At 71.5% G+C, this 454338-nt stretch carries 410 protein-coding genes, 1 tRNA gene, 3 rRNA genes, 4 pseudogenes and 1 riboswitch (2 of these 419 only partly in view); of the genes and pseudogenes, 170 read left to right on the top strand and 248 right to left on the bottom strand.

From position 1 onward, the window contains the following. A protein-coding gene (locus BJ965_RS31435) for a hypothetical protein (RefSeq protein ID WP_184913381.1) crosses the window boundary here: on the bottom strand, positions 1–87 show its 5' end (the start). Its footprint begins 141 nt before the window's first position; the window shows 87 of its 228 coding nt (coding positions 1–87); it begins with the start codon at positions 85–87; the stop codon falls past the left edge of the window. Positions 88–307: 220 nt separating this feature from the next. Here BJ965_RS31435 and BJ965_RS31430 point away from each other — a divergent pair, with 220 nt between their 5' ends. Further along, on the top strand, positions 308–565 hold the full coding sequence (locus BJ965_RS31430; protein WP_030848759.1) for a hypothetical protein: 258 nt from the start codon (positions 308–310) through the stop codon (positions 563–565). Between the two features lie 4 nt (positions 566–569). On the opposite strand, the gene BJ965_RS31425 is transcribed toward BJ965_RS31430, so the two are convergent. The 9 genes from BJ965_RS31425 to infC form a co-directional block, all read right to left on the bottom strand. After that, on the bottom strand, positions 570–1115 hold the full coding sequence (locus BJ965_RS31425) for an NUDIX hydrolase (protein ID WP_142164958.1): 546 nt from the start codon (positions 1113–1115) through the stop codon (positions 570–572). A 106-nt stretch (positions 1116–1221) separates the two neighbouring features. Continuing rightward, the gene (locus BJ965_RS31420) at positions 1222–2562 is read right to left on the bottom strand and encodes a transcriptional regulator (RefSeq protein WP_184913378.1); all 1341 of its coding nucleotides are present in this window, start codon (positions 2560–2562) and stop codon (positions 1222–1224) included. Between the two features lie 321 nt (positions 2563–2883). Next, on the bottom strand, positions 2884–5436 hold the full coding sequence (locus BJ965_RS31415) for a phenylalanine--tRNA ligase subunit beta (RefSeq protein ID WP_184913376.1): 2553 nt from the start codon (positions 5434–5436) through the stop codon (positions 2884–2886). After that, a complete protein-coding gene (gene pheS, locus BJ965_RS31410; RefSeq protein ID WP_030848748.1) occupies positions 5436–6563 on the bottom strand; it encodes a phenylalanine--tRNA ligase subunit alpha in 1128 nt (375 codons plus the stop codon). Before pheS ends, BJ965_RS31415 begins: the two co-directional genes overlap by 1 nt. 127 nt (positions 6564–6690) lie before the next feature. Next, entirely contained in the window at positions 6691–7833 is a 1143-nt protein-coding gene (locus tag BJ965_RS31405; protein ID WP_030848746.1) for a sensor histidine kinase, read from the bottom strand. 54 nt (positions 7834–7887) lie between these two features. Then, the gene (locus BJ965_RS31400; protein ID WP_184913374.1) at positions 7888–8748 is read right to left on the bottom strand and encodes a TrmH family RNA methyltransferase; all 861 of its coding nucleotides are present in this window, start codon (positions 8746–8748) and stop codon (positions 7888–7890) included. Between the two features lie 87 nt (positions 8749–8835). Further along, positions 8836–9219 (bottom strand): 50S ribosomal protein L20, encoded by a 384-nt coding sequence (gene rplT, locus BJ965_RS31395; protein ID WP_010045263.1) that lies wholly within the window; start codon positions 9217–9219, stop codon positions 8836–8838. Between the two features lie 98 nt (positions 9220–9317). Further along, positions 9318–9512, bottom strand: a complete 195-nt coding sequence (rpmI, locus tag BJ965_RS31390; protein ID WP_003977225.1) for a 50S ribosomal protein L35 — start codon at positions 9510–9512, stop codon at positions 9318–9320. Positions 9513–9619: 107 nt separating this feature from the next. After that, a complete protein-coding gene (gene infC, locus BJ965_RS31385) occupies positions 9620–10282 on the bottom strand; it encodes a translation initiation factor IF-3 (protein WP_184917726.1) in 663 nt (220 codons plus the stop codon). 394 nt (positions 10283–10676) lie between these two features. Between infC and BJ965_RS31380 the strand changes: the two genes are divergently transcribed. Then, positions 10677–11033: a DUF1844 domain-containing protein gene (locus tag BJ965_RS31380; RefSeq protein ID WP_030848736.1), complete on the top strand. Its 357-nt coding sequence runs from the start codon at positions 10677–10679 to the stop codon at positions 11031–11033. 20 nt (positions 11034–11053) lie between these two features. Here the strand turns inward: BJ965_RS31380 and BJ965_RS31375 are convergent, their stop codons facing one another. Genes BJ965_RS31375 through BJ965_RS31365 form a run of 3 tightly spaced genes read right to left on the bottom strand, consistent with a single transcriptional unit; the run spans position 11054 to position 14184 of the window. Then, positions 11054–11782: an SseB family protein gene (locus BJ965_RS31375; RefSeq protein WP_184913371.1), complete on the bottom strand. Its 729-nt coding sequence runs from the start codon at positions 11780–11782 to the stop codon at positions 11054–11056. A gap of 42 nt (positions 11783–11824) precedes the next feature. Further along, positions 11825–13033: a type VII secretion-associated serine protease mycosin gene (gene mycP, locus BJ965_RS31370; RefSeq protein ID WP_376777953.1), complete on the bottom strand. Its 1209-nt coding sequence runs from the start codon at positions 13031–13033 to the stop codon at positions 11825–11827. Next, positions 13030–14184, bottom strand: a complete 1155-nt coding sequence (locus BJ965_RS31365) for a hypothetical protein (RefSeq protein WP_246546092.1) — start codon at positions 14182–14184, stop codon at positions 13030–13032. Before BJ965_RS31365 ends, mycP begins: the two co-directional genes overlap by 4 nt. A gap of 1092 nt (positions 14185–15276) precedes the next feature. Between BJ965_RS31365 and BJ965_RS31360 the strand changes: the two genes are divergently transcribed. Further along, entirely contained in the window at positions 15277–16479 is a 1203-nt protein-coding gene (locus BJ965_RS31360; RefSeq protein WP_184913369.1) for an amino acid deaminase/aldolase, read from the top strand. Between the two features lie 13 nt (positions 16480–16492). Here BJ965_RS31360 and BJ965_RS31355 read toward each other — a convergent pair whose 3' ends face one another. The 4 genes from BJ965_RS31355 to BJ965_RS31340 are packed head-to-tail and all read right to left on the bottom strand — an operon-like array spanning position 16493 to position 20966. Next, positions 16493–17389, bottom strand: a complete 897-nt coding sequence (locus BJ965_RS31355) for a DUF2510 domain-containing protein (RefSeq protein WP_184917717.1) — start codon at positions 17387–17389, stop codon at positions 16493–16495. 48 nt (positions 17390–17437) lie between these two features. Further along, positions 17438–18223, bottom strand: a complete 786-nt coding sequence (locus tag BJ965_RS31350) for a 3-oxoacyl-ACP reductase (RefSeq protein ID WP_184913367.1) — start codon at positions 18221–18223, stop codon at positions 17438–17440. Further along, complete coding sequence (locus BJ965_RS31345) at positions 18220–19593, bottom strand: aldehyde dehydrogenase family protein (RefSeq protein ID WP_184913364.1); 1374 nt, start codon at positions 19591–19593, stop codon at positions 18220–18222. The genes BJ965_RS31350 and BJ965_RS31345 overlap by 4 nt, the downstream gene beginning before the upstream one ends. Before the next feature lie 8 nt (positions 19594–19601). Beyond that, positions 19602–20966 carry a glutamine synthetase family protein gene (locus BJ965_RS31340; RefSeq protein ID WP_184913362.1) on the bottom strand — a complete coding sequence of 455 codons (1365 nt, stop codon included), beginning with the start codon at positions 20964–20966 and terminating at the stop codon, positions 19602–19604. A 98-nt stretch (positions 20967–21064) separates the two neighbouring features. Here BJ965_RS31340 and BJ965_RS31335 point away from each other — a divergent pair, with 98 nt between their 5' ends. The 3 genes from BJ965_RS31335 to BJ965_RS31325 all read left to right on the top strand — a co-directional run bounded on the left by BJ965_RS31335 (position 21065) and on the right by BJ965_RS31325 (position 24125). Then, entirely contained in the window at positions 21065–21802 is a 738-nt protein-coding gene (locus BJ965_RS31335) for a FadR/GntR family transcriptional regulator (RefSeq protein ID WP_184913356.1), read from the top strand. A gap of 165 nt (positions 21803–21967) precedes the next feature. Then, positions 21968–23413, top strand: coding sequence for an ethanolamine permease (gene eat / locus BJ965_RS31330; RefSeq protein WP_184913354.1), 1446 nt, complete (start codon positions 21968–21970; stop codon positions 23411–23413). A gap of 37 nt (positions 23414–23450) precedes the next feature. Next, positions 23451–24125, top strand: a complete 675-nt coding sequence (locus BJ965_RS31325) for a gamma-glutamyl-gamma-aminobutyrate hydrolase family protein (RefSeq protein ID WP_184917714.1) — start codon at positions 23451–23453, stop codon at positions 24123–24125. A gap of 22 nt (positions 24126–24147) precedes the next feature. On the opposite strand, the gene BJ965_RS31320 is transcribed toward BJ965_RS31325, so the two are convergent. Then, positions 24148–25077: a LysR family transcriptional regulator gene (locus BJ965_RS31320; protein ID WP_030848702.1), complete on the bottom strand. Its 930-nt coding sequence runs from the start codon at positions 25075–25077 to the stop codon at positions 24148–24150. Between the two features lie 70 nt (positions 25078–25147). On the opposite strand from BJ965_RS31320, the gene BJ965_RS31315 reads away from it, so the two are divergent. Next, positions 25148–26299, top strand: coding sequence for a TDT family transporter (locus BJ965_RS31315; RefSeq protein WP_184913352.1), 1152 nt, complete (start codon positions 25148–25150; stop codon positions 26297–26299). Here the strand turns inward: BJ965_RS31315 and BJ965_RS31310 are convergent. The 4 genes from BJ965_RS31310 to BJ965_RS31295 all read right to left on the bottom strand — a co-directional run bounded on the left by BJ965_RS31310 (position 26211) and on the right by BJ965_RS31295 (position 31524). Beyond that, a complete protein-coding gene (locus BJ965_RS31310; RefSeq protein WP_184913350.1) occupies positions 26211–26930 on the bottom strand; it encodes a helical backbone metal receptor in 720 nt (239 codons plus the stop codon). The genes BJ965_RS31315 and BJ965_RS31310 overlap by 89 nt on opposite strands. Beyond that, positions 26927–27496 carry a helix-turn-helix domain-containing protein gene (locus tag BJ965_RS31305; RefSeq protein ID WP_030848692.1) on the bottom strand — a complete coding sequence of 190 codons (570 nt, stop codon included), beginning with the start codon at positions 27494–27496 and terminating at the stop codon, positions 26927–26929. The genes BJ965_RS31310 and BJ965_RS31305 overlap by 4 nt, the downstream gene beginning before the upstream one ends. A 328-nt stretch (positions 27497–27824) precedes the next feature. After that, positions 27825–30440, bottom strand: coding sequence for an ABC transporter permease/substrate binding protein (locus BJ965_RS31300; protein WP_184913348.1), 2616 nt, complete (start codon positions 30438–30440; stop codon positions 27825–27827). Continuing rightward, on the bottom strand, positions 30433–31524 hold the full coding sequence (locus tag BJ965_RS31295) for a quaternary amine ABC transporter ATP-binding protein (protein WP_184913346.1): 1092 nt from the start codon (positions 31522–31524) through the stop codon (positions 30433–30435). The genes BJ965_RS31300 and BJ965_RS31295 overlap by 8 nt, the downstream gene beginning before the upstream one ends. A gap of 196 nt (positions 31525–31720) precedes the next feature. Between BJ965_RS31295 and BJ965_RS31290 the strand changes: the two genes are divergently transcribed. Further along, entirely contained in the window at positions 31721–32650 is a 930-nt protein-coding gene (locus BJ965_RS31290) for a 5'-3' exonuclease (protein WP_246548381.1), read from the top strand. A gap of 79 nt (positions 32651–32729) precedes the next feature. Further along, on the top strand, positions 32730–33572 hold the full coding sequence (locus BJ965_RS31285; RefSeq protein WP_184913342.1) for a siderophore-interacting protein: 843 nt from the start codon (positions 32730–32732) through the stop codon (positions 33570–33572). A 28-nt stretch (positions 33573–33600) separates the two neighbouring features. On the opposite strand, the gene BJ965_RS31280 is transcribed toward BJ965_RS31285, so the two are convergent. Then, positions 33601–34182: a GNAT family N-acetyltransferase gene (locus tag BJ965_RS31280; protein WP_184913340.1), complete on the bottom strand. Its 582-nt coding sequence runs from the start codon at positions 34180–34182 to the stop codon at positions 33601–33603. Positions 34183–34353: 171 nt separating this feature from the next. Between BJ965_RS31280 and BJ965_RS31275 the strand changes: the two genes are divergently transcribed. After that, positions 34354–35346 carry an RluA family pseudouridine synthase gene (locus BJ965_RS31275; RefSeq protein ID WP_184913338.1) on the top strand — a complete coding sequence of 331 codons (993 nt, stop codon included), beginning with the start codon at positions 34354–34356 and terminating at the stop codon, positions 35344–35346. Here BJ965_RS31275 and BJ965_RS31270 read toward each other — a convergent pair. The 17 genes from BJ965_RS31270 to BJ965_RS31190 all read right to left on the bottom strand — a co-directional run bounded on the left by BJ965_RS31270 (position 35340) and on the right by BJ965_RS31190 (position 52807). Beyond that, positions 35340–36878, bottom strand: a complete 1539-nt coding sequence (locus tag BJ965_RS31270) for a cytochrome P450 (RefSeq protein ID WP_184913336.1) — start codon at positions 36876–36878, stop codon at positions 35340–35342. The genes BJ965_RS31275 and BJ965_RS31270 overlap by 7 nt on opposite strands. 62 nt (positions 36879–36940) lie before the next feature. Further along, positions 36941–37561 (bottom strand): GTP-binding protein, encoded by a 621-nt coding sequence (locus BJ965_RS31265; RefSeq protein WP_030848671.1) that lies wholly within the window; start codon positions 37559–37561, stop codon positions 36941–36943. Next, on the bottom strand, positions 37542–37940 hold the full coding sequence (locus BJ965_RS31260) for a DUF742 domain-containing protein (protein ID WP_184913333.1): 399 nt from the start codon (positions 37938–37940) through the stop codon (positions 37542–37544). Before BJ965_RS31260 ends, BJ965_RS31265 begins: the two co-directional genes overlap by 20 nt. Beyond that, positions 37937–38344, bottom strand: coding sequence for a roadblock/LC7 domain-containing protein (locus tag BJ965_RS31255; RefSeq protein WP_030848665.1), 408 nt, complete (start codon positions 38342–38344; stop codon positions 37937–37939). The genes BJ965_RS31260 and BJ965_RS31255 overlap by 4 nt, the downstream gene beginning before the upstream one ends. Next, positions 38341–39981 carry a sensor histidine kinase gene (locus BJ965_RS31250; protein ID WP_184913331.1) on the bottom strand — a complete coding sequence of 547 codons (1641 nt, stop codon included), beginning with the start codon at positions 39979–39981 and terminating at the stop codon, positions 38341–38343. The genes BJ965_RS31255 and BJ965_RS31250 overlap by 4 nt, the downstream gene beginning before the upstream one ends. A gap of 398 nt (positions 39982–40379) precedes the next feature. Further along, positions 40380–43229 (bottom strand): DEAD/DEAH box helicase, encoded by a 2850-nt coding sequence (locus BJ965_RS31245; protein ID WP_184913329.1) that lies wholly within the window; start codon positions 43227–43229, stop codon positions 40380–40382. A 40-nt stretch (positions 43230–43269) separates the two neighbouring features. Next, the gene (locus BJ965_RS31240; RefSeq protein ID WP_184913327.1) at positions 43270–44160 is read right to left on the bottom strand and encodes a diacylglycerol kinase; all 891 of its coding nucleotides are present in this window, start codon (positions 44158–44160) and stop codon (positions 43270–43272) included. A gap of 31 nt (positions 44161–44191) precedes the next feature. Next, positions 44192–45154 carry a twin-arginine translocase subunit TatC gene (tatC, locus tag BJ965_RS31235; RefSeq protein WP_030848652.1) on the bottom strand — a complete coding sequence of 321 codons (963 nt, stop codon included), beginning with the start codon at positions 45152–45154 and terminating at the stop codon, positions 44192–44194. Between the two features lie 47 nt (positions 45155–45201). Next, positions 45202–45483, bottom strand: coding sequence for a Sec-independent protein translocase subunit TatA (gene tatA, locus BJ965_RS31230; RefSeq protein ID WP_184913325.1), 282 nt, complete (start codon positions 45481–45483; stop codon positions 45202–45204). A 258-nt stretch (positions 45484–45741) separates the two neighbouring features. Beyond that, positions 45742–45936 carry a hypothetical protein gene (locus BJ965_RS31225; RefSeq protein WP_184913323.1) on the bottom strand — a complete coding sequence of 65 codons (195 nt, stop codon included), beginning with the start codon at positions 45934–45936 and terminating at the stop codon, positions 45742–45744. 45 nt (positions 45937–45981) lie between these two features. Continuing rightward, positions 45982–46242, bottom strand: coding sequence for a hypothetical protein (locus tag BJ965_RS31220; RefSeq protein WP_376777986.1), 261 nt, complete (start codon positions 46240–46242; stop codon positions 45982–45984). A gap of 136 nt (positions 46243–46378) precedes the next feature. Next, complete coding sequence (locus tag BJ965_RS31215) at positions 46379–47455, bottom strand: helix-turn-helix transcriptional regulator (RefSeq protein WP_313667318.1); 1077 nt, start codon at positions 47453–47455, stop codon at positions 46379–46381. 17 nt (positions 47456–47472) lie between these two features. After that, positions 47473–48450, bottom strand: coding sequence for a helix-turn-helix transcriptional regulator (locus tag BJ965_RS31210; protein ID WP_184913316.1), 978 nt, complete (start codon positions 48448–48450; stop codon positions 47473–47475). A 128-nt stretch (positions 48451–48578) separates the two neighbouring features. Beyond that, entirely contained in the window at positions 48579–48950 is a 372-nt protein-coding gene (locus tag BJ965_RS31205) for an FKBP-type peptidyl-prolyl cis-trans isomerase (protein WP_184913314.1), read from the bottom strand. 56 nt (positions 48951–49006) lie between these two features. Then, a complete protein-coding gene (locus tag BJ965_RS31200; protein ID WP_184913312.1) occupies positions 49007–49987 on the bottom strand; it encodes an FKBP-type peptidyl-prolyl cis-trans isomerase in 981 nt (326 codons plus the stop codon). Between the two features lie 189 nt (positions 49988–50176). After that, entirely contained in the window at positions 50177–51538 is a 1362-nt protein-coding gene (gene pafA, locus BJ965_RS31195; protein WP_184913310.1) for a Pup--protein ligase, read from the bottom strand. Between the two features lie 9 nt (positions 51539–51547). Then, positions 51548–52807, bottom strand: coding sequence for an MFS transporter (locus tag BJ965_RS31190; protein WP_184913308.1), 1260 nt, complete (start codon positions 52805–52807; stop codon positions 51548–51550). A 54-nt stretch (positions 52808–52861) separates the two neighbouring features. Between BJ965_RS31190 and BJ965_RS31185 the strand changes: the two genes are divergently transcribed. Continuing rightward, a complete protein-coding gene (locus tag BJ965_RS31185) occupies positions 52862–53914 on the top strand; it encodes a LacI family DNA-binding transcriptional regulator (RefSeq protein ID WP_184913306.1) in 1053 nt (350 codons plus the stop codon). Between the two features lie 412 nt (positions 53915–54326). On the opposite strand, the gene prcA is transcribed toward BJ965_RS31185, so the two are convergent. From prcA to arc, 6 genes are all read right to left on the bottom strand, one after another. Next, positions 54327–55070: a proteasome subunit alpha gene (gene prcA / locus BJ965_RS31180; RefSeq protein ID WP_184913304.1), complete on the bottom strand. Its 744-nt coding sequence runs from the start codon at positions 55068–55070 to the stop codon at positions 54327–54329. 67 nt (positions 55071–55137) lie between these two features. Beyond that, positions 55138–55983, bottom strand: a complete 846-nt coding sequence (gene prcB, locus BJ965_RS31175; RefSeq protein ID WP_184913302.1) for a proteasome subunit beta — start codon at positions 55981–55983, stop codon at positions 55138–55140. Further along, positions 55935–56546 (bottom strand): endonuclease VII domain-containing protein, encoded by a 612-nt coding sequence (locus tag BJ965_RS31170; protein ID WP_184913299.1) that lies wholly within the window; start codon positions 56544–56546, stop codon positions 55935–55937. The genes prcB and BJ965_RS31170 overlap by 49 nt, the downstream gene beginning before the upstream one ends. 44 nt (positions 56547–56590) lie before the next feature. Then, a complete protein-coding gene (locus BJ965_RS31165) occupies positions 56591–56809 on the bottom strand; it encodes a ubiquitin-like protein Pup (RefSeq protein WP_019757212.1) in 219 nt (72 codons plus the stop codon). 178 nt (positions 56810–56987) lie between these two features. Then, positions 56988–58499, bottom strand: a complete 1512-nt coding sequence (gene dop / locus BJ965_RS31160; protein ID WP_376777952.1) for a depupylase/deamidase Dop — start codon at positions 58497–58499, stop codon at positions 56988–56990. 234 nt (positions 58500–58733) lie between these two features. After that, a complete protein-coding gene (arc, locus tag BJ965_RS31155) occupies positions 58734–60500 on the bottom strand; it encodes a proteasome ATPase (protein WP_104778650.1) in 1767 nt (588 codons plus the stop codon). A gap of 245 nt (positions 60501–60745) precedes the next feature. Here arc and BJ965_RS31150 point away from each other — a divergent pair, with 245 nt between their 5' ends. Further along, positions 60746–61051, top strand: a complete 306-nt coding sequence (locus BJ965_RS31150; RefSeq protein WP_184913297.1) for a ferredoxin — start codon at positions 60746–60748, stop codon at positions 61049–61051. Between the two features lie 59 nt (positions 61052–61110). Here BJ965_RS31150 and BJ965_RS31145 read toward each other — a convergent pair whose 3' ends face one another. The 3 genes from BJ965_RS31145 to BJ965_RS31135 form a co-directional block, all read right to left on the bottom strand. Beyond that, positions 61111–61689: a hypothetical protein gene (locus BJ965_RS31145; RefSeq protein WP_184913295.1), complete on the bottom strand. Its 579-nt coding sequence runs from the start codon at positions 61687–61689 to the stop codon at positions 61111–61113. A 330-nt stretch (positions 61690–62019) separates the two neighbouring features. After that, a complete protein-coding gene (locus BJ965_RS31140; RefSeq protein WP_142164913.1) occupies positions 62020–62922 on the bottom strand; it encodes a tRNA (adenine-N1)-methyltransferase in 903 nt (300 codons plus the stop codon). 55 nt (positions 62923–62977) lie between these two features. After that, positions 62978–64756 carry a site-2 protease family protein gene (locus tag BJ965_RS31135; protein ID WP_184913293.1) on the bottom strand — a complete coding sequence of 593 codons (1779 nt, stop codon included), beginning with the start codon at positions 64754–64756 and terminating at the stop codon, positions 62978–62980. Between the two features lie 187 nt (positions 64757–64943). Between BJ965_RS31135 and BJ965_RS31130 the strand changes: the two genes are divergently transcribed. Together BJ965_RS31130 and BJ965_RS31125 are read left to right on the top strand one after the other, a co-directional pair. Beyond that, positions 64944–65948 carry a RecB family exonuclease gene (locus tag BJ965_RS31130; RefSeq protein ID WP_313667314.1) on the top strand — a complete coding sequence of 335 codons (1005 nt, stop codon included), beginning with the start codon at positions 64944–64946 and terminating at the stop codon, positions 65946–65948. 54 nt (positions 65949–66002) lie between these two features. Further along, a complete protein-coding gene (locus tag BJ965_RS31125; RefSeq protein ID WP_020141342.1) occupies positions 66003–66674 on the top strand; it encodes a response regulator in 672 nt (223 codons plus the stop codon). A 69-nt stretch (positions 66675–66743) separates the two neighbouring features. Here the strand turns inward: BJ965_RS31125 and BJ965_RS31120 are convergent, their stop codons facing one another. The 4 genes from BJ965_RS31120 to metH form a co-directional block, all read right to left on the bottom strand. Then, positions 66744–68327 carry an ABC transporter substrate-binding protein gene (locus BJ965_RS31120; RefSeq protein ID WP_184913289.1) on the bottom strand — a complete coding sequence of 528 codons (1584 nt, stop codon included), beginning with the start codon at positions 68325–68327 and terminating at the stop codon, positions 66744–66746. Between the two features lie 108 nt (positions 68328–68435). Then, positions 68436–70040, bottom strand: coding sequence for an ABC transporter substrate-binding protein (locus BJ965_RS31115; protein ID WP_184913287.1), 1605 nt, complete (start codon positions 70038–70040; stop codon positions 68436–68438). A 409-nt stretch (positions 70041–70449) separates the two neighbouring features. Continuing rightward, positions 70450–71151, bottom strand: a complete 702-nt coding sequence (locus BJ965_RS31110) for an HAD family hydrolase (protein WP_184913285.1) — start codon at positions 71149–71151, stop codon at positions 70450–70452. 126 nt (positions 71152–71277) lie between these two features. After that, the gene (gene metH / locus BJ965_RS31105) at positions 71278–74793 is read right to left on the bottom strand and encodes a methionine synthase (protein WP_184913283.1); all 3516 of its coding nucleotides are present in this window, start codon (positions 74791–74793) and stop codon (positions 71278–71280) included. 352 nt (positions 74794–75145) lie between these two features. Here metH and BJ965_RS31100 point away from each other — a divergent pair, with 352 nt between their 5' ends. The 6 genes from BJ965_RS31100 to BJ965_RS31075 all read left to right on the top strand — a co-directional run bounded on the left by BJ965_RS31100 (position 75146) and on the right by BJ965_RS31075 (position 82157). Beyond that, positions 75146–75910 (top strand): IclR family transcriptional regulator, encoded by a 765-nt coding sequence (locus tag BJ965_RS31100; protein ID WP_184913281.1) that lies wholly within the window; start codon positions 75146–75148, stop codon positions 75908–75910. 262 nt (positions 75911–76172) lie between these two features. Continuing rightward, positions 76173–76967, top strand: coding sequence for an MIP/aquaporin family protein (locus BJ965_RS31095; protein WP_030848577.1), 795 nt, complete (start codon positions 76173–76175; stop codon positions 76965–76967). 85 nt (positions 76968–77052) lie between these two features. After that, positions 77053–78591, top strand: coding sequence for a glycerol kinase GlpK (gene glpK, locus BJ965_RS31090; protein WP_184913278.1), 1539 nt, complete (start codon positions 77053–77055; stop codon positions 78589–78591). 8 nt (positions 78592–78599) lie between these two features. After that, complete coding sequence (locus BJ965_RS31085) at positions 78600–80216, top strand: glycerol-3-phosphate dehydrogenase/oxidase (RefSeq protein ID WP_184913276.1); 1617 nt, start codon at positions 78600–78602, stop codon at positions 80214–80216. A 127-nt stretch (positions 80217–80343) separates the two neighbouring features. Beyond that, positions 80344–81015, top strand: coding sequence for a FadR/GntR family transcriptional regulator (locus BJ965_RS31080; RefSeq protein WP_184913273.1), 672 nt, complete (start codon positions 80344–80346; stop codon positions 81013–81015). Between the two features lie 158 nt (positions 81016–81173). After that, positions 81174–82157, top strand: coding sequence for a PAC2 family protein (locus tag BJ965_RS31075; protein WP_184913271.1), 984 nt, complete (start codon positions 81174–81176; stop codon positions 82155–82157). 88 nt (positions 82158–82245) lie between these two features. On the opposite strand, the gene mshC is transcribed toward BJ965_RS31075, so the two are convergent. From mshC to BJ965_RS31055, 4 genes are all read right to left on the bottom strand, one after another. After that, positions 82246–83475, bottom strand: coding sequence for a cysteine--1-D-myo-inosityl 2-amino-2-deoxy-alpha-D-glucopyranoside ligase (mshC, locus tag BJ965_RS31070; RefSeq protein WP_184913267.1), 1230 nt, complete (start codon positions 83473–83475; stop codon positions 82246–82248). Between the two features lie 95 nt (positions 83476–83570). After that, entirely contained in the window at positions 83571–84401 is an 831-nt protein-coding gene (locus BJ965_RS31065; protein WP_184913265.1) for an SCO1664 family protein, read from the bottom strand. Then, positions 84365–84952 (bottom strand): DUF3090 domain-containing protein, encoded by a 588-nt coding sequence (locus BJ965_RS31060; RefSeq protein ID WP_030848551.1) that lies wholly within the window; start codon positions 84950–84952, stop codon positions 84365–84367. The genes BJ965_RS31065 and BJ965_RS31060 overlap by 37 nt, the downstream gene beginning before the upstream one ends. A gap of 78 nt (positions 84953–85030) precedes the next feature. Continuing rightward, positions 85031–85717 carry a histidine phosphatase family protein gene (locus BJ965_RS31055; RefSeq protein ID WP_184913263.1) on the bottom strand — a complete coding sequence of 229 codons (687 nt, stop codon included), beginning with the start codon at positions 85715–85717 and terminating at the stop codon, positions 85031–85033. Positions 85718–85778: 61 nt separating this feature from the next. Here BJ965_RS31055 and corA point away from each other — a divergent pair, with 61 nt between their 5' ends. Next, positions 85779–86774, top strand: coding sequence for a magnesium/cobalt transporter CorA (corA, locus tag BJ965_RS31050; RefSeq protein WP_184913261.1), 996 nt, complete (start codon positions 85779–85781; stop codon positions 86772–86774). 10 nt (positions 86775–86784) lie between these two features. Here the strand turns inward: corA and BJ965_RS31045 are convergent, their stop codons facing one another. Continuing rightward, the gene (locus BJ965_RS31045; RefSeq protein ID WP_184913258.1) at positions 86785–87573 is read right to left on the bottom strand and encodes a ferritin-like domain-containing protein; all 789 of its coding nucleotides are present in this window, start codon (positions 87571–87573) and stop codon (positions 86785–86787) included. A gap of 253 nt (positions 87574–87826) precedes the next feature. Beyond that, complete coding sequence (locus tag BJ965_RS31040) at positions 87827–88882, bottom strand: LLM class F420-dependent oxidoreductase (RefSeq protein WP_030848538.1); 1056 nt, start codon at positions 88880–88882, stop codon at positions 87827–87829. A 145-nt stretch (positions 88883–89027) separates the two neighbouring features. On the opposite strand from BJ965_RS31040, the gene BJ965_RS31035 reads away from it, so the two are divergent. Further along, positions 89028–90014 carry an aldo/keto reductase gene (locus tag BJ965_RS31035; protein WP_030848535.1) on the top strand — a complete coding sequence of 329 codons (987 nt, stop codon included), beginning with the start codon at positions 89028–89030 and terminating at the stop codon, positions 90012–90014. Further along, a complete protein-coding gene (locus BJ965_RS31030) occupies positions 90011–92578 on the top strand; it encodes a helix-hairpin-helix domain-containing protein (protein ID WP_313667306.1) in 2568 nt (855 codons plus the stop codon). Before BJ965_RS31035 ends, BJ965_RS31030 begins: the two co-directional genes overlap by 4 nt. Before the next feature lie 63 nt (positions 92579–92641). Here BJ965_RS31030 and BJ965_RS31025 read toward each other — a convergent pair whose 3' ends face one another. After that, complete coding sequence (locus BJ965_RS31025; RefSeq protein WP_184913256.1) at positions 92642–93343, bottom strand: hypothetical protein; 702 nt, start codon at positions 93341–93343, stop codon at positions 92642–92644. 47 nt (positions 93344–93390) lie between these two features. Here BJ965_RS31025 and BJ965_RS31020 point away from each other — a divergent pair, with 47 nt between their 5' ends. Continuing rightward, complete coding sequence (locus tag BJ965_RS31020) at positions 93391–93579, top strand: DUF5703 family protein (RefSeq protein WP_030848528.1); 189 nt, start codon at positions 93391–93393, stop codon at positions 93577–93579. A gap of 78 nt (positions 93580–93657) precedes the next feature. On the opposite strand, the gene BJ965_RS31015 is transcribed toward BJ965_RS31020, so the two are convergent. From BJ965_RS31015 to BJ965_RS31005, 3 genes are all read right to left on the bottom strand, one after another. Next, positions 93658–94527 (bottom strand): chaplin, encoded by an 870-nt coding sequence (locus BJ965_RS31015; RefSeq protein WP_184913254.1) that lies wholly within the window; start codon positions 94525–94527, stop codon positions 93658–93660. Between the two features lie 131 nt (positions 94528–94658). Then, positions 94659–94892 carry a chaplin ChpH gene (chpH, locus tag BJ965_RS31010; protein WP_030608446.1) on the bottom strand — a complete coding sequence of 78 codons (234 nt, stop codon included), beginning with the start codon at positions 94890–94892 and terminating at the stop codon, positions 94659–94661. Positions 94893–95041: 149 nt separating this feature from the next. Further along, positions 95042–96367, bottom strand: a complete 1326-nt coding sequence (locus BJ965_RS31005; RefSeq protein WP_184913252.1) for a M20/M25/M40 family metallo-hydrolase — start codon at positions 96365–96367, stop codon at positions 95042–95044. Positions 96368–96563: 196 nt separating this feature from the next. Between BJ965_RS31005 and BJ965_RS31000 the strand changes: the two genes are divergently transcribed. After that, positions 96564–96648 (top strand) — tRNA-Leu (locus BJ965_RS31000). Between the two features lie 62 nt (positions 96649–96710). Further along, positions 96711–97085, top strand: a complete 375-nt coding sequence (locus tag BJ965_RS30995; RefSeq protein WP_184913249.1) for a YchJ family protein — start codon at positions 96711–96713, stop codon at positions 97083–97085. 3 nt (positions 97086–97088) lie between these two features. Here BJ965_RS30995 and BJ965_RS30990 read toward each other — a convergent pair whose 3' ends face one another. Continuing rightward, entirely contained in the window at positions 97089–97790 is a 702-nt protein-coding gene (locus BJ965_RS30990; protein WP_184913247.1) for a FadR/GntR family transcriptional regulator, read from the bottom strand. Between the two features lie 138 nt (positions 97791–97928). On the opposite strand from BJ965_RS30990, the gene BJ965_RS30985 reads away from it, so the two are divergent. The 4 genes from BJ965_RS30985 to BJ965_RS30970 are packed head-to-tail and all read left to right on the top strand — an operon-like array spanning position 97929 to position 101727. Next, the gene (locus BJ965_RS30985; RefSeq protein ID WP_184913245.1) at positions 97929–98447 is read left to right on the top strand and encodes a gluconokinase; all 519 of its coding nucleotides are present in this window, start codon (positions 97929–97931) and stop codon (positions 98445–98447) included. Between the two features lie 52 nt (positions 98448–98499). Beyond that, positions 98500–99897, top strand: a complete 1398-nt coding sequence (locus BJ965_RS30980; RefSeq protein ID WP_184913243.1) for a GntP family permease — start codon at positions 98500–98502, stop codon at positions 99895–99897. A 13-nt stretch (positions 99898–99910) separates the two neighbouring features. Continuing rightward, a complete protein-coding gene (locus BJ965_RS30975; RefSeq protein WP_184913241.1) occupies positions 99911–100675 on the top strand; it encodes an SDR family oxidoreductase in 765 nt (254 codons plus the stop codon). Positions 100676–100695: 20 nt separating this feature from the next. Further along, positions 100696–101727: an L-idonate 5-dehydrogenase gene (locus BJ965_RS30970; RefSeq protein WP_184913239.1), complete on the top strand. Its 1032-nt coding sequence runs from the start codon at positions 100696–100698 to the stop codon at positions 101725–101727. A 71-nt stretch (positions 101728–101798) separates the two neighbouring features. Here the strand turns inward: BJ965_RS30970 and BJ965_RS30965 are convergent, their stop codons facing one another. The 4 genes from BJ965_RS30965 to BJ965_RS30950 form a co-directional block, all read right to left on the bottom strand. Then, positions 101799–102422: a cytochrome b/b6 domain-containing protein gene (locus BJ965_RS30965; protein ID WP_184913236.1), complete on the bottom strand. Its 624-nt coding sequence runs from the start codon at positions 102420–102422 to the stop codon at positions 101799–101801. After that, the gene (locus BJ965_RS30960; RefSeq protein ID WP_184917704.1) at positions 102406–103131 is read right to left on the bottom strand and encodes a molybdopterin-dependent oxidoreductase; all 726 of its coding nucleotides are present in this window, start codon (positions 103129–103131) and stop codon (positions 102406–102408) included. Before BJ965_RS30960 ends, BJ965_RS30965 begins: the two co-directional genes overlap by 17 nt. 111 nt (positions 103132–103242) lie before the next feature. After that, entirely contained in the window at positions 103243–104778 is a 1536-nt protein-coding gene (locus BJ965_RS30955; RefSeq protein ID WP_184913234.1) for an APC family permease, read from the bottom strand. 32 nt (positions 104779–104810) lie between these two features. Then, positions 104811–105761, bottom strand: coding sequence for a hypothetical protein (locus BJ965_RS30950; protein WP_184917701.1), 951 nt, complete (start codon positions 105759–105761; stop codon positions 104811–104813). Positions 105762–106125: 364 nt separating this feature from the next. On the opposite strand from BJ965_RS30950, the gene BJ965_RS30945 reads away from it, so the two are divergent. From BJ965_RS30945 to BJ965_RS30930, 4 genes are read left to right on the top strand one after another with little or no spacing between them, the layout of a single operon-like run. Further along, positions 106126–107031 (top strand): DMT family transporter, encoded by a 906-nt coding sequence (locus tag BJ965_RS30945; protein WP_184913232.1) that lies wholly within the window; start codon positions 106126–106128, stop codon positions 107029–107031. 43 nt (positions 107032–107074) lie between these two features. After that, on the top strand, positions 107075–107617 hold the full coding sequence (locus BJ965_RS30940; RefSeq protein WP_184913230.1) for an NUDIX hydrolase: 543 nt from the start codon (positions 107075–107077) through the stop codon (positions 107615–107617). Between the two features lie 10 nt (positions 107618–107627). Beyond that, positions 107628–108020 (top strand): YidH family protein, encoded by a 393-nt coding sequence (locus BJ965_RS30935; protein WP_184913228.1) that lies wholly within the window; start codon positions 107628–107630, stop codon positions 108018–108020. After that, a complete protein-coding gene (locus BJ965_RS30930) occupies positions 108017–108352 on the top strand; it encodes a DUF202 domain-containing protein (RefSeq protein WP_184913226.1) in 336 nt (111 codons plus the stop codon). The genes BJ965_RS30935 and BJ965_RS30930 overlap by 4 nt, the downstream gene beginning before the upstream one ends. A gap of 85 nt (positions 108353–108437) precedes the next feature. Here the strand turns inward: BJ965_RS30930 and BJ965_RS30925 are convergent, their stop codons facing one another. After that, positions 108438–109394, bottom strand: coding sequence for an NADP-dependent oxidoreductase (locus BJ965_RS30925; RefSeq protein ID WP_184913224.1), 957 nt, complete (start codon positions 109392–109394; stop codon positions 108438–108440). 200 nt (positions 109395–109594) lie between these two features. Between BJ965_RS30925 and BJ965_RS30920 the strand changes: the two genes are divergently transcribed. From BJ965_RS30920 to BJ965_RS30900, 5 genes are all read left to right on the top strand, one after another. Next, complete coding sequence (locus BJ965_RS30920; protein WP_184913222.1) at positions 109595–110629, top strand: phosphotransferase family protein; 1035 nt, start codon at positions 109595–109597, stop codon at positions 110627–110629. Between the two features lie 5 nt (positions 110630–110634). Then, on the top strand, positions 110635–111849 hold the full coding sequence (locus BJ965_RS30915) for an acyl-CoA dehydrogenase (protein ID WP_184913220.1): 1215 nt from the start codon (positions 110635–110637) through the stop codon (positions 111847–111849). Between the two features lie 301 nt (positions 111850–112150). Continuing rightward, positions 112151–113767 (top strand): PP2C family protein-serine/threonine phosphatase, encoded by a 1617-nt coding sequence (locus BJ965_RS30910; RefSeq protein ID WP_184913218.1) that lies wholly within the window; start codon positions 112151–112153, stop codon positions 113765–113767. Beyond that, positions 113764–114870 (top strand): cobalamin B12-binding domain-containing protein, encoded by a 1107-nt coding sequence (locus BJ965_RS30905; protein ID WP_184913216.1) that lies wholly within the window; start codon positions 113764–113766, stop codon positions 114868–114870. The genes BJ965_RS30910 and BJ965_RS30905 overlap by 4 nt, the downstream gene beginning before the upstream one ends. A 23-nt stretch (positions 114871–114893) precedes the next feature. Next, positions 114894–115109, top strand: a complete 216-nt coding sequence (locus BJ965_RS30900) for a hypothetical protein (RefSeq protein ID WP_184913214.1) — start codon at positions 114894–114896, stop codon at positions 115107–115109. A gap of 18 nt (positions 115110–115127) precedes the next feature. Here BJ965_RS30900 and BJ965_RS30895 read toward each other — a convergent pair whose 3' ends face one another. From BJ965_RS30895 to BJ965_RS30885, 3 genes are read right to left on the bottom strand one after another with little or no spacing between them, the layout of a single operon-like run. Further along, on the bottom strand, positions 115128–115721 hold the full coding sequence (locus BJ965_RS30895; RefSeq protein WP_030848475.1) for a TetR/AcrR family transcriptional regulator: 594 nt from the start codon (positions 115719–115721) through the stop codon (positions 115128–115130). 28 nt (positions 115722–115749) lie between these two features. After that, positions 115750–117414 (bottom strand): class I adenylate-forming enzyme family protein, encoded by a 1665-nt coding sequence (locus BJ965_RS30890; RefSeq protein WP_184913212.1) that lies wholly within the window; start codon positions 117412–117414, stop codon positions 115750–115752. Next, on the bottom strand, positions 117411–118184 hold the full coding sequence (locus BJ965_RS30885; protein ID WP_184913210.1) for an SDR family oxidoreductase: 774 nt from the start codon (positions 118182–118184) through the stop codon (positions 117411–117413). Before BJ965_RS30885 ends, BJ965_RS30890 begins: the two co-directional genes overlap by 4 nt. Before the next feature lie 283 nt (positions 118185–118467). On the opposite strand from BJ965_RS30885, the gene BJ965_RS30880 reads away from it, so the two are divergent. Together BJ965_RS30880 and BJ965_RS30875 are read left to right on the top strand one after the other, a co-directional pair. Then, positions 118468–119712: an exo-beta-N-acetylmuramidase NamZ family protein gene (locus BJ965_RS30880; protein ID WP_184913208.1), complete on the top strand. Its 1245-nt coding sequence runs from the start codon at positions 118468–118470 to the stop codon at positions 119710–119712. Between the two features lie 92 nt (positions 119713–119804). After that, positions 119805–121121 carry a serine-threonine protein kinase gene (locus tag BJ965_RS30875; RefSeq protein ID WP_184913206.1) on the top strand — a complete coding sequence of 439 codons (1317 nt, stop codon included), beginning with the start codon at positions 119805–119807 and terminating at the stop codon, positions 121119–121121. 20 nt (positions 121122–121141) lie between these two features. Here the strand turns inward: BJ965_RS30875 and BJ965_RS30870 are convergent, their stop codons facing one another. Continuing rightward, the gene (locus BJ965_RS30870) at positions 121142–123940 is read right to left on the bottom strand and encodes a penicillin acylase family protein (RefSeq protein WP_184913204.1); all 2799 of its coding nucleotides are present in this window, start codon (positions 123938–123940) and stop codon (positions 121142–121144) included. 263 nt (positions 123941–124203) lie between these two features. Here BJ965_RS30870 and BJ965_RS30865 point away from each other — a divergent pair, with 263 nt between their 5' ends. Further along, a complete protein-coding gene (locus tag BJ965_RS30865; protein WP_031107668.1) occupies positions 124204–124806 on the top strand; it encodes a hypothetical protein in 603 nt (200 codons plus the stop codon). Positions 124807–124881: 75 nt separating this feature from the next. Further along, complete coding sequence (locus tag BJ965_RS30860) at positions 124882–125649, top strand: 3-keto-5-aminohexanoate cleavage protein (protein WP_184917697.1); 768 nt, start codon at positions 124882–124884, stop codon at positions 125647–125649. On the opposite strand, the gene soxR is transcribed toward BJ965_RS30860, so the two are convergent. Beyond that, positions 125606–126073 carry a redox-sensitive transcriptional activator SoxR gene (soxR, locus tag BJ965_RS30855; RefSeq protein WP_184913202.1) on the bottom strand — a complete coding sequence of 156 codons (468 nt, stop codon included), beginning with the start codon at positions 126071–126073 and terminating at the stop codon, positions 125606–125608. The two genes, BJ965_RS30860 and soxR, sit on opposite strands and share 44 nt — an antisense overlap. Positions 126074–126181: 108 nt before the next feature. Here soxR and BJ965_RS30850 point away from each other — a divergent pair, with 108 nt between their 5' ends. Next, a complete protein-coding gene (locus BJ965_RS30850; RefSeq protein ID WP_184913200.1) occupies positions 126182–126643 on the top strand; it encodes a MaoC family dehydratase in 462 nt (153 codons plus the stop codon). Between the two features lie 8 nt (positions 126644–126651). Here BJ965_RS30850 and BJ965_RS30845 read toward each other — a convergent pair whose 3' ends face one another. The 3 genes from BJ965_RS30845 to BJ965_RS30835 all read right to left on the bottom strand — a co-directional run bounded on the left by BJ965_RS30845 (position 126652) and on the right by BJ965_RS30835 (position 128820). Further along, positions 126652–127287, bottom strand: a complete 636-nt coding sequence (locus tag BJ965_RS30845) for a TetR/AcrR family transcriptional regulator (RefSeq protein WP_184913198.1) — start codon at positions 127285–127287, stop codon at positions 126652–126654. A 70-nt stretch (positions 127288–127357) separates the two neighbouring features. Further along, positions 127358–127609 (bottom strand): YiaA/YiaB family inner membrane protein, encoded by a 252-nt coding sequence (locus BJ965_RS30840; protein ID WP_184913196.1) that lies wholly within the window; start codon positions 127607–127609, stop codon positions 127358–127360. Between the two features lie 59 nt (positions 127610–127668). After that, on the bottom strand, positions 127669–128820 hold the full coding sequence (locus BJ965_RS30835; protein ID WP_184913194.1) for an acyl-CoA dehydrogenase family protein: 1152 nt from the start codon (positions 128818–128820) through the stop codon (positions 127669–127671). Between the two features lie 76 nt (positions 128821–128896). Here BJ965_RS30835 and BJ965_RS30830 point away from each other — a divergent pair, with 76 nt between their 5' ends. From BJ965_RS30830 to BJ965_RS30820, 3 genes are all read left to right on the top strand, one after another. After that, positions 128897–129538, top strand: a complete 642-nt coding sequence (locus BJ965_RS30830) for a TetR/AcrR family transcriptional regulator (protein WP_030848442.1) — start codon at positions 128897–128899, stop codon at positions 129536–129538. Between the two features lie 46 nt (positions 129539–129584). Further along, positions 129585–130307: an ArsR/SmtB family transcription factor gene (locus tag BJ965_RS30825; RefSeq protein ID WP_184913192.1), complete on the top strand. Its 723-nt coding sequence runs from the start codon at positions 129585–129587 to the stop codon at positions 130305–130307. 505 nt (positions 130308–130812) lie between these two features. Continuing rightward, the gene (locus BJ965_RS30820; RefSeq protein ID WP_184917694.1) at positions 130813–131808 is read left to right on the top strand and encodes a DMT family transporter; all 996 of its coding nucleotides are present in this window, start codon (positions 130813–130815) and stop codon (positions 131806–131808) included. Here the strand turns inward: BJ965_RS30820 and BJ965_RS30815 are convergent. The 11 genes from BJ965_RS30815 to BJ965_RS30765 all read right to left on the bottom strand — a co-directional run bounded on the left by BJ965_RS30815 (position 131797) and on the right by BJ965_RS30765 (position 146663). After that, positions 131797–133302 (bottom strand): MFS transporter, encoded by a 1506-nt coding sequence (locus BJ965_RS30815; protein ID WP_246546087.1) that lies wholly within the window; start codon positions 133300–133302, stop codon positions 131797–131799. The genes BJ965_RS30820 and BJ965_RS30815 overlap by 12 nt on opposite strands. Before the next feature lie 197 nt (positions 133303–133499). Continuing rightward, the gene (locus BJ965_RS30810) at positions 133500–134582 is read right to left on the bottom strand and encodes a Zn-dependent alcohol dehydrogenase (protein WP_184913189.1); all 1083 of its coding nucleotides are present in this window, start codon (positions 134580–134582) and stop codon (positions 133500–133502) included. A gap of 19 nt (positions 134583–134601) precedes the next feature. After that, positions 134602–135990: an aldehyde dehydrogenase family protein gene (locus BJ965_RS30805; protein ID WP_184913187.1), complete on the bottom strand. Its 1389-nt coding sequence runs from the start codon at positions 135988–135990 to the stop codon at positions 134602–134604. Between the two features lie 119 nt (positions 135991–136109). Then, positions 136110–137450 carry an ABC transporter ATP-binding protein gene (locus tag BJ965_RS30800; RefSeq protein WP_184913185.1) on the bottom strand — a complete coding sequence of 447 codons (1341 nt, stop codon included), beginning with the start codon at positions 137448–137450 and terminating at the stop codon, positions 136110–136112. A gap of 198 nt (positions 137451–137648) precedes the next feature. Further along, positions 137649–138581, bottom strand: a complete 933-nt coding sequence (locus BJ965_RS40225; RefSeq protein ID WP_313667293.1) for a class F sortase — start codon at positions 138579–138581, stop codon at positions 137649–137651. Between the two features lie 901 nt (positions 138582–139482). Beyond that, positions 139483–140070: a hypothetical protein gene (locus BJ965_RS30790; protein WP_376777951.1), complete on the bottom strand. Its 588-nt coding sequence runs from the start codon at positions 140068–140070 to the stop codon at positions 139483–139485. A 98-nt stretch (positions 140071–140168) separates the two neighbouring features. Next, positions 140169–141419: an MFS transporter gene (locus BJ965_RS30785; RefSeq protein ID WP_184913181.1), complete on the bottom strand. Its 1251-nt coding sequence runs from the start codon at positions 141417–141419 to the stop codon at positions 140169–140171. A 23-nt stretch (positions 141420–141442) separates the two neighbouring features. After that, the gene (locus BJ965_RS30780) at positions 141443–142894 is read right to left on the bottom strand and encodes a CitMHS family transporter (protein WP_184913179.1); all 1452 of its coding nucleotides are present in this window, start codon (positions 142892–142894) and stop codon (positions 141443–141445) included. 135 nt (positions 142895–143029) lie between these two features. Then, entirely contained in the window at positions 143030–145297 is a 2268-nt protein-coding gene (locus BJ965_RS30775) for a molybdopterin oxidoreductase family protein (protein ID WP_184913177.1), read from the bottom strand. A gap of 152 nt (positions 145298–145449) precedes the next feature. Continuing rightward, a complete protein-coding gene (locus BJ965_RS30770; RefSeq protein ID WP_184913175.1) occupies positions 145450–146070 on the bottom strand; it encodes a TetR/AcrR family transcriptional regulator in 621 nt (206 codons plus the stop codon). Then, positions 146067–146663, bottom strand: coding sequence for a hypothetical protein (locus tag BJ965_RS30765; protein ID WP_184913173.1), 597 nt, complete (start codon positions 146661–146663; stop codon positions 146067–146069). Before BJ965_RS30765 ends, BJ965_RS30770 begins: the two co-directional genes overlap by 4 nt. Before the next feature lie 152 nt (positions 146664–146815). Between BJ965_RS30765 and hmgA the strand changes: the two genes are divergently transcribed. The 4 genes and pseudogenes from hmgA to BJ965_RS39590 form a co-directional block, all read left to right on the top strand. Next, positions 146816–148195: a homogentisate 1,2-dioxygenase gene (hmgA, locus tag BJ965_RS30760; RefSeq protein ID WP_184913171.1), complete on the top strand. Its 1380-nt coding sequence runs from the start codon at positions 146816–146818 to the stop codon at positions 148193–148195. Between the two features lie 51 nt (positions 148196–148246). Then, on the top strand, positions 148247–148996 hold the full coding sequence (locus BJ965_RS30755; RefSeq protein ID WP_184913168.1) for a GntR family transcriptional regulator: 750 nt from the start codon (positions 148247–148249) through the stop codon (positions 148994–148996). 94 nt (positions 148997–149090) lie between these two features. Next, the gene (locus tag BJ965_RS30750) at positions 149091–150245 is read left to right on the top strand and encodes a type ISP restriction/modification enzyme (protein ID WP_184913166.1); all 1155 of its coding nucleotides are present in this window, start codon (positions 149091–149093) and stop codon (positions 150243–150245) included. A gap of 24 nt (positions 150246–150269) precedes the next feature. Then, positions 150270–150483 (top strand): annotated as a pseudogene (locus BJ965_RS39590) (ABC transporter permease); the annotation flags it as partial. A gap of 178 nt (positions 150484–150661) precedes the next feature. On the opposite strand, the gene BJ965_RS30745 reads toward BJ965_RS39590, so the two are convergent. The 3 genes from BJ965_RS30745 to BJ965_RS30735 all read right to left on the bottom strand — a co-directional run bounded on the left by BJ965_RS30745 (position 150662) and on the right by BJ965_RS30735 (position 152412). Beyond that, positions 150662–150928, bottom strand: a complete 267-nt coding sequence (locus tag BJ965_RS30745) for a hypothetical protein (protein ID WP_030850794.1) — start codon at positions 150926–150928, stop codon at positions 150662–150664. 126 nt (positions 150929–151054) lie between these two features. After that, positions 151055–151873, bottom strand: a complete 819-nt coding sequence (locus tag BJ965_RS30740; protein ID WP_184913164.1) for an anti-sigma factor — start codon at positions 151871–151873, stop codon at positions 151055–151057. After that, positions 151870–152412: a sigma-70 family RNA polymerase sigma factor gene (locus BJ965_RS30735; protein WP_030850800.1), complete on the bottom strand. Its 543-nt coding sequence runs from the start codon at positions 152410–152412 to the stop codon at positions 151870–151872. The genes BJ965_RS30740 and BJ965_RS30735 overlap by 4 nt, the downstream gene beginning before the upstream one ends. A 227-nt stretch (positions 152413–152639) precedes the next feature. Here BJ965_RS30735 and BJ965_RS30730 point away from each other — a divergent pair, with 227 nt between their 5' ends. The 4 genes from BJ965_RS30730 to BJ965_RS30715 all read left to right on the top strand — a co-directional run bounded on the left by BJ965_RS30730 (position 152640) and on the right by BJ965_RS30715 (position 159143). After that, a complete protein-coding gene (locus BJ965_RS30730) occupies positions 152640–154172 on the top strand; it encodes a DUF4331 domain-containing protein (RefSeq protein WP_184913162.1) in 1533 nt (510 codons plus the stop codon). Between the two features lie 106 nt (positions 154173–154278). Continuing rightward, positions 154279–155793, top strand: a complete 1515-nt coding sequence (locus BJ965_RS30725; RefSeq protein ID WP_184913160.1) for a tetratricopeptide repeat protein — start codon at positions 154279–154281, stop codon at positions 155791–155793. Next, the gene (locus BJ965_RS30720; protein WP_184913158.1) at positions 155790–157394 is read left to right on the top strand and encodes a HoxN/HupN/NixA family nickel/cobalt transporter; all 1605 of its coding nucleotides are present in this window, start codon (positions 155790–155792) and stop codon (positions 157392–157394) included. Before BJ965_RS30725 ends, BJ965_RS30720 begins: the two co-directional genes overlap by 4 nt. Before the next feature lie 141 nt (positions 157395–157535). Further along, complete coding sequence (locus tag BJ965_RS30715; RefSeq protein WP_184917688.1) at positions 157536–159143, top strand: serine/threonine-protein kinase; 1608 nt, start codon at positions 157536–157538, stop codon at positions 159141–159143. 4 nt (positions 159144–159147) lie between these two features. Here BJ965_RS30715 and BJ965_RS30710 read toward each other — a convergent pair whose 3' ends face one another. Continuing rightward, positions 159148–159954 (bottom strand): SGNH/GDSL hydrolase family protein, encoded by an 807-nt coding sequence (locus BJ965_RS30710; protein WP_184913156.1) that lies wholly within the window; start codon positions 159952–159954, stop codon positions 159148–159150. 567 nt (positions 159955–160521) lie between these two features. Between BJ965_RS30710 and BJ965_RS30705 the strand changes: the two genes are divergently transcribed. The 5 genes from BJ965_RS30705 (at position 160522) to BJ965_RS30685 (ending at position 165114) form a co-directional block, all read left to right on the top strand. Next, the gene (locus BJ965_RS30705) at positions 160522–161343 is read left to right on the top strand and encodes a glycosyltransferase family 2 protein (RefSeq protein WP_184913154.1); all 822 of its coding nucleotides are present in this window, start codon (positions 160522–160524) and stop codon (positions 161341–161343) included. Next, entirely contained in the window at positions 161340–162338 is a 999-nt protein-coding gene (locus BJ965_RS30700; protein ID WP_184913152.1) for a glycosyltransferase family 2 protein, read from the top strand. The genes BJ965_RS30705 and BJ965_RS30700 overlap by 4 nt, the downstream gene beginning before the upstream one ends. 25 nt (positions 162339–162363) lie before the next feature. Next, a complete protein-coding gene (locus BJ965_RS30695; protein WP_184917685.1) occupies positions 162364–163137 on the top strand; it encodes a polysaccharide deacetylase family protein in 774 nt (257 codons plus the stop codon). 75 nt (positions 163138–163212) lie between these two features. Next, on the top strand, positions 163213–164307 hold the full coding sequence (locus BJ965_RS30690) for a DUF5925 domain-containing protein (protein ID WP_184913149.1): 1095 nt from the start codon (positions 163213–163215) through the stop codon (positions 164305–164307). A gap of 33 nt (positions 164308–164340) precedes the next feature. Next, complete coding sequence (locus BJ965_RS30685; RefSeq protein ID WP_184913147.1) at positions 164341–165114, top strand: DUF72 domain-containing protein; 774 nt, start codon at positions 164341–164343, stop codon at positions 165112–165114. A gap of 237 nt (positions 165115–165351) precedes the next feature. Here BJ965_RS30685 and BJ965_RS30680 read toward each other — a convergent pair whose 3' ends face one another. Beyond that, on the bottom strand, positions 165352–165720 hold the full coding sequence (locus tag BJ965_RS30680; protein WP_184913146.1) for a GntR family transcriptional regulator: 369 nt from the start codon (positions 165718–165720) through the stop codon (positions 165352–165354). Positions 165721–165791: 71 nt separating this feature from the next. Between BJ965_RS30680 and BJ965_RS30675 the strand changes: the two genes are divergently transcribed. Both BJ965_RS30675 and BJ965_RS30670 read left to right on the top strand, forming a co-directional pair. Then, positions 165792–166721: a GNAT family N-acetyltransferase gene (locus BJ965_RS30675; RefSeq protein ID WP_184913143.1), complete on the top strand. Its 930-nt coding sequence runs from the start codon at positions 165792–165794 to the stop codon at positions 166719–166721. Next, on the top strand, positions 166702–167202 hold the full coding sequence (locus tag BJ965_RS30670) for a DUF402 domain-containing protein (RefSeq protein WP_184913141.1): 501 nt from the start codon (positions 166702–166704) through the stop codon (positions 167200–167202). Before BJ965_RS30675 ends, BJ965_RS30670 begins: the two co-directional genes overlap by 20 nt. Here BJ965_RS30670 and BJ965_RS30665 read toward each other — a convergent pair. After that, positions 167161–167793: a class I SAM-dependent methyltransferase gene (locus BJ965_RS30665; protein ID WP_184913139.1), complete on the bottom strand. Its 633-nt coding sequence runs from the start codon at positions 167791–167793 to the stop codon at positions 167161–167163. The genes BJ965_RS30670 and BJ965_RS30665 overlap by 42 nt on opposite strands. 139 nt (positions 167794–167932) lie before the next feature. Between BJ965_RS30665 and BJ965_RS39990 the strand changes: the two genes are divergently transcribed. Further along, a complete protein-coding gene (locus tag BJ965_RS39990; RefSeq protein WP_281402949.1) occupies positions 167933–168067 on the top strand; it encodes a hypothetical protein in 135 nt (44 codons plus the stop codon). A 45-nt stretch (positions 168068–168112) separates the two neighbouring features. Here the strand turns inward: BJ965_RS39990 and BJ965_RS30660 are convergent, their stop codons facing one another. Further along, complete coding sequence (locus BJ965_RS30660; protein ID WP_184913137.1) at positions 168113–168562, bottom strand: GNAT family N-acetyltransferase; 450 nt, start codon at positions 168560–168562, stop codon at positions 168113–168115. 181 nt (positions 168563–168743) lie between these two features. Here BJ965_RS30660 and BJ965_RS30655 point away from each other — a divergent pair, with 181 nt between their 5' ends. Further along, positions 168744–169766: a lytic polysaccharide monooxygenase auxiliary activity family 9 protein gene (locus BJ965_RS30655; protein ID WP_184913135.1), complete on the top strand. Its 1023-nt coding sequence runs from the start codon at positions 168744–168746 to the stop codon at positions 169764–169766. A gap of 109 nt (positions 169767–169875) precedes the next feature. On the opposite strand, the gene BJ965_RS30650 is transcribed toward BJ965_RS30655, so the two are convergent. Together BJ965_RS30650 and BJ965_RS30645 are read right to left on the bottom strand one after the other, a co-directional pair. Further along, positions 169876–170736 (bottom strand): esterase/lipase family protein, encoded by an 861-nt coding sequence (locus tag BJ965_RS30650; RefSeq protein WP_184913133.1) that lies wholly within the window; start codon positions 170734–170736, stop codon positions 169876–169878. Positions 170737–170908: 172 nt separating this feature from the next. Then, the gene (locus BJ965_RS30645; protein ID WP_184913131.1) at positions 170909–171355 is read right to left on the bottom strand and encodes a MarR family winged helix-turn-helix transcriptional regulator; all 447 of its coding nucleotides are present in this window, start codon (positions 171353–171355) and stop codon (positions 170909–170911) included. A gap of 79 nt (positions 171356–171434) precedes the next feature. On the opposite strand from BJ965_RS30645, the gene BJ965_RS30640 reads away from it, so the two are divergent. After that, positions 171435–171809, top strand: coding sequence for a cupin domain-containing protein (locus BJ965_RS30640; protein ID WP_184913129.1), 375 nt, complete (start codon positions 171435–171437; stop codon positions 171807–171809). 16 nt (positions 171810–171825) lie between these two features. Here the strand turns inward: BJ965_RS30640 and BJ965_RS30635 are convergent, their stop codons facing one another. Both BJ965_RS30635 and BJ965_RS30630 read right to left on the bottom strand, forming a co-directional pair. Further along, on the bottom strand, positions 171826–172809 hold the full coding sequence (locus tag BJ965_RS30635; RefSeq protein ID WP_184913126.1) for a DNA polymerase Y family protein: 984 nt from the start codon (positions 172807–172809) through the stop codon (positions 171826–171828). After that, positions 172806–176333 carry a DNA polymerase III subunit alpha gene (locus tag BJ965_RS30630; RefSeq protein WP_184913125.1) on the bottom strand — a complete coding sequence of 1176 codons (3528 nt, stop codon included), beginning with the start codon at positions 176331–176333 and terminating at the stop codon, positions 172806–172808. The genes BJ965_RS30635 and BJ965_RS30630 overlap by 4 nt, the downstream gene beginning before the upstream one ends. A 155-nt stretch (positions 176334–176488) precedes the next feature. On the opposite strand from BJ965_RS30630, the gene BJ965_RS30625 reads away from it, so the two are divergent. Beyond that, positions 176489–177502, top strand: coding sequence for a DUF3533 domain-containing protein (locus tag BJ965_RS30625; RefSeq protein ID WP_184913123.1), 1014 nt, complete (start codon positions 176489–176491; stop codon positions 177500–177502). Positions 177503–177795: 293 nt separating this feature from the next. On the opposite strand, the gene BJ965_RS30620 is transcribed toward BJ965_RS30625, so the two are convergent. From BJ965_RS30620 to BJ965_RS30605, 4 genes and pseudogenes are all read right to left on the bottom strand, one after another. Continuing rightward, the gene (locus BJ965_RS30620; protein ID WP_184913121.1) at positions 177796–178878 is read right to left on the bottom strand and encodes a S1 family peptidase; all 1083 of its coding nucleotides are present in this window, start codon (positions 178876–178878) and stop codon (positions 177796–177798) included. 394 nt (positions 178879–179272) lie between these two features. After that, entirely contained in the window at positions 179273–180178 is a 906-nt protein-coding gene (locus BJ965_RS30615; RefSeq protein ID WP_184913118.1) for a S1 family peptidase, read from the bottom strand. A gap of 228 nt (positions 180179–180406) precedes the next feature. Then, positions 180407–181227 (bottom strand): annotated as a pseudogene (locus tag BJ965_RS30610) (DUF1684 domain-containing protein). A gap of 78 nt (positions 181228–181305) precedes the next feature. Beyond that, positions 181306–182511: a DUF5685 family protein gene (locus BJ965_RS30605; RefSeq protein WP_184913116.1), complete on the bottom strand. Its 1206-nt coding sequence runs from the start codon at positions 182509–182511 to the stop codon at positions 181306–181308. A 350-nt stretch (positions 182512–182861) separates the two neighbouring features. On the opposite strand from BJ965_RS30605, the gene BJ965_RS30600 reads away from it, so the two are divergent. After that, positions 182862–183302 (top strand): cell division protein SepF, encoded by a 441-nt coding sequence (locus BJ965_RS30600; RefSeq protein WP_030850887.1) that lies wholly within the window; start codon positions 182862–182864, stop codon positions 183300–183302. 50 nt (positions 183303–183352) lie between these two features. On the opposite strand, the gene BJ965_RS30595 is transcribed toward BJ965_RS30600, so the two are convergent. Both BJ965_RS30595 and BJ965_RS30590 read right to left on the bottom strand, forming a co-directional pair. Further along, positions 183353–184543, bottom strand: a complete 1191-nt coding sequence (locus BJ965_RS30595) for an acyl-CoA dehydrogenase family protein (RefSeq protein ID WP_184913114.1) — start codon at positions 184541–184543, stop codon at positions 183353–183355. Between the two features lie 467 nt (positions 184544–185010). Then, the gene (locus tag BJ965_RS30590; protein WP_184913112.1) at positions 185011–186612 is read right to left on the bottom strand and encodes an MFS transporter; all 1602 of its coding nucleotides are present in this window, start codon (positions 186610–186612) and stop codon (positions 185011–185013) included. A 263-nt stretch (positions 186613–186875) separates the two neighbouring features. Here BJ965_RS30590 and BJ965_RS30585 point away from each other — a divergent pair, with 263 nt between their 5' ends. Both BJ965_RS30585 and BJ965_RS30580 read left to right on the top strand, forming a co-directional pair. Then, a complete protein-coding gene (locus tag BJ965_RS30585; RefSeq protein WP_184913110.1) occupies positions 186876–188081 on the top strand; it encodes a mannosyltransferase family protein in 1206 nt (401 codons plus the stop codon). Between the two features lie 227 nt (positions 188082–188308). Next, positions 188309–189304 carry a phosphatase PAP2 family protein gene (locus BJ965_RS30580; protein WP_184913108.1) on the top strand — a complete coding sequence of 332 codons (996 nt, stop codon included), beginning with the start codon at positions 188309–188311 and terminating at the stop codon, positions 189302–189304. Positions 189305–189379: 75 nt separating this feature from the next. Here the strand turns inward: BJ965_RS30580 and BJ965_RS30575 are convergent, their stop codons facing one another. Then, a complete protein-coding gene (locus BJ965_RS30575) occupies positions 189380–189595 on the bottom strand; it encodes a hypothetical protein (RefSeq protein ID WP_030850901.1) in 216 nt (71 codons plus the stop codon). 428 nt (positions 189596–190023) lie between these two features. Here BJ965_RS30575 and ctaD point away from each other — a divergent pair. Continuing rightward, a pseudogene (gene ctaD, locus BJ965_RS30570) lies at positions 190024–191595 on the top strand (aa3-type cytochrome oxidase subunit I); the annotation flags it as partial. Here ctaD and BJ965_RS30565 read toward each other — a convergent pair. The 3 genes from BJ965_RS30565 to BJ965_RS30555 are packed head-to-tail and all read right to left on the bottom strand — an operon-like array spanning position 191594 to position 194494. Next, on the bottom strand, positions 191594–192634 hold the full coding sequence (locus tag BJ965_RS30565; protein ID WP_246546080.1) for a helix-turn-helix transcriptional regulator: 1041 nt from the start codon (positions 192632–192634) through the stop codon (positions 191594–191596). The pseudogene ctaD and the gene BJ965_RS30565 sit on opposite strands and share 2 nt — an antisense overlap. A 38-nt stretch (positions 192635–192672) precedes the next feature. Further along, positions 192673–193959 (bottom strand): ABC transporter substrate-binding protein, encoded by a 1287-nt coding sequence (locus tag BJ965_RS30560; RefSeq protein ID WP_184913105.1) that lies wholly within the window; start codon positions 193957–193959, stop codon positions 192673–192675. Next, positions 193934–194494, bottom strand: coding sequence for a hypothetical protein (locus BJ965_RS30555; RefSeq protein ID WP_184913103.1), 561 nt, complete (start codon positions 194492–194494; stop codon positions 193934–193936). Before BJ965_RS30555 ends, BJ965_RS30560 begins: the two co-directional genes overlap by 26 nt. 145 nt (positions 194495–194639) lie before the next feature. Between BJ965_RS30555 and BJ965_RS30550 the strand changes: the two genes are divergently transcribed. Genes BJ965_RS30550 through BJ965_RS30540 form a run of 3 tightly spaced genes read left to right on the top strand, consistent with a single transcriptional unit; the run spans position 194640 to position 198711 of the window. Beyond that, positions 194640–195116, top strand: coding sequence for a hypothetical protein (locus BJ965_RS30550; protein ID WP_184913100.1), 477 nt, complete (start codon positions 194640–194642; stop codon positions 195114–195116). Next, entirely contained in the window at positions 195116–198073 is a 2958-nt protein-coding gene (locus BJ965_RS30545; RefSeq protein WP_184913097.1) for an ABC transporter permease subunit, read from the top strand. Before BJ965_RS30550 ends, BJ965_RS30545 begins: the two co-directional genes overlap by 1 nt. Further along, complete coding sequence (locus tag BJ965_RS30540) at positions 198070–198711, top strand: ATP-binding cassette domain-containing protein (RefSeq protein ID WP_184913095.1); 642 nt, start codon at positions 198070–198072, stop codon at positions 198709–198711. Before BJ965_RS30545 ends, BJ965_RS30540 begins: the two co-directional genes overlap by 4 nt. A 72-nt stretch (positions 198712–198783) precedes the next feature. On the opposite strand, the gene BJ965_RS30535 is transcribed toward BJ965_RS30540, so the two are convergent. Next, positions 198784–199416, bottom strand: coding sequence for a LysM peptidoglycan-binding domain-containing protein (locus BJ965_RS30535; protein WP_184913093.1), 633 nt, complete (start codon positions 199414–199416; stop codon positions 198784–198786). A 543-nt stretch (positions 199417–199959) separates the two neighbouring features. Between BJ965_RS30535 and BJ965_RS30530 the strand changes: the two genes are divergently transcribed. Continuing rightward, on the top strand, positions 199960–200742 hold the full coding sequence (locus BJ965_RS30530) for a hypothetical protein (RefSeq protein ID WP_184913091.1): 783 nt from the start codon (positions 199960–199962) through the stop codon (positions 200740–200742). Positions 200743–200828: 86 nt separating this feature from the next. Beyond that, complete coding sequence (locus BJ965_RS30525; RefSeq protein ID WP_184913089.1) at positions 200829–201215, top strand: hypothetical protein; 387 nt, start codon at positions 200829–200831, stop codon at positions 201213–201215. A gap of 61 nt (positions 201216–201276) precedes the next feature. On the opposite strand, the gene der is transcribed toward BJ965_RS30525, so the two are convergent. From der to aroH, 5 genes are all read right to left on the bottom strand, one after another. After that, positions 201277–202770, bottom strand: coding sequence for a ribosome biogenesis GTPase Der (gene der, locus BJ965_RS30520; RefSeq protein WP_184913086.1), 1494 nt, complete (start codon positions 202768–202770; stop codon positions 201277–201279). Positions 202771–202848: 78 nt separating this feature from the next. After that, positions 202849–203496: a lysophospholipid acyltransferase family protein gene (locus BJ965_RS30515; RefSeq protein ID WP_184913084.1), complete on the bottom strand. Its 648-nt coding sequence runs from the start codon at positions 203494–203496 to the stop codon at positions 202849–202851. Beyond that, on the bottom strand, positions 203493–204155 hold the full coding sequence (gene cmk, locus BJ965_RS30510) for a (d)CMP kinase (protein WP_373569281.1): 663 nt from the start codon (positions 204153–204155) through the stop codon (positions 203493–203495). The genes BJ965_RS30515 and cmk overlap by 4 nt, the downstream gene beginning before the upstream one ends. A 135-nt stretch (positions 204156–204290) precedes the next feature. Then, positions 204291–205376 carry a prephenate dehydrogenase gene (locus tag BJ965_RS30505; RefSeq protein WP_184913079.1) on the bottom strand — a complete coding sequence of 362 codons (1086 nt, stop codon included), beginning with the start codon at positions 205374–205376 and terminating at the stop codon, positions 204291–204293. Then, positions 205373–205735: a chorismate mutase gene (gene aroH / locus BJ965_RS30500; RefSeq protein ID WP_184913077.1), complete on the bottom strand. Its 363-nt coding sequence runs from the start codon at positions 205733–205735 to the stop codon at positions 205373–205375. The genes BJ965_RS30505 and aroH overlap by 4 nt, the downstream gene beginning before the upstream one ends. A gap of 179 nt (positions 205736–205914) precedes the next feature. On the opposite strand from aroH, the gene BJ965_RS30495 reads away from it, so the two are divergent. After that, on the top strand, positions 205915–206355 hold the full coding sequence (locus BJ965_RS30495) for a Rieske (2Fe-2S) protein (RefSeq protein WP_184913075.1): 441 nt from the start codon (positions 205915–205917) through the stop codon (positions 206353–206355). 24 nt (positions 206356–206379) lie between these two features. Here the strand turns inward: BJ965_RS30495 and BJ965_RS30490 are convergent, their stop codons facing one another. The 11 genes from BJ965_RS30490 to BJ965_RS30440 form a co-directional block, all read right to left on the bottom strand. Next, entirely contained in the window at positions 206380–207399 is a 1020-nt protein-coding gene (locus tag BJ965_RS30490; RefSeq protein ID WP_184913073.1) for an ADP-ribosylglycohydrolase family protein, read from the bottom strand. Then, positions 207396–208115: an NUDIX hydrolase gene (locus tag BJ965_RS30485; RefSeq protein ID WP_184913071.1), complete on the bottom strand. Its 720-nt coding sequence runs from the start codon at positions 208113–208115 to the stop codon at positions 207396–207398. The genes BJ965_RS30490 and BJ965_RS30485 overlap by 4 nt, the downstream gene beginning before the upstream one ends. 95 nt (positions 208116–208210) lie before the next feature. Continuing rightward, the gene (locus BJ965_RS30480) at positions 208211–209329 is read right to left on the bottom strand and encodes a pseudouridine synthase (RefSeq protein WP_184913068.1); all 1119 of its coding nucleotides are present in this window, start codon (positions 209327–209329) and stop codon (positions 208211–208213) included. A gap of 11 nt (positions 209330–209340) precedes the next feature. Further along, a complete protein-coding gene (gene scpB, locus BJ965_RS30475) occupies positions 209341–209991 on the bottom strand; it encodes an SMC-Scp complex subunit ScpB (RefSeq protein WP_184913066.1) in 651 nt (216 codons plus the stop codon). Further along, on the bottom strand, positions 209988–211094 hold the full coding sequence (locus tag BJ965_RS39585) for a segregation and condensation protein A (RefSeq protein ID WP_376777985.1): 1107 nt from the start codon (positions 211092–211094) through the stop codon (positions 209988–209990). The genes scpB and BJ965_RS39585 overlap by 4 nt, the downstream gene beginning before the upstream one ends. A 729-nt stretch (positions 211095–211823) precedes the next feature. After that, a complete protein-coding gene (locus tag BJ965_RS30465) occupies positions 211824–212411 on the bottom strand; it encodes a hypothetical protein (protein WP_184913062.1) in 588 nt (195 codons plus the stop codon). Further along, a complete protein-coding gene (locus BJ965_RS30460; RefSeq protein WP_078615342.1) occupies positions 212396–213523 on the bottom strand; it encodes a ParA family protein in 1128 nt (375 codons plus the stop codon). The genes BJ965_RS30465 and BJ965_RS30460 overlap by 16 nt, the downstream gene beginning before the upstream one ends. Before the next feature lie 413 nt (positions 213524–213936). Next, a complete protein-coding gene (gene ald / locus BJ965_RS30455) occupies positions 213937–215061 on the bottom strand; it encodes an alanine dehydrogenase (protein ID WP_030850965.1) in 1125 nt (374 codons plus the stop codon). A 137-nt stretch (positions 215062–215198) separates the two neighbouring features. Beyond that, the gene (locus BJ965_RS30450) at positions 215199–217238 is read right to left on the bottom strand and encodes a tetratricopeptide repeat protein (RefSeq protein ID WP_184913060.1); all 2040 of its coding nucleotides are present in this window, start codon (positions 217236–217238) and stop codon (positions 215199–215201) included. A gap of 280 nt (positions 217239–217518) precedes the next feature. Continuing rightward, positions 217519–218145: an NUDIX domain-containing protein gene (locus BJ965_RS30445; protein ID WP_184913057.1), complete on the bottom strand. Its 627-nt coding sequence runs from the start codon at positions 218143–218145 to the stop codon at positions 217519–217521. A gap of 94 nt (positions 218146–218239) precedes the next feature. After that, on the bottom strand, positions 218240–219898 hold the full coding sequence (locus tag BJ965_RS30440) for a CTP synthase (protein WP_030850972.1): 1659 nt from the start codon (positions 219896–219898) through the stop codon (positions 218240–218242). A 528-nt stretch (positions 219899–220426) separates the two neighbouring features. Here BJ965_RS30440 and BJ965_RS30435 point away from each other — a divergent pair. Continuing rightward, positions 220427–222229, top strand: a complete 1803-nt coding sequence (locus BJ965_RS30435) for a glycoside hydrolase family 15 protein (protein WP_097215791.1) — start codon at positions 220427–220429, stop codon at positions 222227–222229. A 91-nt stretch (positions 222230–222320) separates the two neighbouring features. Here BJ965_RS30435 and BJ965_RS30430 read toward each other — a convergent pair whose 3' ends face one another. After that, positions 222321–223277, bottom strand: a complete 957-nt coding sequence (locus BJ965_RS30430; RefSeq protein WP_184913056.1) for an LLM class F420-dependent oxidoreductase — start codon at positions 223275–223277, stop codon at positions 222321–222323. Positions 223278–223402: 125 nt separating this feature from the next. Here BJ965_RS30430 and BJ965_RS30425 point away from each other — a divergent pair, with 125 nt between their 5' ends. Continuing rightward, positions 223403–225046: a PucR family transcriptional regulator gene (locus BJ965_RS30425; protein WP_184913053.1), complete on the top strand. Its 1644-nt coding sequence runs from the start codon at positions 223403–223405 to the stop codon at positions 225044–225046. A 12-nt stretch (positions 225047–225058) separates the two neighbouring features. Here BJ965_RS30425 and BJ965_RS30420 read toward each other — a convergent pair whose 3' ends face one another. From BJ965_RS30420 to BJ965_RS30400, 5 genes are all read right to left on the bottom strand, one after another. Next, positions 225059–226201, bottom strand: a complete 1143-nt coding sequence (locus BJ965_RS30420) for a glycosyltransferase family 4 protein (RefSeq protein WP_184913050.1) — start codon at positions 226199–226201, stop codon at positions 225059–225061. A 208-nt stretch (positions 226202–226409) separates the two neighbouring features. After that, complete coding sequence (recN, locus tag BJ965_RS30415) at positions 226410–228128, bottom strand: DNA repair protein RecN (RefSeq protein WP_184917682.1); 1719 nt, start codon at positions 228126–228128, stop codon at positions 226410–226412. A 153-nt stretch (positions 228129–228281) separates the two neighbouring features. After that, positions 228282–229187 (bottom strand): NAD kinase, encoded by a 906-nt coding sequence (locus BJ965_RS30410; protein WP_184913048.1) that lies wholly within the window; start codon positions 229185–229187, stop codon positions 228282–228284. Continuing rightward, on the bottom strand, positions 229184–229999 hold the full coding sequence (locus BJ965_RS30405; protein WP_184913046.1) for a TlyA family RNA methyltransferase: 816 nt from the start codon (positions 229997–229999) through the stop codon (positions 229184–229186). Before BJ965_RS30405 ends, BJ965_RS30410 begins: the two co-directional genes overlap by 4 nt. Positions 230000–230006: 7 nt before the next feature. Then, positions 230007–230282: a hypothetical protein gene (locus tag BJ965_RS30400; protein WP_184913044.1), complete on the bottom strand. Its 276-nt coding sequence runs from the start codon at positions 230280–230282 to the stop codon at positions 230007–230009. A 42-nt stretch (positions 230283–230324) separates the two neighbouring features. On the opposite strand from BJ965_RS30400, the gene BJ965_RS30395 reads away from it, so the two are divergent. After that, positions 230325–230672 carry an SCP2 sterol-binding domain-containing protein gene (locus BJ965_RS30395; protein WP_184913042.1) on the top strand — a complete coding sequence of 116 codons (348 nt, stop codon included), beginning with the start codon at positions 230325–230327 and terminating at the stop codon, positions 230670–230672. Here BJ965_RS30395 and BJ965_RS30390 read toward each other — a convergent pair. From BJ965_RS30390 to BJ965_RS30375, 4 genes are all read right to left on the bottom strand, one after another. Then, entirely contained in the window at positions 230656–231549 is an 894-nt protein-coding gene (locus BJ965_RS30390; protein ID WP_184913040.1) for an ABC transporter ATP-binding protein, read from the bottom strand. The two genes, BJ965_RS30395 and BJ965_RS30390, sit on opposite strands and share 17 nt — an antisense overlap. Next, positions 231546–232586: a FecCD family ABC transporter permease gene (locus tag BJ965_RS30385; RefSeq protein WP_184913038.1), complete on the bottom strand. Its 1041-nt coding sequence runs from the start codon at positions 232584–232586 to the stop codon at positions 231546–231548. The genes BJ965_RS30390 and BJ965_RS30385 overlap by 4 nt, the downstream gene beginning before the upstream one ends. Then, positions 232583–233626 carry a FecCD family ABC transporter permease gene (locus BJ965_RS30380; protein ID WP_184913036.1) on the bottom strand — a complete coding sequence of 348 codons (1044 nt, stop codon included), beginning with the start codon at positions 233624–233626 and terminating at the stop codon, positions 232583–232585. Before BJ965_RS30380 ends, BJ965_RS30385 begins: the two co-directional genes overlap by 4 nt. Positions 233627–233746: 120 nt before the next feature. After that, entirely contained in the window at positions 233747–234778 is a 1032-nt protein-coding gene (locus BJ965_RS30375; RefSeq protein ID WP_184913034.1) for an HAD hydrolase-like protein, read from the bottom strand. A 72-nt stretch (positions 234779–234850) separates the two neighbouring features. Here BJ965_RS30375 and BJ965_RS30370 point away from each other — a divergent pair, with 72 nt between their 5' ends. Further along, a complete protein-coding gene (locus tag BJ965_RS30370) occupies positions 234851–236143 on the top strand; it encodes a DUF1015 domain-containing protein (protein ID WP_184913032.1) in 1293 nt (430 codons plus the stop codon). Positions 236144–236232: 89 nt separating this feature from the next. On the opposite strand, the gene BJ965_RS38770 is transcribed toward BJ965_RS30370, so the two are convergent. The 6 genes from BJ965_RS38770 to BJ965_RS30345 form a co-directional block, all read right to left on the bottom strand. Further along, the gene (locus BJ965_RS38770; protein WP_221514349.1) at positions 236233–237072 is read right to left on the bottom strand and encodes a tetratricopeptide repeat protein; all 840 of its coding nucleotides are present in this window, start codon (positions 237070–237072) and stop codon (positions 236233–236235) included. After that, positions 236964–238262 carry a hypothetical protein gene (locus BJ965_RS30365; protein ID WP_221514605.1) on the bottom strand — a complete coding sequence of 433 codons (1299 nt, stop codon included), beginning with the start codon at positions 238260–238262 and terminating at the stop codon, positions 236964–236966. The genes BJ965_RS38770 and BJ965_RS30365 overlap by 109 nt, the downstream gene beginning before the upstream one ends. Before the next feature lie 251 nt (positions 238263–238513). Beyond that, a 5S ribosomal RNA gene (gene rrf, locus BJ965_RS30360) occupies positions 238514–238630 on the bottom strand. Positions 238631–238735: 105 nt separating this feature from the next. Next, positions 238736–241857 (bottom strand): 23S ribosomal RNA (locus tag BJ965_RS30355). Between the two features lie 306 nt (positions 241858–242163). Next, positions 242164–243689 (bottom strand): 16S ribosomal RNA (locus tag BJ965_RS30350). Together the 16S, 23S and 5S rRNA genes form the textbook arrangement of a ribosomal RNA operon. 524 nt (positions 243690–244213) lie before the next feature. Next, positions 244214–244855 carry a DNA-3-methyladenine glycosylase gene (locus BJ965_RS30345; RefSeq protein ID WP_184913029.1) on the bottom strand — a complete coding sequence of 214 codons (642 nt, stop codon included), beginning with the start codon at positions 244853–244855 and terminating at the stop codon, positions 244214–244216. A gap of 144 nt (positions 244856–244999) precedes the next feature. Here BJ965_RS30345 and BJ965_RS30340 point away from each other — a divergent pair, with 144 nt between their 5' ends. The 3 genes from BJ965_RS30340 (at position 245000) to BJ965_RS30330 (ending at position 247079) form a co-directional block, all read left to right on the top strand. Further along, positions 245000–245782 carry a sporulation protein gene (locus BJ965_RS30340; protein WP_184913028.1) on the top strand — a complete coding sequence of 261 codons (783 nt, stop codon included), beginning with the start codon at positions 245000–245002 and terminating at the stop codon, positions 245780–245782. A gap of 40 nt (positions 245783–245822) precedes the next feature. Further along, positions 245823–246362 (top strand): YbhB/YbcL family Raf kinase inhibitor-like protein, encoded by a 540-nt coding sequence (locus BJ965_RS30335; protein WP_184913026.1) that lies wholly within the window; start codon positions 245823–245825, stop codon positions 246360–246362. Positions 246363–246572: 210 nt separating this feature from the next. After that, complete coding sequence (locus BJ965_RS30330) at positions 246573–247079, top strand: HNH endonuclease (RefSeq protein WP_184913023.1); 507 nt, start codon at positions 246573–246575, stop codon at positions 247077–247079. 112 nt (positions 247080–247191) lie between these two features. Here BJ965_RS30330 and BJ965_RS30325 read toward each other — a convergent pair whose 3' ends face one another. From BJ965_RS30325 to BJ965_RS30315, 3 genes are all read right to left on the bottom strand, one after another. Beyond that, positions 247192–248151 (bottom strand): SPFH domain-containing protein, encoded by a 960-nt coding sequence (locus tag BJ965_RS30325; RefSeq protein WP_030852280.1) that lies wholly within the window; start codon positions 248149–248151, stop codon positions 247192–247194. Positions 248152–248283: 132 nt separating this feature from the next. Further along, positions 248284–248715: an NfeD family protein gene (locus BJ965_RS30320; RefSeq protein ID WP_030852283.1), complete on the bottom strand. Its 432-nt coding sequence runs from the start codon at positions 248713–248715 to the stop codon at positions 248284–248286. Positions 248716–248810: 95 nt separating this feature from the next. Continuing rightward, positions 248811–249608 (bottom strand): ABC transporter ATP-binding protein, encoded by a 798-nt coding sequence (locus BJ965_RS30315; protein WP_184913020.1) that lies wholly within the window; start codon positions 249606–249608, stop codon positions 248811–248813. Between the two features lie 161 nt (positions 249609–249769). Here BJ965_RS30315 and BJ965_RS30310 point away from each other — a divergent pair, with 161 nt between their 5' ends. Continuing rightward, on the top strand, positions 249770–250558 hold the full coding sequence (locus BJ965_RS30310) for a hypothetical protein (protein WP_184913018.1): 789 nt from the start codon (positions 249770–249772) through the stop codon (positions 250556–250558). Positions 250559–250849: 291 nt separating this feature from the next. Here the strand turns inward: BJ965_RS30310 and BJ965_RS30305 are convergent, their stop codons facing one another. The 3 genes from BJ965_RS30305 to BJ965_RS30295 all read right to left on the bottom strand — a co-directional run bounded on the left by BJ965_RS30305 (position 250850) and on the right by BJ965_RS30295 (position 253028). Then, entirely contained in the window at positions 250850–251092 is a 243-nt protein-coding gene (locus BJ965_RS30305) for a chaplin (RefSeq protein ID WP_030852293.1), read from the bottom strand. A 156-nt stretch (positions 251093–251248) separates the two neighbouring features. Beyond that, complete coding sequence (locus BJ965_RS30300) at positions 251249–251890, bottom strand: response regulator (RefSeq protein ID WP_031111056.1); 642 nt, start codon at positions 251888–251890, stop codon at positions 251249–251251. Continuing rightward, on the bottom strand, positions 251883–253028 hold the full coding sequence (locus BJ965_RS30295; protein ID WP_184913015.1) for a GAF domain-containing sensor histidine kinase: 1146 nt from the start codon (positions 253026–253028) through the stop codon (positions 251883–251885). Before BJ965_RS30295 ends, BJ965_RS30300 begins: the two co-directional genes overlap by 8 nt. A gap of 236 nt (positions 253029–253264) precedes the next feature. Here BJ965_RS30295 and BJ965_RS30290 point away from each other — a divergent pair, with 236 nt between their 5' ends. The 3 genes from BJ965_RS30290 (at position 253265) to BJ965_RS30280 (ending at position 256077) form a co-directional block, all read left to right on the top strand. After that, a complete protein-coding gene (locus BJ965_RS30290) occupies positions 253265–253960 on the top strand; it encodes an SDR family NAD(P)-dependent oxidoreductase (protein ID WP_184913013.1) in 696 nt (231 codons plus the stop codon). Beyond that, the gene (locus tag BJ965_RS30285) at positions 253957–255000 is read left to right on the top strand and encodes an S-adenosylmethionine:tRNA ribosyltransferase-isomerase (protein ID WP_184913011.1); all 1044 of its coding nucleotides are present in this window, start codon (positions 253957–253959) and stop codon (positions 254998–255000) included. The genes BJ965_RS30290 and BJ965_RS30285 overlap by 4 nt, the downstream gene beginning before the upstream one ends. A gap of 354 nt (positions 255001–255354) precedes the next feature. Beyond that, positions 255355–256077 carry a transglycosylase SLT domain-containing protein gene (locus BJ965_RS30280; protein WP_184913009.1) on the top strand — a complete coding sequence of 241 codons (723 nt, stop codon included), beginning with the start codon at positions 255355–255357 and terminating at the stop codon, positions 256075–256077. 97 nt (positions 256078–256174) lie between these two features. On the opposite strand, the gene BJ965_RS30275 is transcribed toward BJ965_RS30280, so the two are convergent. Beyond that, positions 256175–258712 carry an ABC transporter ATP-binding protein/permease gene (locus BJ965_RS30275; RefSeq protein ID WP_184913007.1) on the bottom strand — a complete coding sequence of 846 codons (2538 nt, stop codon included), beginning with the start codon at positions 258710–258712 and terminating at the stop codon, positions 256175–256177. Between the two features lie 241 nt (positions 258713–258953). On the opposite strand from BJ965_RS30275, the gene BJ965_RS30270 reads away from it, so the two are divergent. Next, complete coding sequence (locus BJ965_RS30270; protein ID WP_184913004.1) at positions 258954–261248, top strand: streptophobe family protein; 2295 nt, start codon at positions 258954–258956, stop codon at positions 261246–261248. Between the two features lie 130 nt (positions 261249–261378). Then, the gene (serB, locus tag BJ965_RS30265) at positions 261379–262605 is read left to right on the top strand and encodes a phosphoserine phosphatase SerB (protein ID WP_184913002.1); all 1227 of its coding nucleotides are present in this window, start codon (positions 261379–261381) and stop codon (positions 262603–262605) included. Positions 262606–262668: 63 nt separating this feature from the next. Here the strand turns inward: serB and BJ965_RS30260 are convergent, their stop codons facing one another. From BJ965_RS30260 to BJ965_RS30250, 4 genes are all read right to left on the bottom strand, one after another. Beyond that, on the bottom strand, positions 262669–263187 hold the full coding sequence (locus tag BJ965_RS30260; protein ID WP_184913000.1) for a SixA phosphatase family protein: 519 nt from the start codon (positions 263185–263187) through the stop codon (positions 262669–262671). A gap of 65 nt (positions 263188–263252) precedes the next feature. After that, positions 263253–263459, bottom strand: coding sequence for a hypothetical protein (locus BJ965_RS30255; protein WP_184912998.1), 207 nt, complete (start codon positions 263457–263459; stop codon positions 263253–263255). Positions 263460–263623: 164 nt separating this feature from the next. After that, positions 263624–263740 carry an SGM_5486 family transporter-associated protein gene (locus BJ965_RS39985; protein WP_097215821.1) on the bottom strand — a complete coding sequence of 39 codons (117 nt, stop codon included), beginning with the start codon at positions 263738–263740 and terminating at the stop codon, positions 263624–263626. Positions 263741–263806: 66 nt separating this feature from the next. After that, the gene (locus BJ965_RS30250; protein WP_184912995.1) at positions 263807–265141 is read right to left on the bottom strand and encodes a CynX/NimT family MFS transporter; all 1335 of its coding nucleotides are present in this window, start codon (positions 265139–265141) and stop codon (positions 263807–263809) included. Positions 265142–265211: 70 nt separating this feature from the next. On the opposite strand from BJ965_RS30250, the gene BJ965_RS30245 reads away from it, so the two are divergent. Further along, positions 265212–265904, top strand: a complete 693-nt coding sequence (locus BJ965_RS30245; RefSeq protein WP_184912993.1) for a FadR/GntR family transcriptional regulator — start codon at positions 265212–265214, stop codon at positions 265902–265904. 91 nt (positions 265905–265995) lie between these two features. Here BJ965_RS30245 and BJ965_RS30240 read toward each other — a convergent pair whose 3' ends face one another. The 3 genes from BJ965_RS30240 to fabG form a co-directional block, all read right to left on the bottom strand. Then, positions 265996–266346: a hypothetical protein gene (locus BJ965_RS30240; protein ID WP_184912990.1), complete on the bottom strand. Its 351-nt coding sequence runs from the start codon at positions 266344–266346 to the stop codon at positions 265996–265998. A 161-nt stretch (positions 266347–266507) separates the two neighbouring features. Further along, positions 266508–267275 (bottom strand): enoyl-ACP reductase FabI, encoded by a 768-nt coding sequence (gene fabI, locus BJ965_RS30235; RefSeq protein WP_030852333.1) that lies wholly within the window; start codon positions 267273–267275, stop codon positions 266508–266510. A gap of 5 nt (positions 267276–267280) precedes the next feature. Next, positions 267281–268000, bottom strand: a complete 720-nt coding sequence (gene fabG / locus BJ965_RS30230) for a 3-oxoacyl-[acyl-carrier-protein] reductase (protein WP_030852336.1) — start codon at positions 267998–268000, stop codon at positions 267281–267283. A 273-nt stretch (positions 268001–268273) separates the two neighbouring features. On the opposite strand from fabG, the gene BJ965_RS30225 reads away from it, so the two are divergent. Genes BJ965_RS30225 through tyrS form a run of 3 tightly spaced genes read left to right on the top strand, consistent with a single transcriptional unit; the run spans position 268274 to position 272500 of the window. Next, positions 268274–269797: a TldD/PmbA family protein gene (locus BJ965_RS30225; protein ID WP_184912988.1), complete on the top strand. Its 1524-nt coding sequence runs from the start codon at positions 268274–268276 to the stop codon at positions 269795–269797. After that, positions 269794–271188 (top strand): metallopeptidase TldD-related protein, encoded by a 1395-nt coding sequence (locus tag BJ965_RS30220; RefSeq protein ID WP_184912986.1) that lies wholly within the window; start codon positions 269794–269796, stop codon positions 271186–271188. Before BJ965_RS30225 ends, BJ965_RS30220 begins: the two co-directional genes overlap by 4 nt. Before the next feature lie 43 nt (positions 271189–271231). Then, the gene (gene tyrS, locus BJ965_RS30215; RefSeq protein ID WP_184912984.1) at positions 271232–272500 is read left to right on the top strand and encodes a tyrosine--tRNA ligase; all 1269 of its coding nucleotides are present in this window, start codon (positions 271232–271234) and stop codon (positions 272498–272500) included. A 59-nt stretch (positions 272501–272559) separates the two neighbouring features. Here the strand turns inward: tyrS and BJ965_RS30210 are convergent, their stop codons facing one another. Beyond that, positions 272560–272835, bottom strand: coding sequence for a GlsB/YeaQ/YmgE family stress response membrane protein (locus BJ965_RS30210; protein WP_184912982.1), 276 nt, complete (start codon positions 272833–272835; stop codon positions 272560–272562). 245 nt (positions 272836–273080) lie between these two features. Between BJ965_RS30210 and BJ965_RS30205 the strand changes: the two genes are divergently transcribed. Both BJ965_RS30205 and BJ965_RS30200 read left to right on the top strand, forming a co-directional pair. Continuing rightward, the gene (locus BJ965_RS30205; RefSeq protein WP_184912980.1) at positions 273081–273476 is read left to right on the top strand and encodes a DUF3099 domain-containing protein; all 396 of its coding nucleotides are present in this window, start codon (positions 273081–273083) and stop codon (positions 273474–273476) included. 236 nt (positions 273477–273712) lie between these two features. Beyond that, positions 273713–273943 carry a hypothetical protein gene (locus tag BJ965_RS30200; protein WP_030852356.1) on the top strand — a complete coding sequence of 77 codons (231 nt, stop codon included), beginning with the start codon at positions 273713–273715 and terminating at the stop codon, positions 273941–273943. Positions 273944–273951: 8 nt separating this feature from the next. Here BJ965_RS30200 and moaA read toward each other — a convergent pair whose 3' ends face one another. The 3 genes from moaA to BJ965_RS30185 form a co-directional block, all read right to left on the bottom strand. Beyond that, positions 273952–274941 carry a GTP 3',8-cyclase MoaA gene (moaA, locus tag BJ965_RS30195; RefSeq protein ID WP_184912978.1) on the bottom strand — a complete coding sequence of 330 codons (990 nt, stop codon included), beginning with the start codon at positions 274939–274941 and terminating at the stop codon, positions 273952–273954. Between the two features lie 171 nt (positions 274942–275112). Then, complete coding sequence (locus tag BJ965_RS30190; protein WP_184912976.1) at positions 275113–276738, bottom strand: solute symporter family protein; 1626 nt, start codon at positions 276736–276738, stop codon at positions 275113–275115. Beyond that, positions 276735–277091, bottom strand: a complete 357-nt coding sequence (locus tag BJ965_RS30185) for a DUF485 domain-containing protein (RefSeq protein WP_184912973.1) — start codon at positions 277089–277091, stop codon at positions 276735–276737. Before BJ965_RS30185 ends, BJ965_RS30190 begins: the two co-directional genes overlap by 4 nt. Before the next feature lie 254 nt (positions 277092–277345). Between BJ965_RS30185 and BJ965_RS30180 the strand changes: the two genes are divergently transcribed. The 9 genes from BJ965_RS30180 (at position 277346) to BJ965_RS30140 (ending at position 287233) form a co-directional block, all read left to right on the top strand. Next, positions 277346–278875 carry a S8 family serine peptidase gene (locus tag BJ965_RS30180; RefSeq protein WP_184912971.1) on the top strand — a complete coding sequence of 510 codons (1530 nt, stop codon included), beginning with the start codon at positions 277346–277348 and terminating at the stop codon, positions 278873–278875. A 62-nt stretch (positions 278876–278937) separates the two neighbouring features. Further along, entirely contained in the window at positions 278938–280473 is a 1536-nt protein-coding gene (locus BJ965_RS30175) for a S8 family peptidase (protein ID WP_184912968.1), read from the top strand. An 86-nt stretch (positions 280474–280559) separates the two neighbouring features. After that, positions 280560–281090 carry a hypothetical protein gene (locus BJ965_RS30170; protein ID WP_184912966.1) on the top strand — a complete coding sequence of 177 codons (531 nt, stop codon included), beginning with the start codon at positions 280560–280562 and terminating at the stop codon, positions 281088–281090. Between the two features lie 74 nt (positions 281091–281164). Then, entirely contained in the window at positions 281165–282163 is a 999-nt protein-coding gene (locus tag BJ965_RS30165; protein ID WP_313667270.1) for a CopD family protein, read from the top strand. A 245-nt stretch (positions 282164–282408) separates the two neighbouring features. Next, a complete protein-coding gene (locus BJ965_RS30160) occupies positions 282409–283407 on the top strand; it encodes a DEDDh family exonuclease (RefSeq protein ID WP_184912961.1) in 999 nt (332 codons plus the stop codon). A gap of 79 nt (positions 283408–283486) precedes the next feature. Further along, the gene (locus BJ965_RS30155) at positions 283487–283720 is read left to right on the top strand and encodes a hypothetical protein (protein ID WP_078615365.1); all 234 of its coding nucleotides are present in this window, start codon (positions 283487–283489) and stop codon (positions 283718–283720) included. A gap of 49 nt (positions 283721–283769) precedes the next feature. Then, a complete protein-coding gene (locus tag BJ965_RS30150; RefSeq protein ID WP_313667267.1) occupies positions 283770–284567 on the top strand; it encodes an SURF1 family cytochrome oxidase biogenesis protein in 798 nt (265 codons plus the stop codon). 120 nt (positions 284568–284687) lie between these two features. Beyond that, complete coding sequence (locus BJ965_RS30145; RefSeq protein ID WP_184912958.1) at positions 284688–286472, top strand: glycoside hydrolase family 15 protein; 1785 nt, start codon at positions 284688–284690, stop codon at positions 286470–286472. A gap of 5 nt (positions 286473–286477) precedes the next feature. Further along, positions 286478–287233, top strand: a complete 756-nt coding sequence (locus BJ965_RS30140; protein ID WP_184912956.1) for an SDR family oxidoreductase — start codon at positions 286478–286480, stop codon at positions 287231–287233. Positions 287234–287252: 19 nt separating this feature from the next. On the opposite strand, the gene amaP is transcribed toward BJ965_RS30140, so the two are convergent. Genes amaP through BJ965_RS30115 form a run of 5 tightly spaced genes read right to left on the bottom strand, consistent with a single transcriptional unit; the run spans position 287253 to position 289622 of the window. Continuing rightward, positions 287253–287840: an alkaline shock response membrane anchor protein AmaP gene (gene amaP, locus BJ965_RS30135; protein WP_184912954.1), complete on the bottom strand. Its 588-nt coding sequence runs from the start codon at positions 287838–287840 to the stop codon at positions 287253–287255. After that, positions 287837–288532 carry a DUF6286 domain-containing protein gene (locus tag BJ965_RS30130; protein WP_184912951.1) on the bottom strand — a complete coding sequence of 232 codons (696 nt, stop codon included), beginning with the start codon at positions 288530–288532 and terminating at the stop codon, positions 287837–287839. The genes amaP and BJ965_RS30130 overlap by 4 nt, the downstream gene beginning before the upstream one ends. Further along, entirely contained in the window at positions 288529–288912 is a 384-nt protein-coding gene (locus BJ965_RS30125; protein WP_184912949.1) for an Asp23/Gls24 family envelope stress response protein, read from the bottom strand. Before BJ965_RS30125 ends, BJ965_RS30130 begins: the two co-directional genes overlap by 4 nt. Next, on the bottom strand, positions 288909–289097 hold the full coding sequence (locus tag BJ965_RS30120; RefSeq protein ID WP_030852394.1) for a hypothetical protein: 189 nt from the start codon (positions 289095–289097) through the stop codon (positions 288909–288911). Before BJ965_RS30120 ends, BJ965_RS30125 begins: the two co-directional genes overlap by 4 nt. Positions 289098–289148: 51 nt before the next feature. Further along, complete coding sequence (locus BJ965_RS30115; protein ID WP_030852397.1) at positions 289149–289622, bottom strand: Asp23/Gls24 family envelope stress response protein; 474 nt, start codon at positions 289620–289622, stop codon at positions 289149–289151. A gap of 83 nt (positions 289623–289705) precedes the next feature. Between BJ965_RS30115 and BJ965_RS30110 the strand changes: the two genes are divergently transcribed. After that, on the top strand, positions 289706–290428 hold the full coding sequence (locus BJ965_RS30110) for a nucleopolyhedrovirus P10 family protein (protein WP_184912947.1): 723 nt from the start codon (positions 289706–289708) through the stop codon (positions 290426–290428). A 27-nt stretch (positions 290429–290455) separates the two neighbouring features. On the opposite strand, the gene BJ965_RS30105 is transcribed toward BJ965_RS30110, so the two are convergent. The 3 genes from BJ965_RS30105 to BJ965_RS30095 form a co-directional block, all read right to left on the bottom strand. Then, the gene (locus BJ965_RS30105) at positions 290456–291259 is read right to left on the bottom strand and encodes an enoyl-CoA hydratase/isomerase family protein (protein ID WP_184912945.1); all 804 of its coding nucleotides are present in this window, start codon (positions 291257–291259) and stop codon (positions 290456–290458) included. A 151-nt stretch (positions 291260–291410) separates the two neighbouring features. After that, the gene (locus BJ965_RS30100) at positions 291411–291629 is read right to left on the bottom strand and encodes a helix-turn-helix domain-containing protein (protein WP_010037790.1); all 219 of its coding nucleotides are present in this window, start codon (positions 291627–291629) and stop codon (positions 291411–291413) included. A 356-nt stretch (positions 291630–291985) separates the two neighbouring features. Further along, complete coding sequence (locus tag BJ965_RS30095; protein ID WP_184912942.1) at positions 291986–293584, bottom strand: ABC-F family ATP-binding cassette domain-containing protein; 1599 nt, start codon at positions 293582–293584, stop codon at positions 291986–291988. Between the two features lie 222 nt (positions 293585–293806). Between BJ965_RS30095 and BJ965_RS30090 the strand changes: the two genes are divergently transcribed. Next, on the top strand, positions 293807–294220 hold the full coding sequence (locus BJ965_RS30090) for a VOC family protein (RefSeq protein ID WP_184912940.1): 414 nt from the start codon (positions 293807–293809) through the stop codon (positions 294218–294220). A gap of 25 nt (positions 294221–294245) precedes the next feature. On the opposite strand, the gene BJ965_RS30085 is transcribed toward BJ965_RS30090, so the two are convergent. From BJ965_RS30085 to BJ965_RS30075, 3 genes are all read right to left on the bottom strand, one after another. Beyond that, positions 294246–295646 carry a hypothetical protein gene (locus BJ965_RS30085; protein WP_184912938.1) on the bottom strand — a complete coding sequence of 467 codons (1401 nt, stop codon included), beginning with the start codon at positions 295644–295646 and terminating at the stop codon, positions 294246–294248. A gap of 328 nt (positions 295647–295974) precedes the next feature. Continuing rightward, positions 295975–297102, bottom strand: coding sequence for an alpha/beta hydrolase family protein (locus tag BJ965_RS30080; protein WP_184912936.1), 1128 nt, complete (start codon positions 297100–297102; stop codon positions 295975–295977). Positions 297103–297184: 82 nt separating this feature from the next. Continuing rightward, positions 297185–297916 (bottom strand): class II aldolase/adducin family protein, encoded by a 732-nt coding sequence (locus BJ965_RS30075; RefSeq protein WP_184912935.1) that lies wholly within the window; start codon positions 297914–297916, stop codon positions 297185–297187. A 308-nt stretch (positions 297917–298224) separates the two neighbouring features. Here BJ965_RS30075 and BJ965_RS30070 point away from each other — a divergent pair, with 308 nt between their 5' ends. From BJ965_RS30070 to cobC, 15 genes are all read left to right on the top strand, one after another. Next, a complete protein-coding gene (locus tag BJ965_RS30070) occupies positions 298225–299484 on the top strand; it encodes an inorganic phosphate transporter (protein ID WP_184912933.1) in 1260 nt (419 codons plus the stop codon). A 33-nt stretch (positions 299485–299517) separates the two neighbouring features. Continuing rightward, positions 299518–299739: a hypothetical protein gene (locus tag BJ965_RS30065; RefSeq protein WP_030852424.1), complete on the top strand. Its 222-nt coding sequence runs from the start codon at positions 299518–299520 to the stop codon at positions 299737–299739. 115 nt (positions 299740–299854) lie between these two features. After that, a riboswitch (cobalamin riboswitch) is annotated at positions 299855–300012 on the top strand. A 100-nt stretch (positions 300013–300112) separates the two neighbouring features. Further along, complete coding sequence (locus tag BJ965_RS30060) at positions 300113–301066, top strand: cobalamin biosynthesis protein (RefSeq protein WP_184912931.1); 954 nt, start codon at positions 300113–300115, stop codon at positions 301064–301066. Between the two features lies 1 nt (position 301067). Then, on the top strand, positions 301068–302576 hold the full coding sequence (locus BJ965_RS30055) for a cobyric acid synthase (RefSeq protein WP_184912929.1): 1509 nt from the start codon (positions 301068–301070) through the stop codon (positions 302574–302576). Then, positions 302573–306229 carry a cobaltochelatase subunit CobN gene (gene cobN / locus BJ965_RS30050; RefSeq protein WP_184912928.1) on the top strand — a complete coding sequence of 1219 codons (3657 nt, stop codon included), beginning with the start codon at positions 302573–302575 and terminating at the stop codon, positions 306227–306229. The genes BJ965_RS30055 and cobN overlap by 4 nt, the downstream gene beginning before the upstream one ends. Further along, positions 306226–308238: a putative cobaltochelatase gene (locus tag BJ965_RS30045; RefSeq protein ID WP_184912926.1), complete on the top strand. Its 2013-nt coding sequence runs from the start codon at positions 306226–306228 to the stop codon at positions 308236–308238. The genes cobN and BJ965_RS30045 overlap by 4 nt, the downstream gene beginning before the upstream one ends. Beyond that, positions 308238–308837, top strand: a complete 600-nt coding sequence (gene cobO / locus BJ965_RS30040) for a cob(I)yrinic acid a,c-diamide adenosyltransferase (protein WP_184912924.1) — start codon at positions 308238–308240, stop codon at positions 308835–308837. The genes BJ965_RS30045 and cobO overlap by 1 nt, the downstream gene beginning before the upstream one ends. Further along, positions 308834–310195 (top strand): cobyrinate a,c-diamide synthase, encoded by a 1362-nt coding sequence (locus tag BJ965_RS30035; protein WP_184912922.1) that lies wholly within the window; start codon positions 308834–308836, stop codon positions 310193–310195. Before cobO ends, BJ965_RS30035 begins: the two co-directional genes overlap by 4 nt. Then, entirely contained in the window at positions 310192–310923 is a 732-nt protein-coding gene (cobI, locus tag BJ965_RS30030) for a precorrin-2 C(20)-methyltransferase (protein WP_184912920.1), read from the top strand. The genes BJ965_RS30035 and cobI overlap by 4 nt, the downstream gene beginning before the upstream one ends. 59 nt (positions 310924–310982) lie before the next feature. After that, positions 310983–311801, top strand: coding sequence for a precorrin-4 C(11)-methyltransferase (gene cobM, locus BJ965_RS30025; RefSeq protein WP_184912918.1), 819 nt, complete (start codon positions 310983–310985; stop codon positions 311799–311801). Further along, entirely contained in the window at positions 311798–313036 is a 1239-nt protein-coding gene (gene cbiE / locus BJ965_RS30020) for a precorrin-6y C5,15-methyltransferase (decarboxylating) subunit CbiE (RefSeq protein WP_184912915.1), read from the top strand. Before cobM ends, cbiE begins: the two co-directional genes overlap by 4 nt. After that, the gene (gene cobJ / locus BJ965_RS30015) at positions 313033–314724 is read left to right on the top strand and encodes a precorrin-3B C(17)-methyltransferase (protein ID WP_184912913.1); all 1692 of its coding nucleotides are present in this window, start codon (positions 313033–313035) and stop codon (positions 314722–314724) included. The genes cbiE and cobJ overlap by 4 nt, the downstream gene beginning before the upstream one ends. Beyond that, the gene (locus BJ965_RS30010) at positions 314721–315308 is read left to right on the top strand and encodes a precorrin-8X methylmutase (RefSeq protein ID WP_184912910.1); all 588 of its coding nucleotides are present in this window, start codon (positions 314721–314723) and stop codon (positions 315306–315308) included. Before cobJ ends, BJ965_RS30010 begins: the two co-directional genes overlap by 4 nt. Then, positions 315305–316228 (top strand): sirohydrochlorin chelatase, encoded by a 924-nt coding sequence (locus tag BJ965_RS30005; protein ID WP_030852460.1) that lies wholly within the window; start codon positions 315305–315307, stop codon positions 316226–316228. The genes BJ965_RS30010 and BJ965_RS30005 overlap by 4 nt, the downstream gene beginning before the upstream one ends. Then, entirely contained in the window at positions 316218–317273 is a 1056-nt protein-coding gene (gene cobC / locus BJ965_RS30000) for an Rv2231c family pyridoxal phosphate-dependent protein CobC (protein ID WP_184912908.1), read from the top strand. Before BJ965_RS30005 ends, cobC begins: the two co-directional genes overlap by 11 nt. Positions 317274–317313: 40 nt before the next feature. Here cobC and BJ965_RS29995 read toward each other — a convergent pair whose 3' ends face one another. After that, positions 317314–318225, bottom strand: a complete 912-nt coding sequence (locus tag BJ965_RS29995) for an SCO1860 family LAETG-anchored protein (RefSeq protein ID WP_184912906.1) — start codon at positions 318223–318225, stop codon at positions 317314–317316. A gap of 295 nt (positions 318226–318520) precedes the next feature. Next, on the bottom strand, positions 318521–319612 hold the full coding sequence (locus BJ965_RS29990) for an amidohydrolase family protein (protein ID WP_184912904.1): 1092 nt from the start codon (positions 319610–319612) through the stop codon (positions 318521–318523). Positions 319613–319746: 134 nt separating this feature from the next. Between BJ965_RS29990 and BJ965_RS29985 the strand changes: the two genes are divergently transcribed. From BJ965_RS29985 to thpD, 6 genes are all read left to right on the top strand, one after another. Then, the gene (locus BJ965_RS29985; RefSeq protein ID WP_313667258.1) at positions 319747–320847 is read left to right on the top strand and encodes a pyridoxal-phosphate-dependent aminotransferase family protein; all 1101 of its coding nucleotides are present in this window, start codon (positions 319747–319749) and stop codon (positions 320845–320847) included. A gap of 57 nt (positions 320848–320904) precedes the next feature. Continuing rightward, on the top strand, positions 320905–321441 hold the full coding sequence (locus BJ965_RS29980) for a DinB family protein (RefSeq protein ID WP_184912902.1): 537 nt from the start codon (positions 320905–320907) through the stop codon (positions 321439–321441). A gap of 339 nt (positions 321442–321780) precedes the next feature. Beyond that, positions 321781–322287 carry a diaminobutyrate acetyltransferase gene (gene ectA / locus BJ965_RS29975; RefSeq protein ID WP_030852474.1) on the top strand — a complete coding sequence of 169 codons (507 nt, stop codon included), beginning with the start codon at positions 321781–321783 and terminating at the stop codon, positions 322285–322287. 61 nt (positions 322288–322348) lie between these two features. Further along, positions 322349–323620 (top strand): diaminobutyrate--2-oxoglutarate transaminase, encoded by a 1272-nt coding sequence (gene ectB / locus BJ965_RS29970; protein ID WP_030852477.1) that lies wholly within the window; start codon positions 322349–322351, stop codon positions 323618–323620. Between the two features lie 39 nt (positions 323621–323659). Next, positions 323660–324058, top strand: a complete 399-nt coding sequence (locus BJ965_RS29965; protein WP_053670739.1) for an ectoine synthase — start codon at positions 323660–323662, stop codon at positions 324056–324058. A gap of 7 nt (positions 324059–324065) precedes the next feature. Continuing rightward, complete coding sequence (gene thpD, locus BJ965_RS29960) at positions 324066–324974, top strand: ectoine hydroxylase (protein WP_030852483.1); 909 nt, start codon at positions 324066–324068, stop codon at positions 324972–324974. 405 nt (positions 324975–325379) lie between these two features. Here thpD and BJ965_RS29955 read toward each other — a convergent pair whose 3' ends face one another. The 5 genes from BJ965_RS29955 to BJ965_RS29935 all read right to left on the bottom strand — a co-directional run bounded on the left by BJ965_RS29955 (position 325380) and on the right by BJ965_RS29935 (position 330132). Beyond that, a complete protein-coding gene (locus BJ965_RS29955) occupies positions 325380–326432 on the bottom strand; it encodes an aminotransferase class V-fold PLP-dependent enzyme (RefSeq protein WP_184912900.1) in 1053 nt (350 codons plus the stop codon). 96 nt (positions 326433–326528) lie between these two features. Beyond that, entirely contained in the window at positions 326529–327245 is a 717-nt protein-coding gene (locus tag BJ965_RS29950; protein ID WP_184912898.1) for a DsbA family oxidoreductase, read from the bottom strand. A gap of 74 nt (positions 327246–327319) precedes the next feature. Next, positions 327320–327814 carry a GNAT family N-acetyltransferase gene (locus BJ965_RS29945; protein WP_184912896.1) on the bottom strand — a complete coding sequence of 165 codons (495 nt, stop codon included), beginning with the start codon at positions 327812–327814 and terminating at the stop codon, positions 327320–327322. An 80-nt stretch (positions 327815–327894) separates the two neighbouring features. Continuing rightward, positions 327895–328503 carry a DUF1349 domain-containing protein gene (locus BJ965_RS29940; RefSeq protein ID WP_184912894.1) on the bottom strand — a complete coding sequence of 203 codons (609 nt, stop codon included), beginning with the start codon at positions 328501–328503 and terminating at the stop codon, positions 327895–327897. A 99-nt stretch (positions 328504–328602) separates the two neighbouring features. Then, complete coding sequence (locus BJ965_RS29935; protein WP_184912892.1) at positions 328603–330132, bottom strand: aldehyde dehydrogenase (NADP(+)); 1530 nt, start codon at positions 330130–330132, stop codon at positions 328603–328605. 132 nt (positions 330133–330264) lie between these two features. Between BJ965_RS29935 and BJ965_RS29930 the strand changes: the two genes are divergently transcribed. From BJ965_RS29930 to BJ965_RS29905, 6 genes are all read left to right on the top strand, one after another. Then, a complete protein-coding gene (locus BJ965_RS29930; protein WP_030852502.1) occupies positions 330265–331038 on the top strand; it encodes an IclR family transcriptional regulator in 774 nt (257 codons plus the stop codon). A gap of 3 nt (positions 331039–331041) precedes the next feature. After that, the gene (locus tag BJ965_RS29925; protein WP_184912890.1) at positions 331042–331515 is read left to right on the top strand and encodes a GNAT family N-acetyltransferase; all 474 of its coding nucleotides are present in this window, start codon (positions 331042–331044) and stop codon (positions 331513–331515) included. An 88-nt stretch (positions 331516–331603) separates the two neighbouring features. Then, the gene (locus BJ965_RS29920; RefSeq protein ID WP_184912888.1) at positions 331604–332605 is read left to right on the top strand and encodes a hypothetical protein; all 1002 of its coding nucleotides are present in this window, start codon (positions 331604–331606) and stop codon (positions 332603–332605) included. Further along, positions 332602–333855, top strand: coding sequence for a sensor histidine kinase (locus tag BJ965_RS29915; RefSeq protein ID WP_184912886.1), 1254 nt, complete (start codon positions 332602–332604; stop codon positions 333853–333855). Before BJ965_RS29920 ends, BJ965_RS29915 begins: the two co-directional genes overlap by 4 nt. Then, the gene (locus BJ965_RS29910; RefSeq protein ID WP_184912883.1) at positions 333852–334514 is read left to right on the top strand and encodes a response regulator transcription factor; all 663 of its coding nucleotides are present in this window, start codon (positions 333852–333854) and stop codon (positions 334512–334514) included. The genes BJ965_RS29915 and BJ965_RS29910 overlap by 4 nt, the downstream gene beginning before the upstream one ends. A gap of 76 nt (positions 334515–334590) precedes the next feature. Further along, entirely contained in the window at positions 334591–336045 is a 1455-nt protein-coding gene (locus BJ965_RS29905; RefSeq protein ID WP_184912881.1) for a peptidoglycan D,D-transpeptidase FtsI family protein, read from the top strand. A gap of 139 nt (positions 336046–336184) precedes the next feature. Here BJ965_RS29905 and BJ965_RS29900 read toward each other — a convergent pair whose 3' ends face one another. Further along, positions 336185–337642 carry an NCS2 family permease gene (locus BJ965_RS29900; protein WP_184912879.1) on the bottom strand — a complete coding sequence of 486 codons (1458 nt, stop codon included), beginning with the start codon at positions 337640–337642 and terminating at the stop codon, positions 336185–336187. A 270-nt stretch (positions 337643–337912) separates the two neighbouring features. Between BJ965_RS29900 and BJ965_RS29895 the strand changes: the two genes are divergently transcribed. The 3 genes from BJ965_RS29895 to BJ965_RS29885 all read left to right on the top strand — a co-directional run bounded on the left by BJ965_RS29895 (position 337913) and on the right by BJ965_RS29885 (position 340279). Further along, a complete protein-coding gene (locus tag BJ965_RS29895) occupies positions 337913–338512 on the top strand; it encodes a SigE family RNA polymerase sigma factor (RefSeq protein WP_184912877.1) in 600 nt (199 codons plus the stop codon). Beyond that, positions 338509–339360 (top strand): hypothetical protein, encoded by an 852-nt coding sequence (locus tag BJ965_RS29890; protein WP_184912875.1) that lies wholly within the window; start codon positions 338509–338511, stop codon positions 339358–339360. Before BJ965_RS29895 ends, BJ965_RS29890 begins: the two co-directional genes overlap by 4 nt. Before the next feature lie 85 nt (positions 339361–339445). After that, the gene (locus BJ965_RS29885; RefSeq protein WP_184912873.1) at positions 339446–340279 is read left to right on the top strand and encodes a pectate lyase; all 834 of its coding nucleotides are present in this window, start codon (positions 339446–339448) and stop codon (positions 340277–340279) included. Between the two features lie 219 nt (positions 340280–340498). Here the strand turns inward: BJ965_RS29885 and BJ965_RS29880 are convergent, their stop codons facing one another. Next, positions 340499–341653 (bottom strand): right-handed parallel beta-helix repeat-containing protein, encoded by a 1155-nt coding sequence (locus tag BJ965_RS29880; protein ID WP_184912870.1) that lies wholly within the window; start codon positions 341651–341653, stop codon positions 340499–340501. 247 nt (positions 341654–341900) lie between these two features. Here BJ965_RS29880 and BJ965_RS29875 point away from each other — a divergent pair, with 247 nt between their 5' ends. Further along, entirely contained in the window at positions 341901–344117 is a 2217-nt protein-coding gene (locus BJ965_RS29875; protein WP_184912868.1) for a family 43 glycosylhydrolase, read from the top strand. A 3-nt stretch (positions 344118–344120) separates the two neighbouring features. Here BJ965_RS29875 and BJ965_RS29870 read toward each other — a convergent pair whose 3' ends face one another. From BJ965_RS29870 to BJ965_RS29785, 18 genes are all read right to left on the bottom strand, one after another. After that, a complete protein-coding gene (locus tag BJ965_RS29870; protein WP_184912866.1) occupies positions 344121–345278 on the bottom strand; it encodes a dienelactone hydrolase family protein in 1158 nt (385 codons plus the stop codon). Next, the gene (locus tag BJ965_RS29865; protein WP_184912864.1) at positions 345265–346530 is read right to left on the bottom strand and encodes a pectate lyase family protein; all 1266 of its coding nucleotides are present in this window, start codon (positions 346528–346530) and stop codon (positions 345265–345267) included. The genes BJ965_RS29870 and BJ965_RS29865 overlap by 14 nt, the downstream gene beginning before the upstream one ends. Beyond that, complete coding sequence (locus tag BJ965_RS29860; RefSeq protein WP_184912862.1) at positions 346523–347551, bottom strand: pectinesterase family protein; 1029 nt, start codon at positions 347549–347551, stop codon at positions 346523–346525. Before BJ965_RS29860 ends, BJ965_RS29865 begins: the two co-directional genes overlap by 8 nt. Then, positions 347551–348660: a pectinesterase family protein gene (locus tag BJ965_RS29855; protein WP_184912860.1), complete on the bottom strand. Its 1110-nt coding sequence runs from the start codon at positions 348658–348660 to the stop codon at positions 347551–347553. The genes BJ965_RS29860 and BJ965_RS29855 overlap by 1 nt, the downstream gene beginning before the upstream one ends. Positions 348661–348759: 99 nt before the next feature. After that, positions 348760–350070, bottom strand: a complete 1311-nt coding sequence (locus BJ965_RS29850; protein WP_184912858.1) for a pectate lyase family protein — start codon at positions 350068–350070, stop codon at positions 348760–348762. 43 nt (positions 350071–350113) lie between these two features. Further along, positions 350114–350899 (bottom strand): rhamnogalacturonan acetylesterase, encoded by a 786-nt coding sequence (locus tag BJ965_RS29845; protein WP_184912856.1) that lies wholly within the window; start codon positions 350897–350899, stop codon positions 350114–350116. A gap of 150 nt (positions 350900–351049) precedes the next feature. After that, positions 351050–352414, bottom strand: coding sequence for an ABC transporter substrate-binding protein (locus tag BJ965_RS29840; protein WP_184912854.1), 1365 nt, complete (start codon positions 352412–352414; stop codon positions 351050–351052). Positions 352415–352466: 52 nt separating this feature from the next. Beyond that, positions 352467–354455, bottom strand: a complete 1989-nt coding sequence (locus BJ965_RS29835; protein WP_184912852.1) for a pectinesterase family protein — start codon at positions 354453–354455, stop codon at positions 352467–352469. 33 nt (positions 354456–354488) lie between these two features. Further along, positions 354489–356003 (bottom strand): glycoside hydrolase family 43 protein, encoded by a 1515-nt coding sequence (locus tag BJ965_RS29830; RefSeq protein WP_184912850.1) that lies wholly within the window; start codon positions 356001–356003, stop codon positions 354489–354491. After that, positions 356000–356845 carry a DUF6807 domain-containing protein gene (locus BJ965_RS29825; protein ID WP_184912847.1) on the bottom strand — a complete coding sequence of 282 codons (846 nt, stop codon included), beginning with the start codon at positions 356843–356845 and terminating at the stop codon, positions 356000–356002. The genes BJ965_RS29830 and BJ965_RS29825 overlap by 4 nt, the downstream gene beginning before the upstream one ends. Then, positions 356842–358017, bottom strand: coding sequence for a Gfo/Idh/MocA family protein (locus tag BJ965_RS29820; RefSeq protein ID WP_184912845.1), 1176 nt, complete (start codon positions 358015–358017; stop codon positions 356842–356844). The genes BJ965_RS29825 and BJ965_RS29820 overlap by 4 nt, the downstream gene beginning before the upstream one ends. Before the next feature lie 20 nt (positions 358018–358037). Further along, positions 358038–359324 carry a pectate lyase family protein gene (locus BJ965_RS29815; RefSeq protein ID WP_184912843.1) on the bottom strand — a complete coding sequence of 429 codons (1287 nt, stop codon included), beginning with the start codon at positions 359322–359324 and terminating at the stop codon, positions 358038–358040. Then, positions 359321–360217, bottom strand: a complete 897-nt coding sequence (locus BJ965_RS29810) for a carbohydrate ABC transporter permease (protein WP_184912841.1) — start codon at positions 360215–360217, stop codon at positions 359321–359323. The genes BJ965_RS29815 and BJ965_RS29810 overlap by 4 nt, the downstream gene beginning before the upstream one ends. Further along, positions 360214–361146 carry a carbohydrate ABC transporter permease gene (locus BJ965_RS29805; RefSeq protein ID WP_184912839.1) on the bottom strand — a complete coding sequence of 311 codons (933 nt, stop codon included), beginning with the start codon at positions 361144–361146 and terminating at the stop codon, positions 360214–360216. The genes BJ965_RS29810 and BJ965_RS29805 overlap by 4 nt, the downstream gene beginning before the upstream one ends. Positions 361147–361308: 162 nt before the next feature. Then, a complete protein-coding gene (gene araD, locus BJ965_RS29800; protein WP_184912837.1) occupies positions 361309–363039 on the bottom strand; it encodes an L-arabinonate dehydratase in 1731 nt (576 codons plus the stop codon). Continuing rightward, positions 363036–363947, bottom strand: coding sequence for a dihydrodipicolinate synthase family protein (locus tag BJ965_RS29795; RefSeq protein WP_184912836.1), 912 nt, complete (start codon positions 363945–363947; stop codon positions 363036–363038). Before BJ965_RS29795 ends, araD begins: the two co-directional genes overlap by 4 nt. Then, on the bottom strand, positions 363944–364603 hold the full coding sequence (locus BJ965_RS29790) for a GntR family transcriptional regulator (protein WP_142164686.1): 660 nt from the start codon (positions 364601–364603) through the stop codon (positions 363944–363946). Before BJ965_RS29790 ends, BJ965_RS29795 begins: the two co-directional genes overlap by 4 nt. A 149-nt stretch (positions 364604–364752) precedes the next feature. Beyond that, entirely contained in the window at positions 364753–365355 is a 603-nt protein-coding gene (locus BJ965_RS29785) for a TIGR03086 family metal-binding protein (protein WP_184912833.1), read from the bottom strand. Positions 365356–365486: 131 nt separating this feature from the next. Between BJ965_RS29785 and BJ965_RS29780 the strand changes: the two genes are divergently transcribed. Continuing rightward, positions 365487–366695 (top strand): MFS transporter, encoded by a 1209-nt coding sequence (locus BJ965_RS29780; protein ID WP_184912832.1) that lies wholly within the window; start codon positions 365487–365489, stop codon positions 366693–366695. Positions 366696–366711: 16 nt separating this feature from the next. Here BJ965_RS29780 and BJ965_RS29775 read toward each other — a convergent pair whose 3' ends face one another. Then, positions 366712–367875, bottom strand: coding sequence for a hypothetical protein (locus tag BJ965_RS29775; RefSeq protein ID WP_184912829.1), 1164 nt, complete (start codon positions 367873–367875; stop codon positions 366712–366714). After that, a complete protein-coding gene (locus BJ965_RS29770; RefSeq protein WP_184917676.1) occupies positions 367872–368831 on the bottom strand; it encodes a 5-dehydro-4-deoxyglucarate dehydratase in 960 nt (319 codons plus the stop codon). Before BJ965_RS29770 ends, BJ965_RS29775 begins: the two co-directional genes overlap by 4 nt. 234 nt (positions 368832–369065) lie before the next feature. Here BJ965_RS29770 and BJ965_RS29765 point away from each other — a divergent pair, with 234 nt between their 5' ends. From BJ965_RS29765 to BJ965_RS29730, 8 genes are all read left to right on the top strand, one after another. After that, positions 369066–369875 (top strand): NAD-dependent epimerase/dehydratase family protein, encoded by an 810-nt coding sequence (locus tag BJ965_RS29765; RefSeq protein ID WP_184912827.1) that lies wholly within the window; start codon positions 369066–369068, stop codon positions 369873–369875. Positions 369876–370185: 310 nt separating this feature from the next. Further along, positions 370186–370953 (top strand): DeoR/GlpR family DNA-binding transcription regulator, encoded by a 768-nt coding sequence (locus BJ965_RS29760; protein WP_184912825.1) that lies wholly within the window; start codon positions 370186–370188, stop codon positions 370951–370953. Positions 370954–371031: 78 nt separating this feature from the next. Continuing rightward, on the top strand, positions 371032–372405 hold the full coding sequence (locus BJ965_RS29755) for an ABC transporter substrate-binding protein (protein ID WP_184912823.1): 1374 nt from the start codon (positions 371032–371034) through the stop codon (positions 372403–372405). Further along, entirely contained in the window at positions 372402–373343 is a 942-nt protein-coding gene (locus tag BJ965_RS29750) for a carbohydrate ABC transporter permease (RefSeq protein WP_184912820.1), read from the top strand. Before BJ965_RS29755 ends, BJ965_RS29750 begins: the two co-directional genes overlap by 4 nt. Further along, the gene (locus BJ965_RS29745; protein WP_184912817.1) at positions 373340–374191 is read left to right on the top strand and encodes a carbohydrate ABC transporter permease; all 852 of its coding nucleotides are present in this window, start codon (positions 373340–373342) and stop codon (positions 374189–374191) included. The genes BJ965_RS29750 and BJ965_RS29745 overlap by 4 nt, the downstream gene beginning before the upstream one ends. After that, positions 374188–375177 (top strand): zinc-dependent alcohol dehydrogenase family protein, encoded by a 990-nt coding sequence (locus tag BJ965_RS29740; protein ID WP_184912815.1) that lies wholly within the window; start codon positions 374188–374190, stop codon positions 375175–375177. The genes BJ965_RS29745 and BJ965_RS29740 overlap by 4 nt, the downstream gene beginning before the upstream one ends. Positions 375178–375252: 75 nt before the next feature. Beyond that, a complete protein-coding gene (locus tag BJ965_RS29735) occupies positions 375253–375474 on the top strand; it encodes a hypothetical protein (protein ID WP_184912813.1) in 222 nt (73 codons plus the stop codon). A 64-nt stretch (positions 375475–375538) separates the two neighbouring features. Continuing rightward, positions 375539–376741 (top strand): TerD family protein, encoded by a 1203-nt coding sequence (locus BJ965_RS29730; protein WP_184917673.1) that lies wholly within the window; start codon positions 375539–375541, stop codon positions 376739–376741. A 56-nt stretch (positions 376742–376797) separates the two neighbouring features. Here the strand turns inward: BJ965_RS29730 and BJ965_RS29725 are convergent, their stop codons facing one another. From BJ965_RS29725 to BJ965_RS29695, 7 genes and pseudogenes are all read right to left on the bottom strand, one after another. Next, entirely contained in the window at positions 376798–377373 is a 576-nt protein-coding gene (locus BJ965_RS29725) for a TetR/AcrR family transcriptional regulator (RefSeq protein WP_184912812.1), read from the bottom strand. A gap of 429 nt (positions 377374–377802) precedes the next feature. Then, on the bottom strand, positions 377803–378828 hold the full coding sequence (locus BJ965_RS29720; RefSeq protein ID WP_184912810.1) for a LacI family DNA-binding transcriptional regulator: 1026 nt from the start codon (positions 378826–378828) through the stop codon (positions 377803–377805). A gap of 315 nt (positions 378829–379143) precedes the next feature. Beyond that, complete coding sequence (locus BJ965_RS29715) at positions 379144–379548, bottom strand: VOC family protein (protein ID WP_184912807.1); 405 nt, start codon at positions 379546–379548, stop codon at positions 379144–379146. A 175-nt stretch (positions 379549–379723) separates the two neighbouring features. Continuing rightward, positions 379724–380470, bottom strand: a pseudogene (locus BJ965_RS29710) (pyridoxal-phosphate dependent enzyme); the annotation flags it as partial. 25 nt (positions 380471–380495) lie between these two features. After that, positions 380496–382079, bottom strand: coding sequence for a TROVE domain-containing protein (locus BJ965_RS29705; RefSeq protein WP_184912805.1), 1584 nt, complete (start codon positions 382077–382079; stop codon positions 380496–380498). A gap of 342 nt (positions 382080–382421) precedes the next feature. After that, a complete protein-coding gene (locus BJ965_RS29700) occupies positions 382422–383870 on the bottom strand; it encodes an alkaline phosphatase PhoX (protein ID WP_184912803.1) in 1449 nt (482 codons plus the stop codon). Between the two features lie 153 nt (positions 383871–384023). Continuing rightward, positions 384024–385442 (bottom strand): hypothetical protein, encoded by a 1419-nt coding sequence (locus BJ965_RS29695; protein ID WP_184912801.1) that lies wholly within the window; start codon positions 385440–385442, stop codon positions 384024–384026. A 312-nt stretch (positions 385443–385754) separates the two neighbouring features. Here BJ965_RS29695 and BJ965_RS29690 point away from each other — a divergent pair, with 312 nt between their 5' ends. Beyond that, entirely contained in the window at positions 385755–387584 is a 1830-nt protein-coding gene (locus tag BJ965_RS29690; protein ID WP_184912799.1) for an endonuclease/exonuclease/phosphatase family protein, read from the top strand. A 44-nt stretch (positions 387585–387628) separates the two neighbouring features. Here BJ965_RS29690 and BJ965_RS29685 read toward each other — a convergent pair whose 3' ends face one another. The 3 genes from BJ965_RS29685 to BJ965_RS29675 all read right to left on the bottom strand — a co-directional run bounded on the left by BJ965_RS29685 (position 387629) and on the right by BJ965_RS29675 (position 389529). Continuing rightward, positions 387629–388309, bottom strand: coding sequence for an antibiotic biosynthesis monooxygenase (locus BJ965_RS29685; protein WP_184912796.1), 681 nt, complete (start codon positions 388307–388309; stop codon positions 387629–387631). 417 nt (positions 388310–388726) lie between these two features. Next, a complete protein-coding gene (locus BJ965_RS29680; RefSeq protein WP_184912794.1) occupies positions 388727–389092 on the bottom strand; it encodes a DUF3618 domain-containing protein in 366 nt (121 codons plus the stop codon). Then, on the bottom strand, positions 389089–389529 hold the full coding sequence (locus BJ965_RS29675) for a phage holin family protein (RefSeq protein WP_376777950.1): 441 nt from the start codon (positions 389527–389529) through the stop codon (positions 389089–389091). Before BJ965_RS29675 ends, BJ965_RS29680 begins: the two co-directional genes overlap by 4 nt. Positions 389530–389698: 169 nt before the next feature. Here BJ965_RS29675 and dapA point away from each other — a divergent pair, with 169 nt between their 5' ends. After that, the gene (gene dapA, locus BJ965_RS29670) at positions 389699–390598 is read left to right on the top strand and encodes a 4-hydroxy-tetrahydrodipicolinate synthase (protein WP_184912792.1); all 900 of its coding nucleotides are present in this window, start codon (positions 389699–389701) and stop codon (positions 390596–390598) included. 137 nt (positions 390599–390735) lie between these two features. Here dapA and BJ965_RS29665 read toward each other — a convergent pair whose 3' ends face one another. The 4 genes from BJ965_RS29665 to BJ965_RS29650 all read right to left on the bottom strand — a co-directional run bounded on the left by BJ965_RS29665 (position 390736) and on the right by BJ965_RS29650 (position 393218). Beyond that, complete coding sequence (locus tag BJ965_RS29665) at positions 390736–390966, bottom strand: hypothetical protein (protein WP_184912790.1); 231 nt, start codon at positions 390964–390966, stop codon at positions 390736–390738. A gap of 116 nt (positions 390967–391082) precedes the next feature. Further along, complete coding sequence (gene dapD / locus BJ965_RS29660) at positions 391083–392072, bottom strand: 2,3,4,5-tetrahydropyridine-2,6-dicarboxylate N-succinyltransferase (protein WP_161367357.1); 990 nt, start codon at positions 392070–392072, stop codon at positions 391083–391085. A gap of 277 nt (positions 392073–392349) precedes the next feature. After that, positions 392350–392898 (bottom strand): TetR/AcrR family transcriptional regulator, encoded by a 549-nt coding sequence (locus BJ965_RS29655; protein ID WP_184912787.1) that lies wholly within the window; start codon positions 392896–392898, stop codon positions 392350–392352. Then, positions 392898–393218 (bottom strand): DMT family transporter, encoded by a 321-nt coding sequence (locus tag BJ965_RS29650; RefSeq protein WP_030852653.1) that lies wholly within the window; start codon positions 393216–393218, stop codon positions 392898–392900. The genes BJ965_RS29655 and BJ965_RS29650 overlap by 1 nt, the downstream gene beginning before the upstream one ends. Before the next feature lie 180 nt (positions 393219–393398). Between BJ965_RS29650 and BJ965_RS29645 the strand changes: the two genes are divergently transcribed. Then, positions 393399–394232 (top strand): AbfB domain-containing protein, encoded by an 834-nt coding sequence (locus tag BJ965_RS29645; RefSeq protein ID WP_184912785.1) that lies wholly within the window; start codon positions 393399–393401, stop codon positions 394230–394232. A gap of 92 nt (positions 394233–394324) precedes the next feature. Here BJ965_RS29645 and BJ965_RS29640 read toward each other — a convergent pair whose 3' ends face one another. From BJ965_RS29640 to BJ965_RS29605, 8 genes are read right to left on the bottom strand one after another with little or no spacing between them, the layout of a single operon-like run. Further along, positions 394325–394657 carry a metal-sulfur cluster assembly factor gene (locus BJ965_RS29640; protein ID WP_028809645.1) on the bottom strand — a complete coding sequence of 111 codons (333 nt, stop codon included), beginning with the start codon at positions 394655–394657 and terminating at the stop codon, positions 394325–394327. After that, entirely contained in the window at positions 394654–395124 is a 471-nt protein-coding gene (gene sufU, locus BJ965_RS29635) for a Fe-S cluster assembly sulfur transfer protein SufU (RefSeq protein ID WP_030852662.1), read from the bottom strand. Before sufU ends, BJ965_RS29640 begins: the two co-directional genes overlap by 4 nt. A 15-nt stretch (positions 395125–395139) precedes the next feature. Next, complete coding sequence (locus tag BJ965_RS29630; RefSeq protein WP_184912782.1) at positions 395140–396396, bottom strand: cysteine desulfurase; 1257 nt, start codon at positions 396394–396396, stop codon at positions 395140–395142. Next, the gene (gene sufC / locus BJ965_RS29625; RefSeq protein WP_184912780.1) at positions 396393–397157 is read right to left on the bottom strand and encodes a Fe-S cluster assembly ATPase SufC; all 765 of its coding nucleotides are present in this window, start codon (positions 397155–397157) and stop codon (positions 396393–396395) included. Before sufC ends, BJ965_RS29630 begins: the two co-directional genes overlap by 4 nt. A gap of 7 nt (positions 397158–397164) precedes the next feature. Then, on the bottom strand, positions 397165–397482 hold the full coding sequence (locus tag BJ965_RS29620) for a non-heme iron oxygenase ferredoxin subunit (protein WP_030852669.1): 318 nt from the start codon (positions 397480–397482) through the stop codon (positions 397165–397167). Beyond that, the gene (gene sufD, locus BJ965_RS29615) at positions 397479–398663 is read right to left on the bottom strand and encodes a Fe-S cluster assembly protein SufD (protein ID WP_184912777.1); all 1185 of its coding nucleotides are present in this window, start codon (positions 398661–398663) and stop codon (positions 397479–397481) included. The genes BJ965_RS29620 and sufD overlap by 4 nt, the downstream gene beginning before the upstream one ends. A gap of 54 nt (positions 398664–398717) precedes the next feature. Continuing rightward, entirely contained in the window at positions 398718–400139 is a 1422-nt protein-coding gene (gene sufB, locus BJ965_RS29610) for a Fe-S cluster assembly protein SufB (protein ID WP_184912775.1), read from the bottom strand. Then, entirely contained in the window at positions 400136–400858 is a 723-nt protein-coding gene (locus BJ965_RS29605; RefSeq protein ID WP_030852679.1) for a helix-turn-helix transcriptional regulator, read from the bottom strand. Before BJ965_RS29605 ends, sufB begins: the two co-directional genes overlap by 4 nt. Positions 400859–401019: 161 nt before the next feature. Between BJ965_RS29605 and BJ965_RS29600 the strand changes: the two genes are divergently transcribed. The 4 genes from BJ965_RS29600 to BJ965_RS29585 are packed head-to-tail and all read left to right on the top strand — an operon-like array spanning position 401020 to position 404622. Beyond that, positions 401020–401814, top strand: coding sequence for an aminoglycoside N(3)-acetyltransferase (locus BJ965_RS29600; RefSeq protein WP_184912773.1), 795 nt, complete (start codon positions 401020–401022; stop codon positions 401812–401814). A gap of 49 nt (positions 401815–401863) precedes the next feature. Further along, positions 401864–402787 carry an ABC transporter ATP-binding protein gene (locus BJ965_RS29595; RefSeq protein ID WP_184912771.1) on the top strand — a complete coding sequence of 308 codons (924 nt, stop codon included), beginning with the start codon at positions 401864–401866 and terminating at the stop codon, positions 402785–402787. Then, positions 402784–403560 carry an ABC transporter permease gene (locus BJ965_RS29590; protein WP_184912768.1) on the top strand — a complete coding sequence of 259 codons (777 nt, stop codon included), beginning with the start codon at positions 402784–402786 and terminating at the stop codon, positions 403558–403560. The genes BJ965_RS29595 and BJ965_RS29590 overlap by 4 nt, the downstream gene beginning before the upstream one ends. 54 nt (positions 403561–403614) lie before the next feature. After that, positions 403615–404622 carry a COX15/CtaA family protein gene (locus BJ965_RS29585; protein ID WP_184912766.1) on the top strand — a complete coding sequence of 336 codons (1008 nt, stop codon included), beginning with the start codon at positions 403615–403617 and terminating at the stop codon, positions 404620–404622. Here BJ965_RS29585 and BJ965_RS29580 read toward each other — a convergent pair. From BJ965_RS29580 to BJ965_RS29570, 3 genes are all read right to left on the bottom strand, one after another. After that, a complete protein-coding gene (locus BJ965_RS29580) occupies positions 404619–405725 on the bottom strand; it encodes an amidohydrolase family protein (RefSeq protein WP_184912764.1) in 1107 nt (368 codons plus the stop codon). The genes BJ965_RS29585 and BJ965_RS29580 overlap by 4 nt on opposite strands. A 146-nt stretch (positions 405726–405871) precedes the next feature. Continuing rightward, positions 405872–406201, bottom strand: a complete 330-nt coding sequence (locus BJ965_RS29575; protein WP_184912762.1) for a hypothetical protein — start codon at positions 406199–406201, stop codon at positions 405872–405874. Between the two features lie 66 nt (positions 406202–406267). After that, complete coding sequence (locus BJ965_RS29570; RefSeq protein ID WP_184912760.1) at positions 406268–407185, bottom strand: heme o synthase; 918 nt, start codon at positions 407183–407185, stop codon at positions 406268–406270. Positions 407186–407568: 383 nt separating this feature from the next. On the opposite strand from BJ965_RS29570, the gene tkt reads away from it, so the two are divergent. Genes tkt through pgl form a run of 5 tightly spaced genes read left to right on the top strand, consistent with a single transcriptional unit; the run spans position 407569 to position 414207 of the window. Continuing rightward, positions 407569–409656, top strand: a complete 2088-nt coding sequence (gene tkt, locus BJ965_RS29565; RefSeq protein ID WP_184912758.1) for a transketolase — start codon at positions 407569–407571, stop codon at positions 409654–409656. Between the two features lie 34 nt (positions 409657–409690). After that, the gene (gene tal, locus BJ965_RS29560; protein WP_184912756.1) at positions 409691–410809 is read left to right on the top strand and encodes a transaldolase; all 1119 of its coding nucleotides are present in this window, start codon (positions 409691–409693) and stop codon (positions 410807–410809) included. Positions 410810–410813: 4 nt separating this feature from the next. Next, entirely contained in the window at positions 410814–412337 is a 1524-nt protein-coding gene (gene zwf / locus BJ965_RS29555; RefSeq protein ID WP_184912754.1) for a glucose-6-phosphate dehydrogenase, read from the top strand. After that, on the top strand, positions 412334–413425 hold the full coding sequence (opcA, locus tag BJ965_RS29550) for a glucose-6-phosphate dehydrogenase assembly protein OpcA (protein ID WP_184912752.1): 1092 nt from the start codon (positions 412334–412336) through the stop codon (positions 413423–413425). The genes zwf and opcA overlap by 4 nt, the downstream gene beginning before the upstream one ends. Further along, complete coding sequence (gene pgl / locus BJ965_RS29545) at positions 413422–414207, top strand: 6-phosphogluconolactonase (protein WP_184912749.1); 786 nt, start codon at positions 413422–413424, stop codon at positions 414205–414207. Before opcA ends, pgl begins: the two co-directional genes overlap by 4 nt. Before the next feature lie 52 nt (positions 414208–414259). Here the strand turns inward: pgl and BJ965_RS29540 are convergent, their stop codons facing one another. The 5 genes from BJ965_RS29540 to BJ965_RS29520 all read right to left on the bottom strand — a co-directional run bounded on the left by BJ965_RS29540 (position 414260) and on the right by BJ965_RS29520 (position 420919). Further along, a complete protein-coding gene (locus BJ965_RS29540) occupies positions 414260–415099 on the bottom strand; it encodes a carbohydrate ABC transporter permease (RefSeq protein ID WP_184912747.1) in 840 nt (279 codons plus the stop codon). Continuing rightward, positions 415096–416457: a carbohydrate ABC transporter permease gene (locus BJ965_RS29535; RefSeq protein ID WP_184912745.1), complete on the bottom strand. Its 1362-nt coding sequence runs from the start codon at positions 416455–416457 to the stop codon at positions 415096–415098. Before BJ965_RS29535 ends, BJ965_RS29540 begins: the two co-directional genes overlap by 4 nt. A gap of 6 nt (positions 416458–416463) precedes the next feature. Further along, positions 416464–417789 (bottom strand): ABC transporter substrate-binding protein, encoded by a 1326-nt coding sequence (locus BJ965_RS29530; RefSeq protein WP_184912743.1) that lies wholly within the window; start codon positions 417787–417789, stop codon positions 416464–416466. A 37-nt stretch (positions 417790–417826) separates the two neighbouring features. After that, positions 417827–419482 (bottom strand): glycoside hydrolase family 13 protein, encoded by a 1656-nt coding sequence (locus BJ965_RS29525; protein WP_184912740.1) that lies wholly within the window; start codon positions 419480–419482, stop codon positions 417827–417829. A gap of 165 nt (positions 419483–419647) precedes the next feature. Then, positions 419648–420919, bottom strand: coding sequence for an ABC transporter substrate-binding protein (locus BJ965_RS29520; RefSeq protein WP_184912738.1), 1272 nt, complete (start codon positions 420917–420919; stop codon positions 419648–419650). Positions 420920–421040: 121 nt separating this feature from the next. Here BJ965_RS29520 and BJ965_RS29515 point away from each other — a divergent pair, with 121 nt between their 5' ends. The 3 genes from BJ965_RS29515 to BJ965_RS29505 are packed head-to-tail and all read left to right on the top strand — an operon-like array spanning position 421041 to position 424657. Next, a complete protein-coding gene (locus tag BJ965_RS29515) occupies positions 421041–421556 on the top strand; it encodes a PadR family transcriptional regulator (RefSeq protein WP_030852729.1) in 516 nt (171 codons plus the stop codon). Further along, positions 421553–422311, top strand: coding sequence for an ABC transporter ATP-binding protein (locus BJ965_RS29510; protein ID WP_184912736.1), 759 nt, complete (start codon positions 421553–421555; stop codon positions 422309–422311). The genes BJ965_RS29515 and BJ965_RS29510 overlap by 4 nt, the downstream gene beginning before the upstream one ends. Positions 422312–422371: 60 nt before the next feature. Then, positions 422372–424657, top strand: coding sequence for an ABC transporter permease (locus BJ965_RS29505; RefSeq protein ID WP_184912733.1), 2286 nt, complete (start codon positions 422372–422374; stop codon positions 424655–424657). 19 nt (positions 424658–424676) lie between these two features. On the opposite strand, the gene BJ965_RS29500 is transcribed toward BJ965_RS29505, so the two are convergent. The 12 genes from BJ965_RS29500 to uvrC all read right to left on the bottom strand — a co-directional run bounded on the left by BJ965_RS29500 (position 424677) and on the right by uvrC (position 438311). Further along, positions 424677–425579 carry a hypothetical protein gene (locus BJ965_RS29500; protein WP_184912731.1) on the bottom strand — a complete coding sequence of 301 codons (903 nt, stop codon included), beginning with the start codon at positions 425577–425579 and terminating at the stop codon, positions 424677–424679. A gap of 95 nt (positions 425580–425674) precedes the next feature. Next, positions 425675–427327, bottom strand: a complete 1653-nt coding sequence (pgi, locus tag BJ965_RS29495; RefSeq protein WP_184912729.1) for a glucose-6-phosphate isomerase — start codon at positions 427325–427327, stop codon at positions 425675–425677. A 74-nt stretch (positions 427328–427401) separates the two neighbouring features. Next, positions 427402–428670: an MFS transporter gene (locus BJ965_RS29490; protein ID WP_184912727.1), complete on the bottom strand. Its 1269-nt coding sequence runs from the start codon at positions 428668–428670 to the stop codon at positions 427402–427404. 123 nt (positions 428671–428793) lie between these two features. Next, entirely contained in the window at positions 428794–429129 is a 336-nt protein-coding gene (locus tag BJ965_RS29485; protein WP_003957010.1) for an RNA polymerase-binding protein RbpA, read from the bottom strand. Between the two features lie 208 nt (positions 429130–429337). Continuing rightward, positions 429338–429574, bottom strand: coding sequence for a preprotein translocase subunit SecG (secG, locus tag BJ965_RS29480; protein ID WP_184912724.1), 237 nt, complete (start codon positions 429572–429574; stop codon positions 429338–429340). Between the two features lie 94 nt (positions 429575–429668). Next, positions 429669–430445, bottom strand: coding sequence for a triose-phosphate isomerase (gene tpiA, locus BJ965_RS29475; RefSeq protein WP_030852764.1), 777 nt, complete (start codon positions 430443–430445; stop codon positions 429669–429671). Between the two features lie 6 nt (positions 430446–430451). Then, positions 430452–431663 carry a phosphoglycerate kinase gene (locus BJ965_RS29470; RefSeq protein ID WP_184912722.1) on the bottom strand — a complete coding sequence of 404 codons (1212 nt, stop codon included), beginning with the start codon at positions 431661–431663 and terminating at the stop codon, positions 430452–430454. A gap of 142 nt (positions 431664–431805) precedes the next feature. Further along, positions 431806–432813, bottom strand: a complete 1008-nt coding sequence (gap, locus tag BJ965_RS29465; protein ID WP_184912719.1) for a type I glyceraldehyde-3-phosphate dehydrogenase — start codon at positions 432811–432813, stop codon at positions 431806–431808. A 395-nt stretch (positions 432814–433208) separates the two neighbouring features. Then, the gene (whiA, locus tag BJ965_RS29460; protein ID WP_030852771.1) at positions 433209–434198 is read right to left on the bottom strand and encodes a DNA-binding protein WhiA; all 990 of its coding nucleotides are present in this window, start codon (positions 434196–434198) and stop codon (positions 433209–433211) included. Beyond that, positions 434189–435283 carry a gluconeogenesis factor YvcK family protein gene (locus tag BJ965_RS29455; RefSeq protein WP_184912717.1) on the bottom strand — a complete coding sequence of 365 codons (1095 nt, stop codon included), beginning with the start codon at positions 435281–435283 and terminating at the stop codon, positions 434189–434191. The genes whiA and BJ965_RS29455 overlap by 10 nt, the downstream gene beginning before the upstream one ends. Further along, a complete protein-coding gene (gene rapZ, locus BJ965_RS29450; RefSeq protein WP_184912715.1) occupies positions 435280–436239 on the bottom strand; it encodes an RNase adapter RapZ in 960 nt (319 codons plus the stop codon). Before rapZ ends, BJ965_RS29455 begins: the two co-directional genes overlap by 4 nt. Further along, the gene (gene uvrC / locus BJ965_RS29445; RefSeq protein WP_184912712.1) at positions 436236–438311 is read right to left on the bottom strand and encodes an excinuclease ABC subunit UvrC; all 2076 of its coding nucleotides are present in this window, start codon (positions 438309–438311) and stop codon (positions 436236–436238) included. Before uvrC ends, rapZ begins: the two co-directional genes overlap by 4 nt. Positions 438312–438574: 263 nt before the next feature. Between uvrC and BJ965_RS29440 the strand changes: the two genes are divergently transcribed. The 4 genes from BJ965_RS29440 to BJ965_RS29425 all read left to right on the top strand — a co-directional run bounded on the left by BJ965_RS29440 (position 438575) and on the right by BJ965_RS29425 (position 442117). Then, a complete protein-coding gene (locus tag BJ965_RS29440; RefSeq protein ID WP_184918086.1) occupies positions 438575–438727 on the top strand; it encodes a hypothetical protein in 153 nt (50 codons plus the stop codon). Between the two features lie 251 nt (positions 438728–438978). Continuing rightward, the gene (locus BJ965_RS29435; protein WP_184912710.1) at positions 438979–439926 is read left to right on the top strand and encodes a hypothetical protein; all 948 of its coding nucleotides are present in this window, start codon (positions 438979–438981) and stop codon (positions 439924–439926) included. A gap of 242 nt (positions 439927–440168) precedes the next feature. After that, on the top strand, positions 440169–441212 hold the full coding sequence (locus BJ965_RS29430; protein WP_184912708.1) for a LacI family DNA-binding transcriptional regulator: 1044 nt from the start codon (positions 440169–440171) through the stop codon (positions 441210–441212). After that, complete coding sequence (locus BJ965_RS29425; protein WP_184912706.1) at positions 441209–442117, top strand: carbohydrate kinase family protein; 909 nt, start codon at positions 441209–441211, stop codon at positions 442115–442117. Before BJ965_RS29430 ends, BJ965_RS29425 begins: the two co-directional genes overlap by 4 nt. Before the next feature lie 25 nt (positions 442118–442142). On the opposite strand, the gene BJ965_RS29420 is transcribed toward BJ965_RS29425, so the two are convergent. Then, positions 442143–443012 carry a helix-turn-helix domain-containing protein gene (locus tag BJ965_RS29420; RefSeq protein WP_184912704.1) on the bottom strand — a complete coding sequence of 290 codons (870 nt, stop codon included), beginning with the start codon at positions 443010–443012 and terminating at the stop codon, positions 442143–442145. Between the two features lie 101 nt (positions 443013–443113). On the opposite strand from BJ965_RS29420, the gene BJ965_RS29415 reads away from it, so the two are divergent. Next, positions 443114–443665 carry a YceI family protein gene (locus tag BJ965_RS29415; RefSeq protein WP_184912702.1) on the top strand — a complete coding sequence of 184 codons (552 nt, stop codon included), beginning with the start codon at positions 443114–443116 and terminating at the stop codon, positions 443663–443665. 70 nt (positions 443666–443735) lie between these two features. On the opposite strand, the gene uvrA is transcribed toward BJ965_RS29415, so the two are convergent. Then, on the bottom strand, positions 443736–446777 hold the full coding sequence (gene uvrA, locus BJ965_RS29410) for an excinuclease ABC subunit UvrA (protein WP_184912700.1): 3042 nt from the start codon (positions 446775–446777) through the stop codon (positions 443736–443738). Between the two features lie 222 nt (positions 446778–446999). On the opposite strand from uvrA, the gene BJ965_RS29405 reads away from it, so the two are divergent. Next, entirely contained in the window at positions 447000–447689 is a 690-nt protein-coding gene (locus BJ965_RS29405) for a maleylpyruvate isomerase family mycothiol-dependent enzyme (RefSeq protein ID WP_184912698.1), read from the top strand. Positions 447690–447743: 54 nt separating this feature from the next. Then, positions 447744–448400, top strand: a complete 657-nt coding sequence (locus BJ965_RS29400) for an MBL fold metallo-hydrolase (RefSeq protein WP_184912696.1) — start codon at positions 447744–447746, stop codon at positions 448398–448400. Positions 448401–448810: 410 nt separating this feature from the next. Here BJ965_RS29400 and aroQ read toward each other — a convergent pair whose 3' ends face one another. Continuing rightward, positions 448811–449284 carry a type II 3-dehydroquinate dehydratase gene (gene aroQ / locus BJ965_RS29395; RefSeq protein ID WP_184912693.1) on the bottom strand — a complete coding sequence of 158 codons (474 nt, stop codon included), beginning with the start codon at positions 449282–449284 and terminating at the stop codon, positions 448811–448813. A 120-nt stretch (positions 449285–449404) separates the two neighbouring features. Here aroQ and BJ965_RS29390 point away from each other — a divergent pair, with 120 nt between their 5' ends. Together BJ965_RS29390 and BJ965_RS29385 are read left to right on the top strand one after the other, a co-directional pair. Next, positions 449405–450451 (top strand): S66 family peptidase, encoded by a 1047-nt coding sequence (locus BJ965_RS29390; RefSeq protein WP_184917670.1) that lies wholly within the window; start codon positions 449405–449407, stop codon positions 450449–450451. Positions 450452–450545: 94 nt separating this feature from the next. Further along, entirely contained in the window at positions 450546–451820 is a 1275-nt protein-coding gene (locus BJ965_RS29385) for an MFS transporter (protein ID WP_184912691.1), read from the top strand. Positions 451821–451942: 122 nt separating this feature from the next. Here BJ965_RS29385 and BJ965_RS29380 read toward each other — a convergent pair whose 3' ends face one another. The 3 genes from BJ965_RS29380 to BJ965_RS29370 form a co-directional block, all read right to left on the bottom strand. After that, on the bottom strand, positions 451943–453043 hold the full coding sequence (locus BJ965_RS29380) for a calcium:proton antiporter (protein ID WP_184912689.1): 1101 nt from the start codon (positions 453041–453043) through the stop codon (positions 451943–451945). A 72-nt stretch (positions 453044–453115) separates the two neighbouring features. Beyond that, on the bottom strand, positions 453116–453418 hold the full coding sequence (locus tag BJ965_RS29375) for a hypothetical protein (protein WP_184912686.1): 303 nt from the start codon (positions 453416–453418) through the stop codon (positions 453116–453118). A 130-nt stretch (positions 453419–453548) separates the two neighbouring features. Continuing rightward, on the bottom strand, positions 453549–454338 hold the 3' portion of the coding sequence (locus BJ965_RS29370; RefSeq protein WP_184912684.1) for a TerC/Alx family metal homeostasis membrane protein. 212 nt of this gene lie beyond the right edge of the window; 790 of the gene's 1002 nt are visible here — the last part of the coding sequence; its start codon lies off the right edge, out of view — the gene reads right to left on this strand; its stop codon occupies positions 453549–453551.

Below are 454338 nucleotides of genomic sequence, written 5' to 3'. Positions count from 1 at the left end.
CCCGTCCCCCGCGGTGAACCGGAGCATCAGGACCACCAGCGCGTAGAGCGTCAGCGTCCAGGCCGCGTTCTTCTGCCACCTCGTCATGGCGTCCCGGGTACCCCCGGAGGCCGATTACGGACGGTCAGATTTCGGCCAAAAGACGGGCCCGGCACCTGAGTTGGTGCCGGGCCCGCGGCATTCACACACCGTGTGCGCGCCGGGCTCGCATATGCCCCTCGCACACTCTCCCCAGGCGCCCACCAGGCGAGTTGACTCCTCATGCGCATGCAAGGGATGTGAAACGACTACGGAAAGGAGCGGACTCGTGACCGCCGATCCCGAGCATCCCGTCGTTCATGGAGAACTCGCAGAGTTACGACGCCGCCTCGATGTGGCCTACGCCCGTGTCGAGGGCGGGCTGGCCCTGCTCAGTCACCGCACCGAGGAGACCGCCAAGGAACTCGACGAGCTCAACACCCGGATCCACTCGCTCGAACACGCGCGCTGGCCGCTGCCCGCGGTAGCCGCCCTCACCGCCGTGGGTGCCCTCGTCGTGGCGATCTGGCAGGCGCTGGGACGCTAGCTCCTCAGGGCAACGTGTCCTGACCGAGCCTGAGATGGTGCAGCAGAAGTAACGCGGCCGCCATGTTGGCGGCCGGGACCTCGCCGCGGGCGACCATGTCGGGGACGAGTTTGAGAGGCACCCATTCCCGACGGTCCGACTCGAAGTCGTCCACGGGATGCCCGACGTACTCGCCCTCGTCGGCCCAGTACACGTGGTGCCGGGCGTCGGTGAGCCCGTTGGACGGCTCCACGCTCATGAGATGGCGCAGGGGTCCCGGCCGCCAGCCGGTTTCCTCCTCCAGTTCCCTGGCGGCCGCGCGGGCGATGTCCTCGCCGTCCTCGACCACCCCCGCCGCGAGTTCCCACCCCCAGCTGTCGGTGATGAAACGGTGCCGCCAAAGCAGCAGCACCTCGTTGGCCTCGTTGACGACCGTGGCCACCGCGACGGGCCGCAGCCGTATGAGGAAGTGGTCCAGATGCCGGCCGTCGGGCAGTTCGACATCCGCGAGATTGACGCTGAACCAGCGGTTTGAGTACACAGTTTGTTCGTTGTGTTTCGTCCACTGCACGGTTCTGCCACCTTCCGTCGAGTAAGTGGCAATATCGCAGCAGGGACGTAGGCAGAGCAGGCGCATGGGACGCGCCTCGGAGCGACACGGGCACCACCGCCCGGGTCTACAACGGTACGCGCAACGCCCCGTCGATGAGTTCGGCCGCCTCGGCCGTGCCCGCGCAACCGCTGCGCACCAGGTGCTCCCGCACCGCGCGCAGCCGGTCGCGCAGCCGCTGGGACTCCATGCCGCGGGCCTGCTCGGCCATCTGCACGGCGATGGCCACCGCCTTGTCGGCGTTGCCCTGCCGCAGCTCGATGGTGCTGAGCATCGCCAGCCGGTGCACCCGGCCGCGGTCGTGCGCCGGGTTGTCGACGGCGGCCGCCGCGTGCTCCCCGGCGGCCGCGATCTCCCCGAGGCTCAGCAGCGCCTCCGCCACCTGCACGTTGACGAGCCCGGGCTGGACATAGCCGGTCTCGTCGGGCTCGTAACCGCGCCGGATGCGCTCGGCGGACTGCTCGGCCCGCCGGATGCAGGACAGGGCGCTGGTACCGTCGCCGAGATGCGCGTACGCCTTGGCCTGCATTGCGTACAGGTCGGAGGCGAGCGCCGGGGTGATGTGCTTGCCCGCGGCCCGCAGCGCGGCCTCCGCGAAGGCCACGGACTGCCGGTACTCCCGCATGAACAGTGCCTGGTTGACGAGCAGGGCGATCACATACGCCCCGAGCCCCCGGTCCCCGCTGGCCTTGGCGAGCCGCAGCGCCTGGTGGAAGTAGCGCTGGGCGAGCCCGTGCGCGTCGGAGTCGTAGGCGCAGATGCCGGCGACCGCCACCAACCCGCCGGTGGCCCGGTGCAGTTGCCGGCCGGTCTCGTCGGTGTAGCCGCCGCGCAGCAGCGGGGCGGCCTCGGCGTTGAGGAAGCCGACGATCCGGGCCCGCGTCGCGATGCCCCCGGCCTTGCGGTACATCTGCTCGTAGTGCGCACGGGCGGACCGCAGCATCTCCAGGTCGCCCGTGGTCACCCGGTGTCTGCCGCCGCGTGAGACGTCCACGTCCTCGGGCGGGTTCTCCCACTCCCACACCGGCATCACGGCAGGCGTGCCGGTGAGCGCGGGCGCGCCCAGGATGTGCGGACGCTGTTGCTGGTCGGAGCGCCACAGGGCGGTGGCCCGTTCGACGAACCCGGACAGCGAGCCGGTGTGCGGGGCGGACGGCTCGCCGGGCACGCCGAGTCCGACGTCGTCGAGGGTGACCTGCCGTTGCAGCCGGCCGGCGAGCACCTCGCAGATCAGGTCGGGCACCTGGCCCCGGGGCCGCTGACCCTTCAACCACCGGGCGACGGCGGTGTGTTCGTACCTCAGGGACAGACCACGGGCCCGTCCCGCCTGGTTGACGTGTGCGGCCAGCCCCGCGTGCGAGATCCCCGCCTCGTCCAGGATCGCGTCGAGCAGAGTGTTGGGCTGCATGTGGGCCCCCCGGATGGCTCGGTGCGGACAGGTTAGTGGGTCCGCCTTCACACGGGGTGTGAACGGAGTGCCCGAATCCGCACCGTGTGCGCACTGTCGCTCAGAGTCGCCGGCCGGTTGACTGAACTGCCTCGAAAGAGGCCGGCCGGGCCGCCGGCTCCCCCTCGTACAGTGCGGCGGCCCGCAACCGCCGTCCGCCCGGCCGCCTGCCCGACACTCCGTGGCGGGGCGGACGGCATCGCCGGCCGCCCCGAGGGGCGCGGGGACTGCGCGACGAGCCACGCGAGCACGCAGCCGCCGTCGTCGCGCAGTCCCGCGGCGCTAACTCCGCAGCTCGGCTCCGACACGCTCGCCCGCGAGGGCGACCGCCGCGTCCCGGGCCGCGGAGGCCTCGTCCACCGTCAGCGTCCGGTCGGGGGCCCGGAACCGCAGCGCGTACGCCAACGACTTCCGTCCCTCGCCCAACTGCTCGGCGTTCTCGTACACGTCGAACAGCCGGATGGACTCCAGCAGCTCCCCGGCTCCGTCCCGCAGCGCCGCCTCGACATCCACGGCCGGCACGAACGCGTCGACGACCAAGGCGACGTCCTGCGTGGCGACGGGGAACGTGGAGATCCGGGGTGCCGAGGCCGTGGCGTCACCGGCGGTCTCCACCGCGTCCAGGTCGAGCTCCATCGCGCAGGTGCGCGCGGGCAGCCCGAAGGCCTTCACGACCCGCGGGTGCAACTCGCCCGCGTGTCCCACGACCCGCTCGGCGCCGTCCACGGTGACGACCAGCTCGGCGCACCGCCCCGGGTGCCACGGGCCGTACTGGCCCTTGCGGACGACCAGTTCGGCGCCGGCCTCACGGGCGACGGACCGTGCCGCCTCGACCGCGTCGGCCCAGTCGGCCGGACGGCCCTTGCCCCACCAGCCGGCCTGCTCACGCGCACCGGCGAGGACGACGGCGATGTGCCGCGGCTGGTCGGGCAGCGCCGCGTTCAGCTCGGCGAGCTCCTCGTCGGTCGGGCGACGGTCGACGGGCAGCACGGCCGCGACCCGCTGCTCCTCGCGCGGCCGGAAGACCAGACCGGACTCGAACAGCGCGAGGTCGTGCGAGCCCCGGCCGTCGTTGCGCCGCAGGGCGGCGAGCAGTCCCGGCAGCAGCGACGTGCGCAGCGCGGGCTCCTCGTCGCTCAGCGGGTTGCTGAGCTTGACGACGCGGCGGGCCGGGTCGTCCGCCTCGAGGCCGAGCTGGTCGAAGACCTGCTCGCCGATGAACGGGTAGTTCGGCGCCTCGACGTATCCGGCACCGGCCAGGGCGCGGCCCACGCGGCGGTGCAGCCGCTGCCGGTCGGTCAGGCCGAGGCCCGCCGGGGGCTTGGGCAGCGTCGAGGGCAGGTTCTCGTAGCCCTCCAGCCGGATGACCTCTTCGGCCAGGTCGTTCGGGTCGGTGAGGTCGGGCCGCCAGGACGGGACGGTGACGATCAGCTCGTCCTGCCCGTACACGTCGCAGCCGACCTCCTGGAGGCGGCGCACGACGGTCTCGCGGCCGTAGGCGACGCCCGCGACCTTGTCCGGGTGGTCGGCCGGGATGGTGATGGTGCGCGGCGCGGACGGGGCGAGGACCTCGGTGACACCGGCCTCGGCGGTGCCGCCCGCGAGCAGCACCAGCAGGTCGACCGTGCGCTGCGCGGCGGCCGCCGCGGCCTGCGGGTCGACGCCGCGCTCGAAGCGCCGGGACGCCTCGGAGGACAGCTTGTGCCGGCGGGCCGTACGCGCGATCGACACGGCGTCGAAGTGAGCGGCCTCGATGACGACGTCCGCCGTGGCGTTCTCCACGGCGATGGGGGTCCCCCCTGCTCGAGCGGAGTCGAGAGCTTGGGGGAGGTCGGCGATCTCCGTGTTCGCGCCGCCCATGACACCGGCGAGCCCGATCGGGCCGCGGTCGTCGGTGATCACCAGATCCTCGGCGTCCAGCGTGCGCTCCACACCGTCCAGGGTGATGAGCTTCTCGCCCGCCTCGGCCCGGCGCACCCCGATGGTGCCCTGGACCAGGCCGCGGTCGTAGGCGTGCAGCGGCTGGCCGAGCTCCATCATCACGTAGTTCGTGACGTCGACGGCGAGCGAGATCGGGCGCATGCCGACCTTCTGCAGGCGGCGCTGGAGCCAGATCGGGGAGCGTGCCTCGGCGCTGAGACCGGTCACAGTGCGAGCGGTGAAACGGTCACAGCCGAGGGGGTCGGAGATCCGCACCGGGTAGCCGTACGCGTTCGGACCGGGCACGTCGATCAGCGCCGGGTCACGCAGCGGCAGGCCGTAGGCGATGGCGGTCTCACGGGCCACGCCGCGCAGCGACAGGCAGTAGCCGCGGTCGGGCGTGACCGCGATGTCGAGAACCTCGTCGACCAGTTCCAGCAGCTCGACGGCGTCCTTGCCGATCTCGGTCTCCGGCGGCAGGACGATGATGCCCTTGGTGCCGTCGTCGCCCATGTTCAGCTCGTCGCTGGAGCAGATCATGCCGCGAGACATCCGGCCGTAGGTCTTGCGCTCGGCGATCTGGAAGTCACCGGGCAGGACGGCGCCGGGCAGGGCCACGACGACCTTGTCGCCCACGGCGAAGTTGCGGGCGCCGCAGATGATCTCCTGCGGCTCGCCCGTGCCGTTGGCCTGGCCGACGTCGACGGTGCAGAAGCGGATCGGCTTCTTGAAGTCCGTCAGCTCCTCGATCGTCGCCACCTGGCCGACGACCAGCGGACCCTTGAGGTCGGCGCCGAGCTGCTCGACGGTCTCGACCTCCAGACCGGCCGAAATGAGCTTGGCCTGCACGTCACGACCGGTCTCCGTCTCCGGCAGGTCGACGTACTCCCGCAGCCAAGAAAGCGGGACCCGCATCAGATCTCCATCCCGAACGGCCGGGTGAACCGGACGTCACCCTCGACCATGTCTCGCATGTCTTCGACGTTGTGGCGGAACATCAGCATCCGCTCGATGCCGAACCCGAAGGCGAACCCGCTGTACTTCTCGGGGTCGACGCCGCAGGCTGTGAGCACCCGCGGGTTGACCATGCCGCAGCCGCCGAGCTCGATCCAGCCCTCGGAGGAGCAGGTACGGCAGGGGCGGTCGGGGTTGCCGATGGACTCGCCCTTGCAGACGTAGCAGAGCATGTCCATCTCGGCGCTGGGCTCGGTGAACGGGAAGTAGTTCGGCCTGAGCCGGGTCTTCATGTCCTCGCCGAACAGGGCCTGGACCATGTGGTCCAGGGTGCCCTTGAGGTCGGCCATCGTCAGGCCCTCGTCGACCGCCAGCAGCTCGATCTGGTGGAAGACGGGCGTGTGCGTGGCGTCGAGCTCGTCGGTGCGGAACACCCGGCCGGGGCAGACGATGTAGACCGGCAGCTCACGGTCGAGCAGCGCGCGGGCCTGCACCGGGGAGGTGTGGGTGCGCAGCACGACGCCGGACCCGGACTCGTCGGTGCCCTTCGGGCCCTGGACGAAGAAGGTGTCCTGCATCTGCCGGGCCGGGTGGTCGGGCAGGAAGTTCAAGGCGTCGAAGTTGAACCACTCCGCTTCGGCCTCCGGGCCCTCGGCGACCTCGTAGCCCATGGCCACGAAGACGTCCGCGACCCGCTCCATCATCGTGGTGAGCGGGTGCCGGGCGCCGGACGGTACGCGGTCGTACGGCAGCGTGACGTCCACCGCCTCCTCGACGAGCACCCGCGCGTCCCGCTCGGCCTCGAGCTCCACCTGGCGGGCGGCGAGGGCCTTGTTCACGGCGCCGCGGGCCTGGCCGACGCGCTTGCCGGCCTCGGCCTTGGCGTGCGGGGGCAGGGCGCCGATCTCGCGGTTGGCGAGGGCCAGCGGGGAGGTGGGGCCGGTCTGGGCGACCTTGGCCTCGTGGAGCGCGTCGAGGGAGTCCGCGGCGGCGAAGGCGGCGAGCGCCTCGTCCCGCATGCGCTCGATCTCTTCCGGTTTCAACGTCTCGACCTCGACAGGGTCGTACGACTTATTCGGTGCCGACATCTCTTCCCGTGCTTCCGATTGGCTGGCTGAAGGTCCCCGTCACCGACTCGGACGGCCGTCTTTGGGACACGAAGGTGCCAATGGCCGAGTCTAACGGGGTGGAGGTATACGAATGCGCCCGCGGGGCTCAGGCGAGATAGGCCGGAGCGCTCACGGGCAACGTAAATCGGAACTCGGCGCCGGCGCCGGGGGCGCGGCCGACCGTGATGGTGCCGCCGTGGGCCTCGACGATGCCCTTGACGATGTAGAGACCGAGGCCCGTCCCTCCGCGCTTGCTGCCCCGCCAGAAGCGGGTGAAGACGCGGTTCATGGACTCCTCCGGGATGCCGGGCCCCTCGTCGCTCACCGTGACCGACGTACCGGTGTCCTCGTCCTCGCGGGGGGACGCCGTGGCCGTGACGTCGATCGTGACAGTTCCCTCGCCGTGCCGCACGGCATTTTCCAGCAGGTTGCTGAGCACCTGGTCGATCTTGTCGGGGTCGGCCCACAGGTCGGGCAGCGGCTGCTGGACGCGCAGCAGGAAGCGGTCGGCGGGCTGCCCCGCGGCGACGTAGGCCTGGATGTGCCGTCCGACGGCGGCGCCCATGTCGACGGGCTGGCGCCGCACCTCCAGCCGCCCGGAATCGATGCGGGAGATGTCGAGCAGCTCGGCGATGAGCCGGGTGACCCGGTCGGCGTCGGCGTCGACGGTCTCCAGCATCAGGCGCTTCTGGTCGTCGGTGAAGCGTTCCCACTTGGCGAGCAGGGTGGCGGTGAAGCCCTTGACGGAGGTCAGCGGGGAGCGCAGTTCGTGGGCCACGGTGGCGATCAGCTCGGCGTGGCTGCGCTCGGTGCGGCGGCGGGCCTCGGTGTCGCGCAGGGTGACGACCAGCCGCCGGAGGGGTCCGGTGGGCCGGGTGCGGACGTAGCGCGCGCAGACCAGCACCTCACGGCCACCGGGCAGGAGCAGGTTGCGCTCGGGCTGTCCGACGCGGATGGCGAGGCCGCCGTACGGGTCGGTCAGCTGCCACCAGCGCCGGCCCTCCAGGTCTTCTAACGGCAGGGCCTTCTCAAGGCGCTGCCCGAGGGCGTCCTGGGCGCGGACGGCGGTGATGCGTTCCGCGGCCGCGTTGAAGCAGATGACGTGGCCCTGCTCGTCGGCGACGACGAGTCCGTCGGGCAGCTGGTCGGGGTCGATGCCGAGTCCGGCGGGATCCCCGGGTGGCCGGGACGCGGCGGGCGGGCTCCCGGCGTCCTGGGCTCCCGGTGCGCTGCTCGTGCCGACACTCATCCCCGTACCCCACCTCCAAGGCTCCGCAGAGGGGTCCCTGAGCTGGTCACCCTACTAGTTCCCGGTGACGGAGCGGCACCCTCCGGGGGCGCGCTGTGCACGCGCCGACGCATAGAGACATACGGCGGCGGCGGTGGCGAGGTTCAGACTCTCGGCCTTCCCGTGGATCGGAACGCGCACGACGGCGTCCGTGAGGATGCGGGTCTCCTCCGGCAGGCCCCACGCCTCGTTGCCGAAGACCCAGGCGGTCGGCCCGCCCATGGTGCCCTTGTCGAGCTCGTCGTCGAGGTCGCGGTCACCCGCGCCGTCGGCGGCGACGATCCGGGCGCCGGCCTCCCGCAGCCTCTCGACGGCCTGCTCCACGGGGACGCCGACGGCGACGGGCAGGTGGAACAGCGAGCCGACGGAGGCGCGGACGGCCTTGGGGTTGTACACGTCGACGGAGGCGTCGGTCAGCACGACGGCCTCGGCCCCGGCGGCGTCGGCGCAGCGCAGCACGGTCCCGGCGTTGCCGGGGTCACGGACGTTGGCGAGGAGGGCGACGAGCCGGGGGCGGGCCGCGAGGACCTCCTCGAAGGGCGTGTCCAGGAACCGGCAGACACCGACGAGGCCCTGCGGCGTGACGGTGGTGGAGATGTCGGCGATGACCTGCTCGGCGGCGAGGTGCACGCGGGCTCCGGCGTCGCGGGCGGCCCCGATGATGTCGGCGTAGCGCTCTGCGGCCTCCGGCGTGGTGAACAGCTCCACGAGTGTGGCGGCGTCCCCGGCCCGGTGCCCGGCGGCTTCCCGCACGGCCTGCGGTCCCTCCGCGAGGAACAGCCGCTCCTTCCCCCGGAAGTTCCGCTTGGCCAGCCGCCGCGCGGCCAGCACGCGGGGGGAGCGGGGGGAGATGAGCTCGGGGGTGGCGGGAGGCATCCGATTCGCTTTCTGGGTAGCTGCACAGCAGGACCCGCAGACCATCCGGCCTGCGGGTCCTTCAGTCACATCGGCTCGGAGCCGGCGTCACGCAGCCTTCGGCGCGTTCACGTCGCTCGGCAGCGCCTTCTGGGCGACCTCGACGAGCGCGGCGAACGCACCGGCGTCGTTGACGGCCAGCTCGGCCAGGATCTTGCGGTCGACCTCGATGTTCGCGGCCTTCAGACCCTGGATGAAGCGGTTGTAGGTCATGCCGTTGGCGCGGGCAGCGGCGTTGATGCGCTGGATCCACAGCTGACGGAAGTCGCCCTTGCGCTTCTTGCGGTCGTTGTAGTTGTAGACCAGCGAGTGGGTGACCTGCTCCTTGGCCTTGCGGTACAGGCGCGAACGCTGACCGCGGTAGCCGGAGGCCTGCTCGAGGATCGCCCGACGCTTCTTGTGGGCGTTGACTGCCCGCTTGACGCGTGCCACTTGTTAACTCCTTGTAGCGGGGCCGTGGGGGTGCGCACACGGCCCGAAATCGATTGGGTCCCGGTCTGACGTACGTCCGGCGCTCACGCGCCCGGACGTCACTTGCCGAGAAGCTTCTTGATCTTCGCGGCGTCGCCCGGGGCCATCTCGGCGTTGCCGGTGAGGCGACGCGTCACACGGGACGACTTGTGCTCGAGCAGGTGGCGCTTGCCGGCGCGCTCGCGCAGCACCTTGCCGGAGCCGGTGATCTTGAAGCGCTTGCTGGCACCGCTGTGCGACTTGTTCTTCGGCATAGCGCCGTTCTCTCCTCGTCGGTGGCACTCCGGTGCCCGGTCGCGAAACCGGGCACGGTGGAGCGTCGTCTTGTATCGGTTGCTTCCTGGGACTGGCGTCCCGGGAGTCACGCCTCGGCGGGCTCCTCAGCCGGCGCCTCGACCGTCGCCTCAGCCGTCGCCTCGGACTCCGCAGCGTTCTGCGACTTGCCGGGGTTGGCCTTCGCTTCCGCCTTGCGGGCTTCCTGCGCCTGGCGAGCCTCGGCCATCGCCTCGGTCTTCTTCTTGTGCGGACCGAGGACCATGATCATGTTGCGGCCGTCCTGCTTCGGGTTCGACTCGACGAACCCGAGATCGGCCACGTCCTCCGCGAGACGCTGCAGCAGTCGGTAGCCGAGCTCCGGCCGGGACTGCTCGCGACCACGGAACATGATCGTGATCTTGACCTTGTCGCCCTGCTTGAGGAACCGAACGACGTGACCCTTCTTGGTGTCATAGTCGTGCGGGTCGATCTTCGGCCGGAGCTTCATCTCCTTGATGACCGTGTGCGCCTGGTTCTTGCGCGCCTCACGGGCCTTCATGGCCGACTCGTACTTGAACTTCCCGTAGTCCATGAGCTTGCACACAGGCGGACGGGCGGTCGCCGCCACCTCGACCAGGTCCAGGTCGTACTCCTGCGCAAGCTCCAGTGCCTTGGCCAGGGGGACGATGCCCACCTGCTCGCCACTGGGACCGACAAGTCGCACCTCTGGAACGCGAATCCGGTCGTTGATGCGGGGCTCGGCGCTGATGGATCCTCCTCGGTAGCACCACGCGGCGGTCTGGCGGACGGCCGCGTAACGTCAGTTTTCGGTAGACCTAACCGCGCCGAGGCAACAAAAATGCCCCGGACGATCCCAGGCGGGGCTCCTCGAACTACCGGAGCACCGCCGCGGGAAGCCGCGGGGCGCGCTTTCGGACGGACGCCGCCACGAGGACGGGACCGCCTGACCGGTGACCCGCCGCCCTGAGGGCGATCGGGTGGGAGTTCGAAAGCCTCCACTTGTGGGCCGAACTCGCGGGCTGTGAGGCACACGTGTCCGACCGGTCGTTACACGAGGTTACCAGCAATGGCCAGGAACGGCCAATTGGGGCGAGCCGGGGTCACGTGGGGTTCGCCCGCTGCCTGCGCCTATCGTGTGGGGCATGAGTGACACCCCTCCTGAGTCCCCCGACTTCGACGCCATGGCCCGCGACATCGCCGAGGTCCCGGCGGTCGAGGTGATCGTGACGGTCGCCGTCAACCTGATGAGCGCCGCCGCGGTGAAGCTCGGTCTGACCGAGGAGGGCGAGCAGCACAAGGACCTGGACGAGGCACGCAAGCTGGTCCACGCCCTGGCCGGTCTGCTGGACGCGACGGCGACGGAGATCAGCTCCTTCCACGCCGCTCCCCTGCGCGACGGCCTGAAGTCGCTGCAGCTGGCGTTCCGCGAGGCCTCCCTCGTCCCGGACGAGCCGGGCCAGGGGCCGGGCGAGAAGTACACGGGGCCGGTCTACGGCTGACCCGACGGACCGCCCGCTCCTCAGCGTACGAACAGGGGCTCGCCCGGTGGCGTGACCTCGGCCGGCAGCAGTGCCAGGTCGAGGCCGCGTACCAGGCGGGCCCTCAGCGTTTCGTCGGCGGCGAGCCGCTCCGCGACGGCCCGCGCGGCCTCGGCCGGTACCGCGGACGGGTCCAGCACCAGGGCGAGGGTGCCGTCGGCCTGCCCCGGCCCGAGGTGGGCCCGGATCACGGCGGGCTCGGCGGCCACGGCATCCCGTACGGCCTCCACCACGACCGGGTCGGCGAGCGGGTCGGTGCTCGCGCGGCCCTCGGCGAGGGCGAGCAGCGCGGGACCCGTCAGTTCGAAGGGCACCGGCCCGGCCAGGTCGAGCACGACCGTGTCCGCCCTCTCGTGCGCGGCGGCCTGCAAGGCCTGGTGCAGCGGTACGGCGACGGGGCGGGCCTCCGGGTCCCAGCGGGCCAGGGAGTCCGTGGAGGTGAAGGCGGGCAGGGCGGTGCGGTCGCCGGCCTTGAGCGTCGGTACGGCCATGTCGCTGGTCTTCTCGCGGCGCAGTCCCCGCTCGTCCTCCTCGGCCTCGCCGAGCACGGCCACGACGGGGACGAGCAGCCGGGCGCCTTTGAGGGCGGCCAGGACCGGGCCCACGGCACTCCGGTCCGCGGACCAGGCGGCGAGTGCGGCGCTCAGCCGGGGGTCGGCGGAGCCGTCGTCGTCGGAGAAGCCGGAGTCCGGGATGTTCTTGTTCGCCACGCGTCGACCCTATCGGCCGGACGGTGCGTGTCCGGCAGCGGCTCAGAAGTCCTCACGGGCGGTGCGGCGGCCGCGCCACAGGAGCACCGCCGCGACCAGCAGGACCCCGCCGGCGCCGCCCGCGAGGGGGGCGGCCCAGTCGGCGGTGTCGTCGCCGGAGGCGTCGGTGTCCGGTCCGCTGCCGAAGTACTTCGCACCGTGGGACGCCGGCTGGAGGCCCTCGGGCTCGATCCGGCCGGCGGCCTCGATGGCGGCGGCCGGGTCGATGAAGCCGAAGCCTCGGGAGTCGTCGCGCCCGCCCGACGGGGCGTTGCGGGCGGTGTCCTCCAGGAGCGACTTGATCTGGGCCGGGGCGAGGCCGGGGTGGGCGGCCTTGACCAGGGCGGCGGCGCCGGAGACGAAGGCGGCGGCGGCACTGGTGCCCCAGCCCTCGTAGTACTTGTGGTCGGGATCGGCGATGACGACGTCGACGCCGGGGGCGCTGACGGTGGCATACCAGCGGCGGGTGGAGAAGGAGGCGCGGGTGCCGGCCCGGTCGACGGCCGTGGCGGCTATGACGCCGGGGTAGGCGGCCGGGTAGGAGATGTGGTCGCCCTTCTCGCCGCCGTTGCCGGCGGACGCGACGACGACCACGCCCTTCTTCAGGGCGTACTGGACGGCCTGGTCCTCGCTGGGTTCGGGATGCGCCGAGGCGGAGTCGTCGCCGAGGGAGAGGTTGATGACGTCGGCGCCGTGGTCGGCGGCCCAGCGGATGCCCTCGGCGAGGGCGTTGCCGCGAGTGGAGCGGGCCTTGGCGCGGGAGGAGTCGCCGTCCTCGAGGATCACGCGGATGGGGAGGATCTTCGCCTCGGGGGCGATGCCGAGGACGCCGTCGGCGTTGCCGGGGCCGTGTCCGTGGCCCGCGATGATGCCGGCCATGGCGGTGCCGTGCCGGGCCCAGGCGCGGTCACCGGGTTCGGCTCCGAAGCCGACCAGGTCCTTGCCGGGCAGGACGTTGCCGGCCAGGTCGGGGTGCTCGGCCTCGACGCCGGTGTCCAGGACTGCGACGGTGACGCCCTCGCCCTTCGTGGTCTGCCAGGCCTGCTCGGTGTGCATGGCGTCCAGGGCCCACTGCTGGGCGCGGATGCCGTCGGCGTGCGCGGTGGCGGCGGGGAGGAGGACGAGGCCGGCGGTGAGCAGGGCGCCGAGGGCGGCGGCCCTCCGGGACGGCCTGCGCGGGCGTTTTCCGGCGGGGGTGTGCGCGGCGTTCACGACGGCTGCTCCGAGGCCGAGCGGACGTTTCTGCGGAAGTCGCGTTCGACGCGGTCGGCCAGGCCCTGCGCCTCGTTGCCGAGGCCGGCCTGGGCGACGGCGGTGGTGGCATCGGCCTCCACGGCGTCCCCGGCGGGCTGGGGGTCGTCGACGGTGCGGCCGTCGGCCCAGCCGGAGACGGCGTAGACGACGACCGGGGCCTCGGTGAGCACCGAGACGGTCCAGGAGGCGCGCTGCGGGGCGCCGAAGCCGGCGGCCGGTGTGCCCTTCGCGGCGTACGGCAGGGGCATCAGGTCGCTGCGGCGGTCCAGGCGTTCCTTGCGGAAACGGTTCGCGAGGGCGGTCATGCCGGGGGCGTCGGCCGTGGTGAAGAGCAGGCCGACGGTGGTCACGTAGCTCTCGGTGGCGTCGGTGTAGGTGGCGCGCAGGAGGCGTTCGCAGCCGACGGGGGCGAGGGCCTTGCGCAGCAGCGGGTCGAACGCGTCCTTGCAGTCGCTGTCGGGGGCGACGGCGATGCGGGTCCAGGTGCGGTCGGCTCCGCCGGGGCCGGCACCCCGGCCCTGCACGGTGGGCGGGAACAGCTGGTCGACCGGGACGCTGTGCCAGAGGCTTCCGGCGGCGGCGAAGGTGCTGGGCGCGCCCTCGTCCCCGGAGCCGCCGACGAGCCAGCTGCCGGTGACCGCTCCCGAGATGAGGCCCAGGCCGAGCACGAGGCAGACGGCTGCCGCGGCGGCCTGCGACGCCCCGCGGCGGCCGAGCGGCCGGGGCCGGGCGTCGCCGTCGTAGCCCTCGGGCTCACCGAACGACACCAGGGGGCGTGTGGCGCTCCAGGAGAGTGCGGGGTCGGGCGTGACGGGGGCGGCGGGGGCCGACGGCCGGTGTGCGGGACGCGGCGGTGGGGCGGGACGAGTGGTCGTCGTCCCTTGTACGGAGGAGCGGCCGAAGGGTGCGGCGGGCTCGTCCGGCACCGGGTCCGCGGGCACCGGGCGCAGGCGTGCGGTCGTCTCGGACGCGTGCTCGCCGGGTGCGCCGGTACGGCGGGGCGCGGGCAGCCGGAACGGACGGCCGGCCGTCTCCGCCGCCGCCCCGGCCGAAGCGTCCGGACGACCGGGCGCGGGGAGGCGGAAGGGCCTGCCGGAGGTCTCCGACAAGATCCCGTCCGACGCGTCCGAACGACCCGCGCGTCCGGCGCCGGACGCGGTGGTCGGCTCAGGACGCGTTGCCCGGGCGGCGCCGGGCGCCGTGTCCGGCCGCGGGCGCGTCACGCGGTCGGCGCGGGCCGCTGCGTCCGGCCCCGGAGGGGCCACGCGTCCGACACCGGACACGGTGGCCGCCTCAGGACGCGTCGCACGACCGACGCCGGGCGCCGCATCCCACCCGGGAGAGGCCACGCGTCCAACACCGGACACGGTGGCCGCCTCAGGACGCGTCGCACGACCGACGCCGGGCGGACTGGTCACCTCGCGGCGGGCGCCGGGCGCCGCGTCCGGCTCAGGGCCGCTCCGGCGGCCGACGGTGGGCGGCGTGTCCGGGAAGCGGGTGGAAGCTCGGGGCGGGGGCGGTGCCGGGGACTCGGAGCGTCGGGGTGCGGTGGGCTCGGAGTGCCGGGGCGCAGGGGAATCGGGCCGCCGGGGTGCGGTGGGCTCGGAGTGCCGGGTCACAGGGGAATCGGGCCGCCGGGGCGCGGCGGGCTCGGAGTGCCGGGGCGTAGGGGACTCGGGCCGCCGGGGCGCGGTGGCGTCGAGGTTCGTGGCGTCGAGGCTCGGGAAGCGGGGGCGGCCGTTCGGGCGGTCGGAGGACTGCGCGCCGTCCGTCCCGGCTGGGGTGGCTGCAGGTCCCGTCGCGGGGCCGGAGGCTGTGCCCGGGGTGTCCCGCTGGTCCGTCGCCGGGTCCTCCGGCGGGGCCGGGGGGTGTGACGGGCGGGGCGGAGTGGTGGGGCGCGGGGGGAAGGAGGCACGTTGCGCTTCCGTGCTCATGCACCCCCCGTTTCCTCATGCCCGGGCCGCTCGTCCGGCGCGGGCCGGTGTCGTCCCGCCCGAGGCCCGGCACCGAACCGTCCGGGCACACATACCCGTACGGAAGGGGCGTCATCCCGGCGCGGATCCCCGGCCGGCGTCTCCCGCCGTACGTGCGCGTCACTCTACGGCTTGTCCCTGGGCGAACGGGAACCAGTCCACGACGCCGGGGCATCTGCCCGGAACATCCCCCTACCCAGCGGTAATCCAGTCTGGCAGGCTGCGTTCATGACTGCGCGCGCCGCCGACCGGGCCCGTTACGACCGGGCCACCGCCCATCTCGACGCCCCTCTCGCGATCGTGGACCTGGAGGCTTTCGACGCCAACGCCGCCGATCTGGTCCGCCGCGCCGGGGGCAAGCCGATCCGCGTGGCCAGCAAGTCCGTGCGCTGCCGGACACTGCTGGAACGCGTCCTGGCCCGGGAGGGCTTCGCGGGGATCATGTCGTTCACGCTCGCCGAGTCGCTGTGGCTGGCCCGGTCGGGGTTCGACGACGTGCTGCTCGCCTACCCGTCCGCCGACCGTGCGGCCTACGCCGAACTCGCCGGTGATCCCAAGCTCGCCGCCGCCGTGACCGTCATGGTCGACGACGTCGCCCAGCTGGATCTGATCGACGCCTCCCGCGGTGGCGGGCGTGAAGTGGTGCGGGTGTGCCTGGAGTTGGACACCTCCCTGAAGCTGCTCGGCGGGCGGGTGCGGGTCGGGGCCCGGCGTTCACCGCTGCACTCCCCCGCCCAGGTCGCCGACGTGGCACGGGCCGTGGCCCGGCGGCCCGGCTTCGAGGTCGTGGGGATCATGGCGTACGAGGGGCATGTCGCCGGGGTCGGGGACTCGCTCGCCGGGCGTCCGCTGCGGTCCCGTGCGATCCGGCTGATGCAGGCCGCCGCCAAGCGTGAACTCGCCGAGCGGCGTGCGGAAGTGGTGCGCGCGGTACGGGCCGTCGTGCCGGGCCTGGAGTTCGTCAACGGCGGCGGCACCGGCTCGGTGCAGCACACGGCGGCCGAGGACGCGGTGACCGAGATCGCCGCCGGGTCGGGGCTGTACGTGCCGCGCCTGTTCGACAACTACACCTCGTTCAGCGGCCGTCCGGCGGCCCTCTTCGCCATGCCCGTGGTGCGGCGGCCGGGGGTGGGGGTCGTGACGGTCCTCGGCGGCGGGTACCCCGCCTCGGGTGCGGCCGGGGCGGACCGGTCGCCCGTGCCGTATCTGCCGGAGGGGCTGCGCTACGACCCGCAGGAGGGGGCCGGTGAAGTGCAGACGCCGTTGCTGGGCTCGCCCGCCGACGATCTGCTGATCGGGGACAAGGTGTGGTTCCGGCACGCGAAGGCCGGTGAGCTGTGCGAGCGGTTCGAGGCGCTGCACCTGGTCGAGGGCGACACGGTGACGGCGACCGTGCCCACCTATCGCGGCGAGGGCCACACGTTCCTCTAGGCGGTGTGTGGCGTCAGTCCGTCGGGCCGATGCTGCTGCCGACGCCGCCGCCGGTGTCCGCGTCGCCGAAGGGGCGGATGCCCTTGGTGAGGCGGTCCATGTCGGCGAGCGGCGGTCCGTCCTCGCCCGCGTCGAAGACGTAGCGGACGAGGACCGGCGCCTCGGTGCCGACGCTGGAGGGGAAGACGAGCGACTGGACGTAGCCGCCGGGTCCCTTGGCGGTCTTCACGCGCCAGCGCACCAGGTACCCGGCGCGGCCCGCCACCGCGACCGGCCCGGACTTGACGACCTGGTGCGACGTCATGCCGCCGTGGAGCTCGCGGCCGAGGCTGTCGCGGTCGTAGGCCTCGTCGGCCGCCTCGGAGATGTCGGCCTTGGCGAGGGCCTCGGGGGACTTCTCGTCGTTCTCGGTCACCGTGCGGGAGAAGACCATGCCGTGGCGGCACAGGCCCACGCCCCCGGGGCAGTCGTAGGTGCCGTCGGTCGTCATGACGACGTCGTCCTGGGCGACGTGCTGCGGGCGCTCCCAGCCGTCGAGCAGCGGGAACGTGACGCCGTTGAGCTGGTCCTCGACGACCGCGGGGTCGTCGGCGGACGGCTCGGAGGTCGACGCCTCGGGGGCCGGCTCCGGCGCCCCGGGCGTATGGGCGGGGGTGGTGGTCGGAGCCGTCCTGGTCTCGGTGCCGCCGCCGGAGCCCCCGCCCAGGACGACGGCTCCGGTGACGATCGCCGCGACCAGGACGACGCCCGTGGCGGTCAGGGCGACCGTCCTCGCGCGGCCGCCGCCGCCCGGCGGCGGGGCGGCGGGGGCCTCGGGCGCGTGGCGGTGCTCGGTCCAGGCCGTGCCGTCCCACCAGCGCTGCAGGTGCGGGGCGTGCGGGTCGGGATACCAGCCGGGCGGGGGCGTCATGCTCATCCCGGCACTGTAGGGCGCGCGGCGGGCCCGCCGGACACCGGCTTACAGGGGTGTGACGTACGCCCCCGCGATCCCGCCGTCGACCAGGAAGTCGGTGGCGTTCACGAACGAGGAGTCGTCGCTGGCCAGGAAGGCCACGGCGGCGGCGATCTCCTCGGCCTCGGCGAACCGGCCCAGCGGGATGTGCACCAGGCGGCGCGCGGCCCGCTCCGGGTCCTTGGCGAACAGTTCCTGGAGCAGGGGGGTGTTGACCGGGCCGGGGCACAGGGCGTTCACGCGGATGCCCTCGCGGGCGAACTGCACGCCCAGTTCGCGGGACATGGCGAGGACGCCGCCCTTGGAGGCGGTGTAGGAGATCTGTGACGTGGCCGCGCCCATCCTGGCCACGAACGAGGCCGTGTTGATGATGGAGCCCCGGCCCTGGCGCCGCATGTAGGGGATGGCGGCCTTGCAGCACAGGTAGACGGAGGTGAGGTTGACCTCCTGGACGCGCTTCCAGGCCTCCAGGCCGGTCTCCAGGATGGAGTCGTCGTCGGGCGGGGAGATGCCGGCGTTGTTGAAGGCGATGTCGACGCTGCCGTAGGTGTCGTGGGCGGTCTTGAAGAGGGCCTCGACCTGCTCGGGGTCGGTCACGTCGACCTTCACGAAGGTGCCTCCGACCTCCTCGGCGGCCGCCTTGCCGCGGGCCTCGTCGACGTCGCCGCAGACGACGTACGCGCCCTCGGAGGCGAGGCGGCGGACGGCGGCGAGGCCGATGCCGCTGCCGGCTCCGGTGACGACGGCGGTACGGCCGACCAGGCGGCGGCAGATGTTCTCCTGGGCAGTCACTGTGCGGGGCCCTCCGTGCTGATGAAGACGTTCTTGGTTTCGGTGAAGGCGGCCAGGGCGTCTGGGCCGAGTTCGCGGCCGACGCCGGACTGCTTGTAGCCGCCGAACGGGGTCCAGTAGCGGACGCTGGCATGGGAGTTGACGGACAGGTTGCCGGCGCGGACGGCCTGGGAGACGCGCAGGGCGCGGCCGACGTCGCGGGTCCAGATGGAGCCGGAGAGGCCGTAGGGGGTGCCGTTGGCGAGGCGGATCGCGTCCTGCTCGTCGGTGAACGGCAGCAGGACGGCGACGGGGCCGAAGATCTCCTCGCAGGCGGCCGCCGAGTCGGGGCTCTCGCCGGTGAGGACGGTGGGCGGGAACCAGAAGCCCGGGCCCTCGGGTGCGCTGCCGCGCAGGGCCGGGGCGCCGTCCGGTACGAAGCCGCGGACCCGGTCGAGCTGCTGCCGGGAGATCAGCGGGCCCATCTGGGTCTTCTCGTCGGCCGGGTCGCCCACCACCACGGCGGCCAGCGCCTCGGCGAGCAGCTCGCGGACCTCGTCGTAGACGGATTCCTGGACGAGGACGCGGGTGCGGGCGCAGCAGTCCTGGCCGGAGTTGTCGAGGAAGGAGAAGGGGTCGACGGCGGTCTTGAGGTCGGCATCGGCGAAGACGATGTTGGGGCTCTTGCCGCCGAGTTCGAGCGTGACGGGCTTGACCTGCTCGGCGCCGAGGGCCGCGACGCGTGTCCCGGTGCGGGTGGAGCCGGTGAAGACGATCTTGGCGACTCCGGGGTGCCGGACCAGGGCGTCGCCCGTGATGTCACCACGTCCCGGCAGGACTTGGAAGAGGTGCTCGGGGAGCCCGGCCTCCAGGGCGAGTTCGGCGAGGCGCAGGGCGGTGAGGGGGGTCGTCTCGGCGGGCTTGAGGAGGACGGCGTTGCCTGCCGCGAGGGCGGGGGCGGTGCCCCAGGCGGCGATCGGCAGGGGGAAGTTCCAGGGCGCGATCACGCCGACGACGCCGAGCGGTTCGAGGATGGTGACGTTCAGGCCGCCGGGCACCGGGATCTGCCGGCCGGTGAGCCGCTCCACTCCCCCGGCCGCGTAGTCCAGCAGGTCGCGGACGTTGCCGGCCTCCCAGCGGGCGTTGCCGATGAGGTGGCCGGCCTCCCGGACCTCCAGGCGGGCCAGTTCCTCCAGGTGATCGTCGACGGTGGCCGCGAAGCGGCGCAGCAGCCGGGCGCGGTCCCCGGGCGCGAGGGCGGCCCAGATGCGCTGTGCCCTGGCGGCGTGGGTGACGGCCGCGTCGACGTCGGCCGGACTCGCCCCGGCGACGGCGGCGACGACCTCCTCGGTCGCGGGGTTCAGTACTTCCAGAAGGTGCTCGGAAGACACGAAGGACCTCACATGCGTTCGAAGGAGCGGCGCAGCTCCCAGTCGGTCACCGCGGCGTCGAAGGCGTCCAGTTCGACGCGCGCCATGTTGCGGTAGTGCGCGACGACCTCGTCGCCGAAGGCGGCCCGGGCGACGGTGCTGTTCTCCCAGAGCTCGGCGGCCTCGCGCAGGGTGGTGGGGACGTGGTCGAGGTCGGCGGCGTAGGCGTTGCCGGGGCAGGGTTCGGGCAGCTCCAGTTTCTGCTCGATGCCGTGCAGTCCGGCCGCGACCAGTCCGGCGACGGCCAGGTAGGGGTTGACGTCGCCGCCGGGCAGGCGGTTCTCGAAGCGCAGCGAGCGGCCGTGGCCGACGACCCTGAGCGCGCAGGTGCGGTTGTCCTGGCCCCAGGCGACGGCGGTCGGGGCGAAGGAGCCGGGCTGGAACCGCTTGTAGGAGTTGATGTTGGGGGCGTAGAGGAGGGAGAAGTCGCGCAGCGCGGCGAGCTGGCCGGCGAGGAAGTGGCGCATGACCTCGGACATGCCGCCTTCGCCGTCCCCGGCCATGGCGTTGGTGCCGTCGGCGTCGGCGAGCGAGAGGTGGATGTGGCAGGAGTTGCCCTCGCGCTCGTTGTACTTGGCCATGAAGGTGATCGACATGCCCTCCTGGGCGGCGATCTCCTTGGCGCCGGTCTTGTACACGGAGTGCTGGTCGCAGGTGACCAGGGCCTCGTCGTAGCGGAAGGCGATCTCGTGCTGGCCGGGGTTGCACTCGCCCTTGGCGGACTCGACGGTGAGGCCGGCGCCGGCCATCTCGTTGCGGATCCGGCGCAGCAGCGGCTCGATGCGGCCGGTGCCGAGGACCGAGTAGTCGATGTTGTACTGGTTGGCCGGGGTCAGGCCCTTGTAGCCCGCGTCCCAGGCCTGTTCGTAGGTGTCCTTGAAGACGATGAACTCCAGCTCGGTGCCGACCTGGGCGGTGTAGCCGAGCTCGGCCAGGCGCTCCAGCTGGCGGCGCAGGATCTGGCGGGGGGCGGCGACGACCGGGGAGCCGTCGCTCCAGGCGAGGTCGGCGTGGAGCATGGCCGTGCCCGCGTTCCAGGGGACGCGGCGCAGGGTGGTGAGGTCGGGGTGCATGGCGAAGTCGCCGTAGCCGCGGTCCCAGGAGGACATGGCGTAGCCGTCGACGGTGTTCATCTCGGTGTCGACGGCGAGCAGGTAGTTGCAGCCCTCGGTGCCGTGCTGGAGGACCTCGTCGAGGAAGAAGCGTGCGGCGAACCGCTTGCCCTGGAGCCGCCCTTGCATGTCGGGGAAGGCCAGGACGACAGTGTCGATCTCACCGCCGGCGACGAGGGTGTGCAGCTCCTCGACGCTCAGCGGGGGTGTGCGGTCTGCCACGGGAAGGCCTCCTAGGCTCCTTGGATCCGCTGCCTTGGATCCGCCGGGAGCCATAAGGTATTGCCGAGAACCATTGCTTGGGAAGGGGGTACGGCCACATGTCGGAGGAAGCTGGGGGCGGCGAGGTGCGGGACGGGCTGACGCCGGTGCTGCGGCCGGTGCGCGCGGGCAACGGCTTCGAGGAGGCACTGGAGCAGATCCTCCAGGTCGTCCGGCTGGGTCTGGTGCCGGGGGGAGAGCGGCTGCCGGCCGAGCGGGAGCTGGCGGAGCGGCTGGGGATCAGCCGGGTGACGCTGCGCGAGGTGCTGAAGGTGCTCCAGGACCAGGGGCTCGTCGAGTCGCGGCGCGGCCGCTACGGCGGGACGTTCGTGCTGCCGCGCGCCGAAGCGGTCGGCGAGGACGAGCTGCGGCGCCGGGTGGCGGAGGTCGACATAGAGGACGTGCTGCGGTTCCGGGAGGTGCTGGAGGTGGGCGCGGCCGGGCTGTGCGCGGCGCACGGGCTGGAGGAGAAGCAGGCGGACCGGCTGCGCGAGGCCCTGGCACGCACGCACGACGCGCCGCTCGCCGAGTACCGCCGCCTGGACACGCTGCTGCACCTCACGATCGCCGAGCTGTCCGGCTCCCCCTCACTCACCGCCCAGTACGCGGCCGTCCGCGCGACCGTCAACGACCTGCTCGACTGCATCCCGCTGCTGGTGCGCAACCTGGAGCACTCGCAGCGGCAGCACACCGCCCTGGTGGAGGCGGTGATCGAGGGCGACGCCGATCAGGCGCGGGAGATCATGCGCGAGCACTGCGGGGGCACGGCGGCGCTGCTGCGGGGGTTCCTCGGCTGAGCCGGGCGGTGTTTCGGGGCGGTGTCTCAGCGCGGTGAGGATTTACGGGCGATTCACGCACGGGTCTTGCCATCCCCCCGGCGGGCCGCAAAGGTATGGCTCCATTCCATTGAGTCTCAGCCTGCTCGCCCCCGTGACCGCCGCCGCCCCGTCGGGAGTCTGCTCATGTCCCAGGAACCCACTCTCACACCCGCCGCCCCGGAGGGCGACGACTATCTGGAACGCAGAGCGCTGCGCCGTGGCAGCGCCGGCTGGGTGCTGCTGACCGGCCTCGGCGTCGCCTACGTCGTCTCCGGCGACTACTCGGGCTGGAACTTCGGCTTGGCCGAGGGCGGCTTCGGAGGCCTCGCGATCGCCATGGTGCTCATGGGCGCGATGTACGCGTGCATGGTCTTCGCCCTCGCCGAGCTGTCCTCGATCCTGCCCACCGCGGGCGGCGGCTACGGCTTCGCCCGGCGGGCGCTCGGCCCCTGGGGCGGCTTCCTGACCGGCACGGCGATCCTCATCGAGTACGTCCTTGCGCCCGCCGCCATCGTCATCTTCATCGGCGACTACGTCGAGTCGCTGGGTCTGTTCGGCCTGGAGTCCGGCTGGCCGATGTACCTGGTCTGCTTCGCGATCTTCCTCGGCATCCACCTGTGGGGCGTCGGCGAGGCGCTGCGCTTCAGCTTCGTGGTCACCGGCATCGCCGTGGTCGCGCTGATCGTGTTCGCGCTGGCGGCGCTGCCCGACTTCTCCTTGGCGTCGCTGGACGACATCCCGGTCGACACCTCCGCCGCGGGCTCGAACTCCTGGCTGCCGTTCGGCCTGCTCGGCATCTGGGCGGCGTTCCCCTTCGGCATGTGGTTCTTCCTCGGCGTCGAGGGCGTGCCGCTGGCCGCGGAGGAGACCAAGGACCCGGCCCGTACGCTGCCGAAGGCGATCCGCTGGTCGATGGGCATCCTGGTGGTGCTGGCGGTGATCACGTTCTTCGCGGCGGCCGGGGCACGCGGTTCCGCCGCGATCCAGGAGGCGGGCAACCCGCTGGTCGAGGCGCTCCAGCCGAACGGCAAGGCGACGACCCTGAGCCGGATCGTGAACTACGCGGGCCTCGCCGGCCTCGTGGCGTCGTTCTTCTCCCTGATCTACGCGGGCTCGCGCCAGCTGTTCGCCCTGTCCCGCGCGGGCTACCTGCCCCGCTTCCTGTCCCTCACCAGCCGTCGCAAGGCGCCCTACCTGGGCCTGCTGGTGCCCGGCACGATCGGCTTCCTGCTGGCGGCGATCTCGGGCAACGGCGCGCGGATGCTGAACATCGCCGTCTTCGGCGCGACCATCTCTTACGCGTTGATGTCCCTGTCGCACATCGTGCTGCGCCGCAGGGAGCCCGAGCTGGAGCGGCCGTACCGCACGCCGGGCGGCGTCCTGACGTCCTCGGTCGCCCTGGTGCTGGCCTGCGCGGCGCTGGTCGCCACGTTCCTGGTGGACGTGACGGCGGCGCTGATCGCCCTCGCGGTGTACGTCGTGGCGCTCGGGTACTTCGGCCTCTACAGCCGCAAGCGGCTGGTGGCGAAGGCGCCGGAGGAGGAGTTCGCGGCGCTGGCGGCGGCCGAGGCAGAGTTGGCAAGGGACTGAGTGGTTCGACCGTGAGGGAGTTGTCGTGGGCAGGCCGTTGATCGGGGTCAGCACCTACCTGGAGTCCGGTGCGCGCTGGGGGGTGTGGGAGCTGGAGGCCGCCCTCTTGCCGGTCGGCTACCCCCGGCTGGTGCAGCGGGCCGGCGGCCTGGCCGCGATGCTGCCGCCGGACGACACCCGGTACGCCGCGGAGGCCGTGGCCCGGCTGGACGGGCTGGTCATCGCGGGCGGGCCGGATGTCGACCCGGTGCGCTACGGGGCGGAACGCGAGCCGCGGACGGGGCCGCCGGCGCCGGAGCGGGACGCGTGGGAGCTGGCCCTGATCGAGGCGGCGCTGGCGGCCCGGGTGCCGCTGCTGGGGATCTGCCGGGGCATGCAGTTGCTGAACGTCGCTCTCGGGGGGACGCTCGTGCAGCACATCGACGGGCACGCCGAGGTGGTGGGCGTCTTCGGCGGGCATGCCGTCAAGCCGGTGCCGGGGAGTCTGTACGCCGGTGTCGTCCCGGAGGAGACGTTCGTACCGACGTATCACCACCAGGCCGTGGACCGCCTGGGCGAGGGCCTGATCCCCTCGGCGTACGCGGCGGACGGCACGGTGGAGGCGGTGGAACTGCCCTCCGCCGACTGGGTCCTGGGGGTGCAGTGGCATCCGGAGATGGGCGAGGACGTGCGGGTGACGAGGGCACTGGTGGAGGCGGCGGCCAAGGCCTGACCGGCTCCACGGCGGCGAGAACCTACCCCCGCGTCAGCGACAGCAGGTCCCGTGCCGGACCCGTGGGGCGATGCCCCGTCGGCCATACCGCCCTCAGATCCCGTGCCAGGGCCACGCCCTCCACCGGCACCGACACCAGCCGCCGCATCGCCAGCTCCTCCCCCACCGCCAGCTCGCTCAGCACCGCCGGCCCCGCCCCGCTCACCACCGCCGCCTTCACCGCCGTCGTCGAGGACAGCTCGATCAGCGGCCGGGCCAGCCCGCCGAGCGCCGCGTCCAGCACCTGCCGCGTCCCCGACCCCTTCTCGCGGAGGATCAAAGGCGTCGACGCCAGTTCCTCCGCCGCCAGCGACCGCCGCCGCCGGGCCCACGCATGCCCCGGCGCGGTCACCACGATCAGCCGGTCGTGGGCGATGACCGCCGAGTCGAGGCCGGCCGGTACCGACAGCCCCTCCACGAACCCCAGATCCGCCTCGTCCGACAGCAGCCGCTCCGCCACCACCGTCGAATTCCCCGCGTGCAGCGACACCGCCGTGTCGGGCCGCTGCGCGCGCAGCGCGAGGAGCCAGCCCGGCAGCAGATACTCGGCGATGGTCATGCTCGCGGCGACCCGCAGCCGGGAGTCGCGCCGGTCGCGCAGCGCCTGCGCCCCCACGTCGAACGCCTCCGCCGCCTCCACGATCCGCCGCGCCCAGTCCGTCACCAGCGCCCCGGCGTCCGTCAGCCGGGACCCGCGGGGCGAGCGGTCGACCAGTGCCACGCCGAGCTGTCGCTCCATCGACCGGATCCGGCTGCTCGCCGCGGGCTGGGTGATGCCGAGCTCCCGCGCCGCGCCACCGAGACTGCCCAGTCGCGCCACCGCCAGCAGCAGCTCCAGCGCGCCCAGATCCGGCACCCGGTGCGCCACGGAGCCGGTGACCGCCGGCCCGGTCTGCTCATCCGCGTTGCTCATAAACCCAGCTTATGCCGCCATAGAGGCATGATCCCTGGTGGTGCGCCTGCCCCGGCCCCACCGTGGAGTCATGGTCACCGCAGCCCAGCCCCGCCCCTATGCGCTCTCCGTCCGCCATCTCGGACCCAACTGGTACGCCACGGTCATGGGCACCGCCGTCGTCGCCACCGCCGGGAGTGCCCTCGCACCACACGTCCCGGGGCTGCGCGACGTGCTCACGGCGGTCTGGGCGCTGTCGCTCGCGCTGCTCGTGACCCTGCTCGGCGCGCGGGCCGTGCACTGGAGCCGGCACCGGGACCAGGCCCGCTCCCACCTCCTCGACCCGGCGGCGGCGCCCTTCTACGGCTGCCTCGCCATGGCCCTGCTGGCCGTGGGCGGCGGTGCCCTCACCGTCGGCCGGGACTGGATCGGGCTGCGGGCGGCCGTGGCACTCGACGCGGTGCTGTTCACCGCCGGCACGGTTGTCGGGCTCGCGGCGGCGGTCGTGGTTCCGTATCTGATGGCCGTACGGCATCGGGTGGAGCCGGGGCAGGCCACGCCCGTCTGGCTGCTGCCGCTCGTCGCGCCGATGGTGTCGGCCGCCGTCGGGCCGCTGCTGGTGCCGCATCTGCCGCCCGGTCAGGCCCGGGAGACGCTGCTGCTCGGCTGCTTCGCACTGTTCGGGCTCAGCCTGCTCGCGACCCTGGTCATGCTGCCGCTGGTCTTCGCCCGGTCGCTCACCGGCGGACCGCTGCCCCTCGCCCTCACCCCGACGCTGTTCCTGGTGCTCGGGCCGCTCGGGCAGTCCACCACCGCCGTCGGCGCCTTCGCCGACGTGGCGCCCGGGGTCGTACCGACGCCGTACAGCGAGGGTTTCACCGCCCTCGCCGTGCTCTACGGCGTGCCCGTGCTGGGGTTCGCACTGCTCTGGTTCTGCCTGGCCACCGCCCATGTCGTCCGCGCACGGCGGCACGGCATGCGATTCTCGATGACCTGGTGGTCGTTCACGTTCCCGGTCGGTACCTGTGTCACGGGCGCCGAGGCGCTGGCCCGGCACACCGGGCTCGTCGTCTACGCGGGTCCGGCGGTCCTGCTCTACGCGGTGCTGGTCGCGGCGTGGGGCACGGCCGTCGTGGGCACCGTGCGCGGGCTGCTCAGGGGCGAACTGCTCGCAGCGCCCCGCCCAGCACCCGTGGCGCCTCGGCCAGTGACGGCCCGTACCACGTCAGGTGCCGTCCGCTGACGAGCGCGCAGGGCACGCCGGGGAAGGCCTCGGGGCCGTCGTCGGCGGTGAAGCGGTACGGCTCGTCCGGCAGGACCACCGCGTCCGGTGCCGAGGCGCGCAGTTCGTCGAGCGGGACGCGCGGGTAGCGGTCGGGGTGCGTCGCGTACACGTGGTCGACGCCGAGGCGGGCGAGGACGTCGCCGGCGAAGGTGTCGCGGCCCAGGACCATCCACGGCCGGCGCCAGACCGGCACGACCGCGGTGAGCCGGGTCCCGGGCTCCGGCAGGGACGACCAGACCTGCTCCGCCTCGCCGAGCCAGCGCGGCCGGGCCGTCACGCCGCAGGCGTCCAGTACCCGGGCCAGTTCCCGGAAGGCCTGCGGCACGTCGCGGATCTCCGTCACGAGGACCTCGGCGCCCCCGGCACGCAGGGCCGCGAGGTCGGGTGCGCGGTTCTCCTCCTCGTTGGCGATCACCAGGTCGGGCGCGAGGGAGAGGATCCGGCCGGTCTCGGGGTTCTTGGTGCCGCCGACGCGTACGACGTCCAGGCCCGGGGGATGCGTGCACCAGTCGGTGGCGCCGACGAGGGCTCCGGGCGCGGAGCGGGCCACGGCCTCGGTCAGCGAGGGGACCAGCGAGACGACCCTCACCGGCGAGGCCGGTCCCGGACCGCCTCGATGTGCTCCGCCACGGCGACGACGACCACGCGGGTGTCCGACTCGGCCGCCCGCCAGCGGTGCCGTACGCCACCGGTCAGGTACAGCGTGTCGCCGCGGCCCAGGCGGTAGGCGCGGCCCTCCGCCTCGATCTCCACCGCGCCGTCGGCGACGTACATCAACTGGTCGTTGCGGTACTGGAATTCACGGCCCGCGTCATGGTCGCCGGTGAACTCGGAGGCATGCATCTGGTGGTGGCCGCGGACCAGGGAGCGGGTCCGGGGCTGAGGCTGGGGCTCGGTGCCGTCGGCGCGGACGACGTCCACGCTGCACGCCGGGTCGGCGGCGGCGAGGAGCTCCACGGCGGTGGTGCGCAGGGCGTCGGCGACCTTCTCCAGGGAGCTGGTGCTGGGCCGCGCCCTGTCGTTCTCGATCTGGCTCAGGAACGGGACGGACAGGCCGCTGCGCGCGGCCACGACGGCAAGGGTGAGCTCGAGCGCGCGGCGCCGCCGGCGCACGGCCGCGCCCACCCGAAGGGGTTGCTCTTTGTGGTCGCCCATCGCTCCGGTTCCCTCCTTCGCCCGATCCGCTCCCCGTGCGGCGGTGTCCCGGCGCACTGCTCCTGTTGAGTTGTCTGCACCCTACGCACGTCCGGCAAACCGTTTCATGCGCCCGTCACATCGACGTCGTACGGGACGGTGCACGGCCTCACACTTCGCGCCAGGGGGTCCGCCCCGAAGGGGGTGGGGCAGGTGATCCTCCCGTGGGAGGAACAGGCGGGAAGAGGGGGTTCTGGGGGTCGCGTAGCGCTCTGTGGTTGTCCGGATCCCGCTCGTGGAACCGGGGGCGGGGTGGGGCGCGGCGTGTCGCGCGTCCCACCCCGGAACCCTACTGCGGTGTCATGCGCTGCACCATGTCCGGGTGCTGCTCGAGCCACTCGGCCACGGCCTCTTCCTCATGGCCCTGACCGCGGTCCTTGATCGCGCTCTCCAGCGTGCCGAGCTCGTCCTCGCTCATCTTGAAGTTCTTGATCCACTTCGTGAGCTGCGGGTACTCCTCGGGGAACTTCTCGTTGGAGATGGTGCGGATCGTGTTGCCCTCGCCGAAGGCCTTCTCGGGGTCCTTCAGCTTGGTCAGCTTGTAGTCGCTGTACGCCCAGTGCGGCGACCAGAGGGTGACGGCGATCGGCTCCTTCTTGGCGTACGCGCGCTTGAGCTCGGCCAGCATCGCGGGCGTGGAGCCGTCGACGACCTCGTACTCCTCGTCCAGGCCGTAGCCGGGCAGGACCTCGTTCTTCAGCAGGTCCATCTCGCCGGTGCCCGGCTCGATGCCGATGATCTTCCCCTTGAAGGTGGAGGACTTGCCCTTGAGGTCCTCCAGGGAGTCCACGCCCTTCACGTAGGACGGTACGGCGAGCTCCAGGGAGGTCGGTTCGTACCAGGTGCCGAGGTCCTTGAGCCGGTCCTTGTTCTTGTCCCAGTAGTTCTTCTGGGCGTAGGGCAGCCAGGCGTCGAAGTTGAGGTCGAGATCGCCCGAGGCCAGACCGGTGTAGACCGGGCCGACGTCCATCTGCTTCAGGTTCAGCTTGTAGCCGCGCCGCTCCAGGACGTTCTTCCAGAGGTAGGTGACGGCGATGTCCTCGTCCCAGGGGAACCAGGCGACGTCCAGGGGCTGCTCGGCCTCGGCGGGCGTACCGCCCCCGGCGTTCTTCACCGGGGCCATCTTGTCGACCACTCCGGGGTTCTGCTTCAGCCAGGCGCGGACGGCGTCCTGCTGGTTGCCCTTGCCCGCCTTGTTGATCTCGGCTTCGAGGCTGGTGAGCTGCTGCTCGCTCATGCCGAAGTTCTTCAGCCAGGTGGCGACCGTGGGGTCGTCGTCGGCGAAGCCCTTGCGGGACAGGGTGTGCACGCCGTCGCCCTCGCCCCAGGCGCCCTTCGGGTCCTTGAGCTTCTTGAGGTCGTAGTCGTTGTACGCCCAGTGCGGCGACCAGAGCGTGGTGACGATCGGCTTCTTCTGGGCGTAGGCGCGCTTCAGCTCGGCCAGCATCGCCGGCGTGGAGCTGTCGACGACCTCGTACTCCTTGTCGAGGCCGTATTCCTTGAGGACCTTGCTCTTGAGCAGGGCCATCTCGCCGGCGCTGGACTCGATGCCGGTGATCTTGCCGCCGAACTCGGAGGCCTTGCCCTTGAGGTCCGCCAGGGAGTCGATGCCCTTCATGTAGGCGGGCACGGTGAGCTCCAGGGACGTCTTGTCGTACCAGGCGCCGAGGTCGTCGAGCTGCTTGCCGTACTTCTTCCAGTACTGGGCGTGGGTGGTGGGCAGCCAGGCGTCCGTCTGGAAGTCGATGTCGCCCTGTGCGAGGGAGGTGTACAGCGGACCCGCGTCGAACTGCTTGGCCTCGACCTCGTAGCCGCGCTGCTCCAGGACCTCCTTCCACAGGAAGGTGGAGGCGACGCCCTCGTCCCAGGGGATGTAGCCGATGGTGATCTTCTTGCCCTGGCCGACGTTCTTGCCGTCCGCCACGGCCTCGGTGCCGGTGCCGCCGCCGAAGGCGCCCATGCCGCCCGCGGTGAGCGCGAGGACGACGACGCCGATCATGGCGACGGCCGGTCGGGGCCGGTACGACCAGATCTTCAGCCCCTGGGCGGCGCGCAGCTTGGCGGCGGCGCGGCGGCCGAGCGGGGAGACCTGGGTGCCCAGGGCGCTGGTCATGCGGTCCAGATAGATCGCGAGGATCACGATCGCCACACCGGCCTCGGAGCCGAGGCCCACGTTGAGCTGACCGATGGCCTCGTTGACGTCGCCGCCGAGGCCGCCGGTGCCGACCATGCCGGCGATCGCGGCCATGGACAGGCCGAGCATGATGACCTGGTTGATGCCGGCCATGACGGTGGGCAGGGCCAGCGGGAGCTGGACGCGCAGCAGCGTGTTGCGGGGCGAGGTGCCGAACGCCTCGGCCGCCTCGACCAGTTCCTTGTCGACCTGCCGGATGCCCAGCTCGGTCATGCGCACGCCCGGGGCGAGCGCGAAGATCAGGGTGGCGACGATGCCCGCGGGGGCGCCGGTGCCGAAGAACAGGATCGCCGGGATGAGGTAGATCATCGCGGGCAGCGTCTGCATGAAGTCCAGCACGGGCCGGACCAGACCGCTGACGCGGTCCGAGCGGGCCGCCCAGATGCCCACGGGTATGGAGATCACCAGCGCGATGACGGTCGCCACCAGGACGAGCGCCAGGGTGATCATCGCGTTCTCCCACAGTTCGAGGGAGTCGATGAACGCGAATCCGGCGAAGGTGAGGACACCGGCGAGGGTGCCGCGCAGCCAGAAGGCGATCACGGCGAAGATGCCGGCGAGGAGCAGCGGTTCGGGGGCCTGGAGGACGGCGTTGATGCCGTCGTAGAGGCCGAGGAAGACGGTCTTGCAGAAGTCGAACAGCCACGCCATGTGGGTGGTGAGCCAGTCGACCGCGTCGTTGACCCAGCTGCCGAGCTGAATCCTAGGCACGGGCGGTCACCTTCTCTCCGCCCTTGTCCCGCGGGGAGTCGCAGGGCTCCGGGCTGGCGTCCTGCTCGTCGCCGAGGAAGCCGACCAGGCGCTGCCGGGGGACGACGCCGATCTGCTTGTTGTCCTTGTCCACGACCGAGACGGGGTGGGTGAGCCGGGCGCTGATGGCGCACAGCTCCGTGAAGGGGGTGTCGGCCGTCGCGGTCTCGCAGTGGCAGCCGGGGTCGTCGGCGGTGACCGAGGTGTCCATGAGTTCGCTCGCGGTCAGGACGCGGGAGCGGTCGACGTCCTGGGTGAAGGAGGCGACGTAGTCGTTCTCCGGCCGCAGCAGGATGTCCTGGGCGGTGCCGATCTGGACGATGCGGCCGTCGCGCATGACGGCGATGCGGTCGCCCAGGCGCATGGCCTCGTTCAGATCGTGGGTGATGAAGACGATCGTCTTCTTGAGCTTCTGCTGGAGTTCCAGCAGCTGGTCCTGCATGTCACGGCGGATCAGCGGGTCCAGGGCGCTGAAGGACTCGTCCATCAGCAGCAGGTCGGCGTCGGTGGCGAGCGCGCGGGCGAGACCGACGCGCTGCTGCATGCCGCCGGACAGCTCGTCGGGCCAGGACTTCTCCCAGCCGGCCAGGCCGCACAGGGCGAGCGCCTCGTCGGCGCGGCGTGCGCGCTCGGCGCGGGGCACGCCCTGCACTTCCAGACCGTAGGCGGCGTTCTCGCGCACGCTGCGGTGCGGGAAGAGCGCGAAGTGCTGGAACACCATGCTGATCTTCTTGGAGCGGACCTCGCGCAGTTCGCGGGCGCCGAGCGTGGTCAGGTCCTGGCCGTCGAAGCGCACATGCCCGGCGGTCGGCTCGAGCAGGCCGTTCAGCATGCGCAGCAGGGTGGACTTGCCGGAGCCGGACAGGCCCATGACGACGAATATCTGGCCGGGCTCCACGGTGAAGGACGCGTCGATCACGGCGGCGGTCGTGCCCTCGGCGCGCAGTTCCTCTCGGTCGGCTCCGCCACGGAGCCGCTCGACCGCTCGGTCCGGTCTTCTGCCGAACACTTTGTAGAGGCTCTCAGCCTCGAGCGTTGCTGACACGTGCACCTCTATTTCGACGGCAACAGAACAGAGCGAGGACAGGGCGCAAACAGTTGAAATACGCAACCAGCCTCGCTCCGGGCGGCGCCTCCCCCCGATCCCCTGCAGCAAACTCGAAAGTGAGACGCTTCACACCGAAACCGCAGCGCGCAACGCGTTGCGCTGCGGCGAGTCGCTGTCGGCGGCGTACGGCATGATGCGTGGCGTGACCGGACGACTGATGCTCCTCGACACCGCTTCCCTGTACTTCCGCGCCTACTTCGGCGTCCCGGACTCGGTCCGGGCCCCGGACGGCACGCCGGTGAACGCCGTGCGCGGACTGCTCGACTTCATCGACCGCCTGGTCAAGGATCACCGGCCGGACCTCCTGGTGGCCTGCATGGACGCCGACTGGCGGCCGCAGTGGCGGGTGGATCTGATCCCCTCCTACAAGGCGCACCGCGTCGCCGAGGAGCACGCGGTGGGCCCGGACGAGGAGGAGGTGCCCGACACGCTGTCCCCGCAGGTGCCGGTCATCGAGGCGGTGCTGGACGCGGTGGGCATCGCCCGCGTGGGCGTGGCCGGCTACGAGGCGGACGACGTGATCGGCACGTTCACCGCCGGGGCGAAAGGCCCGGTCGACATCGTCACGGGCGACCGTGACCTGTACCAGCTGGTGGACGACGCACGCGGGGTGCGCGTGCTGTACCCGCTGAAGGGTGTGGGCACGCTGCAGCACACCGATGAGGCGGTGCTGCGTGAGAAGTATGGGGTGGACGGCAGGGGGTACGCGGATCTGGCCCTGCTGCGCGGCGACCCGAGCGACGGCCTGCCGGGCGTGCCGGGCATCGGTGAGAAGACAGCCGCCAAGCTGCTGGCCGAGTTCGGCGACCTGGCCGGGATCATGGCGGCGATCGAGGACCGGGGGTCGAAGCTGACGCCGACCCAGCGCAGGCGACTGGACGAGGCGCGTCCCTATCTCGCGGTCGCGCCGAAGGTGGTCCGCGTCGCGGACGACGTACCCCTGCCCGACGTGTCCACGGCGCTGCCCCGCACGCCGCGCGACCCGGCGGCCCTCCAGGCGCTGGCGGCCCGCTGGGGACTGGGCGGGTCCCTGGAACGACTGATGGCGACGCTCTCGGCGTGATCTCTCGCCACAAGAGGTGTGAAGTGGGGGCAGGGTGCTAACTTAGGTTACCCTAACTATGTGAGACAGGGAGGTCCTCATGGCAGAGCGACCGGGACGCCAGCCGCGCAGGCTCCACTCCGCGCAGGTCGTGCGCACCGAGCGGCTGACCCCGCACATGCAGCGCGTGGTGCTCGGCGGCGAGGGCCTCGCCGACTTCGCGGCGGGCGCGTGCACCGACCACTACGTGAAGCTGCTGTTCCCGCCCGCGGGTGTCACCTATCCGGAACCCTTCGACCTGCAACGCGTCAGGGACGAGCTGCCGCGCGAACAGTGGCCGGTGACCCGGACCTACACGGTCCGTCAGTGGGACGCCGAGCACCGCGAGCTGACGCTGGACTTCGTCATCCACGGTGACGAGGGCCTGGCGGGCCCGTGGGCCATGCGTGTCCGGCCGGGCGAGACCGTGCGCTTCATGGGACCCGGCGGGGCCTACGCACCCGACCAGAGCGCCGACTGGCATCTGCTCGTCGGTGACGAGAGCGCGCTGCCCGCGATCGCCTGCGCCCTGGAGGCGTTGCCCCGCGGGGCCAGGGCGTACGCCTTCGTGGAGGTCTCCGGCCCCGAGGAGGAGCAGAAGATCGACTCGGACGTGGAGGTCGTCTGGCTGCGCCGCGGCGCCCGGCCGCTGGGCGAGGCGCTGGTCGAGGCCGTACGGAACCTGGACTTCCCCGAGGGCCGTGTGCACGCCTTCGTCCACGGCGAGGCGCACTTCGTCAAGCAGCTGCGCCATCTGCTGCGCGTCGAGCGCCATGTCGCGCGCGATGACCTCTCGATCTCCGGCTACTGGCGGCGCGGCCACGACGAGGACGGCTGGCAGGCATCCAAGCGCGAGTGGAACGCCCGGATCGAGGCGGAGCAGGAGAACGTGTCCGCGGCCTGACGGCTCACCGGCGCGCCGCGGTACCGGCTCAGTCCCCCCGTATCCGCGCGTGCAGATGCATGGCGTGCCATCCGTCCGGCTGCAGGACCGCACTGCGCTTGGTGCCTTCCAGGGCGAAACCGGTCCTGGAGGCGACGCGGCAGGACGCCTCGTTGCGCACGGCGTGCAGGAGCTCCAGGCGGTGGAAGCCGATCTCGTCGAACGCCCAGTGGGTCAGCGCGGTCGTGGCGCGGACGGCGACGCCCCGGCCCCGTGCCTGCGGGGCGGTCCAGTACGCCACCTCCGCCGTCCCGTCGTCGAGCCGTAGCTCGCGCAGCGCCACCCGGCCCAGCAGCTCTGCGGACTCCGCGTCGGCCACGGCCCAGTGCGCCTCCCGCTTCCCCACCCACGCCTGGTGCCAGGCGTGGATCCACTCAGCGGTCTCCGCCACGGAGTCCGCCGACCGGGCGTGCCACTGGTGCATCACGGGGTCCTGGAAGACCTCGTACACCGCGGGCGCGTCCGCCGCCCGCCAGGGGCGCAGCACGAGTCCGCCGTCGGCGGGGAGAGTCGGTTGCGGGCGGGCCGCGAGGGTCCCCGCGGTCAGGACCGGGCTGATGAGATACGGCATGCCCGCATCCTGGCAGGGGCCGGCCGGGCGGCCCCCGTCATTTTTCACCCCGGCCAGACCCGGGGTCTCCGCTTCGCGCACCGCGGGTTTCGACCCTGCGCACCGGGGGGGTACCGTCCTGCGCACCTCGGGATTCCGCCCCCGTACAGCCGCCTCGTACGCTGGGCCGCGATGAGACGCAAGACCCCCACCCCGCCCTCTCCCCTGCCGCAGCGCCACGGGGTGGACCCGGTGCGGGTGCGGCTGCCCGCCGAGGGGACGTGGGACACGGTGCGCGCGCATCTGGTCGAGCGGCTCTCGGGAGCGGGAGCCGGAGTCGTCGACGGCATGTTCGACGCGGGCCGGATCGTCGGGGCGGACGGACGGCCCGTGGCCGCGGACGCGCCCTTCGTGCCGGGGATGTACGTGTGGTTCCACCGGGACCTGCCCGACGAGGTGCCGGTGCCCTTCCCGGTGCGGGTCCTGCACCGGGACGAACACATCGTCGTCGCCGACAAACCGCACTTCCTCGCCACCACCCCGCGTGGCGGCCATGTCGCCGAGACCGCGCTGGCCCGGCTCCGCCGCGAGCTGGACCTCCCCCAACTCACCGCGGCGCACCGGCTGGACCGGCTCACCGCGGGACTCGTGCTGTTCACCGTGCGTCCCGAGGTGCGCGGGGCGTACCAGACGCTGTTCCGCGACCGCCGGATCCGCAAGGAGTACGAGGCCGTCGCTCCCTACGACCCCGCCCTCACCCTGCCCCGCACCGTCCGCAGCCGGATCGTGAAGGAGCGCGGGGTGCTCACCGCCCGGGAGGTTCCGGGCGAGCCCAACGCCGTGAGCCGTGTCGAGCCCGTCGAGCACCGCGAACGTCCGGGCGGGCCCGGCGGACTCGCCCGGTACCGGCTCGTGCCCGCCACCGGGCAGACGCACCAGCTGCGCGTCCACATGAGCGCGCTGGGTGTGCCGATCCTGGGCGACCCCCTCTACCCGGAGGTGACCGCCCCCGTGCCGGCCGGCGACTTCCGCCGCCCCCTCCAACTGCTGGCGCGGTCCCTGGAGTTCACCGACCCGGTCACGGGCGACGAGCACCGGTTCCGCAGCGGCCGGGTGCTCGCGGCCTGGGCGTCGTACGAGCGGTGGGCCGCCGGCGGGTACGACGGCCCGTCAGACGGTCAGTAGCCGCGCCACCAGCTCAGGAACCGCTGCCAGGCACCCCTGCGACGGGCCGGTTCCGCGACGGCGGGCTGCCCCGGCACCGGCACCGGCCGGGGCTGCACCGGATCCGGCTGCGGCTGCGCGGCGACCGGCTGGGGCTGCGCCGCGGCCGGCTGGGGCTGCGCCGCGGCCGGTGCGGCCTGTGGCTGCGCGATGCCGATCTGCCAGTCCGAGCGCTGCGCGGGGACCGGCTTGTGGTTGGGCACCTCCTGCACGTCCTGCGGCGGCTTGGGCGCGAACTGCACCGGCAGGTCCACCAGGTGCCGGGAGGCGATGGACGCCGTCCAGCGCAACTCCTCCTCGTCGCAGTCGAGCTCGACGTCCGGCAGTCGCATCAGCAGCGCGTCGACGCCCACGTCGGCGATGGAGCGGCCGATGTCCTGACCGGGGCACTCGTGCGGGCCGCCGCCGAAGGCGAGGTGGGAGCGGTTGCCCTGCATGCTGGCCTTCAGGTCCGGCCGTACCCGCGGGTCGACGTTGGCCGGGAGCGGCGCGAAGAGCAGCCCGTCGCCCCGGCGGATGCGCTGCCCGCCCAGTTCGGTCTCCTGCTTGGCGAAGTAGGCGAACACCGTGCTGAACGGCGGTTCGTTCCACAGGGACTGCTCCACCGCCTCCGGCACCGTCATCTGGCCGCCGTTGAGCTGGGCCCGGAAGCGCGGGTCGATCAGCACCGTGAGCAGCACGTTGGACAGCAGGTTGGTGGTGGCCTCGTAGGCGGCGAAGAGCACCAGGCGCAGGTGCTCCCGGACCTCGTCGTCGCTCAGCCGGGCCGGGTGCGTGATCAGGTAGCTGGCGAGGTCCTCCTCCGGCTGCGCGCGGCGGGTGGCCGTGAGCCGGCTCAGGGCCTCCATGACGTAGGAGTGGCTGGCGAGCGAGGTCTCGGTGCCCTTGAGCGCGTCGCGGGCGGCCTCGACGAGCCGGTCGTTGTACTCGTCGGGCATGCCGAGGATCTCGCACATCACCGCCATCGGCAGGTGCTCGGTGAACTGGCTGACCAGGTCGGCCTCGCCCGCCTCGCAGAACCGGTTGACGATCACCTGCGTACTGCGGTTGATATAGCGGCGCAGGCTGCGGAAGTCGATCGTGGAGATGGCGCCCATGACCGCGCCGCGCAGCCGCTTGTGCTCGTCGCCCTCGGCGTGCGAGGCGATGGGCTGCCAGGCGATGTGCGGCATCAGCGGGTGGTCGGGCTTGACGAGGCCCTCCCTGAGCGGGGTCCAGATCCGGCTGTCCCGGCAGTACTGCGAGGGCGAGCGCACCATGTGCAGGTTCTCGGCGTGGCCGAGGACGATCCACATCGGCACGTCGTCGTGGAGCAGCACGGGCGCCACGGGGCCGTGCTGCTCCCGCAGTTGCTCGTACAGCGCTCCGAGGTCCTCCGCCTCGTGCAGCCGGTGCAGTCCCCCGGGCCCGAGGCCGTGCGCCGGGCAGCCGGGGGGCGGGCCGGGCCGGAGGTCGTCGTCCGTACTGGTCGGGGCGTGGGATTCAGGCGTCACAGTGATCGCTCCGAAGCTTTCCAGGTGTCATGGGGGGGAGGGGTGGGGTGGGCGGACACGGATCAGGTGAGCGAGCCCGTCATGGCGAGCGAGTGCAGGAAGCGCATGAGCGTCATCAGGACGTCGCGGCTGGAAGCCCGCCGCCGCGCGTCGCACTCGATGATCGGGATGTCCGGGGTGAGGTCGAGGGCCGTGCGCAGCTCCTCGATGGCGTAACGGGGGGCGTCCGGGAAGGAGTTGATGGCGACCACGAACGGCACGCCGCGCTCCTCCAGGCGCCCCATGACGTCGAAGCTGACCTCCAGCCGCCGGGTGTCGACCAGCACCACCGCGCCGAGCGCGCCCTCGAACAGGCCGTTCCACAGGAACCAGAAGCGCTGCTGGCCGGGCGTGCCGAAGAGGTAGAGCACCAGCTGCTCGGTGATGCTGATCCGGCCGAAGTCCATGGCCACGGTGGTGGCCGTCTTGGACGCGGAGCCGAAGTTGTCGTCGACACCGATGCCGGCCTGCGTCATGGTCTCCTCGGTGGTCAGCGGTGTGATCTCGCTGACCGAGCCGACCATGGTCGTCTTGCCGACGCCGAAGCCACCCACGATCACGATCTTGGCCGCGGCCTGTGCCGTGTGGGGCAGCTGGTCCTCGGCCCGGGGGCCCGGGATGGTGTCAGAGCCGTTGTAGTCCATTCATCACCGCTTCGAGGAGGGAACGGTCGGAGCGCGCCTTGCGGACGATCGGGGCGCGCGCCTGCACCAGTTCCGCCGTCAGCAACTCGGTGAGCAGCACGCCCATCGCGCTGAACGGCAGGTGGAGGTAGGCCGACAGCTCGGCCACGGACAGGGGGGCGGCGCAGAGTCGGAGCAGCGCCGCCTGCTCGGGAGAGGCGGACGGCGGCGGGTCCGTGGCACGCGCCACGATTAACGTCACCAGGTCGAGCTCGGCCCGTTCACCGTCGGGGCCAGCCACCACGTACATCCGCTCCGGGTTGCCGGGTTTGCCGTCGCTGCCCTGGGGCGGGGCCGGTTCCGGGACGAGGTCGCGCCTCTGGCGTTGCGGAGGCGTCATACGATCTGCCCGTTCCGCCGGGGCGGGCTGGTGAGGTGACCGCCGATCCGGACGACCAGGTCGCGCATCATCGCGCTCATCCGGCCGGGTTCGCACCGCACGTCGGAGAGCACCGCCAGGAAGGCGTTGGCGCCCGCGCCCATGAGGTAGAAGTAGCCGCGGTCGATCTCGATCATGACGAGCTTCATCTCGCCGTCGCCCACGGTGAGTTCCTGGCAGATGCTGCCCGCGAGGGACTGCAGGCCGGCGCAGGCCGCGGCGACCCGGTCGGCCGCGTCCGGCTCGCCGCCGTAGCGTGCGATGCGCAGGCCGTCGGCCGAGAGCACCACGATCATCTCGATGCCCGGTACGCCGTCGGCGAGCTGCTTGAGCATCCAGTCGAAGTTGCCTCGCTGCTGGATCACTTGAGGTCCCCCTCGTCGTCGGCCTCGGTGGGGGCCGGGTCGTTGATCAGGTGCAGGTACTTGGTCGGGTTCCGGATGAAGTCGGTCGGGTGAGTGCCGGGTTCGATGCCCTGCTTGAGTCCCTCCCAGAAGGCTTCGAGGCCCTTGCCGGGGGCGTCAGGGGACGACATGTCATGCCATGACTTGGGCTCGGGCTCCGGTGTCGCCCAGGGGTTGAACTCGCCCCGTTCGGCGGCCTCCCGGTCGGCCTTCTCGTTGGCGGCCTGCTGGGCGAGCCGCTCGGCGAGGGGCATCTTCACCTTGCTGCGGCGCTGGGGCAGGCCGTTCGCGGTCCACTCGGTGACCTCGGGGACGTCGTCGTCCTCCATGGAGACCGTGGCGGGGATCTTCGGGCTGGTGGGGCGACGCCTCTTGGGCGCGCGCTTCGGGCCCTCGGGGATGCCGACCGTCATGGGGATGCCGGTGGCGCCGATGCCGTGGGCGAGTCCGACGCCGGGCTCATGGGTGATCATCTCGCTCGGCACGATGAGGATGGCCCGGACGCCGCCGTACGCGGAGGCGCGCAGCGAGACCTGCATGTTGTACGCCGTGCAGAGGCGGCCCACGACGGCCAGTCCCAGGCGCGGGTGCTCGCCGATGTCCTGGAGGTCGACGCCCGCCTTGGCGGCCTCCAGCATGCCCTCGATCCGGGCGCGGGCCTCCTCGTTGAGGTTGACACCGCCGTCCTCGATCTCGATGCAGACGCCGGTCTGCACCTCGGTGGCGGTGACGTGCACCTTGGTCTGCGGGGGCGAGTAGCGCGTGGCGTTGTCGAGCAGCTCGGCGGCGGCGTGGATGACCGGCTCGACGTAGATGCCCTTGACGCTGATCTTGGCGATGGAGGACAGCTGGATGCGCCGGTACTCCAGGATGCGGGACATGGCGCCGCGCAGGGTGCTGTACAGGGACACCGGCTCGGGCCACTGCCGCCCGGGGCGGCCGCCGCCGAGGACGGAGACGGAGTCGGCCAGGCGACCGATCAGGGCGTTGCCGTGGTCGATGCGCAGCAGGTCGTCGAAGACCTCGGGGTTGCGGCCGTGGTCCTCCTCCATCTCCCGGAGTTCCTCGGCCTGCTGGTGGATGATCGCCTGGACACGGCGGGCGACACTGACGAAGGAACGTGCGGCGGCGTCACGCATGGTCACTTCGCGGTCGACGATCTTGAGCACCGTCAGCAGCGTCTCCGCCTGCGGGGCGGACAGGTCGCGGAACGCGGGGTGGGCGAGACGGAGCTTGCGAATCACCTCCCTGGGGGATTCTCCGGTCCGCAGCAGATCGAGCGCGGCGGGCACGACCTCCCGGGAGAAGTGGACCAGTTCGTTCTCGTGGGCGGCGATCCGCTGTTCCAACTGCGCGGTGTGCCGGGCGTGCTCCACACGCTGGTTGCGCAGCGCACGGCCGCGGCGCGCCGCCTCGGCCGCCGTCGCGAGCACCAGCGCGGTGGCAATGCCGCCGCACCAGCCGACGGCGCCCCGGGCCGGCTCCGCCACCAGGGCGACGGCGGCTCCGGTCGCCGCGGCCATGACTATGGCGGGCAGCAACAGCACGCGCGCGTAGGGGAGTTCACGGCGACCGGGAGGGGATTGAACACTCACCATGTGGGCCTTCTGACAGGAGTCGACTGAGGTTCGGGGGGACTTGCAGGGGGGTATGTCATGAAGCTGTCGGGATCTTCCACACATTGGGGAACAAGCGCACGAATTCATCTCAAGCCGGTGCGCTGCGGGCGAGCTTAGTCCGACCGGATCATCGCCGTGTCATATTCAGCAACTGCCGGAAACCGGACGCGAAGGGATAGTACGCTCGGTCATTTGCACGCTGCGACATCGTTCGAATGCGCAACGTGACGACGTACAGGCATACGAAAGCCCACTCACCGTGACGGGTGAACGGGCTTCCGTACAACGCCCTCAAGGGGCGCGGGGCTGTGTCATTGTGCGGCTCCGCCGCGTGGGCGCGAACAACCACACGCGACGGTCACCCACGCATCAAACGATCACCCCACCGACGAGTAGGCGACCACTCCCCGCAGCAACAGATCCACGGCCTTGCGCGCGTTCTTCACCACGGAAGACCCCTGCGGAGCCGCCGCCGCGACCTGCCCCAGCACGTCGATGACCTGCTTGCACCACCGCACGAAGTCCCCCGCCGGCATCTCCGCCTCGCGCAGCACCTCGTCGAGCCCCTTCCCGGAGGCCCACTCGTACGCGGCCCAGGCGAAGCCGAGATCGGGCTCGCGCTGCCCGACCCCCTCGGTCTGGGTGATCCGGAAATCCTCCTCCAGCGCGTCCAGCCGCCCCCAGATCCGCACCATCTCGCCCAGCGCGGCCTTGGCCTTCCCCGACGGCACCTTCGGCGCCATCGCGTCGTCCGCGGCCCGCGCCTCGAACACCAGCGCCGAGACACACGCGGCCAGTTCGGCCGGCCCCAGGCCCTCCCAGACACCCGCGCGCAGACACTCGCTGGCGAGCAGGTCCAGCTCGCCGTACAGCCGCGCGAGCCGCTTGCCGTGCTCGGTGACCTCGTCGCCGCGCAGGTAGTCCAGCTCGGTCAGCAGCGCCACGATGCGGTCGAACGTCCGGGCGATCGTGTTCGTTCGGCCCTCGATCCGCCGCTCCAGCTGCGAGGTGTCGCGCAGCAGCCGGTGGTAGCGCTCGGCCCAACGGGCGTGGTCCTCACGGTCGTTGCAACCGTGGCAGGGGTGCGCGCGGAGCGATGTCCGCAGCCGGGCGATCTCACGGTCGTCGGCCGCCTGGGAGCGCCGCTTGCGGGCCTTCTCGGCCGGGATGTGCCCGGCCTTGGTGCGCAGCGCCGACGCGAGGTCCCGACGGGACTGCGGGGAGCGGGGGTTGAAGGACTTCGGGATCCGCATCCGCTCCAGCGGCTCGACCGGCACCGGGAAGTCCATGGACGCCAGTCGCTTCACCTGCCGCTCGGCGGTCAGCACCAGCGGACGCGGCCCGTCGTGGTGCTCGAAGCCGCGGTGGCCGTTCGAACGGCCCGCCGGCAGGCCCGGGTCCAGCACCAGCGCCAGGCCGGCGTACTTGCCGGTGGGCACATGGATGACGTCGCCCGGCTTCAGCTTCTCCAGCGCGACGGCGGCCTCGGCGCGCCGCTGTGCCACGCCCTGCCGGGCGATCTCGTTCTCCCGGTCCTTCAGTTCGCGGCGCAGCCGCGCGTACTCCTCGAAGTCGCCGAGGTGGCAGGTCATGGAGGCCTTGTAGCCCTCGAGCCCCTCCTCGTTGCGCTGCACCTGCCGGGAGATGCCGACGACCGACTTGTCCGCCTGGAACTGCGCGAAGGACGTCTCCAGCAGCTCGCGCGAGCGGTGCCGCCCGAACTGCTCGACCAGGTTGACCGCCATGTTGTACGACGGCTTGAAGCTGGACCGCAACGGGTACGTGCGCGTGCCGGCCAGGCCGGCGAGGTGCTCGGGGCTGGAGCCGCGCTGCCACAGCACCACGGCGTGGCCCTCGACATCGATGCCGCGTCGCCCCGCACGCCCCGTCAACTGCGTGTACTCGCCCGGCGTGATGTCCGCGTGCTGCTCGCCGTTCCACTTGACGAGCTTCTCCAGCACCACCGAGCGGGCGGGCATGTTGATGCCGAGGGCGAGGGTCTCGGTCGCGAACACGGCCTTGACCAGGCCGCGCACGAACAGTTCCTCGACGACCTCCTTGAAGGTCGGCAGCATGCCCGCGTGGTGGGCGGCGATGCCGCGCTCCAGGCCCTCGATCCACTCGTAGTAGCCGAGGACGTGCAGGTCCTCGGTCGGGATGGAAGCGGTGCGCTCCTCGACCAGGGTGCGGACCCGGCCGCGCGCCTCCTCGTCGTTGAGCCGCAGTCCGGCGTGCAGGCACTGCTGGACGGCGGCCTCGCAGGCGGCGCGGCTGAAGATGAACGTGATGGCGGGCAGCAGCCCCTCGGCGTCGAGCCGCTCGATGACCTCGGGTCGGCTCGGCGTCCAGATCCGGGACCGCTGCCGGCGCTCACGCTCACGGTCGGCCTCGCGCATGGACCGGCCGCGCCGCCGGTCCTGGTAGGACGGCCGGCTCGCCTCCATGCGCGCCATGCGCGTGAGGTCGGGGTTGACGGCCTTCTTGTGGCCCTCGCCCTCCTCGAACAGGTCGTACATCCGCCGCCCGGCCAGCACGTGCTGGAACAGCGGAACGGGCCGGTGCTCGGAGACGATCACCTCGGTGTCCCCGCGGACGGTGTCGAGCCAGTCGCCGAACTCCTCGGCGTTCGACACGGTCGCCGACAGCGACACGAGCGTGACCGACTCGGGAAGGTGAATGATCACTTCTTCCCATACGGCACCCCGGAACCGGTCGGAGAGGTAGTGCACCTCGTCCATGACCACGTATCCGAGGCCCAGGAGGGTCTGGGAACCGGCGTACAGCATGTTCCGCAGCACTTCGGTGGTCATCACGACCACCGGCGCTTCGGAGTTGACGCTGTTGTCGCCGGTGAGCAGGCCCACCTTGTCCGCGCCGTAGCGGCGGCACAGGTCGGCGTACTTCTGGTTCGACAGCGCCTTGATGGGTGTCGTGTAGAAGCACTTCTTGCCCTGCTGGAGGGCGAGGTGGACGGCGAACTCGCCGACGATCGTCTTGCCGGAGCCGGTGGGCGCCGCGACGAGCACGCCCTTCCCCGCCTCGAGCGCCTGGCAGGCCTCGATCTGGAAGGGGTCGAGACCGAAGTCGTACATCTCGCGGAAGCCCGCGAGCGCGGTGGCCTGCTCGGCTGCCCGCAGGCGGGCTGCCGCGTACCGCTCGGCCGGTGAGAGGTCCTCTGTCATCGTGCTTTCGAGCGTACCGGGCCGCACTGACAACAGGACGATCATTATCCGGATCCGTGCCTGTGAAACCCGGAATCGGCGCAGCTCAGGGGCCGACGACGCGCACGCCCCCGCGCACGCAGCGCGCGCTCAGCGGCAGCGGTCCGAGCGGCTCCCCGTCGGCGTAGCCGGTGATGCCCTCGGCGGCGATCTCGACCCGGGCCGCCCGCAGCACGGTCACCTTCGGATGGCCGACGTGCGTCCCCCGGTACACCCTCGGGAACACCCGCAGCAGCGTGGCGCGGCTGCAGTCCCCGACCACCGTGACGTCGAACAGCCCGTCGGTCAGGTCGGCGCCGGGGCAGATCCGCATGCCTCCGCCGTAGGAGGAGCCGTTGCCAACGGCCACGAGGGTCGCCTCGACCTCCAGCACCTCGTCGTCGTCGAGCCGGATCCGGTACGGGACGGGACGGAACCCGGCCAGTTCGCCGATCATCGCCAGGTCGTACTTCAGGCGGCCGGTGGGCCATCTCATGCGGTTGCCGCGGTCGTTGACGCGGGAGTCGAAGCCGGAGGCGAGGACCGTGCCGAACCAGCGGTCGCCGACCCGCCCGAGGTCGATGTCGCGGAGCCGCCCGCACTTGAGGGCGTCGGCGATCATGCGGCCCGCGGCGGCCGGCTCCCGCACCGGCAGGCCTAGGGCGCGGGCGAAGTCGTTGCCCGTGCCGACGGCGACCAGGCCGAGCGGGGTGCGGGTGCCCGCTACCGCCCGCAGCGCCAGGGCCGCCATCCCGTCGCCCCCGACGGCGATCAGCGCACCCGTGCCGGCCTCCACGGCCGCACGCGCGCGTGCCAGGGCGTCCGCCGGGTCCTCCCCGAGGACCGTCCGCACCGAGAAGCCGGCCGCCCGCAACGCGGAAGCGGCCGGCTGCGCCGCGCGGGCACCCCGGCCGCGGCCCGCGGTGGGATTGACGAAGAGGGTGATCTCGCTGGTCACGCGACCGACCCTATGAGCTGCCTGCCGATCTTCAGGTCACGTCGTCATAACCGTTGACCCGGTCCGAGCGGTCCGAGCTCGCCTGCTCGGGCAGCGCGGCCCGGCTGGTGGTCACGGGCTCGATCTCGCCGATGTCGTCGGGGGTGAGATCCAGCTCGGAGGCCTCGTCGTCGGCGGGGCCGAGGGCCTCGCGTCGGGCCTTACGACGATCGTTGACCAGGGAGAAGGCGACGGCTGCGAAGTACAGGATCCAGATCGGCGCCGCGAGCGCCAGCATGGTCAGCGGGTCCGTGCTGGGGGTGGCGACGGCCGCGAACACCGTGATGCCCATGATCATGCCGCGCCACCAGCCGAGCATGCGCTTGCCGGTCAGTACCCCGGTGAGGTTGAGCATGACCAGCAGCAGCGGCAGCTCGAAGGAGAGGCCGAAGACGAGCACCATCCGCATGACCAGGTCGAGCAGATCGTCCAGCGGAAGGAGGTTGGACGTGCCGCCCGGGGTGAACTCGAGGAGCACCTTGGCCGTGGTGGGAAGCACCGTGTACGCGAAGTAGGCGCCGACGATGAACAGCGGGGCGCCCGTGGCGACGAAGGCGTAGGCGTACTTCTTCTCGTGCCGGTGCAGGCCCGGCGCGACGAAGGCCCACAGCTGGTAGAGCCAGATCGGGGAGGCCAGGACGACGCCGGCCATCAGGGAGACCTTCAGCGCCAGCGTGAAGGGGGTGAGCAGGCCGTTGATGGTGATCTGCGCACAGGGCTTCGCGCCGGGCTGCGACTGGGCCAGCTCCGCGAAGGTCTTGTCACAGCCGACCGAGTCGAGGATCGGCTTGGTGATCAAGTTGATGATGTCGTTGTAGAAGAAGGCGGCGAAGACCGTGACGACGACGATCGCCAGCATCGCCTTGGCGAGCCGGTTGCGGAGCTCGCGAAGGTGCTCCGCGAGGGGCATGCGCCCCTCGGGATCCCTCTCCTGCTTGCGGGCAGACTTCAGCAACCCACGTTCCCATCTCGTGCGGCGGGCCGGAGGTCACCGGCCCTGCGTCAGCGCTTGGTCGTGTCCGTGGGCTCGCTGACCGGGCGCGAGCTGGTCACGTCACCGGGCGCTGCCTGGATGGTGCGCTGCGAGGAGTCGTCGGTGTTGGGCGGTCCCGCCGGAGTCGTGGAGGACTTGCTCTCGTCCTTCATCGCCTTGGCCTCGCTCTTGAGGATGCGGGCGGACTTGCCGAGCGACCGAGCCATGTCCGGAAGCTTCTTCGCGCCGAACAGCAGGATGATGACGACGAGGATGAGAATGATCTCGGGGGCTCCGAGCCTTCCGAACATAAGTCTTTACCTTCTCACCGAGGCGGCTGTGGTGGGGTGCTGTCCGACCGGTCGGACACCTGTCCGAACGATCGTGTTGGCAGCGATCGTAACGCTCGGGGGTGAACGTGAGGCAATCCCTCTGCATCCCCTGTGCGTACGCCCGTCCGCGACCAGTGCCTCGTTAACCGGGCCGCGACCAGCAGCGTACCTGTACGAACCGCCCAGGTGACAGGGCGAAGTGTCCCAAAAGCAACTCATGGCCGACGCCCGGCCGGCTCACAGAGCGTCCACGGATCGGGCCGCGGTCTCCGCCGCCCGCTCCAGATCCTCGGCGGCCCGGTTGATACGGCGCGCCGAGTCCGTGACCTGCCTGCCCAGCCGCTGCGCCTCCACGAAGACCCGCACGGCGAACACCCCGAGCACGACGAGACCCACGAAACCCACAGCAACCGCGAACATCGGCCAGAACATGACGCCGAGCCTAGACCTTCCTGAACGGGCGAACGCCCCGACCCTCTAGACGGTGGAGTGCAGCCGCAGGGTCCGCACACCGCCGCCGGTGAGCAGCTCCACGATCCGCTCCCCCGCCGGCTTGCGGACCGACGCCCCGCACTGCGGGCAGGTGAACGAGTAGAAGGTGGTGCGGCTCGTGGCGCCGATGGCCAGGCGCAGGGCGCCCGCGGCGAGCTCGAAGGACCCACGGCAGTCGGGGCAGCCCGCCCTGAAGACGACCGGAGCCACGTTTCTCATCCCGGCGAACGCGGACTCCACCGTCATACCCCCGGCACCACCGGACGTCGCCGACTCGTTCAAGCCCTCGCTCCTCTTTCTGGGGTCGTTCGCCTCCGGGCCGCCACGCCCGGTGTCGCGCTCCGGCCGTGCCCGGCCGCGGACCCCGACGGGCTTCGGCGGCTCACTCGGGTCCGTCGCCCGGCCCGTCCGGAACCGCGCCCACCGCGCGCGGCCCCCGCGCGTCCGCCTCCACGACGCGAGTCGTCCGCGTCGCCTCGATCCCGTCGTACGCCGCCAGCGCCTCGCGGGCCGCCAGCCGGGCGCTGTCGGCGAGCTCCGGCGGCGAGACGATCCGGCCGTCCCGCCCGAGCCGCAGGGCCAGGCGCCGCAGCGACGCCGGATCGGGGGTCCGCAGAGTGATACGCAGCCCGCCGTCCGGCAGCTCATCCGCACTGTCGTGCGGGTAGTACTCCGCGACCCAGCGGCCGCCTGGGCCGACCTCGACCACGACCTCCGGGTCCTCGGCCGCGGGCTGCACCAGCGCTTCCGAGAGGTCCCGCAGCTCGATCTCCGGCGGCGCGGACGGCTCGTCCAGGATCTTGATCTCGGCGACCCGGTCGAGCCGGAAGGTGCGGCGCGCCTCGGAACGGCGGCACCAGGCCTCGACATAGGTGTGCCCGACGCTGACCAGACGGATGGGGTCGATCTCCCGCTCGGTGACCTCGTCGCGCGCGGGCGAGTAGTAGCGGATCCACAGCCTGCGGCGCTCGGCGATCGCCCGGTCGACGTCCGCGAACACACCACCCTCGGACTCGAAGGTCACCGACAGGCGCGAACTGGCGCCCGCCGCCTCGCCGGCCGCGGTCTCCACCTTGGCCGTCGCCCGCAGCAGCGCCTGCCGGTCGCTCTCGCGCAGTCCGGGCAGCGTGGACACGGCCCGGGCGGCGACGAGCAGCGCGGTGGCCTCGTCCGCGGCGAGCCGGAGCGGCTCGGCCGCTTCCGCCGCGAGGGCGGCAGGGTTGTGCCACCAGATGCGCTCGCCGTCGGTGTCGATGTCGAGCAGGTCTCCGCCACGGAAGCTCGTCCCGCACATGGGCAGCACGTCGAGGTCGGAGACCAGCTCGTCCTCGCTGATACCGAAGGCGCGCGCGACGTCCTCGACCCGGGCTCCGGGGCGCTCCTTCAGATACGTCACCAGCGAGAGCATCCGCCGGGTCTGGTCGATGGCGTTCACGGGCCTGACCGGTTTGCCTGCCACTGTCTTTCCGCTCCCCCTCAGCCCTTGGCCACGGCCCGCAGCCGGTCCACCACGTCGGCCCGCAGCTCGGCGGGCTCCAGAACGACCACGTCCGGCCCGAACTCCACCAGCCAGGCGTCCAGCCCGTGGCCGTACGGAATCTCCAACTCGTCCCAGCCGTCGCCGAGTTCCCGGACGGAGGTGGCCTTCGCCCGAAGGGGGTAACCCGCACCCGCACGCAGCCGGATCCGCGCCGAGCGGTCGGCGACCTCCCCGGCCCAGCTCGCCACGGTCTCCCGGACGGTGACGACGTCCGGCACAGGAGCGGTGTACCGGCCCCCGCGCGAGCGGACCTTGCCGGTGATCCGCGACAGCCGGAACACCCGCTCCGCGCCCCGGTCGCGGTCCCAGCCCGCCAGGTACCAGTGGCCCCGCCAGCACTCCAGCGCCCACGGCTCCACGTGCCGCTGCTCGGGATGGGCCGCGGTGGCCTTGCGGTAGTCGAAGGCGACCGGCCTGCGGTCCCGGCAGGCCAGCATCAGCGGCTCGAAGGCCGCCTCGTGCACGGGGATGCGCGGCTCCAGCGCGCCGTGCGACCCGTACGGATCGACGTCCTCGGGGAGTCCGGCCGCGCGCAGCTTCTGCAGGGCCCCGCTGGCCGCTCCGGCGAGCCGGGCCTGCTGCCACACCTTGGCGGCGAGCCCGAGGGCGGCGGCCTCCTCCGCGTCCAGGGTGATGGCCGGCAGGCGGTTGCTGTCGCGGCGGGCCAGGTAGCCGACCTCGCCGTCGAGGTTCTCGACGGTCTCGATGACCAGCCCGAGCTCGCGCAGGTCGTCCTTGTCGCGCTCGAACATGCGGTTGAAGGAATCATCGGAGCCGGTCGCGCCGTTGCCCGGCCCGAAGGCCTCGACGTAGGCCTCGATGGAGTCGCGTAGCTCACGCTTGCTGAGCGGCCGGCGTGTCCCGAGCAGACACAGCGCCAGGTTCATCAGCCGCTCGGCCTTGGCAATGGCCATCGACGCGCTTCGCCTCCCTATGGTGCTTACGAGCGATGACCGTACCGCCACACGGTGGCACGGCAAAAGCCGAGGGCCCATGCCCGAGCAGGCATGGGCCCCACATGATCGAGTCTGTCGGAGCCTGCTCAGACCCCGAGCAGGTCGACCACGAAGATCAGCGTCTCGCCGGGCTTGATCAGAGGGGTCGGGCTCTGGTTGCCGTAGGCGAGGTGCGCGGGGATGGTCAGCTGGCGGCGGCCGCCGACCTTCATGCCCTGCACGCCCTGGTCCCAGCCCTTGATGACCCGGCCGCCGCCCAGCGGGAAGCGGAACGGGGCGCCGCGGTTCCAGCTGGCGTCGAACTCCTCGCCCGTGCTGAAGGAGACACCCACGTAGTGCACGGTGACGGTCTGGCCGGCCTGCGCGACCGGGCCGTCGCCCTCCCAGATGTCCTTGATCTCGAGGTCCGCCGGGGGCTCGCCGCCCGGGAAGTCGATCTCGGGCTTTTCGATGCTCACTTCATCTCTCCTTGTTGCGTGACCTGCGTCGGGGACAGTCTCACAGACCGGCCGGGTCAGACCGTGCCGAGGATGTCCACCGTGAAGACCAGTGTGTTCTTGGCCAGCTCGCTCTGGGGGCTCGCGCCGTAGCCCAGCGAGGGCGGGATCACCAGCAGCACCCGGTCGCCCACGTGCTTGCCGACGAGGCCCTTGTCCCAGCCTGCCACCACGGAGCCGTTGCCGATCTGGAAGGCGGTGGCGCCGCCGTGGTCCCAGGAGGAGTCGAACTTCTTGCCGTCCTCCCACTTGACCCCGGTGTACTGGGCGATGAGTCCCTGGCCGGCCTCGACCTTCTTGCCGTCGCCCTTGATCAGCACCTGCTCCTTGAGCTCCTTGGGAGCCTTCTCGCCCTTGGGCACGGTGATGACCGCGGCCTTCTGCGACGGGGACTTCACCTCGGGCATGCCCGGCTCGGAGGGCGCCTGCTCGCCCTCGGCCTCGGCCTTGACGTCCACGCTCGCGGCCCCGACCGGGTCGACCACCCAGATCAGCACGTCCTTGGCGGCGATCCCGGAGGACGTGTTCAGGCTCTGGCCGATCAGATCACCCGCGGTGCCCTGCACCAGGATGCGGCTGCCGGGCTTCTTGCCCTTCACCGCGTCCAGGACCTTCTCGGGCAGCTGCTGGCTCGGCTTGCCGATCTGCTCGATGGACTGCCGCCGGGGCGCCTTGTCACCCGCCGCCCCCGCGGCCCAGGTACCGCCGAGCTCCTGGTCCCCGCCCCACTTCTCGACGGTCCAGTCCAGCCGGACGAAGTCCGAGCCCTTGATCGGCGTTCCGCTGCCCGCCGAGACCGTCTTGACCACGGTCTCGTCGGACGGCTTGCCCTCCTTGGGTACGGAGATCTCGGGCTTCGCCCCGACCTTCCCCTTGATCTCGGCGACGCCTCCGGCCGCGTCGCCGTTGTTCCCGTCGTCCGATCCGCACGCGGCGGTGAACAACAGGGCGGGAACGGCCAGCAGCGCGGCCACGAGTCGTTTCGTGTTGTAGTTCATCAGTCCAACTGGGATCGGGAGTGGGGGGCAATGGCCGCCACTCTACGGCGTACACGCTCCGCACTCGCCTCACCCCGCGACACGGCCTCACCCGGGACGCCCCCGGAACGCCGGAGCCGGGCCGGAAAGGGCCGGTGCCCGAAGGTGTGAAAACCTCCGGGCACCGGCATTCGGAAGGCCGGCTCAGGCTCACATTCCGGCGATCAGCTTCTCCACCCGCTCGTCCACGGAACGGAACGGGTCCTTGCACAGCACGGTCCGCTGAGCCTGGTCGTTCAGCTTGAGGTGGACCCAGTCGACCGTGAAGTCACGGCGCTGTTCCTGGGCCCGCCGGATGAAGTCGCCGCGCAGCCGGGCCCGAGTGGTCTGCGGCGGAACGGACTTGCCCTCGAAGATCTTCAAGTCGTTGCAGATGCGGGCCGCCTGGCCCTTCTTCTCGAGCAGGTAGTACAGACCACGACGCCGGTGGATGTCGTGGTAGGCGAGGTCTATCTGCGCGACCCGCGGGTGCGACATGGTCATGTTGTGCTTGGCGCGGTACCGCTCGATGAGCTTGTACTTCATGACCCAGTCGATCTCGGTGCCGATACGGTCGAGGTCCTCGGCCTCGATCGCGTCCAGGGTGCGGCCCCACAGCTCCAGGACCTGCTCGACGGTGCCGGTGCGGATGCCCCGGCGCTCGCAGAAGTCCAGGGCCTTCTCGTAGTACTCGCGCTGCACCTCCAGGGCGGAAGCCTCGCGTCCGCTGGCCAGACGTACCTTGCGACGGCCGGTGATGTCGTGGCTGACCTCGCGGATCGCCCGGATCGGGTTCTCCAGGGTGAGGTCCCGCATCACCGTGCCCGCCTCGATCATGCGCAGCACCAGGTCGGTGGCACCGACCTTGAGCAGCATGGTCGTCTCGGACATGTTGGAGTCGCCCACGATGACGTGCAGGCGGCGGTAGCGCTCGGCGTCCGCGTGCGGCTCGTCACGCGTGTTGATGATGGGCCGGGAGCGGGTCGTCGCCGAGGAGACACCCTCCCAGATGTGTTCGGCCCGCTGGCTGACGCAGTACACCGCACCGCGCGGCGTCTGCAGCACCTTGCCGGCACCGCACAGCAGTTGCCGGGTGACCAGGAACGGAATGAGGATGTCCGCGAGTCGGGAGAACTCTCCGTGCCGGGCGACCAGATAGTTCTCGTGGCACCCGTAGGAGTTGCCCGCAGAGTCGGTGTTGTTCTTGAAGAGGTAGACGTCGCCCGCGATTCCCTCCTCGTGCAGGCGTCGTTCGGCGTCCACCAGGAGTCCCTCGAGAATGCGCTCGCCTGCTTTGTCGTGGGTGACCAGTTCGGTCACGTTGTCGCATTCCGGTGTCGCGTATTCCGGATGCGATCCCACGTCGAGATAGAGGCGGGCGCCGTTTCGCAGAAAGACATTGCTGCTGCGGCCCCATGACACGACACGGCGGAAGAGGTACCGCGCCACCTCGTCAGGAGACAGGCGGCGCTGTCCCCTGAACGTGCACGTGACGCCGTACTCGTTCTCCAGCCCGAAAATGCGGCGGTCCATGAGGGAACATTACGCCCGATCCCCTGAACTGAAACGGGGTTCGACGGCACGGTTTGGATCATTTTCCGAACCGGCCGCAACAACCGCTCCCTGGCCGGGAGCTGCGACTACCCGTCCTGTGGCGGTCAAAACCAGCAGAGACACGCCACCGGCGACAGCCGGCACGGCGAAGCCCCACAGGGCCCCGCCCGCCTCGACGACGGGCCCGGCGACGCCCGTTCCGACCGAGTGGCCCACGGTGAACGTCGTCACCAGCCAGGAGAACGCCTCGGTGACCGTGCCCCGCGGCGCGTGCCGGTCGACCAGGACGAACGCGCAGGCGATGGCGGGCGCGAGGAAGACCCCGGCGAGCGCGGTGAGCGCCACCATGGGCACGGCGTCCGGCATGAGCATCAGCGGGAGGTAACACACCACCAGAAGGGCCACCAGCACCCGCAGTCGCCGCGCGGGCTCACCGGCCCACTGCCGGGCCCCGTAGAGGGTGCCACCGACCAGCGCACCGAATCCCAGGGCCGCCATCAGCCAGCCGTACACGGCGTCACCGCCGTGGGCGTCCGCGTAGGGCACCGAGGCGACCGTGATGGATCCGAGCGCCATCCCGATGAACAGGAACGCCGCCAGCAGCGCGAGCAATCCCGCCGAGCGCAGCGCACCGAGCCAGTGCGCCTCCCGCGGCGCGGACCGCCAGGCACGCGAGGGCGGCGACACGACGACGGACAGCGCCCCCAGCACACCGATCACGTTCAGCACGAGCAGCGCGGCCTGGGCCGACCACAGGGACGTGCACAGCGTCACGAGCAGCGGCCCGACGGTGAACATCACCTCCTGGGCCACGGCGTCCATGGCGTACGCCGTGTGCACCTGGTCCTCCCGGCGCAGCACGGAGGGCCACAGCGCCCGCAGTCCGCCTTCCAGCGGCGGCGTGAAGAGCCCGGCTCCGGCGACGGCCGCGTAGGCGAGCGGCAGTGACCCGATGCCCCAGAAGGCGAACAGGGCCATCGCGAGCGCGGAGAGGACGGCCGCCGGCAGCTGCACACGCGGCTGGCCGCGCAGATCCACGATCCTGCCCAGCACGGGCTGCCCGACGGCGTTGGCGACGCCGTAGACGGCCGCCAGCGCCCCCGCAAGGGTGTACGTGCCGCCCTCCGCCCGGACGAACAGCACGATCGCGATGGCGGCCGTGGCATTGGGCAGCCGGCCCACCAGCGTGCCGACGAGCAGCCGGGCGGCGTGCCGCGCCCGAAGGATCTCCAGGTACCCCGTGGCCATGTCCCCGCCGTCCCGCCTTGGGTTGTACGTATAACGTCGGTTTCCATACGTACCATGTCCGCTGTTCACGAGTCCAGACGAAGGAGCAGGCCGACGGTGGCACGAGGCAGCACCCGCCCCACGAGCCGGGACGTCGCCCAGGCCGCCGGCGTCTCTCAGGCAGCCGTGTCCCTGGTCCTCGGCGACAAATGGCGCGGCCGCGTCTCGGAGGCGACCGCCGAGCGCGTCCGCGAGGCCGCCCGCGACCTGGGCTACCGCCCCAACCTGGCCGCCCGCAACCTGCGCCTGGGCCGCACCCGCACCGTCCTCCTGGTCGTCCCCGCCCTCACCACGGAGTTCTTCGCCGGCGTTTACACCGGCGCCGCCCGCGTCGCGGCCGAACACGGCTTCGGCGTGGTCCTCTACCCCTCCCCCGAGGGCATCGGCCCCGCCCGCGACCCCTTCGCCTCCGCGCAGGCCGCCCTGGACGGCGTCATCGCCTCCTCCATGGCCGCGGACGCACTCACCGCCATCCGCGGCGAGGCACTCCCCCTGGTGATGCTGGACAGCGACCCGGCCGGGAGCCTCGGCGCGGCGACGGTGAACCTGGACATCGCCGACGGCATTCGCCAGGCCACGGAACACCTGCTGTCCCTGGGCCACCGCCGCTTCCTCCATCTGGCAGCGGACGTCCCCTCCTGGACCTTCGAGGTACGCGCCCGGGAACTGGCGGCGAGACTGGCGAAGGTACCGGGCACGTCCGTCCGCACGGCCCGCTCCCCGATCTCCATCGAGGGAGCGGTGGCTGCCGCCGAAGCGGCGCTCGCGGCTCCCGGCGCTCGCCCCACCGCCGTGATCTGCGACGACGACCAGCTCGCGGCCGGCACGTACAAGGCAGCCCGACGTCTGGGCCTGCGCATCCCGGACGACCTGTCGGTCACAGGCGTCGACGACCTAGCCCTCGCGACGGCCATGGACCCGGAACTGACGACAGTCCAGCTGAACGCCGAGCTCTTCGGCGAGCACGGCATGCGGGCCCTCCTGGCCGTCCTGGAGGACCGCGCCCCCGAGAGCGGGGACATCCCGGTACAGCTGATGGTACGAAGCTCCACGGCCCCACCTCGTTGACTGTGGGGGCCATTGCCGCGGGGGCCGGGTGGGTCCGCAGCCCGGCGTCGAGTGGTGCCGCTGCGTCGGTGCTGAGGCCAGGTGGGTCCGCAGCCCGGCGGAACGGGGTGCCGCTCTCCTTGGGACGGGTGCCGCCCCCAGCGGCACGCATGCCCGCAGCGAGGGCGGCCCGCACCCGCCGTCGTACGCAAGGGGCCGTGTCGGGGGTGTCCGCCCGCAGCGGTTGGCGCGTCAACGGACGGTTAGTCGGTATCCGACCCCATCGCGCCGTTCCGAGGACGGACACCCCCCGACGCGGCCCCGACCCACACCCCACGCGAAGGCGAAGCACCCGCACCCCCACCGGCGCCAGACACAGCGGACGCGCCCCGGCCACGAACCACCGGCCGGAGCGCGTCACACCACGTCAGAACTACTCGGCGTCCTCCGACGCCTCCTCCTCATCACCGCCGGCGGCACCCGCACCGAGCAGACGCGACAACTGCCGCCCACTGATCCGCTTGAACTTGCGCTTCTGCGGCCGGGTCCGGTCCAGCACCGCCACCTCGAGCCGCTCCGCGGGGATCTCCCGCTCACTGCCGTTGGTGTCACGGGACAGCGCCTGCACCGCCAGCTTCAGCGCCTCCGCCAACGTCATGCCCTCCCGGTGACGCTGGTCCAGATAGCTGCTGATCTGCTCCGCGTTGCCGCCCACCGCGACCGAGCCGTGCTCGTCCACGATGGAACCGTCGTGCGGCAGCCGGTAGATCTGATCACCCTCGGGCGTCTCCCCGACCTCGGCGACGACCAGCTCCACCTCGTACGGCTTCTCGGCCGCGCTGGAGAAGATCGTGCCCAGCGTCTGCGCGTACACGTTCGCCAGACCCCGGGCCGTCACATCGTCACGGTCGTAGGTGTAACCCCGCAGGTCGGCGTAGCGCACACCGCCGATCCGCAGGTTCTCGTACTCGTTGTACTTGCCGGCGGCCGCGAAGCCGATCCGGTCGTAGATCTCGCTGAACTTGTGCAGCGCACGGGACGGGTTCTCGCCGACGAACACGATGCCGTCGGCAAACTGCAGCACGACCAGGCTGCGACCACGGGCGATGCCCTTCCGGGCGTACTCCGCCCGGTCGGCCATGGCCTGCTGGGGTGAGACATAGAACGGCGTCGACACCGGTTATCCGTCCCTCTCTGGAAGATTCCGTCGGTTCACTGGACCACCCTCACGAAGACGATCGCCGCTACAGCAGCGCGGCCCGCGGCCCGTCGGGCTGCTCCAGCCGCCGCTCGAGAATCGAGCGCGCGATCTCGGACGCCTCGTTCTCGGTGAGCCGACGGAAGCCGTCGTCGGTGATCACGGTGACGATGGGATAGATCCGGCGGGCGACATCGGGACCACCGGTCGCCGAGTCGTCGTCTGCCGCGTCGTAGAGCGCCTGGATCACCAGTGTGGTGGCCTCGGCCTCGCTGAGGTCGTCCCGGAAGAGCTTCTTCATCGCACCGCGAGCGAAGATCGACCCGGAGCCGGTGGCCGCGTAGTTGTGCTCCTCGGAGCGGCCGCCGGTGACGTCGTAGGAGAAGATCCGGCCCTTGCCGCGGTCCACGTCGTACCCGGCGAACAGCGGCACCACGGCCAGGCCCTGCATGGCCATGCCGAGGTTGGAGCGGATCATCGTCGACAGCCGGTTCGCCTTGCCCTCGAGGGACAGCTGCGCGCCCTCGACCTTCTCGAAGTGCTCCAGCTCCAGCTGGAACAGCTTCACCATCTCCACGGCCAGGCCCGCCGTGCCGGCGATGCCCACCGCCGAGTACTCGTCGGCCGGGAAGACCTTCTCGATGTCCCGCTGCGCGATGACGTTGCCCATGGTGGCCCGCCGGTCACCGGCGAGGACCACACCACCGGGGAACGTCACGGCCACGATCGTGGTCCCGTGCGGCGCCTCGATCACGCCCTGGGTGGGGGGCAGTTGCCGGTTGCCGGGCAGGATCTCCGGCTGGTGCTCGGACAGGAAGTCCATGAAGGAGGAGGACCCTGGCGTCAGGAAGGCAGCTGGTAGACGCCCGGTGCTACGAGTGTTGGCTTCCACGCGATTCCTTCCACATAAGCGGCAGCCCGCCTTATGGCATCGGGCCGATCCTTGAACTGCCCCAGTGCGGCGTTGCAGCTGAAGCACAGTACGCCTCGGACCCTACCCGTCTTGTGGCAGTGATCCACATGCTCGGGCACGGCTGACAGACAAATACAGCACACGCCTCCTTGAGAGGCGATCAGACCGTCGCGTTCGGCTTCCGTGATGCCGTATTGGCGCTTCAGATGCCCCTTCCGACCCTGCACCGCCCGGCATGCCTTGCAGCGCGTTGACAGCCCGTCGGAGGCCGTCGCGTTGCGGTGCCACTCGCTGTGAGGCTTGATCTCGCCACACGTCCGACAGAGCTTGTATCCAGCCGGAACGTCGACCCGCTCCCGGACCGGTTTCCCCACGGCCTCCCGGCGACGCCGGTAGTGCGCGGCGCTGTACTTCGCCACGCACTCCCGACAGTGCACCTGGAGGCCGTCACGCCGATTCTTGTCACGGGCAAATGCAGAAGGAGGCAGATACCGCTGACACTTCCTGCACTGTTTCGCGTTCGGCTCGCTGGCCGCTTCCATCCCCCGCCACCTTCAGATCAAAGGCTAGAGAGCACCATTCGCCTTCACTGTCCGCCTTTTTGCACGAAGCTTCGAACGAAATCCTCTGCGTTTTCCTCGAGTACATCATCGATTTCGTCGAGGACCGAGTCCACGTCGTCGCTCAGCTTCTCCTGACGCTCCTTGAGGTCCTCGGAAGCCTGCGTCTCCGCCGCCTGCTCCTCGACCTCCTCGGTGGACCGGGTGGCCTTCTGCTGTCCGCCGCCGGTGTCCTTGGTCGCCATATCCCTCACCCCGCTCGGTTCGCCCGACACAGTTGCTCGGTCAAGATCAGACCCTACTCGCCGGGTCTGACAATGGCCCCGCAGTTGCTCCAACGTACGGGGGCCACCTCGATGATTCCCGGACCAGGGCTTTTCCACCCTGTCCGGCCGGTTCCCGACGAGTACCCGCTCAACGCGTTCACCCGCCCGACAGGACCCTGACCAGGTCTTCCGCGGTGCGGCAGCGGTCCAGGAGCTCCTTGACGTGATTACGCGTTCCGCGAAGCGGTTCCAGGGTTGGGACCCGCTGCAGCGAATCCCGGCCCGGCAGATCGAAGATCACCGAGTCCCAGGAGGCCGCCGCGACGTCGTCCGCGTACTGCTCAAGGCAGCGGCCGCGGAAGTACGCCCTGGTGTCCTCCGGCGGCACCGTACGGGCCTGCTCCACGTCCGCGTCGGTCAGCAGCCGCTTCATGCGCCCGCGGGCCACCAGACGGTTGTACAGGCCCTTCTCGGGCCGTACGTCCGCGTACTGGAGGTCGACCAGGTGCAGTCGCGCCGCGTCCCAGTCGAGGTTGTCCCGGCGCCGGTAGCCCTCCATCAGCTCCCGCTTGGCGACCCAGTCCAGCTCCCCGGCCAGGCTCATCGGGTCGTGCTCCAGACGGGTGAGGGTGTCCTCCCAGCGGGACAGGACGTCCTTGGTCTGGTCGTCGGCGTCGGCCCCGAACCGCTCCTCCACGTACTTGCGCGCCAGCTCGTAGTACTCCATCTGCAACTGGACCGCCGTGAGCGTACGGCCGCTGCGGAGCGTGACCAGGCGCTTCAGGGACGGGTCGTGCGAGACCTGGTGGAGCGTGCGGACGGGCTGGTCGACGGCCAGGTCGACGGCGATGAAACCGTCCTCGATCATCGACAGCACCAGCGAGGTCGTGCCCAGCTTGAGATAGGTCGAGATCTCCGACAGGTTCGCGTCGCCGATGATCACGTGCAGGCGCCGGTACTTCTCGGCGTCCGCGTGCGGCTCGTCGCGAGTGTTGATGATCGGGCGCTTGAGCGTCGTCTCGAGGCCGACCTCGACCTCGAAGTAGTCGGCCCGCTGGCTGAGCTGGAAGCCATGTTCGTGCCCGTCCTGGCCGATGCCGACGCGGCCGGCTCCGGTGAAGACCTGGCGGGAGACGAAGAACGGCGTCAGATGGCGCACGATGTCCGAGAAGGGGGTCTCCCGCTTCATCAGGTAATTCTCGTGCGTGCCGTAGGACGCGCCCTTGTTGTCGGTGTTGTTCTTGTAGAGGTGGATCGGCTGGGCACCGGGCAGCTGTGCGGCCCGCTCCGCGGCCTCCGCCATGATCCGCTCGCCGGCCTTGTCCCAGAGGACGGCGTCCCGGGGATTGGTCACCTCGGGGGAGCTGTACTCGGGGTGTGCGTGGTCGACGTAGAGCCGTGCACCGTTGGTGAGGATCACGTTGGCCAGGCCGATGTCCTCATCGGTGAGCTGGCTGGAGTCGGCGGACTCGCGGGCGAGGTCGAAGCCTCGCGCGTCCCGCAGCGGGTTCTCCTCCTCGAAGTCCCAGCGGGCCCGGCGGGCCCGGTGCATCGCCGCCGCGTAGGCGTTCACGATCTGGGACGAGGTGAGCATGGCATTGGCGTTGGGGTGGCCGGGGACGGAGATCCCGTACTCCGTCTCGATGCCCATTACTCGCCGTACGGTCATGCGGCCCTCCTTGCCCGGCGGCACCCTCGGTCGTGGGCGCCACTCAGATACCGCTGGCGCTCGGTTGCGTGTGCGGTGCCCGTCCCCGCACTGCGCGACTTGGCGGTACGCAAGAGCCTAGAACGCCTTTGCGCTGGTGGGGAGATCATTTGCGTCATTGCGTTGCTCCAGGCGTGGCCTGAAAAACAGTCGGCTGCGGGTACCCGCCGAGGGCACCCGCAGCCGCCCTGTCTTTTACAGGTACTGACCGGTGTTCGCCACCGTGTCGATGGAGCGTCCGGTGTCCGCACCCTGCTTTCCGGTGATGAGCGTACGGATGTACACGATCCGTTCGCCCTTCTTTCCGGAGATACGGGCCCAGTCGTCCGGGTTGGTGGTGTTCGGCAGGTCCTCGTTCTCCTTGAACTCGTCCACGCAGGCCTGGAGGAGGTGGGAGACGCGGAGGCCCTTCTGGTTCTTCTCGAGGAAGTCCTTGATCGCCATCTTCTTGGCGCGGCCGACGATGTTCTCGATCATGGCGCCGGAGTTGAAGTCCTTGAAGTAGAGGACTTCCTTGTCACCGTTTGCGTAGGTGACCTCCAGGAAGCGGTTCTCCTCGGACTCGGTGTACATGTGTTCGACAGCTGTCTGGATCATGCTCTGGACCGTGGTGGCCTTGGAGCCGCTGTGCTCGGCGAGGTCGTCGCCGTGCAGCGGGAGGCGCTCCGTGAGGTACTTGCCGAAGATGTCCTTGGCCGCCTCGGCGTCCGGACGCTCGATCTTGATCTTCACGTCGAGCCGGCCGGGCCGCAGGATGGCGGGGTCGATCATGTCCTCACGGTTGGAGGCGCCGATCACGACCACGTTCTGCAGGCCCTCCACACCGTCGATCTCGGCGAGCAGCTGCGGGACGATGGTGTTCTCCACGTCCGAGCTGACTCCGGAGCCACGGGTGCGGAAGAGGGATTCCATCTCGTCGAAGAAGACGATGACGGGGGTTCCCTCGCTGGCCTTCTCACGGGCCCGCTGGAAGACGAGGCGGATCTGCCGCTCCGTCTCACCGACGTACTTGTTCAGGAGCTCGGGGCCCTTGATGTTGAGGAAGAAGCTCTTGCCGGCGGCCTGGCCGGTCACCTCGGCGACCTTCTTGGCCAGCGAGTTGGCCACGGCCTTGGCGATGAGCGTCTTGCCGCATCCGGGGGGCCCGTACAGCAGGACGCCCTTCGGCGGCCGCAGTTCGTGCTCCTTGAACAGGTCGGGGTAGAGGTAGGGGAGCTCGACGGCGTCCCGGATGGCCTCGATCTGGCCGCCGAGACCACCGATCTGCTCGTAGCCGATGTCGGGGACCTCTTCGAGGACGAGTTCCTCGACCTCGCTCTTCGGGACGATCTCGTAGACGTAGCCCGAGCGGGGTTCGAGCAGCAGGGCGTCACCGGGCCGGATGTTCACGTCCAGCAGCGGCTCGGCGAGCCGTACCACTCGCTCCTCGTCGGTGTGACCGAGCACGAGGGCCCGCTCGCCGTCCTCGAGGATCTCCTTGAGGGTGACGATGTCACCGACGCGCTCGTATTCCATGGCCTCGACCACGTTGAGCGCTTCGTTGAGCATTACTTCCTGGCCGCGCCGGAGCTCTTCGAGCTCGACGCTGGGGCTGACGTTCACCCTGAGTTTGCGGCCGCCGGTGAAGATGTCGGCGGTGCCGTCCTCGTTCGCCGTCAGGAAGACTCCGAAGCCGGCCGGCGGCTGCGCGAGCCGGTCGACTTCTTCCTTGAGGGCGACGATCTGGTCACGGGCCTCGCGGAGCGTGTTGGCGAGTCGCTCGTTCTGCGCGGACACGCCGGCCAGATTGGTCTGCAGCTCGACGATCCGCTCTTCGAGAATCCTCGTGTGTCGCGGAGAGTCGGCGAGCTTACGTCGCAGGACGGCGATCTCCTGCTCAAGGTAGGCAATCTGCCCGGCCGGGTCGTCGGACCCGCGTCCCGGGCGGATGCCGCGGTTCATGTCGTCGTCGTGGGCTGCCACGGTCCTCACCTCCTCCAAGGGGAGCTGGACGCTTCCAGACCCTACCTGGGCGGGTGTCGATTGAAACCCCTAGATCACAAAGACGGTCGGGGTGTGTCCGATCTTCACCCTTGCGCTCTCCCTCACGCCAGGGGGATACCCAGCGAACATGATTGGAACCCAGCCGGAGGTAGGGTCGAACTGTTCAACACCCGCCGGAGCTGGCCGGATTCCCGATACGGCTCGGCGGAGAAACGGCAGGAGAGATGAGCGTGCAGCAGATGGCCGGGGTCGACGGCGGGGAGCTGGAGGTCTGGATCGACCAGGACCTGTGTACCGGCGACGGCATCTGTGCCCAGTACGCGCCGGAGGTGTTCGAGCTGGACATCGACGGTCTGGCCTATGTGAAGAGCGCCGACGACGAGTTGCTTCAGGACAAGGGTGCGACAACGCCCGTTCCGCTGCCGCTCCTCACGGATGTGATCGACTCCGCGAAGGAGTGTCCGGGCGACTGCATCCATGTGCGACGTGTTTCGGACAAGGCCGAGGTCTACGGACCGGACGCGGAGTGACCACTTCTCCACGTTCCGTTACGACTGTCTGATATCTCACACGCGCTGTCGCACACGCCTCACACGCTGCGAGCTTCGGACGGCGTCGAGCGGACGAAAGAGCCGCCGCGCCAACGCCATTTCACGTCGCTCTTCTCGTCGGGGCAGCAACGCGGCACGTCGGCCGACGAGTAGCCGAGGAGCGTGGCCGTGACGGCCCCGTCCCGAACGGCGAAGTCGGTGACGGTGGTGCTGTCCTTGGGGTCGACCAGGGTGGCCACGACGCGCGGCTTGCCGCCGTCGGCGTCGCGCGTGAGGACGTACACGCCGTCCGGCGGCGTCCCCATCGGGGAGTCGCAGTGGACCACGGCCACCGTCTCGGGCCGGCCGTCGCCGTCAAGGTCTCCGGAAGCCCGCTTCTTCACCACGGCCTTCACCGGGCCGCATTCGATCGGGAACGTCACCGCGGCCGGGTCGGGCGCAGTCATGGGCGCCGGAGCGCTCTTGGTCTCGGGGGCGGCAGGCTGGGCCGCCGTCGCCGCGCCGGGCTGCAGGACCGAGGAGAAGGCCACGACACCGGCGACGGCTGTCGCGGTGGCCAGCCAGTGGATGGGACGGGTGTGGGTGTGGGCGAGCTCCGGGACGGCGGAAGACTGCACTAGGAGGGTCTCCTGAGGCTGTGCCGGTGGGGTGGCCAGCATGGTGCCACACGTCACACCGCGAGGGAACGGCGGGGTGTGCACGTTCTGCGCCGGGGAAGTCTGAAGGGTTGCGGTTCCTGCCGCTGTGTCAGCGGTCCGGTGCGGGCCCGGATCCTGCTCCCCGCGCCGTGGGCCGTCGCTGCCGGGGTGGCGGGTCAAGGGCGTCGGGCGCGGGTTCACCCGGGGCGGCAACCGGGGCGGCAACGAAAAGGCGCCGTGGTGGAGTTCCCGTACGGATGCGGGAACTCCACCACGGCGCCGGTGCGTTGGGCGCGGTGGCGGGTCGCCTCAGCGGGCGGCGCCGCCGTCGGCGTTGGGACCTGCGTAGTCCTCGCCGTAGGCGCCCTTGGCGGGGCGGCGGCGGCGCATGGGCGGCTCGACGCCGTCGGCGAGGCGGCGGGCGGTGAGCAGGAAGCCGGTGTGGCCGATCATCCGGTGGTCGGGGCGGACGGCCAGGCCCTCGATGTGCCAGTTGCGGATCATCGACTCCCAGGCGCTCGGCTCGTTGAAGCAGCCGATCTCCCGGATGGACTCGACGGTCCGGGCGAGCTGGGTGGTGGTCGCCACGTAGCAGCACAGGATGCCGCCGGGGACGAGCGCCTTGGAGACGGCCTCCAGGCACTCCCAGGGGGCCAGCATGTCGAGGATGACGCGGTCGACGTCGGCGTCGGACAGGTTGTCCTGGAGGTCGCCGACGGTGAGCTGCCAGGCGGGGTGCGGGCCGCCGAAGTAGCGCTCGACGTTGGCCTGGGCGATCTCGGCGAAGTCGGCGCGGCGCTCGTAGCTGTGCAGCATGCCCTGGTCGCCGATGGCCCGCAGCAGGAAGCTGCTGAGCGAGCCGGAGCCGACGCCCGCTTCGACGACGCGTGCGCCGGGGAAGATGTCGGCGAAGGCCAGGATCTGCCCCGCGTCCTTGGGGTAGACCACGGCGGCGCCGCGGGGCATGGACAGGACGTAGTCGGGGAGCAGGGGGCGCAGCGCGAGGTAGGCGACGTTCCCCGTGGTGCGGACAACGCTGCCCTCGGGAGCGCCGATCAGCTCGTCGTGGGGGAAGGAACCCTTGTGGGTGTGGAAGTTCTTCCCGGCCTCGAGCGTGAACGTGTAGTGGCGGCCCTTGGGGTCGGTCAGCTGAACCTGGTCCCCGACCTTGAAGGGCCCGCGCCTGCGGGCGGCACCGGTCGGTTCGGACATGTGACCAGCCTACCGGCCCCGGAGAGGGCCACCGACCACCAGGACGGTCTCGCGGTCAGGACGGCCTCGCCATCGCTTTCACGAAGGCGCGCTCCACGTCGGCGGCGGACAGGACGCCGTAGATCTCGCCGGTTTCCTCCACCACGAGGTATTCGGTGGCCGGGGTGGCGCGCAGGGCGTCCAGCAACTCCTCGCCCGACAGCTCCGCCGAGACCCGCATGCCGTCGGTGAGGTCCTGGGCGAGGCCGCTGACGGCGACCCAGGGGCGGCGGTGCTCGGGTACGCCGACGATGGCGGCCTCGCGGACGAGGGAGAGGGGCTTGCCGTCGGGGTCGACGACGACCAGGGCGCGGGCTCCGGCGGCGTTGGCGCGGCGCAGGGCTTCCGAGAGCGGGGTGTCCGACTCGACGGGGACCGCGCGGCGAGTGAGGGCGCGGGCACGCAGCTCGGGGAGGTGTTCGCGCAGGCGGGCCATGCGCAGGCTGTTGCCGGCGCCGGTCCAGATGATCGCGGCGAGGATGGCGGCGAGCAGGGCGTCGAGGACGGTGTCCATGCCGACGTTGTCGACGGCGTCGGTGCCGAGGGCGCCGGACTGGGTGAGCAGCGGCAGTCCGATGAGTACGGAGATGGCGAGGACGCGGCCGACCCAGGCGGCGGCGATGGTGCCCTTCATGGGTTTGCCGGTGATTTTCCAGACGACGGCGCGGAGCATGCGGCCGCCGTCGAGGGGCAGGCCGGGCAGGAGGTTGAACGCGGCCACGATGAGGTTGGAGATCATCAGGCCGGCGAGCAGGACGCCCGGAACGGTGCCGGGTTCCACGGTCTGCACGGCGGCGTAGAAGATGCCGGCGAGGACGAGGGAGAGCAGGGGCCCGACGAAGGCCAGCACGAACTCCCGGCCGGGAGTCTCGGCCTCCTTCTCGATCTCGGAGACACCGCCGAAGAACTGGAGCTGGATGCGGCGGACCGGGAGCTTGAAGCGGAGGGCGGCGACGGTGTGTGCCAGTTCGTGGACGAGTACGGAGGCGTAGAAGGCGACCGCGAAGAAGAGGGAGACCAGGTAGCGGGCCGCGCCGAGTTCGGGCAGTACGCGCTCCAGCTGGCCGCCGAACACCCAGGTGATCAGGGCGGCGACGAGGAACCAGCTCGGCGCGACGTACACCGGCACGCCGAAGGGCCGGCCCATGAGGAGCCCACCCCGGGGCTCCGGCCGCTGGGGGGCGGGGCCTTTGCCGTCGGCGGAGTGGGCGAGGTGGCGGTCGCCGGGGGCCGGGGGCTGTTGCGCGCGGTTTTGGTCATCGGAGGCCGGGGCGGGTGTGTGTGCCTTGTGCAGGCGGTCCGTCTCGGGCCGGCCGGCGACGGGTGCGGAGTGCGGGCCGCTGGCGTAGGCGCGGTCGGGGTGGGTGTCGCCCTCCGGTGTGTCGCCGTCGCCGCGGTCGGCGGGAGCGGGTGCCGTCCGCGGTACGTCGGGGTCGGGGCCGGCCGGTGTCGTGTGCGGGTCCTCGGCGGTGGCGCGGCCGGGAGAGTCACCGGCCGGCGGACGGCTCGCGCCGGGCTCGACGGGGCCGGTGGGGGTTTCGTCACTCCGCGTCGGACGGTCCGCCGCCGATTCGTCCCTCATGGCGTCAGCAGGGGTCGCCGGGGTGTCGGCGGGCGTGGCCGGACGGGTCGGTCCCGGTCCCGGGGTGGGCTGTTCAGGGGTGAAGGGGCGCTCGTCCGTGGGGTGTTCGTCGGCGGGGGTCGGCTCGGCGGCCCGGTCCGCAGGCCCCGCGTGGCGCTCGGCCGACTCGTCGTTGTCGGACCGCGGCCGCCCGCGCCCGCCGCTCTCGTCCACCGGTGTCCCCTCGATCGAAGCGTTTCCCGCGCCTGCCGGACGGGAGGTCTCGAGTCGATGGTATGCGTCCGTCGCGGTGCGTTCCGCCCCGGCACCCCTGTGTTTCCCGTACGTCGACCTCCTCTCCCGGCTTCCCCCACGGAACACGGCTGGGTCACTGTCAGTGGCGGGCCGTATGGTCTGGAGCATGGAGACGAGCACCGAGGGCGCGGCGCGGCCCGACAGCAGCCGGACCGCGGCGGAAGCACCGCCGGTCCCGGCCGGACCCGCGGAGACGGCAGTGGAGACGGCGGCGGACGCGCAGACGGTGGCGGAGGCGGCGGCCGAGACCGCCGCCGTGAGCGACCTCGTGACCGGGACCACCGCCATAGCGCCCGCCTCGCTGTCCCCCTCACGTGCGAGTGACTTCATGCAGTGCCCGCTGCTCTACCGCTTCCGGGTCATCGACCGGCTGCCGGAGAAGCCGAGCGAGGCGGCGACCAGGGGCACGCTGGTGCACGCGGTGCTGGAGCGGCTCTTCGACGCCCCGGCCGCCGAGCGTACGCCGCCCCGGGCGAAGTCGCTGATCCCCGGCCAGTGGGACCGGCTGCGCGAGACGCGGCCGGAGGTCGTGGAGCTGTTCGCCGATGATCCGCAGGGCGAGCGGCTGGCGCGCTGGCTGGGCGAGGCGGAGCAGCTCGTCGAGCGCTGGTTCAGCCTGGAGGATCCGAGCCGTCTGGAGCCGGCCGAGCGGGAGCTGTTCGTCGAGACCGAGCTGGAGTCCGGGCTGCGGCTGCGCGGCATCATCGACCGGGTCGACGTGGCGCCCACGGGCGAGGTGCGGATCGTCGACTACAAGACGGGGAAGGCGCCCCGGCCGGAGTATTCCGAGGGCGCCCTGTTCCAGATGAAGTTCTACGCCCTGGTGGTGTGGCGGCTGAAGAACGTGATCCCCCGGCGGCTTCAGCTGGTCTATCTCGGCAGCGGCCAGGTGCTGACGTACGACCCGGTCCTGGCCGATCTGGAGCGGGTCGAGCGCAAGCTGCTGGCGCTGTGGGAGGCGATCCGGCTGGCCACCGAGACGGGCGACTGGCGGCCCCGTCCCACGAAGCTGTGCGGCTGGTGCGACCACCAGGCGCACTGCCCGGAGTTCGGCGGTACTCCCCCGCCGTATCCCCTGCCGGTGCGGGCGGCGCCGGGTGAGGGCGGCTGAGTCGGGCGGGCCCGCGCAGGGCAGAATGGGGCCGGACGAGCGAAGGAGACTTACGTGGCCATCCGCGTCCTACTGGTCGACGACCAGCCGCTGCTCCGTACCGGCTTCCGGATGATCCTGGAGGCCGAGCAGGACATCGCGGTCGTCGGGGAGGCCGGTGACGGACTGCAGGCACTCGACCAGGTGCGTGCGCTACAGCCCGATGTGGTTCTGATGGACATCCGTATGCCGCGGATGGACGGAGTGGAGGCGACCCGGCAGATCACCGGGCCGGGGCGGGACGGCCCGGCGAAGGTGCTGGTGCTGACGACCTTCGACCTCGACGAGTACGTGGTGGAGGCGCTGCGCGCCGGCGCCAGCGGGTTCCTGCTGAAGGACGCGCCCGCCAACGAGCTGGTGCAGGCCATCCGGGTCGTGGCGGCCGGTGAGGCCATGCTCGCGCCGAGCATCACGCGCCGGCTGCTCGACAAGTACGCCACGCATCTGCCGTCGGGGGACGAGCCGGTGCCGGACACGCTGCACACGCTCACCGACCGCGAGGTCGAGGTGCTGAAGCTGGTGGCGCGCGGGCTGTCCAACGCGGAGATCGCCGCCGACCTGTTCGTCAGCGAGACCACCGTCAAGACGCACGTCGGGCATGTGCTGACCAAGCTGGGCCTGCGCGACCGCGTCCAGGCGGCGGTGTACGCGTACGAGAGCGGGCTGGTGCGCCCCGGGGCGCAGTAGCGGCAGCGAGCCGGTATGTGAGAGGGCGCCCCCCGCCGTGCGGGAGGCGCCCTTCTTCACTTCGGTGCGTCAGGCGTCCTTGCTGAGCTCCCAGAAGCGGAAGACCGTCGACGCGTCGAGGCAGTACTCCAGGCCGTAGACGCCGTCGCGGACGACCGCGTACTGCTTGGCCTGCCACACCGGCAGGACGGGGAGTTCGTCGGCGACGATGTCCTGCAGCTCGCCGAACTCCTTGTCCGTGGCGGCCCGGTTGGTCAGTGCGGCGGTGCGCGGGATGAGCGAACCGGTGATCGTGCCGTTGTCGTAGTTGTTGCTCAGCACGTTGCCCTTGCCGAAGAAGGGGGCCGTGAAGTTGTCGGCGTCGGGGTAGTCCGGCACCCAGCCCTTCACGTAGACGCCGTACTTGCCGGCGGCGATGTCCTTCTCGTACCGGCCGAAGGGGACGGACTTGACGTCGGCGTCGAACAGGCCGCTGGCGTTGAGCTGGCCGGCGATGGCGTTCAGCTCCTGGTCGGTCGCGGGGCCGTAGCGGGACGGGGTCGACCAGAGTGTGAGCTTCACCTTGCCGGTGATGCCGTCCTTGCGGAGCGCGGCCTGGGCCTTCGCCCTGGACGGGCGGGCGCCGTAGGTGTCGAAGAAGGCCGTGTTGTGGCCCGCGATGCCGGCCGGGATGATCGAGTACAGCGGGGTGGCGGTGCCCTGGTAGACGTTCTTGATGAGGGCTTCGCGGTCGAGCAGGTGGGCGATGGCCTTGCGGACGCCGAGCTTTCCGGCGACCGGGTCGTCCATGTTGAACACCAGGTGCTGGACTTCGGCGCTGCTGCCCTCGACGACCTCGACGCCGGTGCCGTCGTCGGCCTTCTCGGTGTCGGCGATGTCGCCCGCGGTGAGACCGCGGTAGGCGATGTCGACGTCTCCGTTCTGGATGGCCTGCTTCAGGGCCGTCTGGTCGCCGTCGAAGAACTTGAGCGTCACGCCGGTGTTGTTCACCTTGGCGGTGCCCTTGTAGTTCTCGTTGACGGAGAAGACTGCCTGGCCGTCGTCGAACGAGTCGAGCTGGTAGGGGCCGGAGCCGATCGCCTTGCCGTCCTTGCGGAGCCCGTCCGCGTCGTACTGGCCGTGGTCGACGATGGAGCCGGCACCGGAGGCGATCTTGCTCGGGAAGGTGGCGTCGGCGGTGTTGAGGCGGAAGACGACCGTCTTCGCGTCCGGGGTCTCGACCTTGTCGAGCATGGGGAACATGATCGCGGGCCCGTCGGGGTCGTTGATCTTCAGCATGCGGTCGAAGGAGAACTTGACGTCCTCGGAGGTGAGCTCGTCACCGTTGCTGAACTTGAGGCCGTCCTTCAGCGTGCACTTGTAGACCGTGGTCTGCGTGTCGGTGAACGCGCAGCTCTCGGCGGCCTCCGGCTGCGGTTCCGTGGCGCCCTTGGGGAAGCTGAGCAGGGACTGGAAGACGTTGTTGAACAACAGCCAGGAGCCGGGGTCGTAGCCGGAGGCCGGGTCCGTGGCCAGGACGTCGTCGGACATCCCCACCACCACGTTGGAGCCGTCCCCCGCGGAGTCTCCGCTCTCCGTGCCGCAGCCGGTCAGCAGTCCGGAGGCGAGGCCCGCCACGATGGGCAGGACCGGCCACTGGTTGCGTATCTTCACGTGTGTGCCTTGTCGTCGGTTCTCGAGAACTCCCGGAGCCTGTCCCCGGCTCCGGGGCACGGCTCCCCGGGGGCCGCGGTCACAGGCCCCGGGGATCCTGTGGGTCCGTCAGCCGCTCACGCCCCGCCCGAGCTCCCACAGCTGGAGCGTCGAGGCGGAGTTGAGCGCGTAGGCGGTACCCGTGACGTCGTCGCGTGCGGCGACGTACTGCTTGCCCTGCCACAGCGGCAGCACCGGCACGTCGCCGGCGACGATGTCCTGAATGTCCGTCAGGCTGGTGGAGGCGGACAGCCGGTCCGCTTCACGGCGGGATTCCGGGATCAGGGTGTTGCGGATCTGCCGGTTGTCGTACGGCGAGCCGAGGGTGTTGTCCGCGTCGAGGAACGGCGCGAGGAAGTTGTCGGCGTCCGGGAAGTCCGGGAACCAGCCCATGCCGTAGACGTCGTACTCGCCCTTCTTCTCGGCCGGGCGGAACGTGTCCCAGGGGGTGCCCTTGATGCCGACGTCGAACAGGCCGCTGGAGTTGAGCTGCTCGCGCAGGACCTCGAACTCCTTCTTGGTCGCCGGGCCGTAGTGGTCGGTGGTGTAGTGCAGCGTCAGCTTCACGGGCGTGGTGATGTTCGCCTGCTCGAGCAGGGAACGGGCCTTGGTGACGCTGGGCTCGCCGTACTTGTTGAAGAACGAGTTGGAGTGGCCGGTGACGCTGGCCGGGACCAGCGAGTACAGCGGCTCGGCCTGGGAGCCGTAGACCTTGGAGATCAGTGCGCTGCGGTTGACGACCTGGGCCATCGCCTGGCGCACGGCCTTGGACTTCACCGTCGGGGCGTCGGTGTTGAAGCCCAGGTAGCGGATCTCGAGGCCGGGCATCTCGACGAGGTCGACGTCGGTGTCCGCGTCCCCCGAGAGCTTGCGGATCTGGTCCGGCGACATGGCACGGGTCATCAGGTCGATGTCGCCCTTGTCCAGGGCCTCGCCCATGGCGTCGGCGTCCTTGAAGGAGACCATGTCGACCTTGTCGTTGTTCACCTTGAGGGTCCCCTTGTAGTCGGGGTTCTCGGTGAACTCGGCCTTGACCAGTTCGCCGTTCTCGACGTCGGCCTTGAAGGTGTAGGGGCCGGAGCCTTCCAGGTCGAAGCCGTCGCGCAGCTTGTTCTTCGGGTACTCGTCGGGCTCGACGATGCCGGCGACCGGGGTCGACAGCTTGTACGGGAAGGTCGCGTCGGCGGTCTTGAGGTGGAAGATGACCTCGCGGTCGCCTTGTGTCTCGACGGTGTCGATGGTGGACAGCAGTGCGAACACACCGCTGTCGGCCTTGAGGGAGCGGGCGCGGTCGATGGAGTACTTCACATCGGCCGCCGTGACAGCGTTGCCGTCGGCGAACGTCAGGCCGTCGCGGAGGGTGCAGGCGTAGCGCTCGTTGCCGGTGTCGGTGAAGCCGCACCGCTCGGCGGCCTCCGGTACGGGCTCGCCCTCGCCGCGCGGCTGGATCATCAGGGTCTGCACGGTCTGGCGCAGGATGTTCCAGGTGCCGACGTCGTAGGCGTAGGCGGGGTCGAGGGGCGCGGGGGCGTCCTTCGAGGCGGTGAACCGGTCCGTGGTGCCGACGACGATCGCGCCGCTGTCGCCGCTCCCGCCGTCGGACCCGCCGCAGGCGGCGAGCACCGGCGCGAGCAGGCCGATCACGGCCGGCAGCACCAAAGTCTTGCGGTTCATGCTCGAGTTTCTCCAGAGCTGTCGACTCCGTGTATCCGGCATGCAGGGGTGGCGCAGCGGATCACGGGGGTGGGGCGATGTTCTCGCGACGAGATTAGTCGGGGCCGGCAGGAGGGTTCGCAGCCACCGGAGTTGAGCACCCATCACGCTGCGGAACCGGGCGTGGACAGACCGAAGGCCCGACAGTGGAAGCTTTGGTGCAGCGTTCCATCAATCGGGACACAAGGGCACGCTCGCGGCCCCTTGGAGGGGGTACCCAGCACACGTCGGATCGGCTGTCGACCCCGGACCGCGTGGGGAACGTCACACGCGTGAACGGGTTCGGCGGTACGCGAATTCGCTCGTCCGTCGGGGTTCGAATTCGCCTTCGGAATTACCGCTCTAACGCCGCTGCACGCTGGGTGAACGCCTAGCGCATTTCCGTCATCAGCCCGTGCAGAAATGTCAGGTCGACCTCTTCGAGGGAGGTCACGACCGTGCGGCGCAGGGCCGGGGCGATGGGGGCCACGGAGGGCACGGCCACGACGTGGCAGCCCGCGGCCTCGGCGGCGGCGACCCCGGTCGCGGTGTCCTCGACGACGGCGCAGCGGGCCGGGTCCACGCCGAGCCCGGAGGCGGCGGCGAGGTAGGGGTCGGGGTGGGGCTTGGTGCGCGGCACCTCGTCACCGGCGACCGTCAGACCGAAGTGGTGGGCGCCGAGCGAGGTCAGGACGCGGTCGATGATGCGCCGGTGGGAGGCGGAGACGAGGGCGGTGGGGATCTCGTACTCGTACAGCTCGGCGAGCAGCCGCCCGGCGCCCGGCATCAGCGGCAGGGCGTGGCCGATGCGGGCCTCGAAGCCGTCGTTCAGGAGCACGGTGAGCTCGTCGAGGGGGATGTCGGCGCCGGTGGCCTCGATGAGGAAGCCCGCGCTACGGGTCATGGGGCCGCCGACCACGACATGGCGCCAGGACTCGTCGAGCGTGTGGCCGAGGGAGGCGAAGACCTCGACCTCGACGTCCCACCAGAAGCCCTCCGTGTCCACCAGGGTGCCGTCCATGTCGAGGAGCACGGCTTGGAGGGCCGATCCTTCGGCTGTGCGGGTTCCGATCGCGGGGACCGTACTGGTCATCCACGTACCTCCTTGAGGGACGTTCAGGCCGGCTCCCACGAGGGGAACCGGCCTGCGGTGGACCGACCAGTCTACGTCGTGCGCGGCCGAAGCGCCTCTTTTGGCCCGTGTGCGCGGTGGGGCGGCTCAGCGGGCGTTGAAGTACTTGGCCTCCGGGTGGTGGATCACGATGGCGTCCGTGGACTGCTCGGGGTGCAGCTGGAACTCCTCGGACAGCTCGACGCCGATGCGCTCCGGTTCGAGCAGGTCGGCGATCTTGGCCCGGTCCTCCAGGTTGGGGCAGGCGCCGTAGCCGAGGGAGAAGCGGGCGCCCCGGTACTTCAGCTCGAACATGCCCTGCATCTCGTCGGGGTCCTCGCCGGCGAAGCCGAGCTCGGAGCGGACTCGGGCGTGCCAGTACTCGGCGAGCGCCTCGGCCAGCTGCACGGACAGGCCGTGCAGTTCGAGGTAGTCGCGGTAGGCGTTGGCCTCGAAGAGCCGCGCGGTCTCCTCGCCGATGCGCGAGCCGACGGTGACGACCTGGAGGCCGACGACGTCGGTCTCGCCGGACTCCTCCGGGCGGAAGAAGTCGGCCAGGCACAGGCGGCGGCCCCGGCGCTGGCGCGGGAAGGTGAAGCGGGTGCGCTCGTTGCCCTGCTCGTCGAGGATGATCAGGTCGTCGTCCTTGGAGACGCACGGGAAGTAGCCGTACACCACGGCCGCCTCCAGCATGTTCTCCGTCTGGAGCCGGTCGAGCAGGCCGCGCAGCCGGGGCCGGCCCTCGCTCTCGACGAGTTCCTCGTAGGACGGGCCCTCGCCGGTGCGGGCCTGCTTCAGGCCCCACTGACCCTTGAACAGGGCGCCCTCGTCGAGCCAGCTCGCGTACTCCTTGAGCTGGATGCCCTTGATCACGCGGGTGCCGCGGAAGGGCGGCTCGGGGACGGGGTTGTCGGTGGCCACGTCGGAGCGGACATGTCCCTCCTCGGGGCGCTCCTCCGCGGCGGCCGGGGCCGCGGCCCTGACCCGGCGCTGCTTGAGTTCGGGCAGCTTCGCGCCGGGCACGCCCCGCTTGACGCCGATGAGGGCGTCCATCAGGCGCAGCCCCTCGAAGGCGTCGCGGGCGTAGCGGACCTCGCCCTGGTAGATCTCGTGCAGGTCCTGTTCGACGTAGGCGCGGGTGAGGGCGGCGCCGCCGAGGATGACCGGGTAGCCGGAGGCCAGGCCGCGCTGGTTGAGCTCCTCCAGGTTCTCCTTCATGATCACCGTGGACTTCACCAGCAGGCCGGACATGCCGATGACGTCGGCCTTGTGCTCCTCGGCGGCTTCCAGGATCGCGGAGACCGGCTGCTTGATGCCGAGGTTGACGACGTTGTAGCCGTTGTTGGACAGGATGATGTCGACGAGGTTCTTGCCGATGTCGTGCACGTCGCCGCGCACGGTGGCGAGCACGATGGTGCCCTTGCCGGCCTCGTCGGTCTTCTCCATGTGCGGTTCGAGGTGGGCGACGGCCGTCTTCATGACCTCGGCGGACTGCAGGACGAACGGCAGCTGCATCTGGCCGGAGCCGAACAGTTCGCCGACGACCTTCATGCCGTCCAGGAGGGTCTCGTTGACGATGTCGAGCGCGGGCCGCTCCTGGAGGGCCGCGTCGAGGTCCGCTTCGAGGCCGTTCTTCTCGCCGTCGATGATGCGCCGCTTGAGGCGCTCGTCCAGCGGCAGGGCGGCCAGTTCCTCGGCCTTGCCGGCCTTGAGGGACTTGGCGGTGGCGCCCTCGAACAGCTGCATGAGCTTCTGCAGCGGGTCGTAGCCCTCGGCGCGGCGGTCGTGGATGAGGTCCAGGGCCGTCTGGACCTCCTCCTCGCTGAAGCGGGCGATCGGCAGGATCTTGGAGGCGTGCACGATCGCCGAGTCCAGGCCCGCCTTGACACACTCGTCGAGGAAGACGGAGTTCAGCAGGATGCGGGCGGCCGGGTTCAGGCCGAAGGAGATGTTGGACAGGCCGAGCGTGGTCTGCACCTTCGGGTGGCGCCGCTTGAGCTCCCGGATGCCCTCGATGGTGGCGATGCCGTCCTTGCGGGACTCCTCCTGGCCGGTACAGATGGTGAAGGTCAGGCAGTCGACGAGGATGTCCTCCTCGTGGATGCCCCAGTTGCCGGTCAGGTCGTCGATGAGCCGTTCGGCGATCTCGACCTTCTTCTCGGCGGTGCGGGCCTGGCCCTCCTCGTCGATGGTGAGCGCGATGAGGGCGGCGCCGTGCTCCTGGGCGAGAGCCGTGACCTTGGCGAAGCGGGACTCGGGGCCGTCGCCGTCCTCGTAGTTCACCGAGTTGATCACCGCGCGCCCGCCGAGCTTCTCCAGGCCCGCCCGGACGACGTCGACCTCGGTGGAGTCCAGCACGATGGGCAGGGTGGAGGCGGTGGCGAAGCGGCCCGCCAGCTCCTCCATGTCGGCGACACCGTCGCGGCCGACGTAGTCCACGCACAGGTCGAGCATGTGCGCGCCCTCGCGGATCTGCTCCCGGGCGATCTCCACGCAGTCGTCCCAGCGGCCGTCCAGCATGGCCTCGCGGAACTTCTTGGAGCCGTTGGCGTTGGTGCGCTCGCCGATGGCCAGGTAGGAGGTGTCCTGCCGGAACGGCACCGACTGGTACAGGGAGGCCGCGCCCGGCTCGGGCTGCGGGGCGCGCTCGGTCGGCGCAGTGTCCCGGACACGCTCGACCAGCTGCCGCAGGTGTTCCGGGGTGGTGCCGCAGCAGCCGCCGACGAGGGAGAGGCCGTAGTCCCGGACGAAGGTGCCCTGCGCCTCGGCCAGCTCGGGCGCGGTCAGCGGGTAGTGCGCGCCGTCCTTGGTCAGCACCGGCAGGCCCGCGTTGGGCATGCAGGACAGCGGGATGCGCGAGTGCCGGGACAGGAAGCGCAGGTGCTCGCTCATCTCGGCCGGGCCCGTGGCGCAGTTCAGGCCGATGATGTCGATGCCGAGCGGTTCCAGGGCGGTCAGGGCCGCGCCGATCTCGGAGCCGAGGAGCATCGTCCCGGTCGTCTCGACGGTGACCGAGACGATCAGCGGTACGGAGTGGCCGGTGGCCTCCATGGCCCGGCGGGCGGCGATGACGGAGGCCTTGGTCTGGAGCAGGTCCTGCGTGGTCTCCACGAGCAGCGCGTCGGCGCCGCCGGCGAGCAGGCCCTCGGCGTTCTGCTGGTAGGCGTCCCGGATGGCGCCGAAGGTGGTGTGGCCGAGGGTGGGCAGCTTGGTGCCGGGTCCCATCGAGCCGAGCACCCAGCGCTGCTGCCCGGTGCTGCGGGTGAACTCGTCGGCCACCTCGCGGGCGATCCGGGCACCGGCCTCGGACAGCTCGGTGACGCGCTCGGGGATGTCGTACTCGCCGAGGGCGGTGAGGTTGGCGCCGAAGGTGTTGGTCTCGACGCAGTCCACGCCGACGTCGAAGTATGCGGAGTGGACCGAACGGACGATGTCCGGGCGCGTCAGGTTGAGAATCTCGTTGCAGCCCTCGAGATTCTCGAAGTCCTCGAGCGTGGGGTCCTGCGCCTGGAGCATGGTGCCCATCGCTCCGTCGGCCACGACCACGCGGGTGGCCAGGGCTTCTCGGAGCGCGGACACACGGGCCCGGCTGTCTGCGGAAGGGGTCGGCGGCAACGAGGCCATGAAAAGGGCTCCCTCGGATGCGACGGCTGTCGGCTTTGCGGCTTCCCGGACAGCCGGAGGGCATCCGGGATGGGCGCACCGCGCCAGCGTAACCGGGAGTGGGCTTGGATGGGCAGCACGTCCACGGGGCGGACTGAGGTGGTGCCGGATCGGCCGGACCGAGGCGGTGCCGGATCGGCCGGACCGAGGCGGTGCCGGATCGGCCGCCGGGTGACGGATCGGCCACCGGTGGCTGAAAAATGGCGACCTGCCATTAGCGAGAGGTCGGCATCGACCGGTAGTGTTCGACATTGCCGAACGAGGGCTGTGGTGCCGCTTGTCGGCGGTCGAAGGGGACGGAGGCAGGACGGCGATGGCACGGAACATCCAGTCGCTCGAGCGGGCGGCCGCGATGCTGCGACTGCTGGCTGGCGGCGAGCGGCGGCTCGGCCTGTCGGACATCGCCTCGTCGCTGGGCCTGGCCAAAGGCACCGCCCACGGCATCCTGCGCACCCTCCAGCAGGAGGGCTTCGTGGAGCAGGACGACGCCTCCGGGCGCTACCAGCTGGGCGCCGAGCTGCTGCGCCTGGGCACCACCTACCTCGATGTGCACGAGCTGCGGGCACGCGCCCTGGTGTGGGCCGACGACCTGGCCCGCTCCAGCGGCGAGAGCGTCTATCTGGGTGTGCTGCACCAGCAGGGCGTGCTGATCGTGCACCACGTCTTCCGGCCCGACGACAGCCGGCAGGTGCTGGAGATCGGGGCCATGCAGCCGCTGCACTCCACGGCCCTGGGCAAGGTCCTGTCCGCCTACGACCCGGTGGCGCACAGCGAGGCGCTGGAGGCCGACCGCAAGGCGTTCACCGACCGGACCGTGTGCGAGCCGGAGGGCTTCGAGCACATCCTCGACGTCACGCGGGCGCGGGGGTACGCGGCGGACGTGGAGGAGACCTGGGAGGGCGTGGCCTCCCTCGCCGCCCCCATCCACGACCGGCGGCGCATGCCGGTCGGCGCGGTCGGCATCACCGGCGCCGTGGAGCGGCTGTGCCGGGACGGCGAGCTGCGGCCGGAGCTGATCGCGGCGGTTCGGGACTGCGCCCGCGCGGTCTCGCGGGACCTGGGCGCCGGGCGGTTCTGACGGCACACGAGCGGACCGGGGCGCCGTACGGCGTCCCGGTTCTCGGCATGTCCGCGCTCACCTGCGGCAAAGATCCTTGGGACCGCGGCGATCAGTAACGATCGTATTTTCGACAACACAGCCCTTGACGTGCTCGTAACGCCGAAGCAAGACTCCCGTCCATCGGTCGACATTGTCGAACAGCTACCGGCAATACGCGCTAGAGTGTGACAACGCCAGGCCGGTATCGAACTTCCCTGGACGTAGGACAAAGGAGTCGCGGGTGTCCAGCTCCGACATCTTCATCGGCGAGACCATCGGTACCGCCATACTCATCCTCCTCGGCGGCGGCGTCTGTGCCGCCGTCACGCTGAAGGCCTCCAAGGCACGTAACGCCGGCTGGCTCGCCATCACCTTCGGGTGGGGCTTCGCTGTGCTCACGGCCGTCTACACCTCGGCGCCGCTCTCCGGCGCCCATCTGAACCCGGCCGTCACCCTCGCCCTCGCGATCAAGGACGGCGACTGGAAGAACGTCCCGGTCTACTGGGCCGGCCAGATCCTCGGCGCCATGATCGGCGCGGCCCTGGTCTGGATCGCTTACTACGGTCAGTTCCACGCGCACCTCACCGACCGCGAGATAGTCGGCGGTCCGGGTGCGCAGGACACCAAGGTCAAGGCCGTCGAGGCCCAGGAGAAGGGCGCCGGCCCCGTGCTGGGCGTCTTCTCCACCGGCCCCGAGGTCCGTGTCGCCTGGCAGAACATCGCGACGGAGGTCATCGGCACCATCGTGCTGGTGCTCGCCGTGCTCACCCAGGGCCTGAACGACAAGGGCAACGGCCTGGGCAACCTGGGCGCCCTGATCACCGCGCTCGTCGTGGTCTCCATCGGCCTGTCGCTCGGCGGTCCGACGGGGTATGCGATCAACCCGGCCCGTGACCTCGGTCCGCGCATCGTGCACGCCCTGCTGCCCCTGCCCAACAAGGGCGGCTCCGACTGGGGCTACGCCTGGGTTCCGGTGGTCGGCCCGCTGATCGGCGGGGCCATCGCCGCAGGCATCTACAACGTCGCGTTCGCCTAGGAGCGGCATTTACCGCCGCTTCGCGAAACTCTCGGCACGCGCCGTACGTAAAGCCCCATAAACACGGAACTTTCCAGGAGACACAGTGACCGACGCGCACACCGCCGGCCCCTTCATCGCCGCCATCGACCAGGGCACCACCTCCAGCCGCTGCATCGTCTTCGACCGGGACGGCCGGATCGTCTCCGTCGACCAGAAGGAGCACGAGCAGATCTTCCCGAAGCCGGGCTGGGTCGAGCACAACGCCACCGAGATCTGGACGAACGTCCAGGAGGTCGTCGCCGGGGCCATCGAGAAGGCCGGCATCACCCGCGACGACATCAAGGCCATCGGCATCACCAACCAGCGCGAGACGACCGTGCTGTGGGACAAGAACACCGGTGAGCCCGTCCACAACGCCATCGTGTGGCAGGACACCCGCACCGACGCCCTCTGCCGCGAGCTCGGCCGCAACGTCGGCCAGGACCGCTTCCGCCGCGAGACGGGCCTGCCCCTGGCCTCCTACTTCGCCGGCCCCAAGGCCCGCTGGCTGCTCGACAACGTCGACGGCCTGAAGGAGCGCGCCGAGGCGGGCGACATCCTCTTCGGCACCATGGACACCTGGGTCATCTGGAACCTGACCGGTGGTGTCAACGGCGGCAAGCACGTCACGGACGTCACCAACGCCTCGCGCACGATGCTCATGAACCTGCACACCATGCAGTGGGACGACAAGATCTGCGAGTCCATCGGCGTCCCGCAGCAGATCCTGCCCGAGATCCGCTCCTCCGCCGAGGTCTACGGCGAGATCACCGGCGGAAAGCTGGGCGACCTGCTCGGCGGCATCGCGGTCGCCTCGGCGCTCGGCGACCAGCAGGCGGCCCTGTTCGGCCAGACCTGTTTCGCCGAGGGCGAGACCAAGTCGACCTACGGCACCGGCACCTTCATGGTGATGAACACCGGTGACAAGATCATCAACTCCTACAGCGGGCTGCTGACCACCGTCGGCTACAAGATCGGCGACCAGGACACGGTCTACGCCCTGGAGGGCTCGATCGCCGTCACGGGTTCGCTGGTGCAGTGGATGCGCGACCAGATGGGCCTGATCTCCACCGCCGCCGAGATCGAGACCCTCGCCCTGTCGGTCGAGGACAACGGCGGCGCCTACTTCGTGCCGGCCTTCTCCGGCCTGTTCGCCCCGTACTGGCGCTCCGACGCCCGCGGTGTGATCGCCGGCCTGACCCGGTACGTCACCAAGGCGCACCTCGCGCGCGCCGTCCTGGAGGCGACCGCCTGGCAGACGCGGGAGATCGCGGACGCCATGACGAAGGACTCCGGCGTGGAGCTGGCCGCCCTCAAGGTCGACGGCGGCATGACCTCCAACAACCTGCTGATGCAGACCCTCGCCGACTTCGTGGACGCCCCCGTGGTGCGCCCGATGGTCGCCGAGACCACCTGCCTCGGCGCCGCCTACGCCGCCGGTCTCGCCGTCGGCTTCTGGAACAGCACCGACGACCTGCGCGCCAACTGGCGGCGGGCCGCCGAGTGGACCCCCCGCATGGACGCGGAGACCCGCGCCCGTGAGTACAAGAACTGGCTCAAGGCCGTCGAGCGGACCATGGGCTGGCTCGAGGACGAGGAGTAAGAAACAGCATGACCACCAAGTCCACCCTGCAGTCCGTGCCTGCCCTGGGGACGCACCCGGCCTCCGGCTCGAACCCGAGCCGAGCCGAGACCAGGGAGCAGCTCTCCAAGGCGTCGTACGACCTTCTCGTGATCGGCGGCGGCATCCTGGGCATCTCCACCGCCTGGCACGCCGCGCAGTCCGGCCTCAGGGTGGCTCTGGTGGACGCCGGCGACTTCGCCGGCGCCACGTCCTCCGCCTCCTCCAAGCTGCTCCACGGCGGTCTGCGCTACCTGCAGACCGGCGCGGTGAAGCTGGTGGCGGAGAACCACTTCGAGCGCCGTGCGGTCTCCCGCCAGGTGGCTCCCCACCTGGCGAACCCGCTCACGTTCTACCTCCCCGTGTACAAGGGCGGGCCGCACGGCGCGGCGAAGCTCGGCGCGGGCGTCTTCGCCTACTCCGCGCTCTCCGCGTTCGGTGACGGCGTCGGGCACCTGCTGTCGCCGGCCAAGGCCGCGCAGGACGTGCCCGAGCTGCGCACCGAGAACCTCAAGGCCGTGGCCGTGTACGGCGACGACCAGATGAACGACGCCCGCATGGCGCTGATGACGGTCCGCGGGGCCGTCGAGGCGGGCGCGGTCGTCCTGAACCACGCCGAGGTGACGGGTCTTCGCTTCACGCAGGGCCGTGTCACCGGCGCCGAGCTGAAGGACCGCCTGTCCGGCGACGAGTTCGGCGTCAGTGCCCGTCTCGTGCTCAACGCGACCGGCCCGTGGGTCGACCACCTGCGCAGGATGGAGAACCCGAACGCGGCGCCGTCCATCCGTCTGTCGAAGGGCGCGCACCTGGTCCTCAAGCGCACCTCCCCCTGGAAGGCCGCGCTCGCCACCCCGATCGACAAGTACCGCATCACCTTCGCCCTCCCCTGGGAGGACATGCTGCTGCTCGGCACCACCGACGAGGTGTTCGAGGGCGACCCGGCGGACGTCTCGGTCACCGAGCAGGACATAACCCAGATCCTCGACGAGGCCGCCTTCTCGGTCCGCGACCAGCAGCTGAGCCGCGACCTCATCACGTACTCCTTCGCCGGCCTGCGCGTGCTGCCGGGCGGCCCCGGCGACACCGCCAAGGCCAAGCGCGAGACGGTGGTGACCGAGGGCCGGGGCGGCATGCTGTCGGTCGCGGGCGGCAAGTGGACCACCTTCCGCCACATCGGCCGCACCATCATGAAGAAGCTGGAGACGCTGCCGGGCCACCCGCTGGGCGACGACTTCGAGCCGATCAGCGCCCTGCCGAAGAAGCTGCCGCTGCCCGGCATCGCCAACCCGCGCGCGGTCGCCCACCGGCTGCTCACCGACCGGCCGGCGCCCGGCCCGCGCATGGCGGCCGACACGGCCAGGCACCTGGCCACGCACTACGGCTCGCTGGCCTTCGACATCGCCCGCATGGCCAACGAGAGCCCCGAGCTCGCCGAGCGCGTCCACCCCGACGCCCCGGAGATCTGGGCGCAGGTCGTCTGGGCCCGGGACCACGAGTGGGCCGAGACGCAGGACGACGTGCTGCGCCGCCGCACGACGCTGACGATCCGCGGCCTCGCCACGGACGACGTCCGCGCCAAGGTGCAGGACCTGCTCGACAAGAAGTAGGTACGGGTACGGGGGATCCCGATCCGGAAGGGGCGGTTCCACGCCGACGGAGCCGCCCCTTCCGCGTTCCCGTGCCCGCATAATGACCTGATACGTCGGAGGTCTTGAACGCACTGGGAGGCCGGCCATGGCAGTCACCGACGAGGCGATCGAGAAGATCAAGGGAATGATCGTCTCCGGCGCGCTGGGTCCGGGCGACCGGCTGCCCAAGGAGAGCGAACTCGCCGCCGGCCTCGGGCTGTCCCGCAACTCCCTGCGGGAGGCGGTGCGCGCCCTGTCGCTCATCCGGATCCTGGACGTACGGCAGGGCGACGGCACGTACGTCACCAGCCTCGACCCGCAACTCCTGCTGGAGGCAATGAGCTTCGTCGTCGACTTCCACCGCGACGACACGGTCCTGGAGTTCCTCGCCGTACGCCGCATCCTGGAGCCGGCGGCGACCGCGATGGCGGCCGTGCGGATCAGCGAGCAGCAACTGGACGCGCTGACGGCCCAGCTGGACAGGCTCGGCGAGAACCCGTCGGTGGAGGATCTGGTCGCCTGTGACCTGGAGTTCCACCGGGGCATCGTGCACAGCTCGGGCAACTCCGTGCTGTGCTCGCTGCTCGACGGTCTTTCGGGTCCCACCACCCGGGCCCGCATCTGGCGCGGCCTCACACAGGAGGACGCCGTCGCCCGCACCCTGCGCGAGCACCGTGCGATCCTCGCCGCCCTGCGCGACCGGGACGCCGAGGCCGCCCGCTCGTGGGCGACCGTGCACATCGCGAGTGTGGAGCAGTGGCTGCGCTCCACGCTGTGACCAGGGCCTCACGGACCGCCCGGACGAACCCGGGGTGTTCGGGGGCGGATCGCGGGGCAGTGATGGGGGCACTCCCCCTGCGAGGGGGCTGCGGGCGCCCCCGCGGCACGCCGTAAGGTTGGGTGGTCAAGCGAGGGCACGTCGGAAGGAGGCGCTGGGTGATCGAGCTCGAGGGGGTTCCCGAGCTGGTCGACCCGGTCATGGTGGCCGCGTTCGAGGGCTGGAACGACGCCGGCGACGCCGCCTCCACCGCGGTCGCGCATCTGGACAGGGAATGGAAGGGCGAGGTCTTCGCGGCGCTGGATGCCGAGGACTACTACGACTTCCAGGTGAACCGCCCCACGGTGTTCATGGAAGCGGGCGTCCGCAAGATCACCTGGCCCACGACCAGGCTGTCGGTGGTCCGGGTCGGCGGCGAGAAGCCGCGCGACCTGGTCCTCGTGAGGGGCATCGAACCGTCCATGCGGTGGCGGTCGTTCTGCAACGAACTGCTCGGCTTCGCGCACGAACTGGGCGTGGAACTGGTCGTGGTCCTGGGCGCCCTGCTCGGCGACACCCCGCACACCCGTCCGGTTCCGATCAGCGGCACCACGTCCGACCCGGACCTGGCCCGCCGCATGGACTTGGAGGAGACCAAGTACGAGGGCCCCACGGGCATCGTCGGCGTCCTCCAGGAGGCGTGCACGCACGCGGGCGTCCCGGCCGTCTCGCTCTGGGCGGCGGTGCCGCACTACGTGTCGCAGCCGCCGAACCCGAAGGCCACGCTGGCCCTGCTGAACCGCCTGGAGGACCTGATCGACGTGCGGATCCCGCTGGGCGAGCTGCCCGAGGACGCGCGCGCCTGGCAGGTCGGCGTGGACCAGCTGGCCGCCGAGGACAGCGAGGTCGCCGAGTACGTCCAGTCGCTGGAGGAGGCCCGGGACACCGCCGAGCTGCCGGAGGCGTCCGGCGAGGCCATCGCCCGGGAGTTCGAGCGCTATCTGCGGCGCCACGACGGCGGCGGACCGCCCGCGCCCGGTGGCCACGCCACGGCCGACGGCAGCGACAGCACGTCGTACCTGCGGGACAACCCCAGCGGCCGCACCCGCCCGCCGAAGCCGCCCAAGCCGGGCACGGACGACGACGAGTCGTCGGACGACTGAGGACACGGCACCAACAGGTCAGAGGGGCGTCTCCCGGCCGGGAGACGCCCCTCTGTGTGCCTGTGGGCTACAGCTGTGTGCCTGTGGGCTACAGCGCCACACCCAGCAGCGCGTCCACCGCCCGGGAGACCACCCCGGGCGCGCCGATGTCGGTGCCGCCGCTCCGCTCCTGGAGTGCGGCCCAGCGGTCGACCGCGGTGAGTGCGGCCGGGGCGTCCAGGTCGTTCGCGAGGGCCTCGCGGATCTCGTCGACGACCGCCTCCGCCGGCGGTCCGTCGGGCCGGGACACGGCGGCCCGCCAGCGGCCGAGCCGCTCGACGGCGTCCTGAAGGACCTGGTCGGTGTACTCCCAGTCGGCGCGGTAGTGGTGGGCGAGCAGCGCGAGCCGGATGGCGGCCGGGTCGACGCCGTCGTGCCGGAGTTTGGACACGAAGACCAGGTTGCCCTTGGACTTGGACATCTTCTCGCCGTCCAGGGCGACCATGCCGGCGTGCACATACGCCTTGGCCATGGGGAACTCGCCGGTGAGGGCCTGGGCGTGCGAGGCGCCCATCTCGTGGTGCGGGAAGGCGAGGTCGGAGCCGCCGCCCTGGATGTCGAAGCCCATGCCGAGGTGGTCGAGGGCGATGGCGACACACTCGATGTGCCAGCCGGGGCGTCCGCGCCCGAGCGATCCGCCGTCCCAGCTGGGCTCGCCCTCACGGGCCGCCATCCACAGCATCGGGTCGAGCGGGTTCTTCTTGCCCGGGCGGTCCGGGTCGCCGCCGCGCTCGGCGGACAGCAGTCGCATCGCCGCGGCGTCGAGGTTCGAGACCTTGCCGAAGTGCGGGTCGGACTCGACGGAGAAGTAGACGTCCCCCTCCAGTTCGTAGGCCGCGCCGACGTCCCGGAGCCGCTCGACGAGCGGGACGATGCCGGGTATGGCCTCGACGGCGCCTATGTACTGCCGCGGCGGCAGCATCCGCAGGGCCGTCATGTCCTCGCGGAAGAGGGCCGTCTCCTTCTCGGCGAGGGCGGCCCAGTCGATGCCGTCGCGCTGGGCCCGCTCCAGGAGGGGGTCGTCGACGTCGGTGACGTTCTGGACGTAGTGAACCTGCCGCTTGGTGTCGAGCCACACGCGCTGCACGAGGTCGAACGCGTTGTAGGTCGCCGCGTGTCCCAGGTGTGTGGCGTCGTACGGGGTGATGCCACAGACGTAGATACGGGCGACGGGACCGGGGTCGAGGGTGACGAGGCCGCCGGTCGCGGTGTCGTGGATCCTCAGGTCGCGGCCCTGACCAGGCAGGGCGGGGACCTCGGAAGCGGGCCAGGCATGCATGCCATGAGCCTAACCGGACTGAAGTTCCATATACGAATGGGAGCGGGCCGGACGGCCGAGAAGGCGCTCTTGCGGTGTTCCGGGTGCCTGTGCTGCTACACGGGCGGCCAGGGGATCGCCGGCCACTCCCCGCTCGGCTCCGGGTGGGTGCCCGAGGCGAGCAGGGCGCCGACCCGCGCGCGGGTGGCGTCGATCTCGGCGCCGGTGATCAGCGGTTCCAGCCGGGCGGCGAGCGGCCCGCCCTCGGCCAGGCCCTTCCTGAGGCCTTCGAGGACGTCGACGGCCTCCTCGGTGAGGGCCTCCCCCGCCCAGCCCCACAGCAGGGTCCGCAGCTTGTTCTCGGCGTTGAACGTGACCCCGTGGTCGATGCCGTACAGCCGTCCTTCGCCGGTGGGCAGCAGGTGCCCGCCCTTGCGGTCGGCGTTGTTGATGACCGCGTCGAGGACCGCCAGACGCCGCAGCCGTTCGTCGTCGGCGTGCACGAGCAGCGCGGTGCGTCCCTCACCGACCTCGGCGAAGCCGATCGCCTTCCAGCCCGGCTCGGGTTCCTCGCCGTCGACCAGGGCGAGCAGTTCCGCCTCGGGGGCCACCTCGACCCACAGCTGGCACATGCCCTCGCCGTAGGGGCCCTCGCGCAGCACGGTGGGCGGCACGAGGCCCCAGCCGGTGGCCTCGGAGACCTCGTACGCGGCGACCTCGCGCTGGGCCAGCGTCCCGTCGGGGAAGTCCCACAGGGGCCGCTCCCCCGCGACCGGTTTGTAGATGCAGGCCGCGTCCTCGCCGTCGTACGACACCGTGCAGTACAGGGCGGCGTTGGAGGCCTCACGGATGCGTCCGCGGACGGTCAGTTCGCCCCGGGCGAGCAGCCCGGCGGCGTCCGGTGGGGGCGTCACGCTCCGCGGCGGTATCCGTTCTGGCGCGGACATACGTGTCCTTCCGGGTCGAGCGGGAGGCTGCACAGCGGGCACGGCGGCCGCCCGGCGTTGACGACGTCGAGGGCGCGTTTGGCGAAGGCCCTGGCCTGCGCGCCGGTGAGCCGGACCCGCAGCATCGGCGGACCGTTCTCCTCGTCCTGGAGCAGCCGCTCCTCGGCCTCGGCGAGGTCCTCCTCGGATTCGGCGTCGAGCTCCACGAGCGCCTGCGCCTCGACGATCATGAGCTGCTCGTCGCCGTCCCAGGCGAGCGCCATGGTGCCGACCCGGAACTCCTCCTCGATGGGGGTGTCCAACGGGGCGGTGTCGGTGTCCGACGGTGCGACGGCGGGGACGTGGGCGCTGCCGCCGCTACGGCGTACCACCTCGTCGAGCAGTTCGTCCATGCGTTCGGCGAGCGCTGCGACCTGCGTCTTCTCCAGGGCCACGCTGGTCACCCGGGAGCCTGCGGTGGCCTGGAGGAAGAACGAACGGCGCCCGGGCAGTCCGACCGTGCCGGCCACGAAACGCTCCGGATGGTCGTAGAGGAACACCTGACGGGACACGTCCTGTCTCCATTGGGATCGTGGGAACCGTGTGACCACGGCACTGCTGCGACCGCTTCACCCTACTGCGGCGAACGATCACGGTGCGCCCGCACCACCCCCGACTTCGGCCTCGCCGCCCGGCGGTGCCTCGCGCGGCGCCAGGGACGTGAAGTCGCCCGTGTCACCGAGCCGGACGAGAAACGGCCGCAGTCGTGTGTAGCGGATCGCGGTGATGGAACACGGTTCAACGGAAATCCGCTGGAAGAGGTCCAGGTGAAGTCCGAGTGCGTCGGCGACGAGCGACTTGATGATGTCGCCGTGCGAGCACATGAGGTAGACGGCGCCGGCGCCGTGGTCGCGCTCCACGCGCGCGTTCCACTCGCGCACGGCCTCGGCGGCGCGCGTCTGCATGGCCCGCATGGACTCCCCGCCGGGGAACGCCGCCGCGGACGGGTGGGCCTGCACCACCTCCATCAGGGGCTCGTCCTTGAGCTCGGCGAGCTTGCGTCCGGACCAGTCGCCGTAGTGGCACTCGCCGATGCGCTCGTCGGTGTGCGGGCTCAGGTCGGGCCTTGCCTCCAGCAGGGGCCGGATCGTTTCCTGACAGCGCTGGAGGGGGCTGGTGACGATCTCGGCGAGGGGCAGTTCGGCGAGCCGTCCGGGCAGTGCGGCGGCCTGCGCGGCGCCGCGCTCGTCGAGGGCGACACCGGGCGTCCAGCCGGCGAGCAGCCCTTCTGTGTTGGCGGTGGAGCGTCCGTGCCTGACCAGGATCAACGTGGGCATGCGGTCCAGCGTAGGCGCACGCGCGCGTGCGGTGTCGTTCGAGTGACGGGAGACTCGCTTCGTGATCGTCGACTGTGCCATCTACCGCGAAGGACAGCGGACGGAAGGGCCCGGGGACCTCTCCGACGCCCTGGGTGAGGCCCGCACGGCGGGCGGGTTCGTGTGGATCGGGCTGCACGAGCCGACGGAGGACGAGTTCGACCATGTGACCCGGGAGTTCGGGCTGCACCCGCTGGCCGTCGAGGACGCCCTCAAGGCCCACCAGCGGCCCAAGCTGGAGGTGTACGACGACTCGCTCTTCGTGGTGCTCAAGCCGGTGGCGTACGAGGCGCAGAGCGACACCGTTTCCTCCGGCGAGATCATGATCTTCCTGGGCGACTCGTTCGTGGTGACCGTCCGGCACGGCGAGGGCGCCCCGCTCAAGGCGGTACGGCATCGGCTGGAGCACGAGCCGGAGCTGCTCGGCAAAGGCCCGACGGCCGTGCTGTACGCGGTCGCCGACGCGACCGTCGACCACTACCTGGACGTGGCGACCGAGCTGCAGACCGACCTGGAGGGTCTGGAGGCGGAGGTGTTCTCGCCGGACGGCGGGGGCTCACGGAACACGGCGTCCCGGATCTACGACTTCAAGCGGCAGGTCCTGGAGTTCCGCCGGGCGACCGGGCCACTGGCCCCGCCGATGAGCCGGCTGGCGGGGACGGCGTCGACCGGGGTGGCCGTGCCGTTCGTGGACGACCGGGCCCGGCCGTTCTTCCGCGACGTCAGCGACCACCTGACGCGCGTGAACGACTCCGTGGAGAACCTGGACCGGCTGGTGTCGGACATCCTCTCGGCGCACCTGGCGCAGATGAGCGTCCGGCAGAACGACGACATGCGGAAGATCTCCGCGTGGGCGGCCATGGCGGCGATCCCCACGATGCTCGCGGGGATCTACGGCATGAATTTCGAGCACATGCCCGAGCTGCGCTGGGTCTGGTCCTATCCGGCGCTGATCGCCCTGATGGCCGTCCTGGAGTTGATGGTCTTCCGGCTGTTCAAGCGCCGGGGCTGGTTGTAGCCGGGCCGGCTCAGGCGAACTCGGGCTCCGGGGTCGCGGGACCGCCGAGGGCGTTGCGGCGCTCGGGCGTCGACAGCGACACCATCCGGCGCCAGCCGCCCATGCGTTCGTAGGCGTAGACCGCGTGGATGCCCGCCGCGAGCACGGCCGACTTGGCCTTGGACCAGCCCAGGACGCGGCCCATGTGGGCCATCACGGCCAGGCTGACGTCGCGGTAGATCCGGATCTCGGCCAGCGCGCACTCGCGCAGGGTGCGCTGGATGGCCCGGCCGTGTCCCGCGTAGGCGAAGCGCAGCAGTTCCTCGTGGCAGTAGGCGAGGTGGTTGTCCTCGTCGTTGGAGATCTGCTTGACCGCGCGGCCGATGTCCGGGTGGTCGGCGAAGTGCTTGCGGAGCAGGTCCATCTGCTCGGAGGCGCGCTGCTCGGTGACCCTGCTGTGCGAGAGGTAGGTGACGATGTCCTGGACCGTGAGCCGCTCGTCGCGGTTCAGCTGCTCGTGCGCGAGGCCGATGCCGTTCTTCTCCAGGAGCATGGTGTAGTCGGTCTCGGGCGGGACCGGGACGGGGTCGAGGCCGCGCTTCTTCATCAGGGCGTTGAAGATCCGGCCGTGCTTGTCCTCGTCGGCGCCGTGCCGGCTGATCTTGGGGGCGAGTTCGCGCTCCGCCTCGGGCACGAGTGCGGCGATACGGGCGTTCTCCCAGCCGCCCTGGGACTCGCCGCTCGCGGCAATGGAGCAGAACAGGGCGAAGGACTCGTCGTTGTCGAGGATCTCCTGGAACAGACTCTTGGCCGAAAGCATCGTGGGCACCTCTCCCGCGCGCGTGGGCGTACTGCAGCATTCCCGCAGGTTCCGCGAACAACGAGTCAAGTGCGGGCCGAGGGGTGCTGCAACAGGGGTGAGGGGCAACTCCGCCGAATGGAGGACGCGGGAGGAGGCGTGCCGGGCCGGGCCGGGGGCGCCGTGCCGTAACCGCCGGGGGCCCCGCGCGTTGTTCTGCGTGACGGCCGTGGCGGGGAAGACCCCCGAGCCCCCACCACGGCCGTGGAAACCTCTAGGCGAGTCCGGCGCGCTCCAGGGCCTCCGTGCCGGCCCTCAGGGACGCGAGCCGCTCGTCGAGGGTGAAGCCCGCCGGCGCGAGGGACAGGGTGGTGACCCCGGCGGCGGCGTAGGCCTTCATCCGGTCCGCGATCCGGTCCACGGAACCGAGCAGGGTCGTCTTGTCGATCAGGTCGTGCGGTACGGCGGCCGCGGCGCCCTGCTTGTCGCCGGAGAGGTACTTGCTCTGGATCTCGGCGGCTTCCTTCTCGTAGCCCATGCGCCGGGCGAGCTGGTTGTAGAAGTTCTGCTTGGGGCTGCCCATGCCGCCGACGTACAGCGCGGTGTACGGACGGAAGGTGTCCGCGAGCGTGGCCACGTCCTTGTCGTCGCCGACGGCGAGCGGCAGGGTCGGGCAGACGTCGAACCCGTCGAGGGTCTTGCCGGCCTTCTCGCGCCCGGCGCGCAGGTGCGTGATCGTCGTGTCCTCGAGGTGTTCGGCGGACGGGAAGATCAGCAGGGCGCCGTCGGCGATCTCGCCGGTCTGTTCGAGATTCTTCGGGCCGATCGCGGCGATGTACAGCGGGATGTGCTCGCGCTGCGGGTGCACGGTCAGCTTGATCGGCTTGCCCGGGCCGCCGGGCAGGGGCAGCGTCCAGTGCTGCCCCTCGTAGGACAGCCGCTCGCGGGTCATGGCCTTGCGCACGATCTCGACGTACTCACGGGTGCGGGCGAGCGGCTTGTCGAACTTGACGCCGTACCAGCCCTCGGAGACCTGCGGGCCGGAGACGCCGAGGCCCAGGCGGAAGCGGCCGCCGGAGAGGGAGTCGAGAGTGGCGGCGGTCATGGCCGTCATCGCGGGCTGGCGGGCCGGAATCTGGAAGATGGCGGAGCCGACGTCGATGCGCTCGGTCTGGGCGGCGACCCAGCTCAGTACGGTGGCGGCGTCGGAGCCGTAGGCCTCGGCGGCCCAGCAGACGGCGTACCCGAGCCGGTCGGCCTCCTGGGCGACGGCCAGGTTGTCCGCGTCCATTCCGGCACCCCAGTAGCCGAGGTTGATACCGAGCTGCATGCCGAATCCCCTTACTGATCAGTAACGTGCCTTGTGCGGAGACCTTAGCGCGGCGGCGGGGGCGGGGTACACGACCGTGGCCGGTCCGAAATCCGTCGTCCACGGCCACTCACACCGTAGGTTCTGGCCAGTAATCTCGGCGTTCATGGAGCAGAGGCATCTCGGCCGCACCGGCCTTCGTGTGTCCCGGATCGGGCTCGGCACCCTGACCTGGGGGCGGGACACCGACGAGCATGACGCGGCGGACCTCATGAAGACGTTCTGGGAAGCGGGCGGGACCCTCGTCGACACCGCGGACGTGTACGGCGACGGTGAGGCCGAGTACCTGCTCGGCAGGCTCATGGACGGGCTGGTGCCGCGCCGCGACCTGGTCATCTCGACCAAGGCCGGCAGTGTGCCGGACCCGGACCGCCGCTTCGACGGCTCCCGCGGTCATCTGCTGTCCGCGCTGGACGGCTCGCTCGCGCGGCTCGGCACCGACTACGTCGACCTGTGGCACGTGCACGCGTACGACCCGGACACTCCGCTGGAGGAGACCCTCCAGGCCCTCGACCTGGCGGTCTCCAGCGGGCGTGCCCGCTATGCCGCCGTCTCCAACTTCTGCGGCTGGCAGCTGGCCAGGGCCGCGACCTGGCAGCTGGCGGCTCCAGGCACCCGGACCCGGGTGGCCGGTACGCAGCTGGAGTACTCCCTGCTCCAGCGCGGTGTCGAGCGCGAGGTGCTGCCGGCCGCGCTGGACCTCGGCATAGGCCTGCTGCCGTCCTCGCCGCTCGGGCGCGGGGTGCTGACGGGCAAGTACCGGGGCGACACGATGCCGCCGGACTCGCGCGGTGCGTCGGAGCATCTCGCGCCCTTCGTCGCGCCGTATCTCGACGACACGGCGAGCCGCATCGTGGACGCCGTGGCGACCGCGGCCGACGGGCTCGCGGTGACGCCGCTCCACGTCGCCCTGGCGTGGGTGCGCGACCGGCCCGGCGTGACCGCCCCGATCGTCGGCGCGCGCAACGCGCTGCAGCTCACGGCGGCATTGTCAGTGGAGACCCTTAGTCTTCCTGACGAGATCTGCCGGGCGCTCGACGATGTGTCGGCGCCCGTGCACCGCTATCCCGATCACGACTGGAGCACGCTGTGAGCACGGAGCCCGAGACCACGGAGGACGCGGAGCCGGGGACGCCGGGCACCGGCCAGGTACCCGACACCGTGGGCGGGGACGCCGGTGCCGGGCAGGCCTCCGGGGCGGAGGACGCGAGGGAGGCGCCCGAGGCGGAGGGTGCCGGGCAGGACCCCGAGGCCGAGGCCGCCGACGCGGGCGCGGGCGCCGGGAAGACGTCCGGGACCGGGAGTCCTGAAGCGGGCACCGGGCAGAAGACCGAAGCCGAGGCCGCCGACGCGGGCGCGGGCGCCGGGAAGACGGCCGAGGCCGAGGGCGCCGGGCAGGTGTCCGAAGCGGAGGCCGCCGACGCTGACGCGGGCGCCGGCGAGACGTCCGGGACCGGGGGGCCTGAAGCGGGCACCGGGGAGACGGCCGAGGCCGCCGACGCGGGCGCGGGCGCCGGGAAGACGGCCGAGGCCGAGGGCGCCGGGCAGACGGCCGAGGCCGAGGGCACTGAAGCGGGCGCCGGGCAGGTGTCCGAGGCGGAGGCCGAGCTGCGGGCCCAGCAGGCCGAGCGAGAGCGTATCGAGCAGCGCAAGGCCGAGAAGAAGGCCCCGATCGAGAGCGGCACCAAGCTGAGCGGCAAGGCCGCCGACCTGCTTGCGGCCGTACGGGCCGTCGAGAGCGGCGAGAGGCCGGCGGCCACCGTGTTCGAGGAGTCCCGGCCCGCCCCCCGGCGCCCCGCCCCCGAGCCGGAACGGCGGCCGCAGCCGGTGGCGCCCCAGCCCGTCGCCACGTCGGCGACCCCCGCGCCGGAGGCGGTCCAGGCCGTGCGGCGGGTGCTCGCCGAGGGCGGCGCCCCGGAGCTGCTCGCACCGCAGGTGGCCGCGGCCCTCGGCGAGGGTGCCGACGAACAACTGCGCGCCGACCCCTGGCAGTTGCTGCGGACCCCCGGCGTGCGGCCGGAGCAGGCCGACGGCTTCGCGCGTTCCCTGCTCGGCGCCGAGTGCGGGCCGGACGACGAGCGGCGCGGCCGGGCCGTCACCGGCTGGCTGCTGGAGCAGGCGGCGCTGGCCGGGCACACCGCCCTGGAGATGCCGGCGCTCCTGGCGGCCCTGGCTCAGCGCGGTGTTCCGGAGCCCGACAGCGCTGTGCAGGACGCGATCGCGGAGGGTGAGGCGCTGGTCTTCCAGGACGCCCTGGAGGAGGACGCCGGTGCCCCGGCCCGGCCGGCCGCGGAGGGAGACGAGGAGGACGTGGAGCGTCCGGTCCGGGTCCTGGTCGGCCTCGAGCGGTACGCGATGGCCGAGGAGAGCCTGGCCGACGGCCTGGCCCGGCTGGTCAACTCGGCGCCCAAGCAGGACGGTTCGGCCGAGGACTGGGAGCGGGCGGCGGGCGCGGCCCAGGGGTCCGCGGCGGAGCTGATCCGCGCGGTGGCCCGCCATGGTCTGGTGCTGCACACCGGCGCGGAGGCGTCCCTGGCCGAGCTCGCGGCACTGCTGACCGCCGCGGGGACCCTCGGGCTGCGGGCCTGGGCGGCCGCGCACGGCCCGCTCGGCCGCAACCGTTTCGCGGCCCTGCTGCGGCGGTCCGGCCCCGCGGCGGACGTCCGCGAGCGAGCCGACGGAACCGCGGCCGGACCGGGCGACGCCCCCGTCGCCACCGTCTCCGGGCTGCTCGCCGGCGTCGAAGGGCCCGGCCGGGACGCGGACGGAGCCCTCGATCTCGATCTGCTCGTCGTGCTCGACGCACCGCAGCTGGATGTCGAGACGGCCGCTCTGCTGACGGAGTCGCTGCCGGACGGGGCACGGCTGGTGCTGGCCGGGGATCCGGCGGTGCTGTGGTCCGTGGGTCCGGGGCGGGTGTTCGCGGATCTGCTCGCGGCGCGGATCTGCCCCCAAGTGGCCTCGCGGCGGCCGGATCCGGGGCCGCTGGGCGAGCTGGTGTCCGGTATCGGCATCGGTGAGCTGAACCAGGTCGAGGCCCCCGGCAAGGAGGTCGTGATCGTGCCGGTGCGGGACGCGGGAGAGGCCGTGCACCGGACGGTGCAGCTCGTCGCGGACTCCGTGCCCCGGGCGATCGGTGTACCGGCCGAGGAGACCCAGGTGATCACCCCCGGGCACGGCGGAGCCGTCGGGACGCGTGCGCTCAACGCGGCGCTGAAGGAGCGGCTGAATCCGGGCCCGGGCCGCTTCGGCGGCTTCGACCCCGGTGACCGGATCGTCCACTCCCCCGCCCCGGGGCGTGCGCTGCCGGGCCGGGTGGTGACGGCGGACGCGGAGGGACTGCACCTTTCGTGCGAGGGCGGGACCGTCGTCGTACCGAAGGAGCGGGTGGAGCAGTCCGTGCGGCACGGGTGGGCGCTGACCGCGCACCAGGCCGTGGGGAGCCGGTGGCCCGCGGTGGTCGTGGTGCTGCCCGGCGACGCGGCGCAGGCGCTGAGCAGGCCGTGGGTGTACACGGCGTTCGGGCGGGCCGACCGGCATCTGTCCGTGGTGCACGGGGTGGAGCAGGCACTGCCCCGGGCCGTGGCAGAGGTCCCGGCGAAGCCGCGGACGACCCGGCTTCCGGTGCTGCTCGCGCCGCAGATCAGCGGCATGTGACGGGGGTGGTGGTCAGAGGCCCGGGCCTCTGACCACCACCCCCGTGATCACCGTCGTGCGCGCTCAGCGGCGGTCCGCGTCCAGCGGTTCCAGGTCCTCGTCCTCGTCCAGGTCGCTGTCGAGCTCGTCCTCGAGATCGTCCCCGTCCTCGTCGACGTCGTCGATCTCGTCGTCGAAGACGGCGCTGACGTCGAAGCGGCAGACCACCTGCTGCGGATCGACCTGCTCGAACGGCGCCTCCAGCCACTCGCCGGGGTCGGCCGGTTCGTCCGCCGCCGTCACCCAGAGTGTGGAGTCGCCCTCCTCCAGCCCGAACTCCTTGTGCCGGGAGGCGATCTCGTCGGGCTCGAACTCGCCGAACAGCAGCCCGAGCGCCCCGTGCACGGTCCCGGAGGCCGGAGAGCCGTCTTCGCCCTCCGCCGCCTCGATCCGCTCGGCGTGCGCCAGCAGGCGCTGCGGTTCGGCGACGGCGTAGTCACGACGGATCAGTACGCTCAGCGCGTTCGGTTCCTCGGGGCCCGTGTACGGGGGCAGCGCGTCCTCCGCACCGGGGATCTCGAAGGGCGTGACCTCGTCGTAGCGGTCGTAGAGCAGTTCGTCGTACACCTCTGCGGCCGCGGCCAGCTGGTTGAACGCCTCGAACACGGCCGGGTCGTCCTCCCCCGACCGGCGTTCGACCGCGGCCAGGTGGCGGTCGAGCGCGGTCTTGACCGCCTCGGCGGCGGCGCGTACCTCGGCAGCGGTGGGCTGCGCAGCATCAGACATAGTGCAGACGCTATCCGTACCGGGCCCCAGCCCGCACAATAGATGCGATGCCGGAATACGAATTTGTCGACGTGTACGTGCCACGTGGGGTGTCCCGCAAGGAGACGGCACGTCTGCTGACGGACCACGCGGAGTACGGACACTGGGAGTTGCACCGTCTGACCCTGCTGCGCGACGGCAGCCGCAAGGTGCGGTTGCGCCGGCGGATCATCCGCCAGGTGCGGGCCACGTGGTGAGCGGGGACGGGGCACTGGGAGAAGTCACATGACGGAGCGGGCCCCGCATCTGCGGGGCCCGCTCCGTTCGCGGGGGTGTCAGGCCGAGGCGCGCGCCTTGCGGTAGAGGATCGCGCCCGCGAGCAGCGCGCCCGCGCCGGCCGGCAGGGCGAGGCCGAGCGGCAGATCGCTGCCGGTGCTGGCGAGCTGGGCGTCACCGTCGGGCTGCGTGACGAACTGGCCGCCCGGCTTGTTGCCGCCCTGCGAGGAGCCGCCCGGGGTCTCGCCGCCGGTGGAGGGCGGGGTGCCCGGGGTGCCGGGGTGGCCGGGCTCACCGGGGTTGCCCGGGTGACCAGGGGTGCCGGGACCGCCCGGGTTACCGGGATTTCCCGGCTGGCCCGGGTTACCGGGGTTCCCCGGCTGACCCGGGTTACCGGGGTCCCCCGGCTGACCCGGGTTTCCCGGCCGGCCCGGGGTCTCGTGGCCGCCGCCCGGCGGGGTGCCGTGGTGGCCGCCGCCGTTGGAGCAGTCGTTGCCGGTGCTGGGGTTGCCGACGCCGATGACGTCGACGCTGTTGCCGCAGACGTTCACCGGCACGTGGACGGGCGCCTGGACGTGGTTGCCCGATCCGACGCCGGGTGAGTCGGTGGCGTGCCCACCAGCATGGGAGCCGCCGTGACCGCCTTGTCCGCCGTGTTCGCCGTATCCCCCCGACGACGATCCACCGCCCTTGTTCGCGCACGAGTTGCCCACCGACGGGTTGAGCACACCGACGACGTTGACCGTGTTCCCGCACACGTTGACCGGCGCGTACACCGGCGCCTGCACCGAGTTGCCGGACAGCACGCCGGGCGAGCCCGACGCCGAACCCTGGGCGCCCGAGTCGGCGTGCGCGGAGCCGCCCGCGGCGGCGATCACGCCGGTCGCGGCCGCCACGGTCATCAGACCCTTGCGGGTAGCCTGTCGCATTTGCTGAATACCTGCCTTCGACCCTGTCTCGAATTCTTCTCGAATTTCTCGAAAGAAGCGTTCGGTCCCGGAGCGCATGGCGCGCACTCCGGGACCGATGGCTTTGAACTCCCCTCAGCGAGGGGAAAGCATCACTTGTTGATGCAGGTGTTGCCGAAGGCGGGGTTCAGCAGCCCGATCACGGAGACCGTGTTGCCGCAGACGTTCACCGGGACGTGAACGGGCACCTGGACAACGTTGCCGGACAGGACGCCCGGGGAGTGCACGGCGGCACCCTGAGCACCCGAGTCGGCGACGGCCAGGCCCGCGCCCGCGAGAACCAGCCCACCGGTGGCAGCCGCAGCAGCGACGACCTTCTTGATCATTATTCCTCCTAGTTGGCAAAGCGACCCATCTTGCGATCGCATTACCTGTAACGAGGAGGGAGTAATGAGGCTACGAGCTTATCGTCGCATTCACTCTTCCCAGTAGATTCCGTACGCGCGACCGAATACTCGCGTTCCGCGGGGTGGCTTCAGGACGCGTCGATGAAGCGGTCGAGCACCCGCACGCCGAACCGCAGGCCCTCCACCGGCACCCGCTCGTCGACGCCGTGGAACATGCCGGCGAAGTCCAGCTCCGGGGGCAGCTTCAGCGGCACGAAGCCGAAGCCCCGGATGCCGAGGTCGTCGAAGGACTTCGCGTCCGTGCCGCCGGAGAGCATGTAGGGGACCGCCTTGGCGGTCGGGTCCTCGGCCAGCAGCGCGGACTGCATGGCCGCCACGAGGGCCCCGTCGAAGGTGGTCTCGACGGCCTTGTCGGCGTGGACGTCCTCGCGCCGCACGTTCGGGCCGAGGATCCGGTCGAGGTCGGCGAGGAACTCCTCCTCGTGGCCGGGCAGGAACCGCCCGTCGACGTGGGCGGTCGCCTCGCCGGGGATGACGTTGACCTTGTAACCGGCACCGAGCTGCGTGGGGTTGGCCGTGTTGCTCAGGGTCGCGCCGATGAGCTTGGCGATGCCGCCGAGCTTCGCCAGGGTCGACTCCATGTCCTCCGGGTCGAGTTCGGTGCCGAACGCGTCACCGAGCTCGTCGAGGAAGGCGCGGGTGGTCTTGGTGACGCGCACCGGGAACTTGTGCCGCCCGAGCCGCGCGACAGCCTCCGACAGCTCGGTGATCGCGTTGTCCCGGTGGATCATCGACCCGTGCCCGGCCGTTCCGGCCACGGTGAGCTTCATCCAGTGCATGCCCTTCTCGGCCGTCTGGATCAGGTAGAGCCGGCGCTGCTCGCTCACGGTGAAGGAGAACCCGCCCACCTCGCTGATCGCCTCGGTGACGCCCTCGAACAGATCGGGGTGGTTGCGCACGAGGTGCTTGGCGCCGTACGTGCCGCCGGCCTCCTCGTCGGCGAGGAACGCGAGGACGATGTCGCGCGGGGGCTTGCGCCCGCTGCGCAGCCGGTCGCGGACGACCGCCAGGGTCATCGCGTCCATGTCCTTCATGTCGACGGCACCGCGGCCCCACACGCAGCCGTCGGCGACCTCGCCGGAGAAGGGGTGATGGGTCCAGTCGTCGGCGTTGGCCGGTACGACGTCGGTGTGGCCGTGGATGAGGAGCGCGGGCCGGGAGGGGTCCTCGCCCTCGATCCGGGCCACCGTGGAGGCCCGGCCCGGGTGGGACTCGAAGATCTGCGGTTCGAGCCCGACCTCGGCGAGCTTCTCGGCGACGTACTCGGCCGCCTTGCGCTCGCCCGGACCCGAGTGGTCGCCGTAGTTGCTGGTGTCGATCTGGATCAGCTCGCGGCAGAGGTCCACGACCTCGTCCTCGCCGGTGACGCTCCTGGCCGTGTCCGTCTCGCTCACGTGCTTCCTCCCGGTGTCACTGCTGGTGGGTCCCTCTCATCCTCTCTCTCCCGCGCCCGCACCCCAAGAGCGCTCCCGGCCCGTCACACGCCGTTCACGCCTCCCCGGGGTGCGGACGGGGGGTGATCGGCCACCCCGGAAAGCCTGGTAATGTTTACGTCGTCGCCGCGGGGAGAACCCGCGCGACAGACACCTTGTCCGGGTGGCGGAATGGCAGACGCGCTAGCTTGAGGTGCTAGTGCCCTTTATCGGGCGTGGGGGTTCAAGTCCCCCCTCGGACACATCGAGCCTGAGGGCCGTGACCGCGAGGTCACGGCCCTCAGGCGTTTCGCGGAGAGTGACCATGACCAGCCGTTCCTGCCCGTGCGGACTCCCCCAGGCCTACGAAGCATGCTGCGGGCGCTTCCACTCCGGGGCCGCTGCCGCGCCGACCGCCGAGGCGCTGATGCGGTCGCGGTACTGCGCGTTCGTGAAGGGGGACGTCGCGTATCTGCTGCGGACGTGGCATCCGCGCACGCGGCCGGGACGGCTGGAGCTGGATCCGGGGATGCGGTGGACCGGGCTGGAGGTCCTGGGGGCGAGCGACGGATCCGCGTTCCACGCCACCGGCACCGTGGAGTTCCGGGCGTCCTACCGGGGCGGGTCCCTGCACGAGCTGAGCCGGTTCGAGCGGGTCGACGGGGCCTGGGTGTACGTCGACGGGGATTTTCCGGCGTAGCCGCTACGGCGCCAGGACGTCGAGTTCCTGGAGGGCGCCGACCGTGATCTCGCGGGTCAGTTCCTCCGCCCTGGCGGCGTCGCCCTCGCGGATCGCCTCGGCGACCTGGACGTGCAGGGTGACGGCGGCCGGGTCGGGGTCCTCGAACATCACGTCGTGCTGGGTGCGGCCGGTCAGGACCTCCGCGACGACGTCGCCGAGGCGGGCGAACATCTCATTGCCGGAGGCGACCAGGACGACGCGGTGGAAGGCGACGTCATGGAGGAGGTACCCCTCCAGCTTGTGACCGCGTGAATGGGCGACCATGCCGAGGGCGCACTCGGTGAGTTCGGCGCACTGCTCGGCCGTGGCGTGCCGGGCGGCGAGGCCGGCCGCGACCGGTTCGACCGCCGAGCGCAGCACCGTGAGGGACCGAAGCTGCCCGGGGCGGTCGGCGCCGGCCAGACGCCAGCGGATGACCTGCGGGTCGTAGACGTTCCACTCGGACTTGGGGCGGACCGTCACGCCGACGCGGCGGCGGGACTCGACCAGGTACATGGACTCCAGGACGCGGACCGCCTCGCGCATCACGGAGCGCGACACGTCGAAACGCTGGGCGAGCTCGTCGGTGCGCAGGACGCTGCCCGGCGGGTACTCACCCGCCGTGATCTCGGGGCCGAGGGTGTCCAGTACCCGGCCGTGCAGCCCTCGGCCCGTTGCGCTCATGCACTCAGCGTACGGGGTAGATCACGGAGACAAAAAGTCAGACTTATTCATCACGACCTCTTGAATTCGTCGTACCTAATGGGTTTCAGTTGCGTCGACATCAGGTGTCGACCTCGGACAGCAGACAGTGAGGCAGCGATGAACACCCCCCATGTCGTCGTGGTCATGGGCGTAGCGGGCACCGGCAAGACCACCATCGGTCCCCTGCTCGCGGCCCGGCTCGGCGTTCCCTACGCCGAGGGCGACGACTTCCACCCGCAGGCCAACATCGCCAAGATGTCGGCCGGCACCCCGCTCACCGACGAGGACCGCCTGCCCTGGCTCGACGCCATCGGCGCGTGGGCGCACGGGCGGGCCGGGCTCGGCGGAGTGGTCAGCTGCTCGGCACTGAAGCGGTCGTACCGCGACCGGCTGCGGGCCGCCGCGCCGGGCGTGGTCTTCGTGCACCTCACGGGCGACCGCGCGCTGATCGAGGACCGGATGTCGCACCGGCAGGGGCACTTCATGCCCACGGCGCTGCTCGACTCCCAGTTCGCCACGCTCCAGCCGCTCGCGGCGGACGAGGCCGGGGTCGGGGTGGACGTCGCGGGCGGCCCGGAGGAGATCACCGAGCGGGCGGCGGACGCCCTGCGGAACCTCCCCGAGCCCGTCCAGTAGCCCCTGACGGTTTCCCCTCCCGTCCCCTCTCCCCAACGCAAGGGAACCCACCGTGACCAGACTCAGCGTCGAGATGCTGGCAGCGGACGCACCCGAGCCGATCACCTCGGCCGGCCACGCTCAGCTGGGCATCGCCGTCCTGGCGGGCATCGCCGTCATCGTCCTGCTCATCACGAAGTTCAAGCTGCACGCCTTCCTGTCGCTGACCATCGGGTCGCTGGCGCTCGGCGCGATCGCCGGGGCGCCCCTGGACAAGGTGCTGCTCAGCTTCAGCGCCGGCCTCGGCTCCACGGTCGCCGGCGTCGGTGTGCTGATCGCCCTCGGGGCGATCCTCGGCAAGATGCTCGCCGACTCCGGCGGCGCCGACCAGATCGTCGACACCATCCTCGCCAAGGCCGGCGGGCGTTCGATGCCGTGGGCGATGGTGCTGATCGCCTCCGTGATCGGGCTGCCGCTGTTCTTCGAGGTCGGCATCGTGCTGCTGATCCCGGTCGTGCTGATGGTCGCCAAGCGCGGCAACTACTCGCTGATGCGCATCGGCATCCCGGCGCTCGCGGGCCTGTCCGTGATGCACGGCCTGGTGCCGCCGCACCCCGGTCCGCTGGTCGCGATCGACGCGGTCGGGGCCGACCTCGGCGTGACGCTGGCGCTCGGCGTTCTCGTCGCCATCCCGACGGTGATCATCGCCGGGCCGGTGTTCTCCAAGTACGCGGCCCGCTGGGTCGACGTACCGGCCCCCGAGAAGATGGTCCCGCAGCGCGCCTCCGAGGAGCTCGACAAGCGCCCCGGCTTCGGGGCCACGCTCTTCACCGTGCTGCTCCCGGTGATCCTCATGCTCGCCAAGGCACTGGTCGACATCGTCGTGGACGACCCCGAGAACCCGGTGCAGCGTGTCTTCGACGTCATCGGCGCCCCGATGATCGCCCTGCTCGCCTCGGTGCTGGTCGGCATCTTCACGCTGCTGCGGCCCGCCGGGTTCTCCAAGGAGCGGATATCGCCGCTCGTCGAGAAGAGCCTCATGCCGATCGCGGGCATCCTGCTGATCGTCGGCGCGGGCGGCGGCTTCAAGCAGACGCTCATCGACACGGGCGTGGGGCAGATGGTCCTGGACATCTCCGAGGACTGGGCCATCCCCGCGCTGCTGCTGGCCTGGCTGATCGCGGTGGTGATCCGGCTCGCGACCGGTTCGGCGACGGTGGCCACGGTCTCGGCGGCCGGTCTGGTCGCCCCGCTCGCTGCGGACATGTCCACCACGCACGCCGCTCTGCTCGTCCTGGCCATCGGCGCCGGCTCGCTGTTCTTCAGCCACGTCAACGACGCCGGGTTCTGGATGGTGAAGGAGTACTTCGGGCTGAGCGTCGGTCAGAACATCAAGACCTGGTCCGTCATGGAGACGATCATCTCGGTGGTCGCCGGCGGTCTGGTCCTGCTGTTGTCCCTCGTGATCTAGGAGCGCCGCGACGATGACGGCTCATCCCCTCTTCGACATCGGCGGCCGTACGGCGCTGGTCACCGGCTCCAGCCGGGGCATCGGACTCGCGCTCGCGCGTGGTCTGGCGGAGGCCGGCTGCACGGTCGTGCTGAACGGACGCGACAAGGACCGGCTCGCCGAGGCCGCCGCCGGGCTGCCCGGCGACCGGGTGCACACGGCCGCGTTCGACGTGACCGACGGATCATCGGTGGCCTCGGGGGTCGCCGGGGTCGAGGAGCGGGTGGGCCCGCTCGACATCCTCGTCAACAACGCGGGCATGCAGCTGCGTGCCCCGCTGCTGGAGTTCGGGGAGTCCGACTGGCACCGGATCCTGGACACCAACCTGACCAGTGCCTTCCTGGTCGGCCGGGAGGCGGCGCGCCGGATGACGGAGCGCGGCCACGGGAAGATCATCAACATCTGCTCGCTGCAGAGCGAGGTGGTGCGGCCCGGGATCGCGCCGTACGCCGCCACCAAGGGCGCGCTGAAGATGCTCACCAAGGGCATGTGCGCGGACTGGGGGCCGTACGGGGTGCAGGTCAACGGCCTGGGCCCGGGCTACATCGAGACCGAGCTGACCCGGCCGCTGGTGGAGGACGAGGAGTTCAGCGCCTGGGTGCGGCGGCGCACTCCGGCCGGACGCTGGGGCCGTACCCAGGACTTGGTGGGCGGGGTGCTGTTCCTCGCCTCCCCCGCGGCGGACTTCGTCAGCGGGCAGGTGCTGTATGTCGACGGCGGTATGACGAGCGTGCTGTGACCTGCCGGGAGGCGGCTGTGATGCTGGGGTGTGTGATCCACGGTCGGGGCGACCTGCGGGTGGCGGAGCTGCCGGTTCCGCGGCCCGGACCGGGGCAGGCGCTGGTCGCCGTGCGGTACGGCGGGGTGTGCGGGTCCGATCTGCACTACTGGCGGCACGGCGGGGTCGGCGACTTCCGGCTGAGGGAGCCCATGGTGCTCGGGCACGAGGTCGTGGGCACCGTCGTGGAGTACGGCACCGACGCGTCGGGACCGGCACCGGGCAGCGCGGTGGCCGTGCATCCGGCCACTCCGTGCGGGGTCTGCCCGGAGTGCACGGCGGGGCGGCGCAACGTCTGCCGGGACACGCGGTATCTCGGCAGCGCGGCGCGGTTTCCCCATGTGCAGGGAGGCTTCGCGGCCCAAGTGGTCGTGCCCGCGGAGCAGGTGCGGGCGCTGCCGGACGGGCTGGAGCTGCGGCGGGCCGCGCTGGCCGAGCCCCTGTCGGTCGCTCTGCACGCGGTGCGGCGGGCCGGTGGGGTGGCGGGGCGGCATGTGCTGGTGACGGGCGCCGGGCCCATCGGCTGTCTGGTGGTCGCGGCGGCGAAGGCGGCCGGGGCCGCGCACGTCACGGTCTCGGATCTCCTGCCCGAGGCGCTGGAGTACGGGCGGATCGCGGGGGCCGGGACGGTTGTACGGGCCGACGATCCCGGGGACCGCGGGTGGCCGGACGAGGTCGATGTGGCCGTCGAGGCGTCCGGGGTGGCCGCGGGGCTCGACACGTGCCTGCGGCGAGTGCGCAGGGGCGGGATCGTCGTGCAGCTGGGGATGTTGCCGGCGGGGCACAGTCCGTTCGCCGGGAATCTGGTGGTGAGCCGGGAGATCGAGCTGCGGGGGGCGTTTCGCTTCGACACCGAGTTCGACCAGGCGCTGGAGCTGCTGGCGGTGGAACCGGTGTTCGACGGGCTGATCAGTGCGGTGGTGCCTGTGGCGGAGGCTGAGTCGGCTTTTGCTCTGGCCGGTGATCGGAGTCGGGCCTGCAAGGTGCTGTTGGACTTCGCCTCTTCGTCGTGACGGGTTCGGTTTGTCGGCGGGTGCGGGTGCGTGGGGGGTGTTCGCGCAGTTCCCCGCGCCCCTACTGACGCCTACTCGCGCCACAAGGAGTGCTCCCGGGCTGCCCACTCTCTGCTCACCCTGCCCGTGCGCATGCCCCTCCTGGACTCCGGGTCCGCCAGGGCCATGCCGATGTGGCCTGCCAGGACGATGCCGATGGTGAGGGCCAGCCAGTCGTGGACGAAGGTGGCGCTGGTGCGCCAGAGCAGGGGGGTGAGGTGGGTGAACCACATCATCAGGCCGGTGGCGAGCATGACCAGCGTGGCGCCGGCGATCCAGGCCGCGTAGAGCTTCTGGCCGGCGTTGAACTTGGCCGCGGGGCGGGACGAGCGGCGTTTGTCGCGGTGCAGGGCGGCGCGCAGCCAGGTGCGGTCGTGCGGGCCGAAGCGGTTGAGGCGGCCGAGGTCGGCACGGAAGGCCCGGGAGGCGAGGCCGGCCAGGACGGGGACGGGCAGGGCGAGGCCGGCCCACTCGTGCAGGGTGACGACCAGGGCACGGCGGCCGACGAGCTCGGCGAGCTGGGGGATGTAGAGGCAGGCCGCGGTGACGACGCAGATGCCCATCAGCGCGGCCGTGGTGCGGTGGGTCCAGCGCTGCAGCGTGGTGAAGCGGCGTACGTCGGCCGTGACCGGCGGGGTGTCAGCTCGTAGGGTCATCGTCACGTCCGTTCGAGCGGCCCACCCAGGCGTCGACGTCGTAGCCGCGCTCCTCCCAGTAGCCCGGCCGGACCTCGTCGGTGACGGTGATGCCGGAGAGCCACTTGGCGGACTTGTAGAAGTACATGGGCGCGACGTAGAGGCGGACCGGGCCGCCGTGGGAGTGGCCGAGGTCCTTGTCCTGCATGCGCAGGGCGACCAGGACATCCGCGCGGCGGGCCTGGTCGAGGGTGAGGCTCTCGGTGTACGTGCCGTCGAAGCAGGTGAAGCGGACGGCCTTGGCGGTGGGGCGGACCCGGGCCGCGTCCAGGATCCGGGACAGGCGTACACCCTCGAAGGGCGTGTCGGGGACGCGCCAGCCCGTGACGCACTGGACGTCGCGGACCATGCGGGTCTGGGGCAGGGCCCTGAGGTCTTCGAGGGTGTAGGTCGTGGGGCGGTCGACCAGGCCGTCCACGGTGAGCCGGTAGCTGCCGGCGTTCTTGCGCGGGACGGACGAGGCGACCGAGTAGTAGCGGAAGCCGCCGCCGTTGGGGAGGAGGCCGGTCAGGCCGGTGGGGTCCTTGTCGGCCGCGCCGCCGAGGAAGCCCTCCAGGCCGCGTTGCAGCGGGGGTGCGGCGACCACGCCGACGGCACCCAGGGCGAGGGTGCCGAGGAAGACGCGACGGCCGATCGGGGTGCCCCGCTCTTCGGGGTGCTCGTCGTTCACGCCCTTGGGTACGTCCTCGTTCACCTACTCATTCGAACACCCGCGGCCCCGGTAGGACAGGGATCGCGGGTGCTCGTCAGACTTCCGTAACGACTTCTTGCGCCGGCCGCGTCAGGAGGAGGCCGCCTTGTCGAGCTGGAACGCCTCGTTGCCGAGGCCGATCCGGGCGTGCTTCTCGGGTGCGCGGGCGCGCAGCACCAGCCCGAGGACCACACCGGCGAGCGCCGCGAGGCCGATGGTGCCGGGCAGCGCCCAGCTCAGCGAGGAGCCGGGGCCGGCGCCGACCAGCACCTCGAAGTCCTTCACCGTGTAGCCGGCGATCACCAGCAGGGCGAGGCCCGCCAGCGCGGACGTGACCAGCCGCCAGGCCTGGGTGCCCGCGGCGCCGCGGCGGACGAAGAAGACGACGACGGACAGGGAGGCCGCCGCCATCAGCACGATCACGCCGAGGGCGCCGACGTTGCCGAACCAGGTGAACAGGTGCAGGACGGGCGCGGTCGGGTCGCCGGCCGGCTTGTCGTCGGTGAGGGCGAAGGCGGCCACGACCACCATGGCCACGACGGTCTGGAGCAGCGAACCGGTGCCCGGGGCGCCGCTGCTTCCGCTGGTGCGGCCGAAGGCGGCGGGCAGCAGGCCCTCGCGGCCCATGGCGAAGGCGTAGCGGGCGACGACGTTGTGGAAGCTGAGCAGCGCGGCGAACATGCCGGTGACGAACAGGACGTGCAGCACGTCCGTGAAGGTGCCGCCGAGGCGGGACTCGGTGAGGAAGAACAGCAGCCCGGCGCTCTGCTTCTGGGAGGTGCCGACGATCGCGGCGGGGCCGGTGGCGACGGTGAGGGCCCAGGAGCTCAGCGCGAAGAAGACGGCGACCCCGCCGACGGCGAAGAACATCACCCGCGGCACCAGCACATGCGGGCGGCTGGTCTCCTCGGCGTAGACGGGGGCCTGCTCGAAGCCGAGGAAGGCGGCGATGCAGAAGCACAGCGCGGTGCCGACGCCCGCGCCGGTGAGCGTGTCGGGGTTGAAGGCGTGCAGCGACAGGCCCTCCTTGCCGGGGTCGGCGAGGGCGGCGATGTCGAAGATCACGACGAGGAGCACCTCGATGACCAGCAGCACGCCGAGCACGCGGGCGTTGACGTCGATCTTCAGCCAGCCGAGCAGCCCGACCGCGAGCGCGGCCACGAGCGCCGGTATCCACCAGGCGATCTCCACGTCGGCGTAGGTGGCGAAGAGCCCGGAGACCTCGAAGCCGAAGATGCCGTAGATGCCGACCTGGAGCGCGTTGTAGGCGACGAGGGCGACCAGGGCGGCGCCCGCGCCGGCGGTGCCGCCGAGGCCGCGGGAGATGTAGGCGTAGAAGGCGCCCGCGTTGTGGACGTGGCGGCTCATCTCGGCGTACCCGACGCTGAACAGGATCAGGACGACGCCGAGGACGACGAAGAGCAGCGGCTGGCCGACGATGCCCATCACCGCGAATGTGGTGGGCATGACACCCGCAACGACCATGAGCGGGGCGGTCGCGGCGAGGACGGAGAGCAGCAGGCCTCCGGTGCCGAGCCGGTCGGCGCGCAGGGCGCGCTCCTGCCCCTTGAACGTACTGATGCCGCCGGAGGCGGATGGGCTCGTTCTCGAACTGTCCGTGGTCATCGGGGGAGCGTCCTCACTTCGGGTCGGGGGGGTCAGGCCGTGCCGAGCGCGCCGGCGCGGGCGGCGGCGAAAGCGGTGTGCGGGTCGCGGTCCGGGTACGACCAGGGCGCCGGGGTGGCGTGGCGGCCGATCCGGTGGAACAGGGCGGCGGCCTCGGCGCCCCGTCCCTCGCAGAACTTGGCGTGGGCGAGGAAGTTCAGGTCGATCAGCCGCCGCGGGTGTCCCTCCAGCTCCCATTCCAGCCACCAGTCGAAGGCGGCCTTCATGACCTGCCGGGCGCGGCGGCCCGTCCAGTGGCCGGAGGCGGCCGGGTCGCCGGGTTCGTACCCGGCGGCGGCCAGCACGCGGTACCGCTCGGCGTGCGCGATGACCGGCAGGATGGCGAGCGGGGAGTCGGCGGGGGCCTGTTCGGCGGCCCAGTTGGCGAAGTCGTAGACCTCGTGCAGCGGGTCGGGGCCGGCCTCGGTGCGTCGGGCGGCGAGCCGGGCGATCATCAGATGGTGGGCGTGGTGGTGGTCGGCGTAGCGGGCGCGAACCGCCTCGAAGCCGCGGACCACGTCCTGGTCGGCGCCGGCCGCGCAGTCGAGCATGAGCAGGCCGAGCCAGGGGGTGGGGTCGGCGGGGGCACGGGTCGCGGCGGCCTGGCAGGCCTCGCGGGCCCGGGCCGGCTTGGCCTTGCCGTGCAGAGCACGCCGGACCTGGGCGAGGGCGAGCAGCACGGAGGCGTCGGCGGACTCCGGTTCGGCGAGCAGCCACTCCCGGGCCCACGCGGCGCAGTAGGACTCGCGGGCGAGGACGGTGACGCGGTGGCCGCGCCGGTCCCAGTCGTCCCCGGTGTGGACCAGGAGGGAACGGGCGTTCTGCCAGCGCCCCTGCGCCAGTGCGGCGCGGGCGGCCACGAGCTCGGCGTCGTCGAGGGCCTCGTCGAAGGCCTGAGCCGCACGTCTGCGACCACGGCCGAGGGGAGGCGGGGGTGGGGGCACCGCGAACTTCCTCACGCGCTCTTCTTGTGTTCCGGCTCACGGCGACAGAGGGAGCGCGGATGTGCGCACCGCCATGAACTGATCACACACAGCCAACCCCCAGCCAACGGTCGTCGTCAAGGGCCGCCCGGGCGTTACACGCGTCAACTGCCGTTACTTGTGAGGAAATTGTGATCCGAGAGGCGGTGGAGGCGAGTGTGACGAGCATCCGATTTACCCGTTTCGCCCTTTGTGACGTACGTCATAGCGTGACCCGTCGTCGCCCCCGACGATGGCATGACGTACGGGCGCGCCGGGCGGAGCCGGCCGGTACAGTCGGCCCCTACGCAACCGTGAACCCGACCTGACGATCGAGGTACACCGCGTGTCGGTTCTAGTTCTGGCGCTCGCCCTGGGTGCCGCCTGCTGTCTGGGCCTCGGCTTCGTGCTCCAGCAGAACGCGGCTCAGCGCGCCCCGCTGAGCGACTTCCTCACCTTCCGGCTGCTGCTCGACCTCGTGAAGGTGCCGCGCTGGCTGGGCGGCATCGCGCTGATGGTGGTCGGCATGGGCCTGGGCGCCGCCGCACTGGGCCAGGGTGAGCTGTCGCTGGTGGAGCCGCTGCTGGCGACCAACCTGCTCTTCGCGCTCGCGCTCTCCCGCAAGCAGACCCGGCAGCCGCTCGGCCGCCAGGGCTGGGCGGGCCTCATCCTGCTGGCGGGCGGAGTGACCGCGTTCATCGTCGCCGGCCGGCCGGAGGGCGGCGCCGCGACGGCCGACCCGGTGCGGCAGTGGCTGATCATCGGGGTCATGATCGGGCTCGCCCTGCTCCTCACGACCCACGGCAAGCGGTCCCGGCTGAGCTCCGGCCCGGTGCTGCTGGCGCTGGCCGCCGGGCTGCTCTACGGCGTGCAGGACGCCCTGACCAGGGTCAGCGGGCAGAAGGCAGCCGACGGCGGCTTCGCCGAGCTGCTCACCGGCTGGGAGCCCTACGCGGTGCTGGCGCTGGGCGTCACCGGCCTGGTCCTGGTGCAGAGCGCGTTCGAGACCGCGTCCCTGCGCAAGTCGCTGCCCGCCCTGACCGCGGCGCAGCCGCTCGCCGGGATCGTCTGCGGCGTCGGTTTCCTGGGCGACCGGCTGCGCACCGACGCGGTGGCCCTGAGCTGGGAGGCCGGTGGCCTGCTGGCCGTGGTAGCGGGGATCGTGCTGCTGGGTCTGCATCCGGCGATGCCGCACGGGGCCCCGGAGCGGGCCCGGGTGGCCGCGCCCGCGGTCAGCCCGGCCTCGCCCTGACGGACCGGCCCGCCCGGGGCGCGTGTCCTGCTTGGATGAGGACATGAGCGCTGCTGACGAGATCCTCGACATCGTCGACGAGAACGACCGGGTCGTCGGGCAGCGCCCGCGCGGCGAGGTCTACGCCCGGGGACTGCGCCATCGCTGTGTGTTCATCCAGGCCCGGGACGCCGAGGGCCGGATCTTCGTGCACCGGCGCACCCCGACCAAGCTGGTCTTCCCCTCCCTCCACGACATGTTCGTCGGCGGAGTCGTCGGCGCGGGCGAGTCCTACGACACGGCGGCCCTGCGCGAGGCCGAGGAGGAACTGGGCGTGAGCGGCTTGCCGCGGCCGCGGCACCTCTTCACCTTCCTCTACGACGACGGCGCCGGCCGGACCTGGTGGTCGGCGGTCTACGACGTCCGCTGCGAGCTGCCGGTGCAGCCGCAGGTCGAGGAGGTGGCCTGGCACGACTTCCTGTCCGAGGCGGAGGTCGAGCGGCGCCTGACCGACTGGGAGTGGGTGCCGGACGGGCTGGCGGCGTACGAGCGGCTCAAGGCGTTCCGGCCGGCGGCTGAAGCGGAGGCGGACCGGGCGCCCGGGTAGGGTCGCGCACGTGATCGAGTTCGTACGGAACGTCCGGTTGTGGTTCGCGCCCGCGGAGGCCCGGGAGGACGGCGAGACGCCCGACTACCGGTTCTCGCTGGCGAACGAACGCACCTTTCTGGCCTGGCTGCGCACCGCGCTCGCGCTGATCGGCGGCGGGTTCGCCGTGGACCAGTTCCTGCCGGACCTGCGCTGGGCGTGGCGGGTCGGGCTGGCGCTCGCTCTGCTGGCCGCGGGCGTGCTGTGCTCCCTGCGGGCCGTCAACCACTGGGTGCGCTGCGAACAGGCCATGCGCCGGGGTGAGGACCTGCCGGTGTCCCGCTTCCCGGCGCTGCTGAGCCTGGTCGTCGCGGTCGTGGCCGTCGCCATGGTCATGGTGGTGCTCGTGGGGTGGGAGGGGTGAGCCACCCGAGTGCCCGGCGGCAGGACCCCGACCGCGATCCCGGGTTGCAGCCCGAGCGGACCCGGCTCGCCTGGCGGCGTACGACGCTGTCGGGCACCGTCGTCGCCGTGCTCGCGGTCAAGACCGTGCTGCACGGCGGGGCGTCGGCGGCGGGGGTCGTCGCGTGCGCGCTGTGCTGTGTGCTCTGGCTGGGCTTCCTGCGCGTCGCCCACCTGCGCATCCGCACCCTCGCGGCCACCCCGAACCCCGTGGCGTTCGCGCCCCGGCACGCGGCGGCCGCGGTGCTGTGCACAGTGGCGATGGCGGTGTGCGGGGCCGCCCTCGTCCTGTAGGGCGGGCCCTTCTCGCGCCCCCCCCTCGCGCGGGCTCCCTCTCTCAGGCGCCCTCCCGTCAGGCCCCTCTCTCAGGCGCCCTCGATCAGACCCCCTCGCCCTCGCCCTCGCTCTCCCAGTCCACCGTCACGACGATCTTGCCGCGGGTGCGGCCCTCCTGGTTCAGCCGGTGCGCGTCCGCCGCCCGCTCCAGAGGGAACGTCTCGTCGACGTGCACGCTCACCACGCCCTGCTCCGCCAGATCGGCCAGGTGCTGGAGGTCCTGCGCGTCGGGGCGGACGAAGTAGTAGCGGCCGCCGTAGTTGACGACGTCGTTGTCGGCGATCGAGGCCAGGCGGCCCTCGGGGGCCAGCAGGTTCGCCGACACCTTCAGCGCGTCCCCTCCCACGGTGTCGAACACCGCGTCCACCCCCTCGGGGGCCAGTCCGCGCACCCGCTCGCCCAGGCCCTCGCCGTACACCACCGGCTCCCCGCCGAGGCCCCGCACGAAGTCGTGGTTGGGCTCGCTCGCCGTACCGACCACCCGGGCACCGAGGTGGACGCAGAGCTGCACGGCGATCGAGCCGACACCCCCGGCCGCGGCGTGCACCAGGACGGTCTCGCCGCGCTTCACCTGGAGCACCTTGTTCAGCACCTGGTAGGCGGTGAGCCCGACCAGCGGCAGGCCGGCCGCCTCCTCGAAGGAGAGGTTGCGCGGCTTGCGCGCGAGGGTGCGCAGCGGCGCGGCCACGTACTCGGCGAAGGTGCCGCGGGAGAGGAAGTCCTCGCGCACGTACCCGATGACCTCGTCCCCGACGTCGAACTCCGAGACGGCCACGCCGGGCCGTACGACGACGCCCGAGACGTCCCAGCCGGGCACCACGGGGAAGACGGGGGCGAGGATCCCGTCGAGGTATCCCTCGCGGGCCTTCCAGTCGACGGGGTTCACGGCCGCCGCCCGCACCTTCACCAGCACCGCGTCGGGGCCGACCTTCGGATCGCGGACCTCGCCGAACGCCAGCACCTCGGGTCCGCCGTACCGTGAGTAGCTGATGGCCTTCATGGCTCTGACCTTCCGGGCTCGTCGGGCGCCACGCAAGCCGGATGGCCTGAACGAACCGGCCGAAACCTCCCCGGACACCTCCCGTGGGGAGTCGTCGGCCTATCGTGGCTCCGATCACGTTTCGGCCCCGCTCTGGACGACATACCGACCGGTCGGCATCATGAGTCGGGAACTGTCCACCCTGCCCGTAGGAGCGACACATGAGCCCCGACCACCCGCCCGGACTCGATCTCGAACGGTTGCGCGGCCTGCTCGACCGCGAGCGGCCCGGCCTGGTGACCGGCCCGCTGTCCGGCCGGCTGATCGAGGGCGGACGGTCGAACCTCACCTACGCGGTCTCCGACGGTACCTCCCGGTGGGTCGTCAGACGGCCCCCGCTCGGCCATGTCCTGGCCACCGCGCACGACATGAAGCGCGAGCACCGGGTGATCAGCGCGCTGCACCCGACCGCCGTGCCGGTGCCGGAGCCGGTGCTGCTGTGCGAGGACGAGGAGGTGCTCGGGTCGCCGTTCTACGTCATGGAGTTCGTCGAGGGCACCCCCTACCGCACCGCCGACCAGCTCCTCCCGCTCGGTGCGGAGCGGACCCGGGGCGCGGTGCTGAACCTGGTCGACACGCTGGTGGAGCTGCACGCGGTCGACCCGGGAGAGGTCGGTCTGGCCGACTTCGGCCGGCCCGAGGGCTTTCTGGACCGGCAGCTGCGGCGCTGGGGCAAGCAGCTGGACGCCTCGCGCAACCGCGACCTGGACGGCATCGACGAGCTGCACGCCGCCCTCGGGCGCGAGCTGCCCGACTCCCCCGCCCCCGCCGTCGTGCACGGCGACTACCGGCTCGACAACGTGCTGATCGGCGAGGACGACCAGATCAAGGCCATCCTCGACTGGGAGATGTCGACGCTGGGCGACCCGCTCACCGACCTCGGTCTGCTGGTCATGTACAGCATGCCGCTCGGCATGACCGAGTCCCCCGTCTCCACGACCGCCGAGGCCCCCGGGCATCCGGCGCCGTCGGAACTCATCGAGCGGTACGCCGCGCGCTCGGGGCGCGACGTCTCCGCGGTCTCCTGGTACACGGCGTTCGCCTGGTTCAAGCTCGCCGTGATCCTCGAGGGCATCCACTACCGCTACACCCTGGGCCAGACGGTCGGACGCGGCTTCGACCGCATCGGCGACCTCGTCCCCGTCTTCGTCCGGCACGGACTGACCACGCTCCACGAAGGCCTCCAGGAGGGCTGATCCACATGGACTTCGCTTATGACGCGCGCACCGAAGAGCTGCGCGCCAAGCTCCTCGCCTTCATGGACGAGCACGTCTACCCGGCCGAGGCGGTGGCGCACGAACAGCGCGAGCGGCTCGCCTCGCCGTGGGAGACCGTGCCGGTGGTCGAGGAGCTCAAGGCCGAGGCCCGCAGGCAGGGCCTGTGGAACCTCTTCCTGCCGGACTCCGAGTACGGGGCCGGGCTCACCAACCTCCAGTACGCGCCGCTCGCAGAGATCATGGGCCGCTCCCCCCAGCTGGCGCCGACGGTGACGAACTGCGCGGCGCCCGACACCGGCAACATGGAGGTGCTCACCCAGTTCGGCGACGAGCAGCAGCGCAAGCAGTGGCTGGAGCCGCTGCTGGCCGGCGAGATCCGCTCGGCGTTCGCGATGACCGAGCCCGACGTGGCCTCCTCGGACGCCACCAACATCACCACCCACATCGAGCGGGACGGCGACGAGTACGTCATCACCGGGCGCAAGTGGTACATCTCCGGGGCGATGCACCCGGACTGCAAGATCTTCATCGTGATGGGCAAGACCGACCCGGACGGGGAGGACATCCGCCGCCAGCAGTCGATGGTCCTGGTGCCGCGCGACACCCCGGGCGTCACCATCAAGCGGGCCATGCAGGTGTTCGGGTACGAGGACCACTACCACGGCGGTCACGCCGAGGTGATCTTCGACCGCGCGCGCGTGCCGGCGTCGAACCTGATCGGTGAGGAGGGCGGCGGTTTCGCCATCGCGCAGGCGCGGCTCGGGCCGGGGCGGATCCACCACTGCATGCGGCTGATCGGCATGGCGGAGCGGGCGATCGAGCTGATGTGCCGTCGGGCCGTGTCCCGGACCGCGTTCGGAAAGGAGCTGGCGCAGCAGGGCGTGGTGCACAACTGGATCGCGGACGCGCGGGTGACGGTGGAGCAGCTGCGGCTGCTGGTGCTGAAGACCGCGTGGCTGATGGACACGGTGGGCAATCGCGGTGCGCACACCGAGATCCAGTCCATCAAGATCGCCACGCCTCGGGCGGTGGTGGACATCCTCGACCGGGCGATCCAGCTGCACGGCGCCGGCGGGGTGAGCCAGGACTTCCCACTGGCGGAGCTGTACGCCGGGGCGCGGACGCTGATGATCGCGGACGGCCCGGACGAGGTGCACCAGCGGTCGCTGGCCCGGCGGGAGTTGAAGCGGTACGTGTGACACCTACGGGCGGCAGCGGCGGCCGGGGCTGTTCCCGGCGCCCCTGCCGCCCCGTCGCGTCGACGGACGGACGCTGCCGCCCAGGGTGTGGACGAGATGTGAAACATCGCACGGTCTCGTGACCGGTCTTCGGGGTAGGGAGTCGATTTCGCGGGACGTCACGCCCAGGACCGGTTCCTCGTGGGGCCGTGGACGAGTCCGGTGGTTGCACCACGCACCCGGACTGCGGGACTGTGCAAGGAGAACAGTCCTCTTCCGTCTTCGCAAAGTGAGGTGTGGGTCACGCGTAGGGGCCCCGTACATGACTTCTTCCCCGGCCAGGCCCCGCCCCGGTGCGGTGAGCACCGTGAGCGCCGCCTCCGCCCCCTGCCCGGTGGTGGTCCTGGACGCGGACGGGCACATCGCGGAGCTCAACGACGCGGCCGGCGCGCTGCTGCCCACGGCGCGTGTCGGACGGCCGCTGTCGTCCCCCGCCTGGCTCGCCACCGCTGACCGGGCCCGGCCGGTCCCCGTCAGCGGGGTGGTGGGCGACCGGTCGTTCTCGGCGCACCCCTCCGTGACGGCGGGCGCCCGCACGGTCTGGTGGCTGATGGAGGAGACCGCCTACCGCTCCGCGAGGGGAGAGCTGGAGGCCGAGCGCGGGCGCACCCGGTTCCTCACCGACGCCTCCAGCGCTCTGCTGGCCTCGCTGAACCTGGAACGGTGCATGGAGGTCACGGCGCGCCTGGCCACCGAGCATCTGGCCGATGCCGCGCTGGTCATCGCACCCACCGCCGCCAGGGCACTGCCCGTGGTCGCCTTCGACCACCGCGGCGAGCTCACCCGCAGCACGGCGCCCGAGGCACCGGAATCCGTGCCGGGACTCGCCGAAGCGCTGCGGGGCTTCCCGCCGGTGCCCTCGCGGTGGATCGACCCCGCGACGGCCCCGGACTGGCTGATACCGGCGGGGTTCGGCGAGGTCGGCTCGCTGGTGATCACACCGCTGCCGGGGCTCGGCGTACCGGCCGGGGCGCTGATCCTGCTGCGCCGGGCGCAGCAGGACGCGTTCACCGAGGCCGAGGAGTCGCTGGCCGGGCTGTTCGCCGCCCGGGCCGGCGCGGCGATGTCGGCCGCCCGCCTCTACGCGGAACAGAACTCGATCTCGGACACCCTTATGCGGGAGCTGCTGCCGCCCACCCTGCGTCAGACGGAGGGCGTTGAGTTCGCCGGGGGCTACCGGGCCAGCAAGGACACGGAGCGCGTCGGCGGCGACTTCTACGACGTCCATCCGCCCGGCGAGGACTCCCCCGAGACCCTCGTGGTGCTCGGGGACGTGGCCGGCAAGGGGCTGGAGGCCGCGGTCCTCACGGGCAAGATCCGCAACACGCTGCACGCGCTGCTGCCCATGGCCGATGACCACGCCAAGCTGCTGCGCCTGGTGAACAACGCCATGCGCAGCAGCCACCACACCCGCTTCGCCACCCTCGTGATGGCCTCGGTCCGCCGGGAGGAGCGCGAGGTGTCGTTGAGGCTCACGTCCGCCGGGCATCCCGCGCCGCTGATCATCCGGCGGGACGGGACAGTGGAGGAGGCCGACACGGGCGGCACCCTGATCGGCGTGCTGCCCACCATCACCTCCCGCACCGCGCGGGTCCGGCTGGCGCCGGGGGAAACCTGCCTGCTCTTCACCGACGGCGTCACCGAGGCCAGGGGCGGCCCGCTGGGCGACACCATGTTCGGCGACCAGCGCCTCAAGCGTGCGGCGGCCGAGTGCGCCGGTCTGCCGGCGGAGGCGGTCGTGGAGCGCGTGCAGATGGTCACCTCGCAGTGGATCGGCGACGGACGCCACGACGACATCGCCGTCCTGGCCATCACCGCGCCCCGCGGTGCCCACCTCAGTGCGGTGGACGGTGCGACCCGGGGCAGGTACACGGCATGACCGCACGCATCACCGACATCGACGACGGTCCGGGCCGCCACGGCGTCGGCGCCCGCCTCTCCGCGCCGCACGACGACGCCGCGTCCGCTCCCTGGGCGGACAAGCTGTGGGCCGCGGTCCGCACGGGAGACGAGTACGCGGCCGTCGACGTCGTCACCGACGCCCTGAGCGCGGGTGTCGAGCCCGAGTCGGTGCTGCTGGACGTGATCGGCGCCGTGCAGCGCAAGGTCGGCCTCGAATGGGCGGCCGACCGCATGAGCGTGGCCGACGAGCACGCCGCCACCGCCATCAACGACCGGGTCATCGCCGTCCTGCCGGCCCGGCGTCCGGCGAACGGCCGGGGCCGGATCACGGTCGCCTGCGTGGACCAGGAGTGGCACGCCCTGCCCGCGCGCCTGGTGTCCGAGACGCTGCGGCTGCGCGGCTGGCGGGTGGACTACCTCGGCGCACAGGTCCCCACCGCCCATCTGATCAGCCACATCCACCGCACCGGACCGGACGCGGTGTGCCTGTCGAGTTCGCTGCCCACCCGGCTGCCTCTCGCGCACAGCGCGATCACCGCCGTCCGAGCGGCCGGTACCCCGGTCATGGCCGGTGGTCTCGCCTTCGGTGCCGACGGCCGCTACGCCCGTCTGCTGGGCGCCGACGCCTGGGCACCCGACGCCCGCGCGGCGGCGGACCGGCTCGCGGCCGGTCCCTTGACCCGGCCGGTGCCCGCCCACCAGACGATCGACGATCTGCCGCATCTGGGCGACCAGGAGTACACACTGGTCGCCGGGTCCACCACCCGGCTGGTGCGCGACACCTTCCAGCGCCTCGCACAGCACATCCCCGCGATGCGGGACTACAGCGACGAACAGCGTGAGCGCACCGCCGAGGACATCGCCCACCTCGTCAACTTCCTGACGGCCGCCCTGTACGTCGACTCCGACGAGGTCTTCACCGGCTTCCTCGTGTGGACCGCCGAGGTGCTCACCGCCCGTGGTGTTCCGGCGCGCTCGCTGCTGCCGTGCCTGGACCTGCTGGAGGAGCAGCTGCACGACTTCCCCCGCGCCCGACGGCTCCTCGACGCCGGGCGCACCGCGCTCGCCTCCCGCCCCTGACCCCGAGACGCTGGACGAATCCCGTGACCACCTCCACCGGCACCGGCCCGCACACCGCGCGCGTGTGCCTCACCGGCGATCTGGACTACGACACCTGCGGCCGGGACGGCATCGCCTTCCACCTGGACGGCGTCGGCCCGGCGCTGAGGCGCCTGCTCGAACTCACCGGCACCCACGAGTACCTGACGAGCCCCCAGCGGTCCGGGGCGTCCGCCGGGAACCGCCACGGGCGCACCTGAGGCGGGGCGGGACGGCCGCTACGGGCGCAGCGCGCGCAGCAGCAGGTCGGCAAGGTGGTCCGCGACCTGCTGGGGCGTGAGGGGCCCGTCGGGGCGGTACCAGGTCGACAGGTGGTGGACCGAGCCGAAGTGGTAGTCGACCACGAGGTCCGCGGGGGTCGCCTTGGAGAAGACGCCGGATTCCTGACCCTCCTCCACGAGCGCGCGGAAGCGTTCGTGGTAGCGGCGGCGCTCGGCGCGGACCTGCTTGTTCTTCTCCGGGCTGAGGTGGTGCATGGAGCGCCAGAAGATCATCGCGTCGTCGAGGCTTTCGATGGTCGTCACCACGACGTCCGCGGCCGCGGCCCGCAGCCGCTTCTCCACCGGCTCGTCGGCTCCGGCCACGGCGTCCAGCCGCTCCTGCTGGATGCGCAGCACGCGCGCGTACACCTCGTGCAGCAGGTCGTCCTTGGAGCCGAAGTAGTGGTAGAGCGCCCCCTTGGTGACACCGGCCGCCTCGACGATCTCCTGCACCGAGGTGCGGTCGTAGCCCTGCTCGGCGAAGAGCCGGGTGGCGGCGGCCAGGAGCCGCTGAGGCACGGGCGTGCCGTCCGAGTCCGTGGTCCTGGGCACTGCCGCCACCTGCCTTTCCGTTCTGCTGTCAGTTGCCTTGCGTACGGGAACGCAGTTCCCGCCGGAGGATCTTCCCACTGGCCGTCTTCGGCAAGTCCGGCAGGATCTCCACCTGGCGCGGATATTTGTAGGCGGCCAGTCTCTCCTTGCAGTAGGCGGCGAGTGCATCCGGGTCCGTGTCGGCGTCCGGCCGCAGGCTGATGTACGCCTTGACGGTCTCCCCGCGGTACCCGTCGGGCACTCCGACGACGGCTGCCTCGCGCACCGCCGGGTGCGTGTAGAGGACGTCCTCGACCTCGCGCGGCCACACCTTGAAGCCGGACGCGTTGATCATGTCCTTCTTGCGGTCGACGACGTAGAGCCAGCCCTGTTCGTCCATGAAGCCGATGTCGCCGGTGCGCAGTTCGGCGCCGGGGAAGGTCTCGGCGGTGGCGTCGGGGCGGCGCCAGTAGCCGGGCACGACCTGCGGGCCCCGGACGACGATCTCGCCCTGCTCGCCGAAGGGCACCTCCTGGCCGGCGTCGTCGACGATCCGTACGACCGTGTCGGGGCCGGGCAGTCCCACGGCGAGGGTTCCGGACACCGGGTCGACCGGCGCCTCCAGACCGGGCGGCACGGAGGCGCAGGGCGCGGTGCACTCGGTCAGTCCGTAGCCGTTGCGAATGTACGGCCCGAAGCCGGCCCGGAACTTCTCCACCAGGGCGGGCGGCAGCGGGGCGCCACCGGAGGAGATCACCCGGAAGGAGGAGAAGTGGTCGCGGGTGACGGAGGGGTGAGCGGCCAGCGCCATGAAGGCCGTGGACGGTCCGACGGTGTAGTGCGGGCGGTGCTCGGCGAACGCGTCCAGCACCACGCCCGACTCGAAGCGGTAGGCCAGCACGAGTGTGCCCCCGCTGTTCAGGCAGGCTCCGAACTGGCAGACCATGCCGGTGATGTGGAACAGCGGCGCCAGCGCGAAGTACACGGGCCGCTCGGGCAGACCGAGGCCGGTTCGCTGCCGCTCGGCGTTGTACATGATGTTGCCGTGCGTGTTGGTGGCGCCCTTGGGCGTGCCGCTCGTGCCCGACGTGTAGCTGATCAGCGCGATGTCGGAGGCGCCGGGGTCACGGTCCTCGGGCGCCTTGTGCCCGGCCCGGGCCACGGTCACCAGGTCGTCGGCGTCGGGGGCCTGCGGCAGGCGCTCGAAGGTCAGCACGCGCGCGTCGTCGCGGCTCTGGAAGTCCAGCTCGCACCCGGTGAGCACGATCCGCACGGGCGAGCCGGCGGCCGTCTCGCGCAGATACGACTCCCAGGCCCGGTCCGAGCAGATCAGCGCGGCCACCTCGCCGTCCTTCAGGACGTGGGCCACCTCGCCCGACTTGTACATCGGGTTGACGGGCACGACGACCGCGCCCGCCTTCCATGCGCCCAGCAGGGCGAGCACGAAGTGCGGGGAGTTCTGCAGCAGCACCGCGACCCGGTCGCCGCGCCGGAGACCGCGGGCCGCGAGGTGCCCGGCGACGGAGTCGCTGAGCTCGTCGACCTCCCGGTAGGTCAGCCGGCCGTCGAAGTAGGCCAGGAAGTCGCTGCCGGGCGTCTCGGCCACGACGGCACGCAGGGCGTGCACGAGGGAGCCGGCCGGGCTGATCGCGCCCTTCTGGGCGTCGCTGAGCAGGCCGAGCCAGGGCTTGGCCGCGTAACGGGACTCGGTCACCGGGCCTCCTCCCACTGCTGCTGGATGCGGTTCATGCCGGACAGCCACCGGTCGGGGTCACCGGCCCGGGCCTGATGGTAGGCGGCGACCTCGGAGTGCGGCAGGATCAGGAAGCGGTCCGCCTCGATGCCCTGGAGCAGCGCGTCCGCCACGTGCTCCGGCTCGATCGCGGTCGGCCGGAGCACGAGATCGCCCGCGCTGCCGGTGGCGGCCAGCATGTCGGTGCGCACGCCCTGCGGGCAGATCGCGTGGACCTTCACGCCCCGGTGCCGGTACGTCAGGGACAGCCACTCGGCGAAGGCGAGCGCGCCGTGCTTGGTGACGGCGTAGGGCGCGGCGCCGATCATGGTGAGCAGCCCGGCGGCGGACACGGTGGAGACGAACCGGCCGCTGCCGCGCTCCAGCCAGGCGGGCAGCAGCTCCTGCGCGGCCCGCACATGGGCCATGACGTTCACGTCCCAGGACAGGGCCCAGGCCTTCTCGTCCAGCGGCTGCCCGGGTTCGATGCCGTCGGCGGCGACACCGGCGTTGGCGCAGTAGACGTCGACGGTCCCGCCGAGTGCGTCGCGGGCGTCGCCGACGATCGCCGAGGCGTCGCCGGGCACGGCGATGCCGCCGATGTCCTCCGCGACCTGCTTGGCCCGCCCGGCGTCGAGGTCGTTGACGACGACCCGGGCCCCTTCGGCGGCGAACCGCCGCGCGAGCGCGGCCCCGATCCCGCCGCCGGCCCCCGTGACAACGACTCCGGCCTCTTGAAAGGCTCCCACCATCGGTCTCCTCAGTCGCGGATCGGCTACGCCGTCAGACTAACCGGTCGGTATGTACCAGGGAAGAGGCGACGGCAGCACCCCTGCAAGGGGCGCGGGGAACGCCCTGCAAGGGGCGCGGGGAACTACGCAACAAGCCACCCCCGCCTCGCGGCCACGCCGAAACGCGCCCCATAGGGGCGCGGGGAACCGCGGGACAAGCCACCCCCGACCCGCAGCCTCCCCACAACCCGCGGAAACGCATACCGTGCCCATGCCGACCGTCCCCGCTCAAGGAGGTCACCGTATGCGCCCTTCCAGACGAGCCGTCATCACCACCGCCACGGCGGCAGCCGTATCAGCCACATCCACCGCCTCCACCGCCTCCGCCGCCCAGCGCCGCAGGCAACTTCGCACCGGCTTCGAACGACTCGCCCAGGACGGCTACTCCCTGCTCGACGGCGAGAAGGTCGGGATCGTCACCAACCCCACCGGCATCACCCGCGACGCCCACCACATCGTCGACGTCATGCACGCCGACGCCCGCGTCGGCCTCACCGCCGTCTTCGGCCCGGAGCACGGCTTCCGCGGCACCGCCCAGGCCGGCGGCTCCGAGGGCCGCTACGACGACCCGGCGACCGGCCTGCCCGTCTACGACACGTACCTCAAGAGCGGCCGGGCGCTCGCGGACATCTTCACCGCGTCCGGCGTGGACACGGTCGTCTTCGACATCCAGGACGTGGGCGCCCGCTTCTACACGTACATCTGGACGCTGTACGACTGCATGGAGGCCGCCCAGCTCGCCGGCAAGCGGTTCGTCGTCCTGGACCGGCCGAACCCGGTGACCGGCCGTGCGGCCCTCGGCCCGGTCCTGCACAAGGAGTTCGCCACCTTCGTCGGACGGCAGCCGATCTGCCAGGCCCACGGGATGACCGTCGCCGAGCTGGCGCGGCTCTTCAACGAGGAGTTCCTGACCGAGGCCGTGCCGCTGGAGACCGTGACGATGTCGGGCTGGAAGCGGTCGGACTTCTACGACGCCTCCGGACTGCCCTGGGTGCCGCCGAGCCCGAACATGCCGACGCCGGAGACGGCCCTGGTGTACTCGGGGACGTGTCTCTTCGAGGGCACGAACCTGTCGGAGGGGCGCGGCACCACCCGGCCGTTCGAGCTGCTGGGTGCGGAGGGCGTGGACCGGCGCTGGGCGGCCGCGGTGAACGAACTCGCCCTGCCCGGGGTGCGGTTCAGGGAGGCGTACTTCGCGCCCACGTTCTCGAAGTACCAGGGCAAGACGATCGGCGGTGTGCAGGTGCATGTGCACGACCGGGCCGCGTTCGATCCGGTGCGGACGGGGATCGCCCTGCTCGTCACCGCCAAGCAGGTCTGGAGCGGCTTCGCCTGGCGCCCGGACAACTGGATCGACAAGCTCACCGGCTCCACCCGCGTGCGGACGATGATCGACGCGGGGGCGGACACCGACGAGGTGGTGGCGGGGTGGCAGCGGGAGTTGGCGGCGTTCCGCAGGACCCGGCGGAAGTACCTGCTCTACCGCTGAGCCGAATGCGCCCGTGACGTATGGCCAAGCTCCCCGGTTGGCAGGACGATGCGCCCACATCGTGGCGTCACCCGGGGATCAGGGGGCCTGTCATGGCGGATCAGGCGATGAGTGTGACTCCCTACTGGGAGCTGACGTTCGACGCGGACGGGGACCCCGGGGGCCGCGGGCGCGACCGGCTGCTCGCCGGGGTGCGGGAGCGGGGGGTGCGCGATCTGATCGTCTTCGCGCACGGCTGGAACACCGACCGCTCGGGCGCGACCCGCCTCTACGACCGCTTCTTCGCGCCCGTGCCGCGGCTGGCCCCGGCGGCCCGGGTCGGGTACGTCGGGGTGCTGTGGCCGGCGATGCGGTTCTCCGACGAGCCGATCCCGGACTTCCCGCGGGCCGTGGCGGCCGAGCAGGCGAGACGCCCGGTGCTGGACAAGGACACCCGGCACGCGCTGCTGGAGACGTTCCCGGGCCGGGCGATCCTGGTCGACCAGATCGCCCGGCTGCTGGAGCAGCAGCCCCCGGAGGAGGCCGAACTGGAGGAGTTCGGGCGGCTGGTGCGGACGCTGGTGGAGGTGGTGGCGCCCGGGCCGCAGGCGCTGTTCGCCGCGGACACGGTGGCGGAGGGCGTGCCGCAGAGCGAGCCGGAGATGTTCGCCGGGTCGTCGGCGGCGGCCTGCGAGGAGTTCGCGCGGGCACTGGCGGAGCTCGAAGCGTCCGGGCGGCAGGAAGGGTTCCGGATCCCCGACCCCTGGGACGGCGCCCACGAACTGCTGCGGCAGGCGACGTACTACGCGATGAAGCGGCGTGCGGGAACCGTCGGTGAACGGGGTCTTGGCCGGGTCGTCGGGCAGCTCGCGAAGGCGGCCCCGGGCGTGCGGGTGCACCTGGTCGGGCACAGTTTCGGCGCGCGGCTGGTGTCGTTCGCGCTGCGGGGCCTGCCCGAGGGCGTGCGCACGGTGAAGTCGGTGACGCTGCTCCAAGGGGCGTTCTCACACTACGCGTTCGCGTCCCGGCTGCCGCACGACGCCCGGGCCGGAGGGGTGCTCCAGGGGCAGCAGAACCGTGTCGACGGGCCCCTGGTGTGCTGTCACTCCCGGCACGACGCGGCCCTGGGCACGATGTATCCGCTGGCCTCGCGAATGGCGGGCGACAGCCGGTCGGCCGCGGAACCGGTCATGGGGCGGGTCCTGGGCGCGAAGTGGGGCGCGATGGGCCACGACGGGGTGCAGGCGGTGCCGGGCACGCATGCGTACACCCTCGCCGAGGCTCTGGAGGCGAGACTGCCCGGCTCGGGGTGCGTGAACGTCGACGCGGCCGCGGTGGTCCGACGCGGCGGGCCGCCGGCCGGTGCGCACAGCGACATCCTGCACGCGGAGCTGACCCGGCTGGTCCTGGCGGCGGGCCGGGTGCGCTGACCCGCCGCCGGGTTCAAGCGTCAGCGGTGTGAGGTGAACTCCACGACCTGTTGGTAGGTCGGCCGGTTCTGCCAGCCGATCTTGCCGTGCTTGATACCGCCGAGGGTGCGGTGGTTGATCGAGTCGGCGCACCACTGGTCGCCCGCCGCGCACACGTCGTCGCCGGGGTAGACCTGGGCCGCGGTCTTCGCGGCCGCCTGCTTCAGGGTGCCGATGAGGGTGTCCCGGCAGGCGCCGAGGCTGCCGCCGCCGCAGTACGTGCGGGCCAGCGGCCCCTTCACCTGCTCACCGAGCACCGTGCGGATGTCCTTGTCGACGTAGCTCCACCAGCCGTACTGGAAGGAGCTTCCCGCGTGCGAGCCGGTGGGGCCGTGCGCGGCCGACGGGGACTCGTCGACGGGCAGGTTGGCGGTGACCGCCGTGTAGAGATCGCTGCCGAGGCCGGGTTCGAACTCGGCCTTGACCAGCAGGGGCCACCAGGCGTCCAGGATGCGGATCGCGTCGGCGTCGGCGTACTTCTTCGAGCCGGCCGCGGTCTCCGTGCGCTTGCCGCCGGCGGCGGCCCAGGACTGGAGTGTGTTCACGGCGGCCGCCGCGGCCGGGTCGGTGACGGGCGAGCTGGTGACGACCTTCAGGAGCTTGGGCAGGACGTCCTCGGCCCGCAGGTCCGCCAGTGCGGCGTCGGCCATGGCCTTCACCAGGGCGGCCCGGGTCACCCCGCCCTGCTGGACCAGTTTCTTCACCCGGTCCTCCAGGAGGTTGCCGCGGTGCACGGACCCGTTCCCCCAGGGCGCGGTGGTGTAGTCCCTGGCCTGCTTGTTGTTCCAGGAGACGTAGTAGTCCTGGTCGGTGGAGTGGGGGTGGGCGGAGGGCGGGGTGTAGTCGGCCGTGTTGGTCGCCGGGTCCCAGCCGCGCCACTCGTACGCCGGGCGCGCCCACGCCGGGAACTCGGCGTCGACGCCGTTCGCGCGGACCGGGTTGTCGCCGCTGTTGTAGTACGCGGTGTGCTCGGAGTCGGCGTAGAACCAGTTGAAGGTGTAGTTGATGTGCTGCACGGCCTTCTGGAAGGAGTCGGGGCCCTTGACGTGGTCCGGGTCGTTCAGCATCTGGAAGCCGATGATGGAGTCGGCCTCATGCATGAAGGACGAGCGCAGCGTGGTGTAGGCGACCCGCTTGCCGCCGACCGTAGCGCGGTACTCGACGGGGCCGTACTTCGTGCGCCAGACGCGCATGGTGTACGAGCCGGCCGCGGTGCCGTCGGCGACCGTGGGCTTCCAGGCGTTCTTCTGCTCGATCTTCTCCATCGGCGTGCAGGTGCCGCGGTACAGGTAGTGGTAGTCGTCCTGGCACAGCTCGACGGCGTAGGAGTCGATGATGTCCTGGCCGGAGGTGGTGGCGCTCCACGCGTAGTCCTGGCCGCGGCCGAGCTCGACGTACATGCTCAGGCCCGCGAACGAGGCGCCGCGGGCGCTGATGCCCGGGCCCTGGATCTCCTGGAGCAGCAGCAGTTGGGGCGCGAAGTAGCCGGTCTGCGGGCCGAACACCGCGACGGGATGGCCGCTTGCGGTGTGCTTGCCGCCGACCACGAGGGCGTTGGACATGCCGCGCTTGGCAGACGACGTGGCGGCCTTCGCGGCATCGCCGGACGCGCCGGTCGCACCGGCCGTGGTGGCGCTGCCGGTGCGGTCGTACACGAGCGGTTCCGGCTTGACCGAACCGGCGTCGGGCAGGGCGGTGCCCTGCGGGTCGGCCGGCTTGGTGCCGTAGGGGAAGCTGCCGTCGTGCTGGGTGAGGACGGCTTCCGGGTCGTTGCGCATCCGGAAGGACTCCCAGACCTTGGTGCCCTCGGTGACGCCGTACTTCTCCTGCGCGGCCAGGAGCGAGAGGGCGTTGTCGACCTCGCCTCCTCCGCCGGAGCCGAACAGGGCGCCGATGACGGAGGCCAGCGCGACCAGGTCGGTGATCTTGAAGTGCTCGATGGTTCCGGCGTTGGTGACTGAGTCCTTGTGCCCGGTGAGTACGTACTCACCGGGGAAGGTGCGCCCGCTGTCGGAGGCGTCGATGTAGGAATTGATGCCGTCGAGGTAGGCCCTGGCGTCGGCGAGGGCCTGCTGTCCGCGTTCGCCGTTGGTGGCGACGGCGTTGTCGATCTGCGCCTGCAGATCGGCCTCGCTGTACGGGGCGTGCCGCCAGAACTGCTGCTCGAGGCCCTGGTTGGAGGGCGCACCGCCCGCGAAGGAGGTCAGCTGACCACGCCCGACGTGCCGGAAGACGTCCATCAGCCACAGCCGGTCCTGGGCCGCCGCATAGCCGGCGCCGAACTCCGTGCCGTATCGGGTGGTTCCGGTGATGTGCGGCACACCGGTCTTCTTGTCCCGGACGATCGTCACGTCGCCGCGTCCGGCGGGTTTGACGCTGGAGGCGACCTGGTCGGCGGGGACTCCGAAGGACGCGTCGTTGAAGAAGCTGTTGATCTTGTCGTTGGTGAGCCCGGGGTAGCCCTTGGCGAGGTTGGCATAGGGCCCGAGCTGGTCCTCGGCGTGCTCGGGCTGGGTGCCGAAGGCCTGGTTGAGGAGGATCTGGGCGAGGGTGGCGTTGCCGTTCTGTCCGGGCGGGAGGATGTCCGAACACTGGTTGCCGCAGTGGTCGTTCGCCGCGGCCGTGACCTGCGTTGCCGCTGTTTCCGAGGCGGCAGCCGGGGCAAGCGGCGACAAGAGACCTGCGATCAGGGTGCATACCGATGCTGTCTTCAGGAACCCGGGGATTCCGCTGGGAGTTCTCATTCTGTCGAGAACGGTGCGTGGGGCACGCCGTGGCATGGGGGGGCTCCTCCCGACGGGGGTGGCGGGATGTTACCGCCGGTATCCCCCGGCTTGAAGATGAACAAGCGTCACTTTTTGAAGTCAGCACAACAAGCACACGGATCACGGCAGTCGACTCGCGAGCCTCTCGGGCCGCTTATGGAGGCCATTTGAAATCGGATGGAGCCGATTCGCTTGTCGATACGTCTATTCGGCGACGTCCGTACGACGACGCCGAAGTGACCGGATTACAGGTGCAGGTGTGACGGAGGTGCAGGACGATGGCGGGTTTCCGGAGTCTGGCGAGACAGGTCCGCGATCCGCGGTGCGATCTGGCCTTGCGGCGTTATTCGCTGCGCAAGTGCCTTGAGAGGTTCGCGCCTTACGGACACAGGGCGACCTGGGACCATCTGTGCTCCCGGGCGGGGTTCGGTCCCGAGGACCGCTCCCCCGATCCGGTGCGGCTCGTGGCCGCACTGGACGAACTGGAGGAGGCGCGGGCGGTCTGGCTGGCCTACGAGGTCGAGTTCGCCGAGCGCCGCAAGAAGGAGAAGCACGACGGACTGCGCAGGCCGGGCAGTGTGGACGACTGGCACCGGCTGACCTGGGGCGGTTTCGGTGTGGCGTGGTGCGACGATCCGGCGGTCCATCCCCGTGAACCGCTGGCCGAGGTGCTGCGCCGGCTGATCGCCGCGCTGGAGCGCGAGCCGGGCTCGGAATGCCCGGTGTGCGACGGGCAGCGGCTCGTCTGGAGGTACGACCTGGACCACGAACCCTCGTCCGGTCCGGTCTGCACAGACTGCGGAATCCTGGTGCCGCGTCCCGTGCTCACGCCCGAGTCCCTGGCGTACGCCCGGCGTACGAGGCTGTTGGTGTCGGCTTGACGGATGCGGGTGCGCGGGGGGTGCGCCGGGGATGCCGCACCCCCACTGTCGGTGGTGACTGGCACCATCGACGCCATGATGCAGGTGTGCCTGAACGGTTCGCGGACGGCCGCTGACGGTGTGGCCGTGCCGCTGACACCCGAGTCGATCGCCGACTCGGCCGCCGAGGCCGTCGCCGCCGGGGCGACGGACATCCATGTCCACCCCAAGACGCCCTGCGGGCAGGACACGTTGTCGCCGCGGGTGCTCGCGCCGGTGCTGTCGGCGATCCGGGCGCGGGTACCGGTGCCGGTGGGCGTGACCACGGGCGCGTGGGCGGAACCCGACCCCGCCGCCCGGCTGCGGCGGATCCGCGACTGGACCGTGCTGCCCGACCACGCCTCGGTCAACTGGCACGAGCCGGGGGCCGAGGAGACGGCCGCGCTGCTCATGGAGCTCGGGGTGGGCGTGGAGGCCGGCATCTGGTCGGGCACGGACGGGGCCGAGCGATTCGCGGCCTCACCGCTCGGGCCGAGGGTACTGAGGGTCCTGGCGGAGGTGACGGACACGGACCCGCCGGTCGCGGTCTCCTCCGCGCGGGCGCTGTTGTCCGCCCTCGGGACCGCGCACGGACGCCCGGTGCTGCTGCACGGCGAGGACGGGGGCGCCTGGCCGGTGCTGCGGCTCGCGGGCCGGCTGGGCCTGGCCACCCGGATCGGACTGGAGGACGTCCTGGTCCTGCCGGACGGGCAGCGTCCGGGGTCGAACGCGCAGCTGGTCGCGGCCGGGCTCGCGGAGTACGCGGCGAGCCGGGCGGGTGTTACCCGCGACCGCCCCGGTCGACCATCAGGCGGGAACCCGTGAGGCGTTCACCGAAGACGTCGTCGGGGTTGGACAGGACACAGGTGTCGAGGGAGAGGCAGCCGCAGCCGATGCAGTCGGCGAGGTGATCCCGCAGCCGGTTCAGCTGATTGATGCGCTCTTCCAGTTCGGTGCGCCAGACTTCGGAGAGATGCGCCCAGTCCTCCCGGGTGGGCGTGCGCTCCTCGGGGAGTTGGGCGAGCGCTTCACGGATCGTCGCCAGGGGGATGCCGACCCGTTGCGCAGCCCGGATGAAGGCGACCCGACGGAGCGTGTCACGGGAGTAGCGGCGCTGGTTGCCCGAGGTCCGGCGACTGGTGATGAGGCCTTTGGACTCGTAGAAGTGCAGGGCGGAGACGGCGGCGCCGCTGCGCGCCGCGAGCCGGCCGACCGTGAGCTCATGGATCTTCTCTGGAATCCGGTGCACCCCTCGAACCCTACCGAGTCCGTTGACAGAGCCCCCACAGCCGACCATGCTAAGCAGTCGCTTAGAGATTGAGCACGCAGCCGCCTGCACACGAGAGGTCTGGAAGACATGGCAGAGCCGAGGATCTTCACGTCCGTCGACGACCTGAAGTCGGCGGTGGGCGAACAACTGGGGTACACCGACTGGCTCGACATCGACCAGAAGCGGATCGACCTCTTCGCGGAGGCCACCGGCGACCACCAGTGGATCCACGTCGACCCGGAGAAGGCCGCCGCCGGCCCCTTCGGCACCACCATCGCGCACGGCTATCTGACCCTGTCGCTGCTGCCCCTCTTCGGGCCGCAGCTGATCGCCGTCGAGGGCGTGAAGATGGGCGTCAACTACGGCACGAACAAGGTGCGTTTCCCCGCCCCCGTCCCCGTCAACTCCCGGCTGCGGGCCACGGCGACGATCAGTGCCGTCGACGAGGTGCCGGGCGGCGTCCAGGTGGCCGTCGCCTTCAGTGTCGAGCGCGAGGGCGGCGACAAGCCGGTCTGCGTCGCCGAGTCAGTGGCCCGCTACTACCTCTGAGCCCGGCCTCAGGCCGCCGGGCCCCGGGCCCCGACCATCCGCAGCACGAGGTCGGCGTACAACTCGCCGACCTGCTCCGGCGTCCGGGGCCCGTCGACGTTGAACCACCGCGCCACGTCGATGCAGAGGGACAGCACGGCCAGCGTCGTGCCGTGCACGTCGATGACGTCGAACTCGCCCGAGCGGGTGCCCTCCTCGATGATCCCGCGCACCTCGCCGTCGACCTTGCGCCGGAGCGCGAGGATCTCGGCGCGGGCGTCGGGCCCGAGCGATTCGAGTTCGTACTGCACGACCCGCGCGGTGGTGCGCCCGCCCGCGTGCCAGCGCACGAAGGAGCTGACCGCGTCGGCGAGCCGCTCGGTGGGGCTGCCCTCGCGCCGGGACGCCGCCCGCAGGATCTCCAGGGCCTTCTCGTGCCCGATCCTGCTGATGCGGTGCAGCAGCTCTTCCTTGGTCTTGTAATGGATGTAGAGCGCCGCCGGGCTCATCCCGGCGCGGCCCGCGATGTCGCGGGTCGTCGTGGCGTGGTAGCCACGCTCGGCGAAGGCCTCCACCGCGGCGACCAGCAGCCGCCGCGCCGCGTCGGGCGTGACCTCGCCCCACGCCTGCGCCTCGCCGCCGGCCGTCTCCTCCGCCGTACTCATCGCTCGCCCCTCTCCACTGGCAGGAGCAACACCATACCGCCGAAGGTGAGCGAGCGCTTAGCGCGGCCGCTCAGCGCTTCTCGTAGGGGGCGTACGAGGGGGCCGCGCCCGCCCCCTCCTGCCGGTCCCGGATCACCTTGGACAGGGTGAAGGCCGAGGTGACCAGGTACAGGACGGCGATCGCGAGGAAGGCCCGCACCCAGGCGTCGGCGCTCAGCTGGTAGATGCCGATGGCGGTGGCCGCCATGGCCACGGCGAAGGAGGCGACGGCCTGGCCGTAGAAGGCGGCCGTGTTCTGCTGCTTGCCCGGTGTGTCACTCATGGGGAAAGCATCGGCGGACGTGGCCCGCGCCACATCCGCCGAAATACTCAGGCGCGTACTCAGAACGCCGAGACCCCCGTCAGCGCCCGCCCGATGACCAGCTTCTGGATCTGGCTCGTGCCCTCGTAGAGGGTCATCACGCGGGCGTCCCGCAGCAGCTTGCCCGCCGGGTACTCGTCGATGTAGCCGTAGCCGCCGAAGACCTGGAGCGCGTTGTTCGCGGCGCGGACGGCGGCCTCGGAGGCGAACAGCTTGGCCTTGGACGACTCCACGGCGAACGGCCGCCCCCGGTCGATCAGGTCGGCGACCCGCCAGGTCAGCAGCCGGGCGGCGTCGACATCCAGGGCGATGTCGCTGATCAGCTCCTGGACGAGCTGGTGGTGGGCGATGGTCTTGCCGAACTGCTCGCGCTCCCCCGCGTACCGCACGGCCGCGTCGAGGGCGGCCTGGGCTATGCCGACACAACCCGCGGCGACCGACATCCGGCCCTTGGCGAGAGCCGACATGGCGATCGAGAAGCCCTTGCCCTCCTCCCCCAGCAGGGCGGAGGCCGGTACGCGCACGTCCTCCAGGACGAGTTCGGCGGTGGCCTGGCCGCGCAGCCCCAGCTTGCCGTGGATGGTGCGGCGCGTCAGGCCGGGCGTGTCGGTGGGGACCAGGAAGGCGGAGACGCCCTTGTGGCCGGGGGCGTCCGTGGAGCGGGCGAAGAGCAGGACGACGTCGGCCCAGGTGCCGTTGGTGATGAACATCTTGGTGCCGTTGAGGACGTAGTCGTCGCCGTCCCGCACCGCCCGGGTCGCGAGACCGCCCGCGTCCGAGCCCGTGCCCGGCTCGGTCAGGCCGAAGCAGCCGATCGACGCGCCGGAGGTCAGTGCGGGCAGCCAGCGCCGCTTCTGCTCCTCGCTCCCCTGCGCGGCGACGGTCTTGGCGACCAGCCCGAGGGAGACCGAGACGATGCCGCGCACCGACGAGTCGCCACGGCCCAGCTCCTCCGTGACCAGGCAGTACGCGAGGTGGTCGCCGCCGGAGCCGCCGTACTCCTCGTCGATCGTCAGGCCCAGGAAGCCGACTTCGCCGAGCTTCTTCACGATCGCCCGGTCGACCTCCTCGGCGCGGTCCCAGGCGACCACGTGCGGGGTGATCTCGCGCTCCACGAAGTCCCGCGCGAGCTGCCGGACCGCGCTCTGCTCCTCGCTGAGCTCCAGATTCACCACAGGTCACCCCATTGAAAGCCGTACATTTAAATTAGCACTGCTAGTTTTGCCGTGCAGCCCTACTATGTGCGCCATGGCCCGACCGCGCAAGCCCTTGCTCAGCACCGACCGGATCGTCGAGACGGCCCGCGCGCTCGTGGACGCGGAGGGTCTGGCCGCCCTCTCCACGCGGCGGCTCGCCGCCGAACTGGGGGTCAGCGGGCCCTCGCTGTACAACCACTTCCGCACCAAGGACGAGATCCTGGAGGCGGTCGCCGATTCCGTGAGCGGCCAGGTCGACCTGTCGATGTTCCAGGACGGCCGCGACTGGCGGACCGCGCTGCACGACTGGGCCGTCTCCTACCGGGCCGCCCTGCGCGACCACCCGAACATCGTCCCGGTGCTGGCCCGCGGCCCCGGCCGCCGCCCGGCCGGACTGCGTCTCGCGGACGCCGTCTACGGCGCGATGGTCGCCGCCGGCTGGCCGCCGGCGCAGGCCACGTCGATCGGCGCGCTGATGCGGTACTTCGTGATGGGCTCCGCGCTCGGCTCCTTCGCCGGGGGTTTCGTGGACGACGCGAGCGCCTACGACCCCGCCGACTACCCCCATCTCCAGCAGGCCCACCGCCTCGCCGAGCAGCAGGAGAAGATCGACGAGCGCGCCTTCGAGACCGGTCTCACGGCCCTGCTGGACGGGTTGGCGCACCAGTACGAGCAGGTGCGGCGGACGGCGTAGGACCACCCCGCGGACACTTCGGCGGCGGCCGAACCGTCCGTGTCCCATGCTGGTGGGCATGACGACGAGGGACCCGCAGGCGACCGCCCTGGCACGGCTCGCCGCGCTGTTCGCGGACGAGACCCGGGCCGCGTGCCTGCTGGCACTGCTGGACGGGCGGGCCTGGACGGCGAGCGAGCTGGCCCGGCACGCGGGCGTGGCCGCGTCGACGCTGAGCGAGCATCTGGGCCGGCTCGTGGCGGGCGGGCTGCTCGCCGAGGAGCGCCAGGGCCGGCACCGGTACGTCCGGCTGGCCGACGCCCGCGTCGCCCAGCTGGTGGAGGACCTGGCCGCCCAGGTCTCGCCGGGCGCGGCCGTACGGCCGCGGAACCTGCGGGAGTCGAGCGCCGGTTCGGCGATGGCCCGGGGCCGCACCTGCTACGACCATCTCGCCGGGCGGCTCGGCATCGCGGTCACCGACGCCCTGACGGCACGCGGCCTGCTGGAGCAGGAGACGGGGTTCGCGCTCACCGACGCCGGGCTGGCGTGGTTCGCGTCGGCCGGGATCGGCCTCGAACGGCGAGGCCGGCGCCCCCTGGCCCGGGCCTGTCTCGACTGGACCGAACGCCGGCCCCACCTGGCGGGCGTCGCGGGCGCGGCCCTGTGCCGGCACGCCCTGGACACGGGATGGTGCGTGCGCATCGGCTCGGAACGGGCCGTGAAGGTGACGGCGGCCGGTGAACGGGCCCTGCGGGACCTGCTGGGGGTGGAGTCGATGGAGTTGCGCTAGCCGCGCGGTGCGCCCCGTCCGCCCCGACACGCCGTCGACCACGCACGGCGTCCGGTCGACCCGGCCCCGCACCCTCCGACCCCGCACGGCTCCCCGTCCGCCCCACACAACGCCCCGGCCGCCCCGGGCACTCCGCCCCCAGCCACACACGGCACCCCGTCCGACCCCCACAAGGCCCTCCGGTCGACCCGGCACCGCACCCTCCGACCCCGCACGGCTCCCCGTCCGACCCACACAACGCCCCTCCGAACGCGCACGGCGCCCGGGTCGATCCCGGCACGGCGCCTACCGCCCGCAGACAGCCATTCCTCCCACGCCGCACGGCACTCCCGAGCGAACACGGCCGGCGCGCCCACGCCGCACGCCACTTCCGACCGCACACGATCAGCCCGCCCACCCTTGCAACGCACCCCCCGACCGCGTGCGGCGATCTTCCGGGCGCGCGGTGCCCCGTCCGAAATGCGCGAGCCTTCGGGCCCGTCCCCCTCCTAGCCTCTGGAGCATGATGTCGAACACCTCCCCGTCCCGTCCCGTCCGCCGGGCGGAGCTGCTGGCCGGTGGTGCGGCCGCGGTCACCGTCGTGCTGTGGGCCTCCGCCTTCGTCTCGATCCGCAGCGCGGGCGACGCGTACTCGCCGGGTGCGCTGGCGCTCGGGCGGCTGCTGGCCGGGACGCTGACGCTGGGGGTGATCTGCCTGCTGCGGCGGGAGGGGCTGCCGCCGCGCACGGCCTGGCGTGGCATCGGGATATCGGGACTGCTGTGGTTCGGCTTCTACATGGTCGCCCTCAACTGGGGCGAGCAGCAGGTCGACGCGGGTACGGCCGCCCTGGTCGTGAACACCGGGCCGATCCTCATCGCCCTGCTCGGTGCCCGGTTGCTCGGTGACCCGATGCCGCCGCGGCTGCTGGCGGGGATGGCGGTGTCGTTCGCCGGTGCCGTGACGGTGGGTCTGTCGATGTCGGGCGAGGGCGGTTCCTCGGTGCTCGGGGTGGTGCTGTGCCTGCTGGCGGCGATCGCGTACGCCGGCGGTGTCGTGGCGCAGAAGCCGGCGCTGGGCACGGCGAGTCCGCTGCAGGTGACGACGTTCGGCTGCCTGGTCGGCGCTGTGCTGTGCCTGCCCTTCGCGGGGCAGCTCGTCCAGGAGGCCGCATCGGCGCCCACCTCGGCCACGCTCAACATGGTCTACCTGGGCGTCTTCCCGACCGCGCTGGCCTTCACGACGTGGGCGTACGCCCTGTCCCGCACGACCGCGAGCAAGATGGGCGCGACGACGTATGCGGCGCCCGCGCTGGTCGTCCTGATGTCGTGGCTGTTCCTCGGCGAGGTGCCGGGGGTGCTCACGCTGGTGGGCGGTGTGCTGTGCCTGGCCGGTGTGGCGGTGTCCCGGTCGAGGTCGCGCGCGGCGGAACGGGCCGTGACTCCGGGAGCGGTTCCGGAGACACGGCCCGAGGAAGCCAAGGAGGCCGAGGAAGCCGAGAAGGCCGAGGACTCAGCCCGCTGACTCGGTATTCGTCGCCGTCTCGGCCCTCGTCTCCGGCTCCGGCTTCGTCCCCGTCTCGGCGCTGGTCTCCGGCCCCGGCTTCGTCTCCGTCTCGGCCCTCGTCTCCGGCTCCGGCTTCGTCTCCGTCTCGGCGCTCGTCTCCGGCCCCGCATTCGTCCGTGGTTCCGCCGATGCCTCCGCCGCGCGCGCCCGGTCCGCGAGGATCTTGATCGACACCAGGGCGATCACCGACAGCACGACGATGTACCCGGACACCGCCATCGACGTACCCGTCGCCTCCAGCAGCAGCACCATCATGAACGGTGCGAGCCCGCCGCCCGCCACGGCCGCGATCTGGTAGCCGAGGGAGGCGCCGGTGTAGCGCATCTCCGGCGTGAACAGCTCGGCGAACAGGGCGGCCTGGGGGCCGTACATGATGCTCAGGAAGCAGCTGGCGACGAACGTGCCGACCGCGAGCCACAGCAGCGAGCCGGTGTCGATCAGCAGGAAGAGCGGTACGGCCCACAGCGCGATGCCCACGGCTCCGAGGGCGTAGATCCGGATGCGGCCGACGCGGTCGGAGAGCGCGGCGGAGGCCGGGATCAGCACCAGCTGGGTGAGGCTGACGCAGAGCGAGACGGTGAGCACCGCGCTCTTCTTCATGTCCAGCTCGCGGGTCGTGTAGTCGAGGACCCCGGTGATGAGGATGTAGAAGGTGGCGGTGTTCACGGCGAAGGAGCCGCCGGCCAGGAGCACCGTGCCCAGGTGACCGCGCAGGATCGTGCGCAGCGGCGAGTTCTGCTCGGACTTCTCCTTCTCGGCGAGCGCCCGTTCGGCCTCCCGGAACGCCGGGGTCTCCTCGACGTGCTTGTGGATGTACCAGGCGAGCGCGAGGACCAGCAGGCCGACCAGGAACGGCACGCGCCAGCCCCAGGCCGCGAACGCCGAGTCGGTGGTGAGGGCTCCGGCCAGCAGGAAGACCGTGTTTGCGGTGACGACGCCGATAGGGACGCCGAGCTGGACGACACTGCCGTAGACACCGCGCTTGCCCTCCGGGGCGTACTCGGTGGCCAGGAGCATCGCGCCGCCCCACTGGGCGCCGACGGCGACGCCCTGGGCGACGCGCAGCAGGACGAGCAGGATCGGGGCGGCCACACCGATCGTGTCGTACGTGGGCAGCAGGCCGATGCCGGTGGTGGCCACGCCCATCAGCGTGAGCGCGAGGACGAGCATCGGCTTGCGGCCGCGCTTGTCACCGAGGTGTCCGGCGACGATGCCGCCGATGGGCCGGGCGAGGAAGCCGACGGCGAAGGTGGCGAACGAGGCGAGGACGCCTGCGGTGGCGCTGCCGGCGGGGAAGTAGAGGTCGCCGAGCACGAGGGCGGCGGCGATGCCGAAGACGAAGTAGTCGTACCACTCGACGGCCGAGGCGAGCGCCGCCGCGGTGGCCACCCGGCGGCGGCTGCCGGCGGCGGGCGTGGTCGTGGCGGGCCGAGCGGAAGGTGCCGTGTCCATGTGGTGCACGCTCCGGGGGTGCGGGGGACGGAACGGGGGGTGGCTCGATTCGAGTTCCGGGGAACGTACTGACCGGACGGTATGGACGTCAACGGGTCGCGCACCAGGACTTTTACCTGTACTCGACACCCACCGCGGGCCCGGGCATGCCGAAGGCCCCGGCCTCGCGGGAGGCCGGGGTACCGGACGATTCGGGCCTAGAAGACGACCAGGGCCCGGCCGCCCTTGCCCGCCGTCATGTTCTCGAAGGCCGCCGGAATGCCGTCCAGGGAGATGCGCTCGGTCACCAGCGCGCTCAGGTCGAGGCGGCCCGCCCGGATGTGTTCGGCCAGGACCGGGAGGTCGCGGGCCGGATCGGAGTTGCCGTAGACGCAGCCGGAGAGGGTGCGGCCCCAGTGGAAGATCTCCAGGGCGTTGAAGGTGACCTGCTGGTCCTTGCCGCCGATGCCGACGACCGTGGTGCGGCCGCCGCGGCGGGTCGAGTCCCAGGCCGTGCGGATGCTGACCGCGCGTCCGGCGCACTCCACGGCGACGTCGACGCCCTGCTTGCCGGTGAGGCCGCGGATCTCACGGGCGGTGGTGTCGGAGGCGACGACGTAGTCGGTGGCGCCCGCCGCCCTGGCCAGTTCCTCCTTCTCGGCGGACACGTCCACCGCGACGATCTTCGAGGCGCCCGCGATCCGGGCGGCCTGGAGAGCGGAGAGGCCCACTCCCCCGACGCCGAACACCGCGACCGTCTCGCCGGCCCGGACCCTGGCCGAGTGGTGGACGGCGCCGTAGCCGGTGAGGACGGCGCAGCCGAGGAGGGCGGCATCGGTGAGCGGGACGCCGTCCGGGACCGGCAGGACGCAGGACGCGGAGACGACCGTCTCCTCGGCGAACGCGGCGACGTTCAGGCCGGGGTGCAGGTCGGTGCCCTCGGTGGTGCGGGCGTAGACGTCGGCGGCGCCACTGAGAGCGTTGGCGCACAGCCACACCTCACCGAGCGAGCAGGCGTGGCAGGCGCCGCAGGACGGGGCCCAGTTGAGGACGATCCCGTCGCCGGGCGCGACGTGGCCGACGCCCTCGCCGACGGCGACGACCGTGCCGGCGCCCTCGTGGCCGAGGACGGCGGGGACGGGCACGCGCATGGTGCCGTCGGACAGGGACAGGTCGGAGTGGCAGACCCCGGCGGCGGCGAGCCGGACGCGGACCTGGCCGGGCCCGGGGTCGGGCAGGTCGATGCCGGTGATCTCCAGTGGGGAGCCGATGGCGGGCAGGACGGCGGCGCGGACAGCCATGACGGAAGGGACTCCCTGACTAGAACTGGAGGGACTTGGTCTGGAGGTACTCGGCAAGGCCGTGCACGCCGAGTTCGCGGCCCACGCCGGACTGCTTGTAACCGCCGAAGGGCGCGAGCGGGTTGAAGCGGCCGCCGTTGATGTCGACCTGGCCGGTCTCCATCCGGCGCGCGAAGGCCACCGCCTCGGTCTCGTCAGCGGCCCAGACGGCGCCGGCCAGGCCGTACACCGTGCCGTTGGCGATGCGCAGGGCGTCCTCCTCGTCCTCGTACTTCAGGATCGACAGGACCGGGCCGAAGATCTCCTCCTGCGCGATGGTCATGTCCGGAGTGACGTCGGCGAAGACGGTCGGGGCCACGAAGTAGCCCTGCCCGCGCGGGGCTTCGGGGCCGCCGGCGACCAGGCGGGCGCCCTCCGCGACGCCCTTCTCGATGTAACCGCGCACCCGGTCCTGCTGCTTGGCGTTGACGACCGGGCCGATGCGGTCGCCGTACTTGGCGGCGGCGGCAGCGGCGAGCTCGACGGCCTCGTCGTACCGGTCGCGGTGGACCAGCATCCGCGTCCAGGCGCTGCAGGTCTGCCCGGAGTTGGACATGACGTTGGCGATGCCGACGTTGACCGCCTTGGCCAGGTCGGCGCTCGGGAGGATGACGTTGGCGGACTTGCCGCCCAGTTCGAGGGCGACCTTCTTGACCTGCCCGGCGGCGATCGCGGCGATCTGCCGGCCGACGGCGGTGGAACCGGTGAAGGAGACCAGGTCGACGCCGGGGTGTTCGGCGAGAGCCTGTCCTGCCACCGGGCCGAGCCCCGTGACCAGGTTGAAGACGCCCGCCGGGAGCCCGGCCTCCTGCACGGCGTCGGCGAACAGCCGGGCGACCAGGGGGGTGTCCTCGGCGGGTTTCACCACGACCGTGCAGCCTGCCGCGAGGGCCGGGGCGACCTTGGCGACGATCTGGTGCAGCGGGTAGTTCCAGGGCGTGATCGCCGCCACGACACCGACCGGCTCCTGGTGCACGACCGAGTTGCCGGTCTTCTCCTCGAAGGCGTACGTGGCCGCCAGCTCGGCGTAGGAGCCCGCCACCGCGATCGGCACGCCCGCGTGGACGGCCTGCGAGAACTTCAGCGGCGAGCCGAGTTCGGCCGTGACGGTCTCGGCGATCTCGTCGGCACGGGTCACGAGCACGTCCCGCAGGGCGGCCAGGTGCGCCGCGCGCTCGGCGGGCGGGGTCGCGGCCCAGCCCGGCAGGGCGGCGCGGGCGGCCCGCACGGCGGCGTCGACGTCCTCGGCGGTGCCCGCCGGGACCGTGCCGAGGACCTGCTCGTCGACCGGGTTCACGACCTCGATCACGTCCTGGCCGGCGGCGGGGCGCCAGGCGCCGTCGATGTACATGCCGTCATGTGCCTTCATCGCGCATCCTCCGAGGCTGGGCGTCGTCGTCCGACATAAACTAGCGACGATAGTTTTCTGGCGCCAGACACCCCTGCTCATCACAGCACGCGGACGGCCACGTCCGGATGTGCCGCTCCTCACTCCCCCAGGTCGGGCAGGCGCGCCGGGTGCGGGCAGATGCGGTCGCCCTGCTGGTCGAAGACGAAGAGGTGGGCGAGGTCGACCAGGAGCGGCACCTGCATGCCGTGGCGCAGGGCCAGGTCCGGGGTGGTGCGCACGATGAGGTCTCCGGGCAGGCGGGCATCGGCGGTGGCGGCGGCGCTCCGGGTGTCCTCCGGGTGGTCCAGGGCGACGACGGGTCCGGCCCGCCCGGCCGTGGACCGCTCCCGGATCCTCGTGAGGACCGAGCCGTCGCTGCGGCGCCGCCGGGCGGGGCGGCCGGGGCGGGGGCGCGGGGCCTCCAGTTCGGGGACGACGGCGGGGCTGGAACCGGTGTTGAAGTGGACGAGGATCTCGTGCCCCTGGAACTCCACGTGCTCGACCAGGCCGGTGATCGGCACCTCGCCGGGGCGGGCCGCGCTGTGCTTGGCGATCCGGACCGCCTCCGAGCGCAGTCCGACGATGACCTCGCGGCCCTGCTGGACGCGCAGCAGCTGGTGGTCCAGGGAGAGCGGCTCGGGCAGGCGCAGGAACTGCTTGCCCAGGCTGATGGTCATCGCCCCGTCGAGCGGGGCACGCACCAGGCCGCGCAGCAGGTTGATGCGTGGGGTGCCGATGAACGCGGCGACGAAGACGTTGCTGGGCAGCGCGTAGACCACGCGAGGGCTGTCGACCTGCTGGAGCACACCGCCGCGCAGCACGGCGACCCGGTCGCCGAGCGACATGGCCTCGGCCTGGTCGTGAGTGACGTAGATCGTGGTGACGCCCAGCTCCTGGGTGAGCCGGGAGATCTCGGCCCGCAGATGGGTGCGGAGCTTGGCGTCGAGGTTGGACAGCGGCTCGTCCATCAGGAACGCGGAGGGGTGGCGGGCGATGGCCCGGCCCATCGCGACCCGCTGGCGTTCACCGCCGGAGAGCTGGGCGGGCAGGCGGTCGAGGAGGTCCTCGATGCCGAGCATGCGGGCGGTGGCGTCGACCCGGGGGCGGGGGTCCGCACCCGGGTCCTCGATGCGCAGCGGGAACCCGATGTTCGCGCGGCTGGTCATGTTCGGGTACAGGGCGAAGTTCTGGAAGACCATCGCCATGTCCCGGCCGGACGGCGGCAGGTCGTTGGCGTACTCGCCGTCGAGCAGCAGCTGCCCCTCGTCGATCTCCTCCAGCCCGGCGATCATTCTGAGCACGGTCGACTTGCCGCAGCCGGACGGGCCGAGCAGCACGAGGAACTCGCCGGGCGTGATGTCCAGCGACAGCCGGTCCACCACGCGGGCGCCCCGCGTGTAGGACTTGCTCACGTCGTGCAGGGAGATGGCGCGTGTCATGAGGTGCCCCCGAGGGGTCATCAGGGCGCTGGTGCTCCGCGGTCGGAAGCCCCGTACGGGTCGTACGGGGCTGTGGGTCACGGAAGTTAACGGAATGTGTGCGGCCGGGGGAAGAGACCGGACAAGATCGGGGGCTCCGGTCCATCTGGTGAGAAGGCGGACGACCCGGTTCGGCCGGCGGTCCGGACGTGGTCCGGGTCAGCGGATGCCGGTGAGGTGGGCGAAGACGACCACGTTCCCGGAGTAGCCCTTCCTGCGGTCGTAGCTGCCGCCGCAGGTGATCAGGCGCAGCTCGGGACGGCCCCGGGCGCCGTACACCTCCTGGCTGGGGAAGTGCGCCTTCTCGTACGACTTGATCTTGTCGACCGTGTAGACGGCGATCCGCCCGTCGGCGCGGCGGGCCTTGACGATCCGGCCCCGCTTCAGCTCGGGCAGCCCGGCGAAGACGGCCGGTCCGCTGTCCGTGTCCAGGTGCCCGACGGCCACGGCGGTGCCCTGCTCGCCGGGCGAGGCGCCGTGCCGGTACCAGCCGACGAGCTTGGGGTCGTCGTCGGGCGGTGCGGTGAGGCGGCGGTCGCGGTCGAGGCCGAGGTCCATGACCGGGGCGTCGAGGCGGAGGTAGGGGATGAGGAGGCGGGTGGCCCGGGAGCGGGGCAGGGGGCGGAGGCCGGCAGGGGGGCGGGGCTTCCGGACGGCGGGGGCGGCGGGCTCGGGAGCGGGGCGGGGGGCGGCGGCCGTGGGTCGGGGGCGGGGCGGGGGCTTGGCGGGGCCGGGGGTGCGGGGGGCGCTGGTGACGGCGCCCCGGGGGTGAGGCCCTTCGGTGCGGGGGTCGTCGGTGGCGGGGCCGGGGGTGCGGGCCGGGGGTGCAGGGGATGCGGAGCGCCGGGGTGGGCCGGTGCGGGGCCCGGCCGGAGCGTTGGGGTCATCCCGTAGGACAGGGGCGCCGGTGCCAGTGTCACTGCCGGTGCGGGTGCCGGTGCCGGAGGCTCCCGGCAGGGCAGCCGTCCCCGTGCCGGAGCCCGCCGGGTGGGCGGCCGTGGTGAAGTCCGGTGGGAGGGCGGTGACCGTGCCGCCGGGTTCATCGCCCCGGTCCCAGCAGACGCCGACCACCACCAGCAGCGAAACGGCCACCACGATCGTCCGCGTCAGCCGATAGACACGCCTGCGACGCCAGGGCCTATGGGACCGCCGGGGCCACCCGCCGGGGGTGCCGGAGGCCCCGTAGGCCGCTGGGTACCGCCCCGGCGGGACGACTCCGGAGCCGGGTCCGGGCCCGGATCCACGCCGGGCCCCTGGGCCCGCGACGGACCCGGCCCGCCGCCGAATCTCCCGGCCCCCGGCAGCGGCACCCTCGCGCCGAAACCCCGCGACATCGGCAGTGACAGCCCCGTGCCGAAACCCCGGTACATCGGCAGCGGCGGCCCGGCGCCAAAGCCCCGGGACCTCACCGGCACCGGGTCCCGGCAGGGACCCCGGATCGCCGGAACCGGGCCGGCGTCGAAATCCCGGGCCGGCACCGACGGTGACGGCCCCGCGTCGAAACCCCGCGACATCGGCAGTGGCGGCCCCGCGCCGAGACCCCGGGACCTCACCGGCACCGGGTCCCCGCAGAAACCCCGGATCGCCGGAACCGGGCCGGCGTCGAAACCCCGGGCCGGCACCGGCACCAGGCCCGCGCCGACCCACCGGGGCGGCGGATCCGGAACCCGAACCGGCGCCCCCAGGCCCGAGGCCGGTGGCAGCGCCCCGTCGGCCCGGCGGAGCCGCCGCAGCCCCGGCCCCTCCCCCGCGCCTCCCCGACGGCGCGTCCGCGGAACCGGAACCGGAACCGGAACGGGAGCTGGAACCGGAGGCGGGGACGAAACCGAAACCGGAACCGGGGCCGGAATCAGAGCCGGGACCGGCGCCACGCCGAACCGTCGAGGCGGCGCCGTACCCCGCCCCGCCTCCACGCCGCCTCACCGGCCCGGCGTCGGGCCCGAGCGCGTCCCCGCCCCGCCCCGGCCGGGAGGAGCGATCCGCGGACCGGGCCTTACGCGGCGCCATCGGGGCGGCGACGGAGCCGGAACCAGACCGTCCCGGCGACGGCGGCCAGGCCGACCGCGGCCGCGCCGGTGACCGGCGTGAAGGCCTCACTGCGGGCGATGCCGCCGCCGCCCGCGGGCGGGCCGCCGACCGGCGTCGTCGGCTTCGAGGTCGGGCAGTCGACCTTGAACACCTTGAACTTGCCCGCGCCGTGGGCCTGGTCGGTGAGCCACGTCAGCTTGTACTGCCCGTTGGGCAGGTCGACGGCCGTGGTACGGCCCGCGCCGGTCGCGTCGGCGGTGAAGGTGCCGGTGCGCGTGGCCCCGCCCGGGACCTCGGGCTGGGTCTGGATGGTCCAGTTGACCTTCTCGCCCGCGTCGAAGGTGAACGCGGCGAGGTAGAAGTCGCAGACCTTCGGGTCGTTGCGCTGGTTGGCCGCGGCCGTCGTGCTGGCGTGGATCTTGACGTCTCCGTTGTCCCCCGGGATCGGAGCGGCGACGGCGGACACCCCGCTCAGGGTGGTCCCTGCGAGGGTGAGGGCGGCGAGGGCGGCGGTGCGGGTGCCGGCACGACGCGCGAGGGGTACCACGGGCATGAACATGCCTCCAAGTCAGATGATTTACATACAAACACCTCGTCACCTGACTCTCTGTCACCTCATGGCCGAAAGGCGGCAGCACGCCCTACGACGCGTCAGATATCGCTCTTCCGGCGCAGCGACACCCCACGCCTGAGGCCTCTTCGCCCGTCGGAGACCTCGCCTGCCACCTCCTCCGGCTCCCGTGGCGACCGCACCGCGACCCCGGACGACAGCAGCAACAGCACGCCCAGCATCACGAACGGCGCCGCCACACCGGCGACTCCCGCCATCAAGCCGGCCGCGGCGGGCGCGGCGACCTGGCCGAGCCGGTTGCCGGTCAGGCGCAGGGCCAGAGCCGTGGAACGGGCGTCGTCGGGGGCGGCCTGGACGACCGTCGTCATGGACAGCGGCTGGCCGACCCCGAGGCAGAAGCCCAGCGCGACCAGCAGCAGGCCGAGCGCCCACACCGGCACCGGCAGGGCGATGCCCGCGCAGAGCAGGGCCGCGAGCAGACAGGTGAGCGTCAGCAGCAGGGTCCGGCCGAGCAGCCGCAGCAGGGGCGTCAGCACCATGCGGCAGGCGATCGTCGCCGCGGCGCGCAGACTGAGCAGGACGCCGATCACGGACGGTGCGATGCCCCGGTGTTCGCCGACCACCGGCAGGTAGGCGGTCAGGATGTCCGTCGCGGACAGCACGGCGAGACTGATGAAGATGCCCGCCGGCACCCCCCGGGCGCGCAGGATGCCGCCGACCGGGATGCGGTCGCTCTTGTCCGGGCGGGACGCGGACGCCGTACGGCGGTGCTCGATGCGCCACAGCGAGGTGAACGCGACCGCCGCCGTCGCACCCGCCACGATCAGGGCCAGCGCGCTGCTGCCGGCCATGTCGTCGCCGCCGATCAGCGCGCCCGCGGCGACCGGGCCGACCAGCTGGCCGAGGGCCGCGCCGATGGTGAAGTGGCCGAAGTTGCGGTCCTGTTCGTGCGGCGCGGACTGTCGGGCGACCAGGGACTGGGAGCCGATGACGAAGCACAGGTGCCCGAGGCCCATCACCCCGCTCCAGAGGGCCATCGTCCACAGGGAGCCGGCGACGCCGCTGAGGACGCAGCCGCCGGATATGAGCACCACGCCGACCGGCAGCAGGGGCGCGCAGCGGCCGTTGTCGGTGCGGCGGCCCAGGGGCACGGCGGCGAACAGGGGCAGCAGCGCGTAGACACCGGCGATCACACCGATCGCGCGCTCGTCCGCGCCCAGCGCGAGGGCCCGGTAGGAGACGGCGGGCCGAGCCATCGACACCGCCCCCTGCGCGAAGCTGAAGGCGATGACGAGGCGGAGCAGCCAGCCGCGGTTCCCACCGGGCCTCACGATGACGTCCTCCATGAAGTGGCTCAGATGATCCCGAACAACATGCCCGCGCCGAGGATGACCAGACAGGTGAGGGCGGCCCACTTCACGACGAACTTGGTGTGGTCGCCGAACTCCACCTTGGCCATGCCGACCAGGACGTAGACGGCCGGGACGAGCGGGCTCGACATGTGCAGCGGCTGGCCGACCAGGGAGGCGCGGGCCATCTCCAGCGGGGAGACACCGTGCGCGGCACCGGCCTCGGCGAGGACGGGCAGGACACCGAAGTAGAAGCCGTCGTTCGACATGAAGTAGGTGAGCGGCAGGCTCAGGAGGCCGGTGACGAGGGCCATGTGCGGGCCCATGCTGGCGGGGATGACGTCCACCATCCACTTGGCCATGTTGTCGACCATGCCGGTGCCCTGGAGGACGCCGGTGAAGACGGCGGCTGCGAAGACCATGCCGGAGACGTTCAGGACGTTCTCGGCGTGGGCGGCGATGCGGGCCTTCTGGTCCGGGATGTGCGGGAAGTTGACGGTGAGCACGAGTGCGGCGCCGAGCAGGAACAGCACCGGGATCGGCAGCAGCTCCATGATCATGGCGGTGAGCAGGCCGACCGTGAGCAGCGCGTTGAACCAGTAGAGCTTGGGGCGCAGGGTGGACCGGTTGGGGTCGAGGCCCTGGAAGCCGTCGTCCTCCTCGGAGGCCGCGGAGCCCGTGGCGTCCTCGGGAGCGTCCGTGCCGGAGCCCGCGCCACCCGCGACGCCCGCACCGGCCGTGCCGCCCTTGCGCATCGAGACCTTGCCGTCGCCGGAGCCGCCGGAGCCGACGAGAACCGTCTCGGTCTCCTTCTCCTCCTCCAGCACCTCGTCCAGCGTCAGCACGCCCAGCCGCCGGCGCTCGCGCACACCGAGCACGTACGAGAGGACGAAGACGAAGAGCAGACCGACCAGGAGGGCCGGGATCATCGGGACGAAGATGTCACTGGCGTCGAGCTTCAGCGCGGTCGCGGCACGGGCGGTCGGGCCACCCCAGGGGAGGGTGTTCATCACGCCGTTGGCCATGGCGGCGACACCGGTCATCACGACCAGGCTCATCTTCAGGCGCTTGTACAGCGGGTACATCGCCGAGACGGTGATCATGAAGGTGGTGGAGCCGTCGCCGTCCAGCGAGACGATCGCCGCGAGCAGGGCGGTGCCCACGACGATCCGCATCGGGTCGGCTTTACAGAATTTGAGGATGCCGCGGACGATCGGGTCGAAGAGACCGACGTCGATCATCACGCCGAAGTAGACGATCGCGAACATGAGCATCGCCGCGGTGGGGGCGAGGTCGGTCACGCCGTCGAGGACGTAGTCGCCGAGGTGGGCGCCCTTGCCGACGAACACGCAGAACAGCGCGGGAATCAGCACGAGCGCCGCGATCGGCGACATCTTCTTCATCATGATCAGGACCAGGAAGGTCGCGATCATGGCGAAGCCGAGGATGGTCAGCATGAGTGGATACCTAACGTTCGCCCTTGAACATCCCACCAGGGCCGGCGGTGTCCGAGACGTTAGGTGCGTTCAAGCAGCGTTAACAAGACGTTGACGTGCGAGCAATAAGCGCAAAACTGCTGGTCACAGCTTTGCTCAGGTCAGAGCGGTGAGCTTTTCGGTCACGGAGGACGCTTCCGGGCACGTCTCGGGGGCCACCTCGACCGGCACTCCGTTGAGGACCGCGTTGCCCGACAGCGGGTCGAGCAGGCGGCCGTCGAGGAGCTGGTTGACGTTGACGCCGGGGTCGGTGGAGGCGTGGCTGAGTCGGGTGCCGGGACGGTCGTGGCCCCAGCCGTGCGGCAGACTCACCACACCGCGGCGGACCGTGTCGGTGACCTCGGCCTCCACCGTCACCTCTCCCCCGGCACCCTTCACCCGCACCGGCTCCGCGCTCTTCACGCCCAGCCGCTCGGCGTCCTTTGGGTGGATGTGCAGGGTGCAGCGGTTCGAGCCGCCGGTGAGGGCGGGCACGTTGTGCATCCAGCTGTTGTTGGAGCGCAGATGACGTCGGCCGACCAGGACGAGCCCCTCGGGGCGTTCGGCGAGGGCCGCGCGCAGCCGGGGCAGGTCGTCCGCGATCGGACCGGGGAGCAGTTCCACCTGGCCGCTGCGGGTCTTCAGGGGCTGCGGCAGCCGGGGTTCGAGCGGGCCGAGGTCGATGCCGTGCGGGTGCGCGAGCAGCTTCTCCAGGCTGAGCCCGTCGGGTCGTGCGCCGAAGCCGTCGCCGTAGGGGCCGAGGCGCAGCATCATGTCGAGCCGTCGTTCGGGGCCGGTGTCGCCGGTGAGCCGGCCGGCGAGCTCGCGCGGGTCGCCGCCGTGGACCGGCGAGTGCGGCTCGTTCACCGCCTTGCCGAGGGTCTGGTCGATGACCATCCCGTCGACGGCCGCCGGGTCGGCTCCGTGCATGCCCGTGACGGCCAGGGTCAGCCGGGCCAGGATCTCCGTCTCCGCCATGCGGCCGGGTTCCAGGGGGATCGCGGGGCGGGTGTAACGGACCTGGTTGCGTACGGCGAAGGTGTTGAACGCGAAGTCGTGGTGCGGGCTCTGGGAGGGCGGGGGCGGGGGCAGGACCACGTGGGCGTGGCGCGAGGTCTCGTTGAGGTACGGGTCGACGCTGACCATGAAGTCGAGCGAGTCGAGGGCCTTGTCGAGCCGGTCGCCGTCGGGGGCGGACAGTACGGGGTTGGCGGCGACGGCGATCAGCGCCCGCACCGGCTCGCCCTCCTCGGTGGCGGTGTCGATCTCCTCCGCGAGGGCGGAGAGGGGCAGTTCGCCCTTCGCCTCGGGGTGCCGGCTCACCCGGGAGTGCCAGCGCCCGAGGGCGAAGCCGCGGCCGGGTCCGGCGGGGCGCGGGGTCCTGTCGGTGGCGGCCTGCGGGAAGAGCGCGCCGCCGGGCCGGTCGAGGTTGCCGGTGAGGATGTTCAGGACGTCGACGAGCCAGCTGGCGAGGGTGCCGTGCGGGACGGTGCAGCTGCCGATCCGGCCGTAGACGGCGGCGGTGGGGGCGGCGGCCAGCTCGCGGGCGAGGGTGCGGATGACGCCGGCCTCGACGTCACAGGCCTCCGCGACCGCCTCGGGCGTGAACTCCCGCAGTTCTGCGGCCAGTTCCTCGACGCCCTGGACGTGCGGGGTCGGCTCGACGAGGCCCTCGTCGTAGAGCACCCGCGCCATCGCCGCCAGCAGCAGCGCGTCGGTGCCGGGCCGGACGGCGATGTGCCGGTCGGCGAGCTTCGCGGTGCGGGTGCGCCGGGGGTCGATCACGACGAGGGTGCCGCCGCGGGCCTTCAGGGCCTTCAGCTTGCCGGGGAAGTCGGGGGCGGTGCACAGACTGCCGTTGGACTCCAGCGGGTTGGCGCCGATCAGGAGCAGGTGGTCGGTGCGGTCGAGGTCGGGTACGGGGATGGCGTTGGCGTCACCGAACAGCAGGCCGCTGGAGACGTGCTTGGGCATCTGGTCGACCGTGGAGGCGGTGAAGACGCTGCGGGTGCCGAGCCCGGCGAGCAGGACGGCCGGGTAGAGGGCACCGGCCATGGTGTGCACGTTGGGGTTGCCGAGGACGACGCCGACGGAGTTCGGGCCGTGGCGCTCCACGACGGGCCTGACGCCGGCGGCGACCGCGTCGAAGGCCTCCTCCCAGGTGGCCTCGCGCAACTCGCCGTCCCGCCGTACGAGCGGGGTGCGCAACCGGTCGGGGTCGGAGTCGACAGCCCCGAAGGAGGCGCCCTTGGGGCAGATGAATCCCCGGCTGAACACGTCGTCGCGGTCACCGCGGGCGTGGGTGACGCGCGTCCCCTCGATGGTGAGGGTCAGGCCGCAGGTGGCCTCGCACAGGGGGCAGATACGCAGGGCGGTGCGGGACACGGGTCCTCCCGGGGGGCGGCGGCTACGGTGACGCGCTGACGCGTCCGAGCATACCGACCGGTATGGACGGTGGGGAGGCCCTCGCGGGATCCGGTCGGTCGAGCAGTGGAGGCCCTTGCGGGATCCAGGTCAGCCCCCTCACGGGATCCAGGTCAGTCGAGCACCCGTGCCAGATAGGCCCGCAGCATCTCCCGGGCCTCGTCGATGATCCGCCGGTCCCCCTCCGGCGCGACCCGGAACGCCAGGTGCACGAGGGTGTCGGCGGTCTCGACGGCGATGAGGAAGACGCGGCGCAGATCGTCGTCGGGCTCGCGGTCGAGGTATCCGGACAGGAGTTCGGTGAGGCGGTCGGCGACGCGGTGGTTGGGTTCGGCGTCACGGGCGCCGACCGGGATCTGATTGCCGAAGTCGACGAGGGAGAAGCCGGGCGCGGTGCGCTTCATCTCCAGGTACTCGTCGAGCACCACGTCCATGGCCGTGCGCCAGCCCTCGCCCTCGCCGGTGCGGCGCAGACGCTCGGTGACGCGCACGGTGTACCGCTCGAGGTTGCGCTGCGCCAGCGCGTCGGCCATCTGGCGCTTGTTGCCGAAAAAGCGGTAGACCGAGCCGATCGGGACGGAGGCACGCTGGGCGACGGCACGGGTGCTCAGGGCGTCGTAGCCGACCTCGTCGAGGAGGTCGGCGCAGGCGTCGAGGATCCTGGTCAGGCGTTCGGCACTGCGCCGCTGCACGGGCGCACGACGGAGCGATGTCGCGGGGGGCACGGGTTTCATGATGCCCTTCCGGCGCCGTCGGGTGAACCTCGCCCCCCGGTGTCCGCGCCCTGCGTCCGGGCCTTGCGCCGGGAGGCCGCGTCCGGCGGGATCCCCGGGCCGGGCTCCGAGGACGTGATGTCGGCCGTGCTCTCCACGGGCTGGCCGTCCACGGCCCATACCGTGCCGTCGTCGGCGTAGAGGCGGGCGGTGACGTGGTGGGTGCCGCGCGGCACGAGGCGGGTGTCGAGCCGGTAGTCGGAGGCGCGCAGCCGGGCGACGGGGCGGCCGTCGACGAAGAGGTGCGCGAGACCCCGTCCGGCCACCGCGCGGGCTGCCGCGCCGGTCGGGGAGAAGCGGAAGTTGCGCACGGTCAGGCGTACGTCCCAGCCGCCTGCCGCGTCGGGCTGCACCTCGATCCCGACGTCGGGGGCACCCTCCCGCCCGACCTCGCGATAGGGCCGCCCCTCCGGGTCCCGGTCCTCCAGGATCTTGCCCACCGGTGTGGCCGACCCGGCACCCTCCCGGGCGTCGCCGGAGCCGCAGCCCGCGGATCCGGCCAGCAGGAGGACACAGACCGCGAGCGCGGCGAAAGGTCTCCGTGTCCACGTCATGTCCGGGAGCGTAGAACAGACGTCCGGCCCGGCGGATCGTTCTCAAGTCGGGTTCAGGTCATCCGTCAAGAGGAGGGGCGCGCCCCCCTTGCGTCGGGGAAAACGCAATCCTACGGTACGGCATAGGAATCGTACGCAAGGGAGCAGCGATCATGGGCGATGGGGGCACCACCCGCGCGAGCACGTTCGAGCGTGGGGGAGCGCGGAAGACCGCCGAAGGACTGACCTACCTCTCCGGCTTCGGCAACGAGCACAGCTCGGAGGCCGTCCCGGGCGCACTGCCCGAGGGCCGCAACTCACCCCAGCGGGCACCCCTCGGGCTGTACGCCGAGCAGCTGAGCGGTTCGGCTTTCACCGAGCCGCGCGCCCACAACCGCCGCTCGTGGCTGTACCGGATTCGCCCGTCGGCCGCGCACCCGGCGTTCACCCGGACCCACGGTGGCTCGATCCGCACCGCTCCCTTCACGCAGACCGTGCCCGACCCCAACCGCGTGCGCTGGAACCCGCTGCCCGACCCGGCGCCGGAGACCGACTTCCTGGCGGGCCTGTGGACCCTGGGCGGCAACGGTGACGCCACCCAGCGGACCGGCATCGCCGTGCACCTCTACGCGGCCAACGCCTCGATGGACCGGGTGTTCAGCGACGCCGACGGCGAGCTGCTCATCGTCCCGGAGCGCGGCGGGCTGCTGCTGCACACCGAGTTCGGTCTGCTTCATGTGGAGCCGGGACATGTGGCGCTCGTTCCCCGTGGGGTCCGCTTCCGTGTGGAGCTCCTGGACACGGCGTCCGACGGCGGGCAGAGCCCGACGGCCCGCGGCTATGTGTGCGAGAACTACGGCGCTCCCTTCCGCCTCCCCGACCTGGGCCCGATCGGCGCCAACGGGCTCGCCAACCCCCGGGACTTCCGCGCACCGGTGGCGGCGTACGAGGACGTCGAGGGCCCGGTGGAGGTGGTGAACAAGTTCTGCGGCAACCTGTGGACGGCCACCTACGACCACTCCCCTCTCGACGTGGTCGCCTGGCACGGCAACCATGTGCCCTACGTCTACGACCTGCGCCGTTTCAATGCGCTCGGCACCATCACCTACGACCACCCCGACCCGTCGATCTTCACGGTGCTGACGTCCCCGTCGGACACCCCGGGGCTCGCCGGTTGCGACTTCGTGGTGTTCGCGCCGCGCTGGCTGGTGGGCGAGGACACCTTCCGGCCGCCGTACTTCCACCGGAACGTGATGACCGAGTACATGGGCCTGATCGAGGGCGCCTACGACGCCAAGGCGGAAGGCTTCGTACCGGGGGGCGGTTCGCTGCACAACATGATGTCGGCGCACGGCCCGGACCGGGAGACGTTCGACCGGGCGAGCGCCGCGGAGCTGAAGCCGCAGAAGATCGACGACGGTCTGGCGTTCATGTTCGAGACGCGCTGGCCGCTCACCCTCACCCCGCAGGCCGCACGCGCGGAGCACCTCCAGCAGCGTTACGACGACGTCTGGCAGGGCCTGGAACGACACTTCCGCCCCCAGGGAGCCTGAGGGATCAGAAGCCCCCTTGCACTGATCATTTCCTACCGGTACGGATGGCCCGTGACCTCCTTCGCCCCGGATTCCATCGTCCTGAATCGCAAGCTGCCGCTCTGGTACCAGGTGTCGCAGTCGCTGCGCGCCTCGATCCTCGGCCGCTCGCCCCAGGACCCGCTGCGGCTGCCCACCGAGGAGCAGCTGGCCGGGCACTACGGCGTGAGCGTGCTGACGATGCGGCAGGCGCTGAAGGAGCTGGAGGACGAGGGGCTGATCTCGCGCCATCGCCGGCGGGGCACGTTCATCGAGCCGGACGCGCGCCGGGGTTCCCCGGTGCGCCTGCTCGGCTCGGTGGACGCGATCGTGGCCCAGCAGTCCGGCATGACGACCGAACTGCTGGACCACGGCAGCGCGCCCGTGCCGGGTGAACTCGCCGAGTTCTTCCCGGATGTCCGGGAGGTGTCGACGTACCACCGGCTGCGCAGCGACGAGAAGACCGGTGAGCCGACGAACCACGCCCGCAACTACGTGCGTCCCGAACTGGCCGCGCGGATCGACCTGGACGACCTCGTCCGGTGGCCGATGACCAAGGTGCTGCGGGACGTCGCGGGGGCGGACATCAGCCGCATCACGGACACGGTGGAGGCGCGGCTGGCCGACCCGGAGACCTCGAAGCTGCTCCAAGTCCCCCTGCTGAGCCCGATCCTGCACTACACCGGGGTGACGTACGACGCCGGGGGACGGCCGCTGGACGTGGCCGTCATCCACTACCGGGGGGACCGCTTCTCCTTCACGGTGACCCTGGACGCCACGTGAGCGCTCCGCTGGAAGCACCGCGTCCGCCCGCGCCCCGGTGGGGGCCGGTCGCGCCGGTCCCCGCGCCCCTTCAGGGCGCCGGATACGTCGTACGATGCCCAGCGTGACGCACGACGACGCTCCGCTGCTGGCGGACCTCATGCCGTGGTCCGTCGCACCGCCGCGGCTCGGCCGGGGCTGGCCGGCGGCCCCCGACGCGGGGTCCCTGAAGGCCCGCTGGGACGCCCTGGTCAAGGCCGAGGGCCCCGACCGCGAGGCGCTGTTCGAACCGACGCGTTCGCGCACGCTGCACACGGCGGTCGGCCAACTGCCCGGCCGAAGCGGCAGCGGCACGGAGAAGCTGGTGCGCGCCTCGGGGCCCTGCCCGGAGCCGGTGCGCGTCCTGCTCGCGCCCTACGACGAGCAATGGCTGATCCCCGACCAGCGGCTCATCGACGCGGCCCGCCCGGAGCTGTGGCGGGTGGCGGACCCGCGGCAGGTCTTCGTGGCGGAGACGCCCGGGGCGGCCCCTCCCCTGCTCGTCACCTCACTGCTCCCGCTGTTCCGGCCCGGCCGGGTCCGCCCGCTGTTCCGCCGCCCGGGCGGCCACGAGCCGAATCTGGCGCCGGGACTGGCGGAGCACCTCGGCACCCGGCTGGGCGGCACCCCGGCACCGCTGGACGTGCTGGCCTGGATCACGGCCACGGCCCGCCCTGACCTCACCGTCCCGCTCACCGGGGACGCCGACGCGTGGGAGCGGGGCCTGGAGCTGGGGCACCGGATGCTGTGGCTGATGCGCCGCGACGGCGAACGCCCCAAGCTGCCCGGCGGCCGCCGCCCCTACGTCCGCGCCCCGCTGCCCTCCCGGCCCGTGACGCTGCGCTACGACCGGGACGAGGAGGCCCTGTTCCTGGACGAGGGCCGCATCTCCCCCGTACCGCCGCAGGCCTGGGACTTCGAGGTGGGGGGAGTCCGCGTCCTGGAGCAGTGGTTCGCGGCCCGCGTCACCGCCCCCGAGCCGGGCACGCTGGCGGCGATCCGTCCCGCCACCTGGCCGCAGGCCTGGACGTCGGAGCTGCTGGAGCTGATCACCGTCCTCGCGCTGCTGGCCGAACTGCGTCCTCCGGAGGGGCCGGAGCTCCCCGACCCGGTCACGGCGACGGAGCTGAGCAAGGCCGGTGTCCTCCCGGTGCGGAGTGCGGCCCGCCGCCCGGCATCGGTGCTGGAGGGTCCCGAGGAGGGCCCCGAGGGGCAGCTGGCGCTGCTCTAGCGCAGCTCGGGGTCGAAGGCGAGCGGGCTGCCGGGACGGCTGCGGACGGTCGCGGAGTGGAATCCGGTCAGCGCGCCGGCGACGGACCTGCGGGGCCTCTTCGGCAACGCGCCGGTGCCCGACGGGGCGGCCCGGCCGGTGACTCACCCTGTAGCGGGGGTCGCTGCTGTGGTGCGCCGTGCTGCTCGGGGTGTTCGTGCCGCCGGCCGTGCGTCAGTACGCGCACGGGGATCGGTGAACGGGCGGCCGGAGCCGCGGGGACAGCCCCCGGTCACTGCCGGGCGGGGATGAGGCACCGACAGAGGGCGTGCCGCGCTCGGGAACACACCTGGCGTCGCTGCGAGCCGCGGGGATGACGGACGACGAGTGTCGCAGCGGTGCGCCAGGGGCGGTGTGACCGCCCGAGCGCGGGACCCCTACCTGCTGCCGAACAGCGAGCGACGCAGTCGGCGCAGCGGCGCGAAGAGCGAGACGCGACGCACACGCGCGCCCCTGCCACTGCGGTCGTGCGGCTGACGCGCGGTCAGTTCCCGCATCAGCGAGGTCGCCTCGACCGTCTCCCGCTGGGGGACGGCGGGGCCGCCCAGCACCGAGAGGTGGCGGTCGAGGCGCGAACTGGTCGCGCTGCTCCCGCAGGTGATCGCAGGGACCCTGGCCCTGCTGCGCACTGTTATCTGATCCATGTCACTCCCCACCCGTACGAGTCCACCCGGCCCGGGCAGGTTAACCCTATCGCCCCGTCCGGGCACTCGTGTATCGCGGTCACAGGATTCACCTTCCCCATAAGGGGGTTGACGATGTATCTCCGGTTACTCTCCGAATCCAACAGATTTCAGGGCGAGTTGGACGATCGGCTGAGTAGTGGGCTGCGGCGATCCCCCGCCGGGCTCGACGGTCACGGCCAGTGACGTCGCGGAGGTGCCCAGACCCGTTGCGACCAGGGGCGTGTCGCCCTCGAAGAGCCCGAGGGAGCGTGGTTGCGCGCCCGGGCGCATGAGCCACAACTGGTGCACGCGGCCGCCCGCGGGCGTCCCGTATCCGCCGAGGGTGACCACCGCGCTCCCCTCCGTGGCGGAAGCGACCACTCCGATGGTGCGGCCCCGTCCGTCCCGGCCACTGCTCGCACGGGCGTCCGGAGCTGCCAGAACGTGGGCGATCTCACGTGACCGATCTTGCTCGGCGGTCAGCCGGTCCTGGGTCCGGTTCGCCTGCACGGCGAACAGCGAGGCGACGACGAGGGCCGCGGCGGCGGTGGCCGTGGCGAAGGGCACGAACAGCGGGATCCGGCGCCGCTGCCGCTGCCGCGGCGGCGGCTGGGCGCCCCAGACGTGCGGCGGCAGCTGCGTCGCACGCGTCCGTGCCGGCTCACGAGCCGCGCCCTGCGGCGCCGGGTCCTGCGGAGTCGTCCGTACGGCGAGCATCACCCGGTCACGCAGCGCGGCCGGGGGCGGGGCGGTCGTGGACCAGGCGAGCCGGACGGCGTCCTCGGTCAGGGCACGCACCTCGGCGGCGCAGCGGTCGCAGTCCCTCAGGTGCTTCCGGAAGCGGACCCGCTCCGGGGGCTCCAGGGCGTCCAGCGCGTAGGGCGCGGCGAGCGAGTGCAGGTCCTCGCGGCGGAAGAGGCTCATGCCACTCCTCCCAGGCACTCGCGCATCCGGGTCAGCCCGTCCCGCATGCGGGTCTTGACGGTGCCCAGCGGCAGGGAGAGCTGCTCGGCCACTTCACGGTACGTGTAGCCCTCGTAGTAGGCGAGGGTGACCGACTGGCGCTGCAGGACGGTGAGCCGGTCCAGGCAGCGGCGCACCCACTCGCGTTCGAGGCCGGCCTCGACCTCCTCGGTGACCTGGTCGAAGGCGGGCTGGTTCGCCCGCAGTGCCTCGCGCTGCTCGCGCTCCCCGGCCGCCCGGGCGCTGCGGACCCGGTCGACGGCGCGGCGGTGGGCGAGGGTGAGGATCCAGGACATCGCGCTGCCCCGGCCGGGGTCGAACTTCGCCGCGGACCGCCACAGTTCGAGCAGCACCTCCTGAGCCACCTCCTCCGACTGGGCGGGGTCGCGCACCACGCGCCGTACGAGACCGAACACCGGTCCGGACACCACTCCGTACAGCTCCTCGAACGCCTTCTGGTCCCCACCTGCCACGAGCAGCAGCAGCTCGTCCGCCTCCACTCGGTCCCCCTCTCCGAGGCCGCACCGGGCCTGTCCCCTCACACGAGGCACTCGCAACGCACACACCTCCGGACGGGGTTACGGATCAGCGCGCCGAAAACGCGGGTCGCCCGGCGATGAAACAACTTTCCCCACTCGCCGTAAGAACGTTTGAGATTCGACCAATCCGCTTCGCCGACCACTCCGAATGGCGTGTGTCAGGCAAGTTGGCACCGAGGACGGACGGCATGACACCTAGCTTCAGGACCGGCGCGGGGCGCCGGAGCATCGCGACTGTGATCTGTGGTGCGCTGGCCACCGGCGGGCTCGCCGCCGCCGGTGTGACCGCGCTGGCACCTGAGGAGGCCTCCGCCTCCAGCCACCGCGAGGCCCCGCTGATCTCGGGAACCCCCCAGTACGACAACACCGACGTGTACGCGTTCGTCAGCCCGGACAAGCCGGACACGACGACCATCGTCGCGAACTGGATCCCCTTCGAGGAACCGGCCGGCGGGCCCAACTTCTTCCCGTTCGCCGAGGACGCCCAGTACGACCTGCGCATCGACAGCAACGGTGACGCGCAGGAAGACCTGCTGTTCCGGTACACGTTCAAGACGCACACGAAGAACGACAAGACCTTCCTCTACAACACGGGCCCGGTCGAGAGCCTCGACGACCCCGACCTCAACATCACGCAGACGTACGACCTCGAACTGATCAAGCTGAAGCGCCTGAAGGCCGTGTCGAAGACCAAGGTCGCCGACGACGTGCCGGTCGCGCCGTCGAACGTCGGCAAGGCGTCGATGCCGGACTACGACACCCTGCGCAAGCAGGCGGTCCACAAACTCGCCGGGGGCGCCCAGACGTTCGCCGGGCAGGCCGACGACCCGTTCTTCCTGGACCTGCGCGTCTTCGACCTGCTGTACGGCGGGAACCTCTCCGAGGTCGGCAATGACACCCTCAAGGGCTACAACGTCAACTCGATCGCCCTGCAGGTGCCCAACAGCTTCATCACCGAGTCGCACGAGCAGCCGGTCGTCGGCATCTGGTCGACGACGCAGCGCAAGAACGCCAAGGGCTACTTCTCGCAGGTCTCGCGCCTCGGCAACCCGCTGGTGAACGAGGTCGTCAACCCGCTGAAGGACAAGGACAAGTTCAACGCGTCGACGCCGCGGGACGACGCCCAGTTCCTGGAGAACGTCACCAACCCGGAGCTGCCCAAGCTCATCGAGGCGATCTACAAGATCCCGGCGCCGGCCGAGCCGCGCAACGACCTGGTCGACGTCTTCCTCAAGGGCGTCAAGGACCTCAACCAGCCGCCGCACGTGACGCCGTCGGAGCAGCTGCGGCTCAACACGTCCGTCAAGCCGGCCGCCAAGCCCAAGCGGCTGGGCGTCCTGGACGGTGACAACGCGGGCTTCCCGAACGGCCGTCGCCTCACCGACGACGTGATCGACGCCTCGCTCCAGGTCGTCGAGGGCGAACTGCTGGGCGCGAAGAACGACCTCGGTGACGCGGTCGACAAGAACGACAAGAAGTTCGAGAAGTCCTTCCCGTACGTGGCCCTGCCGACGGAGGGTTCGCGCGGCCCGCTCGCCAAGGGCGTGGACGGCGGCAACGACGTCCGCAGCCAGCTGGGCGACGCGCTCCAGCCGGCCGGCGCGGAGGGTTCGGACGACATGCGCCTGATGGCCGCCTCCGCGGGGGCCGGCGCCGGCGGCATCGTCCTGATCGGCGCGGCCCTGATGTGGTGGCGCCGCATGCGGAACCGGGCGTACTGACCCGCTCCGCTCTCACGGACTGGCGCGGCCCGTTCCCCATCCCCCACGGCGCGGGCCGCGCCGCCGACTCCACTCCCGCACCAGCCCATCCGATCGAGGAGAGGTCATGCCTCCGCGTCCGACCGACAGCACACCGGAGAGGCCCGACGACGACCGCGTGCCGTCGACGGACCCGGAGCCCGGGATCACCGGGGAGCGGGAGGGCGGCACCGGGAGCGGCTCCGCCCCCGGGCCCGGCGTCGATCAACGGGTCGCGGCGGTGCGGCGGGCCGCCGACGGGGGGCGGCGGTGGCGGGCCCTGCATGTGGCCGGGTGCGCCGTGCTGCTGGCGGTCGCGGTGACCGGTGGGGCCATCGCGGTCGGGGGTGCGCAGGACCGCGGGGCCGGTGTCGACGCCGTGTCCGCGGCCGGGGCGCTGTCGCCCGGCGATCTCGCCCGGGGGGACCTCGACGCGGGCATCGCCTCCCTGCAGAAGCATCTGCGGGCCCAGCCGAAGGACTTCGGCAGCTGGGCCACCCTCGGGGTCGCCTACGTCGAGCAGGCCCGTACGAAGGGCGACCCCTCCCGGTATCCGCAGGCCCAGCGCGCCCTGAAGCGGTCCCTCGGACTGGAGCCCGGCAACGACCAGGCCCTGGCCGGGCAGGCCGCCCTCGCCGCCGCCCGGCACGACTTCCCCGGCGCCCTGGCCCATGCCGAGCGGGCCCTGAAGCAGAACCCCTACAACGAACGCGCCCTGTGCACCCGGATCGACGCCCTCGTCGAACTCGGCCGGTACGACGACGCCTCGAAGGCCGCCGACACCGCCGACGACAGGCGCCCCGGGATACCCGTCTTCACGCGGTACGCGTACGTGCGCGAGCTGCGCGGCGACGTCCGCACGGCGCGCGAGGTGCTGGAGCGCGCCCTCAACTCGGCGCACGCCCCCGCCGACGTCGCGTACGTCGCCACCGCCCTCGGTCAACTCGCCTGGAACCAGGGCGAGTACAAGACGGCTCTCGGCCACTACGCCCGTGCCCTCGCCGCCGACGACGCGTATCTGCCCGCCCTGGAGGGCCGTGCCCGCGCCCAGGCGGCGAGCGGTGACCGGACGGCCGCCGTGCGGGGGCTGGAGCAGGTCGTCGCCCGGTTCCCGCTGCCCGGCCCGCTCGTCGCCCTCGGCGAGCTGTACGAGGACCGCGGCGCCGACGGCGACCGGGCGAAGGCCGGCGACCAGTACGCCCTCGTCGACGCCTGGACGGCCCTCGCCCGCGCCGGCGGCGCCAACACCGACCTCGAGACGGCCATGGCCGCCGCCGACCACGGCGACAAGAAGGAGGCCCTGCGCGCCGCCCGCGCCGAGTGGGACCGCCGCCACAGCGTGCACACCGCCGACGCGCTCGCCTGGGCCCTGCACGTCAACGGCCGTGACGAGGAGGCCCTGCCGTACGCCCGCCGGGCGACCGCCACCGGCTACCGCAACGCCGTCTTCCTCTACCACCGCGGCGTCATCGAGCGGGCCACCGGTGACGATCGCGGGGCCCGGTCGCGTCTGAAGGCCGCGCTGGACCTGAACCCCGGCTTCTCGCCCCTCGGCGCGCGTGAGGCCCGTACCGCACTCAAGGACCTGGAGGGGAACCGGTGACCCTGCGCCGGCTGTTCGCGTCCGGCGCCGCCGTCCTCACGGCCGCCTGCGCGCTCACCCTGCTGCCCGCCGCCACGGCGAGCGCCCACCCGCTGGGCAACTTCACCGTCAACCGCTACGACGGCCTGGTCGCCGCCCCCGGCGAACTGCGGGTCCACCACGTCGAGGACCTCGCCGAGATCCCGGCGACCCAGGCGGGACCGGACATCGAACGGCTGGGCATCGCCATGTGGGCCCGCGAGCGGTGCGCCACCGCCGCCGAGGACAGCCGGGCGACCGTCGACGGACGCGGAGTCGCCCTCACCGCCGAGCGCAGCCACGCGCGTGTGCGGCCCGGACAGGCGGGGCTCGACACCCTCCGGGTGGAGTGCGAGCTGACCGCGCCGCTCCCGTCGGACGAGAAGACCCTGTCGGTCGGCTTCCGCGGCGCTGGTGCCTCGACCGGCCCGGGCTGGCGGGAGATCACGGCACGGGGCGACCGTATGACACTCGCCGCCTCGGACGTGCCGGAGAAGTCGATCTCGGACGAACTGACCAGCTATCCGGAGGAGTTGCTCTCCTCACCGGCCGACACCGCGTCGGCCGCCCTGCGGGTGCGTCCCGGCGGCGCCGCCCTCGCCGAGGAGGAGTCGGACGCCCCCGCGGCCTCCGTGCTCCCGCGCGGCGCGGACCGCTGGACGCGTGCCCTGGACGACCTGGTGGCCCGGCAGGACCTCACCGCCGGTTTCGCCGCGCTGGCCCTGCTCATCGCCGTCGTCCTGGGTGCGATGCACGCGCTCGCCCCGGGCCACGGCAAGACCATCATGGCCGCGACGGCGGCGGCCCGGGGCGGCCAGGCCCGGATGAAGGACGTCCTGCCCATGGCCGCCTCGGTGACCATCACACACACCCTGGGCGTGGTCGCCCTGGGCCTGCTGGTGACGGCCGGCTCGGCGGCGGCGCCCTCGGTGATCGCCTGGCTCGGCGTCGCCAGCGGTCTCCTGGTGACGCTGGCGGGCGCGAGCCTGGTCCGCCGCGCCCTGCGCAACCGCGCGCACACCCACCACCCGCAGGGTCATCAGCACGGCCACCCTCACGGCCACGGAAGCCACACCCACGACCACGACGGCCACACCCACGACCACGACCATCACGACAAGCACGACCACGACCACGACCACAAGCACGACCACCCGCACGATCACAGCCACCCCCACTCCCACCCCCACACGGTCGAGCACACCCACGGCGGTTCCACCCACAGCCACGCCATCGCCCCCACCCTGCGCGGCACGATCCTCATGGGCTTCGCGGGCGGTCTCGTGCCCAGCCCGTCCGCCGTGGTGGTGCTGGTCGGCGCCGCCGCCCTCGGGCAGGCCTGGTTCGGTCTGCTGCTCGTCGTCGCGTACGGCGTCGGGCTGGCGCTCACCCTCACGGCCGCCGGGTACGCCGTCGTCAAGGCGGGCAGCGGCATGACCCGGCTCCTGGACCGGCGCCCCCGCTGGACGGGAGGCCCGATGGCGGCCCTGGTGCGCCGCACCGCACCGCTCGGTTCGGCCTTCGCCGTGGTGGTTCTCGGGGCCGGACTGGTGTTCAAGGGGGCGGCATCCGCACTCGGCTGAGTTACGTTCGTGAGAGATCGGACGTCAGGAGAAAAGCGGGCGTCGTGAGGAAAACCGACCTCATGGGGAAGACACACCCCATGAAGATTTCGCCCGGCTGCGAATGGGGGCGCCGTGTTCGAAGAACCGGGCCATGAGCGTGTGATCGCGGGCCGCTACCGGCTCCTGGCACCGCTGGGCGAGGGTGGCATGGGAACGGTGTGGCGCGCCCGCGACGAGGTGCTGAACCGCGAGGTCGCCGTCAAGGAGGTGCGCGCCCCGTCCGGCCTCGCGGGTGACGACGTGCAGCGGATGTACGCGCGACTGGAGCGGGAGGCGTGGGCGGCGGCCCGGGTCGCCAACCGCAACGTCGTGACCGTGTACGACGTGGCCACGGACGACGGCCGGCCGTGGATCGTCATGGAGCTGGTCCGCGGCCTCTCCCTGGCCGAGGTCCTCGACGCCGAGGGCCCGATGGCACCGCAGCGCGCCGCGCACATCGGCGCCGAGGTGCTGGCCGCGCTGCGGTCCGCGCACGAGGCCGGGGTGCTGCACCGCGACGTGAAGCCGGCCAACGTGCTGATCTCCAACGACGGCCGGATCGTGCTCACCGACTTCGGCATCGCCATGGTCGAGGGCAGTTCGGCGCTGACCATGACCGGTGAGGTCATCGGCTCGCCCGAGTTCCTCGCCCCGGAGCGGGCCCTGGGCCGTACACCGGGCCCGGAGTCGGACCTGTGGTCGCTCGGGGTGCTGCTGTACGCGGCGGTCGAGGGCCACTCCCCCTTCCGGCACGACACCCCGCTGAGCACGCTGCGGGCGATCGTCGACGAGGAGTTGCCGCCGCCGTACCGGGCCGGGCCGCTCGCCCCGGTGATCGAGGGGCTGCTGCGCAAGGATCCGGAGCAGCGGTTGCCGCCCGAGCGGGCCGAGGAGGATCTGCGGGTCGTCGCCGCGGGCGGTGCGCCGCGCGCGGACACCACACGGGCGGTTCCGTTCGCGCCGACCGCCGTGGGCCATCCCGAGCCCGCGCCCACTCCCCCGATGCCCTTCCCCGGCCGTTCGGCGTCCGGGCCGGCCGCGACCACGACGGCCACCGGCCGGGACGGGGAGCGCAGGGCCGGGCGGGTGCTGGTCGCGGGCGTGATCGCACTGGCGCTCGCGGTGGGCGGGCTGACGTACGTGCTGCTGAACGACGGGGACGGTTCCGACGGCAACGACCAGGGCGCGGGGAACGGTACGCCGACGGCGACCAAGAGTCCGCCGCCGAACACCGGGACGGAGAAGTCCAGCCCGTCCCCGACCCCGACGCCGAGCGAGTCGAAGGAGAGCAGTGCGCCGCCGCAGTCGGTGCGGGTCGCCCTGCAGGGCCGGCGCACGGACTACTCGGGCCCGTGTCCGCCGCCGAACGCCCGGGCGCCCGAGTTCACGGCGACACTCACGGTGGGCCGGCTGCCGGCCGAGGTGAGCTACCGCTGGGTGACCCAGGACGGCCAGGTGCTCGACGGGGGCTGGAAGACGCTGTCGTTCGCCGAGGGCGGCGGCCGTTCGAAGCGGGACACGGTGCGGGTGACGACCGAGGAGGAGAGCGGGACGTTCGAGAACGAGATCGGCGTCGAGGTGCGCGAGCCGGTGCGGACGACGTCCGAGTCGGTGCCGTTCTCGGTGACGTGCGAGACGGAGACCCCGACGGGCGGGGCCTCCCCTTCTCCCTCCGGCTCGGACCCGGGCTCGGATCCGGAGTCGAACTCGGACCCGGACTCCGGGTGAGCGGTCAGTCGTTGCTGTTGAGCACGGGCAGGTAGCCGCCCGACTGGCCGGGGGCCTTCGGATGGTACGACTCGCCGATGTTCAGCCAGCTGACGCTGTGCAGCCAGGAGTCGCCGGAGCAGATCTCGTGGCCGGTGAAGGTGGTGCGTACGTCGCCGAACGCGAAGCCGTGGTTCGCGGCGCGCTTGGCGATGGTGGTGTTGAGGTGGTCGGAGGCGTCGTTGATGGCCTTGCGCTTGGTCTCGGACAGACCGAGGCAGGTGGCGCCGAGCTTGTAGAAGCGGGGGTAGCCGAGGACGACGACCCGGGCGGCGGGGGCCTTGGAGCGGATGGCCGAGTACACACCGTCGAGCTTGCCGGGCAGTGTGGAGTCCACGTATGCCCGGGCGGTGTTGATACGGGAGACGCAGGAGCTGTCGGACTGGGTCACGCAGGTCGTCATGACGTCGGCGAATCCGGCGTCGTTGCCGCCGACGCTGATGGAGACGAGGGCGGTGGAGGCGCTGAGCGGAGTGAGCTGACCCGCCAGAACATCACCCGTTCGGGCGCCCGAGCAGGCGGTGAAGTCGAAGGTCGAGGGTGAGTGGGCGGCGGCCCAGAGGTAGGGATAGGCCTGGGTGCTGCGCTTGCAGTCGCCGCTGGAACTGATGTAGCTGCCGGCTCCGACTCCCGAGGAATAGGAGTCACCGAGCGCCACGTAGCCGCCAGTTGCGGCGAGTGAGGACGCCTGCGCCGTCGCTGCCCCGGTCAGGGCGGTGCCGACGGCGAGGAGGAGCGAGCTCACGAGGACGACAAGTCGGGAACGTCTCATGGAACCTCCCTTTAGCAGGATCTCTGCCATAACCGTCGTAGCAGCTACGCGTGTTGACAGGAAGTGTTCATGCCAAGTCTGTTGCGACTCCTGCACATCGCGGACATCTGAACATGCGTTCCCCGCAGGCCCTGATCGCCTCCGGGGAACGCATGTTTATGGGACGGGAACGTGCAACTTGCGTCGCGCAAGGCACCTGACGCAACGGCCAAACCAACAAAAACGTGAACGGCCGTTCCAGGTCTTGCCATACGGGTTCAATCGTCAATACCGTCATACATCTCACCCGCATCGGTCCGTCAGTACGCGGCTCTAGGGGAGGGCTCAAGGACCGCGACGAACCGGCGCGGGGCGCGGTAGGGGGGTGCCGTGCTCGGTGATCTGCAACTGTCTCCGGGCCGTGCCGCGCGGTCGGCTGCCGTTTTCGCCGCCGGCCAGCTTTGCCAGCTCACCCGGCGTGCCCGAAGCTCCATGTCGGCGTGCCTCGAGTGAGAACCCCCCTTTCGAACCGGACTGGATCCGGACTGCCCTGGGGGGGCGGTCCACCGGACGAGAGGGACCAGACTCATGAGCTCAGTTCTGCAGCCGGCCGCCGCGGAGCAGCATCCGCCGGTCGCCGGGAAGTACCGGCCCGTCTCCTCGCACCTGGCCATAGCGCCGCCGGTGAGCGTGGTCATCCCGGCGATGAACGAGGCGGAGAACCTTCCGTACGTCTTCAAGACACTGCCCGACTGGATCCACGAAGTGGTCCTGGTCGACGGCAACTCCACCGACAACACCGTCCAGGTGGCCCGCGAGCTGTGGCCCGAGGTGAAGGTCGTCGAACAGCGCGGCAAGGGCAAGGGCGACGCCCTGATCACCGGGTTCCAGGCCTGCACCGGCGACATCATCGTGATGATCGACGCGGACGGCTCGGCGGACGGGGGCGAGATCCTCAGTTACGTCTCCGCCCTGGTCTCCGGCGCGGACTTCGCCAAGGGCTCCCGCTTCGCCAACGGCGGCGGCACCGACGACATGACCTTCATCCGCAAGCTCGGCAACTGGGCGCTGTGCACGGCCGTCAACCGCAAGTTCGGCGCCCGCTACACCGACCTCTGCTACGGCTACAACGCGTTCTGGAGGCACTGCCTCGACAAGATCGACCTCGACTGCACCGGCTTCGAGGTCGAGACCCTGATGAACATCCGCGTCGTCAAGGCCGGGCTCAGGGTGCAGGAGATCCCGAGCCACGAGTACCTCCGCATTCACGGCGTCAGCAATCTGCGGGCCGTGCGGGACGGCCTGCGCGTACTCCGGGTGATCCTTCAGGAACGCTCCAACCGCCGTGCGCTGCGCCGCCGTTCGCCCCATTCGCCGATGCCGGCCGCGATGCGGGGAGAGGTGTCTTGAGCGGTCCCGGCATCTCCGTCGTGATCTGCGCGTACACCGAGGACCGCTGGGAGGACATCCTCGCCGCGGTCTCCTCGGTCCACGCGCAGTCGCGGCCGGCCCTGGAGACACTGCTGGTCGTCGATCACAACGAAACGCTCCGGGAGCGGCTGGCCAAGGAGTACAAGGAGTCCTCCGACGATGCCGTGGTGCGGGTGCTCGCCAACGCGGGCCCCCGCGGTCTGTCCGCGGGCCGCAACACCGGCATCGCCGCGGCCCGCGGCGAGATCGTGGCCTTCCTCGACGACGACGCCGTGGCCGAGCGCGACTGGCTGCGGCACTTCGCCGAGGCGTACACCGACGAGCGGGTGATGGCGGTGGGCGGGCGCACGGTGCCGGTCTGGGCCTCGGGGCGGCGCCCGCACTGGTTCCCGGAGGAGTTCGACTGGGTGGTGGGCTGCACGTACCGGGGCCTGCCGCGCGGCCGGGTGCGGGTGCGCAACGTGCTCGGCGGCAACGCCTCGTTCCGCCGCAGCGCCTTCGACACGGCGGGCGGCTTCGCCACCGGCATCGGCAGGGACGGCGACAAACGCCCGCTGGGCTGTGAGGAGACGGAACTGTGCATCCGCCTCAGCCGCGCCCGGCCCGACGCCGTGCTGCTGATCGACGACCGGGCGGTGATCCACCACCGGGTGCCCGAGATCCGCGAGCACTTCCGCTACTTCCGCACCCGCGCCTACGCCGAGGGCCTCTCCAAAGCCCTGGTGGCGCGCAGCGTCGGCGCCGAGAAGGGCCTGGAGTCGGAACGCCGGTACGCCACGCGGGTCCTGCCGGCCGGGGTGGCCCGGGGACTGCGGGACGCCCTGCTGGCCCGGCCGGGCGGTGCGGGCCGGGCGGGGGCGATCGTGGCCGGGGTGCTGACGGCGGCGGGCGGTTACGTCGTCGGCAGCGTCCGGGCGCGCCGGGGCGGGACCACGTTCCGGGTGCCCGAGGTGGAGGTGGCGGCCCGTGAGTGACACCGACGTACGCGTACCGATCCTCATGTACCACGCGGTGGCGACCGACCCGAACGAGGCGACCCGCGCCCTGTCGGTGACCCCGGAGGCGTTCGCCGAGCAGATGGCGGTGCTCGCCGACCGGGGCCTCACGCCGGTCACCACGGCCCAACTGGCGGCGTGCTGGCGCTCCGGCCGCGCGCTGCCCGAGCGGCCGGTCCTCATCACCTTCGACGACGGCTACGAGGGCGTGCACCGGCACGCCCTCCCCGCCCTCGCCAAGCACGGCTTCCCGGCCACCCTGTTCGTCTCGACCGGGTGGCTCAGGGGGCCGTACGACACGGGGGGCGGCCTGGACACCATGCTGGACTGGGACCAGGTCCGCGAACTCGCCGCGGCGGGCGTCGAGATCGGCGGGCACAGCCACAGCCACCCGCAGCTCGACCAGGTCTCCGACGCCACCCTGCGGTTCGAGCTGATCCACTGCAAGGAGATCGTCTCGGACCAACTGGGCACCGTCCCGGCCTCGTTCGCCTACCCCTACGGCTACTCCAGCCGCCGGGTCCGGCAGGCGGTGCGCGAGACGGGCTACGCCCAGGCCCTCGCCGTCGGCAACGGCCTCGCGCGGCGCGCGCAGGGGCCGTACGCGCTGCGGCGGGTGACGGTGCGCCGCAGCACGGAGATCGAGGAGTTCGAGCGGGTCGTCGAGGGCCGCGCGATCGCCCGTACGTTCGCCGGGGACCGTGCCCTGACCAAGGGGTACGCCGTCGTCCGCAGGGTTCGGCAGGCTCGCCGGCTGGTCTCCCGCTCCATGCGCTGACCTGCACGGGGGCGACATGCCGCGTGCACCTGGAAACCGGGTGCACGCGGCGTCCCCGTGCCGGATCATGGCGGCATGTCTGGAAACCCGCACGAGGCGCTGCCGATCCGGCTCAACGTCGACGACTCCGACTCCCCGTCCGACGTCGTCGACGCGCTGTTCCTCGGCCGCTTCGCGACGGGCGAGCAGCCGTTCTCCCACGCGGTGAACATCGACCGGGTGCGGTCCGGGGCGACGCTGATGCCGCCCGGCGCCCGGGTGCTGCGCGTCGCCCGGGACGACGACCGCAGCGCGACGCTCGCCGAGGGCGACGGCTGGACGCTGCTGGTCTCCCGCTGGAACCGGGGCGCCGACGTCACGGTGACGGCGACCGGCGAGGAACTCGCGAAGAAGATCCTCGACCAGGCCACGGACGGCGCGGCCGACGAGCCCGAACCGCAGCCGGAGAACGTCACGATGGGCTTCTGGTACGTCTCCCCGCGCCGGGGTCCGCACCGCACCACCCGCCAGATCGCGGCGGGCACCTGGGACGAGGTCCGGCCCAACTACACCGCGCCGGTGGCGGATGCCATGGACCGCCTGTTGAAGACGACTCCCGAGGACATCGCGGGCCGGCTCCTGCTGCTGCACGGCCCGCCGGGCACCGGCAAGACGTCGGCGCTGCGGACGCTGGCCCGGTCCTGGCGGGACTGGTGCCAGGTGGACTGCGTCCTGGACCCCGAGCGGCTCTTCTCCGACGTCGGCTACCTCATGGACATCGCCATCGGCGAGGAGGACGCGACGGGCAAGGGCCGTTGGCGGCTGCTGCTCCTGGAGGACTGCGACGAGCTGATCCGCGGCGAGGCCAAGCACACGGCGGGGCAGGCGCTGTCGAGGCTGCTGAACCTGACGGACGGCCTGCTCGGGCAGGGCCGCAACGTCCTGGTCGGTGTCACGACCAACGAGGACCTGGAGCGCCTGCACCCGGCCGTGGTGCGCCCGGGCCGCTGTCTCGCCCGGATCGAGGTCGGTCCGCTGACCCGCCGCGAGGCGGTGACCTGGCTGGGGCAGGAGGAGGGCGTCGGCCGCGAGGGCGCGACGCTGGCGGAGCTGTACGCGCTGCGCCGGGGCACGTCCCCGACGTCCCTGCCGGAGCCGCGCGGGGGCGTCGACGCGGGGCTGTATCTGTAGGAGCTCCACGGCCGCCGGTGCTTTGATAGGGATATGACCCTGTTCGTCGGCACGTCCGGGTGGCAGTACAAGGACTGGCGGGACGTCCTGTACCCGTCCGGGCTGCCGATGCGGCTCTGGCTGGAGGAGTACACGCGGCACTTCGCCACCGTCGAGATCAACAACGCCTTCTACCGGCTGCCCGCGCGCGAGACGTTCGAGGACTGGCGGGGGCGGGTGCCCGGGGACTTCGTCGTGGCGGTGAAGGCGAGCCGCTATCTGACGCACATCAAGCGGCTCAAGGACCCCGAGGAGCCGGTGCACCGTCTGATGAGCCACGCGGCGGGCCTCGGCGACCGGCTCGGCCCGGTCCTGCTCCAGCTGCCGCCCACCCTGCGCGCCGACCCGGGCCTGCTGGACGCGTGCCTGGCCTGCTTCCCGGCCTCGACCCGGGTCGCGGTCGAGCCGCGCCACGACTCCTGGTGGACACCCGAGGTCCGCCGCGTCCTGGAGTCGCGGCGCGCCGCCCTGTGCTGGGCCGACATCCTGGCCCGCCCCGCGACACCCCTGTGGCGCACCACCGACTGGGGCTACGTCCGCTTCCACCAGGGCCGTGCCCGGCCCTGGCCCCGCTACGGCCGCCGCTCGCTGGCCACCTGGCTCGACCGCATCGCCACGACCTGGTCCGACGGCGAGGACGTCCACGCGTACTTCAACAACGACCCGGGCGGCGCGGCGGTGGAGGACGCGATGGCGTTCGCACGGGCGGGGAGGTCTGCGGGGCTGGACATCACGCGGACGCCCGAGCGTCTGGCGCGGGCCGGCTGAACCGGACCTTCCTCTCCGCTGCGGCGGCGCTCGCCACGACGGTGTGCGGCGGAAGGCCGTAAGTCGGCTGCGGCGCCGTTCCGGCCGGTCGCGCAGTTCCCCGCGCCCCTTGAGGGCGTCGCCCTGGGGGCGTGGGGCTGTATCGATGTGCGGCTCCGCCGCGTGAGCGCGAACAACCCACCGGCCCACAGCCGGACGCTCCCGCACAAGGCCCACCCCGACCAGCAGCCCGACGCCCTACTTCCCGTAAGCCGCCCGCAGGGCGTCCCGTACCGCCGCCAGCGCATCGGCCTCCGCGAGCCCGAGCCTCCTGGCGCGCTCCGCGTAGGCCTGGGCTGCCGACGCCAGCTCGCGGTCGGCCGCCGCGCCGGCGGCGGCCACGAACGTGCCGTTGCGGCCCCGCGTCTCGATCACCCCGTCCGCCTCCAGCGCCCGGTACGCCTTGGCGACCGTGTTCGCGGCGAGGCCCAGCGACTCGGCCAGCCCCCGCACGGTCGGCAGCCGGTACCCCACCGGCAGCGCACCCGACCGCGCCTGCTCGGAGATCCTCGCCCGCACCTGTTCGTAGGGCGGGGCGCTGTCGTCGATGTCGATCTTCAAGGTCACAGGCCGATTGTCGCGCACCCGGCGGAAAATGAGAGGCACCCCGGTCGCCTCCACGCGTACCGTGCGCCTCCATGACCGTGATCGTGCGTGACCTGCGCCCCGACGTCCCGGCCGACGCCGAGGGCTTCTCCACCACCCGCCGCCTCGCCCTTCCGTACATGCTCTCCACGCCCGAGTCGGTGGTGCACACCCTGACGCACGCCCACCCGGACGCCCACTTCGGGCAGCTCGTCGCCGAGGAGGACGGCGAGATCATCGGCACGGCCCAGGTCCATGTCGCCCACGACAGCCCGGACCCCGGACAGGGCTCCGCCAACATCTATGTGCGTCCCGGTCACAGGAACCGCGGCGCCGGTTCGCTCCTGCTGCGCACCGCCGAGGAGCGCCTGGGGCGTCTGGGCGTCACGAAGCTGTTCACCTGGGTGCTGGACGAGCCGGACAACCGCGCCTTCGCCGAGCGCCACGGGTTCCGGGCCAGCCGTTCCGCCTGGTTCCTGCGCCTGGACCTGGCGACGGGCACGCTGCCGCCCCGAGCGGACCTCCCCTCCGGCGTCGAGCTGCGCACGGCCGCCGACTTCGCGGACGACCCGCGCCCGGTGTTCGAACTGGACGCGGCGACGTCGTCGGACGAACCGAGCGACATCGACGTCGAGTTCACCGACTACGAGGCCTGGCTGGAGGAGCACTGGAAGCACCCGCTCCTGAACCGCGACCTGACCACGGTCGCGGTAGTCGACGGCCGCCCCGCCGCGTTCAGCGTGGCGTACACCGACGGCGACTCCCGCTACGGCACCGCCATGACCGGCACCGCCCGGGAGTTCCGCGGCCGGGGCCTGGCGAAGCTCGCCAAGAACGACTCCCTGCACCGCGCCCGCGCGGCGGGATACACGGAGGCGTTCACCGGCAACGACACCGGCAACGAGCCGATGATCGCCATCAACAAGTGGTTCGGCTACGAGATCTGCGCGAAGGAAGTGCGCCATGTCCGCGAACTCGGCTGACCGGCCCCCGCAGCTGGAGGTCGTGCTCGTCAAGGCGGGCCGTACGAAGATCCGTTACACCGGTGAGCTGCTGGCGGACGACGGCACGCGCGTGGCGGTCCGCGCACCCTGGGCCGGCTCGGGCGTCCGCGACTTCGGGTTCGTGCGCTTCGAGCCCGGGGACGTCTTCACGGAGTACTACTGGCGCGACCGCTGGTACGCGGTGAAGGAGGTCCGCTCCGCCACGGGCGCGCTGAAGGGCTGGTACTGCGACGTCACCCGCCCGGCTCGGCGCTCCGGTGCGGAGCTGGTGGTGGAGGATCTCGACCTGGATCTGTGGCGCTCCGCGGACGGCACGGACGTACGGCGCCTGGACGAGGACGAGTTCGCCGAGAGCGGCCTCGGCGCGTCGGATCCGGAGGCGGCGCGGGCCGCCCTGGCCGCGCTCGACGAACTGGAGTCACTGGCCCGGGGCGGCGGGCTCACCGCGCTCCTGGCCTGACGGGCGGACCTCGGCGACCACCGCGTACCGCTCGTCCGTCACCTCCCCGCCCCACAGCAGCGGGTCGTCCGAGAGCCGCTCCACACGCACCGGTCCGGCGATCGGGCCGAGCAGCGCGGTGAGCCGCTCGGCCGGTATGCCGACCGGCTCGATGCCGCCCCACACGCCCTCGACCAGCACGAGTCTGCCGTCCGGCCGCAGCAGCCCGCGCCAGTGCCGCAGGGCGCGGCCGGGGTCGGGCAGGGCCCACAGGACGTGCCGGACGAGCACGGCGTCGAAGCGCTCTTCCCCGACCGGCGGTACCGCCGCGTCACCGACGAGGAACACCGCGTCACGCCCGGCGAGCTTCTCGCGGGCGAGCGCCACCATGGCCGGGGAGAGGTCCACACCCGTCACCCGATGCCCCTGCTCGGACGCGAGGAGTGACAGGCTGCCGGTGCCGCAGCCGAGATCGAGGACGTCTCCCGCCCGTCCGGGCAGCCAGCCGCGCAGCCGTCCGGCCCAGGCGCGGCGCACCTGGGGGTCGCGCAGGCCGTGGTCCGGTTCCTCGTCGAAGGAGGCGGCCTCGGCGTCCCAGTCCACGTTCGTCATGGGCCCAAGAGTGACACCCGCCACTGACACCCGAATCGTGACTGCCGCCACTGACAGACCAGGAGCGATGAGTAACTCTCCCCCGAAAGGTCTACCTCCGTGAGAACGCGGAACCCGGTAGACCCTTAAGGAGGCCGCCATGCGCCGTGTGACCGTGCAGAAGCCCCTGAAGAAGACGGACGTCCGCCGGGTCCGCGAAGAGGCCGACGAGCGCCCCGTCGCGCGCCCGGAGGTCCGCAAGGACATCGCCCGCACCTGGTGGCCGGACGCCTGAGCGGCCGGTGCCGGTCATGAGACGCGCAGCAGCAGCCCGCAGGGGTCAGAGCAGTCGCTTGCGGTAGTGCACGCGGTCGTAGGGCCCGTCCACGCGACGCTCCACCAGTTCGTAGCCGTATCTCGGATAGATCTTCTGGTTCTCCCACATCAGCGCGTTCGTGTAGAGCCTGACCTCGGGCAGCCCGAGCGCACGCGCGTGTGCGTCCACGAACCGCAGCAGCCGCCGCCCCACTCCCCCGCCGTGCGCGGAGGGGTGGACGGCGATGATGTCGAGGAAGAGATGGTCCTCGAACGCCTCGACCACGACGAGCCCGGTCACGGGTTCGCCCGTCACGAACACCTTGCCCGCGGCCACGTTCGCCGCATGGTCCTCCTCCATGGGCTGCGGCACCCGCCCGATGCGCTCGATGTAGGGGCGGAACGCCGCGTCGATCACGTCCGCGACGACCGGTACGTCGGCGACCCCGGCCGGCCGGATCTCCTCGTCTGCCATGCCGCGACGGTACCTACCTGATGCCAGTCCGAACACTCCCTTAAGCGGGCCATAAGGATCTCCTCCACCCGCCCTCAGCAGGCGATTTCCCGGTCCTCACGGGCTAGCTTCGGACCACCCCACGGGATCCGGCGCACCCGGGCCCGGACCTGTCCCATGCACCGCTTCGAGGAGTTCCCGCATGCCCGCACGCCGCAAGGTAGCCACCGTCGCAGCCCTCGGCAGCCTCCCGCTCGCCCTGACCGCGCTGACGGCGGCCCCGGCCGCCGCGCACGGTTCGATGGGCGACCCGGTCAGCCGGGTCTCGCAGTGCTACGCCGAGGGCCCCGAGAGCCCGAAGTCGGCCGCGTGCAAGGCGGCGGTCGCGGCGGGCGGCACCCAGGCCCTCTACGACTGGAACGGCATCCGCATCGGCGACGCGGGCGGCCGGCACCAGCAGCTCATACCGGACGGCAAGCTCTGCAGCGCGGACAACGCGGAGTTCAAGGGGCTCGACCTCCCCCGCGCCGACTGGCCGGCGACCGGCGTCCGCAGCGGCTCGCACACCTTCAAGTACCGCGTGACGGCCCCGCACAAGGGCACCTTCAAGGTCTACATCACCAAGCCCGGCTACGACCCGGCCAAGCCGCTCGCCTGGAAGGACCTGGATCTCGCGAAGCCGGTCGCGACGTCCACCGACCCGGACGCCGCCGGCGGTTTCTACACCTTCTCCGGCACCCTGCCCCAGCGCTCCGGCAAGCACCTGCTGTACGCGGTCTGGCAGCGGTCGGACAGCCCGGAGGCGTTCTACTCCTGCTCGGACGTCAGCTTCGGCGGCGGTGACGGCGCGACAGGCGGCCGTGGCAGTGCGGCAGGCGTCGCCGCTCCGGCCCCGTCCGCCTCCGCTCCCAGCGAGAAGCAGATCGAGGACGGCAACGCCAAGTCGACCGTCGAGCACCACGGGCACGGTGACAACGACCCCGGCACCTCGGCGGAGCCGGCCGCGGCGCCGAAGGAGAGCACGCCGAACCGGCCGAAGACCGCCGCGCCCGCGCCCAACCGGCCCGAGGCGGCCGGTGCCACGGAGAACCTCGCCGAGACCGGCGGTGACAGCACCACCCCTTACGTCGCGGTCGGCGGCGCGGCGGCGCTGGCACTGGGCGCGTCGGCGCTGTTCCTCTCGGCCAGGCGCCGGACGGTGAGCGGCGGCCGGCAGGGTCGCTGACCCCCCACCGCCCCATGACCCGGGGCCTGTCCGGCGGCTCAGGCCGGACAGGCCCCGAAACGTTTCCGTGGCACGTGTCAGCGGGCGACACGCCAACGGATGACACGTGTCATTCGAAGGCCGAAAGGCAGGTGGTGGGCGTGGCGCGCCCCGGATCGAGGGCGTTGGCCACCTCATGGAAGACGACCCGGTCGAGCAGCCCGACGGCCACGTGCTCGGACAGGTCGACGGAGCACAGGTCCTGGAGCAGGACGTTGCGCACGTCCGGCCCGTTCAGGTATTGGCTGCGCCACGGTGTGACCACCTCGTCGTACTTGGTGGCGATGACGGTGTACCGCACGCCGGGCACGGTGTCGCCGCCCGCGTTGAGCTTGGTGAGGAAGGCGGAGCCGGTGACCTGGTCGGCGAGGGCGGGGGTGTTCTTCGACAGCAGGTCCGCCGCGCCCGGGAAGTAGGGCAGCAGCTCGGTGAAACCGTTCAGGTCGGTGCCGTGGTTGCTGGGCGCGATGCCGACCAGGGCGTTCACCTTGGCGGCTCCGCCGAGGAACTTCAGGTAGTAGCGGGGCATCATGCCGCCCTGCGAGTGCCCGACGAGGTCGGTCTCGGCCGCGCCGGTCGCGGAGAGCACCTTGTCGACGAAGTCCTTCAGCTGTCCGGCGGACTTCTCCGCGGGGCCGAGGCCGTGGAAGAAGGGGACGCCCTCCAGCCGGCCGTAGTCGAGGGAGAAGACGCAGTAGCCGCGGACCTTCAGATAGGGGGCGAGGCCCAGCCAGTTGTCGACGGAGTTCCCGAGGGTGCCGTGGACGAGGACGACGGGGCGGGGATGGTCGGCGGACGGCTTGCAGGAGTAGTCGTTCCAGCCGGAGCTCGGGGCACCGGCGGCCTGGGCGGTGGTGGCGGGGACGGTGAGGGCGGCGGCGGTCAGCAGCAGCGCGGACAGGGGTCTGAGGACGCGTTTCCAGGGCAGCATCGAGTGATCTCCTTGCGGCTCAAGGGGGATGCGACGGCACGGGGCCCTGTGATCCGGATCACGAGGATGCTGTTCACTCGTCAAGTTACGGGCGGGTAGTCAAACTGGGAAGTTACGCGTCAGTAAAAACTTGCAGTGATAACCGGCGCTCCAGGTCCCGGCCGGCACGCCCTCACCAGGCGGGCCGGATGGGCCCGTGCGGAGCGATCCGCAGCAACTGCCGCCCCAGCGAACGCACTTCCCGCTCCCCCAGCAGGTCCCCCCACTCCCGCACGACTTCCGCGGCCACCTCCTCCGCGGCCCGCGTACAGCCCCATCCCCGCTCGGTCAGCACGACCAGCCGCGCCCGCGCGTCCTCGGGATGCGGCCGCCGCTCGACGTACCCCTTGCGCACCATCTCGTCGACGAGCTGGCTCGCGGCCTGCTTGGTCACCCCGAGGTGGGCGGCGAGGTCGGTGACCGTGGCGCCGTCCGGGGCGAGCCGGGCGAAGGCGAAGCCGTGCGCGGGCCGCACCCCTTCGAAGCCACGGGCGAGCACGCCGTCATTGATGCGTTGCGTGAGCCCCCCGGCGACGGCGAGCAGGGCTGCGGAGAGGGCCATGGCCTCGGAGTTCTGCACGCATGCATTGAAACACCCTTGACGAGATGGTCAAGCGGCTTGACTATATAGTCAAGCTACTTGACCACTTGGAGGCACCGTGCCCATCGTCCGATCGTCCGAAGCCGTCGTCCACGAGATCCACGGCGCCCGTTTCGTCTCGTACGCCACCCCGGGCAGCGGCAGCAAGGAGCTGTGCGCCTGGCGCGGTGAGATCCCGGCCGGCCTCAAGGCGCCCGCGCACACGGTCAGCCGGGAGGAGATCTTCCATCTGCTCGACGGCGAGCTGCTGATCACCCTCGACGGCCGCACCGAGCGGATCGCCGCGGGCGACACGGTGATCATCAACCCCGGCGCCACCCTGACCGTCGAGAACCCGACCAGCCGGACCGCGTACTCCTGGGTCACCACCTCCATCGGCCTGGAGGCACGGCTGGCCGACGGCACCCGCATCGTGCCGCCGTGGGCCAACTGACGTCACAGGGAGGGAGCTACGCCGCCCGCCCCCCTAGTCCCCCGGGCATCACCGCCCGGGGCCCGAACTTCGCCCGCGCCTGGTCCGCGACCTCCTCGATGCGGCGGACCTTCTCGTCCACCGGGTCGAAGGTCAGCTGGTGGGAGGCCCGGTCGGCGGGGTCGAGCCCCTCGGCGCGCAGGGCGATCGCCCGCACCCGGGCCCGCTGGAGTCCCAGCGCCTCGTACATGCCGTACGCGGCCCTGGTCAGCGCCGGGGAGTGCGCGGTCGGTTCGGTCAGGGTGCGGCTGCGGGTGGTGGCGGACCGGTCGGCGTAGCGCACGGTGAGGGTGAGCGTGCGGCAGACCTTCTCCAGGGCGCGCAGCCGGGCACCGATCTCCTCGGCGGCCGACAGCAGCGCCCGGCGGTGCCGCTCCGGGTCCAGCTCGTCGCGTCCGAAGGGGCGTTCCGTCGCGAGGGACCGGGAGACGGCGTTCGACACGACCCGGCCGCGGTCGACGCCGTTCGCCTTCTCGCGCAGCTCACGGCCGGGCTTCGCGCCGATCAGCCGTTGCAGTGTGGACAGCGGTGCGGCGGCGACCCGGCCGAGGGTGTCGAGGCCGTAGTCGCCCAGCGTGCGGGCGGTCGCGGTGCCCACGCCGGGCAGTGCGGCGACGGGTTTGTCCGCGAGGAACTCCGCGATGGCGTCCGGCTCGCCGGGCACCGTACGCGTCACCCCGGGGGCGGCGTCGTCCAGCGCCATGCGGGCCAGCATCGGCCCGGGCCCGGTCCCGATCACGCAGTCGACGCCGTGCAGCGCGAGCGACCGCACCCGGATCACCGAGGCCAGTTCGACGGCGTCCCGCCGGAAGTACCGCTCGGCGCCACGCAGATCGGCCAGCGCCCCGTCCGGTGGCAGGGCCTGGACGACGGGGGTGAACTCCTCGAGCATCCCGAGCAGAGGGGGCAGATCCGCCTCGCTCGTCGGAGGCAGCTGGAAACGTACGCAGAGGATGGTCATCCCGCACTCCCCGGACTCTGATGCCACAACTTCCTTGTGTTCGCGGGCCCTTCGCCCGCCGGACGCAGATCGGCCCAGGGGTGCATCTCGTACCCCGTGGACATGCGGATCTTCCGCCGCTCCATCGGATCCTCGGCCGCGGAGCCCGTCGGCGCGGGCGCGCCGTCCGACCCGGCGAGCCGCCGCCGCGCGGCCCCCTCACCGTCGTCACCGGAACCGTCGCCGCCGGAACCCTCCTCGCCGGAGCCGCCGTCGCCGGAAGCACCGGGGCCGGAGCCGGCCAGCCGGGCCGCGACCCCCTCCAGCCCCTCCTCCCGGCGCACTTCCAGCAGGTCCGCGAGGTTCCAGGCGGCGGCGCCCACCACGCTGAGGCTGCGCGGGCCGCGGCGCTGCACCACCCCACGCACCAGCAGCAGCCAGGAGTGGAAGACGGTGTGGGCGCAGGCGTCGTGGGAGTCGTCGAAGAAGGCGAGGTCGACCAGGCCCGTGCCGTCGTCCAGGGTGGAGAAGATGACGCGCTTGCCGGACCGGATCGGCGGCGTCTGGGTGGCCGCCTTGGCGCCCGCGACCAGCACGGTCTCCCCGTGCCGTGCCTCGCGCAGCCGCCGCGCCGAGACGACGCCCAACTCGTCGAGGAAGGCACGGTGGTCGTCCATCAGATTGCGCGAGGCGTCCATGGACAGCACTCCGAGCTCGGCGCTGAGCCGCTCCGAGGAGGTGAGGTCGGGCAGCCCGGCCGGCGCGGTCCTGCGCCCCCCGGCCAACGGCAACTGGCCGCCGCCCCCGCCCCGGGCCCCCCGGTGCAGCTCGGTCAGATGCAGTTGCAGATCACGGCGGTTGGCGCCGAACGCGTCCAGCGCTCCCACCTGCGCGAGCCGCTGTGCCAGCGGACGACTGGGCCGGCCCCGCTCCCAGAAGTCGACCAGCGAGTCGTACGGCTGCCCCTCGGCGATCCGCGCCGCCTCGGCCTCGCTGATGCCGTGCACATCGGAGAGCGCCAGCCGCAGCCCCCATTTACCGGACACCAGTTCGATACGGTGTGCGACTCCCGACGCGTTCACGTCCAACGGCAGCACGGGCACCCCCCGCCGCCGCGCGTCCGCCAGCAGCAGCCGCTTCGGGTACATCCCGGGATCATGCGTCAGCAGCCCGGCGTAGAACGCGGCGGGGTGATGCGCCTTCAGCCACGCCGACTGGTACGTCGGCACGGCGAAAGCGACCGCGTGCGCCTTGCAGAAGCCGTAGCTGCCGAAGGCCTCGACGATCTCCCAGGTCCGCTGAATCGTTTCCGCGTCATACCCCCGGGCCGCCGCGTGCTGCGCGAACCACACCTTGATCCGCGCCTGCGACTCCACGTCCGACAACCCGCGCCGCACCCGGTCCGCCTCACCACGCCCGCAGCCGGTCATGATGTCGACGATGTCGATGATCTGCTCATGGAAGACCACGACCCCGTACGTGTCCCGCAGCGGCCCCTCCAGATCAGGGTGCGGATACCGGATCGGCGCCCGCCCGTGCCGCGCCTCGATGAACGGCCGCACCATGTCGGCGGCGACCGGCCCGGGCCGGAACAGCGAGATGTCGACGACGAGGTCGTGGAACGTGGCCGGCTGGAGCCGCCCGACCAGATCCCGCTGACCGGGCGACTCGATCTGGAAGCACCCGAGCGTCTCGGTGGACTGGATCAGCCGGTACGTCTCCGGATCCCCCGGCGGCAGGGCGTCCAGATCGACCCTCACCCCCGACACCCGTTCCACTTCCCCCACCGCGTGCGCCATGGCCGACTGCATCCGCACACCCAGCACATCGAGCTTCAGCAGCCCGAGGTCCTCGACGTCGTCCTTGTCGAACTGCGCCATCGGAAAGCCCTCGCCGCTGGTCGGCATGACCGGCGTACGCGCGAGCAGCGAGGCATCCGACAGCAGCACCCCGCACGGGTGCATGGCCACCCCGCGCGGCAGTGCGTCCAGCGCCTCGACCAGCTCCCACAGCCTCCCGTACTTCTCCTTCTCCCCGGCCAGCGCGCGCAGCTCGGGCAGCTCCTCCAGCGCCGCGCGGGCGTCCCGCGCCCGGATATGGGGAAAGGACTTGGCCACCCGGTCGATCTCGGCCGGGTCCATGGACAGGGCGGCCCCCACGTCCCGGATCGCATGCCGCACGCGATACGTCTCCGGCATCGCGACCGTCGCGACCCGCTCGGTGCCGAACCGGTCGATGATCGCGCGGTAGACCTCCAGCCGGCGCGCGGACTCCACGTCGATGTCGATGTCGGGCAGCACGACCCGCTCCTTCGACAGGAAGCGTTCCATCAGCAGCCGGTGCTCGATCGGATCGGCGTGCGCGATACCGAGCAGATGGTTGACGAGCGACCCGGCCCCGGACCCGCGGGCGGCGACCCGGACGCCCATCGTCCGTACGTCCTCCACCACCTGGGAGACGGTCAGGAAGTAGGAGGCGAATCCGTGGTGGGCGATGATGTCCAGCTCGTGGTGCATCCGCTCCCAGTACTCCCGCCGCCGGTCGTAGCCGCGCAGCACCATCCCGGCCGCCGCCCGCGAGGCCAGCGTCCGCTGGGCGGTGCGGCGTCCCGCGCCGACCAGATGCGGCTCGGGGAAGTGGACGGTGCCGATCCCGAGATCGTCCTCGGGGTCGACCAGACACTCGGCAGCCGTGGCCTGCGTCTGCTCCACCAGCCGGTGAGCGGTCTCCCGCCGGAACCCCGCGGCCTCCACGACCCGCTCCGCCACCGCGGCCATGTCCCCGGCGCCCTTGAGCCAGGCCGCACCGGAGTCCAGCCCCTTGGCCGGGTCGATGGGCACCAGCCGCCGGGCGGCGTCCAGCACGTCGGCGACCGGCCCGAGACCCGGGTCGGCGTACCGCACCGCGTTGCTGAGCACGGGCCGGATGCGCTGCTCGGCGGCGAACCCGACGGTACGGGCGGCCAGCCGCAGCGACCCCGGCCCCGTACCCTCCCGGCCGTGCCAGACGGCCTCCAGCCGCAGGTCGTCGCCGTAGACGTCCCGCCAGGGCGCGAGCAGCCGCGCCGCACGGTCGGGCCGCCCGGCGGCCAGGGCCCGCCCGACATCCGACGCGGGCCCGAGCAGCACGGTCAGCCCCTCGGCGTGATGGCGCCCCCAGGGCAGCAGGGGCGTCCCCTCCGCCTCATGGGCAGCCGAGACGAGCCGGCACAGCTCCCCCCACCCCCGGGCACCGTCCCGGGCGAGAAAGGTCACGCGGGGAGCCGACTCGTCGACAAAGGCACCACCCCGCACCGGGGTCCGCCGCCGACGCTCGACCGAGGGCGCCACACCCGCCACCGCCAGATCGGCCCCGAACAGCGGCCGGACCCCCGCTTTCCCGCAGGCCTTCGAGAACCGGACCGCGCCGGCGAGCGTGTCGCGGTCGGTCAGCGCGAGGGCGTCCATCCCCCGCTCGGAGGCACGCTCGGCCAGCCGCTCCGGGTGCGAGGCTCCATAACGCAACGAGAATCCGGAGACGGTGTGCAGATGCGTGAACCCCGGCACACGCACCTCCCGCACTCGTGAGCCACACCAGCTCTCGAACATCTGTTCCCAACTGCCTCACCCCCACCATACCCCCATCCTCGAATGTATGTGCGACATCCATTCGGCCCCGCCCCACCTGCGGAAACACCCCAGAACCCCCGACCGTGGAGGGCATGCCGCACAGCTCGTTCCTCGCCGAGGTGAGAGACGCCGTCACCCCGCGGGCCACCCTGCTCATCGTCGGCGTGATCGCGCTCCAGCTGCTGTTCATCGCCTCGTACGTGGGAGCGCTGCACGACCCGAAACCCAAGGACGTGCCCTTCGGTCTCGTCGCCCCCCAGGCCGCGGCCGCACAGGCGGTCACCCGACTCGAACGCCTCCCCGGCTCCCCCCTGGACCCCCGCGCCCTGCCCGACGAGGCAACGGCCCGGACCCAGCTCACCCAGCGGGACATCGACGCGGCCCTGATCATCGACCCCCGGGGCAGGACCGACACCCTCCTGGTCGCCTCCGGCAGCGGCAGGGTCCTCTCCACCACGCTGACGGCCCTCGTCACCACCCTGGAGAAGTCCGAACGGCGCACGATCCGGACGATCGACGTGATCCCGTCCGCCTCCCACGACCCCAACGGACTCTCGTCCTTCTACCTGGTGATCGGCTGGTGCGTGGGCGGCTATCTGGGCGCCGCGGCCCTGGCCATCAGCGCCGGGGCGAAACCCTCCAACCCCACCCGCGCCGCGATCCGCCTGGCGGTCATGGCCCTTGTCGCGATCGCCGGCGGTCTCGGCGGAGCCCTCATCACCGGCCCGATCCTGGACGCCCTGCCGGGCAGCACCGCCGCCCTCTGGGGCCTGGGCACCCTGATCATCTTCGCCGTGGGCGCGGCCACCCTCGCCCTCCAGGGCGTCTTCGGCACGATCGGCATCGGCCTGGTCATCCTGCTGGTGGTCATCCTCGGCAACCCCAGCGCGGGCGGCGCCCTCCCCCCACCCCTCCTCCCGCCCTTCTGGAAGGCGATCGGCCCGGCCCTGCCCCCCGGCGCCGGCACCTGGTCGGCACGCTCCATCGCCTACTTCGACAACAACGCGATGACCGGTCCCCTCCTCGTACTGGCGGCATGGGCAGCGGCGGGAACGGCGATCACCATGGCGGCGGCCAGGGTGCGAAAGCGCACAAACACGACGTAACTCAGCCAACGACGACCCGCACCCGCGTACGGCGAGAAGGGGTCGTGCCGGGGGGTGTCCGCCCGCAGCGGTTGGCGCGTCACCGGGGAGTCAGTCGGCGTCCGACCTCATCGCGCCGTTCCGAGGACGGACACCCCCCGGCGCGGCCCCGACCCACACCCCACGGTCAGGCGAAACGAACGCGCACCCCCACCCGGCGCCAGACGAAGCAAACGCGCACCCACACACAGCCCGCCTCACACAGCGGAAAGCCCCACCCCTCACAAGGGGCGGGGCTCCACAAACTCCGAGCGTCAGCCGATCTCGGTCCCGGTCGCCGACAGCGCCTCGGTCACCGGCTGGAAGAACGTCTCCCCGCCCGAGGTGCAGTCACCGCTGCCACCGGACGTGAGCCCGACCGCCTTGTCGCCCGAGAACAGCGACCCGCCACTGTCACCCGGCTCCGCGCACACGTCGGTCTGGATCAGCCCGTTCACGATGTCGCCGTTGCCGTAGTTCACGGTGGCGTCCAGGCCGGTGACCTTGCCCTCGTGCACCTGCGTGGTCGACCCGCTCCGGGTGACCGCCATGCCGACGGTCGCGTCCGCCGCACCCGAGATCTTCTGGGTGGACCCGTTGTACAGGTTCACCTCACTCGGGTGAGCAACCTCCGCGGTGTACTTGACCAGCCCGTAGTCGTTGTCCGGGAACTGGGAGTCCGCGTTGGTGCCGATCTCCTTGCCGCTGGAGTCCGACCACGTGGAGATGCCCTCGGTGCAGTGCCCGGCGGTCAGGAAGAACGGCTCGCCGCCCTTGACCACGTTGAAGCCCAGCGAGCAGCGCCCGCTGCCACCGGTGATCGCGTCGCCACCGGCGATGAAGGGCTTGTACTCCCCCTTCGACCGCTTGAGTTCGGCCTTCGCGCCGAGCCCGTCCACGACCTTCGTCAGCGTCGCCCACTCGGCCTTGGAGACCGTGCGGTCGGCGGTCACGACGACCTTGTTCGTCGTCGGGTCGGTCACCCAGGCGGTGCCCGGGATGGTCGCGTCCTGCTTCAGCGTGCTGCGGGCGCTCTTGAGCTCGGCGAGGGAGTTCGCCACGACTCTCGCCTTGGCGCCGGCCTTCTCGACGGCCTGCACGGCGGCCTCGTCGAGCACGTTCACCACGAGGCTCTTGCTCTTGGTGTCGTAGTAGGTCCCGGCCGCGTCGCCGCCCAGGTCCTCGGCCAGCGTCGAGGCGAGCTTTCCGGCCGCCGTGACCGACAGGGTCCGGGGTGCGGACGCCTCAGGGCTCTCACTGGCGTTCGCGGTCTGGAACGTCACTCCCGCGGCGACCAGTGCGGCGATGCCCGCACCTGCCACGGCTGCACGCCGCTTGGGTATGCGTCGGTGCTTCAACTTCTGTCCTCCTGTGGGGGGTCGGCGCGAGAGGTTGTGGGGACCTCAGGGGCCGGAAGGCTTCGTTGACGAGCGACCACTATTCCGAGGACAACGGGGAGCACACAAGGGTGAGTTCGAGACGCGCGTAGACAGCGCTTCGCACGCCCTCCCATATTGACCGTCCACGATCAAATCGGACCCAACTCCCGCGCGTTCACACTGCAAACATTACGCGCGAGTAATGTGTGCCCACTCTGTGAGGTCTACACGTGGCTGAAATTCGCCCCCCCTGACGGCCGGTTCGAAGGGACGCCACCCGCAGCCCAAAACCCCGCGACCAGTACGAAGCCCCCGCACGCGATGCGTGCGGGGGCCATGAACCGTGAAAGTGCCGCGAACTGCCGCCGGGGGCCTAGTAGACGCTGACGCCGTAGGCGCTCAGGGCCTCCGTGACGGGCTGGAAGAACGTCGTACCACCGGAGGAGCAGTTGCCGCTGCCGCCGGAGGTCAGACCGTACGCCGTGCCGTTGCTGCCGTAGAGCGAACCACCGGAGTCACCGGGCTCGGCGCAGACGGTGGTCTGGATCAGGCCGGAGACGATGTCCCCGCCGCCGTAGTTGACGGTGGCGTTCAGGGCCGTGACACGGCCGCTGTGCGTACCGGTCGTGGAGCCGTCGCGGATGACGGTGGTGCCCACGCTCGGGGTGGCCGCGCGCGTGATGTCCACGCCGTTCGCGGTACCGGGACGGCTGACGGACCCGCTGTAGCGCACGAGGCCGTAGTCGTTGCCCGGGAAGCTGGAGCCGGCGGTCGAGCCGATGACCGTGGTGCGGCCGGAGTTGGAGTACCAGGTGCCCGCGCCGTCGGTGCAGTGACCGGCGGTCAGGAAGTACTCGGTGCCGTTGCTGGCACGGACGTTGAAGCCGAGGGAGCAGCGCCAGCTACTCGCATAGATGGCGTCGCCGCCCTGGATGAGCTTGTTGAACTTGCCGGGGGTGCGCTTGATCGTGAGCGCGTCGGCGTTGGCGCCGGCCTGCTGCTTGATCTTCGCTATCTCGGCTTGCGTGACCGTGCTGTCCACGGTCAGGAGCACCCGGTTGTTCTTGCCGTCGACGGCCCAGGCGGTGCCCGGGATGTCGGCCTTCATCAAGGAACCGCTGGCGCTCTTGAGCTCAGCGGCGCTGAAGGTGGTGGGGGTGTCGGAAGCGTTCGCGCTGGGGATCGCGATCGCTGCGGCGGCAACGAGGCCGGTGGAAACGGCGATCAGCCGGGTCCGTCTCGAAATGCCACTGCGAGGGGTGGTGCGCTTGATCCTCACTTTTCGTTCCTCCACAAAGGAAGTCGGGGGCCCTCGTGGGGTTTCGGGCCCGTGAGGCGCAGCCTGGGACCGGCTGTCCGGATTCCGAACACGCCGTGCCCCTGACAAGCGCTGAGGGGGAGTATTCGGCCGAACGGCCGGTCGGCGCAAGAGTGCCTTTCGGACTTCAACCTTTGACGGTTCTTTACGAAGCGGCTCCTGGCCGGCTCCCGTACCCCCGCCCCACCGTCACGAAGGCGTGCGCTCCCCCGCCGCCACCTCGACGTCCAGCGTGTTCCCCGGTGGCGGGAAGGGACAGACGAAGTGATCGGCGAAGGCGCACGGCGTGCAGCAGCGCGCGGTTGAAGTCCACCGTCGTAAGCCCGTCGGCGTCCGGCGCGGCGGGGCGCAGGAACCGGAAGCGGTAACTGCCCCTCCCACTGGTGGCGTCGGCGAACACGGCCCACAGCGAGCCGTCGTCCTGGAGCGACACCTGAAGGCTCAGCTCCCGCCCTTCCAGTGCGAAGGCCAGTTCCCCGCCGAGCCCGAGCCCGAGCCCGCGCTCCCGCCCGTCGGCGTTCGCCACCCGGACCGTACGCCCGGTGCCGTAGGGCGTGAAACGCCCCGGCACCGCCCAGCGCTGGTCGTACAGCGTGACACGCAGTCCCCCGAACGCCCGGCGTGCGGAGGATTCCGGGTCGAAGTCCCGCACGCCCCACGCCCCTTCACGCACCAGCACGACCAGCCGCCGCTCCCCGTACGCCACCCGGGCCGCGCTCGCGGGCCCCGGGTCTGCCGCGAGCCGCACCTCGCCGCCGAAGGACTGCCCGTCCACGGTGAGACCGTCCGCCTCGGCGGCGGTCAGCACGACCGCGTCGCCGCCGGCCCGCCAGGACCCGGGGATGCCCGGAAGTCGACCGTCCGGATAGTCCTCGAGCCTGGGGGTGCCCCAGGCCGTTCAAGCACTGGGGGAGGGTGCCGATGAGCGCGAGCGGTCCGCACGGCGCCGACACCGCCGCGACGCGCCGCTCGTGCCACCGCTGCCAGTCCCCGGAAGCGTCCGTCGTCATACGGGCGACCCTGCCGCACCGGGCGGGCCTGCCGTCACAGGGTCGGCAGCCGCAGGCGGGTCAGCCGTCGCAAACGGGTCAGCCGTCGCAGGGACAGCAGCAGTCGCACCCGTCGCAGTCACAGTCCCGGCAGACGCCCTCGCGCTTCTTGCGGGACCACGGCCCCTCGTACTCCTTGGCGCAGCACAGCTTGCAGGTGCAGCACAGCAGCCAGAACATCCCGCAGCCGGCCCAGAACCCACGCCGGCGGGGCGGCTGAGGTGCCGGAGCTCCCCCGCCGAAACCGCCTCCACCGAAACCGCCGCCGAATCCGTCACCGCCGTAGGCCCCGCCCCCACCGGCGTACGGATTCCCGCCACCGCCCGCGTACGGGTGCTGCGGGGAGCCGTAGGGGCCCTGGGGCTGCTGCCCGTAAGGCCCCTGCGACTGCTGCCCGTGCGGTCCCTGGTGCCCGTGGGGCCCACCGCCCTGGTGGGAGGCGCACACCGGCACCGTGCCGAACGTCCGGTCGACCGAGCGCCGCAGTTCATGCACGAACAGCAGATGCACGAGCCGCGCATCGGTGAACTCGGCGTCGCGCAGTGCGAGCCGCACGCCGTGCACCGCGTCGTCGGCGAGCCGCCGGACCTCCATCAGGGAGGTGCCGGTCGTGGCGATCGGGTTCCAGGCGCCTGACGCGGCATCGGTGTGCAGGTCCTCCACGGCGTCCAGCAGGTGCGCGAGCCGCCCGAAGAGCCGCCCTGCCTCGGCGAGCGGCCCGGCGTTCTGCGGCCGGCCGGCGAGGACCGCGGTGTGCGCGAAGGCCGCGGCGGTCGCGGTCTCGGTCGGCTCGGTGACCGTGAGGAGCGGCGTCCCGGGCCCGGCCAGCGCCTCGATTCCGGCCTGCCGGTCCACGGCGTCGACCAGGAGCGTGGTGTCGAATCCCACAGCGGTGCCGGTCCGGGCACCGGCTGTGTCCCAGCTCATGGCGACCCGGCGCGCGGCCCGCGCCACCGATTTGCGGGCCAACAGTCCGTCACCGTCGGTGACGTGGTCGCGCACCTTCGCCGAGGCCAGCACCAGGGACACGGCCGCCGCGAGCCGGGCTCCCTCGCCGTGCGCGACGGAGGCGGTGCGCATGCCGCGCAGCGCGCACGGCCCGGCCGTACGCCGGCCGCTTCCGTCGCTCTCCGCCTGAGCCTCCGTCAAAACAGAGACCAGAAGCCCGTCGTAATTCGTGACGATCCGGGCGAACTGCCCGTGGTCACCGCGCAGCGCGAGGCAGAGCCCGCACAAATGCGCCATCCACTGGCTTGTGAGCTTCTCTCCGAGCCGGTGCCTACAGGGCCTGACGATTCCGAACACAACGCTCCCCCGGGCTTCGTGACGACGCTGAGCTGCGGCATCGTATCGGCCCGCCCATTCACCCGTACGCCCCGGCCGTCACCCGTACGCCGAGAAGAATCATATTTCACTCACAGTCAGCAGCCGTTTGGGAAACGGCCCTTGGGACACACGGACTCTCGACGGATTCGCTGTGCACCAGTACCGTCACAAACCCCCCGTGCGGCGTCTATCCACTTGGCGCGCCATCCGCATCATGGACGACCATAGGGATGCGGAAAGCAGAAAGACCGCTGTGAGAGGAGGCGTCCATGGGATCGGTACGCAAGGCAAGTGCCTGGCTTGGCCTCGTCGACGACAACGAAGACGAGCGTTACTACGACGACGACGACTACTCCGACGGAAACGAGCCCGGGGAGGCCTGGGTCACCGATCCGCGCGTCAAGGTGGCCTCGGACGTCGCCGAGGAGAAGGGCCGCCGCATCGGCACGGTGACCCCGGACAGCTTCCGGGACGCGCGCGCCATCGGCGAGCTGTTCCGCGAGGGCGTGCCGGTCATCATGAACCTCACGGCCATGGAGGCCTCCGACGCCAAGCGCGTGGTCGACTTCGCGGCCGGGCTGATCTTCGGCCTGCGCGGTTCGATCGAGAGAGTGTCGACGCGCGTGTTCCTGCTGACCCCCGCCAACACGGAGATCGTCAACGGCGATCCGGCCGGGCACCGCACGGACGGCTTCTTCAACCAGAGCTGAGGCAGGGCCGCTCACCGGCCCTGCCCCCGCGCAGGGTTGACCGGACCGGCCTACCGAAAGGCATCGAGTCCGGTGAGCGCCTTGCCCAGCACGAGCTGGTGCATCTCGACGGTGCCCTCATAGGTGAGCACCGACTCGAGGTTGGTCGCGTGCCGCATCACGGGGTACTCGAGCGAGATCCCGTTGGCACCGAGAATGGTCCGGGCCGTGCGGCAGATCTCGATCGCTTCCCGGACGTTGTTGAGCTTGCCGAAGCTGACCTGCTCGGGACGCAGGCGGCCGGCGTCCATACGCCGCCCCAGATGATGGGCGAGCAGAATCCCCTTGTGCAGTTCGACCGCCATGTCGGCGAGTTTGGCCTGGGTGAGCTGGAAGCCGCCGATGGGCCGCCCGAACTGCTCCCGCGACTTCGCGTAGTCGAGCGCGGCCTCGAAACTGCTGCGAGCCGCGCCCATGGCGCCCCAGACGATTCCGTACCGGGCGTGGGACAGGCAGCTGAGGGGTCCGCGCAGACCGGTGACCTCCGGGAGGACGGCGTCGGCGGGCAGCCGCACGTCGTCGAGCACGAGCTCGCTGGTGACGGAGGCCCTGAGGGACCACTTGTGCTTGATCTCGGGAGCGGAGAAGCCGCGGCTCTCGGTGGGCACCGCGAATCCGCGGATCCCGTCCTCGGTCTGCGCCCACACGACGGCGACGCCCGCGACCGACCCGTTGGTGATCCACATCTTGCGGCCGTTGAGGATCCAGTCGGAGCCGTCGCGCTTGGCATGGGTCCGCATGGCGGCGGGGTCGGAGCCGTGGTCGGGCTCGGTGAGCCCGAAGCAGCCGATGACCTCACCGGCGGCCATGCGGGGCAGCCACTGCCGCTTCTGCTCCTCGCTGCCGAAGCGGTGGATCGCGTACATCGCGAGGGATCCCTGCACCGAGACGAGGGAACGGATGCCGGAGTCGGCGGCCTCCAGTTCCAGGCAGGCGAGCCCGTACTGCACGGCGGACGCGCCGGCACAGCCGTATCCGTCCAGGGACATGCCGAGGGCGCCGATGCCGCCGAGCTCCTTGGCCAGCTCCCGGATCCCCGGCAGCTCCCCCTTCTCGTACCACTCGGCGACGTACGGCAGCACCCGGTCCGCGGCCCAGGCCCGCACGGTGTCCCTGATCCCGAGATCCTCCGGCTCCAGCAGGTCGTCCAGGCCGAGGGGATCGACGGGATCGAAGGGAGGCAGCTTGGACGAACCGGACATGATCGACACCCTCCGAGACTCTTAACTAGCACCGCTAACCAAGACGCTACGACGTCCGCCCGCCCACGCACCACCCGTAGCCGCCGACTGAGAGCGGAACTCGCCAGTGGTCCCCACCACACGACGGGCGTCTGCGAGCCGCGGGTCAGGAAAGAGCAGCGGGTGAGGGATGCGGCTCAGCCCGACGACGGGGACCGAGTGCGGCGCCGAGCACCGAGCACCGAGCACCGGACCCCGGGTGACAGTGGCGCGCCGGACGCGGGATGCCCATCACAGCCCGGTGCGGGCGACGAGCAGGGCGATGTCCTCGCTCGCAGGGGCTGGAAGTACGTGCAGCACCTTCCTCCCTCGCGCGCAGCCCAGCCCGGCCCCGCCTCCCCGGTTGCAGTCCACGGCGCGGCACCCCCACGGGCGGCCCCGGCCTCTCGGTCGGCGGTCACGGGTGGCGCGTGGGTGGGGAAGGAAAGTCAGACCGAGACGCGTGACTCCGCCGCGTCCCTGGGGGCAGGAAGTTCCACCGCTCCCGGCTCACACTGCATGGCCCGCGGCAATCGCAACGCCATCACCGCCCCGAGCAGCAGCAACCCCGCGCTCACCAGCAACGTCACATGCAGCCCGTGCACGAACGCGTCCCGGGCGGCATGCCGCAGAGCGGCACCGGCAGACCCGCCCAGCTGCGCGGCGACCTCGTACGCCTCCCCCAGCGAATGCCCCGCCGAGGAGGACGCCGACGCCGGAACCCCGGGCACCCCGGACAGCCTCGGCGCGTACGCCGCGTTCATCACCGTGCCGAGCAGCGCGATGCCGATCCCCGCTCCGAGCTGGTACGACGTCTCCCCGATCGCCGCCGCCCCGCCGGCCTGCTCCTGCGGCGCCTCGCTCAGCATCGACTCGTACGCTCCGAAGAGCGTGGTCTCCAGCCCGAAGCCGAGCAGCACGAACCCGCTCACCATCAGCGCGCAGTCGTCGGTCCGGCCCAGCGCCGTCAGCAGCACCACCGCGAACGCCGTGAGGCAGAACCCGGCGCACACCATCCGCCGCGGCCCGAACCGCCGCAGCATCCGCGCCCCGGCCAGCCCGGCGGCCATCGCCGCGAACGTCAGCGGCAGCAGGCGCAGCCCGGTCTCCAGCGGCGACAGTCCGAGCACCAGCTGCAGGTACTGCGCCGCGATCAGCTCCAGACCCACCAGCGCGAGCATCGCCAGCACGATGCACCCGACGGACGTGCTGAACGCCGGCCGCGCGAACATCTTGAGGTCCACCAGCGGATACGTCCGCCGCCGCTGCCGCCGTACGAAGCCGGCCAGCAGCGCGGCGCCCACCACCAGCGACGGCACGGTGAGCAGGCTGCCCAGCGACTCCCCGCTGCCGAGCCGCTTCACGCCCAGCACGACACCGAACAGCCCGGCCGCCGCCATCAGCGCACCGACCACGTCCCAGGGGCCCCTGCCGTCGCCCTTCGACTCGGGCAGCAGCAGCCGTCCCACCGGAAGGCTGACCAGCATCAACGGAATGTTGACGAGGAACACCGAGCCCCACCAGAAGTGCTCCAGCAGGAAGCCGCCGAGCAGCGGTCCGACCGCCGCGCCGACCGCGGCCACGGCGCTCCAGATGCCGATCGCGAGCGCCCGCTCACGCCGCTCGGGGAAGACCTGCCGCAGGATCGAAAGGGTCGCGGGCATGATCATCGCGCCGCCCACGCCGAGCAGCGCCCGCGCCGCGATCAGCACCTGGGCGCTGTCGGCCAGGGCCGCGAGACCGGAGGCGACGCCGAACAGCGCGTAGCCGAGGAGCAGGACTCTTCGGCGGCCGATGCGGTCGCCCAGCGTGCCGAACAGGATCAGCAGCGAGGCGCAGACCAGTGGGTAGACGTCGACGATCCAGAGCAGCTCGATCCCGCCGGGCCTGAGGTCCTCGGTGACGGCGGGGACCGCCACGTGCAGCACGGTGGCGTCGACGGCGACCAGCAGCAGGCTGACGCAGAGGACGACGAGAACCACCCAGCGGTTGGCACCGGCCCCGGCCGCCCGACGGCGCAGCGCAGCGGCGGCCGTGGTCGTCCCGGACATGTACGTACCTCCCAGATGTTCCCTCGCGATCGGCGGGCTCACGGGGTGGGGGACGCCCCCGCGACTCGGCCGGAGAGGAGCGGTGGTCCCCGGCCCGCGCAAACGAAAAGCGAGTGACACGTCAGAGTACGCGAGTCCTCGACGGAGACCAGTGGCGGACCTCTCACACCTGCGGCGGAACGATGTGGCGTGGGCCACTTCCTCCCACCTCGTCCACGCCCCGGCCGGCCGGGTGGTTCCGGCCCGGGTCGATAATCGGGCGCGTGACCGATCTTGAGACGCGCGCGGCTCCGACCCGCGCCGGGGCGCTGCGCCGGGCGGCCCCGGCGCTCGCCGGATACGTGGCCGTGCGCGCCTTGGGCCTGCTGGCCCTCTTCCTGTGGAGCGCGGCGCGGGACAAGAGCGCGTACACGTTGCTGACCGCCCGCTGGGACGCGCTCTGGTACGTCAGGGTCGCCGAGCTCGGCTATGGCTACGAGGTGCGGCTGGCGAACGGTGACGTGCACTCGAACCTGGCGTTCTTCCCGCTGCTGCCCTGGCTGGAGCGGCTGGTGGCGGCGGTGTCGCCGCTGTCGTACGCGGACGGCGGGTTCCTCGTCAGCCTGGTCTCCTCGCTCGCCGCGGCCTGGGGGATCTTCGCGGTGGCGGACCATGTGTACGGCCGCCGGGCCGGGGTGTGCGCGGTGCTGCTGTGGGCCATCCTGCCGGTCGGGATCGTGCAGTCGATGGCGTACAGCGAGTCCCTGTTCACGGCGCTCGCGGCGTGGTCGCTGTACGCGGTACTGACCGGCCGCTGGGTGACGGCGGGCACGCTGGCCCTGTTCGCGGGACTGACCCGTCCGGTGGGACTGGCCGTGGTGGCGGCGGTGTGGGTGGCGGCGATCGCCTCCTTCGCACGGGACGGGCGTGCGGCGGGCCCGGACGCCCCGGACACCCCGCCCGGCTCCGGTGCCTTGGCCGGCCCCCGGGTCGTGACCCGGCGCGTCCTCGGCATGGTCCTGGCCCCCCTCGGCGCCGTCGGCTACGTGCTCTGGGTCGGGCACCACACCGGCAAGGGCCCGCTGGGGTATCTGGACGTCCAGGCCGGCTGGCGCAACGGTTTCGACGGCGGCTGGGCCTTCGCCCGGTTCGTCGCCGACAAGTTCACGTCGTTCCCGGCGGCTCTGGCCGGTGTGGGGCTGATCGTCGGGGTCGCGTCAGTCGTCTGGCTGTATGTGACCGGAGTACGTCAGCGCCAGCCGCTGCCGCTGCTGGTCTACACCGGGGTCGTGACCGCGCTGGCCCTGTGCGCGTCGAGTTACTTCGGCTCGAAACCACGTCTGCTGCTGCCCGCCTTCCCGCTGCTGCTGCCTCTCGCGCTCGCTCTGGCCAAGGCGCGTATGCGCAGGTCAGCGGCGGTGCTCGGGGCCGTCGCGGTGGCCTCGGCGGTGTACGGGGCGTTCTGGCTGAACGGCTCCGGCCCGCCCTGACCCGCTGTGAGCGCAGGGGGAATTCCATGCCATGCCCCGGTGAACGAATTCAAAAGCGCAATAAAACCCGCATCCGGAATGATCAAAGGAATTGAAGGCCGCAGCGGCCGACGATTACAGATTCGCTGGAAATAAACCCCCTCCTGAGAGGAATCCCACATCACATCGTCATCACAAAGCCGTTGATTCGCCTGGGATCTGAGCTCACTCGCTGTAACGTCGATTGGGTGCGTACCGAACCGAAGCTCACCCGTCTGGACCGGGTGTTCGCCCGGCTGGACCGTGAGCCGGAACGACCGGCCCACATCGATGTGCCGAAGATGAGCAGGCACCGCATCGTGCTCTTCGCGGCGACCCTGGTCTTCTACGGCGCGATCGTGTGGGCCGTGGTGATCACGTCCTGGCTGGTCCGGCTCGACTGGCAGGTCATGTTCTTCCGCCCGTACCAGCAGTGGTCGGAGATCCACTGGTTCGTCGACTACTACGTAGTCCTCGGCCAGCGCGGCCCGACCGCCGTGATGGTCGCGGCCTGGCTGGGCTGGCGCTCCTGGCGGCAGCACACCCTGCGGCCGCTGCTCGCGCTCGGCGTCTCGCTGCTGCTGCTGAACATCACGGTCGGCGCCGCCAAGTACGGCATGGGGCGCCTGGGACCGCACTACGCGACCACGATCGGCTCGAACGAGATGTGGCTCGGCGGCGATATATTTCCGAGCGGTCACACCGCGAATGCCGTGGTGACGTGGGGGATCCTGGCCTACCTGGCGTCCAGCGCGAGAGCACAGCGCTGGCTGTCCGCCGTGTCCGCGGTGACCTCGCTCGGCGTCGGCATGGCCACCGTCTACCTCGGTACGCACTGGCTGAGCGATGTGCTCCTCGGCTGGACCGCCGGTCTGCTGATCCTGCTCGGCCTGCCGTGGTTCGAGCCGCTGATCGCCCGTGCCGAGGACGCGATCTTCGACCTGCGCGACCGCCTGCGGGCCCGCAGGCGCCGCACCCCGGCCGAACCGGCCGACGCGCCGCCCGTACTGGTCACGCCCGTGCCGGCCGACCGTGAGGACGTCGCCGCCCGCTCGCCCCGGGCGCCGGTCTACCTGGCCCCGGGCCCCCACACCACCCGCTCGGAGCGCACGCCGATCACCCCGGCCGGCAGCCGCCGCCCGCCGCACCCGGAGCGCCACCCGCGCGGCTCGGCCCCGTCCGCCCGGCCCGTGACGGGCGGCTGACCCGGGACGGCGCGCACCCCGTCCGGTACGCCGAAGGCCCCGGTTCCGCGGTGGAACCGGGGCCTTCGCCGGGTCTCAGCCCTTCCAGGCCCGCGCCACCCGGCCGCCCTTGACCTCGAAGTTCAGCCGGCCCACGCGGTACTCCATCGTGATGATCGCCCCCGACGGCAGCGCGCGCACCGTCGGCCAGCCGCGCTCGCGCGCGAGGTGTTCGGCCCGGCCGGCCTCCAGGCCGACATAGGTGTCCGGGCTGTCGTCGGGTTCCGCGGGAGGTGTCGGAGTCGGTGCCATGCCGCCACGCTATGTCCTGACCGGCGACCGCGGAAGTCCGGGGCCCCGGCCGTCACTGTCAGCCTCCCGTCACGCTTCTGTCACAAGATCACGACAGGAGTTTCGGGCGTCACCCGTCACACGGACGAGCGGTTCGCTACGCCTTCCGCAGGCATTCGATCGCAATTCCCGCGTGTCCCATGAGCTCATGGAAAAGCCCGGCGGAAAGTGCCGGGAGAAGTGCCGGTGAGGCTCCATTCCTTTCCGGTGCCGCGTCGGCCCGGCGGCGTCGGCACAGTACGGGAAATGCATGGCTTCGGCACAGAGAGGCCGGTACGCCCCCCTGTCGGAGCGCGCGGTGACGCGAGCATCACGGCGTGAGCGCGCGGGCATGCGGGGCGCGGGCTGCGGCGGGCCCGGCACGCGATGAGCGAAGGGGCGAGCGAGCGATGGGAACGCAGACCGTACAGGCCGTGACGCCGCCCGAACCGCGCACGCGGCACGGACGGGTGGTGGTCGACTGGCTGACGACGACGGACCACAAGAAGATCGGCCACCTCTACCTGATCACGTCGTTCCTCTTCTTCCTGGTCGGCGGAGTGCTGGCGCTGCTGATGCGCGCCGAACTGGCCCGCCCGGGACTCCAGATCATCGACCACACGCAGTACAACCAGGCGTTCACGCTGCACGGCACGATCATGCTGCTGCTGTTCGCGACGCCGAGCTTCGCGGGCTTCGCCAACGAGCTGATGCCGCTCCAGATCGGCGCGCCCGACGTCGCCTTCCCGCGGTTGAACATGCTCTCGTACTGGCTGTTCCTGTTCGGCGGGCTGATCGTGCTCGGCTCGCTGCTGGTGCCCTCCGGGCCGGCGGACTTCGGCTGGACCGCCTACGCCCCGCTCAACAGCGCGGAGCGCACGCCGGGTCTCGGGGCCGACCTGTGGATCATGGGGCTGGCGCTGGCCGGCTTCGGCACGATCCTCGGCGCGGTCAACTTCATCACCACCATCATCGGGATGCGCGCCCCCGGCATGACGATGTTCCGGATGCCGATCTTCGTCTGGAACACGCTGTTCACGTCGATCATGATCCTGATGGCGTTCCCGGTGCTGGCGGCGGCGCTGCTGGTGCTGGAGGCGGACCGGCGGTTCGGCGCGCAGGTCTTCGACGCGGCCAACGGCGGGGCGATCCTGTGGCAGCACCTGTTCTGGTTCTTCGGCCATCCCGAGGTGTACATCATCGCGCTGCCGTTCTTCGGCATCATCACGGAGATCATCCCGGTCTTCAGCCGCAAGCCCCTGTTCGGCTATCTGACGCTGGTCGGCGCGACGATGGCGATCACCGGTCTGTCGATGATCGTGTGGGCGCACCACATGTTCGCCACGGGCGCGGTGCTGCTGCCGTTCTTCTCCTTCATGAGCTTCCTGATCGCGGTGCCGACGGGTGTGAAGTTCTTCAACTGGGCCGGCACCATGCTCAAGGGCTCGCTGTCGTTCGAGACACCGATGCTGTGGGCGACCGGCTTCCTGGTGACGTTCCTGTTCGGCGGGCTGACCGGGGTGATCCTGGCGTCGCCGCCGATGGACTTCCATGTGACGGACTCGTACTTCGTGGTCGCGCACTTCCACTACGTCGTCTTCGGCACGGTCGTCTTCGCGATCTTCGGGGGGTTCTACTTCTGGTGGCCGAAGTTCACGGGGAAGATGCTTGACGAACGGCTCGGCAAGATCCAGTTCTGGGCGCTCTTCGTCGGCTTCCACACCACGTTCCTGGTGCAGCACTGGCTCGGCGCCGAGGGCATGCCCCGCCGGTACGCGGACTACCTCGCCGCGGACGGGTTCACCGCGCTCAACACCGTGTCGACGATCGGCGCGTTCCTGCTCGGCATCTCGACGCTGCCGTTCCTCTACAACGTGTGGAAGACCGCCAAGTACGGCGAGAGGGTCGAGGTCGACGACCCCTGGGGCTACGGCCGTTCCCTGGAGTGGGCGACCTCGTGCCCGCCGCCGCGGCACAACTTCACGACGCTGCCCCGGATCCGTTCCGAGTCCCCGGCGTTCGACCTGCACCATCCGCAGTACGCGGCGGTGACTGCGCAGCCCGAGCCAGAGCGCCATCAAGCCGGTCCCGAGTCCTCCTGATCGCCTCGATCAGCTCGACCGGCTCCAGCACCTCGAAGTCGAAGCCCAGCATCACCACGTGGATGACCATCACATCGAGGCTGCCGGCGCCGCAGCGCAGCAGGCAGGTGTCCGTGCTCTCCGCCTCCAGCACCCCGGCGGAGGGCGAGATGTGCTGGAGGGCGTCCTCCAGGGGTGCCAGGAGACGTACGAGGGCGTGGGTGGCGTACGCGCGCGTGGAGACGCCCTGGGAGACGTAGGCGGCCAGGTCCTCGGCGGGCGGGTCGCGCGGCACGAAGCGCGGGCCGTGCGGGGGCCTGGGCGTGACGCGGTCCACGCGGAACGTGCGCCAGTCGTCGCGGTCGAGGTCCCAGGCGACCAGGTACCAGCGGCGTTCGGTGCACACCAGGCGGTGCGGTTCGACGCTGCGGCGGGTGGTGGTGCCGTCGTGGCCGCGGTATTCGAAGCGCAGCCGTTCGGAGTCCCGGCACAGGTGGGCGAGTTCGGTGAGCACGGCCGGGTCGACCGAGGAGGGCAGCGTGCTGCGCAGCATCGGCACGGTGACGGCGTTCAGTGCGCCCACCCGGCGGCGCAGCCGGTTCGGCAGCACCTGCTCCAGCTTGGCGAGGGCGCGTACCGAGGTCTCGCCGATGCCGTCGATGCCCTGCCCGGCGGCGGTGCGCAGTCCGACCGCCACGGCGACGGCCTCGTCGTCGTCCAGGAGCAGCGGCGGCAGTTCGGCTCCGGCGCCGAGCTGGTAGCCGCCGCCGGTGCCGGGGCTGGCGTTGACCGGGTAGCCGAGTTCGCGCAGCCGGTCGACGTCCCGGCGCAGGGTGCGGGCGCTGACGCCGAGCCGGCCGGCCAGGTCGGCGCCGGACCACTCGCGGTGGGCCTGGAGCAGGGACAGCAGACGCAGCAGGCGGGCCGAGGTCTCCAACATGGGGCGAGTCTGCCAGGCCTTGCGGACAGCCACTGTCCTCAAGGCGCGTAGGCCAGTTGCGGGACGGTGAAGCAGGTGCGGTTCATGTCCCCCTGCCCCACCCAGCCCCTGCCGTCCTGCCAGCGGGCCACCGACAGGCAGGTCCTGCTGGTCTTCGGCGGCTCGGGCAGGCGGTCGAAGCGGACGGGGAGCAGCAGCCCCCCGGCGGTGTGGCCCTGGCCGCGGTTCATGAAGCCGTCGACGCACGCGCGGGTGATGCCCGTACTCGCGCAGGACGTCGCCGCGTCCGTGAACCACCGCGCGGCCGCCCACCCCTCCAGCTGCCACTGGGAGTGGGTCTTCAGGTCCTTCGTCGCCTCACGGAACTCCCGTACGGCCGGGTGGCCGGTGTCCTCGAAGTTGCGGCTGGCGCCGGTCGCCCACAGGGCGTTGCGGCAGCGCGGGGCGTCCTTGTAGTCGTCGCCGACGGTGGACGTCCAGTTCTGCACGTTGGTCACCTTGGCGGTGACGTCGGCTCCCGCCTCGTCCATGGCCTGGCAGAGCCGGGCGTTGCCGTGCCCGTCGATCGCGTCGAACACCAGGTCGGCGCCCTGCTCCTTGAGGTCGGCGGCGACGGCGCGGAAGTTGGGCAGGGCGAAGTCGACCTGCTCGGTGACGACCTCGTAGCCCTCGGCGCGCAGGCCGCGCTCGACGAGCCGGGCGTAGGCGGCCGAGGCGGACTGGTTGTAGGAGACGACGGCGGCGGTACGGGCACCGTGCTCGCGTTTGAAGTAGCGGTAGACCTCGGTGCCGCCGTACAGCTTTCCGCTCCAGCCGGGGGTGCCGTCGCGAGGCGCGAGGCTGCCGTAGATGCCGTAGAGGTGCGGGTAGGTGTCGTAGGCGGTGCCGATGGGCTGGCCGCCGATGTCGGGGACACCCGCGCGGGAGACGCGGGAGGCGCCCGCGTAGTCGAGGGCGGTCGTGGCGACCAGGGCGACGACCTCGTCCTCCTCGACGAGCTTGTGCACGCATTCGTTGTTGCCGACGCCGCTGCCGCCGTCGTCGCAGGTGCGCACCTCGACCCGGCGGCCGTCGATGCCCCCGCGCGCGTTGAGACGGTCGAGGAAGGCCCGGGCGCCGTCGCGCGGGCCGGTGAAGGCGCTGCCGCCGACCGGGCTGGTGGCGCTGGTGATGATGCCGACCCGCAGGGGCGCGGCGTCGCGGGGCGCGGGGGTGCGGTCGTCGTGCTCGAAGTCGCTCTCCGGGAGCCGGCTGCCGCAGGCCGCGCTCAGGGCGAGCAGCAGCACCGCGGCTACGGCCTCAGCAACCCGGGACCGGTGACGCATTGCCGCTCAGTTGCACCAGCGCGCACAGCGTCTTGGCGGACAGCTTCCAGGTGCCGTCCTGCTCGACGGCGCTTCCGGAGGCGTCGGGCAGGACGGTGGCGCCCTTCAGAGTGAGCGTGTACGTCACGTCCGCGCCGGTCGCCGAGGTGAACTCGACCTTGGTGACCTTCGCCTGGACCTGCCCGCCGCGCTCGTCGCCGCTGAACGCCTGGAGGACCGGGCGCATCCGGTCGCCGTTCTGCAGGACGGCCTGCTTCTCCTCGGTCGAGGTCTTCGGGTCGAAGAACTTCTGCCAGTTCTGTTTGATCTCCGCCTCCGCGGCGGCCCGGTCCGCCGGCGCGGTGGCCGGCGCGCTCGTGGTCCGCTCCGCGGTCGGTGTGGGGGGCGTGGACTCGCTGCCGCCGCTGTCGTCGCTGCAGGCCGCCAGGGCCGGGGCGAGGGCCAGGACCAGGGCCGCGGCGATCGCCGTACCCCGTCCCGCGGTGCGTGGCCCCCCTCTCGCGTTCCCCCGCTTGAGGTCGCTGCCGAGAACCATCTGGCTCACCACCGGGTGTCGGTCCGGGCCATGTGTGCCCGGTGCTTTCAGGGTCAGCTTCCACAGGGCATAGTGCAAGCGATCGGCGGACTTGAACAGGCAGCCCGACGCACGCACAGCCGAATCCGACGTGTGGGAGCCAGCGATGCGGACCAGCCGACTGCGGACCGTGCATCCCGTCCTGTGGGCAGGCTGGGCCGCCCTGGCCGCCGGCGCGGTGCTGTGCGTCGTCGGCTGGTACGGAGTCTCCGGCGAGCGTTACGCCGAACGGCAGCTGCCCTACCTGGCCTCCTGCACGATCCCCGGTGCCGCGCTGATCGTCGCCGGGGCGGTGCTGCTGGCCCGGGTCCGGGAGTCGATCGCCGCCGGGAGGGTGGAGGAGCTGTACGGCCTGCTGGTGGAGGACGAGCCGGCCGGGCCGGAGGAGACCGGCCGGGCCGTGCTCGCCCCGCTCGCGGTCAGCGGCGACCTGCTGATGGTGCCGGGCGGCACGCTGTGGCACCGCGCGGACTGCCCGCTGGTCGCGGGCAAGGCGGAGGCGGTCCCGGTGGACTCCAAGCTGGTGGCGAGCGGTGAGCTGGGCCCCTGCCCGATCTGCGAGCCGGCCGAAGAAACAGACTGATGTCCTCGCTGACGTACGACCTCACCCTCGCCGGGCTCTCGGTCGGCAGCGCGGCGGCGCTGACCGGGATCGGCCTGATCGTGACGTACCGCGCGACGGGCGTGCTGAACTTCGCGCACGGCGCGATCGCGATGGTGTGCGCGTACGGGCTGCGGCAGTGCGTGGTCGAGTGGGGCTGGCCGCTGTGGCTCGGGGCGGTGGTGACGCTGCTGGTGCTGGCGCCGGGGCTGGGTGTGGTCCTGGAGCGGTTCGTGTTCCGGCCCCTGGCGGTTCTGGGCGGTGACCCGGCGCAGACGCTGGTGGCGTCCATCGGGGTGTTCGTGCTGCTGGTGGGCGGGGCGGCGCTGCTGTGGGGGCAGGGGGCGCGGGACGACGCGCCGGTGCTGGTGCCGGACGAGCCGTGGGGACAGCTGGCGGTGGTGCTGGTGCTGGCCGCCGGGGTCGCGGCGGTGGTCCGCCGGACGCGGTTCGGGCGGGAACTGCGGGCCGTGGTCGACGACCGGCGGCTCGCCGAGCTGGGCGGCATCGACGCGGACCGGGTCGCGGCCACGGGCTGGGCGTTCGGCTCGTTCACGGCCGGTCTGACGGGTGTGCTGCTGGCGCCGTTCGTGCGGCTCGACCCGTACGGTCTTTCGCTGCTCGTGATGGAGGTCGTCGCGGTCGCGGTGGCCGCGCGGATGCGGAGCCTGACCGTCGCGGTGGTGGTGGCGCTGGGCATCGGGGTGGCGCAGAGCCAGCTGACGCGGCTGCACCCCTCGGGCTGGGCCGAGCCGCTCCTCCAGGCGGTGGGCACGAACCTGTTCGTCGTCGCGCTGCTGGTCGCGGCCCTGGTCCTGCCGGGCGTCGGGGAGCGGGACGCGCTGCCCCGCACGGCCTCGGCACGCGCGACGACCCCGCCGGGTGCCTGGATCGTGGTGCTCGTGCTGTTCCTGCTGCCGCTGGGGCTCGCCGGCCAGGATCTGCACACGTCGGTCCAGGTCCCGGCGCTGGCGGTGATCCTGCTGTCCCTGGTGGTGGTCACCGGCCGCGGCGGCCAGATCTCGCTGGGGCAGGCGGCGTACGCGGGCCTGGGCGCCCTGTTCACGGCCCTGCTGGCGGCGGGCCGTTTCCCGGGGCTGCCCGCCCTGCCGGAACTGGCCGCCCTCGCGGTGTCGGTGGTCCTGGTGGCACCGCTCGGCCTGCTGACGGGCTGGCCGGCGATTCACCGCCGGGGCCTGGCGCTGGCGCTGGCCACGTTCGCGGTCGGCGTGGGGGTGAGCCGCTTCGTCTTCGCCCAGCCGTACGCCACCTCGGACCTGTCGCTGGGCCGCCCCGCGGGCTTCGACGGGGACCGCGCGTACTACGTCCTGGAGCTGCTCCTGCTGGCGGTCGCGCTGCTGGCGACGTACGCGCTGCGGCGGGGGCGGACGGGCCGGGCCCTGGCCGCCATGCGGGATCACGAGCGGGGTGCGCAGGCGGCGGGTGTCGGCGTGCCCTCCCTGAAGCTGCTGGCCTTCGTCGCGGGTGCCGCGCTGGCCGCGCTGGGCGGCGGCATGCTCGGCATGGGTCTGCGTGCGTTCGACGCCGCCGCCTACGACCCCGTGCGGGGCCTGCTGTGGTTCGCGGCGGTCGTGGTGCTGGGCGCCGACAGCACGCTCGGCGCCCTTGCCGCGGCGGCCCTCCTGGTCGGGCTGGACGCGGGCACCCGGGGCGGGGTCGCGGCGGCCCTCGTCGGCATCCTGGCGGTCCTGGTGGGCCGCTTCCCCGGCGGCCCGTACGAGGCGCTGCGCACAGCGGGGGAACGCCTGCGACCGCGCCGCGCCCCGGCCCTGACGGCGGTGGGCGCCCGGGCCCGCGAGAGGCTGCGCCCGGCGGAGCCGGAACCGGAGCGGAGGGCACCGGTACCGAGCGGGGCGACGGGCGTGACACGCGGGGCGAAGGGCTCGGGAGCGGTGGGCCGACGCGAACTCCGGGACGACGTGAGCGGATCGGGCCCACGGGGCGACGCGGGCCGTTCGGGACGCGGCCCGTCGGGCCGTGCCGCCACCCGCCCGCCGAGCGACGACGGCCGCCCGTCGGCCGGAGGGCCCGAGAGGGGCCCCGAGCCACCCGACTCCTCCGCAGTCGCCCGGCCGGAGGCAACGCCCGAGGCTTCCGGGCCCTCCTCCGCCACGCGGGCCGACGCGCCCCTCGGCCCCTCTTCCGGCCCTCGGCCGCGCCCGGCCGCGCCCGGCGGCGGCGCGCCGCCGTCCACGGAACCGGCCACCGCCACCGCCCCCTCCGGCCCTCTCCTCACCGCCCGACGCCTCCACGCGCACTACGGCCGCTTCACCGCCCTCGACGGGGTGGACCTGGACCTCTTCCCCGGCCGGATCACCGCGGTCGTGGGGCCCAACGGGGCCGGCAAGAGCACCCTGTTCCACTGTCTGGCCGGGACGCTGCGGCCCGCGCACGGGACGGTGCGGCTCGGCGGGCGGGACATCACCGCGCTGCCCGCCCACGCCCGTACCCGGCTCGGCGTCGCACGGACCTTCCAGCAACTGGCCGTCTTCCCCTCGCTGACCGTGGCGGAGAACGTCCGGGTGGGTGCCGAGCAGGGCCGGGTGACCGACCCGGGTTCCGTGGAGCGCACCCTGAGGCTGCTCGGGCTCGACGGGCCCGTGCGCGCCCTGCCCGCCGCCGGGCTGCCCACCGGGACGCTGCGCCGCGTCGAACTGGCCCGCATCCTCGCGGGCAGCCCCCGCGTCCTCCTCCTCGACGAACCCGGCGCGGGGCTGGACACCGCCGAAGTGTCCGCGCTGGCCCGGGTCCTGAAGGCCCTGGCCGCCGACGGCACGGCCCTCCTCGTCGTGGAGCACGACCTGGACCTGGTGGCCGGTCTCGCGGACGTCGTGCATGTGATGACCGCGGGCCGGATCGTCGCCTCCGGCCCACCGGGACGCGTCCTGGGCGCCCTGGAATCGGGGGCCGGCCGATGACGACCGTCGCCCTGCGCCACGCACGCGTGCGCTACGGCCCCCTGGAGGCCCTGCACGGCGTCGGCCTCACCGCCCCCGGCCCGGGTCTCACCGTGCTGCTGGGCCGCAACGGCTCCGGCCGCACCACCGCCCTGCGTGCCCTGGCCGGCACGGTGCCCCTGTCGGGCGGCGCGGTGCTGTGGGACGGCGCCGACGTGACCCGCGTGCCCGCCTACGAACGCGCCCGGCGCGGGATGTGCCTGGTGCCGGAGCGGCAGGCCGTGTTCGGCTCGCTCACCGTGCGCGAGAACCTCGAACTCGCCGCGCGGGACCCCGCCGTGGCCCTCGACGCCTACCCGCAGCTGAGGCCCCTGCTCCAGCGGCGCGCCGGCACCCTCTCCGGCGGGGAGCAGCGGATGCTCGCCCTGTCCCGGGCGCTGCTCGCCCGCGCGCGCGTGGTGCTCGTCGACGAGCCCGCCCAGGGCATGTCGGCCGCGGTGGCGGCCCGGACGTACGAGCTGCTGGGCGCGCTCGACGCGTGCGTGGTGGTCGCCGAACAGCGGCTGCCGCCCGCCCTGCGGGGGCGGCCCGCGATCGTCTACGAACTGCGCCGCGGTGCCGTCGTGTTCGCCGGGGAGGCGGGTGAGCTCACGGATTGATCAGGGACGCCGGAACCCCGCCCGGTCGGTCGACCGGACGGGGCCCGTGGCCCGGCGAGGGGGAGCGGCGGCTCAGAACTCGAGGCGCAGGCCGGGCACGATCACGTCGGGATTCCCGCCGATGGCGGCCTTGTTGGCGGCGTAGAGGCGCTGCCAGGTGGTCCCGTGCCGCGCTGCGACGCCGCTCAGCGTGTCGCCCCGGCGGACGGTGTAGTCGCCGCGGGAGGAGCCGCGGTCCGCGTGTTCCGTGGAACGCTCCGGCACCTTCGACGGTTTCGCCGGGGCGCGCTCGGTGGAGGTGACCGGGTCGGCGGCGGGTGCGCCGCCGCTCGCCCCGGCGCGTGCCGAACAGGTCGGCCAGGCGCCCCATCCCTGGGCGCGCTGGACCTTGGTGGCGACGGCGATCTGCTGGGACCTGCTCGCCCGGTCGGCGGTGGGCGCGTAGGCCGTGCCGCCGTAGGCGTTCCAGGTGGAGGGGGCGAACTGGAGTCCGCCGTAGTAGCCGTTGCCGGTGTTGATGTGCCAGTCGCCGCCGCTCTCGCACTGGGCGATGCGGTCCCACACTCCGCTGTCAGCCGCCGCGGCGTTTCCGGTCGCGGCCAGCAGTCCGAGGGGCGCGAGCAGTGCCGCCCCGGCGAGGACCGCCGTCGTTCGAACCTGGTTCTTCCGGGCGGTGGGGCGAGTGGTATCGGCACATTCGGACATGTAGGTCCCTCTCGGAACACCCGGGCTTCCCCCTGACGGAACGCCACTCCCACGCCATGGGGCGCGGGGGTCGCGCTCGCCCCGTCCACCGGAGCGGTGCTGCGCCCGGTTCCTGGGAACCCGGCGGCCGGCGGACGTACCCGAGCGGTGCTCGTTGCACACGGCGGAGGAATCTAAGGAGGCCGGCGGCTTCCATCAACCGGTCGCCCGTCCGGGCAGGCCAGTTCACCGATACCTTGGGTAACGGCAATTTCCGGACACCCACTTCATTCGCGGATTTCCGGATTTGTCGACCCACCCCCCTCGCGATCTGTGACCCACTTCACTCCATCAAACCCCTTGCCACAACGCCGAGTTGACGGTGAGTGCGCGATTCCGCGCCCAGCGTGACCCTGTGCGCTGGTTGGTTCGATTCCGTTCGCCCTGGGGCGTGACTCCCGCCACAGATCGCCCGTTGTCTTCTTCATGAGCCGGGACCTACCCGGACCACGGGCCGGGAGCCACCCGGCTTTGCCACGCACCGCATCCCCGAGGGAGCCACCCGTGCCGCGCATGCTCGACGTCAGCGACGAGGTACGCGCCGAGATCGGCGACGAAGAAGCCGACCGCCTGCTCGCCGGAGAGACCGCCCCGGGCAGCTACGACTGCACGTCGTGCCGCACGCCGGGCGACTCCGAGCAGGAGCGCACCAGCACCGTCCTGTTCATCGGGGACGAGACCGCCGTCCTCGCCTTCGCCCACGCCGGCTGTCTGCCCTCGCAGGTCGTGCAGGTCACCGAGGAGCAGCTGCGGGGCGCCGTGAAGTCCATCACCGGCGACACCGTCGACCTGGAGCCCGACAAGATGGTGCCCGAGCAGGCGGTGCTCGGCGTGACCAGCGGGCTCGTCCTGATCGGCGGGGAGCTGCACCCGGCCCTGGTGGTGGAGCCGACGGGGCCCATCGCCCGGCCCGGCACGACCGGGACCGGCGACGACTTCCTGCCGCTGCTCATCGAGCAGGGCTTCATGCCCCTGACCGACCTGTCCGCCGTACCGCCGGTGCTGCACGGCTGGTCGGTGCTGCTCGCCGTGGGCCAGCTGCACGCGGTGCTCCAGCCGGGCAGCAACGGCGGCCAGCCGGTGGCCTGGTGGCAGGCGCACCAGCCGCTCCAGGTGACCGACCCCTGGCGCGCGGCCGCCAACAAGCACCAGCAGGTGCTGATGTTCGCCGCGCCCGTCGGCTCGATCGGCCGCCAGCCGCGCGAGGACCTGCTGCGGGACGCGCTGGACAAGGCCGCGGCCAACGGCCAGCTGGTCGCCTCGGCCCTGCCGCTGGCCGGCACCTGAGCCCCCGCGTCACCCGCGCAGGCCGCACACCTGCGAAAGCCGTACCCGGGCCGCATCCCTTGACCCGCGGGGTCGTTTGGACATACGTGCACGCATACGACGTTCCACCCCGCCAGTCCTTCTCGCCGATCCCGTCCGCGCGATCGGCTCAGGACTCCCAGGGCGGCCCATCGGCCACGCCGATCTACGACGCGCTCTACGCCGAGTACGTCAAGTCCTTCCGCGCACTGCCCGGCGACCGCAGCGGCGAGGAGAAGCTGGGCTTCACCGCCTTCGGGAACAGCCCGTACGGTTCGGGCTCGTACGGAGGCGCGTACGGCAGCTCGTACAGTGCCTACAGCGCGGGCGCCCAGAGCGCCCGGCACGCCGCCGGGCAGCAGCCGCAGTGGCAGCGCGTCGGCCCCGTCTCGCACGGCACGGGGATGCACTACGTACCCGCCGGACTGCCGCCGGGCCGGCGCGGCGGCGTCTGAGCGAGCACCGGACACCGGAAAGGGCGGCCCCGACGGGGCCGCCCTTTCCGGTGTTCTCGTGCTACTTCTTCTTGCCGCGCTTCTCGCGCACCCGCACGGAGATATGGATCGGCGTCCCGTCGAAGCCGAACTCCTCGCGCAGGCGGCGCTCGATGAAGCGCCGGTAGCCCGCCTCGATGAAGCCGGAGGCGAACAGCACGAACCGCGGCGGCTTGGTGCCCGCCTGCGTGCCGAACAGGATGCGCGGCTGCTTGCCGCCCCGCACCGGGTGCGGGTGGGCGGCGACCAGCTCACCGAGGAAGGCGTTCAGCCGGCCCGTCGGGACCCGGGTCTCCCAGCCGGCCAGGGCCGTCTCGATCGCGGGGACCAGCTTCTCCATGTGCCGTCCGGTGCGCGCCGAGACGTTGACCCGCGGCGCCCAGGTCACCTGGCCGAGCTCGGTCTCGATCTCCCGCTCCAGGTAGTAGCGGCGCTCCTCGTCGAGGGTGTCCCACTTGTTGTAGGCGAGGACGATCGCGCGGCCCGCCTCGACGGCCATGGTGACGATGCGCTGGTCCTGCACCGAGATGGACTCGGAGCCGTCGATCAGGATGACCGCGACCTCCGCCTTCTCGACGGCGGCCGCCGTGCGCAGCGAGGCGTAGTAGTCGGCGCCCTGCTGGAGGTGGACGCGCTTGCGGATGCCCGCCGTGTCGACGAACTTCCAGGTGACGCCGCCGAGTTCGATCAGCTCGTCGACCGGGTCACGGGTGGTGCCCGCCAGCTCGTTGACGACGACGCGCTCCTCGCCCGCCACCTTGTTCAGCAGGGAGGACTTGCCGACGTTCGGGCGGCCGATCAGGGCGATGCGGCGCGGGCCGCCGAGGCCGCCCCCGCCGAACGTCTCGCGCGGCGCCTCGGGGAGCACTTCGAGGACCTGGTCGAGCATGTCGCCGGTGCCCCGGCCGTGCAGCGCGGAGACCGGGTGCGGCTCCCCCAGGCCCAGCGACCACAGGTAGGACGCGTCGGCCTCGCCGCTCGGGCCGTCCACCTTGTTGGCGCACAGCACGACCGGCTTGCCGGCCTTGCGCAGCAGCCGGACGACGGCCTCGTCGGTGTCGGTGGCGCCGACCTTGGCGTCGACGACGAAGACGACCGCGTCGGCCGCCTCGATGGCGTACTCGGCCTGTGCGGCCACGGAGGCGTCGATGCCGAGGACGTCCTGCTCCCAGCCGCCGGTGTCGACGACCTTGAAGCGGCGGCCGGCCCACTCGGCCTCGTAGGTGACACGGTCGCGGGTGACGCCGGGCTTATCCTCGACGACGGCCTCGCGGCGCCCGATGATGCGGTTCACCAGGGTCGACTTGCCGACATTGGGGCGGCCGACGACGGCGAGCACGGGCAGCGGGCCGTGGCCCGCCGCCTCGATGGCGCCCTCGACGTCCTCGGGGTCGAAGCCCTCCTCCGCGGCGAGCTCCATGAACTCCGCGAACTCGGCGTCGCCGAGCGCCCCGTGGTCATGCTCGTACGCGCCCTCGGACGCGTCCGAGCCGTCGGGCTGGATGTGGTCGTTCATGAAGTCCGTACCTCGTCGTTCATCGTGGTGGTCGGTGGAGTGCCCGGTGTTCCGGGCTGATCCACTACTCAGTGTCGTCTAGCGCCCGGTGAGGCGCCTGGCGTTTTCCAGGTGGGCCGCGAGCTGCTTCTGGATGCGCCCGGTCGCTTCGTCCAGCGCCTTGCGCGTCCGGCGGCCGCTGCCGTCGCCCGCCTCGAAGGGCTCTCCGAAGACGACGTCGACGCGGGAGCGCAGCGGTGGCAGCGCCTTTATCAACCGTCCGGGCTTGTCGGAACTTCCCAGCACGGCCACCGGGACGATCGGAGCGCCGCTGCGCACCGCGAAGTAGGCGAGGCCGGCGCGCAGCGAGGCGAAGTCGCCCTCCCCCCGGGTGCCCTCCGGGAAGATGCCGAGCACGCCGCCTTCGGCCAGGATGCCGAGCGCCTGGGTGATCGCCGTGCGGTCGGTGGTGGTGCGGTCGACCTTCACCTGCCCGATGCCGAGCAGGAAGGGGTCAAGCGGCCCGATGAACGCTTCCTTCTTGATCAGGAAGTGCGTCGGCCGGGGCGCCACGCCCATGACCATCGGGCCGTCGATGTTGTGGGAGTGGTTGACCGCGAAGATCACCGGGCCGCTCGCGGGCACCCGCCAGGCGCCGAGCACACGCGGCTTCCACAGCCCGTACATCAGGCCGACGCCGATGCGCCGCCCGACCTCGGCACCCCGCGCCGAAGGCAGCTCGGTCACTTTCCGGCCCGCTTCTCCTCGACGAGGGTGACGACGCACTCGATGACCTGGGCCAGCGTGAGCTCGGTGGTGTCCACCTCGACGGCGTCGTCCGCCTTGGCGAGCGGCGAGGCCTTGCGGCTGGAGTCGGCGGCGTCCCGCTTGATCAAGGCCTCGCGGGTGGAGTGGACGTCGGAGCCCTTCAGCTCACCGCTGCGGCGGGCGGCGCGTGCCTCCGGGGAGGCGGTGAGGAAGATCTTGAGGTCGGCGTCCGGGAGCACCGTCGTGCCGATGTCCCGGCCCTCGACGACGATGCCCTGCTCGGCGGAGGCGGCGATCGAGCGCTGCAGCTCGGTGATCCGGGCACGCACCTCGGGCACCGCGCTGACCGCGCTGACCTTGGAGGAGACCTCCTGGGTGCGGATCGGACCGGCCACGTCCACGCCGTCGACCGTGATGGCCGGGCCCTCCGGGTCGGTACCGGAGACGATCTCGGGCTTGCCCGCGACGGCGGCGATGGCGGACGGGTCGTCTATGTCGATGCCGTTGCTCACCATCCACCAGGTGATCGCCCGGTACTGGGCGCCGGTGTCCAGGTAGCTCAGCCCGAGCTGGGCCGCCACGGCCTTCGAGGTGCTCGACTTGCCGGTGCCGGCGGGGCCGTCGATGGCGACAATCACTGGCGTGGCGCTTTCCACAGTGGGGACCTTCCTGGACCGGGCTCGGCGGGGGTGAGGGCGCGAGTGCCCCGCACAAGGTTACTGGGTTCGCGTCACTCGTCCGGCCGCGCGTCGGCCGGCCCCGTCCGGCTCGCCCTACTGCCGGATCGCCCAGCCCCGTTCCCGCAGCGCGGCGCTCAGGACCGGGGCCGCCTTCGGCTCCACCATCAGCTGCACCAGACCGGCCTGTTGCCCCGTCGCGTGCTCGATCCGCACGTCCTCGATGTTGACGCCGGCCAGGCCCGCGTCGGCGAAGATCCGGGCCAGCTGTCCCGGCTGGTCGTCGATGAGCACGGCCACGACCTCGTAGGCCCGGGGCGCGGACCCGTGCTTGCCGGGGACGCGGACCTGCCCGGCGTTGCCGCGCCGCAGCACGTCCTCGATCCCGTCGGTGCCCTCGCGGCGCTTGTGGTCGTCGGAGGACTGCAGGGCCCGCAGCGCCCGCACGGTCTCCTCCAGATCCGCGGCGACGTCCGTGAGCAGGTCGGCGACCGGTGCGGGGTTCGCGGAGAGGATGTCGATCCACATCCGCGGGTCCGAGGCCGCGATCCGCGTCACGTCCCGGATGCCCTGCCCGCACAGCCGTACGGCGGCCTCCTCGGCATGCTCCAGCCGCGCGGCGACCAGGCTGGAGACCAGATGGGGCATGTGGGAGACGAGGGCGACGGCACGGTCGTGGGCGTCGGCGTCCATGACGACCGGCACGGCCCGGCAGTGCGAGACCAGCTCGAGGGCGAGGTTCAGCACCTCGGTGTCGGTGTCCCGGGTCGGGGTCAGCACCCAGGGGCGGCCCTCGAAGAGATCCCCGGTCGCGGCCAGCGGGCCGGACTTCTCCCGGCCCGACATGGGGTGCGAGCCGATGTACGCGGACAGGTCGAGGCCGCGTGCCTCCAGCTCACGGCGCGGCCCGCCCTTCACGCTGGCGACGTCGAGGTAGCCGCGTCCCGCACCCCGGCGGATGGCGTCGGTGAGCACGTCCGCCACGTGTGCGGGCGGGGCGGCGACGATCACGAGGTCGACGGGCCCGTCCGGCACCTCGTCCGTGCCGGCGCCGAGCGCGGCCGCCGTACGGGCCTGCTCCGGGTCCGGGTCGGCGAGGTGCACGGTGACGCCCCGCTGGGACAGGGCCAGGGCGGCGGACGTCCCGATCAGGCCGGTGCCGATGACGAGCGCGGTCCTCACTGGGCGATGTCCTTGCGCAGGGCGGCCGCGGCGCCGAGGTAGACATGGGCGATGTCGGCCCGGGGCCGGTCGGACTCGATGTGCGCGAGGACCCGGACGACACGCGGCATGGCGCCGTCGATGTCCAGCTCCTGGGCGCAGATGAGGGGCACGTCGACGATGCCCAGCTTGCGGGCGGCGGCGGCCGGGAAGTCGCTGTGCAGGTCGGGCGTGGCCGTGAACCAGATGCTGATCAGGTCGTCTGCGGCGAGATCGTTGCGCTCGAGGATCTCCGTGAGCAGGGCTCCGACCTGCTCGTCCATGTGCCTGGCCTCGTCCCGTTCGAGTTGGACGGCGCCCCGGACCGCTCGTACCGCCACGGCGATGCTCCTTGCTGACGTGCGTGTCGCTCTACGTCCGACCAGCCTAGTCAGCCCGGGAGGCGCGAGTGCGCGGCGCCCGCTCGGTGAGACGCCCGGATCGGACGCTTTGGGTAGTTTCGGTGCCAGGATGATGGAAGTTCCGTTTTCCCCACCTTCGGTACTTTCGGAGTGACGACATGACCCACGAGACCACGCGCCGCACGGTTCTCCTCGCGACGGGCGCGACCGGCGCGGCCGCACTCGTCACGGCCTGCGGCGGGGGTGGCGACGACAGCGGCTCCGCGTCGTCGCAGTCCCCCACCGGCGACGGCGCGACGAGCGGGGCCGCCGGTCAGGTCCTGGCCGGCCTCGACGAGATCCCGGTGGGCGGCGGCAAGATCTTCACGGACGAGAAGGTCGTGGTGACCCAGCCGGAGCAGGGCCGGTTCAAGGCCTTCTCGGCGATCTGCACCCACCAGCGCTGCACCGTGTCCACCGTCTCCGACGGCACGATCAACTGCCCCTGCCACGGCAGCAAGTTCAAGATCGCCGACGGCGCGGTGGCCCACGGCCCGGCGACCCAGCCCCTGCCCGCGGAGCAGATCACCGTGGAGGGGAACTCGATCCGCCTGGCCTGAGGGCCCGCGTCCGGCACCGGGCCGTCACGCGTCCCACAGCGCCCCGAGAGTGAGCAGATCGGTCCGGTACTCGACGCGGTCGGCCCATGCGGTGGGCCAGGCCTCAGCGCCCAGGTGGGCGCCCGCGAAGGCGCCCGTCAGGCAGGCGATCGAGTCCGAGTCGCCGGCGGTGCAGGCGGCGCGGCGCAGGGCCGTCACCGGTTCGTCGACGAAGAGCAGGAAGCACAGCAGCCCCGTCGCGAGGGCCTCCTCGGCGATCCAGCCCTCGCCGGTGGCCAGACAGGGGTCGGTCTCCGGCGAGACGGTGCGCACAGCGCGCTGGAGCCGCTCGAGGATCTCCAGGCACTCGTCCCAGCCGCGCGCGATGAACTGCCCCGGGCTCGGATCCCCGGCCCGCCGCCACAGGTCGCCGAGCCAGCGCTCGTGGTACTGACTGCGGTTCTCCAGGGCGTACGAGCGGAGCAGCCCGATCAGCCCGGTCGGCTCGGCGCCCTGCGCGAGCAGGCGTACGGCGTGTGCGGTGAGGTCGGACGCGGCGAGCGCGGTGGGGTGCCCGTGGGTGAGGGCGGACTGCAACTGGGCCGCGCCCGCGCGCTGTTCGTCACTGAGGCCGGCGACCAGGCCCAGGGGCGCGACGCGCATGTTGGCGCCGCAGCCCTTGGATTCGATCTGACTGGCGTCCTGCCAGGGCCGGGATTCGTCCTTCAGCAGGTGACAGGCCTTCATGCAGGTGCGGCCGGGAGCCCGGTCGTTCTCCGGGGACTGGTACCAGTTCACGAACTCTTCCCGCAGGGGCCGGGCCAGCCGCAGCGGGGCGAGCACCCCGCGGTCCATCGCGGTCCGTACCGCGCGGCCCAGCGCCAGCGTCATCTGGGTGTCGTCCGAGACGACGGCGCGCTTCGGCAGCTCCATCTCCCGCCAGGGCCCGACCTTGGCGAGGATCGAGGGGACGTCGTCGAACTCGGTCGGAAAGCCCAGCGCATCCCCGAGCGCGAGACCCGTGAGCGCTCCGGTGGCGGCCTGCTTGTGGACGAGCGTGGTCATGCGGGGCGTCCTTCCCGGGTGGGCCGGAGGAGGGGTGGGTGGAGGGCGGTGGCGGTTCCGGCGCGGTACAGCGCGGCGGGTTTGCCGCGACCGCCGGTCAGTCGCGCGGCGCCGGGGACGGCTTCGACGAATCCGGGTGTGGCAAGCACCTTGCGCCGGAAGTTGGGCCGGTCGAGCTCGGTGCCCCACACGGTCTCGTAGACCTGCTGGAGCTCACCGAGGGTGAACTCGGGCGCGCAGAAGGCGGTGGCGAGACACGTGTACTCGAGCTTGGCGCCGACGCGGTCGTGGGCGTCGGCCAGGATGCGGTCGTGGTCGAAGGCGAGCGGTCCCGCCGTGCCGTAGGGCACCCAGCGGGCCTGTGCCGCGTCGCTGCCGCCGTGCGCCTCGGGGGCGTCGGGCAGCAGTGCGGCGAAGGCGACCGACACGACCCGCATCCGGGGGTCGCGGTCGGGTTCGCTGTAGGTCCGCAGCTGCTCCAGATGGAGCCCCGAGACGTCGGACAAGCCGGTCTCCTCGGCGAGTTCGCGCCGGGCGGCCGTCTCGGCGGACTCGTCCGGTTGCACGAACCCGCCGGGCAGGGCCCAGCGTCCGGCATACGGTTCCTGGCCGCGCTCGACGAGCAGCACGTGCAGCGCGCCCTCGCGGAGGGTGAACACCGCGAGGTCGACGGTGACGGCGAAGGGCTCGTGCGCGTACTTGTCGTAGCCGTCCATGACGAACACCCCCTTTAATAGTCAGCACGACTATAAAAGGGGGTGCGGTTCACTCACAAGCCCTCTCCGCTCACAAGCCTCGGAGAGACTGATCCCTAGAGGTCGACCTCCTGCATCAGCATTCCGACCTCCGTGTTGGACAGCCGACGCAGCCAGCCCGACTTCTGGTCGCCCAGGGTGATCGGCCCGAAGGAGACCCGGACCAGCTTGTCGACCGGGAAGCCGGCCTCCGCGAGCATCCGGCGCACGATGTGCTTGCGGCCCTCGTGGAGGGTGACCTCGACGAGGTAGTTCTTGCCGGTCTGCTGGACGACCCGGAAGTGGTCCGCGCGGGCGTAGCCGTCCTCCAGCTGGATGCCGTCCTTGAGCTGCTTACCCAGGTCACGCGGGATGGGCCCGACGATGTGCGCGAGGTAGGTCTTCTTCACGCCGTACTTCGGGTGGGTCAGCCGGTGGGCCAGCTCGCCGTGGTTGGTGAGCAGAATGACGCCCTCGGTCTCGGTGTCGAGCCGGCCGACGTGGAAGAGCCGCGTCTCGCGGTTGGTGACGTAGTCACCGAGGCACTGCCGGCCCTCCGGGTCCTCCATCGTCGACACGACCCCGGCGGGCTTGTTGAGCGAGAAGAACTGGAAGCTCTGCGTGGCGACGGTCAGGCCGTCGACCTTGATCTCGTCCTTCTCCGGGTCGACGCGCCGCCCCTGCTCCAGGACGATCTCGCCGTTGATCTCGACCCGGGCCTGCTCGATCAGCTCCTCGCAGGAACGCCGGGAGCCGAAGCCCGCGCGGGCGAGGACCTTCTGCAGCCGCTCGCCCTCCTGCTCGGCGCCGGGGAAGGTCTTCGGGAGCTTGACCTCCTTCTTCTCGGCGTACCGGTCGCGGTTGCGCTCCTCCGTGCGCGTCTCGTACTCGCGGGAGCGCGCCGGAGCCGTCCTGCCGGAGCGCTGGCCCTGCTTGGGGCCGCCCTTGGCGCCACCGCGGGCCGAGGGGCCGCGGCCCGACTTCGGGCCGTCCTGCGTGGCGCCGGGGCCGACGTCGTAGCGCCGCTCCTCCGGGCGCGGCTTCTTCGGACGGCCGCTGCCCTGCTTGTCGTCGCGGTTGTTGCCGGCGCCGCGGAAGTTCCCGCGGCCACCGCCACTCCCGCCGCGGCCGCCGCTGTTGCCACCACGGCTCCCGCCGTTGTTTCCGCTGCTGTTCCTGCCGCTGCTGCTTCGCATCAATATTCCGTCTAGTCGTCTGCGTCGTCGGAACCCGGCGCATCGGGTGCGTCCGGATCGAACGACGGAACCCCTTCCATGGTCTCGGCCTCGATCGCCTCCGCCTCCGGGAGGAAGGGCGCGAGCTCCGGGAGCTCGTCCAGACCGCGCAGGCCCATCCGCTCCAGGAAGTAGTTCGTCGTCCTGTACAGGATCGCACCTGTTTCGGGTTCCGTGCCCGCCTCCTCTATCAGACCGCGCTGGAGGAGGGTGCGCATGACACCGTCGCAGTTGACTCCGCGCACGGCCGAGACCCTGCTGCGGCTGACCGGCTGCCGGTAGGCGACGACGGCCAGGGTCTCCAGGGCGGCCTGGGTGAGGCGGGCCTGCTGGCCGTCCAGGACGAAGCGCTCGACGGCCGGGGCGTAGGCGGCCCGCGTGTAGAAGCGCCAGCCGTTCGCGACGTACCGCAGCTCGAAACCGCGGCCCTGGACGGTGTACTCGTCGGCCAGCTCGCGCAGGGCGTCGGCGATCTGCCGCGTCGGCCGCTCCAGTATCTTCGCGAGGTGCTCCTCGGTCGCGGGCTCGTCCACGACCATGAGGACAGCCTCCAGGGCCGGTTTCAGATCGAGGTCGGCGACGGTGCGCGGCCCGGCCGGCAGGTCGGTGGTTGGCTCGCTCACGCCTTCTTCTCCTCCTTCGGCGGCTCGGGCGGCCGGTCGAACTCGTCGGTGACGGTCGGGGTCTGGTCCCCGTCCCCGCCGGTCCACCGCACGAGCAGGTCCCCGAGCGCGGTCTCCTGCTCCAGCGCGACGGCCTTCTCGCGGTACAGCTCCAGCAGAGCGAGGAACCTCGCCACGACGGTCAGGGTGTCGTCGGTGTCCGCCACGAGGGCCCGGAAACTGGCCTCGCCGAGCTCCCTGAGCCGGGCCACGACGATCTGCGCCTGCTCCTGCACGCTGACCAGCGGGGCGTGGATGTGGTCCACGTAGACCTGCGGCTTGGGCCGCGGCTGCATCGCCTTCACGGCGAGCTTGGCGAATCCTTCCGCCCCGATGCTGATGACGACGTCGGGCAGCAGTTCGGCGTGGTGCGCTTCGAGGCCGACGGTACGGGGGTAGCGCCGGGCCTCGTCGTCGAGCCGCCCGCTGAAGATGTCGGCGATCTGCTTGTACGCGCGGTACTGCAGCAACCGGGCGAACAGCAGGTCCCGCGCTTCGAGCAGCGCGAGGTCGCCCTCGTCCTCCACCTCGGCGGCGGGCAGCAGCCGCGCGGCCTTCAGGTCGAGCAGGGTGGCGGCGACGACCAGGAACTCGGTCGTCTCGTCCAGGTCCCAGTCCGGCCCCATCGCCCGGATGTGTGCCATGAACTCGTCCGTCACCTTCGACAGCGCGACCTCGGTGACATCCATCTTGTGCCGCGAGATCAACTGCAACAGCAGATCGAAGGGCCCCTCGAAGTTGGCGAGCCGCACCTTGAAGACCCCGCCGTCCGCCACGGCCTCGGTGCGACCGGCTGGGGTCGGGGGGCCCGGGGCGGGCGCCGCGGCGGAGGCCGGGTGGCCCGGGGCAGGCGCCGCGGCGGAGGCCGGGTGGCTGCCCTGGGCGGGCGCGGAAGGCCTCTCGGACGCGGTCGCCATATCCGCGGCCCGCGTCTCGGCAGCAGCCTCGCCCGTTTCCCCCATGCCCACGGGCCCGGCCGCGTCCACGGGCGGTGCCGTACGCCCGGACGCGGCCGGAGGCGGTGCCGCCTCCGCAGGTGGCGCCGAGCACCCGGCCGACTCCACAAGCTCCGCAGCGGGCCCGGACGCGCCCGCAGGCTGCGCCATAGGTCCAGCCACGTCCACAGGAGGCACTGGGCGCCCGGCCGACTCCACAGGCGCCGCAGCGGGCCCGGACGCGCCCTCAGGCTGCGCCATAGGTCCAGCCACGTCCACAGGAGGCGCTGGGCGCCCGACCGGCTCTACAGGCGGAGCCGTAGGTCCTCCCGCCCCCGCAGGCGGCGTCGAGCGCCCGGCCGACTCCACAGGCTCCGCAGCGGGCCCGGCCTGGTCCTCGGGCGGTGCCGTGGGCTCGGCCGTGGCCGTCGGCGCGGGGGCCGCGGCGCTCAGGGATTCGGTCGGCGGAGCCGCGGGCCCGGCGCCGTGGGGCGGGAAGCCCGGCTCGGTCGCCGGGGCGGCGGGCCCCGTGCGCGCGGCCGCCGTGCTCGCAGGCGAGGCTTTGTGCTGGACCGTCTCCGCCCGCGGTTCAACCGGCGGAGCCGTCCCCTCACCGTCCTCGGAGGGCATAGCCGACTCGGCCGCCTCGGTCCCCGGCCGCTCAGCCGACGGAGCGGCGGGGCCGGCCTCCTCCGGGGCGGGAAGCGGCCCGACCTCTCGCGGCCCGGCCTCTGGCCCCTCAGCCGGCGGAGCCGTCCGCGGAGCCGTCGGCCCCCTCCCCAGCGCACGCCGGCGGCCGGCCGGGCCGCCGGGGGGAGGTGGGGAAGCGTTCGAGGTCATGGCCCCCGCAGGCTACCGCTACCGCCCGCGCAGTCGTCGTACGAGGATGCTGGCGTCTCCGCGGGTCTCCAGGTCGGCGAGTACCACCGCGACCGCCTCGCGGACGATGCGCCCGCGGTCCACGGCCAGACCGTGCTCGCCGCGGAGCACCAGACGGGCGTGCTCGAGATCCATGAGCTCCTCGGCCGACACGTACACCGTGATCTTCTCGTCGTGCCGCTCGCGGCCGCTTGGGCGGCGCGCGGGACTCCGCCCGCGCTTGCGGGGCGCAGCCCCCGCCGCACCGGCGGCAGAACCTTCCTGCGCCGTCTGCCGGCCGGCGGAGCCGGAGCGCTCGGCGGCCGCGGAACGGCTGTGGGCCTCACCGGCCTCGGCCGACTCCGCGTCCGCCGCGACATGCTCCGCACCCTCACCGTCACCGCCCTGCGCGGGCACCGACTGAGGCGCGTCCTCCGCGGCCGCGGCCGCCGCGTCCCCCTCCCCCGCCGGAGCGGGCACCCGGGCGTCGCCGTTGACCTGACGCCTGGGCTGGGACGACTGAAGCGCCATCCCCCCTGTCGTACGGAAGAGTTCGTCGGCCCCCGGCAGACTCACTCGGCGTGACACCGGGCGAGCACCTCCCTGGCGAGCTGGCGATAGGCGGCGGCACCGACGGAGTTGGAGGCGTACGTGGTGATCGGCTCACCGGCGACCGTGGTCTCCGGGAAGCGGACCGTGCGCCCGATGACCGTGTGGTAGACGTGGTCGTCGAACGCCTCGACCACACGCGCGAGCACCTCACGGCTGTGCACCGTGCGCGAGTCGTACATCGTGGCGAGGATGCCGTCGAGCTCCAGCTCCGGGTTGAGCCGTTCCTGGACCTTCTCGATGGTCTCCGTCAGCAGGGCCACACCACGCAGCGCGAAGAACTCGCACTCCAGAGGCACTATCACCTTGTGCGCGGCCGTCAGGGCGTTCACCGTGAGCAGGCCGAGCGAGGGCTGGCAGTCGATGACGATGAAGTCGTAGTCGGGCAGCAGCGGCTTCAGGGCGCGCTGCAGCGTCGACTCGCGGGCGACCTCGGAGACCAGCTGGACCTCGGCCGCGGAAAGGTCGATGTTGCTGGGCAGCAGGTCCATGTTGGGGACCGCCGTCTTCAGCAGCACCTCGTCGGCCGCCATGCCCCGCTCCATGAGCAGGTTGTAGACGGTGAGGTCGAGTTCCATCGGGTTGACGCCGAGTCCGACCGACAGCGCGCCCTGCGGGTCGAAGTCCACGAGCAGGACCCGGCGTCCGTACTCCGCGAGCGCGGCACCCAGGTTGATGGTCGACGTGGTCTTGCCGACGCCGCCCTTCTGGTTGCACATCGCGATGATCTTCGCGGGTCCGTGGTCGGGCAGCGGGCCCGGGATCGGGAAGTACGGCAGCGGACGCCCGGTCGGGCCGACGCGCTCCCGGCGCTGTCTGGCCGCGTCGGGCGCGAGAGTCGCCGCGTACTCGGGATCGGGCTCGTACTCCGCGTCGGGGTCGTAGAAGTGCCCCTCGGGCAGTTCGTCGTAGTCGGCGAAGTGGTTGTGGGGCGCGCCACTTCCGTCGCCGGCCATGGCGTTCACGTGATGGCCATCCATCTTCTGGTGTGCTGTGTGAGTCGCCTGCTGACTCTGGTGGGCTGCGAAGGTGCGCACAGCGACGGAGCCGACAGCCGCGAACCCCGCGGGCTCCTGGTCCCGTGCAGGCATTCCTGGTTGGCCACCCCCGGGAGTAAATGTCGACTCATTCACAAGTCGTCTTACCTCCTTGGTGACCAGGAAACTTCTAGACAGGTCAGCGTGGCACCATGCCGACAGCTGGCGACTCTATGGCGTGTCGGGCGTCCGCAGCAACACAATCCGCCGGACCCGGCCCGATGTGTCGGCAATGAAACATCCCGCTGTCAAGGGCGTACGGCCGTCGCACGGCAGGTTTCACCGGTGTGCGAATCGGTTGAAGGGTTACGTTCGAGGCGAGTTGCGCGAGAATCGCGAAGTGACCATACACACATCCGGCCGGACCTTGTCGGGCAAGGTCCGGCCGGGCGCGCGGCGTTGACGACCCGTGTTGACGTATCGCCTTTGCCGGTCTGTTGGTTAGCCGACTTTTCGACTGTGCGGACTCAGCCGAGCAGCGAGGTCAGCTCCACGTGCTCCACGCCGTGCGCCTCGGCGACCTCGCGGTAAACGACCTTGCCGTCATGCGTGTTGAGGCCCTTGGCCAGCGCCGGGTCGCGGCGCAGCGCGTCCGCCCAGCCGTGGTTGGCCAGTTCGACGATGTACGGCAGCGTCGCGTTGGTCAGCGCGTAGGTGGAGGTGTTCGGCACCGCGCCGGGCATGTTGGCGACGCAGTAGAAGACCGAGTTGTGGACCCGGAAGGCGGGCTCGGCGTGGGTGGTCGGGCGGGAGTCCTCGAAGCAGCCGCCCTGGTCGATCGCGATGTCGACAAGGACACTGCCGGGCTTCATCCGCGAGACGAGCTCGTTGGTGACCAGCTTCGGGGCCTTGGCGCCGGGGATCAGCACCGCGCCGATGACGAGGTCGGCCTCGAGGCAGGCCTTCTCCAGCTCGAAGGCGTTGGAGACGACGGTCTGGATCTTCGTGCCGAAGACCTTGTCCGCCTCACGGAGCTTGTTGATGTCCTTGTCGAGCAGGGTCACGTGGAAGCCCATGCCGATGGCGATCTGCGCGGCGTTCCAGCCGGAGACACCGCCGCCGATCACGACGGCCCGGCCGGCCAGCACGCCGGGGACGCCGCCGGGCAGCACACCGCGGCCGCCGTTGGCGCGCATCAGGTGGTAGGCGCCGACCTGCGGGGCCAGCCGGCCCGCGACCTCGGACATCGGGGCGAGCAGCGGCAGCGCGCGGCTGGGCAGCTCGACGGTCTCGTAGGCGATCGCGGTGGTGCCGGAGTCCAGGAGGGCGTCCGTGCACTCCTTGGAGGCGGCCAGGTGCAGGTAGGTGAAGAGCGTCTGGTCCTTGCGGAGGCGGTGGTACTCCTCGGCGATGGGCTCCTTGACCTTCAGCAGCAGGTCGGCGGCGGCCCACACCTCGTCGGCGGTGTCCAGGATCTGCCCGCCGGCGGCGACGTACTCCTGGTTCGTGATCGAGGAGCCGACGCCGGCGTCGCGTTCGATGACGACCTGGTGGCCATGGCGCACCAGCTCGTGCACGCCGGCGGGGGTGATGGCCACCCGGAACTCGTTGTTCTTGACCTCGCGGGGGATGCCGACCTTCACGTCGATCACGGTCCTTGGCTCAGAGGGTATGGGGGTCTCACTAAGACATACCCGGGCACGCACGGGCACACCGGGAGATACCGCAGGAGAACGTGCGGCAGAGCCAGTCTAATGAAGGCGTTCTCGCTGTCTAGCCTTTCATTGCATCAATCTTCGAGTGATGCGGTACGGATTTCGCAGGCGTCAGGGTCATTTTGAAGGTTTGACTCGCCGAGAATCCGCTCGGCGGCCCCCCGGTGCAGCCCGGCAGAGGCCGGGTCACCCAGGTGCTCGAGGGTGTCGGCGACCCGCAGATGCAGGGCCGCCTGCAACCGCGGATCCTCGGCGCGCCGGGCCCACTCCACCGCCTCCCGGCAGGTGCGCAGCGACTCCTCGGGCCGGCCCGCGTACTCCTGGACCCGCGCCAGCTCGCTCAAGGCCCGGGCCTGGGCGGCCACGTCACCGTTCTTGCGGTGGCCGGCGATCGCCGCGCGCCAGTTCCGCAGGGCCTCGCCGTAGCGGCCGGCGAAGGTGTGCGCGGCGGCGATCCGCCCGTAGAGCCGGGCGGCCTCCGCGCGCTCGCCCCGGGCGAGCCGCTCGACCAGGGCGCGGCCGAACCAGTCGGCGGCACGGTCGAAGTCGCCGAGGTCCAGGTACGCGCCCCCTACGGATTCCATCGCGCGGCCGGTCGCGTACGGGTCGTTCACCTCACGCCCGGCGTCCAGCGCGGCCCGGTAGCGCGCCAGGGCGTCGGCCGTGCGGCCGGTGCGGGCGTCGAGGTCGCCGAGGTTGAGCAGGGCGGCGGCGCGCTCTCGGGGCAGCTTCCGGCGCTCGGCGACATCGAGGACCATGCGGTGGATGTCGTAGAGGTCGGGCGCGGCGGCCTTGGTGCCGATGTGGGCCGCCATCGCGCGGACCAGCTGGGACATGAGCCGTCGTGCGAGGGTGTCGAGCTCCCCGTCGGCGATCGCGAGCCGGGCCGAGGCCAGCAGGGCGGGCCGGGTCAGGCGCAGCCAGTCGGCGGCTGCCCGCGGGGTGGGAAAGCGCAGGGCACGCGGCATGTCGAGGAGCTTCTGGCGGGCCTGGGGGCTGTCGGTCTCGGTGATGGCCCGGCAGGCCTGGAGCAGCCGCACGGTCCGCTCCAGCATGCGGGCGCGGGCCAGCTGGAGCTCGGCGGGGCGTTCGTGGTGCTCGGCGAGGATCCGCAGCTGCGGGTGCAGACAGCCCGGCACCTCGTACTGCGGCAGCGGGGAGTCCAGCGCGTGCAGGAAGCCCAGGGCGACGAAGTCGTCGAGGAGGGTGCGGGCGCTGCCGACCGAGGACCCGACGAGCGCGGAGGCGGTCTGCGGGTCGACCAGCCCGGTCGGGGCGAGGGCGAGCAGGCGCAGCATGCGGGCCGCGGTCGGAGGCAGGGCGGCGTAGGCGAGCCGGAAGACCCGGGTCAGGGCGGTGCCCTCGGTGTCCTCGGCGCGCAGCTGCTTGGCGAGGTCGGAGACGGCGGCCTTGGGTCGGGCCGCGAGCCAGCCGCCCGCCAGCATCAGCGCTGCGGGCTGCCCCTGGCACTCCTCGGCGAGTCCCTCGGCGGCCCGGGGGTCGACGGTGATGCGGACCGAGCCGGTGTGCCGGGTCAGCAGCTCCACCCCGGACTTGGCGTCCAGGCCGCCCAGGGTGCAGGGACGGACGTCGGAGATGCCGGTCAGCGGGCCTTGGGATACCGCGACGACGAGGCATTCCGGGGTGTCGGGCAACAGGGCGTCGACCTGCTCGGCGTCGGCCGCGTCGTCCAGCAGGAGCAGGACCCGGCGGTCGGCCAGGGCGGTGCGCAGGGTGTCGGTGAGGTCGTCCTCGGAGGCCCCGGCCGGTGCCTGTTCGCCCAGGGCGGTGAGGAGGTCCCGGGCGGCGCGTGCGACGGAGACGGGGGTGCCGTCGGGCTCGGCGAGGCTCGCCCGCAGTACCCCGTCGGGGTAACGGTCCGCTACCTGCCGGACGAGTTCCCCGGCGAGTGTGGTGCGGCCCGATCCGGGCCGGCCGGCGATGAGCAGCACGCGCGCCCGGGGTGCCTTGCGGCCGGCCAGGGTGTCCAGTCCGGCGCGCTCGATGTCGGCGCGCAGTTCCTTCAACTCCCGTGTGCGGCCCAGGAACTCGTCCGCTCCGGAAGCGCGCCCGGCGGGCCGCACGTCGCCTGTCTCCACGACCTGATCCGTCACGGGCCACACTCCCGTCCCACCGCACACGCGAGCCCGCCGGGACTCCGGTTCGGGCGTTCCACAGAGCCTAGTTCACGCTCTGCAACGTCCCGGGTGGAGCACGGCGGGCGGGACGACCACTTCCCCCGATCGGATCAGCAGATCGTAGGACCGACAGCGTCGGGGGCGGCCCCGACGGGGCGCGGGGCTGTGCCCGATCTGCGGCTCGCCGCGCGGGCGCGACCGGCCACGGCGGTGCCGCACCCGACCGAACAGCATGCGCGGCACCCCCGGCGGAGCGCTACGCCTCGAACGGACGCGCCGGCCAGGGCGCCTGTGCCGGGCGCAGGGCGTCCAGGCCGTCGCCACCGCGCGCGGCGACCAGGGACAGCACGCCCACGACGAGGCAGTTGTTGTGGAGCTCGCCGGCCAGGACACCCCGGACGAGGTCCGCCACCGGCACCCGGTCGAGTTCCATGTCCGCCTCTTCCTCCTCGACCGCGAAGCGTTCGCCCTCGGCCTCGGACAGGTCGCGCGCGAGGAAGATCCGGACGGCTTCGTCGCAGCCGCCGGGCGTGGTGTAGACGTCGGTCAGCACCCGCCAGTCCTCGGCCTTGACGTGCGCTTCTTCGTACAGCTCGCGCTGCGCGGCGTGCAGCGGGTTCTCGCCGGGGACGTCGAGCAGTCCGGCCGGGATCTCCCACAGCTTGTGGCGGACCGGGTGGCGGTACTGGCGCAGGACGAGCACACGGTCGGCCTCGTCGAGGGCCAGGACGGCCACGGAGCCGGGGTGGACCTGGTAGTCACGGCCGACCACGGTGCCGTCGGGCATGACCACGTCGTCGGTGCGGACGGAGGTCTTGTTGCCCACGAACGGGGTCTGGGTCGCCCGGATCTCCCACGCCTCCGGGGTGTCCTTGATCGTCATGCCTGTCCTTCCACGTGCCACACGACCTGCCGAAACGAAACCGGGGTGCACACCCTTTGAAGGGATGCACCCCGGCCACCGTACAACTGGTGTGTTACTTCGAAATCTTCCGCTCGACGGAGGCCTTGACGAGCCCGGCGAACAGCGGGTGCGGACGCGTCGGGCGCGAGCGCAGCTCCGGGTGGGCCTGCGTGGCGACCAGGTACGGGTGGACGTCGCGCGGGTACTCCACGTACTCGACGAGCTTGCCGTCCGGGGAGGTGCCGGAGAACAGGATGCCCGCCTTCTTCTCCAGCTCGGCGCGGTAGGCGTTGTTCACCTCGTAGCGGTGACGGTGCCGCTCCTCGACGTACTCCTTGCCGTCGTAGACCTCGCGCACGATCGACCCCTCGGCCAGCTTCGCCGGGTACATGCCGAGCCGCATGGTGCCGCCCATGTCACCCTCACCGGCGACGATGTCGAGCTGCTCGGCCATGGTGGAGATGACGGGGTGGCCGGTGGCCGGGTCGAACTCGGTGGAGTTGGCGTCGGTGATGTCGGCCAGGTTGCGCGCGGCCTCGATCACGATGCACTGCAGGCCGAGACAGAGGCCGAGCAGCGGGATCTTGTTCTCGCGGGCGTACTTGATCGCGCCGACCTTGCCGAGCACGCCGCGGTCGCCGAAGCCGCCGGGGATGCAGATGCCGTCGACGTCGCCGAGCTGCTGGGCGGCGCCCGCCGGGGTCTTGCAGTCGTCGGAGGTAACCCACTTGATCTTGACGCGGGCCCGGTTGGCGAAGCCGCCGGCGCGCAGCGCCTCGGTGACCGAGAGGTAGGCGTCGGGCAGGTCGATGTACTTGCCGACCAGCGCGAGGGTGATCTCGTGGTCGGGGTTGTGGACGCGGTCGAGCAGGTCGTCCCAGGTCGTCCAGTCCACGTCACGGAAGGGCAGGTCCAGCTTGCGGACGACGTAGGCGTCCAGGCCCTCGCCGTGCACGGTCTTCGGGATGTCGTAGATCGAGCGGGCGTCGGGGCAGGCGACGACGGCGGCCTCGTCGACGTCGCACATCAGCGAGATCTTCCGCTTGATCGCGGTGGGCACCTCGCGGTCGCAGCGCAGCACGATCGCGTCCGGCTGGATACCGATGTTGCGCAGAGCCGCAACCGAGTGCTGGGTGGGCTTCGTCTTCAGCTCACCCGAGGGGCCGATGTACGGCAGGAGCGAGATATGGACGACGAAGACGTTGTCACGGCCGACCTCGTGACGGACCTGACGGACGGTCTCCAGGAACGGCAGCGACTCGATGTCGCCGACCGTGCCGCCGACCTCGGTGATCACGACGTCGACCTCGTCCGTCGCCATGCGGCGGATGCGGTGCTTGATCTCGTTGGTGATGTGCGGGATGACCTGCACGGTGTCACCCAGGTACTCGCCGCGCCGCTCCTTGGCGATCACGGTGTTGTACACCTGACCGGTGGTGACGTTGGCGGAGCCGTCGAGGTCGCGGTCGAGGAAACGCTCGTAGTGGCCGATGTCCAGGTCGGTCTCGGCGCCGTCGTTGGTGACGAACACCTCACCGTGCTGGAAGGGGTTCATCGTGCCGGGGTCGACGTTCAGATACGGGTCGAGCTTCTGCATCACGACGCGCAGACCGCGGGCCTTGAGCAGCATGCCGAGGCTGGAGGCCGTCAGGCCCTTGCCGAGCGAGGAGGCGACACCCCCGGTGACGAAGATGTGCTTGGTCGTCGAATTACGAAAAGCGGCGGGCGGCATGGCCAAGACGGGGCTCCCGTGGTCGCGGTCTGGGGGTGCGGTACGGCTGCCCGCCGGAAATCTCCGGGGCGCCGTCGCTGCGGTTCGGGGGTTCCCTGTCGGGAAGGGGCCCACCGGTCCACGGGCTACCAGCGTATCAGCGCCGCGGGGCGATGGCTTCCGGCCACGCTCCGCACACATCCCGACACGGAGGCGATCACCGTCACCGGTCCCTCACCCGTTGCTCACTCGTTCGGCGTACTCGCCTTGCCTGGACGGGCACCCGGATCGTCTGCGTGCGTCGTATCCTGCTCGGACACTCGCTGCCGAGCCCGTCCGGCCCAACGGCACCACCCCCCGCCCGTAAGCACCGGAACAACGTGAGCTCGTCGGTTCGTTGAGCAACAATTGGCGCTTTGCATCACGACTTGGTGACCTGTTTTGCTTCATCTCTCAATGACGCAATGCAAGACCTGCTGAAAACCCCCCTTGACCGCACTAGCGACAGCCCCCTCGTGGGGTGACGTGGCCGTTCGACTGGAGTTGCACGTGGCCGGGCGCATCGAAGACTACGCACTCATCGGAGACATGCAGACCGCCGCTCTGGTCTGCCGGGACGGCACAGTCGACTGGCTGTGCCTGCCCCGCTTCGACTCGCACGCCATCTTCGCCGGCCTGCTGGGCACCGAGGAGCACGGCTTCTGGCGGCTGGGCCCCGCGTACGCCTCCGACCAGCAGCCGCCCACCGCCGCGCGGCGCAGCTACCGGGGCGACTCGCTGGTCCTGGAGTCCGAGTGGGACACCCAGCGGGGCACGGTCCGGGTGACCGACTTCATGCCGCCGCGTGACGGCGCCCCGCAGCTGATCCGGATCGTGGAGGGCGTCTCGGGCCGGGTGCCGATGCGCTCGGCGCTCAGGATGCGGTTCTCCTACGGGCGGGTGGTGCCGTGGGTGCACAAGCACGAGGGGCGCACGGTGGCCGTGGCGGGCCCCGACTCCGTGTGGTTCGACACATCCGCGGAGACCTACGGCAAGTCGCTGACGACCTACGCGGACTTCACGGTCGCGCCGGGTGACCGGATCGCGTTCACGATCTCCTGGCAGCCCTCGCACAAGGAGCCGCCGCCGCTTCCCGAGCCGGAGCAGTCGCTGGAGGCGACGGAGGACTTCTGGCGCGAGTGGGTCGACCACTGCACGTACCACGGCCCCTACCGGGAGGCGGTGGTCCGCTCGCTGATCACGCTGAAGGCCCTGACGTACGCCCCGACCGGCGGCATCGTCGCCGCGCCGACCACCTCCCTGCCGGAGGACATCGGCGGCGTCCGCAACTGGGACTACCGCTACACCTGGCTGCGCGACGCGGCGATCACGTTGTCCTCGCTGCTGCGCACCGGCTACCGCGAGGAGGCCCGCGCCTGGCGCGAATGGCTGCTGCGGGCGGTGGCCGGCGACCCGGAGAACCTGCAGATCATGTACGGCATCGCCGGTGAGCGCGAGCTCGGCGAGGCGGAGCTGGACTGGCTGCCGGGCTACGAGAACTCCGGCCCGGTCCGGGTCGGCAACGGCGCGGCCCACCAGCTCCAGCTGGACGTCTACGGCGAGGTCACCGAAGCCCTGCATCTGGCCCATATGACGGGCCTCGCCCGCAACGACTACGCCGCGCTGCTCCAGCTGAAGCTGATCCGCTACCTGGAGGACCACTGGCAGGAGCCGGACGAGGGCATCTGGGAGGTGCGCGGCCCGCGCCGCCACTTCGTGCACTCCAAGGTGATGGCCTGGGTCGCCGTCGACCGCACGATCAAGCTGATCGAGTCCGGTGACGCGGACGGCCCGCTGGAGCGCTGGCGGGAGCTGCGCGACGACATCCACCGGGACGTGTGCGAGCGGGGCTACGACAAGGAGCGCAACACCTTCACCCAGTCGTACGGCTCGAAGGAGCTGGACGCCTCCCTGCTGCTGATCCCGCAGATGGGCTTCCTGCCGCCGGACGACAAGCGGGTCATCGGCACCATCGAGGCGATCCAGCGCGAGCTGTCCACGTCGGACGGCTTCATCCTGCGCTACCCGACCACCAGTGGCGACGAGAACGTCGACGGTCTGCCCGGCGACGAAGGGGCCTTCCTGGCCTGCTCGTTCTGGATGGCCGACGACCTGGCGATGATCGGCCGCGTGGACGAGGCCCGCAAGCTCTTCGAGAAGCTGCTGTCCCTGCGCAACGACCTCGGTCTGCTGGCCGAGGAGTGGGACCCGCGTCTGCAGCGCCAGGTGGGCAACTTCCCGCAGGCGTTCAGCCACGTGCCGCTCATCGACACGGCGCTGCGTCTGACGGCCTCGGGCGCATACGGCGGCTGAGCGGGGCGGCCCGCCAGGGTGTCAGGCCGGCCCCCTCGTGGGGGGTGTCGCTGCGGCGTCGTGGGGGTGTCTCTCCGGCTCTCGCGGGACGTCACCGCGGCCTGAGGGCCGTGAGCGTGCGCTCACCCGCGGGGTCCGCTGCCGTGGCGGGGACGAGGGCGATCTCGTCGAGTCCGGCCTCGGCGTAGGCGGCGATGCGGGCGCGGACGGTGTCCGTGTCGCCGACGAGGGCGACCGTGCCGGCGGCCTCGGGCGGCAGGGCCCGCAGCAGGGTGTCGGCGTCGGCGCCCTTGGCCGCCAGCTCGACGACCTCGGCGAACCCCGCGTCGACGAACATGTCGCTGTAGCCGGGCACGGCGAGGTAGCCGACGACGCTGCGCAGGACCTGGGTGAGCGACTCCGGCTCCGGGTCCACGGCGGCGGGCAGCCAGGCGGCCAGGCGGGGCGGCGTACGGCCCGCCTTCTCGGCGGCGGCGAGCATCCGGGCCCGCAGCATACGGACCTGCTCGGGCGAGACGATGTCGAGCAGCATCCGGTCGGCGTGCGCGACGGCCGCGGCGACCGCCCGCTCCCCGAACGCCGCGACGGTGACCGTGCCGCCGGGCCGCGGCAGCCGGCGCGCGAAGCCGCTGCCGGGCACGATCGGCTCGCCGGGCACGCTGTGCATCAGCGCCCGTACGGCCGCCGCCGACTCCGCGAGGGTGGCGGCGGGCCGGGTGCGCGGCCGGCCGTGCACGCCCTCGACGACGCGCCTGCTGGAGGTGCCCAGGGCCACGCCGACGGGCCGGCCGGTGACGGCCGCTGTGGAGGCTGCGCCCCGGACGATGGTGAGCGGGTCGCGCACCGACACCGGCACGGGCCCGGCGGTCAGCGCGACCTGCTCGGTGGCGGCGCCGATCGCCGTCGCGAGGACGAACGAGTCCCAGGTGGGTCCCTCGCCCGCCCACACCTCCCGGTACCCGAGCCGGTCGGCGAGCACCGCCACCCGCAACGGCTCCTCGACCGGACTGTCGTCCTCCCGCCCCACCGCCACCACGCTCATGTCCATGACGGCGCCCGTACCCGGTCGATCAGGCCGTAATCCGGAGAGGTCCACGGCGGGTCCGGGAAGTGATCGTCCCGGTGCCCGTCCGGAGATGTCCGGGAGGCATCCGCGCGGGTAGCGTCCGGCACATGGACACCGGGACGGACAGCGGTTACGACACCCAGGGCGCCGGGATCACCGTGCAGCGGGCGCTGGAGCTGCCGGGGCTGCGCAGCGGGCTGCCGGAGGTGCTGGCGGGCGCCGAGCGACTCGGGCGGACCGTGCGCTGGGTGCACGCCGGAGAGGTGCCGCACATCGCCTCCCTGCTCAAGGGCGGCGAACTCCTGCTGACCACGGGCTACGGTCTGGGCACCCGCCCCGCCGAGCAGCGGGCGTTCGTGCGCACCCTGGCCGAGCGCGGCATCGCTGCCCTGGTCGTGGAGCTCGGTCCGCGCTTCACCCGGCTGCCCGCGGCCCTCGTCGACACGGCCCGCGCGGCCGGACTGCCGCTGGTCCAGCTGCACCGCGAGGTGGCGTTCGTGACGGTCACGGAGGAGGTCCACACCGAGATCGTCAACGGTCACTACGCCCTGCTCCAACGTGCCGAGGAGGTGCACCGGCGGTGCACGCGGGCCGTGCTGGGCGGCGGCGGTGTGCCCCACGTGCTGGGCATCCTCGCCGACTTCGCCGGGAATCCCGTGTTCCTGGAGACGGCGGACGGCCAGTTGCTGTACGCGGCCGGGGCCGGTCCCGAGGGTGCGGACCCGCTCCAGGTGTGGGAGGGGCTGCGCGGTCAGCACAAGGACGAGCCGCCGCTCGCGGGGTCGGTGCTGGTGGACGTGCCGGGCGGCGGGCCGGGCAGCGGGGGCGTCCGGGCGCGGCTGGTTCTGCTGCCCGTGCGCACTGCCCTGGCGCCGGTGCACCGGATGGCGGCCGAGCGGGCGGCGGGCATCCTGGCCGTGGTGCTGATGCAGGCCCGCCAGGAGGAGGAGCTGGCGGCGCGCGGGCGGGGCGACTTCCTCACCGACCTGGCCGAGGGCCGGGTGACGGCCGAGGACGCCCCGGCGCAGGCACGCGTGCTGGGTTTCCGGCCGGGCGAGGGGCCGCTGCTGCCGGTGGTGATGCGGCTCGGGGACGCCCTGTCTCCCGGCGGCGGCTGGGCGGTGCTGGCCCGGGCGATCTCGGAGGAGCTGGCGGCGGTGGGAGTGCCGGTGCTGCTCGGCGTGCGGCCGGTGGAGGGCCGGGTGCTGGTGCTGCTCGGGCTGCGGGCGGAGTCGGAGCGGGCCGCGGTCGCGGACCGGGTGGCGGCGGCGCTGCGTTCGGGTGTGGGCCGGGCCGGGCTGCAACGGCCGGGCGGGCAGCCGCCCGTGGTGGTCGTGGGGACGGCCGGGGGCTGGCCGGCCACGGCCTCGGGTCTGCGGCACGCGGCCGAGACGGCGACGGCGGCGCAGGGCCTGCCGGACCGGCCCTGGTACGACGCCCGCCGTCTCGACATCGACCTGCTGCTGTGGCGGCTGCGGGACCATCCGGACCTGGCATCCTTCGTCGACCGGGCCCTCGGCCCGCTCCTGGAGCACGACCGCCGTTCCCGGCCGCCGCTGCTGCCCACGCTGACGACCTACCTCGCCCATGCGGGACGCAAGGCGGAGACGGCCCGGGAGCTGCATCTGAACCGGCAGACGCTGTACAACCGCCTGGCGCGCATCGGGGAGTTGCTGGGCACGGACCTCGACGACCCGCAGACGGTCCTGGCCCTGAGCCTGGCCCTGCGGGCCCGCAGGCACGTCCCGTAGGGCTGCCGGGCCTTACGGCAGGGGCCGGGGCTGGGTCAACTCGTCGTACACGCTGAGCACTTGGGCGACCGTCTCGTCCTCGGTCGGCCAGCTTGCCGCCTGCCGGGCGCCCTTGGTGGTCAGCATGTCCCGGCGCATCCTGTCGCCGAGCAGCGCTGCGACGGATTCGGCGAGGGCCTTGGCGTCCCCGTACGGGACGAGTTCGGCCGCGTCGCCGACGAGTTCGGGGATACCGCCGACGTTCGTCGCGACGAGCGGCACGCAGGCGTGAAGGGCTTCCTGGGCGAGGACGGAGCGCGCCTCCCAGCGGCTCGGCAGCAGGGCGAGGTCGGCGGCGGCGAGCAGGTCGGTGACGTCGTCGCGCCGCCCGATGAGCCGGACCGGCAGGCCTTCCTCCTCGATCCGCCCCTGGAGTTCAGCGCGCAGCGGCCCCTCCCCCGCGATCACGACCAGGGGCACGGGATCGAGCCGGCGCCAGGCGCGCGCGGCGTCCAGCAGCACGTCGTATCCGCGGTGCCGTTCCAGCGAGCCGACGGCGATCAGCAAGGGCCGTTCGATGGCGCCGAGTTCGGCGCGCACCTTGGGCCGCAGCCGGTCGGGATCGTCGGGTTCGAGGGGCCTGCGGGGGCCGGGCAGCGCGACGGCCGCGAGCCGTGCGTCCCGCGCGCCGGTGAGCCGGGCCCGGTCCACGAGCGGCGAGGTCGTGCCCAGCACGACGGTGGCCGCCTTCACGACCCTGCGCTCCAGGACCCGCAGCATGTGGGCACGCGCGCCGTCGGCGTGCGCCCGGTCGTGCCACGTCACGACCAGCGGGGTGCGCACCCGCCGGCCGCTGAGGGCGAGCACGGTGCGGAAGGAGGCGTGCAGTCCGTGCGCGTGCACCAGATCTGCGTCGGCGCAGGCCGCCCGCAGGGCCGCCACCGACACCGGGTCGCTGCTGCGCGGCACGTGCACATGGTCGGCGCCGACACCGCTGAAGTCGTAGGCGCGGTCAGCCTCGTAGGGGGCGCACACCGTGACTTTCACGCCCCGCGCGACGAGCCCCGCGGCCAGCGAGCGCACATGCGCACTGCTGGCGGCATTGCCTCCGCCCAGCACCTGCACGGTGCGCAGCGGCAACTGGCCGTGCGGTGAGGGGCTGCTCACGGGGGTCACGTGGCCGGGCTCCTGGTTCGGGTCGGGCGGTCACGACGCGTACCCCGCCAAGGATGCCAGGACATACGGGGGTTCCGGGAACGCCGGAACGCCCGCGGCGCGACAGCGAGGCGCGGCAGCGGGGGAACGCGCCGGGCCGGGTCACCCACACGAGTGAAATCGGGCGACCCGCCCGGTCTCGCCGCACCGCCGCCGGTGCCGCTGCCCGCTAGCCGTCCGCCCGGGCCGCCGCGAGCAGCTCCTCCGCGTGCGCCCGGGCCGTCTCGGAGTCCTCCTGGCCGGCGAGCATGCGGGACAGCTCCCTCACCCGGTCCTCGCCTTCGAGGACCTTGACGCCCGAACGGGTCACGGACCCGTCGCTGGTCTTCTCGACCAGCAGCTGCCGGTCGGCGAAGGCGGCCACCTGGGGCAGATGCGTCACCACCACGACCTGCGCGCTCTTCGCCAGTCGTGCGAGCCGCCGGCCGATCTCGACCGCCGCCTTGCCGCCGACCCCGGCGTCGACCTCGTCGAAGAGGTACGTCGGCACCGGATCCGTCCCCGCGAACACGACCTCCACGGCCAGCATCACCCGCGACAGCTCGCCGCCGGACGCGCCCTTGGCGATCGGCCGGGGCGGCGCGCCCGGGTGCGGGGCGAGCAGCAGCTCGACCTCGTCGGCGCCCGCGGGGCCGTAGGCGACCGGACGGCCGCCGACCTCGACGCCCTCGGGGTCCTCGGTCTGCCGGATGTCGAAGGACACGCGCGCGTGCGGCATGGCGAGCGAAGCGAGCTCGGCGGTCACCGCGGCGGCGAACCGCTCGGCGGCCTCCGTCCGGGCGTCCGTCAACGCCTGCGCCAGCCCGCCCAGTTCCGACCGCAGGGCGTCCCGCTCGGCGGTCAGCTCCCCGATCCGCTCGTCGTCCCCGTCGAGCTCGGTCAGCCGGGCTGCGCTCTGCTCGGCCCACGCCAGCACGGTGGCGATGTCCTCGCCGTACTTGCGCGTCAGCCCGGTGAGCGCGGCCCGCCGCTCCTCGACGGCCGCCAGCCGCAGCGGATCGGCGTCCAGGTCGTCGGCGTACCCCGCCAGGTCCCCCGCCGCGTCGCGGAGCAGGATCCCGATCTCCCCGATGCGGTCCGCGAGCGCGGCCAGCGCCGGATCGTGCGACCGTACGGCGTCCAGGGCCCGCTGGGAGCCCGCGACGAGCGTCCCGGCGTCGACTCCCTCCGGGTCCTCGGGATTGCCCGCCAGGGCCGCGTGCGCGGCCGCTGCGGCGGACGCCAGCGCCTCGGCGTGCCCGAGCCGCTCGGCCTCCTCGGCCAGCTCCACGTCCTCACCGGCACGGGGTTCGACGGCGGCGATCTCGTCGAGCCCGAAGCGCAGCAGATCGGCCTCCTGGGCCCGTTCACGCGCCCGGGTGGTGATCTCGTCGAGTTCGACGGAGACGGCCCGCAGCCGCTTGTACGCCTCGCCGTACTTGGCCAGCGGCCCGCCGACCGCGTCGCCCGCGTACCGGTCGAGCGCCTGCCGCTGCCGGGACAGCTTGAGCAGCCCCTGCTGGTCGGTCTGCCCGTGCACGGCCACCAGTTCGTCGGCCAGCTCGGCGAGCACGCCCACGGGCACGCTGCGCCCGCCCAGGTGCGCCCGCGAGCGCCCCTCGGCGGAAACGGTACGGCTGATCAGCAGGGCGCCGTCGTCGAGCTCGGCCCCGGCCTCCTCGGCGCGTACCGCGGCCGTGGCGTCGCGGGGAACGGTGATCCGCCCCTCCACCACGGCCTTGCCGGCCCCGATCCGCACGAGCGCGGGGTCGGCACGCCCGCCCAGCAACAACCCCAGGCTGGTGACCACCATGGTCTTGCCCGCACCCGTCTCACCGGTGACCGCGGTGAATCCGGGCGACAGCTCGACCACAGCGTCGTCGATCACGCCCAGCGACCGTATCCGCATCTCCTCCAACACGGACACGACCTTACGAGGTCCGGGCCGGCAATTGCGACCGGCCCACCCCTGTCACCCACGCGAGTGCATCGCCCTCGCAGCGCGCGGGCACTGTGCGACAAGCCGCAGGAGCACCCACCCCCGCCGACGACGAGCAGCCCCCTAGTGAGGGGCGCCCCGCCACCCGGAAACAGGCAGCGCGAACTTGGCCACCAGCCGGTCCGTGAACGACGCGTGATGCAGCCGGGCCAGCCGCACCGGCACCGCCCCCCGCCGCACTTCGACCCTCGCTCCCGGCGGCAGGTCCACGGTCCGCCGCCCGTCGCACCACAGCACACCCGGCGGAATGTGGGGCAGAACCTCCACAGCCAACACGGAATCCGGCGATGTCACCAGCGGCTTCGCGAACAGCGCGTGCGCGGAGATCGGCACCATCAGCAGCGCCTCGACCTCCGGCCACACCACCGGCCCGCCCGCCGAGAAGGCGTACGCCGTCGACCCCGTGGGCGTCGCGCAGACGATCCCGTCACAGCCGAACCCCGTCACCGGCCGCCCGTCGATCTCCAGGACGACCTCCAGCATCCGCTCGGCGGACACCTTCTGCACGGCCGCCTCGTTCAGCGCCCAGTCCGTGTGCACGATGTCCCCGTTGCGGTGCACGACGACGTCGACGGTCATCCGCTCCTCGACCTCGTACGCCTTGGTCACCACCCGGTCGACGACCTTGTCGAGGTCGTCGCGCTCGGCCTCCGCGAGGAACCCGACGCGCCCGAGGTTGACGCCGAGCATCGGCACACCCGACGCCCGCGCGAACTCGGCGCCGCGCAGCAGCGTGCCGTCGCCGCCCAGCACGATGAGCAGCTCACAGCCGTCGAGGCACTGCGGAGTGGCCTCCCTGACCAGCTCCACCTCCGCCGGCAGCGGCAGATCGCGTGCCTCGGCCTCCAGGACGCGCACGCCCAGCCCGGAGCGCAGCAGCCCCTTCACCACGAGCTCGGCACTGCGCACGGCCGCGGGCCGGCCCGTGTGGGCGAGCAGGAAAACAGTACGAGCTCGGTTCTCGGTCAACGCGGCCCCTCCGCCACTGCACGGTCTGCCTCGGCCGGGTCCAGTGCCGGTGCCCCGGACCGCAGCCACAGAAAGTATTCGACATTCCCCGACGGCCCCGGCAGCGGACTGGCCGTCACGCCCTTCACCCCGAGCCCCAGCCCCCAGGCCTTCTCGGCCACCCCCCGTACCGCTTCGGCCCGCAGCTGGGTGCTGCGCACCACTCCCCCGCTGCCGAGGCGCTCCTTGCCCACCTCGAACTGCGGCTTGACCATCATCACCAGGTCGGCGTCCGGCTTCACGCACCGCACCAAGGCGGGCAGGACCAGCCCGAGCGGGATGAAGGACAGATCCCCCACGACAAGATCCACTGGCTCCCCATCGATCGCTTCAAGCGTCAACTCGCGTACGTTCGTACGGTCCTTGACGGTGACGCGTTCATCCTTCTGGAGGGACCACGCGAGTTGTCCGTATCCGACGTCGACGGCGACGACGTGGGCGGCGCCCGCCCGCAGCAGGACGTCGGTGAAACCGCCGGTGGAAGCGCCCGCGTCGAGCGCCCTGCGCCCCTCGACGGCCAGCCCCTGCGGCCCGAACACCGCGAGCGCGCCGGCCAGCTTGTGGCCGCCGCGCGAGACGTAGTCCGGGTCGCCGTCGTCCTGGGCCACCAGGATCGCGGCCGCGGTCTCCACCTGCGTGGCGGATTTGGTCGCGACGGTCTTGCCGACGGAGACCCGCCCCGCGGCGATCAGCTGCGCGGCGTGCTCACGCGAGCGCGCGAGCTTCCGGCGGACCAGCTCCGCGTCCAGACGGCGACGTGCGACTCCTGCCACGTTCGGTTCAGCTCCTGTGCTCGTATGACCGCGGGGGCGCCGGAGGTCCCGGGCGGGCGTCGAGCGCGGTGAGCGCGTCGCGCAGCCCCCGGTGTACATCCTCGTACACCTCGACATGCCCGTCCGTGGCGAGGTGGTCCGCGTCACCGAGCCGGCCCAGGGCGGCGTCCACCTCGGCGTCGCCGGTGGGCGTGCGGAGCACGTTCAGGGGAGCGGGGGCGGCGGGGTCGTACGCCGGCTCTTCCTCCGCCGCCGGAGGGGCCTCGAGAACTGCGTCGTCCATGCCCCGACGCTACCGCGAACCGCTGCGGTACCGTCGACCGCGATGGCCACGATCGAGGAGTGCCGCAGCGCACTCGACAAGCTCTCGGACACCATGCAGCGCGCCGAAGGGGACGTCCGCGACGCCGCGGCTCTCGACCGCTCGGTGAGCTGCCACATCACGGACCTCGACATCACCTTCGTCGGCCGGATGCGCGGCGGACGGATCGAGGTGCACGACACCGTGCCCGGCCCGCCGCCCGGCAAGGCCGAGATCAGACTCTCCATGACCGGCGACGACCTGGTGGCGCTGGTCGGCGGCGAGCTGAACTTCGCCAAGGCCTGGGGCTCGGGCCGGGTCAAGCTGCACGCGGGCGTGCGGGACCTGTTCCAGCTCAGGAAGCTTCTGTAGCCGCGGCCTTCCCGACCGCGTGCACGGCGCGGACCTTGCGGGCCGCCGGCACGACCAGCGGTGTGCCCGTCTCCGGGTCGTCGATGACCTGGCAGCGCAGTCCGAAGACCTCCTCGACCAGTTCCGCCGTGACGATGTCCTTGGGCGCGCCCTCGGCGATCACCCGGCCTTCGCGCAGCGCGATGAGGTGGGTGGCGTAGCGGGCGGCGTGGTTCAGGTCGTGCAGCACGGCGACGAGGGTGCGCCCCTGCTCCTCGTGCAGCTCGGCGCACAGGTCCAGGACATCGATCTGGTGCTGGATGTCCAGATACGTCGTCGGCTCGTCGAGCAGCAGCAGCGGTGTCTGCTGGGCGAGGGCCATGGCGATCCACACGCGCTGACGCTGGCCGCCGGAGAGTTCGTCGACGTAGCGGTCGCCCAGTTCCGCGACGCCCGTCTGCCGCATGGACTCCTGGACGACCCGCTCGTCCTCCGTGGACCACTGGCGCAGGATGCCCTGGTGCGGGTAGCGGCCGCGGCCGACGAGGTCGGCGACCGTGATGCCGTCGGGCGCTACGGAGGACTGGGGCAGCAGGCCGAGGGTCCGGGCGACCTTCTTCGCGGGCATCGACTGGATGACGTTCCCGTCCAGCAGCACGCGGCCCTCTCTCGGCTTGAGCATCCGCGACAGCGCCCGCAGCAGGGTCGACTTGCCGCAGGCGTTGGGGCCGACGATCACCGTGAACGACTGGTCGGGTATCTCCACCGACAGTTGCTCGGCGATGACCCGCTGGTCGTAGGCGAGGGTGACGTTCTCGGCGGACAGGCGGTTCACGGGGCTCCTTCGGTTGTTCAGTCCGCTGCTGGTGCTGCTCTCGGCGCTCTCGCCGATTCTCATATCCGGCCCGCCCTGCGCTCGCTGACCAGCAGCCACAGCAGGTAGACCCCGCCGAGCACGCCGGTGACCACGCCCACGGGCAGTTGCTCGGAGCCGAACGCCCGCTGCGAGACCCAGTCGGCGACGACCAGCAGGGTGGCGCCCATGCACAGCGAGGGCAGCAGGTTCGGCCCGGGTGAGCGGGTCAGGCGCCGGGCCAGCTGCGGCGCGGTGAGCGCGACGAAGCTGACGGGACCGGCCGCGGCGGTGGCGGACGCGGTGAGCAACACCGCCGCCACCATCAGCAGCAGCCGTACACGCTCGACCCGAACCCCCAGGGCGTACGAGACGTCGTCGCCCATCTCCATCATCCGCAGCCCGCGGGCGTTGACGAGGACGAGCGGCACCAGCACGGCGGTCAGCGCGAGCAGCGGCCACACCTGCTCCCAGTCACGGCCGTCGAGCGAGCCGGTCATCCACACGACCGCGCGGGCCGCGTCCACGATGTCGGACTTGGTGAGCAGATAGCCGTTGACGGCCGTGACGATCGCGGAGACGCCGATGCCGACCAGGACCAGCCGGTAGCCGTGCACCCCCCGCTTCCAGGCGAGCACGTAGATGGCGAGCCCGGTCACCAGGCCGCCCACCAGCGCCCCGGCCGCGACCTGGTTGGCGCTCCCGGAGCCCAGCACGATCACCGTGAGCGCGCCGGCCGTCGCCCCCTGCCCGAGACCGAGCACGTCCGGACTGCCCAGCGGATTGCGGGAGATGGCCTGGAACAGCGCGCCACCGAGTCCGAGTGAGGCGCCGACCAGCAGCCCGACCAGGACCCGCGGCAGCCGCAGCTCGTTGACGATGAACTCCTGGCCCGGGTTGCCCTCGCCGACCAGCGTCCGCAGCACGTCGGCGGCCGGGATCGGGAAGTCGCCGGTTCCGATGAGCACGACGCTCGCCGCGAGCGCCGCGCCGAGCAGCAGGAGCACGACGGTGACGGCCCGTACGTCCAGGCGTATCGAGAGCCCGCCCGGGGTCCGCACGGCACGGTTGGTGGTCTTCACAGCTGCGCCGTCCTCCGCCGTCGTACGAGAAAGATGAACACCGGTCCGCCGAGGATCGCGGTGACGATGCCCACCTGGAGCTCCGAGGGCCGGGCCACGATCCGGCCGATGACATCGGCGCCGAGCAGCAGCACGGGCGACAGGATCGCGGCGTACGGCAGGATCCAGCGCAGGTCGGGTCCCGTGAAGGAGCGCACGACGTGCGGCACCATCAGCCCGACGAACACGATCGGCCCGCAGGCGGCGGTCGCGGCCCCGCACAGCACGGTCGCGGCCAGCATGGACAGCGCCCGCGTCCGGTTCAGGTTGGCGCCGAGCGCCTTGGCGGTGTCGTCCCCCATGGCCATGGCGTTGAGCGGCCGGGCCAGGGCGAGGGCCAGGACCGTGCCGGCCAGCAGGAACGGCAGGACCTGCGTGATGGTCGAGTCGGTGGCCGAGGCCAGCGAACCGACCGTCCAGAAGCGCATCTTGCCGAGCGCCGCCTCGTCCATGATCATCACGGCCTGGAGGTAGCCGTACAGCGCGGCGCTGATGGCCGTGCCGGCGAGCGCGAGCCGTACCGGTGTCGCGCCCCTGCTGCCGCCGAGGAACCAGACCAGCGCCCCGACCGCGGCGGCGCCGAAGAACGCGAACCAGACGTAGCCGCTGAGCGAGGTGACCCCGAAGTACGTGATGGCCGTGACGACCGCGGCGGACGCTCCCGCGTTGATGCCGAGCAGTCCGGGGTCGGCCAGCGGGTTGCGCGTGAGGGCCTGGAGGACCGCACCGGCCAGGCCGAGCGCGGCCCCGGCGAGCAGCCCGAGCAGCGTCCGCGACACCCGCTCGGCCACCACGACGTCCCCGTAGGTCCCCGAGTCCTCGAACAGACCGTGCCAGACCTGCCCGAGCGACAGCTCTTTCGCTCCGATCGCGATGCTCGCCAGCGCGAGGAGCACCAGGATCGCCACGGACAGGAGAAGCCCGAAGGCTCGGACCGCCCGTCGGGTCGGGGGCGCGGGGACGGTCTCCGCGCGCTGTTCGGGGGGACTCTCGACCAACACGCAGTTAGGTTAGCCTACCCTCGCATTCGAGCAAGATTCGGATTCGCGACGCCGCCCGCAGCCGCCCGGCAGCGCTACGCGCACCCAGCCGCCCGGCGCACCACAAGCACTGACAGGGAGTCAGAGACCCAGCCGCGCCAGCGCCTTCCCCCCGTCCAGCTCGCACACACCCTCACCGGCCGCCGTCCACGCCACGGCGCACAGCGCGCGCAGCCCGTCCAGCGCCTCGCCCTCCCCGTCGAGCTCCAGCCGGTCCGCCCCGGCCGTCGCCGTCCAGCCACCGCACCGGAACCCGCCCTCGCCCGCCTCGACGACGTCCGGCTGCCCGCCGAGCATCCCGCGCAGATCGGCGTCCACATACGTCGGCCGGTGCTGCGGCGGCGCGGCCAGCAGCTGAGCCCCGTCGGTCACACCGGTCAGGACGAGCAGCGAGTCGACCTCGCCGTTGAACGCGCCCTCGATGTCCGTGTCCAGCCGGTCCCCGACCACCAGCGGCCGCCGCGCGCCGGTGCGCAGGATGGTCTCCCGGTGCATGGGAGGCAGCGGCTTGCCCGCGACCTGCGGCTCCGCACCCGTGGCGATGCGCACGACCTCCACCGCGGCTCCGTTGCCCGGCGCGATCCCGCGCCCGCTCGGAATCGTCAGGTCGGTGTTGGACGCGAACCACGGCACACCGCGCGCCACGGCGTAGGAGGCCTCGGCGAACCTGCCCCACGGCAGATCGGGCCCGCCGAACCCCTGCACCACCGCCGCCGGATCGTCGTCCGCCGACTCCACGGGCACCAGCCCGCGCTCCCGCAACGCGACGCGCAGCCCCTCACCGCCGATCACCAGCACACGGGCGCCTTGCGGCACCTGCTCGCTGATCAGCCGCGCGACCGCCTGCGCCGAGGTGATGACGTCCTCCGCCCCCGTCGGTATCCCCAGCTCGGTCAGATGCCCGGCCACGGTGTCCGGGGTCCGCAGGGCGTTGTTCGTCACGTACGCCAGGCGCATACCGCCCTCCCGGGCCGTGGCCAGGGACTCGACCGCGTGCGCGATCGCGTTCCCGCCCGCGTACACGACACCGTCCAGGTCGAGCAGGGCCGTGTCGTACGCCTCGCTCAGGGCCTGCCCACTGGCCTCGGGCCTCGTCCTGACGCTCCGGCTCATCCCGCATCGCTCCTCGTTCGACGGCTTTCCCCCGATCATCCCCCATGCCACCGACAGCCGTACGATGCCCTGATGAAGACAGCAGGTCACTCGGAGGCAACGGCGCACCGAGGCCTGGAACTCACCCCGTTCCGAGGCCTTCGTTACGACCCCGACCGGGTCGGCAGCCTTGCCGCCGTCACATCCCCGCCGTACGACGTCGTGGTGCGCCCCGACGGCCTGCACCACCTCGAGTCCGCCGACCCGTACAACATCGTCCGCCTGATCCTCCCCCAGGCCGCCACGCCCAGCGCCCGCAACGAACGGGCCGCCGACACCCTGCGCCGCTGGCTGTCCGAGGGCGTCCTGACCACCGACCCGGAACCCGGCCTCTACGTCTACGAGCAGCAGGACGGCAACGGCATGCTGCAACGCGGCATCATCGGCGCCCTGCGCATCTCGGAGCCCGCCGAGCAGGTCGTGCTGCCGCACGAGGACGTCATGCCGCACATCGTCGCCGACCGCGCGGCCCTCATGCGCGCCACCTCGGCCAACCTCGAGCCCCTGCTGCTCACCTACCGCGGCGACAGTTCGACGACCACCACGGCGGACCTGATCGAGCGCACCGCCGACCGGCCTCCGCTCCTCGCGACCACCACGGAGGACGGTTTCAGCCATCGTCTGTGGTCGGTCACCGCCCCCGAGGACCTGGCCGCGATCCAGTCGGACCTGGCACGGCACCAGGCTCTCATCGCCGACGGCCACCACCGCTGGGCGACCTACCGCCGCCTCCGCACGGAGCATCCCTCTCCGAGCCCGTGGGACCACGGCCTGGTCCTCCTCGTCGACACGGCCCGCTATCCCCTCCGGGTGCGTGCCATCCACCGTCTCCTGCACGATCTGCCGGTCGGCGACGCCGTGGCCGCCCTGGAAGGCCACTTCCGTGTGCGCCGCCTCGAAGTCCCGCTGGCCGAGGCCCTGGAGACGCTGGCCGACGCGGCCTGCGCGAGCAACGCGTTCCTACTGGCCGGCGACGGCGCCTTCCACCTCGTCGACCACCCGGACCCGGACCTGCTGGCCCGTACGATTCCCGCCGACCGTCCGGCGGCCTGGCGCACCCTGGACGCGACGGTCCTGCACGCCACGCTCCTCGAACACGTCTGGCGCATCTCCGAGGACTCCCCCGCCCACATCGCCTACATCCACGACACTGCGGCGACGGTGGAGAAGGCGGAACGCGACGGCGGCACGGCCGTCCTGATGCACCCGGTCCGCGAGGAAGTCGTACGCGACCTGGCCCGCCAGGGCGTCACGATGCCCCGCAAGTCGACGTCGTTCGGGCCGAAACCGGCGACGGGTCTGGTACTGCGGGCGCTGGATCTCTGACAGCAGCACGGGAATCGGCGGCGCCGACACGACGAAGGGGCGGGACCCCAGGCCTCACGGCCGGGATCCCGCCCCTTCTCTCACGGACGTCAGTCCTTGTCGTTCTCGTTCTCGTTCTCGTCCTGGGCCTCGGCCTCGGCCTGGGCCTCGTCCTGGGCCTGGGCCTGGGCCTGGGCCTCGTCCTCGGCCTCGTCAGCCTTCGGCGTCTCCGGAGCCGGGACCTGGTCGTTCTCGGCCTCGTCCGTGTCGCCGGCCATGGCATCCACGAACTCCACGCCGTCGAGCTCGGCGAGCCGGTCCGAGGCGTCGGTGCTGCCGTCACGGTCGGCCTCGACGGCCTTCGCGAACCACTCCCGCGCCTCGCTCTCCCGCCCGGCGGCGAGCAGCGCGTCGGCGTAGGCGTACCGCAGACGCGCGGTCCACGGCTGCACGGAGTTGGCGGCCAGCTCCGGGCTCTGCAGCGTCACGATGGCCGCGTCCAGCTGCCCCAGGTCCCGCCGCGCACCGGCCGCGACGAGCCGCATCTCGACCTGTCCCGCCTTGTCGAGCTTGTGCACCTCGGGCGCCCCGGCCATGTCCAGTGCCTTCTCCGGCCGCTCGAGCCCACGCTCGCAGTCGGCCATGACGGGCCACAGGTCGACGTTCCCGGTCATCCGCTTCGCGGCCCGGAACTCGGCCAGCGCCTCCCCGTACTTCTGGTTGGCGTACGCGGCGAACCCGGCGGCCTCCCGGACGGCGGCGACACGCGACGCCAGCCGCAGCGCCACCCTGGAATAGCCGTACGCGCCCTCGGGGTCCTCGTCGAGGAGCCGCGCGACCATCACCAGGTTCCTGGCGACGTCCTCCGCGAGCGTCTTGGGCAGGCTCTGCAGCTCCTGCCGTACGTCCTTGTCGATCTCGTCGCCCGTGACGTCCTCGGGGATCGGCAGCCGCTTGATGGGCTCCCTGTCCCGGTCCCGCTCCTCACGGAACCGGCCGGAACCACCCCGGTCGTCCCGGCCACGGAAGCCACCCCGGTCGCCGTCACGCCGGAAGCCGCCGCGGTCGCCCCGGTCGTCCCGTCGGGGACCGCGCCCGCCACGGTCGTCACGCCGCTCGTCGCGCCGCTCGTCACGGCCACGGAAGCCACCGCGGTCGCCCCGCTCACTGCGGTCGCCTCGGTTGTCGTCCCGCCGGAAATCGCCACGGTCGCCGCGGGGACCGTCGTCGCGACGGAAGCCGGGACGCCCGCCCCGACCCGCGTCGTCGCGCCGGAAACCGCCGCGCTCCCCGCGGTCGTCGCCACGGCGCTCGTCGCGTCGGTCGTCACGTCGGTCGTCGCGGCCGCGGAAACCACCACGGTCGTCGCGCCGGAAACCTCGGTCACCGTCCCTGGAACGGTCCCGGTCGTCACTACGGAAGCCACGGTCGCGGTTGTCGTCGCGCCGGAAGCCGCCACGGTCGTCGCGGCGGGGGAACCCACCGCGATCGCCGTCGCGCCTTTCGCCACGCCGGTCATCCCGACGGTCGTCACGCCGGTCGTCACGCCGGTCGTCACGACGCTCACCACGGTCGTCCCGCCGGTCGTCCCGACGGAAGGCAGGGCGGTCGCCTCGGTCGTCCCGACGGAAGGCAGGGCGGTCGCCTCGGTCGTCCCTACGGAAGCCACCGCGGTCGCGGTCGTCCCTGCGCGGTCCGCGATCACGGTCGTCACGCCGGCCGTAGCCACCACCACGGTTGTCGCCACCCCGGCTGTCACTGCCGCGGTTGTCACTGCCGCGGTTGTCGTCGCGACGGAAGCCACCGCGGTCGCCTCGGTCGTCGCGACGCTCACCACGGTCGTCCCGCCGGTCGTCCCGACGGAAGGCAGGCCGGTCGCCTCGGTCGTCCCTACGGAAGCCACCGCGGTCGCGGTCGTCCCTGCGCGGTCCGCGATCACGGTCGTCACGCCGGCCGTAGCCACCACCACGGTTGTCGCCACCCCGGCTGTCACTGCCGCGGTTGTCACTGCCGCGGTTGTCGTCGCGACGGAAGCCACCGCGGTCGCCTCGGTCGTCGCGACGCTCACCACGGTTGTCGCGGTCTCCTCGGTCGCCTTCACGACGGCCGTAGCTTCCACGGTCGTTGCCGCCGCGGTCATCGCGACGGAATCCCCCACGGTCCCCGCGGCCCCCGCGCTGACCGCCGCGGTCGTTGCGGTCGCCCCGGTCCCCCTCCCGTCGCCGCTGGTCGCGCTCCGGTCGGTCCTCGGGAGAGTTGGTGGACATGGTGACTCCTGTCTTCGGTACCGCAAGTCATTCTCGCGCAGCCGGGTGCCCGGCGCGCACTGCAAAAACAAAAAGGACCCTTGGTCCCAGCTGAACGCTGGGACCAAGGGTCCTTCCAAATATTGTTCGGCGGCGTCCTACTCTCCCACAGGGTCCCCCCTGCAGTACCATCGGCGCTGTAAGGCTTAGCTTCCGGGTTCGGAATGTAACCGGGCGTTTCCCCTACGCTATAACCACCGAAACCCTAATGGTTTCGAGCGAACAAGCACACTCTTCAATTGTTTGTTCTGCTCAAAGCCGACAACTGTTCGTTGTCTCAGAACTAACACAGTGGACGCGAGCAACTGAGGACAAGCCCTCGGCCTATTAGTACCGGTCAACTCCACACGTTACCGTGCTTCCATATCCGGCCTATCAACCCAGTCGTCTACTGGGAGCCTTACCCTCTCAAGGAGGTGGGAATACTCATCTCGAAGCAGGCTTCCCGCTTAGATGCTTTCAGCGGTTATCCCTCCCGAACGTAGCCAACCAGCCATGCCCTTGGCAGAACAACTGGCACACCAGAGGTTCGTCCGTCCCGGTCCTCTCGTACTAGGGACAGCCCTTCTCAATATTCCTACGCGCACAGCGGATAGGGACCGAACTGTCTCACGACGTTCTAAACCCAGCTCGCGTACCGCTTTAATGGGCGAACAGCCCAACCCTTGGGACCGACTCCAGCCCCAGGATGCGACGAGCCGACATCGAGGTGCCAAACCATCCCGTCGATATGGACTCTTGGGGAAGATCAGCCTGTTATCCCCGGGGTACCTTTTATCCGTTGAGCGACGGCGCTTCCACAAGCCACCGCCGGATCACTAGTCCCGACTTTCGTCCCTGCTCGACCCGTCGGTCTCACAGTCAAGCTCCCTTGTGCACTTACACTCAACACCTGATTGCCAACCAGGCTGAGGGAACCTTTGGGCGCCTCCGTTACTCTTTAGGAGGCAACCGCCCCAGTTAAACTACCCATCAGACACTGTCCCTGATCCGGATCACGGACCCAGGTTAGACATCCAGCACGACCAGACTGGTATTTCAACGACGACTCCCCCTGAACTGGCGTCCAGAGTTCACAGTCTCCCAGCTATCCTACACAAGCCGAACCGAACACCAATATCAAACTGTAGTAAAGGTCCCGGGGTCTTTCCGTCCTGCTGCGCGAAACGAGCATCTTTACTCGTAGTGCAATTTCACCGGGCCTATGGTTGAGACAGTCGAGAAGTCGTTACGCCATTCGTGCAGGTCGGAACTTACCCGACAAGGAATTTCGCTACCTTAGGATGGTTATAGTTACCACCGCCGTTTACTGGCGCTTAAGTTCTCAGCTTCGCCCCACCGAAATGGAGCTAACCGGTCCCCTTAACGTTCCAGCACCGGGCAGGCGTCAGTCCGTATACATCGCCTTACGGCTTCGCACGGACCTGTGTTTTTAGTAAACAGTCGCTTCTCGCTGGTCTCTGCGGCCACCCCCAGCTCACCGTGTAAAACGGATCACCAGACGTGGCCCCCCTTCTCCCGAAGTTACGGGGGCATTTTGCCGAGTTCCTTAACCATAGTTCACCCGAACGCCTCGGTATTCTCTACCTGACCACCTGAGTCGGTTTAGGGTACGGGCCGCCATGAAACTCGCTAGAGGCTTTTCTCGACAGCATAGGATCATCCACTTCACCACAATCGGCTCGGCATCAGGTCTCAGACACATGTCAGGCGGATTTGCCTACCTGACGTCCTACACCCTTACCCCGGGACAACCACCGCCCGGGATGGACTACCTTCCTGCGTCACCCCATCACTCACCTACTAACCGCTTGGTTCGGCGGCTCCACCACTCCCCTCAACTCCGAAGAGATCAGGGCGGCTTCACGGCCTTAGCATCACGATGCTCGATGTTTGACGCTTCACAGCGGGTACCGGAATATCAACCGGTTATCCATCGACTACGCCTGTCGGCCTCGCCTTAGGTCCCGACTTACCCTGGGCAGATCAGCTTGACCCAGGAACCCTTAGTCAATCGGCGCACACGTTTCTCACGTGTGAATCGCTACTCATGCCTGCATTCTCACTCGTGAACCGTCCACAACTCGCTTCCGCGGCTGCTTCACTCGGCACACGACGCTCCCCTACCCATCACGATCCCCGTTGGGGGTATATATCGCAATGACACGACTTCGGCGGTACGCTTGAGCCCCGCTACATTGTCGGCGCGGAATCACTAGACCAGTGAGCTATTACGCACTCTTTCAAGGGTGGCTGCTTCTAAGCCAACCTCCTGGTTGTCTCTGCGACTCCACATCCTTTCCCACTTAGCGTACGCTTAGGGGCCTTAGTCGATGCTCTGGGCTGTTTCCCTCTCGACCATGGAGCTTATCCCCCACAGTCTCACTGCCGCGCTCTCACTTACCGGCATTCGGAGTTTGGCTAAGGTCAGTAACCCGGTAGGGCCCATCGCCTATCCAGTGCTCTACCTCCGGCAAGAAACACACGACGCTGCACCTAAATGCATTTCGGGGAGAACCAGCTATCACGGAGTTTGATTGGCCTTTCACCCCTAACCACAGGTCATCCCCCAGGTTTTCAACCCTGGTGGGTTCGGTCCTCCACGAAGTCTTACCTCCGCTTCAACCTGCCCATGGCTAGATCACTCCGCTTCGGGTCTTGAGCGTGCTACTGAAACGCCCTATTCGGACTCGCTTTCGCTACGGCTTCCCCACACGGGTTAACCTCGCAACACACCGCAAACTCGCAGGCTCATTCTTCAAAAGGCACGCAGTCACGAGAATGAAGCAAGCTTCATTCCGACGCTCCCACGGCTTGTAGGCACACGGTTTCAGGTACTATTTCACTCCCCTCCCGGGGTACTTTTCACCATTCCCTCACGGTACTATCCGCTATCGGTCACCAGGGAATATTTAGGCTTAGCGGGTGGTCCCGCCAGATTCACACGGGATTTCTCGGGCCCCGTGCTACTTGGGTGTCTCTCAAACGAGCCGCTGATGTTTCGACTACGGGGGTCTTACCCTCTACGCCGGACCTTTCGCATGTCCTTCGCCTACATCAACGGTTTCTGACTCGTCCTGTTGCCGGCAGACAACAGAAGAGAGATCCCACAACCCCGCATACGCAACCCCTGCCGGGTCTCACACGTATACGGTTTAGCCTCATCCGGTTTCGCTCGCCACTACTCCCGGAATCACGGTTGTTTTCTCTTCCTGCGGGTACTGAGATGTTTCACTTCCCCGCGTTCCCTCCACATGCCCTATGTGTTCAGGCATGGGTGACAGCCCATGACGACTGCCGGGTTTCCCCATTCGGAAACCCCCGGATCAAAGCCTGGTTGACGACTCCCCGGGGACTATCGTGGCCTCCCACGTCCTTCATCGGTTCCTGGTGCCAAGGCATCCACCGTGCGCCCTTAAAAACTTGGCCACAGATGCTCGCGTCCACTGTGCAGTTCTCAAACAACGACCAGCCACCCATCACCCCGCCCTCTACAGGCGAGTTCACTGGGGCCGGCGACTGAGGAAATTTCGTTCCCTCAGACACCCAACAGCGTGCCCGGCCAAAACCCGCCCGGAGATCATGCGTTCCACGCTCTTGCGAGCAGTACTAGCAGCCTCCGACCCGAGGTCCTGGCCGAATAGTCAACGTTCCACCCATGAGCAACCAGCATCAGACATTCGCCGATGTACTGGCCTCTGAACCAGGCAAGCCCGGTTAAGAAGTGCTCCTTAGAAAGGAGGTGATCCAGCCGCACCTTCCGGTACGGCTACCTTGTTACGACTTCGTCCCAATCGCCAGTCCCACCTTCGACAGCTCCCTCCCACAAGGGGTTGGGCCACCGGCTTCGGGTGTTACCGACTTTCGTGACGTGACGGGCGGTGTGTACAAGGCCCGGGAACGTATTCACCGCAGCAATGCTGATCTGCGATTACTAGCGACTCCGACTTCATGGGGTCGAGTTGCAGACCCCAATCCGAACTGAGACCGGCTTTTTGAGATTCGCTCCACCTCGCGGTATCGCAGCTCATTGTACCGGCCATTGTAGCACGTGTGCAGCCCAAGACATAAGGGGCATGATGACTTGACGTCGTCCCCACCTTCCTCCGAGTTGACCCCGGCGGTCTCCCGTGAGTCCCCAGCACCACAAGGGCCTGCTGGCAACACGGGACAAGGGTTGCGCTCGTTGCGGGACTTAACCCAACATCTCACGACACGAGCTGACGACAGCCATGCACCACCTGTACACCGACCACAAGGGGGCGCCTGTCTCCAGACGTTTCCGGTGTATGTCAAGCCTTGGTAAGGTTCTTCGCGTTGCGTCGAATTAAGCCACATGCTCCGCCGCTTGTGCGGGCCCCCGTCAATTCCTTTGAGTTTTAGCCTTGCGGCCGTACTCCCCAGGCGGGGCACTTAATGCGTTAGCTGCGGCACGGACAACGTGGAATGTTGCCCACACCTAGTGCCCACCGTTTACGGCGTGGACTACCAGGGTATCTAATCCTGTTCGCTCCCCACGCTTTCGCTCCTCAGCGTCAGTATCGGCCCAGAGATCCGCCTTCGCCACCGGTGTTCCTCCTGATATCTGCGCATTTCACCGCTACACCAGGAATTCCGATCTCCCCTACCGAACTCTAGCCTGCCCGTATCGACTGCAGACCCGGGGTTAAGCCCCGGGCTTTCACAACCGACGTGACAAGCCGCCTACGAGCTCTTTACGCCCAATAATTCCGGACAACGCTCGCGCCCTACGTATTACCGCGGCTGCTGGCACGTAGTTAGCCGGCGCTTCTTCTGCAGGTACCGTCACTTTCGCTTCTTCCCTGCTGAAAGAGGTTTACAACCCGAAGGCCGTCATCCCTCACGCGGCGTCGCTGCATCAGGCTTTCGCCCATTGTGCAATATTCCCCACTGCTGCCTCCCGTAGGAGTCTGGGCCGTGTCTCAGTCCCAGTGTGGCCGGTCGCCCTCTCAGGCCGGCTACCCGTCGTCGCCTTGGTGAGCCACTACCTCACCAACAAGCTGATAGGCCGCGGGCTCATCCTGCACCGCCGGAGCTTTCGACCATCACAGATGCCTGCAATGGTCAGTATCCGGTATTAGACCCCGTTTCCAGGGCTTGTCCCAGAGTGCAGGGCAGATTGCCCACGTGTTACTCACCCGTTCGCCACTAATCCCCACCGAAGTGGTTCATCGTTCGACTTGCATGTGTTAAGCACGCCGCCAGCGTTCGTCCTGAGCCAGGATCAAACTCTCCGTGAATGTTTTCCCGTAATCGGGATGACACGCACGAGAGCGGAACAGTCAGGCGGAATAGGCCCGACCGTTCACAGCGTCCTCGCTGTGTTTTCTTCAAAGGAACCTCGACCATCGGGTATCCGATGGACGGGGTATCAACATATCTGGCGTTGACTTTTGGCACGCTGTTGAGTTCTCAAGGAACGGTCGCTTCCTTTGTACTCACCCTCTCGGGCTTTCCTCCGGGCTTCCCTTCGGTCTTGCGTTTCCGACTCTATCAGATCCTTTCCGATCCGATTCCCTGTCGGCGGGATTTGCCGTTCGGCCCGGGCTTTCGCTCGTCGGCCTTTCGACATTCACTACGTTAGCGGATTCCCCGGCCAACTCATAATCGAGTCTGTCGGCGTCGAATTCAGGCATGCGGGCACGCCGAATTCGCCCCTGCTGAGGGGAGTCGCTGGGTAGTGGTTTGGCCGCTTCCGGCTGCAGGGCGAGTGCCCTACCCGGATCAGCGGCTCGGGCCACATTACGCACCTCGGCAGGGCACGTCAACTTCGGCGGCGCCTCGGGACATGGGCTCGATAGGGGCTCACCGTCGGGTCGTTGGCGACCCAGAAGCGCCAGGGGTGCCCGGCGCCTTCACCGCCCACACCGGTGCGGGGACCGTTGTGTACCTGGTCGGAGGGCACGGGAGTGCCCGTCAGCATGCGGAGCGGGGTGTCCTGAGAGGTGCACGCGTCGGTGCCGTCCAGGGAGCGGTCCACGTTCAGGGCCGTGGCGAGCCGGGCCGGGCCTTTGGCCAGTTCCTTGTCGTTACGGGCCGAGAGTCGACGGGTCCGGGCCAGTTCGGCGCCCTCGACGATCTCGCCGGCTCGGAGCAGGACCGCGCTCGCCTTTCCCTCGGGGCCGCAGACCAGGTTCATGCAGAACCACATGCCATAGGTGAAGTAGACGTACACATGACCGGGCGGACCGAACATCACGTCATTGCGGGCCGTGCGGCCGCGATAGGCGTGGGACCCGGGGTCGTCGGCGCCGTCGTAGGCCTCGACCTCGGTGAGGCGGAGGGCGATCGGACCGTCCGGGGTGCTGCGGACCAGGATGCGGCCGAGCAGGTCGGGGGCGACATCGAGGACGGGCCGGTCGAAGAACTCCCTGGACAGGGGCGTACGGTCGGGGGTCGCGATCATGCCCTCCGAGGGTACTGGAGACGAGTGGTGCCGGGGGGTGGCCGACGGGCACCCGCCTTGCCAGGCTGGGGCATGGAACCGGCCACGGCCGGATCGCGTTTGTATGGATCAAGGATCCACCCGTAGTGGGCGAGAGGGAGAGACATGGCGTTCAAGAAGCTGCTCGCGAGCCTGGGGGCCGGCGGGGCTTCGGTCGAGACGGTGCTGCACGAGGTCAACGTCGTCCCGGGCGGTGTCGTCCAGGGTGAGGTGCGAATCCAGGGCGGGTCCGTCAACCAGCAGATCGAGGGGCTCTCGGTCGGGCTGCAGGCCAAGGTCGAGGTCGAGAGCGGCGACCAGGAGTACAAGCAGGACATCGAGTTCACGAAGTCGCGGCTGGGCGGGGCGTTCGAGCTGCAGGCGAACGCCGTGCACGCCGTGCAGTTCGGTCTGGAGATCCCGTGGGAGACGCCGATCACGATGATCGACGGTCAGGCCCTGCGCGGCATGAACATCGGGGTGTCGACCGAGCTGGAGATCGCCCGTGCGGTGGACTCCGGTGACCTGGACCCGGTCAACGTGCACCCGCTGCCCGCGCAGAAGGCGATCCTCGACGCCTTCGTCCAGCTGGGCTTCCGGTTCAAGAACGCGGACATGGAGCGCGGTGTGATCCGCGGGACGCGGCAGCGGCTGCCGTTCTACCAGGAGATCGAGTTCTACCCGCCGCAGCAGTACCGCGGGCTGAACCAGGTCGAGCTGAGCTTCGTGGCCGACCAGACCGCCATGGACGTCGTCCTGGAGATGGACAAGAAGCCGGGGCTGTTCAGCGAGGGCAGCGACACCTTCCGCTCCTTCCAGGTGGGTCTCAACGACTACCAGGGGACCGATTGGACCGCTTACCTCAACCAGTGGCTGTCCGAGGTCGGCAGCAAGCGCAACTGGTTCTAGGCTCGGGGGCGACTGCAAGAAACGATCAGGAGGTACCGAGGTGACCGAGCTCAAGCGGCGGCCGCTCCCCCACGACTTCCATCCGCCCGTCGCGTCGTTCACGGTGACGAGCGAGGACGTCGCGGAAGGTGCGACGCTCAAGGACGCTCAGGTCTACGCGGCCGGCAACACCTCGCCGCAGCTGCGGTGGGAGGGCTTCCCGCCCGAGACCAAGAGCTTCGCCGTGACCTGCTACGACCCCGATGCTCCGACGGGCAGCGGCTTCTGGCACTGGGTGCTGTTCGACATCCCGGCGTCGGTGACCGAGCTGCCGGTGGGTGCCGGCGGCGGCAAGTTCGAGGGCCTGCCGGAGGGCGCGATCCACGCTCGTAACGACTACGGCGGCAAGGAGTTCTGCGGGGCCGCGCCGCCTCCCGGGGACGGTCCGCACCGGTACGTGTTCACGGTGTACGCCGTGGATCAGGAGAAGCTCGGTCCGGACGCGGACGCGTCGCCCGCCGTGGTCGGCTTCAACCTGCGGTTCCACACGATCGGGCGGGCCCAGCTGATCGGCGAGTACGAGGTGCCCGCCGAGGGCTGAGCGAGTCGCCCGCAATCCCGGCGTTCATGGAACGTTTGCCCGCTCCTGGTCTTGGAATTGATCAGGAGCGGGCATTTTTGTTGCCGGGGGTCGCGGGGGTCGCCCCCCTGTGGAAGCAGCAGATATTGCGTTGTCCATCTCGGCGTGCCCGGCCAGAGTTGATCCCAGCCCGCCAGGGGGTGGGCCGGTGCACACGGGAGGTGGGCTGGTATGCGGGACACGCTGGTACTGAACGCGAGCTTCGAGCCGCTGTCGACGGTGACGTTGAACCGAGCCGTCGTTCTGGTGCTTCAGGACAAGGCCGTCGTCGAGCAGGCCCACCCCGAGCTGCGGATGCGGGGAGCCGCGGTCGACATACCGGCGCCCCGTGTGATCAGGCTCTGCCAGTACGTACGGGTGCCGTTCCGAAGACAAGCGCCGTGGTCGAGGCGGGGTGTGCTGGTCAGGGACCGGCACCGGTGCGCGTATTGCGGGAGGCGGGCGACGACCGTGGACCACGTGGTGCCGCGGTCGCAGGGTGGACAGGACACGTGGCTGAACACGGTGGCCTCGTGCGCGCAGGACAATCACCGTAAGGCGAACCGGACTCCGGAGGAGGCGGGGATGCCGCTGCTGCGGCGGCCGTTCGAGCCGACTCCGGCGGATGCGATGTTGCTGACGCTGGCGCAGGAGGACCTTGCGGCGCTGCCGGATTGGCTGGTGCTGGACGCGGCGTGACCAGTCGCCGGAGGAGCTCAGGTGGTTCCTCGGCTTACGGTCGGTTCGTGGCTTGTCGCGCAGTTCCCCGCGCCCCTTGAGTGGGTGCGGGGAACGTGCGTTGTGGGTGCTGTCAGTCGATGGACGGCTTCTCGCGGCGTTCCTGGGCGGGAACTCCGCCTCCGGTCGCGCCGCCGTTGCCGCCGGAACCGCCGCCGAGACCGCCGAAGTTGCCCATGGCGCCGGAGAGGCCCTTGAGGGCGTCGCCGATCTCGCTGGGGACGATCCAGAGCTTGTTGGCGTCGCCTTCGGCGATCTTGGGGAGCATCTGGAGGTACTGGTAGGAGAGCAGCTTCTGGTCCGGGTCGCCGGCGTGGATGGCCTCGAAGACCGTACGGACGGCCTGGGCCTCGCCCTCGGCGCGCAGCGCGGCCGCCTTGGCCTCACCTTCGGCGCGCAGGATCTGGGACTGCTTCTCACCTTCGGCGCGCAGGATCTCGGACTGCCGGACACCTTCGGCCTGGAGGATCGCGGCGCGCTTGTCGCGGTCGGCGCGCATCTGCTTCTCCATCGAGTCCTGGATGGAGGTGGGCGGCTCGATCGCCTTGAGCTCAACGCGGTTGACGCGGATGCCCCACTTGCCGGTGGCCTCGTCGAGGACGCCGCGCAGGGCCGCGTTGATCTCCTCGCGGGAGGTCAGGGTCCGCTCCAGGTCCATGCCACCGATGATGTTGCGGAGGGTGGTGACGGTGAGCTGCTCGATCGCCTGGATGTAGCTGGCGACTTCGTACGTCGCGGCCCGGGCGTCGGTGACCTGGTAGTAGATGACGGTGTCGATGTTGACGACCAGGTTGTCCTGGGTGATCACCGGCTGCGGTGGGAAGGGCACGACCTGTTCGCGCAGGTCGATGCGGTTGCGGATGGTGTCGATGAACGGGACGACGATGTTGAGGCCCGCGTTGAGTGTCCGCGTGTAGCGCCCGAAGCGCTCGACGATGGCCGCGCTGGCCTGTGGGATGACTTGGATCGTCTTGATCAGGGCGATGAAGACCAACACCACCAGAATGATCAGGACGATGATGACCGGTTCCATCGTCGTTCCCCGTGTCCCTTCTCCGCTTCGGCGCCTTCGGCAGATCTTATGGTTGTCGAAGATCTTGCTGGTCGAGTCTGACAGACCGTCGTGCGGCTGGCGAGGAGTTCACTCCAGTTACGTCTCGCGAGGTCACATGATGATCGCGGTGGCTCCCTCGATGTCCACGACATCCACTTCCTGGCCTACTTCGTAGGCGTGGCCGGTGTCGAGGGCGCGGGCCGACCAGACCTCGCCGGCCAGCTTGATCCGGCCCCCGGAGGCGTCGACGCGTTCCAGGACGACGGCTTGTCTGCCCTTCAACGCGTCCACGCCGGAGGCGAATTGGGGGCGCTGGGCGCGATGGCGGTTCGCGATGGGCCGTACGACGGCGATGCCCGCGGTCGAGATGACGGCGAAGACCGCGACCTGGGCGACGGCTCCGCCGCCGAAGACGCCGGTGACCACCGCCGCGGCGATGGCGCCCACCGCCAGCATGCCGAGTTCGGGCATCGCGGTGACCACGAGCGCGATGCCGAGCGCTGCCGCGCCGATCAGCCACCACAGCCATGCGTCTATTTCCACATGGTCATGGTAGGTCCGCGGGCCCTGTCGCCGACAGGGCGCCCGTGGTGTGAAATCCCGTTCTCACTCCGGGATTTGTGGGATGACGGTCGGCTTCAGGTGAGCGGGAGGCCCTGTGCGGTCCAGCGCTCGCCCGACTGTTCGACCACGAGCGGGAGGCCGAAGCAGAGGGACAGGTTGCGGGAGGTGAGCTCCAGCTCCAGCGGGCCTGCGGCGAGGACCTTGCCCTGGCGGATCATGAGGACGTGGGTGAAGCCCGGGGGGATCTCCTCGACGTGGTGGGTGACCATGAGCATCGAGGGGGCGATCGGGTCCAGGGCGAGACGGCCGAGGCGGCGGACGAGGTCCTCGCGGCCGCCGAGGTCGAGGCCGGCGGCGGGCTCGTCGAGGAGGAGCAGCTCGGGGTCGGTCATCAGGGCGCGGGCGATCAGGGTGCGCTTGCGCTCGCCCTCGGAGAGCGTGCCGAACCGACGCTCCAGGTAGTCGCTCATGCCGAGGCGGTCGAGGAAGGCGCGGGCGCGCTGTTCGTCGATGTCCTCGTAGTCCTCGTGCCAGGTGGCGGTCATGCCGTAGGCGGCGGTCAGGACCGTCTCGAGGACGGTCTGGCGCTTGGGGAGCTTCTCGGTCATGGCGATGCCGGCCATGCCGATGCGGGGGCGCAGCTCGAAGACGTCGGTGCCGGGCCGGCCGAGGGTCTCGCCGAGGATGGACGCGGTGCCCGAGCTGGGGAAGAGGTAGGTGGAGGCGAGGTTGAGGAGGGTGGTCTTGCCGGCGCCGTTCGGGCCGAGGATGACCCAGCGCTCGCCCTCCTTGACCGACCAGGAGACCTGGTCCACCAGAGCCCGGCCCTCACGGACCACGGATACGTCCTGAAGCTCCAGAACATCGCTCATGAGCGCGTTGTCTCCCCTTGCAGTGTGGCCGGTCTCGGCTGTCGCGTAAGCCTGTGGCTCGGTCCGCCGCGCCGGTGGGCGCAGCCCTCCATGAAATCTACGCCACCGGTCGGCCGGGACATTCCCTCGGTCCGGTCCTTGGAGGGTCCTAGGGTGGAGGCATGCTCTCGGAACCACGTGCTGGACGTCTCGCAGCTTGGGGAAATGCCCTTTTGGCCGGACATGTCTCGCCGGACGACGCTGTGCTGGCCGTCGTCGGCGAGGACGCGGTGCACCGGGTGGAGGGGCTGCCCGGGGAGTCGGCGCCCGTGGGGCTCACTCTCGCGCTGGGGCGGCTGCGGACGCTGGGCGTGACCGGACTGCGGGTCGCGCTGCCCGCGCCGGGGCATCCGCTGGGGCTGAGCGGGCCGCCGGAGTTCAACGCGCGGGCGCTGGACGCCGAGCAGGCGGTGGTCTGTTACGGCGCCGCGTTGGGGCTGGTGCCGGAGGTGTACGAGGCCGGACCCGAGGGCGATGTGCACGTCGAGGTCGTGTGGCATGTGCTGCCCGTGCGGGAGGCGCCGCCGGCGGACGTGCCGTCGCTGGGTGAGGCCGAGCGGGAGCTGGCGGAGGCCCTGCGGGAGGCCACCGAGCTGCTGACGCGGCTGGATGTGGCCGGGTCGGGGCCGGTGGCGGAGGCGGCGATCGATGCGTACCGGGCGCGGGCCGAGCGGGGGCGGGAGGTGCTGGCGCCGGGGTATCCGCCGCGGGCCGTGCGGGTGCTGGAGCTGGCTCAGCGGGTGGGGACGCTGATCGCCGTGGCGACGGAGCGTGGGCACGGCGGTGCGGTGAGTTCGTCGGAGATCTTCGCGCGACGCGAGGCGTTGCGGCCGGTGGAGCGGACGGCTCGGCGGGCGCAGGTCGCGGCGTACAACTCCGTTGTGGAGGAGCGGGAGCGGGGGGTGCGGTGACGGTTCTTCGTGTGGTGCTCGGCGTTTGTGCCGGAGGCGGGGGTTTCTCAGCCCGACGGAGCGGGGTGCTCGGCGTTGGTGCCGAGGCCGGGTGGGTCCGCAGCCCGGCGGAGCGGGGTGCCGCTGCGCCCACCCGTGCCGCCCCTAGCGGCACGCATGCCCGCAGCTAAGCGGCTGCGCACGCCCGCAGCTGGGCGGCAGGCATGCCCGCAGCCGGGCACATGCCGGGCGGCCTCCCGGGCAGGACCGGGAGGCCGGTGTCACCTCCGGCTCGGAGACGGAGGTGGAGCGTCAGTGGTTGACGGCGAGGTTGCCGAAGGCCGGGTTCAGGATGCCCACGACGTTCACGCTGTTGCCGGACACGTTGACCGGGACGTGCACCGGGGCCTGGACGACGTTGCCCGAGCCGACGCCCGGGGAGCCCACGGCCTGGCCGTCGGCGTGGGCGCTGGTGGCGGAGGCCATGCCCGCGCCGGCGGCCAGCAGACCACCCGTCACCATCGTCACGGCCGCTGCCTTCTTCAGGTTCTTCACTTCTGAGCCCTCCTAGCGATTGCCGCGGCAGGCGCCGCAGCACGCACTGGAGAACGGCGGAGATCCACCGAGGTTGCGCCATCCGGGGGACGTTCCCACGACAGTATGAATCTCGGTCCGGAACGCAACCTTCCGAGTTGCCGTGGGGCGAGCGGATCAGCCGGTCACGCCATGGCGAACGGCCCACAGCGCGGCCTGTGTCCGGTCGGCCAGGTCGAGTTTCATCAGGATGTTCGAGACGTGGGTCTTGACGGTCTTCTCGGAGAGGACGAGCGCGCGGGCGATCTCCCGGTTGGAGCGGCCGTCCGCTATGAGGCCGAGCACCTCGCGCTCCCGCTCGGTGAGCGAACCCGCCCTTCCCGTACCCGAGTTGGACTCCTCCTGCGCCAGCAGGGCGCCGGCGACCTCCGGCTGGAGGAGGATGTGCCCGGCGTGGACCGAGCGGATGGCTCCGGCGAGGGCGTCGGGGTCGACGTCCTTGTAGACGTATCCGGCGGCGCCGGCGCGCAGGGCGGGTACCACCGTCCGCTGCTCGGTGAAGCTGGTGACGACCAGCACGCGCGCGGGGTTGTCCAGCTCGCGGAGTCTGCGCAGGGCGTCGACGCCGTCCATGCCCGGCATCTTGACGTCCATGAGGATGACGTCGGGCCTCAACTCCTCGGCGCGGTCGACTCCTTCGGCCCCGTCCGCCGCCTCTCCGACGACCTCGATGTCGTCCTGCACTTCGAGGAAGGTGCGCAGGCCCCGGCGGACGACCTGGTGGTCGTCGACGAGCAGCACCTTGATCGCGTCAGCCACCGGGAACCTCCATCTCGATCACGGTGCCCTTGCCGGGCACCGATTCCACGGTCAGCGTGCCGCCGGCGCCGCTCGCCCGGTCCCGCATCGAGACCAGGCCCAGGTGGCGTCCCGCGTGGCGGACCGCTCTCGTGTCGAAGCCGCTGCCGTCGTCCGTGACCCTGAGGACGGCTCCGCCGCCGCGGCGGTCCAGGGTCACGTCGACATGGTCGGCGCCGGAGTGGCGCAGGGCGTTGTGCAGGGCCTCCTGGGCGACCCGCAGGAGGGCTTCCTCCTGGGAGGCGGGCAGGGCCTTCACGCCGTGGCCGGCGAAGGTGACGCGGGCGTGGTGGGCCCGGTCGAGGACCTGGATCTGCGTCCGGAGGGTCGCCACGAGGCCGTCCTCGTCGAGGGCGGCGGGGCGCAACTCGACGACCGCCGCGCGCAGTTCGTCGGCGGCCTCGGCGGCCAGGACGGCCACCTGCTGGAGTTCGCCCTTGGCCCGGGAGGGGTCACGGTCCACCAGGCGGGCCGCGGCCTGGGCGGTCAGGCGCAGGGAGAACAGCTTCTGGCTGACCGCGTCGTGCAGTTCGTGGGCGAGGCGGGAGCGCTCCTCGGCGATGGTCAGTTCGCGGCTGCGCTCGTAGAGGCGGGCGTTGGTGAGGGCGATCGCGGCGTGCTGGGCGAGGATGCCGAGCAGGTCCTCGTCGTCCTCGGTGAAGCCGCAGCCGCCTTCGGGCCGCGCACGGTTCTTGTTGGCCAGGAACAGCGCTCCGATGACCTCGTCGCCGTCGCGGATCGGCAGGCCCAGGAAGTCGACCAGGTCGGGGTGGGCCTTCGGCCAGCCCTCGAAGCGGGGGTCCTCGCGGACGTCCGCGAGGCGCTCGGACCTGGCCTCGTGCAGCATCGCGGCGAGGATGCCGTGCTGGCGCGGGAGGGGGCCGATGGCCTTCCACTGCTCCTCGCTGACGCCGTCGACCACGAACTGGGCGAAGCCGCCGTGGTCGTCCGGGACGCCGAGCGCGGCGTACTCGGCGTCGAGCAGCTCGCGGGCCGAGGCGACGATCGTCTTGAGGACGTCACGCACCTCGAGATGCCTGCTCATGGCCAGCAACGCGGAGCTCACCGCGGCGAGGCCGGACCGGGGACCGTGACTCATGTCCTCACGGTACCGGCGGACTGTGACAGGGCGGATCGGACCGGTGGCGGCCGAGCTCCCGGTCGGTGGACCTAGGTCCCGGGGCGGAGACGGCAGGTCCGGGGGTCCTGGGGCCGGGGCCGCCGGGCCCGGGGCCTAGGGCGAAGGAACCCGGCGGACCGGGGCCCGCGTCCGAGGCGGCCCGGGCGGCTCCGTTCCTAGGTTGAGGGCACGCGATCACGACGAGGGAGCGGATCATGCCGGTTGCGATCATCACCGGGGCCTCGAAGGGGCTGGGGCGGGCGCTGGCCCGGGCCCTGGCCGGGCGGGGCTGGGACCTGGTGCTCGACGCCAGGGGGGCACAGGCGCTGGCGGCGGCGGAGGCGGTGTCCGCGCAGGGCACGCGGGTGTCCGCCCTGCCCGGGGACGTCACGGACGCCCGGCACCGGGCGGAGCTGGTGGCGGCGGCCTGGCGGCTGGGCGGCCTGGACCTGCTGGTGCACAACGCCAGTGCCCTGGGTGCCGAGCCGCTGGTCAGGCTGGAGGAGCTGCCCCTGGAGGGGTTGCGCCGGGCGCTGGAGGTGAACCTGGTGGCGGGGCTGGGCCTGGTCCAGGAGGCGCTGCCGCTGCTGCGGGCCTCGCGGGCGGGCGCCGTCCTCACGGTCAGCTCGGACGCGGCCGTCGAGGCGTACGAGACCTGGGGCGGTTACGGGGCGTCCAAGGCTGCCCTGGACCAGCTGGCGGCCGTGCTCGCCGTGGAGGAGCCGGGGCTGCGGGTCTGGGCGGTGGATCCCGGGGACATGGCCACGGACCTGTACGCGGCGGCCGTACCGGGGGACCGGGAGCCGCGGCCGGAGCCGGCGGCTGTCGTGCCGGGGTTCCTGAGGCTGCTGGACGAGCGTCCGGCGAGCGGGCGGTACGGGGCACCGGCGCTGCTGGACGGAGCCCGATGACCCTGGCCGTGCGTGTGCCGGAGGAGCTGTCGGCCCGGGTGCCGGTCGAGCAGCGGGGGCCGGGGCTGGAGCGGGACGCCGTACGGATGCTGGTGTCGCGGGGTGCCGAAGTGGCGCACCACACGTTCCGGGAGCTGCCGCTGCTGCTGCGGGCCGGGGATCTGCTCGTGGTCAACACCTCGGCGACGCTGGCGGCGGCCGTGGACGGGTGGACCGGGCACGCGCGCGTGGTGGTGCACTTCTCCACGCGCGGGGACGACGGCCGCTGGGCGGTGGAGCTGCGGGAGCCCGACGGGCGGGGGACCACGCGCGCGCGTGAGGGTGGGCCCGCGGGGAGGGAGGTGCGGCTGCCGGGAGGCGTGGGGCTGGTTCTGGAGGAGCCGCTGAGCGGGCGGGGTGAGCGGCTGTGGTGGGCGCGGGTGTCCGGGCCGGGGGTGCCGGGGCTGCTGCGGGAGTACGGGCGGCCCATTCGCTACGCCTATACGGAGCGGGACCAGCCGCTGTCCGTCCACCAGACGGTGTTCGCGCTGCCGTCGGCGGACGGGACGGGCAGTGCGGAGATGCCGAGCGCGGCGCGGCCCTTCACGGCCCGGCTGGTGACGGAGCTGGTGAGCCGGGGGGTGCTGTTCGCGCCGGTCACGCTGCACACGGGGGTGGCCTCGGCGGAGGCGCACGAGCCGCCGTATCCGGAGCGTTTCGCGGTGCCGGAGGCGTCGGCGCGGCTGATCGACGCCACCAGGGCCGGTGGGGGCCGGGTGGTGGCGGTGGGGACGACGGCGGTGCGAGCCGTGGAGTCGGCGGTCGGCGCCGACGGGGCCGTACGCGCGTGTGCGGGATGGACGGAGCTCGTCGTGACGCCGGAGCGTGGGGTGCGGGTGGTGGACGGGCTGCTGACCGGGCTGCACGAGCCGCAGGCGTCGCACCTGCTGATGCTGGAGGCGGTCGCGGGGCGGGTGGCGGTCGAGCGGGGGTACGAGGCCGCGCTGCAAGGGCGCTATCTGTGGCACGAGTTCGGGGACGTGCACCTCGTACTGCCCTGAGCGCACCCCTGAAAGGGCCTCACACAGAGCATCGCTTGTGCAACTGCGCGTGAGACTGATCTAGGGGCGGTGTGAGCCCTCGCATAGGACCCACGTCACGTACGAACGGACGTAGGAGACAAACTCGCCCCTTTTGAGCGGCGCGGATAGTCCAATCTGCCCCGATTCACCCCTCCCTGATCCACTATCTTCCTTCGTACGTCACACCTTTGCCACGCCATTTTGCGGCCGCTAAGAATTGGCGACGTCGCTCAGCGCCGTGGGTTCACCTCCGCGGCGTTTGTGTCGGAAACACACCGAGTCCAACGCCGGACGCCGAGCGACTCCCGCGCTATTCGAAGAGGTCCACGCAGCATGCCCAAGAACATCTTCAGCCGTGTTCAGAGTCGAAGCCTGACCCGTCACCACAAGATCGCCATGGCCGGTGTCGCCACCCTCGGCGCCGTCGCCATCGGAGTCTCCGCGGTACCGAGCGGCGCCTCGACCAAGACCACGACCGAGGCCGCTCAGCCGGCTGCGGTGGCGTACAGCAACCAGCAGATCAAGGACGTCAAGGCGAGCGTCACGGACCAGATGGCCGGCGCCAGCCTGAAGGCCGAGCAGATCGCGGCGAAGAAGAAGGCCGACGCCGCGGCCGCCGCCAAGAAGAAGGCCGCCGCCGAGGCGGCGAAGAAGAAGGCCGAGGCCGCGCGCCAGGCCAAGGAGGCCGCGAGCCGCGCCGCCAAGCGCGCCGAGGCCAAGAAGGTCGTCAGCTACCCGAACAACCTCGACGGCTGGATCCGCGAGTCGCTCGCCATCCTGAAGAAGCACGACATCCCCGCGTCCTACGACGGCATCCACCGCAACATCATGCGGGAGTCCTCGGGCAACCCGAAGGCGATCAACAACTGGGACATCAACGCCATCAACGGCATACCGTCGAAGGGCCTGCTCCAGGTCATCCCGCCGACCTTCAAGCACTGGCACGTCCCCGGTACCTCCTGGGACATCTACGACCCGGTAGCCAACATCACCGCCGCCTGCAACTACGCGGCCGACAAGTACGGCTCCATGGACAACGTCGACAGCGCGTACTGAGGTCGGCGCGGACCTCTGAGACAGCTGTACGAGCGCCGAAGGGCGGCACCCTCCTGTCGGGGTGCCGCCCTTCGGGCGTCGCGTCGTGGCGTGGTGACTACTTGCGCATGACCTCGGGCTCGTGGCGGCGCAGGAAGCGGGCCACGAAGAAGCCGCAGATCACGCCGAGGACGAGCAGCGCGCCCATGTCCATCGCCCAGGCCCCGACCGTGTGCTCCCACAGCGGGTCGGTGTCGCCGGCCGTCTCGGGGGGGCTGATCTTGTTGAAGTCCAGCGTGGCGCCGGAGGCGGCGACCGCCCAGCGCGACGGCATCAGGAACGAGAACTGGTTGACGCCGACCGATCCGTGCAGCGTGAACAAGCAGCCCGTGAAGACGACCTGGATGATGGCGAACATCACCAGCAGCGGCATGGTCTTCTCGGCGGTCTTCACCAGCGAGGAGATGATCAGGCCGAACATCATCGAGGTGAAGCCCAGGGCCATGATCGGCACGGACAGCTCGACGAGCGTGGCACTGCCGAAGACCAGGCCCTCCTCGGGGATCTCCCGGCTGGAGAACCCGATGACACCGACGAGCAGGCCCTGGAGCACGGTGATCATGCCGAGCACGAACACCTTGGACATCAGGTACGCCGAACGCGAGAGGCCGGTGGCGCGCTCCCGCTCGTAGATGACGCGTTCCTTGATCAGCTCTCGGACCGAGTTCGCCGCGCCCGCGAAGCAGGCGCCGACCGCGAGGATCAGCAGGACCGTCGTGGCCGTGCCGTTCGGGATGATGCGGCCGGTCTGCGGGTTGGCCGGGTTGGGCAGCAGGCCCTTGTCGGCGTCGATGAGCAGGCTGACCGCGCCGAGGACGGCCGGCAGGATCACCATCAGGGCGAGGAAGCCCTTGTCCGAGGCGATCACCGAGACGTATCGCCGGACGAGCGTGACGAACTGGGACACCCAGCCCTGCGGCTTCGGCGGCTTCATCGCCTGCATCCGCGGGACCTGTACGGACTGCGGCGCAACGGCGTCGATGTCCGCGGCGTACATCTGGTAGTGCTGCGAGCCCTTCCAGCGGCCCGCCCAGTCGTAGTCGCGGTAGTTCTCGAAGGCGGAGAAGACATCGGCCCAGGTGTCGTAGCCGAAGAAGTTCAGCGCCTCCTCGGGCGGGCCGAAGTAGGCGACCGAGCCGCCCGGCGCCATCACCAGCAGCTTGTCGCAGATCGCCAGCTCGGCCACCGAGTGGGTGACGACGAGGACGGTACGGCCGTCGTCGGCCAGGCCGCGCAGCAGCTGCATGACGTCGCGGTCCATGCCCGGGTCGAGGCCGGAGGTCGGCTCGTCGAGGAAGATCAGCGACGGTTTGGTGAGCAGCTCCAGGGCGACCGACACGCGCTTGCGCTGGCCACCGGACAGGGACGTGACCTTCTTGTCCTTGTGGATGTCGAGCTTGAGCTCGCGCAGCACCTCGTCGATGCGGGCCTCGCGCTCGGCGCCGGTGGTGTCGGCGGGAAAGCGCAGCTTGGCCGCGTACTTGAGGGCCTTCTTGACGGTCAGCTCCTTGTGCAGGATGTCGTCCTGCGGGACCAGACCGATGCGCTGGCGCAGCTCGGCGAACTGCTTGTAGAGGTTCCGGTTGTCGTACAGCACCTCGCCCTGGTTGGCGGGGCGGTAGCCCGTGAGCGCCTTGAGCAGGGTCGACTTGCCGGAGCCGGACGGGCCGATGACCGCGATCAGCGACTTCTCCGGGACGCCGAAGGAGACGTCCTTGAGGATCTGCTTGCCGCCGTCGACCGTGACGGTCAGGTGGCGGGCGGAGAAGGACACCTCACCGGTGTCGACGAACTCCTCGAGCCGGTCGCCGACGATGCGGAACGTCGAGTGGCCGACGCCGACGACGTCGGTCGGGCCGAGCAGCTGCGTGCCGCCCTTGGTGATGGGCTGGCCGTTGACGTACGTGCCGTTGTGGGAGCCGAGGTCGCGGATCTCCATGCGGCCGTCGGGCGTGGCGTGGAACTCGGCGTGGTGCCGGGAGACCTGGAGGTCCGAGACGACCAGCTCGTTCTCCAGGGCACGGCCGATGCGCATCACGCGGCCGAGGGAGAACTGGTGGAACGTGGTCGGGCTGCGGTCGCCGTGGACCGGCGGCGCCCCCGCGACACCGCCGATGCCCTGCTGCTGCGGGATGTGCGCCGCGGGCTGCTGCGGCTGCTGCCAGCCGGCCTGGGGGGCCTGCTGCTGCGGCTGCTGGTGCGGCGGCTGCTGGGCCGGAGCCTGCTGGCCCCAGCCGGGGTTCGCGCCCTGCGCCGCGTACGGCTGCTGCTCGGGCCGGGCCTGCGGCGTGGCGACGGAGGCCGCGGCGCCGGACAGGTTCAGGCGCGGGCCGTCGGTCGCGTTGCCCAGGTTGACGGCCGAGCCGGGGCCGAGCTCCATCTGATGGATGCGCTGCCCCTGCACGAACGTGCCGTTGGTGCTGCCGTGGTCCTCGATGACCCAACTGCGGCCGTTGAAGCTGACCGTGGCGTGACGCCAGGAGACCCTGGCGTCGTCGAAGACGACGTCTCCCTGCGGATCACGTCCGAGGGTGTATGCCCTGGACGGATCGAGCGTCCAGGTACGTCCGTTTGATTCCAGTACGAGTTCCGGCACTCCATGCCCCACTGAGTTGTCCCCCGATTTACCCCCGGCATGGGGAGTCTAGGGATGTCGAACATCGGGGGGAACTATTTCAGGAGCTGGCCTCTGACCGAAAGTCGGGCCTTGTGAAGACCGCGTCCGGACGCATCGGCCGATCCCGTTGACGGGGTTGAAACCGGGCCGGAGAGTGGTATTTCGACGCGAGGGGGACATGCGTGGTGTTCCCGTCGCGCAGCGGATCGGGGGGTCTGCCATGAGTGCTGCCGCAGGGGTCGAGTCGGTGAGGGACGACACGCGCGTGCCGTGGGGGGATGTGCTGATGTCCGCCGTGGCCGCCGTGAGCTGGGCGTTGATCGGGATGGCGGGGACGGCGGCGCTGGGTCTGCGGCTGCTGGAGGCGGATGCGGCGGGCTCGTCGGGGCCGATGACCGCGGCGGTGGTGGCCCTCGGGGCGGGTGGTTCGGTCACGCCGTCCGGTGATGTGTCGGCGTTCGGCCTCACGGGTGCGGAGGCGGAAACGGCCATCGAGATCACGCCACTGGGGGTGAGCCTGGTCGGGGCGCTGCTGCTGTCCTGGTTCTTCCTGCGGTCCTTGCGGGCGGCGGGAGTTGTGATCTCACCGGCCGAACTGCTCGCCCGGGCGGGGGCGGTGGTGGCGCTGTTCGTAGTGATGCTGGGCGGGCTGGCCTGGGCGGGGCACGACGTCATCACCATCGACGGGGGGTCGCTGGGGCTGGACGACGTGACCGGCGGGGGCGGCGGCATCGAGGTCCCGGGGCTCGGGGACATCGGGGGGCTGCTGCCGGACCGGCTCGGCGACCTGGTCGACGCGCAGGCCGCGGTCGGCTTCACGGTCGACACAGCACCGACGCTGCTGGGCGGGCTCGGCTGGTCGATCGGCATCCTCGTCATCGCTCTGATGGCCTCGCGCCGTACGCCGCTGCCGCGGGGCTGGGAGGCCGTGCACCGGGTCGTACGGCCGGCCGTGTCGGCGGTGGTGACCGTGCTGCTGGTGGCGGTGGCGGCGGGGTACGCGGCGGCGGCGTACGCGGCGCTCGGTGACGACCATCCCCGGCGTATCGCCGGGGCGGCGCTGCTCGGGGCGCCGAACGGCGTGTGGCTGGGGGTGCCGCTCGGCCTGTTCGTGCCCTGGGACGGGCGGGCGACAGGCGAACTGACCCGGTTCCTGCCGGATCCGCTCGACGATCTGCTCGGCACCGGGGCCGACCGGCCGGTGACGCTGGGCCGGCTGGCCGAGCTGGACGGGCGCGTGTGGCTGCTGGGGGTGGCGGCGGCCTCGATGATGCTGCTGGCGGGTGTGCTGGCGGCGGTCCGTACGCCGGTCGGTGCGGCGGGAGAAGGGCCCGGTGCCCTGCGCTTCGCGGGCCGGTGCGCGCTGCGACTGGGGGTCGCGACCGCGCTCACCCTGCCCCTGCTGGCCTGGCTGACGGACGCCTCCGTGACCGCGTCCCTGTCCGTGCTCGGCATCGACGCCTTCGGCGCGGGCATCGACCTGCACGGCCACCCCGGCGCGGCCCTGCTGCTGGGCGCGGGGTGGGGCGCCGGCGCCGGGGCGGCGGGGGCGCTGCTCGCGTGGGGGTTCGGGGCTGCGGGGCACCGGGCTACGGCGTTGGCGCGGGGGGAGGGAGTGCCGGCGCCGGCCGGTGGGGCGGGGGGTCTGGTGGGTGCCGGGGGGCCTGGGTACGGGGGCGGGGGCAGTGGGACGGGGGGTCTGCCGGGAGCTGGGTCGGCGGCGTACGGGAACGAGGCCGGTGGGGCGGAGGGTCTGCCGGGAGCTGGGGCGACGGCGTACCGGAGCGAGGCCGGTGGGGCGGAGGGTCTGCCGGGAGCTGGGGCGACGGCGTACCGGAGCGAGGGCAGTGGGACGGGGGGTCTGCCGGGTGGCGGGAGGCCTGGGTACGGGGGCGGCGGGCAAGGAGCCTGGCCTGAGGGTGGTGCGGGGTGGCCTGGGGGCGAGGCCGATGCTGGGCAGATCGAGACCCGGAGCGGCCAAGGCCCGATGGGATGCGGCCAGGGCAGCGGGCAGGCCCCGTCAGGGCCCGGCGCAGGACCCGAAGACGGCGGCGGCGTCTGGCAGGCGCGGCCAGGGGTCGGATCGAGGGCCGGGGAGGGCATCGCCCGGTCGCGGGGCGGCGCGGAGTCTGGGAGCGGTGCCGGGGCGCCCGGGCCCCGGGACGACGGACGAGGCGAGGAGGCCGGGCCGTATACGCCGGGTACGCCGTACCGGCCGCCCAACCCGGGTACCAATCCGTACCTCCGGGTGCCGGACGGGTTGCGAGAGCCGGAGGGCGTCTGGCCTCCCGGGGCGGAACGGCCTTCCGGTGCCGCGTCCGGGCCCGGCATCGACACACCGGCGGACGACGAACCCCCGGCCCCCGGCGACGTCTACGGCGCCCCCACCGTCGTACGGCCGGTCGGGCCGCCGCCGCGTGGTCCCCGGCAGGCACCGGGGCCGGGGAACGGGAACGGGCCCCCGCCTCCGCCGCCTCCTCCCCCGCCGCCACGGAAACCGCGTAGGGGGGAATGACCAGCCAGGGCGCGGGGCGGGGCGTACCGGCACGCAATGTTCACCGGGCGGCGCGACATGCAGTGTTCGCTGTCCGCCAGACGGACCTCGGGGGCGGTGTGCCCCGCCCGCCGGATACGGTGGAACCACCATGAGCGCTTCGCAGACCTCGTCTTCCGACGTCCCTGCCGACGTCCCCACCCTCCTTGTGAAGATCTTCGGCAAGGACCGGCCGGGCATCACCGCCGGCCTCTTCGACACCCTCGCCGCCTACTCCGTCGACGTCGTCGACATCGAGCAGGTCGTCACCCGTGGCCGGATGGTGCTGTGCGCGCTCGTGACCGAGCCGCCCCCCGGCCTGGAGGGCGATCTGCGGGCGACGGTCCACAGCTGGGCCGAGTCGATGAAGATGCAGGCGGAGATCATCTCCGGCCTCGGCGACAACCGCCCGCGCGGGCTGGGCCGCTCCCTGGTCACCGTGCTCGGGCACCCGCTCACCGCGGAGGCGACGGCCGCGATCGCCGCCCGGATCACGAAGACCGGCGGCAACATCGACCGTATCTTCCGGCTCGCCAAGTACCCCGTGACCGCCGTCGAGTTCGCCGTCTCCGGCGTGGAGACCGAGCCGCTTCGCACCGCCCTGGTGACGGACGCGGCGCGGCTCGGCATCGACGTGGCGGTCGTCGCCGCGGGCCTGTACCGGCGCGCGCAGCGACTGGTCGTCATGGACGTCGACTCGACGCTGATCCAGGACGAGGTCATCGAGCTGTTCGCCGCGCACGCCGGCTGCGAGGACAAGGTCGCCGAGGTGACGCAGGCCGCGATGCGCGGGGAGCTGGACTTCGAGCAGTCCCTGCACGCCCGTGTGGCGCTGCTGGAGGGGCTGGACGCCTCGGTCGTGGACAAGGTGCGCAGCGAGGTGCGGCTGACGCCGGGCGCCCGCACCCTGATCCGCACGCTGAAGCGTCTCGGCTACCAGGTCGGTGTCGTCTCGGGCGGCTTCACCCAGGTCACGGACGATCTGAAGGAGCGGCTCGGGCTGGACTTCGCCCACGCCAATACCCTGGAGATCGTCGACGGCAGGCTGACGGGCAAGGTCACCGGCGAGATAGTCGACCGTGCGGGCAAGGCCCGGCTGCTGCGCCGGTTCGCCGCGGAGGCGGGTGTGCCGTTGTCGCAGACCGTGGCGATCGGTGACGGTGCCAATGATCTGGACATGCTGAACGCGGCCGGTCTCGGTGTCGCCTTCAACGCCAAGCCGGTGGTGCGCGAGGCCGCGCACGCCGCGGTGAACTTCCCCTTCCTCGACACGGTCCTGTACCTGCTGGGCGTCACGCGCGAAGAGGTCGAGGCGGCGGACACCCTCGAGATCTCCTGAACCGGGACCGGTCGGGAAGGGCCCGGCGCCGCACCGGCGCCGGGCCCTGTCACGCGGAAGTCGTCACTCGGCCGGGGCCCAGTAGTCCCGCAGCTCGGCGGCGCCCGGCTCCAGGCTCTTCCACGGGCTGCCGAACGACAGCACGGCGAAGGCGGCGGCCGGGAAGCCGCGGCGGGTCATCCGCTCCCGGGCCTCGTCCTCGCCCGAGCCGGCCAGCACCTCGGCGAGGCCCTGGATCCCCGGGTTGTGCCCGATCATGAGGACGTTCCGCACGTCGTCGGGGGTCTCGTTGAGCAGGGCGATCAGCTCGCCCGGTGAGGCCTCGTAGATCCGCTCCTCGTAGACGGTTTTCGGCCGCTGCGGGAACTCCTGGACCGCGAGCTTCCAGGTCTCCCGGGTCCGGACCGCGGTGGAGCACAGGGCCAGGTCGAAGGCGATACCGGTGTCGGTCAGCCTGCGCCCGGCCTCCGCCGCTTCCGTTCGGCCCCGGTCGGCGAGCGGACGCTCATGGTCCGCGACCTGTGGCCAGTCGGCTTTCGCATGGCGGAAGAGGACAATCCTGCGGGGTTCTGCGACGCTCATGAGATCCAGCTTCGCATGAAACACGCCACGGGGCGCAGGGAGTTGACCACGGGCTTCGGCCGTGATCAGCGGGCCATGAGCTCCTGTGCACGCTCGAAGAGCCGGGTGATCGCGGGGTCGCCGGTGGCCGCGTGGGCATCGGACGGGTTCAGGATCAGGGCGAGCAGTGCGGCGAAGGCGAGCACGGGCAGCGCGAGAGCCCACCAGGGCAGCCGGCCGGCGGCACCGGCCGATGTCGCCGGGTGGGGCCGCGTGGGCGTAGGGGCCGACATGGGTGCCTCCGCTCTCCGAGTGGTCGGTGACCGTCTCGCGGTCACACACTCGAAGCTACGGAATCCTCGGCCGCCGACCCATCCGGTGATCCACCCACTTGACCCTGACCCTCACCCCCTAGGGGACAGGGGGCCAGCCCCACCACGGGCCGCGTACGGGCGGGTCATGGCGAGGCGATGGTCGCGATGACGGCGATGACGATGAAGATCGCGAAGAAGGCGCCGAAGACGAGCAGCATCTTCTTCTGACCGTGCTGGGGATTCGGGTCGAGCACTGGCATGGGGCAAGTCTCCCACCCCCGGTGCCCGCCGGGCGCCCCGGGGTGACTCCCGTCCTGGGCGGGGGCTCAGCGGGCGGCCTCGTCCTCCACCGTGCGGTCGCGGCCGGCCAGGAAGCCGACGGCCATCTGCGGGATCATCAGGGCGCTCATCAGCGCGATCGGCAGACCCCAGCCGCCGCTGTGCTGGTAGAGGACGCCCACCAGGAGCGGTCCGGGGATGGAGATGAGGTAGCCGGTGCTCTGCGCGAACGCCGACAGCTGGGCGACGCCCGGGCCGGTCCTGGCCCGCATGCCGACCATGGTCAGGGCGAGCGGGAAGGCGCAGTTGGCGATGCCGAGCAGCACGGCCCAGGCCCAGGCGCCGGCGGCGGGTGCGAGGTACAGCCCGGCGTAGCCGGCGAGGCCGCAGACGCCCAGGGCGAGCACGATCGGGCCCTGGTGGGGCAGCCGGGTGGCCAGGCGGGGTATGACGAAGGCCAGGGGCACGCCCATCACCATGGTGACCGCCAGCAGCAGGCCCGCGGTGCCGGCGGGGACACCGGCGTCCCGGAAGATCTGCGCCATCCAGCCCATCGTGATGTAGGCGGCAGTGGCCTGGAGCCCGAAGAAGACGGCCAGGGCCCATGCGGTGCGGCTCCGGGCCATGCGCAGCCGGGGCGCCTCCACGCGCGCGTGCTCCGTCGGGGCCGGGCCCCGGCTCGCTGTCTCCGCGGCCCGCTCCCCCGCCCCGGGCGGCGTGACGCGCCCCCGCACGAAGGGCAGCCACGGCAGAACGGCTGCCACGGCGAGCCCCGCCCACAGGGCCAGGCCGGTCTGCCAGCTGCCGCCGAGGGTGTCGGTCAGGGGGACCGTCACCGCGGCCGCGAGGGCCGTGCCGAGGGCGAGGGCCATGGAGTACAGGCCGGTCATGGACCCCACGCGGTCGGGGAACCAGTGCTTGACGATGACCGGCATCAGGACGTTGCTGACCGCGATGCCCATGAGGGCCAGGGCGCTGCCCGCCAGGAAGCCGGCCGTGCCGCCCGCGTACGGCCGTATCAGCAGGCCGGTGGCGATGGCGGCCATGCCGGCGCACACCACGGCGCCGGCCCCGAAGCGGCGGGCGAGCCGCGGGGCCATGACGCCGAAGACGGCGAAGCACAGCGGCGGCACGGAGGTGAGCAGCCCGGCCACGCTGCCGCTCATGCCCAGCCCGTCGCGGACCTCCTCCAGGAGGGCGCCGAGGCTGGTGATGGCGGGGCGGAGGTTCAGCGCGGACAGCACGATGCCGAGGACGAGCAGTCGCACCGTCCACGCGCGTGCGGACGCGCCGCCCGGTTTCCCGGCGTCGTGCGCGGCCGAGCTGCGTACGGTCGGGGGTGTCGTCGTCCGGGTTTCCTCACTAGGCATGAGACCCATCATAGAATCATAGGATGATTGACTGTCCACTCCCCGGCCGCCCCCGGGCGCCCCGCTCGTGCGAAGGTGTGCCATGCCCCTGAGCCATCCCCGCCGCTCGGCCCTGTCCGAGCAGGTCATCGCAGCGCTGCGGGCCCAGATCACCTCGGGCGAGTGGCCGGTCGGCTCCCGGATCCCGACCGAGCCGGAACTGGTCGAGCAGCTGGGCGTCGCCCGCAACACGGTCCGTGAGGCCGTCCGCGCCCTGTCGCACAACGGCCTGCTGGACATCCGCCAGGGGTCCGGCACATACGTCGTGGCGACGAGCGAGCTGGCGGGGGTGATGCAGCGGCGGTTCGCCGAGGCCGACCCCCGGCACATCGCCGAGCTGCGCTCCACGCTGGAGTCGGCGTCCGCCCGGCTGGCCGCCGAGCGGCGCACGGAGAAGGACCTCAGGCAGCTCGACGCGCTGCTGCGGCGGCGTGAGGAGGCCTGGGAGTCGGGTGACAAGGAAGCGTTCGTGGCCGCGGACGCCACGTTCCACCTGGCCGTGGTGTCCGCGTCGCACAACGACGTGATGACGGCCATGTACGCGGACCTGGGCGAGGTGCTGCGGGACTGGCTGCGCGAGGACGTCGGCGAGAGGCTGACACCGGAGACGTACATGGACCACGGGCGGCTGCTGGAGGCGATCCGCGCGGGCGAGGCCGACACGGCGGCCGCGGAGGCGGCCCGCTATCCGTTCCTGTGCCGGCCGGGCGGGCTCAGCGCTCCCGCCGGTGATTGACACCGCCCGCCCGGCTCAGCGCTCCCACCGGTGACTGACACCGCCCGCCCGGCCCAGCGCTCCCACCGGTGACTGACACCGCCCGCCCCGCTCAGCGCTCCCGCCCGTGACTGATCCACACGTCGCCGACCTCTTTCCAGCACCGCCCCGTCAGCCGCACGGTCTGCGCGGGCCCGGCCTCGACCGGTGCGCTGTCGGTGTCGATGTCCCACCAGCGAGCGCACTCGACGTGCAGGCTCACCCGGTCGGGCTCCGGGTAGGGGTTGTGGCAGTACACGGTCACCCTGGACCCGGTCACGCGGATCCGGCACGCGGCACCGAAGGGGTCCGCCGACGCGTGGTCGTCGGCGGGCACGCGCGCGTGGGGCACCGCCTCGTACGCCAGGGTCAGTACGAGCGCGGCTGCGACGGACAGTGAGGCCATGCGGCGGGACAAGCGCACAAGGGGACCTCCTCGGCCGTGCTGGGGAGGGGCTCGGGTGGTGAACGCGTACTCCAGAGTGCCCAGTTGCGGGCCTGTCCCGCCCGGTCGGCTGCGCCGAACGGGTGACGCCCCGCTCCCCGCGCGCTGCGGGAAACGGGGCGTCGAGGACGTACGGGAGATCAGGCGCCGATGGCGTGCAGACCGCCGTCCACGTGGATGATCTCGCCCGTGGTCTTGGGGAACCAGTCGCTCAGCAGCGCGACGACGCCACGGCCGGCGGGCTCGGGGTCCTTCAGGTCCCACTCCAGCGGGGAGCGGTCGTCCCATACGGAGGCCAGCTCGCTGAAGCCCGGGATGGACTTGGCGGCCATGGAGCCGAGCGGACCGGCCGAGACGAGGTTGCAGCGGATGTTCTGCTTGCCCAGGTCGCGGGCCATGTAGCGGCTGGTGGCCTCCAGGGCGGCCTTGGCCGGGCCCATCCAGTCGTACTGCGGCCAGGCGAACTGCGCGTCGAACGTCAGACCGACGACGGAGCCGCCGTTCTGCATCAGCGGCAGGCAGGCCATGGTGAGCGACTTCAGGGAGTACGCCGAGACGTGCATGGCCGTGGCGACCGACTCGAACGGCGTGTTGAGGAAGTTGCCGCCGAGGGCGTCCTGCGGGGCGAAGCCGATGGAGTGCACGACACCGTCGAGGCCGCCGAGCTCCTCGCCGACGATGTCGGCGAGCCGCCCGAGGTGCTCGTCGTTGGTGACGTCGAGCTCGATGACCTTGGTGGGCTTGGGGAGCTTCTTCGCGATGCGCTCGGTGAGCGTGGGCCGCGGGAACGCCGTGAGGATGATCTCGGCGCCCTGCTCCTGGGCCAGCTTCGCGGTGTGGAAGGCGATGGAGGACTCCGTCAGCACACCCGTGATCAGGATGCGCTTGCCCTCGAGAATTCCGCTCATGGTGATCAGTGACCCATTCCCAGTCCGCCGTCAACGGGGATGACGGCTCCAGTGATGTACGAGGCGTCGTCCGAGGCGAGGAACCGCACCGTCGCGGCGATCTCCTCCGGCTGCGCGTACCGGCCGAGCGGCACCTGCTTCACGATGCCTTCGCGCTGCTCGTCGGTGAGCACCTTGGTCATGTCGGTGTCGACGAAGCCGGGCGCGACGACGTTGAAGGTGAGGTTGCGCGAGCCCAGCTCACGGGCGAGGGAGCGCGCGAAGCCGACCAGGGCGGCCTTGGAGGCGGCGTAGTTCGACTGGCCGGGGCCGCCGTACAGACCGACGACCGACGAGATGAGCACCACGCGGCCCTTCTTGGCGCGCAGCATCCCGCGGTTGGCGCGCTTCACGACGCGGAAGGTGCCGGTGAGGTTGGTGTCGATGACCGAGGTGAAGTCCTCCTCGGACATGCGCATCAGGAGCTGGTCCTTGGTGATGCCCGCGTTGGCGATGAGGACCTCGACGGGGCCGTGGGCCTCCTCGATCTCCTTGTAGGCCTGCTCCACCTGCTCGGCGTCGGTGATGTCGCACTTGACGGCCAGGCAGCCCAATTCCGTCAGGGCGGCCGGCGGCTCACCCGAGCGGTATGTGATGGCGACCTTGTCGCCGGCATCGGCGAAAGCGCGGGCGATGGCGAGGCCGATGCCCCGGTTGCCTCCGGTGACGAGAACCGAGCGGCTCAACGGATCACCCTTTCGATAGCGGTCTGATGCCCGCCCGGCCGCCTGGACAAGACAGGCGGTGACGACAGGCGGCTTCCTCGAAAACCTATCGGTCCGGGCACGCCCGCGGACAATCGGGCACCGACAGTGGCGTACGGGACTCACTGTCGGGTCCCTACAGAAACCCGCCGGTCCGGCTCCGGAAACGCGTGGCCCGCGCGCGGGATGGACGACATGATGCGGAGCAGTCACGACGTACGGCAACCACGGTCACCTCGACAGAAAGAGACGGCGGTGCCTCATACCATCGACGAGGCCTTCACGGCCCTCCCCCTACGCGCCCTCGCCGACGCGGCCCTCGCACGCGCGCGTGCACTGGGCGCCGCGCACGCGGACTTCCGGTTCGAACGGGTGCGGGGCGCCTCCTGGCGGTTCCGGGACGCCAAGCCCGCCGGGTCGTCGGACACCACCGACCTCGGGTACGCGGTGCGGGTGGTGCACGGCGGTACGTGGGGCTTCGCGTCCGGCGTCGACCTCACCATGGACGCCGCAGCACGGGTCGCCGGGCAGGCGGTGGCGATGGCCAAGCTGTCCGCCCAGGTGATCAAGGCCGCCGGCTCGGACGAGCGTGTGGAGCTGGCCGACGAGCCGGTGCACGCCGAGAAGACGTGGATCTCGTCGTACGAGACCGACCCCTTCTCCGTGCCCGACGAGGAGAAGGCCGGGCTGATCGCGGAGTGGAGCGCCCGGCTGCTGGCGGCCGACGGCGTCGACCATGTCGATTCCTCACTGCTCACGGTCCACGAGAACAAGTTCTACGCCGACACCGCGGGGACGGTGACCACACAGCAGCGGGTGCGGCTGCACCCGGTGTTCAACGCCGTGTCGGTGGACGAGTCGAGCGGCGAGTTCGACTCGATGCGCACCCTCGCGCCGCCGGTGGGACGCGGCTGGGAGTACCTGACGGGCACCGGCTGGGACTGGGCGGGCGAGCTGGAGCGGATCCCGGAGCTGCTCGCCGAGAAGATGCGGGCGCCGAGCGTGGAGCCGGGCCTGTACGACCTGGTCGTCGACCCGTCCAACCTGTGGCTGACCATCCACGAGTCCATCGGGCACGCCACCGAGCTCGACCGGGCGCTCGGCTACGAGGCCGCCTACGCCGGCACCTCCTTCGCCACCTTCGACCAGCTCGGCAAGCTGCGCTACGGCTCGGAGCTGATGAACGTCACCGGCGACCGCACCGCCGAGCACGGCCTGGCCACCATCGGCTACGACGACGAGGGCGTCCAGGGCCAGTCCTGGGACCTGGTCAAGGACGGCACGCTCGTCGGCTACCAGCTGGACCGGCGGATCGCGAAGCTCACCGGCTTCGAGCGGTCCAACGGCTGCGCCTACGCCGACTCCCCCGGGCATGTGCCGGTGCAGCGCATGGCCAACGTGTCGTTGCGGCCGGACCCGGCCGGGATGTCGACCGAGGACCTGATCGGGGGTGTGGAGCGCGGCATCTACGTCGTCGGCGACCGGTCCTGGTCGATCGACATGCAGCGCTACAACTTCCAGTTCACCGGTCAGCGCTTCTACCGCATCGAGAACGGGCGGCTCGCCGGGCAGCTGCGCGATGTCGCCTACCAGGCGACGACCACCGACTTCTGGGGCTCGATGTCCGCGGTGGGCGGGCCGCAGACCTATGTGCTCGGCGGCGCCTTCAACTGCGGAAAGGCCCAGCCGGGGCAGGTCGCGGCCGTCTCGCACGGCTGCCCCTCGGCCCTCTTCAAGGGCGTCAGCATTCTGAACACGAACCAGGAGGCCGGTCGATGAGCGCGCGTTCCAGCAAACCGCACGAGGTCGTCGAGCGCGCCCTCGAACTGTCCCGGGCGGACGGCTGTGTCGTCATCGCCGACGAGCAGTCCACCGCGAACCTGCGCTGGGCGGGCAACGCGCTGACCACGAACGGTGTCACCCGCGGGCGCACGCTCACCGTCGTCGCCACGGTCGACGGCAAGGAGGGCACGGCCTCCGGTGTCGTGTCGCGGTCCGCCGTGACCCCCGACGAGCTGGAGCCCCTGGTGCGGGCCGCCGAAGCCGCCGCGCGCGGCGCCGGTCCCGCCGAGGACGCGCAGCCGCTGGTCACGGGCGTGCCGCGGTCGCCGGAGTTCACGGAGGCCCCCGTCGAGACCTCCTCCGCCGTGTTCGCCGACTTCGCCCCCGCGCTCGGCGAGGCCTTCGCACGCGCGCGTGCGGGCGGCCGGGAGCTGTACGGCTTCGCCAACCACGAGATGGTCTCGTCGTACGTCGGCACGTCCACGGGGCTGCGGCTGCGGCACGACCAGCCGAACGGGACGCTGGAGCTGAACGCCAAGTCACCGGACCGGACCCGGTCCGCGTGGGCCGGGCGCTCCACGCGGGACTTCAAGGACGTCGACCCGGCGGTCCTGGACGCGGAACTGGCCGTGCGCCTCGGGTGGGCCGAGCGGCGCCTGGCGCTGCCCGCAGGGCGTTACGAGACGCTGCTGCCGCCGACGGCCGTGGCGGACCTGCTGATCTACCAGATGTGGTCGGCATCGGGCCGGGACGCGGTCGAGGGCCGCACGGTGTTCTCCAAGCCGGGCGGCGGCACGCGGGTCGGCGAGAAGCTGACCGACCTGCCGCTGACGCTGCGCAGCGACCCGAACGAGCCGGGTCTGGAGTCGGCGCCCTTCGTGATCGCGCACTCCTCCGGGGGCGATCAGTCGGTGTTCGACAACGGACTGCCGCTGGCGGCCACCGAGTGGATGCGCGAGGGCGAGCTGCGGCATCTGACGACCAGCAGGCACAGCGCGGGCCTGACCGGCCTGCCCGTGGCGCCGGGGATCGACAACATCGTCCTGGACGGGGGCGAGGACCGCTCCCTGGACGAGATGGTCGCGAACACCGAGCGCGGGCTGCTGCTGACCTGCCTGTGGTACATCCGCGAGGTCGACCCGGCGTCGCTGCTGCTCACCGGTCTGACCCGGGACGGCGTCTACCTCGTCGAGAACGGCGAGGTGAAGGGCGAGGTGAACAACTTCCGCTTCAACGAGTCGCCGGTCGGGGTGCTGGGCCGGGCCACCGAGGCGGGGCGGACCGAGAAGACGCTGCCGAGGGAATGGAGCGACTGGTTCACCAGGGCCGCGATGCCGGCCCTGCGGGTGCCCGACTTCAATATGAGCTCTGTCAGCCAGGGCGTATAACCTCGTACCTGATTACGAGCCCACTCAAGGAGATACGAGAACCGTGACGGACATCGTCGACGAGCTGAAGTGGCGCGGGCTGTTCGCCCTGTCCACTGACGAGGACGCTTTGCGCAAGGCGCTCGCGGACGGTCCCGTCACGTTCTATTGCGGTTTCGACCCGACGGCGCCGTCGCTGCACGTGGGGCACCTGGTGCAGGTGCTCACCGTGCGCCGGCTCCAGCAGGCCGGTCACCGGCCGCTGGCGCTGGTCGGCGGTGCCACGGGCCTGATCGGCGACCCGCGCCCGACCGCGGAGCGCACGCTGAACGACCCGGAGACGGTCACCGGCTGGGTCGCCAAGCTGCGCGCCCAGATCGAGCCGTTCCTGGACTTCGAGGGCGAGAACGCGGCCGTCATGGTCAACAACCTCGACTGGACGGAGAACCTCTCCGCCATCGAGTTCCTCCGTGACATCGGCAAGCACTTCCGCGTCAACAAGATGCTGACGAAGGACTCCGTGGCCCGGCGCCTGGAGTCCTCCGAGGGCATCAGCTACACGGAGTTCAGCTACCAGCTGCTGCAGGGCATGGACTTCCTCCAGCTGTACCGGCGCTACGGCTGCACGCTGCAGCAGGGCGGCAGCGACCAGTGGGGCAACCTCACCGCGGGCCTGGACCTGATCCACCGCCTGGAGCCGGACGCGACCGCGCACGCGCTGGCGACACCGCTGATGACCAAGGCGGACGGCACCAAGTTCGGCAAGACCGAGGGCGGCGCCGTCTGGCTCGACCCGGAGATGACGACGCCGTACGCGTTCTACCAGTTCTGGCTGAACGTGGACGACCGGGACATCTCCCGGTACATGCGCATCCTGTCCTTCCGCTCCCGCGAGGAGCTGGAGGAGCTGGAGCGGCAGACCGAGGAGCGTCCGCAGGCCCGGGCCGCGCAGCGCGCGCTGGCCGAGGAGCTGACGACGCTGGTGCACGGCGCCGACCAGACGGCTGCCGTGATGGCCGCGTCCAGGGCCCTCTTCGGCCAGGGCGAGCTGGCGGAGCTGGACGAGCGGACGCTGGCCGCGGCCCTGTCGGAGGTGCCGCACATCCAGGTCGCCGAGCTCCGTCCGGCCGTGGACCTCTTCGCCGAGGTCGGCCTGGTGGCCAGCAAGTCGGCCGCGCGCCGCACGGTCAAGGAGGGCGGCGCCTACGTGAACAACGTCAAGGTCGCCGGTGAGGACGCCGTCCCCGCCAAGGAGGACCTGCTGCACGGCCGCTGGCTGGTGCTGCGCCGGGGCAAGAAGAACCTGGCCGCGGTCGAGGTCACGAGCGGCTGAGAGCACGAGGAAGGGGGCGGTCTCCGTTCAGGAGGCCGCCCCCTTCGCCGTACTCCGCGTTATGCCCTCTGTCTGTCTCCCCTGGCCGCTGTCCAGGCCCGGTCGCCGAGACCGACGAGGATGATCGCCATCACCAGCTGGAAGACGTGCCGCCACCAGTCGATTCCCGATGTGGCGTCGACTCCGGCCGCCCGGGCGATGGCGTTGCCGGCGATGCCGCCGATCATGCCCAGGATGACGGTCAGCCACAGGGGAATGTGCTGCTTGCCCGGAATGATCGCCTTGGCGATCAGGCCGAGTACCAGTCCTACGATGATCGCCCACAACCAGCCCATCGCTGCCTCCTCGTACGGCTCGACGTGAGCACTACGGCCAGTGTCGGCCCAGGAACCGTACGCCGCATGCCGACGCGGGCCGTCCGCGGGACGGCGCAGACCGTTCGCCCCGGTGGCGCGCCACCCGGTCTCGTGGCCGCCGCAGGCCAGGCGTACCGTGGAAGCTGTCCTGGCCAGGTTTCCCCGACCGGCCGAGGGCGGCCACGGGGCGGGGACAGTCCGATACGGGCGGATGGTGGAATGCGATGCGGAAGCAGCATGGCGGCGGCAACGTCCAGGTTTTCCGGATCACCGGCGCCCGGACGGGACTCCAGGAGGACGTACGCGGGCGGCAGCGCCGGTACGTGATCTCGATGACGGTCCGCACGATCTCCGTGATCCTCGCGGCCACCTTGTGGAACGTCGAACGGCACGTCGCCATCGTGGCGTTGGTGCTCGGGCTGGTGCTGCCGTACATCGCGGTGGTGATCGCGAACGCGGGGCGCGAGAACGCGCCGTCTCTGCCGTCGACGTACGTGGTGTCGCAGACGCGTCCCATGATCGCGCCGTCGGGCCCCGGTGACGGGCCGGCGGGATCCGCCGCGGAAGACACCGCGTCCGGGCCGGTGCCGGGTGCGGGGAGCGAATCGTCCGAGCGATAGGGGCGCCCGGGCAGACCTCACGGAAGATCGCGAAGGGAAGCCATCTTCGCGCCAAGCTCAAGAAAAGCTCAGATCAATCATGTTGTTCCAGTGCCGGGCCCGGGGTTACCCGTGACATACTTCGTACGCGCTCCGCATCCCCCGTCGGAGCGACGGACCGACGCCGGGCAGCTCCCCCCGTGGCTGCTCGGCGTCGCCTTTTGTGCCGTGATGATGTGCAGTGGTGAGACGAAGCTGTGAGTGACGAGACGCCCATCTGTTCCGCGAAGGGCTGCCGCGCCGAGGCCGTGTGGGTGCTGGCGTGGAACAACCCGAAGATCCATACGCCGGAGCGGCGCAAGACGTGGCTGGCCTGTGAGGAGCATCGCGAGCACTTGTCGCAGTTCCTCGGCGTGCGGGGGTTCTTGAAGGACGTGGTCCTGCTGAAGGAGTGGGAGTCCCAGGACTCCCCGTCCCGGGACTCCTGACGACGGGCCTAGCCGCCGATGGCCGACATCGGCCGGTCGGGCTGCACGAACGTCGGGTCGTCCAGGCCCGCTCCCGCCTTCTTGCCCCACATCGCCAGGCGCCAGATGCGGGCGATCTCCTCGTCCGGGGCGCCCGAGCGCAGGGCGGCGCGCAGGTCCGTCTCCTCCTGGGCGAACAGGCAGGTGCGGACCTGGCCGTCGGCGGTGAGGCGGGTGCGGTCGCAGGCCGCGCAGAACGGGCGGGTGACGGAGGCGATGACGCCGACGACATGCGGGCCGCCGTCGACCAGCCAGCGCTCCGCCGGGGCCGAGCCGCGCTTCTCCTCGCCCTCGGCGGTCAGTTCGAAGCGGGTGCGCAGGGAGGCCAGGATGTCCCCGGCCGTGATCATGCCGTCGCGCTTCCAGCCGTGCTGGGCGTCCAAGGGCATCTGCTCGATGAAGCGCAGCTCGTAGTCGTGCTCCACGGCCCAGGCGAGGAGGTCGGGGGCCTCGTCGTCGTTGAGCCCCGGCATCAGGACGGAGTTGACCTTGACCGGGGTCAGGCCGGCGTCGCGGGCGGCGTACAGGCCCTCGATGACGTCCTTGTGGCGGTCGCGGCGGGTGAGGGTCTTGAAGACGTCCGGGCGCAGCGTGTCGAGGGAGACGTTGACCCGGTCCAGGCCCGCCTGCTTCAGGGCCGCCGCCGTGCGCTTGAGGCCGATGCCGTTGGTCGTCAGCGACATCTGGGGACGGGCGTCCAGCGCCGCGACGCGCTCGACGATGCCGACCAGGCCCGGGCGCAGCAGCGGCTCGCCGCCGGTGAAGCGGACCTCCTCGATCCCGAGGGACGTGACCGCGATGTCGATCAGGCGGACGATCTCGTCGTCCGTGAGCAGGTCGGGCTTGGCCAGCCACTGCAGGCCCTCCTCGGGCATGCAGTACGTGCAGCGCAGGTTGCACCGGTCGGTCAGTGAGACCCTCAGGTCGGTGGCCACCCGGCCGTAGGTGTCGATGAGCACGTGGGCCCCCTCCCTCGTCGCGGATCATGCGTGCGGCACTGCTTCTCCGACACCTGCGAGCCTACGTGACGCCACCGACAACGCCACAGGCCCGATCCCACGACGCACGGCGCGGCCGGGCCGCAGGGACCTGGAGGTTCCTACGACACGGCCGCGCGGGAGGGGTCGTGCTCAGTGGGCTCCGGTGCCGGTCAGGGACCGGACCTCCAGCTCCGCGTACTTCTTGGCGTCGGGCTCCTCCTTGGACAGGACCGTGCCGAGCCAGCCCATGAGGAAGCCGAAGGGGATGGAGATGATGCCCGGGTTCTTCAGCGGGAACCAGGCGAAGTCGACCTCGGGGAACATCGCCTTGGGGTCGCCGGAGACGACGGGCGAGAACAGCACCAGGCCGACGGCGACGATCAGACCGCCGTAGATCGACCACAGCGCGCCCTGGGTGGTGAAGCGCTTCCAGAACAGGCTGTAGAGGATCGTCGGGAGGTTGGCGGAGGCGGCGACCGCGAAGGCGAGGGCGACCAGGCCGGCCACGTTCAGGTCGCGGGCGAGGGCGCCGAGGCCGATGGAGACGATGCCGATGGCGACGGTCGCCCAGCGGGCCGCGCGGACCTCCTCGGCGCCGGAGGCCTTCCCCTTGCGGATGACGTTGGCGTAGATGTCGTGCGCGAAGGAGGACGACGAGGCGAGGGTGAGTCCGGCGACGACGGCGAGGATCGTCGCGAAGGCCACCGCCGAGATCGTGGCGAGCAGGATCGCGCCCCACGTGGAGTCGACGCCGCCCAGATGCAGGGCGAGCAGAGGTGCCGCCGTGTTGCCGGACGGGTTGGACGCGATGATCTCGTCCTGGGAGATCAGCGCTGCGGCGCCGAAGCCGAGGGCGATCGTCATCAGGTAGAAGCCGCCGATGATGCCGATCGCCCAGTTCACGGACTTACGGGCGGCCTTGGCGTCGGGCACCGTGTAGAAGCGGATCAGGATGTGCGGCAGGCCGGCGGTGCCGAGCACCAGGGCGATGCCGAGGGAGATGAAGTCGAGCTTGGAGGTGCCGGTCGCGCCGTACTGCAGGCCGGGCTCCAGGAAGGCGGCGCCCTTGCCGCTGTTCTCGGCGGCCTGGCCGAGCAGGTCGGAGATGTTGAAGTTGAACTTCAGCAGCACCAGGAAGGTGATCAGGATGGTGCCGCCGATGAGCAGCACGGCCTTGACCATCTGCACCCAGGTGGTGCCCTTCATGCCGCCGATGGAGACGTAGACGATCATCAGGAGGCCGACGAGGGCGACGATGAGGATCTTGCCGGCGTCGGAGGTGATGCCGAGCAGCAGCGAGACGAGGACGCCCGCGCCGGCCATCTGGGCCAGCAGGTAGAAGATCGACACCACGATGGTGGAGGTGCCGGCGGCGGTGCGGACCGGGCGCTGGCGCATGCGGTACGCGAGGACGTCGCCCATGGTGTAGCGGCCGGAGTTCCTGAGCGGCTCGGCCACCAGGAGCAGGGCGACCAGCCAGGCGACCAGGAAGCCGATGGAGTAGAGGAAGCCGTCATAGCCGAAGAGGGCGATGGCGCCCGCGATGCCGAGGAACGACGCGGCGGACATGTAGTCGCCGGAGACGGCGAGGCCGTTCTGGAAGGCGCTGAACTGGCGGCCGCCGGCGTAGAAGTCGGCGGCGTCCTTGGTCTGGCGGCCCGCCCAGATGGTGATGCCGAGGGTGGCGAGAACGAACAGCGCGAAGAGGGTGATGATCAGCGGGCGGTGCTCGCTGGCCTCGTTCGCGGCGAGGAGGGTGTGCTGTACGGGGCTCATGCGCCGCTCTCCATCCGGGTCTTGATGGCCTCGGCCTTGGGGTCGAGGTTCGCGGCGGCGTGCCGCGAGTACCACCAGGCGATGAGGAACGTGGTGACGAACTGGGCGACGCCGAGGACGAGGGCGACGTTGATGTTGCCGAACAGCTTGGTGCCCATGAAGCCGCCCGCGTAGTTCGAGAGCAGGACGTACAGCAGGTACCAGGCGATGAAGCCGATGGTCAGCGGGAAGGCGAAGGAGCGGTAGGAGCGGCGCAGTTCACCGAACTCCGCGCTCTCCTGCACCTCGGCGAACTCCTCGGGTGAGGGGAGCTTGTGTTGCTCTTTCGAGGGGGGCGGTGCGTCGGTGGCCACGAGGTCTCCTCGCAATGACGGAAGCGGTTGTGAACGGGGGCGGAGGCGAGTGTCCTCGCGCTCCTTGTTCAACGTCACGGCGGCACGTGAGAACCGGTTCAACGGCCCGGCGTTCTTTCCGAAGTCGTTTCGACAAAGCGTTGCTGGCCAGCGAGAGGCCGGGATAGCTTCACCCTGCACCACCACGTCATGTACCTGCCCGAGCACCACCTGTGCCTCGGGCCGGTTTCGTTTCCGGAGGATGTGGAGACCCCATGTCTCACTTGCGTTCCAGACGCCGGCTCGCTCTCGCCGTGCCCGTCGCGCTGTCCCTGACGGCCTCGCTGGGCTTCCTGCCGGCCGCCGCGTCGGCGGCCCCGCAGGCGGCGCCGGCCACCCGGACGGCGGACGCGCCGAAGCTGGCGTACGTCGTCAACACCAAGATGGACCGCCACACGATCGCGTCGGTGAAGAAGGCGATCGCGAAGGCCGGCGGTTCGGTCGTGGCCACGTACGAGCGGATCGGCGTGATCGTCGTCCACTCCTCGAACCCCGACTTCGCCAAGGCGATCCGCAAGGCGCGCGGGGTGCAGTCGGCGGGTGCGACGCGGACGGCGCCGCTGGCGGCCGCGGGGACGAAGGAGGAGGGCGCGGTCGAGTACCTGACGGACGCCCAGGCCGAGCGCACCGAGGCCGCCTCGGCGAAGACCACTGAGAGCGAGCCCCTCGAGGCGGACCAGTGGGACCTGCGCGCCATCGGCGCCGACAAGGCCGCTCAGATCAACCCGGGCAGCCGCAAGGTGACCGTCGCCGTGATCGACACCGGCGTGGACGACACCCACCCCGACATCGCCCCGAACTTCTCCGCGTCGCAGTCCGCCAACTGCGCCGGCGGCAAGCCCGACACCAGCGAGGGCGCCTGGCGTCCGTACACCGCCGAGGACTACCACGGCACGCACGTCGCGGGTGAGATAGCCGCCGCCCGCAACGGCATAGGCGTCGCGGGCGTCGCTCCCGGTGTGAAGGTGTCCAGCATCAACGTGACCGACCGGGCGAACGGCCTCTTCTACCCGGAGAGCGTCGTCTGCGCGTTCGTGTTCGCCGCCGACCACGGCGTCGAGATCACCAACAACAGCTACTACGTCGACCCGTGGCTGTACAACTGCATGGACGACCCGGACCAGCGCGCCGTCGTCACCGCGGTCAACAGGGCGCAGCTGTACGCCCAGAAGAAGGGAACGCTGAACGTCGCCGCGGCGGGCAACTCCAACCACGACCTGGACGCGGACGCGATCGTCGACGACTCCAGCCCGAACGACACCACGCCCGCCGAGCGCACCATCGACCCGCACGAGTGCTTCGACATCCCGACGCAGCTGCCGGGTGTCGTCACGGTGAGCTCCACGGGCGTCGACAGCGTGAAGTCGTACTTCTCGACGTACGGCAAGGGCGTCGTCGACGTCGCCGCCCCGGGTGGTGACCGCCGCTACCAGATCCCGGATACGCCCTCGAAGGACGGCCGCATCCTGTCCACCCTGCCGAACGGCACGTGGGGCTTCCTGCAGGGCACCTCGATGGCCTCGCCGCACGCCTCCGGCGTCGCCGCGCTGCTGAAGTCCAAGCACCCCTGGGCGTCTCCGGCCCAGCTCCAGGCGCTTCTGAAGGCCCAGGCCGACGAGACCGCCTGCCCCGCCTCCTACGACCAGGACGGCGACGGCACGCAGGACGCGGTCTGCGAGGGCGGCAAGCGCCTCAACGGGTTCTACGGGCACGGCATCGTCAACGCGCTGCGCGCGGTCAAGTGACCCGACCGCTCACCGGGACCCCTCGCAAGATCAGCTCGTACCGTGAACGAACTGGAGACACCATGACTGCGCCGTACGCGCGCTACCGTCGCGCCGCCGCCATCCCGGCCGGGATGGCCATGGCCACGGCCCTCGCGTTCCTGCCGAACACCGCGGCCACGGCCGCCGAGGACGCCCCCGCCCCCGCGCCCGCGGCGGCGGCCCGGGCCGACGCGACCCCGCTCAGCTACGTCGTCAACGTCAGGCCGGGACACGGCACTTCGGCGTACGTGAAGAAGGCCGTCGTGAAGGCCGGCGGCACGATCGTGACGTCGTACGACCAGATCGGCGTCATCGTCGTCCACTCCTCGAACGCCGACTTCGCCAAGACCATCCGAAAGGTGCGCGGCGTGCAGTCGGCGGGCGCCACCCGCACCGCTCCGCTGCCCTCGGCGTCGACCGGTGACCTGGGCGCGCCGAAGGTGCTGAGCGCTGCCGAGGTCGCCGGGGCCGACGCCCCCGCCGGGCAGGACCCGCTCCAGCCCCAGCAGTGGGACCTGCCGGCCATCAAGGCGGACAAGGCACACGAGAAGACGCTGGGCAGCAAGAAGGTCACGGTCGCCGTGATCGACACCGGTGTCGACGACACCCACCCCGACATCGCGCCCAACTTCGACCGCAAGGCGTCGGTCAACTGTGTGTCGGGCAAGCCGGACACGGCCGACGGGGCCTGGCGGCCGAGCGCCGAGGAGAGCCCGCACGGCACCCATGTCGCCGGTGAGATCGCCGCCGCCAAGAACGGCGTGGGCATGACCGGTGTCGCGCCCGGGGTGAAGGTCTCCGGCATCAAGGTGTCCACCACCGCCGGCTTCTTCTACACCGAGGCCGTGGTCTGCGGCTTCGTGTGGGCGGCCGAGCACGGGGTCGACGTGACGAACAACAGCTATTACACGGACCCCTGGTACTTCAACTGCAAGAACGACCCGGACCAGAAGGCGCTGGTGGAGGCCGTCGGCCGGGCCTCGCGGTACGCGGAGAAGAAGGGCGCGGTCAACGTCGCCGCGGCCGGGAACGAGAACTACGACCTCGCCTCCGACGAGATCACCGACCCGTCGTCCCCGAACGACACCACGCCGGGCGACCGGGTCGTCGACCCCTCGAAGTGCCTCGACATCCCGACGCAGCTGCCGGGTGTCGTCACGGTCGCCTCGACGGGCGCGAAGGGCATCAAGTCGTCCTTCTCCAACCACGGTCTGGGCGTCATCGACATAGCCGCCCCGGGCGGTGACTCGACCGCCTACCAGAAGCCGGACGCGCCGGCCACGAGCGGCCTCATCCTGGGCACGCTGCCGGGCGGCAAGTGGGGCTACATGGCCGGTACGTCGATGGCGTCCCCGCACGTCGCGGGTGTCGCCGCCCTCATCAAGTCGACGCACCCGTACGCCTCTCCGGCCCTGGTGAAGGCCCTGCTGTACGCGGAGGCCGACGCCACGCCGTGCACGGACCCGTACGACATCAACGGCGACGGCAAGATCGACGCGGTGTGCGAGGGCTCGAAGAACCGCAACGGCTTCTACGGCTGGGGCGTCGCGGACGCGCTGGACGCGGTGACCAAGTAGAGCAAGTAGAGCTCGTGTGAAGGTGATCCGGGCCGGACGGGGGCATCCGTCCGGCCCGTTTCCTGTCTGCGGCAGGATCCCTTGTCATGGACGTGTACGAGGATCCGAAGACCTGGACAGCCCGACCCACGCGGCCCCAGTGGCAGTTGGCCCTGCGGTTCGCCGGCAGTGTGGTGTGGTTTCCGGTGGTGTGTGTGCTGTGGGCGGCGGTGTTCGCCGTGTTCTTCGTCGTCGGCATGTTCGCGGAGGTCGTCACGACCTTCAGCAAAACCCTCGAACGCGGCTACCTCGACACGCTGGGCTGGACGATGGACCGCGTCGGGCGGCTGGCCTCCTGGTGCGTGTCCTGGCGGGAGCTGCGTCACGAGGGCGACGTCGAGTACTACAAGGCACGCGTGGAGAAGGTGGTGGGCAAGTGGACCGCCCGGGCCTCCGCCCCGATCGAGCCGAAGAAGCCGAGGCCGCCCGTGGAGTGCGCGATACCCCTGCGGCACTACCGGGGGGTCGGCGGGTGGTACGTCGCCGATGTCGCGCTCGCGCAGGGGTGGGAGCTGCGGCCGACGGACGAGAACAAGGAGGTGCGGCTGTGGTGGGCGGCCGCGTCCCGGGTTGATTGAACAAGGCCGACTTGCCCGGCCGTGTGGAGGTTGGTGAAGATCCTGGGGTGACTTCGCCAAGACCGATACCCGGGGTGACCGATTCGCGCGGCCCGCTGCGGCCCACCGGCGCGGGCCGAACCGTCGCCGCCCTGGTGCTGGTGGCACTGGCCGCGTCGATCCCGCTGCTCGGCCCGTCCGCCGCGCTGCACGGCACCGGCGAGGCCGAGGTGCCCGGCGCCGGCGGCATGGCCCTGCTGCGCACGGTGCTGTTCGCGACGCTGTGCATACCCGTCGGCGAACTGTTCGTGAACCGGCTGGCGCGTTCGCTGCCCGGCACGGAGACCGGAGACCGGCCCGTGCCCCGCAGTTGGTCCCCCTTCGCGGCCGCCGCCGGTTTCGTCGCCGCCCTCGGGCTCGCCACGCTCGTGGCCACCGGCAATCTCGTGCCGGGCGAGGTCTCGGACATCGACGTCGGCGGACTCCACGCGTCCCGGGACGGCAAGCTGGCCCTGTTGGAGGTCAACGCGTTCCTGGTGGCGGGGCTGTGCGCCGTGTCCCGCCGGCCTGCCTCGCAGGCGTGGCCCCTGGCCGCCGTGGTCGTCGCCGAGGCCCTGCGCGCCCACCCCACGACCGAGTACAGCCCGCTGACCGGCTCCGCACTGACGCTCGTCCACCTGACCTGCGCGGCCCTCTGGGCGGGGGGACTCCTCCATGCGTTGCGCATGCTGCGGCTCCGGTCCGGCCGTGACGACACGGCGGCCGGTGCGGCCCTGCTGGGTCTCTACGCGCGCGTGGCGGTCGTGCTGCTCGCCGCCATCACCGCGACGGGCGTGTGCAGTTCCCTGCGCCGGATGCCGCCGGAGACGATTCTGGAGCAGCTCACGGGGACGGCGTACGGGCGCGCGCTGCTCGCCAAGGTGCTCCTCGTGGTGGCCATCGCCGCCCTCGCCGGATGGGCCAGACAGCGGCTGCGCCGGGCGGCCGACCCGCTGACCGCCTGTGCGCCGGCCCGTGCCGAGGTCGCCGCCCTCGGTCTTGCGGTCGCGGCGTCCGGTCTGCTGACGGTGCTTCCGGTGCCCATCCGCTGGTGACGCCAGCGCGCGGGCCGGTCTCGGAGGGCCCGCATCTCTCCGTACGTCGGTACGGGACGAGAAGGACGCCGATGGACGAAGAAGGCGCCGATGGACGCAACGTACGTCTGATCGACTGAATATCGATCAGACGTACGCCCCGTGAACGGACAGACCGGACAACACGCCTGAGGGGGCGTCGAAGGGCCCCGGCGGACGGACCTGGCGGGCGGGGCTGTCAGTCGCGGCCCGTATCCTCGGGAACCATGCTGGAAGACCTCACGACCGCAGTGTTCTCCGCCACGCCGTGGCCGGCCGCGTATCCCAAGGGGTACGCGGTCGTTGACGTGGAGACCACGGGCCTGGCCCGGGACGACCGCATCATCTCCGCGGCGGTCTACCGGCTGGACGAGCGTGGCGAGGTCGAGGACCACTGGTACACGACCGTCAACCCCGAGCGCGACCCGGGACCGGTGTGGATCCACGGGCTGACGAGCGAGGCGCTCGAGGGGGCGCCCCTCTTCCCGGACATCGCCGAGGAGTTCACCGCCCGGCTGGACGGCCGGGTCCTGGTCGCGCACAACGCCGTCTTCGACTGGCAGATGATCGCCCGGGAGTACGCACGCGCCGAGCGCGAGGCGCCGGTGCGGCAGCGGCTGTGCACCATCGCGCTCTCCAAGGAGCTCGGGCTGCCACTGCCCAACCACAAGCTGGAGTCCCTCGCCGCGCACTTCGGCGTCGTCCAGCAGCGGGCGCACCACGCGCTGGACGACGCGCGCGTGCTGGCGGAGGCGTTCCGCCCGAGTCTGCGGGCGGCGGCGGCGAAGAACGTACGGCTGCCGCTGCACGAGTGCCGGCCGCTGACCGAATGGACGGACCGTCCCGCCGCGCCCCACATCGGCCGGCAGGCGGGCCCCGGAGGCTACGGCGGCTACCGGCCGACCAGCTGGCGCCCGTCCCGCAAGCGCCCCGCCTGCCCCTACCCCAACCCCGGGCGGTACGAGCCGGGCGGGCGGCTCAAGCAGGGCATGCGCGTCGCCTTCTCCGGCGACACCTCCACCGAGCGGGAGCTGCTGGAGGACCGCGCGACCGAGGCCGGGCTGCATGTGGCCACGAGCCTGTCCCGGCTGACCAGCCTGCTCGTCACGAACGACCCGGACTCCGGCACGTCCAAGGTCCTCAAGGCCCGGCAGTTCGGCACGCCGGTCGTGGACGAGGCGGCGTTCGGGCAGCTCCTCGCGGATGTGGAACCGGCGGAGGGGTGACCGTACGGACGGGTGATTGCCGGGCGACTCGCCCGGCGCCCACTCGCCCGATCGCGGACGACAGCCCACCCTGTGGCGCATGGCGACCTGTGAGGTATGTGGCAATCAGTACGGAATGACCTTCGAGGTGCACGCGCAGGGCGCGGTGCACGTCTTCGACTGCTTCTCCTGCGCGATCCACCGCATGGCCCCCATCTGCGAGCACTGCCGGGTGCAGATCATCGGCCAGGGCGTCGAGGTCGAGGGCCACTGGTACTGCGGTGCCCACTGCGCCCGCGCGGAGGGAAAGGCAGGAATTGTCGACAAGGTGTGAACCCGTACCCGCCTGAATGCACCCCACGACCGAGTTGTACGGTCGTGGGGTGTACCGCTTCCTGATGTCCCGGCAGTGGATGATCCTCACGTTGATCGCCCTGCTCCTCATCCCCACGATGATCAGGCTGGGCTTCTGGCAGATGCATCGCTACGAGGAGCGCACCGCCCGGAACCAGCTGGTCACGGACGCGCTGGCGGCCGAGCCGGTGCCCGTGGAGAAGCTGACGGCGCCCGGGCACACCGTGACCAGCGCCGAGCGGTACCGCACGGTGACGGCGAAGGGCCGCTTCGACACGGAGAACGAGGTCGTCGTCCGGCGCCGCACCAACTCCGACGACGAGGTCGGCTACCACGCGCTGACCCCGTTCGTCCTGGACGACGGCAAGGTGCTGCTGGTCAACCGGGGCTGGATCCCCTCCGACGGCCCGAGCCAGACCACGTTCCCGAAGGTCCCCGCCCCGCCGGGCGGCGAGGTCACCGTCGAGGGGCGGCTGATGCCCGACGAGACGACCGCGGCGAGCGGCATCAAGAACCTCCAGGGCCTGCCGGACCGGCAGATCATGCTGATCAACAGTGAGCAGCAGGCCCGGCGCCTGGACGCCAGGGTGCTCGGCGGCTACATCGCCCAGACGTCCCCCGAACCCAAGGGCGACACCCCCGAGCTGATGGGCAACCCCGGCAAGGAGGACGCGGCGCTGAACTACGCGTACGCCATCCAGTGGTGGCTGTTCGCCGCGGCCGTCCCGGTCGGCTGGACGGTCCTGGCCCGCCGCGAGGCCAGGGACCGGGCCCAGAAGGCGGCCGAGGCGGCCGACACCTCGGAGGCCGAGCCGGCGGCGGTGTAGACACCGGCGGTGGATGGGCCCGGGGCGTCGGGCGGACGCCCCCGTCACGTCGGCCAGGGCACATCACTCCCCCGGCCCCCGCCCTGATTGCCACGCCGAGTTGCCGGGAACCCGCACTCCGTGCACCCCAGCATCGAGGACTACGCGCTCATCGGCGACGAGCAGACCGCGGCCCTGGTCGGTACGGACGGATCCGTCGACTGGCTGTGCCTGCCCCGCTTCGACTCGGCGGCCTGCTTCGCCAGAATGCTCGGTGACGAGGACAACGGCTACTGGCGCATCGCCCCTGTGGGCGCGGACCGCTGCACCCGGCGCTCCTACCGCCGCGACACCCTCGTCCTGGACACCGAGTGGGAGACGGAGCAAGGGTCCGTCCGGGTCACCGACCTGATGCCCCAGCGCGACCGCGCCCCCGACCTCGTACGCGTCGTCGAGGGCCTCGACGGCGAGGTGACGCTGCACAGCATCCTCAAGCTCCGCTTCGACTACGGCTCGATCATCCCGTGGGTGCGCCGGGCCGACGGCCATCGCGTCGCGGTCGCCGGTCCGGACTCGACCTGGCTGCGCAGCGAGCCGGAGGTGACCAGCTGGGGCGAGGACTACGGCACGCACGCCGAGTTCACCGTCAAGAAGGGCGAGAAGGTCGCGTTCGTCCTGACCTGGCATCCCTCCCACGAGCCGCGCCCGCCGCTCGTCGACCCGTACGACGCGCTGCGCCACAGCGTGGAGGACTGGCGGGCCTGGGTGTCGCGCTGCCGCTACAAGGGCCCGTACCGGGACGCCGTCGTCCGCTCCCTGATCACCCTCAAGGCGCTCACCTACGCCCCGACGGGCGGCATCGTCGCCGCCCCCACCACCTCACTGCCCGAGGAACCGGGCGGGGTCCGCAACTGGGACTACCGCTACTGCTGGCTGCGCGACTCCACCCTCACCCTGAACGCGCTGCTCGCCGCGGGCTACCAGGAGGAGGCGGAGGCCTGGCGGAACTGGCTGCTGCGCGCGGTCGCGGGCGACCCGGCGGACCTGCAGATCATGTACGGCGTGGCGGGCGAGCGACGGCTGCCCGAGTTCGAGCTGCCGTGGCTCTCCGGATTCGTCGGGTCCGCCCCCGTCCGCATCGGCAACGACGCCGTGAAGCAGCTCCAGCTGGACGTCTACGGCGAGGTCATGGACTCCCTGTCGCTCGCCCGCGAGTCGGGCCTGTCCCCGCAGCCGGACGTGTGGGCGCTGCAGACGGCCCTGATGGACTTCCTGCGGACCCACTGGCAGCAGCCGGACGAGGGACTGTGGGAGGTGCGCGGCGGCCGGCGCCAGTTCGTGCACTCCAAGGTGATGGTGTGGGTGGCCGCCGACCGTGCCGTGCGCACCCTGGAGCGCCACCCGGAGCTGGAGGGCGACCTGGACGGCTGGCGCGCGCTGCGCGACGAGGTGCACGAGGAGGTGTGCGAGAAGGGCTATGACGCCGAACGCAACACCTTCACGCAGTCCTACGGCTCCCGCGAACTGGACGCGGCGCTGCTGCTCATCCCACGTGTCGGATTCCTGCCGCCGGACGATCCGCGGGTGATCGGCACGATCGACGCGGTCCGCGAGGAGCTGTCCCGTGACGGCTTCGTGCGCCGCTACAGCACGGACGGCGGGGAGGTCGACGGGCTGCCCGGCGGCGAGGGCGCCTTCCTGGTGTGCTCGTTCTGGCTCGCCGACGCCATGTACATGACGGGTCGTACGAAGGAGGCCCGCGAGCTGTTCGAGCGGCTGGCGGGGCTCGCCAGCGACGTCGGGCTGCTGTCCGAGGAGTTCGATCCGGTGACGGGCCGGCACCTCGGCAACTTCCCGCAGGCGTTCAGCCACATCGGGCTGGTGAACACCGCCCTCGCCCTGTTCGGTGAGGACGGGGCAGGATAGGGACCATGGATCTTGGACTGAAGGACCGGGTGTACGTCGTCACCGGGGCCACGCGGGGCCTCGGCAACGCCACCGCGCGTGCGCTCGTCGCGGACGGGGCGAAGGTGGTCGTCTCGGGGCGTGACGAGAAGACCGTCGCCGAAGCGGCTGCCGCGCTGGGACCGAACGCGGTCGGGGTCGCCGTCGACAACGCCGACCCGGATGCGGCGGCCCGGCTGATCGCGGCCGCACGGGAGCACTGGGGCCGTTTCAACGGCGTGCTCGTCAGCGTGGGCGGCCCGCCGGCCGGGTTCGTCGCGGACAACACGGACGAGCAGTGGCAGACGGCGTTCGAGTCGGTGTTCCTCGGTGCCGTGCGGCTGGCCCGCGCCGCCGCCGCCGAGATGGAGGCCGGCGGCGTCATCGGCTTCGTGCTGTCCGGTTCGGTCTACGAGCCGATCCCTGGGCTGACCATCTCCAACGGGCTGCGGCCGGGGCTGGCCGGGTTCGCCAAGTCGCTCTCCGACGAGCTGGGGCCGCGCGGCATCCGGGTGGTCGGTGTCCTGCCCGGGCGGATCGACACCGACCGGGTGCGGCAGCTGGACGCGTTGTCGGCGGATCCCGAGGCGACCCGGGCGGCATCGGAGTCGCGGATTCCGCTGCGGCGGTACGGGGCTCCGGAGGAGTTCGGGCGGGTGGCGGCGTTCCTGATGTCGCCGGCGGCTTCCTATCTGACCGGGGTCATGGTCCCGGTCGACGGTGGAGCGCGGCACGGGTTCTGACGAGGCGCGGGCCCCCTGCTCAACTCACCCGTTCGGCACCGTGCTTGACGCCCTTCAGTCTCACCTCGGCCGGGAGTGAGGCGAGGCCCGCCGACGTCTTGGCGTGGGTGAGGGCGCCGGTGGTGAAGTCGTTCAGTGCCGTCCCCGGGTCCACGTGCGGCTCCAGTGCGAGGCGTACGTGGGCCTCGGGGGCGCTGCGGCGCCCCTTCAGGTGTGCGTGTGCTCCGCCCACGCCGTCGATGTGGGCCGCCTCCTGGGTGAGGACGTTCTCCAGGGCACGGCCGCGCAGGAGCGCGCCCTCGCCGTCGCCGGTGTCGACGAGGATCTCGGCCAGGCGCCGTCTGCGCAGCACCGCGACGAGCCACCACAGGGCGAGCAGCAGCAGGACCGCGAGGACGGCGATGACGACCGGCCACCACCAGCCGTCGTCGCGCCAGCGGGTGCGCTCGGCGTAGCTCAGCAGCACGTCGTGCTTGCTGTCGTGGATCCACCACGAGGGCGCCGAGACGCCGAGGCCGATGGCGAGGACGGAGCCGCCCAGCGCCAGCAGGATCAGGCCCACCAGGCCGAGGAACACGCGGTTGACGGTCCTGAGCATCGCTCTCACCCCTTCCGGCCGGGCCGCCGGACCCGCACCGACAGCGAGGGCGGTTGGGACAGCCCCAGCCCGCTGACCGCGTCGGCGAGCACGTCGTCCAGCTCGGTACGTACGTCGTCCAGTTCGCGGAAGTGCGACGCGGCACGGACGTCCGCCCGCCTCCGGCGCACCCGCACCCGCGCCGCCTGCACGCCGGCCACCTCCATGGCCCGGTCCCGCAGCGCGGTGGCGGCGGCGTCCCGGTGCAGTCCGGCGCGTACGCCGGTGTGCGTGCGCCGCATCGGGAGCACGTCCCGCAGGCCGGGCGTGACGGCCAGGACCAGCAGCCAGAGGCCGAGGGCGGCCGCGACCCCCGCACCGACGAGCACCCATGTGTCGTCCAAGGGCCGTTCGGCGAGCTGTCGGGCCAGTTCCCGGCGCCAGTACATGCCCGGCCGGCCGGCCCGCACGGAGACGATGTCGTAGAGGAACAGCCCGGCGAGGCCCAGGAGCAGCAGGGCGACGATGCCGGCGGGGACGCGGCGTGCCGACCAGAAGCGACGCTCGCGGCCCCCCTTGCCCTCGAGTTCGGGCGGTGGCCCGGAGACGGCCGACGACTCGGACCGGTCCGGTCCGTCGCCGTTCTCCGTCTCCCCCTTGTCGAGGACGGGCAGGCGCTGCGTGCCGTCCTCGGGGGGCCGAGTGCCCTGGGGTTCACTCATCGCGTCCTCCCCTGTGCCGCACCGAGCGCAGCGTCCAGGTGCAGCCGCTCCACCTGGACGACGACCTCCGGCACCTGCATGCCCACCAAGGTGCTCACTCTCTCGACGACTTGGTGACGCACCGTGCGACAGCGGGCACCGATGTCGCACGGATAGCCGAGTTCGAGGTGGACCCGGACACGGGCGACCTCGTGGTGGACGACGACGGACGCGGAGGGCCGGTCGGCGCCGGGCGGCAGCGTGCCGACGGCCTCACGGGCCGCCTGCGAGGCGACCTTCGCGACGACCCGGTCGGCGATCCGGGTCGCACCGCGCTCGCCGGGCGGAACGGCCGCCAGGGGTCTGTCGAGCTCACCGGCCCCGGTGCTCACGGGCGTCACCGCCGCCGTTCACGTTCGCGAGGGCGGAAGAAGTCGCCGAACTCCATGTCTCCGTCCAGGAAGCGGCCGACGACGAAGCCGACGGCGCCCAGTGCCGCCACCAGCAGGAAGGCGCCGAATCCGCCGAAATATCCGGCGAAGGCCAGCGCCATGCCGGCGATCATGCCGACCACGGCCATGCTCATGCGCTCTCCTCAGCTCCTCAGCCGCTGTGTCGTTGTCCGATGGCCCGTGCCTCACTGGATCCGGCGCTCCGGTTCCTCTTCCTCCTCGTCCGGCAGCTTCACGTCGCTCACCGCGATGTTGACCTCGACGACCTCCAGGCCGGTCATCCGCTCCACCGCGGTGATGACGTTCTCCCGTACGTCCCGGGCCACATCGGCGATCGACACGCCGTACTCGACCACGATTTCCAGGTCGAGGGCCGCCTGCACTTCGCCGACCTCGGCCTTCACACCGCGCGACACCGACTTGGTGCCGCCGGGCACGCGGTCGCGCACTGCTCCGAACGTGCGGGACATGCCGCTGCCCATGGCGTGCACCCCGTCGACGTCGCGTGCGGCGAGGCCGGCGATCTTCTCCACGACGCCGTCCGCGATGGTCGTCCGCCCGCGGGAACCGGCGTCTCCGCCGCTGTGCTTGGCCAACGGGCTCCTGCGTACCGCCGCGGTCTCGCTCTCCCCGCCCCGGTTCTCGGTCATGTCAGTCATCGCCGTACGTCCTTTTCGTCGTCCTTCGACCACGGTAAGCACGGTTGCGGGGAAGCGCGCCTCTGATGCGGCAGGCTGGAGGAATGACGGCCGACCGATGGACACAGGCAGTGAGACATCAGCTGGGAATCGGCAGGCTTCTGCCGTTGGGTGACGCGCGGGACGGCGCGTGGATCGCGGAGCGGGCAGCCGAGGCGGTGCTGCGGAGCGCGGCGTGGGACGTGCCGGGCGTGCGCCTCGACGCGCTCCGTGTCGCGGGCGCCGATACGGCGGACACCGCGGAGCCGGTCGTACCGGCTCCGCCGAGTGCGCTGCCGCCCGGCCCGCTGCGGGTGACGGCGGAGTTCGCCGCGACGGCCGCACAGCCCCTGCCGACGACGGCGTCCCTGCTGCGGGCGACGCTGGCGACGGCCGCGACCCAGCGGCTCGGCCTGACGGTGGCGGAGGTGGACCTGCGGGTGACGGGGCTGCTGGAGGAGGAGGGCCCCGGGGAGGCCGGGGTCGCCGCGCGCCTTCCCGAGCCGCCGAGTGCCGCACTGGCCGGGGGCGGCGACGAGGAGCGGGTGGCCGCCGCCGCGCTCGGGGTCCAGGGCGTGCTCCATCTGACCGGCACGCTGGGCCACCCCGTGCACATCGAGGAACTCCCCCGCGAGGGCGCCGCGCTGCCGCACCGCCATGTCCGGCTGGAGCTGGCGGTGGACGCCGGCCGGCGGGCTCGGGACGTCGCCCGCGAGGTCCGGACGGCGGTCAGGAGGGTGCTGCCGGATCACCCGACGGTGGCGGTCGTGGTGAGCGCGATCGGGTGACCGTACCCCCGGCCGTATCGGCGCTCCTCAGTCCCCTACGCCGGCGAGGTCGCGCAGCCGGCGGGCCTGGGACTGGCGCTCCGCGGCGCGCTGCTCCTCGTACGTGCGGTCCTGGGCGCCGCGCAGCAGGGCCTTGGTCTCGATGACCGCGTCCCGGGGCGCGGCGAGCACGGCCGACGCGAAGTCCCGCACGGCGTCGTCGAGCTGTCCGGCCGGTACGGCGAGGTTCGCGAGCCCGGTGTTCACGGCCTCCTCGGCCGCGACGAAACGCCCGGTCACGCAGATCTCCAGCGCGCGGGCGTATCCGACGAGTCCCACCAGCGGGTGCGTACCCGTCAGGTCGGGCACGAGTCCGAGGCTGGTCTCGCGCATGGCGAACTGCACGTCGTCGGCGACGACGCGCAGGTCGCAGGCGAGGGCGAGCTGGAAGCCCGCCCCGATGGCATGCCCCTGGACGGCGGCGACGGAGACGATGTCGCTGCGCCGCCACCAGGTGAACGCCTCCTGGTATTCGGCGATGGTCCCGTCCAGCTCGGCGTCGGCGCCGCGCGCGAGGTCGACGAACGACGGCTCGCCGTCGAAGCCCTCGGGCGTGAACGCCTGCCGGTCGAGCCCGGCCGAGAAGGACTTGCCCTCGGCCCGCAGCACCACGACACGGACGGAGCCCGGCAGCTGCCGCCCCGCCTCGGTCAGCGCCCGCCACAGAGCGGGGCTCTGCGCGTTGCGCTTGGCCGGGTTGGTCAGCGTCACCGTGGCGATCGCGTCGTCGACGGTGAGCCGTACGCCGTCCTTGTCGAGTACGGGAACGAGGTCCTGGTCGGACGAAGCCATGGGACGCCTCCGATGTGTGCGGTCGTCTTGCGTGCTCCCGCGGCGGCTTCACCGCCGTGGCAGGCCACGCTTAAGTGACTGCACAGTAACCACCCGGCCGATCAGACGACCGACCGGGTGGCCACCATCGAAGCCGAGGGGCCACCCGGGGTCAGGCCGTGGCCTTTTTGCCCCGGGTCGCCCCGCCACGCCCTCGCAGCGTGACGCCCGACTCACTGAGCATGCGGTGCACAAAGCCATACGAGCGGCCGGTCTCCTCGGCCAACGCCCGGATGCTCGCACCGGCGTCGTACTTCTTCTTCAGGTCTGCCGCGAGCTTGTCGCGCGCGGCGCCGGTCACCCGGCTGCCCTTCTTCAGAGTCTCGGCCACCCGTGCCTCCTCATGGGAAGTGCGCTCTGGTCTCCTCATGATCACCCCTCCGGGCCTTCATGGCCACCCATTCGGCAAGGTCCGTGAGACAAGGTTGTGACGACGGGAGCGCATCCCCACATGCGGAATGCGGAATTCCGAAGAGTGGTGTCCGCACAGCAGAACGGATTGTTCCGGAAAAGACCAGGTCAGAAAGGCGGCGGGGCCGAGCCCGGAAGAATCGGGGGCTCGGCCGCGAAATCGTTGTAGGACACACCTCGGTACGAGGAGATCTCACACAGATGATGGATCACCGCTAGGCCGAATGATCCATACGCCGTTGATCACGCATCCGCTCAAGCGAAGGCGACGTGCGATCAGGCGAGGGCGACGAGATCCGCGTAGTCGGCGCCCCACAGGTCCTCGACGCCGTCGGGCAGCAGGATGATCCGCTCCGGCTGGAGCGCCTCGACCGCGCCCTCGTCGTGCGTGACGAGGACGACCGCGCCCTTGTAGGTGCGCAGCGCGCCGAGGATCTCCTCGCGGCTGGCGGGGTCGAGGTTGTTGGTCGGCTCGTCGAGGAGGAGCACGTTCGCCGAGGACACCACGAGGGTGGCGAGGGCGAGGCGGGTCTTCTCGCCGCCGGAGAGGACGCCGGCGGGCTTGTCGACGTCGTCGCCGGAGAACAGGAACGAGCCGAGCGTCTTGCGGACCTCCACCAGGTCCAGGTCGGGGGCGGCCGAGCGCATGTTCTCCAGGACCGTGCGGTCCGGGTCGAGGGTCTCGTGCTCCTGCGCGTAGTAGCCGAGCTTGAGGCCGTGTCCCTCGATGACCTTGCCGGTGTCGGGCTTCTCGGCCCCGCCGAGCAGGCGCAGCAGGGTCGTCTTGCCCGCGCCGTTGAGGCCCAGGATGACGACGCGCGAGCCCTTGTCGATGGCCAGGTCGACGTCGGTGAAGATCTCCAGCGAGCCGTAGGACTTCGACAGCCCCTCGGCCATGAGCGGGGTCTTGCCGCACGGGGAGGGCTCGGGGAAGCGCAGCTTCGCGACCTTGTCGGACTTCCGCTCGGCCTCCAGGCCGGCCAGCAGCTTGTCCGCCCGGCGGGCCATGTTCTGCGCGGCGACGGTCTTGGTGGCCTTGGCCCGCATCTTGTCGGCCTGCGAGTGCAGCGCGGAGGCCTTCTTCTCGGCGTTCTGCCGCTCGCGCTTACGGCGCTTCTCGTCGGCCTCGCGCTGCTGCTGGTAGAGCTTCCAGCCCATGTTGTAGATGTCGATCTGGGCGCGGTTGGCGTCCAGGTAGAACACCTTGTTGACGACCGTCTCGACCAGGTCGACGTCGTGGGAGATCACGATGAAGCCGCCGCGGTAGGTCTTGAGGTAGTCGCGCAGCCAGACGATCGAGTCGGCGTCGAGGTGGTTCGTGGGCTCGTCGAGCAGCAGGGTGTCCGCGTCGGAGAAGAGGATCCGGGCCAGCTCGATACGGCGGCGCTGACCGCCGGAGAGGGTGTGCAGCGGCTGGCCGAGCACCCGGTCGGGCAGGTTGAGCGCGGCGGCGATGGTGGCGGCCTCGGCCTCGGCGGCGTATCCGCCCTTGGTGAGGAACTCCGTCTCCTGGCGCTCGTACTGCTTGAGTGCCTTCTCGCGGGTGGAGCCCTGTCCGGTGGCGATGCGCTGTTCGTTGTCGCGCATCTTGCGGATCAGTACGTCCAGGCCGCGCGCGGACAGGATGCGGTCGCGGGCGAGGATGTCGAGGTCGCCGGTGCGGGGATCCTGCGGGAGGTAGCCGACCTCGCCGGAGCGGGTGATGGCACCGCCGGCGGGCATGCCCTCGCCCGCCAGGCACTTGGTCAGGGTGGTCTTTCCCGCGCCGTTGCGGCCGACCAGGCCGATGCGGTCGCCCTTGGCGATGCGGAACGAGGCGTTTTCGATGAGGACGCGGGCACCGGCGCGCAGCTCGATACCGGAGGCGGAGATCACGGACAGACTCCAGGGCGGATACGGGGGCGGGATGGACGGCTGAGGACGTTCCCGCCGTCTAATGCGCGAGGAGAATGGCCATGGGGGACAGTCTAACGGGGGCGTGCAACCACTTTTTCTGTGTGCGTGTGTTCGATCACCGGCGGCCGGGCGGAGGGTCGTTGTCGGTGGCCGATGGAAGACTGAGAGGACAGCCCCGCGAGACACGAGGAAGTGATCGCCATGGCAGGCACGTCCGGCGGGCGGCCGAGCATCTACCCGACGCTGCTGTACGCGGACGCGAAAGCCGCGATCCGGCAGCTCACGGAGGCCTTCGGCTTCACCGAGCTGTCGGTGTACGAGGGCGAGGACGGCTCGGTGCTGCACGCCGAGCTGGCGCAGGGCAACGGCGCGGTGATGGTCGGTACCAAGGGCCGGGGCGGCCTGTTCGACGCGGCCATGAAGAACGCGGGCACCACGGGGGTGTACGTGGTGGTGGACGACGTGGACGGGCACCACCGCCACGCCGTCGACCACGGCGTGGAGGTGCTGATGCCCCCGACGGACCAGGACTACGGCTCGCGGGACTACATGGCCCGGGACCTCGAGGGCAATGTGTGGAGCTTCGGGACGTACGCGCCCGAGATAGCGGGCTGACGTCCCGCGGGGCGGGCCCGCGGCCCTAGCTGCCGCCGGTGTGCACCTGGAAGGCGGCTCGGCGCACCGCCTTGGCCAGGGCCGGGTCGGGGTGGGCGGCGGCGAGGGCGACCAGGACCTGCACGGTGCGCGGGTGCCCCACGGCGCGTACCTCGTCCAGGAGCATCGGGATGGTCGGCTGCACCGCGGACTCCAGATGGCGCACCAGCAGCGGCGCCTCGCCGTGGTCGGCGACGGCGGCCGCGGTGTCCACCCAGAGCCATGTCGCCTCCTCGCGGGTGAGGACCTCATGGGCGTCCTCGGGGTCGGCGCCGTCGTGCTCGGCCAGCCACAGCAGCCCGTAGGGCCGGAGCGTGGGGTCGTCCAGCACGCCGCGGACGTCCGGCTCGGCGGGCGCGCCGACCACGCGCAGCGCCTCGAAGGCGAGGCCGCGCAGCAGGGCGTCCTCACCGCGCGCGGCGCCGAGGAGCTCGGTGACGGCACTGCCGACGGGGCGGGCGGCGAGCCAGGCGCGGTACTCGGCGCGGGCCGCGTTCGGGCGCAGCTGGGCGCAGCCCCGGAGCATGTCCTCGGCGGCCTGCTCGATGTTCCCGGCGGGGCTCTGCGCGGCGACGCAGATCTGCTCCAGCTTGACCCAGACGGCCCAGCTGCCGAGGGGGGTGAGGGTGGCCTGGCCGTCGCCGTAGGTGAGGGCGCCGACGGAGGCCAGGGCACGCAGGGCCCAGTCGAGCAGTGGGGCGAGCGGGGCGTCGGTGTGCTCCGGTTCGGCCGCCGGCTCGGGCTGGGGGCCGTAGGGGATCTCGCAGCGGGCGGTGCGCAGCTCGGTGACGCGCTGCTCGAGGAGGTCGAGGAGCTGCTCCACGGGGACGGGCCCGGCGGACAGCTGGAGGAAGGAGAGCGCCTGCGGCATGGCGGAGACGACCTCGGCGACGGCGGCGGGCTCGTGCTCCGCGGGCTCCGGGTGGGCGAGCGACCAGGCGTCGAAGAGGGCGACCCAGCCGCGCAGCACGGCGCTGTCGTCGCGGTTCCAGGCGCGCAGCCGCCAGCCGGGGCGGGCGCTGTCGCCGTGCACCTCGATGAGGCCGGCTAGGCGGGCGGTGTCCCAGTCGGCTCTGACCTGAGCCGGGGTCAGACCCAGATCGCGGGCCGCCCGTTCGGCGGTCGCCTCGGAGAGCGTGGCCTTGCCGTCGTCGGTGGCGCTGTCCCGGCCGGGGCCGAGCGCGGCGTCGGCCCAGCGGGCGACGCGGGCCGCGGCGGCCAGACCTGAGCGAGCCATTCTGGCCAGCTCCGCCGGTGCCGGGGTGCCCTCCGGAGGGCGCGGCGCGGGGCGGCGCGAGCGCCGCTGGTTCATCGCTTGGGGGGCGGCGGCCAGGGGTCGCGGGCGGACGAGTCGAAGCCTGGAGTCGCGCGGGATACGGGACGTCACGGGGGCAGTCTTCCGGTTGACGGTCCGAAAACCCAAACGGAATGTCACCGCGGGCGACGGGGATGGCCAACGCACCGGTTCGCGGGAGTGGTCGAGGGCCGGGAACAGGCCAGTGGTACGACGCTAAACGGAATCGTCGCGACCGGTCGGTGCGGAGCGGGTCGGGATGTGGTTGCGCCAGGGCGAAGGGGGCGTGAGCGGGGGGTGCGTGAGAGACCGGCACGGGGAGCGCATCGGCGGGTGGGCGACGGGCCGACAGGGGGAGCTCGGGCGCGAGGGCGCGACGGACCGGCAGGGGGTGTGCAGCAGCGGGGTCACGTGAGGGGCGTCACATCAGGGGCGTGAGGAAGCGGCGGAGCGCCTCCTCGTAGGCCTTCGGGTCGGCGTTCCACATGGCCCCGTGGGGCGCGTCGGCGACGGTGCGGAGGGCGACCATGTCCGGGCGGGCATCGGCGAGCCGGCGCGAGAGCCGCCAGGGGGCGACGGTGTCGCCCGGTCCGTGGAAGACGAGCGACGGGACGCGCAGTCCGTCGGCCGGGTCCTGGCCCGTGGCGCGGTCGCCGGTCAGGCCGGTGCGGCCCTGGGCGGCGCGGACCGCCAGGGGCAGCAGCGCGCCCGGGGTGCGGCGGGCCGAGGCGAGGGCGCGCAGGGTGGTCTCCCAGCTGAGCACCGGGGAATCCAGGACGAGCCCGGAGACGCGGTCGCGCAGTCCCGAGTGGGCGGCGGCCCGCAGGGCCATGGTGGCGCCGGTGGACCAGCCGTGCAGGACGACCTGGCGGGCTCCGTAGCGCACGGCGTAGCGGATGGCCGCGTCGAGGTCGCGCCACTCGGTCTCGCCGAGGTGGTTCAGGCGGTCGGGCGGGCGGGGTGCGCCCAGGTCGCCGCGGTAGGCGAGGGCGAGCACCGGGAAGTGGCTGCGGTGCAGGAACCCCATGACGTTCATGGCGAGTTCCCGGGTGGTGCCCAGGCCGTGCACGGCGATCACCCAGGTGTCCCGCTTGCCCGGCACGAACCAGGCGGGCAGGGCGCCGAGTTCGCCGGGGACGTCGACGTCGGCGTATTCGAGTCCGAGGGCGGCGCCGGGGTTGCCGACGTACACGTTCGGGGTGAGCCAGACCTTGTCGCCGGAGGTCAGCGTGCCGTGGGTGACGCTCTCCAGGCGGCGCACGACGGTGTCGGCCGATTGCGAGGCGCCGGTCAGGACGGGGCCGACGACCGCGTGGGAGCCGTTGCCGGAGAGGCCGTAGCGGCCGGGGCGCAGGGCGGCGAGGTCCCGGGTGAGGCTGATCTGCCCGGCGGCCGTGCCGTGCACCGTGAGCCGGGGCTCGGTGGGCAGGGGCCTGCCGGGGGGCGCCTTGAGCGCGGCGTCGCTGGCGAGCCGGCCGGCGGCCACCGCGGCGGCACCGGCTCCGATCACGGCGGTGACGGCAGCGGCCGTCGCTTTGACAGTGCGCACGGCTCCAGTGTCCTGGCGGATCCCGTGGGTGACCAGTGGGAGGCAGCGGCGGGGTGACGTCCGCGGCGGCCGTGCGGGCGGCTCAGCCTCGCTGCCCGTAACCGCGCAGCCGCTCCTCCACCTCCGTCAGCTGTTCCCGGGACAGCAGGCTCGGGGACAGGCCGGGCACCGAGGAGGCGGTGAGCCACAGGCGGCACATCCACTCCAGCTGGGCGGTGCGGTCGTAGGCCTGGGCGAGGGTGGCGCCGTGGGTGACGGTGCCGTGGTTGCGGAGGAGGCACCCGGAGCGGTCGGCGAGGGCGCGGAGCATGTTCTCGGCCAACTCGTCGGTGCCGTACGTGGCATAGGGGGCGACCCGGACGGGGCCGCCGAGCGCGGCGGCCATGTAGTGGATCAGCGGGAGCTCGCTCACGAGCGTCGAGACGGCCGTCGCGTGGACGGCGTGGGTGTGGACGACGGCCAGGGCGCCGGTGGTGCGGTAGACCGCGAGGTGCATGGGCAGCTCGCTGGTCGGGACGAGCGTGCCGAGGACCTGCCGGCCGTCGAGGTCCACACCGGTCACGTCGTCCGGCGCCAGCCGGTCGTAGGGGACGCCCGACGGCGTGACGAGGACGGTGTCCCCGACGCGCACCGAGACGTTGCCGGACGTGCCGACGACGAGTCCGTCCGAGACCGTACGGCGGGCCGTGGCGACGAGGTCCTCCCAGGCGTGTGCCTCCTCGGGGCGCGCACTCCTGAGCCGCGACTCCCCCGCGCCTCGCGCGCCCCCGCGTACGTCCCTCGTGCCCCGCTCGTCGCCTCGCTGCTCCGCCATGCCGCGATCCTGCCAGGGCGGGACGCAAAGCGCCGTCGGGCGGGGGCACTTCGGTCCGGAAACCGTGCGCTTCGTACACAACGACGGCGGGGGGCACTGCCGGGTGACCGGAACACCTTCAGAGGGTCACTCGACGGGCTGAAGTGGTTCGCTCGGGGCACCTGGCCACGGGGACACGGGGCCGCCGCTCCGGGGCGGAACGAGGATCCCCCGTTGCGGTCACCCCTGCGCCCCTCCCAGTTCATCTTCCGTTCACTCAGGTTGCCTACGTTCGTCTGGCCAATGACCTCGAACGATTGCCTGGGTAAATGGAAAGCTTCTCGCTGATCCTCGCGATTGTGGTTGTAACCGCTCTCGCGTTCGATTTCACGAACGGTTTCCACGACACCGCGAACGCGATGGCCACGACCATTTCCACGGGCGCCATGAAGCCCAAGGTTGCGGTGGCCATGTCCGCGGTCCTCAACCTGGTCGGCGCCTTCCTGTCCGTCGAAGTCGCCAACACGATCTCAAAGGGCCTCGTCGACGAGGCCGGCATCCGTCCCGAGGTCATCTTCGCCGCCCTGGTCGGCGCGATCCTCTGGAACCTGCTGACGTGGCTGGTCGGCCTGCCGTCCAGCTCCTCCCACGCCCTCATGGGCGGTCTGATCGGCGCCACGATCGCCTCGGCGGGCGTCGGCGCGGTGCACGGCGACGTGCTGGTCACCAAGGTGCTCATCCCGGCGATCGCCGCCCCGCTGGTCGCGGGCGTCGCGGCGCTGCTCGCCACCCGGCTGACGTACTCGCTCGGCAGCAAGGCCGAGGGCAAGGCGTCCAAGAAGGGCTACCGGGCCGGCCAGATCGCCTCCGCGGGCCTGGTCTCCCTGGCCCACGGCACCAACGACGCGCAGAAGACGATGGGTGTCATCACCCTCGCCCTGGTCGCCGGCGGCGCCGTCGCGCCCGACTCCGACCCGCCCATGTGGGTCATCCTCTCGGCGGGTCTCGCCATCGCGCTCGGGACCTACCTGGGTGGCTGGCGCATCATCCGCACCATGGGCAAGGGCCTCACCGACCTCCAGCCGCAGCAGGGCTTCGCGGCCCAGACGTCCGCGGCCACGGTCATCCTCGCCTCCTCGCACCTCGGCTTCTCCCTCTCCACGACGCACTCCGTGTCCGGTTCGGTGATGGGCGCGGGGCTCGGCCGCAAGGGCGGCGTGGTCCGCTGGTCCACCGCGACACGGATGTTCGTCGCATGGGGTCTGACGCTCCCGGCGGCGGCCCTGGTGGGCGCGCTCGCCGAGTACGTCACCGGCTTCGGCAGCTGGGGCACCGCCGTGGTGGCCGTCTTCCTCATCGCCTCCAGCGCAGCGATCTGGAAGCTGTCGCGGCGCGAGGTGGTCGACCACACCAACGTCAACGACACCGACGCCGACACCGCGGAGCCCGCGGGCGTGATCACCACGGCGATCGCCGCGGTGACGCCGCCCCCCGCGAGTGGTTCGGCCACGGCGGCGGAGGACCCGGTCCCCGCGTTCCCGTCGCAGGCCACCGCCGAGCGCACGCCGACCCCGACCACCACGGTCTGACCCCGCCACCGGCAACAAGGAAGAGTCTCCGATATGAAGATCGACTGGGCGGCGCTCGGCTCCGTCTTCGGTGTCAGCCTCGTGGTCACCGTGGCCCTCGTCGGCCTGTTCACCCTCGGCATCACGGGCCTGTCGCGCCGCGAGCGCGCGGTGGCCGAGGGCGGGACCGCGGGACTCGCGGTCACCGGCGCGTACGCGTGCTTCGCGGCGTGCGCGGCGGCCGTCGGGTACGGGATCTATCTGATCGTGGCCTGAGGGCCTGACGTCACGTCGTGTCCGCCGGGCGGCACGGGACTTCGGTTCCGTGCCGCCCGGTCGTCGTGTGTACGCGGAGGCGATGTGGGGTTGTCCACACTCTCCCCTCGCAGGTCAACGGCAAGTTGACGGCGGTTCCCGGCCGTGGTGGACTGCCGGGGCCAATACGGCGGCAGGAGAGGAAGCCGGTGAAAGTCCGGCGCGGTCCCGCCACTGTCACCGGGGTAGCAATCCCCGGGAGCCAGGAACTCTCACCGCCGGTCTCGTCGAACCAGGGCGTGGACACCCTGAGTGAGGACACATATCGCCATGCGCGGCTGCCGACCGAGGTTCAACGCCCCACCCCCGCCCGCCCTTCCGGCCGGCTGAGCCCATGGGTGCCGGTCGCGTCTTCGCGTACGGCGCCGCCGCCGGCCTGATCGGTGACCTGCTGCTCGGTGATCCTCGCCGGGGGCATCCGGTCGCCGCGTTCGGGCGGGCCGCGGGCGCCGTGGAACGGGTGCTGTGGCGGGACCACCGCGGGTGGGGCACGCTGCACACCGCCGTGTGTGCCGGAGGCGCCGTCGCCCTCGGGTCCGTCGCCGCGCGTGCCGTGCGGCCGTCCGCCGTCGCCTCCGTCGCGCTGACCGCGGCCGCCACCTGGGCCGTCGTCGGGGGCACGTCGCTGGCCCGGGAGGCCCGGACCATCGGGCGTGCCCTGGAGGCCGGGGACGTCGAGGCCGCCCGGGCCCGGCTGCCGCATCTGTGCGGACGGGACCCGCAGGCACTCGACGCCGACGGCATGGCCCGGGCCGTGGTCGAGTCGGTCGCCGAGAACACCTCCGACGCGGTGGTGGGGGCCCTGGTGTGGGGGGCCGTCGGCGGGGTGCCGGGGCTGCTGGGCTTCCGGGCCGTCAACACCCTGGACGCCATGGTCGGGCACAAATCGGCCCGCTACCGCCGGTACGGGTGGGCCTCCGCGCGGCTGGACGACCTCGCGGGGTGGCCGGGAGCGCGGCTGACCGCCGTACTCGCCGTGCTGGCCGGGCCGGAACCGCGGGGGGCCGTGCGGGCCTGGCGGGCCGACGCGGCACAGCATCCGAGTCCCAACGCCGGGCCCGTGGAGGCCTCGTTCGCGGGGGCCCTCGGGGTGCGGCTGGGCGGGACGCTCTCGTACGGCGGGCGGGTGGAGCACCGGCCCGTGCTGAACACGCGGGGGCGGGCCGTCGGCACGCACGACGTCGAGCGGGCCGTGCGGCTGTCGAAGCGTGTCACCTGGCTCGCGCTGGGGGTGTGCGCCGGGGCGCGGTTGCTGATGAGCACGCGGTCATCGAACAGGGGGAAATGACATGAGCGGTGGGCTTCTCGTCGCCGGCACCACCTCCGACGCCGGCAAGAGCGTCGTGACCGCCGGGATCTGCCGGTGGCTGGTGCGCCAGGGCGTGAAGGTCGCGCCCTTCAAGGCGCAGAACATGTCCCTGAACTCCTTCGTGACGACGGAGGGGGCCGAGATCGGGCGGGCGCAGGCCATGCAGGCGCAGGCCTGCCGGGTCGAGCCGACCGCGCTGATGAACCCCGTGCTGCTCAAGCCCGGTGGCGAGCAGAGCAGTCAGGTCGTGCTGCTGGGCAAGCCGGTCGGGGAGCTGAGTGCGCGCGGCTACCACGGCGGACGGCAGCAGCAGTTGCTCGGGACGGTGCTGGACTGCCTGGAGCAGTTGCGGGGCACGTATGACGCGGTGATCTGTGAGGGGGCCGGTTCTCCCGCCGAGATCAATCTGCGGCGGACGGACATCGTGAACATGGGGATCGCCCGGAACGCCGGGCTGCCCGTGCTCGTCGTCGGCGACATCGACCGGGGCGGGGTGTTCGCCTCGTTCTTCGGGACGGTGGCGCTGCTGTCGCCCGAGGACCAACGTTGCGTCGCCGGGTTCCTCGTCAACAAGTTCCGCGGGGACGTCTCCCTGCTGGAGCCGGGGCTGGACATGCTGCTCGGGCTCACGGGGCGGAAGACGTACGGTGTGCTGCCGTTCCGGCACGGGCTCGGGATCGACGAGGAGGACGGGCTGCGGGTCTCCCTGCGGGGAGCGGTGCGGGAGTCCGTCGTCGCGCCGCCCGTCGGCGAGGACGTGCTGCGCGTCGCGGTCTGCGCCGTGCCGCTCATGTCCAACTTCACCGACGTGGACGCGCTGGCCGCCGAACCGGGCGTCGTGGTGCGGTTCGTGGACCGGCCGGAGGAACTGTCCGACGCCGACCTCGTCATCGTGCCCGGCACCCGCGGGACGGTCCGCGCGCTGGAGTGGCTGCGCGAGCGCGGGCTCGCCGAGGCCCTGGTCCGCAGGGCAGCCGAGCAGCGGCCCGTCCTCGGCATCTGCGGCGGATTCCAGATCCTCGGCGAGCACATCGAGGACGACGTCGAGAGCCGCCGGGGCCACGTCGACGGGCTCGGGATCCTGCCCGTGCGGGTGCGGTTCGCCCGCGAGAAGACCCTCACCCGGCCGCGGGGCGAGGCCCTCGGCGAACGCGTCGAGGGCTACGAGATCCACCACGGGGTCGCCGACGTCACGGGAGGGATTCCCTTCCTGGACGGCTGCCGGGTCGGCCAGACCTGGGGCACGCACTGGCACGGCTCACTGGAGTCGGACGGCTTCCGGCGGGCCTTTCTGCGCGAGGTGGCGGCCGCCGCGGGCCGCCGCTTCGTGCCCGCGCCGGACACCTCGTTCGCCGCGCTGCGCGAGGAGCAGCTCGACCGGCTCGGCGACCTGATCGAACAGCACGCGGACACCGACGCGCTGTGGCGGCTCATCGAGTCCGGCGCGCCGCAAGGACTGCCCTTCATTCCACCGGGAGCACCCGCATGAGCACTGTGTTGTTGTTGTCGACCGCCGACACGGACCTGCTGGCGGCCCGGGCCGCCTCCGGTGCCGACTACCGGATCGGCAACCCGACCCGCGTGGACGTCCGGGAGGAGCTTCCGGCCCTGCTGGACGGGGCGGCCATCGCCGTCGTCCGGCTGCTCGGCGGCAAGCGGGCCTGGGAGGACGGGCTCGCCGCGCTGAAGGCCTCCGGTGTCCCCACCGTGCTGCTCGGCGGCGAGTCCGTGCCGGACGCGGAGCTGATGGCCGAGTCGTCCGTGCCGGCCGGTGTCGTCGCCGAGGCGCTGAAGTACCTCGTGGAGGGCGGGCCGGACAACCTCACCGAACTCGCCCGGTTCCTGTCCGACACCGTGCTGCTGACGGGCGAGGGGTTCGTCGAGCCGCGGAAGATGCCGGAGTACGGCGTCCACGGCGAGCGCGCCCTCGAGCCGGGCCGTCCGACCGTCGGCGTGCTCTTCTACCGGGCGCACGAGCTGAGCGGCAACACCGGCTTCGTGGACACCCTGTGCGACGCGATCGAGGCGCGGGGCGCCAACGCGCTGCCCGTGTACTGCGGTTCGCTGCGCGGGGCGGACGCGGGCCTGTACGAGATCCTCGGGCAGGCGGACACCCTGGTCGCCACCGTCCTCGCCGCGGGCGGCACCCACGCCTCGCAGGCCTCGGCGGGCGGTGACGAGGAGGCCTGGGACATCGGCGCCCTCGCCGAGCTGGACATCCCGGTGCTGCAGGGCCTGTGCCTGACGTCCTCGCGGCAGGCCTGGGCGGATTCGGACGCCGCCCTCTCCCCCATGGACGCCGCGATGCAGGTGGCGATCCCGGAGTTCGACGGGCGGCTGATCACCGTGCCGTTCTCCTTCAAGGAGCAGGGCCCGGACGACGTGCCGGTGTACGTCGCGGACCCGGAGCGTGCCTCGCGCGTCGCCGGCATCGCCGTACGGCACGCGCGGCTCAGGCACAAGGAGAACGCCGAGAAGAAGCTGGCGCTGGTCTTCACCGCGTACCCGACCAAGCACTCGCGGGTCGGCAACGCGGTCGGGCTCGACACCCCCGCCTCGGCGGTGCGGGTGCTGGACGCGCTGCGGGACGCCGGGTACGTCGTCGAGGGGCATCCGGACGAGGGTGACGAGCTGATCCACCGGCTCATCAACGCCGGCGGGCACGACGTGGAGTGGCTGACGGAGGAGCAGCTGGCCGCCGCGCCCGCGCGGGTGCCGCTGGCCGACTACCGGGCCTGGTTCGAGAAGCTCGACCCGGAGCTGAAGGACGCCATGACGGAGGCGTGGGGCGAGCCGCCGGGCAGCCTCTACGTCGACGGCGACGACATCGTGCTGGCGTCGCTGCAGTTCGGGAACGTCGTGGTGATGATCCAGCCGCCGCGCGGCTTCGGCGAGAACCCGATCGCGATCTACCACGACCCGGACATGCCGCCGTCCCACCACTACATGGCGGCCTACCGCTGGCTGGAGAACAGTTTCGGCGCCGACGCCGTCGTGCACATGGGCAAGCACGGCACCATGGAGTGGCTGCCGGGCAAGGGCCTCGGGCTCAGCGGGGGCTGCGCTCCGGACGCGGTCCTCGGGGAACTGCCGCTGATCTACCCGTTCATCGTCAACGACCCGGGCGAGGGCACCCAGGCCAAGCGGCGCGGGCACGCCACGGTCGTCGACCACCTCGTGCCGCCGATGGCCCGCGCCGACACCTACGGCGACCTGGCCAAGCTGGAGCAGCTCCTCGACGAGTACGCGCTCGTCTCCGACCTGGACCCGGCGAAGGCCCCGACCGTGCGCGCCCAGATCTGGACGCTGGTCAAGGCGGCCGAGCTCCACCACGACCTGCACGTCGACGAGCAGCCGGACGACGAGACGTTCGACGAGTTCGTCATGCACATCGACGGCTATCTGTGCGAGATCAAGGACGTGCAGATCCGCGACGGCCTGCACATCCTGGGCGGCGGGCCGGTCGGAGAGCCGCGCGTCAACCTCGTCCTGGCGGTGCTGCGCGCCTCGCAGGTGTGGGGCGGGCAGGCCAACGCGCTGCCGGGCCTGAGGGCGTCGCTGGCGCGGCACTTCGGGCTGGTGGAGAAGGAACTGCTGGCCGAGCCGGGCGCTCCGGTGAAGGTGCCCGTCGAGCTGACGGACCTGGTGGACGGCCCGTCGCGCAGCGCCGCCGATGCGATCGACCTGCTGGAGCAGCTGTGCCGGCGGATCGCGGAGGGCATGGAGGAGCGCGGCTGGGCGGTCGCCGAGAGCGCGCCGCTGGTCCGGGAGGTCCTCGGCACCGAACTGCCCGAGGCCGTCGCCGTGCTGGAGTTCGCCTGTTCCGAGGTCGTGCCCCGGCTGGAGAAGACCACCGACGAGATCGGGCACATCCTGCGGGCGCTGAACGGCGGTTACGTGCCGGCCGGACCGTCCGGTTCGCCGACCCGCGGGCTGGTCAACGTCCTGCCGACGGGCCGCAACTTCTACTCCGTCGACCCCAAGGCCATTCCGTCCCGGCTGAGCTGGGAGGTCGGGCAGTCGCTCGCGGACTCGCTGGTGCAGCGGTATCTGCAGGACACCGGCGAGTACCCGAAGTCCGTCGGCCTGACGGTGTGGGGCACCTCGGCGATGCGCACCCAGGGCGACGACATCGCCGAGATCCTCGCGCTGCTGGGCTGCCGGCCGGTGTGGGACGACGCCTCGCGGCGCGTGACCGGGTTCGAGGTGATCCCCCTGGCGGAGCTCGGCCGGCCGCGCATCGACGTGACGGTCCGCATCTCGGGCTTCTTCCGGGACGCCTTCCCGCACGTCGTGGGCCTGATCGACGACGCCGTCCGCACGGTCGCCGATCTGGACGAGCCGGCCGAGTCCAACCACGTCAAGGCGCACGCCGACCAGGACACCGCCGAGCACGGCGACCGCCGCCGGGCCACGGCCCGCATCTTCGGCTCCAAGCCGGGGGCGTACGGAGCCGGTCTGCTGCCGCTGATCGACGCCCGCAACTGGCGCTCCGACGCGGACCTCGCCGAGGTGTACGCGGTGTGGGGCGGCTACGCCTACGGCCGGGGGCTCGACGGGCGGGCCGCGCGCGGGGACATGGAGACGGCGTTCAAGCGGATCGCCGTCGCCGCGAAGAACGTCGACACCCGTGAGCACGACCTGGTCGACGCCGACGACTACTTCCAGTACCACGGCGGCATGGTCGCCATGGTGCGGCACCTGACGGGCGCGAGCCCTGAGGCGTACGTCGGCGACTCGGCCACCCCGGACCAGGTGAAGACCCGCACGCTCGGCGAGGAGACGCACCGCGTCTTCCGCGCCCGGGTGGTCAACCCGCGCTGGATGGCGGCCATGCGGCGGCACGGCTACAAGGGCGCCTTCGAGATGGCGGCGACGGTGGACTACCTGTTCGGGTACGACGCCACCGCCGGGGTCGTGGACGACTGGATGTACGAGAAGCTCAGCGCCGAGTACGTCTTCGACCCGGAGAACCGGGACTTCATGAAGAAGTCCAACCCCTGGGCGCTGCGCGGCATCACCGAACGGCTGCTGGAGGCCGCAGAGCGCGGACTGTGGGCCGAGCCGGACGCGGAGACGCTTCAGCGGCTGCGCGCCACCTATCTGGAACTCGAAGGCGACTTGGAGGGCGACGAGAAGTGACCACCCCCTTTCCGTTCACGGCCGTCGTGGGCCAGGACGACCTGCGGCTCGCGCTGCTGCTGAACGCGGTGTCCCCGGCCGTCGGCGGTGTACTGGTGCGCGGCGAGAAGGGCACGGCCAAGTCGACGGCGGTGCGGGCCCTTTCGGCGCTGCTGCCGGAGGTCCCGGTCGTCCCCGGCTGCCGTTTCTCGTGCGACCCCGCGTCCCCCGACCCGGGGTGCCCGGACGGACCCCACGAGGCCGGCGGCGGTGCCGAGCGGCCCGCCCGCATGGTCGAACTGCCCGTCGGTGCCTCCGAGGACCGGCTGGTCGGCGCACTGGACATCGAGCGGGCGCTGTCGGAGGGCGTGAAGGCCTTCGAGCCGGGCCTGCTGGCCGACGCGCACCGCGGGATCCTCTACGTCGACGAGGTCAACCTCCTCCACGACCACCTGGTCGACCTGCTGCTGGACGCGGCCGCGATGGGCGCCTCGTACGTCGAGCGCGAGGGCGTCTCCGTACGGCACGCCGCCCGTTTCCTGCTCGTCGGCACCATGAACCCCGAAGAGGGTGAGCTGCGGCCGCAGCTGCTCGACCGGTTCGGGCTGACCGTGGAGGTCGCGGCCTCGCGGGAGCCGGACCAGCGGGTGGAGGTCGTCCGGCGGCGCCTGGCCTACGACGACGATCCGGCCGGGTTCGCCGCGCGCTGGGCCGAGGAGGAGGCCGCCGTCCGGGCGCGGATCGTCGCCGCGCGGGAGCTGCTGCCGTCCGTGCGGCTGGGCGACGGGGCGCTGCGGCAGATCGCGGCGACCTGCGCGGCGTTCGAGGTCGACGGCATGCGCGCCGACATCGTGATGGCGCGGACCGCCACCGCGCTGGCGGCCTGGGCCGGGCGCACGGACGTGCTCGCCGAGGACGTCCGGCAGGCGGCGCTGCTCGCGCTGCCGCACCGGCGGCGGCGCAACCCCTTCGACGCGCCGGGGCTCGACGAGGACAAGCTCGACGAGACCCTGGAGGAGTTCGGCGGCTCGGACGACGACGACCCGGATCCGGACCCCGGCCCGGACGGGCCCGGCGGGGACGGGCCCGGCGGGGACGGCGGACAGCCGGAGCCCGACGACGCGCCCCAGGGCGACGGCGACACCGCGGCCCGGCCCGAGGCCGGCGAGGGCGGGCAGCCGCAGCCCTCGGGCGCCGGCGAGCAGCCGGCCGCACGCGCCTCCGAGCCGTTTCGCACCAAGGTGCTGAGCGTGCCCGGGATCGGCGAGGGTGCCGCCGGGCGGCGGTCCCGGGCGCGGACCGAGCACGGGCGGACGACCGGGGCCAGGCGGCCCCGCGGCGCGCTCACCAAGCTGCATCTGGCGGCGACCGTGCAGGCCGCGGCGCCGCACCAGCGGGCGCGCGGACGGTCCGGGCCGGGCCTGGTCGTGCGCCGGGACGATCTGCGGCAGGCCACCCGCGAGGGGCGCGAGGGCAATCTCGTGCTGTTCGTCGTGGACGCCTCCGGGTCGATGGCTGCGCGGCAGCGGATGAGCGCCGTGAAGGGCGCCGTGCTGTCGCTGCTGCTGGACGCCTACCAGCGGCGCGACAAGGTGGGCCTGGTGACCTTCCGCGGCACGGCCGCGGACGTGGCGCTGCCGCCGACCTCTTCGGTGGACGCGGCGGCGGCCCGGCTGGAGACGTTGCCGACGGGTGGGCGTACGCCGCTCGCCGCGGGGCTGCTGCGCGCCCATGACGTGCTGCGCGTGGAGCGGCTGCGCGATCCCGCGCGGCGGCCGCTGGTCGTGCTGGTGACGGACGGGCGGGCCACCGGTGGCCCGGAGCCGGTCGCCCTGGCCGGGCGTGCGGCGCGGTTGTTCGCGGCCGACGGGGTCGCCTCGGTCGTCGTGGACTGCGAGTCGGGGCCGGTGCGGCTGGGGCTCGCCGGGCAGCTCGCGGGCGAACTGGGCGGTACGGCCGTGACATTGGACGAGCTGCGGGCGGACAGCATCGCCGGGCTCGTGAAGGACGTGCAGAGGAGGGCCGCGTAATGCCGCAGGGACAGCCGAGTGTGGTGCCGGACGACGGACTGACGACCCGCCAGCGGCGGAACCGTCCGCTGGTCGTCGTGCACACGGGCGTCGGCAAGGGCAAGTCCACCGCCGCCTTCGGGCTCGCGCTGCGGGCCTGGAACCAGGGGTGGCCGATCGGGGTGTTCCAGTTCGTCAAGTCGGCGAAGTGGAAGGTCGGCGAGGAGAACGCGCTGCGGGTGCTCGGCGCCTCCGGCGAGGGCGGGTCCGTCGACTGGCACAAGATGGGCGAGGGCTGGTCCTGGGTCCAGCGTGATCAGCAGATGGACAACGAGGAGAAGGCCCGGGAGGGCTGGGAGCAGGTCAAGCGGGACCTGGCGGCCGAGACGTACAAGCTGTACGTGCTCGACGAGTTCGCGTACCCGATGCACTGGGGGTGGGTGGACACGGACGAGGTGATCGACGTCCTGCGCAATCGGCCCGGCACCCAGCACGTGGTCATCACCGGGCGGAACGCGCCCGGGAAGCTCGTGGACTTCGCCGACCTCGTGACCGACATGTCCAAGGTCAAGCACCCCATGGACGCGGGCCAGAAGGGCCAGAGGGGCATCGAGTGGTGAATGCTTCCGTCCCTCGGCTGGTCATCGCCGCGCCCTCCTCGGGCAGCGGCAAGACCACCGTCGCCACGGGGTTGATGGCCGCGTTCGCCGCGCGGGGGCTCGCCGTGTCCCCGCACAAGGTCGGGCCGGACTACATCGACCCCGGGTACCACGCGCTCGCGACCGGGCGGGTGGGACGGAACCTCGACGCGTACCTGTGCGGGCCCGAGCTGATCGGGCCGCTGTTCCTGCACGGGGCGCGGGGGTGTGACATCGCCGTCGTCGAGGGCGTGATGGGGCTGTACGACGGGGCCGCGGGCGAGGGTGAACTCGCGTCCACGGCTCATGTCGCCAAGCTGCTGCGGGCGCCGGTGGTGCTGGTCGTGGACGCGTCGTCGCAGTCCCGGTCGGTCGCGGCGCTGGTGCACGGGTTCGCCTCCTGGGACCCGGAGGTGCGGGTCGGGGGCGTGATCCTGAACAAGGTCGCCTCGGACCGGCACGAGGAGCTGCTGCGGGAGGCGCTGGAGCAGGCCGGGGTGCCGGTCCTCGGGGTGCTGCGGCGGGTTCCTCAGGTTGACACGCCGTCGCGGCATCTGGGGCTGGTGCCGGTCGCCGAGCGGCACGCCGCCGCCGTGGAGGCCGTGGCGGCGATGGGGGCGCAGGTCTCCGAAGGTTGTGATCTGGACGCGTTGGCGGGGCTGGCGCGGAGTGCGGGGGCCTTGTCGAGCGCGGCCTGGGATGCGGCCGAGGCCGTTTCCTCGCCGGCCGCGGGAGCCGCTCCGGTCGTCGCCGTGGCCGGGGGGCCTGCCTTCACCTTCTCCTACGCCGAGACCACCGAACTGCTCGCCGCCGCCGGGGCGGAAGTCGTCGCTTTCGACCCCCTGCGGGACGAGGAACTGCCCGAGGGAGCCTCCGGGTTGGTCGTCGGGGGCGGGTTCCCCGAGGTGTACGCCTCGGAGCTGTCCGCCAACGAACCCCTGCGCAAGGCCGTTGCCGAGCTGGCGGGAAGCGGTGCTCCCGTCGCCGCCGAGTGTGCCGGACTGCTGTATCTGTGCCGGGAGCTGGACGGGCTGCCGATGTGCGGGGTGCTGGACGCCGGGGCGCGGATGACCGAGCGGCTCACTCTGGGCTACCGGGACGCCGTGGCCGTGGGCGACAGTGTGCTCGCGGCGGCCGGGACCCGGATGCGGGGCCACGAGTTCCACCGGACCGTCGTGGAGCCCGGCTCGGGGACGGAGCCCGCCTGGGGGGTCCGCGGCCCCCGGCCGCGGGTCGAAGGTTTCGTACAGCGCGGTGTGCACGCGAGCTATCTGCACACGCACTGGGCGTCCGAGCCCGGTGTCGCCCGTCGGTTCGTGGAGAGGTGCCGGACGTCATGAGCAGCAGGCTGGTCGGAGTCGGGGTGGGCCCCGGGGATCCGGAGCTGGTGACCGTCAAGGGCGTCAACGCCCTGCGGGAGGCCGAGGTCGTGGTGGTCCCCGTGATGGACAGCGGGGAGCGCGGCCGGGCCGAGGCGACCGTGTTGCACTATGTGCCTGAGGACAAGGTCGTCCGGGTCGTGTTCGCGCTGAACGAGCGCAGCGACCGGGGGCGGCGCGAGGCCGCCTGGGACGCCGCCGGGGAGCGGGTCGCGGAACTGCTGCGGCAGCACGCTTCGGTGGCCTTCGCGACCATCGGCGACCCCAACGTGTACTCGACGTTCACCTACCTCGCGCAGACCATCGCCGAGCTGGTGCCGGGGACCGCCGTGTCGACCGTGCCCGGGATCACCGCCATGCAGGACCTCGCCGCCCGGTCGGGGGCCGTCCTGACCGAGGGCACCGAGCCGCTCACGCTCGTGCCCGTCACCGCCGGGGCCGCCGTGCTGAAGGACGCCCTGGCCGGGCCCGGGACCGTGGTCGCCTACAAGTTCGGGCGGCAGGCGCACGAGGTCGCCGAGGCGCTGCGGGAGACCGGGCGGCTCGCCGACGCCGTCTGGGGATCGGCCCTCGGGCTCCCGGAGGAGTCCGTGCGTCCGGCCGCCGATCTCGACGAGGCGCCCCTGCCCTATCTGTCGACGCTCATCGCGCCCGCCCGGCGCGAGGGCGGACGGGGCGGAAAGCTCTGACGCACCCCGTCCACCATCGCCCCGCCCCCCTTCACCCCCTGTACGAGAGGACCCATCCCATGGCCGACGCCCCCGCCGGCAAAGTGACCTTCGTCGGCGCCGGCCCCGGCGCCGCGGACCTGCTGACGTTCCGCGCCGCGCGCGCCATCGCCGAGGCCGACGTCGTGATCTGGGCGGCCAGCCTGGTCCAGGAGGAGGTCCTCGAGCACGCCCGCGAGGACGCGGAGATCCTCGACTCGGCGACCATGTCCCTGGAGGACGTCGTCGCCGTGTACGAGCGGGCCCGCGCCGAGGGGTTGAAGGTCGCCCGGATCCACTCCGGCGACCCGGCCCTGTGGGGCGGCACTCAGGAGCAGGTCGACCGCTGTGCCGAGATCGGCATCGCGACCGAGATCGTGCCCGGCGTGTCCTCCTTCTCGGCCGTCGCGGCGCTCGCGCAGCGCGAGCTGACCATCCCGGAGGTCGCGCAGTCGGTCGTGCTGACCCGTCTCGGCGGCGGCAAGACGCCCATGCCGCCCGGGGAGGAGGTCCGGGAGTTCGCCAAGCACGGCACGACCATGGCGGTGTTCCTCTCCGCCGCCCGCAGCGGGCAGCTGGTGCGGGAGCTGCTGGAGGGCGGCTACCCGACGACGACCCCGGTCGTGGTGGCGTACCAGGCGACCTGGCCGGAGGAGCTGATCGTGAAGTGCACGATCGGCACGCTGGAGGAGACGGTCAAGGAGCACAAGCTCTGGAAGCACACCCTGTTCCTGGTCGGCCCGGCGCTCGACGCCCAGGGCACGCGCTCGCACCTGTACCACCCGGGCCACTTCCACGGGTACCGCAAGGCCGACCCGGAGGCCCGCCGGGCGCTGCGCGAGCGGGGGGCGAGTACGTGATCACGGTGGTCGGCACGGGGACGGGGGCGGCGGCTTCCGACGACGTCCTCGCCGGTGCCGAGCTGGTCGTGGGCGGTCGGCGGCATCTCGACGCCGCCAGGCTGCCGGAGACGGCCGAGCGGGTCGTGCTCGGGCCTCTCGCGCCGGCCCTCGACACCATCGGCGAGTACCTCGCGAAGGACCGTCCCGTTCTGGTGCTGGCCTCCGGCGATCCCGGCTTCTTCGGGATCGTGCGGGTGCTGGCGGAGCGGTTCGGTCCGGAGCGGCTGGATGTGCGGCCCGGAGTGTCGTCGGTCGCGGCCGCGTTCGCGCGGATCGGGCTGCCGTGGGACGACGCCGTGGTGGTGAGCGCCCACGGGCGGGAGCTGCGGACGGCCGTCAACGTGTGCCGGGCGCAGGCGAAGACGGCCGTGCTGACCGGGCCGGGCGCGGGTCCGGCGGAGCTGGGTGCCGCGTTGCGGGACGCGGCACGGGTGCTGGTCGTCGCGTCCGGGCTCGGCTCGGACGCGGAGCGCGTGGAGCGGGTGACACCCGCCGAGGCCGCCGCCCGGGACTGGGGCACGGCGGTGAACGTGGTGCTGTGCCTGGACGAGACGCGGGCGCTCGGCCCCGTCCGGACGGTCGCGGGCCCCGGGGAGCGGCCCGCCGGCTGGGCCCTGGAGGAGGCGGAGTTCGCCCACCGGGACTCGATGATCACCAAGTTCGAGGTGCGGGCGCTGGCCCTGGCCCGGCTGGGGCCGCGCCCGGGCGACCTGGTGTGGGACGTGGGCGCGGGCTCGGGGTCCGTGGCCGTGGAGTGCGCGCGGCTCGGTGCGGCCGTGACCGCGGTGGAGAAGACCGCCGACGGTGTGGAGCGGGTCCGCGCCAACGCCGTCGCGCACGGAGTGGACGTGCGGGTGGTGCGGGGCTCGGCACCGGAGGCGCTGGCGGAGCTCGCCGAGACCCCGGACGCCGTGTTCGTGGGGGGCGGCGGGCGCGAACTGCCCGCCATCGTCGGCGCGTGCGCGCGGCGGGCCCGGCGCACGGTGGTCGTCGCCATGGCGGCCCTCGACCGGGTGCCGGCCGCGCGCGAGGCCCTGACGAGCGTCGGTTACACCTGCGACGGCGTGCTGCTGCAGTCGTCGCGGCTCGCGCCGCTGCCCGGGGACGTGACCCGGCTCGCGGCGACCAACCCCGTTTTCCTGCTGTGGGGCGTCCGGCCTCCGGCAGCTGTCGAAGAAGGAGTCGCCCAGTGATCGGCCTCATTTCCGCCACCGCGGCGGGAGCGGCTGCCCGGGACCGGCTGGCCGCCGCGTGGCCGGACCGCACCCGGGTGTACGAGGGTCCCGTCGGGGACGCCGTACGGACCGCGTTCGCGCAGTGCGAGCAGCTCGTGTGCTTCCTGGCGACGGGCGCGGTGGTGCGGCTGGTGGCGCCGCTGCTGTCCGGCAAGACCGAGGACCCGGGCGTGGTGTGCGTCGACGAGGGCGGGCGGTTCGCCGTGTCCCTGCTGGGCGGGCACGCGGGCGGCGCCAACGAACTCGCCCGCGAGGTGGGCGACCTGCTGCGTGCCGAGCCGGTGGTGACGACGGCCACGGACGCCGTGGACCTGGCGGGCCTTGACACCCTCGGCCTGCCCGTGGAGGGCGATGTCGCCGGGGTGTCGCGGGCGCTGCTGGACGGTGAGGCGGTGGCGCTGCGGGCCGAGGCGGCCTGGCCGCTGCCGCCGCTGCCGGTGACGGACGAGGGGTCGTACACGATCCGGCTGACCGACCGGCTCGTGGAGGCGGCCGAGCGCGAGGCCGTGCTGCGTCCGCCGACCCTGGTCGTCGGGGTCGGGGCGTCGAAGGGCGCCCCCGTGGAGGAGGTCCTCGGGCTGGTCGAGGACGCCCTGCGGGAGGCCGGGCTGTCGATGGCGTCCGTCGCCGAACTCGCCACCGTCGACGCCAAGGCGGAGGAGCCCGGCATCGTCGAGGCCGCGCGGCGGCTCGGGGTGCCGCTGGTGACGTACTCCGCGGAGGAGCTGGCCGGGGTCGACGTGCCCAATCCGTCCGACGCGCCGCTCGCGGCCGTCGGGACCCCGTCGGTGGCGGAGGCCGCCGCGCTCGTCGGCGGGGGCGAACTCCTCGTGCCCAAGCGGAAGTCGGCCGCGAGCCCGGCCATGGCGACCTGTGCGGTCGTACGGCGTCCGGGGCGCGGGCGCCTCGCGGTGGTCGGGCTCGGGCCCGGCGCCCGGGACCTGCTCACGCCGCGCGGGAAGGCCGAACTGCGGCGCGCTTCCGTACTCGTGGGGCTCGACCAGTACGTCGACCAGATCCGTGATCTGCTGCGGCCCGGCACCCGGATCCTGGAGTCGGGGCTCGGCGCCGAGGAGGAGCGGGCCCGCACGGCGGTCGAGGAGGCCCGCAAGGGGCAGGCCGTCGCGCTGATCGGCAGCGGGGACGCGGGCGTCTACGCCATGGCCTCCCCCGCGCTGGCCGAAGCCTCGGACGACATCGACGTGGTCGGTGTGCCCGGGGTGACGGCGGCGCTCGCGGCCGGTGCGATCCTGGGCGCCCCGCTGGGCCACGACCACGTGTCGATCAGCCTGTCCGACCTGCACACGCCGTGGGAGGTCATCGAGCGGCGGGTGCGCGCCGCGGCCGAGGCGGACATCGTGGTCACCTTCTACAACCCGCGTTCGCGCGGCCGCGACTGGCAGCTCCCCAAGGCGCTGGGCATCCTCGCCGAGCACCGCACACCGGCGACGCCGGTCGGGGTCGTGCGCAACGCCTCGCGGCCGGACGAGTCCAGCCGGCTCACCACCCTGGGCGCGCTCGACCCGGCGACGGTCGACATGATGACGGTCGTGACCGTGGGGAACACCGCGACCCGGGACATCGCGGGGCGCATGGTGACCCCGCGCGGCTACCGCTGGCAGTCGGCGCAGGAGGGCTCCGAGTGAACCGTGTCGTTCATCCCATCGAGGTGGAGTCCTACCGGCGCATGCGCGCCCGGCTGGACACCTCGCACTTCCCGCCGCTGACCCGGGCGGTCGTGGAGCGGGTCGTCCACTCCGCCGCCGACCTCGACTACGCCGGCGACCTCGTCATGGACGAGGCCGACCTGGAGAAGGCGCACGCGGCGCTGCACGCCGGGGCGCCCGTCGTCGTGGACGTGGCGATGGTCGGCGCCGGCATCACCCGGCGCGAGACCGTCTGCCGTCTGAAGGACGCCGAGTCCGGTCCCGGTCTGACCCGTTCCGCGCACGCCATCCGGCTCGCCCACGAGCAGGTCGGCCCCGGCGCCCTCTGGGTGATCGGCAACGCGCCGACCGCGCTGGAGGAACTGCTGACGCTCGACGCCGACCCCGCACTCGTCATCGGGCTGCCCGTCGGTTTCGTCGGAGCCGTGGAATCGAAGGCCGCGCTGCGCGAGAGCGGACTGCCCGCCGTGAGCAACGTGTCCGAGAAGGGCGGGTCGGCGGTCGCCGCCGCCGCGCTCAACGCCCTGCTGTACCACCCCACTTCCGCCGAGGAGAAACTGTGACCACCCCGCCCGCCCTGCTCATCGCCGGCCACGGCACCCGGGACGACGCCGGAGCCGAGGCGTTCCGCGACTTCGTACGGCAGCTGGGGGCCCGGCACCCCGAACTGCCCGTCGCGGGCGGCTTCATCGAACTGTCCCCGCCGCCGCTGGGCGAGGCCGTCACCGAGCTGGTCGAGCAGGGCGTGCGGCGGTTCGCCGCCGTCCCGCTGATGCTGGTGTCCGCCGGGCACGCCAAGGGCGACATCCCGGCGGCCCTGGCCCGCGAGAAGGAGCGGCACCCGGGCATCTCGTACACGTACGGGCGTCCGCTGGGCCCGCACCCGGCGCTGCTGAACGTGCTGGAGCGGCGGCTGGACGAGGCCCTGGGGTCGGCGGGCCGCACGCCCGGCGACCGGGCCGACGTGACGGTCCTGCTGGTCGGTCGCGGCTCCACGGACCCGGACGCCAACGCCGAGGTGCACAAGGCGGCCCGGCTGCTGTGGGAGGGACGCGGGTACGCGGGCGTCGAGACGGCGTTCGTGTCGCTGGCGGCGCCGGACGTGCCGAGCGGGCTCGACCGCTGTGTGCGGCTGGGCGCGCGACGGATCGTCGTCCTGCCCTACTTCCTGTTCACGGGCATCCTGCCGGACCGGGTCCGGCACCAGACAGAGGGCTGGGCGGCCGCTCACCCGGAGGTCGAGGTGCTGTCGGCCGACGTCATCGGGCCGGAGCCGGAGCTGCTGGACCTGGTGTGGGAGCGCTACGAGGAGGCCGTCAAGGGTGACCTGCGGATGAACTGCGACTCCTGCGTGTACCGCATCGCGCTGCCGGGCTTCGAGGACAAGGTGGGCATGCCGCAGCAGCCGCATTTCCACCCGGACGACGACGACCACCACCACGGTCACGGGCACCACCACGGTGCTCACTCGCATGCGCACTGAGAGCGGGCACGATCTGCGTCACCACGGGGACGCGGAGGTCCGGGACGACGGCGGTTCGCTCGTCGACCTGGCCGTGAACGTCCGCGCGGACACGCCGCCGCTCTGGCTGCGGGAACACATCGCCGCCTCGCTCGGCGGGCTCGCGGCCTACCCGGACGGGCGGGCCGCGCGGGCGGCGGTGGCCGCGCGGCACGGGCTCCCGGTGGAGCGGGTGCTGCTGACGGCGGGCGCGGCGGAGGCGTTCGTGCTGCTGGCACGGGCGCTGAAGGTGCGACGGCCGGTCGTCGTGCACCCTCAGTTCACGGAGCCGGAGGCGGCACTGCGGGACGCGGGGCACCCGGTCGGCCGGGTGCTGCTGCGGGAGGAGGACGGCTTCCGGCTGGACCCTGCGGCCGTGCCCGAGGACGCGGACCTGGTGGTGATCGGCAACCCGACGAACCCGACGTCGGTGCTGCACCCGGCGGACGCGCTCGCCGGAGTCGCCCGGCCGGGGCGGACGCTGGTGGTCGACGAGGCGTTCATGGACGCGGTGCCGGGCGAGAGCGAGGCCCTGGCGGGCCGCGTCGACGTGCCGGGGCTCGTGGTGCTGCGCAGCCTGACCAAGACCTGGGGGCTGGCCGGGCTGCGGATCGGCTACGTGCTGGCGGCGCCCGAGACGATCGAGGACCTCCAGCGGGCGCAGCCGCTGTGGCCGGTGTCGACCCCGGCCCTGGCCGCGGCCGAGGCGTGCGTGGGCCCGCGGGCGGTGGCGGAGGCGGCCCACGTGGCGCACCGCGTCGCCGCGGACCGCGCCCATCTGCTGGCCGGCCTCGACCGATTCGCCCCGGCCGGGCTGCGGGTGGCCGGTCCCGCGCAGGGCCCGTTCGTCCTGCTCCGCCTGCCGGGGGCGTCCGCCGTCCGCCGGCGCCTGCGCGACCTCGGCTACGCCGTGCGCCGCGGGGACACGTTCCCCGGGCTGGACGAGGAGTGGCTCCGGCTGGCGGTCCGGGACCGCAGGACGACGGACGGGTTCCTGCACGCCCTGGAACGGGCTCTGACGGACTGACTCCCCACCCGTCGAGGTGCCCGACCGGCGCCGCCGCGGATCAGCCGCGGCGGCGGGCCAGGGCCACCGCTCCGCCGCCCGCCGCGAGCAGGGCGAGGGCGGCGCCCATGAGGTACGGCGTGGTCGAACTGCCGCCCGTCTCGGCCAGGTCCGCCTCCGCGGGTTCTCCCTGCGGCTTCACGTCGGCGGGTGGGGTGGCCTGCTCGGCCGGGGGCTGTGCGGCGGACTCGGGCTGCGGGGTCTTGCAGGTCGCCTCGGCCAGGGTGACCGTGCCGTCGACCTCCGCGACGTTCAGCTTCAACGGGTTGACGGACACCTTGAGTTCGAGGGCGGTGGCGGCGGCCGTACGGGCCGTGGTCCGGGTGCTGGAGAGGTCCAGGCGCACCTCGCCGACGCCCGGCACCTCGACGTCCGTCGGGCCGTCGGCGGACAGGGCCACGCGCTTTCCGAGCACGGTCACCGAGCCGGGCACGCCGGTCGTGGCGAACGTCTTCTTCCCCACCTCGCAGGTGGCCCTGGCCGTGACCTGCTCGACCTCGATCAGCGACAGCAGCGGCAGTCCGGGGACATGGAGGCGGGCGTGGGCCAGGGTGGCGCTGCCCTCGGCCTTCGTGGCGGTCGCCGTCGCTCTCGCCTCGGCCACCTCCGCGCCCAGCACGCTGAACGGCCGACCGCCGTCCACCGCGTCGAGGGTGGCCGTCAGCGTGGTCTTCTCGGCGCTGCGCGGGGCCCGGACGTCGTTGAGGGAGACGGTGAGGGGGACGTTCACCGACTTGTTCAGCAGGGAGACGTCCAGGCCGGTGCGCAGGACGACGGCGCTCGCGCGGCCGTGGTCGCCGGTGGCGTGCGCCGAGCTCACGCCGGTCAGTGCCAGGGGCCCGGCGGCGAGGGCCGTGACGGTCGCGACGGTCGCCAGCCGGCGTGCGGGCATGCGGAAGGAAGGGCTGTTCACGGTGGGGACTCCAGGAGAGACAGGCTCGGGACCCGGACAGAATCGCCGCACCGCGCGCACGGCGTCAGCGATCCGACGCCGCTTCACTCCAACGTGGCGATACCGCGGATCCATTCGAATCTCCCGGCACAGGCGTTCCCCGCCGCCACCCTCCCGGGTTGCCCGGCCCCACCGTCCCGGGTTGCCCGGCCTCACCCTCGCGGTAGCCCGGCCATCACCCTCACGGTCGCCCGGCCACCACCCTCACGGTCGTCCCGCCGTCGCCCTCACGGTCGTCCCGCCGTCGCCCTCGCGGTCAGCCGACCACACGTCCGTTCAGCACCACCCGGCGCGGCGAGGTCAGCACCCGTACGTCGGCCCGCGGGTCCTCGTCGTAGACGACCAGGTCGGCCGGGGCGCCCTCGTCCAGGCCGGGACGGCCGAGCCAGGCGCGGGCCGTCCAGGTGCCCGCCGCGAGTGCCTCGACGGGCGGGATGCCGGCGGTGACGAGTTCGCCGACCTCGGCGCCGGCCAGACCGTGGGCGAGGCCGCCGCCGGCGTCGGTGCCGACGAAGACGGGGATACCGGCGTCGTAGGCGTTCCGCACGGTGTCGTAGCGGCGTTCGTGGAGCCGGCGCATATGGGCCGACCAGCGGGGGAACTTGCTCTCGCCGCCGTCCGCGAGCTGCGGGAAGGTGGCGATGTTGACCAGGGTCGGAACGATGGCGACGCCCCGCTCGGCGAACAGCGGGACGAGGTCCTCGGTCAGGCCCGTCGCGTGTTCGATGCAGTCGATGCCCGCCTCGACGAGGTCCCGCAGGGAGTCCTCGGAGAAGCAGTGCGCGGTCACGCGGGCGCCCAGGCGGTGGGCCTCGGCGATCGCCGCCTCGACGGCCTCGCGGGGCCAGCAGGCCGACAGGTCGCCGAGGTCGCGGTCGATCCAGTCGCCGACCAGCTTGACCCAGCCGTCGCCGCGCCGGGCCTCCTGGCCGACGTAGGCGACCAGGTCCTCCGGCTCGATCTCCCAGGCGTAGTTGCGGATGTAGCGGCGGGTGCGGGCGATGTGCCGCCCGGCACGGATGATCTTCGGCAGGTCCTCGCGGTCGTCGATCCAGCGGGTGTCGGAGGGTGAGCCGGCGTCGCGGATGAGCAGCGTGCCCGCGTCCCGGTCGGTCAGGGCCTGCTTCTCGGCGACGTCCTCGGGGACCGGGCCGTGCCGGTCGAGTCCGACGTGGCAGTGCGCGTCGACGAGGCCGGGCAGGGCCCAGCCGACGACCGTGCGGATGTCGCGGGCGCCGGCGGGACGGTCGTAGGAGACGCGGCCGTCGACCACCCACAGCTCGTCCCGGACGTCCTCGGGCCCGACGAGCACCCGTCCCTTCACGTGCAGCACCGTGCGATCGCTCATGCACCGCACCTTAGTGAGCGGGCGGCCGGGCCTCGAAGGGGGCCGGTGTGCGCGGGACTCGGCGCGCAGGGGGATGAGGGCCGCCGGTTACCCTCGATGCGATCGAACCTGCTGTGAGTGAAGAGAGCTTTGCCGTGACGCATCCGTTTCTGGACCTGTCCCCGCTCGGCGCGGACCGCTTCGCCGCGATCGAGGACCGCGTGGCGCGGCTGCTGAGCACCGGGCAGGACGTCGTGATCATGCAGGGCGAGGCGCTGCTGCCGCTGGAGGGCGCGATCCGCGCCGCGGCCGGTCCGGGCACGACGGCGCTGAACGTCGTCACGGGGCCGTACGGACAGACCTTCGGCGACTGGCTGCGGGACTGCGGTGCCACGGTGATGGACCTGGCGGTGCCCTTCCACACGGCGGTCACGGCCGAGGAGATCCGGCAGGCCTTCGCCGAGCACCCGGAGATCGACTTCGTGTCGCTGGTGCACGCGGAGGCGGCGACCGGCAACACCAACCCGGTCGCGGAGATCGGCGAGGTGGTGCGGGCGCACGGGGCGCTGTTCTACCTGGACGCGGTGGCGTCGATCGGGGCCGAGCCGGTGCTGCCGGACGCGTGGGGCGTGGACCTGTGCGTGATCGGGGCGCAGAAGGCGATGGGCGGTCCGGCCGGGGTGTCGGCGGTGTCGGTGAGCGACCGGGCCTGGGCGCGGATGGCGGCCAACCCGAAGGCGCCGCGACGGTCGTACCTGTCGCTCCTCGACTGGAAGGAGCGGTGGATCGACGGTGGCCGCAAGGCACTGCTGCACGCGCCGGCGCAGCTGGAGATGCTGGCGCTGGAGGCGTGTGTGGAGCGGATCGAAGCGACCGGTCTCGACGCGGTGATGGCCCGGCACGCGTCCGCCGCCGCGGCGACCCGGGCCGGGGCGGTGGCGCTCGGCGGCGGGCTGGAGCCGTACGTGTACGAGGCGCGGGACGCGGCACCGGTGGCCACGACACTGCGGGCGCCGTCCGAGGTGGTGGCGTCGGAGCTGGTCCGGCGGGCGCTGGAGGCGGATCCGGCGGTGCCGCTGGCCGCGGGCGGCGGTGCGCTGGCCAAGGAGATGATCCGGGTCAACCACTACGGCGCGGACGCGACGCCGGGGGCGGTGCGGGCCAGTCTGGCGGCGCTGGGCGCGGCGCTCTCCGAGCAGGGGCTTCCGGTGGATGTGGAGGCGGCGCTGCGGGCCGTCGAGGGGGCGTGGCGGTAGTCGTCGGCTGTCGTGAACCGGGGCACCGGTGTCAGTGCCCCGTGCCATGCTCCCCGTATGACCGCCAACACACCTGCTGACACCCCTGTCCTGCCCGACGGCCGCCCCGTCCCGCGTCTCACGGGCGACGAGCGGGCCATGCTCGAGAGCTGGCTGGACTTTCACCGGGCCACACTGGAGCTGAAGTGCGCCGGGCTCGACGACGCGCAGGTGCGGATCGCGGCGGCCGAGCCGTCTTCGCTGACCCTGCTCGGGCTGGTGCAGCACCTCGCCGAGGTCGAGCGGAACTGGTTCCAGCGGGTGGCCGGCGGGCTCGCCGTACCGCCGGTGTTCGAGGACGCGACCGGCTACGCGCTGGACCCGGCGCGGGGGCTCGACGAGGCACTCGGGATCTGGCGGCGGGAGATCGCGCGGGGGCGGGAGCTGTGCGCCGGGCTGCCGCTGGACCACGTAGGGCGGGTCTCCGAGGGGCCGGTGCCCGGCATGGAGGTCAGCCTGCGCTGGGTCCTCATCCACATGATCGAGGAGTACGCACGGCACAACGGTCACGCCGATCTCCTGCGGGAACGCATCGACGGAGTGACCGGGGCTTGAATTCCTCGTGCTATCCGGAACATCCCACATGTAAGCTGGCACACAATTAAGAATTCTTCCAAGAACAGGTCGCCCTATTCTTCTGCCCGTTTTTCCCGGTCCTAAACGCGTAGATTTTGAGGACACTCGGCGGGGAAATTCTGTCAGATCTCGCGGGGGTTACACGGCTGTGACGCGTTACACACTGTGACCGCTTTGCCCGGTAATTACCGGGCAATATCGGGCATTCCGCCACCTCGATACGTGAATCCGCGCGCTCGCGCGATAACACAGACGAGGCTCATATGTAACCCCGACCGGCGATGCAATTTTGAATTTGGCTGGGTAAGTTCAATTCGCATGACTGCCGTACAAGCAGATCCGCAAATCGACCGCCCCACGGTGGCTGACGGAGCCGCACTCTGGCGGATGGCGAAGGACTCGAAGGTTCTCGACCTGAACTCGTCCTACAGCTATCTGCTGTGGTGCCGCGACTTCGCCGCCACCTCGGCCGTCGCCCGCGACGAGCAGGGCGAGCCGATGGGTTTCATCACCGGGTACGTGCGGCCGGACAGCCCGCGCACCCTGCTGGTCTGGCAGGTGGCGGTGGACGAGGCCCACCGCGGGCGCGGACTGGCCGCCGCGCTGCTCGACGGTCTGGTCGCACGGACCACTGCCGAGCTGGAGGTGACGACGGTGGAGACCACCATCACTCCGGGCAACACCGCCTCGGAGCGCCTGTTCACGTCGTTCGCCGAGCGTCACGGCGCCCGGCTGGAGCGCGAGGTGCTGTTCGACACGGGCCTGTTCCCCGACGGGCCGCACGACGCAGAGGTGCTGTACCGCATCGGCCCCCTGCCCCACTGACTTTCCTGACGCCCCGCCCGACTCCCGCAGACTTCCCCCACGCACCGAGGAGCGATTCTTCGTGACCATCACCCAGCCGGACCTGAGTGTCTTCGAGACCGTCGAGTCCGAGGTACGCAGCTACTGCCGCGGCTGGCCCACCGTCTTCGACCGTGCGGTGGGAAGCCGCATGTACGACGAGGACGGCCATGAGTACCTCGACTTCTTCGCCGGAGCGGGGTCACTGAACTACGGGCACAACAACCCGGTCCTGAAACGCGCGCTGATCGACTACCTGGAGCGGGACGGCGTCACGCACGGGCTCGACATGTCGACCACCGCCAAGCGCACGTTCCTGGAGGCCTTCCAGAACCTGCTGCTGCGCCCGCGTGACCTGCCGTACAAGGTCATGTTCCCGGGCCCGACCGGCACCAACGCCGTGGAGGCTGCGCTGAAGCTGGCGCGCAAGGTGAAGGGGCGCGAGTCGATCGTGTCGTTCACCAACGCCTTCCACGGCATGTCGCTGGGCTCGCTGGCCGTCACCGGCAACGCCTTCAAGCGCGCCGGCGCCGGTATCCCGCTGGTGCACGGCACGCCCATGCCGTTCGACAACTACTTCGACGGCACGGTCGAGGACTTCCTGTGGTTCGAGCGGCTGCTGGAGGACCAGGGCTCCGGCCTCAACAAGCCGGCCGCCGTGATCGTCGAGACCGTGCAGGGCGAGGGCGGCATCAACGTGGCCCGGCCCGAGTGGCTGCGCGCCCTGTCCGAGCTGTGCGAGCGGCAGGACATGCTCCTGATCGTCGATGACATCCAGATGGGCTGCGGCCGTACCGGCGCCTTCTTCTCCTTCGAGGAGGCGGGCATCGTGCCGGACATCGTCACCGTCTCGAAGTCGATCAGCGGCTACGGCATGCCCATGTCGCTGTGCCTGTTCAAGCCCGAGCTCGACATCTGGGAGCCGGGCGAGCACAACGGCACCTTCCGCGGCAACAACCCCGCGTTCGTCACGGCCACCGCGACCCTGGAGACCTACTGGGCCGACGGTTCCGCGATGGAGAAGCAGACCCGCAAGCGCGGCGAGCAGGTCGAGCAGGCGCTGATCTCCATCACCGAGGAGAACCTGGCCGACGTGAAGGAGTACCGGGGCCGCGGCCTGGTGTGGGGCCTGGAGTTCCACGACAAGGCCCGCGCGGGCAAGGTCGCCAAGCGCGCCTTCGAGCTCGGACTGCTCATCGAGACGTCCGGCCCGGAGAGCGAGGTCGTGAAGATGCTTCCCGCCCTCACCATCACGCCCGAGGAGCTGGACGAGGGCCTCAGCATGCTGGCCCGCGCCGTCCGAGAGACCGCCTGACCAACCGAGCATCACTCATCTAGGAGGCATCGCAGCACCGTGATTGTCCGTTCGTTCAAGGAGATCGAAGGTACCGACCGGCACGTGAAGGCGGCGTCCGGTACGTGGGAGAGCAAGCGCATCGTCCTCGCCAAGGAGAAAGTCGGTTTCTCCCTGCACGAGACGGTCCTCTACGCGGGTACGGAGACGTCGATGTGGTACGCGAACCACATCGAGGCCGTCGTCTGTGTGGAGGGCGAGGCCGAGCTGACCGACCACGAGACCGGGCTGACCCACACGATCACGCCCGGCACCATGTACCTCCTGGACGGGCACGAGAGGCACACGCTGCGGGTCAAGCAGGACTTCCGCTGCCTCTGCGTGTTCAACCCGCCCGTGACCGGACGGGAGGACCACGACGAGAACGGCGTCTACCCGCTGCTCACCGAGGAGGTGTGACGTTTCCATGACCGCCACCACCGACACCACCACCGGTATCCCCGACCTCTATCCCAGTCGCGGTGCCGTCGAGGCGCTGACCCCGCGCCAGGACCCGGTCGTCTGGGGCGCACCCGACGCCCCGGGGCCGGTCGCCCCGGCCGACCTGCTGTCCTTCGAGCGCGACGGCTTCCTGGCCATCGACGAGCTCATCACCGAGGACGAGGTCGCGGTCTACCGCAACGAGCTGAACCGGCTGGTGCACGACCCGGACATGCGGGCCGACGAGCGGTCGATCGTCGAGCCGAAGTCCGAGGAGATCCGCACGGTCTTCGAGGTGCACAAGATCAGCGAGGTGTTCGCCCGGCTGGTCCGCGACGAACGGGTCGTCGGACGGGCGCGGCAGATCCTCGGCTCGGACGTGTACGTCCATCAGTCGCGGATCAACGTCAAGCCGGGGTTCGGCGCCAGTGGTTTCTACTGGCACTCGGACTTCGAGACGTGGCACGCCGAGGACGGTCTGCCGCGGATGCGCACGGTGTCGGTCTCGATCGCGCTGACCGAGAACTACGACACCAACGGCGGACTCATGATCATGCCGGGGTCGCACAAGACGTTCCTCGGGTGCGCCGGTGAGACGCCGAAGGACAACTACAAGAAGTCGCTGCAGATGCAGGACGCGGGCACGCCCTCGGACGAGGCGCTGACCCAGCTGGCCACGCAGCACGGCATCAAGCTGTTCACGGGCAAGGCCGGGTCGGCGACCTGGTTCGACTGCAACGCCATGCACGGTTCCGGCGACAACATCACGCCGTTCCCGCGCAGCAACGTGTTCATCGTGTTCAACAGTGTGGAGAACACGGCGGTCGAACCCTTCGCGGCGCCGGTGCGGCGGCCGGAGTTCATTGGCGCGCGGGACTTCACGCCGGTCCGGTGACCGCTCTTCGGCCGGGGGTCCGGGGGTTGCTCCCCGGACGGCACAGCATTGGCGCGCGGGACTTCACGCCGGTCCGGTGACCGCTCTTCGGCCGGGGGTCCGGGGGTTGCTCCCCGGACGGCACAGCATTGGCGCGCGGGACTTCACGCCGGTCCGGTGACCGCTCTTCGGCCGGGGGTCCGGGGGTTGCTCCCCGGACGGCACAGCATTGGCGCGCGGGACTTCACGCCGGTCCGGTGACCGCTCTTCGGCCGGGGGTCCGGGGGTTGCTCCCCGGACGGCACAGCATTGGCGCGCGGGACTTCACGCCCGTGCGATGACCGCCGGTCAGCGGTGAGACGGCCGTGTGACAGAGCTGCCGGGTGGGGCCTCCTCGTGTGGGACGGGAGGCCCCACCCGGTTTTGTCATGCCGCGAGGACCTCCAGCAGCCGGTCCACGTCCGCGGTCGTGTTGTAGAGGTGGAACGCGGCCCGCAGGTTTCCGGCCCGGTCGGAGACCTCGATGCCCGCCCGGCTCAGCTCGCCCTGGCGGTGGCCGAGCCCCGGCACCGACACGATCGCCGAGCCCGGCGCGGGCACCGCCTCGTGTCCCAGTCCGGCGAGCCCGGCACGGAAGCGGTCCGCGAGGCCGACGTCGTGGGCGTGCACGACGTCCACGCCGATCTCTTCCAGCAGCTCCAGTGAGGCGCGCAGCCCGGCGTAGGTGAAGAGGGCCGGGCTGACGTCGAACCGCCGTGCGGAGTGGGCGAGTTCCTCGACGGGGCCGTAGCAGCTGTCCCAGGGGCGTTCCCCGGCGACCCAGCCCGCGAGCAGCGGCGTGAGCCCGCCGAAGTCCCGCGGGGCGACGAAGAACGAGGCCCCGTGCGGGCCCAGCAGCCACTTGAACCCGACGGCGGCGAGGAAGTCGTCCGCGTCCGCCTCCATCGGCAGCCAGCCGGCCGACTGCGAGGCGTCGACGTAGGTACGGGCGCCGTGCGCCCGGGCCGCCGCACGCACGGCCGGCAGATCGGCGAGGCGGCCGTCGGCGGACTGGGCGGCGCTGACCGCGACCAGCGCCGTGCCGGGTCGGACGGACTCGGCGAGCCGTTCCAGGGGCACGGCGCGCACCTTGAGGTCGCCGCGCGCGTGGAACGGGTTCACCAGCGAGGAGAAGTCGCCCTCCGCCGTGAGGACTTCGGCACCGGCGGGCAGCGAGGCGGCGATCAGCCCGCCGTACTCGGCGACCGAGGCCCCGGTCGCGACGCGCTCGGCCGGAACGCCGGCCAGCCGGGCGAAGGACGCGCGGGCGGCCTCCACGTCCTCGTACAGGGGACCCAGGGGCGTGCCCTCGGCCCGCATCCGCACCGCCGCCTGCACGGCGTCGACGGTCCGGGCGGGCAGGAGCCCGTTGCTCGCGGTGTTGAGGTAGGTGTGCTTCGGGGTGAACTCGGCACGGACGAGGTTCTCGAAGGTCTCCATGGGACCACTCTGCGTCCCCGGGATCTCCCCGTCCATTGCCGATTTCTGCGTGATGCCGCTAAGGAGCGCTTATGGGTGCGCTCCGACCTGGGCGTTTCAGTGCTGGGGCACGGCGCAGCCGTCCGGGCCGTAGGCGTCCGCGCCGTCGCCGCCGTCGACGATCTTCAGGGGCGAGGGCTCTCCGTACGCCTGGGTGAGGGCCCGGGCGAAGACCTCGGCGGGCTGGGCACCGGAGACGCCGTACTTCCGGTCGAGGACGAAGAAGGGCACGCCGTTCGCCCCGAGCTGTGCGGCCTCGCGCTCGTCGGCGCGGACCTCGTCGGCGTACGCCTCCGGGTCGGCCAGCACCGCGCGCACGGCGTCCGTGTCGAGACCGGCGGCCGCGGCGAGCTCCACCAGCCGCTCGTCGTCGTCGAAGACCGACCGCTCCTCGGCGAAGTTGGCCCGGTAGAGCAGGTCGAGCAGCTGCTCCTGGCGGCCCTGCTCCTTGGCGAGGTGCAGCAGGCGGTGCATGTCGAAGGTGCTGCCGTGGTCGCGGCCCCGGGTGCGGTAGTCGAGGCCTTCCGCCGCGGCCTGGGCGCCGAGGTTGTCCTCCCCCGCCTCGGCCTGCGCGGCGCTCATCCCGTACTTCTTGGTGAGCATCGTGATCACGGGCTGGATGTCGTCCTTGGCGCGGCCGGGGTCCAGCTCGAAGGAGCGGTGCACGACCTCGACCTCGTCGCGGTACGGGAAGTCCCGCAGCGCCTTCTCGAAGCGGGCCTTGCCCACGTAGCACCAGGGGCAGGCGATGTCGCTCCAGATCTCGACGCGCATGTCTCGGCTCTCTCCAGGTCGTACGGGTACGGAGACTCCCTCCGCCAAGTGGATGAACGTTCAAGCAGCGGGGTTCATTCCCCGGGGACGGCGAACCGCATCCGCAGGTGGTGGTCGCCGGGCCCGGGCGGTTCCGGGGACCAGCCCTGCCGCCGGTAGAACCCCTGCGCCCGCTGGTTGCCGACGTGCACGTCGAGGACGGCCGTACGCCTGCCGTCGGCCCGCCACTCCTCCACACAGGCCGCGTGCAGGGCGGTGCCGACGCCGGCTCGCCAGTGGTCGGGGTCGACGTGGAACTGGAACAGCTTCACCGTGTCCGCCGGGGCGCCCTCCGGGGTGCGGAAGGAGGCCAGGCCGATGATGTGTCCCCCCTCGACGACGCCCAGCACGCGGCCGTCCGGCCGCGTGAGGGCGCCGCGCCAGGAGGCGCTCCAGTCGGTGCCGTCCTGCGGCACCCCACCCGGGTAGTACGTCGCCCGGGCCCGCGCGTGCAGCGCGACGACGTCCGCCACCTCGGAGGGCAGGACGGTACGGATCACACGGCCGGGAAGCACTCTGTCACCGATCATGGAACGGAGGACGTGACCGGGCCGGTACGCGGTTCCCGGCTCGCCCTCAGTTGCCGTCGCGCAGATCGTCCGGCCCGCCCTCAACTGCCGTCGCGCAGATCGTCCGGCCAGCTCGGCCTGAACTCGACATGGTCGTACGTCACCACACAGCCCTCCCCCATCGGGGACTGGGCCATGAAGCCGACCAGGGCCGCGCCGGTCTCCTTCTCGCCACCGAGGGTGAACAGGCGGACGAAGGTCCAGCGTTCGCCGTCGCGCGAGGCGTGGAAGGCGAAGGCCCGGCCGGTGCGGCTGACCCGGAGCCAGACGGAACTGCCATCCACGGTGAAGGAGTTGGCGTCGTCGGAGTGCCCCCGGGTGACCACCGTGCAGACGGTGGGGACGTCAGGGGAGTACTCCAGGCAGAGCTTCGCCCAGGCCCGCTCCCCCACGTGGACGTAGAGCACCCCGGCGTCGAAGGCCGCACCGAACCCGACGGTGACCTTGGCGATCAGCTGGAAGTCCCCTTCGGGCGCCCCGAGCAGCCGGGGCGCGTCGGAAGCGGGGTCCAGCCCCTCCCCGGTGGGCGGCACGAACCGGTCCTGCCGCGCCCCGGCCCAGGCGGTGAGCACACCGTCCTCGTAGGACCAATGGGCTTCGGGGCCATATGTGCGCAGACCGAAGGGAAGTTCGGGAAGTTCGAGATCCATTCGACCAAGTCTTTCAGGTCCGCCCCTCAGGGGCGCGGGGAACTGCGCGACAAGCCACGGCCAACCGCAAGCCGGCAACTCACCACGCCCCTACGGCGCTTACCGCTCCAGACGCCCGTTGAACCGCCGCGGCAGCCCCAGCGGGTTCTCGTCCCTCAACTCGGCGGGAAGCAACGCAGACGGCGCGTTCTGATACGCGACGGGCCGCATCCACCGCTCGATCGCCGTACCACCCACCGACGTGGACGTCGACGTCGTGGCCGGGTACGGCCCCCCGTGGTGCTGGGCCGCCGCGACGGCGACACCCGTCGGCCAGCCGTTGACCAGCACGCGCCCCGCCAGTGGCGTCAGCTCCGCGAGGATCTCCGCTCCGCGGCCCTCGCCCGCCGCCTCCTCCTCGGACAGCTGCACCGTCGCCGTGAGGTTCCCCGGCAGACGCGACAGCACCGCCTTCACCTCGGTCTCGTCCTCGTAGCGGGCCACCACGGTGACCGGCCCGAAGCACTCCTCCAGGAGCAGGTCGTGCTCGCCCTCGGCGGCCAGCCTGCTCGCCGGGACGGTGAGGAAGCCCGCGCTGACGGTGTGCTCGCCGCCCGCGCCGGGCGTGACCGGGGAGTCGACGTCGGGCAGCCCGGCCCGCTCGGCGACGCCGGCCACGAAGTTGTCGCGCATGCGGTGGTCGAGCAGGACCCCGGCGTCGGTGTCGCTGACGGCGTCCGTCAGGGACTTCAGCAGGGCGTCGCCCGCGGCACCGGCCGGCGCGAGGACGAGGCCCGGCTTCACGCAGAACTGGCCGACGCCCAGCGTCATCGAACCGGCGAGTCCGGCGCCGATCGCCTCGGCCCGCTCGGCCGCGGCGGCTTCGGTGACGACGACCGGGTTCAGGGAGCCCAGCTCGCCGTGGAAGGGGATCGGGACCGGGCGGGCCGCCGCCGCGTCGAAGAGGGCGCGCCCGCCGCGCACGGAGCCGGTGAAGCCGGCCGCCGCGACCAGCGGGTGCTTGATCAGCTCGATGCCCGCCTCGAAGCCGTGGACCAGACCCACGACGCCCTCGGGAATGTCGTGCCGGGCGGCGGCGCGGCGCAGCACCTTGGCGACGTACTCGGACAGCGCCGGGTGGTCCGGGTGGGACTTGACGACTACGGGGCAGCCGGCCGCGAGGGCGCTCGCGGTGTCGCCGCCCGCGACGGAGAAGGCGAAGGGGAAGTTCGACGCCGAGTAGACGGCGACCACGCCCAGCGCCACCTTGTAGCGGCGCAGGTCCGGGATCGGCGGGGTCGCGGTGTCGTCGGGGTGGTTGATGACGACGTCGAGGAAGGCACCCTCGTCGACGATGTCCGCGAAGGCGCGCAGCTGGTAGCAGGTGCGGGCGAGCTCGCCGGTCAGCCGGACCGGGCCGAGCGCGGTCTCGGCGTCGGCGGTCTCGACGAGTCCGTCCTTGGCCGCCTGCAGCTCGTCGGCGGCGGTGCGCAGGAAGGCCGCGCGGACCGTGCGGTCGGCGAGGGCGCCGCGCGCCTCGTGCGCGGCGCGGACGGCGGCATCCACCTCCTGGGCTGTGGCCTCCACCGCAACCTGTTCACGCTGCTTCCCGGTTCGGGGGTCGACACTCCAGACTGGTGCTGCTGCCACCGCGGGTCCCTCCACACATGTATTGCCGCAGTACTGGGTCATCCACCAGGGACGTTCGATATACTGAACGCTGTCTCTGATGATGAATATGCTGTGGAGACTATTTCGCGTCCAACGAAGGGGTCAAGGGCGATGTCGGCTGGCGAGACGGGCGGCGGGGCGCAGGTCAAGTCCGCGGTACGAACGGTTGAACTGCTCGAATACTTCGCCGGACGCCCCGGCATGCACTCCCTCGCGGCGGTCCAGGAGGCCGTCGGATATCCCAAGTCCAGCCTCTACATGCTGCTGCGCACCCTGGTCGAGCTGGGCTGGGTGGAGACGGACGCGACGGGCACGCGGTACGGCATCGGAGTGCGGGCCCTGCTGGTCGGCACGTCGTACATCGACGGTGACGAGGTCGTCGCGGCGGCCCGCCCGACGCTGGACCGGCTCTCGGACGACACGACCGAGACGATCCACCTCGCCCGCCTCGACGGCACGAACGTGGTCTACCTGGCCACCCGCCAGTCCCAGCACTACCTGCGCCCCTTCACCCGGGTCGGCCGCCGGCTGCCCGCGCACTCCACGTCCCTCGGCAAGGCGCTGCTGAGCACGTACTCGGACGAGCAGGTGCGCAAGATGCTCCCGGAGACGCTGCCCGCGCTGACCGAGCACACGATCACCGACCGGGAGAAGCTCATCGAGGAGCTGCGCCAGGTGCGGGACCAGGGCTTCGCGGTGGACCGCGAGGAGAACACGCTGGGGCTGCGCTGCTTCGGCGTGGCGATCCCGTACCGCACCCCGGCGCGGGACGCGATCAGCTGCTCGGTGCCGGTGGCGCGGCTGACCCCGGCGCACGAACAGCTGGTCAAGGACGCCCTCTTCGACGCCCGGGACCGGCTGACACTGGCCACCCGTAGGCTCTGAGACATGAACGTCGAGCTGCGCCAGGTCCACGACAGCGATCTGCCGGTCTTCTTCCGGCAGATGAACGACCCCGAGTCCCTGAGCATGGCGGCCTTCACCCCGCAGGATCCGGCCGACCGGGCCGCCTTCGACACCCGCTGGTCCCGGATGCGCTCCTCACCCGACGTGGTCGTCCGTACGGTCCTGGCCGACGGGGACGTGGTGGGCAGCGCGGGGGTGTACGGGGTGCCGGGCGAGCGCGAGGTGACGTACTGGGTCGACCGCGCCTACTGGGGCAAGGGCATCGCCACGCAGGCGCTGCGGGCGCTGCTCACCGAGGTGCCCGAGCGCCCGCTGTACGCGCGGGCGGCGTCCGACAACGTGGGATCGCTGCGCGTGCTGGAGAAGTGCGGGTTCCGGGTGACGGCGGCGGCCCGCGGGTACGCCCCGGCCCGGGGCGCCGAGATCGACGAGACGGTCCTCATCCTGGGGGGCTGAGGCGCCGAGGGCCTCTCCCCCGCCCGGCGGAGGCGGATCGTCGCCGGGCAGGAGGTGCCGGTACCCCGCCGTGCGGGAGCCTGATCGCATGACGCAGTCGCTCGCTCCCGCCGCCCGTCCCACCGCCGGTCCCGGCCGCGCCCGGCGGATCCTCCGTGCCGTCGCCGTCGTCTCCTGTGTCCCGTACCTCGCCCTCAAGGCCGCCTGGGTCGCCGGGAGTCACGCCGGGATCCCCGCGGGCAGCCCGCTGCTCGACGACCGCCTCACCATGGCCGTGATCAACGGCCTGTCGATGCTGCTGGACAGCGCGGTGATCGTGCTGGCGCTGGTGCTGACCCGGCCGTGGGGGCTGCGGGTGCCCGCGTGGCTGCTCGGGTTCCCGGTGTGGGTCGCGACCGGGCTGCTCGCGCCCGTCATGGCCGGGTTCCCGGCGCAGCTGGTGGTGAGGGCGTTCGGCGGAGGCGGTGCCTCGTCGGCGGGCCGGGAGGCCTTCCTGGACGAGTGGGTGTTCGCCGTCGTGTACACGGGGTTCATCGCCCAGGGGCTCGCCCTCGGCGGCCTCTTCGTGCTCTATGCGCGGGGCCGCTGGGGGCATGTGTGGCGCGGGCGGGTGTGGGACCTGCCCGTCGGTTCCGTCGGACCGGCCCACCGGGCCCTCGCCGTGGCCGCCGCGGTGCTCGCCGTGCCGCCGCTCGCCCTGCACGCCCTCTGGGCCTGCGGTGTATCCGCCGGGCTCAGCGAGGGCCGGGCAGCGGACCGGGGCGGTGAGTTCCACGTCCTGGAGGCCCTGCACGTGGTGTTCCTGCTCGCGGCGGTCGCCGGGGCCGTGCTGCTGGCCTTCCGGCGCGGCCGGGCCCTGCCCGTGGCGGTGCCGCTCGCGCTCGTCTGGGTCGGCTCGGGGGCCGTGGTCTGCTGGGGCGGCTGGCTGTCGCTTGCCTCCCTCGGCGGCCCGGCGGACCTCGCCGACCGCCTCACGCCGCTGATGAACCTCGCCTACGCCGGCCAGATGCTCGCCGGCCTGCTCGTCGCCGCCATCGGCGTCTACCACGTCGCCGAGCGCTCGGCCCGGACCGCGCGGCGGTTGGCGTGAGCGCGGTCGCCCGGACGCTGTTCGGCCGGCGGGCGCGGCTGCGCTGGATCCATCTGATCCTCGGCGGTGCGCTGGCCATGCCCTACGTCCTGGTCGGCTCGGTGGTCATCGGCCCGGTCACCGGCTCCGCGGACGTCTTCGGCTCCCTCCCCCTCCAACTCGCCTCGTTCGGCGTGGGCCTGCCGCTCGCGGCCGTCACCTCGCTGTTCCCGCTGACCCGGCCGCTGGAGTCCGGCGCGGTGCGCTGGCTGTGCGGTGTGGACAGGGACCGGCTCGCCTACGGGCCCGCGCGCACGCGGGGCGAGAAAGGCCGTACGGCTGCCTGGTTCACGCTGCATCTCGGGTTCGGCGGGATCATCGCGGGGATGTCGCTGGCGCTGCCGCCGTTCGCCGCCGTGCTGATCGTGCTGCCGCTTCTCGCGGGACTGCGCGGCGACCGGCTCGGGCTGCCCGAAGTCCTGGACCACGCCTGGGCACTGGCGCTCGCCCCGGTCGCGGGCGCCCTCTCGCTCGTGGCCCTCGCCGGCTGCGCGGCCGGCTGCGGTGCGCTGCTGGCCCGCTGGGCGCCTCTGCTGCTCGGCCCCACGCCCCGGGAGCGGCTGGCCGCCGCCGAGGCCCGCGCGGCGGACCTGGCCGTGCGCAACCGGCTGGCGCGGGAGCTGCACGACTCCGTCGGCCACGCCCTGAGCGCGGTCACGCTCCAGGCGAGCGCGGCCCGCCGGGTCCTCGACTCCGACCCGGAGTTCGTCCGCGAGGCCCTCGCCGCGATCGAGGACACGACCCGGCGCACGGTCGGTGAACTGGACGCCGTGCTGGGCGTGTTGCGCGAGGGCGACGCCCCCGGCACGGCACCGGCGCCGACCCTCGCCGCCGATCTCGACGGACTGCTGCGGCGTACCCGGGCGGGCGGGCAGCGGGTGAGGGCCACCGTGGACGCCGACCCGGAGGCGCTGCCACCGCTGGTGTCCCGGGAGGGCTACCGCATCGTGCAGGAGGGGCTGAGCAACGCCCTCAAGCACGCCGGTGAACGGGCGGCCGTGGACGTGCGGATCGCGGTGGCGGACGGGGAACTGGAGATCACCGTGGAGAATCCGGTCACCGGCCCCGCGCCCTCCCGCGCCGGTGGCGGCCACGGGCTGCGGGGCATCGCGGACCGGGCCAGGCTGCTGGGCGGCACGGCGACGGCCGGACCGACCGCGGCACAGACCTGGCGGCTGCACGCACGCCTGCCGATGAAGGGACCCGCATGAACCGCCCGGCCCCGATCCGTGTCGTCCTCGCCGACGACGAGCGCATGGTCCGCACCGCGCTGCGCGCCATCCTCTCCGCCGAGCCGGACCTGGAGGTCGTGGGCGAGGCGGCCACCGGTGCCGAGGCGGTGTCGGTCGTCCGGGAGCTGCGGCCGGACGTCGTCCTCATGGACGTGCGGATGCCGCAGACCGACGGGATCCGCGCCACCGAGCAGATCCTCGCCACGCTGGACGACCCGCCCCGGATCGTCGTGGTGACGACGTTCGAGAACGACTCCTACGTGTACGACGCGCTGCGGGCCGGAGCCGCCGGGTTCCTGCTGAAGCGGGCGGACGCCGACGCGCTGGTGCAGGCGGTCCGGCTGGTGGCGCGCAGCGACAGCCTGCTGTTCCCCGCGGCCGTACGCAGCCTCGCGACCGAGCACGCCCGCGCCCGCCCGGCGCCGCCCGCGTGGGTGGCGAAGCTCACGGGACGCGAGGGAGAGGTGCTGCGGCACATGGCGCGGGGGCTGACCAACGCGGAGATCGCCCGCCTGCTGGAGGTCGGCCCGGCCACGGTGAAGTCCCACGTCGCGGCGGTCCTGGCCAAGACCGGCACCCGGGACCGTACGCAGGCGGTGATCGCCGCGTACGAGGCCGGATTTCTGAACGGCGGATGAGAAAACCGGCCTTCCGGATGAGAAACCGGGACGGACGGGAACGATCCGCCCGGCGCGGCTCGTCCTCCTGTTCGGAATGAACAAGACGATCAGGCGCGCCTCGGTCTTCTCGCTGCTCCTGGTGCTCGCTCTGCTGGTCAGGGCGACCTGGGTGCAGTTCTACGAGGGCCAGGCGCTGGCAGACGACAAGGACAACCGGCGGAACGCGATCGAGACGTACTCGGCGCCGCTCGGCAACATCATCGTGGGCGGCCGGTCGGTGACCGGCTCGACGCCGACGAAATCGGGCGACCTCACGTACAAGCGGACGTACACCGACGGCGCGCTGTACGCGGCGGTGACGGGGTACGCGTCCCAGGCATACGCCCCGACCCAGCTGGAGGGCATCTACACCGACCTGCTCAACGGCACGGACAGCCGGCTGAAGTCCGTGATGGACACGCTCACCAACGAGCGGGCCGAGCCGGGCAACGTGGTCACGACCATCGACCCGGACGTGCAGAAGGCCGCCTACGAGGCGCTCGGCGACAAGAAGGGCGGTGCCGTCGCCGTCGACCCGAAGACCGGGAAGATCCTCGCGGCGGTGTCGACGCCGTCGTACAACCCCTCCTCGCTGACCGACGCCAACACCGCGGGGACGGCCTGGCAGAAGCTCACCTCGGACCCGGAGAAGCCACTGGTCAACCGTGCGCTGCGGCAGCCGCTGCCGCCCGGGTCGACGTTCAAGCTGGTCGTGGCGGCGGCCGCGCTGGAGGACGGGCTGTACTCGTCGGTGGACGAGAGGACGGACAGCCCGGACCCGTACACGCTGCCGGGCACCAGCCGGGACCTGACGAACGAGAACCCGAACGCGCCCTGCACGAACGCGACCATCCGCACGGCGCTGGAGTACTCGTGCAACAACGTCTTCGCCAAGATGGCCGTGAAGCTGGGCCAGGACAAGGTGAAGGCGATGGCCGAGAAGTTCGGCTTCAACGACGACAAGCTGGACGTGCCGGTCCGGGCCTACACGAGCGTGTACCCCTCGGACATGGACCCGTCGCAGACGGCCCTGACGGGCATCGGCCAGTTCGACGTCACGGCCACTCCGCTGCAGATGGCCATGGTGTCGGCGGCCATCGCCAACGGCGGCAAGCTGGTGTCGCCGCACATGGTCTCGCAGATCACCGACAGCGGCGGTGACGTGCTGGAGGACTACGACGACGCGAGCACGAAGGAGATCGTCAGTTCCTCGACCGCCGAGCAGTTGCAGTCGGCGATGGAGACGGTCGTGAACAAGGGCACGGGCACGAACGCCAAGGTCCCGGGCTCGACGGTGGGCGGCAAGACGGGCACGGCCCAGCACGGAGAGAACAACAGCCAGGTGCCGTACGCCTGGTTCACCTCGTACGGCAAGTCCGACTCGTCGGGCAAGGAGGTCGCCGTGGCGGTCATGGTCGAGCAGTCGGACGCGGCCCGCTCGGAGGTCAGCGGCAACGGCCTGGCGGCGCCGGTCGCCAAGGCCATGATGCAAGCGGCGCTCAAGGACTGAACCTCAGCTGCCGATAAGCCGTCTGTAGAGACGAGACGGGCCGCCCCCCTCCCCCCGGGGGCGGCCCGTCTTGGTATTCCCCCCGGGGGCGGCCCGTCTTCCCCGGGGGTCCGTCCGTCGTGTCAGCGCGCGCCCGGCGTCACTTCGCTCCGAGGAGCTGCTCGATCGGGTCGATGGCGAAGTACACCAGGAACAGCGCCGAGGTCCCCCACAGCAGCCAGTGCACCTCCCTGGCCTTGCCGAGGACGGTCTTGATGACGACGTAGGCGAGGAAGCCGGCCCCGATGCCGTTGGTGATGGAGTAAGTGAACGGCATCACGGCGATGGTGAGGAACGCGGGGATGGCGATGTCGTAGCGGTCCCAGTCGATGTGCTTGACCTGGGTCATCATCAGGAAGCCGACGGCGACCAGGGCCGGGGCCGCCGCCTGGAGCGGGACGATGGTGAGCAGCGGGGTCAGGAACAGCGCGAGGCCGAACAGTCCGCCGGTGACGAGGTTGGAGAAGCCCGTGCGCGAGCCCTCGCCGACACCGGCCGCGGACTCGATGTAGGAGGTCGCCGAGGAGGCGGAGGCCGCGCCGCCCGCGACGGCGGCGGCACCGTCGATGAGCAGCACCCGGCCGAGGTTCGGGACCTTGCCGTCCTCGTCGAGCAGGCCGGCCTCGGCGCTGATGCCGACGACCGTGCCCATGGTGTCGAAGAAGTCGGACAGGATCAGCGTGAAGATCAGCAGGACGACGGTGATGACGCCGACGCCGGGTGCGCCGAAGGCGCCGAACAGGTCGAAGGCGCCGATGAGGCCGAAGTCGGGGGCGTCGACGAGGTTGTCCGGCCAGGAGGGTGTGGTCAGGCCCCAGGACTTGATGTCGGCGAAGGAGTTGATCACGATCGCCAGCGCGGTCATGGTGACGATGCTGATCAGGATGGCGCCCTTGACCTTGCGGGCGAGCAGTCCGATCGTCAGCAGCACGCCGAGGCAGAAGACCAGCATCGGCCAGCCGGCGAGAGTGCCGGTGCCGCCCAGCTGAACGGGGACGGTGGTGTTGGCGGCGTCCGGGATGCGGGAGACGAACCCGGCGTCGACGAAGCCGATGAAGGCGATGAACAGGCCGATGCCGACACTGATGGCCTGCTTGAGCGGCTGGGGTATCGCGTGCATGACGGCCTCGCGCAGACCGGTCACCACCAGCACGCAGATCAGCAGGCCTTCGAGGACGATCAGGCCCATCGCGTCGTCCCAGCTCATCAGCGGGGCGATCTGGAAGGCGACGACGGCGTTCAGGCCGAGTCCGGCGGCGAGCGCGAGGGGCAGGTTGCCGCCGACGCCCATGATGATCGTCATGACGGCGGCCACCAGGGCGGTGGCGGTGGTGAGCTGGACGGCGTCCAGCTGGTGCCCGAACTTGTCCTTCGCGCTGCCCAGGATGATGGGATTCAGGACAAGGATGTAGGCCATCGTGAAGAACGTGGCGAAGCCGCCGCGTATCTCACGGCCGAAGGTGGATCCCCGCTCGGAGATCTTGAAGAACCGGTCGACGCTGTTCGCCGACGGTGGCGCGGCGCCGGACCGGTCGGCCACCTTCTGCGATTCGGACATGGCGCGTGCTCCTTGATGCCTGGGTGATCGGTATGCGGGTGCTGGCTGGATTTTCGTCGCGTTGAACCACGTTCAGGTGTTCTTCGTGTTACGAAATCGAAGTCCGGCCTGCCATACGACGTTCGAAGCTCCGTACGAACCATCCGACGATCGCTGCTACGCTTCCGGATCTCGTCCGGGCCTCCCCCGGATGATCACATGTCATCTACATGACAGTCACAGGGTGCCCCGGCCGGGAGCGCCCGTAGCCGCTGCGAGGAGAGGTCGCCCGTGGGCACAGTCGTCGACGACGCCGCCTCCGTGGAGTTCCACGCCTTCTTCGAGCGCCACTACGCCGAACTGTCCCGCCTCGCCTATCTGTTGACGGGTGAGGCGGACACCGCCGACGACCTGGCGGCGGACGCGTTGCTGGCGCTGTGGCACCGCTGGGACCGGGTGCGTGCGGCCGACCATCCGGCGGCGTACGCGCGCGGTGTGGTCACCAACCTGGCCCGCACCCGCATCCGCAGCGCGGTGCGCGAGCGGCGGCGCATCGCCCTGTTCTGGTCGCAGCGCGAGGAGAACACCGAGAACCCGGACGTCGCGGGTGTGGTCGACGTGCAGGAGGCGCTGCGCAGGCTGCCGTTCCGCAAGCGGGCCTGTGTGGTGCTGCGGCACGCGTTCGACCTGTCGGAGAAGGACACCGCGCTGGCGCTGGGTGTGTCGGTCGGTACGGTGAAGAGCCAGACCTCCAAGGGAATGGCCGAACTCCAGCGGTTGCTGGGGACGCAGGGGGTGCCGCAGCGGATGCACGCGACACTGGGTGCTCCCCGCGTCTCGCCCGCCGTGGAGGGCGTGCGCACCGGCCAGGGCGGAGGGAGGGACCGATGAGCATGCGGCGGGACGTGCACGAGGAGGTGCGCTCCCGGTTGCACGAGGCGGCCGGGGCACACGAGCCCGACCGGGAGCGCATGCTGGCCCGGATCGAGCGCGGCATGGCCGGTCCGGCCGGTTCCGGTCATCGGGCGACGCGTCCGCCGGCGTTCGGCTGGATGCGGGTGGCCGGTGCGACGGCCGCGGTCGCCGGTGTACTGGCGGTGGGCGGTTACGCGGTGGCGTCCGCGGTGAAGGACGAGGCCGCCCCGCGGCAGCAGGAGGTGGCCACGTCGGCGACGCCCACGCCGTCCCCGGAGGCGACGAGCCGGCCTCCCGCGCCCCCGGCTCCGGTGGAGCCGACGCCGAGCCGGTCGCCCGAGCGCCGCGCGTCCGGCCCGCCGCCGTCGAGGACGCCGAGCGCCCCGGCCACCGAGCGGCCGCCCGCCGGCCCCGAGGACGGTCCGCTCTGGTCGGACGGCTCGGTCGACCCGCACAGCAACGACTTCTGGGCGCAGAGCAACATCACCCTCAAGACCCGTGGGCAACTCACCGCGCTGACCGTGCGGTTGAAGGTCGCGCAGACCGGTGGGGTCTCGAACGCGGGCGCCTGGCGCTCGCTGCCCGAGAACGACTTCACCCTCGCGGTCGCCGAGCGGGACGGCTTCCTCGTCTACACCTGGACCCTCAAGGAGGGCCGCACGGTGCCGGCGGGCGAGTGGGTGTTCGCCGGACAGTTCGACCACGCCCGCGGCGGCCGCGACGCGGGGAAGGACACCTACTCGGTGACGGCCACCGCCGCCTCGCGGCAGCTGTCGGTGGGCGGCGGCTTCGCTGCGGTCGACGACGGCGACGGTGACTCGTGAAAAATTCCTGGAGAGGCGGCAACCCTTTCCTCACCGGTGACCACCACAACGCGCAAGAGTCACCCCCCATCTGAGGAATCGGTACATGACTGCACCAGCAGAACAGCGCGTCCGCCATCGCCGCAGCGCCACCAAGCGGCGGGCCGTGATCGCCGCGGTGTCCGCGTTCGGCATCACGGGTGCGGCGATCGTCACCACGTCGATGCTGTCGACGGCGGGCGCCGCGTCCTCCTGGCCCACGGACAAGGGCAAGACCCCCGTGTCCAAGACGATCCCGGTCTCCGGTGTGCGCGACGGCGGGATGAAGATGTTCTACGGCACCGGCGCGCTCGGCGGCGGCAGCCAGGACGAGGGCCAGGACCCGCTCTTCGAGCTCGCAGACGGCGCGGTCCTCAAGAACGTCATCATCGGCACACCGGCGGCGGACGGCGTGCACTGCAAGGGCAGTTGCACGCTGCAGAACGTGTGGTGGACGGACGTCGGCGAGGACGCGGCCAGCTTCAAGGGCAAGTCCTCCTCCGCGGTGTACAAGGTGATCGGCGGCGGCGCGAAGAACGCCGACGACAAGGTGCTGCAGTTCAACGGCGCCGGCACGCTGAACGTCTCGGGCTTCCAGGTGGAGAACGCCGGCAAGCTGGTCCGCTCCTGCGGCAACTGCAAGACGCAGCACAAGCGCACGATCGTGCTCAGCGACATCGACGTGACCGCGCCGTTGAACTCCATCGTCGGGATCAACGCCAACTACGGCGACACGGCGACGCTGTCGAAGATCCGCATCCACGGCGACGGCAAGAAGAAGATCAAGACGTGTGTGCGCTTCGAGGGCAACAACACGGGCAAGGAGCCCAAGGAGCTGACTCCGCCCGGTCCGGACGGAAAGAGCTGCAAGTTCAAGGCGTCCGACATCAGCTACCAGTAGGAACCGCCCCCCTGTGACTCCGGTCGGCCCTCGTCCCCCCTTGGGCCGACCGGAACGCCGGGTGTCCGGCCCCCCAGCCGGATCTCCCGGCACCTCGGCCCTCCGGAGCCCCCCTCCGGACGGCCGGACGTACCGGCCGAGCCCCCCTTGGCCGGTCGGCAGGACGCCCCCGCCGTTTCGCACCGGCGGGGGCGTCGTCGTGCAAGCGGGAGCGCGGTCTCAGTCCATCGTCGAGCCGATGGTCGTGGAGCCGGTCGTCAGGAACGTCGTCGTGGGAAGGGAGCCGTCCGCCCGGCGCGCTCCGTAGGCGGTGGTCGCGTCCGTCGACCTGAAGGGCGGCGTGACGATGCCGCTGTCCCAGTTGTTGCCGGCCGAGACCGTCGAGGAGCCGAGCTTCGCCGCCCCGCCCTTGTCGGCGACGGCGAGGTTCTTGCCGAGGCGGGCCGTGCCGGTCGCGAAGTAGAAGCCGCTCTGGGCGTTGGCGTACGCGGTGTTGCGGTTCAGGGCGAGGGCGCCGGTGTTGGAGTTCTCGGTGAAGCCGTGCAGCGTGTTGTCCCAGGCCGCGTTGTTGTTGACGACGTGGGCGACGGACGCGCCTCCGCCGCCCAGTTTGAAGCCGTTGCCGTTGCCCTCGAAGGCCGCGTCGTTCCAGCGGTTCTCGCCGTTGCCGAAGGCCCAGGAGTGCTCGATGGTGACCGGGGAGGAGAACTGCCACAGGTCGAGGCCGTCGTCGGAGTTGTTGTAGAGCCGGGCTCCGGTGATCCGGTTCCCGGTCCCGGAGCCGAACTTGACGGCGATGCCGTCGGCGTTCTGGCCGTGGCCGGCCGGGTCGTAGTTGCCGTGGCTGTCCAGGTTCTGCACGAGGTTGCCGGTGGTGCCGTCGCCGCGCAGGGTGAAGCCGGAGTCGCCGTTGTCCGCGGTGACCAGGTTCCTGAAGACGCCGCCGACCGACGACGTGGCGACGAATCCCTGGGCCGGGGAGTTGACGAAGGCCAGGTCCTGCACGGTCCAGTGGTCGCCGTAGATCCCGGCCAGCCAGGAGCCGGCGGGCAGCTTGGACCCGTCGATCCGCACCTTCTCGGCGCCGTACGCGCGCAGGCTGATGGGTGCGGAACTCGTGCCGTTCGCCGTGGACTTGAGGGTGGCGGCCGGGTAGTAGGTGCCGCCGCGGACCTGGATCACGGTGCCGGCGGTGGCGTTCTTCACGGCCTGTTCGAGCTGGGCCGTGGTGGAGACGGTGACGGCCGCCGAGGCGGCCTGCGCGCCGCCGGTCGACAGTCCGAGGTAGACGCCGCCGGCCCCCGCGGCACAGGCGACGGCTGCGGCGATGGAGAGCGTACGGGTCCTGCGATGACGTCCGGTGCTCGGCAGCACGGAGCGTTCCTTTCCTAGGGGATCGGGACGGAAACGGCTCGGAGGGGCCCGCTCCGGCACGTTTTCCGTCCACCAGTCGCCGCCGGGCAGGAAAGGGTTGCCGCGGTCACGTGCGCCGGAGACCTCGGCGTTCCGAAAGTTTCGGAACCACCGGCCTCACACGCACCCGTTGACGCCCTGCGTCCCTCCGGTGAGACTCCGAAGGCCGCTATCCAACAGAATCCCCCAGACTCCGACAGGAAGTGTCATGCGCTCCCGCATCGCCCGCACGCTCCTGCTCCCCTTCCTGGCCCTGACCGGCCTCCTGCTGACCCTCCTCAGCGCACCGCCCAGCACCGCAGACCCCGGAGCCCCACCCGTGAAGCACAGCGAGTACGCCGGTTACCTCTTCGCCTACTTCACCGGTGAGGGCACCGCCGACGGCGAGCAGATCCGCTACGCCCTCAGCCGCGGCAACGACCCGCTGCACTGGCGTGAGCTGAACGCCGGCAAGCCGGTGCTGACGTCCACGACCGGCGAGAAGGGCCTGCGCGACCCGTTCGTCATCCGCTCTCCCGAGGGCGACAAGTTCTACCTGATCGCCACCGACCTGCGGATGTACCAGAACTCCAGCGGCAGCTGGGACCAGGTCCAGCGGCACGGCAGCAAGTCGATCATGGTCTGGGAGTCCACCGACCTGGTCCACTGGACCGACCAGCGCCTGGTGAAGGTCTCCCCGGACAACGCGGGCAACACCTGGGCCCCGGAGGCCTACTGGGACAACGAGCTCGACTCGTACGTCGTCTTCTGGGCGTCGAAGCTGTACGCGGACGACGACCCGGACCACAAGGGCGACACGTACAACAAGATGATGTACGCGACCACGAAGGACTTCCGCACCTTCAGCGAGCCGAAGGTCTGGAACGACCCGGGCTACTCGGTGATCGACTCCACGGTCGTGAAGTACAAGGACGAGTACTACCGCTACACCAAGGACGAGCGCGACCCCGGCTCCGCCGGCCCCTGCTCGAAGTTCATCACCGGTGAGAAGTCCACCTCCCTGACCTCGACGACGTACGACTTCGTGGCCGACTGCATCGGCAAGGGCGCGATGGACCGTGGCGAGGGCCCGACGGTGTTCAAGTCGAACACCGAGAAGAAGTGGTACCTGTTCATCGACGAGTACGGGGGGCGCGGTTACGTCCCCTTCGAGACCACCGACCTCGCCTCCGGCAAGTGGACCCCGTCCACGAACTATCAGCTTCCGGCGAGCCCGAGGCACGGCACGGTCCTGCCGGTGACGCAGCAGGAGTACGACCGCCTGCTGGCCGCCTACCCGGCCACGCCCACCTCGGTCGTGGACGCGACGGCGAAGCACCAGAAGGGCTACTCGATCGTCACGGACAGCGCGTCCAAGGTCGTCCTGCCGATGGAGCCGGATGCCGATCTGCGTGGTCTGGCCCCGAAGCTGTGGGTCGGTGAGGGCGCCGTGCTGAGCCCGAGGTCCGGCACCCGGCGCGACTTCCGCAAGCCGCAGAAGTACACCGTGACGGCGGCCGACGGTACCAAGCGCATCTGGACGGTCGAGGCGGTCCGCACCCGCAGCCCCATGCTGCCCGGCCTGAACGCCGACCCGGACGTGCACTACCTCAACGGCAGGTACTGGATCTACCCGACGACGGACGGCTTCCAGGGCTGGAGCGGCACCAGGTTCAAGGCGTACTCGTCGAAGGACCTGGTCAACTGGAAGGACCACGGTGTCATCCTCGACCTCGGCCCTGACGTGAGCTGGGCCGACAAGAACGCCTGGGCACCCGCGATCGCCGAGCGCGACGGTAGGTACTACTTCTACTTCTGCGCCGAGCAGCAGATCGGCGTCGCGGTGGCCGACTCCCCCGCCGGCCCCTTCAAGGACGCGCTCGGCAAGCCGCTGGTCGCCAAGGGCGGAGCGCTCAAGGGCCAGATGATCGACCCGGCGGTCTTCACGGACGACGACGGCCAGGCGTACCTGTACTGGGGCAACGGACGCGGGTACGTCGTGCCGCTCAACGACGACATGGTGTCCTTCGACGCGTCGAAGGTGCAGGACATCACCCCGGACAACTTCCGCGAGGGCTCCTTCGTGATCAAGCGCAAGGGCACGTACTACTTCATGTGGTCGGAGGACGACACCCGCAGCGAGAACTACCACGTGGCGTACGCGACGGGTCCGTCCCCGCTCGGCCCGTGGACCAAGCGCGGGACGATCCTCGAGAAGCGGCCCGAGTACGGCATCCTCGGCACCGGTCACCACTCGGTGGTGAACACCCCGGGCACCGACGACTGGTACATGGTCTACCACCGCTTCGCCCTCAACGGCCCCGGCAGGCCCGGCGGCGACGGCATGCACCGGGAGACCACCATCGACCGCATGGAGTTCGCGGCCGACGGCGGCATCAAGCCGGTGGTGCCGACCCTGGAGGGCATCAAGCCGGTTCGGCGATGAGCCTCACAGGACGTCGTCGAGCCAGTTGAAGACCTCGTCCTGCATCTCGTGGGTGAAGACGTGGCCGAGCTCCGGCCACGTCTTAATCCTTATCCGGTCCTCGGCGTGGCGTGACCGCCAGACGGCACGCAGCTTGTCGTACGCGACCCGTACGCCCTCGGCCGGGAACAGCGTGTCGAGCCCGCCGTTGAAGAACAGCGCCGGCCGGGGCGCGGCGATGCTCGCCACGTCGGGGATGTCGAGGTGCCGGGCGAGACCCGGGTGGAGCATGTAGTAAGCCGACTGCCCGCGCAGCGTGTTGTTGCCGGGCACCATCATCTCCTTCAGCCCGGTCATCCAGCAGATGCTCGCGGCGGCCGCGACGTGGTCGCTGAGGGCGGCGGTCTGCCAGGCCCGGTAGGCGCCCATGGAGAAGCCGACGGCCGCGACCCGCCGGGCGTCCACCCGGTCGAGCCCCGCCAGGAACGCGGCTGCTCGCTGGTCCTCCCTGGCCATGAGCCCGGCGAGCGAGGAGCCGAGGTTGTAGAAGTTCGAGGCCAGGGCCTGCTGCTGCTCGTAGGCGAGGGGCCCGCGGTCGCCCCAGCCGAGGGCGTCCAGGCACAGCACCACATAGCCGCGCCGGGCCAGTTCGTCCCCGACGAACCGCCCGCTGAAGTACCTGTCGGCCCAGGCCCGCGCGGAGGCGAGACGGGTGTCGTCGTACCAGGGCCGGACGAGTTTCTCCTTGCCGATGTCGAACCGGGCGCCATGGTCGTGCAGGAGCAGCACCGCGGGGAACGGCCCGCGGCCGTGCGGGGTGAGCAGGACTCCGCGGACCCGTTCGTAGCGGGTGAGGGAGACGGTCACCAGCTCGCGGGTGCAGTCCCGCGTCCGGGAACGGCCGCTGAACTCGGGCGCGTAGGGTGTCCCGTCCTGCCGCTCGACGAGGAGGTGCTCCTCGACGGTGGCCCGGGCGGCACGCCGCCAGGCGCGGACGTCGCGGATCGGGGACCGGCCCCAGGCGAGCGGGAAGGTCAGGGCGTCCTTCAGCGCGGGGTGGAAGTCGGGCAAAGGGCCGTCCACGACCGCCGCCTCCGCCCCGCTCACCGCTCCCCCGCCCAGCAGCGCGGTCCCCGCCCCGGCCACGAACGTCCGTCGTCCCAGGGCTTCATGGGCGTCCATGGGGCCTCCCGGCTCCGGCGTGCCGCAGTACGTACCGCTCGACCGCCGACGGGGAGTTCAGGGCGCGGTGGTCGTAGACGTCGGCGGGGTCCCAGCCGACGTCGCTCCCGAGACCGAGTGCGTTCGCCACGGCGTTCAGCCGGGCGGGCCGGCCGTTGAACCAGGAGCCGGTGTCGTGGAACTCCGCGCCCCCGTAGGCGGCGACGGCGAGCGACGGCCCTGCGCCGGGATACCGGAAGACGTTGCGCTCGGAGAAGATCGCCGACTCGACGCCGACACCCAGGGCGTAGAGCGGCGCCCGACCCCGGTGGACGTTGTTGACGACGTGCACCTGCCCGAAGCGGACCCGGGGTGCGCGCTGCACGATGTCGCTGAACAGGTTGCGTACGAAGGTCACCTTGAGGTGCCCGCGGTCGCGGTCGCCGCGTCCGTCGCCCGACCCGATGAGGATCGCCTTGTCGTGGTCCTCGAAGCGGCTGTCGGAGACGGTGACGAAGTCGGAGCCGTCCTCGATGTCCAGCAGCCCGTCGTGCCGCTGCACCCGCTCGCCGTGGAAGCCGAGGGGTGCCTCGCGGTCGGGGAAGCGACCGTCGGTGAAAGTGCAGTGGTCGATCCAGATGTTCCTGCCGGTGATCACGGTCATGGCGTCGAAGCGGGCGTTCCAGCTGCCGTGGGTGCCGTCGTCCGGGGACCAACTGGTGAAGTGGTCGACGGGTGCTTCGAGGTGCAGGTTCCGCACGATGATGTTGCTGCCGGTGTTGACGGTCAGGAACACCCCGAGGAGCCGGGCGTCGCGGCCGGCGCCTTCGAGCGTGGTGTGGGCCGGCACGGTGAGCTGGATCTGCGCCTTCTCCTTGTTCGACCCGGTCTGCCGCAGCTGCCGCTGCCGCTTGCAGTGGTCGAAGCGGGTGTCGGACCAGGTGGAACCGTCCTCGCCGAAGCAGGACATGTACTGGGCGAGGTCGTATCCGGGCGCGTCGTCCTGCTCGCCGAGCAGGGAACCGTCGTCGCTCTCGTGGCCGTTGATGTCGCCCGCGACCCGGATCACCTTGGGCGCGGTCGGCTCGCCGTCGTTCGCGAGGGCTGCCTTGAGCTCGGCGCGCGTGTGCACCGTCCAGGTCCGGCCGCCCGCCCCGCCGGTCGCACCGGGTCCGGTCGAGGCCCAGCCGGTGGGGGCCCGGTCGGCGGCGCCGGCCGGTGCGGCCGGCCAGAGCAGGCACAGTCCGAGGAGGATCGCGGCGGCCCTACGCATACGGCCGCCAGTCGCCGAGGTAGGTCTCCCTGGTGTGCGACCGGGCCTGTGCGCGGCTCAGCAGGGGCCGGTTCTCCGGCACATGGACCGCCGCCCCCGGCCCCGTGTTCCGGTACTCGGCGAACCGCATGCTCTGCCACGGGTAGGCGTCCCGCATGTTCGTGTACGGGGTCACCGCGTCGATGCCGGGCCCGATCCGGGTCTCCCGCACGACCAGCGACGGCCATGCCGTGGTCTCGTACGACGGCACCCAGGGCCGGGCCAGTTTGTACGCCGCGTCCTCGGCGCCGGAGCTGATCCGGCAGCGTACGGCGAGGATGCCGTGCGGATTGGCCCGGGCCGTGGAGGGGGCGAAGACCATGCCCTTGGGCGTGAAGTCCACGTCCCGCGCGAGCGTGCGGAAGTGGCAGTGCTCGAACACCGCCGTGGCCCGTCCGAAGACGAAGTCCACGTCGCCCTCGATGTAGCAGTCGTGGAAGTACTGCCGGTCGAAGGTGTCCAGGGCGCCGGTCTCGACGAAGAGGGTGTCCTGGTGGGCCAGGAGCCGGACGTTCTCGAAGCGGGTCCGGTCGCCGTACGTGTACGCCGCCACGGCCTGTGTCCCCGTGATCTCGGGGTGGTCGGCGCGCAGCCAGTCGTTGGCCAGGGTCAGATCGCGGACGGTCAGGCCGGGCGCCGCCGAGGTGAAGGTGGCGGAACCGGCGGTGCCGTGGGTGCCCGAACCGTCCGGCCTGGGTGTGCCGTTGGCGTTGTCGTGGACGATGACGGTGTCGCGTGGGTCCCTGCTCGCACCCCTGAGGGTCAGTCCGGCCCTGGACGCCGGGACGCTGACGACCTCGCGGTACGTCCCCGGGTGCACGACGACGGTCCAGCCCGGGCCGCTCACTGCGTCGACGGCGGCCTGGACGGAGTCGCCGGGGCGGACGTGCAGGACGCGGCGGCCCGCCGCGGCGAAGACGGGTGCGGTACCCGCGGCGACCAGCCCGGCGGTGATTCCGGTGAGGAGGGTACGCCGGTGCATCAGCAGACCTCCTTCCACGGCTCCCAGTCGCCGAGCCAGGTGGCGCGGTTCGCGGACCGGGCCTGCCACGGGGTGAGCTGGGGCCGGTTGGCGGGGACCGTGACGGCCGCGCCCGGCCCGGTGTTGCGGTACTCGGCGAAGCGCTGGGCCTGCCACGGGTACGCGTCCGACATGTTCGCGTAGGGGGCGACCGCGTCGATGCCCGGGCCGAGCCGGGTGTCCCGCACGGTGAGCATGGGGCGGGCGGTGGTGTCGGAGCTGGGTACCCAGGGCCTGGCCAGCTTGTAGTAGCCGTCGGGGGCCTCGCTGCTGACGCGGCTGCGGGTCACCAGGTAGCCGAGCGGATTGGCACCGGCGGTCGACGGCGCGAAGACGAAGCCGTAGGGGGCGCCGGCCAGGTCGGCCCGGGACAGGGTCCGGAAGTGGCAGTGCTCGAAGACGGCGGTGGCCCGTCCGAAGACGAAGTCGACGTCGCCCTGGGCGTAGCAGTGGGTGAAGTACTGGCGGGCGAAGGTACCGAGGGCCATGGAGTCGGCGTACAGGGTGTCCTGGTGGCCGAGGAACCGGCAGTGGTGGAAGGCCGACCGGTCGCCCTGGACCTTGAGGGCGACGGCCTGGGTGCCGCTGATCCCGGGGTGGTCGGCGCGCAGCCAGTCGTTGGCGAAGGTGATCCAGCGGGCGCTGAAGCCGTCGGCCTGGACGGTGGTGGTGGCGGATCCGGTCGTGCCATGGGTGCCGCCGCCCGGCTTGGGCGTCCCGGCCGCGTTGTCGTACACGACCACGACGTCACGGGGGTCCTCGCTCGCCCCGATCCAGGTCATTGCGGTGCGGGTGCGGTCGACGGCCACCGTCTCCCGGTAGGTGCCGGGGGCGATGACGAGGGTGCGCCCGGTCCCGCTCGCCGCGGCCACCGCGTCCCGGACGGAGGTGACGTCACCGGCGCCGCCCGGATGGACGTACAGCGTCCCGGGCGTCAGGCGTGCGGCCGGTGAGCCGTAGCGGCCGAACGGGCGCGGGCGGCCGGCGGCCCGCGCGGGGCCCGGGGCCGCACCGAGCGCGGCGCCCGCTCCGGCGCTCACCGTCAGGAATCCTCTTCTGGACAGGGGCATGCGGGTGCTCCTTCGATGTCACTGCGGGAGGAGCCGGGGCGGGCGCACCCCCAGGGGTGGGGGTGCGGTGCGGGCCGCCCCGGCCGGTGTCCGGGGGCGTCAGCAGATCCGGCCCGCGCCCGCCTGCCGGTCGACGATCTGCGGCACGGCCTTCGGCGAGTCCACCTTCGTGCGCAGAGCAGGCTTCCAGCCCGCGCCGGACTTCAGGATCTCGCCGGGGATCTCCGCGTTGTGCACGGCGATGAGATCGGTCCGCTTGCCGTTGACGTAATTGTTCTCGGCGGTGAGCGGCGCCTCGTTCCACTTCTTCAGGGTCTTGCCGGCGCCGACCCCGGCGGGCAGCGAGAAGGCGTTGTCCGTGGCGTGGAGCTGCGAGGAGGCGCCGATGCCGAAGGTGTAGGCGTACGGCTGGTCCTCGGTGACCACGAAGTGGTTGTTGTACGCGTCGACCTGCCCGAACCGCACGCGCGGGGCCCGCTCGACGATGCCCTCGAAGCGGTTGTGGTGCAGGGTGACCTTGAGTTTGCCCGTGTCGTCGGCGCCGGCACCGTCGCTGTTGCCGATCAGCATGGTCTTGTCGTGGTCCTCGAAGGAGTTCCAGGACACCGTCACATGGTTGGCGCCGCGCACGATGTCGACCAGCCCGTCGTGCTGCTGGTAGACCTTGCCGAAGTAGGTCGGCAGGCTGCTGTCGGGGTAGCGGCCGTCGGTGAGGGTGTTGTGGTCGATCCACACATGGGTGGAGCCGTACACCACCACGCCGTCGTACTCGGAGTTCCAGGCGCCGGTCTTGTTGTCGTCGGTCGGGTCCCACTGCGGGAAGCAGTCGATCGGGGCCTCGAAGGCGAGGTTGCGGACGATGACGTTGTCCACGCCCCTGATCTGCAGGCTGCCGCCGCGGATCCCGGCGCCCTTCCCCACACCGACGATGGTGGTGTTGGCGGGCACGACCGCCTTGATCGTCTTGTCCTGCGCGGCGGCCGACGCGGCCCTCAGGTCCTCCTGCTCGCCGCTGACCGGCTTGTCGTGGCCCCACACGGCGGGGTCATAGGCGGCGAGGTACTTCTGGAAGTCGTATCCGGCGGCCGCGAACGCGTCGCAGCCCTCGGAGACGGCGTCGATCACGCCCTTGACCTTGATGATCTTCGGTGCGGACCCGCCGTCCTTCAGGGCGGTGCGGAACTGCTCCCAGGTGGTGACGGTGTACACGTGCGCGGCGTCCGCCTGGGAGCCGCCCGTGGTCCCGGTGCCGTAGGAGGCCCAGCCGTCGTTGGCGGCGAGGGTCTGGCGGGCGACGTCCCGGGGCTGGGCCTGGGCGCCGGTGCCGCTCAGGGACAGGACGAGCGCGGTGCAGCCGATGAGCACGGCCGCTCTCGTCATGGCATGATCATGACACTTCTGAACGTTCATGGTGCGGCTCTCCTTCTTCTTCGTCAGGGGGTGACGCGCCGGACTACGGCCAGGTGATCCAGGACTCGGGAATCGGCTCGTCCAGCCGCCGCACGTCACGCGGCCCGAGCACCCGGGTCCGCAGCAGCTCCCGCGCCACGAGCCGGGCCACCTCGATGGCCCCCGGCGGGTTGAAGTGCGTGTTGTCCTGCTCGGTGGCGGTCCAGTTGAAGTACTTCTTGGTCTCCTCGACCCCGAGCCGCTGCCACAGGGCGAGCGACAGCGCCTGGACGTCGAGCAGCGGGACACGCTCCTCTGCGGCCAGCGCCCGCATGGCCGCTGGGTACTCCCCGTGCGTCGGCAGGGCCTTCCCGGCGGCGTCGAACCGCCGCCGCTCCACGGAGGTCGCCAGCACCGGCCGCGCCCCACGTGCCCGGGCCCCGTCCAGGTACATCCGCAGATACTGCTGATACGTCGACCAGGGCTCGGTGTACCGGGTGGGATCCTCCGCCTTCTCGTCGTTGTGGGCGAACTGGACGAGGAGGAGATCCCCGGCCCGGACGGCGGCCAGAATCACCTTCAACCGTCCCTCGTCGACGAAGCTCTTGGAACTCCGCCCGTTCACGGCATGATTCGAGACGGCGAGCCCGGAACTCTGCAGAAAGAAGGGAATCGCCATTCCCCACCCGGTCTCGGGCGCGGCGTCCTTGTACTTCTGCGCGGCGGTGGAATCACCGGCGATGTAGAGGGTGGGAGTACGACGGGCACCGGCGTGAGCGGTACCGGTGGCGGCAAGCGCCAGGGGCACAGAAACGGCTGCGACAGCGACTTGCCTACGACTGAGAGACACGCGGAGTCCCTTTCTAGGGGCGGTGTTTGTCCTACCTCAGGGGGCGCGGGGCTGTATCGATATGCGGCTCCGCCGCGTGGGCGCGAGCAACCACGGGACGGCCTGCACCCTGCAGACCACAGGCCGCCCCACGGCGAAACCCAGCAGAAATCAACCCTTCTGCTGGTTCCATTCCTCCTGAGCGGCATTCAGCTGCTCGGCCATCGTGTCCAGGAATTCCTTCGCACTCATCTTCCCGAGCAGCACCTTCTGGAAGTTCGGCTCGTTGTCGGCCTTGGAGATGGTGTTCCAGTCCGGCAGGTAGTACGGCAGCTGCACGATCGTCGTCGACCCGTCCGACAACGCGTCAGCGGCCAGCTTCGTGGGCTCGGCCTTCGAAATCCACGCGTCCTTCGCCGCGTCCGTGTTCGACGGCACCTGCCCCGCCGCCTCGTTGAACTTCGAGTTCTCCGCCTTGGACGTGGCGAACTCGATGAACTTCCAGGCCGCGTCCTTGTTCTTGCCGCTCTTGAACAGCCCCAGCCCGTCCACCGGGTTGGACACCTGCACCCGCTTGCCGCCGGCACCGATCGGCTGCGGAACGCCCCGGAACTTCTCGACTCCGAGCGCCTTCACATGGTCCTGGTACGAGCCCAGGTTGTGGTTCAGCATCCCGATCGTGCCGGAGTCCCACTGCGCGACCATCTTGGTGAAGTCGTTGTTGAGGTCCGCGGCCGGAGTGACCTTCTTGTACAGCGCCGCGTACTTCTCCAGCGCCGTCACGTTCTTGGGGTCGTTGACCGTGGTCTTCTCACCACTGGAGTCCCAGAACGACGTGATGCCGGACTGCCCGTACATGGCGTCCAGCGCCTGGGCGATGGAACCCGCACCACCGCGAATGGTGTAGCCGAACTCGTTCTTGCCGGAGTTCGTCAGCTTGTCGGCGGCCTTGTAGAACCGCTCCCACGTCGTGGGCTCCTCGAGGCCCGCCTTCTTGAACAGATCGGTGCGGTAGTACAGCACACCGTTGTTCGCGGAGGTCGGGATCGAGTACAGCTTGTCGTCCCCGCCTCCGGCGGCCTTCAGCGACTCGACCATGTCCTTGTTGAGCTTGCCGCTCAGCGACGACGAGCCGAGCCGCTCGTCGAGCGGTTCCAGCGCGCCCTGCGCGGCGAACCCGGCGAGCATCGCCGCGCCCACACCGCCGACGTCCGGCAGGCCGCCGCCCTGGAGGGCGGTGTCGACCTTGGACTGGTACTCGGTCGAGGCGATCCCGACGTACTCGACCTTGATGTCGGGGTTGGCCTTCTCGAAGTCGGCGATGATCTCCTTCCAGATGTCGGTGCGGACACCGCCGTTGTTGTCCCAGAAGACGATCTTGCCCTTGCCGCTTCCGTCGGCGCCCTTGTCGCCGCCCGCCCCGCTGCCGTCGTCGCCGCAGGCGGTCGCGGTCAGCGCGAGTACGGCCCCCAGGGCGACGGCGGCCGAGGTGCGGCGGCGCCCGCCCCTGCTGCCGGTGTGATTGCTGATCTTCATTGGTCGGCTCTCTTCTTCTGGATCCAGCGGAACTTGAGGGTGTGGGGGTGGGTCAGCGGCGGGTGTGCGGCGCCCAGCCGTCGGCGCCCGCCAGATAGGCGGAGACGGTGTGGGAGCGCGCGTCCCGGTCGCTCATCTGCGGGCGGTCCGGGGTGAGCGACGCGCCCGGGCCGTAGGTCCGGTACTCGGTGAACCGCGCGTCCTTCCACGAGAACCCGCTCATGTCGGTCCACGGCGAGGACTTGATCGCGGCGGGCAGCCGGGTGTCCCGGATCAGCACCTGGGCGATCGCGTCCGGCTCGCCGCCGGGGTGCCAGGGCCGCCCCAGGTGAAAGGTCCCGGCGGGGGCGTCACTGACGATCTCCGACCTGGTGATCAGGAACCCGTAGGGGTTGCCCTTCCACGTCGAAGCCGCGGTGATGTACCCGTTGTTGGAGTCCGAGCCGCGGCTCAGGGCCCGGATCACCGACCGTTCGATCACCGTCGTGGCCCGTCCGTAGACGAAGTCGACGTCGCCCTCGATGTAGGAGTCGCGGACGTAGACGCGGCTGACGGCGGTCAGCTTGGGGCTGTCGGTCATCAGGGTGTCCTGGTTGCCGAGGAACGCGGTGTCCTCGAAGACGATCCGGTCGCCGGTCGTCTTCATGGCCAGGGCCTGCTCGCCCTTCAGCTCGTGCGCGGCCTCGTCGAAGTCGTTGCTGAAGGTGAGGTTGCGCGCGGTGACGTCGTTCGCGGCGATCCGGACGGTGGCGCTGCCCGTCGAACCCCCGTACTCGGCGGGCGTGTCGAAGACGATGACGGTGTCGGAGCGGTCGCGTCCGGTGCCGCGCAGCACGATGTCCGGCTTGCTCGCGGGGATGAACACCTTCTCACGGTAGGTGCCCGGCGCGACGGCGATCGTCAGCGGGATGTCGTTGCCGTCGGGGACGGCGTCCACGGCGGCCTGCACGGTCGGGTAGTCGGCCGGTACGTGCAGCCGGACCGGGCCGCCGTTCCGCTTCTGCGGCCCGGAGAACCGCTTCACCAGCACGGGAACGGCGGCGGCCGGGTCGAGCCGGTAGTCGTAGAACTCCCGCGGGTCGAACGCCGTGCCCCAGGCGTCGTGCCGGCCCGTCGTGTCCCGCAGGACCGACCCGCGCTGCACCAGCTCGGCCGTCGCGTCGGCCTGGTAGGGGTGCTGGACGCCGTCGTAGAAGCTGTTCTCGATGACCATCTTCGTCCGGCCGCGCGACCAGTTGCCGTACGTCCAGACCGGGTCTCCGTCGGACAGCTGCGCGGACAGGTAGTTGTTGTAGAGGTGCGCGTAGGCGCAGTTGTCGGCGGACGGGTTGCGCTGCTTCGTGCCGCGGAACCAGTTGTGGTCGACGGTGATCTGCGTTCGGACGTTCGGGGTCCAGCCGATGCCGAAGGTCTTGTTGTTGTCCGTGAACTGGTTGTAGGAGACGGTGACGTACTCGCTGTCCTTGCGGATGTCGAGCTGCCCGTCGCAGATCCGCGAGAACCGGATGTGGTCGATCCACACGTGGTGGGCGGTGTCCAGGCGGATGCCGTCGTGGTCGGTGTCCTTGCAGTCCCAGTTGCCGTCGATGGCGGTGTCGCGGATGGTGAGGTTGCGGATGACGACGTTGTGCGTGCCCGGGTCGAGGGTGAAGCCGCCGTGCACGATCTCGGCCGTGTCGCTCACGCCGATGATCGTCTTGTCGGAGGCGACGGGTATCTCCGTGCCGAAGGGCTCCATCTCCACGGCACCCTTGACGCGGATGACGTACGGCTCCTCGGCCGCCGCGTACTTCGCCAGGGCGGCCTGGTCGGTGACGGTGACGACCTTGCCGCCGGCCCCGCCCGTGGTGCCGCCGGCGAGGGAGGCGAAGCCGTGCGGCCGGTCGGTCCAGCGGTCCGCGGCCGGACCGGGCCGCGGTGCCGGGGCTGCCTGGGCGTCCCCGATGGCGCCGAGGCCCAGCGCGGCGACCAGGGCGAGCACGGCGGCCGCGACCCTGCCGTGCCCCGGTCTCGACAAGCGCTTGCTACGGAGGTGCGTCATTGCGGCTCCCAACAGGCGTACGACGAAGGTGTGTTACGAGGCGCTGATCCGGAACCGCGTGAAGGCCGCCGTACCGGCGTGCCCCTGACCGGCGGGCGCGAGGGCGAAGAGGCCGAGCAGGGCGCCGACCCAGCGCCACGGCGTGGCGGTGAAGACGGGGCCGGACGCACGGAATCCCTCGCCGTCGCCGACGTCCGCGGAGAACCGGCAGCGTGCCCCCGCTCCGATCTCGATCCGCAGCCGGGCCCGGCCCTCGGGGGCGATGCGGGGGTGCGCGGCGTCGCGTTCCCGCTCCGCGACGGCCTCGGCGAACCGGTGTACAAGGTGGACGGTGCCGTCCGTGCCCCGCTGGAGTCCGATCCAGCCGAACGCGTCCCCGAGGACCGCGAGTCCGGCCCGGGCGCCGGGCTCGTCGCTGTCGAGGCGCAGTTCCACCTCGACGGCGCTGGGGGTGCCGGGCAGCCGCTGGGTCAGCACATGGGGCAGTTTCCGCAGGTCGTGGGCGTCCGCCGAGCGGACGCAGGTGAGCCGCAGCCCGTCCCCGGAGTGCTGGGTGGCCCAGCCGTCGCCCGGGTTGGCCGTCCACTGCCACTGGCGGCCGTACCGTCCGCCGGGGAAGTCGTCGTCGGTGGCGGGCGCGGCGGGTGGCTGCGGCGGCAGGGCGGGGCGTCGGTGTTCGGCCACGGGGGCGCCGTCGTCCCCGAGCACGGGCCAGTCGTCGGGACCCCAGCTCATGGGCTGGAGGTGGACGACCCGGCCGTAGGCGCCGCGCTGCTGGAAGTGCAGGAACCAGTCCTCTCCCGACGGGGTGCGCACCCAGCCGCCCTGGTGGGGGCCGTTGACGTCGGTGTCCTTCTGCTCCAGGACGATCCTCTCCTCGTACGGCCCGAAGAAGCCGCGCGAGCGGAAGGCGCCCTGCCAGCCGGTCTCCACCCCGCCGGCGGGGGCGAGGATCCAGAACCGGCCGTCGTGCCGGTAGAGCTTGGGGCCTTCGAGGGTGAACCAGCCGGGTATGCGGTCCCCGTCGACGATGACCTTGCCCTCGTCGAGGAGGCCGGTGCCGTCGGGGCGCATCCGGTGGCCGGTGAGGCGGTTCTTGACGCCGGAGCGCGACTTGGCCCAGGCGTGGACCAGGTAGGCCTCGCCGGTCTCCTCGTCCCACAGGGGGCAGGGGTCGATGAGGCCCTTGCCGGCCTTCAGCAGGTGCGGGCGGGTCCACGGGCCCCCGATCTGCGGGGCGTTGACCTGGAAGATGCCCTGGTCGGGGTCGCCCCAGAAGATCCAGAAGCGTTCGTCGTGATACCTGAGGGAGGGGGCCCAGACCCCGCAGTCGTGCCGGGGTCTGTCGAACTCGGCGGCCGGTTCGAGGCGTTCGAGGGCGTGGCCGACCAGCGTCCAGTGGACCAGGTCCCGGGAGTGCAGCAGCGGCAGTCCGGGGGCGCGGCCGAAGCTGGACGCGGTCAGGTAGTAGTCGTCGCCGACGCGGACGACGTCCGGGTCGGACCAGTCGGCGTCGAGGACCGGGTTGCGGTAGGTCTCGGAGGTCACGGGCTCACCGCCTTGCGGACGAGGGCGGCCGCCGCGTCCCGGTCGAGCCGGCCGTCGGCGACGACGGTGACCACCCGGCGCACGACGGTCTCGCCCGGCGGGAGCGGCAGCCGCTCCTCGTGGGCGAGGGAGGATCCGACGCCCGGGTACTCCTCGGTGCGTACGAACCACGGGTCGCGGCGGGTCCGTTCGGTGGCGCCGGCGAAGACGAGCGTCCAGGTGGCGCCCCGCAGGGCGAGCCAGTCGGCGGGCCGGCCGTGGACGTCTTCCTCACCGTCGGACCCGGCCGTGAAGACCTCCGGCGCGCGGGACTCCTTGCGGGCCCGCCAGAAGAAGCCTCCGTAGGCCGCGCCCGGGCGCCCGTTGGTCGCGGGGCTGCCGATCGACAGCGGGCCCGTGGTGACGTTGGTGAGGGAGAAGGTGAGGTCCAGTGCCCAGGCCTGGTCGGTGAGTTCGGTCGCGGCGACCGTGCGCCGCTCGCGCAGCAGCTCGCCGCCCGCGGCCACCCAGCGCAGCTCCTCCACGAAGCCGTCGGGGTCGCGCAGCTGGAAGGCGATGTGCCGCTGCGCGCCGTGGTTGTCGAGCTCGGTCGGGCCCTGGTCGCGGACGTAGGTGCGCCCGCCCCAGAAGTTGAACCCCTCGACGTCGGGAACGGCGACACCGACGCCGAGGTGGTGTGCGTGGTCGGCCGGGGCGAGTTCGGTCACGGCCGTGCCGGCCAGGGTGGTGACGGGGTGCAGATAGGGGCGCGGAGAGAGCCTGGCGGGCAGCTCGGGCCGGGTGACGTACCGGCCGACCGGCCGGCCCGCGACGCGCAGGACGGTGGTGTCGTTGCTGGTCATCGGGTGCTCACCTCGTTCGACAGATGCTCCGCGGACACGGCCCAGGGGGCACCGAGCTCGGAGTAGAGGGAGAGGGTGTCGGCGGCGGCCGCGACGAGTCCGTCGATGCCGGGCACCACCCGGCGGTTCTCGCCGGGGATCCGGTGCCAGGCGGTGTCCGGCAGCGGCGCCGGGTCGGGGGCGGTGCGGATGGCCTCCACGACCTTCATGAAGGCGCCGGTCTCGTCCGGGGGGACCAGCAGGTCCGCGCCGGTGGTGAGGTGGTCGACGAGGTTCTCCAGCAGGTCGGTGCGGCCGTGCTCGGACTCCTCCGGGCCGTGCCCCGCGCGCTGGAGCAGCACCCGGTCCTGCTTGTACCAGAAGGTGATCCGGCCACTGCTGCCGTGGACGAGGACGTACGGCTCGTCCGGCTCCTCGGCGCACAGCGTCGCGGCGACGGTCACCGGGTGGCCCTGCGTGGTGCTGACTCGGACGCAGGAGGTGTCGTCGGACTCGATGGCGTTGGCGCGCAGCAGCTCGGTCTCGATGCCGGTGACGTGCTCGGCACGGGTGCTGCCGCCCAGGGCGAGGGCGGTGGCGACGGCGTGGGCGAGGGGGTTGGTCAGCGCCCCGTCGATCACGTCGACGCCGTTCAGCCGCCGCTTGCCCGCCCAGGGCGCCCGCCGGAAGTAGTCCTCGTCCCGGACCCAGGCACCGGCCCCGCCGAGCCCGACCAGCGTGCCGATCGCGCCCTGCTCGATCAGCTCGCGGACGGCCGTCAGGGCGTGCGAGCCCAGCGACTGGAAGCCGATCTGGCAGACGACTCCGGCCGCGGCGACCCCGTCGGCCATCCGGCGGAACTCGGCGTAGGAGGGGGCGGGCGGCTTCTCCAGGAGGAGGTGCACCCCCCGCTCGGCCGCCGTGAGGGCGAGGTCGGTGTGGGTCGGGATGGGGGTGCAGATCACCGCGACCCGGGCGCCGGTGGCGTCCAGCAGGGCGCCGAAGTCGGCGGACTGCTCGGGAGCGCCCAGGTCGCCCAGTTCCTCCTCGGTCAGCGGCGTCAGCTCGCAGATCCCGACGAGCCGGACGAGGCCCTTCTTCTGCAGGCGGCGGATGTTCTCGACGTGCCAGCGGCCGTGACCGCGGGCCCCGGCGAGGACGACGGGCAGGGGCGTGCTCGGGGATTCGCTCATGGCGTTGATCATGCGACCGGTCACGGGATCCTCCCCGCACCCGCGCCGCGGGTCACCGCCCGGTCGGCCTCCTGGGTGCTGTCGATCCGCCCGTGCAGGGTGGGCGTCCAGCCGACGTCGGCCGTCAGATCGCGCTCGCTGCCCGAGTTGTAGGCGTTGTGGATGGCGAGCAGGTCGACCGGGAAGCCGTTGAAGAGCGTGCCGCTCTGGTGCAGTGCGCTGCCGTTCCAGCTCTTGACCAGGTCGGCGACCTCCACATGGCCGGGCGCGTGGAAGGCGTTGTTCTCCGCGTACATCCTCGACTCGGTGGAGACGCCCAGCGAGTAGCGGTAGTCGTCGCCGGTGATGTCGTACCGGTTGTTGTAGACGTGGACCTGGCCGAAGCGGACGCGCGGGGCGCGCTGGACGACGGACTCGAAGGCGTTGTGGTGCAGGGTGACGCGGAGCTTGCCGCGGTCTCCGGTGGCGGTGTCGCCGTTGCCGATGAGCATCGCCTTGTCGTGGCCGGCGAAGCGGCTCCAGGAGACGGTGACGAGGTCGGAGCCGCCGGTGATGTCCAGCAGACCGTCGTGGCGCAGGTAGTTGCGGGCGAGGTAGGTGGGTTCCTTCGCGTCGGGGTGGCCCTTGTCGCTCAGGGTCACATGGTCCACCCACACATGGGTGGCTCCGGTGAGCCAGATGTTGTCGTAGGCCGTCTTCCAGTCGCCGAGGCCGCCGGTGTTGGGCTGCCAGACGGGGAAGCAGTCGTAGGCGTCGCGCACGTCGAGATTGCGGATGATCACGTTCTCGGCGTTCTTCACCTGAAGGCTCGCGCCCTTGAGGACCGCCGAGTCGCCGAGCCCGACGAGGGTGGTGTTCGAGCCGACGGGCAGCACGATCCGTTCGGCCTGCCGCGCGGCGGACGCCTGGCGGGCCTCCTCCTGGGGGCCGCTGGGCTTGGCGGAGCCCCAGGTGCGGGGGTCGTAGGCGGCGAGGTAATTCTTCAGGGCGTAGCCGCCGGTGGCGTAGTCGGCGCAGTCCAGCCGGTCGCCGTCGTCGTCGGTGTTGGCGTCGATCGTCCCGGCGATCTTGATGATCTTCGGGGTGGCGCTGCCGCCGTCGAGGGCGCGGACGAGTCCGGCCCGGTCGGTCACGGTGAAGACGTGGGCGTCGTCGGCGGCGGCACCTCCGGTGGTCCCGGTGCCCTCCGCCGCCCAGCCGTCGTTCGCCGGGAGGGTGTCGCGGCCGATGTCCCGGCCCTCGGCGTGCGCGGGCACGCAGAGCACGCCCAACAGGGAACAGGCGACGGTCAGCTGCCGGAGTCTCATCCCTTCACCGCCCCCGCGCTGAACCCGGTGATCAGCCACTTCTGGATGAAGGCGAACACGATCACCACCGGGACGGCCGCGATGATGCCGCCGGCGGCGAGCGCGCCCAGGTCGACGCTGTCGGCGCTCATCAGGGAGTTGAGGCCGACGGGGATCGTCTGCTTGTCCTGGTTGTTCAGGAACATCAGGGCGAACAGGAAGTGGTTCCAGGAGTGGACGAAGGCGAACGAGCCGACGGCGATCAGGCCGGGCCGCAGCAGCGGCAGCACCACGATCCGGAAGGCCGTCATGCGGTTGCAGCCGTCGACCCAGGCCGCCTCCTCCAGGGTGTAGGGCACGTTCTTGATGAAGTTGCTGATCAGGATCATCGACAGCGGCAGCTGGAAGACCGTCTCGGCGAGGATGACGCTGCCGAGCGAGTTGATCATCTGGAGTTCGGCGAAGATCTCGAAGAGCGGGACCAGCAGCAGCGCGCCCGGCACGAACTGGGAGCACAGCAGCGCCAGCATGAACGCCCGCTTGACCTTGAAGTCGAACCGGGCGAGGGCGTAGCCGCCGGCCAGCGCGACGAGCGTCGTCATGATCAGGGTGGCGACGCCGACGAGCACGCTGTTGGTGAAGTAGGTGCCGAAGCTGCGGTCCGTCCAGACCTTCTCGAAGTGGTCGAAGGTCATCGGCCAGGGCACGAGCGAGGTCGAGCCGGCCGGGCGCAGCGAGAACAGCAGGATCCAGTAGAAGGGGACGAGGGTGAAGAGCAGGTAGATGCCCAGCGGCAGGTAGATCTGCCAGCGGGGTGCCTCGTCCCAGGCGCGGTTGCGCTTGGCGGGGCGCGGCGGCTCGGGGGTTGCGCGCACGGGAGCGGGCGCCGTCTTGGTGGCTTCCTTGACGCTCACTTCTCGCCTCCGAACTTGCTCAGCCGCAGGTAGACCATCGAGCAGAAGAGCAGGATCACGAACGCCACCGTGGTCAGGGCCGACGCGTAGCCGAAGTTGTGGGCGTCGACGGATGTGTTGGCGATGTACAGCGGCAGCGTCGTCGTCTCGCCCGCGGGGCCGCCGCCGGTCAGGGTGTAGAGCAGGTCGACGTTGTTGAACTCCCACACCGCGCGCAGCAGCGTGGACAGGATGATGGCGTCCTTCAGGTGCGGCAGCGTGATGTGCCAGAACTGCTTGATGCGGCTCGCGCCGTCGACCTCGGCGGCCTCGTAGAGGTCCCTCGAGACGGACTGGAGGTCGGCGAGGATGAGGATCGCGAAGAAGGGCACCCCGCGCCACAGGTCGGCCACGACCGCCGCCGGGAACACGGTCGAGGTGTCCGACAGCCAGCTGGTGCCGTAGGAGCCGATGCCCATGTCGGCGAGGTAACGGGTGATGCCCGTCTGGGAGTTGTAGAGCAGTACCCAGATCGCGGAGGTCAGCACGCCGGAGACTGCCCACGGGGAGAACACCAGGGCACGTCCCAGGCCTCGCCCCACGAAGGTCTGGTTGACGATGAGGGCGAGCGCGAGGCCGAACAGCAGCTGGAGGCCGACCTCGACGACGACCCACTTGGCGCTGAAGACCAGCGTGTCCCAGAAGACGGGGTCCTTGGTGAAGGCGTGGACGAAGTTGTCGAAGCCCGCGTAGCCGTTGCGCCACGGCTTGGTCGGGTTGTAGTTCTGCAGGCTGTAGTAGAAGACGCTGATGACCGGGTAGGCGATGAACCCCAGCATCAGCAGGGCGGCCGGCGCGATCAGCAGGTACGGGAGCCTGCGCGGCGTGGCGGAGGCCCGGCGCCGCCGGGGTGGCGCGGGCGGTTTCGCCACGGCTGCGGCTTGGGCCATGACAGGATCTCCGATCTCGGTGCGGTCGTACGGGAAGCGCTTTCTCGATGTGCGGGAGTCCGCCTGGAATACGCAGGACGGGTTGCCTCTTGCTGTGGGCGTGGCGAGTGCGGATGCGTTGTGGCTCTTCGCGCAGTTCACCGCGCCCCTGGGGAAGACCGGTCAACCGGCGTAGGGATCCGGGGCCTTGCCTGGCCTTGCCAAGAACTCGAAGTCGCAGCCGGTGTCGGCCTGCGTGATCTGGTCGTTGTAGAGCGCGCCGTAGCCGCGCTCGTAGCGGGTGGGCGGCGGCGTCCATGCCGCCCTGCGCCGCTCCAGTTCCTCGTCGTCGACGTGGAGGTGGAGGGTGCGCGCCTCGACGTCGAGGGTGATGCTGTCGCCGGTCCGCACGAGGGCGAGCGGGCCGCCGATGTACGACTCCGGGGCCACGTGCAGCACACACGCGCCGTAACTCGTGCCGCTCATCCGGGCGTCGGAGATGCGGACCATGTCGCGCACTCCCTGCTTGAGCAGGTGGTCGGGGATCGGGAGCATGCCGTACTCGGGCATGCCGGGGCCGCCCTTGGGTCCGGAGTTGCGCAGCACCAGGACACTGTCCGCGGTGATCCCCGACTCCGGGTCGTTGATGGTGCGTTGCATGGTCTTGTAGTCGTCGAAGACGACCGCCGTGCCGGTGTGCTCGAGCAGGTGCCGCTCGGCGGCGATGTGCTTGATGACGGCGCCGTCCGGGCAGAGGTTGCCGCGCAGTACGGCGACTCCGCCCTCGGCGGCGACCGGGTTCTCGCGGGTGCGGATGACGTCGTCGTCGTGGACGACGGCGCCCTCGAGCTGTTCGCGCAGGGTCCCGTTGACGGTGGGCCGGTCCAGGTGCAGCAGGTCGGTGATCCGGGAGAGGAAGGCGGGCAGACCGCCGGCGAAGTGGAAGTCCTCCATGAGGTAGGTCCGGCCGCCGGGCCGGACGTTGGCGAGCACCGGCACGGTGCGGGCGATGCGGTCGAAGTCGTCGAGGGTGAGCTCGACCTGGCAGCGCCCCGCCATCGCGATCAGGTGGATGACGGCGTTGGTGGAGCCGCCGAGCCCGAGCACGGTGGTGACGGCGTCCTCGAAGGCCTCACGGGTGAGGATCACGGACGGCTTCAGCCCCGTCCAGGCCAGCTCGACGGCACGGCGCCCGGACGCGGCGGCCATCCGCTCGTGCCCGGAGTCGACGGCCGGGATGGAGGAGGCGCCAGGCAGCGTCATACCGAGGGCCTCGGCGGCGGCGGTCATCGTCGACGCGGTCCCCATGGTCATGCAGTGACCGGGTGAACGCGCCAGCCCGCCCTGCAGCTCCCGCAGTTCGCAGTCGGTCAGGTTGCCCGCGCGGTGCTCGTCCCAGTACTTCCACATGTCGGTGCCGGACCCGAGGGTCTCACCGCGCCAGTGGCCGGGCAGCATCGGCCCCGCGGGCACGAAGAGGGCGGGGACGTCGGCCGAGGCCGCGCCCATGAGCAGCGCGGGCGTCGACTTGTCGCAGCCGCCGAGCAGCACCGCCGCGTCGATGGGGTACGACCGCAGCAGCTCCTCCGTCTCCATCGCGAGGAGGTTGCGGTAGAGCATCGGGGTGGGCTTCTGGTACGTCTCGGAGAGCGTGGCGACCGGGAACTCCAGCGGGAAGCCGCCGGCCTGCCACACCCCCCGCTTGACCGCCTCGGCCCGCTCGCGCAGATGGACGTGGCAGGGGTTGATGTCGGACCAGGTGTTCAGGACGGCGATCACCGGGCGGCCCCGGTACTCCTCCGCCTCGTAACCGAGCTGGCGCATACGGGCGTTGTGGGACCAGGTGCGCAGCTGGCCCTCGGCGCCGTACCACTGATGGCTCCTGAGGTCCTCGGGGCGCAGTCTGCCGGTCATATCGACCACCCCGCGGCGATCGCGGCGACCTCGGCGCGCCGCTCCTCCGGGAGGGTGCGGCTCGGTGGGCGGACCTCGCGGCGGCACAGCCCGAGGGAGGCGAGGGCCTCCTTGACGACGGTGACGTTGTCGGCGGAGCCGTTGGCCGCGCGCAGCTCCTCGAAGCGGCGGATCTGCTCCCAGACCTTCATCGCGGCCGGGTAGTCGCCGGAGCGCAGCGCCTCGATCATGTTCAGGGAGACGGCCGGGGCGACGTTGACCAGCCCCGAGGTGAAGCCGGTGGCGCCGGCGGAGAAGTAGGAGGGGGCGTACGGCTCGGCGAGCCCGGCCACCCACACGAACCGCTCCAGGCCCGCGTCCCGGGCGAACGCGGCGAACCTGGCCGCGTCGGGAACGGCGTACTTCACCCCGATGACGTTCGGGCAGTGGTCGGCGAGTTCGGCGAGCCGGGCACCGGTGAGCTGCGCGTTGCGGATGTACGGCACGACGCCCAGCTCGGGCACGGCCTCGGCGATGGCGCGGTGGTAGTCGACCCAGCCGGCCTGCGAGACGTACGGGTGGACGGGCTGGTGGACCATCACCATGCCGGCGCCGAGCTCCCGGGCGTGCCGGGCGGAGGCGACGGCGGTCGGGACGTCGTGTCCGACGCCGACCAGGACGACGGCCCGCTCCCCGGCCTCGTCGATCGTCAGCTCCGTGACGAGCCGGCGCTCTTCGGGGGTGAGGGCGTAGAACTCGCCGGTGTTGCCGTTCGGGGTGAGGGTCGTGATGCCGCCGTCGAGCAGGCGGCGCAGCAGGGCCCGGTGGGTGTCCCGCGCGACGGAGCCGTCCTCGGCGAACGGGGTCACCGGGATCGCCACCACGTCGGCCAGGGCCGCCCGCTGCGTCTCGAACGCCACGCTGCTCATTCCTGACCTTCCTGTTCCAGTGCTGCCTCGGGGAAAGCGCGCTGCACGAAGGACGCGATGTGGGCGTGCAGGGCACGCGCCGCGCCGTCGGCGTCGCCGTCGAGGGCGAGCCGCAGGATCTCCCGGTGCTCGCCGGCCTCCCGCTCCCAGGAGGGGGAGGCGGCCCAGGCGACGGCGGAGACCAGGGCTGCCTGGTCGCGGACCTCGTCGAGCATCCGGCCGAGCAGCGGGTTGCCGCACGGCAGGTACAGGGCGCGGTGGAACTCCCGGTTGGCGAGGGAGCGTTCGGCGGTGTCGGTGGCGGCGTCGGCCCGGGTCAGCGCCTCGCGGGCGACGTCCAGGGAGGCCCCGCGCTGCACGGCCCGCCGCAGCGCCTCGGGCTCCAGCAGCAGCCGTACGTCGTAGACCTCGCGCGCCATGTCCGCGTCCACCAGGCGCACGGTGACGCCCTTGTACTGGCTCATCACTACCAGCCCGGTGCCGGCGAGGGTCTTGAGCGCCTCGCGCACCGGGGTCTTCGACACCCCGAACTGCGCGGCGAGCTCGGTCTCGACCAGCGCCTGCCCGGGCGTCAGCTGCCCGGTGAGGATGCGGTGTTTGATCCCCTCCAGCACGAACTGCGTGCGGGAGGGGATCGGCGTGGGCACAGAGGTCATGCGCGCCTCTCGGATCTCGCGTCTCGGTGGATCGCGTATCGGATCTCGCGTATCGCGTCTCATATATGACGTACGAAGTACGACGCGATGACGGTAGGAGGGCGCGTGGGCTTCGTCAATGCTTTCGACAGAGAAACAGCAATCGCTTTCTACGCCGGGGGCGCCCACTCCGGGTCCCGCCCGCTGAGCCCCACCGCCCGGGCCAGCAGGGATGCCTCCGGCCCGACGGTGACGACGGGTCCGAAAATGGCGCCGCGACCGGGGTCGTCGACGGACGCCGCGAGGAAGTCGTGGCAGACCCGGAGTGCGGCCGGGTCGGGGTCGTACCGCTGACCGGTGGCGCGGGCCAGGTCCCAGCCGTGGACGACCAGTTCGTCGGTGGCGACCAGGCCCGCGATCCCGCCGGGCAGGTCAACGCTCCCGGCGCGGGTCATGCCGGTCCACGCGGCAGGATCACGCCAGGCCTCGGCCATCTCGCCGAGCACCCTGGGCAGTTCCTCGCGCCAGCCGTGCCCGAGCTCGGGCACGGTGGAGTCCGGGCGGGTGTCGGTCGTGACACCCAGATCCTTGCGGCCTGCGTCGCGGAAGGCGACGGCGAGCCCGGCCAGGTGGGCCAGCACGTTGCGCACCGCGTACTCGGGACAGGGTGTCGGGTCCGCCAGCTGCTCGTCGGTGACGGCCTCGGCGAGGCGTGCCACCACCGCCGCCTGCGGTCCGAGGTCGAGGGCCGGGTTCGGGGTCGTGTCGGTCATCCGCTGCTCCTCCTGGTTTCGCTCTCGGGAGGTAGACCGACGGCGACCGCGGAACTCATCGCCCGGACACGCGTGTCCTAAGGCACCTTCCCGATCCCCGCGCACGGGCCTTAGAGCCACGATGACCAGGTATGACGACCAAGACGACCTGGCCCGTGGCGCGCGTCCTGCGCGACCGCGACGCCGGGCTGTACCTCTGCGGCGTGGTGGTCTCCGGTTTCGGCACCTCCGCCCTGTGGCTGGCGTCCGGCGTGTGGGTCAAGGACCTGACCGGCTCGGACGGCCTGGCCGCGCTGTGCCTGCTCGCCATGTGGCTGCCGACCCTGGCCGGGCCGCTGCTGGGCACCCTGGCCGACCGCGGACGCCGCAGACCGCTGCTGGTCGGCTTGAACGTGCTCCTGGGCGTCCTGCTGCCGGGCCTCGTGGGCGTCGACGCCCCGGGCGACCTGTGGCTGCTGTACGCGGTGCTGTTCGTGTACGGCGCGGCGGGCGTCGTCCACGACGCGGCCGAGTCGGCGCTCGTCGCGACCGCCGTGGAACCGTCCCTGCTGGGCGACTTCAACGGCCTGCGCATGACCGCCACCGAGGGCATGAAGCTCCTGGCCCCGCTGGCGGGCGCGGGCCTCTACGCGGCGCACGGCGGTGCGGGGGTCGCCCTCCTGGACGCGGCGACGTTCGTGCTGGCCGCGGGGCTGTACGCGCTGCTGCGGGTGAGGGAGGAGAAGCCCGCGCCGCCCGTCGGCAGCCGTCGGCGGCGGTCCGCCGAGGGCGTCCGGCACCTGTGGGCGGATCCCGTGCTGCGCCCCCTGGTCCTGGCGGGCGGCGCCACGATGCTGTGCGCCGGCCTGAACGGGGCGATGGTGTACGCCGTCGTCGACGGCCTCGGGCGCTCCCCCGCGTACACCGGCGTCCTCTACGCCGTGCAGGGCACCGGTTCGGTCGCGGTCGGTCTGCTCTCCGGCCCCGCCCTGCGTCACCTGGGGGCGCGGCGCTTCGCGGCCTCCGGCATCGTCCTGCTCGCGCTCGCGGTGGCGCTGCGGGCGGTGCCGTCCGACCCGGTGGCGCTGGTGTGCGGCGCGGCGATCGGCATGGGGCTGCCCGCGGTGCTGATCGCCACGCTCACGTCCGTGCAGCGCGAGACGCCCGGGGCGCTGCTGGGCCGGGTCACGGCCACCGCCCACACGCTGGTGTTCACTCCGAACGTGGTCGGGCTGGCCGCCGGAGCGGCCCTGGTCGAGCTGGTGGACCACCGGCTGGTGCTGGTGGCCCTGGGCGTGGCCCTGCTGGTGCCGGCGGCGGCGCTGTGCGCTCCCGGGACCGGAGCCGTCCCGCACCGGTGACGGCCGGCCCGTCGTCTCAGAGCCCGGCGAGGGCGGAGCGGACCGTCTCCAGGTCGTCGTCGGAGGCCAGCCCGGCGTGGTACAGCCGCAGTTCGGTGGCGCCGAGTTCGCGTGCCCCGGCGGCGTCGGCGGCGAGGGTGGCGGGGCTGCCACCCATCCCGGAGACCACGGTGAAGTTGGCGGCGACGACGGCGCCCTCGCGCTGCTGCCGCGCGAACGGCGTCAGCGTGCCGGTGCCGCCCGCGCAGGGCACGACCACACCGTCCGCGACGGTCAGGATGTGCGCCGGGTCGACTCCGGGGTTGGCGCCGACGTGGTACGAAACCGGGTCCGCGTGCAGCAGCACCTGGAAGCCGTCGGGCGCGGCCGCCCGGACCGCCGCGACGGCCTGCTCCTGGAGCGTGCGGGCGGTGTCGTCGCGGTACGCGCGCGTGGCGTGCGCGAGCGTCTCGCCGAGCAGCTTCTCGATGCCCGCCCAGCCGCCGTCGGACGGCGCCCCCTGCCACACCGGCTCCAGCGCGGTCCGTACGGTGGCCGCCAGCTCGTCGGCGTCCAGGCCGTGCCGGCCGTAGCCCTCCCGGCAGGACGGGCAGAAGCACAGCGCCATCAGGTACTGCCCGGCGTCCCCGAGGCCGACGCCGCCGGTCTTGTCGTGGGCGTGCAGATGCTGCAGGCCGTACCAGCCGAGGGACTCCAGCTCGGTGCCGCGCGCTCCGGGCCGGACGGCCGCCTCGGCCGCCAGGTCGGTCAGGTACGCGCGCGTGGCGGGCTGCGCGATGCACGGCGCCCAGGGATAGCGGTCGCCGTAGGCGTTGACGACCGAGGTGTCCGGGTGTTCGGCGCCCAAGCGGGAGTTGTGCGCGAGGACGACCCAGGTGTGCACCTCCAGACCGGCCTCGGTGAGCGCGCCGGCGGCCTCGCCGAAGGCGTCCCCGGGGGCCCAGCCGCCGGCCGCGTAGGGGCGCAGCTCGCGCCCGGCCCAGCGGTCGTCCGCCGGGTACAGCACCGCGGCGTGCTCGGCGGTGACGATGCGGTGGCGCGGGTGGCGGGGCGTGAGGGCGCGCGTGGAGTGGTAGGCGGCGGCGAGCGTCACCTGTGCCACGCCCAGCCCGGCGATGCGCGCTGGTGCCTCCGGGTCCCCGTTGACGTCCCAGGGGTAGACGAATGTCGACGCCTTCACTTGGCCTCCTCCAGCAGCGCGTAGCCCCGCTCGATCACTTCGGCGAGCTGCTTCACATGATCCCCGGCCGGTTCGTGCAGCGGGGGCCGCACCTCCCCGACGTCCAGGCCGCGCAGCCGTACGCCGGCCTTGACCAGGGCGACCGCGTAGCCGCGGCCCCGGTCGCGCAGTTCGACGAACGGGCGGTAGAAGCCGTCCAGCAGCTTCGCCACGGTGGCGTCGTCGCCGGTCCTGAGGGCCTGGTGGAAGGCGAGGGCGATCTCCGGCGCGAAGCAGAACACGGCGGACGAGTAGAGCGTGACCCCGAGGGCGCGGTAGGCGAGCTGGGTCTGCTCGGCGGTCGGCAGGCCGTTGAAGTAGAGGAAGTCGCCCGGGGCCTCGGTACGGACGGCGCTGACGACGCGCTGCATGAGGTCGAGGTCGCCGAGCCCGTCCTTGAGGCCGATGATCCCGTCCGTGCGGGCGAGGGCGACGACCGTCTCCGGGGTGAACACCGCGTTGTCGCGCTGGTAGACGATGACCGGCAGGGCGGTGGCGGCGGCCACCTCGCGGTAGTGCCGCAGCAGTCCCTCCTGCCCGGCGACGACGAGGTACGGCGGCATGGCGAGCAGTCCGTCCGCCCCGGCGGCCTCGGCGAGACGGGCGTAGCGCACGGCGAGCGCGGTGCCGTACCCGGCGCCCGCGACGACCGGCACGCGCCCGTCGGCCGCCTCGACGGCGGCCCGTACGCAGGCCTCGAACTCCTCGGGCGTCAGCGCGTGGAACTCGCCGGTGCCGCAGCAGGCGAACACCGCGGCGGCTCCGGCCTCCACCCCGCGCCGGACATGCGTGCGGTAGGTGTCGAGGTCCACGGAGCCATCGGGTCCGTAGGCGGTGACCGGGAAGAACAGCGGCCCGCTGGGGACGGTGAGTCGAGCGGCGAGAGGGGCTGACGTCACAAGCTCTCCCGGTTCCATATTCATGATTGGCGTCTATATCCCTGAACAACTCCACGCTAAGGCGCCGCCTTGGCGCCGGTCAAGCGCGCACACCCGCGACGCACCTGCGGATTCATCCCCTCCGCGGCATACTTGACGGGCTCCGCCCCGGATCCTTAGCGTGTCCACGCATATGAATGCCGTGCGCTCATGTGCACGCTGGTGATCAGCGCGCTTGCGATCGGCACGGTTGGCGATCAAGGAGACCCGAGGATGCCCGCTCCCCGCACCGTCCTGCTCACCGGCGCCGCCGGCGGCCTCGGCACCCTGATGCGGAACCTGCTCCCGGCCTACGGCTACGACCTGCGTCTGCTGGACCTGCGCCCGATCGAGGGCGAGCCCGACGCGATCGCCGCCGACCTGGCCGACCGGGACGCCGTACGCGAGGCGGTCCGGGGCGTCGACGCGATCATCCACCTCGCCGGCATCTCCCTGGAAGCCCCCTTCGAGAAGATCCTCAAGGCGAACATCGAGGGCACCTACCACCTGTACGAGGCCGCCCGCGAGGAGGGCGTCGGCCGGATCGTCTTCGCCTCCTCCAACCACGCGGTCGGCTACACCCCCCGCCCCCGGGGCGACGACCCCCTCATCCCGGTCGACACCCCGCGCCGCCCGGACACCTTCTACGGCCTGTCCAAGTGCTTCGGCGAGGACCTGGCGCAGCTCTACTGGGACCGGCACGGCCTGGAGACGGTCTCGGTGCGCATCGGCTCCTGCTTCCCCGAGCCGACCAGCGTGCGCATGCTCTCCGTGTGGATGAGCCCCGCCGACGGCGCCCGCCTCTTCCACGCGGCCCTGACCGCCGAGCAGGTCGGCCACACCGTCGTGCACGGCTCCTCCGCCAACACCCGGCTGTGGTGGGACCTCACCAGTGCCCGGGCGCTCGGCTACGAGCCGCAGGACGACTCCGAGCCGTTCGCCGAGAAGCTCATCGCCGAGCAGGGCGAACTGCAGGACGGCAACGAGGCGCACGCCTACCTCGGCGGCCAGTTCGTGACGGACCCGCCGATCTGGCCGTACTGACCGGAAACAGTCGTCACCAGGGCGGGCGGGCAGCAAACGGGCCCGCCCGCTCGGGCATTCGGGCACGGCCCGCATACGGCAGGGAAGCGTCCTCCGGGGCGCGGGGAACTGCGCGACCAGCCACAACGCGCCCGTAGACGGCCACGACCGCCCTGTGTCGTGGCGCGCATCCGCACGACCGAACGGGCACATCCGGGCAGGATCCCGCCCGCAGCAGACCTGGCCACCGCGGAGCACCCGCTGTAGAACTTCCCCCAAGGCCCGAGCGAGGGCCCGAACGGGCAGCACGGCAGGAAGGCGGGTGACGGCCATGAACAGGACCGCGGAAGAACGGCAGCGCGACATCGTGCTGGCCGCGCGGCGCGACGGTTCGGTCGACGTCACCACCCTCGCCGCCGAGCTGGGCGTGGCCAAGGAGACCGTACGGCGCGATCTGCGCGTCCTGGAGGACCACGGCCTGCTCCGCCGCACCCACGGCGGCGCCTACCCCGTGGAGAGCGCCGGCTTCGAGACGACGCTCGCCTTCCGGGCCACCAGCCACGTCCCCGAGAAGCGCCGGGTCGCGGCCGCCGCGGCCGAGCTGCTCGGCGACGCCGAGACCGTCTTCGTCGACGAGGGCTACACCCCGCAGCTCATCGCCGAGGCACTCCCCCGGGACCGGCCGCTGACCGTGGTCACCGCGTCCCTGCCGGTCGCGGGCGCCCTCGCCGAGGCCGAGCACACCTCCGTGCTGCTGCTCGGCGGCCGGGTGCGGCCCGGCACCCTCGCCACCGTCGACCACTGGACGACGAAGATGCTGGCCGGCTTCGTCGTCGACCTGGCGTTCATCGGTGCCAACGGCATCTCCCGCGAACACGGCCTCACCACCCCCGACCCGGCCGTCAGCGAGGTCAAGGCACAGGCGATCCGGGCCGCCCGGCGCGTGGTCTTCGCGGGCGTGCACACCAAGTTCGGAGCGGTCAGCTTCTGCCGGTTCGCCGACGTCGGCGCGCTGGAGACGATCGTGACGAGCACCCTGCTGCCGGCCGCCGAGGCCCACCGCTACTCACTGCTCGGACCCCAGGTCATCCGGGTCTGACACCACACCGACGTCCCCCACCGGGCGCAGCCACGCCCTGTGCTGCCCCTTATCTCCCCATACCTCCAGGAGCGATCCATGCGAACCCAGAGCCGACGACGGCCACCGCGAGCCCCGCTCGCCCTGGCCGCCGCAGGGACGCTGCTCGCCCCGCTGCTCTCCGGCTGCTGGGTCGGCGCGGGCGGGGCCGGATCCGGCGGCGACGCCATCAACGTCCTCATGGTCAACAACCCCCAGATGGTCGAGCTGCAGAAGCTGACGCGCGCCCACTTCACCAAGGAGACGGGCATCAAGGTCAACTTCACGGTCCTGCCCGAGAACGACGTCCGCGACAAGATCAGCCAGGACTTCGCCAACCAGGCCGGCCAGTACGACGTCGCCACCCTGTCCAACTACGAGATACCGATCTACGCCCGCAACGGCTGGCTGCGCCAGATGAACGGCTACGTCGCCAAGGACCCGGCCTACGACGAGCAGGACGTCCTGAAGCCGATGCGCCAGTCCCTCACCGCGGACGACGGCAAGCTCTACGGCCAGCCCTTCTACGGCGAGTCGTCGTTCCTGATGTACCGCAAGGACGTGTTCGACAAGAAGGGCCTGACGATGCCCGCGCACCCCACCTGGCAGCAGGTGGCGGACCTCGCGGCGAAGGCCGACGGCGCCGAACCCGGCATGAAGGGCATCTGCCTGCGCGGCCTGCCCGGCTGGGGCGAGGTGATGGCCCCGCTCACCACGGTCGTCAACACCTTCGGCGGCACCTGGTTCGACAAGGACTGGAAGGCACGACTCGACTCCCCCGCCTTCGAAAAGGCGACGAAGTTCTATGTCGATCTGGTGCGCGAGCACGGCGAGTCCGGCGCCGCCCAGGCCGGCTTCGCCGAGTGCCTCAACAACATGACTCAGGGCAAGGTCGCCATGTGGTACGACGCCACCTCCGCGGCCGGATCCCTGGAGGCGGCGAACTCCCCGGTGAAGGGCAAGGTGGGCTACGCCCCCGCACCCGTCGAGAAGACCGAGTCCTCCGGCTGGCTCTACACCTGGGCCTGGGGCATCCAGAAGGCCTCCCGCAACCCGGACAACGCCTGGAAGTTCGTCTCCTGGGCGTCCGGCAAGGGCTACGAGGAACTGGTCGGCGACCAGGTCGGCTGGTCGAACGTCCCGGCCGGCAAACGGGCGTCGACCTATGCCAACGCCGACTACCGCAAGGAGGCCGGGGCCTTCCAGGAGATGACCAAGGAGGCCATCGAGCAGGCCCGCCCGACCGATCCCGGCGTGCAGCCGCGGCCCGCGCCCGGCATCCAGTTCGTCGGCATCCCCGAGTTCACCGACCTCGGCACCAAGGTCTCCCAGGAGATCAGCGCGGCCATCGCCGGACGCCAGTCCGTCGAGTCGGCCCTGAAGAAGTCCCAGGCGCTCGCCGAGAAGATCTCCGAGGAATACGAGGGACGATGACCGCCACGACAACGGCCCCCGCGGCCTCCCCCGAGCTCCGCACGCCGGTCCGCCGGCCCTCCGCCCGGCTGCGCGCCTGGGCCACCCGGGCCCCGCTGCTGCCCGCCCTGATCTTCATGATCGTCGTCACCCAGCTGCCCTTCGTGGCCACGCTGGTGATCTCCTTCTTCGACTGGAACTCCCTCTATCCCGACGCCCGGCACTTCACCGGCGTCGACAACTACCAGGAGGTGCTCACCGACCCGGACCTGCGCCACTCGGTGTGGACGACCGTGCTGCTGACGGTCGCGGTGGTGCTGGCCAGCCTGGTCCTGGGACTGGTGCTCGCCCTGCTGCTGGACCGGAGGTTCCGGGGCCGGGGCATCGTCCGCACCCTGCTGATCGCACCGTTCCTGGTGGTGCCGGTCGCGGCGGCCCTGCTCTGGAAGCATGTGCTCTACAACCCCGAGTACGGCCTCTTCAACGGGCTGTTGCACTACGTGGGCGGCCCACAGCCCGACTGGATCTCCAACACTCCGCTGCTCGCGGTCGAGGCGTCCCTCGTCTGGCAGTGGACACCGTTCATGATGCTGATCCTGCTCGCCGGACTGCAGAGCCGCGACCACGAGCAGATCGAGGCGGCCCGGGTCGACGGCGCGAGCGACTGGCAGATCTTCGTCCATCTGACGCTCCCGCACCTGCGCCGCTACCTCGAACTGGGCGCCCTGCTGGGCTCGATCTACATCGTCCAGAACTTCGACGCGGTCTTCACGATCACGTCCGGGGGCCTGGGCACCGCCAACCTCCCCTACACCGTCTACCAGAGCTTCTACCAGGCCCACGAGAACGGCCTCGCCTCGGCCGCGGGCGTCCTGGTGGTCATCGGCTCGATCGTCATCGCGACCTTCGCCCTGCGCGTGGTGTCGTCCCTGTTCCGCGAGGAGGTGTCCCGCGCATGAGCACGACCGCACTGCGTGCCCGCCGCGTCCGTGGCAAGGGTGCGGGCCTGGGCCTGCTGGCCTGGCTGCTCGGCATCGCGTTCTTCCTGCCCATCGCGTGGATGGCACTGACGTCCCTCCACTCGGAGACGGACGCGGCGACCAACCCGCCGTCCTTCGCGGCGTCGCTCACGCTGGACGGCTACCGCGAGTTCTTCGGCGCGGGCGGCGGCGCGAGTCCTTGGCCGGCCCTGATCAACTCGACGGTCGCCTCTCTGGCGTCGACCCTGCTGGTCCTGCTGCTGGCCTTCCCGGCGGCGTACGCGCTGTCCATCAACCGCGTCCGCAAGTGGACGGACGTGCTGTTCTTCTTCCTCTCCACGAAGATGCTGCCGGCCGTGGCGGGCCTGCTGCCGATCTACCTGTTCGCCAAGAACGCCGGGATGCTCGACAACATCTGGCTGCTGGTCATCCTCTACACCTCCATGAACCTGCCGATCGCGGTGTGGATGATGCAGTCCTTCCTCGCCGAGATCCCGGTCGCGGTGATCGAGGCGGCCAAGGTGGACGGGGCCCGGCTGCCCACGATCCTCGGGCGCGTGGTCGCCCCGATCTCCCTCCCCGGTATCGCCGCCACCGCCCTGATCTGCTTCATCTTCAGCTGGAACGAGCTGCTGTTCGCCCGGGTGCTCACGGGTGTGGTGGCCGAGACCGCCCCCGTCTTCCTGACCGGCTTCATCACCAGCCAGGGCCTGTTCCTGGCGAAGGTGTGCGCCGCGTCGCTCGTGATCTCCCTGCCGGTGCTCGCCGCGGGGTTCGCCGCCCAGGACAAGCTGGTCCAGGGCCTGTCGTTGGGAGCCGTGAAATGAAGGCCGCCGTCATCGAGTCCGTGGGCAAGGCCGTCGTCGCCGAGGTCCCCGACCCGACGCCCGGCCCGCGCGAGGTCGTGGTCGAGGTCGCGGCCTGCGGCCTGTGCGGAACCGATCTCCACATCCTCCAGGGCGAGTTCGCCCCGAAACTGCCGATCGTGCCCGGGCACGAGTTCGCGGGCGAGGTCGTCGGGGTCGGCACCCGGGTCACGGAGGTGGCGGTGGGTGACCGGGTCGCCGTCGACCCGTCCCTGTATTGCTACGAGTGCCGCTACTGCCGTACGGGCCACAACAACCTCTGCGAACGCTGGGCGGCGATCGGCGTGACGACGGCCGGAGGCGCGGCGCGGTACGCCGTCGCCCCGGTGGCGAACTGCGTCAAGCTCCCCGAGCACGTCCGCACCGAGGACGCGGCGCTCGTGGAACCGCTGTCCTGCGCGGTCCGCGGCTACGACGTGCTCCAGTCCCGGCTCGGCGCGCACGTGCTGATCTACGGCTCCGGCACCATGGGCCTGATGATGCTGGAGCTGGCCAAGCGCACCGGCGCGGCGAGCGTGGACGTCGTCGACGTGAACCCGGCCCGCCTGGAGACCGCCCGCGGCCTCGGCGTCTCGGCGTCGGCCGCGAACCCCGACGAACTGGACCGTCCGCAGGGCTGGGACCTGGTCGTCGACGCCACGGGCAACGCGGCGGCGATCCAGGACGGTCTGGACCGGGTGGCGAAGGCGGGCACGTTCCTGCAGTTCGGCGTGGCCGACTACGCGACGCGCGTGACGATCGACCCGTACCGCATCTACAACCAGGAGATCACCATCACGGGCTCGATGGCGGTGCTGCACAGCTTCGAGCGTGCGGCGGAGCTGTTCGCGAACGGCGTCCTCGACCCGGAGGTCTTCATCAGCGACCGCATCCCGCTGGAGCGCTACCCCCAGGCGCTGGAGCAGTTCGCGGCGGGCGTCGGCCGCAAGATCGTGGTCGTGCCGTAGGGAAGGGACCACCGCGGGCGGGGGGGCGGGCGAAATTCGCTGGGGCGCCTGCTCCCCGCCTCGTACCCTCACGGCATGCCGAGACCTCATGGATTCACCTACGAGCAGCACACGGGCGGCACCGTCCGCATCAGCCACCACGGCCGCCCCGCCACCACCCTGAACGGCCCCCGCGCCGCGCAGTTCCTCGCCGAGGTCGAGACCTCCGACCCCCAGCTCGTCATGGCCCGCTGGACCGGCAACTACAAGCGCGGCAACGAGCGCACGGCCCGCGATCACCCCCGCAATCGCCGGTGACCCGATTGGCGTCAAGGTAAGGGAACGGCAAAACCGCTTCGCTCGTTCACCCGGCATGACAGCTATGACCCCCGGCTCGAACATCCCCCTGTCCGCCGCCCGCGTGACGGTGGACGTCGCCGCTCCGGTGCGGCTCGACGTATCGGGCCTGCTGCTCACCGCCGACGGCAAGGTGCGCTCCGACGACGACTTCATCTTCTACAACCAGCCGTCGGGCCCGGGCGTGACGTACCGCTCGGGCGGCGGCAGCGCGCCCGACGCGATCGTGGTCGACACGACGGCTCTCCCCCCTGGCATCGAGAAGATCGTCGTCACGGCGAGCCCGGACGCCGCGGGCCAGACCTTCCGCGGCATCGAGCCGACGGCCACGATCCGCAGCGCCGACGACAACTCCGTCCTGGCCTCCTTCACGCCCCCACAGCTCGGCGACGAGACGGCCCTGGTCATCGTGGAGGTCTACCAGCGAGGCGGGCAGTGGAAGGCCCGCGCCGTCGGCCAGGGATACGCCAACGGCCTGGCGGGCATCGCCACGGACTTCGGGGTCACGGTGGAGGAACCGGCCGCCGCCGCCCCGCCGCAGCCGGTGACCCCGCCGCCGGCCCCGATGCAGCCGCCCGCCCCGCCCGTCTCCACCCCCGCCGCGCCTCCGGCCGCCCCGGCCACGCCTCCCCCGCCCGCGCCCGGCACCGGGAAGATCAACCTCGACAAGGGCCGCGTCAGCCTCCAGAAGAACCAGACGGTCTCCCTGATGAAGGGCGGTCAGCCCCTGCTCTCCCAGGTCCGGATGGGACTCGGCTGGGAGCCGGCGTACCGCGGCAAGGACATCGACCTGGACGCCTCGGTCATCGCCTACGGGCCGCAGCGCAACCACGTCGACAGCTGCTACTTCGGCAAGCTCCAGATCGTCGGCGGCGCCATCCGGCACTCCGGCGACAACCTCACGGGCGAGGGCGGCGGGGACGACGAGACCATCATGGTCGACCTCGGCCGCCTCCCCCAGGAGGTCACGGGCCTGGTCTTCACGGTGAACTCCTTCTCCGGCCAGAAGTTCACCGAGGTCGCCAAGGCCTACTGCCGCCTCCTGGACGGCACGACCGGCGAGGAACTGGTCCGTTTCGACCTGACCGGCGCCGAGCCCCAGACCGGCGTCCTGATGGCCAAGCTCATCCGCCAGTTCTCCGGCGAGTGGGAGATGACGGCCATGGGCGACTTCGTGAAGTCCCGCACGGTGAGGGGCATGGTGAAGCCCGCGGCGCAGGCGCTGTAACCCGCCACCGGCCTCCGGGGACGCCCCCTCACCCAGGGGGCGTCCGGCTCACCGCGTCAGCGGCGCCCCGCGCCCAGCCCCTCCATCAGCAGCGTCAGGTACCGCCGGAGGTGCCGGTCCTCCCCGTCCGCCAGTTCCGACGCCGTCGCCATCCCGTGCGCCAGCCGCAGCACGTCGCCCGGCTCGACGTCCGCCCGCAGCGTGCCCTCCGCCTGCGCCGCGCGGACCAGCCGCCCCGCCGCGGCCCGGACCGAGTCGCCGCAGGCGGTGTTCACCAGGGAGCCGGAGTCCGTGACGGCCGGGCCCAGCAGCGCCTTCAGCCCTCGCATCCGGATCATCCCGGCGCCCAGTTCGTACAGCCACTCCCCCAGCGCCTCGCCCGGCGGCAGCTCCTCCGCCAGCACGCCGGCCCGGGCCGCGATCGCCTCGACACGCTCCAGATACGCGGCCTCCAGCAGCGCCTGCCGGGTCGGGAAATGCCGGTACAGCGTGCCGGAGCCGACCCCGGCACGCTTGGCGATGTCGTCGAGCGAGGCGCCCTCCCCGTGCTCGGCGAAGGCCTGCGCGGCGGCCGTCAGCAACCGCTCGTGGTTGCGCCGGGCATCCGCCCGCATGGGCCTGACCTGCGCCACGCGACCACTCCTCACGAACCGGGGATGTTCTCCGCACTCTACCGAGGCGGCGCACCGGCACCCGGCCCCTACATCTCATCGCCCCCGCCGCCAGGTCCCGCAGGAAGTGCCGTGCCCCGAACAGGAACACCACGATCAACGGGATGACACTCATCAGCGCCCCGGCCATCACCAGGGCGTAGTCCGCGTTGTAGAGGACGTTCAGGTTCGCCGGCGCCACCTGGAGCGTGACCTTCTCCGGGTCGATCATCACGACCAGGGGCCAGATGTAGTCGTTCCAGAGGCCGATGAACGTGAAGATGCCGAGGAAGGCCAGGGCCGGGCGGAAGAGTCGAGCGTCCGTGAACGTTCATGTGAGCGGTGCCGTCGAGTATCGGGTGGCCCGAAATCCGGGGTCAAGGGAACGGCGAGGCCGATCTGCCGGGACGGTCAGGCGGAGTCGCGCACCACGAGTTCGGGTGTCACCCACGCCTCCGCGCCCCGCAGCGGCTCCTCACCCGCGCGCAGCCGGGCCACCTGCTCCACGGCCAGCCGCCCCAGCTGCCGCTTGTCGATGTGCAGGGTGGTCAGGGCGGGTTCGACCAGCTCGCCCAGCGAGAGGCCGTCGAAGCCGAGCACGGCCACGTCGTCCGGAACGCTGCGGCCACTGCGACGGGCGGTGCGCATGGCCCCGACCGCGATCAGGTCGTTGAAGCCGAAGACCGCGGTGACCTCGGGCCGCTGGGCCAGCAGCCGTTCCATGCCGGCCTCGCCGCCCGCCACGCTGTGCTCGGGGCACATCACGATCCAGTCCTCGTCGACCGGCAGACCGAGCCGCCGTGTCTGCTCCAGGAAGGCCTGTCTGCGAGGGCCGGGGCCGTGCACACCGTCCAACATGCCGATCCTGCGGTGCCCGGCGTGGAACAGATGGTTCATGCCCCGCTCGACACCGGTGGCGGCGTCGATGCCCACGGCCGCGAACCGGGTCTGCTGCGGGCCGCGCTCCAGCAGCACCAGCGGCACGCCTCCGAGGTGCCGGGTGAGCACGTCGTCCGGGTCCTTGAAGTAGCCGACGACCGCGTCCGCCTGGTGGGAAAGAACGTCGAGCGCCTCCCGCTCCCTGGCCTCGTCGATCCGGGAGTCCCACACGACGACCTGCCAGCCGCGCTGCTCGGCGGCCTCCAGCACCCCGGCGGCCACCTCGGGGAAGAACGGGTTGCGCAGGTCCGGGATGACCAGACCGGCCGTCACCGCGCCCTTCTGCACGAGTCCGCGCGCGAACCGGCTGGGCCGGTAGTCCAGCAGCCGCGCCGCCTCCAGGACCCGCTCCTTGGTACCGGGGTCGATCTCACCCTTGTCGTTGACCGCCCGCGAGACCGTTTGGCGTGACACCCCGGCGAGCCGTGCGACGTCGTGGATCGTGGCCCGGCGCCGGGCACCGTCGGACCGCTCCGCACGCTGATTGTCCGTCCACACGTCCAGCACTGTATCCGCCCCCGAACCCCACCCGGCAGGGGAAGCCGGACGGGTGCCCTCCGCATCCCACCGCCCAGCCGCCGCGACGCGGCCGCACTCGCACTCGCACCCGCCTACGGCGAGAAGGGGCCGTGTCGGGGGGTGTCCGCCCACAGCGGCTGGCGCGTCAACGGAGGGGTTGGTCGATGTCCGACCCCATCGCGCCGTTCCGAGGACGGACACCCCCCGGCGCGGCCCTGACCCACACCCCGCGGTCAGCCGAAGCAAACGCGGTCGCAGCCGGCCCGACACCCCGGCCCGGCATCCACCGCCCCGTCAGTCGCCGAGTTCCGTGAACAGGGTCAGCTGAAGCGCCCCCGGCGCTTCGAGGCGGGAGTTCAGGGAGTTCCAGGGAGTGCGAGTCGGCTCGGCCACGACCTCGGCCCCCGCGGCGGCCAGCTTCGCCGTCGCGGCGACGGAGTCGTCCACCTGGAAGGCGACCCGGATGTGCCCGGCCACCCGCCGCCCCACCTCGACGTCGTCGATGAACGCGGCGTGGTTCGGGTCGGTCAGCTCCAGGGTGGCCCGCCCGGCGTCGAGGATCGTGACCCGCCCGTCCTCCGAGGCGAACGCGCCCTGCTCGGTCAGGCCGAGCACGTCCCGGTAGAAGTGCAGCGCGGCGTCGTAGTCCTCGGCGGTCACGACCAGACGGAGTTCACGGACGGCTGGCTCATCGGACATGGCGGCTCCTCCAGGACGTAGGTCGACGGGGACAACCCGACGGCCCGCCGCATGATTCCCCACGCACCGGCGGCCCGCCCGCATGATTCCCCACGCACCGGCGGCCCGCCCGGATGATTCCCCGCGCACCCGGCGGCTCGCCGGATGACCCCCCAGACACCCGGCGACCCGCCCGTCAGAACAGCGCGCTGTACGCGTTCAGCGCGGGCTGCCCTCCCAGGTGGGCGTAGAGCACCGTGGCGTCGCGGCCGATCTCGCCCCTCGACACCAGGTCGATCATCCCGGCCATGGACTTGCCCTCGTAGACGGGGTCCGTGATCATTCCCTCCGTCCGGGCGGCGAGCCGCATCGCCGCGAGCGTCGTCTCGTCGGGGACGCCGTAGACACCCGCGTGGTACCGCTCGTCGAGTTCGACGTCGGACTCGGTCAACTCGCGCTTCACCCCGATGAGCTGCCGCGTGCGGTCGGCGATACGGGCGATCTGCCCGCGGGTCGCGGCCGGCTTCGCCGAGGCATCGATGCCGAGCACGCGCCGGGCACGCCCACCCGCCTCCTCCAGCGCGGCGAACCCGGCGACCATGCCGGCCTGGGTCGACCCGGTCACCGAGCACACCACGACGGTGTCGAAGAAGACGCCCAGCTCCCGCTCCTGCTCGACGACCTCGTACGCCCACCCGGCGAAGCCGAGTCCGCCGAGCGGATGGTCGGAGGCCCCGGCCGGGATGGCGTACGGCTTCCCGCCGCCCTCCTCGACCTCCCTGAGCACCCGCTCCCAGCTCTCCTTGAAGCCGATGCCGAACCCCGCCTTCACCAGCCGCACATCGGCCCCGGCGAGCCGGCTGATCAGGATGTTGCCGACCCGAGCCACACACAGGACCGGACACAGAAGCGCACACAGAACCGTGGCCCGCACTCCCCACGCGGTGCGGGCCACGGCCTGTCGCCCCTCAGGCCACCCAGGGCCAGTCGGCGTCCCGGGAGGCCTCGATCAGCGGAACCATCCGGAAAGCGGCGTCCGAGAGCCCCCCGAACGTGTGCCGGTTACCCGTGCCCGACGGGCCGTGGCCCGCCCGGTACCCGGCGAGGTTCCAGGTGTAGACCGGCACGTCGGCCGGGATCTGCTCGGTCGGGTCGCCCCGGTGGTGGTGCGTGTACTGCTCGTCGGTGACGATCAGCACCCGGTCGTGCTTCTTGTAGTGCCGGCGCACCGCCTCCGTGGTGTCGGTGCCGCCCAGGTCGCCGAACCGTTCGAGGATCTTGAGCACCGACTCGCCCCGGCGGAACGTCACGCGATCGCTCGTCGAGCCGAACTCGACCAGGTCCGCGCGCTCCGCCCGCAGCGCGAGCGCCGTGCCGAAGATCGCCGCCGCGTCGGCGCGGGTGAGCTCCGAGCGGTCGGACAGCCGGGACCAGAACATCGAGCCCGAGCGGTCCACGAGCACCAGCGTCCGGCCGGGCAGCGCCGGCACGTTGGCCAGCGAGTGGCCGAGGGCCCGCTCCAGCGCGTACGACCAGCGCAGCGAGGGCGCGTGCTGGTAGGCGGCGAGGTACCGGAAGGGGAACTGGCGCGAGCGGGCGACTTCGTCCGGGTCGCCGATCCGCGCGGCGACCCGCTCGGCCACCTCGTCCGAGATCCCGGCCTCGTCGAAGTTCCGCAGGTTGCGCACGAGCGCCATGGTCCCCATGGAGGGGATCACGACCTCCCAGGCCGCCTTGTCCATCGGCCCCTGGAGCCAGCCCGCCAGCGCCTCCCACGTCATCCCGGCGCCGGCCAGCCGCTCGGCACCGCCCTCGGCGGTCACGACCGCACGCCGGTCCTCCACGGGCAGCGCCATCAGCTCGCGGTGCGCGTTGAGCACGCGGTCGGACGCGGGCGGCACGGCGGTGTCCGGGTGGTGCCGGCGGTCGAGGGCGTAGCGGAACAGCTCGCCCTGCCACGGCTTGTCCGGGTCCGGGGCCGCGTGCACGAGGTTGAGGATGTCGCCGAAGCGGTAGCCCTTGGAGGCGGTGTCGTACTTCAGCAGCGCCTTGCCGTGGTACAGGCGGCGCACGGCATCCGCGACACCGCGCTTGACCGGCTTCGGCACGTTGCGGCCGTACATCGCGGTCCAGTACGCGAGCAGTTCGCCGGGCTCGTCGGGCCGCTGGAGGACGGAGGCGACGACCTGCCGGTTGGACGGGCCGTCGGTCGCGCCCGCATCCAGGCGGGCCTTCACGTACTCGGCGGCGCCGACGACGGAGGCCGTGCGCAGATTGCCCGCGCCGCGCAGCCAGCCGAGCAGGCCGGCCGTCCACTCCGGGTCGGTGACGGCGAGTTCGCGCACGAGCTTCGCGAAGCGGTCGTCGCGGTCGGCGCCGGTCTCGTAGAAGGTCTGCTGGGAGACGAAGTTGGAGACGGAGAGCAGGAAAAGTTCGGAGCGGGCGTCCCGCTCGCGGCCCCGGCCGCCCTCATAGGTGCGCAGCACACGCCCGGTGGACGTCACGCGCGAGACGGGACGCGCGCGGGCTGCCTTGGAGTTGAATCGCGCCATGGTGAATTCCCCCGAATTCATTCGCATTTCGGGGGAGACGCTGCATGCGGAAAAGAGGTGGGTGCCCGAGGACAGAAGTCGGCGACGGACTAATTCAGATGCTCTACCCATTGAGCTACAGCGACCCGAAGTCGCTGACGGGACTCGAACCCGCAACCCTCCGATCCCAGGAAGTAACCGTTGCCTTCGCACCGGGCACCCACCACATGCTGCGCCTCCCGAGATCAAGTCGGCGGCGGCGTCGGATTCTTTGGAAGAGAAGTAGCCGCTGCCATCGCACCGGGAGGTGCGTGACGTTGTGATCTCACTGTAGGAGGCGCGACTCCGGAATCGCGACCGAATTTATGACCGCTTCTGGCGCTTCCAGGGGCCGGTGATGGCGAGCATGATGCCGGGCGTCTGGATGTTGGCGTAGAGGGTCCGGCCGTCGGGAGAGAAGGTGACGCCGGTGAACTCGCTGTATTCCGGCTCCTCTTCGGTGCCGATGTTCAGCTCGTTGCGGGCGATGGGGTAGGTGCGTCCGCTGTCGGTGGCGCCGAACAGGTGCTGCACGCCTTCGCCGTCCTCGGCGATGACGAGGCCGCCGTAGGGGGAGACGGTGATGTTGTCCGGGCCGTCGAACGCCCCGTCCTTCGACGGGGCGGGGTTCACTCCGAGCAGGACCTTGAGCGTCAGCGTGCGCCGCTTGGGGTCGTAGAACCAGACCTGGCCGTCGTGCTGGACGGGGCTTTCCGCACGGGCGTAGGAGGAGACGATGTAGGCGCCGCCGTCGCCCCACCACATGCCCTCCAGCTTACGGGCGCGGGTGACCTCGCCGTCCTTGAACTGCTTGCGCACGGGGGTGGTGCGGGCGTCGCGGTCGGGGACGTCCACCCAGTCGACTCCGTAGACGGTGCCGGTCTTCGTGGCGCGGGACAGGTCGTCGACGAACGTGCCGCCGGAGTCGAAGCACTTGGGCGCCTGGAGGACGCCGGCGTCGTCGGCGAGCTTGCGGAACTTCCCAGGGCCGTACTCGAAGCCCCTGGGCGGGGTCCAGCGGAAGAAGAGGCCGTTGGGGCCCGAGGCGTCCTCGGTGAGGTAGGCGTGGCCGCGCTTGGGGTCGATGACGACGGCCTCGTGGTCGTAGCGGCCGAAGAACTTCAGCGGCTTGGGGCCGCGATTGGCACGCCGGTCGCACGGATCGACCTCGAACACATAGCCGTGGTCCTTGGTCATGCCGTTGACGCCGGCCTTGTCGGAGTTCTCCTCGCAGGTGAGCCAGGTGCCCCAGGGGGTGGCGCCGCCCGCGCAGTTGGTGGAGGTGCCGGCGATGCCGACCCATTCGGCGACGCGTCCGTCGGGCCGCACCTCGACGACCGTGCAGCCACCGGCCGCGGCCGGGTCGTAGACGAGGCCCTCGGTGAGCGGCACCGGGTGCTCCCAGTTGGCGCGCGGGCCCTTCAGCTCGTGGTTGTTGACGAGCAGGGTGGTGCCGCGGGGGCCGTCGAAGGCGGCGGTGCCGTCGTGGTTGGACGGCGTGGACTCACCGGACTCCAGCTTGGTTTTGCCGCTGTACGTGATGACCCGGTACGCGAAGCCGGCGGGCAGGGCGAGGATGCCCTCGGGGTCCGGGACGAGCGGCCCGTAGCCGACTCCGTGCCGGGCGTCTGCCGCCCGGTCCCCCGCGCTGCCGGTGTCGTCGGAGGCGAGGGCGTTCGGCGCGGTGGCGAGGGCGCCGACACTGCCCGCCAGCGCGACACCGGCACCGGTGATCGCGGAGTTTCTGGCGAAGTCCCTACGGGTGAGCGACATGGTGTCTCCTGTGACGGTGGATATGCCGTGGAGGGTGGCGGACCTCGTTCGGCGAAACCGTCCCGCTCATCCGTGAACACCAGTTGAACAACGCCCTGGGGGCGCGGGGAACTGCGCGAGAAGCCACAGCACACCCGCACCCCCGGTACGAGGTCAGCCCGCCTGCTGCGACCGCGCCTTGAAGGCCGCCTTCCGCGCTTCCTTCGCCACCTTCTTGTCGGGATGCAGCCGCCCCATGGCCTCCAGCACATCGGCGGTCGCGGGATGATCGACCCGCCACACCGCCGCGAAGAACCCACTGTGCTGCTGGGCGAGCCCCTCCACGAGCGCCCGGAGCTCCTCGGAGTTGCCCTCCGCGGCCAGCTGCGCGGCCACCGTGTCGATGGTCAGCCAGTACACCATCGCCTCGGACGGCGCGGGTACGTCCACCGCGCCGTTCTCGGTCAGCCACACCCGCGCGAGCCCGCCCAGTTCGGCGTCGTCGAGCACCTCCCGCAGCGCGGGCTCGGCCGAGGCCCCCACCAGCGACAGGGCCTGCTGACAGCGCAGCCGACGCAACGGCGCCCCGGCGTCCGCACCCCGAGCTGCGGCCAGCAACTCCCGTGCAGCGGCGAGCGATTCGCGCCGCTGGAGCCACTGCTCGGTCTCCGCCTGCGCCGCGCCGGGCGGGAACTCCGCCGTGCCGTCGAGCAGGACGTCGGCTCCCTTGTCGGCGAGGTCCCCGACGGCCGGTGCCTCGAAGCCGGCCTCCATCAGGCGTGCGCGCATGCCGTACAGGCCGAGCGGGGTGAGCCGGACCATGCCGTACCGGGAGACGTCGGTGTCGTCGACGGGTGCCGCGGGCTCCTCGTCGGCGTCGGCCATGAGCGCCTCGTCGACCGGCTGGTAGGCGACCAACCCCACCGGCTCCAGCATCCGGAACTGGTCGTCCAGCCGCATCATGGCGTCGGAGACCTGCTCCAGGACGTCGTTGGTGGGCTCTCCCATGTCGCTGGGCACGATCACCGAGGCGGCCAGCGCCGGCAGCGGCACCGGGGCGCCGCCGGGCGGGTCCTCGCCGGCGGTGAGCAGATAGAGGTTGCCGAGGACGCCGTCGAGGAACTCGGCCTCGGCCTCGGGGTCCCAGTCGAGGGAGGAGAGGTCGACCTCGCCGTCCTCGTCCACGAGTCCGTCCAGGTCGGGCACGCTCGCGTCGGCGAGCACGGTCTCCAGGGCGGTGAGCCACACGGCGAGCACGTCCTGCGGGGAGCCACCGGTGAGCAGGGCCAGGTCCTCACCGGCCGTCACGGTGCCCTCCTCCTCGTCGACGACCTCGACGAGCCCCGCGTCCACGGCGACCCGCCACGCCTCGCTCGCGTCGGCGGCGGCGTCGTCCCCGCTCAGCCCGAGCGCCTCGACGGCCGCGGGCAACTGCTCGTCGACGAGCCCGCCCCCGGCGTCGACACGGGTGTCCGGCCCGGCCCAGCGGGCGAGCCGGGCGGCCCGGGACAACAACGGCGTGGACAGGGCGTCACGCGCCAGCTCCGCTTCGGGGTGCAGCCGCACCGGCGGCAGGGGGGAGCTGTCTGACATCGGCTGTTTCTCCTAGGGCGCCTCATACGACTCAGCCGCTCAGCCTAGACGGATTTCCACCCATGCCGCCCACTTCATCTCCCCGTCGGCCGCCGTACATGGCCGAAACCTTGACAAGTGACATGAACAGGCTGGAGATTGACGCGCGTAGAAGTCGGCGGACACTTGTTCACCGGGCCGGCCCCACCCGGTCCACCCGTCCCCTCCTTCTACGCGCGTCATCGCATCCGCCCCACAGGGAGCGACCGTCAGCCATTCCACACGTGTCCGCCCTCGTCCCGGCGCCCTGTCACGTCCCCGGAGGGAATCCCGTTGCCGAGCAAGTCGTCCGCGCGTCTCGCCGCGCTCACCGTAGCCGCCGCGTGTTCCGCGGCCTCCACGATCGTTCTCACCAGCCCCGCGCACGCGGAGTCGGTCCGCATCCACGACATCCAGGGCAGCACCCGGATGTCCCCGTACGCCGGCCAACAGGTGACGGACGTGACCGGAATCGTCACCGGCATCCGGACCTACGGCTCCTCCCGCGGCTTCTGGATCCAGGACCCGAACCCGGACGCCGACCCGGCGACCAGCGAGGGCGTCTTCGTCTTCACCAGCTCCTCCCCGAAGGGAGTAGCCGTCGGTGACTCCGTGACGGTCGGCGGCACGGTCTCGGAGTACGTCCCCGGCGGCGCGACCTCCGGCAACCAGTCGATCACCGAGATCACCAAGCCGACGACCACGGTCGTCTCCAGCGGCAACGCGCTCCCCGCCGCCACGGCGATCACCTCGCGCTCGGTCCCGGCCGCCTACGCGCCGACCGGCGACACCGCCGCGAACGGCTCGGTCAACGCACTCCCCCTCAAGCCCTCGAAGTACGCCCTGGACTACTACGAGTCCTTGGAGGGCATGTCCGTACGGGTCACCGACACCCGTGTCGTCGGCGCCACCGACCCCTACACCGAGCTCTGGGTGACGGTGAAGCCGCACGAGAACCGCAACCGCCACGGCGGCACGGTCTACGGCTCCTACGACGACCAGAACTCGGGCCGCCTCCAGATCCAGACCCTCGGCGCGACGGCGGAGTTCCCCAAGGCGAACGTGGGCGACACCCTCACGGGCACCACCGCGGGCCCCCTGGACTACAACCAGTTCGGCGGCTACACCCTGGTCGCGAGCGAACTCGGCACCCTGAAGAGCGCGGGCCTGGAGCGCGAGACGACCCGCAAGCAGCGCTCCTCCGAACTCGCGGTCGCCACCTACAACGTCGAGAACCTCGACCCGACCGACGACACGTTCGCCGCCCACGCCTCCGCGATCGTGCACCACCTGAAGTCGCCCGACATCGTGTCCCTGGAGGAGATCCAGGACAACAACGGGGCGAAGAACGACGGTACGGTCGCCGCAGACCAGACGCTGACCAAGCTGATCGACGCGATCGTCGCGGCCGGCGGCCCGAAGTACGACTGGCGCTCGATCGACCCGGCGGACAACACCGACGGCGGCGAGCCGGGCGGCAACATCCGCCAGGCCTTCCTGTTCAACCCGGAGCGGGTCTCCTTCGCGGATCGCCCCGGCGGCGACGCCACCACGGCCACCGCCGTGACGAAGATCCGCGGCAAGGCCCACCTCACCCTCAGCCCCGGCCGCATCGCGCCCGCCGACGAGGCCTGGAAGAGCAGCCGCAAGCCGCTGGCCGGCGAGTTCGTCTTCCGCGGCCGCACGGTCTTCGTGATCGCCAACCACTTCAACTCCAAGGGCGGCGACCAGGGTCTGACCTCCCAGTACCAGCCGCCGTCCCGCAGCTCCGAGACGCAGCGCCACCAGCAGGCCACCCTGGTGAACGCCTTCGTCAAGGACATCCTCGACACCCAGAAGAACGCGGACGTCGTCACGCTGGGCGACATCAACGACTTCGAGTTCTCGAAGACCGCGCAGCTCCTCGAGGGCCGCGGCGAACTCTGGTCGGCGATCAAGTCGCTCCCCCGCAACGAGCGCTACTCGTACGTCTACCAGGGCAACAGCCAGGTCCTCGACCAGATCCTGATCAGCCCGTCGATCCGCCGCGCCTGCGACTTCGAGTACGACAGCGTGCACGTCAACGCGGAGTTCAACGACCAGATCAGCGACCACGACCCGCAGGTCCTGCGCTTCCGCCCGTAACACCCGGGGCCGGCCGGGCACCGACCCGGCCGGCCCACCCATGCTTACTCCGGCACCAGCCCCAGAGCATGCTCGTACCGGCTGCCGACGCTCCCCTTCAAACCCGGATACGTCCGCACCCGCTCCCAGCCCTGACTCGGCGGGGCGGCCAGCGCCCGGTCATAGGCGTCGGCACTGGCCCACTCCGCGTAGTTCAGTACGTGTCCGCCGTCCGTACTCAGATGGAAGTGCGCGGATATCAGCCCCGCGTGTCCCTCCGGGTCGTCCCCCAGGGCCTTCACCACGAGATCGACCCACTCCTCCCGGCGCTCCTCAGCCTCGAAGTCGACCCGCACGGTGACGATCAGACCCGGCACCCTCGCATCTCCCACGGCGCGCTCCCGGCTCCGGTACCGCCGGTACCGCCCCAGCCCGACCCGTTCGATGCCCGGTACGGCGGTGTCGATCTCGTCGACGCGTTCCTGCCGGTGGGTCTTCACGAACGACTCGAAGGCATGCTCGCCGGTCCACTGCGAGTAGTGCATCAGGGTGGACCCGTCGTGGCCCGCGTACACGTGATACCCCAGCAGATCCCTGGCGGGCCAGGGCCGCCGCTCCCAGGTACGCCCGATGGCCTCCACCGTCTGCCGCTGCCGCTCGGGGGTGCCCACCCGCCATGCGCTGAAGAAGGGAGCACCGACGCGGGGGTCGGTCACGTCGGGGTGCTGCTCGGTTACAGGGCTCATGAACACTCCAGTCGTAGCGCCGGTCGCGAACACACCCCACCTTTCAACCTCAACCAAACTTGAGGTCAAGAGAGGTCAGAACAACTCGGCGCCCCGGCTGGGGCCGGGTGGCCCCGCAGCCCGGCGAAGCGGAGTGCCGCTGCGTGCACGCGAAACAAGTCCGCACCCGAACGCAAGCGGCGCAAGCCAGGACACTCCCGCACCCGCGCGCATGCGGCGCAAGTCGCGACGCTCCCGCACCCGCGTACGGCGAGAAGGGGCCGTGCCGGGGGGTGTCCGCCCGCAGCGGTTGGCGCGTCAACGGACAGTCAGCTGGTGTGGCACCCCATCGCGCCGTTCCGAGGACGGACACCCCCCGGCGCGGCCCCGACCCACCCACAACGCGAAGGCGAAACGCACCCCGCACCCCACCCGGCGTCAGCGATGCCCGTGCACATGCCTCCACCGCAACACCCCGACAGCCACCACGGCCCCCGCCGCGCCGGCCGCCAGCACCGGCTTCGGATGCCGCATCCCAGCCTGAACCACCGTCCGCACCGGCCGGGGCCCCGCATGCGCCGCCCTGTCGTGCACGGTGTGCCCCGCCTGCGCGGCGCTGCTCCGCAGCTGCACCGTCATCGCCCCGGCCTTGTCCCGCAGATCGGCCGCCCGCGCCCGCGCACGCCCCTTCACATCGGCCTTCCCCGCCAACTCCTCCACCGTGTTGCCGAGTTCACTACGGGTCCGCTCGATCTGCCGCCGCAGTTCATCGGGCCCCTTCGCACCACCCGTCGCGTCCGTCATCGATGCGCCCTCTCCTTGATCTCCTCCATGTCCGCCCTGACACTCCCGAGAGCCTGCTCGGGCGTAGGCGGAGTGGCCCGCCGCAGCTGCGCCCGCCCGGTCGCCGCCAGCACGGCCGCGATCACGAACAGCACCCCCGTCACGATCAGCGCCGCGGCCCACACCGGCAGCACCAGCGAGAGCGCGGCGACACCCGCACCGGACAGAACGAGCAGCCCGGCGTACGCGACGGCGCCCGCCGCCCCGAGCAGCCCGCCACCTCGCCCCGCACGCCGCCCCTTCTCGGCCAGCTCCTCCTTGGCGAGTGCCACTTCCTGCCGCATGAGCGTGGAGAGCTGCTCCGTGGCCTGTCCGACGAGCTCGCCCACGGAGCGGCGCTCATCGTGCACGGAGCGGCGCTCGACGTGCACGGCCCGATGATCCATGGTCCCGGTCACGGTTCCGCCTCCTCCCGAAGTCAGGACCACCCGGGTACCCGAAGAGCCCCGCAGCTACCCCGGCCGAGACGACTGTGCGCGGCGCGAAGCAGACGATGAAGCATCACTTACCAGTACTTGGTAACAGTATTAAGTGGAGCTACACTATCGCGGCGCCGAGACTACCCCCATGACCACACCGCCACCCACACCACCCCTCGGCCGCACCCTCTGCGCCATGATCACCCCCTTCACCCCGTCCGGAGCCCTCGACCTCGACGGCGCCCAGCACCTCGCCACCCACCTGGTGGCGAACGGCTGCGACGGCCTGGTCCTCTCCGGCACGACGGGCGAGTCCCCCACCACCACGGACGCCGAGAAGTCGGCCCTCGTCGCCGCCGTCAAGGAGGCGGTGGGCGACCGGGCGAAGGTCGTCACCGGCATCGGCACCCCCGACACCCGGCACACCACGGAACTGGCTCGGGAGGCCGAGAAGGCGGGCGCCGACGGCCTGTTGGTGGTGTCGCCGTACTACAGCAGACCCCCGCAGGACGCGATCGAGGCCCACTTCCGGCAGATCGCTGACGCGTGCGAACTCCCGCTCATGCTCTACGACATCCCCGCCCGCACCGGCACCCGCATCGAACCGGAGACGATCCTCCGTCTCGCCGACCATCCCAGGATCGTCGCGGTCAAGGACTGCTCCCAGGACTTCCTGGGCGCTCAGAAGGTCCTGGCCCGCACGGACCTGGCGTACTACGCGGGCTGCGACGAACACAACCTCGCGCTGTACGCCGTGGGCGGCACCGGGTACGTCAGCACGGTCGCGAACGTGATCCCGACCCACCTGCGAGCGGCCCTGGACGCGTTCGACGCGGGTGACACGGCCCGGGCGGCCCGCCTCCAGCAGCAGGCGACCCCCCTCATCGAGGCGATCATGTCGGCGGGCCTGCCGGGCACCGTCACGGTCAAGGCGCTCCTCGACGAACTGGCCCTCCCCGCGGGCCCGGTCCGCGGCCCCCTTCAGCCCGCCGGCCGCGGAACGACCGACGAACTGCTCTCGCTCCACGAGGCCCTGATCAGCATGTGATCACTGATCACTGATCACCGCTCCGCGAACACCGGCTCCCACCCCCCGTGCTGTCCTCGGGCGACCGAAGGGGAACGGCCCGTGCCGCAGTCGCCTGCGCCACGGGCCGTCCCGTCTGCTCTGTCCGCTCTGCCCGTTCAGTTCCAGGCGTACCCGTCACCGAACAGCAGCGTGTGCTCCAGCACGTCCTCCGCCGGGTCGTCGATCTGACCGACGTTGACGTTGATCAGACCGACGCGGTGGCCGTTGTGCGAGCCGGTGTTGGTCTCGTCGGCGTGCGCGGCACCCGCAGGGAGCCAGCACACCGCCAGCGTCGCGACCACCCCGGCCAGCCGGCGCGCCCCGGCCCGCCCCCGCTCGTTCCTCATGCCCCGGTCCTCTTTTCGTCGGTTCGGCGTCTGATCGGACACTGCGTCCACCCGTTCATCTGCCAAAACCACCGTGAGGTCACGCCGGGTCATCCGTACGGGAAGGTCCGGGGCCGTCAGTTGTGGCTGTGGAGGATCTCGTTCAGGCCGCCCCACACCGCGTTGTTCGGCCGGGCCTCAACCGTGCCGGTGACCGAGTTGCGGCGGAAGAGGATGTTGGAGGCACCGGACAGCTCGCGGGCCTTGATGATCTGGCCGTCGGGCATGGTGACGCGGGTTCCGGCGGTGACGTAGAGGCCGGCCTCGACGACGCACTCGTCGCCGAGGGCGATGCCGACCCCCGCCTCGGCGCCGATCAGGCAGCGCTCGCCGACGGAGATGATGACGTTGCCGCCGCCGGAGAGGGTGCCCATCGTGGAGGCGCCGCCACCGATGTCCGAGCCGTCGCCGATCACGACGCCGGCGGAGATGCGGCCCTCGACCATCGAGGTGCCGAGCGTGCCGGCGTTGAAGTTGACGAAGCCCTCGTGCATCACGGTGGTGCCCTCGGCGAGGTGGGCGCCGAGGCGGACCCGGTCGGCGTCGGCGATCCGGACTCCCTTGGGGGCCACGTAGTCCGTCATGCGCGGGAACTTGTCGACGGAGGTCACCTGGAGGTGCAGGCCCTCGGCGCGGGCGTTCAGCCGGACCTTCTCGAGGTCGTCGACGGCGACCGGGCCGAGCGAGGTCCAGGCGACGTTGGCGAGGAAGCCGAAGATGCCGTCCAGGCTCTGCCCGTGCGGCTTGACCAGGCGGTGGGAGAGCAGGTGCAGGCGCAGGTAGGCGTCGTGCGCGTCGATCGGCTTCTCGTCGAGCGAGGCGATGACCGTGCGGACCGCGACCACCTCGACGCCCCGGCGGGCGTCCGGGCCGATCGCCGCGGTCGCGCCGCCGCCGAGCAGCTCCGCGGCCCGCTCGGCGGACAGTCGCTCGGTGCCGGACGGGCCGGGCTGGTCGGCCAGCTCGGGCGCGGGGAACCAGGTGTCGAGAACGGTACCGTCGGCGGCGATCGTGGCGAGGCCGGCGGCCACCGCGCCGGTGGTGCGAGGAGCAGTCGTGTCGGTCATGAGGGCAACCTAACCGGCGGACGCCGATGGAGGCGAACCGGTACGGGGGAGTCTCACGGGACGGGCGGTATCCGCACCTCCGAACACCCCCTCAACAGCACGGACGCACAGCTCGGCCACCCGGCAAGGCCACCGGTCGGGACACCCGGCTCGGGCACCCGAGTGGAACACCAACACGGCCACCTGGTTGGGACACCCGACACGGCCACCTGGTTGGGACACCCGGCTCGGGCACCACCCCGAAGCACCCGTCCGCGGACGGGCCCGGCCCCCGGCCTCACCCCGGCGCCCCCGCGAGCACCCGCCCCAGCACCTCCCGCGCATACGCCTCGTCATACGGCACCCCCGTCAGCAGCGCCTGCAGGCAGATGCCGTCGACGACCGCCACCAGCGCCCGCGCGGTCACCGGATCCGTATGCCGGGACAGCAGCTCGGCGACGCCCTCGGCCCACTCGGCGGCGACGGGCCGCAGGGCGGGCCGGCGCAGCGCGGCCAGGTACAGCTCGTACTCCAGCTCCACCCCCGTCCGCTCGCCCGCGAGCCACTCCCCCATCCACGCGGCGAGTTCGGCGGCCAGATCGGTGCGCGGGTCCTCCAGACCGCCGCGCGAGGCGACCACCTTGGCGAAGCCCTCGTTGGCCTGCCGCAGCGCGGCGACCAGCAGCTCGTCGAGGGTCTTGAAGTGGTACGTCGTCGAGCCCAGCGGCACATCCGCCTCGGCGGCGGCGCTGCGGTGGCTCAGCCCGGCGATCCCCTTCTCCCCGACGACCCGGATCGCCGCGTCGATGATCCGCTGGCGCCTCTCGGGGTCGTAGCGCCGGGCCATCAGTGGGCTCCGCCCAGGTTCAGCACCACGACCCCGACGATGATCAGCGCGATGCCGGCGGCCTTGGCGACGGTCATGCCCTCGCCCAGGAACGCGATCCCGATCGTGGCGATGGCGGCGGTGCCGACCCCGGCCCAGATGGCGTAGGCCGTGCCGACCGAGACGGTCTTCAGGGTCTGCGCGAGCAGCGCGAAGGAGACGACGTAGCCGAGGACCGTGACCAGGGACGGACCGAGCCTGCTGAAGCCGTCGCTGTACTTCATCGCGGTGGTCGCACCGACTTCGGCGGCTATGGCCCCGGCCAGCAGCAGATATCCCATATGTACGAGCGTACACAACACCTGTACACCCGTACACAACGGGCCTTCGGGTATCGGACGGAAATCGCTCTCACAAAACGCGTCACAGGGGCCCCACGCGTCCACTACGGTGTCACCGATCACACACCGGGCCACCACAACTGCGCCGCCGTCAAGGGTGCCCCGCCGGAGGAACAGCGCATGTCAGAAAGCAAGTCCCGGCCGCCACAGGACCGTCCCTGGGAGAGCGGCTGGGCCCCGGACACCACCCGGGCACCGGGGACGCGACGGCTCTGGCTGGCGGGCACGCTCGCCCTGGCCACGATCACCGCGTGCGTCACGGCCATCACCGTCCTGGACAGCGAGTCCGGCGAGCCGGAAGCCCGGGCGGCGGAGCCGACCACCCTGAGCAGTTCGGCCCCGGGCGGCCTGATCTCCTTCGCGACCCCCTCCGAGGACGCCACCGAGAAGCCCGGCGGGGACCGGACCGAGCCGACCCCCACCCCCAGCGCCAGCGTGTCGAGCGCGTCCCCGAGCCCGAAGCCCGGGAAGAAGGCCCCGAAGCCGCCGAAGGCGTCCCCAGCCCCCTCGAAGCACCCGAAGCCCCCGTCCACGCACGGCATATCCATACGCTCGGTCAACTTCCCCGACCGCTACTGGCGGGTGCGCGACGGCTATGTGCGCCTGGACCAGATCGGCTCGGGCCCCGAGCAGCGCGAGGACGCCACTTTCCAGCGCGTCGCCGGCCTCGCCGACTCCTCCTGCTACTCCTTCACCACCGCGGACGGCCGCTATCTGCGCCACCGCAGCTTCGTCCTGGTCGCGAACATGAACGACGGCTCGTCCCTCTTCGGCAAGGACGCCACGTTCTGCCCCCGCTACTGGTCCGCATCGGGCACGCTCACGCTGGAGTCGGTCAACTACCCGGGCCGCTTCCTGCGCCACCGCAACTTCCAGCTCCGCCTGGACCCCTACGAGAACAGCCGGCTGTACCACTCGGACACGTCGTTCCAGATGGTGGCCGGGCTGGACTGAGCTGAGCACAGCCGGGCTGGACGAGCACATACGTGAGGGCGGCACCCGGACCGGGTGCCGCCCTCACGTATGTCAGTGGAGCTCAGAGGATCTCAGACGTTGAACCCGAGAGCCCGAAGCTGCTCGCGTCCGTCGTCCGTGATCTTGTCAGGGCCCCACGGGGGCATCCAGACCCAGTTGATCCGCAGCTCGCTCACGAGGCCGTCCGTGGCGGACTTCGCCTGGTCCTCGATGACGTCCGTCAGCGGGCAGGCCGCCGACGTCAGAGTCATGTCGAGCGTCGCGATGTTCGCGTCGTCGATGTGGATGCCGTAGATCAGGCCGAGGTTGACGACGTCGATGCCCAGCTCGGGGTCGACGACGTCGTACAGCGCCTCACGGACCTCTTCCTCGGAGGCCGGCTTCATCTCAACGGTCTCGCTCATGCCGTCGTCTCCTTCTCGGCGTCGGCTCCGCCCAGTACCTGGGCCGTCGCGTCCTTCCAGGCCATCCAGCTCAGCAGGGCGCACTTCACCCGGGCCGGGTACTTGGACACCCCGGCGAACGCGACCGCGTCCTCCAGGATCTCCTCCATCGCATCGTCGGGTTCGAGCTTCCCCTTGGACTGCATCAGCTCCAGGAAGGTCTCCTGGATCTTCCGCGCGTCGGAGAGGTCCTTGCCGACGAGGAGGTCGTTCAGTACGGACGCGCTCGCCTGGCTGATCGAACAGCCCTGGCCCTCGTACGAGACGTCCTCGATCGTGGTGCCGTCGTACTTCACGCGCAGTGTGATCTCGTCACCGCACGTCGGGTTGACGTGGTGCACCTCGGCGTCGCCATCCCGCAAGCCCCGCCCGTGCGGGTTCTTGTAGTGGTCCAGGATGACTTCCTGGTACATGGAGTCCAGTTTCACCGTTCAGCACGCCCCTCAGCCGAAGAAGTTCCGTACGTGCTCCAAGCCGTCGACCAGCGCGTCGATCTCGCCCGGCGTGGAGTACAGATAGAACGACGCTCGCGTGGTCGCAGGAATTCCGTAGCGGAGGCAGACCGGCCGTGCGCAGTGGTGGCCGACCCGGACCGCGATGCCCTGCTCGTCGAGGACCTGGCCCACGTCGTGCGGGTGGATGTCCCCGAGGGTGAAACTGATCGCCGCACCGCGCTCCTCGGCCGTGGTCGGGCCGATGATCCGCAGGTCGGGGACCTCCGCCAGCCGCTTCACCGCGTACTCGGTGAGTGCGTGCTCGTGGGCGAGGATCTTGTCCATGCCGATCGCGTCGAGGTAGTCGATCGCCGCGCCGAGTCCGACCGCCTGGGCGATCGGGGGCGTGCCCGCCTCGAACTTGTGGGGCGCCGGGGCGTAGGTCGAGGAGTGCATCGACACCGTCTCGATCATCTCGCCACCGCCGAGGAACGGAGGCAGATCCTCCAGCAGCTCCTGGCGGCCCCAGAGGACTCCGATGCCGGTAGGGGCGCACATCTTGTGGCCGGTGAAGGCCACGAAGTCGGCCTGCAGGGCCTGTACGTCCAGCGGCATGTGCGGCGCGGCCTGGGAGGCGTCGATGCACACCAGCGCACCGACCTCCTGGGCGCGGCGCACGATCGCCTCGACCGGGTTCTGCGTGCCGAGGATGTTGGAGACCAGCACGAAGGAGACGATCTTCGTCTTCTCCGTGATGATCTCGTCGATGTTCGACAGGTCGAGGCGGCCGTCGTCGGTCAGGCCGAACCACTTCAGCTTCGCGCCCGTGCGCTGCGCGAGCAGCTGCCACGGCACGATGTTGGAGTGGTGCTCCATCTCCGTGATGACGATCTCGGTCTCGGAGTCCACGCGGTAGGGCTCGTCGGCCCAGCCCAGCATGTTCGCCACGAGGTTGAGCGACTCCGAGGCGTTCTTGGTGAAGATCACCTCGTCACGGCTGGGCGCGTTGATAAACTCCGCGACCTTGTCGCGCGCGCCCTCGTACAGCGCCGTGGCCTCCTCGGCGAGCACATGCACACCGCGGTGGACGTTGGCGTTGTAGCGCTCGTAGTACTCGTTCAGGGCGTCCAGCACCTGGCGCGGCTTTTGGCTGGTCGCCGCGTTGTCCAGGTACACGAGCTTCCGGCCTTCGTGGACCTGGCGGTCCAGGATGGGGAAGTCCTTGCGGATCGCCTCTGTGTCGAGGAGGCCCGGCAGCAATGTCACGCGGATGCGCCACCCTTCGTGTATGCCTCGTAGCCCTCTTCCTCCAGCTTGTCGGCGAGCTCGGCGCCGCCGGACTCGACGATCCGGCCACCGGAGAAGACGTGCACGTGGTCGGGCTTGATGTAGCGGAGGATGCGCGTGTAGTGCGTGATCAGCAGCGTGCCGACCTCGCCCGTCTCGCGGACGCGGTTCACGCCCTCCGACACCACGCGCAGGGCGTCGACGTCCAGGCCGGAGTCGGTCTCGTCGAGGACGGCGACCTTCGGCTTGAGCAGCTCCAGCTGGAGGATCTCGTGGCGCTTCTTCTCACCGCCGGAGAAGCCCTCGTTGACGTTGCGCTCGGCGAAGGACGGGTCGATGTTGAGGCGCTGCATGGCCTCCTTGACCTCCTTCACCCAGGTGCGCAGCTTGGGGGCCTCGCCGCGGACTGCGGTGGCGGAGGTGCGCAGGAAGTTCGACACGGAGACACCCGGTACCTCGACCGGGTACTGCATCGCGAGGAACAGGCCGGCGCGGGCGCGCTCGTCGACGGACATCTCCAGGACGTCCTCGCCGTCGAGGGTGACGGTGCCGCCGGTGATCGTGTACTTCGGGTGACCCGCGAGGGAGTAGGCGAGGGTCGACTTGCCGGAGCCGTTGGGGCCCATGATGGCGTGCGTCTCGCCCTGCTTCACGGTGAGGTCGACGCCCTTGAGGATCTCCTTCGTGGCGTTGTCGGCCTCGACGGTGACGTGCAGGTCTCGGATTTCAAGCGTTGCCATGGATGCCTCAGGACTCCTGGGTGAGGGAGACGAGCACGTCGTCCCCATCGATCTGTACGGGGTAAACGGGGACGGGGCGCGTCGCCGGAAGGGCGTCGGGCTTGCCGGAGCGGAGGTCGAAGCGCGAGCCGTGCAGCCAGCACTCGATGTGACAGTCGTCGACCTCGCCCTCCGACAGGGAGACGTTCGCGTGCGAGCAGATGTCGTGGATCGCGAACACCTCGCCCTCGGTCTGCACGATGGACAGCGGCGTGCCGTCGAGTTCCACCCGCTTCGGGGTGTCCTCCTCCAGCTCGCCCAGCCCACAGGCGCGTACGAAGGTCATGCGACCGCCGCCTCCAGCTCCTCCTCGATCCGGGCGATCAGGCGCTCCTCGATGTCGGGGAGGCCGATCTGCTGGACGAGTTCGGCGAAGAAGCCGCGGACCACCAGACGGCGGGCCTCGTACTCCGGGATGCCGCGGGCCATGAGGTAGAAGAGCTGCTCGTCGTCGAAGCGGCCGGTCGTCGAGGCGTGGCCGGCGCCGACGATCTCCCCGGTCTCGATCTCGAGGTTCGGTACGGAGTCCACCCGCGCCCCGTCCGTGAGGACCAGGTTGCGGTTCATCTCGTACGTGTCGGTGCCCTCGGCCTTGGCCTCGATGAGCACGTCGCCGATCCACACCGCGTGCGCGTCGTCGCCCTGGAGCGCGCCCTTGTAGACGACGTGCGACTTGCAGTGCGGGACGTTGTGGTCGACCAGGAGGCGATGCTCCTGGTGCTGGCCCTGGTCGGTGAAGTACAGGCCGAACAGCTCGGCCTCGCCGCCGGGACCGGCGTACTGCACGCGGGGGTGCAGCCGGACGAGGTCGCCGCCGAAGGTGACGACGACCGACTTGAAGGAGGCGTCGCGGCCGACGAGCGCGTTGTGCTGGGCGACGTGGACGGCCTTCTCGTCCCAGTCCTGGACGGAGACGACGGTGAGCTTGGCGCCGTCGCCCAGGAGGTAGTCGACGTTGGCGGCGAGCACCGCGTCGCCGGTGTGGTCGATGACCACGACGGCCTCGGCGAAGGCGCCCAGCTCGATCACCTGGTGGCCGAAGGCGGTGCCGCCCTCGCCGTGCACCGCGATACGGATGGGCTCGGTGAGGACGGTCTCCTTGGGGACGGTCACGACACCGGCCTTCTCGAACGCCGAGTAGGCCTGGGCGGCGACGCGGTCCACCGGGGTGCCGGCCTTGCCGAGCCGCGCGTCGTCACGGCCGACGGCCTCGACGGTGACGCCCTCGGGGGCCTGGACCTCGACCTTCACGCCATTGCCGGTGGCGACGGCGGTGCCGTCGTGCAGGCCGCGCAGGCGCTCCAGCGGGGTGAACCGCCACTCCTCCTCACGGCCGTGCGGGACGGGGAAGTCCGCCACGTCGAAGGAGGGGGGCGCGCTCATGCGCGTGGCGACGGTCGACTCCGCGGCGACCGCGATCGAGCCCGCGGTGGTGGATCCCACGGGGATGTTCTGGGCCTCAGCCATGGCTGTCGTAGTGCTCTCTTTCCTGAGGGGGACGTCTGCTGTCGAGGGGGCGGGTCAGCCGACCGCGCCCTCCATCTGCAGCTCGATCAGCCGGTTGAGCTCCAGCGCGTACTCCATGGGGAGCTCCTTGGCGATGGGCTCGACGAAGCCGCGCACGATCATCGCCATCGCCTCGAACTCGGTCATGCCCCGGCTCATCAGGTAGAAGAGCTGGTCGTCGCTGACCTTGGAGACGGTGGCCTCGTGGCCCATGGACACGTCGTCCTCGCGGACGTCCACGTAGGGGTAGGTGTCGGAGCGGGAGATGGTGTCGACGAGCAGCGCGTCGCACAGCACGTTGGACTTCGAGCCGTGGGCACCCTCGCCGATCTCCACGAGACCGCGGTAGGAGGTGCGGCCGCCGCCGCGCGCCACGGACTTCGACACGATGTTCGACGACGTGTTCGGCGCCATGTGGACCATCTTGGAGCCGGCGTCCTGGTGCTGCCCCTCGCCCGCGAAGGCGATGGAGAGGGTCTCGCCCTTGGCGTGCTCGCCCATCAGGTAGACGGCCGGGTACTTCATCGTCACCTTGGAGCCGATGTTGCCGTCGATCCACTCCATGGTCGCACCCTCGTAGGCGACGGCGCGCTTGGTGACCAGGTTGTAGACGTTGTTCGACCAGTTCTGGATGGTCGTGTAGCGGCAGCGGGCGTTCTTCTTGACGATGATCTCGACGACCGCGGAGTGCAGCGAGTCCGACTTGTAGATCGGGGCGGTGCAGCCCTCGACGTAGTGCACGTAGGCACCCTCGTCGACGATGATCAGGGTCCGCTCGAACTGGCCCATGTTCTCGGTGTTGATGCGGAAGTAGGCCTGGAGCGGGATCTCCACGTGCACGCCCGGCGGCACGTAGATGAAGGAGCCGCCCGACCACACGGCGGAGTTCAGCGACGCGAACTTGTTGTCACCGACGGGGATGACGGTCCCGAAGTACTCCTTGAAGAGCTCCGGGTGCTCCTTCAGCGCGGTGTCGGTGTCGAGGAAGATGACACCCTGCTCCTCCAGGTCCTCACGGATCTGGTGGTAGACGACCTCCGACTCGTACTGCGCGGCGACACCGGCGACGAGGCGCTGCTTCTCCGCCTCGGGGATGCCGAGCTTGTCGTACGTGTTCTTGATGTCCTCGGGCAGGTCCTCCCAGGACTCCGCCTGCTTCTCCGTGGAGCGCACGAAGTACTTGATGTTGTCGAAGTCGATGCCGGAGAGGTCCGAGCCCCAGTTCGGCATGGGCTTCTTCTCGAACAGGCGCAGGCCCTTGAGACGGAGCTTGGTCATCCACTCCGGCTCGCTCTTCTTGGAGGAGATGTCCCGGACGACGTCCTCGTTGATGCCGCGCTTGGCAGAGGCGCCGGCCGTGTCGGAGTCGGCCCAGCCGTACTCGTACTTGCCCAGGCCCTCGAGCTCGGGGTGGGCAGTCTCCGTGGGGAGAGTCATGCGGGGTTCCTCCCGGCCGTGCTTGCAGATGCGTTGTGGGAAATCTTGGGGATGAACGTCGTGCAGACGCCGTCGCCGTGCGCGATGGTGGCGAGCCGCTGTACGTGCGTACCGAGCAGCTCGGCGAAAAATTCCGTTTCCGCCTCGCACAGTTGCGGGAACTGCTCGGCGACGTGGGCGACCGGGCAGTGGTGCTGGCAGAGCTGCTCACCCTTCTGCGGGTGAGGCGCACTGCGCGCCGTAGCAGCGTACCCGTCGGCACTCAGGGCCTTGGCCAGCGCTTCGGCCCGCTTCTCGGGCGGGACGCCCTCGACCGCGCGGCGGTAGGCGCCCGCCTGTGCGGCGATCCTGGCGCGGGCGAACGCGGCGATCGCCTCGCCGCCGCCCTCGCGGTCGGCGATCCAGCGCAGGGCGTCCGCCGCGAGTGTGTCGTACGACTGGTCGAAGGCGTCCCGGCCGCAGTCCGTCAGGGCGAACACCTTGGCCGGCCGGCCGCGGGTCCGCGCGCCGTACACCCGCTGCTCGCGCGCCTCCACGACACCGTCGCCCGTGAGGGCGTCGAGGTGCCGGCGCACGGCCGCCTGGGTGAGGCCCAGTCGCTCGGCGAGCTCGGCGACGGTCGAGGGGCCGTGGTCCAGGATGGACCGCGCGACCCGGTTGCGGGTTGACCGCTCCCCGGTCGCCAGCTCCTCGTGAGGTGCCTCGCCGACGTTTTTCACAACGCCATTGTTGCGTAATTCCTCCGGACCGGGCAAGCCGCGTGTGCCGCACACCACGGTGCCCTGCGTCACTTAGGTGAACCTAATCTGACCTGCGGAAACGATCTCTGATCGATCAAACGGGTGGCATGCGGCAGCCGCATCGGGGACACTCCGGAACCATGCCCACACCCCCTCCGACCGGCCCTCTTGTCACCCGCGAGACGCTCCGGACGCAGCTCGGCGAACTCGGTGTACAGCCCGGCGAGACCCTTCTCGTGCACTCCTCGCTCAGCGCTCTCGGCTGGGTCAACGGCGGCGCCGTGGCGGTGGTGCGGGCACTGCTCGACGCGCTGGGCCCCGAGGGCACGCTCGTGGTCCCCACCCAGACCGGCGACATGTCCGACCCGGCCCTGTGGAGCAACCCGCCCGTGCCCCCGGAATGGTGGACGGCCATCCGCGCCACCATGCCCGCCTACGACCCGCGGATCACACCCACCCGCGGGGTCGGCGTCGTCCCGGAAACGGTGCGGACCTGGCCCGGAGCCCTGCGCAGCGCGCACCCGCAGACCTCGTTCGCGGCGCTCGGCCCGCGCGCGGCGGAGGTGCTCGACGGGCACGCACCCGACTGCCGGCTCGGTGAGCGGAGCCCGCTGGCGAAGCTGGAGGCGATGGGTGCCCGGGTGCTGCTGCTCGGCGCCGGCTACGCCTCCTGCACGAGCTTCCACCTGGCCGAGTACCGGATCCCGTCCCCGCTCGTCGCGGTGGGCCGACCGGGCCCGGAGGGCTGGGAGACGGTGATCGAGGTGTCGATCAGCTCGGACCGTTTCGACGAGCTGGGCTACGACTTCGAACGGGACCGTCCCGTCGTGCGCGGCAGGGTCGGGGCCGCCGAGGCGCGGCTGTTCCCGGTGAAGGACGCGGTGGACTACGCCGAACGGTGGCTCGCGGTGCACCGGCCGCGCGAGGAGGAGTAGCCGCACCCCCCGGTCCGGGCCCCCGCGCGCCTACCTAGACTCTGGACCCATGCGAAGTGAGCCCGTGGTCCAGGTCCAGGCCCTGGTGAAGCGGTACGGCCCGAAAACCGCGGTGGACGGGCTCGACCTGGTGGCCCGGGCGGGTGTGACCGCCGTACTCGGCCCCAACGGGGCGGGCAAGACGACCACGGTCGAGACCTGCGAGGGGTACCGGAAGCCGGATTCCGGCACGGTGCGCGTCCTGGGCCTCGACCCGGTGAGACAGTCCGCCGAGCTGCGGCCCCGCATCGGCGTGATGCTCCAGTCCGGCGGCGTCTACTCGGGCTCCCGGGCCGACGAGATGCTCCGCCACGTCGCCAGGCTGCACGCGCACCCGCTGGACGTGGACGCGCTGATCGAGCGGCTGGGGCTCGGCTCCTGCGGCCGTACGACGTACCGGCGGCTGTCCGGCGGGCAGCAGCAGCGGCTCGCCCTGGCCATGGCCGTGGTCGGGCGACCGGAACTGGTCTTCCTCGACGAGCCCACCGCCGGGCTCGACCCCCAGGCCCGCCGCGCCACCTGGGACCTCGTCCGGGACCTGCGCGCGGACGGTGTCTCGGTGATCCTCACCACCCACTACATGGACGAGGCCGAGCAGCTCGCCGACGACGTGGCGATCATCGACGGCGGCCGGGTCATCGCCCACGGCTCCCCGGAGGAGCTGTGCCGGGGCGGCGCCGAGAACACGCTCCGCTTCTCGGGCCGGCCCGGCCTCGACGTGGGCTCATTGCTGAAGGCCCTGCCCGCCGACTGCTCGGCCGCCGAGCTGACGCCGGGTTCCTACCGGGTCGTCGGCAAGGTCGACCCGCAGCTGCTCGCGACGGTCACCTCCTGGTGCGCCCAGCACGGTGTGATGCCGGAGAGGATCTCGGTCGAGCGCCACACCCTCGAGGACGTCTTCCTGGAGCTCACCGGCAAGGAGCTGCGCTCATGACCGCCACCGGCACGGGGATGTACACGCCGAAGCCCGGCGCGGCGCCCCTCCCCCGCATGATCGCGGCCCAGGCCGCGCTCGAGACCAAGATGCTGCTGCGCAACGGCGAGCAGCTGCTGCTGACCGTCGTCATCCCGACCCTGCTCCTGGTGCTCTTCAGCACCGTGGACATCGTCGACACCGGCGCGGGCGAGGCGGTCGACTTCCTCGCGCCCGGCATCCTCGCGCTCGCGGTGATGTCGACGGCGTTCACCGGCCAGGCCATCGCCACCGGCTTCGAGCGCCGCTACGGCGTGCTGAAGCGGCTCGCGTCCTCGCCCCTGCCCCGCTGGGGCCTGATGACGGCGAAGACGCTGTCCGTCCTGGTCACCGAGATCCTCCAGGTGATCCTGCTGACGGTGATCGCCTTCGCCCTCGGCTGGTCGCCGCAGGGCAATCCGGTCGCGGTCGTGCTGCTCCTGGTCCTCGGCACGGCGGCCTTCTCGGGCCTGGGCCTGCTGATGGCCGGGACGCTGAAGGCCGAGGCGACGCTGGCCGCGGCCAATCTGGTGTTCCTGCTGCTGCTCGTCGGCGGCGGGGTCATCGTGCCGCTCGACAAGTTCCCCGCCGGCGCGCAGGACGTGCTGGGCCTGCTGCCGATCGCGGCCCTGTCCGACGGGCTGCGGGACGTGCTCCAGCACGGCGCCGGGATGCCGTGGGGCGACCTCGGGATCCTGGCCGTCTGGGCGGTCGTGGGGCTGGCGGCGGCCGGGAAGTTCTTCCGCTGGGAGTAGGGAAGGTGTCCTGTGACGGACCCTCGTGAAAGCGTGCACAAGCGGCGGCCTACGATGGTCGGCGTGCCAAACGTGACCCGCGCCGACGTCAAGGCCGCCCTGCGCAACCCGCTCGCCTTCATCGCCGAGCGCTGGACCCCGGATCCCCGGACGGTCCGGCGCGCGGCCCTCACCGCGCTCCTGATGTCGGTGATCATCGTCGTCACCGGTGGCGCGGTGCGGCTGACCGGCTCGGGCCTGGGCTGCCCGACCTGGCCCAAGTGCACCGACGACTCGCTCACCGCCACCAGCGAGATGGGCTTCCACGGCGCCATCGAGTTCGGCAACCGCATGCTGACGTACGTGCTGTGCGCCGCCGTCGGCTGGGCGATCATCGCCGCGCGCTCGCAGAAGCCGTACCGGAGCGGCCTGGTCCGGCTGGGCTGGGCGCAGTTCTGGATCGTGATGAGCAACGCGATCCTCGGCGGCATCGTGGTGCTGGTCGGTCTCAACCCGTACACGGTCGCGGCGCACTTCGTGGCGACGTCGGCGCTGATCGCGGTGGCCACGGTGATGTGGCAGCGCACCCGTGAGGGCGACGGGGCACCGCGCCCGCTGGTCGGCAAGGCCGTGCAGCAGCTGGTGTGGTTCCTGGTCGCGGCGGCCGTCCTGCTCATCCTGGTCGGCACGGTCGTGACCGGCGCGGGCCCGCACGCGGGCGACTCCAGCGAGGTCGAGCGGATGCCGGTCGACTGGGAGACGGTGAGCAAGCTGCACGCCGTGCTGGCGTGGATCGTCGTGACGCTGACGTTCGCCCTGTGGTTCGTCCTCAAGGCGGTCGACGCGCCCGGGAACCCGCTGAACCGCACCCGCGAGCTGTTCCTGATCCTGCTCGCGCAGGGCGTCATCGGCTACGTCCAGTACTTCACGGACCTGCCCGAGGTCCTGGTCGGCCTGCACATGCTCGGCTCGGCCGTGATGTGGATCTGGGTGCTGCGGGTGGTGCTGTCGCTGCGCGAGCGGCCGGAGGCCGCCGTGGACCTGCCCGGTCCCCCGGCCGAGGCCACCCTGACGAAGGCCTAGTCGAGCCCGTACACCCTGCGCGCGTTCCCCGAGGCGAGCATGCCCGCCACCCGCTGCGCGTCGGCGAGTGACCAGGCGCCCTCGGCCACCCAGGTGCCGAGCACCCGCCCGAGGGCCTCGCGGAAGAGTCGGGCGCCCACCACGTGCAGTTCGGGCAGGCCCTGCGCGCCGGTGGAGAAGAGGATCTTGCCGAAGGGGGCCAGTTCCAGGATCTCCGCGAGGACGGTCGCGGCCCGGGCGCCGGTGCGGACCAGGGCGGCGCCGCAGTCGACGTGGACGTGCGGGAAGACACCGGCGAGATGGGCGGCGTGCCGGTGGTACGGGTAGCCGTGCAGCAGCACGAGGTCCGTGCCGAGGCCGGCCGTGGCCCGTACGAAGTCCGTCAGCAGCACCGGGTCCGTGCGGTCGATCCGCAGCCCGGGCGCGCCCAGCCCCGCGTGCAGCTGGAGCGGCCGGCCGGAGGCGACCGCGCTCCACAGCAGATGCCGCAGCAGCACCGGATCGCTCAGCTCCCCGCCGACCCCGCGCCCGGCGAGCCAGCGGCCGGCCGCCCCGCGCACCTCTCCCGGCCCGGGCGGCTCCGGCGCGAGCGCGAGGCCGTGCCGTAGCCCCGCGACCGAGGTGAAGGCGACGGCGTCGGCGGCGGCCGCGTGCACCGACTCGGCGAGGTTGGCGAGGAAGGACTCGACGGTTCCGGAGGTGTCGGCGACCTGCTCGGCGAGGAGTTCCAGGCGCACGATCTCGCGGGCCTCGGCGGCTCCGGCGGAGGCCAGCTCGCCGGGTTCCGTCAGATCGCCGGGGAGGCCGGTGTCGACCAGGTACGTGGTGATGCCGCTGCCGCGCAGGAGCCGGCGGCCGGTCTCCACGACGCCCAGTTCCCGGCGTCTGGCCAGGTAGCGGGCCGGCGCGCAGTGCGGTTCGAGCCCGAGCAGAGGTGGGCACCAGCGCCGCACGGCGAAGCCGGTCTGGGTGTCGAAGAGGGTGGTGCCGGGGGCGGGTGGGCCCTCGGTGCGGCTGAGGTGGGCCTCGAAGGTGCCGAGGCCCAGCTCCGTACGCAGCACTCCGTGGCAGTACTGGTCCACTAAGGACGGCGTTTCGATCATCCGGGCCTCCCGGTGTGGACCCTGTTGTTTCAAGGGTCCTAACGGGTGAACCGGGTTCGAGGTGGCGGTCCCGAAGGGGGGTGCGGGTGATTCCGCGACTGCGGGCGGAATGCGGCGGGTCGCGCAGTTCCGCGCGCCCCTTGAGGTCAGTCGTTCTTGGGGCCGCCCACCTGGATCCCCGCCATCCGCGACCACTCGTAGCGGCCCGTCTTGACCTTGGCCGCGAATTCGCCGTCGAAGGACTCGTGGGTCGTGATGCCCGACTTCTCCACGGCCTTCTCGGCGATCTCGTAGGGGGCGACCAGGTCGCCCCAGGTGCCGTCCTCGCCGACCAGGACGATGCGGGCGCCGCGCTCGCCGAGGTAGGCGAGCTGGCCCTCGGCGCCGCCGTGGGCCTTGGAGAACGAGGAGATCTGCTTGGCCAGCCGGGCCACCTTGCGCTCGGCCTTCGGGTCAACCTGCTGCGTGTCTGCCATGGCCAGGATGCTACTCACGAGTAGATCGACTGGCGAGGGCAGGGGCCTGTGACGTACGTCCGTGTGTCAGCGCAGGAAGGGGTCGACGGCGACGGCCACGAACAGCAGCGACACGTACGTGATCGACCAGTGGAACAGGCGCATCTCCTTCAGCTTCGCGCCCGTCACCTCCGCCTTCGCGCGGTTCTGCAGGCCGTGCGCCTCCCAGAGCCAGAAGCCGCCCGCCAGCAGCGCCACCGCGGTGTAGAACCAGCCGGTGTAGCCGAGGGGAGTGAGGAGGAGCGAGACGCCGACCATGACCCAGCTGTAGATCACGATCTGCTTGGCGACCACCTTGTTGGAGGCGACCACCGGCAGCATGGGCACGCCCACGCGGGCGTAGTCCTCCTTGACCTTCATGGACAGCGGCCAGTAGTGCGGCGGGGTCCAGAAGAACATGACCATGAAGAGGATGACCGGCGCCCACGACATCGAGTTCGTGACCGAGGACCAGCCGATCAGCACCGGCAGACAGCCGGCGATGCCGCCCCACACGATGTTCTGCGAGGTGCGGCGCTTGAGGATCATCGTGTAGACGACCACGTAGAAGAGGAGCGCGCCGAGGGCGAGCCAGGCGCTCAGCCAGTTCACCGTGAGGCCGAACAGCAGCGTCGAGGCGACGGCCAGGGTGATGCCGAAGGCGAGGCACTCGCGGGGGCTGACCATGCCGGTGACCAGCGGGCGCTGCGAGGTGCGGTCCATCAGCGCGTCGATGTCGCGGTCGATGTACATGTTGAGCGCGTTGGCGCCGCCCGCGGACATGTAGCCGCCGAGGCACGTCAGCAGCACCAGGGTCAGGTCGGGCACACCCTGCTGCGCCAGGAACATCACCGGCACCGTCGTGATCAGCAGCAGTTCGATGATCCGCGGCTTGGTGAGAGCCACGAATGCCATGACACGGGCCCCGAGCGGCCGGTGGGCCGGGCTCTGGTCCGTCCCGGTCATCCCCGCTGGACGGGATTCAACGGCCGTCACGCACACCCCTACAGAGACATCCCAGCAAGCCTCACCGCTGTGAAGTCCCGGTAAAGGCTCGCGCGTACCACGCCACTTTAGACGTTGCCCAGACTCGGACATTCGCGGGGGTCGGCTCGTGTTGGCGGACACCTTCCGAAGGGCGCGTCGAAGCTCGATTGAGCACCCGGATGAGCGGCTCCGTATTCACCTGTCGAATGCGGTACGGCCCAGTCAGGAGGCGGATCGGGATCAGTCCCGGCACTCTGGAGTGACTCGGAAAATCGCACGTCCCACGGGGGTAGGCTCGACTGCGGCCGGTGGGCGCCCCGATACACCGGCATCCGACATGTGGAGAGGAGCCCTGACCCAGGGTGAGCACCAAGCCGACCACCACAGACCTCGAGTGGACCGAGTTGGACCAGCGGTCCGTCGACACCGCGCGTGTCCTGGCCGCCGATGCCGTACAGAAGGTCGGTAACGGCCATCCGGGTATGGCGATGAGCCTGGCGCCTGCCGCCTACACCCTCTTCCAGAAGGTGATGCGGCACGACCCGGCGGACGCCGACTGGGTCGGGCGGGACCGCTTCGTGCTGTCCGCCGGCCACTCGTCCCTGACCCTCTACACCCAGCTGTACCTGGCCGGCTTCGGCCTGGAGCTGGACGACCTGAAGTCCTTCCGCACCTGGGGCTCGAAGACCCCCGGTCACCCCGAGTACGGGCACACGACCGGTGTGGAGACGACGACCGGGCCGCTCGGCCAGGGTGTCGCCAACGCGGTGGGCATGGCGATGGCCGCCCGCTACGAGCGCGGCCTGTTCGATCCGGAGGCCGCCGAGGGCGAGTCGCCGTTCGACCACTTCATCTACTGCATCGCCGGTGACGGCTGCCTCCAGGAGGGCATCTCCGCCGAGGCGTCCTCCCTCGCGGGCCACCAGAAGCTCGGCAACCTGATCCTGCTGTGGGACGACAACCACATCTCGATCGAGGGCGACACCGAGACGGCCGTCTCCGAGGACACCGCCAAGCGCTACGAGGCCTACGGCTGGCACGTGCAGCGCGTGGAGCCGAAGGCCGACGGCGACCTGGACCCGGCCGCGATCTTCGAGGCGATCCAGAAGGCCCAGGCCGTCACGGACAAGCCGTCGTTCATCGCGATGCGCTCGATCATCGCCTGGCCGGCCCCGAACGCGCAGAACACCGAGGCCGCGCACGGCTCGGCGCTCGGCGACGACGAGGTGGCGGCGACCAAGCGGGTGCTGGGCTTCGACCCGGAGCAGTCCTTCGAGGTCTCCGACGAGGTCATCACGCACACCCGCAAGGCGCTGGAGCGGGGCCAGGCGGCCCGCGCGGTGTGGGAGAAGGCGTACCAGCAGTGGCGGGACAACAACCCCGAGCGCGCCGCGGAGTACGACCGTGTCGCCCAGGGTGAGCTGCCCACCGGCTGGGAGGAGAAGATCCCGGTCTTCGAGGCCGGCAAGGGCGTGGCCACGCGTGCCGCCTCCGGCAAGATCCTCCAGGCGCTCGGCGCGGTGATCCCGGAGCTGTGGGGCGGCTCGGCCGACCTGGCCGGCTCCAACAACACCACGATCGACAAGACCAGCTCCTTCCTCCCGGCGGACAACCCGCTGCCGGAGGCGGACCCGTACGGCCGCACGATCCACTTCGGTATCCGCGAGCACGCGATGGCCGCGGAGATGAACGGCATCGCGCTGCACGGCAACACCCGCATCTACGGCGGCACCTTCCTGGTGTTCTCCGACTACATGCGCAACGCGGTGCGACTGTCGGCGCTGATGCACCTGCCGGTGACGTACGTGTGGACGCACGACTCCATCGGTCTCGGCGAGGACGGCCCGACGCACCAGCCGGTCGAGCACCTGGCCGCGCTGCGGGCGATCCCGGGCCTGAACGTCGTGCGCCCGGCGGACGCCAACGAGACCGCGATCGCCTGGCGCGAGATCCTGGGGCGCTGGACGAAGGAGTTCGGCAAGGGCCAGCCGCACGGCCTGGCGCTGACCCGTCAGGGCGTACCGACGTACGAGCCCAACGAGGACGCCGCCAAGGGCGGTTACGTCCTGTTCGAGGCCGACGGCGGCGAGCCCGAGGTCATCCTCATCGCCACCGGCTCGGAGGTGCACGTCGCCGTCGAGGCGCGCGAGCAGCTCCAGGACGCCGGCGTGCCCACCCGTGTGGTGTCCATGCCGTCGGTGGAGTGGTTCGAGCAGCAGGACCAGGGGTACCGGGACAGCGTCCTGCCGCCGTCCGTCCGGGCCCGTGTCGCGGTGGAGGCCGGTATCGGTCTCACCTGGCACAAGTACGTGGGGGACGCCGGCCGCATCGTTTCCCTGGAGCACTTCGGTGCTTCGGCCGACGGCAAGGTCCTCTTCCGCGAGTTCGGCTTCACTCCCGAGAACGTGGCCGCCGCCGCGCGGGAATCGATCGCCGCAGCTCAGCGCTGACGCTTATACACGACACGTAGGAGATGGAATTTCCATGACAGACGCACTGAAGCGCCTCTCCGAGGAGGGCGTCGCGATCTGGCTGGACGACCTGTCGCGCAAGCGGATCACGTCCGGCAACCTCGCCGAGCTGATCGACCAGCAGCACGTCGTGGGCGTCACCACCAACCCGTCGATCTTCCAGAAGGCGATCTCGCAGGGCGACGGCTACGACACGCAGCTGACCGACCTCGCCGCCCGCAGGGTCACCGTCGAGGAAGCCATCCGCATGATCACGACGGCGGACGTCCGTGACGCCGCCGACATCCTGCGCCCGGTCTTCGACGCCACCGGCGGCAAGGACGGCCGGGTCTCGATCGAGGTCGACCCGCGCCTGGCGCACAACACGCGGGCGACGGTCGCCGAGGCCAAGCAGCTCGCCTGGCTGGTGGACCGGCCCAACACGCTCATCAAGATCCCGGCGACCGAGGCGGGTATCCCGGCCATCGCCGAGACCATCGGCCTGGGCATCAGCGTCAACGTCACGCTGATCTTCTCCCTGGAGCGCTACCGCCTGGTCATGGACGCGTTCCTGGAGGGCCTGGAGAAGGCCAAGGAGCGCGGCCTGGACCTGTCGCAGATCCACTCCGTGGCGTCGTTCTTCGTGTCCCGCGTGGACACCGAGATCGACAAGCGGATCGACGCGCTGGGCACCGACGAGGCCAAGGCCGCGCGCGGCAAGGCCGGTGTGGCCAACGCCCGTCTGGCGTACCAGGCGTACGAGGAGGTCTTCTCCTCGGACCGCTGGAGCGCCCTGGAGAAGGCGGGCGCCAACAAGCAGCGTCCGCTGTGGGCGTCCACCGGTGTGAAGGACAAGGCGTACAAGGCCACCCTGTACGTCGACGAACTGGTGGCTCCGAACACGGTGAACACCATGCCGGAGGCGACCCTGTTCGCCACGGAGGAGCAGGGCGAGATCCGCGGCAACGCCGTCGCCGGTACGTACGAGCAGGCCCGCGCCGACCTCGACGCGGTCGAGAAGCTCGGGATCAAGTACGACGACGTGGTCCGGCTGCTGGAGGAGGAGGGCGTCGAGAAGTTCGAGGCCTCCTGGACCGACCTGCTGAAGTCGACCGAGGCCGAGCTCAAGCGCCTCGCCCCCTCGGAGGGCTGAACAGGTGTCGAGCAGCAACCCGCTGCGTGACCCCGCGGACCGACGGCTCCCGCGTATCGCGGGGCCGTCGGGCCTGGTCATCTTCGGCGTCACGGGCGACCTGTCCCGCAAGAAGCTCATGCCCGCCGTGTACGACCTCGCCAACCGGGGTCTGCTGCCGCCGGGCTTCTCGCTGGTGGGCTTCGCCCGTCGCGAGTGGGCGCACGAGGACTTCGCGCAGGAGGTGCACGACGCGGTCAAGGAGCATGCCCGCACGCCCTTCCGCGAGGAGGTCTGGCAGCAGCTCATCCAGGGCATGCGCTTCGTGCAGGGCACGTTCGACGACGACGACGCGTTCGAGCGGCTGCGCTCCACGATCGACGAGCTCGACAAGGCACAGGGCACGGGCGGCAACTTCGCCTTCTACCTGTCCGTGCCGCCGTCGGCCTTCCCGGTGGTCATCCAGCAGCTGAAGAAGCATCAGCTGGCCGACCAGACGGGCGGCTCCTGGCGGCGCGCGGTCATCGAGAAGCCGTTCGGCCACGACCTCGCCTCGGCGGAGGAGCTCAACAAGGTCGTCCACGAGGTCTTCGCCCCGGACCAGGTCTTCCGCATCGACCACTACCTGGGCAAGGAGACCGTCCAGAACATCCTGGCGCTGCGCTTCGCCAACACGATGTTCGAGCCGATCTGGAACCGGTCCTTCGTGGACCATGTGCAGATCACCATGGCCGAGGACATCGGCATCGGCGGCCGGGCCGGGTACTACGACGGCATCGGCGCCGCCCGTGACGTCATCCAGAACCACCTGCTCCAGCTCATGGCCCTGACGGCCATGGAGGAGCCGGCCTCCTTCGACGCGGACGCGCTGGCCGCCGAGAAGACGAAGGTCCTGGGCGCCGTGCGACTGCCGAAGGACATGAGCCGGGACACCGTGCGCGGCCAGTACTCCGCGGGCTGGCAGGGTGGCGCGAAGGTGATCGGCTATCTCGACGAGGACGGCATCAACGCCTCGTCGAAGACCGACACGTACGCCGCGATCAAACTGGAGATCGACAACCGCCGCTGGGCGGGCGTCCCCTTCTACCTGCGCACCGGCAAGCGGCTGGGCCGACGCGTGACGGAGATCGCCGTCGTCTTCCAGCGGGCCCCGCACTCCCCCTTCGACTCCACGGCCACCGAGGAGCTCGGCTCCAACGCGATCGTCATCCGCGTCCAGCCGGACGAGGGCGTCACGGTCCGCTTCGGCTCGAAGGTGCCGGGCACGTCGATGGAGATCCGGGACGTGTCGATGGACTTCGCGTACGGCGAGTCCTTCACGGAGTCCAGCCCGGAGGCGTACGAGCGGCTGATCCTGGACGTTCTGCTCGGTGACTCGAACCTCTTCCCGCGTACCGAGGAGGTCGAGCTGTCCTGGAAGATCCTCGACCCGATCGAGCAGCACTGGGACAAGAACGGCAAGCCCGCCCAGTACCAGGCCGGTACCTGGGGACCCGTCGAGGCGGACGAAATGCTCGAGCGACACGGACGGAGCTGGCGCCGGCCATGAAGATAGACCTCACGGACACCACGGCCAGCAAGGTCAACAAGGCGCTGGTCCAGGGCCGCCGGGCGATCGGCACCCCGGCGGTCGGCATGGTGCTCACGCTGGTCATCGTGACGGACGAGGAGAACGCCTACGACGCGCTGAAGGCCGCGAACGACGCCTCGCACGAGCATCCCGCACGCACGCTCGTGGTCATCAAGCGCGTCTCCCGCTCCCCCCGTGACCGTACGCAGTCCCGCCTCGACGCGGAGGTCCGGGTCGGCGCGGACGCCGGTTCCGGCGAGACGGTGGTGCTCCGGCTGTACGGCGAGGTCGTCGGCCACGCCCAGTCGGTGGTGCTGCCGCTGCTGCTGCCGGACGCCCCGGTGGTGGTGTGGTGGCCGGTGAACGCGCCGCTCGACCCGGCGAAGGACCCCCTGGGTGCCCTCGCGCAGCGCCGCGTCACCGACACGTACGCCTCCGAGCAGCCGGTACGCGACCTGGCCACCCGGTCCCGGGCCTACACCCCCGGTGACACGGACCTGTCCTGGACGCGCATCACGCCTTGGCGCTCCATGCTGGCGGCCGCCCTCGACCAGGTCACCTGCGAGGTACGGGCCGTCGAGGTGGAGGGCGAGGAGTTCAACCCGAGCTGTGAGCTGCTGGCGATGTGGCTCGCGGACCGGCTGGACGTACCGGTGAAGCGGTCGCTGTCCAGCGGGCCCGGTCTGACGGCGGTCCGGATGGACACCAACTGCGGCCCGATCAAGCTGGACCGCGCCGACGGCTCCCTGGCGACGCTCTCCATCGAGGGCCAGCCGGACCGGGCGGTGGCGCTCAAGCGCCGGGAGACCGCCGAGCTGATGGCGGAGGAGCTGCGGCGGCTGGACCCGGACGACACGTACGCGTCGGCGCTGCGGTACGGGGTGGACCGGCTGAGGTCCTCGTCGTCGGTGCCGGCGGTGCCCAAAAGTGAGGGGCGAGCAGGACTCGCCCTCCCCGCTCCCGTTGAAAGGGCTGCGAAAGCACCCGCTGCGGCAGCGACGGCGCAGGAACCGGTGAGGCGGGAACCGCCCGAGCTGGAACCGGTACGGAAGGCGACGACGAAGTGAGTACGGCACCGCAGCTGGTCGTGCACCGCGACAAGGAGCTGATGGCGCAGGCCGCGGCGGCCCGGCTGATCACCAGGATCGTGGACGCGCAGGCCTCCCGGGGCTCGGCGTCCGTGGTCCTGACGGGCGGCCGCAACGGCAACGGCCTGCTGGCCGCCCTGTCCGCGGCGCCCGCGCGGGACGCGATCGACTGGAGCCGCCTCGACCTCTGGTGGGGCGACGAGCGGTTCCTGCCCGAGGGCGACCCCGAGCGCAACGTCACCCAGGCGAGGCAGGCTCTCCTCGACTCGGTGCCGCTCGATCCGAAGCGGGTGCACGCGATGCCCGCGTCGGACGGGCCGTACGGCACCGACGTGGACGCGGCGGCCGCCGCGTACGCGGAGGAGCTGGCAGCGGCGGCGGGCCCGGAGAACCACGGGCCCGTGCCCACGTTCGACGTGCTGATGCTGGGCGTCGGTCCGGACACGCATGTCGCGTCGCTGTTCCCGGAGCTGCCGGCGGTCCGGGAGACCGACCGCACGGTGGTCGGCGTCCACGGCGCGCCCAAGCCGCCGCCGACCCGGGTGACGCTGACACTGCCGGCGATCCGGGCCGCCCGTGAGGTGTGGCTTCTCGCAGCCGGTGAGGACAAGGCCCGGGCGGCGGCGATCGCCCTGTCGGGAGCGGGAGAGATCCAGGCCCCGGCGGCGGGGGCGTACGGCAGGAGCCGGACCCTGTGGCTCCTGGACGGGGCGGCGGCCTCGCAACTGCCCCGGTCGCTGTATCCGCCGGCATCTCCGTGAAACGTCTTCGGGCCCCCGCTTCACAGCGAAGCGGGGGCCCGAAACGCATGCGCTACTTCACCGACCCCGCCATCACGCCCTGCACGAAGTGCCGCTGGAACGCGAAGAACACGACCACCGGAACCACCAGGGACACGAACGCCCCCGGTGCCAGGACGTCGATGTTGCTGCCGAACTGGCGTATCTGGGACTGGAGTTCCACAGTCAGCGGCTGCGACGCGCTGTCCGCGAACAGCAGCGCGACCAGCATGTCGTTCCACACCCACAGGAACTGGAAGATGGCCAGGGAGGCGATCGCGGGCCGCCCCACGGGCAGGACGAGCCGCGTGAAGATTCGCCACTCGCTGCCGCCGTCCATGCGCGCGGCCTCCAGCATCTCCTTGGGCATCTCGGCGAAGTAGTTGCGGAGCAGGAACACCGCGAACGGCAGACCGTAGGCCACGTGGAAGAGGACGACGCCCGGGATCGTGCCGAACAGGCCCAGCTGACCGAAGAGTTTGGCGACCGGCAGCAGGCCGATCTGCACGGGCACCACCAGCAGCGCGACCACGAGCAGGAAGACCGGTTCCCGCCCGGGGAAGTCCAGCCACGCGAAGGCGTACCCCGCGAGTGCCGCGATCACCACGACCAGCACCGTCGTCGGCACCGATATCAGCACCGTGTTCCAGAACGCCTGTGTGATCCCGGAGTTGCCCAGCAGCGACGAGTAGTTGTCGAAGGACAGCTGCCCGGGGCTGGAGAACACCGTCCACCAGCCGCCCTTCGCCGTGTCCTCGGCGGACCGCAGCGAGGACAGGAACAGTCCGGCCAGGGGCGTCATCCAGACCAGGCCGACCAGGACGAGGAAGGCCTGGACGACTCCGTTGCCCAGTCCGCGCCGCACCGCGTTCATCGCTGGCTCCTTCGGAAACGGCGGACGTTGAACGCCATGGCCGGGACGACCAGCAGCAGCAGGAGGACGCCGAGCGCGCTGCCGAGCCCCTGGTTGTTGCCGCCGCCGAACGACACCAGCCACATCTGCGTCGCGAGGACGGTCGCGTCCTCCTGCACGGGACCGGGCGCGATGATGTAGACGAGGTCGAAGACCTTCATCACGTTGATGACGAGGGTGATGAAGACGACCGACAGCACCGGTGCCAGCAGCGGCACGGTGATCCGCCGGAAGATCTGCCACTCGTTCGCGCCGTCCATCCGGGCCGCCTCCAGGGCGTCCCGCGGCAGGGTCGACAGACCCGCCCCGATCAGCACCATGGCGAAGCCCGTCCAGATCCACAGGTACGCGCCGATGATCGCCGGGGTGACCAGCGCCGGCCCGAGCCAGGAGACGCCCTCGTAGGGCTGGGCGAAGTTCGACGACGGCAGTCTTACCTCGTAGGAGCCCGATTCGAGGCCCTGGAAGCGGAAGGAACCGTCGGCGGCCGTGGTGGTCGTGGCGATCGTCTCGCCGTCGCGGACCGCCTCGACCTTCATCTCCGGCAGTCCGCTCTCCCGCCGGTCGACCTTGCCCTGCTCCCCTCCCCCGCCGGGCGTGAAGTCCAGGTAGACGACACCGCGCAGTTCGTCGGGGCCGGCCTTCCGCCCCGCCGCCGCGTACGCCGGCTCCGCTCCGCCCGGCAGGTCGCCGGGCTGCACGCCGACCAGGCCCAGTGCCACCGCGTCCCCGGGCGCCACGCCCGTACTCGTGCGGTACGAACCGTCCTTGTCCTTCGTCAGGCCCTGAGCCTCACGCGGCCGGGCCGTCGGATAGGAGGACTCCTCCTTGAAGGCGTCGTGGACGGAGACGACGGCGGCGTTGAGCACGCCCTTGTCGGGGTCCTCGTCGTAGGCGAGCCGGAAGATGATGCCGGCGGCGAGGAAGGAGACCGCCATCGGCATGAACAGGAGCAGTTTGAAGGCCGTGGCCCAGCGGACCTTCTCCACCAGGACGGCGAGGATCAGTCCGAGGCCGGTGAGCAGGGCCGGGGCGATGACGACCCAGATGGCCGTGTTGCGGACGGCCTTGAGGGTCGCCGGGTCGCGGAACATCTCGGTGTAGTTGTCGCCGCCGACGAAGCTCGTCCCGGAGGCGTCGAAGAAGCTGCGGCCGATGCTGAACAGCACGGGGTAGACGACGAGCGCGCCGAGCAGCAGCAGTGCGGGGAGCACGAACAGCAGGGCGATGATCTTCCCTCGCCGGCGCAGTCGCCGGGTGCGGTCGGCGACCGGGCCGGGCGGTGGGGAGCTCGTCTCTTTCACGAGGGTCGCTGTCATGGCGTATCAGTCCTGGTACGCCTTGGCCGCCGCGGCCTCCAGCTTCGCCGCGGTGCCCTTCGGGTCGGACGGGTCGCGCAGGAAGTCCTGGAGGAGCTTCCACTCGCCGGCGCCCTTCGTGCCGCCGAACGCGGCGGGGGCCTGGTCGGACATGTCGAAGCGGACCGAGTCCCCGGCCTGGACGAGGGACTTGGCGGTGGCGCGGGTGACGTCGTCGCCGTAGGAGGCGAGGTCGACCTTCTTGTTCGGGGAGAGGAAGCCGCCCGCCTCGGCCCACACCGCGGAGGCCTCGGGGGTCGACAGGTACTCCAGGAGGGCCTGGGCGGCCTTCTGGTTCTTGCCGTCCTTGAGGACGACGGCGGCGTCACCGCCGCTGACGACCGGCGCCTCGCCGCCGCCGACCGCCGGGAACGGGAAGAAGTTGGCGTCCTCGCCGACCTTCTTGCCGAACTGGTCCTTGGCGACACCGGCGACGAAGTCGCCCTCGTAGACCATGCCGGCCTCGGGCTCCGGGCCGAACACCTTCTCCACCGAGCCGGGGAAGTCGGTGTTCAGGGCGCCCTTCTGGCCGCCCGCGATGAGCTGCTTGTCCTTGAAGAGCTTGCCGAGGGTGGTGAGGGCGTCGACGACGGAGGCGTCGGTCCACTTCAGCTTGTGGGCGGCGAGGGCGTCGTACTTCTCGGGTCCGGCCTGGGAGAGGTAGACGTTCTCGAACCAGTCGGTGAGGGTCCAGCCGTCCTGCCCGGCGACGGAGAACGCGGCGAGGCCGGAGTCGGACACGGTCTGCCCGGCCTTGAGCATGTCGTCGTAGCTCTTCGGGGGCTTCACACCGGCCTGCTGGAGGGCGTCGGGGCTGTACCAGACGGTCGACTTGTGGGCGGCCTTGAAGTACAGGCCGTAGAGGGTGCCGTCGACGCTGCCGTACTTCTTCCACACGGGGGCGTACCCGGCGTCCACGGCCTGCTCGGTCTTCTTCGACAGCGGCTTGAGCCAGCCCTTCTGGGCGAACTGCTTGAGGACGCCGACCTGCGGGACCATCACGACGTCGGGGGCGTTGCCGCCCTCGATCTTGCTGCCGACGACGGTGGAGACGTTGTCGCCGGTGGACGTGAACTGCGTCTTGGCGCCGGTCTTCTCGGTGAAGGCGTCGAGCACCTTCTGGAAGTTCTTCTGCTCGGTGCCGGACCAGACGCCGGCCACGGTGACCGACTGGCCGTTGAGCGCCTTGTCACCGCCGCCGGCCGAGACGGGGCCGCCGCCGCAGGCGGTCGCGCCGAGTGCCAGGACGAGGGCGGTGCAGCCGGTGAGCAGGGTGGTACGTCGTCGCATCATCGTTGATGTCCCTTCGGGGAGTTGACTTGCGGGGAGTTCAGGAACGGATCCACCAGGCGGCCGTCGACCCGGAGAGCACTCCGGGCGGGCAGGGGCCGCTGGCGAGCAGGGGGGTGCCGGGGACCGGCGCGGGAGTGGGGGCCGTGCCGAAGTTGACGGCGCACACCAGGTCGCCGCGTTCGAAGGCCAGAACGCCGGGCGAGGCGTCCAGCCAGCGCAGGGTTCCCTCGCCCAGCTGGGGCAGGGTGCCTCGCAGTTGAAGGCCGTCGCGGTACAGGTGCCAGAAGGAGCGGGTGTCGGCGAGGGCGCGGTCGGTGGCGTACTCGGCGAAGTACTCCGGCTGCGGCAGCCAGGGCTTGGCGCTCTCCACGCCCGGGGTGAAGCCGAACGGCGAGGCCTGGCCCGACCAGGGCAGCGGGACCCGGCAGCCGTCGCGGATGCGGGCCCGGCTGCCGGTGCGGCGGAAGATCGGGTCGGTGAGCACGTCGTCGGGCAGGTCCACGACCTCCGGCAGACCGAGCTCCTCGCCCTGGTAGATGTAGGCGGCGCCGGGCAGGGCCAGCATCAGCAGCGCGGCGGCGCGGGCACGGGCGGCGCCGAGGCCGCTGCCCTCGGTGGCGGGTTCGCCGTAGCGGGTGACGGTGCGGACCTGGTCGTGGTTGTTGAGGACCCAGGTGACGGTCGAGCCGGTCCCGGCGATGTCCTGCATGGCCTCCGAGATGACCTTCCGGAAGGCGTCGGCGTCCCAGGAGGCGCTCAGCAGGTCGAAGAAGAAGGCCTGGTGGAGTTCGTCGGAGCGGACGTACTGCGCGTGCTCGCGGGCGGTCGGCACGGACACCTCGCCGACGAGGAGGCGTTCGCAGCCGTCGCGCTCGGTGTACTCCTCGCATATGGAGCGCCAGCGGCGCCACACGTCGTGCACCTCGGGCTGGTTCCAGGCGAGCGGGTTGACCGAGTCGCGGGTGCGGGCGTCGGCCTCCGGGTCGTCGGAGTCGGGCAGCTCGGGGTGCTTGTAGAGGCCGGCGGCGACGTCGATGCGGAAGCCGTCGATGCCACGGTCCAGCCAGAACCGCAGGATCCGGTCGAACTCGGCGCCGATCTCGGGGTTGCGCCAGTTCCAGTCGGGCTGTTCGGGCGCGAACATGTGCAGGTACCACTGGCCGGGCGTGCCGTCCGGCTCGGTGACCCGGCTCCAGGCGGGGCCGCCGAACATGGAGTGCCAGTTGTTGGGCGGCTCGGCGCCGTCCGGGCCGCGGCCGTCGGCGAAGTGGAAGCGGGCCCGGGCCGGGCTGCCGGGAGCCGCCGCGAGCGCCTCGCGGAACCAGGGGTGCTCGCTGGAGCAGTGGTTCGGGACGATGTCGAGCAGCACCTTGACGCCGAGCCGCCGGGCGGCACCCACGAGCTGGTCGAACTCGTCGAGGTCGCCGAAGAGCGGGTCGACGCCGCAGTAGTCGGCCACGTCGTAGCCGTGGTCGTGCTGCGGCGAGGGATAGAAGGGGCTCAGCCAGATCCCGTCGACGCCGAGCTTCTTGAGGTACGGCAGTCCGGCGCGGACGCCGGCGAGGTCGCCGATGCCGTCGCCGGTGCTGTCGAGGAAGCTGCGGACGTACACCTGATAGATCACTGCGTCACGCCACCAGTGGTGCCTGTTCAACCCATCGACCTGTCTCTGAGGAGGGCAGCGGTTATGCATGCATGTTAAGTAGGCGTGTCGAGAGGGTGTCAATGAAAAGGCAGAAGCTACCGAGCGGTTGAGGTGACTGAACCCGGACATACCGGTGCAATATTCAGCGATTCGAGACGTCCGCGTTACCTAACAAGTAAGTAGAGAGGTGACGGGTGAGCGACTCAGGATCGGCTAGCGGCGCGAGATGGCGGCGAGCTCGCGCGCCAGGCGGCGCATCGCGGCGGCGGGCGCCTGATGCCCGGCCATCGCGTCGTGCACGACCGCCTGCACGACCAGGCTGACCTGGTCGTAGCGCGGGCTCTTGGGGCGGGGCTCGGCCGCGAGGACGCTCGTCCGCAGCGTCGGCAGGTACGGGAACCTGCGGATGAGCGCGGGGTCCTGGTAGAGATCGGCCCGCACGGGCGGCAGCGCACCGCGGGTGAGGACCTGGCGCTGGACGCGCTCACTGGTGAGGTACGCGATCAGACGGGCCGCCGAGTCGGGGTGCCGCGCGTGCGCGCTGACGGCCAGGTTGGAGCCGCCGAGGACGCTGGTCCCCGGGCCGTCGGGCCCCGGCAGGGGGACCGCGCCGACCTTCCCGGCGATCTTCGAGCCGGGGGCGGAGGCGCCGACGTAGGCGTACGGCCAGTTCCGCAGGAAGAGCAGCCGGCCGTCCTGGAAGGCCTGTTTGGACTCTTCTTCCTTGTAGGTCAGCGCTTCCCTGGGGATCCAGCCCTCGCGCACTCCGCGCGCCAGGAACCCGATGCCCTCGCGGGCCGCCGCCGAGTCGACGGTGACGCGCTCGCCCTCGTCGCCGAGGATCGAGCCGCCCGCCGAGTAGACGGCCTCGGCGGCGTTCACGGTGAGGCCCTCGTAGGGCAGGAACTGTCCGGCGTAGCCGTCGAGGCCGTGTTTCGGGGCGATGGCCTTCGCGTACCGCTCCAGCTCCGCCCAGGTGCGCGGCGGCGCGACGCCCTCCTCGGCCAGGACGTCCTTGCGGTACAGCAGCAGTCCGGCGTTGGTCACGTACGGGACGGCGTAGAGCTGCCCGTCGTAGGTCGCCGTGTCCACGACCGGCTGGAGGAAGGTCTTCAGGGGGAAGCGGTCCCGGGGCAGCGGTCTGATCCAGCCCGCCGCGGCGAACTCCGAGGTCCAGTTGACGTCGATGTTGAGCACGTCGAACCGGCTGCGGTCGCCGTCGCGCAGGTCGGTGACCATCTGGGCCTGGGTCTCGTCGGCGGAGTCCGGCAGCTCGACGAGGGTGACCTTCTCGCCGGGATGGGTACGATTCCAGCCTTCGAGCAGGGGGCCGAGGTAGCCGGTGAGGTCTCCGGCGGTGGCCAGGGTGAGGGGGCCGCGACCGGCCTGCGGGGGTTCGCCCGCCTGCGCTCCGGCGGCAACGTAGCCTGTCAGGACCACGACGAGAACGAGGAGGCCCCTACCCGCGGCATGGATCCACCGCATAGGTTCCTCCCTGTACACCGGCGCTGGGCACCCTTGCCCGGAACAGAGGCCATGTATACCTGTTAGGTATGGGCGATACTAGGGCCTGGAGCACATTGGACCGGACAGGAGGACTGCACGCGTGCGCCTGCCCCTCCTGGCCCTCCTCGCCCGCGGACCAGCCCATGGCTACGAGCTCAAGCAGGACCTTGAGCAACTGCTGGGCTCCGCGTACCCTCAGCCGAACGTCGGCCAGATCTATGTGACCCTCGGCCGCCTCGAGAAGTCGGGACTGATCGAGGGCGAGGACGTGGCGCAGTCCAGCCGACCCAACAAAAAGGTCTACCACCTCACCGACGCCGGGCGGGAGGCGCTGCGCGCCTGGTTCGAGGAGCCCGAGGACGAGCCGCGGGTGCGGGACGAGTTCTTCATGAAGCTGGCGCTCGCTCCGCAGACCGGCCTCGCCGAGCAGATCACCCTGATCAACCAGCAGCGGCGCCAGTACCTGAACACCATGCGGCAGATGTCGAAGCTGGCCGCCGCCGAGAACCGCGACAACCGCATCGCCCATCTGCTGATCGAGGGCGCGATGCTGCACCTGCAGGCCGACCTCGACTGGTTGGAACGGTGCCAGGAAGAGCTGGAGGAGCTGGAGTGAGCGACGACCGTCCCGCTCCTGTGCTGCGCGCCGAGGGGCTGGTGAAGACCCACCACGGCGAGGGTGCCCCGGCGCACGCCGTGCGCGGGGTCGACCTGTGCGTACGCCAGGGCGAGTTCGTGGCGATCACCGGCCCGTCCGGCGCCGGCAAGTCGACGCTGCTGCATCTGCTCGGCGGGCTCCAGCGGCCGGACGCGGGGCGCCTGTGGCTCGACGGCGAGTCGACCGACACCTACGGCGAGGCCCGCTGGGCGGTGGAGCGCAGGAAACGGATCGGGATCGTCTTCCAGTTCTTCAACCTCGTCTCGAACCTGTCCGTCGCCGACAACGTGGAGCTGCCCGCCCTGCTCGCCGGCACCCCGCCGAAGCAGGCGCGCACCGAGCGCGAGGCGCTGCTGGCCGAGCTGGGCCTGACGGGCAAGGAGCGCAGCATGCCGGGCGAGCTGTCCGGCGGTGAGCAGCAGCGCGTCGCGCTGGCCCGGGCCCTGGTCAACCACCCGCCGCTGCTGCTGGCCGACGAGCCCGCGGGCAGCCTCGACTCCAAGGGCACCCGCGAGGTGATGCGGCTGCTGTCCCGCTTCCACCAGCGCGGCCAGACGATCGTGCTGGTCACGCACGACGCCCGGCTGGCGAGCGCCGCGGACCGGGTGATCAGCTTCTTCGACGGCCGGATCGCCGACGACGCGGAACTCGACGGCGGCTCCACCCCGCCGCGCCGCTCCGGCATATCCGGTGTGCTGGAACTCAAGGACTGACATGCGCGTCCACGACCGCACCGACAAGCGCGCGGCGCACGGGCCGAGGGGCTGAGGCCCGTGCGAGCCACCCTGCGCTGGGCGCACTCCGATCTGCGCACGCACCGCGGCGAGGCGCTGTTCCTCGTCCTCGCCACCGCGGGCATCGTCGCCTCCCTGTTGCTGGCCACGGCCCTGTTCGGTTACGCGACCAACCCCTGGCAGCGTGTGTTCACGCAGTCGCACGGCGCCCATGTGTGGCTGCACACCGACAAGGCGGCCGACACCGGGAAGCTGGCCCAGCTGACCGGCGTGGACTCCGTCAGCGGCCCCTACCCGACCGCCGCCGCCACCGTCGCCTCGCGCGGCAGCCGCGCCGCCGTCGAGCTGCGCGCCACTGCGGAACGGCCCTCCGCCGGCCGTCCCCCGATCGTCTCCGGTCACTGGCTGGACCCCTCGACCCCGAACGGCGTGGTGCTGGAGAGCCGTCTCGCCCGCGCCCTGCTGGCCGAGCCCGGCGACACCCTCACCGTGCCCGGCACCGCCCGTGAGCTGACCGTCGTGGGCCTCGCCGACAGCGCCGAGCCGCGCTACCGGCCCGGTGAGCAGCCGGGCCTGGTCTGGGCCCTGCCGTCGGCGGTGCCGGATCCCGGTGGCCAGGTGATCGGGCTGCGGCTGACGGATCCGGGCGACACGTCCTACGTCGTCCAGCGCGCGGTGACCGTGCTGGGCTCCGGGGCGATCGGCGAGGTCTCCACCTGGCAGCAGGCGCGGGCCGAGGCGCAGGGCGACAACCGGCTGCTCGGCCAGGTACTGGGACTGTTCGGGCTCGGCGCCCTGGTCGCGGCCGGGTTCGCGGTGCACGGGGCGATCGGCACTCGTATCCGCGGTCATCTGCGGGACCTCTCCGTCCTGAAGGCCATCGGCTTCACCCCGGGCCAGGTGGTCCGGATCTTCCTTCTCCAGCACCTCGCCTACGCCCTGCTGGGTGCCGTGGCCGCCGCCGGTCTCGCCGAGGCCCTGGGCAGCCGGATCCCGGGGCGGCTCGGGGACGCGGTGGGGGTGTGGCAGGGGCTGCCCGGGCACACCGTGGCGCTGCTCGTGGTCCCGGTCGGCGCGGTGCTGTTCATCGGCGCGACCACCGGGCTGGCCGCCTGGCGGGCCGGACGCGTGCCGCCGGTGCCGGTGCCGCGTCCCGCCGCACCGTCGGGCGGACGGCTGTCGGGCGTGGCGCGCCGGGCCCTCGGCGTGCGGATCCCGCCCGCGCTGGTGCTGGGCTGGCACAAGGCGTTCACCCGCCGCCCCCGGTCCCTGGCCACCGTCGCCCGCCTCACGCTGCCGCTGCTGCTGATCGTCGTGGCGATGAGCGCCTGGACCACCCTGGACCGCTTCCACAGCGAGCCCGAGCGGATCGGCCTGCCCACCACCCTCAGCGTCCGCGCCGACGACTCCGGCCTGAGCGAGCAGCAGACCCGCTCCCTCCTGGAACGCGACCCGGACGTCGCCGCCGCCTACCCGGGCGTCGAGACGGCGGCCCTGGGCGCGAGCCAGACGGCTACCATCGCGCTGCGCGGCCTCGGCACCCACCAGGACCCCTACCCGTACACCCTCGCCGAGGGCCGCCCCGCCCGCGGTGCCGACGAGGCCGTGGCCGGTCAGGGGTTCCTCGACCTGCTGGACGTGCGCGTCGGCGACTGGGTCCGGATGACCGTCGGCGACCAGCCGCAGATCCTGCACATCGTGGGCCGCAGCATCGAGCCGGAGAACGCCGGCCGGGTCATCTCCACGTCCCTCGACACCCTCCGCGAGAACGACCCGGATCTCCGCCCGACCGTCTACGAACTCCGGCTGGCCGCCGACGCCGACCCGCGCGAGGTCGCCGACCGGCTCGCGAAGGCCGGGGGCGGCCACCTGGACGTGCACACGGTGACCAACCCGGCCGACGGGCTCTCGCCGCTGCGCGCGGTCGTCGCCGGGCTGATCGCCGTGCTGGCCCTCATCGGGCTCATCGAGCTGCTGACCGCGATCGGCGGCACCGTCCGCGAGAGCGAACGGGACCTGCTGGCCCTGAAGGCCATCGGCCTGTCCCCCCGGCAGATCACGGCGATCACCGTCACGGCCACCGGCCTCACGGCGCTGGCGGCCGTCCTCACCGCCACCGCCCTGGGCTTGCCGCTCGCCCGGTGGCTGATCGACGCCCAGGGCCGGTCCAGCGGCATCGGCGCGGGCATCGCGCAGGGGCCCTCCGCGGCGTTGATGGTGCTGCTCGGGATGGCAGCGGTGCTCTGCGCGGCCGCGCTTGCCGCCGTCCCCGCGGCCCGGGCGGCCCGGCGGCGCCTCGCGGACACGCTGAGCGCGGTGGCCTGACGCCGGTACGGCCCGGGAGTCAGCCTCCGTACGGGTACCGCGGGTCGTACGGCGGCTGCGGGTGCGGGGCGTAGGGGTGCTGCCCACTCGGCGCGTAGGGATGACCGTACGGGTTCCCCTGCGGCGGGAGGTACGGCGATCCCGCCGAAGGCATCGGCGGGACCGGCCCGGGCACGGCAGGGTGAGTCGCGGGATGGGCGTTCAGCCGGATTCCGTAGCGCCGCTTCAGCCGCCGCATCTCCAGCAGCGCGATGGCGGTGACCGTCAGCGGCGCGCCCAGGATGAAGACGATGCCGAGGGTGAGGCTGAGTCCGTGCAGATCACCGGTCACCAGGTCCGGGACGGCCACCAGCCAGCTGGTCACCATGGCGAGCAGCGGCGGCAGACAGCGGTGGACGGCGGCCGTGCCGAAGAAGTTGCCCGAGACCCGCACGGCTCCGGAGGCTGTGAAGGCGAGCAGCCACAGCATCGTCATGCCGAACCCGATGATCACGGCGACGTTCGCGGACGCGTTCACCGTCCGCACCAGCCGCAGCACGGCGGCCACGCAGCCGACGAACAGCACCAGCAGCGCGAGGGACCTGAGCAGCGGCGTCCGCACCTGCCGCACCGTGCCGCCACGCCGCCACACCCAGAGCATCGCCCCGACGGTGAGCGGGGTGAGGAAGAGCAGGACGACCGAGGCCGTCATCGCGTTCTCCAGCAGCTCCGTGACGTCGAAGCCACCCTCGACGAAGGTGTAGACACCGAGCGAGGTGACCGCCCCGGCGATGACACGGACCCGCTTCAGGCGCTCCACGGACGGGTCGAGCGGCTGCGGGATCCAGGCGGGGTGGAACACCGCCCGCGCCACGTCCTGAGGTTTGAGCAGGGACCGGGCCGTCAGCGTGCCACCGGTCCAACTTCCGCGTGTGCGTGCCACTTCGCGCTCCCCCGAGCACTCGCCGTGATGATCGCCCGGGAGTCTACGGGAAGCGGACGGCGCGCTGCCGCCCGCCTCCCGTCCGGCGCCGGGGGCTACCGGCCGCGCAGCTCCCGGTACGTGGCGACCAGCGCCTTGGTGGAGGCGTCCAGGCCCTCGACCTCGGCGCCCTCGGTCAGCGCGGGCTCGACGCGCTTGGCGAGGACCTTGCCGAGCTCGACGCCCCACTGGTCGAAGGAGTCGATGTTCCAGACGGCGCCCTGCACGAACACCTTGTGCTCGTAGAGGGCGACCAGCTGACCGAGGACGGACGGCGTCAGCTCGGGCGCGAGGATCGTGGTCGTCGGGTGGTTGCCCTGGAACGTCTTGTGCGGCACCAGCTCCTCGGGCGCACCCTCGGCCCGGACCTCCTCGGGCGTCTTGCCGAACGCGAGAGCCTGCGTCTGCGCGAAGAAGTTGGCCATCAGCAGGTCGTGCTGGGCCTTGAGCGGCTCGCTCAGCTCGGCGACGGGCCGGGCGAAGCCGATGAAGTCCGCGGGGATGAGCTTGGTGCCCTGGTGGATCAACTGGTAGTAGGCGTGCTGCCCGTTGGTGCCGGGCGTGCCCCACACCACCGGCCCGGTCTGCCACTCCACCGGCTTTCCGTCGCGGTCCACCGACTTGCCGTTGGACTCCATGTCGAGCTGCTGGAGGTAGGCGGTGAACTTGGACAGGTAGTGGCTGTAGGGCAGGACGGCGTGCGACTGGGCGTCGTGGAAGTTGCCGTACCAGATGCCCAGCAGGCCCAGCAGCAGGGGGGCGTTGGCCTCGGCCGGGGCGTTGCGGAAGTGCTCGTCGACGATGCGGAAGCCGTCGAGCATCTCCCGGAAGCGGTCCGGGCCGATCGCGATCATCAGGGACAGGCCGATCGCGGAGTCGTACGAGTAGCGGCCGCCGACCCAGTCCCAGAACTCGAACATGTTGTCGACGTCGATACCGAAGCCGGCGACCTTCTCCGCGTTGGTCGACAGCGCGACGAAGTGCTTCGCCACCGCCTTCTCGTCGCCGCCCAGCCCCTTGAGCAGCCAGGAGCGCGCCGAGGTGGCGTTCGTGATCGTCTCGATCGTGGTGAAGGTCTTGGACGCGACGATGAACAGGGTCTCCGCCGGGTCCAGGTCCCGAACCGCCTCGTGCAGGTCGGCGCCGTCCACGTTCGACACGAAACGCACCGTCAGCGAGCGGTCGGTGAAGGCCCGCAGCACCTCGTACGCCATCGCGGGGCCGAGGTCGGAGCCGCCGATGCCGACGTTGACGATGTTCCGGATCCGCTTGCCGGTGTGGCCGGTCCACTCCCCCGACCGCACCCGGTCGGCGAATGCGGCCATCTTGTCGAGCACGGCGTGCACACCCGGGACGACGTTCTCGCCGTCGACCTCGATGACGGCGTCCCGCGGGGCGCGCAGCGCGGTGTGCAGCACGGCCCGGTCCTCGGTGGTGTTGATCCTCTCGCCGCGGAACATCGCGTCCCGGAGCCCGAAGACGTCGGTGGCGGCGGCCAGTTCGCGCAGCAGCCGCAGGGTGTCGTCGGTGACCAGGTGCTTGGAGTAGTCGACGTACAGGTCGCCGACCCGGAGGGTGTACGCGGCGCCGCGGCCGGGGTCGGCGGCGAACAGCTCGCGCAGCCGGACTTCGCCCAGCTCCTCGCGGTGCTTGGCCAGTGCCGTCCACTCGGGCGTCTGGTTGAGCCTGGTACGGCCGTCTGCGTTCATCTGGGACTTCAGCCTTCTTCCTTGCCTGCCTGTGCTGCTGCGTAGCTGCCCCGCTGCCGGTCCAACCTAATTGATCAGCGGTTGCCGTGGCCTGTCGTCGCGCCGTCGTCCGGCGCAACAACAGGTACGTCCGAACGGCGGGCGGGTATCAGCGCGGTGACGGACAGGACGAAGAAGGCGGCCGCGAGCAGCGCGGGGGTGTTCTCCCCCCAGGCGCCGGCGACGGCTCCGCCCAGCAGCGCGCCCAGGGGTGCGCCCGCGACCGCGAGCGTACGGAAGGCGGAGCTCACACGGCCCAGCAGCTCGGCGGGGCTGCGCTGTTGCATCAGCGTCGTGGTGTTGACGTTCCACACCATCCCCATGAACCCGAAGACGGCCAGGGCGGCCACCAGCGCGACCATGCTGCGCACCGAGCCCATGACGAGGAGGGCGGCGGTCTGCGCCGTCCCGGCGACCAGCACCAGGCGCATCCGTCCGAAGCGGGCGACGAGCCGACCGCCCACCCCTCCCCCGGCCAGACTGCCGACCGTGTACGCGGTCATCGCCACCGCGTATCCGGCGTTGCCCGCGTCGAGCCAGCCGGTCACCAGGATCACGAGGGTGGCGACGAGGGCGCCCATGCCGACGTTGCACAGGGCGGTGGCCGTGCACAGTCCGCGCAACGCCTTGTCGCGGGTGAGGACGCGCAGTCCCTCGGCGATCTCCCGTCGCAGTGTGCTCCCCGCCGGCCTCGGCTCTCGGTCCGGCTCGGCGGCCGGGAGCGTGGCGATGAGCGCGGCCGCCACCAGGAAGGTCACCGCGTCCGCCGCGAACGGCACCGCCACCCCGGCGGCCAGCAGCAGCGGCACGATCGGTCCGCCCAGCAGACCGCCCGCGATGCGCTGGCCGGTCAGCAGCCGGGCGTTGGCGCTGCCCAGCGCGTCCCGGTCGACCAGGGCGGGCAGCAGTGCGGTGGCGGCGTTGTCGAAGAGGGTCTGCAGGGTCGTCAGCGCGAAGGCCAGCACGATCAGCAGGGCGATCGAGGCATGGCCGAGGGCGACGGCCACCGCGAAGGCGGCGACCAGCAGCCCGCGCACCGCGTCCACCGTCCACATGGCCCGCCGCTGGTCCACCCGGTCGGCGACGGCCCCGCCGAGCAGGCCGAAGACGATCCAGGGGAGATGACCACAGGCCGTGACGGAGGCGATGAGCAGCGGATCGTCGGTCAGGGTGACAGCCAGCAGGGGCAGCGCCGCCGTCCGCAGTGCGTCGCCGAAGCTGGACAGCACGGCGGCACTCCACAGCCGCCCGAACCCCCCACGCCACGCGGGCGCGCGGAGACTCCCCACCTCGACCGCCGCCACCGCTCCCCCTCATGGTTCGTCCGATGCACAAACCGTAGAGGGCACCACTGACAATCAGTCGGCGGCGAAGGCGGACAGACAGCTCCGGCCGGGCACCTGCTGATGCCCGGCCGGTCTCGACTTCTAGATCTCGCCCCGCAGTTTGGCGAGCGCCTCGGCGAGGATCGCCTCGCCGTCCGCGTCACTGCGCCGCTCCCGCACATACGCCAGGTGCGTCTTGTAGGGCTCGGTCCGCGGCGGGTCCGGGGGGTTGTCCCGGTCCTGGCCTGCCGGAAAGCCACAGCGGGGACAGTCCCAGGTATCGGGCACCTGCGCGTCGCTGGCGAAGCTCGGCTGGGTCTCGTGTCCGTTGGAGCACCAGAAGGAGATGCGCAGCCGCGGCGCGGACTCGCCGCGCTCGGCCTCGCCCATCGGCCCCGCCCCGACCCGGCTTCCCCGGATCGCGTTGCCACTTGCCACGGTCGTAACTCCCTGCGTGATGGTGCCGCGAAGCGAGTCGGCGTTCCGCTTCGCTGCGAGCGCCTCAGTCTACGTAAGGCCCAACGCGCGTCCAGTGATTGGAGTTACAACCCTCACACCTAGACGCAAGCCCCATGATAGGCCGCGCTCAGCTGCGCGTACCGAACATGGGGCCTTACGTACAAGTTCCGTGCGGATTGCGGCTCGGTCAGTTGTTCACCTTCATCAGGATGCCGAGCACGACAATGCACGCGAACCATCCCAGACCGACCACGACGGTGATCCGGTCGAGGTTGCGCTCGGCGACCGAGGAGCCGCCGACGGAGGACTGCATGCCGCCGCCGAACATGTCGGAGAGGCCGCCGCCCTTCCCCTTGTGCATCAGCACCAGCAGCATCAGCAGCAGGCTGAAGACGATCAGGGCGATCGAGAACCCCAAAACCACGGCTGGACCAACTTCCTCGGATTCGGATGACGACGCGGGGCCCAGCACAGCGCTGGACCCCGCAAGGGTACGACGGATCGCCGCTACCGCATACTCACTGGTCGCGGAAGCGCACGATCTTGACGAACTCGTCCGCGTCCAGCGAGGCGCCGCCGACCAGGGCGCCGTCGATGTCGGCCTGGGCCATGATCTCCGCGACGTTGCCCGCCTTGACCGAGCCGCCGTACTGGATGCGGATCTTGTCGGCGAGGTCCTGCGAGTACAGCTCGGCGATCTTGCCGCGGATCGCAGCGCAGACCTCCTGGGCGTCCTCGGCGCCGCAGACCTTGCCGGTGCCGATGGCCCAGACGGGCTCGTAGGCGATCACGACGGTCTCGGCCTGCTCGGCCGGGAGGTCCTTCAGACCGCCCTCGACCTGGGCGAGGGTGTGGGAGACGTGGTTGCCCGCCTCGCGGACCTCCAGCTCCTCGCCGACGCACAGGATCGGGGTCAGGCCGTGCTTGTAGGCGGCCTTGACCTTGGCGTTCACCAGCTCGTCGGTCTCGGCGTGGTACTGCCGGCGCTCGCTGTGGCCGATGGCGACGTACGTGCACTTCAGCTTGGCCAGCATGGGGCCGGAGATCTCGCCGGTGAAGGCACCGCTGTCGTGGGCCGAGATGTCCTGGGCGCCGTACTTGATCTTGAGCTTGTCGCCGTCGACCAGGGTCTGCACGGAGCGCAGGTCGGTGAAGGGCGGCAGGACGGCGACCTCGACGGCCTCGTAGTCCTTGTCGGCCAGGGCGAAGGCGAGCTTCTGGACGTGCGCGATGGCCTCGAGGTGGTTGAGGTTCATCTTCCAGTTGCCCGCCATCAGCGGCGTGCGCGTGCTCATAAGGGGTCAGTCCTCCAGTGCGGCGAGGCCGGGGAGCGTCTTGCCCTCGAGGTATTCGAGGGAGGCGCCGCCACCGGTCGAGATGTGGCCGAATGCGTTCTCGTCGAAGCCCAGGATGCGGACGGCGGCGGCGGAGTCGCCACCACCGACCACCGTGAAGGCCTGGGAGTCGAGGAGGGCCTGGGCGACCGCCTTGGTGCCCTCGGCGAAATCGGGGTGCTCGAAGACGCCCATGGGGCCGTTCCAGAAGACGGTGGCGGCGTCGGCGATCTTCGAGGCGTACAGCTTGCGGGACTCGGGGCCGATGTCCAGGCCCATCTGGCCGGCCGGCATGGCGTCCGCGGCGACGGTGCTGGGCCGGCCCGGGGCCTTGGTCTTGAGGTCCGGGAACTCCGGCGCGACCACGACGTCCACCGGCAGGACCAGTTCGACGCCGTTCTTCTCGGCGCGCTCGATGTACTCCAGGACGACCGGGAGCTGGTCTTCCTGGACCAGGGAGGATCCGATCTCGTGGCCCTTGGCCTTGAGGAAGGTGAAGACCATGCCGCCGCCGATGAGCAGGCGGTCGGCCTTGCCGAGCAGCTGGTCGATGACGGCGAGCTTGTCGGACACCTTGGCGCCGCCCAGGACGACGGCGTAGGGCCGCTTGACGTCGTCGGTGAGCTTCCTCAGGACGCCGACCTCGGTGGCGATGAGGTAGCCGGCGTAGTGCGGCAGGCGGGCCGGAAGGTCGAAGACCGAGGCGTGCCCCCGGTGCACGGCGCCGAAGCCGTCGCCCACGTAGACGTCCGCGAGGGCGGCGAGCTCGTCGGCGAAGGCGCCGCGCTCGGCGTCGTCCTTGCTCGTCTCACCGGCGTTGAAGCGCAGGTTCTCGACGACCGCGACCTGGCCGTCGGCGAGGCCGGCGACGGTGGTCCGGGCGGACTCGCCGACCGTGTCGGTCGCGAAGGCCACGTCCGACCCGAGGAGTTCACCGAGGCGCGCGGCGGCCGGAGCGAGGGAGAAGGCCGGGTCCGGGGTGCCCTTGGGGCGGCCCAGGTGGGAGGCGACGACGACCCGTCCGCCCGCGTCGGCGAGGGCCTTGACCGTGGGCAGCACGGCGCGGATGCGGCCGTCGTCGGTGATGCGCGTGCCGTCCAGCGGCACGTTCAGATCGGCGCGGACGAAGACCCGCTTGCCCGCGACCCCTTCGGTGAGGAGTTCGTCGATCGTCTTCATGAAGGGACTCCTGAAAGAGCTCGTGATCGCTCGTAAGCGCTCGTGATCGAACAGCTCTGATCTGTACGTGAGTCAGGGCTCGGACGGCGCGTCCTCGCGCCGCCCGAGCCCTGCTCTCACATGGACGTGCCTGCTGGGTTGATCAGAGCTGGCTGCCGACGAAGACCGTAAGGTCCACGAGGCGGTTGGAGTAGCCCCACTCGTTGTCGTACCAGCCGATGACCTTCACGCTCTTGCCCTCCTGGACCATGGTCAGGGAGGAGTCGAAGGTGCAGGACGCCGGGGCGTTCACGATGTCGGAGGAGACGATCGGGTCCTCGGTGTACTCGAGGATGCCCTTGAGCTCGCCCTCCGCGGCCTTCTGGAAGGCGGCGTTGACCTCTTCCTTGGTGACCTCGCGGGACAGCTCGAGGACCAGGTCGGTGACCGAGCCGGTCGGGACCGGGACGCGCATGGCGATGCCGTCCAGCTTGCCCTTGAGCTGCGGCAGGACCAGCGCGGTGGCCTTGGCGGCGCCCGTGGTGGTCGGGATGATGTTCTCGGCGGCGGCACGCGCGCGACGCAGGTCCTTGTGCGGGAAGTCCAGGATGCGCTGGTCGTTGGTGTACGCGTGCACCGTCGTCATCAGGCCCTTGACGATGCCGAAGTTCTCGTCGAGGACCTTCGCCATCGGCGCCACACAGTTGGTGGTGCAGGAGGCGTTGGAGATGACGTGGTGGTTCGCCGGGTCGTACTTGTCCTGGTTGACGCCCATCACGATGGTGACGTCCTCGTCCTTGGCCGGAGCCGAGATGAGGACCTTCTTCGCGCCACCGGCGATGTGCTTCTCGGCGTCGGCCTTCTTGGTGAAGATGCCGGTCGACTCGATGACGATGTCGACGCCCAGCTCGCCCCACGGGATGTCGGCGGGGTTGCGCTCGGCCAGGACCTTGATCGTCTTGCCGTCGACGGTGATCGTGTCGGCGGTGTGGGTGACCTCCTGCTTGAGGCGGCCCAGGATCGTGTCGTACTTCAGCAGGTGAGCGGTGGTCGCGGTGTCACCCAGGTCGTTGACAGCCACGATCTCGATGTCTGCACCCTGCTCCAGGAGCGCGCGGAAGTAGTTACGACCGATACGGCCGAAGCCGTTGATGCCTACGCGGATCGTCACGAACCGATCTCCTCGTTGGTACGCCGGCCATGAAGTGCCGGCGAGCTCTGTTTGGGATGTCCCCGACCGCCTACGACCCTACCTCCCTGGAGCTCCGGTGGTGACATCCAGATGCCTCATACACGGCAGGGCGGCCTGTACCCGCCAGTAGGGGTACGGACCGCCCACCGCCGAGAGCAGGACCACTCGAACTGGCTACCCATGGCGTGTCCCGTTGACCTGGGACGTCAGCCGTCGACGTGTCGTCCGTGGTGACCGCGCCAAACGTCCGGAACAGAGCTGAAGTCGCTCACGACAGAAGCGGGATCGAGTCCAGGGTGCCTCAGCGACACGCAACAGCCGGTGCCGGTCACCCACGCGGGCGCCGGCACCGGCTATGTGACGTCGTGTGGGGGTCAGCCCACCAGGTTGTCGGCCAGCTCGTCGCTGAGGTTGGCCTCCGTGCCCGGGATGCCGAGGTCGGAGGCGCGCTTGTCGGCCATGGCCAGCAGGCGACGGATCCGGCCGGCGACCGCGTCCTTGGTGAGCGGCGGGTCGGCGAGCGCGCCCAGCTCCTCCAGGGAGGCCTGCTTGTGCTCCATGCGCAGCCGGCCGGCGGCGGCGAGATGCTCGGGCACGTCGTCGGCGAGGATCTCCAGGGCGCGCTGCACCCGGGCACCGGCGGCGACGGCCGCGCGGGCCGAGCGGCGCAGGTTGGCGTCGTCGAAGTTGGCGAGCCGGTTCGCCGTGGCGCGCACCTCGCGGCGCATCCGGCGCTCCTCCCAGGCCAGCACCGACTCGTGCGCGCCTAGGCGGGTCAGCAGCGCGCCGATCGCGTCACCGTCCCGGACGACCACCCGGTCCACGCCGCGCACCTCGCGGGCCTTCGCGGGGATCGACAGGCGGCGGGCGGCGCCGACGAGGGCGAGCGCGGCCTCGGGGCCCGGGCAGGTCACCTCCAGGGAGCAGGAGCGGCCGGGTTCGGTGAGCGAGCCGTGCGCCAGGAAGGCGCCACGCCAGGCGGCCTCGGCGTCGCAGGTGGCCCCCGAGACCACCTGCGGGGGCAGGCCGCGGATCGGGCGGCCCCGCCCGTCGACCAGGCCGGTCTGGCGAGCGAGCTGGTCGCCGCCCGCCACCACACGCACCACGTAGCGCGAACCGCGGCGCAGCCCGCCCGGAGCCATCACGATCAGTTCGGAGCCGTGCCCGAAGATCTCGAGGATGTCCCGTTTGAGCCGGCGGGCCGCCATCGCCGTGTCCAGCTCCGCCTCGATCACGATCCGACCGCTCACCAGGTGAAGGCCGCCGGCGAACCGCAGAATGGCGGAGACCTCCGCCTTTCTGCAGCAGGTCCGGGTGACGGGGAGCCGGGAGATCTCGTCCTTCACCGCTGCCGTCATCGCCATGGGCCGATCCTTCCATGCATCCGAAAAATACGGTCGTACGCGGCGGCCAACAGCTCCGGGTCGTGCCTCGGGGTTCCGTCGGGTCTGGCCACCGGCGCCAGCTCGACCGCGGCCCCGAACCGCTTGGCGGCATCGGTCAGGGAGTCACGGTCGGGCACGGCGGCTTCGTCGGCCAGCACCACGTCCAGGGCGAGTTTAGGGGCGTGTCGTCCCAAAACCTCCAAATGACGCTGCGGGGAGAAGCCCTCGGTTTCTCCGGGTTGCGGTGCGAGGTTCAGGGAGAGCACCCGGCGGGCCTTCGTCTGCGTGAGCGCGTCCAGCAGGTCGGGCACCAGCAGGTGCGGGATGACCGAGGAGAACCAGGAACCGGGGCCGAGCACCACCCAGTCCGCGTCCAGGACGGCCTCGACCGCCTCGGGCACGGCCGGCGGGTCGTTCGGCACGAGGTGTACGGACTGCACCTCGCCCGGGGTGAGGGCGACGGTCGCCTGGCCGCGGACCGTGTCGACCTCCTCCGGGCGCTCCGGGTCGTGCCCCTTGACCAGGGCCTGGAGCTCCAGCGGCACGGCGGACATGGGCAGCACGCGCCCCTGGGCGCCGAGCAGGCGTCCGACCAGATCGAGGGCCTGGACGTGGTCGCCGAGCTGCTCCCAGAGGGCGACGATCAGCAGATTGCCGACCGCGTGTTCGTGCAGGTCGCCCTGGGACTGGAAGCGGTGCTGGATGACCCGGGCCCAGGTCTGGCCCCAGTCGTCGTCGCCGCACAGGGCGGCCAGCGCCTTGCGCAGGTCGCCGGGCGGCAGCACGCCCAGCTCGTCGCGGAGCCGGCCGCTGGAGCCGCCGTCGTCGGCCACGGTGACGACGGCGGTGAGGTCGCCGGTGATCCGGCGCAGCGCGGCGAGCGAGGCAGACAGGCCCATGCCGCCGCCGAGGGCGACGACCTTGGGCTGGGTGCCCCGGCGGCGCGGTCTGCCGCCCCGGGCCTCGGCGGGCCGGCCGCCCTTACCGCCGGGGGCGCCCTTCCCGCCGTTGCCTTCGGGCACCACCCGGCGCAGCCGGCTCAGCCGCGGTGTACGCGGTGTCATTCGCGTCCCATGTCCCGGTGCACGACCACCGTCTCCACGCTCTCGGCGGCGAGCCGGGCGGCGAGCTTCTCCGACATGGCGACCGAGCGGTGCTTGCCGCCCGTGCAGCCCACGGCGATGGTCACATAGCGCTTGCCCTCACGGCGGTAGCCCGTGGCGACGAGCTGGAGGAGCTCCGTGTAGCGGTCCAGGAACTCCTTGGCGCCGGGCTGGTTGAAGACGTACCCGGAGACCTCGTCGTTGAGGCCGGTGTACGGGCGCAGCTCCGGGACCCAGTGCGGGTTCGGCAGGAAGCGGCAGTCGACGACGAGGTCGGCGTCGACCGGCAGGCCGTACTTGTAGCCGAACGACATGACCGTGGCCCGCAGCTCCGGCTCCTCCTCGCCGGCGAACTGGGCGTCCATCTTGGCGCGCAGCTCGTGCACATTCAGGCTGGAGGTGTCGATCACCAGGTCGGCGTCGCCGCGCAGCTCGCGCAGCAGCTCGCGCTCGGCGGCGATGCCGTCGACGATGCGGCCGTCGCCCTGGAGGGGGTGCGGGCGGCGCACCGACTCGAAGCGGCGGACCAGGGCCTCGTCGGAGGACTCCAGGAAGACGATCCGCCGGGTGACGTTCTTCGCCTCCAGGTCGGCGAGGGACTCGCGGAGGTTGTCGAAGAAGCGGCGGCCGCGGACGTCGACGACGACGGCGATCCTCGCCACGTTGCCCTGGGAGCGGGCGCCGAGCTCCACCATGGTGGGGATCAGCGCGGGCGGCAGGTTGTCGACGACGAACCAGCCGAGGTCCTCCAGGCACTTCGCGGCCGTCGAACGGCCGGCCCCGGACATGCCGGAGATGATCACCAGCTCGGGGATGGCCGCGTCCGGGGCCTGTGCCTTGTCGTTGGGCGTGCCCGTACTCACCTGTGCTCCGTCTCCGGCTTGCTCGTGTTGCCCGTGGTGCTCGTTCACATTCATGTCTCCTGCCCCCGTCGTTCGTCCGGGGCGCCCGCTGCCACGGGCTCCCCACCGGAACCCATGGTGCCCGGTTCCTCTTCCATGATCTCTCCAGTCGCCGTGTTGACGGCGGGTGCGGCCGGGGCCGAGCGGGCGAGGGCCACGGCGATCGTCTCGGCCGTCTTGCGGCCTATGCCGGGGACCTCGCAGATCTGGTCGATCGTGGCGGCTCGCAGTTTCTTCAACGAACCGAAGTGCTTCAGAAGTGCCTGCTTGCGGGTGTCCCCGAGACCGGGGACGTCGTCCAGGGGGCTGGAGCGGAAGCGCTTGGACCGCTTCGCGCGCTGGTAGGTGATCGCGAACCTGTGGGCCTCGTCACGGACGCGCTGGAGCAGGTACAGGCCCTCGCTGGTGCGGGGCAGGACCACCGGGTCGTCGTCGCCGGGCAGCCAGACCTCCTCCAGGCGCTTGGCGAGGCCGCACACGGCGATGTCGTCGATGCCGAGCTCGTCCAGCGCGCGCCGGGCGGCGGCGACCTGCGGGGCACCGCCGTCGACGACCACGAGCTGGGGCGGGTAGGCGAACTTCTTGGGGCGACCGTCGTCCTCGGTGGGGCCGGTCCCGACGATCTCGCCGTTCCTGTCGATCTCAGGGGTCTCGGCGTTCTCCCCGTCGGTCCACTCCCCCGTCTTCTCCTTCTCGGCGAGGTAGCGACGGAAGCGGCGCGTGATCACCTCGTGCATGGAGCGGACGTCGTCCTGTCCGGCGAAGCCCTTGATCTGGAAGCGGCGGTACTCGCTCTTGCGGGCGAGCCCGTCCTCGAAGACGACCATGGAGGCCACGACGTCGTCACCTTGGAGGTGGGAGATGTCGTAGCACTCGACCCTGAGCGGGGCGCTGTCCAGGTCGAGGGCGTCGGCGATCTCCTCCAGGGCGCGCGAGCGCGTGGTCAGGTCGGAGGCGCGCTTGGTCTTGTGCAGCACGAGCGCCTGCTGGGCGTTGCGCTCCACGGTCTCCATGAGGGCCTTCTTGTCGCCGCGCTGCGGGATGCGCAGGGAGACGCCGGAGCCGCGCCGCCCGGCGAGCCACTCCTGGACCGGCTCGACGGGGTCGGGCAGGGCCGGGACCAGGACCTCCTTGGGGACGGCGTCGCCCGTCTCCTCCCCGTACAGCTGCTGCAGGGCGTGCTCGACGAGGGCGCCGGTGGTGATCTCCTCCACCTTGTCGGTGACCCAGCCGCGCTGGCCGCGCACGCGTCCGCCGCGTACGTGGAAGATCTGGACGGCCGCCTCCAGCTCGTCCTCGGCGACCGCGATCAGATCGGCGTCGGTCGCGTCGGCGAGCACGACCGCGTTCTTCTCCATGGCCTTCTTCAGGGCCCCGATGTCGTCGCGCAGCCGGGCCGCCCGCTCGTACTCCATGTCGTCGGCCGCTTCCGCCATCTGCTTCTCCAGCCGGCGGATGTAGGTGTTCGTCCGGCCGGTCATGAAGTCGCAGAACTCGTCGGCCAGTTCGCGATGCTCCTCGGCGGAGACCCGGTCCACGCAGGGGGCCGAGCACTTGCCGATGTAGCCGAGGAGGCAGGGGCGTCCGGTGCGGGCGGCGTTCTTGAACACGCCGGCCGAGCAGGTGCGTACGGGGAAGACGCGCAGCAGCAGGTCCACGGTGTCGCGGATCGCCCAGGCGTGCGCGTACGGACCGAAGTAGCGGACGCCCTTCTTCTTGTGACCGCGCATCACCTGCACGCGCGGGTACTCCTCGTTCATCGTGACCGCGAGGTACGGGTAGCTCTTGTCGTCGCGGTACTTGACGTTGAACCGGGGGTCGTACTCCTTGATCCACGAGTACTCCAGCTGGAGCGCCTCGACCTCCGTGGACACCACCGTCCACTCCACGGACGCCGCCGTGGTGACCATGGAGCGGGTGCGCGGGTGCAGGCCCGCCAGGTCCTGGAAGTAGTTCGCCAGGCGCTGGCGCAGACTTTTCGCCTTTCCGACGTAGATCACCCGGCGGTGCTCGTCACGGAACCTGTAGACCCCCGGCGAGTCGGGGATCTCACCCGGTTTGGGGCGGTAGCTGGAGGGGTCGGCCATGTCTCACACCCTACTGGCGAGCCCCGACACTCCGGCGCGGCCGCGGGCCACGATCACGACCCGGCCGGGAGGCAGTTTCCAACGGCATGTCCCGCCCCGGGGTTACGGCACCCCGGGAGCGGGAATGTGGCTCACCCACGGGACACGGCGACGTCCGGCGGACGGCGCCCGTCCCGGGTGCAGGCACAGATTGTCGGTGCGGACCGTCGTTTCCGGTGCGGAGCGGGCGGGCCACGGGTCGGAGGGCTGCGCACATGAGGCAGATGCGGATCGAGAAAACCCGGCGGGCGGTCCGTGCCCGCAGGTACACGGACGAGCCGTTGGCGCTGCGCGACGCCCTGGACCCGCGCGATCCCGACATCGCGCGGGCCAAGCGCCTGGCCCTCAGGGAACGGGGCGGAAGCGACCGCTCCTAGAAGCACACGTCCACCGCGAACGCCCGGGGCGCACGCCCCGGGCGTTCGCACGTCCGGACGGATCCGGCCGGGAGCACGTACGTCACTGTCCGGCATCAGGTGTTGTCGGGACCAGGTCAACACGCTTCAATGCGGGGGAACTCGGGGCCCTGAACGACGGCGTACGGATGTGAAGACCTGCCCTGCGCCGCTGGGACGGCTCCGCGCGAACGGTCTGACCAGCCGTTGCCGACTCAGAGAGAGGCCCCTGCATGCCGCACGCCACACAGCACGCGGACGTCGCCACCGCGGAACTGGAATCGGCCCTGCGAGGCGGCCCCTTCCACATCGCCCTGCGGGCCGCGATCGCCGCCCGCGGACTGCCCCTCCAGCGCGTGCAGCACCATCTGTCCCGCCACGGCGTGAAGGTCGGCGTCACCAGCCTGAGTTACTGGCAGCAGGGCGCCCGGCGTCCGCAGCGCCCCGAGTCGCTGCGGGCGGTGCGCGCGCTGGAGGAGATCCTGGAGCTTCCCGAGGAGTCGCTGATCCGGCTGCTCGCCGACTCCGGGGAGAGCCCGTCCGGGCTGCGGTCCGCGGCCCGCTCCTACCGCTCCCTCGTCGAGGCCTCCGGGGTCCTGGACCAGTTGCTGGCCGAGCTGGACTGCCCGCCGGACGGAGGCCTGCACACCCTCGGCCACCACGAACGGCTGCGGATCGGTGCGCGGCGCGAGCTGGCCGAGCGCGAGTCACACCACATCGTGCGCGCCCACCGGGACGGCATCGACCGCTTCGTGGCCGTCCACCACGGCGACCGGGGAGCCACGCCGGAGCTCATGCGGGTGCACGCCCTGGAGAACTGCCGTACCGGCCGCGTCCGTTGGCACCGCGACACGGGAGTGCTCGCGGCCGAGCTCCTCTTCGACACCCGGCTGCGCGCCGGGGACACCTTCCTGTTCCGCTACGGAGTCGAGGACGGCACGGCGGGTGTGTCGCGCGAGTACGTGCGCGGCTTCGACTCCCCCGGCGGCCAGTACGCCCTCCAGGTGTGCTTCGACGCCGCGGCCGTGCCGGTGCGCTGCCACCGCTTCGCCCAGCACTCGGCGGCGGCGCCGCGCAGCGGTTGCCAGGACCTGGCGCTGAGCGGGCGGCACCGGTCGGTGCATCTGGTCGAGCCGCGGCTGCGGGCGGGGTTCCTGGGGATCGGCTGGGACTGGGAGTAGGGGCTCACCGGGCGGCGGCGCGCTGTCCGTGCTGCTGCCGGCGGTCCGCTGTCCGTGGTGATGCCGGGCGGTCCGCTGTCCGTGCTGCCGGGCGGTCCGACGGTAGGGCGTAAACGCTTGTGCAGACGTGCTGCTGCCCGGCGGTTCGCCGGTGGGACGTAAACGCTTGCGCAAACGTTTACGTCGGCCGCGGGATGCGATACGTTCACCGCCTGGACCTTGAGGGAGGAGGCGGGGGCGGCATGGCGACCATGGCCGACGTCGCGCGGAGCGCGGGTGTCTCCGTGGCGACGGTCTCGCATGTGCTGAACGGCACCCGGCCGGTGCTGCCGCACACCCGCCAGGCGGTTCTGGACGCCGTGGAGGAGCTCGGCTACACCACGAACACGCTGGCCCGTTCCCTGGTGACGGCCCGCACCCGTTCCATCGGGCTGGCGGTGTCGGCGATCAGCAACCCGTACTTCACGGAGATCCTCCAGGGCGTCGAGGCCGCCGCGCTGGAGGCCGGCTACAGCCTGCTGATCGCCGATCCGCACGACGACCCGGAGCACGAGCGCAAGGTCGTCCAGCTGCTGCACGAGCGCCGGGTGGACGGCATGATCGTGGCGCCCTCGGCCGATCCGCGCGGGCTGCTCGCCTACCTGGAGCGGCACGACGTGCCTGCCGTGTTCCTGGACCGGCTGGTGGACGCGCCGGGCACGGACGGCGGTCCGCGTTTCGACCAGGTGTGCGCCGACAACGCCGAGCCGATGTCCCGGCTGGTCACCCATCTCGCCGGGCTCGGTCACCGGCGGATCGGGCTGGTGGCGGGGCGGCCGGGGCTCAGCACCACGAGCGAGCGGATCACCGGTTACCGCAGCGGCCTGGCCTTCGCGGGGCTGGCGTGCGACGAGCGGCTGCTGGTGCACGGCGACTCGGAGTCGGCCGGCGCCGGGCAGGCCACCGAGGCCCTGCTGTCCCTCGGAGTGCCTCCCACCGCCCTCGTCACCGGCAACAACGCCATGACCATCGGGGCGCTGCGCGCCCTGAGCGCACGCGGCCTGTCCGTGCCGGGCGACATCGCGCTGTGCTGCTTCGACGATTTCGCCTGGGCGGATCTGTTCTCGCCCCGGCTCACCGCGATCGCGCAGCCCGGCAAGGACATCGGCGCACGGGCCGTCCGTGTGCTCCTGGAGCGTCTCGCCGAGCCGGGCCGGCCCGCCCGGACCGTGCGCCTGCCCTGCACCTTCGTCCACCGCACGTCGTGCGGCTGCCCCAGCCCGTCCGAGGAAGGAATCCCGTCGTGATCGTCGTCGCCGGTGAGGCACTGATCGACCTGGTACCGCAGGGCACGGGTGCCCTGGCGGCGCTGCAGCCGGCGCTCGGCGGCGGCCCGTTCAACACGGCCGTGGCGCTGGGCCGCCTCGGCTCCGACGCCGCCTTCTGCTCCCGGGTTTCGGAGGACGCCTTCGGGGAGGCCCTGCTGGACCGGCTGCGTGAGACCGGCGTCGACGTGTCCTCGGTCCAGCGCGGCCCCGAGCCCACGACCCTCGCCGTCGCCACGGTCGGCGCGGACGGTTCGGCGGCGTACTCCTTCTACGTCGACGGGACGGCGGACCGGCTGTTCGCGGCGCCCTCCGCGCTGCCGTCCGGCGCCCGGGCGATCTCCTTCGGCACGTGCTCGCTGGTGCTGGAGCCGGGGGCGAGCGCGTACGAGGAGCTGATGCGCCGGGCGGCCGGGCAGGGCGTGTTCACCGCGCTGGACCCGAACATCAGGGCCGGTCTGATCCCGGACGCGGACGCCTACCGGGTTCGGTTCAAGAGCTGGCTGCCGTCGGTGTCACTGCTGAAGTTGTCCGAGGAGGACGCCGCGTGGCTGGGCGGCACGCCCCGGGAGTGGCTGGCGGCCGGTCCGGCGGCGGTCGTGATCACCCGGGGCGGCGACGGGCTGACCGCCTTCACCGCCGACGGCGGCGAGTACGCGGTGCCGGGCGAACACGTGGAGGTCGTGGACACGATCGGCGCGGGCGACACGGTCAACGCGGCGCTGCTGCACGGGCTCGCGGTACGCGACGCCCTCAGCGCCCGCGCGCTCGGCGAACTGGGCCCCGGGGGCTGGACGGACCTGCTGGGCTTCGCGGCCCGTGCGGCGGCGGTAACCTGCTCGCGGGCCGGGGCGGAACCGCCGTACGCGCACGAGCTGGCGGGGTGACACGGGCTCGCGGGCCGAGGGTGCTTCAGCCGGTCTCCCCCATCGCGACCGCCCGCAGGGCACCCGGGCGGCGGCCGTTGAGGCGGTCCAGGGCGGCGGCCGTGGCGTCGTCCGCGGGCAGGTGGATGATGAGCCGCTGCCCCTCGTCGGGGAGCGCGAGCGTCTCGTGCAGCAGCCGCAGGGAACCGGCCTCCGGGTGGTCGATGTGCTGGGAGCCCGTCCGCCGGGGTGCCATGGCCAGGTCGGCGAACCGGTCGGTGAAGTCCGCGCCCGCCGTCACCGTCAGTTCGTCGGCCAGCGCGGCGAGGTAGGGGTCCCGCAGCGGGACCCCGTGCCGGAGCCGGGCGACGAGGTCGTCGGCCACCCTGTCCCAGTCGCGGTAGGCGCTGCGGGCCCGTTCGTCGGTGAACAGGTACCGGAGCAGGTTGGGCCGCTCGTCGTCGAGCAGGCCGAGGGGGCGGACGAGCCGCTCGTACCCGGCCGTGTGGGCGAGGACGTCGCCGATCCAGTTGACCACCAGTGCGGGAGCCGGCTCCAGGTGGTCCAGCACGGCCCGTACGGTGGGGCGCGCCGCGCTGCTGAGTGACGGGGCCGCGGCGCAGACCAGCGGATCGCCGCCGTCCGCTTCCTTGGTGAGGCGGCGCAGCAGTATCCGGTCGTTGAGGGAGAGGTTCAGGGCGTCGGCGAGGGCGCCCAGCACCTGGGCGGAGGGGTTGCGGTCGCGGCCCTGTTCCAGCCGGGTGAGGTACTCGACGCTGACGCCGGCGAGCGTGGCCAGCTCGGCGCGCCTCAGGCCCGGGGTGCGGCGCCGGGGGCCTGCGGGCAGACCCGCTTCGGCCGGGGTGACGGCTTCACGCCAGGTGCGCAGGTACGTGCCCAACTCGTTGTCGCTCACCCGCCGAACGTACAGCGCCTCCGGGCCCGGAGGGTGGCCCCGTCACTACCAGGCTCCGGCCGGTCTCCCTGCCGGGCGGCGCGGCCCTCAGGGTGGAGGGCATGACGAATGACACCGCCACCACCGTCCTGCCTCTGGCTCCCGGTCAGTGGGCCCTCGATCCGTTCCACTCGTCCGTCAACTTCACCGTCCGGCATCTGGGCATCGCCAAGGTGCGGGGGCGTTTCGAGCGGCTGGAGGCCGAACTGTTCGTCGGGGAGCAGGTCGAGGACGTGCGGGTCTCCGCAACGGTCGACCTGGCCTCGATCGACACCGGCAACCCCGACCGGGACGCGCACGTCCGTGCCTCCGATCTGCTCGATGTGGAGAAGCGCCCGACGATGACGTACCGCTCGACGCGGGTGTCGGGCGAGGGCGAGGACTGGGCCATGGAGGGCGAGCTGACGATCGGCGACGTGACCCGCCCGGTGACGTTCGCCGTGGAGTTCGGTGGGCTGGTCGACGTGCCCATGGACGGCAGCCGACATGCCGGGTTCGAGGCGACGGGCGAGATCCGGCGGAGCGACTTCGGGCTGGACTTCGCCCCGGGTCTGCTCGGCGACGTGGTCAAGATCCAGCTCGACATGCAGTTCGTGGAGCCGAAGAAGGCCTGACCTCGCCCGGAACGCGCCGTGCCCCACAGGTCGTGGCCTGTGGGGCACGGCGCGTTCGGCGGAGGGGGCCTCAGCCCTTGCTGGCCCGGGTCGTCTTCTTCGCGGCGGCCTTGGTGGTCTTGGCCGCCGTCTTCTTGGCGGCCGTGCTGTCGACCGCCTTGGTGGCGGTCTTGCGGGGCGACGCCGTCTTGGCGGCGACCGTCTTACGGGCCGCTGTCTTGCGGGCCGCCGTCTTGCGTGGCGCCTTCACCGAGGACGCGTCGCTGACGCGGTCGGCGCCGAGGATCTCCCGCAGGAACTTGCCGGTGTGGCTGGCGGGGACCCCGGCCACCTGCTCGGGCGTGCCCTCGGCGACGACCAGGCCACCGCCGGCACCTCCTTCGGGACCCATGTCGACGATCCAGTCGGCCGTCTTGATCACGTCGAGGTTGTGCTCGATGACGATGACCGTGTTGCCCTTGTCGACCAGCCCGGACAGGACCGTCAGCAGCTTGCTGATGTCCTCGAAGTGCAGACCGGTGGTCGGCTCGTCGAGGACGTAGACCGTGCGGCCGGTGGAGCGCTTCTGCAGCTCGCTGGCGAGCTTCACGCGCTGCGCCTCACCGCCGGACAGGGTGGTCGCGGCCTGGCCGAGGCGGACGTAGCCGAGGCCGACGTCCTTCAGCGTGTTGAGGTGCCGGGCGATCGCGGGGACCGCTTCGAAGAACGCCGTGGCCTCCTCGATCGGCATGTTCAGGACCTCGGCGATGGACTTGCCCTTGTAGTGGACCTCCAAGGTCTCCCGGTTGTACCGGGCACCGTGGCAGACCTCGCACGGGACGTAGACGTCCGGGAGGAAGTTCATCTCGATCTTGATGGTGCCGTCGCCCGCGCAGTTCTCGCAGCGGCCGCCCTTGACGTTGAAGGAGAAGCGGCCGGGCAGGTAACCGCGGACCTTCGCCTCGGTGGTCTCGGCGAACAGCTTGCGGATGTGGTCGAAGACGCCGGTGTACGTGGCCGGGTTGGAGCGCGGGGTGCGGCCGATGGGCGACTGGTCCACATGCACGACCTTGTCGACGAGGTCGTCGCCGTCGACACGCGTGTGCCGCCCGGGCACGCTCCGGGCGCCGTTGAGCTCGCGGGCCAGGTGCGTGTAGAGGATGTCGTTGACCAGCGTCGACTTGCCGGAGCCGGACACGCCGGTGACGGCGGTGAACACACCCAGGGGGAACGAGACGTCGATGTCCTGGAGGTTGTTCTCCCGGGCACCGTGCACCGTGAGCTGCCGGGAGGGGTCCAGCGGGCGACGGATGTCGGGCAGCGGGATGGCCTTCTTGCCGGACAGGTACTGACCGGTCTGCGACTCGTCGTTGGCGAGGAGCTCCTTCAGGGAGCCGCTGTGCACCACCTTGCCGCCGTGCTCACCGGCGCCGGGACCGATGTCGACGACCCAGTCGGCCATCTTGATCGTGTCCTCGTCGTGCTCGACGACGATGAGCGTGTTGCCCATGTCGCGCAGCCGGACCAGGGTCTCGATCAGCCGGTGGTTGTCGCGCTGGTGCAGGCCGATGGACGGCTCGTCGAGGACGTACAGGACGCCGACGAGGCCGGAGCCGATCTGAGTGGCGAGGCGGATGCGCTGGGCCTCGCCGCCGGACAGGGTGCCGGCCGCGCGGTTCAGGGAGAGGTAGTCCAGGCCGACGTCGACCAGGAACCGCAGCCGCTCGTTGACCTCCTTCAGCACGCGCTCGGCGATCTTCTTGTCGCGGGCGGTGAGCTTCAGCTCGCCCAGGAAGTCCGCGCAGTCGCTGATCGACATCGCGGAGACCTCGGCGATGGACTTGTCCATGATGGTGACCGCGAGGACGATCGGCTTCAGGCGCGTGCCCGAGCAGGTCGGGCAGGGCACCTCGCGCATGTAGCCCTCGAAGCGCTCCCGGCTGGAGTCGCTCTCGGCCTCGCTGTGCCGGCGCTTGACGAACGGGACGGCGCCCTCGAAGGCCGTGGTGTACCGGCGCTCCCGGCCGTAGCGGTTGCGGTAGCGGACCTCCACCTGGGTCTTGTGGCCGTGGAGCAGGGCCTTCTTGGCGCGCTGCGGCAGGCCTCCGAAGGGGATGTCCGTGCGGAAGCCCAGCGCGTCGGCGAGGGCGCCGATGAGGCGGCCGAAGTAGTCCTTGGTGTGACCGTGCGACCAGGGGTGGATGGCGCCTTCGTCGAGGCTCTTGTCCGGGTCCGGGACGATCAGCTCGGGGTCGACCTCCATGCGCGTGCCGATGCCGGTGCAGTCCGGGCAGGCGCCGAAGGGCGAGTTGAAGGAGAAGGAGCGGGGCTCGAGCTCCTCGAAGGACAGGTCGTCGTACGGGCAGTACAGGTGCTCCGAGAACATGCGCTCGCGCTCGGGGTCGTCCTCGGGGAGGTCGACGAAGTCGAGCACGACCATGCCGCCGGACAGACCGAGGGCGGTCTCGACGGAGTCGGTGAGGCGGCGCTTGGCGCCGTCCTTGACCGTGAGGCGGTCGACGACCACCTCGATGGTGTGCTTCTCCTGCTTCTTCAGCGTGGGCGGGTTCGACAGCTGGATCGTCTCGCCGTCCACCCGCGCGCGGGAGTAGCCCTTGGTCTGGAGGTCGGCGAAGAGGTCGACGAACTCGCCCTTGCGCTCGCGCACCAGCGGTGACAGCACCTGGAAGCGGCTGCCCTCGGGCAGCTCGAGGACCCGGTCGACGATGGCCTGGGGCGACTGGCGCGCGATCGGGCGGGCGCACTCGGGGCAGTGCGGCTTGCCGATGCGCGCGAAGAGCAGACGCAGGTAGTCGTAGACCTCGGTGATGGTGCCGACCGTGGAGCGCGGGTTGCGCGAGGTCGACTTCTGGTCGATCGAGACGGCCGGGGACAGGCCCTCGATGAAGTCGACGTCCGGCTTGTCCATCTGGCCGAGGAACTGCCGGGCGTACGAGGAGAGCGACTCCACGTAGCGCCGCTGGCCCTCCGCGAAGATGGTGTCGAAGGCCAGCGAGGACTTGCCCGACCCCGACAGGCCCGTGAAGACGATGAGCGAGTCGCGCGGGAGGTCGAGCGAGACGTTCTTGAGGTTGTGCTCGCGCGCTCCACGAACGATGAGACGGTCGGCCACGCCGGTCCGCACCTTTCTTGAGAGAAGTGACAGGGGCGGGGCCCCCGTCTTTCTCAGACTAGGGGGAGCCACTGACAACGCCGGTCGGGTTCACGGGTTGACAACAAACCCCGGCTCTCCAGCATGCCCGACGCCACGTCCGACCATATAGCACGTGCTTTCGAATTACGGCACTGCTTCACCACCTTCACCCGAAGGAGTGGCGGAGCTAGGGTCAGCACCATGATTGATCACGCTCATGACCTGGCGTCTGTACGTGACGCGACGGAACGGCTGCTGACCGCAGTCGGCACACTGGACAACGCGTCTGTGACCCACCCGTCACGGCTGCCCGGCTGGAGCCGCGGCCATGTCCTCGCCCACCTCGCCCGCAACGCGGACGCCCTCGTGAACGTACTCGAGGGGCGACCCATGTACGTCTCCGGCGAGGCCCGGGACGCCGACATCGAGCGGGACGCCCCGCGCGGCCTCGACGTCCAGCTCGCCGATCTGCGCGAGAGCGCGGCCCGCTTCCAGAAGGCCGGGGACGCCCCGGCGGACTGGGCGCGCACGGTGGAACTGCGCAACGGGGTCACGGACTCCGCGTCCCGGGTGCCGTTCCGGCGATGGGTCGAGGTGGAGCTGCATCACGTGGACCTGGGCATCGGATACGAGCTGGAGGACCTTCCGGCGGAGTTCACCGAGCGCGAGATCGACTTCCTGGCCGACCGGTTCGCCGGGCACCCGGACGTACCGCCCGCGCGCCTCACCGACGGCACGCGCGCGTGGCGCACCGGACGGGACGCGGAGGGCGGACCGGAGGTGACCGTCACGGGCTCCCCGGCGGACCTGCTGGGCTGGCTCGCCGGCCGCCGGACCGGGGCCGCGCTGAAGGTGGACGGGGGCCCGCTCCCGGCGTTGCCCCCGCTGTAGGGCCGCCACCCGGGTGCGGGACCGTGGCCGCTCCCCCGCTATAGGCTGGCGAGCATGACGTACAGCGGAGAGGTGACGGTCGGCGGACCGGCCGATGTGCACGAGCTCAAGGACCTGATGATCACGAAGATCGCGGTGGGTCCGATGAACAACAACGCCTATCTGCTGCGCTGCCGGGCCACGGACGAGCAGTTGCTGATCGACGCCGCGAACGAGGCGGACACGCTGCTCGGCATGATCGGTGGCGACGGTATCGCGTCCGTCGTCACCACCCACCGGCACGGCGATCACTGGCAGGCGCTCGCCGAGGTCGTGGCGGCCACCGGCGCCCGCACCTACGCGGGCCGGGAGGACGCCGAGGGCATCCCCGTGCGGACCGATGTGCCGGTCGACGACGGCGACACCATCCGGGTGGGGCACGTGGAACTCACCGCGCGCCACCTGGTCGGGCACACGCCCGGTTCGATCGCCCTCGTCTACGACGACCCGCACGGGCACCCCCATGTGTTCACCGGGGACTGCCTGTTCCCCGGCGGTGTGGGCAACACCCACAAGGACCCGAAGGCGTTCGCCCGCCTCATCCACGACGTCGAGACCAAGATCTTCGGCGCCCTCCCGGACGAGACGTGGGTCTACCCCGGGCACGGCAACGACACGTCCCTGGGCGCGGAGCGCCCGCACCTGCCGGAGTGGCACGCGCGCGGGTGGTGAGGCATCGCCCGGGGTGAGGGACGCCCGCGGGTGGTGAGGCACGCGCGGGCGGGGCTGATGGCTGCGCGGGACGCGGTCGTGCCGAAGAGTGCGCCGCGCACGCGTCCCGTGTGAATCCTTCACACACGCCGGTGCCGCACGCGCGCTCCCCTCGTACGTAGTTGCGCAGTCAACTGGTACCAGCCCCGCGCAGGATGACGGCTCCTGAGCGGATGGGCCGCCGGCCTGTCGATCCCCGCCCTCGGCCGGCGGCCCCGGCACACGCCAACCCGACCGGGACCGGGGCCTGTTCACAGAACGGCGACGCCCGTTCCCACCTCGGGCCACCGTCAAGGTGGAGGCGGGGCGGCTGCAGGAGGCCGGGCGGTAAGGGGCGTCGGCCATGGCCGGCGGGGCTTACCGGCAGCGGCTCACGCGTCCGCCTTGCCCGCCCCCGCCAGCGCCGCGACGCGCTCCACGCCGAACACGTACCCCTGCACCCCGCAGCCCGCGATGACCCCGTCGGCGCGCAGCGAGACATAGGAGTGGTGCCGGAACGACTCGCGCTGGTGGATGTTGGAGATGTGGACCTCCAGCACCGGCAGGCCGTCACACGTGTTGAGGGCGTCCAGGATGGCGACGGAGGTGTGCGAGTAGGCACCAGGGTTGATCACGATGCCGCAGTGGTTCAGCCGCGCCTCGTGGATCCAGTCGACCAGCTCGCCCTCGTGGTTGGACTGGCGGAAGTCGACCGTGCCCCCGTGCGCGGCCGCCGCCTTGACGCACAGGGCCTCGACGTCGGCGAGGGTGTCGGAGCCGTAGATCTCCGGCTGACGCTGGCCGAGCAGGTTCAGGTTGGGGCCGTTGAGGATCATGATCGGGGCGTGGGCCAGGGTGCGGGGCACGGTTCCTCCGGTCCGGTCAGGGTCGGGCGGCGTGACGGCCCGAGGCGGGCCGCCGCTCCCTGCCGGTTTATCACGGTGCGCCTGCGGCCCGCCGGGCCGTAACCTCCCGGCATGACGAGCCTGACCAGCCCGGCCTGTCCGCCGAAGCCGTCCCCCGGTGACCGCATCGCCGTCATCTCGCCCTCCTCCGGTCTGCCGGGGCTCTTCCCGCTCCCCTACAAGCTGGGCCTGGAGCGGCTGCGGAAGGGGTTCGGGCTGGAGCCGGTCGAGTATCCGGCGACCCGCACGATGGGTTCCACGCCCCGGGAGCGGGCGGCCGACATCCACGCCGCCTTCGCCGACCCGGAGATCAAGGCCGTCATCGCGTCGATCGGCGGGGACGACCAGATCACCGTGCTGCCTTACCTGGACCGGGAGTTGATCCGGACCAACCCGAAGCCGTTCTTCGGAATGAGCGACAACACGAACCTGCTCGCTTTCCTGCGCACCTGCGGCATCGTCGGCTTCCACGGCGGGAGCGTGATGAGCGAACTGGGCCGCCCCGGCGCCATGCACCCGCAGACTGCCGAGTCCCTGCGCGCGGCCCTGTTCACCCCGGGACCGTACGAGTTGAGGCCCGCCGAGCGGTGGCGTGACATCGACCGGGACTGGGCGGACCCGGCGACCTTCGACGCGGAGCCGGAGACCCGGCCCGGGTCCGGCTGGACCTGGGTGAACCCCGGCCGGGTGATCGAGGGCCGCAGTTGGGGCGGCTGCCTGGAGATCCTCGCCTGGCTGCTGATGGCCGACCGGGAGATCGCGCGCGACCTGTCCGAGTACGACGGCGGTGTCCTGCTCCTGGAGACCTCCGAGGACATGCCGAGCGCCACGGAGGTCTTCCACACCCTGCGGAACATGGGCGAGCGGGGGCTGCTGGGGCGTTTCCCGGCCCTGCTGATGGGGCGGCCGAAGACATGGTCCTTCGAGCAGCCCAACACCCCCGAACAGGCTGCCCGTTACGCCGCGGACCAGCGCGAGGCCGTGCTGCGTGCCATGCGGACCTACGCCCCCGACGCCACGATCGTCTTCGACGTGGACTTCGGGCACACCGATCCGCAACTGGTGATCCCGTACGGCGGCACCGTGCGCGTGGACGGACCCGCCCGGCGTATCACGGTCACCTATTGAAGGCCCCCGAGCCCTCCGCGCGCCCCCGTAACCGGCGATCACGGTGGGTAGTTGACGCGGCATGCACGACGTACGCACCGTAAGGGCACCCTCCATGCCGCGCCTCGCGGCCGCCTCACTCGCCGGCACGGCCATCGAGTTCTACGACTTCTTCGTCTACGGCACCGCGGCGGCCCTGATCCTGGGGCCGCTGTTCTTCCCGACCTTCTCCCCGGTGGCCGGGACACTGGCCGCCTTCGCCACCTTCGGTGTGGGGTTCGTGGCCCGGCCGCTCGGGTCGGTGCTGTTCGGGCACATCGGGGACCGGCGCGGGCGGCGACCGGTCCTCGTCGCCTCCCTGCTGCTGACAGGGGCGTCCACGGTCGCGGTCGGCTGCGTGCCGACGTACGGGTCGATCGGCGTGGCCGCCCCTTTGCTGCTCTTGGTGCTGCGTTTCCTCCAGGGGCTGGGGCTCGGCGGGGAGTGGGGCGGGGCGGTGCTGCTGGCCGTGGAGCACGCGCCGGCCGAACGGCGCGTGCTGTGGTCGAGCTTCCCGCAGGTCGGGCCCGCGGTGGGGTTCCTGCTCGCCAACGGTGTGGTGCTGGGGCTGTCCTCGACGCTGACGGAGGCGCAGTTCGCCGCGTGGGGGTGGCGGGTGCCGTTCTGGGCCGCGGGGGTGCTGGCCGTCGCGGGGCTGTGGCTGCGGTCGTCGCTCACCGAGAGCCCCAGCTTCCTCCAGATCGACGACCACGCGCGCGTGCCGCTCGCCGAGGTCGTCCGCGACCACTGGCGGCTCCTGCTGCTGACCGGCGGGGGACTCTCGATCGGCTACGCGATCTTCTACGCCGTGACGACCTGGTCCCTCGCCTACGGGACGGAGCGGCTCGGGGTGAGCCGCAGCGTCATGCTCACCTGCATCATGGGCGCGGTGCTCGTGAAGGGCGCTCTCACCCCGCTGGTGGCGCTGCTCGGTGACCGCTACGGCCGGCGGCCGCTGTGCCTGGCCGGGTGTGCGGCCGCCGCCCTGTGGATGTTCCCGATGGTCGCGCTCCTCGCCACCGGGGCGCCGATGCCGATGTTCCTCGGCTTCCTCGGGGCGATGCTCGCGTTCATCACGATGTTCGCCGTGATCGCCGCCTATCTGCCGGAGCTGTACGAGCCGCGGGTGCGCTGCACCGGCGCCGCCGTCGGCTACAACCTCGGCGGGGTCGTCGGAGGCGCGCTCACACCGATCGTGGCGACCGCCCTGGCCGAGCAGGGCGGACGGGTGCCGTGGGCTGTGGCCGCCTATCTCACGGCGATCGCGCTGTTCAGCCTGGGGTGCTTCGCATTGCTGCCGGAGACGCGTCCGGTGCGGGTGAGTGCGGCCGCGGAGGCCGCCGCGGGGTGAGCTGGGACCTGGTGCCATCGGTCTGCCGTGCCGTCGGCCTGTCGTGCCGCGTGCCGTCGACCGTCGTGCCGTTGCCGTCGCGCCGGGGGCGCGTAAACGCTTGCGTGAGCGTTTACGCGCGCCTACGGGTTGATCGCCAGCTCCAGGTACGCCGCGAACAGCACCAGGTGGACCCCGCCCTGGAGCGGCGTGGCCCGGCCCGGCACCACGGTCAGCGAGGCGACCACCACGGTCAGGGCGAGCAGCACCATGTGCGTGGAACCGAGGCCGAGGACGAGCGGGCCGGAGAGCCACAGGGAGGCGAGCGCGACGGCGGGGATCGTCAGGCCGATGCTGGCCATCGCCGAGCCGAGGGCGAGATTCAGACTGGTCTGTACACGGTCGCGGCGCGCGGAGCGCAGCGCGGCGATGGTCTCCGGGAGCAGCACCAGCAGCGCGATGATCACACCGACGACGGCGTGTGGGAGCCCGGCGGCCTCCACCCCGGACTCGATGGTGGGCGAGACGCCCTTGGCCAGGCCCACGACGCCCACCAGGGCCAGACCCAGCAGAGCCAGACTCGTCCGGGCGGTGAGGGCGGTCGGCGCCTCGGCGTGTTCCTCTGCGGTGATCACCTCGCCGTGGCGGGTGAGCGGCAGGAAGTAGTCCCGGTGCCGCACGGTCTGCGTGGCGACGAACAAGCCGTACAGAATCAGCGAGGACAGCGCCGCGAAGGTCAGCTGGACGGTGGAGAACTCCGGTCCCGGCTTGCTCGTGGTGAACGTCGGCAGGACAAGGCTGAGTGTGGCCAGGGTCGCGACGGTGGCGAGTGCGGCGCCGGTGCCCTCCGGGTTGAAGACGGCCGTGCCGTGCCGCAGTGAGGCGACCAGGAGGCACAGGCCGACGATGCCGTTACAGGTGATCATCACCGCCGCGAAGACCGTGTCCCGGGCCAGGGTCGCGCTCTTGTCCCCGCCGTCCACCATCAGGGTGACGATGAGGGCGACCTCGATGATCGTGACGGCGATGGCGAGCACGAGGGAGCCGAACGGTTCCCCTACCCGATGGGCCACCACTTCGGCGTGGTGCACAGCGGCCAGGACGGCTCCCGCGAGGACCAGGGTCACCAGGGCGACGACAGCGACCGGAAGATCCCGTCCCCACGTCAGGACCAGCAGTAGGACCGCCAGCAGGGGCACCAGGGTCGTCCACTGTGCCGCGATCCGCCTGCGCCGAGCGATCATGCGGAGATGGTCGCAGACCCGCAGGGGCCCCGCACTCCGGTTGTGCCGGGCCCCCCGGGGCGCCCTTCCGGGCTATTTGAGGTCACGCATGTCCAGGACATCGCAGTTGGTGTAGACCCGCTCGCCGATGCTGAGTGCGTTGAGCCGCTCCGCCATCCTGGTCGTCTCGGGGTCGTCGCTGTTGCGCATGGCCTCTTCGAACGACTCGAACTCGATGAGTGCCAGATAGCGGTTGGGCTTGTCCCGGTCCTTCAGCAGCGTGCTGTGGGTGGGCCCGCCCGCGCGGTCGGCATTGCGCTGCCCCGCCTCGTCGAGCACCTGCTGCATCTCTTCCAGACGCTCGGTCTCGAACTCGATGATCTGCACGAACTTCATGGCACCTCCAGCCGGCCGCGGCGCCCCCGGGCCGGGAAACGCGCTCAGGAAACAAGCAAGCACCGGGACCGGTGGTCGGCAATTCGCCGACCCCCGGTCCCGGTGATGGTTGTTGCTACGCCCGACGCCGTCAGACGTCGACGCTGTCCTTCGGAGCGCCTCCGCTCTTGTCCTGCGCCGCCTCGGCCGCCGCCTGCTTCTTGGAAGCCCGCAGGCTGGTGATCGTGGTGACGATCAGCACGGAGCAGATCACGCCGAGCGAGACCGGAATGCTGATCTCGGGGACATGTACCCCGGACTCGTGCAGCGCGTGCAGCACCAGCTTCACGCCGATGAAGCCCAGGATGATCGACAGGCCGTAGGAGAGGTGGACCAGCTTCTTCAGCAGGCCGCCGATGAGGAAGTACAGCTGGCGCAGACCCATCAGGGCGAATGCGTTGGCCGTGAAGACGATGTACGGGTCCTGCGTCAGGCCGAAGATCGCGGGGATGGAGTCGAGGGCAAAGAGCACATCGGTGGTGCCGATGGCCAGCATCACGACCAGCATCGGGGTCATGACCCGCTTGCCGTTCTCCTCGATCCACAGCTTCGTGCCGTGGTACCGGTCCGCCACGCCGAAGCGGCGCTCGGCGGCCTTGAGCAGCTTGTTCTCCTCGAACTCCTCGTCTTCCTCGTCGGCCCGAGCCTCCTGGATGAGCTTCCAGGCGGTGTAGATGAGGAAGGCGCCGAAGATGTAGAAGACCCAGGCGAAGCTGGCGAGGATCGCCGCGCCGGCGGCGATGAAGATCGCTCGCAGGACCAGGGCGATGAGGACACCGATCAGCAGCACACGCTGCTGGTACTGCGACGGCACCGCGAACTTCGCCATGATCAGGACGAAGACGAAGAGGTTGTCGACGCTGAGTGACTTCTCGGTGATG

The sequence above is a fragment of the Streptomyces luteogriseus genome, from assembly GCF_014205055.1.
Lineage (GTDB): Bacteria > Actinomycetota > Actinomycetes > Streptomycetales > Streptomycetaceae > Streptomyces > Streptomyces luteogriseus.
Note: the sequence above shows the minus strand (reverse complement) of the source record. Positions and strands in the feature narration are given on the sequence as shown.

What these genes read in the sequence shown, in the direction of transcription:
- BJ965_RS31290 (WP_246548381.1), top strand. Translation starts at nt 31,721, where the DNA reads ATGCGTGGCGTGACCGGACGACTGATGCTCCTCGACACCGCTTCCCTG.
- BJ965_RS30400 (WP_184913044.1), bottom strand. Translation starts at nt 230,282, where the DNA reads ATGGACGACGCAGTTCTCGAGGCCCCTCCGGCGGCGGAGGAAGAGCCG.
- chpH (WP_030608446.1), bottom strand. Translation starts at nt 94,892, where the DNA reads ATGATCAAGAAGGTCGTCGCTGCTGCGGCTGCCACCGGTGGGCTGGTT.
- cobO (WP_184912924.1), top strand. Translation starts at nt 308,238, where the DNA reads ATGCCGCAGGGACAGCCGAGTGTGGTGCCGGACGACGGACTGACGACC.
- BJ965_RS30545 (WP_184913097.1), top strand. Translation starts at nt 195,116, where the DNA reads ATGTCCTCGCTGACGTACGACCTCACCCTCGCCGGGCTCTCGGTCGGC.
- BJ965_RS29520 (WP_184912738.1), bottom strand. Translation starts at nt 420,919, where the DNA reads ATGCGGTGGATCCATGCCGCGGGTAGGGGCCTCCTCGTTCTCGTCGTG.
- BJ965_RS30730 (WP_184913162.1), top strand. Translation starts at nt 152,640, where the DNA reads ATGACACCTAGCTTCAGGACCGGCGCGGGGCGCCGGAGCATCGCGACT.
- BJ965_RS30805 (WP_184913187.1), bottom strand. Translation starts at nt 135,990, where the DNA reads ATGAAGGCACATGACGGCATGTACATCGACGGCGCCTGGCGCCCCGCC.
- BJ965_RS30310 (WP_184913018.1), top strand. Translation starts at nt 249,770, where the DNA reads ATGCTCTCGGAACCACGTGCTGGACGTCTCGCAGCTTGGGGAAATGCC.
- sufC (WP_184912780.1), bottom strand. Translation starts at nt 397,157, where the DNA reads ATGGCAACGCTTGAAATCCGAGACCTGCACGTCACCGTCGAGGCCGAC.
- BJ965_RS30685 (WP_184913147.1), top strand. Translation starts at nt 164,341, where the DNA reads ATGACCCTGTTCGTCGGCACGTCCGGGTGGCAGTACAAGGACTGGCGG.
- BJ965_RS30790 (WP_376777951.1), bottom strand. Translation starts at nt 140,070, where the DNA reads ATGCCCGTGGTACCCCTCGCGCGTCGTGCCGGCACCCGCACCGCCGCC.
- BJ965_RS30880 (WP_184913208.1), top strand. Translation starts at nt 118,468, where the DNA reads ATGCGCCCTTCCAGACGAGCCGTCATCACCACCGCCACGGCGGCAGCC.
- BJ965_RS30710 (WP_184913156.1), bottom strand. Translation starts at nt 159,954, where the DNA reads ATGAGACGTTCCCGACTTGTCGTCCTCGTGAGCTCGCTCCTCCTCGCC.
- BJ965_RS29850 (WP_184912858.1), bottom strand. Translation starts at nt 350,070, where the DNA reads ATGAACGTTCAGAAGTGTCATGATCATGCCATGACGAGAGCGGCCGTG.
- BJ965_RS30345 (WP_184913029.1), bottom strand. Translation starts at nt 244,855, where the DNA reads ATGATCGCGACCCCCGACCGTACGCCCCTGTCCAGGGAGTTCTTCGAC.
- BJ965_RS31190 (WP_184913308.1), bottom strand. Translation starts at nt 52,807, where the DNA reads ATGGCCACGGGGTACCTGGAGATCCTTCGGGCGCGGCACGCCGCCCGG.
- BJ965_RS30965 (WP_184913236.1), bottom strand. Translation starts at nt 102,422, where the DNA reads ATGACCCTACGAGCTGACACCCCGCCGGTCACGGCCGACGTACGCCGC.
- rapZ (WP_184912715.1), bottom strand. Translation starts at nt 436,239, where the DNA reads ATGAATGTGAACGAGCACCACGGGCAACACGAGCAAGCCGGAGACGGA.
- BJ965_RS30575 (WP_030850901.1), bottom strand. Translation starts at nt 189,595, where the DNA reads ATGGCACCGACTCCGACACCTCCCGCGGAACCCGACGACAGCCCGGAC.
- BJ965_RS29735 (WP_184912813.1), top strand. Translation starts at nt 375,253, where the DNA reads ATGCCGAGACCTCATGGATTCACCTACGAGCAGCACACGGGCGGCACC.
- BJ965_RS29680 (WP_184912794.1), bottom strand. Translation starts at nt 389,092, where the DNA reads ATGACGGACGCGACGGGTGGTGCGAAGGGGCCCGATGAACTGCGGCGG.
- BJ965_RS30065 (WP_030852424.1), top strand. Translation starts at nt 299,518, where the DNA reads ATGAAGATCGACTGGGCGGCGCTCGGCTCCGTCTTCGGTGTCAGCCTC.
- BJ965_RS31015 (WP_184913254.1), bottom strand. Translation starts at nt 94,527, where the DNA reads ATGCGACAGGCTACCCGCAAGGGTCTGATGACCGTGGCGGCCGCGACC.
- BJ965_RS29535 (WP_184912745.1), bottom strand. Translation starts at nt 416,457, where the DNA reads ATGACAGCGACCCTCGTGAAAGAGACGAGCTCCCCACCGCCCGGCCCG.
- BJ965_RS29400 (WP_184912696.1), top strand. Translation starts at nt 447,744, where the DNA reads ATGACGTACAGCGGAGAGGTGACGGTCGGCGGACCGGCCGATGTGCAC.
- BJ965_RS30850 (WP_184913200.1), top strand. Translation starts at nt 126,182, where the DNA reads ATGGCAGAGCCGAGGATCTTCACGTCCGTCGACGACCTGAAGTCGGCG.
- mshC (WP_184913267.1), bottom strand. Translation starts at nt 83,475, where the DNA reads ATGCATGCCTGGCCCGCTTCCGAGGTCCCCGCCCTGCCTGGTCAGGGC.
- araD (WP_184912837.1), bottom strand. Translation starts at nt 363,039, where the DNA reads ATGACCGGCAGACTGCGCCCCGAGGACCTCAGGAGCCATCAGTGGTAC.
- BJ965_RS29805 (WP_184912839.1), bottom strand. Translation starts at nt 361,146, where the DNA reads ATGGCCCAAGCCGCAGCCGTGGCGAAACCGCCCGCGCCACCCCGGCGG.
- BJ965_RS29865 (WP_184912864.1), bottom strand. Translation starts at nt 346,530, where the DNA reads ATGCGTAGGGCCGCCGCGATCCTCCTCGGACTGTGCCTGCTCTGGCCG.
- BJ965_RS31115 (WP_184913287.1), bottom strand. Translation starts at nt 70,040, where the DNA reads ATGAACCGCAAGACTTTGGTGCTGCCGGCCGTGATCGGCCTGCTCGCG.
- BJ965_RS29715 (WP_184912807.1), bottom strand. Translation starts at nt 379,548, where the DNA reads ATGTCCGATGAGCCAGCCGTCCGTGAACTCCGTCTGGTCGTGACCGCC.
- BJ965_RS30995 (WP_184913249.1), top strand. Translation starts at nt 96,711, where the DNA reads ATGACCAGCCGTTCCTGCCCGTGCGGACTCCCCCAGGCCTACGAAGCA.
- BJ965_RS31035 (WP_030848535.1), top strand. Translation starts at nt 89,028, where the DNA reads ATGGAGCAGAGGCATCTCGGCCGCACCGGCCTTCGTGTGTCCCGGATC.
- BJ965_RS29860 (WP_184912862.1), bottom strand. Translation starts at nt 347,551, where the DNA reads ATGCACCGGCGTACCCTCCTCACCGGAATCACCGCCGGGCTGGTCGCC.
- whiA (WP_030852771.1), bottom strand. Translation starts at nt 434,198, where the DNA reads ATGGCGATGACGGCAGCGGTGAAGGACGAGATCTCCCGGCTCCCCGTC.
- BJ965_RS29785 (WP_184912833.1), bottom strand. Translation starts at nt 365,355, where the DNA reads ATGACCGACACGACCCCGAACCCGGCCCTCGACCTCGGACCGCAGGCG.
- thpD (WP_030852483.1), top strand. Translation starts at nt 324,066, where the DNA reads ATGACCGCCACCACCGACACCACCACCGGTATCCCCGACCTCTATCCC.
- BJ965_RS30670 (WP_184913141.1), top strand. Translation starts at nt 166,702, where the DNA reads ATGTCCGCGAACTCGGCTGACCGGCCCCCGCAGCTGGAGGTCGTGCTC.
- BJ965_RS29840 (WP_184912854.1), bottom strand. Translation starts at nt 352,414, where the DNA reads ATGAAGATCAGCAATCACACCGGCAGCAGGGGCGGGCGCCGCCGCACC.
- BJ965_RS30865 (WP_031107668.1), top strand. Translation starts at nt 124,204, where the DNA reads ATGGCGGGTTTCCGGAGTCTGGCGAGACAGGTCCGCGATCCGCGGTGC.
- BJ965_RS30280 (WP_184913009.1), top strand. Translation starts at nt 255,355, where the DNA reads ATGCCCAAGAACATCTTCAGCCGTGTTCAGAGTCGAAGCCTGACCCGT.
- BJ965_RS29760 (WP_184912825.1), top strand. Translation starts at nt 370,186, where the DNA reads ATGAACAGGACCGCGGAAGAACGGCAGCGCGACATCGTGCTGGCCGCG.
- pafA (WP_184913310.1), bottom strand. Translation starts at nt 51,538, where the DNA reads ATGGACCGCCGCATTTTCGGGCTGGAGAACGAGTACGGCGTCACGTGC.
- BJ965_RS30725 (WP_184913160.1), top strand. Translation starts at nt 154,279, where the DNA reads ATGCCTCCGCGTCCGACCGACAGCACACCGGAGAGGCCCGACGACGAC.
- BJ965_RS30070 (WP_184912933.1), top strand. Translation starts at nt 298,225, where the DNA reads ATGGAAAGCTTCTCGCTGATCCTCGCGATTGTGGTTGTAACCGCTCTC.
- rpmI (WP_003977225.1), bottom strand. Translation starts at nt 9,512, where the DNA reads ATGCCGAAGAACAAGTCGCACAGCGGTGCCAGCAAGCGCTTCAAGATC.
- cobM (WP_184912918.1), top strand. Translation starts at nt 310,983, where the DNA reads ATGGCCGACGCCCCCGCCGGCAAAGTGACCTTCGTCGGCGCCGGCCCC.
- BJ965_RS30540 (WP_184913095.1), top strand. Translation starts at nt 198,070, where the DNA reads ATGACGACCGTCGCCCTGCGCCACGCACGCGTGCGCTACGGCCCCCTG.
- BJ965_RS29825 (WP_184912847.1), bottom strand. Translation starts at nt 356,845, where the DNA reads ATGACCAGCAACGACACCACCGTCCTGCGCGTCGCGGGCCGGCCGGTC.
- BJ965_RS29940 (WP_184912894.1), bottom strand. Translation starts at nt 328,503, where the DNA reads ATGGATCTCGAACTTCCCGAACTTCCCTTCGGTCTGCGCACATATGGC.
- BJ965_RS30460 (WP_078615342.1), bottom strand. Translation starts at nt 213,523, where the DNA reads ATGCCTGCACGGGACCAGGAGCCCGCGGGGTTCGCGGCTGTCGGCTCC.
- BJ965_RS30675 (WP_184913143.1), top strand. Translation starts at nt 165,792, where the DNA reads ATGACCGTGATCGTGCGTGACCTGCGCCCCGACGTCCCGGCCGACGCC.
- BJ965_RS30875 (WP_184913206.1), top strand. Translation starts at nt 119,805, where the DNA reads ATGGCGGATCAGGCGATGAGTGTGACTCCCTACTGGGAGCTGACGTTC.
- BJ965_RS30210 (WP_184912982.1), bottom strand. Translation starts at nt 272,835, where the DNA reads ATGGGCTGGTTGTGGGCGATCATCGTAGGACTGGTACTCGGCCTGATC.
- BJ965_RS31130 (WP_313667314.1), top strand. Translation starts at nt 64,944, where the DNA reads ATGGAGACGAGCACCGAGGGCGCGGCGCGGCCCGACAGCAGCCGGACC.
- BJ965_RS29665 (WP_184912790.1), bottom strand. Translation starts at nt 390,966, where the DNA reads ATGAGGAACGAGCGGGGGCGGGCCGGGGCGCGCCGGCTGGCCGGGGTG.
- BJ965_RS30245 (WP_184912993.1), top strand. Translation starts at nt 265,212, where the DNA reads ATGCCCCTGAGCCATCCCCGCCGCTCGGCCCTGTCCGAGCAGGTCATC.
- BJ965_RS30395 (WP_184913042.1), top strand. Translation starts at nt 230,325, where the DNA reads ATGGCCACGATCGAGGAGTGCCGCAGCGCACTCGACAAGCTCTCGGAC.
- BJ965_RS29435 (WP_184912710.1), top strand. Translation starts at nt 438,979, where the DNA reads ATGCCGCACGCCACACAGCACGCGGACGTCGCCACCGCGGAACTGGAA.
- BJ965_RS30250 (WP_184912995.1), bottom strand. Translation starts at nt 265,141, where the DNA reads ATGATGGGTCTCATGCCTAGTGAGGAAACCCGGACGACGACACCCCCG.
- BJ965_RS30555 (WP_184913103.1), bottom strand. Translation starts at nt 194,494, where the DNA reads ATGGTTCTCGGCAGCGACCTCAAGCGGGGGAACGCGAGAGGGGGGCCA.
- BJ965_RS30955 (WP_184913234.1), bottom strand. Translation starts at nt 104,778, where the DNA reads ATGACCACGGACAGTTCGAGAACGAGCCCATCCGCCTCCGGCGGCATC.
- BJ965_RS29620 (WP_030852669.1), bottom strand. Translation starts at nt 397,482, where the DNA reads ATGACCTTCGTACGCGCCTGTGGGCTGGGCGAGCTGGAGGAGGACACC.
- pheS (WP_030848748.1), bottom strand. Translation starts at nt 6,563, where the DNA reads ATGTCGGCACCGAATAAGTCGTACGACCCTGTCGAGGTCGAGACGTTG.
- BJ965_RS30365 (WP_221514605.1), bottom strand. Translation starts at nt 238,262, where the DNA reads ATGACCGCGGCGGCAACGACCGTGGAAGCTACGGCCGTCGTGAAGGCG.
- BJ965_RS30905 (WP_184913216.1), top strand. Translation starts at nt 113,764, where the DNA reads ATGACCGCACGCATCACCGACATCGACGACGGTCCGGGCCGCCACGGC.
- BJ965_RS29700 (WP_184912803.1), bottom strand. Translation starts at nt 383,870, where the DNA reads ATGTCGCTCACCCGTAGGGACTTCGCCAGAAACTCCGCGATCACCGGT.
- BJ965_RS30770 (WP_184913175.1), bottom strand. Translation starts at nt 146,070, where the DNA reads ATGAAACCCGTGCCCCCCGCGACATCGCTCCGTCGTGCGCCCGTGCAG.
- BJ965_RS30650 (WP_184913133.1), bottom strand. Translation starts at nt 170,736, where the DNA reads ATGCTGCCCTGGAAACGCGTCCTCAGACCCCTGTCCGCGCTGCTGCTG.
- BJ965_RS29380 (WP_184912689.1), bottom strand. Translation starts at nt 453,043, where the DNA reads ATGATCGCTCGGCGCAGGCGGATCGCGGCACAGTGGACGACCCTGGTG.
- BJ965_RS29595 (WP_184912771.1), top strand. Translation starts at nt 401,864, where the DNA reads ATGCGAAGTGAGCCCGTGGTCCAGGTCCAGGCCCTGGTGAAGCGGTAC.
- BJ965_RS31415 (WP_184913376.1), bottom strand. Translation starts at nt 5,436, where the DNA reads ATGCGGGTCCCGCTTTCTTGGCTGCGGGAGTACGTCGACCTGCCGGAG.
- BJ965_RS31260 (WP_184913333.1), bottom strand. Translation starts at nt 37,940, where the DNA reads ATGACGCCTCCGCAACGCCAGAGGCGCGACCTCGTCCCGGAACCGGCC.
- pgi (WP_184912729.1), bottom strand. Translation starts at nt 427,327, where the DNA reads ATGAACGCAGACGGCCGTACCAGGCTCAACCAGACGCCCGAGTGGACG.
- BJ965_RS30160 (WP_184912961.1), top strand. Translation starts at nt 282,409, where the DNA reads ATGCTGGAAGACCTCACGACCGCAGTGTTCTCCGCCACGCCGTGGCCG.
- BJ965_RS30175 (WP_184912968.1), top strand. Translation starts at nt 278,938, where the DNA reads ATGACTGCGCCGTACGCGCGCTACCGTCGCGCCGCCGCCATCCCGGCC.
- BJ965_RS29835 (WP_184912852.1), bottom strand. Translation starts at nt 354,455, where the DNA reads ATGACGCACCTCCGTAGCAAGCGCTTGTCGAGACCGGGGCACGGCAGG.
- BJ965_RS31040 (WP_030848538.1), bottom strand. Translation starts at nt 88,882, where the DNA reads ATGCAGCTCGGTATCAACCTCGGCTACTGGGGTGCCGGAATGGACGCG.
- BJ965_RS29945 (WP_184912896.1), bottom strand. Translation starts at nt 327,814, where the DNA reads ATGATCGGTGACAGAGTGCTTCCCGGCCGTGTGATCCGTACCGTCCTG.
- eat (WP_184913354.1), top strand. Translation starts at nt 21,968, where the DNA reads ATGTCCCAGGAACCCACTCTCACACCCGCCGCCCCGGAGGGCGACGAC.
- BJ965_RS31100 (WP_184913281.1), top strand. Translation starts at nt 75,146, where the DNA reads ATGGCACGGAACATCCAGTCGCTCGAGCGGGCGGCCGCGATGCTGCGA.
- BJ965_RS31355 (WP_184917717.1), bottom strand. Translation starts at nt 17,389, where the DNA reads ATGACGCCCCCGCCCGGCTGGTATCCCGACCCGCACGCCCCGCACCTG.
- BJ965_RS29925 (WP_184912890.1), top strand. Translation starts at nt 331,042, where the DNA reads ATGAACGTCGAGCTGCGCCAGGTCCACGACAGCGATCTGCCGGTCTTC.
- BJ965_RS39990 (WP_281402949.1), top strand. Translation starts at nt 167,933, where the DNA reads ATGCGCCGTGTGACCGTGCAGAAGCCCCTGAAGAAGACGGACGTCCGC.
- BJ965_RS30845 (WP_184913198.1), bottom strand. Translation starts at nt 127,287, where the DNA reads ATGAGTACGGCGGAGGAGACGGCCGGCGGCGAGGCGCAGGCGTGGGGC.
- BJ965_RS30055 (WP_184912929.1), top strand. Translation starts at nt 301,068, where the DNA reads ATGAGCGGTGGGCTTCTCGTCGCCGGCACCACCTCCGACGCCGGCAAG.
- BJ965_RS30430 (WP_184913056.1), bottom strand. Translation starts at nt 223,277, where the DNA reads ATGGACATGAGCGTGGTGGCGGTGGGGCGGGAGGACGACAGTCCGGTC.
- BJ965_RS31210 (WP_184913316.1), bottom strand. Translation starts at nt 48,450, where the DNA reads ATGGCCATTGCCAAGGCCGAGCGGCTGATGAACCTGGCGCTGTGTCTG.
- BJ965_RS29540 (WP_184912747.1), bottom strand. Translation starts at nt 415,099, where the DNA reads ATGAACGCGGTGCGGCGCGGACTGGGCAACGGAGTCGTCCAGGCCTTC.
- BJ965_RS30780 (WP_184913179.1), bottom strand. Translation starts at nt 142,894, where the DNA reads ATGCTGACCATCCTCGGCTTCGCCATGATCGCGACCTTCCTGGTCCTG.
- BJ965_RS30180 (WP_184912971.1), top strand. Translation starts at nt 277,346, where the DNA reads ATGTCTCACTTGCGTTCCAGACGCCGGCTCGCTCTCGCCGTGCCCGTC.
- BJ965_RS30840 (WP_184913196.1), bottom strand. Translation starts at nt 127,609, where the DNA reads ATGAGTGACACACCGGGCAAGCAGCAGAACACGGCCGCCTTCTACGGC.
- BJ965_RS30535 (WP_184913093.1), bottom strand. Translation starts at nt 199,416, where the DNA reads ATGTCCGAATGTGCCGATACCACTCGCCCCACCGCCCGGAAGAACCAG.
- tatA (WP_184913325.1), bottom strand. Translation starts at nt 45,483, where the DNA reads ATGTTCGGAAGGCTCGGAGCCCCCGAGATCATTCTCATCCTCGTCGTC.
- BJ965_RS30690 (WP_184913149.1), top strand. Translation starts at nt 163,213, where the DNA reads ATGTCTGGAAACCCGCACGAGGCGCTGCCGATCCGGCTCAACGTCGAC.
- BJ965_RS30655 (WP_184913135.1), top strand. Translation starts at nt 168,744, where the DNA reads ATGCCCGCACGCCGCAAGGTAGCCACCGTCGCAGCCCTCGGCAGCCTC.
- BJ965_RS31200 (WP_184913312.1), bottom strand. Translation starts at nt 49,987, where the DNA reads ATGAACTACAACACGAAACGACTCGTGGCCGCGCTGCTGGCCGTTCCC.
- BJ965_RS30120 (WP_030852394.1), bottom strand. Translation starts at nt 289,097, where the DNA reads ATGAGCATGGCCGTGGTCGGCATGATCGCCGGCATGGCGCTGGCCTTC.
- BJ965_RS30295 (WP_184913015.1), bottom strand. Translation starts at nt 253,028, where the DNA reads ATGAGTCACGGTCCCCGGTCCGGCCTCGCCGCGGTGAGCTCCGCGTTG.
- BJ965_RS29655 (WP_184912787.1), bottom strand. Translation starts at nt 392,898, where the DNA reads ATGGCCCGGCGCTACGACCCCGAGAGGCGCCAGCGGATCATCGACGCG.
- der (WP_184913086.1), bottom strand. Translation starts at nt 202,770, where the DNA reads ATGAACGACCACATCCAGCCCGACGGCTCGGACGCGTCCGAGGGCGCG.
- BJ965_RS30920 (WP_184913222.1), top strand. Translation starts at nt 109,595, where the DNA reads ATGAGCCCCGACCACCCGCCCGGACTCGATCTCGAACGGTTGCGCGGC.
- BJ965_RS30090 (WP_184912940.1), top strand. Translation starts at nt 293,807, where the DNA reads ATGGCAGGCACGTCCGGCGGGCGGCCGAGCATCTACCCGACGCTGCTG.
- BJ965_RS29685 (WP_184912796.1), bottom strand. Translation starts at nt 388,309, where the DNA reads ATGAGCCCTGTAACCGAGCAGCACCCCGACGTGACCGACCCCCGCGTC.
- cobI (WP_184912920.1), top strand. Translation starts at nt 310,192, where the DNA reads ATGAGCAGCAGGCTGGTCGGAGTCGGGGTGGGCCCCGGGGATCCGGAG.
- BJ965_RS31265 (WP_030848671.1), bottom strand. Translation starts at nt 37,561, where the DNA reads ATGGACTACAACGGCTCTGACACCATCCCGGGCCCCCGGGCCGAGGAC.
- BJ965_RS30290 (WP_184913013.1), top strand. Translation starts at nt 253,265, where the DNA reads ATGCCGGTTGCGATCATCACCGGGGCCTCGAAGGGGCTGGGGCGGGCG.
- BJ965_RS29820 (WP_184912845.1), bottom strand. Translation starts at nt 358,017, where the DNA reads ATGAGCGAATCCCCGAGCACGCCCCTGCCCGTCGTCCTCGCCGGGGCC.
- BJ965_RS29415 (WP_184912702.1), top strand. Translation starts at nt 443,114, where the DNA reads ATGACGAATGACACCGCCACCACCGTCCTGCCTCTGGCTCCCGGTCAG.
- BJ965_RS29920 (WP_184912888.1), top strand. Translation starts at nt 331,604, where the DNA reads ATGACGCAGTCGCTCGCTCCCGCCGCCCGTCCCACCGCCGGTCCCGGC.
- BJ965_RS29405 (WP_184912698.1), top strand. Translation starts at nt 447,000, where the DNA reads ATGATTGATCACGCTCATGACCTGGCGTCTGTACGTGACGCGACGGAA.
- BJ965_RS29430 (WP_184912708.1), top strand. Translation starts at nt 440,169, where the DNA reads ATGGCGACCATGGCCGACGTCGCGCGGAGCGCGGGTGTCTCCGTGGCG.
- BJ965_RS30220 (WP_184912986.1), top strand. Translation starts at nt 269,794, where the DNA reads ATGAGCGCGCGTTCCAGCAAACCGCACGAGGTCGTCGAGCGCGCCCTC.
- BJ965_RS29455 (WP_184912717.1), bottom strand. Translation starts at nt 435,283, where the DNA reads ATGACACCGCGTACACCGCGGCTGAGCCGGCTGCGCCGGGTGGTGCCC.
- BJ965_RS30205 (WP_184912980.1), top strand. Translation starts at nt 273,081, where the DNA reads ATGCGGAAGCAGCATGGCGGCGGCAACGTCCAGGTTTTCCGGATCACC.
- BJ965_RS31335 (WP_184913356.1), top strand. Translation starts at nt 21,065, where the DNA reads ATGTCGGAGGAAGCTGGGGGCGGCGAGGTGCGGGACGGGCTGACGCCG.
- BJ965_RS31170 (WP_184913299.1), bottom strand. Translation starts at nt 56,546, where the DNA reads ATGGAAGCGGCCAGCGAGCCGAACGCGAAACAGTGCAGGAAGTGTCAG.
- BJ965_RS31065 (WP_184913265.1), bottom strand. Translation starts at nt 84,401, where the DNA reads ATGTCCGCGCCAGAACGGATACCGCCGCGGAGCGTGACGCCCCCACCG.
- BJ965_RS31280 (WP_184913340.1), bottom strand. Translation starts at nt 34,182, where the DNA reads ATGCCGTATCTCATCAGCCCGGTCCTGACCGCGGGGACCCTCGCGGCC.
- BJ965_RS30885 (WP_184913210.1), bottom strand. Translation starts at nt 118,184, where the DNA reads ATGGTGGGAGCCTTTCAAGAGGCCGGAGTCGTTGTCACGGGGGCCGGC.
- BJ965_RS31285 (WP_184913342.1), top strand. Translation starts at nt 32,730, where the DNA reads ATGGCAGAGCGACCGGGACGCCAGCCGCGCAGGCTCCACTCCGCGCAG.
- BJ965_RS29930 (WP_030852502.1), top strand. Translation starts at nt 330,265, where the DNA reads ATGTCGGCTGGCGAGACGGGCGGCGGGGCGCAGGTCAAGTCCGCGGTA.
- BJ965_RS29875 (WP_184912868.1), top strand. Translation starts at nt 341,901, where the DNA reads ATGCGCTCCCGCATCGCCCGCACGCTCCTGCTCCCCTTCCTGGCCCTG.
- BJ965_RS30695 (WP_184917685.1), top strand. Translation starts at nt 162,364, where the DNA reads ATGTACCACGCGGTGGCGACCGACCCGAACGAGGCGACCCGCGCCCTG.
- BJ965_RS31380 (WP_030848736.1), top strand. Translation starts at nt 10,677, where the DNA reads ATGAGTGACACCCCTCCTGAGTCCCCCGACTTCGACGCCATGGCCCGC.
- BJ965_RS29750 (WP_184912820.1), top strand. Translation starts at nt 372,402, where the DNA reads ATGACCGCCACGACAACGGCCCCCGCGGCCTCCCCCGAGCTCCGCACG.
- BJ965_RS30255 (WP_184912998.1), bottom strand. Translation starts at nt 263,459, where the DNA reads ATGTCGGCCCCTACGCCCACGCGGCCCCACCCGGCGACATCGGCCGGT.
- BJ965_RS29900 (WP_184912879.1), bottom strand. Translation starts at nt 337,642, where the DNA reads ATGTCCGAATCGCAGAAGGTGGCCGACCGGTCCGGCGCCGCGCCACCG.
- BJ965_RS31225 (WP_184913323.1), bottom strand. Translation starts at nt 45,936, where the DNA reads ATGTTCTGGCCGATGTTCGCGGTTGCTGTGGGTTTCGTGGGTCTCGTC.
- opcA (WP_184912752.1), top strand. Translation starts at nt 412,334, where the DNA reads ATGAAGATAGACCTCACGGACACCACGGCCAGCAAGGTCAACAAGGCG.
- cobN (WP_184912928.1), top strand. Translation starts at nt 302,573, where the DNA reads ATGAGCACTGTGTTGTTGTTGTCGACCGCCGACACGGACCTGCTGGCG.
- BJ965_RS29990 (WP_184912904.1), bottom strand. Translation starts at nt 319,612, where the DNA reads ATGAGCGATCGCACGGTGCTGCACGTGAAGGGACGGGTGCTCGTCGGG.
- BJ965_RS30765 (WP_184913173.1), bottom strand. Translation starts at nt 146,663, where the DNA reads ATGACGTGGACACGGAGACCTTTCGCCGCGCTCGCGGTCTGTGTCCTC.
- BJ965_RS30115 (WP_030852397.1), bottom strand. Translation starts at nt 289,622, where the DNA reads ATGACTGACATGACCGAGAACCGGGGCGGGGAGAGCGAGACCGCGGCG.
- BJ965_RS29640 (WP_028809645.1), bottom strand. Translation starts at nt 394,657, where the DNA reads ATGAGCGAGACCGTTGAGATGAAGCCGGCCTCCGAGGAAGAGGTCCGT.
- BJ965_RS30445 (WP_184913057.1), bottom strand. Translation starts at nt 218,145, where the DNA reads ATGACGATCAAGGACACCCCGGAGGCGTGGGAGATCCGGGCGACCCAG.
- ectA (WP_030852474.1), top strand. Translation starts at nt 321,781, where the DNA reads ATGACTGCCGTACAAGCAGATCCGCAAATCGACCGCCCCACGGTGGCT.
- BJ965_RS30075 (WP_184912935.1), bottom strand. Translation starts at nt 297,916, where the DNA reads ATGGCGGAGCAGCGAGGCGACGAGCGGGGCACGAGGGACGTACGCGGG.
- BJ965_RS30590 (WP_184913112.1), bottom strand. Translation starts at nt 186,612, where the DNA reads ATGTCCGGGACGACCACGGCCGCCGCTGCGCTGCGCCGTCGGGCGGCC.
- tpiA (WP_030852764.1), bottom strand. Translation starts at nt 430,445, where the DNA reads ATGAGCACGCGCACGCCGCTGATGGCGGGCAACTGGAAGATGAACCTC.
- BJ965_RS30860 (WP_184917697.1), top strand. Translation starts at nt 124,882, where the DNA reads ATGATGCAGGTGTGCCTGAACGGTTCGCGGACGGCCGCTGACGGTGTG.
- BJ965_RS29870 (WP_184912866.1), bottom strand. Translation starts at nt 345,278, where the DNA reads ATGGACGCCCATGAAGCCCTGGGACGACGGACGTTCGTGGCCGGGGCG.
- BJ965_RS31185 (WP_184913306.1), top strand. Translation starts at nt 52,862, where the DNA reads ATGTCCGCTGTTCACGAGTCCAGACGAAGGAGCAGGCCGACGGTGGCA.
- BJ965_RS30425 (WP_184913053.1), top strand. Translation starts at nt 223,403, where the DNA reads ATGGACACCGGGACGGACAGCGGTTACGACACCCAGGGCGCCGGGATC.
- BJ965_RS29530 (WP_184912743.1), bottom strand. Translation starts at nt 417,789, where the DNA reads ATGATGCGACGACGTACCACCCTGCTCACCGGCTGCACCGCCCTCGTC.
- BJ965_RS30660 (WP_184913137.1), bottom strand. Translation starts at nt 168,562, where the DNA reads ATGGCAGACGAGGAGATCCGGCCGGCCGGGGTCGCCGACGTACCGGTC.
- BJ965_RS30665 (WP_184913139.1), bottom strand. Translation starts at nt 167,793, where the DNA reads ATGACGAACGTGGACTGGGACGCCGAGGCCGCCTCCTTCGACGAGGAA.
- BJ965_RS29650 (WP_030852653.1), bottom strand. Translation starts at nt 393,218, where the DNA reads ATGGGATATCTGCTGCTGGCCGGGGCCATAGCCGCCGAAGTCGGTGCG.
- BJ965_RS30625 (WP_184913123.1), top strand. Translation starts at nt 176,489, where the DNA reads ATGCCGCACAGCTCGTTCCTCGCCGAGGTGAGAGACGCCGTCACCCCG.
- BJ965_RS30330 (WP_184913023.1), top strand. Translation starts at nt 246,573, where the DNA reads ATGCGGGACACGCTGGTACTGAACGCGAGCTTCGAGCCGCTGTCGACG.
- BJ965_RS30870 (WP_184913204.1), bottom strand. Translation starts at nt 123,940, where the DNA reads ATGCCACGGCGTGCCCCACGCACCGTTCTCGACAGAATGAGAACTCCC.
- BJ965_RS29745 (WP_184912817.1), top strand. Translation starts at nt 373,340, where the DNA reads ATGAGCACGACCGCACTGCGTGCCCGCCGCGTCCGTGGCAAGGGTGCG.
- sufB (WP_184912775.1), bottom strand. Translation starts at nt 400,139, where the DNA reads ATGACTCTCCCCACGGAGACTGCCCACCCCGAGCTCGAGGGCCTGGGC.
- BJ965_RS30105 (WP_184912945.1), bottom strand. Translation starts at nt 291,259, where the DNA reads ATGGCTTCGTCCGACCAGGACCTCGTTCCCGTACTCGACAAGGACGGC.
- BJ965_RS29590 (WP_184912768.1), top strand. Translation starts at nt 402,784, where the DNA reads ATGACCGCCACCGGCACGGGGATGTACACGCCGAAGCCCGGCGCGGCG.
- BJ965_RS29440 (WP_184918086.1), top strand. Translation starts at nt 438,575, where the DNA reads ATGCGGATCGAGAAAACCCGGCGGGCGGTCCGTGCCCGCAGGTACACG.
- BJ965_RS29705 (WP_184912805.1), bottom strand. Translation starts at nt 382,079, where the DNA reads ATGGCGCGATTCAACTCCAAGGCAGCCCGCGCGCGTCCCGTCTCGCGC.
- BJ965_RS30495 (WP_184913075.1), top strand. Translation starts at nt 205,915, where the DNA reads ATGACCCACGAGACCACGCGCCGCACGGTTCTCCTCGCGACGGGCGCG.
- sufD (WP_184912777.1), bottom strand. Translation starts at nt 398,663, where the DNA reads ATGGCTGAGGCCCAGAACATCCCCGTGGGATCCACCACCGCGGGCTCG.
- BJ965_RS31055 (WP_184913263.1), bottom strand. Translation starts at nt 85,717, where the DNA reads ATGCCCACGTTGATCCTGGTCAGGCACGGACGCTCCACCGCCAACACA.
- BJ965_RS31420 (WP_184913378.1), bottom strand. Translation starts at nt 2,562, where the DNA reads ATGCAGCCCAACACTCTGCTCGACGCGATCCTGGACGAGGCGGGGATC.
- BJ965_RS29815 (WP_184912843.1), bottom strand. Translation starts at nt 359,324, where the DNA reads ATGAGACTCCGGCAGCTGACCGTCGCCTGTTCCCTGTTGGGCGTGCTC.
- BJ965_RS29575 (WP_184912762.1), bottom strand. Translation starts at nt 406,201, where the DNA reads ATGGCAGACACGCAGCAGGTTGACCCGAAGGCCGAGCGCAAGGTGGCC.
- BJ965_RS29385 (WP_184912691.1), top strand. Translation starts at nt 450,546, where the DNA reads ATGCCGCGCCTCGCGGCCGCCTCACTCGCCGGCACGGCCATCGAGTTC.
- BJ965_RS30315 (WP_184913020.1), bottom strand. Translation starts at nt 249,608, where the DNA reads ATGAGCGATGTTCTGGAGCTTCAGGACGTATCCGTGGTCCGTGAGGGC.
- BJ965_RS29855 (WP_184912860.1), bottom strand. Translation starts at nt 348,660, where the DNA reads ATGCCCCTGTCCAGAAGAGGATTCCTGACGGTGAGCGCCGGAGCGGGC.
- BJ965_RS30800 (WP_184913185.1), bottom strand. Translation starts at nt 137,450, where the DNA reads ATGACACGCGCCATCTCCCTGCACGACGTGAGCAAGTCCTACACGCGG.
- uvrC (WP_184912712.1), bottom strand. Translation starts at nt 438,311, where the DNA reads ATGGCCGACCCCTCCAGCTACCGCCCCAAACCGGGTGAGATCCCCGAC.
- BJ965_RS30550 (WP_184913100.1), top strand. Translation starts at nt 194,640, where the DNA reads ATGCGGACCAGCCGACTGCGGACCGTGCATCCCGTCCTGTGGGCAGGC.
- BJ965_RS30985 (WP_184913245.1), top strand. Translation starts at nt 97,929, where the DNA reads ATGAACACCCCCCATGTCGTCGTGGTCATGGGCGTAGCGGGCACCGGC.
- BJ965_RS29695 (WP_184912801.1), bottom strand. Translation starts at nt 385,442, where the DNA reads ATGTCAGACAGCTCCCCCCTGCCGCCGGTGCGGCTGCACCCCGAAGCG.
- metH (WP_184913283.1), bottom strand. Translation starts at nt 74,793, where the DNA reads ATGGCCTCGTTGCCGCCGACCCCTTCCGCAGACAGCCGGGCCCGTGTG.
- BJ965_RS30915 (WP_184913220.1), top strand. Translation starts at nt 110,635, where the DNA reads ATGGACTTCGCTTATGACGCGCGCACCGAAGAGCTGCGCGCCAAGCTC.
- BJ965_RS31250 (WP_184913331.1), bottom strand. Translation starts at nt 39,981, where the DNA reads ATGGTGAGTGTTCAATCCCCTCCCGGTCGCCGTGAACTCCCCTACGCG.
- BJ965_RS29645 (WP_184912785.1), top strand. Translation starts at nt 393,399, where the DNA reads ATGTCAGAAAGCAAGTCCCGGCCGCCACAGGACCGTCCCTGGGAGAGC.
- BJ965_RS30440 (WP_030850972.1), bottom strand. Translation starts at nt 219,898, where the DNA reads ATGCCGCCCGCCGCTTTTCGTAATTCGACGACCAAGCACATCTTCGTC.
- BJ965_RS29885 (WP_184912873.1), top strand. Translation starts at nt 339,446, where the DNA reads ATGACTGCACCAGCAGAACAGCGCGTCCGCCATCGCCGCAGCGCCACC.
- BJ965_RS30170 (WP_184912966.1), top strand. Translation starts at nt 280,560, where the DNA reads ATGGACGTGTACGAGGATCCGAAGACCTGGACAGCCCGACCCACGCGG.
- BJ965_RS31110 (WP_184913285.1), bottom strand. Translation starts at nt 71,151, where the DNA reads ATGACCAGTACGGTCCCCGCGATCGGAACCCGCACAGCCGAAGGATCG.
- BJ965_RS30375 (WP_184913034.1), bottom strand. Translation starts at nt 234,778, where the DNA reads ATGAGCCGGAGCGTCAGGACGAGGCCCGAGGCCAGTGGGCAGGCCCTG.
- cobC (WP_184912908.1), top strand. Translation starts at nt 316,218, where the DNA reads ATGCGCACTGAGAGCGGGCACGATCTGCGTCACCACGGGGACGCGGAG.
- BJ965_RS30390 (WP_184913040.1), bottom strand. Translation starts at nt 231,549, where the DNA reads ATGAGAATCGGCGAGAGCGCCGAGAGCAGCACCAGCAGCGGACTGAAC.
- BJ965_RS30975 (WP_184913241.1), top strand. Translation starts at nt 99,911, where the DNA reads ATGACGGCTCATCCCCTCTTCGACATCGGCGGCCGTACGGCGCTGGTC.
- BJ965_RS30260 (WP_184913000.1), bottom strand. Translation starts at nt 263,187, where the DNA reads ATGAGCGTCGCAGAACCCCGCAGGATTGTCCTCTTCCGCCATGCGAAA.
- BJ965_RS30990 (WP_184913247.1), bottom strand. Translation starts at nt 97,790, where the DNA reads ATGAGCGCAACGGGCCGAGGGCTGCACGGCCGGGTACTGGACACCCTC.
- BJ965_RS30565 (WP_246546080.1), bottom strand. Translation starts at nt 192,634, where the DNA reads ATGTTGGAGACCTCGGCCCGCCTGCTGCGTCTGCTGTCCCTGCTCCAG.
- BJ965_RS30605 (WP_184913116.1), bottom strand. Translation starts at nt 182,511, where the DNA reads ATGGCGCATTTGTGCGGGCTCTGCCTCGCGCTGCGCGGTGACCACGGG.
- BJ965_RS29955 (WP_184912900.1), bottom strand. Translation starts at nt 326,432, where the DNA reads ATGGAGACCTTCGAGAACCTCGTCCGTGCCGAGTTCACCCCGAAGCAC.
- BJ965_RS29980 (WP_184912902.1), top strand. Translation starts at nt 320,905, where the DNA reads ATGACCGCCAACACACCTGCTGACACCCCTGTCCTGCCCGACGGCCGC.
- BJ965_RS29765 (WP_184912827.1), top strand. Translation starts at nt 369,066, where the DNA reads ATGCCCGCTCCCCGCACCGTCCTGCTCACCGGCGCCGCCGGCGGCCTC.
- BJ965_RS31220 (WP_376777986.1), bottom strand. Translation starts at nt 46,242, where the DNA reads ATGACGGTGGAGTCCGCGTTCGCCGGGATGAGAAACGTGGCTCCGGTC.
- BJ965_RS31045 (WP_184913258.1), bottom strand. Translation starts at nt 87,573, where the DNA reads ATGCTTTCGGCCAAGAGTCTGTTCCAGGAGATCCTCGACAACGACGAG.
- BJ965_RS29950 (WP_184912898.1), bottom strand. Translation starts at nt 327,245, where the DNA reads ATGCGCGTCGAGATCTGGAGCGACATCGCCTGCCCCTGGTGCTACGTG.
- BJ965_RS31400 (WP_184913374.1), bottom strand. Translation starts at nt 8,748, where the DNA reads ATGCCTCCCGCCACCCCCGAGCTCATCTCCCCCCGCTCCCCCCGCGTG.
- dapD (WP_161367357.1), bottom strand. Translation starts at nt 392,072, where the DNA reads ATGACCGACACGACTGCTCCTCGCACCACCGGCGCGGTGGCCGCCGGC.
- BJ965_RS30825 (WP_184913192.1), top strand. Translation starts at nt 129,585, where the DNA reads ATGCTGGTGGGCATGACGACGAGGGACCCGCAGGCGACCGCCCTGGCA.
- BJ965_RS31315 (WP_184913352.1), top strand. Translation starts at nt 25,148, where the DNA reads ATGGTCACCGCAGCCCAGCCCCGCCCCTATGCGCTCTCCGTCCGCCAT.
- BJ965_RS30490 (WP_184913073.1), bottom strand. Translation starts at nt 207,399, where the DNA reads ATGACCACGCTCGTCCACAAGCAGGCCGCCACCGGAGCGCTCACGGGT.
- BJ965_RS30370 (WP_184913032.1), top strand. Translation starts at nt 234,851, where the DNA reads ATGAAGACAGCAGGTCACTCGGAGGCAACGGCGCACCGAGGCCTGGAA.
- BJ965_RS29585 (WP_184912766.1), top strand. Translation starts at nt 403,615, where the DNA reads ATGGTCGGCGTGCCAAACGTGACCCGCGCCGACGTCAAGGCCGCCCTG.
- fabI (WP_030852333.1), bottom strand. Translation starts at nt 267,275, where the DNA reads ATGAGCGGAATTCTCGAGGGCAAGCGCATCCTGATCACGGGTGTGCTG.
- recN (WP_184917682.1), bottom strand. Translation starts at nt 228,128, where the DNA reads ATGCGGATACGGTCGCTGGGCGTGATCGACGACGCTGTGGTCGAGCTG.
- BJ965_RS30745 (WP_030850794.1), bottom strand. Translation starts at nt 150,928, where the DNA reads ATGGATCAGATAACAGTGCGCAGCAGGGCCAGGGTCCCTGCGATCACC.
- BJ965_RS30600 (WP_030850887.1), top strand. Translation starts at nt 182,862, where the DNA reads ATGGGATCGGTACGCAAGGCAAGTGCCTGGCTTGGCCTCGTCGACGAC.
- BJ965_RS31320 (WP_030848702.1), bottom strand. Translation starts at nt 25,077, where the DNA reads ATGAGCAACGCGGATGAGCAGACCGGGCCGGCGGTCACCGGCTCCGTG.
- BJ965_RS30060 (WP_184912931.1), top strand. Translation starts at nt 300,113, where the DNA reads ATGGGTGCCGGTCGCGTCTTCGCGTACGGCGCCGCCGCCGGCCTGATC.
- BJ965_RS29730 (WP_184917673.1), top strand. Translation starts at nt 375,539, where the DNA reads ATGACCCCCGGCTCGAACATCCCCCTGTCCGCCGCCCGCGTGACGGTG.
- BJ965_RS31405 (WP_030848746.1), bottom strand. Translation starts at nt 7,833, where the DNA reads ATGAGTGTCGGCACGAGCAGCGCACCGGGAGCCCAGGACGCCGGGAGC.
- BJ965_RS29470 (WP_184912722.1), bottom strand. Translation starts at nt 431,663, where the DNA reads ATGAAGACGATCGACGAACTCCTCACCGAAGGGGTCGCGGGCAAGCGG.
- BJ965_RS30155 (WP_078615365.1), top strand. Translation starts at nt 283,487, where the DNA reads ATGGCGACCTGTGAGGTATGTGGCAATCAGTACGGAATGACCTTCGAG.
- BJ965_RS29600 (WP_184912773.1), top strand. Translation starts at nt 401,020, where the DNA reads ATGCCCACACCCCCTCCGACCGGCCCTCTTGTCACCCGCGAGACGCTC.
- BJ965_RS30820 (WP_184917694.1), top strand. Translation starts at nt 130,813, where the DNA reads ATGTCGAACACCTCCCCGTCCCGTCCCGTCCGCCGGGCGGAGCTGCTG.
- BJ965_RS30810 (WP_184913189.1), bottom strand. Translation starts at nt 134,582, where the DNA reads ATGGCTGTCCGCGCCGCCGTCCTGCCCGCCATCGGCTCCCCACTGGAG.
- BJ965_RS29570 (WP_184912760.1), bottom strand. Translation starts at nt 407,185, where the DNA reads ATGACCGGGACGGACCAGAGCCCGGCCCACCGGCCGCTCGGGGCCCGT.
- BJ965_RS31360 (WP_184913369.1), top strand. Translation starts at nt 15,277, where the DNA reads ATGACTGCGCGCGCCGCCGACCGGGCCCGTTACGACCGGGCCACCGCC.
- BJ965_RS31305 (WP_030848692.1), bottom strand. Translation starts at nt 27,496, where the DNA reads ATGGGCGACCACAAAGAGCAACCCCTTCGGGTGGGCGCGGCCGTGCGC.
- BJ965_RS30970 (WP_184913239.1), top strand. Translation starts at nt 100,696, where the DNA reads ATGCTGGGGTGTGTGATCCACGGTCGGGGCGACCTGCGGGTGGCGGAG.
- BJ965_RS29740 (WP_184912815.1), top strand. Translation starts at nt 374,188, where the DNA reads ATGAAGGCCGCCGTCATCGAGTCCGTGGGCAAGGCCGTCGTCGCCGAG.
- BJ965_RS31025 (WP_184913256.1), bottom strand. Translation starts at nt 93,343, where the DNA reads ATGTCTGATGCTGCGCAGCCCACCGCTGCCGAGGTACGCGCCGCCGCC.
- BJ965_RS30130 (WP_184912951.1), bottom strand. Translation starts at nt 288,532, where the DNA reads ATGAGTGAACCCCAGGGCACTCGGCCCCCCGAGGACGGCACGCAGCGC.
- BJ965_RS30595 (WP_184913114.1), bottom strand. Translation starts at nt 184,543, where the DNA reads ATGTCCGGTTCGTCCAAGCTGCCTCCCTTCGATCCCGTCGATCCCCTC.
- BJ965_RS30325 (WP_030852280.1), bottom strand. Translation starts at nt 248,151, where the DNA reads ATGGAACCGGTCATCATCGTCCTGATCATTCTGGTGGTGTTGGTCTTC.
- BJ965_RS31020 (WP_030848528.1), top strand. Translation starts at nt 93,391, where the DNA reads ATGCCGGAATACGAATTTGTCGACGTGTACGTGCCACGTGGGGTGTCC.
- BJ965_RS30635 (WP_184913126.1), bottom strand. Translation starts at nt 172,809, where the DNA reads ATGACCATCCTCTGCGTACGTTTCCAGCTGCCTCCGACGAGCGAGGCG.
- BJ965_RS30485 (WP_184913071.1), bottom strand. Translation starts at nt 208,115, where the DNA reads ATGGACGGCTACGACAAGTACGCGCACGAGCCCTTCGCCGTCACCGTC.
- BJ965_RS30340 (WP_184913028.1), top strand. Translation starts at nt 245,000, where the DNA reads ATGGCGTTCAAGAAGCTGCTCGCGAGCCTGGGGGCCGGCGGGGCTTCG.
- hmgA (WP_184913171.1), top strand. Translation starts at nt 146,816, where the DNA reads ATGGGCGATGGGGGCACCACCCGCGCGAGCACGTTCGAGCGTGGGGGA.
- BJ965_RS29795 (WP_184912836.1), bottom strand. Translation starts at nt 363,947, where the DNA reads ATGAGCAGCGTGGCGTTCGAGACGCAGCGGGCGGCCCTGGCCGACGTG.
- BJ965_RS31150 (WP_184913297.1), top strand. Translation starts at nt 60,746, where the DNA reads ATGAGCGTGCAGCAGATGGCCGGGGTCGACGGCGGGGAGCTGGAGGTC.
- BJ965_RS29770 (WP_184917676.1), bottom strand. Translation starts at nt 368,831, where the DNA reads ATGGAACCGGGAGAGCTTGTGACGTCAGCCCCTCTCGCCGCTCGACTC.
- BJ965_RS29790 (WP_142164686.1), bottom strand. Translation starts at nt 364,603, where the DNA reads ATGACCTCTGTGCCCACGCCGATCCCCTCCCGCACGCAGTTCGTGCTG.
- BJ965_RS31165 (WP_019757212.1), bottom strand. Translation starts at nt 56,809, where the DNA reads ATGGCGACCAAGGACACCGGCGGCGGACAGCAGAAGGCCACCCGGTCC.
- BJ965_RS29905 (WP_184912881.1), top strand. Translation starts at nt 334,591, where the DNA reads ATGAACAAGACGATCAGGCGCGCCTCGGTCTTCTCGCTGCTCCTGGTG.
- BJ965_RS30925 (WP_184913224.1), bottom strand. Translation starts at nt 109,394, where the DNA reads ATGAAGGCCATCAGCTACTCACGGTACGGCGGACCCGAGGTGCTGGCG.
- tal (WP_184912756.1), top strand. Translation starts at nt 409,691, where the DNA reads ATGACAGACGCACTGAAGCGCCTCTCCGAGGAGGGCGTCGCGATCTGG.
- dapA (WP_184912792.1), top strand. Translation starts at nt 389,699, where the DNA reads ATGACCACACCGCCACCCACACCACCCCTCGGCCGCACCCTCTGCGCC.
- BJ965_RS29890 (WP_184912875.1), top strand. Translation starts at nt 338,509, where the DNA reads ATGAGCATGCGGCGGGACGTGCACGAGGAGGTGCGCTCCCGGTTGCAC.
- BJ965_RS30110 (WP_184912947.1), top strand. Translation starts at nt 289,706, where the DNA reads ATGACGGCCGACCGATGGACACAGGCAGTGAGACATCAGCTGGGAATC.
- BJ965_RS30815 (WP_246546087.1), bottom strand. Translation starts at nt 133,302, where the DNA reads ATGGACACGGCACCTTCCGCTCGGCCCGCCACGACCACGCCCGCCGCC.
- BJ965_RS30140 (WP_184912956.1), top strand. Translation starts at nt 286,478, where the DNA reads ATGGATCTTGGACTGAAGGACCGGGTGTACGTCGTCACCGGGGCCACG.
- BJ965_RS31245 (WP_184913329.1), bottom strand. Translation starts at nt 43,229, where the DNA reads ATGATCGTCCTGTTGTCAGTGCGGCCCGGTACGCTCGAAAGCACGATG.
- BJ965_RS29910 (WP_184912883.1), top strand. Translation starts at nt 333,852, where the DNA reads ATGAACCGCCCGGCCCCGATCCGTGTCGTCCTCGCCGACGACGAGCGC.
- BJ965_RS29780 (WP_184912832.1), top strand. Translation starts at nt 365,487, where the DNA reads ATGACGACCAAGACGACCTGGCCCGTGGCGCGCGTCCTGCGCGACCGC.
- BJ965_RS30705 (WP_184913154.1), top strand. Translation starts at nt 160,522, where the DNA reads ATGAGCTCAGTTCTGCAGCCGGCCGCCGCGGAGCAGCATCCGCCGGTC.
- BJ965_RS31275 (WP_184913338.1), top strand. Translation starts at nt 34,354, where the DNA reads ATGAGACGCAAGACCCCCACCCCGCCCTCTCCCCTGCCGCAGCGCCAC.
- BJ965_RS29580 (WP_184912764.1), bottom strand. Translation starts at nt 405,725, where the DNA reads ATGATCGAAACGCCGTCCTTAGTGGACCAGTACTGCCACGGAGTGCTG.
- BJ965_RS30270 (WP_184913004.1), top strand. Translation starts at nt 258,954, where the DNA reads ATGAGTGCTGCCGCAGGGGTCGAGTCGGTGAGGGACGACACGCGCGTG.
- serB (WP_184913002.1), top strand. Translation starts at nt 261,379, where the DNA reads ATGAGCGCTTCGCAGACCTCGTCTTCCGACGTCCCTGCCGACGTCCCC.
- BJ965_RS29375 (WP_184912686.1), bottom strand. Translation starts at nt 453,418, where the DNA reads ATGAAGTTCGTGCAGATCATCGAGTTCGAGACCGAGCGTCTGGAAGAG.
- BJ965_RS31080 (WP_184913273.1), top strand. Translation starts at nt 80,344, where the DNA reads ATGGCAGTCACCGACGAGGCGATCGAGAAGATCAAGGGAATGATCGTC.
- BJ965_RS30190 (WP_184912976.1), bottom strand. Translation starts at nt 276,738, where the DNA reads ATGAGCCCCGTACAGCACACCCTCCTCGCCGCGAACGAGGCCAGCGAG.
- BJ965_RS30560 (WP_184913105.1), bottom strand. Translation starts at nt 193,959, where the DNA reads ATGCGTCACCGGTCCCGGGTTGCTGAGGCCGTAGCCGCGGTGCTGCTG.
- BJ965_RS39985 (WP_097215821.1), bottom strand. Translation starts at nt 263,740, where the DNA reads ATGCCAGTGCTCGACCCGAATCCCCAGCACGGTCAGAAGAAGATGCTG.
- BJ965_RS31140 (WP_142164913.1), bottom strand. Translation starts at nt 62,922, where the DNA reads ATGTCCGAACCGACCGGTGCCGCCCGCAGGCGCGGGCCCTTCAAGGTC.
- BJ965_RS30285 (WP_184913011.1), top strand. Translation starts at nt 253,957, where the DNA reads ATGACCCTGGCCGTGCGTGTGCCGGAGGAGCTGTCGGCCCGGGTGCCG.
- BJ965_RS30910 (WP_184913218.1), top strand. Translation starts at nt 112,151, where the DNA reads ATGACTTCTTCCCCGGCCAGGCCCCGCCCCGGTGCGGTGAGCACCGTG.
- dop (WP_376777952.1), bottom strand. Translation starts at nt 58,499, where the DNA reads ATGACCGTACGGCGAGTAATGGGCATCGAGACGGAGTACGGGATCTCC.
- BJ965_RS29755 (WP_184912823.1), top strand. Translation starts at nt 371,032, where the DNA reads ATGCGAACCCAGAGCCGACGACGGCCACCGCGAGCCCCGCTCGCCCTG.
- BJ965_RS30830 (WP_030848442.1), top strand. Translation starts at nt 128,897, where the DNA reads ATGGCCCGACCGCGCAAGCCCTTGCTCAGCACCGACCGGATCGTCGAG.
- BJ965_RS30480 (WP_184913068.1), bottom strand. Translation starts at nt 209,329, where the DNA reads ATGCGAAGCAGCAGCGGCAGGAACAGCAGCGGAAACAACGGCGGGAGC.
- BJ965_RS31085 (WP_184913276.1), top strand. Translation starts at nt 78,600, where the DNA reads ATGACCACCAAGTCCACCCTGCAGTCCGTGCCTGCCCTGGGGACGCAC.
- BJ965_RS30940 (WP_184913230.1), top strand. Translation starts at nt 107,075, where the DNA reads ATGAGCGCTGCTGACGAGATCCTCGACATCGTCGACGAGAACGACCGG.
- BJ965_RS29525 (WP_184912740.1), bottom strand. Translation starts at nt 419,482, where the DNA reads ATGCATAACCGCTGCCCTCCTCAGAGACAGGTCGATGGGTTGAACAGG.
- BJ965_RS30750 (WP_184913166.1), top strand. Translation starts at nt 149,091, where the DNA reads ATGCCCAGCGTGACGCACGACGACGCTCCGCTGCTGGCGGACCTCATG.
- BJ965_RS30740 (WP_184913164.1), bottom strand. Translation starts at nt 151,873, where the DNA reads ATGAGCCTCTTCCGCCGCGAGGACCTGCACTCGCTCGCCGCGCCCTAC.